This is a genomic window from Gordonia sp. SID5947, from assembly GCF_009862785.1.
Lineage (GTDB): Bacteria > Actinomycetota > Actinomycetes > Mycobacteriales > Mycobacteriaceae > Gordonia.
This window is the reverse complement of sequence record NZ_WWHU01000001.1, coordinates 1781311-2242683: the sequence shown is the minus strand read 5'-3', so window position 1 is coordinate 2242683 and position 461373 is coordinate 1781311. Positions and strand designations below refer to the sequence as shown.

Genomic DNA, 461373 nt, shown 5'->3' with positions numbered 1-461373 from the left:
GGTGACGGCGATCTCGGCGACGGTTCGCTGGAAGTGACCGAAGGCCTCATCGAGTTCGGAATGCGTGAATGTGCTCATCGAGGCATGAGCGTACTAGAACTTGTTCTAAGAATTCCGCCGATCAGTGATGGAAGCCGTGGGTGGCATGCGGTGTCGGCATCGGTCCGTCGAGACTGTCCAGATATGCCACCGAGCTGCGGATGTCGCGCATCAACAGGTCGGCCAGGTCGTGGGAGAGGCCGTTGCGGACCACGATGCGCTGCACCCACTGATCGGCCAGGTTGTCCGGCAACGGATACGCCGGCACCAGCCAGCCACGTTCGCGCAACTGGGTGGACAAGTGGTCGAGATTCCAGTTGTCGGTGTGTCCGGGGGCGAGCTGCCAGGCGAAGACTGGGATGTCGCTGCCGTCGCTGCGCAGGACGAACTGGTCCATCGCGCCGATCTGCGACGACAGATAGAGCGCAACGTCCTGGCAGGTCTGTTGGACGGCGCGGTAGCCCTGGAAGCCGAGTCGGAGAAATTGGTAGTACTGCAGCAACACCTGGGCGCCCGGCCGGGAGAAGTTGATGGCGAATGTGGGCATGTCACCGCCGAGGTAGCTCACCCGGAACACCAGGCTCTCGGGAAGCAACGACGCGTCCCGCCAAACCACCCAACCGATGCCGGGATAGACGAGTCCGTATTTGTGGCCGGACATGTTGATCGATGCGACCCGGTCGACCCGGAAATCCCACTCCAGATCGGGCTGCAGGAACGGCGCGATGGCGCCGCCGGAGGCCGCGTCCACGTGGATCGGGATGTCGAGACCGGTGTTCGCCTGGATCTCGTCGAGGGCGGCGGCGATCGCGGCGACCGGTTCGTAGGCGCCGGTGTAGGTGACGCCCATGATCGGTACGACGCCGATCGTGTTCTCGTCTACGTACGACGCGAGGTCGTGCCCGTCGAGGCAGGGATGTTCCTCGGTGATCGGCACATAGCGTGGCTCGATCTCGAAGAAGTTGCAGAACTTCTCCCAGCACACCTGAACCGCCGACGACATGATCAGGTTCGGCGTGCCGACCGGCTTGCCCTCGGCTTTGCGGCGTTCGGCCCAGCGGCGTTTGAGAGCCAGTCCGCCCAGCATCGCGGCCTCAGACGACCCGATGGTCGACGTGCCGATCGCCTTGGTGGCGTCCGGCGCGTTCCAGAGGTTTGCGAGCATTGTCCAGCAACGGGTCTCGATCGCCGCGGTCTGTGGATACTCGTCCTTGTCGATCATGTTCTTGTCGGCCGACTCGAGGTAGAGACGGTTGGCGTGGTCGTCCATCCAGGTGCCCACGAAGGTGGCGAGGTTCTGGCGGGCGTTGCCGTCGAGCATCGCCTCGTCGTGGACGATCTGGTAGGCCGTCTCGGGCAGCGATTCGGTTTCGGGCAGCGTGAATCGGGGGAACTCGGTGGCTTCGCCGCGGCGGGTGAACAGCGGGTTCGCCGAGACCGGAACATCGGCGACGTCAGAGCGATCGACTTTCAGGTGGTGTTCCATCGGCTCAACCTAAACCGAAACGCTGCCTGATCGGCTCATCCGTCGGGCATGATTGTGCAAGCGCGCCCGGGCTGTTCGCCTGTGCGCGCATGATGGAGGATGTCGAGGTCGGCGGATCGCGAGGTCGGCGGCGGCTCAGTAACGCAAGGGGTGAGGGTGCATGCAACGTCTCAGTGGGCTCGATGCGTCGTTCCTGTATCTCGAGACGAGGTCGCAGCTCATGCATGTCATCGGTCTCATCGAGATCGATCCGAGCACGATGCCGGGTGGCTACAGTTTCCTCAAACTGCGCGACGAGTTGGAGCGGCGGATCGGCGCGATGCCGAATTTCCGGCGAAAGCTGGACAATTCGCTCCTGAACATCGACCATCCGGTCTGGATCGAGGACGAGGACTTCGACATCGAACGTCACGTCCATCGTGTCGCGGTGCCGGCCCCGGGCGGGGAGGAGCAGGTGGCCGAATTGTGCGCCCACCTCGCAGGCCAGACCCTCGACCGTGGCAAGCCGTTGTGGGAGCTGTGGGTCATCGAGGGACTCGCGCAGGGCAAGGTCGCCGCGATGCTCCGCATGCACCATGCCGGGGTGGACGGGGTGACCAGCGCGGATCTGCTCGCCGAACTCTGCACCATGACACCGGAGGCGCCCGACCTCGATGCGGACAAGTTGAAGCAGACCGCCGGCGGGTCGTCGCGCACCACGATGGCGCTGACCGGAGCGGTCAATTACTTTGTCCAGCGCCCGATCGCCATGGCCCGACTCCTCCCGGAGACCGTCGGAGTGCCGATCGAGTGGTTTCGCCGTACCCGGGCCAAGACCGCGATGCCGGCTCCGTTCCAGGCGCCGCGTACCCGCTTCAATGCGCCGATCACGCCGCATCGCTCACTCGCTGTCACCCAGCTCTCGCTCGATGACGTCAAACGGGTCAAGAACCGTTTCGGTGTCAAGATCAACGACGTCGTGCTCGCCATCACCGGCGGCGCGATGCGCAGTTACCTCGAACAGCACGACGAGCTCCCCGATCAGCCTCTGGTCGCCATGGTGCCGGTGTCGGTGCACGGAGCGGACGAGAGCACCTTGGTGACCCATGGCACCAACAAGGTCACCGGGATGTTCACACTGTTGCCGTCGAATCTCGACGACCCGGTGGAGCGGGTCGAGCAAGCGGCCGAGATGGCGCGGAAGTCGAAGGAACATCACGCCGACATCGATGCCAACATCCTCCGTGCGTGGGCACAGTTCGCGCCGGGGACCACCATGTCGACGGTCATGAAGCTCTACGGCGATCGTGGGCTCTCGCTGTCGCATCCGCCGGTGTTCAATGTCCTGGTATCCAACGTCGCGGGTCCCGATTTCCCGCTCTATTTCCTGGGATCACGTGTGACCGCGGTGTATCCGCTGGGACCGATCTTCCATGGGTTGGGACTCAACATCACGGTCTTCTCCGCCGACGGCCAGCTCAATGTCGGCATTCTCGCCTGCACCGATCAGGCCCCGGATGTCCAGGCGATCGCCCGCGCCTTCGACGAGCAGCTCAAGCAGTTGCTCGAGAGGTGTGACTGATCTGTGTGACGGGCGGGGAGTCGTCTCAGAGGCTGTCGAGCCAGACCCGTGAGCTCGCGTCGGACGGCGAGCGCCAGTCCCCGCGGGGCGACAGTGATCCACCGGAACCGATCTTCGGGCCGTTGGGCATCGCGGTGCGCTTGAACTGATTGCTCATGAACCTCTTGAGGAACACCGCGAGCCATCGCTCGATGGTTGCGCTGTCGTACTCGTTGCGACGGTGGGTGACGATCATGTCCGACCATGCTCCCCGGTCCCGGTCGCTCCACGCCTGGGACGCGAGATAGGCGATCTTCGCGGGGCGATATCCGAAACGCGTCAGGTAGTACAAGAAGAAGTCGTGCAGTTCGTAGGGTCCGACGGTCTCCTCGGTGCTCTGGATCGCACCGTCGTCACCTGCCGGGACCAACTCGGGGAGATCACGTCGTCGAGGATCTCGGTCAGCGTGTCGGTGGTCTCCTGCGAATATGCACTGGTCATGATCATCCACCGGATGAGGTGCTGGATCAGGGTTTTCGGCACCGAGGAGTTCACGTTGTAGTGCGACATCTGGTCGCCCACGCCGTAGGTGCACCATCCCAGTGCCAGTTCGGACAGGTCTCCGGTACCGAGCACGATGGCGCCGTGATGATTGGCGAGCCGGAACAGATGTGAGGTCCGTTCGCCGGCCTGGACGTTCTCGAAGGTGATGTCGTAGACCTTCTCGCCACGGGCGTATGGGTGCCCGAGGTCGGCGAGCATCTGTTCACACGATGGGCGGATGTCGAGCTCCGTGCCGGTGACTCCGAGCGAATCCATCAGTACGTGAGCGCGACGCAATGTCGCGGTGCCGGTGGCAAATCCGGGCATCGTGTACGCGAGGATGTTCTCGCGTGGCAGGCCGAGACGGTCGAAGGTGTCGATGGCGACCAACAGTGCCAGGGTCGAGTCGAGGCCGCCGGAGACACCGATGACGATCTTCTCGATCCCGGTCGCACGGAGGCGGGCCGCCAGACCTTGTACCTGGATGTTCCCGACTTCCCGGCAGCGGAAGTCGCGATCGGCCGAATCGGCGGGGACGAACGGGAAGCGCGCCACCTCGCGGAGCAGTGTGTCGTCGACCTCCTCCGTGGCGCCGAGGTGGAACCGGATGCGGCGAAGCGGTTTCAGGTCCTCGGCGAAGTCGCCCACCTGATCGCGCAGACTGATCATCCGCATCCGCTCCTGCCGCAGCCGGTCGAGGTCGATGTCGGCGGTGATGCGCTGATCGGTCATCGAGAACTGTTCGCTGCGCGCCAGGAGGGTGCCGTTCTCTGAGATCAAGGCGTCGCCGTCCCAACCGAGATCCGTGGTGGATTCACCGAATCCCGCGGCGACATAGACGTGCGCGGCCACGCATCGCGCGGAATGACTGGTGCACAGCGACTTCCGGTAGGACTCCTTCCCGACGGTGACCGGGCTGCCCGACAGGTTCGCGAGTACGGTCGCGCCCGCCAGAGCCGCCCAGGTGCTCGGGGGATGGGTACCCACCCGTCCTCGCAGATCTCCACGTGCACGGCGAAACCGGGGAGATCGTCGGCCTCGAAGATGAGATCCGGGCCGAACGGTACCTCCGCGCCCAGCACCGACGCGGTGGTGACGGCCGCGTCGCGGGCGGCCGAGAAGTACCGCTGCTCGTAGAACTCCCGGTAATTCGGCAGATACGACTTGGGCACGACGCCCAGGACCGCGCCGTCGTGGACGACCGCCGCGCAGTTGTAGAGACCGTCGCCGACCACCAGCGGCAGGCCGACGGTGATCAGCGGGCGCAATCCGGTGCTCGCGTTGACCACGGTCTTCAGTCCGGCGAGGCACGCGTCGAGGACGGCGTCCTGCTGCACGAGGTCGTCGATGCTGTAACCACACAGCCCGAGTTCGGGGAACACGACCAATGCGGCGCCGTCGTCGGCGGCTGCGCGGAGTGCGTCGACCGTTCGTTCGGCATTGCGCGCCGGGTCGGCGATGGAAACGATTGGAACCGCCCCGGTCACCCGCGCGAATCCGTGCTCGTAGACAGACACTCCCCGAGCCTAGCCTGCGGGCCGAACGATCAAACCCGCGTGTTTCGGGCGTTGCCGGTCAGAGGCCGAGGTCCTTCGCGATGATCGTCTTCATCACCTCGTTGGTGCCGCCGTAGATGCGGGAGACCCGGGTGTCGGCGTAGAGCCGCGCGATCGGGTATTCGACGATGTAGCCGTATCCGCCGTGTAGCTGCAGGCATTTGTCGATGACGCGTCCGGCCGTCTCGGTTGCGAACAGCTTGGCGCGCGCGGCATCCGGCACCGAGAGTTCGCCTGCGTTGTGCAGTTCGAGCGCCCGGTCGACGAGATGCCGGATCGCCTCCACCTCCGCCGAGCATTCCGCGAGGACGAACTTCGTGTTCTGGAACGACGCCACCGGCCGGCCGAAGACATCTCGTTCCCTGGTGTAGTCGAGCGCGTGCTGCACGGCGGCGGCTGCGGTTGCCGACGCACCGATGGCGATGGTGAGCCGCTCCTGGGCGAGATTGTGGGTGAGGTAGGAGAAGCCCGCACCCTCGTCACCGAGGCGGTCCTCCACGGGCACCTTGACCGAGCTGAAGGACAATTCGGCGGTGTCGGAGGCCTTCAGGCCGATCTTCTCGAGTTTGCGTCCGACCTCGAAGCCCTCGGATGCGGTGTCGACGACGAGGATCGACAACCCGGCGCGACGGTTCTCGGTGTCGAACGGCGACGTCCGGCACACCACCAGGATCCGGTCGGCGAGCGCACCACCGGTGATGAACGTCTTGGCGCCGTCGAGGACGTAGTGGCTGCCGTCCTCGGAGAGTTTCGCGGTGGTCGAGATGTTCGCGAGATCCGATCCGGTGCCCGGCTCGGTCATCGCGATCGCGAACATGATGTCGCCGGAGCAGAACCCGGGGAGCCAACGCTGCTTCTGCTCGTCGGTCGCGTGCTCCATCAGGTACGGGAGGATGAGGTTGCTGTGCACCGAGTAGCTCCCGAAGGTGACGCCGGCAGCAGAGGTCTCCTCGGAGATCACCATCGAATAGGTGAAGTCCGATACGCCGCCACCGCCGAACTCCTCGGGTGCCTCGATGCCGAGCACACCGAGATCGCCGAGCCGGTTGTAGAACTCGCGCGGCGGGTGTCCCTGCTTATCCCACTCGTGGTACTCCGGTACCACTTCCTTGGCGATGAAGTCGCGGATGGTCTTGCGGAAGGCTTCGTGGTCTTCAGTGAAGATGCTGCGCTGCATGGTATTTCCCCTCACTTCTCGCGGTAGTCGCGGAGTAGTCCTTTGCTGATGATCTGTTTCTGGATCTCGCTGGTGCCCTCTCCGATGAGGAGGAAGGGGGCCTCGCGCATGAGTCGTTCGATCTCGAATTCGGTTGAGTAGCCGTAGCCGCCGTGGATGCGGAACGATGCCTGGGTGACCTCGGCGCAGTATTCGCTGCACAGATATTTGGCCATACCGGCGCCGACGTCGTTGCGGTCGCCGGAGTCCTTCAACCGGGCGGCGTTGACCATCATCAGATGCGCGGCCTCGACCTTTGTGGCCATCTCGGCGAGGGAGAACGCGATCGCCTGATGCTCGGCGATGGGCTTGCCGAAGGTGGAGCGTTGCTGGGCGTAGCGCACCGCCAACTCGAAGGCACGTTGCGCGACCCCGCAGGCACGGGCCGACACATTGACGCGCCCCACCTCGACACCGTCCATCATGTGCCCGAAACCCTTGCCCGGCACCCCGCCGAGGATGTCGGCGGCCGGCGCCCGGTAGCCGTCGAAGACGAGTTCGGTTGTGTCGATTCCCTTGTAGCCCATCTTGTCCAGCTTCTTCGGGATCGTCAGCCCGGGCAACACCTCCCCGAAGCCTGCCGGCTTCTCGATCAAGAACGTGGTCAGGTTCTTGTGTGGTTTCGCCGCGCCTTCCTCGGTCCGTACCAGCGCGGCGACCAGGGTGGAGGTGGCACCGTTGGTCAGCCACATCTTCTGCCCGGTGATCGAATAGTCGCCGTCGTCACCGCGGGTTGCCGTGGTCTTGATGGCTGCCACATCCGAGCCGAGCTCGGGCTCGGACATCGAGAACGCACCGCGCACCTCGCCGGTGGCCATCCGGGGCAACAACCGCTGCTTCTGCTCGTCGGTACCGTGCTGGCGGACCATGTAGGCGACGATGAAATGGGTGTTGATCACCCCAGACACACTCATCCAGCCCCGTGCGAGTTCTTCGACACACAGCGCATACGTCAACAGCGATTCGCCGAGACCCCCGTATTCCTGCGGGATCATCAGCCCGAACAGCCCCATCTCGGCCATCCCGTCCACGATGTCGCGCGGATAGGCATCGGCATGCTCGAGTTCTTGCGCACACGGAATGATCTGCTTGTCCACGAACCGGCGAACATTCGCCACGATCTCGGACTGGATCTCGGTCAAACCCAGAGTCTGCGCGAGGCGGGCCATGTGACCTCTCTCTTCTGCGGGCCTTGTCTAAGGCGGGCGGTCGCGGTGACCGACGGTATGGCGGCACACCGGTGAACCCTCTCAGCATGCCGTCCGGTGGTGCGCGATGGAACGCCGAGATCGGCTATCGATGCGTTAGCGGAAGCCAATGATGCGTGGTCACGGCGTTGTGAAACCGAGGGCTCGTCACGTCGGTGCGAACGCGGCCGGCGGCAGCCATAGGTTCGACCTATCCGACCGTGAGCGTGAATCGACTTGTGATCCAACCGGCGTCGTGGTCGATTCGAATGGGGCCCGATGACCTCACCACAGCAAACCGATGCACCATCAGTAGAAGGAAGTTCAATGCGTGATGCAGTGATCGTCGACGCCGTCCGCGCTCCGATCGGCCGCCGTCGTGGCGCCCTGTCCGGAATCCACCCCGCCGAGCTGTCGGCGCATGTGCTCGAAGCTCTCGTCGAACGGACCGGCATCGACCCGTCGGTGATCGATGACGTGGTGTGGGGCTGCGTCAGTCAGACCTCCGAGCAGGCAGGCAACGTCGCTCGGACCGCCGTTCTGGCGGCCGGTTGGCCCGAATCGGTGCCCGGTACCACGGTCAACCGAGCCTGCGGGTCGAGTCAGCAGGCACTGGCCATGGCCGCTGCGGCGGTGATCTCCGGCCAACAGGACGTGGTGGTCGCCGGCGGCGTCGAGTCGATGAGCCGTGTGCCGATGGGCAGTGCCGCACCGAACGGTGAGAATCAGCCCGCCACGGTGCTCGACCGCTATGGCGTGGACCGGTTCAGTCAGGGCGTCGGCGCCGAGATGATGGCGGAGAAGTGGGCATTGAGCCGCACCGCCCTCGACGAGTTCTCCCTGCGCTCGCATGAACTCGCCGCCACTGCGGCCGACAACGGAGCCTTCGACGGACAGCTCGCCCCGCTCACCGGCGTTCTCGAGGGTGACGAGGGCATTCGACGCGGCGGGACCGTCGAGTCCATGAGCACGCTCAAACCGGCGTTCAAAGAAGACGGTGTCATCCACGCGGGCAATGCCTCTCAGATATCCGATGGCTCCGGGGCATTGCTCGTGATGGGCAGCGACACGGCAAAGGAGCTCGGCTTGTCGCCGATCGCGCGGGTGCACACATCGGTGGTCGCCGGTGACGATCCGGTCATCATGCTCACCGGGCCGATCGCAGCGACTGCCAAGGCGCTCAAGCGCTCCGGTCTCTCGATCGACGACATCGGCGCGTTCGAGATCAACGAGGCCTTCGCCCCGGTACCACTCGCGTGGCAGATCGAGACCGGTGCCGACCCGGCACGCATCAACCCGCTCGGTGGTGCCATCGCCGTCGGTCACCCGCTCGGTGGTTCAGGTGCGATCCTGATGACCAGACTGATCCATCACATGCGTGACAACGGGATCCGATACGGCCTGCAGTCGATGTGCGAAGCAGGCGGGATGGCAAACGCCACCATCGTCGAACTCGTCTGAGCATCGCCGGGCGTATCAAGATCCCAACCAAACCTGAAGGAACACAATGGAACTCAAAGGACAGTCGTTCGCCATCACCGGCGGCGCGTCCGGATTGGGCCTCGCGACCGCGAGCCGAATCGTCGACGCCGGTGGTCAGGTCACCCTCATCGATCTGCCCACGTCGGACGGGGCGACCGTGGCGGAACAGCTGGGGTCGTCGGCCGGCTTTGCCCCCGCCGACGTCACCGATCGTGAACAGTTCGCCGCCGCACTCGATGTAGCAGACGAGCGCGGCGGCCTGCGAGGGCTGGTGCATTGCGCGGGCGCCGGACGACGGCTGCGCTTGTTGGACAAGGAGGGCAAGGCGGGCTCTGTCGATGATTTCGAGTTCGTGATCAAGCTGAACCTTGTCGGCTCGTTCAACGCCCTTTCGCTGGGTGCCGAACGAATGGCGCGGCTCGATGAACTCGATGGTGAGCGTGGCAGCATCGTGCTGACCGCGTCGGTGGCCGCATTCGAGGGGCAGATCGGGCAGATCAGTTACAGCGCCTCCAAGGCGGGGATCGTCGGTATGACGATCGTGGGAGCGCGCGATCTGGCGAGCAAACTCATCCGGGTCAACACGATCGCGCCGGGCACGATGGACACGCCATTGCTGGCTCGGCTGCGCGAGGACGTCCGCGAGTCGCTTGCCGCCAGCATCCCGAATCCGTCTCGGCTGGGAAAGCCGTCGGAGTTCGGGCAGCTTGCGGTCTCGATCCTGGAGAACAGTTATCTCAACGGCGAGACGATCCGTTTGGACGGTGCCATCCGTATGGCGCCGCGATGAGAGTGGCGTCCACCGAACTGCACTATCCGGACGTCCCGATGGCTGCGGTGCCGCCGAGCATGGCACGGATGTACGGAGCGAGAGCCGCGGTGATCGACGGTGAACGGATACTGAGCTACGACGAACTCGACTTCGAAACAGCTCGTGTCGCAGCAGCACTACGGAACTCCGGCGTGGGCGACCGTGATGTGGTGCTGCTGCATCTGGCCAACAGCATCGAGTTCGTCCTCGCCTATTACGGGTCACTACGAGCCGGGGCAACGGTCACTCTGGTCAATCCTCTCCAACCAGTTCCCGGTTTGCGGGCGCAACTGGTGGAAACCGGCGCAGTGGCGGTGTTCACCGGTGCCGAGCAACTCGGACGCTTGCTCGACGCGGCTCAGGGGTCTCGGCTTCGTGCCGTGGTACTTGCACAAGCCGATGCACCGCCGCCACCAGACGGAGTGGTGACGCTCGCGGAGTTCACCGCAGGCCATTCCACCGCGCCCACCACGTCGGTGACCCCCGCCGACGTTGCGCACCTGGCATACACCGGCGGCACCACCGGTGTCTCCAAGGGTGTTCGGGTGTTGCACCGCAACGTGATCGGCAACGTCACCCAGATGATCGGCTGGCGCGCCGGGCACGAGGTGATCGAGGGTGACGACGGCTACGTCCAGCTACGACCGCGCGACGACGGAGAGAACCGGGGGTGGTTCCCGGCGATGCCGCGACCGTCGTGGTGTCACCGCTGTTCCACGCGCATGCCCTCATCAACATGTCGTTCCTGCTGCTGTGTGGTGCGACCCAGGTACTGTCGGGGCGGTTCGACCCGGCGAAGATGCTCGAGTTGATCGAGCGTCATCGGGCGACTTATCTCACCGGCAGTCCCGCCATGTGGCACGCACTCGCCACCCATCCCGCCGTCGGGAACCGTGACCTGTCATCGGTCCGGGTGGTCTCGTCGGGGGCTGCCCCCATCGACCGCGTCACGCTCCAGCGGTTGCAGGTGGCGTTCCCGTCGGGATCGGTCGTCGAGGGTTATGGACTCACCGAGGCCACCTGCCTGGTCTCCTCGGCACCGTTGACGAGCGGCGGTGAGTACCGGCTCGGCAGTGTGGGATTGCCGACCTTCGACACCGCGGTGGAGATCCGCTCGGCCGACGACCCGAGAACCGTGCTGCCATCAGGCGAACGGGGTGAACTGTGGGTTCGCGGTCCGCAGGTCACCGCAGGCTACCTGGATCATCCGGAGATCACCGCGACGCAGTACGTCGACGGCTGGCTCGACACGGGCGACATCGCGTACCGCGACGACGACGGCTACCTCTACATCTGTGACCGAGCCAAGGACATGCTGATCTACAAGGGCTACAACGTCTACCCGCGTGAGCTCGAGGAGATCCTGGTGACACATCCAGATGTGGCGTCCGTGGCCGTCGTCGGTCGTGAGGCGGGCAGCGTCGGGCAGGAGCCAGTCGCCTTTGTCGTGCCCGAGGACGGCCACGATATCGACGAGGAACTCCTCCGTGGTTTTGTTGCCGAGCAGGTGCTGCCGTACAAGAGGATTCGCGACGTCATCGTGGTGGAATCCCTGCCGACGTCGGCTGCGGGAAAGATTCAGAAGGCGGCGCTGCGGGAGCGGCTCGTGCCCACGGCCCGCTGATCGAGTGGTGTTCGGTACCCACTCGACCAGCGGTGTCCGGCTCGACTTGTTCACACTGTGGAGTTGTCTGGGAACGGATCGCGGTCTCGGTCGGCTGTCGTCGTCTCGGACTGCTGGATCAGCCTGTCGATCGGCACCGACAGGCGCTCCAGCGAGCTCGACGGTGCTGTACCCGACCAATTCCTGTGCAAGGCATCATCTGTCGGTACCGACCGAGACCCACGCCTGAGCAATCAGCTCCGCTGCGCGCGCTTGACGAGATTCCGGCCGATGATCAACCGCTGGATCTCGCTGGTGCCCTCATACAAGCGCAGCAGCCGGACGTCCCGATAGATCCGCTCCACCGGGACGTCGCGCATGTACCCGCTCCCGCCGTGGACCTGAACGGCGAGATCGGCGACCTTGCCGACCATCTCGGTGCAGAAGAGTTTGGCCGCCGAGGGGGCGATCCGTCGATCCGTCTCGTCGACCCACGCGCGAGCCGCGTCGCGTACCATCGCCCGGCCGGCCATCACGCCCGCTTGCTGATCGGCGAGCATGGCCTGCACGAGTTGGAACTCACCGATCGCCGTACCGCCCTGCGTGGCGGTGGCGGCCCATGCGACCGACTCGTCCAGTGCGCGTTGCGCGGTGCCGACCGAGAGCGCGGCGATGTGCACGCGGCCGCGTGCCAGCGAAGTCATCGCAGCCCGATAGCCGACATCCTCGCTGCCGCCGACCAACGCGGAGGCAGGCACGCGGACCTCGTCGAAGTGGACGTCCGAGGTCCATGCGCCCTCCTGGCCCATCTTGCGGTCCTTGGCGCCGACGGTGATCCCCGGTGTGTCGGCGGGGACCAGGAACACCGCGATTCCGGTGCCGTCGGAGTCCGCGGGCCGAGTGCGCGCGAACACGACGAACAGATCTGCCAATGGCGCATTGGTGATGAATCGCTTCTCGCCGGTGATCACCCAGTCGGCGTCGTCGGCCCCGTCGCGAACCGCCTTGGTGCGCAGTCCGGCCGGGTCGGATCCGGCGCCGGGCTCGGTGAGCGCGAACGAGGCGACCACGGCACCGGAAGCGATCTTCTCGAGCCAGGTGCGCTTTTGTTCGTCGGTGCCGAAGCCGACCAGCACCTGCCCCGCGATCCCGTTGTTGGTGCCGAACATCGATCGAAGGGCCAACGATGTGTATCCGAGTTCCATGGCGAGTTCGACGTCCTGGGTCAGGTCGAGGCCGAGGCCGCCCCACTCCTGCGGGATCGCGTAGCCGAACAGGCCCATGTCTTTCGCGGTGGCGCGGATGTCGTCGGGGATCGCGTCGGCGTCCAGGATCTCCTGCTCGCGCGGGACGACCTTGTCGCGGACGAACTCGCGGGTCGCGGCGAGGATGTCCGCGAAGTCCTCGGCGGACACCTGAGAAGATGCAGATGCTGTGTTCATGACACTGGTCATCCTCCCACTGTGGCCGCCGGGGTGGGGACGGTCCACTACGAACTCGCTACTGCTCACATAGCTGCTTCGAATGGATCGGCCGGGTCAGATTCGATGTCCGGGCCGGTAGATTCCGACGCATGGACACTTCTGCACCTCACTCCTTGGACGGACGTACCGCGGTCATCACCGGCGGGGCGCAGGGCATCGGGTTGGAGATCGCCCGGTCTTTCGTCGACGCCGGTGCTCGCGTGGTGCTCGGTGATCTGAACGAGGAGGTTGCCCAGAAAGCGGTGGAGGAACTCGGCGGGGCCACCGTCGCGCGGGCCGTGCGGTGCGACGTCACCGACTCCGCCGACGTGGATGCCCTCCTGGCGGTGGCCGTCGATGATCTCGGCTCCCTCGACGTCATGGTCAACAATGCCGGCGTCACCCGTGACGCGACCATGCGCACGATGACCGAAGACGACTTCGATCTCGTCATCGCCGTCCACCTCAAGGGCACATGGAACGGTACGCGTAAAGCAGCCGCGATCATGCGCGAGGCGAAACGCGGTGCGATCGTGAACATCTCGTCGTTGTCGGGCAAGGTCGGCATGGTCGGGCAGACGAACTACTCGGCGGCCAAAGCGGGCATCGTCGGTATGACCAAGGCCGCCGCCAAGGAGATGGCCCACCACGGCGTCCGGGTCAACGCGATCCAGCCCGGTCTCATCCGTTCCGCCATGACCGAGGCAATGCCGCAGAAGGCGTGGGATCAGAAGATGGCCGAGATCCCGATGCAGCGTGCCGGTGAGGTCGGTGAGGTCGCATCCGTCGCGCTGTTCCTCGCCTCTGACATGTCCTCATACATGACCGGCACCGTCCTCGAGGTGACCGGCGGCCGTTTCATGTGAGCACCGTCCGTCACCCATCATCCTCGAATGTGAAAGGCCTGCAATGAAAGACACCGTGCTGCGCGACGTTGTCGTCTGTGAACCCGTCCGCACCCCGATCGGCCGGTACGGCGGCATGTTCAAGAACATCACCGCCGTGGACCTCGGCGTGACCGCGTTGCGTGGCCTGCTCGACCGAACAGGACTGGCGACCGACGCCGTCGACGACGTGATCCTCGGCCATTGCAACGGCAACAGCGAGGCGCCGGCCATCGGGCGGGTGGTGGCCCTGGATGCGGGCCTCCCGATCACGGTGGGGGGCATGCACATCGACCGCCGGTGTGGCTCCGGACTCCAGGCTGTGGTGCAGGCCGCGTTCCAGGTCGCGGCCGGCGACAACGACGTCGTCGTCGCAGGCGGAACCGAATCGATGAGCAATGCGTCGTTCTACTCCGTCGACATGCGCTGGGGCGGGGCCCGCACCGGGATCGCCATGCACGACAGCCTGGTCCGGGCGCGCTCCACGGCCGGCGGTAAGAACTATCCGGTGCCCGGTGGCATGATCGAGACCGCCGAGAACCTCCGCAAGGAGTACGGGATCTCCCGAGAGGAACAGGACGAACTCGCCGTCGAATCGCATATGCGCGCCGTGCGTGCGCAGAAGGACGGCGTGCTCGCCGAGGAGATCGTGCCGGTTGTGGTGAGCGGCAAGGGTGGTGAGCAGGTCATCGACACCGACGAGCACCCTCGACCCGATATCTCCGCGGAAGCGCTGGCCAAGCTCCGGCCCATCATGGGTGCCACCGACCCGGAGGCCACCGTGACCGCCGGCAATGCCAGCGGCCAGAACGATGCGGCGGCGATGTGCATCGTGACCACGTCCGATGTCGCTGAGAAGCACGGTCTGCGCCCGCTGGTGCGACTGGTCTCGTGGGCGGTTGCCGGGGTCCCCCCGCGCACGATGGGTATCGGGCCGGTGCCCGCGACCGAGAAGGCCCTGGCCAAGGCGGGCCTGACTCTCGCCGACATCGATCTCATCGAGCTGAACGAGGCCTTCGCCGCTCAAGCGCTTGCGGTGACCCGCGAGTGGGGTTTCGGCCGCTTCGGCGACGGGGGCAGTGGTGGCTTCGATCGCACCAACGTGCACGGTTCGGGGATCTCGTTGGGCCATCCGGTCGGAGCCACCGGCGTGCGCATGCTGGCGTCGCTGGCCAGGGAGATGCAGCGTCGCGAGGCTCGTTATGGCCTGGAGACGATGTGCATCGGCGGCGGCCAGGGACTTGCGGCCATCTTCGAACGCGTCGTGTGAACTCGGAGGCCCCGGGTCAGGACGAGGCGCGGATGAGGTCGACGAACGCCTGCCCGACGGGCGACAACCCCGCAGGGTCGTAGGTGATGGCGAACGGCCGGACAAACCGGGGTTCGACGGTGCGCACGACGGCGCGGTCGGCGGCGGCCTCGGCCATCGTCTTCTCCAGCAGGGTGCCGCCGATGCCGGCGAGCACCATCGGCAGACGTTCCTCTCGGTGTTCCGACAGGACTGCGAGTGGTGGCCGGATACCGGCCACGCGGATCGCCTCTTCGATCTCGTCGGCGACCGAGTGCCCGCGCGGGACGAACACCATGGGGATCGTGGGCAGTTCCGCCAACGGGATCGGGCCGTCGGGAACCTGCGAGCCCGGCGGATAGACGAGCAGGAATTCCTGCTCGCCCAGGACGATGACCTCCAGGTCGTCGCCGGCGATGGGCAGATGCGCGACGACGAACTCGCAGTGTCCGTCCTCGATCACCGAGGCCGCCTGCGTCTCGTCGCGCAGCTCGCCGAACCGTACGGTGACCCGCGGGTACTCGCAACGGAAGCGTGCGATCAACTCGACGATGGGTCCGCTGGCCATCGCGGGGGCGGCGAGGATGTCGAGCCGGCCCGTCAACTCATCGGCGGACTCCGAGAGCAGACCGTCGACCGCGTCGACATCGCGGACGATCTGGCGTGCGGGGCCGACCATCGTGCGGCCGGCGGCGCTGAGGACCATGCCGCGACCGATGCGATGGAACAACTGCACGCCGAGTTCACGTTCGAGTGCGCGAAGGGCTTGTGACACAGTGGGTTGAGCGACACCGAGAGCGCCGGCGGCGCCTCCGATGCCCTCGTGTTCGACCACCGCGAGGAAGTATTCGACTTGCCGTAATTCCATTGTCCTACCAGTCGCCGAACTCGGTCGGGTCCGACGTGACGCCGACGTGTCCCTTGGCCACCGCGATGAATGCCATGGCCGCCGGAGATGGCCGTCCGGCGCGAAAGACGAGGCCGTATGCCCGCGTCAGCGGCGGATCGAGCCGGAACCGCCGACTGCCCGGCATCTGCTGCTCGGCGACCACCCGCGGCGCGATGGTGGCTGCCGTCCCGCGTTCCACCAGGTCCCAGGTCGCCGTCGGATGGGCGCAGTCGACCACCACGTTGCGTGCGTCGTCGTCGATGAGGTCGCCGATGATCGCCGACGAGCCCGGATCGGCGATGTCGAAGACGAGCGGGATCGAGCGCACCCGCCGGCGGGGCACGGGATCGGCGACTCCCGTCGTCAGGTCCGGTGGGGCGGCCAGCACGAGTTCCTGGGCGCCGAGCGGAATCGCCGTGAAGGTCGCATGGTCGGCCGCCGCGTCCGTCAACCCGATCTCGGCCTCACCCCGCCGGAGCGACGCCAGCACTCCGCTCGGACCGTCGGCCGCGACGACTCGCGCCGACAGGAGTGGAAACCGTTCGCGGAACACGCGGATCATCTCCACCACCGGGTCGATGCTGAATGCGCCATGGGTGACGATGTCGACGCGTCCGGCGCGCAGCTCACGTACCGCTTCGACCTTCAGCTTGGCCCGGTCGACGTCGGCGAGGATGCGCCTCGCGGCGACGTCGAGTTTGCGGCCGGCCTCGGTGAGCTCGAGGCGGCGGCCGGTGCGGTCGAAGAGTGTGACACCCAACCGGCGCTCGAGCGTCCGGATCGCCTGGGACAGCGACGGCTGCGAGATGTAGAGCGACTGCGCCGCCTTGGTGATCCCGCCGTGATCGACCACCGCGACGAAATAGGTGACGAGGTGCAGGTCCACCTCAGTGATGGTACGGATCGACCGCCAGGGTCATCTGCCCGTCCACTTGGGGCACGCTTCTCGGCGAAGGCGCGTGCACCCTCTTGTGCATCCGCGGAGGTGAAGACCTCACCGAGGTGTTTCCACTGCGCCTTGAACAGGTCGGCGTCGGTGTAGTCGATGGACATCGAGACGACCTGCTTGGTTGCGCGCACCGCCAGCGGGCCGTTCGCGGCGACGGTGGCGGCGAGTTCGCGCGCCGCGGTCAGGGCGTCGCCTGGTTCGGCAAGCCGGTTGACCATGCCGAACTGGTGTGCGCGCTCCGCGGTCAGTGGGTCGCCGGTCAGGGCGAGCTCCATGGCCAGCTGATAGGGCAGGATCTTCGGGAGTCGCTGCAGACCACCGGCCGCGGCCGCCAGTCCGCGCTTGACCTCGGGGATACCGAACTTCGCGTCGCGTGCTGCGACGATGAGGTCAGCAGTCAGTGCGAGTTCGCATCCGCCGGCCAGGGCCCATCCCTCGACAGCCGCGATCAATGGCTTCGCCGGCGGTGCCTCGACGAGTCCGCCGAAGCCCCTGCCCTCGATGTTCACGTTCTCGCCACGGGTGAATCCCTTGAGGTCCATACCGGCACAGAAGGTGCCGCCGGCGCCGGTGAGGATGCCGATGGTGATGTCGTCGCGGGCGTCCATCTCGTCCACGGCGGCGGCAATGCCCTCGGCGACCTCGCGATTCACGGCGTTCTTGGCCTCGGGCCGGTTGATGGTGATGACGGCGACGCCGTCGGCGAACTCGGTGAGAACTGCGCTCATCGGGGACTCTCCTCGGTGGTGGGGGTGTTCGATGTCCGGACGTCACTCAGGGACCAACGGATCGGGATGCCTTCGGTGGGCGTGAGCACGCCGCGCTGTTCGAGCACCACGAGATGGGCGTTGGTCTCCCGCAGCGCCATCCGGCCGAGATCGACGGAGAGCGACTCGAACGGACGTGACCAGGTGACCGATCGGGTGATCTCCCACGCGGTGCTCTCCGGATTCGCGACGACGGCCGCGGTGATCTCGGCGAGCCGTTCCTCGTGGTGGCCGAGGAGAGCGGTGACCCGGTCGGACAGTCCTCGGAACCGGTACTCGTGGGACGGCAGCGCTTCCAGATCGGGCAGATTCTCGGTATGCGCCAGCGACACCAGATAATCGGCGAGCGGGCTGTGTGACTGGAACGGGTTCGTGGACACATTCGGACTGATCCGCGGCAGCAGATGATCACCGGTGAAGATGACCCCGGCGTCCTCGTCGGCGAAGCACAGATGACCCGCAGTGTGGCCTGGGGTCCACAGGGCTCGCAGATTCCACCCCGGCAGGTTCAGCGCGTCGCCGTCGGTGAGTTCGATGTCCATTGTGCGACCCGCCGGCAGCCGTGCGATCTCGCGGAAGCCGGTGTCGGCGACGTCGGTGGGAGCGCCGAGCATCTCGAGATCGCGGTGGGACTCGGCGATCTGTCGGTCGATCTCGTCATCGGTGCGGAAGCGCAGATGGCGGGCGTCGTTGTGGTGCATGGCCAGCACCGGGTCGGCGTGCTCGAGCAGTCGAGGCACCAGACCGAAATGGTCGGGGTGGAGGTGGGTGATCGAGACGTGCCGGACCTCGGAGACGTCGTGACCGGTCGCGTGGATACCGGCGACGAGGGCCTGCCATGAATCATCAGCGGTCCAACCGGTGTCGATCAGCGCGAGGCCGTCGGGCAGGGCGAGCGCATAGATGAGCACATAGCGCAGGGGATTGGACCACATGGGGACCGGGATCGACCACAGGCCGGGCCGGACCTCCTCGACCGGGGGCATCACCTTCTCGGCCCATGCTTCGCGCTGACGATGGCCGGTGACCTCGATCGTGGTCATTTCACCTCCAGATGATGCCGCCGACGATCCGGACGGTTGCGGCGATCAACTTCCATCGGATCATGAGGACTTCGTCATGTTCAAAGTGGGTCCGACTCAGACACGATGAGGAACTACCTATGGCGTCGGGAGACGCGCGTCGTTGACGGGTCGCGGGTCGACAGGTGATGGTTGCGCGGTGGACGCCGATCAGATGCCCTTGCCCCTGGACGGGATCACCGTCATAGCGCTCGAGCAGGCCGTCGCGGCGCCGCTGGCGACCCGGCATCTCGCCGACATGGGCGCCCGGGTGATCAAGGTGGAACGAGTTGGGGAGGGTGACTTCGCCCGGAACTACGACGACGCGGTCCATGGCCTCGCATCGCATTTCGTCTGGCTGAATCGCGGCAAGGAGTCACTGGCCCTGGATCTGAAGTCGGCTGCCGGCCGCGGCGTGCTCCATCGGTTGATCGACCGCGCCGACGTGTTCCTGCAGAATCTGGCACCCGGCGCGGCGGCGCGCCTGGGATTCGGCGCCGACGCACTGCGTGCCGACCACCCGGAACTGATCGTGATCGACATGTCCGGTTACGGCGACGCCGGCCCGTATCGGGAGCGCAAGGCCTACGACATGCTGGTGCAGGCCGAGACCGGGCTGATCTCGGTGACCGGCACCGCCGACGAGGCGGCCAAGACCGGTATCCCGACCTCCGACATCGCGGCCGGGATGTATGCGTTGATCTCGATCCTCGGCGCGCTGGTGCGGCGCGGGACCACCGGTGTCGGCGCGGCGGTCTCGGTGTCGATGTTCGACGCGACGGTCGAGTGGATGGGGCACCCCATGTACATGCGGCTCTACGGCGATCGGCAGATCGCGCGTTCCGGGGTGGGTCACGCGGCGATCGTGCCGTACGACCGCTATCCGACCAGCGATGGCGAGATTCTCATCGGGGTGCAGAACGACCGTGGCTGGCAGGTACTGGCCGGCGAGGTACTCGGACGGCCAGATCTCGCGGCGGACCCCCGCTACGCCACCAACATCGGTCGGGTCGGTGCGCGAGCCGATGTCGATGCCGCAGTCGCTGCGGAGACCAAACGTTTCACCACCGTCGAACTCGACGAAAGGCTGGCCGCGGCAGGCATTCCCGCTGCCGAGATCCGTGAGCTCGACGGTGTGGTCGCGCATCCGCAACTGTCCGACCGGGATCGCTGGCGCGAGGTGGAGACCGAGGTGGGCCCGATCCGGGCGCTGCTGCCCCCGATGACGTTCGCCGACGTCGAGATGTCGATGGGGCCGGTGCCCGCGCTCGGTGAGCACACGGACGCGATCCTCGCCGAATTGGCTGCCGACGAGACGTGATGCCTCCTGCTGGTCGAGTGGCCGGCGCTCGCGGCTACTCGATCGGCGGCGGGGCTACTCGACCGTCGATGAGGTCGCAGGGGTGTCGGCGCCCAGTTTCGGGGCAGGGCCGGTGAAGTAGTGCTCGCCGTCGAACGCGGCGGGATGGCCGGCCGCGAGGAAGGTCCCGATAAGGGGCTGATCCAGTTCGGCGAACATCGGGTTGGATGCCAGCCGTCCCGACGCAACGACCTCGTCGAAACTCTGGTAGCGCTCCCAGAGAACCGACGAACTGCGCAGCGCCACAACGACTTCTGTGCTGTCGTGGCGCGCGAACCATGGCTCGAACAGCGCGGTCAGCACAGCGCGGTGGGTGAACCGGTCGTCCTCGGTGCGGAAGTCGGCACCGAGCGCCTTTTCCACCGCTGCCACGGCTTCGCCGACCTCGGTGAGCTCCACGAGGTCCCGGAAATGCCGCGGTGTGAGGGCCACGATCATGAACCGGACACCATCGGCGGCGACGAAATCGGTTCCGTACGTCCCATAGACGTCGTTGCCGGTACCGGTCCGCCCCTGGCCGTTGACCTGCGGTTCGGTGAGAAAACCGAGCGTACTGGCGATCGAGAGTGCGGTGTCCTCCAGTGGCAGAGTGATGTGCGCGCCGACCCCGATCTGTTCGCGGCGCCTGACCGCGGCCGAGATGGCCAGGGCCGCATACAGACCGCAGGCCACGTCCCACGCGGGAAGGACATGATTCACGGTGCCGGCATTCTCGACCGGTCCGGTGATCATCGGGAATCCGAGGCCGGCGTTGACGGTGTAGTCGACGCCGGGCGTGCCGTCGGTGCGGCCCAGGATCTCGCAGGTGATGACGTCCGGTCGCGACGCCGAGAGGGTTTCATGACTCATCCACGACCGCCCGGCCGAGTTGGTGAGCAAGATGCCGCCGCCGTCGACGGGATCGGTCACCAGGCGTTGCACCAGCGATTGTCCTGTCTCGCTGCGCAGATCCGCGGTGATCGACCGCTTGCCCTTGTTGAGTCCGGACCAGTAGATCGACTCGCCCTGATCGGTGACCGGCCAACGGTTCACATCGGCGGCCCCGCCGATCGGATCGATCCGGATGACGTCGGCGCCGAGTTGGGAGAGCGTCAGTCCGGCCAGCGGCGACGCGACGAAACTCGACACCTCGACGATGTGCAGGCCGGCGAGGGGTTTCTCGGGGCTGGTCACGATGATGCTCCTTCGAGGGTCATGCCATCAGGGCGCGGAAGCGCCAGTCCAGGACGGGGCGTGGCCCCTCGGGTTCGTGTGCGACGACCACCGACCGCAGATCGAGTAGACCGCCACCTCCGTCGAGGGCGCTTGCCTCTTCGACGGTCAGTTCGCTGGTGAGCGTGTCGCCCTCGTGTACCGGACCGGTGTGGTCACACGATCTCCAGCCGAGGACGGTGACGATGTTCGGCAGCGCCCGGTTGGCCTGGGCCAGAGCCACTCCGATGGTGTGGCCGCCGTAGACGAGGCGTCCGGCTCGATCCGGCCCGCTCACTCGTTCGTCGTGATGGGTGGCAGCGATGTTCAGGGTGAGGCGGGCGAGTTCCGGTGCGCTCGACACCACGTCGCCGCTCGAGATGTAGACGTTCCCGGCCAGGTCGGGTGAGAAATGTTGTCCGCGGACGGAATCCCGGAAACCGGTGAGGTCCCAGTCGGGCAGGATCGGCTCTGCGGAACCGGCGGCGCCGATGGTGGACAGATCGTCCGCGTGACGGATGCGGTCCGGGTCCGGCGAGCCACTCAACGGCAGCATCGCGCAGCGGTAGAAGTCGAGAACCACGGCCCCGTGCTGATCGGTGGTGATCATGTGCAGCGCGGCGAGGCCGGTGGGCGCGCGATCGGGTTTCGGCGAGTTCTCGCGCAGCCCGACGACTTCGGTGGTGGTACTCAGGGTGTCGCCGACCTGTGGGTGACGCAGGAACCGGAGTCCGCGGTAGAAGAGGTTCGCCTTGACGTGATGGGTGGCCAGTGTGGATTGACCGATCGCGAGGTCGCAGATCAGTCCGGGGTGGGCGATCGTGCGGCCGCGTCCGGTGACCTGTTCGGCCAGTCCGGCGTCGAGGGTCAGCCGCATGCGATTGCCGACGATGGCGTGGTGGGTGGCTGCCATCCCCGACGTGATGGTCACCGACGGTGCGTCGTCGAAGACCTGCCCGATGGTGAGGTCGTCGAAGTGCGGACCGCCCACCTCGATCGTGGTGCCGCTCATGCGGGATCGGCCTTGGCGATGACGCGGCGTGCCGAGACGGCGAGGGCCTCGTCGAGCATCCGTCCGTCGAGCGCGGCGGCACCGTCGCCGCGCGCCGCAGCCTCGTCCAGTGCGGCGAGCACTCGTCGCGCGTCGGCGACCACGTCGGGATCGGGAGTGAAAATCGCTTGTGCCGTATCGATCTGCGCAGGATGGATCACCCAGGTGCCGTCGAAGCCCAGGTCGCGTACCCATGTCTTCGCGTTCTGGAACGCATCGTCGTCGGCGATGGTGAGATGCGGTCCGTCGATCACCGACACTCCTGCGGCGCGTGCGGCGGTCAGCACGGTCTCCTGGACAGGATGCCAGACGATCTGGGGTGCCGAGGACGAACGCCCCAGCGCGGCAGCAAGATCCGCATACCCGATGATCACCGCGTCCAAGCGTTCGGTCCCGGTGCAGATGTCGGCGATGTCGCGGATACCGATCAGGGTCTCGACGAGGATCTGCAAGCGGGTCGGCGAGTCGCCGAGGAGTCGATCGGCGTCGGCGAGTTGTGCGGCCGACTCCGCCTTGGGAAGGACCGCCGACGCAAGTGAGGGCCCCATCTCGGCGCATGCGCTGAGATCGGCGTCGACCCAGTCGGTCCCGAACGCGTTGATCCTGATGGACACCAAACGGTCACCGCCGAACTCCGCGACGAGGTCGGCGGCGGCCGCGCGGGCGGCGTTCTTGTTCTCCGGGGTGACCGCGTCCTCCAGGTCGAGGATCACCTCGTCGGCACTCGAGGCGAGCGCCTTGCGGGCTTTCCGATCGTCGGAGGCGGGCGCGACCAACACGGCCCGCCGTCTGTGTGTCTGCACGAAGTCCTCGATCCCAGCTACGGCACGCCAAATGTGCGGCCAAATCGGTGTCAGAAGAACTCTTACCAGACCCCTGTCGGTAACGGAAGAGTGCGAATACGCCTTGACATCGACAATCCCGCTGGCAAATATGGCCGTACAAAGTGCTGATAAATGTCGTGCTGCTGCTGTGAGGTGGGTCCATGAGCAACCTGAACGCCGAAGAGTCGTTCCTCGTCGAAACCGTGCGGGCTTTCGTCGACCGCGACGTCAAGCCTTCTGTGCAGGAGGTGGAGCACGCCAACGAGTACCCGGAGAAGTGGATCGAGCAGATGAAGCAGATCGGCATCTACGGACTCGCCGTCCCAGAGGAGTTCGGCGGTACTCCGGTGTCGATGCCGTGCTACGCCCGGGTGACGCAGGAGTTGGCGCGGGGGTGGATGAGTCTTGCCGGTGCGATGGGTGGTCACACGGTGGTGTCGAAACTGCTGACCGAGTTCGGCACCGAAGCCCAGAAGCAGAACTATCTCCCGCGGCTGGCGACCGGCGAGATGCGGGCGACGATGGCCCTCACCGAACCCGGCGGCGGCTCGGATCTGCAGAACATGTCGACGGTGGCCAAGGTCGACGGCGACGACCTGGTGATAAACGGTTCGAAGACCTGGATCTCCAACGCGCGACGCTCGGGACTGATCGCCTTGTTGTGCAAGACCGATCCGGCCGCGCAGCCGCGGCACCGGGGCATCTCCATCGTGCTGGTCGAACACGGTCCGGGGCTGACGGTGTCGCGTGATCTGCCGAAGCTCGGCTACAAGGGTGTGGAGAGTTGCGAGCTCTCGTTCGACGACTATCGGATCTCCCGGTCGGCGATCCTCGGCACCGAGCCCGGAAAGGGCTTCGGTCAGATGATGAAAGGACTGGAGACCGGACGAATCCAGGTGGCCTGCCGTGCACTGGGTGTGGCCACCGCAGCCCTGGAGGATTCGCTGGCCTATGCCCAGCAACGCGAATCGTTCGGGCAACCGATCTGGAAACACCAGTCCATCGGGAACTATCTCGCCGACATGGCCACCAAGCTGACCGCGGCACGGCAGCTGACGTGGCATGCCGCCGATCAGTACGACCGCGGTGAACGCTGCGACATGGAAGCCGGTATGGCCAAACTCTTCGCCTCGGAGGTCGCGATGGAGATCGCGCTCAACGCGGTCCGCATCCACGGTGGCTACGGCTACTCGACCGAGTTCGACGTCGAACGCTATTTCCGCGACGCGCCGCTGATGATCGTCGGCGAGGGCACCAACGAGATCCAGCGCAACGTCATCGCCGGACAACTCGTCGCCCGCGGCGGCATCTGATGCGACGGTGAGTATTCCGCGATGACCTCACGTGAGCACACCGAACCCGCCTATCGGGCGCTCGCCGCCACTTTGCGCGCGCGGATCGCGGAAGGGCGCTACCGCGAGGGGATTCGGTTGCCGACCGAGTCGGAACTGTCCGACGAGTTCGGTCTCAGTCGACAGACCGTGCGGCGTGCGTTCCAGGATCTGGTCGCCGAGGGGGCCGTGTACCGCGTGCCCGGCAGAGGGACGTTCGCCACCGAAGGCAACGGGCGGTACCTTCGGCAGCTCGGCTCCATCGAAGATCTGATGAACTTGTCACACGACACCACCATGGAGGTGGTGTCCGCACCCCGGCGACTGGTGGACCTCGACGCCGCCGGTCGGCTGCGCCTGGACACGGACCTGGTGTATCGCATGGTCTTTCGCCGCTTTCATGACGGCGTCCCGTTCGTCCTGACGACCGTGTGGTGGCCGGAATCGGTGGCCCGATCGGTACTCGGACGACCCGAGGTCGCGGCCGGGGCGACCAGCGCCCACACCATGATCGGTCTGCTCGAACCACACCTGGCGCGGCCGATCGCCGAAGCCGCGCAGTCCATCACGGTGGCCGCGGCGGATGCGTCGGTGGCCGGGCAGGTGAATTGTCCGGAGGGGCATCCGATGCTGCGGGTGGACCGCCTCTACAGCGATGCCGACGGGAACGCCGTCGAGTTGGCCGTGAGTCATTTCCTGCCCGAGCATTACACCTATCGGGTCACCTTGCGGCGCAACACCACCTGACCGACACCGTGCGGTCAGCCGTGTACGGGGTTCACCACGTAGTGGCCGGAACGCAGGAACCGGGTCGTGGGCGCATCGGCCTGCGCCTCGGTCTGCCCGAGATCGGCGTCCGCGGGACCGAAGAACGGCGCGAGCGCCATGCGCAGCGCGGAGCGCCACCGCGCAGCGGTCACCGGGTGCGTTCGTCGCATCGACTCGATGTCGCGGGGGACCGGGACTATCACCACCGAGCCGGCACCGAGGTCGGTGACCGGCCGTGGATCGGCACCGTCGGCCTCGATGGCGAGGCGCGCACCGTCGCGCAGGAGGGCGTCGACGGTGTCGGTGGACGCCTCGGGTGCCGACGACTCGAGCGACCACGAGACGAGCAGGCGATCACTCTCGTCCCCGCCGGCCATCTCGTGCGCCGGCTCGCCGTAGAAATCACGATGGTAGGCAACAGGTACCGCACCCACTTTGGTGAGGTTGAAATAGGCGTTACGCGCGACGAGCGGATCGAAGGTCCAGGTGATGGTCTGCAGGCCACGGGCGAGGGCCCACTCTCGCTGGTGCATCTTGAGTGCGTGGCCGACGTTGTGGCCGCGGCCGATACGGGACACCCCGGTGATGTGGCTGTGCAACGATCGCCCGACGGGCGCCGAGAAGAACCCCACGCTTCCGCCGGCCAAGCGGTCGCCGACATATGCACCGGCGACGTAGTTCCCGGCGTGTGAGAGGGCACGGAGCATGTCGACACTCACCGGCCGGTTACCGGGATCGGGGTGCCACACGTCGTCGAACACGTGTGTCAGCTGCTGCAGGTCGGTCGGAGAGGACAGCTCGCGGATCTCGACGGCGGTCGACGACGTATGCGGCATGACCTCATTCTGTCATCGTCGACACGGATGCCGGGCCGAGTCCGGCCAACCGTTGATGCCCTGCTCACGGCGTCCGGTCGGCGCACTAGGATGACCGGTCATGGGTCGTGCGACGCCTGACAGGTCGCCGGACGTGCTGACGCGCGTCGCGGCGGGCGTCGTCGTCCCGGTGGTCGCGGTGGCCGCACACGGCCTGGGAGCCGGCTCGGTGCCCGGCTCCGCCGGCATGCTGCTCAGCGTGGGCATCGGTGCCCTCGTGGCGTTGTTTCTCGGTGGTCAGCGGCAACGATCGGTCACCACGGCCACACTTGCCACCGCCGGGTTGCTGACGCTGGCCCAGATCGGTTCGCATCTGTCGTTGATGGCCGGTCAGACGCAGTCGGCGATGCACCACGATGCGCTCCTGCCGATGCTGCTCACGCACCTGATCGCCATCCCGTCGAGTGCCGCTCTCATCGTGGTCGCGGCCGGTCTCCTGCGGGCGCTCACCTCGACGATGCGCCGGCTGTCGCCGCCACCGCGGGTCGCTGCGCCCCCGCACGTCGCTGTCGTGCGCTGGGTCGCGCCCCATCTGTATTCCGGTGTCGTTGTCGGAGGGGTCGGAGTTCGGGGTCCACCGGGTCTGTCCTGATCCGATCGGCCATCACTGCGCGACCGAGCCGTCGCGACAGGTGGCATCCCCGTGTACGGGCACGCCTCTGAATTGTCCGGGCCCGCACGGCTGAACATCACACGACTGCGTGTGTCTCCGAGACCCTGGAAAGTACAACCTTGATGAGCAACAAACTGATTCGACGACTTGCGGTGCCGACGGGCGCGCTGGCCATGGCCGCGGCGGCCACCTTCGCAGGTGTCGGCGCCGCCTCCGCACATGTCACGGCGAATGCCCCGACCCTGAGCCAAGGGGGTTACGGCGTGGTGAACCTCGTGGTACCCAACGAGTCCGACACCTCGGCGACCACCGAGCTCACGGTGACACTGCCGAAACTGAAATCGGCGCGACCCGAGGTGATGCCGGGATGGAAGTCCACGGTCGCCAAGGATCCGTCGACCGAAGAGGTCACCTCCATCACCTGGACCGCGCTGCCCGGAACACCCGGTGTCCCGGTCGGTGAATTCGCCCAGTTCCGAATCTCCGGGGGGCCGTTCCCCGAGCAGGAGAGCGTGTCACTGCCCGCCGTGCAGACCTACGCCGACGGCGAGAAGGTGGACTGGTCACAGCCCATGGGGGCGAACGGGGAGGAGCCGGAGCATCCGGCGCCGACCCTCACGCTCGGGGCAGCCGAGGAGGGTACCGGCCATCACGGCGGCGCCGCCACACGGGGTGACTCCACCGCCGACTCGACCTCCGCCTCGGCGGACTCGTCGTCGACCGATGGGACCGCACGGTGGCTGGGCGGTATCGGCCTGGTCATCGGAGCCCTCGGTGCGGTCTTCGGCGTGGCGGCCCTGACCCGCTCCGGCCGCCGTCAGACCGCGGCACAGCACGGTGATGATGCGCGCCGCGGTGACGATGCGTAGCGGGGCGACGGCTGGTGACGCTCGCGTGCGCCGCTCGCCGTCGACCGTGCTCGCGGTGGTGGTCGGTGTGTTGCTGACCGGGCTGATCGGCACCTGGGCCGCGCCGGTGGCATCCGCCCACTCTCGGGTGGTGTCGTCGGATCCGGCCGACGGTGCCTCGGTGCAGAGCGGCCCGCAGAGCGTCAGCATCACCTTCAACGAACCCATCCAGGAGACGTTCGCGGTGCTGACCGTGGTGGGTCCCGACGATCACTACTGGCAGGACGGCACGCCGACGGTGAGCGGGCCACGACTGAGCGTTGCCCTACGTGAGCTCGGTCCGGCCGGGACGTACACGCTGAACTACCGCGTGACCTCGGCCGACGGGCATCCTGTCGAGGGCAAGCGGACGTTCGAGCTCGCAACCGCGGGTGACGGCACCCCGGCCCAGCGGCTGATGCCGAGACCGGCGGGAGCGACGACGGCCCGCCGTTGTGGCCGTTCATCGTGGTGGCGGTCATCGTGCTGGTCGGTGGACTCGGCGTGGTCCTGTGGCTGACTCGGCGGCCCGACCGCCGGTCTTCGTCGTCATGACCGGGACGTACTGACATGGGCATCGCGGGCGGTCGCACCCCGGCGTCGAGGTCGCGGACCCGCGATCTCGCGGTTCCAGGTGCGCTGCTCGCGATGTTCGTCGGTCTTGGCCTGTGTTGGGTGCTGGCCGCCCCGAAGGGCCCGAGGCCCTGGCGGTGCCGTCGGCGATCGCCGTCGGAGCCGCCGTCGTGTTGGTCGGTCTCGGTGCGTCACCCGGCCTCGGACTTGACCCCTCGGTACGGATCGTCGGTGTGACCGGGGGTGTCTGGTTTGTCGCGGCGCTGGTCTCCGCCTGGATGCGCACGGCGGATCAGGCGGGGGAGCCGTCCCTGACGGTGAGCGTCGGACAGTTCGCCGACACGCTCGGTGAAGGGACACCCGAGGTGGTCGAGCTGATCGCGGCGACGCTGGTGGTGGTCCTGGCGTCGGTCCGGCTCGCCGGTCGCATGAACCCGCCGGTCGCGTCCTTTGCGGTTCTCGGCGCGATCGGGCTGCTCGCCACGGCCATCACCGGGCATCCGAGTCAGTCTGCCGTCGGCCCGGTACTTATCGGCGCACACGCGCTGGCCGCCGCCTGGTGGTGCGGCGCTCTTGCGGCGATGGTGATGACCATTCGGGGCCGCGCGGGCTGGACGACGGCTCTACCTGTCTTCTCGCAGCGGGCGGTGTGGGCGGTGGCGGTGATCGCCGCCACGGGGGTGATCACCGGTCTCCTGGAGGTCGGCGGTCTCGGCGAACTCGTCGGCTCCGGATACGGGCGCATCCTGCTGGCCAAGTCGGTCGGGGTGATCGTGCTCGTGATGCTGGGTGCGCGTCATCGTAGGCATTGGGTCCCCGCGGTCAGTCGGCACCGGGCATCAGAAGCGACGTCGATCCGGCTCGCCGTCGGTGAGCTGCTGGTGATGGCCGTGGTGCTCGGGTTGGCCGTCGGACTGTCGACCACCGCGCCCTGATGGGCGGTCGGTCAGCGAGGTTGGTCCCAGACCGCCAGGAGTTCGGTGATGATGTCGAGCGACATCCCGAGCGCCCCCAGATGACTCTCGCCGTGCATCGTGAAGAGCTTCGCATCGGGTAGGAGCGACACCATGTGTTCGCCGTGGCCGTACGGGATGATGTGGTCGCGGTCGCCGTGCCACCAGCGCACCGGCACCGTCACGTCGGAGACCCGGAATCCCCAGTCGCGCGCGAAGACCACGATGTCGGAGAACGGAGCCTCCATCCGCCTGCCTCCGCCGTGTAGCAGGTCGTCGAGGAACATGGCTCGGAACTCGGGACGTGACAACAACTCTCGGTCACCGCGCGGGGAGAGTCGACCGTAGACCGAGATAGCCGGGTCGGCGATGGGACGAGCCACGCTCAGTACCGAGCTCACCACTTTGCCGACGGGTGCTCCGGCCACGCCCAGGACCGGTGCGGCGGCCCGTGCGATTCGCATCGCGCCACCGTTGATCGCTTCTCTTCCGACGGTGGGTGCGACACCGCCGAGGATGCCGGCCGTGACGACCCGGCCGGGGAAGGCATGGGCCACTGCGAGAGCGTACGGGCCACCACCGGACAGACCGATGACCGCGAACTCGTCGATGCCCAGGGAGTCGGCGACCTCGCCGAGGTCGGCGGCGAACTCGGAGACCGATCCGTAGGCATGCGGCGTCGACGAGCCGACGCCGGGACGGTCGATGCCGATGATCCGGATACCCATCTCCGCCGCAAATGCGCGGGCCTCCGTCGGGATCTGGCGCCGCGCACCGGGCGTGCCGTGCAACCAGAACAGGGCGCGGCCGTTGGCTGTTCCGAACTCGGCGAAACCGATTCGTCGCCGACCTCCGCCGACGGCGACGGAGCCCTCGATCTTGGGACGGTCGATGTCCATCATGTACCGAGCATCCCATGCTGGTGTGTTGTGAGTCACGCGGGCCGGTCCTGTCGCCCGCGCGGAGGTCAGCGGCTACCGCTGACCAGCCATCTGGGGCGTCCCGATCGCGTACCGTCGGGAGGGTGAGATCTGAGTTCGCCCGTGGTGTGGCCCGTGGGTTCGGCCATGTTCTGCGTCCGTATCCGATCCGCGACATCCCGGCCGGGCGGACTGTCGATCTCCCCGGGCGGGGGCCGACCTACGTCACCGATTCCGGACCGACGGACGCCCCCGTGGTCTTCCTGCTGCATTCGGTGCTCACCACCGGGCTGCTCTGCTGGTACCCGGTGATCCCGGAGCTGAACCAGCGATACCGGGTGATCACGATGGATCAGCGGTGGCACGGCCGCGGCATCCGGTCGGACGGATTCGACCTGGTCGACTGCGCCGACGACGTGGTGGCGGTCGCCGACGCGCTCGGGATCGACGAGTTCATCGCCGCCGGCTTCTCGATGGGCGGCGGAATCGCGCAGCTGGCGTGGCGGCAACATCGCGACCGCGTCGCCGGCTTGGTGCTCTGCTCGACGGGGCCGTATTTCAGCACCCGCGACCCCGAGCACCGTGCCAACGCCCATCGGACGGGACGGCTGTTGAACGCGACGAGCCGGATCATGCCGAAGCCGTCGCGCCGCCTCGACGACACCTCCGCCCACACCACGGTGTGGGCGATGCGTCAATTCTTCTCGACACCGCTCGGCCGGATGGGGCAATTCGGTGACGGCCTCGGTCAATTCGACTCGCGCCCATGGCTCGACGAAATCGATGTGCCCACCTCGGTGGTGGTCTCGGTCCGGGACCGGGTGGTCGAGCCGGAGCGTCAAGAGCTGCTCGTCGACGGGATTCCGGGGGCGCGACGGTTCGAGGTCCACGGTGGACACGCGTGCTGCGTCCTCGGTGCCCAGCTCTTCATCCAGCCGTTCACCGACGCCGTCGATGCGGTCGCCGAGGCGTCGAATCGCTCGGTTCAGGTCCGAACCCAGTAGGGCGTGGCAGATTGGGCTGCTCGCTTGGTCTGACGCGGGCCGCTCGGGTTCCCGCGGGCCGTCGACGACCCGCGAGGGCCGATCACACCCGCGTGAGCGAAGACGACCCGCGGGTGTCCGTCACCTGACGATCAGCACGTGCAGGTTTCGCGGACCGTGTACGCCTTCCACCCGATCGAGTTCGATGTCGCTGGTTGCGCTCGGCCCGCTGATCCAGGTCTGCGGCCGCGCCTGCGCCCCGGTCTCGACGAGCCGGGCGACGGCCTCGGGGACGTCGGTGACCACCTGGTCCGCCTCGACGACGCAGAGGTGTACGTCGGGCACCAGCGACACCGCGCGGCGGCCCTGGCCCGCGCCGTGGTCGAGGACGATGGTCCCCGTGTTGGCGATCCCGACCGCCACGGTGGTCACCACCGCGCCGACGGCATCGAGGTCGGTGGGAGACAGGTCGTCGTCGTTCATCCAGTTCAGCTCGACGTCGAGGCGGATACGGACGAGTTCGTCGGCGATGATCGGACCGTCGACCTCGGACAGCGCGGCCGCCACCGCAGCTCCCAGATCGTCCGCCGACACCTGCTCCACCGTGGCCCGATAATCGGCCACCCGCTCGGCGAAACGATCCACCAGACCGAGGTCACCGGTGCTCACCGGTCGCCCGTAAGCCCAGTCGACCGGCGTCTCCTCGACGCGTGGATCGTGCACGTCGTCGAGCGCGTTCCGGATACGGCCGAGGATCTCCTCGCGTGCGCTCATCGCCCGACCTCGCCGTCGTGTCCGCGTGAGGTGCCACGTTCGCGTTTCCACCAGTCGCGGAAGGTCTCCCGCGGTGGCACGGGGATGTCGCGAGCCGAACTCCATCCCGCGAGCGGGCCGGGGATCGAGCCGATCGTGCTGCGTTTCCGGAACAGTCGGTTGCTCGACGTCGCAGCCTTCTGTGCGGCTTCGAGTCGTCGGTGGTCGCCGAACATCCAGGCCATCGCCTTCATGCCCGCGGCCTCCGCCGTCGGGACCCGACCGCGATGCTCGTCGACCACCCGGGTCCGCAAGTGCACCAGTAGATCCGGGATCGGTATCCGCACCGGGCAGACATCGAAACAGGCACCGCAGAGGCTGGACGCATACGGCAGCGACTGGTCGACCGCCGAGCCGGTGCCGCGCAGCTGAGGAGTGAGGATCGCGCCGATCGGGCCAGGGTAGACCGAACCGTACGCATGTCCACCGGTGCGCTCGTAGACGGGGCAGACGTTCAGGCATGCCGAGCATCTGATGCAGCGCAACGCGTCCCGGCCCACCTCGTCGGCGAGTACGGTGGTGCGATTGTTGTCCAGCAGCACGATGTGGACGTTCTGTGGGCCGTCTCCCGGGGTGACGCCGGTCCAGACGGACGTGTAGGGATTCTCTCGCTCTCCGGTACTCGAGCGTGGTAACACCTGGAGAAAGACCTCGAGGTCGTGCCAGCTCGGCAGCACCTTCTCGATGCCGACGATCGAGATCAGTGTGTCCGGCAGGGTGAGGCACATGCGGCCGTTGCCCTCGGATTCGACCACGACCAGACTGCCGGTGTCGGCAACGGCGAAGTTGGCACCGCTGATCCCGACTTCGGCTCGTAAGAACTTCTCCCGCAAGTGAAGCCGCGCCGCCTCCGCGAGTCGTCGTGGATCGTCGGTCAGGTCGTCGGGTGCCGGTCGCCCGACTTCTTTCATGCGGCGCAGGAAGATCTCGCGCACCTCGCTGCGGTTACGGTGGATGGCGGGGACCAAGATGTGGCTCGGCCAGTCGTCGCCGAGCTGCACGATCAGTTCGGCGAGGTCGGTCTCCCAGGCTTCGATACCGGCGTCGGCGAGTGCATCGTTGAGTTCGATCTCCTGGGTGGCCATCGACTTGACCTTGACCACCTCATCGGCGCCCGCCCCGCGGACCAGATCGGTGACGATCCGGTTGGCCTCCTGGGCATCCCGGGCCCAGTGCACCACCGCGCCTGCCTTGATGGCGTTCTCCTCGAACTGCACCAGGTAGTCGTCGAGGTGGTGCAGGGTCCGATTCTTGATCGCCTCCGCGGCCAGCCGCAGATCCTCCCAGTTGTCGAGCTCACCGACCACACCCGCCCGCTTGGTGCGGATGATGTCGGTGGCGTGGGCCAGATTTCGGCGTTGGGTCGCATCGGCGAGTTCGGCACGTGCGGCCACCGGGAACTTCGGCATACCGACGAATGTGGCGGTCACACCGACATGCGGGGGTCCGGCCTGGTGGGAGGGTCGAGCGGTTGTCATGCCGGTTCCTTGTCCGTCGACGCCAAGATCTCGGCCAGATGCATCGTGCGGATACCGGAGCGCTCCCGCGACAACAACCCGCCGATGTGGGCGAGACATGAGTTGTCGCCCGCCACAAGAACTTCGGCTCCCGTTTCCTTGACATGGGCGGTCTTGTCCGACCCCATGGCCACCGAGACGTCGGCATTCTTCATCGCGAACGTGCCACCGAATCCGCAGCACTGATCGGCCGCAGGCAGTTCGATGAGGTCGATGCCCTTGACGTCGCGCAGCAGCTGCAAAGGTTTGTCGCCGACATGCAGCATCCGCAACGAATGGCAGGTCGGGTGATAGGTCACGCGGTGGGGGAAGTACGCGCCGACGTCGGTGACGCCGAGAACATCGACGAGGAATTCGCTGAGCTCGTACACCTTCGGTACCAGCGCGTCGACAGCTGAGCACAACGTACGGTCACCGGTGCGCTCGGCGAGCCAGCGGTGCTGATGACGCACCGACCCCACACATGACCCGGACGGGGCGACCACGGCGTCGTAGCGGCCGAAGACCTCGACGAACGCACGCACACCGGGAACGGCTTCGTCGGCGTAGCCGGTGTTGGTGAACATCTGTCCGCAGCAGGTCTGCTCGAGGGGGAAGTCGACGTCGACTCCCAGTCGCTCGAGCAGCAACACTGTGGCTTTCGGGGTCTCGGGCCACATCGTGTCGTTGAAGCACGTGGCGAACAGGGCAACCCTCATGCCCGGATCATCCTCCAGATGCATGGACCACGCAGCTCGTCGTGCAAACTCCGATCGGCACACGCAGGCCCACCGGGAAGGTGGCGTCGTCGGTTCAGGCGAGCGTTTCGGTCAGTCGGCCGGCGTCGAGGGCCCACCGACGCGTCGCTCGGACCGTGCTGAGCATTCGACGGTCATGGGTCACCAGCAGCACCGTTCCGGTGAACGATTCGACGGCCTGCTCGAGCTGCTCGATCGCGGGCAGGTCGAGGTGGTTGGTCGGTTCGTCGAGGACCAGTAGGTTCACACCGCGGGCCTGCAGGAGCGCGAGCGCTGCCCGGGTACGTTCCCCGGGCGAGAGTGAGGTGACACCGCGAGTGACGTGATGTCCACGGAGACCGAACTTGGCGAGCAGTGTGCGGACGTCGGCGTCGGACATGTCCGGGACGTGAGTCGCGAAGGTGTCCGCGAGCGGCTTGTCTCCGACGAACAGGCCTCGAGCCTGATCGACCTCGCCGACCAGGACGCCGGAACCGAGCGAGGCCGTGCCGGAATTTGCCTCCCGCGTGCCGAGGAGCAGTGCCAGGAGCGTGGACTTGCCCGAGCCGTTGGCGCCGGTGATCACGATCCGGTCGCCGGCGTCGACCTGTGTGCTGATCGGACCCAGCGTAAAGCCTCCGCGCGACGCGACAGCCTGGTTGAGGGTCGCGACCACCGACCCCGATCTCGGGGCGGCCGCGATCTCCATCCGCAGTTCCCATTCCTTGCGAGGCTCGGCGACCTCCTCGAGCCGCTCTATCCGGCGCTGGGTCTGCCGGACCTTCGACGCCTGCTTTTCGGTCGACTCCAGCCGAAGTCCCTTACCGACCTTGTCGTTGTCCTTGGATTTCCGTCGCGCGTTGCGGACGCCGTGCTCCATCCAGTTGCGTTGCATCTGGGCCCGCTCGGTCAGCGCTGCCTTGGTGCCGGCGTACTGCTCGTAGGCGTCGCGCGCGTGGCGGCGCGCCACCGCGCGTTCCACCAGGAAGGCCTCGTAGCCGCCGGCGTAAACCGATACCTGCTGCTGGGCCAGGTCGAGCTCGACGATGCCGGAGACGGTGCGCGCCAGGAACTCGCGATCGTGGCTCACGATCACCATAGGTGTGCGCGTGGACGTGACGAACTCCTCGAGCTGTGCCAGCCCATCCAGGTCGAGATCATTCGTCGGCTCGTCGAGAAGCAGGATGTCGTAGCGCGACAACAGGAGTGCCGCGAGCCCGACGCGAGCCACCTGTCCGCCGGACAGGGTGGACATCGGCAGGTCGAGGTCGACACTGAGCCCCACGCTCGCCGCGACCTGCTCGGACCGCTCATCGAGATCGGCGCCACCGAGATGCAGCCAGCGCTCCAACGCCGGCGAGTAGAGATCCTCGCCGCCCTCGCCCAAGGCTTCGGCGGCCGCATCCATCGCCGACTGCGCGGCCGCGACACCGGTTCGGCGGCTCAGGAATTGGCGTACGGTCTCGCCGGTCCGCGCAGCCGCCTCCTGGGCGAGGTAACCGATCTCGGCATCCGGTGGACTCAAGGTGATGGAGCCCTCGTGATCGGCCGTCCCCACGCCGGCGAGCAGGGTGAGAAGCGTCGACTTACCGGCACCGTTCGCGCCGACCAGCCCGAACACGTCGCCGTCGGCGATGGTCAGGTCGAGATCAGAGAACAGGGTTCGTTCGCCGTGGCCGGCCGACAGGCCTGCGACGTGCACCGTGGCGCTGATGGCGTGGCCTCCTTGCTTGGTGCCCCACCAGGGCTCGAACCTGGGACCTGCGGATTAAAAGTCCGTAGCTCTACCAACTGAGCTATAGGGGCGTGCCCCGCAGAGCAGGGCGTCGACGAGTTTACAGGCTCCGTCGGATGGTGTGAGATCGGCATGCCGGGGCAATGCAACCGGGTTTGTCAGAACCTCCGATATTGGTTCTGACCATAGGATTTGTGCTTTCTTCAACGCGTGTCCTAAGCTAAGTCGGCTCCCAACGGAGAACCGGCCCCCTTCGTCTAGCGGCCTAGGACGCCGCCCTTTCAAGGCGGTAGCGCGGGTTCGAATCCCGTAGGGGGTACGCTTGCCCAGCCCCTTGCGGGGACGGAAGAGCACTACAACAGAACATGGCCCTGTGGCGCAGTTGGTTAGCGCGCCGCCCTGTCACGGCGGAGGTCGCGGGTTCGAGTCCCGTCAGGGTCGCAAAGTAATTTGCGATTGGCATTCGGTTCGGGTGCCGCCCGGCCAGGTAGCTCAGTTGGTACGAGCGTCCGCCTGAAAAGCGGAAGGTCGTCGGTTCGATCCCGACTCTGGCCACCATCCACACCAGAGCAAGCGGTCCTCGTCTCGAGGGCCGCTTTCTGTTGTGGTCGATTCCTCACACCAGCGCCACGAAACGCGCACCCGCGCCTGGTAGCACGATCGAAAACGGCTACGAACCCTCCGAGTTCGCGCTACGCTCCGCCGCATCTGGGTCGACTTCTGCGGGGAGACGGGTTGATGGGGATGCGTGTGCGGTGGGCGCCGGTGATCGTGGTCTCCGGATTGCTCAGCGCGATGGTCGTGCAGGCCATGCAGCTGCCGGTGGCGGCAGGCAATCCGTCTGCGGAACGTACAGAGCGCCGGGTGGTGTCGTCGTCACCGGTGACCGATGTGGTGGCGTCGGTCGTCTCGCTGAAGGTCCCGTTGCCGAAGACCGCGAAGCCACATCCGGCCGCGTGTGACCGCCTGTCATACCTCAGATATCGCTCCGCCGACGGGCCGTCGAAGTCGGTGGATGCCGATCGCGTGCTGGTCGCTCAACCCGGCATCTTCGAAGGGGCGGGCGCGTTCGAGTCGGTGGCGCGCAACACGGTGGCCGCCGCGGCCGCGAAGGGACGGCACATCGAGTTCTGGGCACTCGATCGCCGATCCAACTGCCTCGAGGACCACACCGGAACCCAGGCCGGGCTCGCGGCCGAGGACCTCGACGTCGCGACCGACTACTACTTCCACGGGGCTGCGCTGCGTGGGCGCAGATTCGGCGGCTACGCCGACGGCGCCGCCACCGCATGGCTCGGGGACGTGGGACTCGCACAGACCCTTCGTGACGAATACGACGTACTCCGGCGCGAGTTCCCCGATCAGGCGACGCGGAAGCGGAAAGTGCTGTGCGGCGGGCATTCACTCGGTGGGTTCATCACCGGATACTTCGCGAACTGGGACTTCGACGGCAATCGTGCGACGACCACTGACGCCGGATTCAACCAGTGTTCAGGCTATTTCGCGCTCGACACGGTCATCAAGGCCGGCGGGCCGAATCCGATCCGAGGTCTGGACATACCGGAGATCCCGGCCGGGATCGCGGCGCCCCTGGCGGCCGCCACCGGCGAACTCACCGGCTTCTTTCCGGTACTGCGCCTACCTGCGGTCATCAACCCGGCAACGACCAACCTGCTCGCGATCGCAGGCCTCGCCGCCCGTCTGCGCCCCGACGGCGTCAACGACCTGGTCTCCCGTCTACCCCGGAACGCGAACATCGATGCGACCCTGAGGGTGTTGCTCGCCAAGGATCCGGCGATGGCCGCGACCGGATCGCCGAGTGTCCGCGACTTGTACGCCACCAATGAGGCGGTCGTGGGGGCACTGCTCGACGACAACTCGCAACCCCTCGGATTCCTGCAGGCCAGTGTCGGATTCATCGATCGGGGACCGGTGCAGGACAAGTCGTTCCCGGTGCCCCATGGGGTCGTCACGGCCACGCCGGCGTTGGAGGGGGTGTTCGGCCCCGACCGGAAGGCCGCGCCGTCGGTGTACGGCAACCCGAAGGTCGTGTACACGTGGGCCGACTACGACGAGGTCACTTCGAACGCCTACACCGATCCGTCGCAGGAGGTGACGTCGATCGCGCAGCTGGTGCGGAGCCTGTCCGAGCCGCCGCTCGACTTCACCGAGTGGTACTTCCCCACCGCGATCACGGTCGACCTCGTGCAGGGGACCGCGCCGGCGATCGCGGCACACCACCTCTACCGGGACGGCGTGCGGCGCAACCCCGTACTGACGTTGCAGGGTGGCGGTGGCCTCGGACTCGGTGCGTCGGACAACCCCGCGGACATCCCGGTCAAGCTGCACGGCTACAACCACATCGACGTGCTGACCGCCGCCCAGAAGCAGAACGACGGACGGCCGGAGCAGGTGTCGACCCGGTTGGCGGCGTTCAGCGGCCGGTGATGTCCGCTCGCGTCAGTTGTCCGCGAGGATCAGATCCGCAGCCTTCTCGCCGATCACCACCGACGGGGCGTGGGTGTGGCCGCGGACGATCGTCGGCATCACCGAGGCATCGGCAACACGCAGCCCCGAGACGCCGCGCACCGCGAGCCTCGGCGTGACGACGCTCTCGGGGTCATTGCCCATCCGGCACGTACCGACAGGGTGATACAGCGTGTGCGAGTGGCGATTCAGCACCTCGGCGAGAACGTCGTCGTCGGGGACACGCATGGTGGTGCGTGGCTGGGTGACCACGCCGAGGCGGTCACGCAGCGACGGTGCCCGGGCGATGTCGACCGTGGCCCGCAGCCCCTGCATCATCGCCGTGCGATCCACACCGTCGGAGTCGCTGAGGTACCGGGGGTCGATCATCGGCTTCGCCGTCGGGTCGGCCGAGCGCAACGTCACCGTTCCGGTGCTCGCCGGCTTGACGAGGATGGGCCCCATCGCGACGGCGTGGTGCGGATGCGGGTCGCCGAGGCCCTCGTTGTAGAAGGCGACCGGGGCAAAGATCAGCTCGAGATCCGGAAGGCGGAGGTCATCACGGCTGCGGACGAAGCCATAGGCCTCGCCGACGTTCGAGGTCAGCATGCCGCGACGGCGCAACAGATAGTCGACGAGTTGCCGGGGGCTCTCGGCATCGGAGAGCGACCCGGATTCCACGTCCCAGCCGATCGGGGCGAGGAGATGATCGAGAAGGTTGCGGCCGACGCCGGGATTATGTGCAACCGTGCCGATCCCGTGGTCGGAGAGGTCTGCGCTGTTGCCCACACCGGACAGCATGAGCAGCTGCGGGGTGTTGACCGCGCCGCCGCACAGCACCACCTCGCGTCGTGCGAACACCTGCTCCGTCCGGCCGCCCCGGGTGTATTCGACACCGGCGGCACGGGTGCCGTCGAAGATCACCTTGGTTGCGAGGGCCTCGGTGATGAGCTGCAGGTTCTTGCGCTTGAGCGCGGGACGCAGGTAGGCGTCCGCGGTGCTGAACCGGGAACCCCGGTTCTGGGTCACCATCGTCTGCGAGAAGCCCTTGGGCTCCGGCAGATTCGCTCGCTCGACGGGGTATCCGCACTCGGCGGCGGCGTCGAGGAACGCTCGGGTCAGCGCGCGCGGCGAGCGCTGGTGCGACACATGCAACGGCCCGGTGGTGCCCTCGTCGTTCTCGGTGGCGCCTGCGACGTTCTCGATGGTCCTGAAGTACTCGACGAGGCTGTCGAACGACCACTCGTCGCCCGCGTGGTCGGCCCACTCGTCATAGTCGGCGGCGAAGCCGCGGACCCACATCATGGCGTTCATCGACGACGACCCGCCGAGCGTCTTGCCTCGAGGGTAGAAGACCCGTCGGCCGCCCAGTTCCGGCTGCGGCTCGGTGGAGTAGTCCCAGTCGGATGCGCTGCCGAACAGCTTCGAGAACGCGGCCGGGATGTGGATGAACTTGTCGGTGTCCTTGGTTCCGGCTTCGAGGACCAGGACCTCGTTGCGGGAGTCGGCGCTGAGCCGGTTGGCGACGACGGCACCGGCGGATCCGGTTCCGACGACGACGTAGTCGACGGTGCGGGGTGAGGCGGGCATGGGGGCCTTTCGTGGTCGGGGGATCAGCCGCGCAGCGCGGAGGCGAAGATGGCGGGCAGTCGCATCGGACGCGGGTCCACTGCGAACTCGGCGAGCAGACGTCCCGTGGTGGCTGCGGTCCGATTGGTGACGAACCACGGCGGTTTGGGCGACAGGGACCACTCGCGGTGCAGGATCGACCGCGGGGCGGGCCGGAACGGGCCGCGCACGACGGTGCGTTCGGCATCGGCGAGGAGGAAAGCGTTGTGTACCACGCCGGTTCCCGATTGGATGTCGTCGATCGTGTGGCCCGGGAACGCACCCCAGGTGGCGGCTGCGGTGAGGAAGCCGATCCCGGTCCATGCGTTCACCGCGACGGTCCCGGAGCGCAGATCGGCGATCATCTTCTCGAAGTCGTCGCCGAGGTCGGCGATGGAATCCGGGTGCGCGATCACGTTGATCCCGAGGGTGCCGACGAACCGGTTGTTCGCGGCATCGGTTGCGGCGGTCAGGAACTCGGCTCCGTTTCCAGGGAGCTCGAGCACGCCGAGGACGGGACTGAAGCACTCGGTGCCCAAGAGCTTCTCGTCGCCGTCGAGTGACAGTCCGGTGATCAGCAGCCGTTCGCCGTCGCTGCCGAGCCGTTCGGCATCGGGGTACGCGTCGTGGGCCGCGGCGACACGGTCGTCGCTGCCGGGGTAGTAGGGGACCCGGGCCGGCGCCGATCGGAACGCGTCACGCAGCGCGTCGAGGAAGTCCTGCTTCTGGTCCCAGTCGCCGGGGAGGATCACGACCTGGGCGGCGACACAGTTGTAGCCACCGTTGTGCAGTCGCTGGGTGGCGATGTGCTCGGCCTGGAATCGCAGGTCTGCCGCGCTCCAGGCGCCGGGCACCACGATGGTCGGGGAGACGCCGCCGAGTTCGCTGGTGATGGGCTTGGTCAGCCGGGGCTCGCCGGATGCCTTGCGGCGCGCGGCGTCTGGTCCGGTTCCCCAGACGATCGCATCGTGGGTGGCGGCGCTACCGGTCATGTGGACATGGGCGACCGCGTCGTGTTGGACGAGGTACTCGCCGACCTCTGCACCGCCCGTGAGGATACGGATCGCGCCGACCGAGATGAGCGGTTCGAGCACCTGCTCGAGAACCGGGAGGAGTGAATCGGTGATCGGGTTGAGCTTCAGCGCGACGACGCGGTTGTGGGCGAGGAGCTCGTAGATCACGTCCAGGGGTGCGATCGAGGTGATGTTGCCCGCGCCGAGAACGACCCCGATACCGCCGGTGGCGGCCGGATCGAGCTGCGCGAGGCCGGCGGCGGCTCTGGCCTGTGAGGGATCCACCCCCGGCCGGAGCCAGACGTCGGCGCTGAATCCACTGAGCAGCAACGAGTCGTAGCGCGACGACGGCAGCACCCGCACGGTGGTATGGCCTGCCGCGGTGCCGAACGTGGCGTCGGCGACGGGGCTGCGGCCCACGGCCAGGTCCCGCAGCGATTGTGCGGCGGCACCGAGGCCGCTGGCGAATGCGTACGGACCGGAGATCCATTCCTCGCCGGCGAGCGCCGAGTGTGGTCCCAGGCGCTTGTACGAGGAGGCGGCCGCGACCCACTCAGCGCCGTGCTTGCCGGTCAGCGCCCGGACGCGGTCGAGGAGGTCGGCGCGGTCGGTCAGGGACAGGGCGGCCCAGGCCTTCTCACCTGCGGACAGATCGGCGAGAGCGGCCTCGACCGAGTCGAGGTGGTCGGTTCTGTGCTGCGTGTCGACGCTCATGGGCGTAGATCAACTCCTGTCGTGTGGCCGGGGTCGGGGCATTGCCCGATGTCATGGATTCTTCGCCTCGGAACCATCGGCCCACCATGGGCGGGCGCAAAGTCGGGTCGGCTGTGATCTTGTGCCGTCGCACAATGCCGATATGGTGGCGCTCACGGAGGACCGGTACGATGCGGTGGTGGTCACCTCAACGAGCAGTTCGCCCGCAGCTGCACTCGCCGCCGACTTGCTCGACGACCTTCCCGCGCTCACAGACACCATCGTCGAGCGTCTGCGCTCGGCGGAGGAGACCTATCTCGAGGCGCAGCTGCTGACCCCCGAGCAGTTGCGCGCCACGTGCGCCGACAACCTCAGCTCGGTGCTCGCGGTGCTGGCCGGCACCGGCCGCATCCGCGTCGACGTCGCGCGGGCGACCGGCCGTCTCAAGGCCGAGCAGGCGATTCCGCTCGCCGCGGTTCTCCGCGCCTACCGGCTCGGCGGACAGCTGATCTGGGAGCAGATGCTCAGCCGCGCCCGGGGGATCTCACCGGAAGAACTTCTCGACGTCCCCACTGCGCTCTGGGCAGCGATCGATACGTATTCGGGCGCGGCCGTCGACGGCTACCGCGAGGCCGAGATCCTGCTCAGCCACGCCGATGCCGAGGCGCGAGCGCTCCTCGTGCGGACGGTTTTCGACGATCACTCGGAAAACCCCACGGCGATCATCGATGCCGTGCGCGCGCTCGGCCTACCGGAGCGGGCGAGCTTCGCGGTCGTGTGTGCCGAGGACGCCGAGCCCCGTCCGGCCACCGCGAGTGACACCACGACACGGCTGCACGCGAAAGGCATCGCGTCGGTCTGGGACACCCGGTCCGACGGGTACCTCGGGCTGATCTGCGGCCGCTCCGACACCGATGTCGAGATCGCCGTGGCCGAGGTGGTCTCGGTGTTCGATCAGCGCATCGGGGTCAGCCGCCCGTTCTCGGCACCTGCCGAGATCGCCCGCGCCGTCGACGAGGCTCGTGTGGCGCGGCGCTCGTCGCCCGCCGGAACCGCAGACCTCGTCAGGTATGCAGACCTTTCGCTCGAACTGCTGCTCGTGCGGGTTCCGGATGTGGCCGACGAGGTCGCGGGCCGCACGTTGGGCCAGTTGCTCGAGCTCCCGGTCGACGAGCGCGACGAGATGCTCGCAACGCTCGAGGCATGGTTCGCCTGTGACGGCTCGACCGCGGCAACTGCGGAACGTCTGCACTACCACCGCAACACGGTGCTGTATCGCCTGCGCAAGATTCGCGATCTCACCGGCCGTTCCGTCGACAAGCCCATCGACGCCGCCGAACTGTATCTTGCGCTACGCGCGGTGCGGTTGCGCGGCGATCCGTCGTCCGACGTGCGTCGGTCGGCATAGGGCGGCCGGCAGTCACGGGGTGACTGTGCGCAGGAACAAGCGCAGCCCGATCCGTACTGTGACCGCGACCATCGACGCCCGCCGCGGTGTCCGACAGAGTTGACATATCCGACATCCGAGTCCAGGAGACCGCTGATGACCAACCTTTCCATGAATCTCGTTGCCACGGCGCGCGATCACGGCGACTCTGTCGCACTCCGGTGCGACGCACTCTCGTTGACCTTCGCCGAGTTCGACTCCGCCGCAGCACGAGTCGCGACGTTGTTGGACAGGCAGGGAATCGGACCGGGCGACCGGGTCGGCATCATGCTCGGCAACACGCCGGCTTTCGCGCTGGCGTTCTACGGCATCCTTCGCCGCGGCGCGATCGCGGTCCCGATGAATCCGCTTCTCAAGGCCCGTGAGATCGAGTTCTACCTGACCAACACCGGTGCCACGGCGCTGTTCGCAACGCCGCTGTTCGCAGACGAGGCGCGCGCGGCGGCAGCGGCGGCGGACAGCCATCTCTGGCTGGTCGACGACGCGGGTCTGACCGAACTGGTCGCCGATCTGCCTGAGCAGTCGAGCCCGGTCGAGTGCGACGACGCCGACACCGCGGTGATCCTGCACACCTCGGGCACCACCGGCAAGCCGAAGGGTGCCGAACTCACCCACGGCGGCCTCGCACGCAATGCCGAGGTGACCGCGCGAACGCTGATCGGTATCGAATTCGGCGACGTCGTGATGGGCTGTCTGCCGCTGTTCCACGTCTTCGGGCTGACCTGCGGGATGAACACGTCGGTGTTGGTCGGTGCGACGCTGACGCTGATCCCGCGTTTCGACCCACGGACCGCGGTGCAGGTCATCGAGCGGGATCAGGTCACCGTGTTCCTGGGTGTCCCGACGATGTACGCGGCGATGCTGGGTGTGGCGCAGGAGTTCGAACCGTCGGCCACGGCGAGTCTGCGTACCTGCGCATCGGGCGGCGCGTCGCTGCCGGTCCAGGTACTCGGCGACTTCGAGAAGGCCTTTGGCTGCATGATCCTCGAGGGCTACGGATTGTCGGAGACCTCGCCGGTCGCCTCGTTCAACCATCCCGACCGCGAGCGCAAGGCCGGCTCGATCGGCACACCCATCGAGGGCGTCCGGATGCGCGTCGTCGACAGCGAGGGCAACGAGGTCACCGCTGGTGAGCCCGGCGAGATCCAGATCGCCGGCCACAACATCATGAAGGGCTACTGGAACCTGCCGGACGCCACCGCGGCGGCGATCGACTCGGACGGGTGGTTCTCCTCCGGAGACATCGGCCGGGTCGACGAGGACGGCTACTTCTTCATCGTCGACCGCAAGAAGGACCTGATCATCCGCGGCGGCTACAACGTCTACCCGCGCGAGATCGAGGAGGTGCTCTACGAGCATCCCGCGGTTGCCGAGGTCGCGGTCGTCGGGATTCCGCACGAGTCGCTCGGCGAGGAGATCGGCGCCGCGGTCGCGTTGAAGCGGGATGCGGCCACCGACCCGGCCGAACTCGTCGAGTTCGTGAAGGAACGCGTCGCGGCCTACAAGTACCCGCGCCACATCTGGTTCCTGCCCGAACTCCCCAAGGGGGCCACCGGAAAGATCCTGCGCCGTGAGATCGACGTGCCTGCGGTCGGCGGTGCCCGCGGATGAGCCGGTAGCGGAGGACCTGCTCGCGACGGCCGATTGATCGAATCTCGGTGGTTCGGCGGGCAGCGTGGCCATACTTTGACCATGGCCGAATCGCACCGTTCGCGTGCCAGCGCGGTGGTGATCCGAAGTGTCTACGGCACCACGTCGGTCGAATGGTTCCTGATCTTCGCGATCGGCACCATCCTGGTGACACGGCTCTACCTCCAGGTGACCGGCTATCCGCAAGTAGGTGGCGGCACGCTGCACATCGCACATGCGCTGTGGGGTGGGGCGCTCATGATGCTCGCCCTGGTCACCGGCTGGCTCTTCCTCGGACCGGCGACCCGCATCATCGCTATCGTCATGGGCGGCATCGGATTCGGCCTGTTCCTCGACGAGGTCGGCAAGTTCGTGACCAAGGACAACGACTACTTCTACGGTCCGTCCGCCGAGATCATGTACGTCCTTGTCGTCCTGATCCTCCTGATCGGCCGCATCGTCCGTGACGTCAAGCGGCCTTCCGAGGCGGAGGCGCTGGCGAACGCGGCCGCGATCATCGCCGACGGGGTCGCCCATGGACTGCCACCCCGCAGGCGTGAGCAGGCCGAGGACTTCCTGACACTCGCGGGCGACCGGGGTGCCGATCCGGAGATGCTCGGTCACCTGCGGGCGCTGCTCGAGGCCGGCTCCGAATCACCCGATCGCCTGATGCGTCTGCGCGACCGCGCCGCAGCGCTGATCCCCGGGTTCGTCCGCAGCCCGAGGTGGGTCACGTTCTTCGGGTGGATGCTGGCGATCAGCTCGGTGGGCACCGTGATCGTCGGCGGCCTCAGCTTCTATTTCGACGGAACGCGTCGCGGCGATGTCGAGATCTACCTCGAACTCAGTCGCAACGCGACGGCGACGTGGATCCTTCTGGTCAGCGGCGTGGTGACGATGATGTTGTCACTGCCCGCCATGATCGCCCGCCGGCGGACCGCTGGAGTGTGGCCGCTGCGCTCACTGCGTATCGCCGCCCTTGTGTTCACGCTGTCGAACGCCCTGGTCGACTTCGCGCTGGACGGATTCGGCGCATTGTTCAACCTCGCGATCGGTCTGTGCGCGCTCGCAGTGATGACCTACCACCTCGGTCGACAGGTGACCACGTCGACGGTGCCGGGCGACGAACTGCGGGTGTGACCCGGATCAGCGCGTCAACTGGAGTCGCCTCCAGGTCAACATGGTGGCCACGACGGCGGCCAGCGCGATCGGCACCACGAGCGCGAGCTGCACGACGCTCACCTCGCGACCGTCCGAGATCGCCCACAGCGCGGGTGCCGCGATCGTGAACCATCCACCCGCGCCCCCGATCGTCGCGACCTGCGCGGCGATCACCAGTCCGATCGAGCCGACGACACCGACGAGGACCGAGCGTCCGAGGGTGGCCAGCCACGCGACGGGGATCGCGCCGATCGCCGACAGGACGCCGAGAGCGAACTGACGTCCGAGCCCCGTCACCGTCTCGGCGGACGGTGCGCCCAGCCCGAGGGCCAGACCGCCGAGGAGGAGGGTCGCGACGATCAACGAGCTGGCCACCACAGCCCAGACGAGATAGACGATCAGTTTCGCGGACGCGATCACCGAACGTGAGACGGGAAGCGCGAAGAGCCCGGTGATGGTGCCGTCGACGAACTCGCGGCCGAACATCCAGCCCAGCACCACCCCGAAGCCGAGCAGGCCGCCGGCCCCGGTCACCTGGGCCGCCCCCGACAGCAGGCCGTCCCAGCTCCGTTCGCCCGCCTCCCCGAGTTTGTCGAGCATCTGGGGATCGCCGCTGCGGGCGGCCAGGGGCATGGCGCAGCTCAGCATCGCGATCCCACACCCCAACAGCGCGGTCGCGGCACGGCCCACCGGGGAGTACGCGAACTTGACTCTCTCCGCGTAGATCGCCTCCCTCATCGGTGTCTCCGCTCGTCGTCGGCCCGCACTTGCTCGAAGAACACCCGTTCCAATTCGTCGGCCCCGGGGTCGAGTCCGCCGATCAGTCGGCCGTCGTTGAGTACCTCGATCCGATCGGCGATCCGGGCCACCTCGTCGAGGTGGTGGCTGCTGACGAGAACCGCCGACCCGTTCGCGGCCCGGCAGCGCAGGGCATCCCGCAGCGTGATGACACCGGACGGATCGAGGGAGTTGGTGGGTTCGTCGAGGACGATCACGGTCGGATCGTGTTGCAGGGCCGATGCCAGCCCGAGACGCTGACGGTTACCCAGCGACAGCTTCCGGGTTCGTTTGTCGGCGTACGGGCCCAGGGCGAACTCGGCCATCACCCGGTCCACGACGTCCACCGGCGCCCGGTGCAGCCGCGCGGACAACACCAGGTTCTGCCGCGCGGTCAGTTCGCCATAGGCCAGGGGGTACTCCACCAGATGCCCAACCGTTCGCCACGCCGCCGACGGCACGTGGCCGATCGGGACGCCGCCGAGCTCCACCGTGCCCGCGTCCGGGCTCAGCATGCCCAGCAGCACCCGCATGAGCGTGGTCTTACCTGCTCCGTTCAGACCGACGAGGGCGACGATCTCGCCCGCCGAGAGATTCAGGGAGATCCGGCGGACACCGGTGCCGTCGGCGAACTGCCGGGTCACGCCGCGTAGCGCGACCCGTGGTGTGGTCATCGCTCACCCTCCAGGATCCGGAGCGCGCGCTCGATCGCGGTGTCGAGTGCGGTCGAGTCGTCCTGGGCCCAGGCCATCAGGGCCGCGGTCAGTGCGGCGACGGCAGCGGCCGCAGCGATCTCGGCATCGGGGGCCGCGGCGCCGCGAGCGCGCAGGGCCCCTCCGATCGAGGCTGCGGTGGCCGCGGTGCTCTGGGTCATCGCGCCGCGCAACCGCGGTGACTGTGCGACCACCCCCAGGCGGTCTCGCACGACGTCGAGGTCGGCCGTCTCGACGGCGCCCCACGCGGACCGCACACCAGCCGCGACGGCGGCCAATGCCGGCAGATGCGCGGGTTGGCCGACCACCGCATCCGCGATCACCGGGTCGAACGGGTCGTCGAGGAGGACGCTTTCCTTGGTGGGGAAGTTGCGATAGAAGGTCATCTCGGTGACCCCGGCGGCTTCCGCGATCCGACCCACGCTGACGTTCTCGAACCCTTCGGCGGCGCAGAGATCGAGGGCCGCGCGCACCAGTCGCTCGCGAGTGCGCTGGGCTTTGCCATGACTGGCCATGATCAAAATGTTAGACTCTAACAATTCGGTGGGCAAGGGTGTGGTCGGCGATCGTGCAGAGATCGGTCCGTGGTCAACTGGAAAATGTGAACACCCTTGACCGCGCCGCTGTGGCCGCGCGGATGTCCGGTTTCCGGCGGCAGTCGGCCGAGGTTCCCGATGCCCGGGCCGCCGCGGTGGCCATCACCATTGCCGAGCGCGACGGTCACCATGGGATCTGGCTGACCAAACGGCCTGCGACGATGCGGCGTCACGCTGCTCAGTACGCGTTGCCCGGCGGACGCCTCGATCCGGGCGAGGACCCGCCCACCGCCGCGTTGCGTGAGCTCCACGAGGAGATCGGCGTCGAACTGCCGGCCGACAGCGTGCTGGGCTTGCTCGATGACTATCCGACCCGGTCCGGCTTTGTCATCACGCCGGTCGTCTGCTGGTCAGACGATTCGCACACCCCAGACCCCAACCCGGACGAGGTCGCCGAGCTGTTCTTCGTCACCTTCGAGGAGTTGATGGTGGAGCCGAGGTTCCTGACCATCCCCGAATCTGACCGCCCGGTGATCCAGCTCCCGATCGTCGGTGCCCTCGTCCACGCCCCGACGGCAGCAGTCATCTACCAGTTCGCCGAGGTCGTCCTCCGCGGGCGGGCCACTCGGGTCGACGGCTTCGAACAGCCGGTTTTCGCGTGGCGATGATCTTTTCCAGAAAATCCCGTAAACCCGGGAATGAAATCGGACCGCGGTCCGTTTGAAGCTGTGATGGGTCGAGAAGGCCCACTCTCACAGACCGAACAACGAACACCGCCCATCTGGAGGATTTGTCACCATGACCACAGCCGTCACCGCCCCGATCGCCACCGGAACCTGGACGATCGACGCGTCGCACTCCGCCGTCGCCTTCTCCGTCAAGCACCTCATGGTCAGCAAGGTTCGCGGAAACTTCGAGACCTTCTCCGGCACCATCACCATCGCCGAGGACGGGACCCCGTCCGTGCAGGCCGAGATCGACGTCACCTCCATCACCACCGGCAACGAGCAGCGTGATGGGCACATCAAGTCTGCCGACTTCTTCGACGCGGAGAAGTTCCCGAAGGCCACCTTCGTCTCCACCGGTGTCGCGCCCAAGGGCGACGACTACGTCCTCACCGGCGACTTCACCCTCAAGGGCGTGACGAAGTCTGTCGAGCTCGAGCTCGAGTTCAACGGTGTGAGCCCGGGCATGGGCTACGGCCCGGTCGCCGGCTTCGAGGCGAAGACCGTGCTGAACCGCAAGGACTTCGGTATCGACATCGAGATGCCGCTCGAGGGCGGCGGCGTCGTCGTCGGCGACAAGGTCACCATCACCCTCGAGATCGAGGCGGGCCAGCCGGCCTGATCCCGGCTGTCTGATCCCGGAGCCGGGGACACGCCCCCGGTCCGACGTCTGACGGGAGTCGACCCCGCGCCATCTGAGCGCGGCGTCGACTCCCGTTTTCGTGGTCGCCGCCACCATTGCGTTCGGTAGGGTGGCACTACGCCGCTGGGCAGGGAGGTGGCCGTATGGTGCGACCACACGGCCCCTGGTCCGACACCGTCGGGTCGTGGGGCGGAGTCCATGCGCCCTCTTTGTGGTGGGGCCGCATCAGTGCACCCATCGCGCAGCACTGGTCGAGCCTGACCGCGACCGAACGCGCACGGATGGCTCGATGGGCCACAGCGGCGGCCGCTCTCACGATCAGCATCGCGAACTGTGTCGTGGGCGCCGAGACCTTCCTCCTCGTGCAACTCGCGTTCAACGGCGGCCAACTCAATTTCGACACCACGCTCGGCGCCCCCAACTTTCCCGCCGTCGTCATCGCGATCGTGATCGGGCTGCTCATCAACGTGGTTCTCGGCCTCTCGATGTTCCGGCCGCAACTCCGGTGGTTCGTCAGCGGGCGTCCAGCCGACCGGGCCCGGCGTCGCGCCGTGCAGCGCATCCCGGGCCACCAGGTGATCGCCACCCTGATCGCGTGGTCGGCTGCAGTGCTCTCCTACGTCCTCACCGCCAACGAGCTCACCGAGAAGACGGTCGTGGGCGTCGCGGTGGCATTCATGCTGGCGGGTTTCTCGAGTTCCTGTATCACCTACATGTTCGCCGAGCGTGCCGCACGGCCGTTGTCGGTCGTCGCGCTGCGCGCGGCGCCGGCCCAGCACGTGATGCATGGTGTCCGGACGAGGATGATCGCGGTGTGGGCGGTGAGCTCGGCGGTCCCGATGCTCGGCCTGCTCATCATCAATATCGGGCGATGGACCGGCATGCTCCCGCCGGCCGCCGGACCCGTCGACTGGGCCACCGTGGTACTCGCGATCGTCGGTCTCGCGTCCGGCGCCCGCGTCATGGTGTTGATCGGGCGGGCCATCGCCGATCCGCTCATCGATCTGCGTCGAGCCGTGGAACGGGTCGAGCGAGGTGATCTCTCGGCCCACGTCGCGGTCTACGACTCGTCCGAACTCGGCGTCCTGCAACACGGTTTCAACGAGATGGTGGAGGGCCTCGACGAACGCGAACGCATGCGCGAACTCTTCGCGCGCCACGTAGGGGACACCGTCGCCGAACTCGCGCTCGAACGCGGCGTCGGCATGCACGGCACCAATGCTCTGGCGGGCGTCCTGTTCGTCGACATCGTGGGGTCGACGTCGATTGCGGCTCAGCAGGATCCGCAGGCCACGGTGAAACTGCTGAACAGCTTCTTCACCATCGTCGCCGATGTGGTCGACAGTCATTCGGGCTTCGTCAACAAGTTCGAGGGTGACGCCGCGCTTGCGGTGTTCGGTGTGCCGGTCGTCATCGACGACCCGGCCGCCGCGGCGCTGGCGGCCGCGCGGGACCTGGCGGTGCGGCTCGAAGAACTCCCGGTCCGGTGGGGGATCGGGGTGTCGTACGGGATGTCGTTCGCAGGCAACGTCGGTGCGGAACAGCGTTACGAGTACACCGTCATCGGCGACCCGGTGAACGAGTGCGCCCGGCTGTCCGAACTCGCCAAGACGTCCGCCGTCCCCGTTCTCGCGGGCGATGCGGCCGTCGCCGCAGCAGGCGACGAAGCGCAGGAATGGAGTTCGGTGGGTACCCGGACGCTGCGCGGTCGGCCACGGCCGACGGAGGTCTTCGCCCCGGCCGCGATGGTCGTCGAACCGGCGACGCCGACGCTCGGGGGATGCTGTCCGGCCTGCTGCGTCCCGCTCGCCGTGTGGGGGCGGCCGGGATGATGCACCTGCCGTTCGGATTCCTCGATCGTTGACGGCCATCGGCCGGATCAATAGCGTGGACCGCATCATTCGATGAACAGGGGGTCGCGAGCATGAGTGGTTGGTCGACATCGGACATCCCGGATCAGTCAGGGCGCACGGTCGTGGTCACCGGTGCCAACAGTGGCCTGGGAGCCCAGACGGCGAAGGCGCTCGCCGCCGCAGGTGCCCAGGTGATCCTGGCCTGTCGTAACGCGCAGAAGGCCGAGGCGGTCGCGCGGGAGATCGGGCCCGCGGCGACGGTCGCGCAACTCGACCTCGCCGACCTCGAGTCGGTGCGCGCCTTCGCCGACGGACTCAGCGGGGCCGACGTGCTGATCAACAACGCGGGTGTGATGGCGATCCCGTTCGGCCGCACGGCGCAGGGCTTCGAGATGCAGATGGGCACAAACCATCTCGGCCATTTCGCGTTGACGGCGCTGGTGCTGCCGAAGATCTCCGATCGAGTCGTCACGCTGTCGTCGTCGATGCATCAGATCGGGCGTATCGACCTCGGTGACCTCAACTGGGACAAGCGACGTTATCGGCGTTGGCGCGCGTACGGCGACTCCAAGATGGCCAATCTCATGTTCGGCAAGGAGTTGGCCGAAAGACTGGCCGCGACGGGTTCCGCGACGTCGTCGCTGATCGCTCATCCCGGTTACGCCGCAACCGAACTCCAGGGCAAATCGGGGACCGTCGAGGACGTGTTCATGAACGTGGCGAACAAGGTGTTCGCGCAGTCGGCCGCGGCGGGCGCGCTGCCGTCGCTGTACGCGGCGACCTCACCCGACGTCACGAACGGCACCTTCTACGGGCCGACGCAGATGTTCGGCGCGCGTGGCGCACCGGGGATCTCCGGCTATCACAAGCGTGCCGACGACCAGGCCGTCCGCGATGGCCTGTGGACCGCGTCGGAGAAGCTGACCGGAATCGGCTTCCAGGTCTGACGGGGGCCGAACGTCCGCCTACTGGACGTCGAACCTGATGGAGTTGGAGGCTCCGGAGATCATGTCGGTGACGCTGATCGCGTACGAACCCGGGGTCCGCAGCAGGAACGACTTGGCGGAGGTGCAGTCCTGCGTTTTGGTCAGCTGCGCCTTCTTCGGGATCTTCGGGCCGGACAGGCGGATCTCCATCCGGCATTCGTTGCCGTCGACCACCGGGCCGGCATCGATGGTCGAGTTCCACCGGACGCCGAGATGTGAGTTCTTCGGGTAGACGCCAGGAGAGATCGCCTGTGCCTTGGGCGCATACGTCCACACATTGATGGACTTGACGCCGTTTGTGGCGTCGGGACGTCCGAGCTTTCCGTAGTGCTGTGGCGTCGAGCTCGACGAGCCGAGAGCGGAGCTACCGGCGTCGAGGAGATCAGAGCTGCCCGAGCCCGAGCTGCCTGCTCCCGCGCTGCCGAACAACGTGTCCAGCGGACCGGCGGTCGCCGGGGAGGCCGCGGTGGCGATCGCGGCGGTGGCAAGGATGGCGGCGGCAGCGGACTTCTTGATCATGTTTCTCATTTCGGCTCGGCCCCGGGGCGGTGACAACGCTCCCGATTCAACCACCTGACCAGGATGGGGACGGTGATGGGTGCGGCCGATGCCCGGTCTGTCCGATCGGTGCTACCAGACGCCCGGCGGACGGAACTGCACGCTGATCCGGGGGCCGACGCCGGGCGACTTCGGTATTGCGTGCTCCCACGTCCGTTGACAGCTGCCGCCCATCACCAGCAGATCTCCCGGGCCGACCATGAACCGCAGTGAGGCACCGCCGCCGCGGGGACGCAACATCAATGGTCGAGGGGCGCCGAGCGAGAGGATCGCCACCATCGTGTCCTCGGACGATCCTCGCCCGATCCGGTCACCGTGCCAGGCGACGCTGTCGGAGCCATCGCGGTACAGACAGAGGCCGGCGGTGGCGAACCCTTCGGGAAGTTCGTCGCGGTAATGCCGCGAGAGCCGGTCGCGCGCATCGCGGAGCAACGGGTCGGGGAACGAATCGCCGTCGAGGTAGGTCGCGACCAGGCGCGGGACGTCGACGACGCGGTCGTACATCCGGCGCCGCTCGGTGCGCCACGCCGCGGTTGCGCGGAGGGTGTCGAACAGGAGATCGGAACCGGAGATCCACCCAGGACGGAGATCGACCCACGCGCCGTCGGAGAGCACGCGCCGCGTGGAGGTGTCGTCCAGATCTCCCACTGTCGTCTCGTCGCACTGCTGATCGAAAAGCGACCCCTGTATGCCCGCGGCCATGCGCACAGCCTACCGCACGATGCGAACAGATGTTCGATGATCTGTGACGCCGTGGCCCACACCCGAGGCGTCCGCCACAATTGTCCGTTTCAGGTGGCGAAAACGCGCATCTTTCAGTATCCAGTAACAAGTGGCATCCACTAACACTTTTTGGGGCCCCGAGCGAACACACCGATGTGAAGGGAAGACGATGGCGTCGATGTTGTACCGAGTCGGGAGGTTCTCCTTCCGGCACAAGTGGTGGGTGATCGCAGTCTGGCTGCTCGCCGCTGTGACCGTCTCCGGCCTCGTGGGTGCCCTGAGCCCGAAGTTCGCGAAGGACTTCAGCCTGCCAGGTACCGATTCCGGAACCGCGACGTCACAGGTCGAGAAGTACTTCCCGGAGGTGATGAAGCAGCAGTCGCAGGCGTCGACCAGTGTGTTGGTGGCTGCCGACGACGGGCTGGCCGCACACTCGTCGCAGATCGATGCGCTTGTCGCGGATCTGCACGAACTGCCCGAACTCACCGACCGCACGACCGTGGTGAACCCGATGACGGTGGCCAAGGCGCAACCGGCGCTCGCCTCTGCCGTCCTCGGCGACGACGGCAAGGTCGGTCTGATCCAGGTTCGCCAGAACATCGAGCTCCTCGACCTGACGGTCGACGAGAAGGAGCAACTGAAGGAGATCCTCGCCGACCACCGGGGCGGGGGACTACAGGTCGAGGCGACCGGGTCGCTCATGCAGGTCCAGGAGGCGGGCGGCAAGGCCGAGATGATCGGTTTCGCCGTGGCCTTCGTCGTGATGATCGTCGCCTTCGGCGCGCTCGTCGCCGCGTTCATCCCGCTGGTGACCGGCCTGATCGGGGTGATGATCACGATCATGCTGCTGACCCTCGGGGCCGAGTTCATGAGCATCAACCAGACGGCCACCGGGATCGTCACGATGCTCGGCATCGCCGTCTCGATCGACTATGCGCTCTTCATCGTGTCGCGTTATCGCAGTGAACGAAAGCGCGGAGGTGCCGCCGCAGATGCGGCCGGCCGGGCGGTCGGCACGGCCGGGTCCGCGGTGGTGTTCGCCGGGCTCACCGTCATCATCGCGGTGGTGGCGCTGATGGTCGTCGGGATCCCGCTGATCACTCAGATGGGTATGGGCGCCGCGGTCGCCGTGGCTGTTGCGGTTCTCGCCGCCCTGACACTGATCCCGGCGTTGCTCGGCGCCGTCGGCCGGTTCGCCTTCGCCCCCCGCATCCCGTGGATCAGACACGCCGAACCGTCCGACACCGCCGAGACCCTCGGCGTGCGGTTCGGCCGGACCGTTGTGAAACGGCCGCTGCCGTTCATCATCGCCGGTCTGGCCGTGCTGGTGCTGGCCGCGATCCCGGCCACGAAACTCGAGTTGGGCATGTCCCTGACCACCGACGACGAGGCGTCCGCACAATCGTTGCTGCAGCGGGGTTTCGGCGAGGGCATCAACGGCCCGCTGCTGGTGGTGGTTCACAGCGAGAACGGTGACGTGAGGGTGCCCGCCGAACAGACCGTCGAGCACATCAAGACGCTGGCCGACGTCGCCAACACCGACACCCTGACCTGGATCGGCAACGGTACGACGCAGCCTCAGGTCGGCGCGGACACCGCCCTCATCTCGGTGACACCGACGAGCGCGCCGTCGGATGCGGCGACTCACGAGCTGATGGAGCAGATCCGCGACCACACGCCGAGCGTGGAGGCCGCGGGTGCCCAGCTGCATGTCGGCGGGCAGACGGCCATCATGTCGGATCTGTCGGCCAAGCTCGACAAGGCCCTGATCCCATACCTCGTGGTGGTGGTGGGCCTGGCCTTCCTGATCATGATCGCGGTGTTCCGTTCGATCTGGGTCCCGCTGATCGGGACTCTCGGCTTCATCTTCTCGGTGTTGGCGACCTTCGGCGTGACGGTCGCGATCTTCCAGGAGGGCGACCTCGGGCTGATCAGTCACACGCAGCCGATCCTGTCGTTCCTGCCGATCTTCCTGATCGGAGTGGTCTTCGGCCTGGCGATGGACTACCAGGTGTTCCTCGTGACGCGCATGCGTGAGGAATACATCCACGGCCTGTCGGCGAAGGACGCCATCGTCGCCGGATATCGGCATGGTGCGCGCGTGGTGACGTCGGCGGCGATCATCATGATCAGCGTGTTCGCCGCGTTCATGCTGGCCCCGGACACGACGTCCAAGATGATCGGGTTCGCACTTGCGGTCGCGGTTGCCTTCGACGCCTTCATCATTCGGATGATGGTGGTGCCGGCGATCATCGCATTACTCGGAGATCGCGCCTGGGGCCTCCCGAGATGGTTGGATCGACTCGTGGTGAACTTCGACATCGAGGGTGGCGCGGTCCGCGATCGCGGGCTTGTTCCCTCCGGAACCGAGTCGGCACCGCGCGAGACAGTGGGTTCGGCGAACTGATCCGAGGAGGTCGGAAGCATGGCCACACCGACGACGGCCCCGGGCGTGGGCCCGGGGCGTCGCCTCGGCTTGCGGGAGAAGAACAAGATCCGTACCCGCAAGGCGATCCGCGAGGCGGCGATGCGACTCTTCGCCGAAAACGGTTACACGCAGACGACCGTCGAACAGATCGCGCGCGAGGCCGAGGTCTCGCACACGACGTTCTTCCGGTACTTCGCATCGAAGGAACAGGTGGTCATCTCCGACGACCTCCGGGAGGCCAGGGATGCGGCGACCGCCGCGATACCCAAGGGACTCGGCCATTTCGATCTGCTGCGCCGGCTCGTGACCGACTTGTTCGAGATCGGTACCCACGACGACTGGGCCAGCAACACAGATCGCATGCGTCTGATCCAGTCCGAGCCGGTCCTGCGCACCGCCTATCAGATCGAATCCGACCGGGCGATCTCGGAGGCGACGGACTTCTTCGCGGAGTACACCGGGACGGCTGCCGACGACTTCCGGTTGCGCGTGTTCATCGCAGCGGCCGGCGGGGTGATGTTCCACTTCGCCCAGTCCGACGACATGGCAGACGAGAAGCTCCTCCGAGGGCTGCTCGAAGCCATCGACCTGCTGGAGCAGGGCTTGCCCCTGTAACCGATTCACTGCACATCTGATCCGACGCGTCAGTGCGACGCCGACGCGTCACGAAAGGAGTTCGGCCATGGGACGTCTCGACAACAAGGTCGCGTTCATCACCGGGGTCGCGCGTGGCCAGGGACGTGCCCACGCGGTTCGGCTGGCGGCTGAGGGCGCCCAGATCATCGGTGTCGACATCGCCGGGCCGCTGCCCGGTGTGCCGTACGACCCGGCGACACCGGCCGAGCTCGACGAGACCGGTCGACTTGTGGAAGAACAGGGCTCGAAGGCACACCTCGTCCGGTGCGACGTACGCGACCTCGACGAGTTGAAGGCCGCCGTCGACGACGGCGTGTCGGCGTTCGGCGGCCTCGATGTGGTGGTTGCCAACGCAGGCATCTGCATCCCCGAGACTTGGGACGAGGTGTCTCCCACCAGTTTCCGCGACACCATGGACATCAATGTGATCGGGGCGTGGAACACGGTGACCGCGACCGCGCATCACCTGATCGAGCGGGGTGGCGGCTCGGTCATCCTGACCAGTTCGTTCGCCGGAAAGAAGATGCAGCCGTTCATGGTTCACTACACCACCAGCAAGCACGCGTTGGTGGGGATGACGCGTGCCTTCGCGGCCGAACTGGGCAACCACAACATACGGGTGAACAGCATTCACCCGGGGGCGGTCGCCACACCGATGGGTTCGGGCCAGATGGTCGCCAGGATCGAAGAGACCAATGCGTCCAACCCGCGGCTGGCGGGTATGGGCATGACGTTCCTGAACCAGTTCGTCGCAGAGGCGGACGAGATCGCCAACGTGGTGGCGTTCCTCGCGTCGGATGAGTCGAAGTTCATCACGGCCGAGCACATCTCGATCGACGGTGGCGCGCAGTACTTCTGACGACAGTGCCGGTGTTCAGCAGCGCCGTCCGCGGCCGGTCGACATCCGGCCGCGGGTGAGGGTGATCCCGGTGTGCGTGCCTGCCTTCAACCAGGCGGGGAGCGTGGGGCCGGTGAGGACGACATCGACACGAGCGGGTCGGAAGGTCCCGGCGAGCGTCGCCGTCGCACGAAGGAAGTCGACGGGGCTGCCGGCGCGGCTGATGGGCTGCGCGAAGCCGAGCGCGCCGACCACCGGCAGGGTCACCGGTAGTGACCGCGCGATGGCGTGGACGGACCAGTCGGCACCGTTGGCCACCATCTCCGACGTCGCCTCTCCGTGGAACGCCGCCATCACCTTGGGCAGCATCCAGTGGAAGCGGCCACCGTGGACGGAGGTCTCCGAATCCACCGCGATGAACGGGACATGCAGCCGCGGAAGAGGTCCGAGCCGTCGGCTCGGTGCCAGCAGCACCGGGCTGGCGAGAACCTCCCGATAGGGTCCGACCGGCGAGTCGAGGTAATCGACCATCATCCCCACCGTGATGGGGATGGTCGGGCCATCGGAGATCGCCAGGGACCTGGCATCGTCGGTGGCGCGGTGCCACCAGAGTGTGGCGCGCACCGATGCAGGCCATGGGGCCGGTGGGCTCACCGGCCACAGATCGCGATCGGTACGGGACTCGACAACACTCCACATGCTGGTGCTCCTGGACTTCGCGGAATCAGGCGTGACGCCGGACGGGGCTGATGGACAGACGGACCGGCAGGCGAAGGGCGCCCGGTGCGCCGTCCGGGACGGCCGGACGATTCGGTGCCACCGCCTCCACCGGACGGTAACCCGCGCCGGGTTCCGGACGAGGGTCCTGCTCACCGCGGTTGGGCCACATGGCCAACGCCCGTTCGGCCGCGGCCGTGATGGTGAGCGACGGGTTGACGCCGAGATTGGCCGAGACGGTCGAACCGTCGACGATGTGCAGTCCGGGGTGGCCGAAGACCCGGTGGTAGGCATCGACAACGCCGGTCCGGGAATCGGAGCCGATGGCACATCCGCCGAGAAAATGGGCGGTCATCGGGATGTTCAGGAGGTCGACGACGGAGCCACCGGCGTCGCCGTCGATGCGTTCGGCGACCGATCGCACCGCCCGATGGCCCTCGGGGATCCATCGCGGCGGTGGGTCACCATCGCCGGCCCGGCTTCGCAGACGTGGGCCGACGCGGCCTCGTCCGGCGAACAGTTCGATCGAGTTGTCGGCGGTCTGCATCACCAGCGCGATGATGGTCCGCTCGGACCAGTTCCGAACCGACAGCGATCGGAGTGTTGCGCGGGGTGGGCGAGCATCGCCCCGATCGCCTTGAGGATGCGTGGCATACGTCCGCCGCCGTCGACGAGCACGGCCTGCAACAGCCCGATGAGGTTGCTGCCCTTGCCATACCGGACCGGCTCGATGTGCGTGTGTGCGTTCGGGTGGAACGACGAGGTGATCGCGACGCCCTGGGTGTAGTCGGTCGATCGGTCACGGGCGGTTGCGGCGAGCACGGCCTCCGAGTTGGTGCGGACCACTCGGCCGACCCGGTCCGAGAGTTCGGCGAGCTCACCGGACTGCTGCATCGACAGAAGGAGTTTGTTGGTGCCGTAGGTACCGGCCGCGAACACCACCTGATCGGCGGAGTAGGTGCGGGTACGTCGACGTCGACCGGTGCGATGGGTATCAATGGTGTACCCGCCTCCGGACCGTGGTCGGACGGCATGCACCGAGGTCATCGGGATGATCTGTGCGCCGGTCTGTTCGGCCAGATACAGATAGTTCTTCACCAGGGTGTTCTTGGCTCCGACCCGACATCCGGTCATACACGCGCCGCATTCGGTGCAACCGGTCCGATACGGGCCGGCGCCTCCGAAGTACGGGTCCGAGGTGGTGACACCGGCTTCGCCGAAGAACACACCCACCGGGGTCGGAACGAAGGTCTCCTCGACGCCGAGTTCCGCTGCGACCTCGCGCATCACGTCATCGGACGGCGTCACGTTGGGGTACGTGGTGGCGCCGAGCATCCGCTCCGCCTGGTCGTAGTAGGGGCCCAATTCGTCGGCCCAGTCGGTGATCGCACCCCAATGCGGGTCGTCGAAAAATGTGGCCGGTGGTCGGTACAGAGTGTTGGCGTAGTTGAGCGAGCCACCGCCCACGCCGGCCCCGGCCATCACCAAGACGTCCCGCAGAAGGTGCATCCGTTGCACGCCATAACAACCGAGGAACGGTGCCCAGAGGTAGTCGCGAAGTCGCCAGCTCGTGGCGGGTAGTTCGTGGTCGGCGAACCGCCGGCCGGCCTCGAGCACGCCGACGCGGTACCCCTTCTCGGACAACCGGAGCGCGGCGACGGATCCGCCGAAGCCCGAGCCGATGACGATGACGTCGAAATGTTCGGCGGATGCGTCGACCCTCGTTCGACCGATCATCGGATGCCACCCACCGCGGCGGTCGCCTGCGTCGACGTGACGCCCGCGGCAGCCGTACCGACCATGTGATCGGCAGGGTCGAACTGCGACATCATCTTTCGGTAGGTCCTGGTGAAGGTCGGCCACATCACCGAGTTCCGTCCGGAGGCGTCCATGTACCAGCTCGAGCAGCCGCCGGAGTTCCACACCGTCCCGGCCAGGTCGGCGTCCATCCGGGCGGCATAACGGCGCTGCGCCTCATCGGTCACCTCCACGGTCGTCCGTCCCTGCCCGCGGAGATGATCGAGCACACGCGAGATGTAGTACGCCTGGGGTTCGAGCATGAGCACGATGGAGCTGTGTCCCAGATTCGTGTTCGGCCCGTACATCAGGTGCAGATTCGGGAAGCCGTGCACAGCGACGCCGCGATAGGCGCTCGGCGATCCGGACCAGATGTCGGCAAGGCTCCTGCCACCCCGGCCGCGGAGGATCGAGGCGATCGGTGGCGTGGTGGGCGTGAAGCCGGTGGCGAAGATGACGGTGTCGACCCGATGCTCGGTGCCGTCGGCATCGACGGCCGCATCCGCGGTGAGTCCGGCGATGGCGCCGGTCAGCGTCACGTTCTCGCGTTGCAGTGCTGGAAACCACTTGTTGGTCAGCAGCATCCGCTTGCAGCCGATGGTGTAGTCGGGGGTCAGTCGTCGTCGCAGGCTGCGATCCCGGACCTGTAGGCGCAGCTGTACTTTGGCGAGCGTGGTGGCAACCGGGAGCAGGCGCGGTCGGTGCGCCATCATCACGACGTAGGCCTCCCGGTAGAGGTAGGTGAGTCGGCGGATCAGCCGGTGGGCGATCGGTGCCGCGCGATAGGCGGTACGTTCGACGGGGCCGATGGTCCGATCGAGCCGCGGGACGACCCACGCTGGTGTGCGCTGGAAGACGGTGAGATGCGCTACCCGGTCGACGATCTCGGGAACCACCTGGACGGCCGACGCCCCGCTGCCGACGATGGCGACGCGGCGCCCGGCGAGGTCGTGATCGTGACGCCACCGCGCGGTGTGGAACACCTTCCCGCCGAATCGGTCCGAGCCTGGCAGGTCGGGTACACCCGGCTCCGAGAGTGCGCCGGGCGCGGCCACCAGATGCCGCGCGCGGATGGTGCCCAGACCGGTCTCGGCGATCCACCGACCGTCGTGCTCGTCCCAGGTCGCGCCGGTGAGCGGGCAACTGTAACGGATGATGTCGGCGTGTTCGCGGGCGACCGCCTCGAGGTAGCTGCGGATCTCGTACTGACGCCCGTAGGTGTGTGACCAGTCCGGATTGTCGGCGAAGGACAACGAATACAGGGACGTCGGCACATCACACGCCGCGCCGGGGTAGTCGTTGTCGCGCCAGACACCTCCGGGCCCGGCAGCTCGCTCGATGACCCTGATGGTGAGCCGGGGGTGATCTGCGCGGAGACGGTGGACGGCGGCGAGACCGCCGAATCCGGTACCGACGACGAGGACATCGACGTCCTCGGACGGTGCGGTGCGGTCGGGTGTTTCAGGCATGGCGGTCGAGTAGTTCCTTCCACACGGGCAGTAGCCGGGCGATGAGCGCCCGGTCGGCATCGGGGGTACGGAGAATTCGGGAAACAGCAAGTCCGCGAGCGAGTTCCACGGTGAGTTCGAGCTCTGCCGGCGAGTACCGGTCGCCGAACAGATCGGCGCACCCGGCGGCGAGGGCATCGGACACCTGTTGTTCCAGCGGGATCATCGCCTCGCGCAGACCACGGTCGGTGCGCGCGGCCACCCACAGTTCCAGTGCCGCATCGAACAGCGGACCGCTGAACGCCTCGACGACGATCTCGATGTCCTCGTCACCGGAACGGGGGCGGTTCAACAGTTCGGCCAGCCGGCGATCGACCAGGTGGGAGACCGCGGCGACGACGAGGGCCTCCCGGGTGGGGAAGTGGTGAAGCAGCGCGCCGCGTGACACGCCCGCCCGCCGGTTGACCTCCTGTGTCGTGGTCCCGGCGTAGCCGAGCTGGACCAGTGCGTCGACAGTGGCATCGAGGACCTTGGCCTGGGTGGCGGCAGTGCGCTCTGCCTGGGTGCGCGTTGCCGGCGCGGGCTGCTCGGTCATGGGGCAGGAGCGTAGCTGGATTTCAAGAAACAGTCCAGACTGCTTGTTTTCTTCGGGCGGTGTCGCCGATCGGATGGCGTCGCCTCGGATCGCCTTCGGCCTGCAGCGGCCCGGCACGACCCAGCCGCGGAGGGGTGACTTGCGGAGGTGACCTCGTCGTCGCTTCTCGAGAAATCTGGGCCGCCGTATTGAGTCAGGTGACTGATAGATGGTTGAATGGGGCGGACCCCGGGGGCCGGGGGCTCCGGGGTCTAGGTCGGGGGACCGTGTCGGGGGCGTCGGGCTTCCGGGGATGTGGGGGTCCTCGGGAGTTCGGCGCCCCTGCGCTGGTTCGGTTTGGCGGTCAGTTCGCGTCGTGGGTCACCGGCGCAAGCCAGATGCCGACGAGTGCATCGATCAGCTGCTCGCGAATGCCGGACCACGACCCCGTGGCCCCGCCGGCGGCGCACGCCCGCTCGTGGTCGGCGAGGGTGAGGAGGATCATGTTGCGCGCCATGGCATCCCTCGATTCGAGGACCGGTTTCGGGATGGTGGGCAGCGATGCGTACATGCCGGTGAGAACTGCGATCAGCTCATCGGAGGCGGCCGCCTGCTCGTAGAGCAGTGTCCCGAACTGGGGGTCGATGGTGATCTGTGCACAGAACCGCGCGAAATACGTTGGTGTGCCGAGCGAATCGAGGTAATCGGTCTGCGGCGCGACGAGGCACGCGATCCAGTCACGCACCTCCACCGTGGGCCCGAGCTGATCGATCATCGTTCGCCGCAGTGGTTCGATCTCGGCGTTGTGATGTTCGAGGATGGCCCGCATCAGTTCCAGGCGGCCGCCGAAGTGATAACCGACGGCGTAGTTGTTGCCCTGGCCCGCGGCCTCACTGATCTGACGATTGGACACGGCCGAGACGCCCTGCTCGGCGAAGAGTCGCTCGGCCGCGGACATGATTCGGGCGCGAGTTGCGGTGACCCGCTCGCTGCGGACCCTGCCCATCGTCGTCGATCTCCTGCCTGTCGCCGACTCCGTTCGGGTCGGGCATTCCCTGATTCTAGTGCCGAGGACGCCCTTGTCGGTGGCGACCCCGGGTAGCGTGAGCCCATGCGATTCGGACTCTTCATTCCGCAGGGCTGGCGTCTCGACCTCACCGGTATCGCGCCGGCGGATCAGTGGTCGGTGATGTCGTCGCTGGCCGCGACCGCCGAAGCGACCGGCTGGGACTCGATCTGGGTCTACGACCATTTCCACACCGTTCCGGTGCCCACCGACGAGGCCACGCACGAAGCGTGGAGCCTGGTGTCGGCCTTCGCGGCCACCACGTCGCGGGTGGACATCGGCCAGATGTGTACCGCGATGAGCTACCGGAATCCCATGTACCTGGCAAAGGTGGCGGCGACCGCGGATCTCATCTCCGGTGGACGGGTGCAGATGGGGATCGGCGCCGGTTGGTACGAGCAGGAGTGGCGAGCATACGGATACGGCTTCCCGTCGGCGGGGGAACGGCTCGCCCGTCTCGACGAGGGTGTGACGATCATGAAGCAGGCCTGGGAGACCGGGCGGGCGAGTCTCGATGGGGTGCACTACCAGGTCGACGACGCGATCTGTGCACCCCAGCCGACGGCCGGGCGCATCCCGCTGTGGATCGCCGGGGGTGGCGAGCGCAAGACCCTGCGGATCGCCGCCCGGTATGCCGACTACACGAACTTCGACGGGACGCCCGACGGTTTCACGCACAAATCGTCTGTGCTGCAACAACACTGTGCCGACGTTGGTCGTGACTTCGAGTCCATCGTCCGTTCGGCGAACTACAACGTCGTGCTCGCCGAGACTGCCGAGGAGGTGGAGCGTCGGCTCGGTGCGATCGAACAGCGATTGGCTCAGCACGTCCATCCCGAGGCGGCTGCGGCGAGCATGGCGGCATTCCGAGGCATGCCCGCCGTCGGGACGCCCGAGCAGGTGGTCGAGAACCTCTCCGCCCTGGCCGATCTGGGTATGGCCTACGGGATCTTCTACTTCCCGGAGATCGCGCACGATCGCAGCAGCCTCGACCTGTTCGTGAACGAGGTCATGCCCGCCCTGCGCTGATTCCGCTCGCCGAACCGCCGATCGGGCACACTTTCCCGCCGAGTGGGCGCACCCGAACCGCCACCCTGATCGGCGTGAGGGGTGGGAGCCCGGCGGCGGAGCTAGAGGCGTCGGAGTCGTTGCGCGGCTTCGGTGATGACTTCTTCGCGCTTGCAGAACGCAAAGCGGACAAGGTGCCGCCACGGTTCGACGTCGTCGACGAATGCGCTCACGGGAACAGCCGCGACGCCGATCCGCTCGGGAAGCATGCGGCAGAAGGAGATTCCGTCGTCGAACCCGAGCGGGCGCGGATCGGCGCACACGAAGTAGCCGGCCTCGCTCCGGTGGACGTCGAAGCCGGTGTCGCGGAGCGCGTCCGACAGGAGGTCGCGGGCCGACACCAACCGCTGTGCCGAATCGCGCACCCAGTCCATCTCTTCGTCGAGTGCACCGGCCACGGCGGGCTGGAACGGTCCGGAACCGACATAGGACATGAACTGTTTGGCGGCGCGGGCGGCCGCGACCAGGTCGGGTGGACCGCTGATCCACCCGACCTTCCATCCGGTGCAGTTGAATGTCTTTGCGGCGCTCGAGATCCGCAGAGTCCGCTCGCGCATACCCGGAAAGGTGGCGAGTGGGCGTTGGACCCGGTCGTCGAAGAGCAGATGCTCGTAGACCTCGTCGGTCACCGCGACGACGTCGTGTTCTGTGCACAGGCGGGCGATCTCGCTGAGGTCGTCATCGGAGAACACCGTGCCGGTGGGGTTGTGGGGTGAATTCACCAGGATCATCGCCGTGTCGGGACCGAATGCGTCGGCCAGTGCGGAACGGTCGAGGCGGAACCCGTCTCCATCGGCGATGAGGGGCACGGTTCGTCGGACACCGCCCGCCATGGCAACCGTGGCGGCATACGAGTCGTAGTACGGCTCCACCATCACCACCTCGCGGCCGGGCTCGACGAGTCCGACGACGGCCCCGGCGATCGCCTCGGTGGCGCCGACGGTGATCAGGACCTCGGCGTCGGGGTCGTAGTCCAGTCCGTACAGTTGCCGCTGCTGACGGGCCACCGCGTACCGCAATTCGGGCACGCCGATGCCGGGCGGGTACTGGTTGCGACCCTCGGCGATCGCGCGCTGTGCCGCCGCGAGCATCGAGTCGGGACCGTCGGTGTCGGGAAACCCCTGGCCGAGGTTGATCGCGTCGTGTTCGAGCGCCAGCGCGGACATCTCGGCGAAGATCGTGGTCCCGAAGGGGCGGAGGCGGGAAACGGTGCGCACGGCTCAAGGCTGACACATGGACCGTCATTCGTGCAGATAGATGGCTTCGCCGCCGCCAGGTGGCGCGGCGGTACGATCTGCGACTATGACCACCCCGCCCGTACCGCCGAACCCGGATTCACCGCAGGGGCCGCAGGACGCGGATCCCACGCAGCGTCAGGGTGGTGGCAACGAGTCGTCGGGAGCGCAGCAGTACCCCGGCGGCGAGCAGTACCCGAGCGAGCAGCCCTTTCCCGGTACCCCGCCGTATCCCGGTGAGCAGCCGTACCAGAGCGGAGATCCTGACCGAGGAGCGCAACCGCCGCCGGGTGGCTCGCCTCACCCTGGTGGTCAGGCGTATCCGGGGGAACAACCGTTTCCGGGTGCTCAACCCCATCCCGGGCAGCCCTACCCAGGTGCTCAGCCGTACCCCGGTGCCCAGCAGTATCCGGGTGCCCAGCAGTATCCGGGTGCTCAGCCGTACCTGGGTGGCCAGCAGTATCCGGGCGCTCAGCAGTATCCGGGTGGCCAGCAGTATCCGGGTGCTCAGCCGTATCCGGGTGGCCAGCAGTATCCGGGTGGCCAGCAGTATCCGGGTGCTCAGCCGTATCCGGGTGGCCAGCCGTACCCGGGCGGCCAGCCGTACCCCGGTGCATATCCGTACGCGCCGCCGGCCCCCAAGCGATCGCGCAAGTGGTTGTGGTGGGCCGTGGGCATCGTGGCCGTCCTCGTGATCGCGGTCGTCGGGGTGTTCGGCTTCATCGCCCGTGACTCGGTGACCGACACCGACGACGTCGCGGTGGGTGACTGTGTCTCTGTCACCGGCAGCGGGGAGGGCGGGGACGTCCACGCACGTAAGGCGGACTGCTCCTCGACGAGCAAGTTCACCTTCTACGTGGCCCAGAAGGTCAACGGGGCGACATGTCCCAGCGACGACTACTCCCGGTTGTACTGGATGCGCGACGGCGAGGAAACGGGCGAACAGCTGTGCCTGTCACCGAACCTGACGCAGGGCAAGTGTTACCAGATCCCGCTCGGCGGGATGCCGAGCGCCTCGCTGTCCGACTACAAGGAGCTCGCGTGCGGGGCCACCAAGGCGACCGGCACCGAGATCGTCCGTGTCGACAAGCGCAGCAACGGACGGCCGTCGTGCTCCAGTGATCAGCTGTCGGTCTACTTCGCACTGCCCGAGCCGCTCGGCTACTGCCTCGCCGAACCGATCTGATTCGATCCGAGGCTCAGCCCGCGGACTCCTCGCCGATGGCGGGACCCAGCAGATCGTCCGCATCGGTGATGCGATAGGCGTAGCCCTGCTCGGCGAGGAAGCGCTGCCGATGCGCCGCGTAGTCGGCGTCGAGGGTGTCGCGGGACACCACCGAGTAGAAATGTGCCTGGCCGCCATCGCGTTTCGGCCTCAGTAGCCGACCGAGGCGCTGTGCCTCCTCCTGCCGGGAACCGAACGTTCCCGAGACCTGGACGGCGACAGACGCCTCCGGCAGATCGATCGAGAAGTTTGCCACCTTGGAGACCACCAGCGTCCGGATCTCCCCGTTGCGGAACTGGTCGAACAGGACTTCGCGTTCCTTGTTCTTGGTGGAGCCCTGGATCACCGGCGCGTCCAGTTCGCGTCCCAGCTCTTCCAGTTGGTCGATGTATGCACCGATGACCAGTGTCGGAGAATCCTTGTGCCGGGCGAGGATCGACTTCACCACGTTCACCTTGGTGTGCGCGGTGGAGCAGAGCTTGTATTTCTCCTCCGCCTCGGCGACCGCGTACTGCAGTCGCTCCTCGTCGGTCAGCGTCACCCGGACCTCGATGCAGTCGGCGGGGGCGATCCAGCCCTGCGCCTCGATGTCCTTCCACGGCGCGTCATAGCGTTTCGGCCCGATGAGACTGAAGACGTCACCCTCGCGGCCGTCCTCACGGACGAGCGTCGCGGTCAGCCCGAGGCGGCGGCGCGATTGCAGGTCGGCGGTCATCCGGAACACCGGAGCGGGCAGCAGGTGCACCTCGTCGTAGATGATCAATCCCCAGTCGCGAGAATCGAAGAGGTCGAGATTCTTGTACTCGCCCTTCGACTTCCGGGTCATCACCTGGTACGTCGCGATGGTGACCGGCCTGATCTCCTTGCGTTCGCCGGAGTACTCGCCGATCTCGTCCTCGGTCAACGAGGTACGGGACACGAGTTCCCGTTTCCACTGACGCCCGGCGACCGTGTTGGTCACCAGGATCAGCGTGGTGGCGCCCGCCTTTGCCATCGCGGCAGCACCGACCATGGTCTTTCCTGCGCCGCAGGGCAACACCACGACGCCGGATCCGCCCGCCCAGAACGAGTCGGCGGCCAGTTCCTGGTAGTCGCGCAGGTGCCAGTCGTCCTGATCGAGCGCGATGTGGTGCGCCTCGCCGTCGACGTACCCGGCGAGATCCTCGGCCGGCCAGCCCACCTTGAGCAGGACCTGCTTGAGCCGTCCGCGCTCGGACGGGTGCACGATCACCGTGTCGTCGTCGAGCCGCGCGCCGAGCATCGGGGCGATCTTCTTGTTGCGCATGATCTCTTCGAGCACGGCGCGGTCGAGGCTGACCAGGGTCAGCCCGTGCGCCGGGTGTTTGACCAGTTGCAAACGCCCGAATCGGCCCATCGTGTCGACGACGTCCATGAGTAGCGGCTGCGGCACCGCGTAGCGCGAGTGGCTGACGAGTGCGTCGACCACCTGCTCCGCGTCGTGGCCGGCGGCGCGGGCATTCCACAGCGCCAGGGGAGTCACACGGTAGGTGTGCACATGTTCGGGGGCGCGTTCGAGTTCGGCGAACGGCGCGATCGCCGCGCGGGCCGCTGCAGCGTCGGGGTGGTCGACCTCGAGCAGCAGCGTCTTGTCGGATTGCACGATCAGGGGTCCATCGGTCACCCAGTCCATTGTCCAGATCAGCGCAACTCCTGTCAGAAGCGGCCCGGTCGGACGGCTAGCGGCGCCGCCGGGCCCGCCCTCAGTTCTCCAGGAGTTCGACGCTGGTGATCCGGTGTAGGGAGAAATGCTGTTCGTCGTCGGTTCCGGAGTCGACCGCCACGAGTTGCCCGGCCCCGAGGGTCCGCGGTGTCACCACATGCCGACTGGCCGACCCGTGGGCGTCGACGTAATCCACCCGCAGACGGCGGTTCACTCGCAGCGCGAGCTGGATCAATGCGGTCGCCGACTCGCCGCCGCCGGCCGCCCGGACCGGCGACGTCGAGGTCGCGCCGGACGCCGGACGGGCGGTCGCGGCGCGATCCTGGGACCGCATCCGCGCGACGACGGTCCGCAGTTGCTCTGCGGACGGTACGGGCCGGCGGGGCTGGGGTTGTCGGCGTCCTCGCGCGACCGTGACGCGACTTCCGCGCTCCCGCAGGTCCACCACGGTGCCGGTGGAATCCTCGCCGGCGGGGGCGAAACCGGCGGCCCGTAGCCGGTCGATCACCTCACGGACGTCCGCCTGTGACACAGCGACCGTCGGCGCCAGCGCGCGTAACGCGAGCTGCTCGGCGGCGTCGCTGCGCAACACGGCGGCGAGAGTGGTCGGGTCCTCGCAGCGCACGAAGGCCGAGGCGACGCCCACCCGCAGCTGCCCGTGTTTCCGTGCGACGTCCTCGATGAGGTAGGTCAGCGACTGGGGGACGGGCGTCCGCGAATGCGCGGTGAACAGCGTCAGCAGCTCACTGCTGCTGCGCCCGGCGTCGAGCGCTCGCCGCACGCTGGCCTCGGACACGCGGTAGACCGACGCCGCGCCGCCGGACTCCAGGTCGGCGACGAGTTCCACCTGTTCGGCGAGTTCGGCCGTCATCGGACCGGGAACGGTGAGGGTCAGGTCGGCCTGGGCGAGGAAGTGGTCGATGGGTTCCGGCAACGCCGTCCGCATCGCGGTGAGTACCGATGCCTCGACGTCGTCGTGGTCACCGGCGGTGGCCGCACGGCCGACCGCGGTGAGCGAACCGTGCGCGACCACGCCGAGCTCGCGCGCCTCCCGCAGGGTCTGTTCGACGACGTGGCGTGCGTACCGGCGGATCTGTCGGGGGTGCTGCCAGTGCAGGGCGGCCACCAACGCGTCCGTCGTCACCGGCATCGCGCGCCCGGCCTGGCCCAGCGTCGACAGCATCGCGTGCCGCGCGACCGGTGCGTAGGCGTCGTGCAACTCACCCGACAACGCGGGGAGCGCGTTGCCGTCGCGGTCGGGTTCGCCGATCTGCCAGGCGCGCCGTGGCATCTCCAGCCACGCACCGAGCAGTGCCCACCACTGTCGTTCCCGAGGCAGGTGCAGCCAGCTGTCGGCGGCCATCGTCGGCGCAAAGGCGTGCTCGCCGGAATCCGACGCGGGCGGGGGCTCGGGGAACCCGGCGTCGATCAGTCGCAGATAGGCGAGCAATTCGGCGATGAATGCGAGCCGCTGCTGTTCGAGGCCCGTCACCTTGGCCAGACGCCGGAGCTCACGAACCCCCAGCGCACCGGAACGCAACACCGCGGCGGGGGTGGCGCCGAGCGCATGGATGAGAGCAGTGGCGTGGCGGATCAGCTCCAGGGCCTCGCCGCCGGCGGCGTCCTCGACGGCACCGGCGGAGAACCTGCGCTTGGCGGACTCGTCGTGCAGGGCGGGGGCGCTGAGGTCGTCGGTGCGCAGCGGCGGCTCGTCGCGCAACAGCTGGCCGATCATCGGCGGCAACTCAACCGTCTGGTCGTCGATACGGGCGAGCAGACCGGCCGCGAGGAGCCGGGCAACCGGTGACTCGGGGTCGGCGCCGGGTGCGGCATCGCGGCTGCGCCCCAGCGCCGGACCTCGCGACAGGGTGTCGAGCAGGCCGCGTTCGCGCTGTTCGAGGCCGTCGAGTGTGATGCGTAGATCCTCGGGCTTCTGACGGGCCAGCGGACAGGTCAGATGGTGGCCCCGCCACGGCAGTGCCGCCGCGGCGTGCGCGCCGGTCAACAACGCGTCGTCGGGACCCCAGAGCAGGGCACGTCGTCGTAACCTCTCGATCCGATCGCGGATCTCCTGGGTGTCGGCCTGTCCGGTGAGTGCGGCGACGATCGCGGCGGCCGTGGTCGGTGCGGGGACGGTGCCGGTGGTCGCGATGCCGAGGGCGATGGCTTGTTCCAGCACGGCCACCGCGAGTAGGTCGAGATCCTCGCCGGCCAGCGCCGACGACGCTGCCGACAACGCACGCGAGGCCAGCACGCCGGTCCCGGCCGGTGGTGGGGACGCCAGGTCGGGGCGCGCGGTGAGCAGTTCGATGATCGCATCGTCGCTACGCGAGGCCAGGTCATCGGCCAGGCTGACGCCCTGGTCATCCGCACTCATTCGGCCGATTCTACTGAGCGTGCGCCGGAGGGCGGTTTCGCCGGGACTGCCGCCGAGGCCACATGGCACAATGACCCCGTGGCTGAGAAGAAGAAGTACGTCGACAACGGCTGGCCGAAAGACGGAGACGGCGACAGCGCGCACGCGGTCTCCGAGTTCGCGGCCGGTCTCTCCGGTGCCCTGTCACCCTTCGGCGACGTCGAGTTCCCGTTGGCTCCCGACGACTTGCCCTACCTTCAGCCGAAGACCATCGTCAACCGCTGACGAGAGTGGCCGGCGAAGGCGAAGCGAGCGGGTCGACGGGACCCGGCCTGAGTCACATCGACTCGACCGGTGCAGCCCGGATGGTCGACGTCGGCGGCAAATCGCGTACGGACCGTCGTGCGGTGGCCGGCGGGACGTTTCGCACCACCGCCGAGGTGATCGGATTGCTCAGCGAGGGCAGGTTGCCGAAGGGTGACGTGCTCGCGACAGCCCGGATCGCCGGGATCATGGCTGCCAAGCGCACCGACGAGTTGATCCCGTTGTGCCATCAGCTCGCCCTGTCGTCCGTCGAGATCGAGTTCGCCATCGCCGATGACCACATCGACGTCACGGCGACCGTCGGGACCAGTGGTCAGACCGGTGTCGAGATGGAAGCGCTCACCGCTGTCGCCGTCGCAGGCCTCACATTGCACGACATGGTGAAGGCGGTCGACCGTCGCGCCAGCATGGACGGGGTGTGCCTGCTCGAGAAGACCGGCGGAAAATCGGGGTCGTGGCGACGTGAGTGAGCCGCCGACCGGTCTGCGTCGTCGGACCGCCCGGATCGTGGTGGCCTCGACCCGGGCCAGCCGTGGCGACTACGCCGACCGCACCGGCCCGATCATCAGCGACTGGCTCAGAGCTCGCGGGATCGTCGTCACCGAATGCAGCGTGGTCTCCGACGGCGCGCCGGTCGGTGACGCGATCCGGGCAGGCGTCCACGCAGGCGCCGATCTCGTCATCACCACCGGAGGGACCGGTCTGTCGCCCACCGACCGCACACCAGAGCAGACCCGACCCATACTCGACGCGGAGATCCCCGGTCTGGCCGACGCGATCCGGTCCGCCGGTCTCCCGACGGTGCCGACGGCAGTGTTGTCGCGTGGCCTCGCGGGAGTGGCGGCCACGACGCTGGTGATCAACCTGCCGGGCTCGTCCGGCGGGGTGAAGGACGGGCTGTCGGTCCTCGAGGGAGTGCTCGACCACGCGCTGGACCAGATCCGCGGGGGTGATCACTGATGGCGGACCGCGCTGTCGATGTCCAGGTGGTGCGGGCATCCTTGTCCGACGATGCGATCGACCTCGCGACCCACGAAGCGCTTGTCGCCGAGGCCGCGGGCGGCGCCGCCGGTGCCGTCGTCGGTTTCGTTGGTGCGGTGCGCAACCACGACGCCGGCCGCGAGGTGACCCGGCTGGTCTACTCTGCCCACCCGTCGGCGCCGACGGTGCTCACCGAGGTCGTCGGCGAGATCGCCGGCGCCGGCAACGGGGTCTGGGCCGTTGCGGTGTCGCATCGGGTCGGAGAACTCGCGATCGGTGACGTCGCGTTTGTGGTCGCGGTTGCGGCCGATCATCGACGAGCGGCCTTTGAACTCTGCGCGCAACTCGTCGACGAGGTGAAAGCGCGACTGCCCGTGTGGAAACACCAGTTCTTCGGTGACGGGAGCGACGAATGGGTCGGCTCGGCGTGAGCGGTACCCGGCAACGCGCCCGCCGTCGCTGATCGTCACATCGTTTCTGTCAGGTCGCCTCTCTGGTGGATCTGCCCGTCTGCGCCGAGTTCGAGAACGGTGTCGATGCCGATCTTCTCGAGGAACGGTAGATCGTGGCTGATTACCAGGAGCGCCCCACGGTAGGCGTCGAGTGCCTCGGCGAGTTGTCCCACACTCGCGATGTCGAGGTTGTTGGTGGGCTCGTCCAGGATCAGCAGCTGCGGAATTGGCTCTGCCAAGAGGAGTTTCGCGAGTGCGACACGGAAGCGTTCGCCGCCGGAGAGCGTGCCGACCGGGCGGTTCGCGGCGCTTCCTCGTAGCAACAGCCGAGCCAACTGGTTGCGGATCGTCCCTGGCGGCGTATTCGGCGCAACCGTCTGCACGTTCTCCAGCGCACCCGCGGCATCGTCCAGACCGTCGAGACGTTGGGGGAGGTATCCGACGCGATCGGTGAGGAGCGTGCCCTGGACCCGGCCGTCGGTCGCGGGCAGTTCTCCCAGGAGTTGGCCGATCAGCGTCGATTTGCCGACCCCGTTCGGTCCCATCAGCGCGACGCGCTCCGGCCCTTGGACGATCACGGTGCGGGTGGCGTCGCGAAGCTCCAGCAGTCGCCGACCGCGCGGCACGTCCGGGTCCGGGAGAACGAGGTTGATGTGGTCGTCGTCGCGGACACGAGCGTCGGCGGCGTCGACGGCGGCCTGGGCGGATCGGACCTTGTCGTCAAGGGTCGAGCGAAGTGATCCGGCCGATGCCTGAGCCTTACTGGCTCGGGCCCCGGCCAGGATCTTCGGGATACCGCCGTCCTTCTGGGTCTTGGCGGCCGTGCGTTCCCTGCGCGCGAGTTTGGTCTCGGCCTCGGTGCGTTGGCGTTTCTCCACCTTGAGCGCTTGTTGCGCGGTGCGAGCCGCCTGCGCGGCGGCCGCTTGCTCCCGCTCGCGGTGTTCTGCCCAGGCGCTGTACGGACCGCCGAACACCTCCAGCTCACCGTCGTGGAGCTCCGCGGTGTTCTCCATGTGCTCGAGGAGTTCGAGGTCGTGACTGACCACGACGAGGGTTCCGGGCCAGTCGTCCACGAACTCCGCGAGCCGGGCCCGCGTGGGTCGATCGAGGTTGTTGGTCGGCTCGTCGAGGAGCGTGATGGGGGTACGACGGATGCGCAGGCCCGTGATGGCGACAAGCATCGCCTCACCACCGGACACTTCGGCGACGCGACGGTCGAGATCGATTGCGGTGAAGCCGATCTGGTGTAGCGCTTGATAGGCCCGGGCCTCGATGTCCCAATCGTCACCGACGGTCTCGAAGTGCTTGTCGTCGGCGTCGCCGCCTTCGATGGCGCGGATGGCGGAGAGTGTGTCGGCGATGCCGAGCAACTCCGCGATGGTCGTCTCGCGGGCGAGGGTGAGTGTCTGCGGGAGGTAGCCGACCTCGCCGATCGTGTCGACATGGCCCGCGGTCGGGGTGAGGATGCCGGCGATCAGGCGTAGCAAGGTGGACTTGCCTGCTCCGTTGCGACCGGTCAGGCCGGTACGGCCGACGGTGAACGTGCCCTCGACGCGGTCGAGCGCGACGGTGCCGTCGGGCCAGTCGAAACTCAGGTCGTGGAGGGTGATGGCGGATTGGGTGGACATCGGTGGCCTTCTGGGTGTTCGTGCCCTGTCGATGCGGTGGGCGTCGACGGGGCGTCAATGGAGGTGGTCGGGCGCGCCGAAAGGCCGGCGAAGATCGCGCTGGGAAAACGCCGCATCCGGACCGTTCACGGTCCCGACAAACCGTGCGATCGGACGTCTCCCGATCGCACCGCCGTCTCGCGGATGAGGCCACCGGCAATTCGGTGGCTAGATTCTGTCGACCTCGATCTCCATGATTCCCCGACCATACCGCGTCGTGCTCACCGCGATGGCACGGACTGCGCGGGAACCCCATCAGGAGGAGGGGTGACCGGGTAGGGCAGGCCGAAGTCGGCGGACCTGCTCACCTCCTGCCAGGCGAGGTCGCTGTCGAGTTGTCGCCGACCGAACTCGACGGACAGCGCCGAGGCCTGCGCCCCGAGCGGTAGGTTGTGCGGGATATCCTGTCGTGCGGCAACTTCCACGAGAATCGCTGCGGCACGTTCCGGATCGCCGGCCTGCAGAGGTGACGCGGGGTCGGTGGAATCCGAGTAACGGGCGCCCAATGCGGAGTATCCGTCGGACATCGCGGATACGGTCATCGAACTCCCCGCCCAATCGGTACGAAACCCGCTCGGCTCCACCACCAGGACTCTGACTCCGAATTGCGCAGTCTCCGAACGTAATACCCGACTGAATCCATCGATCGCGAACTTCGCGGCCTGGTAGGACGCGATGCCGCCAGAGCCGCCGACACGCCCGCCCACCGACGAGAACTGGATGATCAGGCCATGACCTTGTTGTCGCAGTAGCGGAATGACTGCCTTGGACACGTTGTAGACGCCCCAGAAGTTGGTCTCGAACTGGGTCCGGAAGTCGCTGTCGTCGCCGGTCTCGATGGGTGCGACATTGGCGTATCCCGCATTGTTGACCACCACGTCGATACCTCCGAACACTGTGTGCGCCTCGGTGACCGCCGCGCGCACCAGGTCGACATCGGTGACATCCAGGCGTATCGGATGGATGTGGTCGCCGAACTCGTCGACCAGGTCGTCGAGTTCTTCCGGGCGACGTGCGGTCGCCGCGACGCGATGACCTGCGTGCAAGGCGGCGCGGACGAGCGCACGCCCGAATCCGCGTGACGATCCGGTGATGAACCATGTCTGTTCCATGCGTTTTAGTAAAACACCGTTGCGGTAATTGCGCAACATCGTTTTGCTAAGTTGGGGGCATGCAATCGGGTGACTTTCGGCGCGCACGCAGTCCTCAGGCCAAGCAAGCTCGGGAGGAGGCCATCCTGAGCGCCGCGCGGGAGCTGGCGACCCAGCGGGGCATCCGCGAGATCACCCTCACCGACATCGCGGTCGCCGTCGGCATGCACAAGTCGGCGATGCTGCGCTATTTCGAGACGCGGGAGGAGATCTTCCTGCGCCTCACCGCAGACGGCTGGCGCGAGTGGTCCGCGGCTCTACGAGCGGACCTGGACGCGCGGCATCACGCGGATGCCGAGATCGTGGCTTCGGTCATCGGTGCAACCCTCGCTACCCGGGGCCAGTTCTGCGATCTGCTCGCCCAGGCGCCGATGAATCTGGAGCGCAACGTGTCGCCGGATGCCGTCCGTCGCTTCAAATACGTGACGCATGCCGAACTCGACGCCATCGTCGAATCCGTCCGGAGGTTGCTGCCCGCGTTGTCGGTGGAGAACGGTGTGGATCTCATCGCGACCTCGACCGCGCTTGCCGGCGCGTTCTGGCAGATAGCCACCCCGGGGCCCGAGATCCTCGAGCTCTATCGGGACGACCCGCGGCTGGGGCATGCGCTGGTGGATGTCGAATCCCGGTTACGACGCATCCTGGCAGCGCTGATCACGGGATTGCTCGCCGACTGACCGCCGCCGGTGCGCCGGCAGGGATAGGTTCGTGTGGTGTCCAACCCAGGTGACTCCGCTCGTGGTGACTCCTACGATCAGTCCGGTGGCTCGACGCCCGATCGCCATGAGACCCCGACCGAGCGGCTCGACCGCAACTGGGCCAGCCTGTTGCAGGAACTGCGAGTGGTGCAAACCGGCGGGCAGATCCTCACCGGTCTGATGCTGACCGTCCCGTTCCAGGAGGGCTTCGAGGAGCTGACCTCCCGCGAACAGAACATCTTTGTCGTCAGCCTGGTCTTCGCGGTGCTCTCCACAGTGACCCTGATCTCGCCTGTTGCGTTGCACCGACTGTTGTTTCGGCGCCACGCGATCGATCAGCTGGTGGATCGCGCACACCGGTTGACACTGATCGGCATCGGCTTGCTCGGCATCGCGCTCATCGGCGTCCTCACGGTGATCTTCGACATCGTCTTCGGCGGTTGGGCCGCCCTCACCGCCGGGGGTGCGGCGCTGGTGGTCTTCGTGTTCATGTGGGTCGCCATGCCGCTGCGTGAGCGGCGGCGACTGTCGCGGCACGACTGACCGGTCGCCGATGAGAATGGAAAAGGGCCCCGCACGGGTCTGAAACCGTCGTGCGGGGCCCTTCGACTGTGGGCCCGGGGCCGGGCCGAGTCAGCTGCTCCTATCAGGGAGTGGGCAGCTGGTCCTTGTGCTCGTTGAACATCTTGATCTGGTCCGGGGTGAGCTCGTAGCCGCTCTTCTTGGCCATATCCCACAGGCTCTTGACCTCGGGCGAGATCTTGCCGTTCTCCCGGGCCTGGTCGAGCGCGGAGTCGAGCTGCTTCTGCACGTCACCGGTGCTCTTGGCTTCGGGTGCCGACGACCAGTTGAAGGGTGCCGGCAGCTTCGGGAGCTGCAGACGCGGAGCCTCACTGGGCGCGCTGCGCTGGGTGGCGCCCGAGAGGCCGGTGCCACACACGGGCCACGCGCCCTTGCCCTGGCTGCCCAGCACACGCTCGGCGACCACGATCTGCTGCTCCTTGGTGGCCTGGTCGGCGCTGGGGGCGAACTGGGTGCCGCCGTGGCCGGCCCAGGTGCTCTGGCTGAACTGCAGGCCGCCCTGGTAACCGTTGCCGGTGTTGATGGCCCAGTTGCCGCCCGACTCGCACTGGGCGACCTGGTTCCATTCGGCGTCGGTCGCGGCGTTGGCCGTACCCGTGCCTCCCAGCAGGGCGGCACCGCCGCCGAGGACTGCTCCGGTCAGGGCGACCTTCGCGAAGGTCTTGGTGGTCGTGGCTGTCGTCGGTTTGCGATGACGTCCGGACATGAGTGGTGTTCCTCTCTCCACGCGCCTACGAAGTCAGCTGTCGGGTTCGGGCGAGAGGTGCCCGGTCTCGGCCTGACGTGAGTCACGCCGGGACTTAACCCCAAGGACGTCGTGATGACCGTCCGGTTCTCTGTCGGAGGGTTGGGTCCCCCGTCCTCGCTCCTAGATGTCGTTCTGTGGTGCGTCCCGTGACGGAGCGAGGTTCGGCGCGGCCGACGGGACGTTATGCATTTGGTTACTTGGTCGTGACCCCCCGTGGGGCGTCGTTCAGTCACACTACGACGTCTATGAGCTCGAATCACGTTGTTGGCGAGCCTGTTTTCGCCGGACGATTGGGTCTCTCGACCCAATTTCGGGGTCGTCCCTGCTCACGGCGCGATAGTCGACTTGTGTCCTTCTCGTTATCGAGCCGTTATGTGAGGAAGGTCACAGCGCGAATGTGTCGTCAGCCACCGGCGAATGGCGGCAGGACGTCGATGACCGCACACGCCCCAAGGGCCACATCGCGATCGCAGAGCGCGACCGAGTCGCGGAGGTAGGAGCATCGCGCCAGCACCCGCTGCAGATCCGGGTTACCCGCGGACAGGATCGACTCGAGGTCGCCGAGGGTGGTGTCCGCGTCGACGTCGACGACGGCCGTGTCGCCGCCTGCCGCCGCGCGCGCGGCAGCGAAGTACCGGATGGTGACCTGCATCGTCGATCAGCCTCCGATGGCCGACATCGGCCGATCGGGCTGGTGGAAGTCGGGGCTGTTCACCCCATGGCCGGCGGCCTTCACCCAGGTGTTGCCGCGCCAGCGGGCGGCGATGGCGCCGTCGAGCTGATCGTCGGGCAGACCGCTGCGGAGGAGCCCACGCAAGTCGGTCTCGGACTCCGCGAACAGACAATTGCGAAGCGCGCCGTCGGCGGTGAGCCGGGTCCGGTCGCAATCGCCGCAGAAGGGACGGGTGACCGACGCGATCACGCCGACCCGTGCCGGTGCACCGTCCACCTCGTGGCCGTCGACGAGCCAGGTGGCGGCGGGCGCACTGCCGCGGGGGCGGGGATCGGGCCGCAAGGTGTACCGAGCGCGCAGGGCGGCGAGGATCTCGTCGGCGGTGACCATCGACGACCGGTCCCAACGGTGGTCCGCGTCCAGTGGCATCTGCTCGATGATGCGTAGCTGGTACCCGTGCTCGAGGCAGAACCCGAGGAGGTCGGGGAGCCGGCCGAGGTCGTCGTGACCGGCGAGGACCGCGTTCACCTTGATCGATCGCACCCCGGCCGCCCGGGCGGCGGCCAGCCCGTCCACCACGTCGTCGAGCCGATCACGCCGGGTGATCTCGGCAAACCGTCGGCGATCCACCGTGTCCAGCGAGACGTTGATGCGGTCCAGTCCGGCGGCCACCAGCGCGTCGATCCGGTGGCCGAGGCCGAGGCCGTTGGTGGTCATCGCGATCTCGGGGCCTTCCGGCAATGCGGAGACCGCGCCGATCAGGTCGTCGAGGTCGCGGCGGAGCAGGGGTTCGCCGCCGGTGAAGCGGATCGTCCGGATGCCGAGGTCGCGGACGGCCACGGTCATCACCCGGATCAGTTCGTCGGTTGTCAGGACGTCGTCGGTGGGCAGCCAGTCGAGCCCGTCAGCCGGCATGCAGTAGGTGCACCGCAGATTGCAGCGATCGGTCACCGAGACCCGCAGGTCGGTGACGATGCGTCCGAGCCGATCCCGCAGCGGACCCGTCGTGGGGGTGTCCGCGGGCGCCGCATCCGTCGACGACGATGTGGTGGGGAGGCCGAGCGAGACAAGCGTCATGTGTCGCTCCTCCGGACTTCCAGTGAGCGAAACGTGCTGGCGTGGAACACGAGTGGTTCCACGCCGGCGTCGTAACGCAGGGCATCGATGCGGAGGAGTACCAGGGTGTGGTCACCGGCCGGTATCTCGTTGTGAAGCGAACAGGACAGACTGGCGGCGGCGTCCGGGATGAACACCGCGCCGTCATCGGTGCCGGACGGAGTGATCCCGGCGAAGCGGGTGTGAGCCGGCCCCGCCAGCTGTCGGCACAGGTCCGACTGGTCCCGCGCGAAGACGCTGACGCCGATGGCGGGGGCCTCGCGCAGTCGCGGCCAGGTGGTCGACGAGTTCTGCACACACAGCGAGACGAGTGGGGGATCGAGCGACACCGTGGTGAAGGCGCTCGCCGCCATCCCGACGAGTTCGGGAACGCCGTCCGCGCCGACGACACGGCACGCGACCGCCACGACGCCGGACGGGAAACAGCTGTAAGCGCGTTTGAGTACCTCGGTGTCGGCGGCCGGGGAGAGATCGGTAGCCGTGGTCGGGAACGCGGATTCGATGGTCACCGTGCGCGCCGTCCCGACCGGAGGGCGAAGACCAGTCCGAGTACGAAGCCCACCGGTGCGCACATGGTGAGCACGTACACGAATGTGGGCGCGGTGCCCCCGTCGGTGAGCAACGGGGTCACGAACAGCGCGACGATCGCCACGAGCCCGATCGCGAACACGACCACGGCCAGCTGCAGCAGTCGCGGTGACGATTGGCTCCTCATGTCTTCCACGGTAGAACACGTCGTGGGTCGGCGGCGTCCGGTGACCGTTGCGAGACGTGAGGTAATCCACGTGACCGGTCTGATCCGCGTTGGCTAGACTGAATCCTCATTGGCGCCTCTGCTCATCTGATGTGGAGCCGGGTCCCGTTTCGGGGACCAGCTGTGACTCAGGTCAGGGGCGCTTTTGTCATGGAACTCCGACGTACAGATGAGGGTGAGCACAGTGCCGACCGGCAAGGTGAAGTGGTACGACGCGGAAAAGGGTTTCGGCTTCCTCGCGCAGGACAACGGCGAGGACGTCTACGTCCGATCGTCCGCGTTGCCCGACGGCGTGGCGAGCCTGAAGCCGGGCCAGCGCGTCGAGTTCGGCATGGCCGCGGGACGGCGAGGACCGCAGGCGCTGACCGTCACCGTGCTCGAGCCGGCGCCCAGCGTCGCGAAGAATGCGCGTGAGGCCGCCCGCAAGGAGACCAAACGGCACACCCCGGACGAGCTGCACGGCATGGTCGCCGATCTGATCACTCTCCTCGAGGGCGCCGTGCAGCCCGAACTGCGCAAGGGCCGTTACCCGGATCGCAAGACGTCGCAGCGCATCTCCGAGGTCGTACGTGCGGTGACCCGCGAACTCGAGAGCTGATCCGCCGCCCGGCGGTGTCAGCGCGGGTCGCCCGCGGGCAGCTTTAGGTCCGGTGGGCTCGTGTCGGCCGCGAGGTACCCGCGCGCTATCACGTTGTTGTTCTCGGCGTCGGAGATGGCCGACGGCACCTGGACCTCGAGGTTGACCAGGATGCGGTCCGGCGTCGAGTGCAGCACCGTGGTGTATGTGGAGTTCGACCGCATCGGGACGGAGGTCCCGTCGAGTCCCTCGGGGGTGAGGTACTGGATGACCAGGTTCCACGGCCATTCGGCGATGTCCTGGGATACCGAGAGCATCACCGATTCGCCGACCGGCACCGGCACTCGCTGGACCTGGGCATCGGTGATCTTCTCGGGCTCACAGTTCTTGAGGAAGACGTCGCACATGCGGGTCGGATCGACCCGCACAAGCCGATCGCCCACCGCGAGTTGCAGATACGGATGGTCGGCGGACGAGTCGCCGGACCACTGATCTCGCGTCAGCACCGCGACGGTTCCACCGACGACCGCGACGAACGCGACCACAACCGCCGCGATGATCGCGAGCGCCTTCTTTTCTCCACTGTTCACGTGCACGGTCTACGACTGTCCTCGATCGGGTTCGGTGGGCATCTTCCGGGTGGGGTCGGCCGCATGGCCGCGTCGTGAATCGGGGGGCGGACCTCCGGGGTGATGCGCGATGCGGGTCGGGGCGTCCGAGGGCGGTCGATGCGGCGGAGAGGACCGTCGCTGCGGTGCTCCCGGGTGGCCGACCGCGTTGAACGCGATTGTGGGTGCCGCGTAGTCGGGACGTTGGCCGCCGATACCGGGCACCAGCGACGATCCGCGCGTCGTCATCACGGTCTGCAACAGACCGATACCCAACAGCACCGCGACGACGGTGAAGCCGATCCACAGCGTCGGGGGCAGCAGGACACCGAGAGTGGCGCCGAAGACCCATCCGAGCTGGAGAACCGTCTCCGACCTGCCGAAGGCCGACGCCCGGGACTCCTCGGGCAGGTCGTCTTGGATCGACGAGTCCAGACACACCTTGCCGATCGCGCTGGTACCGGACGCGACGAGCGCGGCCAGTGTGGCGATCACGATGTTGCCGAAGATGGCGGCCAGCGCGGCGACGACGAAACAGGCCGCGGTGCACCAGAGCACGATCCGGGGCGGGTTCTTCAGCTCCAGTCGGGTACCGAGGCCGTTGCCGATCATGTTGCCGATCCCGGCGGCCGCGCCGACCGCGCCGAGCAGTACCAGCTGGGTCCAGTTGGAGTGCACGCCCTGCTGGGCCTTGGCGTAAAAGGCGATGTAGAGCGTGAGGAATCCGGTGAGGATGCGAATCGTCGCGTTGCCCCACAGCCCCGCGACGACCTTGCGTCCGAGCGGTTGTCGCATCTTCGCGGCCAGCGCGGTTGCCGTCTCACGGGCGCTCCGCAGACCGCCGGCGCCGGCCGAGTCACCAGCCGGGACCTGCGACATCGACGGTTCTCCGTGATAGGTCAGCGTGGTGGGGATCTCGCCCTCGGTCACCTCGACCCAGGAGGGGATGCGCATGCAGAGCCAGGCGCCGACCGCCGCGATCACGGCCAGCCAGGCCATCGCGCCGGGTATGTGGATGGGCAGCACCTTGGCGAGCAGCATCTCGAACGTCGCCGCGACGGCACCGCCGATGATGGTCCCGCCGATCAGTCCGAAGGTGGTGAGACGGGAGTTGACCCTGGGCAGGTCGATCGTCGGTGGGACGACGCGCGGGGTCACCGCCGATTTGAGGACGCCGAACGATTTGGACAGCACCAACAGGCCGAGCGCACAGGGATAGAGCACCCACGGGTCGTATTGAAGCTGTTGTTCCGTGGCATTCCAGGACGAGTTCGCCAGGATGAGCAGGGCGAGGATCACCCGGAGCCCGAAGGTGACCGCCATGGCGATGCGCCTGCCGTGCTGAAGGCGATCGAGCATGGGACCGATCAACGGTGCGATCAATGCGAACGGGGCGATCGTCAGTGCCAGGTAGAGGCCGACGTTCGTCTTCGACTCGCCGGTCGCGGCCGCGAAGAACAGCGTGTTGGCCAGCGCGACGGCCATCGCGGCGTCGACCGCGAAGTTCACGATCACAGGCAACGTGAGTGCCGTCAGGCCGGACCGGTCGGCCCCGTCGGCCGTCGCGGCTTGGTAGATCTTCCCGATGCCCCGGCCGGTCAGCTCGCGGCTGCGCATCGCGGCGACGCGCGCGACGGTGATCTTCTTGGGCACCCCCGGGCCGCTCTGCCCACCGGCCGGCATCGCCTTGGTCCCGCCGATTCGATCGGTGGGCGCGCCCGACGGTGGTTCATCGCGGCCGTCGAGGGGCGGCAGATGCGGATTGTGGGTGGGCGGCGGCAGATACGCGGTGTCGGCCGGGCCGCGGGAGGGAGGCCTGCCGGCCGCGGGGCGACGTGCGGTGGTCGGCTCGTCGGCCGGATAGTTCGCGGTCCCGGGGTGCTGCCGACGACTGCGACCATCGTGGCCGGCACCCGATGCGACATCGCGACCCGCACCGCGCGGGTCTGGCCCCGTCGGTTCGCTTCGTTCCCCTCGAGGGAAGCGCGGGCTCGGTCGGTTCACATCGACAATTGTTCCTCATCCCACCGACTCGGTGTCGGCACGCCCATCGCCCGCGCGTTTGTCGGTGTTGCCGGCGGCGGGAGTCGCGGGCGCGGCGTCGTCCTCCACCGTGCGAACCGGCACGGCGGAGTGCGGTCACGAGCCAAAGGACGGGTCGGTGCCGCCGAGATCGCGCGATGTTGCACACTGGAGACGTGACTCTTGCATCCAATGGTGACCGGCTGCTCGCCGCTGTCGACGTGGCGCGCACAGCGCTGGTCGAAGACGGTCAGCAACCCGGGACTCATCTGGAGAGCACCCGCGAAGGCGACTGGGCCGTCGCCCACTACTTCGAGGCCGATCTCGCCGGCTACCGAGGCTGGCAGTGGTGCGTCGTGCTGGCCGGAGCGCCGGGCACCGACGAGATCACCGTCAGCGAGGTGGTGTTGCTGCCGGGTCAGGGTTCGCTGCTGGCCCCGAACTGGGTGCCATGGAACGAGCGGGTCGTCGCGGGCGATCTGTCCGCGGGCGACGTCCTGGCCGCCGAGCCCGACGATCCGCGGCTCGTGCCCAACCAGATCGACACCGACGACCAGTTCGCCTTCTCCGACGACGACGATCCCGACGACATCGGTCAGATCGCCGGGAAACTCGGTCTCGGGCGCCGTCGCCTCCTGAGCCGCGAAGGCCGTGACGATGCCGCGCAGCGTTGGCACGACAGTGAGTACGGCCCCCGCAGCGAGATGGCGATCGCAGCCGCGTACTCGTGTGCCAGCTGTGGCTTCTATCTTCCGCTCGCCGGCGCGCTGCGGCCGGCGTTCGGCGTGTGTGCCAACGAGTACTCGGCCGACGGCCATGTGGTCGCCGCCGACTACGGGTGCGGTGCGCACTCCGATGTCCCCGCACCGTCGGGGGGCGGATCGCCTGCCTACGACGCCTACGACGACGGCGCCCTCGAGATCGTCAGCGCCGGCGTGAGTTCCGGCGCGGACGCGTCATCCTGACCGACGTCGTGCCCAAGGGTGTCGATCCCTTCGATCTCGACCACCTCCGTGCGGCCACGATCGACGCGTGGCGCGCGTCGCCCACGAGGTTCGCCGAGGACGTCGCGGCCGAGCGTGATCTCGTCACCGTCGGTTATCGTGACCGGTTGTTCATCGAACTCGCGGCGAACGCCGCCGACGCCGCTTCCCTGGCCGGCGTGCCGGGCAGGCTGTCCGTCTGGCTCGAGGGGCGTGCGCTGCACGTGGCCAACACCGGCGCCCCGTTGAGCGTCGACGGCGTGCGATCGCTGTTGTCCCTCCGGGTCTCCGCCAAACGCGACGACCTCGGTCCGCCGAGTGTCGGCAGATTCGGTGTCGGTTTCACCGCGACCGCGACCGTGGCGGATCGTATCGAGGTCCGGTCGACGTCGGGATCATTCCTCGTCGATCGCGACCGGACCGCACGGGCCGCGCAAGACGCGGGCGTGGTGGTGTCGGACTCCGGCCCGACACCGTTGCTCCGACTGGCGTGGCCGATCGACGCGACACCGGCGCCCGACCACGACACCGAGATCGTCCTGCACCTGCGCGACGACGTATCGGCCGACGCCCTGTTGTCGGCCGCCCGCGCCCAGGTCCCCGATCTGCTGCTGGAGCTGACCGGTCTGGCCGAGATCTCGGTGGCCGGCTCGACGACGACGGTCGACCGGCAGCCACCGGTCGACGGCGCGTCCACGCGCCGTGTCGTCGTCACCAGGACGACGCCGACCGACCGGTTGGCGCGGACCTGGATCGAAGCCGAACGCGGGGGCACCCGATGGCTGGTCGAGGCAGGGGAAACCGGACCGCTGACGCTGGACGGCGACGTGCTCAGGGCGCCCACCCCGACCGACATAGAACTGTCGCTGCCCGCCCGATGCATCACCGACCTCCGGCTCACCCCCGACCGCCGACACCTGCATCCCGACGCCGACATAGCCACCGCGGCAACGGGTCACGCAGATCTGATGACGGCGCTGCCCGCATCGTGGCGACCCGAGCTGATTCCGGTGCCGGCGCGAGCCCGCAACCGCGACGATGCGGCCCTGATCGACGCGGTTCTGGGTGAACTCCGGGAGACCGCTTGGCTTCCGGCCGCCCACGGAGACGATCTCGTGCCTTCCCGGTCGGTCGTGTTGCCCGACCTCGGGCGCGAACTCGCGGCCGTGCTCGCACCCATACTGGGGGATCTGGCACATCCGGACGTCTCCGAGCGTCGTCACCTCGGCCGCCTCCGCTCGGTCGGCGTCGGCGAGATCGGTCTGGCGGACATCGCGGAACGGTTGGTCGGGGTCGAACGTGAATCAGGGTGGTGGCGCGAGCTCTATGCCGCCCTGTCGCCGTTCGTGACCACCCGCAACGATGCGGAAGAACTCGGGGCGTTGCCGGTACCGCGCGCCGACGGACGGATGAACATCGGTGCGCGTGGGCTGTTCGTCGCCGACGGCATCGACACGCCGATGCGCTGGATTCCATCAGTCGCCGCGACCGCACGACATCCCCTCGTGGAACGGCTTGGTGCCGAGACGATCTCGATCGCGCAGGCACTTGCCGACCCGGCGTTGGCGCAGCTGGTGGACGAGGCCGACGACGATGAGCTCCGCGATGTGGTCGACGATGTTCTCGCGCTGCTTGCCGCGGACACCACTGCGGCGGTGCCGGATTGGCTGGCGCGTCTTCCTCTGCCCGACCGGGACGGGGAGCCTCGCCCGGCCGACGAGCTCCTGATGCCCGCCAGTCCGCTGGCCTCCGTCCTCGTCGACGACGCGCCCTTCGGTCTCGTGTCTGCGGATCTCGTCCGTCGGGCCGGGTCCGACGTGTTGCGCAGGCTCGGCGTCGGTTGGGGTTTTCACGTTCTCGTCGACGACCTCCCGGTGGCGCCCGACCACGACCTACCGGACGAGGAACAGTGGTGGGACACTCACGAGGATCCGCCCCAGAAACTCTCGGCGGTACGGGATCTCGATCTCGTCGACGAGAACCGCTGGTATGAGGCACTCACGCTTCTCGCTGCCGACGACTCCATCATCGAGCTGCTGGCGGATCGCACCGGATACACGGCCTGGTGGCTCAGGCGCCACGCCGTGATCGACGGCCATCCACTGGGGTGGTACCGGGCGCCGTCGGACACGGCCGTCGAGGGCGTGCGCGACTCGCTGGATCATCCGCACGCCGATCGGGTGGCAGCGGCATTGGGCACAGTCGACGTGGAATCGGTGGCCGACGCCGACACCGTGCTGGCCGCTCTCGGTGACCCGGAGCGGCAGATCACCGCGGGAGTTGCGGGCGAGGTGTACGCCGCGGTGGTGCGGGCGTGCCGCGACGGAATGTTCCTACCCGAAGAACTCGCTGTCCCGCAACGTGTTCGGTCAGTTTCGGGCCGGACGAGCGAACAGGCCGCGGTGCTCGATCGCCGATGGATGATCCAATCGGCCGACCCGGACGCAACGGTCGTGCTCGGCGGACCGGTCGATGCCGATGCCGCGGAGGTGCTCGCCGACATCCTCGATGTGCCGACCACCAGTGAGGAATCCCGACCGGTGGTGCGTGACGAAGGCGTTGCTGCCACCTGGACGTCCACCGAGGCGGTGTTGTTCGCGGCAGAGCGGGATCGCGCGCTCGGCCATGGTGAGGTGCGGCTCCACGACGAGCTCTGGATTCGCCTCCAACGCAACGGCTCCGACGTCGAACTGCAGGTGGACTGGTGGGTGGACGACCGCGGGGTCACGCATCTCGTGCGTCGATTCCGCGGGTGAGGATCGACGCGAGCTGACGGTAGGCCGCTGCGTCGTCGAGTCCGGTGGTGAGGGCCACCTCTCGACGTTGGATCCGACTCATCATGGACGCGGCCAGGTCGGCGGCGAAGGCGGCGTCGACGTCGCGGAACACGCCGGTCGCCACGCCCGCGGAGATCAGCTCGTTGACGCGGACGGTGGCAGCCGCCGTGTTGCGTTCGTAGAGTTCGCGCGTCGGTTCGTAGGCGTGTAGATCGGTCATGAACGCGTCCGAGGCAGGCGCGAGTGCGTCGCCGACCGCGATCAGGTAGGTGATCACCTTGGCGCGTGCATCCACCTCCTCGGCAACCCGGCCCTCGACCTGGTCGGTCGCCGTACGGAAGAAGTGCGTCACCGTCTTGACGACGAGCTGTTCCTTGCTGCCGGCCAGCGTGTACAGCGTGGACTTGGAACATCTCAGCGCGGATGCCAGCTCGGCGACGCCGAGATGTGCGAAACCTTCGGACAGCAGTAGGCGCAGCAGCGCGTCGAACAAGTCACCGCGTCGTCGGGTGGCGAAGGCGATGTTCTCACTCACGCCCTCATAGTACTGTGGAAAGTACTTCAGTACTGTTCAGTTTCCTCGGAGGTTCGACATGCCGGTTGATCGACTGCTGCCCACGGATGAGGCGCACGACCTCATCGCAATGACCAGGGACTTCGCGGACAAGCGCTTCGTGCCGATCGTCGACGAGTACGAGAAGGCAGAGAAGTATCCCGAGGGCCTGTTCGCGGAGATGGGCGCAGCTGGTCTGCTCGGTCTGCCGTACCCGGTCGAGTGGGAGGGCGGCGGTCAGCCCTATGAGGTCTATCTCCAGGTGCTCGAGGAACTCGGCGCGCGATGGGCCGCGGTAGCCGTCGCGGTGAGCGTGCACGGACTGGCGTGTCATCCGCTGTTCAACTTCGGGACCGAGCAGCAGAAGCAACAGTGGCTACCGGATCTGTTGAACGGGCGGCTGGTGGGCGCCTACAGTCTGTCGGAGCCCCAGGCCGGGTCCGACGCCGCGGCGCTGACCTGCAAGGCCACCGCCGTCGACGGCGGGTATCGGGTGAACGGCGCCAAGGCATGGATCACCCACGGTGGCATCGCCGATGTCTACAACCTCTTCGCCCGTACCGGCCAGGGCTCCAAAGGGATCAGCTGTTTCCTCGTCCCGCGTGACACCGATGGTCTGACCTTCGGCAAGCCCGAGGAGAAGATGGGCCTGCACGCCGTGCCGACCACGTCGGCGACATACGACGACGCGCTGGTCGATCCCGATCGTCGCCTCGGCGCCGAGGGCGCGGGTCTGACCATCGCCTTCTCGGCGCTCGACTCCGGCAGGCTCGGTATCGCCGCGGTGGCCACCGGGCTGGCGCAGGCCGCCCTCGACGCCGCAGTCGACTACGCTCAGGAGCGAACGACGTTCGGCCGCAAGATCATCGATCATCAGGGCCTGAGTTTTCTGCTCGCCGACATGGCTGCCGCGGTGGACTCGGCGCGCGCGACCTACCTCGATGCAGCGCGGCGGCGCGACGCCGGCCGTCCGTATTCCCGGGCGGCGGCGACGGCGAAGCTCGTCGCCACCGACGCGGCAATGAAGGTCACCACCGATGCGGTGCAGGTGCTCGGTGGCTACGGCTACACCCGGGACTTCCGCGTCGAGCGCTTCATGCGCGAGGCCAAGATCACGCAGATCTTCGAGGGCACCAACCAGATCCAGCGATTGGTGATCGGGAGGGCGCTGGCGTCGCGGTGACCGGCACATCTCACACTGCGGCTTCGGGGTGGTAGCGGAAGGCTCGCCGTTCGCGGCGATCGAATGATCTCGAGCCGAGCCGGGCGATGACCCACATCGGAGACGGGATGCGCGGGCGCAGTGCGCGATACGCGTCCTCGTCGAGTCCCTTGACGGCCCACGGCGCGACCCGGAACAGATCGCGGAGCTTGCTGTCTTCGCCGAATTTCTTCTCCAGCGCGGCCCAGTCGTCGACAGACAGGTATTGCTGGATCAGCGTGAGCGCATCGTTCTCCTCGTGTGCGAGATGGGCCGCGAGATGATCCTGGGTGCGCGCGAGAACGTCGGTGAGGGCATCGCGGGCCGGGCCGTCGGCGCCCGCGGCCATCACCGCGAACCCCTCGTCGCAGGCTTCGAGCAGGGGGTCGATCTGTCCGTGTTCGCCCTCCATCGCGTCGAGGACGTCCTTCTCGGCGCTCGTGCATCGCGATTCCAGCAGTGGCCAGAGCCAGCTGTCCTCGCCGGCGTGATGATGGTGCAGCGCCTCACGGAATAGTGACCACCGCTGCTGCAGTGCCTGCCAGGTGGCACGGTCGGGGACCGGCGTTCGTGGAACGCTGCGCGCGAAGTCGGCCAGGTCGCGGCGAAACGCATGGTGCATCACATACATCATGAACGGATCGACCGGGCCTTGGGGAGCGGCCGCCTGACCGGGCAGCCGGACCTGGGCGACGGTTTCCCCACCCCCCGGGCTGCGGACCGTGTCTCCGGTCCCCGCGCGGCGGTCGGCCTCTCCGGCCCCTGAGGTGGGGTCCGCGTCTCTGTTCCCTGAGGTGCGAGCTTGCGAGCCACGAAGGGCGGATGTGGTGTTCGGGGTGGTCATCGGATTTCTCCTTCTTGGGTGGGCTGTCCCGACAAGCATCTGACGTGCCGCTTGGGCCTCACTTGGAGTGCACTTGCGCCGTCGCGGATTGCTGATCACACCGACGTCATGCGGGGCTCGGGTCGTTGCGATCGCGGTTCCGCAGGGGTGTCGACGTCGTCGCCCGACTCGAGCCCGACATGAGGGAGTATCCGATCGAGCCAGTCGGGGAGCCACCAGTTGTAGCGGCCGAGGAGCGACATCGTCGCAGGTACGAGCACCATCCGAACCAGCGTGGCGTCGAGGAACACCGCCACCGCCATCCCCAGACCGAGCATCTTCATCACGATGTCGGTCTCGGTGGCGAAACTCAGGAACACAGCGACCATGATCGCCGCGGCCGTGGTGATGACGCGCCCCGTCTTGGCCAGTCCACTGATCACGCTCAGACGAGCGTCGCCGGTGGCGAGCCAGTCCTCGCGGATGCGGGAGAGCAGGAACACCTCGTAGTCCATCGACAGGCCGAACAGGATCGCGAAGATGAGGATCGGTACCCAACTCGACACCGCGACGGGGTTGTCGACACCGAGTAACGACAGCCCCCAGCCCCACTGGAAGACGGCGGTGATCACGCCGTAGGCCGCGGCCACCGAGAGCAGGTTCATCGCCGCGGCCTTCACCGGGACCACCACCGACCGGAACAACACGGTCAGCAGGACCACCGACGCCACGACGACGAAACCGATCACCAACCACAGGCGTCGTTGCAGCATGTGCGAGATGTCGTCGTAGTAAGCGGTCTCGCCGGTCAGGATCGCCCCCTCGGGGAGCCGGTCGCGGATCGCCGAGAGCAGGTCGCCGGTGGCTGCGGCGGCCGGATCGGCGCCGATGGTGATCGGGGCGATCTCGATTGCGCCGTCAGGAGATTCGGTCACCGGCGCGACCGCGGTCACCCCCGGGACACGGGCGACATCACGCAGCGCCGCCGAGAGTTGGTCGGGCGCTCCCGACCGTGCGACCACCACCACCTCGGCATTGATGCCCGGACCGAACTCGGCCGCCAGCAGGTCGTGTGCGCGCCGGGTGGTGAGTTCCGTCGATTGGGCGCCGGAATCCGACGGCCAGGTCCGCATCGCGGCGGCCGGTGCGGCCAGGGCGACGAGCACGATGAGCGCCAGGAGGATCGCGACGACGGGCCGTCGCCCGACCCGACCCGCCCAGCGTGCGGTCAGCGGTATGCGACGCGGTATGCCGGCCGGACCCGACCGCCTGACCGTGCGTGGCACGATCCGACGACCCGCCACTCGGCACAGGGCGGGCACCACCACGAGGGTGGCGGCCAGCATCGCCACCACCGCGATCGCGGTGGCGAATCCGAACGATGAGTACGTGGGCAGGCCGGCGAGCCGAAGGCCCATCAACGACACCAACACGGTTGTCGCCGCGAAGGTCGCCGACCGTCCCGCAGTGGCGACCGATCGGGCCGCGGATTCGACGGGGTCGTGGCCCCGACGCATGAACTCGACGTGTCTGCTCACCACGAGTAGGGCGTAGTCGATACCGACGCCGAGCCCCACCATGCTCGCGACCATGGGTGCGGTCGGGCTCACGTTCATGACACCGGCGAGCAGCATGACGCCCGCCGACGCCGCGATCAGTCCGGCGACCGCGGTCACGATCGGCAGACCCGCCGCGACCACCGAGCCGAAGGCGAACACCATGATGAGCAGGGCGAGTGTGATCCCGATGATCTCCGCATGGCCCTTGATCGGCGCCGCCGCGGTCTCGGGTACCGACCCGTTCATCTCGACCTGGAACCCCGCGTCGGCGGTCGGGGCGATGGCCTTCTCGAGGCCATCCGCATTGCCCATGATGGACTGGTCGGTGACCGGGACGTCGTATCCGACGGTCACCACCGCCGTGTCCCGGTCCGCGCTGTAGCGGGCCTCGTCGACCGTCGCCGCATGCTCCATCCGTGCGAGCCGGTCGCGCAATCCGTCGATCGCCGACGCCGGGACGGACCCGTCCTCGGAGTGGACGACGATGCGTGCGAAGGCATTCCCCGCACCCGGTACGTGCTCGCGGAGCAGGTCGATCCCGGCCTGCGACGGCGTACCGGTGACGTCCCAGTCCTCCTGGGTGTCGCCGCCGAAGGCCGACGCTGCGGCGATCAGCACGCCGAGTGCGGCGACGAAACAGATCAGTGCCCGAATCGGATGGGCTGCGCTGACATGCCCGATCCGGTACAGCAGTGTGGTCTTCATCAGGGTCCTTTCGGGAGGGGCTGATCATTAGGGTGGAATCCGTGACTTGCGGATCGCTTGGATGTGGCTTGGGAGCGCTGCGAACGACCGACACGACAGGTGCTTGCCGGTGTTCTTGAGTCCCGCCGGGGTGGATCGCGAGATCACCGACGCGGTGGTCGACGCGCGTACCGATGTCCTCACCGACATCGCGCTCGTCGTCACGGCGACCGGTAACACCCTCGTGCTCGCGACGGTCGTGGTGGTCGCGGTCCTCGGCCTCGTCGGCAACCGCGCGTACCCCGAGGCGATCCTGGTGGGGGCCGGTTCGTTCGTCGGATATGTGGCGATGGTCGGTCTCAAGCACCTGTTCGCCCGCCCACGCCCGCCGACGGTCGACCGTCTCCTCGACATCGACACGTACTCGTTCCCGTCCGGCCACGCGATGATGAGCACCATCGTGTTCGGCCTGCTGGCGGTCACGGCCTTCCGACTGAGTTCCTGGGTGCGCGCACATCGGTCGGTGCTGGTGATCGCGCCGATCTGGGCGATCGCGATCGGGTGCAGCCGGGTGTACCTCGGCGTGCACTGGACCACCGATGTCCTGGCCGGCTGGCTGATCGGTGCCGGCTGGGTGGCGGTGTGTATCTGGCTCTGTGCGCGCTGGGCGCCGATGCCACGGCGGCTCCACGCGCCACGCCGTCCCGACAGGTGACGCACAAACGTCCGCACCCGCCGATCCCGACCGACTACGGTCGCGGTATGGATTTCGCCCTCTCCTCACGGTCGGCCGATCTGACCGATCGCGTGCGCACCTTCATGGCCGACGAGATCATCCCCGTCGAGGGCGAGGTGCACCGCGACATCACCCGCCGACGTGAAGCCGGTGCGGACAGGTGGACGCCGCCACCGATCCTCACCGACCTCAAGGCCAAGGCCCGCGCCGCCGGCCTGTGGAATCTCTTCCTGCCCAAGGAACATGCCGGACGGTATGCCGCGGATTTCGGCACCGACGGTGGCGAAGGTCTGTCCAACACCGACTACGCGCCGATCGCCGAGGCGATGGGGTCGTCGATGCTCGCCCCGCTGGTGTTCAACTGCAATGCCCCGGACACCGGGAACATGGAGGTGCTGTTGCGTTACGGCACCGGGCCGCAACGCGAGCGGTGGCTGGAACCGCTGCTCAGAGGTGAGATCCGCAGTGCGTTCTGCATGACCGAACCCGACGTCGCGTCGTCGGATGCGACGAACATGGCCGCCACCGCGATCCCGGACGGCGACGACGTGATCATCAACGGCACCAAGTGGTTCTCCACCGGCGTCGGCAATCCCGACTGCAAGATCCTGATCTTCATGGGCGTCACCGATGCGACGGCCGACCGGCATGCGCGGCACACGATGGTGCTCGTCCCCATCGACACCCCGGGCGTCAGCGTCGACCGGATGCTGACCACCATGGGCTACTTCGACGAACCGCTCGGCCACGGCGAGGTGTCGTTCGACGACGTCCGCGTCCCGGCATCGAACGTGCTGCTCGGACCCGGTCGTGCATTCGAGATCGCCCAGGGACGTCTCGGGCCGGGCCGCGTCCACCACTGCATGCGGGCGATCGGCCTGGCCGAACGTGCACTCGAACTCGGTGTTCGTCGCTCGTTGGAGCGCACCGCCTTCGGCAAGCCACTCGCGAAGCTAGGCGGTAACGGCGAGCGGATCGCCGACGCCCGCATCGCGATCAACCGGTCACGGCTGCTGGTCCTGCACGCGGCGTGGCTGCTCGATCAGGGACTTTCTCACGAGGCGGTGTCGGCGGTGAGCGAGATCAAGGTCGAGGTACCGAACATGGCGCTCGACGTGATCGACCTGGCGATCCAGCTGCACGGCGGCGCCGGCCTCACCGACGATTTCCCCTCGCGGCATCATGGGTGGGCGCCCGTTCCCTGCGACTGGCCGACGGCCCGGACGAGGTGCATCGGGGAGTCGTGGCGCGGATCGAGCTGGGAAAGTACCGGGCGTGAGCTCGGGAGCATCGGAGTCGGAGGAGAGAACATGAGTCATCAGGTGGCAGGTGCCAAGGCGGTACGGGACGAGGATGCGTTCGACGTCGAGCGGGTCGCACAGTGGTTGCGCGCGAACGCCGACGACGCCACGGGTCTCGACGTCATGCCGGAGGTTCGTCAGTTCTCCGGGGGCGCTTCCAATCTCACCTACCAGCTGACGTATCCGACGCGCGAGCTCATCCTGCGTCGGGCACCGAAGGGAACAAAGGCGCGCGGCGCCCACGACATGGGACGCGAGTTCCGCATCCAGTCGAAGCTCTCCGGTGTACTTCCCTACGTGGCGCCGATGGTCGCATTCTGCGACGACGATGCGGTCCTCGGCGCCGACTTCTACGTCATGGGCAAGATCGACGGCGTGATCGCCGGACAGGAATGGCCGTCGGACATCCCGTTGTCGGAAGAGCAGGCACGCCGGTTGTGCCTGAACTTCATCGACGTCCTCGTCGAACTCCATTCGGTGGATGTCGAAGCGGCCGGGCTCACCGACCTCGGCAAGGGGCTGGGTTACGTCCGGCGGCAGGTCGACGGTTGGTCCACACGATTCCGCAACGCCCGCACCGATGATGCGCCCGACTATGAAGAGGTGATGGCCTGGCTGGCCGAGAACCAGCCCGACGACGTCGCGAACTGCGTGATCCACAACGACTACAAGCTCGATAACGTCGTACTGTCGAACGACGACGTCACCCGCGTGATCGGCATCCTCGACTGGGAGATGGCCACCTTGGGCGACCCCCTGATGGATGTCGCCGGATCGCTCGCGTACTGGGTGCAGGGTGACGACGACGAACGCCGGCAGCTGATGCGCCGCGTGCCGACCAACCTCCCCGGTATGATCTCTCGGGCGGAGTTTGTCGAATACTATTGCGAGCGTATGGGTTTCGAGATGACTCCGGAACGGTGGCGGTGGTATGAGGTGTTCGGCTTCTTCCGTTCGGCGGTGATCGCCCAGCAGATCTATTACCGCTACTACCACGGTCAGACCACCAACGAGGCCTTCGCCAGGCTCGGCGGCGCCGTCCACCTCATCGACGAGGAGATCACGCGACTGATGAAGCAGTGATCACTGGCCGGCGGCCGGGACCCTCGTCAGGAACGTGCCGATCTCTCGGGCCACCGCCGCCGGCTGGTCGAGCATCGACAACACGTAGGCATCGTGGATCTCGGCGTACCGGGCGTGCGGGATCAGGTCGGCAAGCCTGCGCCCGTGCTCCGGCGGCATCACCCTGTTCTCCGGAGACCACAACACCAGGGCGTCGCCGCCGAACCCCCTGAGCGCCTCGGTGTTCCGAATGAGCTCCGCGCGATCGTGGACGGTCGCGGCGTACTTCTCCAGGTCACGCCGGACGCCTGGATCGGTCAGGCACGGGCCGGTCCAACGGTGGACGACGTCGGCGGGGATCGGTCGTCGCACCATCCAGCCGAACAGAAGTGGAGTGCGCCGCAACCAGCCGATGCGGAGTTGGCGAGCGGCGAGGGAGATCCCGCCGGGGAGTTTCGTGGCGAGCGTGGCCATCCGGCCCGGCAGGCCAGGCGGGAAGTTCTCGTATGCCTCACACGGGAGGACGACCATCGCTCCGACCCGGTCGTCGCGACCGATGGCGGTGAGAAAGAGCCCGCCTCCCCAGTCGGCATGGACGAGTGTGACGTCGTGGAGGTCGAGTGCCTCGAGGAAGTCGGCCACCAGATCGACCATGCCCGGTAGCGCGAGATCGGCGTCTGGATTCATCGGCACGCGGTGGCTGCCGAGCGGCAGAACGGGACGGATGTAGCGGAACCCTTCTGGGAGCAGGGGCAGCGTCGTGTCCCAGACGGTCTCATCCATCAGCAGCCCGTGCAGGAGTACGACGGATGGGCCGACGCCGTCATCGGTGTACTCGATCGTGCCTGCCGGAACCCGGACCTGCATCATGGCGAACTCCTTCGACGCCTGACCCCTCTAGAGTAATCCCTCTAGAGGGATCACTCTAGAGCAAATGATCTAGGATGTGAACCGTGCAGACCGATCAGCGAATCTCCTTGGCGATGGCCGAGCTCATGCGGCGTCAGGGATATGCCGCAACCGGTATCAAGCAGGTGATCGAGGCGGCCGGGGTGCCCAACGGCTCGCTGTATCACCACTTTCCGGGCGGCAAGAGCGAGATCGCCGGGGTGGCACTACGGACCATGGGTGCCGCCTATGCCGAACTGGTCGGCGGCTTGCTTGCCGACGGCGACGACCTGCCCGCCGCGATCGAGCAGGCCTTTGCTTCGGCCGCCACCGATATCGAGAGCATCGGGTGGGTCAACATGTGCCCGGTCGGGACGATCGCCGGAGAGGTTGCCGAGGCCGAGCCGGCCCTTCGCGAGGTGGTCGCCGACATCTTCACTTCGTGGATCGACGAGGGTGTGGAACTCGTCGTGCGCAGGGGCTACCGCGCCGACGACGCGCGCGAGCTGGTGACGGCGCTCGTCGCCGCGCTCGAGGGTGCTTTCGTCATGGCCCGCACTCTCCGGTCGGGGGAACCCCTGCGTGGTGCGGGCCGTGCGATGGCGGCCTATGCGTCGACGCTCCCGGTCGGCGTGCGCCGGTGAGCGGTCAACGTACTTGTGCCTTGACCTTCATGTTGGTCGAAACCCCAGGATTGGCGTCATGACCGACCACGAACTCCTCACCATCAGTGTCTTTGCCCGCGCCTGCGGTCTCACCGCGAGCGCCCTGCGCTTCTATGCGGATTCCGGCCTGCTGGCTCCGGCATTCGTCGACGATGTGACCGGATACCGCTACTACGAGCAGGAGCAACTCGATCGTGCCGTACTGGTCCGGCGATTGCGCGAGATGGGAATGCCGCTGTCGCGCTTGCGCGATGTGATCGACACCGGCGACCCGCGCGCGGCCGCGGAGCTGATCGACGACCACGTGGTGGAACTTCAAATCAGGGCGCGGAGTGCGGGCGAGATCGGGGAGGTGGCCAAGCAATCGCTGCTGTCGCCGATACGGGCTGAGACGGTGCGCGGCGACCTCAGCGGTATCCGTCTTGCCGCGGCCCTCGAACAGGTGCTGACGGCGACGATCGTCGATGTCGAGTTCCCGATGCTGAACGGCGTGCACGTGATGGTGCGGGACGGCGCGATCACCGTGGTGGCAACTGATCGACTGCGGTTGGCGACACGGACACTCGCGACGAACAGCGGGACCGACGAGGACTGGTCGGCCACCATCGACGCCGACGACCTCCGCGCCGCGTTGTCGTGGATTCGCCGACAGCATCAGGTGTCGTTGTCCGACGGGGGCGCATCTGTGGAGTTCAGGGCGGAGGGCGGCGCCCGACGGTGCCGGACCCTGGACGTCGACTTCCCCGACCACGACGAGATGCTGCGCGCGCTGCCGCCGAGCGCGACACGTGTTGTGGTGTCCCGCGGTCGGTTTCTGGGTGTCGTCGAGCAGTTCCGCTCGCGCTACCTGCGCCTCGAGATCGGTTCGGCCGAAGACGATTTCGTAGTTCGCGGTGGCACAGATGAGCCGACGGTAGCGGTGTCGGCGGTGGTCAGCGGACCCGCCATCGACATCGATTTCGACGTCGTGAACCTGCACCCCGCGGTCGGTGCCGCGATCGGGCCGGAAGTGATGCTCGAGTTCGCCGGACCGGAGTGCCCGATGATCGTGCGGTCGGCCGACAGCGGCGATCTGACGACTGTCGCGATGCCGGTCCGGGTGGGTTGACCCGCGGACGGCCTCGTCGTCTGGCGCCGGCGCTCAGAACGGGGGCGAGCTGGTGATGAGGAATCGTGTGGGCCGGTCGGCACGGTTGTGCCAGCGGTGTGGGATGGTCGAGGCGTAGTAGAGGACATCGCCGGGAGCGAGGCTGTAGGTGGTCGTGCCGACCTCGACCTCCAGTTCGCCGTCGATGACGTAGACGAACTCCTCGCCGGCGTGCTCGGTCGGCGACGACGCGGAAGTGGCTGGGCCGGCAGTGATCTCGTTGGCAGCCATGACGGCGCTCCGGCGAGCGCAGCGTCGCATGGTCGCCCCGGGGGACGCCTCGAACAGAGGACCGTCGGAGGCGCGGACGAGGGACACCTCTTCACCGGAGGGGCTCAGCAGTTCGTGAGCCGTGGTGCCCAGCGATCGGGCGATGGTGTGCAGGTTCAGGATGCTGGGCACAGTGTGTCCGTTCTCGGACTGGGACAGGAAGGACTGGGACAACCCGGTGCGCTGGGCGAGCGCTTGGAGCGTCAGCCCCGATCCCTTCCGGGCGGCGCGGATCGCGGCGCCGAGTGAGATGGCGAGCGTGAGCGCGTCGTCGCTCTGTTCCCCGACGTCGGTGGTCGCCTCGTGCACGGGTATCACGGTAATCGAGCAGACCGGCGTCTGCGCAGAATGCGGTGCCCGGGCAACGGTTTACACAGCGGACACAACATGGATAACACTGAAGAAATATTCGATCTGTTCAATATCGGCATTCTGGTTCCTCGACGCCAACGGAGAACACATGTCGGAACACACGGTCGACGCCCGACCCCCATGGGGACGATTGGTCGCCTTCTCGATCCAGCACGTCCTCATCATGTACACGGGCTGCATCACGGTGCCCCTGGTCTTCGGTGCAGCGGTCGGGCTCGACAGCTCCGACATCGCCTTCCTGATCAGCGCCGACCTGCTCGTCGCGGGCATAGTGACGGCGCTGCAGGGATTCGGGTTGGGGCGCATCGTCGGTGTCAGGCTCCCGATCGTGTGCGGCGCGACCTTCACCGGGCTGACGCCGATGATCCTGATCGCCGAGAAGTACGGCCTGCAAGCCGTTTACGGTTCGATGCTCATCGGAGGTGTCGTCGGGCTCGCTCTGGCGATCCCGTTCTCCCGGGTGATCCGATTCTTCCCTGCCCTGGTGACGGGCAGCGTCCTGACCGTCATCGGTTTGTCCTTGATCGGGGTCGCCGGTGGTCTCATCGTCGGATCCGATGCGGCGGCACCGGATTACGCCTCGCCGCGAAACCTCGCGGTGGCGGCGGTCGTGGTGGTGGTGGCGCTGGCGCTGTTGTGTCTGGGGAGAGGATTGTGGTCGCAGCTGGCGGTGCTGATCGCACTGTTTGCGGGAACCGCTCTCGCCGCCGGTCTGGGTATGTTCGATCTGGGTGCTCTCGGTTCGCATGCCTGGGTGGGTTTCCCCGTGCCCTTCCATTTCGGCGCCCCGCATTTCCCTATCGCGGCAGTGGTGTCGATGAGCATCGTCATGACCGTGGTGTTCGCGGAATCGACCGCCAGCATGCTGGCGATCTCCGAGATCACCGGCAAGAAGCTCAGCACCCGGGACCTTGCTCGCGGACTCGCCGGTGATGGGATCTCGGGCGTGCTCGGCGGAATCTTCGCCGGTTTCATCGACACCGTCTTCGGACAGAACGTCGGTGCCGTCGCCACCAGCCGTATGCACAGCCGATTCGTCACCGCGGGCAGCGGATTGATCCTCATCGTGCTGGCGCTGATCCCGAAGATGGGGGCGGCGGTCGCTGCGCTACCCGGCCCGGTGGTCGGCGGCGTCGGTCTCGTGTTGTTCGGCACGGTCGCGATGATCGGCATCCGGACGCTCGCGCAGATCGACCTCAACGACCATGTCAACGTGGCCATCGCGGCCACCTCGATCGGGATCGGCCTGTTGCCGGAGTACGTGCCGGACATGCTCGAGCGGCTTCCGGACGCCATGCAGATCATCTTCGGCAGTGGCATCACCCTCACCGCGATCGTGGCCTTCACGCTCAACCTCGTCTTCCGCCACTCGCCCTTGCGGAGACGAGTGGCCCCGGAACCGGTGACCAACGAGACCACCGACATCATGGTCGTGGCGGAACAGCCCGCCCCGGCGAGAGGTGGTACGTAGATGGGCCGGCCCGAGAGCGGCGGGGGCTTCGTCGTACCGACCGTCGACATCTCGGCCTACGTCGGTCAGGGAACGGCCGCGGCCCGCCAAGCGGTCGCACATGCCGTCGACGAGGCGTGCGCCGCAGTGGGATTCATACAGATCGTGGGGCACGGCATACCAGCGTCGGTGATCGATGGCCTCACCTGCGCCGTCGACGACTTCTTCGGTCTCGATCCGGAGGACAAGCAGCGATACCGCGTGTGCGGTGCCAATCGCGGCTACACGGCGCCCAAGACGGAGTCGTTGAGTCTCAGCGCAGGTGTCGAGTCGGCGGCGCGGATGAACGACTTCTTCGAGGCGTTCAACATCGGGGTGGAGGCGAGGTCGTTCACCGGACTCGACCTCGACGAGGCGGATTACGGCATCAACCTCTGGCCCGACATCGAGGGATACCGCTCGCGGATCGAGGCGTACTTCGATGCCGCACAACGAGTGGCCGGTACGCTCACCGACATCTTCGCCGATGCGCTCGGCGTAGAACCGGATTTCTTCGAGCGGCTCACCGATCACTCCATCGATGTGTTGCGGATGAACAACTATGCGTTGCCGCCAGGTACCGACGTCACGCTCGATGGCGAGCTCACCGGCATGGGCGAGCACACCGACTTCGGCATCGTCACGGTGCTGTGGGCCGACCAGGTCCGCGGGTTGCAGGTCCTGGCGCGGGACGGATCGTGGAACGATGTGACGCCTGCGGCCGGCGCGTTGCTGGTGAACCTCGGTGACCTGACCGCACGCCTCACCAACGATCGCTGGATGTCCACGCTGCATCGCGTGCGGCCACCGGTGGTGAATGGCACCATCGAGCGCCGCCGATCCGTCGCATTCTTCCACGACGGCAACGCCGATGCGGTCATCTCGACTTTGCCGAGTCACCTCGAGTACGACAACGGGCTTGCCTACGAACCGATCACGGTGACCGATCACATCGCAGCGAAACTCGCGGGGTCACGCGGCGGGAAGCTGAACGCGGCGGCGGTGCGGGAGGCATCGCGAGTGCTGCACGCCGCCGAGAAGTGATCGTGCGCAACCCGACCGTGGACGGCTCAGTCCAGACCCTGCTGAGCCGTACGGTCACCGCGTCGCGCCGCCGCACGCTGCACGAGGAAGATCGTCGTGCCCAGGACACCGACGGCCAGTCCGACAAGGCACACCGCGAGTGTGCGATCGCCGCCCCAACCGGTCAGCCCCACCACGATCGCGGCGACGAGCCAGGCGAGCATGCCGGCGATGATGACCGGCTCGGGTGCCCGCAACACAGAAGGTAGTTCGGGGATGTCGGATGCGTCGGCCATGCCATCAGAGTAACTTTCGACTGTGCCCACCGATTCGTCGAGCGAGCCCGATACGTCGTCGACCGAGCCATCGGAGACATCGACGGCGCCCACCACCTCCTCAGCCGAGTTCGCACGTTCGCCGGACTCGTCCGCCGGATCGGCGGATGAGTCCGTGACGTCGCAACCCCGGGGACCGCTCGACCGGTATTTCAAGATCGGTCAGCGGGGGTCGACCGTCGGTCGCGAGATCCGCGGCGGTCTCGTCACGTTCTTCACGATGGCCTACATCGTGGTGCTGAACCCGATCGTCATCGGTGGCATCCCCGGCGAGCCGAAGAACGCGGACGTGCTCGGCAACGTGCTCCCGTTGGCGCAGGTCGCGGCGGTTACCGCGCTGGTTGCCGGCGTGATGTCCATCATCTTCGGGATGGTGGCGAACTATCCGTTCGCCATCGCCACCGGCCTCGGGATCAACAGTCTCCTGGCAGTCACCATCGCGCCGCAGGTGACATGGCCGGAGGCGATGGGGCTCGTCGTCATCGACGGCATCATCATCGTGCTGCTCGCGGTGACCGGATTCCGGACCGCGGTGTTCAACGCGGTGCCGGCCGAACTGAAAGCCGCCATCGCGGCCGGGATCGGCGCGTTCATCGCATTCATCGGCTTCGTCGACGCCGGTTTCGTGCGCCGTGTCCCCGACGCCGCGGGGACGACCGTCCCGGTGCAACTCGGCACCGACAACTCGATCAACACCATCCCGACGCTGATCTTCTCGCTGGGTGTCTTGTTGATGGGTGTACTGGTGGTGCGCAAGGTGCCAGGCGGGCTGCTGATCGGCATCATCATCACCACTGTCGTCTCGATCATTCTCGAGTCGACCCTCGACCTCGGGTCGAGTGCTGACGATCCGAAGGGATGGAGTCTCTCGATTCCTCAGATTCCCGACGGGTTCGGCGGCATGCCCAACCTGAGTCTGGTCGGCGACGTCGATCTGTTCGGTGCGTTCACGCGTATCGGGGCTCTCGCGGCCTCGGTCCTCGTCTTCACCCTGGTGCTGTCGAACTTCTTCGATGCCATGGGAACGATGACAGGACTCGGCAAGGAAGCCGGGCTCAGCGACGAGAAGGGCAACCTGCCGGGGATCGGTCGCGCACTGGTCGTCGAAGGAACCGGAGCGGTCGCGGGCGGCGTGGCATCGTCGTCGTCGAACACCGTTTTCGTCGAGTCGGCGTCGGGTATCGCCGAGGGCGCGCGGACCGGTCTCGCGAACGTCGTCACGGGTGTGTTGTTCCTGCTAGCGATGTTCTTGACGCCTCTGTACGAGGTCGTTCCGCTCGAGGCCGTGGCGCCCGCGCTGGTGGTGGTCGGCGCGATGATGATCGGGCAGGTGAAGCTGATCGACTTCACCAAGTTCTCGCATGCCCTCCCCGCGTTCCTGACCATCGTGATCATGCCGTTCACCTATTCGATCGCGAACGGCATCGGCGTCGGGTTCATCAGCTGGGTGGTGATGGCTGCCGCCGCGGGCAAGGGGCGGTCGGTGCATCCGCTGCTCTGGATCATCGCGGCGGTCTTCGTAGCGTATTTCGCTCGCGGACCGATCTACGATCTGGTGGGCTGAGCGCGGCGGTCGACAGGTCGGCGGGGTGTCCTCCAAAGGGAGGAATCGAATGATCGCAAATCACACTATTGCATTGCGTGATCTCAGAAGTGAATTACGCTTAGCGACGTGGACTCAGTGGTCTCAGAAGTGGCTCGCTCGGACAGGACTTTCGCGGACATGACTATTTCGCACCTTGCAATGACGGAGATGACCTATCCCGACCGGACGCTGTCCGGCGAGCTGTCGCTGGCGATCGTCCGCCTTGCCAGACGGTTGCGGGGCCGGCGGGTCAGCAAGGTCGTCTCGTTGACGCAGCTATCCGCACTGTCGACCCTGCACCACGAAGGTCCGATGTCGCCGGGCGCGCTCGCGCTGGCCGAGAGGGTGCAGCCGCCATCGATGACCCGTGTGATCGCGTCGCTCTCCGATCTCGGCATGGTGCGACGCGAACCTCATCCGACCGATGGACGCCAGGCGATCGTCACCCTTGCCGAGCGTGGCAACGAGGTGATCACCGCTGAGCTCGATGCGCGCGAGGAATGGCTGAGCGCCCGGCTGGCGGAGCTGACGCCACACGAGCGGGGTCAGCTCGCGGCGATCGTCCCGATCGTCAACAAGCTCATCAACGGTGACGACAACGCTCGATGAGTGAACGGTCGTTCGACGAGGTGAACGGAAGCTAGAAGAACGTTCCCGCAAACGGCGCCCGATCGGTGGCGAACGCGCGATCGAACGCTGTGAGGGTTTCCGCGGTGTCGGTCCACAGTCGCTCGGCGGCGGCGAACCTGCGTGCGCTCGTTCCTCCGAGAAAGATCGATCCGAGCACGGAGATGTCCAGGCGGACCGTCGGTGGTGCCGAACTCGGTGCCACGATCGCGTTGCCATCGCGAACAGAGACGTCGAAAACGCCTCCGCGCCCGCGGAACTCGTCGGTCACCTCGAGAACCATCTCGAGATCCGCCGGGTACCGACGCGAGCCGAGCGCACGCGGCACATCGAGGATGCGAAGCCACATGGTGTCGCGGACGCCGGTGATCGAGACCGCTCGATGATTCGTCAGGGAGACGGGTAGGGGATCGTCGACCGGGATCGACGCGGTCACGGTCGGCATGAGGTCGAGGCCCACCAGAACCCGCCAGAGGTCGGTGTGTGCCTCATCTGTCACAGCGACCACCTCGGCGATGTCCCCGCGGGTCGGTTCCACGGACTGATTGATCCGGTAGGACGCGTACCCGTCGGCGTGCAGCAGATAGTGCAGCCCGCTGCTACGGGCCGGACGCTGCGATTCGCGATCGGCAAGGATCGGATCCCACCACGATCGTGGTCGCGCCAGGGCGCCTGGACGGGTCGCCGTCCATCGCGAGTGGAGTTCGGGGACGTGGCGGGCCACTTCGTCGGTGGTGGCGTAATTGACAGGGGAGTGGCCGCGGTCCGCGCGGTGGCGCATCTTGGCCGCACCGAGGTCGACGGTGACGTCCTGCGCGAAGCATGTCGGGCCGAAGCCGAACCGTTCGTAGATGGTCGCCTCGCTCGCGGTCAGGATCGCGAAGACCTGGTCCTCTGCTTCCCACCGGTCGAACAGTTCGGTGATCATCGTGCGCAGGATTCCGCGCCGCCGGTGCGTTGCTGCGACCGACACCCACGAGAGACCGGCCGCGGGATGCGCCGCCCCGCCGGGCAGCGTCATGGCCATCCGATAGAACATCGAGACGCCGACGAGCGGTTGGCCGGCGAGTCCGTCCGGATCGCGCACCAGGACCACATCGGCGTCGTCGACCTTGCCACGCATGTCTGCCTGTTCGGCCGCCGACAGCGGGTTGGTCATCAGGAAGGCACGCGCGTCGGTCTCGAAGATCTCGTCCCAGTCCGCATCGGTGGCACGGGCCACGGTGAGCGCGGAGGAAGTGGCCTGCGGATTACTCACCTGTCAACCGTTTCACAGGCGGCCGAGGCCGGTGCGAGCAGCCCTGGCATCTCGCTGAGCGGGTGCGCATCCGGACCGGTCCGGTGGGGGCGAGGTGCTCCTTGGCAGACTGTCGTGGTGGCCACCATCCGAGTCGACGTCATCGACATCGACGATCCCGCCGATCCCCGGGTCGACGACTTCCGCGATCTGAATTCCGTCGACAGGCGACCCGATCTGCCCGCTCTACCGGGCGGCCGGGTGGGTAAGGGCCTGGTGATCGCGGAGGGTGTACTCGTCGCTCAGCGCATGATCGCCTCCAGGTTCGCACCCCACGCGTTCCTCGGCGTCGACAAGCGTCTCGCCGAGCTCTCCGACGATCTCACCGCGCCGTCGCTCGACGGTGTGCCCTTCTATCGCGCGACCGCGGAGGTGATGGCCGAGATCGTCGGCTTCCACCTGAACCGGGGTGTCCTCGGGGCGGCGCGTCGACCCGAGGCGCTGTCGGTGGCGGACGCGATCTCCGGGGCCCGGACCGTCGCGGTCCTCGAGGGCGTGAACGACCACGAGAACATCGGCAGCATCTTCCGCAACGCGGCAGGGCTCGAGGTGGACGCCGTGCTTTTCGGCGCGGGCTGCGCGGATCCGCTGTACCGACGGTGTGTCCGGGTCTCGATGGGGCATGCGCTGCTCGTTCCGTTCGCGCGGTTCGACGACTGGCCGAGAGGATTGAGCACGTTGGCGGACAACGAGTTCCGGCTGATCTCTCTCACCCCCGGTGACGGTGCCGTCGCGCTGTCGGAGGCGGTCGACGCGGCGAAGGTCGCCTTTCTGGTCGGCGCCGAGGGACCGGGATTGTCCGAGACCGCGATGCGCGCCAGCGATGTCCGTGCCCGGATACCGATGAGCCGCGGCACCGATTCGCTCAATGTGGCGACCGCGGCGGCGATCGCATTCTACGAACGTGCCCGATCGGGCACCATGGACGGATGATCTCGACCGATCGCGACAGCCGACGCATCCGCGTGTCGTCGCCGGATGCCGACCGGGTTGACGCTGAACCGACTCCGTGGGTTCTCGGTTTGATGGTGTCGGCGGTCTGCGCCCTGTTCGCGACCTGCCTGCTCGTGGGTGTCTACGAACTCATCGGTGGGGTGTGGAGCTGGCTCGGGCTGGCGGCCGTGGTGGTGGTCACCGTCGGCCTCGGATGGACCTTGTGGGATCTGCGTGAGCGGCCCGTGTGGCGCTGGATCGTATGGGGCAGCGTCATCGGTCTTCTCGCCGGTTTCGGGTCGTCGGTGGCACTGCTGGCGATGGGGCGATGACCCGCGCCGGTCGACAGAGGGCTCGATGACCGGGAACGTGCCGGATTTGCTCCGTCAGTTGCCGAATCCGAAGTAGCGGGCGATCCGTCCGCGTTGTCGTCGGGCGGGGCGGTCCTGCTCCTGTTCCGGCGCACCGGGATTCGGAGTGCCATCGGTATGGCCCTCGGTCGCCGTCTGACTGCGTCGCTGGTAATCCTGCCAATCCGATTCGGCCGGCACGTAATCGGCGGGGTGGATTGCGAACGCGGTGACCGGGATTCGGGACGCGTCGTGGTCGCCGTCGATCTGTGGCCGGGTGAACCGGAAGCCGAGCCACTCCCGATTCGCCTGTTCGGCGAGGTGCTGCGGGTGAAAGGGCAGCGCGAGGGGTTCCGGGGGGACGCCTGGCGCGTAGCGGAGTGGGTACTCACCGGCCCAGAAGTCGCGTTCGAACGGATACGGAAGGCCGCAATCCTCGAAGATGGTGACCGGGTCGGCGCCGAATGATCTGCGGAGTTCGCCGTTCTCCCACCTGGCGAACGTCCCGGTGGAGGTCTCGGGATCCGTGTAGAGCATCGTGTGTGCGGAACTCTGCCGAATGGACGAGATCGTCCGGGTCAGCGTCGAGGGCTGAGTGGTCGCGAACAGGGAGCAGGTGATGACGGCGAGCCGTCCGTACCAACCCGCGTACACATGGGCATCCTGTGCCGCTGCGGCGGTCGCGAGGTCGGTGTCCGCGAACGGGACGAGGACCCGGTCGCCATAGATCGCCTCTGCCAATTTCTGGGCGGCGACAACATCATTGGAGGGCGAAGCGAGTTCCGCGACCGGGTTGTCGCTGTCGATGAACCACAGGGTGACCGCGCGTGCAGACACGTCGCGAGGCTAGCTGTTGCCGTTGCTGCGGACGCCGAGCAGGACATCTTCCCACGCGGGAACGGCCGGCTTGCGCGACTTGCGCCGAGGCTTGGCGGCCGGAGCGGGAGCCTGACCGTCGGTGTGCTCACCCGACGCGGTGGTCGCTGCCGGCGCGGCCTCCTCGTCGTGGTCGGGGGTGTCGGCGGGCCGCGAATCGGGCTCGGTCCACGCCGCGTCGTCGTGGCCGCCGAAGTCGATGGCGACGGTGCCGTGCTCGTCGTGACCCGGCTGCGGTGATCCGCCACGGGTCCGCTGTGCATCGATGAGACGGTCGGCGTCGACGGTGACCTCGTCGTGTCCGTCTACGGCGGCCCGGGGATCGACGTCGATATGCGGTGCCAGGTCCGGGGTGGCCACCGGCGTCAGCCGTCTGCGCGGCGGGATGGACTCGGGATGGGTCAGCTCGTCGGCGAGGTCGTCGAGGGGATCGGCGGTGCCGCCGTGGGCGCCGGGCTGGAAACGCCAATGGGCGTGGTTGTCGGTGCGGCCGACGTGCCAGCCCACCTGCACCACCCAGTGGCCGTCGTCGCCCTTCCAGGCGTCCCATTCCACGTCCTGCTGGCTGTGGCCCATCGCGGTGAGAGCCTCGGCGACCACCTCACCGAGCGTCGAGACCGATGGACCGTCCTCGCGGATCGGATGCGACAGCGAGGCGAGCTCGGTCGCACGGGCGCGCTCCAAGAGAACCGGATGGGCGAAACGTTCGACCTTGTCGACCGGAACCCCGGCCAGTGCCGCGACCTCCGGCACACTTGCACCGGCCCGGATACGGGCCTGAATCTCTCGCGGCCTCAGTGAGCTTTCCATTTCGATCTCGATCTGCCCCAATCGTGAGATGTCACCGCGTGCCGCGGCGCGGAGGCGCTCATCGGCTGCGATCCGGTACTTCTCACCCGACTCCGGGTCCTGGCAGATCACATGGGTGCCATCGGCCTCGACGCCGATTACGCGTAGCTCACGCATCTGCTCCTCCTCCAGTGACCACGAGTGCGGGCATTGGGGTCAGGTTAGACCACCGTTGGCCTGTCGAGCCGCGGGACACGCGGCAAAACCGCAGATCAGCAAGGCTGTGGCGCGTGCTTCCACAGGGGCAGGTGTGTCACAAGTGACCCGCGTCCACCCTACCTCCCCACCCCAACCCCACTTCCCACCCGAACCCACACCCCACCCAAACCCACCCCAACTCCGCAGCCGCGACGGTTCCCGACATCCGCGCCCCCTTTTGAGGGTCGCGGATGTCGGGAACCGTCGCGGCTGCGGTGGGGAGCTACGAGGGGGAGGTGGGAGGCGTCAGAGTTTTCCGACGACGTGGTCGATGCACTCGGTCAGCTTGGTGACGTCGTCCGGCTCGATCGCCGGGAACATGCCGACGCGCAGCTGGTTGCGGCCGAGCTTGCGATAGGGCTCTGTGTCGACCACGCCATTGGCCCGCAGTGCCTTCGCGACCGCTGCGGCGTCGACCTCGTCGGTGAAGTCGATGGTCCCGACCACCTGGCTGCGCTGCGACGGATCGGTGACGAACGGCGTCGCGAACTCGCTGGCCTCGGCCCACTGGTACAGGCGCGAACTGCTGTCGGCGGTGCGCGAGACACACCAGTCGAGCCCGCCCTGGCCGAGCATCCACTGGATCTGGTTGTCGAGCAACAACAACGATGCAACGGCCGGGGTGTTGTAGGTCTGGTCCTTGCTGCTGTTGTCGACGGCGGTCGGCAGCGAGAGGAATTCCGGGCACCAGCGGTCGGTCTCGGCGATCTGCTCGATCCGTTCGATGGCCTTCGGGCTCATCAGCGCGATCCACAGCCCGCCGTCGGAGGCGAAGCACTTCTGCGGTGCGAAGTAGTAGACATCGGCGTCGGCGACATTCACCGGGAGGCCGCCGGCGCCCGAGGTGGCGTCGATTGCGACCAGGGCATCGTCCGAGCCGGCCGGTCGGGTGACCGGCACCGCCACGCCGGTGGAGGTCTCGTTGTGAGCCCATCCGATGAGGTCGATCCCACCGAAGTCGTCAGAGGTGAGAGCGGCCGGATCCGGTGCCGTGCCCGGGTCGGTCGAGATCACCGACGGCGAATCGAGGAATGGCGCCTTCTTGGCCACGGTGGCGAACTTCGACGAGAACTCGCCGTAGGTCAGGTGCAGCGACCGCTGCTTGATCAGGCCGAACGCCGCTGCGTCCCAGAACGCGGTGGTGCCGCCGTTGGAGATGACCACCTGATAGCCCTCCGGCAGAGCGAACAGATCGGCGAGCCCCGCGCGGATGGAACCCACGACGTTCTTCACCGGCGCCTGGCGGTGGCTGGTGCCGAACACCGACGCTCCGGTGTCGACGAGGGATTGCAGTTGCTCGGGGCGCACCTTGGACGGACCGCAACCGAAGCGGCCGTCCGACGGCAGGAGGTCGGCGGGGATCGTGATCGGTGCGGTGGCGGTGTCACTCATGAGCGCAATTCTAAGGCTGTGGCGCCGAACACCCCGTCGCGGTCCCTCGTCAGGGCCTCGCGCGGACGATCTCTGGCCCCGTATGCCGAGGGTCTTGACCGCGATTGAACACGCATTTAGTCTTTTGAACATGCGTTCAAGCAACGCCGACGACCGCACCACCCGTGCGCGTCTGCGTGACACCGCGATCGAGGTGTTCGCCCGCGACGGCTTCTCTGCAACGGTCCGGGCGATCGCCGAGGCCGCCGGCGTCAGTCCGGGGCTTGTGATCCATCACTTCGGAAGCAAGGAAAAACTGCGGACGGAGTGCGACGCGCATGTGCTGCGGCGAACCCGCGAGGTCAACGAGGCGAGTCTCGAAACACGTCCGGGTGCATCGGCATTCGCGGGCATGGTCGCCAAGATGGAATCGATCGACGAGGATGGGCCCCGCATCGTCTATCTCATCCGCAGTCTGCAGGCCGGCGGCGACATGGCACGCGAACTCCTCGATCATCTCGCCGACGACGCCGAGGAGACGTTCCGAGGGGGCGTGGCGGCCGGCACCATCCGTCCTTCTCGAGACGAGAAGGCGAGGGCGCGATACATGGTGGCCCAGTCCATGGGCGCGTTGCTGGTTGATGTGGTGATGCATCCACCCGACGACTGGTCGGACGCGGGCGCGATCCTGCGGTCCTACGTCGATCGCGTGGTTGTTCCCGCCACCGAGATGGCCGTTCACGGTGTCATGGCGGACGAATCCCTGCTCGACGCGGTCGTGGCCTACCGAGAGGAGAATGATGAGTCGTCAACATGACCCGGTGATCGATGTGGCCGGACTGCGTAAGCGGTTCGGATCCTTTCAGGCCCTCGATGGCCTCGACCTGCAGGTGCGTGCCGGTGAGGTGGCCGGTTTCCTCGGCCCCAACGGATCCGGAAAGTCGACGACGATCCGTGTCCTGCTGGGGATGTACCGGCACGATGGCGGGCGGGTCCGCGTCTTCGGTGCCGACCCGCTCACCGACGCGGTGGCGATCCATCGCCGCCTCGCGTATGTCCCGGGCGATGTGAGTCTGTGGCCGCAACTGACCGGCGGGGAATGCATCGACCTGTTGCTGTCGTTGCGCGATCTGAGATCCGAATCCGCCACGCGCAAGGCAGAACTCGTCGATCGATTCGAGCTCGATCCCACCAAGAAGGCATCGACCTACTCGAAAGGTAACCGGCAGAAGGTCGCGCTGATCGCTGCGTTGTGCGCCGACACCGAACTGTTGATCCTCGACGAACCGACCTCCGGGCTCGATCCGTTGATGACCCGCGCCTTTGCCGACTGCGTTGCCGAACGCGCCCGCACCGGGTCGGCCGTACTGATGTCGAGTCACATCCTCGCCGAGGTTGAGGAACTCTGTGAGACGGTGACGATCATCCGGGCGGGAAAGACGGTCCAATCGGGCACGCTCGCCGAGCTGAGACATCTACGCCGATCCCGTGTGACAGCAACGGTCACCGGAGACGCGTCGGGCCTGGGAGTTCTGCCCGACGTGCATGACCTCGAGATCGACGGCGACATCGTGAGTTTCACGGTTGCCGACGGTGGGATGGCAGCGGTCACGACAGCTCTGGCCGGCCTCCGCGTCCGGACTCTCGCGGTCGAGCCGCCGAGTCTCGAGGAACTGTTCCTGCACGCGTACGGAGACAAGGAGCCGGCATGATGGCCGCGCCGACCATCGCTCCGACGACCGCATCGTCTGGCCCGGGACCCGACCTCCTGGCGAAGGCCGGACGCCTCATGCGGCTGATGATCCACCGCGAGCGGTGGCTCATTCTGATCACGCTGGTCGTCTTCCTGTTGATCAACCTGTCCACCGCCGCCACCATCAACAGCTCGTACCCATCGGCCCAGGAGCGCACTGCGTTGCAGGTCGGGGCCGGATCCAACTCGGCCTTCCGGTTCCTGCTCGGCCCCCTGGAGCACATCGAGTCCGCGGCGGCGGTGACCGTGTGGCGGGCGGGACTCTTCATGATCGCCGCGCTCGCGGTATGCGCGGCGATGATGGTCGTGCGGCAGACGCGGAAGGAGGAGGAGCTCGGCCGGGCGGAACTGCTCCGCGCCGGCGCCACCGGCCCGTTGGCGCCGTTGTGGGCAGCGACCGTGGTGTCGACGGCCTTCTGCCTGGTCGTCGCGCTGGGGATGTCGGTCATGCTGTTCCCGCTCGGAGCAGGCGTCGGCGACGTGGTAGCAGTGTTCGCCCAGTACGCGACCACCGCGATGGCGGCTGTGGGGGTCGCATTGGTGGCGGCCCAGATCGCCAAGACGTCGCATATCGCGAATCTCACGGCCAGTTCTGTCGTCCTCGCGGGTTACGTGCTCCGCGGCGTCGCCGACGTCGACGACACGTGGGCGTGGTTGCGTTGGGTCACCCCGGTCGGGTGGGCTGAGCTCATCGATCCGTTCGGCGCCAACAACCCGTGGCCGGCCATCGCCTCACTTGCCGTCGCGGTGCTCGGTGTGGGCATCGCCGCCAGGTTCGCCCTCGGTCGAGACATGGATGCGGGATTGATCCAGCCACGTCCGGGGCCGGCGGCGTCGACGAGATTGACGTCGATCAGGGCCGTCGCGATTCGGTTGTCCGGGTCGCTGCTCGGTTCGTGGGTGTCGGCAATCACGTTGTACGCGTTGGTCATCGGATTCCTTCAGCCGTCGGTCGACGAGCTGGCCGGCGACAACGAACAGATGCGTCGCGTCCTGGAGCAGTCCGGTCTGCAGGGCAACTTGAGCACGATGTTCGGCTCCACGATGATGACCTTCCTCGCAGTCGCGGCGAGTGCGTGGTCGGTGAACCTGGTGACGCGGATGCGCTCGGAAGAAGTGTCGTCGCGCACCGAGGTCCTGCTCGTGACCCCGACGTCGAGATCGCGATATCTGACCGTGTACACGGCGACAGCTGTCGTCGGTGTCGTGGTGATCCTCATTGCCGCCGCCCTCGGCATGACGGTGGGCAACGGAGTGGCAGGCGGGGGTGGGGTTCACATCTCGGCGACAACCTCGCGGCAGCCGGCGTGCAGATCCCGGCCGCCTTGCTGATCGCCGGTATCGCAGTGGGCCTCTACGCAGTTCGCCCGAGCCTGGTCGCGGCGGGGTGGCTGGTGGTGATCGCCGCCCTGCTCCTCGGCCCCTTGTCGGGGATGTTCGGCCTGCCGCAGTGGGCGCGCGATCTCTCGCCGTTCACCCACGCTCCGGCGGTTCCACTGGAACCGATGCAGTGGCTGCCGATCGTGCTGTTGCTGGCCATCGCGGCATCGTTCGCCGTCGTCGCCCAACTCGCATTCTCGCGCCGCGACATCGGCTGACGCCATCACCTGGCGTTCTGGCCGCAGTTTCGTGTTCCGGCTTCGAGCTGGACCTGCGGCCAGAATCCGAACCTGCGGCCAGACTCAGCGACGAACCGCGTCAGAGGCCGGGTTTGACCAGCTCGCCCCAGCCCTGCACGTCCTCGGGACGACGGGGGCCGGGACCCGTGTAGATCGCGGCGGGACGGACGAGCTTGCCCAGGCGCTTCTGCTCGAGGATGTGCGCGCACCACCCTGCGGTGCGGCCACAGGTGAACATCGCCGGCATCATGTGCGTCGGAACCTCTGCGAAGTCGAGGATCACCGCGGCCCAGAACTCGACGTTGGTCTCGATGGCACGGTCGGGTCGGCGTTCGCGCAGTTCGGTCAACGCAGCCTGTTCGAGGGCGGCGGCCACCTCGTAGCGAGGCACATCGAGTTCTTGGGCGGTGCGGCGCAGCACCCGTGCACGCGGGTCTTCGGCCCGGTAGACCCGGTGGCCGAAGCCCATGAGCTTCTCCTTGCGGTCCAGTACGCCCCGCACCAGGCCGCGGGCGTCGCCGGTGCGTTCCACCTCCTCGATCATCGGGAGCACGCGCGCCGGTGCGCCGCCGTGGAGGGGCCCCGACATCGCACCTATCGCGCCCGACAGTGAGGCTGCGACGTCGGCGCCGGTGGACGCGATGACCCGGGCGGTGAAAGTGGAGGCGTTCAGTCCGTGTTCGGCGGCACTGACCCAGTAGGCGTCGATCGCCCGGATGTGCTTCGGATCCGGGTCGCCCTTCCAGCGGGTCATGAAGCGAGCGGTGACCGTGTCGCAGTCGTCGATCACGTGCTGGGGCACGGCCGGCTGATGGATACCGCGGGCCGACTGCGCAACGTAGGACAGTGCCATCACCGAGGCCCGGGCCAAATTGGCGCGGGCGGTGTCGTCGTCGATGTCGAGCAGAGGCTTGTATCCCCAGATCGGGGCGAGCATGGCCAGCGCTGCCTGCACGTCGACACGCACATCACCGGTATGGATGGGCAGTGGGAACGGTTCTGCCGGTGGTAGACCGTCGCCGAAGCGTCCATCCACGAGCAGCGCCCAGACATCGGCGAAGGTCACATGGTTTTCGACCAGATCTTCGATGTCGACCCCCCGATACCGGAGATTGCCGCCGTCTTTGTCCGGTTCGGCGATGTCGGTGGTGAAGGCGACCACGCCTTCGAGTCCTGGGACAAAATCGTCGGGAACACTGTTCGCCATCGTGACCACCTATCTCGAAACACGTCTTCGTGGGCGGCGCTGTCGGTGATGTCCGGCGTACCGGACCGAGCACCCACTTGGACTCTAGGGCAGCGCCGCGTCCTTGGGCATACTGGGGAGTAACAGGCGTGTCCACGGAGTAGCCTCACGCTCGTGCCGGATGAACCGATCGACCTGCCGAACATGCGTGTCGGCTATGGGGGTGGGATTCCGCCCAACATCGGCGAGGGTGACCGTGCCGCGGGCGCCGACGGAATCCGAGAGAACCTGGACCCGAGTTGGCTCCGCGGGGATCCACCGTGGGTGGACCTGTTCACTGTCTGGCTCCGCGAGGCGATCGAGGCGCGGATCCCCGAACCCAATGCGATGGTGCTCGGGACGGTCGACGCCGACGGTCATCCCGCGACCCGGACGGTGCTGTGCAAGGGCGCCGATGCCGCCGGCATCGTGTTCTTCACCGGCTATGACTCGGACAAGGGGCGCCATCTTGCCGGGAATCCGTATGCGTCGGTGACCTTCCCGTGGATCGCGCTCGAGCGGCAGGTCAATGTCCGCGGTCGCGTAGCTCACGTCGGCATGGAGGAGACGCAGGCGTACTGGTTCAACCGCCCGCGCGGGTCGCAACTGTCCGCGTACGCCTCCGACCAGTCACAGCCGATCGATAGCCGAACCGATCTCGAGGCCAAAGCCGCTGCGGTGGCGCGGGAATTCGGCGGTTTCGACGATGGTGTCGAGATCCCGGTCCCGTCGGACTGGGGAGGTTTCCGTCTGGTGCCCGAGATGGTGGAGTTCTGGCAGGGGCGCGCGAACCGGCTGCACAACCGCGTCCGACTGACGTTGCTCGACGACGGCTGGCGGGCCGAGCGGTTGCAGCCGTGATGAGGGGACCGGACCGGACCTGTATGCGGTCAGCGGCCGATGTTGTCGATGTGTATGTTGAACGCGGCGCCGGGACGACGGAGGAGGCTCACCGAATGGGTATCCAGGGCGGCGGTACGCGGTGTGTTCACGGCCCGGCCAATCCGTCCATGAAGTGATACGCCACCGAACTCGGCACGCTGTTGAGGTTGACCGAGCGCGTGCCGATGGCGGCGGCGAGGCCGATTGCCAAAGCGAACTCACCCGCTGTCGGGGCGCGAGACCCGGTCCACGCTCGCGGAGTCATCACGTCGATGCGACCGTCGTCATATCGACGAAGAGCCAGTTGAAGGGGCCGTTTGCGTGCCCCACGGTAGAGAATCATCTGTCGGGTACGCGTGTGGTCGTCGGCGACCAGTCGCAGCACGTCGCCGAACGCGTCGACCACCACGAATTGGTGGGGGATTCGTGAGAATTCTTCGCGCACAACATAAGTGAGAACGACCTGCGTTTCGCCCACCATCACACGTAGATCGGAGGGCTCAGCCGTCCCGATCGGTAGATTGTCATCGCGGATGGGTCCGATTCGCTCTACCTGGATGGTCGGGACGCCGGCGCCGTGCACCCGGACGGTCGTGCCGCTGTGCGCGACGAGGACGCGGACCTCGCCACACGCCGGAACAGTCACCGACATCAGCCGGCCCTCAGAGCTATCGGGATCGATCGCGCCGCGGAATGTGACTTCCACGTTGTCCGACGACCCAAGGGCGATTTGCCGAAGTGGTGGCACGAATCCGAGGGCCGCCGCGATGTCAGGACGGTACTCCCACATGCATCGGCCGATCTCGCTGTATTTCTGGGTGTCGACAAAGAGCGTCGGATCAATGTAGATGGTGGAGCGTTTCGATCGAGTCCGGGACTGACGGCCAATACGTCGCAGCGGGAACGGTTGCGAGTGTTGCCAGACACTTCCATCACCGACAACGCATCTCGTGTGGACGCGGGGGACGCCCAGTAGTCGAGCTGGGGTCGGATCGAGCGGATGCGGAACGACCGCCCGCATGGATTCCCATGCGAGGAACTCAGACCACGACCTGGTGGTGACCAGCAGTCCGGTGGTCATGACCGTCAGGTGGCATCCGACCCACCGCGTTCGCGTGACTGGTAATCCGACGAGCCGGAACAGCGCGAACAGCAGCGGCCGTAGAGCGACGAGCGTCCCTGCCACCACCCCCAGCATGACCGCGGTGGTGGCCGGTTCGGCCCCCCAGACGAACACCGCGCCCCAGGTTCCGGTGGCGGCCAAAGAAAGCGCCACGACAACGACGCGCAGGACTTGTAGCCGGTGCCATCCTCTGTCAGGAAGCCGGGCTTCGGCGAGCCACACGTCGCTCTGTGTTTCGTGGGTCTCGGCGCGGGACCGCGTCATCGGCGCATCGGGGCTTGGGGCAACAGCCACGCAATACCTCCCGAGTACCGAGAGCAGTCGGGAATACTCGAAGGATTCGGCAAATGCTGCCACATCGACGATGACGACCGCTGGCTCACCATCTCCATGCTTCGCCCAGTCGCCCACGGCTCGCCAGGTCCACCGTCTACGAACGATAGTGCCGTCGCCGATGATTTCCGTCGAGGCTCCGAGGATGTCGTCGGTCAGAGCCGCCTGATTGCGCGACCGCATCGCTGGTGGCACAAACTGCACGTTCGCCCACGGTAGGTACTGGGTCGTGTGGGGTGTGTCGAGGATCAGTCCTTTCTCGGTCACCACGATGTGTCGGCCAAGAGGACGGATGCGATCGAACGGGATTCCCGTCAAACGCTTGACATTCTGTGGGCGACGGAACGTATAGAGCGGAAGGAAAACCAGCGTCACCCACGCCAGCGCGACTATCGACCAGTTGGCCAGATCGACTTCAGATGTGAAGAGGCCAGAGGTCGTGAACAACATGATCACCGTCGTCACTATGAACACATAGGTCAACAGGTAGCCGCGTCGGGGACGCAGATATGCGGCAGCCACCCATCCACTCGCTGTGCGAGATGAGCTCCCTTCTGCCTGAGCGTTGGTGGTGACCGAATCCAGGTCCAACAGGGTTTTCATAGCGACAGCGTCGTCGGGTAGCCGGCGTTGTCGTCGGTAGCGCCCATTGACGTCGCCTCAGTGTCCATGGGACCAAGTTCTTCCCGAAAGGGTTCGATCAGTCCGAACAGCGCTCCAACTGGATCCCGGAGCAAAGCCGTGCCACCGATCGGCAGGTCGACTCGTTCTGCAAGCTGAGTGGCGCCGAGCGCTTTGGCGTGGATCAACGAAGACGAGAGGTCATCAACTTGGAAGTAAACACGCCAATACGGTTCTGTGTCTGAGGCGACGACGCCTGCGAGGAGTACGTCCGGCCGTGCGAACACCCGGTAGGCCGCACTGCCGGCGGCGGAGATACTGTCCGGGAAGCAATCGAACAGTTGACAATAGAACTTGGCGATGTCGGCTGGGTGCCGAGTCGACAGTTCGAACCAGGCTGGCGCGTGCCTTCGCCCGCCGGCGAAACCTGACAGCCCCATGGATTCCCACAGGCCGAAGCCGGCGCCATGGGGGTCGACCACCGCGGCGACCGTCGCGAGTCTTTGGCCGTATGTCTCTGGGCCCCAGATCACGTCGCCGTCTGTCGGCGGGTCCGCGGCGAGGTGGTCGAAACTATTGACACGGAAGTACGGGAACCAGTGGGCGGGGAGTTCTCTTGCGTCCTCGGGAATCTCCAGAACGCCGCAAGTGGGTTCTCCGTCGAGCACGCCGATCGTCCCACCGGCCTCGAATGTCCACCCAAACAATTCTTGGTAAAACGCCTGTGTGCGCTCGCTTTGTCGGGTGGTCAGGTCAACCCAGCACGGGATTCCGGAGGTGGCTGCTGCCGAGATGGGGAGTAGGCGCACGGTCATGGTGCGCCCTCTTTCAGGACCTTGTCTGGCGGCGCGGGCGCCGTTTCGGCATGTTGTGTGTTGGGGGCAGCCGTGGCGGCATGGTGTTCTCCGCTGCGTGTTGCCTCAGGTGTAAGGCCTTGGCGGTCGGCGGGATACCACACGACCGGTGGTGCGGGGTCGTCGCTGACGTCGAGGTCTTTCCAGATGCCGACGCCCTGATCGACGGTAGCCGGATCAGATCGCTTCTGAACGGACTGGCCTATATGGTTTCCGGCGTATGTGGCCGGGACCCACCACGTAGCGCCGGAGAGTGCGGCGTTTGCGAACTCGCCGTACTTGGTTGTTGTACTGGCCATACCCCAACCGGTCACCGCTTTGGTAGGTGTCGCCCACTTTGCGAAGAGCAGGGTGGCAGCGCCGCCGGTGAAGCCGGCGAGTCCGATCTTGCCGGGGTCGTAATCCGAGCCTGCAATCGCGTTCTTGACCAACTGCCGCTCCGCCTCGAGTCCTACTGAGACCGCAGCGCCCGTGGTGACGCTCTTGGTCAGTTCTGCGAGAATCGCACGCGCTGAGGTTCCCCCGAGGAGTTCGAGGGCGGCTGTGCCCGACAGATTCTGAAGGATACGTTGAAGTGCTGCCGCCATCGCACGCTTCGCCGATTCGCGCACGCCGAGCATGATGACCCTGCTCAACATGGCGCGCATCGAAATCTCTGCGGCGGCAGCCCAATTGATGAAGGCCGACGCAAGGGCGACAGCAATGAATGCCAACAACGACATCAGCTCGACGATGAAGCTGATCTTCATCGCCAGGACGATGTCCGAGGCCTTCTGGGCGCCTTGAGCGAGGTACTCCGCGTCGTCGATCACCTCGTACAACGATTTCTCGCCGTTGAAGAATTCGTCGAGGTTCGTTTTCAGCGCCTGGTGGGTATCGCCCTCGATCGAATCAAGTACAAGGACGGCGGCACTCTGCAACTCCGAAGCGACCGACGTCAGTTCGTCGGCGTAGTCGCCCCAATACTCACTCATTCGAGCTAGGGCGGTCTCATCGCCTTCTGGCCACGTCATGCCGGTCAACGACAGGGGCCACGTCAATTCGCCGGGCAACTCCATTCCCATGGTCTACCTCGGTCCACTCGACCCATAAGAGTTCACGTTGTCGTTCTCGGTCCGCGAGAAGGCGTCGGCGGCGAGGGTCACGGCGTCACCGACTCGGTCGAGTCGTTTGCTGTGTTCGGTCGAGTTCTCGAACGTGGTTTGCGCCTTCGGGGCGTACCCGTGTTCGAATTCTTGGCCGACATCATCGCTGCCCCAACAATTGCCTTCGCCCTGAAGTTGGCCGGTCAGCTTCAGTTCTGCGTCGCTCAGACGATCTGCCAGTCCGTGGAAGCGTGGTGAGTAGCTGCGGAACGTCTCGATGTCGACTTTCAGATGGTCACTCATCGGTCGAATCTCCTCGTCGGCTGTCCTGCGATGTCGGGCTCACCAGGCCCGGTCCTGGAATCCATTCGACGGGCGCTCAGGCCGTTCCTCGGCGTCCTCGAAATAGACCTCTTGATCATCGGGTTCGGTCCGGCGCCGGCCGGGCGGGGTCAGTGGTGGTTGTGGACGTGACCCCAGGAGGTCGTCGATGTCGGGCAGTCCGGCCAGAAAGTCCGAGGCAAGTCCGGCGAAGGCGTCTTTGGACCGGGGGAACGCCGCCTGCTGTTGGTTGATCGGGTCCCACACTTCGGCCAACTGTTCGTCTACTTCGGCAGCGGCCTTCTGAGCAGCCGCGGTGATCGCTTCGCCGAGGTGTTTGCCGGTGACCTGGGTCAACGCGTCGTCGACGAGGACCTCGGTGACGATGCCGCGCGCGTTGACCGAGACCGTGATCTGGCCGTCGAGCCCGGTCGCGGTCGCGGTGAGTGCCAGAGCGCGGTGTTGAGCTTCCGAGATCCGGCTGACCATGGAATTCAAATTGCCCATCAGTTCATCGACGTCGTCTGCGTTGCGAGGAAACTCCACGCCGACCCTCCTGTCCGCTTTGCCGGGACGATATCAGGGGGTGGATCCGGAATCGAGGCGGAGATTCGTCCGTTCGGTCGGCCGTCGTTCGTCTGAATGAAACGGACTGGGGGCCTTCGCTGTTTCTTGCCCGATTATCACAGCGATCGTGCCGAGGGAGGCGCCACCAAGCCCGGAGCTTCCGCGCCGCCCGTAGACTGGCCGATCAGTAAACCGGGGGAGGTTAGATGACCGACAGCGAGCATGACCGAGGGCAAGGGTGGGGTGTCCCGCCACCGCCGCCGCGCGTGCGGATTCAGCTACCGCCCGTCGGCGCGTCCTGGCCGCGCCCGTCAGTCGACCCAGAGGTTGCGGAGAAGCTGAGGTCGGACCTGCGTAAAGCGGCCGCGATCGAACACCGCCGTCGCATCGAAGATGAGGCGATCGAAAGCCCCGAACCCGCTGCCGACAGCGGAGCCCGCGACGCGCACGCTGAGCTGTGGCAACTCGTTCCAGCGATGCGCGCGAGCTTGGCCACGCTCGCGAAGTACCGTCAACAACTGAGTGATTCCGGCGCTGACATGTCCTTCATCGACGAGCTGACAAAGGACATTGACCGGATGGATGGGATCGCCGAACGTGGGCTTGGTCTCCACAAAGAATTCTGAACTGGCACAGACGGAGGGGAAGCCGTGACAAGCCCGGATGTTGTTGGTGAGCTGTGCGAGCAAGGGCTCGCAGCAGAGATGGCCGGTCGTGTCGACGAAGCGGCGCTTCACTACGAGCGTGCATGGAATGACGCCGAGTCATCTTTCGACCGTTGCCTGGCCGCGCACTACTGCGCGCGCACTGCACCGACCGCAGAAGAGCGGCTTCGGTGGACCCGCGTGAGCGTCGAGTTCTCTTCCGAGATCGCCGAAGCGGGAAACGACGAACGTATCTATTCACTTCTGCCGGCGCTGCAGATCGCACATGCAGCAGCGTTGCTCACCAACGGCGACAAATCGGCGGCACGAAACGCGTACCTTCGCGCCGCCGACTCGGTGTACTTACTACACGGGCGAAGTGCGGATGCGATGGTTCTCCACTCCACGATCTATGAGGGGCTCTCTGCAACCGGGTTCGTACCGCAAGGGGCCTCACGTGAGTTCTTCGAGTTGGTGGAGTCACTCAAGACGGGCGATGCGTGGGGCCCGCTCGCGGTTGTTCTCAGTGCGTTCGTTCAGAACTCCGGGACCGATGAGGCAGTCGCACATTTCGCGATCACATTGCGAGAGCTATATGCAACGGGACTCTTGAATCCCACCGACCAGAAGTTGCTCCGTGACGCCGTCGGGGCTGCGCAGAAACAGATGCAGGCTGACTCAGCAAGGATTGAGGACGCAGCACCAAGTCAAGACCCCGGCGACGTTTCGTCGGCGCAACCCATACGAGACGATGCCGATCCGTTCGGCGCGGACAGCCCGAACGTCGCCTTCAGGATCTGACCGCGCCGGTCAGCTGTCGGTCTGCGCGGCCGCCCGGCGTTCCCTCACTGCCTGGACTGCCCTGGCGATACAGTTGTCGACTTCGCGTCCGAGAAGTTGACGGTCGGCCGCGATCGCTCGCGTCCCCACGTCTTTCGTCACCAGGTATTGGCCGTCTCCAGCCTTGTGTTCCCACAAGACGTGGAACCAACGTTTGTCGTATCCGTAGTCGGTTAGTCGAAAGGGATTGACTTGAACGAAGGCCGAGAACTCGGTATCCAGCTGCTGGAACTCAGTTGCCGGGTCACTGGTCCCGACCTCGTTTCGCGACAGTAAGCTGCCGGTGCGGCGGTCCTCGGTTCCAGTGGGCTTCTCAATGACCACTTCCTTCAGGCGACCCGCAGGCTGCTCCGGAGTGAAGCTGAGCATCGCGCTACCCAACTGTGTCGCGTCAGTCTCGTAAATGACAATGTCGGTCGCTTTGGTGGGGTTCGACTTCTGGATCGCGACGAAGCCGTCGTCGCCCTGGCGGACTGCGTTGATGCGAATCTTGGTCGTCGCCTTGCCGTCTTTCACGAACACCCCGTACAACTGGGCACTGATATCCGGGTGCATCGAACTCTGGACCCATCGTGTGAGGTGAACGGGTGGTTCGGTGTGCAGGCTTTCCAGCGTTTCGCGCTCCTTGCGCTCGACCTCATCGCCATCCTGCGCGTCGATATGCGTGATGAACGGATAAGGCATCGTGTCCAGGCCGTACGCGCGGCAGAACAGGCGAACTGTCAATGAGTCCACTCGCCCGATCGGCCGCAGCCCGTTCTCACTGGTCATCTGCCCCAGTCTCCTCTCGCCTGCCCGTCGGACCTTCGGTAGTGTAGCCGCGAGCGGGGGTGTGCCGAGCTCCGCTGGCGCGTGGAAGGGGGACGCCGTGTGTGGCAAGGACGAATACGAGAATCCATTCGCGAAACTCGATCCGGACGACGCGAGCAAGCTGGGAAAGTCGCCGACTTTAGCCCGTGACGGTGCGCCGTCTCCGGCCGGCACGAGCGACATGCCTGCCATCACCACCGAGCCGTGGACTAATCGGGGCGTCTATTCAGAGTTCTCGCAGATCTCCGATCCACTTCACACGATGAACGAAGGTCTCGTTCACACGGTTGCGCAGAATTGGAAAACCGTGGCAGCCACGCTGCAGCAGCAACACACAGCCTTCTTTGATTCCATCGCGAGAATCAACCATTGGAAAGGCGATGGCGCAGACGCGGCACAGCGGACCATGACCAGCCTGGCGTCGGCGCTGGCGGATCTGCAGGCTCGCACCCAATTCATGGGCGACGTCATGCAGAACGCCGCAGACACTGTGAACGTCGTTAAGAACAACATTCCCACCACACATGAGGTGGCCTCGAAGCTGGAGGATGCCGGCGCGACGTATGCGCAGCGAGAGGACGCTAAAGATCAGCTGTTGGAATGGGCTTCACAACAGATGACCGCGGCTTACGATCCCGGCATTCGTCAGGTCGCCGCGGCCGCTCCGATGTTCAGCTCCCCAGTCGACAAGAGCAACCCGAACATGCCCGGCGCACCCTCTTCGCCGGGCGGGCTCGGAGGAGGGCCGAGCGGAACTGGTGGCGCGCCGCCGCCGGGAGGCGGTGGAGGCGTCCCAGATCTGTCTTCACTGATGGCAAAGACCCCGGAGAATACCTCCGAGACCGCCTCGCTGAAGTCGACGCCGACCGTTCCATCGGGTCTGACGTCGGGTCTTCAGCAAGCAGGCAATCTCGGGCAGTCCGCTGCTGGGCAGGCACAGAGCGCTGTCGACAAGCTCAAGTCGTTGGCCAAGAATCCGCTGGCAACTCCTGGTCTGCATGCGCTCGATGCCTTGAAGAAGGGTCTGCCGGGCGGCGCCGCTGCCCTCGGCAAACTCGGTGGTGGTGGCGGTAAGGGTGGTGGGGCCGGAGCCGTGGGTAAGTTCGGTGGCGCAGCCCAGGGGTTGTCTGAGCTGGAGAAAACAGCGATGGCGCGTGGGGCGAAGTCGATTGCCGACGCCGAGCGGGCTGCGTTGTCGGGTGCTCGCGGTGCGTCGCCCTCAGTCGGCGGTCCCATGGGTGCCGGCGGCGCCGGTGGTGCGCGGGGCGCGGGCGGCGAAGACAAAGAGCACAAGGCGAACAAGTTCTTGCAGACGACGCGCAATGGCGCAGAGCTGGTGGGTGTTCCCCCGCAGTGACTGCGCCGGTGATCAAGGAAACGTGAGAGGCGTATTCGTGGGTGTTGGTGTGGCGCGGTGGCGTGCGGTCGGGGTGGCCTGTGCGGCTGCGGTTCTCGGGTTGGTGACGGTTGTCGGCTGTGCGTCGGACACGGATTCGGGTTCGTCGTCGGCGACTGCGGCGAGTCCGTCGTCGTCGGTGGTGATCACTGGGCCGGAGGGTACTGCCACGATGCAGAACCCGGCACCGTATCTGTCGTTGTGGAATCCGTGTTCGTTGCCGAAGTCGGTGCCGGAAGCAGTTGGTCTGGAAGATGATCCCCGTACCGTGCAGCTGAATCCGTGGCAATTTTGCGAATACCATACGTTGCCCGATCACGCTGACGATCCGAGCTACGGAATCACGGTTGGGGTGACTACCCAGGCGTTTGACCAGGTGAAAAAGAACTCGGCGTATTCGAATGTTCGACCTACCACGGTTGGCCAAGAGCATCCAGCCTTCATTGCTGATCGCCAGGGTGTGGGGTCGGGCGCTGGTATGGGTATCGGATGGGGAACCTCGTTCGGAACTGTGACGGTGGACACTGCTCCGCTCGGTGGTTCAGGTCCGTTCGACATGGAAGCACTCCTGCGCAAGTTTGTCGGTCTTGCGTATCCATACGTTCCACGATGAGGAAAGAAGGATATTCGGAATGGTAGACAGCACAGAGGGTTTCGATCTGGCGGGGGCGCGCTCGGCAATCGAGTCAGCGGCCCAGAACCTGGAGTTCGATGACGACGCAGCGGCTCCGGCCGTCCAGGCGTGCACGGATCTGATCAATGTCCTGTTCGGTCTTCAGTCGAGTCTTATTGGCCTTCAAAACGTTTCCGGTATGGAGGCGTTCGGTTCTTCGCGAATGCTGGCGACAGGACTTGGCGCACGGGGAGACGACTCTACCGGCCACTTTGGCCACGCGGTCACTGAGCATCTCGAGACTGCCCGTGCCCTTCGCGACGCCATCGAACAAGCAGCCAAGCGATACGTCGAGACCGAAGGCGGCAACGCCGACAGCCTTAAGTTCCCTCACGACGCGTCGGACAACGGTAAGTTGCCAAACCTCCTCGACCCGTCGATGACTGAGTCGTCGCAGCAACCGGCGCCGCCGATGATGCCGATTCAGCCGATTTATGTGCCGGGTCTCGGTACGTTCCGCGGGAGCAGCTGAAGGACCCAAACAATCCCGACATTCCCGACACCGCCGTCGTCGCGACCTGAACGCTTGTCGGACAACGGTGTAGCGGGCGCGCACGGGCTCCGAGGTCATCTGTCGGGCCCTCTACACTCGGCTGGTGTCACGACTCCTGGCCGACACCCGGCCGCTGCGCAATACCTACTTTCGGCGCCTGTGGCTCGCGAACATCGTCACGGTCATCGGTGCGCAGCTCACCGTGGTCGCGGTGCCCGCGCAGATCTATCAGATCACCGGTAGCTCAGCCTATGTCGGGCTGACCGGTGTGTTCGGGCTGGTGCCGTTGGTCGTGTTCGGTCTGTGGGGTGGGGCGCTGGCCGACGTCTTCGATCGCCGCACGTTGCTCATCATCTCCACGCTGGGTCTCATCGTGTGCAGTGCCCTGTTCTGGGGCAGGCGGCCGTCGGTGTCCGGAATGTCTGGATCATTCTGTCGCTCTTCGCCGTTCAACAGGCGTTCTTCGCCGTCAACCAACCCACCCGCAGTGCGGTGCTCCCACGGTTGCTGCCAGACCGGGAGTTGCCCGCGGCGTTGTCGCTGAACATGACCGTGATGCAGGCGGGCGCGATCGCCGGTCCGCTGATCGGTGGCGCGCTGATCCCGTGGCTCGGGTACTCAATGCTCTACCTCGTCGACACCATTTTCCTGATCCCGACGCTCCTCGCGGTGATCCTGCTGCCGACGCTGCGGCCCGAGGGGGATGTGAAGCCCAAGACACCCGGCCTTCGGTCGGTCATCGACGGCCTCAAATACCTGGCGGGCCACAAGATTCTGATGGCGTCGTTCGTGGTGGATCTCATTGCGATGATCTTCGGCATGCCCCGCGCGCTCTTCCCGCAGATGGCGCACGAGAACTTCGGCGGGCCGTCCGGGGGCGGCATCGCCTTCGCGCTGCTGTTCACCGCGATCTCGGCCGGAGCAGTCGTCGGTGGCATCTTCTCTGGATGGGTGAGCCGCGTCGAGCGGCAGGGGTTCGCGGTCATCATGTGCGTCATCATCTGGGGATTGGCGATGGCCGGTGTCGGCATCGCCGTGGGATTCGCAGGCGGCACGTCGCTGCCGATGCTGCCGGTCGCGCTGTTCCTCCTCATGGTCGGCGGCGCCGCAGACATGGCATCGGCGGCCTTCCGTCAGTCGATCCTGCTGGCCGCCGCGACCGACGACATCCGTGGCCGGCTCCAAGGGGTGTTCACCGTGGTGGTCGCCGGGGGCCCGCGGATCGCCGATGTCGTCCACGGCGCCGCGGCCGCCTCCATCGGTGTCGCGGTGACCACCACGGCCGGTGGGCTGCTGGTGGTGGTACTGACCATCGTTGCCGCTCTGGCGATCCCGACATTCGTCGCGTATCGGGTCGGCCAGCACGCCTGACACGCTTCGTGCGGGTGTAAATCGGCTGATCAGCGCGGTCGACGATTCGATGCCACTATGGGTGGCATGAGCGCGGTGGTCGACAATCCCGCGGGGCCTTCTCGGTCCCCGTCATCGACATCAGCCCGTATACCGGCAACGGGAGTGCGGCCGACCGTGCTGTCGTCGCCGATCAGATCGACAACGCGGCCAGTACGGTTGGCTTCATCCAGATCGTCGGGCATCAGATCCCGTCCGCGGTGATCGATGAGTTCACCGCCGTGATGGATGACTTCTTCGCGCTACCGCTCGAGGAGAAGAAGGCCTACCGCACCCCGCCGGAGATCAACCGCGGGTATGCGCCGCCGAAGTCCGAGTCGTTGTCGCTGAGTCTGGGCGTCGAACCCGCAGATCGGATGAACGACTACTTCGAGGCGTTCAAGGTCGGCGTGGAGGCGACGAAATATCCCGCTCTCGATCTCCCGGAGGATCAATACGCCGGCAACACGTGGCCGGCCGTCGATCATTTCGAAGCCGCGGTGTCGGCGTACTTCGCCGAGGCGACCCGAGTGGCCCATACGCTGACCCGCATCTTCGCCGACGCACTCGATCTCCCGCCCGACTACTTCGACGGCTACACCGATCACTCCCTCGATGTGCTCCGGATGAACAATTACGCCCTGCCTCCGGGCCGAGTCGACGTCGAGGGCGAACTGACCGGAATGGGCGAGCACACGGACTATGGCATCGTCACGGTCCTGTGGGCGGATCAGGTCGAGGGTTTGCAGGTACTCGACCGCGACGGTGTGTGGCACGACGTCCAACCCGCCGACGGCGCGCTGCTGATCAATCTCGGTGACCTCATGGCGCGCTGGACCAACGAGCGGTGGATGTCCACCCTGCACCGCGTAAAGCCGCCGGTGGTGGACGGCACCATCGAGCGCCGCCGATCCGCCGCGTTCTTCCATGACGGCAACATCGACGCCACCATCTCCACGCTGCCGTCGTGCGTCGGCGCCGGGAGTCGGTATTCGCCGATCACCGTGGGCGAACACATCGGAGCCAAACTGGCCGGATCCCGTGCCGGACTGTCCAATCCGTACGCACGGCGGGAGGCGCAACGGGTTCGTCAGGCGATGCGGCGGGGGCTCGGACAGCAGTAGGGCGATTCTGGTGTGGGGCGGTAGATCCCGATACGGGTCCTCGCTCCGCTCGGTCCCTACTCGATCGGCGGGTGTGGGCGTGGAAGTCGCCCGGGCCGGTCCCTGCTGATCGGCCGGTGGTGTCCGATCTGGCGGCGTACGACGGTCAGCGAGTCTCGCTGACGTGTCCCGGATAGGTCGCTCGCCGGGCGGCGTGCACCGGGCAGTAGTGCATCGGGTTGTCGTGCTCCGCCTCGGGCGGGAGGTTGCGGGTCGGCGTCTCCACCAGCGGGGCGTCGGCGGCCACCCGCCCCTGTACCCGGTCCCAGGCGTCGCGCGGACGTGGATGGCGCAGAAAGCGTTTCGGCAGGAGCTGGTGCATCACCAGGTTGACGGTCCGGCCCAACAGTCGGAATCGCTTCTCGTCACGTTCCGTCCACGGCAGACCCATCATCTCGCGGATCGGTTCGTCGTAGAAGCCGGTGGTGAGCCACGTGAAGAAGCGTTGGTTGGTCTCGGCCATATACCGGAACCACAACGACTCCGGTATGAAACGCAAGAACGGCGGGGGTGGCAACTGTCCGATGTCGAGGACGGTCCGGACCGCCGGATGATCTCGAAGAACGTTGCGGCACATATAATCCCAGTACTCGAGGAAGTCCTCGTAGGTGTCGGGCACCGGTCGCATCGACACGCCGTACATGGCGTACCACGCCTTGGACTCCTCGAAGAGCTGACGCTTCTGATCTTCGGTAAGCCACGGGCCGAAGCGTTCACAGAGTCGCACGTTGCCGTACCAGAAGGTGGCATGCGCCCAATAGAAGACGTCGGGATCCAGGGCGTGGTAGCGCGAGCCGTCCTCCATCTGGCCCTTGATGTCGCGGTGGTAGTCGCGCACCTCGCGACCCGTCGTGGTGCTCCCGTCGAAGACCACACCGCTGATCGGGTACAACGACCGCATCAGCCGCTGCCAGCGCTCGCCGAAGAAATCGGAATGTTCCCAGACCGCCGCCCCGAGCTTGGGATGCATGTTCTGCATCGAGCCCGCCCACAGGCCCTGGAACATTCCCGTCCAGGTGCCCCAGATCTGCCACGTCAGAGAATCCGGTCCGAGTGGTGCGTAGTCCTCGGGACGAGGTGTCGGGTCGGATCCGGGTGCGGACCCCTCGGTCGTGGCGTCCGCAGAATTCGTCAGCACCTCGGTCATGAGACGAAAGTCTAGGTTCGTCTCAGGCGAGGTGTCAACGACGACGAAAGCGGACTTGTTGTCCGGCGACGAGTTGGGCGGCGCGGTCGATGGCAGTGGGGGTGAGCACCGCGACGACCGGGTAGCCGCCGGTCACCGGGTGATCGGCGAGAAAGATGACTGGCCGGCCGCTCGGCGGGACCTGGACCGCGCCGTGCGGGATCCCTTCCGAGGCGAGTTCGGGTACATCGGCACGATGGGTGACGAGCGGATCGTCGGAGTCATCCGGCCGATCGAGGCGCACGCCGACCCGATTGCTGTCCGGACTGACCTCCCACGTCCCTCGAGTGAGGTGTGCGGGCTCCTCGACATGCTCTCGACGCGGACCGTCGGAGATCTCGAGTGCGACCACGTCGGGTTCGTCGTTGTCGATCGGCGCGGCCGAGATCGCCGGCCAGGGGTCGGTGGCGCGGCCGATCGGGAGTTCGATGTCCGCGGCGAGTGGGGCCGGGCCGAGGCCGGAGAGAGTGTCGGTGGAACGGGAGCCGAGGACCGGTGTGACGTCGATGCCGCCGCGGACGGCCACGTAGTTGCGACATCCGCGGGTGGGTGTGTCGACGATGAGCTCGGCGCCATCCGACAGCGGAACCGCGACGGCACTGCCGACCGGCGCGTCGTCCACGCGTACCGCCGTCCACGCGCCCGTCACAGCGATCACCAGGGTGCCGTGTGCGCGAATCCGCAACCGCCCCAGGGTCGTCTCGATGACCGCGGCGGATTCGGGATTGCCAACCAACCGGTTCGCCAGCGCCAGTGACGATCGATCCGCACCGCCCGAGCCGGGGACCCCCAGGTGCGCGTAGCCGGCTCGTCCGAGATCCTGCACGGTCGACAGCGGGCCGGGATCGACTACGGTGAGCGACTTCACGATGTGGACCTCACGATCCGTCGACGGCATCGACGAAGCGTACGAGCGCGCCCGGCTCCAGAAGCGCAGGCGGGCTGTTGTCCTCGTCCCACATCGACAGTTCGGTGTGACCGATGAGATGCCAACCACCCGGACTCTCTCGTGGATAGACGGCGCTGTACCCGGCGGCGACGGCGACGGCGCCGGGCGGCACCCGGGTCCGCGACTCGCTACGCCGCGCCACATCGCGGAACGCGTGCTCTGACTCTTGTTGCGGGACAAGATATCCGAACCCTGGCGCGAATCCCATGAACTGCACTTGCCATACGGTGTCGCGATGGATCGTGGCCACGTCATCGGTACCGATGCCGAGCAGTTCGGCCACATCGGCGAGGTCTGGTCCGTCGTAACAGACCGGGATGCGCACCTCGGAGGTGGTCGAGTCGTCGGTGTCGCCGTCCGAGGCCCACGCCCGTAGCGCGCGGTGGATGCCCAGTACATCGATCCCATGACCGGACTCGGCCTGGATCAGCAATGTCTGCGCCGTCGGGATCGCGTCGGTGATCTGAAGGGTTCCCGCCTCCATCGCGCGCCGCACCGCCGCTGCCGCGGAGCCGACGGCCCGCAGCGGCGCCTCGTCGGCGGCGAAGTCGAGCAACACCGCGTCGGGCCCGGCGGGTAACTCTCGCATGTGCACAACCTACCGGTGCGTCGTCGAAAAATGCCGGTGGAGTGGGGGGTCGGTGGCAGGATTGTCGGCAACTCCGGAGGTGTGCTGATGCGTGAGATCGTGATCTGCGGCGAAGCGCTCGTCGACGTTGTCGCGGACCGCGCGCCCGTCAGTACCGGCCGGCTGGCCGCCCTGCAACCGGCGCTCGGTGGCGGACCGTTCAACGTGGCGGTGACCCTCGGCCGGCTGGGCAGTGCCGTCTCGCTGTGCACGGCCGTGTCCACCGACACCTACGGCGAGGCGATCGTCGCAGCCCTGCAGGCCAGCGGGGTGGGGACCGGGCTCGTGCAGCGGCGCGACGAACCGACCTCACTGGCGCTCGCCACCATCGGGACCGACGGCGCCGCGCACTACTCGTTCTACGTCGAGGGCACGGCCGACCGTCTGGTCGAGGAGCCCGGCGCCTTCCCCCAGACCGTCGCAGCGGTGTGTTTCGGCACGCTGTCGTTGGTACTGGAACCCGGTGCGTCGGTGTACGAGTCGGTCATGCGTCGCTGTCACGACGAGGGACGACTCGTGGTGGTCGACCCGAACATCCGACCGGCGGTGATCGACGACCACGATGCATACCGGCGTCGCTTCGCCTCTTGGATGGACGCAGTCGACATCGTCAAACTCTCCGACGAGGACGCCGACTGGCTGTCCGCAGGCACCGCGGGCACCGGGCCCTCCGACTGGCTCGCCGCAGGTGTCACCGCAGTGATCACGACTGCCGGTGCGGACGGCGTCACTGTGACCACCACTGAGGCGGTGGTCACATCGCCAGCGCCAAACGTCCAGGTCAGTGACACGATCGGGGCGGGGGACAGCGTCATGGGCGGGGTCCTGCGCCACCTGGAGAACCTGGGCGCACTCTCCCCGGCCGCAGTGGCGGAACTGGGCGTGCAACAGTGGCAGGCGACCGCGGATTTCGCAGGTCAAGTAGCTGCCATCACCGTTTCCCGTCCGGGCGCGGACCCTCCGTGGGCAGGCGAGCTGAGAAGCGACTACGTTGATAACCAACAGAATCCTTACCCGGATCTGCGTAGTACAAGACTCTCACCTGAGTAAAGGGGTTCGTGTGTCCGCTGAAACAGTCCCAGCTGACCAGGCGTCCGATACGGCCTCAGCGACGTTCACCTACCCCGGTGGTCAGCTGGAGCTTCCGATCCTGAAGGCGACCGAAGGTTCCGACTCGGTCGGGCTGGGCAAATTCCTCGCCGAGACCGGCTTGACCACCTTCGACGGTGGTTTCGTCAACACCGCGTCCACCAAGTCGGCGATCACGTACATCGACGGTGACGCGGGCATCCTCCGCTATCGCGGCATCCCGATCGACCAGCTCGCTGAGAAGTCCACCTTCATCGAGGTCAGCTATCTGCTCATCTACGGTGAGCTGCCGACACCCGCGCAGCTCGAGGACTTCACGGACAAGATCCGTCGGCACACGCTGCTGCACGAGGACCTCAAGCGCTTCTTCGACGGCTTCCCGCGCAACGCGCACCCGATGCCGGTGCTCTCGAGTGCGGTCAACGCCCTCTCGGCCTATTACCAGGACTCGCTCGATCCCAAGGACCCCGAGCAGGTCGAGCTCTCCACGATCCGCCTGTTGGCCAAGCTGCCGACGATCGCGGCCTACGCGTACAAGAAGTCGGCCGGCCAGCCGTTCCTCTATCCGGACAACTCGCTGAGTCTCGTCGAGAACTTCCTCCGCATGACCTTCGGCTTCCCGGCCGAGCCGTACGAGGTGGACCCGAAGGTCGCCAAGGCACTGGACATGCTGTTCATCCTGCACGCCGACCACGAGCAGAACTGTTCGACGTCCACCGTGCGTCTGGTCGGTTCATCGCAGGCGAACCTGTTCACTTCCATCTCCGGTGGCATCAACGCGCTGTGGGGCCCGCTGCACGGCGGCGCCAACCAGGCCGTGCTGGAGATGCTCGAGGAGATCAAGCAGTCCGGCGGCGACACCCAGGCCTTCATGAACAAGGTCAAGAACAAAGAAGACGGCGTGAAGCTCATGGGCTTCGGTCACCGCGTCTACAAGAACTACGACCCGCGCGCCGCGATCGTCAAGAAGACCGCCGATCAGATCCTGGAATCGCTTGGCGTGCAAGATGATCTGCTGGACATCGCAAAGGGACTCGAGGACGTCGCGCTGCACGACGACTACTTCATCGAGCGCAAGCTGTACCCGAATGTCGACTTCTACACCGGCGTCATCTACCGTGCAATGGGCTTTCCGACCCGGATGTTCACGGTGCTGTTCGCACTCGGCCGGCTGCCCGGATGGATCGCGCACTGGCGTGAGATGCATGCGGATCCGTCCGGCAAGATCGGCCGCCCGCGTCAGCTGTACACGGGCTACACCGAACGCGACTACGTGAACATGGGGCAGCGCTGACGCGCCGGAAGGCCTGAGGTCGGCGCAGGTGCGCCGACCTGACAGAAACCTGCTCCGACGACTCAAAGGAGAGTCCCGTTGACCAGCACAGAAAAGCCCGTAGTCGAATTCCCGGAGGGTCCAGCACCCGCCGAACTGCAGGTCAAGGACCTCATCGTCGGTGAAGGCGCGGAGGCGCAGAGCGGTGGTGTGGTGGACGTCCACTACGTCGGCGTCGAATACGACACCGGCGAAGAGTTCGACTCCTCCTGGGATCGCGGACAGTCGGCGAACTTCCCGCTCGACCGCTTGATCCCGGGCTGGCAAGAGGGCATTCCCGGCATGAAGGTCGGCGGTCGTCGGCAGCTGACCGTGCCGCCGCAGCTCGCGTACGGCCCGGCCGGTGCGGGGCACCGACTCTCGGGCAAGACGCTCGTGTTCGTCATCGATCTGCTGGGCGTGGGATAGCCGCTTCTCCAGACGAGCGAGCGGGTCGGATCTGTGCCGTCGGCACCCTCCGTTCTTTGGCTCAGGCGCGATCTGCGTCTGAGCGACCTCCCGCCGCTCATCGCCGCAAAGGATCGCGGCGACGCATTCCTGACATGTTTCGTCGTGGACCCGAGGCTCGAGAAGTCCTCGGGTCCACGACGTCTCAGTTTCATGTTCGACTCCCTCCGGGAGCTCGACACCAAGCTCTTCGGACAACTGCTGGTGGTGCGCGGCCGGCCGGAGGAGGAGATCCCGCGGCTGGCCTCGGCGGTGGACGCCTCATCGGTTCAGGTGAGCGACGACTTCTCGCCGTTCGGACGGCGACGCGATGCGGCCGTCGCCGAGGCGCTCGGCGAGATCCCACTCGAGGGCACCGGGTCCCCGTATCTCGTCTCACCCGGACGGGTCACCAAACCCGACGGCGACCCGTACAAGGTCTTCACCCCGTACTTCCGTCAATGGCGTGAACACGGCTGGCGGCAGCCGGCGTCATCCACCGTGGCGGAATCGGATTTGTTGGACCCCAGTGGTATTCGTCGATCGGGGCGTATCCGCGTGCCGGCCGCGCCGGCGAAGCTCGACCTTCCTGCGGGTGAGGACGCGGCGCTGGCCCGCTGGTCGGAGTTCGTCGACGCCGATCTCGACGACTACGAAAGAAACCGCGACCGACCGGATCTCGACGTCAGCAGCCGGATGTCGGCCTATCTGAAATTCGGTAACATCCATCCCCGGACGATGGCTGCCGACCTCGGCGGGTCGAAGAGTGCACAGGCATATCTCCGAGAACTCGCCTTCCGGGACTTCTATGCGTCGGTGCTCTACCACTGGCCGGACAGCTTGTGGCACAACTGGAATCGTCAGTTCGACGACATCGATCTCGACACCGACGACGACGCCTACCGTCGTTTCGACGCGTGGAAAGAGGGGCGAACCGGCTTCCCGATCGTCGATGCCGGCATGCGGCAGCTCGCCGAGACCGGCTTCATGCACAACCGGGTCCGGATGATCGCGGCGTCGTTCCTGGTGAAGGACCTGCACTTGCCGTGGTGGTGGGGCGCACGATGGTTCCTCGATCAACTCGTCGACGGCGACATGGCCTCCAATCAACACGGCTGGCAGTGGGCGGCGGGCACCGGAACCGATGCGGCACCGTACTTCCGGGTGTTCAATCCAGAGACTCAGCAAAAGCGGTTCGACCCCGACGGCGAGTATGTGCGCCGGTGGGTGGCCGACGGCGCCGATGACTATCCGGAACCCATCGTCGATCACAAGACCGAACGGGAAGAGGCCCTACGGCGGTTTCGGCAGATCTGAGGTCGACCGGCCGCTGTCCGGTCCTCGGATTAGGCTGACACCGTGATCGTGACCGCAGACCCGTTAGTCGCCGACATCGCCGACGATGCGGCATGGGACAGGCTCACCTGGTCGGCGGACCGCCATCTCGGTGCCGTCCGGATAGGATTCGCATCCGGACCGATCGCGCCTGCTGACCGGGGCGAGATCGGCGAACGGTGCGATGTCGTCTACGCCGTTCCCGAAGACGAGGCCGCAGACCGGGCGGTCGTCGGCGCCGACGACCCGGAAATGGCAGCCCGCGACCTCGCCGAACATGTTGCCCGCAACCCGCAGGCCGCAACCACTCTGGCGGCGGTGCTCCGCACCGGGACGCAAGTGTCCGTCCGGCAGGCGCTGGACGTCGAGTCGTGGGCATACTCGACGCTGCTCGGAGGCGACGAGTTCGCGACGTGGCTCGCGTCGCGGGGACCCCGCCCGCTGCCCCCGAACCCGCAGGTCTCGCCGGTGATCGTGGAGCGCGACGGGGGCCGCCTGACGGTCACCCTCAACCGGCCCGAGCGCCGCAATGCGTTCGGTGCGGCCCTGCGGGACGCGCTGGTCGAGTCACTCGATGTGGCGGTGCTCGACGAGGCGGTCACGGAGATCCACCTACGCGGGGCCGGGCCGGTGTTCTGTGCCGGGGGAGATCTCGACGAGTTCGGCACCACCCCCAACCCGGTGCTGGCCCATTTCATCCGTACGGCCGGTGGGGCCGGGGTCCGCCTGGCGCAGATCGCGGACCGGACGACGGCCTTCCTGCACGGTGCGTGTGTGGGCGCCGGTATCGAACTGCCCGGCCTGGTCGGTCGGGTGGTGGTCGATCCGGACGTCGCCATCCGTCTGCCCGAGGTGAGCATGGGTTTGATCCCTGGCGCCGGGGGGACCGTCGGCATCCCGCGGCGGATCGGTCGATGGCGGACCTTTCACCTCGCCGTCACGGGTGACGCGATCGGGGCGCAGACCGCGCTCCGGTGGGGTCTCGCCGACGAGGTCGCCGACGTCACCCGCGTGGACCTCAGCGCGCGAGAGACAGGGCTTCGGACCATTTGACGCGAGTACCGGTCCGCAGGATCGACCGCTGATAGATCCGGGACGCGAACCACGTGGCCGCCGCGCAGGCCAACACCATCAGTGCGAACGTGACGATGATCTGGATCGTCGAGGTGTCGCCGGTGGCGATCCGGATCGGCATCAGCGCGGCGCTGAACGGCGGAATCCAGGTAAGGGTCTGGATCAGGGTGGAGTCGAGCGCCTGGATGCCGAAGATTCCGGAGTACATCACCGCCATCGCCAGGATGGTGAGCGGTGCCGAGCTGGCGTTGAGTTCCTCCTGACGGGAGACGAGCGCGCCAGTCGCCGCGTAGAGCGTGGCAAAGAACAGAAAACCCAGGACGAACCAGGCGAGGACGGCCGCAAACATCCCGGCCGCGGCTCCCGGGATCGTCAACAGGCCGGTGACCCGGCCCGCGATCAGTGCGGTCGCCCCGAGCAGCAGTACCTGCGCCATCGCGATGGCGCCGATGCCGATGATCTTGCCCCACAGCAGGTGCAATGGCTTGATCGTCGCGAGCAGCAGCTCGACCACCCGAGACGTCTTCTCCTCCACGACTCCGACGGCCACCATCGACCCGCCCATCATGATCGCGGTGATCAACAGGATGGTGCCGACGAGTGCGATGACGATGCGTTGCCCTTCGTCGGGCTTGTCGGGAGTCATCTGCTCGACGGTGATCGAGGCCTGCGGGAGGGACGCGGCGTCGACGCCTCGCTCGGCGAGCGAGGTGGTCAGGCCGGCCTGCTCGACCGAGGATCTCAGTACGCCGTCGAGGGTCGGACTGAGTCCGCTCTCGGAGACCGCGACATACGAGTGCGGCGAATCGCCCGGCACGAGTGCAGCGGTGAGATCGCCGTCGGCCACCCGCGACCGCGCCTCGGCTGCCGACGCGACGGGGACCACATCGACCGACGTGCCGGTGGCCGACCCGAACTCCTCGATGGTCTGCGACAAAGTGGTGTCCTGGCCGACCAACCCGACCCGATCGGCATCGTCGCCGCCGCTCAGCGCCGACCAGACGATGGCGCCGACGATGATCACGACCATCAGGAGTCCCGTGCTGATCAGGAACGAGCGCGTCTTCGCGCGGGTTGCTATCTCCCGCTCGGCAACCAGCCAGATCGATTGCGCGGCACCGGCTCCATCTGCTCCGTCGCGATCGTGCGGACGCTGCGTTGCGGGGGATCTCATGCTGCGACCACCTCTCGGAAGAGCTCGGTCAGGGACGGGGTCGAGGGCGCGAAGCGATGCACCGGGCCTGCTGTGAGGGCGGCGGCGAGGATGGCCTGGTCGTCGGCGACGTCGGGATCGAGCCGCAGGGTCGTCAGGTCGGTGTCCACGTCGTAGTCGGCCTGCACGACGCCGGCGATGCCGTCGGCCCATCGGGTGCGGGTCGACGGCCCGACAACCTCCAGCGTCACGCCTTCGCGTGCACGGAGATCGTCGACTCGACCGAGCGCTCGCATCCGGCCGCGTGCGACGATGCCGACGCGGTCGCAGAGACGCTGGACCAGATCCAGTTGATGCGATGAGAAGATCACCGGGATGCCCTCGGCCGCCTTCTCTTTGAGCACGTCGCTCATGACATCGACTGCCACCGGGTCGAGTCCCGAGAACGGCTCGTCGAGCACCAGGACCCGGGGGTCGTGGATGAGGGCCGCAGCGAGTTGAACGCGCTGCTGGTTGCCCAGACTCAGGTCGGCGACGTCGTCGTTCACACGATGTTCGACCCCGAGCCGGGCGGTCCACCGCTGCACGCTCTCGCGCGCTGCGGCGGATGACATCCCGTGGAGTCGGGCGAGAAACACGAGCTGTTCACCCACCTTCATCTTCGGGTAGAGGCCGCGCTCCTCGGGCATGTAGCCGATGTGGCGGCGGGTCTGCAGATCGATCGGGTGTTCGCCGAGACTGACGCTGCCCGCGTCCGCGGCGAGGACCCCGAGGATGATCCGCATCGTCGTGGATTTGCCTGCACCGTTGCTCCCGACGAACCCGAATATCTCGCCCGGAGATACCTGAAAGGTCATGTCCTGCAAAGCGATCAGTTCACCGTATCGCTTGTGCAATCCGTCGATCACCAGCGGGCTGCTCATTCGTGCCTCCATTCGTCGACGTCGGTGACAAGGTCCTCTGGGTCGGGGTCGTTCATCCACCAGGCGGTGAGCATTGTCGGCAGCACCACCGCGATCACCACGAGTGTGATGAGCAGTATGGCGGTGCCATACACCGATTGGCCGCTGACGCTGTCTTGCGTGCCCAGGACGATGAGGATGATGTACGGGATGAACATCAGGGTGTAGAGAACGGCGAACCCGATGGATCGCGCCGAATTGCGCTGGGCCAGCTGGATTTCGTCGAGGGCGGGGACCGGGGTGTCGGCGATGGAGCCGGTGACGATACGGAGCGCGTACTGGACCGCGATGGAGCCGAACACTCCGAGGAGGAACGGGATCAGGAACCACGCCGTGACAAACGACATCAACGCGCCGGCCAGGGCCAGGACGAGGGTGGCCACCTGAAGGAGGACCAACCGCCGGGCCCCGCGACGATTCCGCCACGAGGTCAGCCGGCCCGCGTGCTTCTCGTTGAAACGGAGATGACGGCCGGCTCGCCACTCGTCGTATCGGCGCCACAGCGCCGGGGTCGCCTCCTCCGGTATTGCCGAATTGAAATCCCTCATCATGATCCTCCGCGGTCAGATTGTGTGTCGTCGGCGGCTCGGCGATACAGCTCGGCCGACATCGCCCCGAACTCCTGTCGGCTGAACACGGCCTCGACGGGCAGGTCGAACACCTCACAGATACGGAACGCGAGGTCGAGGCTCGGGTAGTTGTCGCCACGCTCGAGCGCGCCCACCGACTGGACGTTGACGCCGACCAGGTCCGCAAGGTGTGCCCGCGACATCTTTCGCTCGGCACGCAGGACGCCGATGCGATTGAAGATCGGGAGCTTCTCACCCCGTCTGACAGGACTCACCTATCTGATTGTTGGGAAAACACAACACAATGTCAAGCTTTCGCGCGATCCGTCACCCACCCAGGAAGTCCGCGACGTTCCGGGCCGCCGCACGTCCCGCCCGGTTCGCTCCGATCGTCGACGCCGACGGCCCGTACCCGAGGAGTTGGACCCGCGGGTCCGCGGCCACCGTGGTCGCCAACCGCCCGGTCATGGTGATCCCGCCGCCGGGTCCGCGCAGGCGCAGCGGTGCCAGGTGGTCGAGTGCGCTGCGGAATCCGGTGTTCCAGAAGATGACGTCGACGTCGAGACTGCGATCGCCGCTGGTGCCGTCCGTCCCGCAGTCCCAGCACACGCCGCGCTCGGTGATCCGCGTGAACATCGGGCGCCAGGCGAGGATGCCGTCGTCCTGCGCGGCCCTGATGGTCGGTGTGAGGGCCAACCCGGTCACCGAGACGACCGAGGTCGGCGGGAGACCGGCGCGGACGCGCTCTTCGACACGTGCCACCGCCCGTCTGCCTTTGTCCGGATCGAACGGTGTCGGGTCGAACACCGGCTCTGTGCGGGAACACCAGAACGTCTGGACCCCAGGCGCCCTGCGGGCGATCTCGATGAGCAACTGGACCGCCGAGATGCCGGCCCCGACCACGAGCACCCGCAGGCCCGCGAATTCCTCGGGCCCGACGTAGTCGTGCGTGTGGAGCTGACGGCCGCGAAAGTCGCCGATCCCGGGGACGTGCGGGATGAACGGTCGTTCCCAGGTGCCGGTGGCGTTGATGATGGTGCGGGCGGCGATCTGTGTGCCGTTGCCGAGGGTTGCGACAAAGTCGTCTGCGCCCGACCCGGACCCACCGCCGTACTCGACGGCGCGGACGTCGACCGGCCGGTGTACGCGCAGGCCGAACTTCTGTTCGTACTTCCCGAAGTATTCCGGGACGGCGGTGGCGGCCGGGAAGGACTCGCAGTCCCGGCCGAGTGCCTCCACGAGGCCGTAACCGGGCAGGTCGTGTACGCGATTGGCCGCGGCGAGTGTCAGCGTCGGCCAGCGGAACTGCCATGCACCGCCGGGGCCCGGTGCGTGGTCGAGGAGCTGATACCGATCACCGAGCGCAAACCGCCCGAGGAAGTAGGCGGCCGACAGCCCGGCCTGTCCGCCGCCTATGACGAGCACGTCGCAATCGGTGCGCACACCGTTGTCGTTGTCGGGAGTACCCACACGGGCAGTCTGTCACCTCGGTAGGCTTCGGCACATGATTCACTCGTCTGCAGAAGGTGCAGTGGTCAGCATCGAGCTCGACCGCCCCGACAAGCGAAACGCCCTCGACGAGACCATGGTCTCGGAGCTCTCCGAGGCATTCATCGAAGCGGTCGACGGGGGTGCGCGGGCAATCGTGCTCACCGGGAGGGGGCCGGTCTTCTGCGCAGGCGCCGACCTGTCCGGGCCGGTGTACGACCCTGCGTTCCTGGACAAACTCATCACCACCCTGCAGCAGATCGAAGCGACGCCGGTCCCGGTTGTCGCCGCGCTGAACGGCTCGGCGCTCGGTGCCGGCCTTCAGCTCGCGATGGCGGCCGATCTGCGCGTGATGGCACCCGATGCGATTGCCGGGATTCCGGCCGCGAAGATCGGTGTGGCGGTGGATGAATGGACGATCAAGCGATTGTCCTCCCTGGTGGGTGCCGGGCAGGCGGCCGGTATGCTGATCGGCTGCGACCCGCTCTCGGCGGACCGTGCCCACGCACTCGGTTTCGCCAACCGCATCGGCGATCTGGATGATGCCCGGCAGTGGGCCTCGGTCATCGCAGATCTGGCGCCCCTGACCCTGCAGCACTACAAATTGGTGCTCAACGGCGACGGCGCCCGCGACGAACCACCGTCGGAGCGGTCGGCCGCGATGATGCGCGCATGGGAGAGCGACGATCTCGCGGAAGGCCGTGCCGCGCGGACCGAGAAACGCAGCCCGAATTTCAGCGGACGGTAAAGAATCGGGCAAAACGGTCCCCATACCTGGGCGGTAAGGGAGTTTTCGTGCCCGAAACATTCCGGTCAAGTGATCGAAATCGCCCGTTTCTACCTTCACCCAAGATGTTCTCCGGTCCGGAGTGCGCACGAGAACTGGTGAGGGAGCGGTATGTCGAAGGAGTCGGTCCACGACGGGGTCGGGGAGTTCGCCGACCAAGTCGGTGACGTAGAGAAGGCCGAGACGGGAATCGTGGCCACCGGCCCCCAGGCCGCCGCCGCACGCGAGACGCTCGAGGATTACACCCTCCGGTTCGCGCCACGCAGTTACCGCAAGTGGGGTCCGGGTGTCGTGGCGATCTCGGCGTTGGGTGGCATCGCCTACCTCGCCGACTTCGCCATCGGTGCCAACATCGGTATCGCCAACGGCACCGGAAACGCGTTGTGGGGCATCCTGTTCTTCGCGGTGGTCATCGTGCTCACCGGGTACCCGCTGTCGTATTACGCGGCGCGATTCAACATCGACCTCGACCTCATCACCCGCGGAAGCGGATTCGGCTATTACGGTTCGGTGTTGACGAATGTCATCTTCGCGTCGTTCACGTTCATCTTCTTCGCGCTCGAGGGTTCGATCATGGCCCAGGGCCTCAAACTGGGTCTCAGTATCCCGCTGTGGCTCGGCTACCTGCTGTCGTCGGTGCTGATCATCCCGTTGGTGATCTACGGGATGAACACCCTGGCCAAGTTGCAGGTGTGGACCACCCCGCTGTGGCTGATCATGATGGTGGCTCCCTTCCTGTATCTCGTCATCAAGCATCCCGACGCCATCGGCGACTTCCTGTCCTTCAGTGGTGGCACCGATGGTCAAGCAGGACACGGTGTCTCGTTCGCCGGCACCATGCTCGCCGCGGGTGTTTGCCTGTCCCTGATCGCGCAGATCGCCGAGCAGATCGACTATCTGCGGTTCATGCCTCCCAAGACGCCGGAGAACAACCGCAAGTGGTGGACGGCGGTCCTCACCGCCGGGCCGGGCTGGGTGATCTTCGGTGCGATCAAGCAGGTCGTCGGGCTCTTCCTCGCCGTGTACCTGATCATGAACTTCGCCGATCAGGCGGGCGTCGCCAACGAGCCCGTGCACCAGTTCCTGGCGATCTACGAAGACTTCATGCCGCACTGGCTGGCGCTGACCCTCGCCGTCATCCTGGTGGTCATCAGCCAGGTCAAGATCAATGTCACCAACGCCTACTCGGGATCGCTCGCCTGGACCAACAGCTTCACCCGTGTCACCAAGACGTACCCAGGGCGTCTGGTGTTCCTGGTCTTCAACGTCGCCATCGCCATCGTGCTGATGGAGGCCAACATGTTCAGCTTCCTCAACGAACTGCTGAACTTCTATGCCAACCTGGCGATCGCCTGGATCGTCACCGTCGCCTCCGACATCGCGATCAACAAGTATCTGCTGAAGATCTCGCCCAAGGAGCCCGAGTTCCGTCGCGGCATGCTCTACAACGTCAACCCGGTCGGATTCGTGTCGGTGATCGTCGCGGGTGCGGCGTCGATCATGGTGTACTTCCACGTCTTCGGCGATGCCATCCAGCCGTACTCGCCGCTCGTCGCGCTGGTGCTCGCTCTGGTGCTGCCGCCGATCATCGCACTCGCGACCAAGGGCAAGTACTACCTGCGCCGCACCGACGACGGCATCGACATTCCGATGTACGACGAGCACGGCAACCCGACCGACGTGAAGCTGATGTGCTGCGTCACGGGGATCGAGTTCGAGCGTCCGGACATGATCGCGTCCGCGGTCCCGGGGCCGAATGGAGAGAAGCAGTACATCAGTTCGCTGGCCCTGTCGTGTGACAAGTCCGGTGAGCACGTGCTGCCCGCGCAGAGCTAGTTCGGCACCGTCGAGACCGGGCTCTGGGAAACTGGGGAGATGCACCACCTGATCGCCGCGCTGCTGGACCGTCTCGACGCCGGTCCGGTGGCGCTGGCGCGGGTGGTGGCGACGAGCGGTCCGACGCCGCGGCAACTCGGAGCGGCGATGGCGGTGACCACCGCCGGTGAGGTGATCGGCTCGCTTTCCGGTGGATGTGTCGACTCCGCGATTGTGCACACGGCGACCGACGTGCTCGACACCGGCTGCGCCGTCGCCACGCGGTTCGGTCCGGCGGACCTCGACGATGTCGCCGTCGGACTGACCTGTGGGGGAGAGATCGAGGTCTTCGTCGAGCGACTCGACACAGATCGTGTGGGCGATCTCGGCGCGCTGTTCTCGGCACTCGCCATCGGACGACCGGTCGCCGTGGCGACCACGCTGACCACCCACCCGGTGTGGCGGATCAACCACGCCGACACCGTCGAGCGGTGGCGCGGCCTCGACGAGGACATCGCCGACCTACTCGACGCGGGGTGCAGCGGGATCGTCGGCGCCGACGACACCGAGGTCCCGTTCGGTTGCGCGGCCGACCGTCCGCGGACATTCGTGCAGACGTTCTCGTCGCCGCGACGGTTGATCGCCGTCGGCGCCAACGAATTCGTGCGCGCGCTCACCACCGCGGCGAGAAGCATCGGTTATCACGTCACGGTGGTCGACCCGCGCCCCGTGTTCACCACGGCGGCACGGTTCCCCGACGCCGACGAGGTCGTCGTGGGCTGGCCGGATCGGTATCTCGACAGCGAGATCGAATCGGGACGAACGGATTCCGGCACGGCGGTATGCGTGATGACGCACGACGCCAAGATCGATGTGCCGGTCCTGAGGTCGGCTCTGCGGTCGTGCCGGGTCGGTTTCGTGGGTGCACTGGGGTCCCGACGCACCCACACCGATCGCATCGCCCGCCTGATCGACGCCGGCGTCCCGCGCGACGACCTCGATCGGTTACGGTCGCCGCTCGGCCTCGACCTCGGCGGTCACACCCCGTCCGAGGTGGCGATCTCCGTTGTGGCGCAATTGATATCCGAACGAAACGGGGGAAGCGGGCAGCGCATCCAGGACCTCGACGGACCGATCCATCGACGCGCCGCCACAGAAACCGGTTCGGAAACCGGAGCAGAGTCTGTTCAGTCCTCGACGACGTAGGACATCAGAGCGGTGACCACCAGCTCGATGATCTTGGCGATCGCCACGTCATCGGAGGTGCTGAGGTAGGTGAGGGTGATCGTGTTGGTGGCGGCGATGATGACCGGGCTGAGATCGGAGACCGGTTCCGTCCATCGCACACCCGCGCGCTCGGCTGTGATCTCCAAGCCGACGCCGGCAACGTCATAGAGACGTCCGTACATCTCCTTGCCGACCTGCTGGAGCTCCGCGTGATTGTGCGCGTAGATGCCCAGCGAAATGGTGGCCTGCATCCGTCCGGGGTCGGCTTTGAGCAGCGTGTAGAAGCCCTCCAGGTGTGCTTGCGCGTTCTTGCGCATCGCCTCGCGCCCCCGGCCCTCCGGGTCCGCGGCCATCGGCAGGATCGCCTCCAGCATCCGGCTGATGTCCGAGGGCACGGCTGTCTCCATCACCGCGCAGAGCAACGCCGTACGACTGTCGAACGCGTAGTGAAAACTGGCGAGTGGCATGTTCGCGTGCGCGCAGATGCGACGTGTCGTCGCACCTTCGACGCCGTGATCGGCGATCACGCGATAGGCGGCCTCGATGAGCGCCGTTCGACGCTCCCCGACAGACATTCGTGCCAACGAAGACTACCCCCAGGACCGCATGTGACCTGCACATGTGTAGTGACGTGTTCGCCGAAGCCTATCAGTGCGAATCGGGCAACGGACGTGAGATGGGTGGGTCCGCCGACCCTGGGCGGTTCGGCGAGACGATCGACACGTCGCATCACAGGCCGTTCTGCCGTCGGACGGCACTATCCTGAACCCCGTGACCTCGACGATCAGCCGGACCGGCACAAATCTCGCCCAGCGTGCCGCCTCAACACTCACGACGGCGGGTCTCACGACGGCCAATGCGGTCACCGGCGGACTGGCCCGGCGCGGACTTCCAGCGGCGCGGGCTCTCGGCGCCGAGACCGCGGAGATCCGCAGGCACACGGCGAGTTCACCGCGACTGCGCGACGGAATGTTCCACAATGCCGAACAGTCCGAACCGGCGGTCGACGCCGACTTCCGGGTGCTCCTCGACATGATTCGGCGGCCGGGCAGGCCACGCGGCCCGATCCCGGTCCTGCGGCCCGACTTCGCCGATCAGGCGGGGGCGTTGCGCGCCACGTGGCTGGGACACGCCTCCGTCCTCGTCGAACTCGACGGGATGCGGATACTGACCGATCCGGTGTTCAGTCAGCGTTGCTCGCCGGCCCGCGCCGTCGGGCCGGCCCGTATGCACGCTGCACCTGCCGGAGTCGCCGATCTCCCTCCGATCGATGTGGTGTTGATCAGCCACGATCATTACGACCACCTCGACATGCCCACGGTGGTCGACCTCGCGGCGCGACAGCCGGGGGCCCGTTTCGTCGCACCCATCGGGGTCGGGGCGCACCTCGTGTCGTGGGGGATCGCCGCGGACCGGATCGACCAGCTCGACTGGTGGGACGATCAGGTCCTGTCCTTCGGTCACGGCGACCTGACCTTCACCTGCACCCCGGCTCGCCACTTCTCCGGGCGCTCCCTGACCCGGAACCTGACGCAGTGGGCGAGCTGGGTGGTCTCCGGACCCGCGCACAGTTTCTTCTTCTCCGGTGACACCGGTTTCTCCGAGCAGTTCGACGAGGTCGGGATGCGGCTCGGCGGCGTCGACCTCACGCTGGTCGCGGTGGGTGCCTACGATCCGGTCTGGCCCGATGTGCACGTCAACCCCGAAGAAGCGGTACGAGTGCACCGGATGGTGACCCGGGATCGCGTAGGCGACGCGGTGATGATCCCGATCCACTGGGGGACGTTCAATCTCGCCCGGCATTCGTGGGGTGATCCCATCGCCAGGCTGCTGCCCGCCGCAGACGAGAACGCAGCCACGGTGATGGTTCCGCAGCCCGGTGGCGCGATCGATCTCGTGACGCGATCCGGAACCGGTCTCCAGGACCCCATGTGGTGGGAGGTCTGCGCGTGACCCAGGTGTCCGCCGGCCATCCCGGCCTCACCTCGACAGACGTCGCACGCCGGGTGGCCGCCGGCCAGGTCAACGATATGCCGGATCGGTCGGGGCGGTCGGTCGCCGACATCGTCCGAGCCAACGTGTTCACCCGGATCAACGCGATCCTCGGCGTGCTGTTCGTGATCGTCGCGTCCACAGGCTCGCTGATCAACGGACTGTTCGGCCTGCTCATCATCGCGAACAGCGGTATCGGCATCATCCAGGAGATCCGCGCGAAGCGGACGCTGGACAAGCTGGCCATCGTCGGTCAGACGACGCCGATGGTGCGGCGCGACGGGCAGGTCGTCGCCTTGCCTCCGAACGAGATCGTCCTCGACGACATCATCGAGATCGGTGCAGGTGACCAGGTGGTCGTCGACGGGGAGATGGTCGATGCACTGGCCCTCGACGTCGACGAATCGCTGCTCACCGGGGAGGCCGATCCAGTCGACAAGGCGCCGGGCGATCCGATCCTGTCGGGGAGTTTCGTGGTCGCGGGTTCCGGTGCGTACCGGGCCACCAAGGTCGGCGCTGACGCATACGCCGCACAACTGGCGTCGGAAGCATCCAAGTTCACCCTGGTCTCCTCGGAACTGCGGTCGGGGATCGACCAGATCCTCAAGGTGATCACGTGGCTGTTGATCCCGGCGGGCGTCCTCACCATCGTCAACCAGCTGTTCATCAGCGACAACGGGATTCGCGCCTCCTTGCTCGGCATGGTCGCCGCGCTGGTGCCGATGGTGCCCGAAGGTCTGGTCCTGATGACGTCGATCGCGTTCGCGGTCGGCGTGGTGCGGCTCGGTCAGCGGCAATGTCTGGTCAACGAGCTGCCCGCGATCGAGGGCCTGGCGCGAGTCAATGTGGTGTGCGCGGACAAGACGGGAACGCTCACCGAGAACGGCATGCGACTGGCAGAGGTTCGGCCGGTCGCGGGGGAGTCGAGCATCGACCTCGGACCGGTCCTGGCGTCGTTGGCGGCACACGACCCGCGTCCGAACGCCAGCATGCTGGCGTTGTCCGAGGCGTACCCGGAGCCGCCGTCGTGGTCACTGGTCACGGTGGCGCCCTTCACCTCGGCCAAGAAGTGGAGCGGAATGTCCTTCCGCGACCAGTCCACCGGTCAGGACATGGGGAACTGGCTGATCGGTGCGCCCGACGTGCTCCTCGATCCGGGGAGTGCCACCGCCGTCCTCGCCAACGATCTCGGGTCGTCGGGCCTACGGATTCTGCTGCTCGCGCAGACCGACGTGCCGGTCGACACCGAGCCCGCGCCCGGTGCCGTCACCCCCGGCTCGGTCACCCCTGTCGCGCTGGTCGTGCTCGAGCAGCGCGTGCGCCCCGACGCGCGGGACACCCTCGACTACTTCGCGAGTCAGCATGTCGACGTCAAGGTGATCTCCGGCGACAACGCGCTTTCGGTCGGTGCGGTGGCGGCCTCACTCGGCCTCGGCTCGCCGGAGACCTCGGTGGATGCACGCAGTCTGCCCGCCGACCAGGCGGAGCTGGCCGGCGTTGTCGAACGCGGTGTCACTTTCGGACGGGTACGTCCCGATCAGAAGCGAGCGATGGTCAAGGCGTTGCAGTCCGCGGGCGACACCGTCGCGATGACAGGTGACGGCGTCAACGACGTGCTCGCACTCAAGGACGCCGACATCGGAGTGGCGATGGGATCGGGAAGCTCGGCGGCGCGCTCGGTTGCGCAGATCGTGTTGCTCGACAACAAGTTCGCCACGTTGCCCTACGTCGTCGGCGAGGGGCGCCGGGTGATCGGCAACATCGAGCGGGTCTCCAACCTGTTCCTCACCAAGACCGTCTACGCGGTGCTGCTCGCCTTGTTCGTCGGCATCGGTGGACTCGTGGATCACCTGTTCGGCGCCGGCTCCCTCAGCTACCCGTTCCAGCCGATCCACGTCACCATCTCGGCGTGGTTCACGATCGGCATCCCGGCGTTCGTACTGTCACTGGCACCGAACAACGAACGTGCTCGACCTGGCTTCGTCCGCCGGGTCCTGTCCCAAGCGGTGCCGAACGGCATCATCGTCGGCCTCGCCGCCTTCGTCACCTACGTCATCGTGAACCCAGGTGGGGCCGGCGTGGAGATCGGGAGCAACGACTCGGTGGACCTCAGTCCCCTGCAGACGCAGGCGGCGACCGCGACCCTGATGACCCTGATCGCCGTCGCGCTCTACGTGCTGGCGGTGGTCGCGCGGCCGTACAACTGGTGGAAGGTGATCTTGCTCGGGGTGTCGGTCGCGGCATACGTGGTGATCTTCGCGTGGCCGTGGACCCAGGACCTGTTCAAGCTGGACTCGTCGAATGCACAGATGATGTCGGTGGCGGCGGTCTCGGCCGCGGTGGGCATCGCCGCGGTCGAAGCGGTCTCGCGGATCGCTCCGCGGATCGTGGCGGCACGAGATCGGCGGCGGGCGGACGCCGGCGATCCCGGCGGCGGCGGACTGCAACCGAGCGCCATGACTGACTAGACTTTCACCATGGATCTCAAAGGACTTGTGGACAAGGCCAAGGCCGCGCTCAAGGGCAACCCGAGCCTGATCGAAAAGGGCGGCGACACGGTCAACAAGGTCACCGGTGGCAAGTACGCCGGTCATGTCGACAAAGCGCAGGACGCCGTCAAGAAGGCGGTCGGCGCGGACACCCCGAATCCGCAGAACCCGCCACCGGCGCCGAAACCCGATCAGCCGAACGTCGTTCCGCCGAAACCTGAAGAGCCGAAGCAGAATCCGCCTCAGGGATAGAGTTCGGCAGCTGTCTCGGCTCGCGCATGCCGCCGATAGGACGAGACGGTCGGGTCGGCGGCGATCCAGAACCGCCACGGCACGTCGGCGGCACGTCGCACCCCGACGCGTGGTCCGGAACTGATCGCTGCCGGCGTCACCGCCGGTGATCGCTCCAGGCTGACCGGTCGGCCGTCGTCGAGGTGGCTGTCGAGATCGTCCATCGTGATGCCGAGTGCGCGGGTGAGATTTCCCGGCCCGCGTGCCAACCACACGTCGTTCTTCGCGGTCGGCCGTCGTTCTCGCGCCAGATCCAGGCCGTCGATGATCTCGCCGGCGCGGATCAGCACCGCCGAACCCTGTTCGGTGGGTCCGGTCACCACATTGGCGCAGAAGTGGCCGTGGATCCGGTAGACGTAGAGGCGTCCAGGTGGGCCGTACATGATCTCCGACCTGCGGGTGCGGGTATATGCGTGCGACGCCGGGTCGTCGCGGCCGCCGTACGCTTCGACCTCCGTGATGCGGGCGGCAACGCCGTGCCCGCGCAGAACGGTGCCCAGCAGCGCTCGGGCGTTGTCGCTGACGCTAGGCTCACTGACCATGGCCAAGACTAGTGACTCCATCGATGTGGACCTGTCTGTCGAAGATACCTGGGCCGCCGCGTCGGATCTGACGCGCTACACGGAGTGGCTCGTGCTGCACGACGGGTGGCGATCGGCGATTCCGGCCGCCGACGAACTCGGCGAAGGTGTTTCTCTCGCATCGGTGGTCAAGGTCAAGGGCACCCGCATCCGGTTCGACTGGACGATCGAGAAGTACCGTCCACTGGAACAGGTGCGGTTGAAAGGCAACGGCAAGGGTGGCGTGAAGGCCAAGCTCGACCTGGGCATAGCGCCCGCCGATTCGGGATCGACAGTAACCTTCACAGTTGATCTCGGCGGTTTGCCACTGATCGGGCCGGCCGGCAAGGCAGCGGCCATGGCGGTATCCGGAGATCTGCGGAAGTCGTTGACGACCTTCCGTGAGGTCTTCGGCTAGACGACAAACAGGGGGACGGCGATGGGGCGTCACAGTTCGGGCGGTGAGCGCCCGGAGTCGGGAGAAGGTCGAGATCGGCCGGAACCGCGAGCGGGACGTGAGCAACAGGGGTCGGCGGCGCAACGAGCGTCTCGGACGGGCCCGATCGACATGCCCGCGAGCGGTCCGATCGAGCGGCAGTCGTCTCGGCGCGGCTCCGACGACGATTTCGGGTTCGAACACCGACGTACCTCGACGGGTCGTCGTGCGGGATGGCTCTGGGGCGCAGCCGCGCTGATCGTGGTGGCCGCCCTCGTCACCGGCTTCGTGCTGTGGCGAACGGGCGCCGTCGGGTGTGGTGACCGGGAGACCATCGCCATCGCCTCGGACCCATCGATGACGAGTGCACTTCGCACCGTCGCCCAGCGGGCATCGGAGGATTCCTGCTACGACTACGAGGTCAACGGCGTCGACGGTGCCGAGGTGCCCGGTCAGCTGACCAGTGGCGACAAGGCGCCGGACCTGTGGGTTGCAGATTCGCAGATCCAGGCGCGCCGGGTCACCACGCAGGTGCGTCGCGATCTGAACATGGTGTCGCCGTCGATCGCCTCCTCGCCGACCGTGGTCGTCGGGAAGTCCGTCCCGCAGTTGAACAGCTGGGTCGATGTCATGAAGCTGCAGGATCTGCGAACCGGCAGCCCGATCGACACGAGTACCGGTGACGCACCCATTGTCGGCGCACTGGCCGAGGTCAACGCCGGAAATCTGTCCGAGAAACAGCTGACCGGCGCGATGACGGTGCTGGCGGTGCAGCAGAACAACGCGCGTCTGGCCAACGACAGCGAGCGCACCCGACTGAACCTCGCGAACACCACCGATGTCCCTGTGGTGACCACCGAACAGCAGTACCTGCTGTTCACGAGAACCCACAAGGGATCGGAACTCAAGGCGTCGGTACCCTCCGACGGCACCGTGATGCTCGATTACCCGATGGTCAACACGGCGAGCTCGGCACGCAGCGACACGGCGGCGAAGGCGGGCAAGGAACTGGCCGACCGGCTTGCGTCATCGGACGGCCAGAAGACCCTCAACGAGTCCGGCTACCGCAATCCGGACGGTGCCGCGCTACCCGACGGAGCCGGAATCGGTGAGGTCAAGAACCTCGAGCTCAAGGATCCGTCACAGGTCGACCGGGCGATCCGGCAGTGGCAGGTGCTCGGCGTGCCCATCCGTACGCTCGTCGTCGAGGACACGTCGGGTTCCATGGCCGCTCCGGCGGGTGACACGACGCGCGCCGGATTGCTCATCGATGCGTCGATGACCGGTCTCACCCTGTTCCCCAACAACGCCATGGTCGGCGGTTGGGCGTTCGGTATCGACAAGGGCGGGTCCGGTCAGGACTGGAAGTGGATGTCCCCGATCCGGCGCCTCGATGCGGCGGCCGTGGGTGGCGGAACGCATCGTCAGGAACTGGCCCGCGCGGTCCGTCGTGGTCTCGCGCCCTCTCAACTCGGTGGCGGGACCGGCCTCTACGACACCACGCTCGCGGCGTTCAAAACGGTGCAGGACAGCTACGACCCGAACTACTCGAATTCGGTCATCATCATGACCGACGGTCAGAACGAGGACCCGAACAGCATCACCCTCGACCAGTTGCTCGGGCAGTTGAAAGAACTCGAGGATCCGGCGCGTCCGGTCCTGATCCTGACGATCGGGATCTCCGAGGACGCCGACACCGAAGCCTTGAAGGAGATCGCCGATGCCACCCCGGGCGGCACCACCTACGTGGCGCAGACACCGGAGGACATCAAATCCGTGTTCGTCGACGCGATCCAGGCACGTGTGGCCGCGGCCGGGCGCTGATCCGACCGACGGGAGCTGTCCGTCACCTGAGGATCACCTGGTGATTCGCTTCGCCCGCTGGTCGTCGGGTGGGCCCTGCTGCAGAATCGATGCATGACCCGTAAAGACGCCCTGCCCCGTGCCGCCGGGGTGGCCGCAGCGCTGGCCACCGTCGGACTCGTGACCGGTGCATGCGGAGCCGACGACCCTTCGGACACCGCCGTGACGAGTTCGATGGCTTCCGGCGGTGCGACCGACACCGCCTCGGCGGCAAGCGGGACCTACAAGGACGGGGAGTACTCGGCGACCGGGCACTACGTGTCACCGGGCGGACCGCAGCAGGTCGGTGTCACCGTCACACTGTCGAACTCGATGATCACGGCACTGAGCCTGGACACGAGCCAGACCAAGGGAACATCCAAGGAATTCCAGGGCAAGTTCGCGAGCGGCATCGACGCTTTGGTGGTCGGCAAGAACATCGACGACCTCGACGTCGACAAGGTCTCCGGATCGTCGTTGACGTCGACGGGCTTCAACGATGCGATCGACCAGATCAAGACCGAGGCACAGGTCTGATACGTCGGTGACCGCTGTGCGATCGCAGACCCATGAGTGGTGTTTCGATGCCCTCGGTACGCGCTGGGAGATCTCGACGCCCACTCCTCTCACCGATGATGCGGCGCATCGAGTGGCCGACGAACTCGATCGGATCGATCGCGTCTGGTCCCGGTTCCGGGACGACTCCACAGTCGCCGAGATCGCCCGACATGGGGGCCGTCATCTCATCGCCTCGGCGGATCAACCTCTCGTCGACTGGTATCGAAGGCTGTATGACCTGACGGGCGGAGCGGTGTCGCCGATGGTGGGTCAGGTCCTCGCCGACGCCGGTTACGACGCCGAGTACAGCCTGGTGCCGCAGCCCGTGGTCGGATCCGCGCCTCGGTGGGACGATGTTCTCTCCGCTCACACCGGCGCACTCGAGGTCCGTCGCCCGGTGCTCCTCGACGTCGGGGCCGCCGGGAAGGGGTTCGCCGTCGACCGCGTCGCTGCGATCGTCGGCGAGGAGGTCGACAGCTATGTGGTGGACGGCGGCGGTGACATGCGGATCCGATGGCCCGATGGTCCGATGCGGGTTGCACTCGAGCACCCGCTCGACGCCGAGAAGGCCATCGGGGTGGTGGAACTCGGCGACGGAGCGATCTGCGCTTCGGCCGCCAACCGACGCGCGTGGGCGGACTGGCACCACATCGTCGACCCACGTTCGGCGTCCCCTGCCCGGGAGGTGCTTGCCACCTGGGTGATGGCCTCCGACGCGATGCTCGCGGACGGGCTGGCCACCGCGCTGTTCTTCACTTCGGCGTCGACCCTGCGATCCGGCTTCGATCTCGACGACGTGGGATTCCATCACGTGACCGTCCGACGAAACGGGACCGTCGAGCACACCGACGTCCCGGGGCTGGAATTGTTCCTATGACGCGGCTGATCCCGTCGTGGCTGACGGCTCACCGTGCCGTCCTGCTGTCGCTGTTGCTTCTCGCCGTGGTGGCGTTCGTGGTGTCAGCGACAGATGACGAGTTCGCCTACCGGCCGGACGAACTGGCGTTGTCGTTGACGATCGCAGTGCTCGTCATCGGGTTCGTGACCTATCTGGGCGCCGCCGTGATCCGGGTGCCGCCCGGATCGGATTCCTGGTTGATCACGGCGTTGATCCTGTTCTTCATCCTGCCGGGCGTCACGGATTCGGGTTCGGCGATCACGGTCGCGGTCGGAGCGGCCGCGGCCGGAGCATCGAAGTACGTGCTGGCGTGGCGACGTCGGGTGGTGATCAATCCCGCGGTCGCGGGCGCCGTGGTGGTCTACGCGTTGGCGTACGCAGAGGTCGGCTCCATCGGTTACCCACTGTGGTGGATCGCCGCGAAACCCTTGGTGATCCCGATGATCGTCATCGGAATGCTCTTGGTGACGGTGCTCCGCGAGTGGCGACTGGTCGTGGTCTTCCTCGTGGCGACACTGGCGACGATCGGTGTCCTCGAGATGACCGAAGGCGGACAGTCACTGGAATTCTGGTACGCATCGAGCCCGACGTTCTTCGTGGCGGCGGTGATGTTGCCGGAGCCCCTCACGTCTCCGACGACGCGCATGCACCGGTCGATCTACGGGGCCATTGTCGGCGTGCTGATGTACTGGCAGGTCTCGATCCCGGTGACCGACTCGTTCAGTCTCGAGTTCGTCCCGGAGACCGCACTCCTCGTCGGATCGCTCTATGCCTTCATCGTCCGGCTCGTGACGCACAGTCCGTCCGCGCGGCGTATGCCCCTCGTCCCCGCCGGTCGCGCGCGTGCCATCGCAGCGGACACCTATGAGATGGAACTGAGCGCGCCGGCGCCGACGACGTTCGTCCCCGGACAGTGGGCACTGCTCAGCACGCCGGCGTGGTCGAGACCGGTCTGGCGCGGTTCACGGCGAGTGTTCTCCTTCGCGGACGCCCCGGGCACCGACGGGGTCCGCTTCGCGTTCACCGCGTCGGGCACGCCCTCACACTTCAAGCGCGCTCTCATCGCGAGCGACAACCTTCGCGTGTTCCTCGACTCGTCGGGAGGCGATTTCGTCCTGCCCCGGACCAGGAGAGGTCGGCCGATCGTCTTGCTGGCGTCGGGTATCGGGATCACGCCGTTCCGGTCGATGCTGTGCTCCGCGATCGCCGACGGCGGTGACCTGAGTCGCGTCACGCTGATCCACGTCGTCCGGACGGCCGACCGCGAGGTCTTCGGCGATGTCCTCGATGTGGCACGAGATGCCGGAGCCTCGGTCCGGGTGGTCGAATCGGCCGATCACGCCGACGGCCTCGACGACGGCGCGCTGCGTGAACTGATCGGGGACATCGACGGCTCTCCGCACTATTTCGCGTCTGGCAATCCGAGATTCGTCCGGTCGAGTGCTCGCAGTATCCGGCGCCTCGACCCTGCGTCCCGGTGGCAATTCTGGCGTGTCCACACCGACGCATTCCTCGGTTACTGAGGGCCCCGCTCCGACGACGGGGAAGGGATTGTCACTCCTCTTGCGCCAGCCGCCGTAGGACCGCGAGAACCTGCTCGATCATCGGTGACGGGTCGTCGGCGCGTCGTGCGACGGCGAGATCGACAGGTGCGACGCCCGGACTCAAGGGCAGATATCGCACCCCGGCGACACCGAGCGCGGCGGTGGGTTCGGGGACGATCGCCACGCCGAGTCCCGCGGCCACCAAGGTCACCAGCGTCGACGTCTCCGTGACCTCGTGCCGGATTGCCGGCACGAATCCGGCCGATGCACAGATCGCCGCGACAATGCCGTTCATGACCGAACGGCCGTGGCCGGCGTGGACGATGATCTCGGCGTCGCGAAGGGAGCCGACGTGGACGGTCTCGCCCCGCCAGCGGGGGTCACCTTCGGGTACTGCGACGAACAGCCGGTCGTGTCGAATCGTCTCGACGACGATCTCGGCGCCGCCGGCCGGGGGGCGCAGCAGCGCCAGATCGATCTCGCCGGCCATCAGAGCCGACAGCTGTGCGGGTGCCAGCATCTCGCCGCGCACACTGACGTCGAGGTCGGGGAGCTCCTCGCGAAGAGCGCGGACCAGGCGGGGAAGCAGCGAGTAGGTCGCCGAACCGACGCAGCCGATCGCCAGCGTGCCCTGCCGGCCTTCGGCGACGCGTTGCGCCTGCAGACCGGCCACGTCGACGGCGTCGAGGATGGCCTCTACCCGTTTCAGGTAGGCCGTGCCCGCGGGCGTCAGTTCCACGCGTCGGGTTGACCGAACGAAGAGGGTCACACCGAGTTCGGCCTCGAGATGGCGGATCTGCTGCGACAACGGTGGCTGCGCGATGTGCAACCGTTCCGCGGCACGACCGAAGTGCAGTTCCTCGGCGACGGCCCGAAAGTACCGAAGATGACGAAGCTCCATAATTGAGACTCTACATATATCAACAGCGGGGAAATAAATACTTCTCAATATCGGATGTCGTTCTTATGGTGGACGTATGAGTTCCGGATCCGACGTTGTCATCTGCTCGCCGTTACGCACCCCGGTCGGGCGGATGGGGGGCGCATTCGCCTCACTGACCGTGACCGACCTCGCCACCGGATTGCTGCGTGAGCTCGCCTCGCGGACCGGCCTCGGCGAAGGTGACATCGATGATGTGATCCTCGGCCAGGGATATGCCAACGGTGAGGCTCCGGCGATCGGCCGGGTCGCTGCCCTCGATGCCGGGCTCGGCACCGGGGTTCCCGGGATGCAGGTCGACCGGCGCTGCGGTTCCGGGCTGCAGGCGATCCTCAACGGTGCCGCGCAGGTCGCCACCGGCGGCGCCCGCCTGGTGGTGGCCGGCGGTGCCGAATCGATGTCGAATGTCGAGCACTACGCGCTGGGTCTGCGGACCGGCATCCGACAGGGTGGGGTCGAACTGATGGATCGCCTCGATCGGGGACGCCTCACGGCCGGCGGCGACAGCCATCCCGTCCCCGGCGGGATGATCGAGACCGCCGAGAACCTCCGTGCCCGATACGACATCAGCCGGACGGAGCAGGATGAACTCGCGGTTCGCTCCCACCAGCGTGCGATCGCGGCCCACGACGATGGCCGGTTTGCCGACGAACTCGTTTCCGTGACAGTCCCCGGCAGACGCGGAAAGCCGGACGTCGTGGTGGATCGCGACGAGCATCCCCGTGCGGATGCCTCGGTGGAGTCGATGGCCGCGCTACGTCCGATCCGCCGCAAGATCGACCCCGACTCCACTGTGACCGCCGGCAATGCGTCCGGTCAGAACGACGGCGCCGCCATGTGCGTCGTCACGACCCGTGACGAAGCTGCTCGTCGAGGTCTCGATCCGATGCTCGCACTCACGTCGTGGGCGGTCACGGGCTGCGAGCCAGAGGTGATGGGCATCGGCCCGGTGGCCGCCACTGCCGCTGCGCTCGAGCGTGCCGGCCTCACCCTCGATGAGATCGACCTCATCGAACTCAACGAGGCCTTCGCCGCCCAGGCACTCGCGGTCCTGGCCGAATGGAAAGTCGACGCGACCGATGATCGCTTGAATCCCAACGGCTCCGGGATCTCTCTGGGACACCCGATCGGTGCCACGGGTGCTCGCATCCTGGCCACCGCAGCACACGAGGCGCGTCGTCGCGATGCGCGCCATGTACTGGAGACGATGTGTATCGGCGGCGGCCAGGGTCTGGCAGCGATCTTCGAGGTCATCCGATGAGCGCGGTCGAGGTGGAGGCGGTGGTCTCCGGACGTGCCGACGGACCCGTTGTGGTGCTGTCGAATTCGCTCGGATCGACCTACCGGATGTGGGATGCCCAACTCTCGGCGTTCGAGGAACGGTTCCGCGTGGTCCGCTACAACACGCGAGGGCACGGTGCGTCGCCGGTACCGCAGGGCCCGTACACGATCGACGACCTGGCCGACGACGTGATCGGTTTGCTCGACCGGCTCGACGTCGAGCGCGCCCACGTGGTGGGACTCTCACTCGGTGGTATGACGGCGATGCGGATCGCGATTCGCAATCCGGAGCGGCTGAATTCGCTCGGATTGCTGTGCACCGGAGCGCAGCTCACCCCGTCGTCGGCGTGGACCGACCGGGCGGCCACCGTTCGCGCCCAGGGGAGTGCAGCCGTAGCGGAAGCCGTTGTGCAGCGGTGGTTCACCCCCGCCTACCTGTCCGGCAACCCGGACAGCCGCCGCTACCACGAAGCGATGGTGGCCGATACGTCCGCCGAGGGATATGCGTCGTGCTGCGAAGCGATCGCGGTGATGGACCAGCGTTCGGAGCTCGCATCGATCTCCGCCCCGACCCTGGCAATTGCCGGCGCAGACGATCCGGCATCCCCGCCGGCCAAGCTCGAAGAGATCGCCGACAGAGTGCAGAACGGTCGACTCCTCGTCGTCCCGCAGTCGGCACACCTCGCCAACGCCGAGCAACCCGAGATCATCACGCCCGCACTGATCGAACACCTGGAGCAAGTATGAGCATCGACAAACTGGCAGATTCCGCCGCCGACGCGGTTGCCGACATACCGGACGGCGCCAGCCTCGCCGTCGGTGGATTCGGGCTCGCGGGCATCCCGTGGTTTCTCATCGAGGCGTTGCTCGACCAGGGTGCGGCCGAGCTCACCATCGTGTCGAACAACTGTGGCGTCGACGGCGCGGGACTCGGACTGTTGTTGGAGGCCAGGAAGATCGACAAGGTGATCGCCTCCTACATCGGGGAGAACAAGGAGTTCGGCAGGCAGTTCCTGGCGGGCGAGGTCACCGTCGAGCTGACACCGCAGGGCACGCTCGCCGAGCGCATGCGTGCCGGTGGCAGCGGGATCGGCGCCTTCTACACACCGACGGGTGTCGGGACGCTCGTCGCCGACGGAGGGCTGCCGTGGCGGTACAACCCCGACGGCAGTGTCGCTCTCGCGTCGCAGCCGAAAGAGGTGCGCACGTTCAACGGTGAGGACATGGTCCTCGAAGAGGCGATCGTCACCGACTACGCGCTCATCCGCGCGGCCGTGGTCGACAAGGCAGGCAACTGCAAGTTCCACGCCGCGGCAAGGAATTTCAATCCGCCCGCGGCGATGTCCGGACGGACCACGATCGTCGAGGCGGAGCGTGTCGTCGAGGTCGGGGAGCTGGGCCCCGACGAGATCCACCTGCCGGGGATCTTCGTCAAGCGCATCGTCGAGCTGACCCCGGAACAGGCTGCGCGCAAGGAGGTCGAGCAGCGCACCACGCGGCCCCGACCCGATCGGACCGACTCCCACCACACCGACCAGCCTGTTCACTCCTAGGAGGACACCATGACCTGGACTCGTACCGAGATGGCGGCACGTGCCTCGCGCGAACTCCGCCCCGGCGCCTACGTGAACCTGGGTATCGGTTTGCCGACGATGATTCCCGACCATCTGCCCGACGACTCGGGAATCACTCTGCACGCGGAGAACGGAATCCTCGGCGTCGGACCGTATCCATATGACGACGAGGTCGATCCGGACCTCATCAATGCCGGTAAGCAGACCGTGTCGGTGTTGCCGGGGTCGTCGTTCTTCGACTCGGCAACGAGTTTCGCGATGATCCGTGGCGGACATGTCGACGTCGCGGTGCTGGGCGGCATGCAAGTCGCGTGCAACGGCGACCTGGCCAACTGGATGGTCCCGGGTGCGATGGTCAAGGGCATCGGCGGCGCCATGGACCTGGTCAACGGCGCCGGCCAGGTCATCGTACTGATGGAACACACCACCAAGAAGGGTGATCCCAAGCTGGTCGCCGACTGCTCACTGCCGCTCACCGGTCGGTCTGTGGTGAGCCGCGTCATCACCGATCTCGGTGTGTTCGATGTCAACGGTTCGGGATTCGACGTGGTCGAACTCGCGGCCGGTGTCGACCTCGCGGTCGTCGAGGCAAAAACCGGTGCGCCGGTGGTGGATCGGACGTCGGTGAGCGAGCCGGCGTCAGTCTGACACCGCGTCTCTGCGTTGTGGTCGAGTAGCTGCGATCGGAGTGAGTGGCGTATCGAGACCGGGTGTTGTCGGGTGGTCTCGATTTGGCGCCTCGCTGCGCTCGGGGCCTACTCGACCGGCGGTTGGGTGCGTTCGGGTCTACTCGACCGGCGGAAGCCGGCGTAGCGCCGCCAGTTCGGAACGAGATCGGATACCGAGTTTGGCGTAGATGCGAGTCAAGTGATACTGAACCGTCTTGGGGGAGATGTACAGTTCCGCCGCGACCTCGCGGTTGGACATGCCGCGCGAGACGAACTCGGTGACGGCTTCCTCCTGCGGCGTCAGGTCGACCGCATCACGATCCGATCGGAGGACGTTGAGTCCGCCCGCCTTGAGTTCGCGTTCGCACCGCTCCACGTAAGTGCCGGCGCCGAGCGACAGATACATCTCCCGCGCTGTTCCCATCACCACGTCGGCAGCGCGGCGTTTGCCCGCGCGACGCAGTGTCTGGCCGTACGCGAAGTTGACGCGCGCCAGATCATAACGGAGCGGCAGCCCGTCCAAGAGCTCCAGCGCCTCTTCGAAAGTGTTTCTGGCCTTGTGTATGTCGCCGGTCGCACCGAGTAACCGGCCGCGAGCGTACTTGAGCCGGGCCGACGCGGACCGGTGTCCGCGTTGCTCGACGAGCTCTTCGTACGGGCGTAACAGATCATCGGCGGCGTCGAGTTGGCCGTCGATGACGAGCGCATTGGCCAAGACATCGACCCACGGCCACCAGCCGGGCTCACCGAGCCCGGGAACCTCCTCGGCCATGCGCGTCAACGGCTCCAAGGTCCGCCTGACCTTGCCGTAGTCGGCAGCGGCCTCTGCGATCTGTCCGCGTGCGAGCAGGTCAGGAATGCGCATGATCTCGTAATCGCCGGCGGCGGTCGCCGCCTCCTGCGCGCTGCGGTGGGCCTCGCCCCAATCCCCGCGTAGCGAGTGGATCTGTGCAGCAGTCCAATTCAGGAGCGGAGTGGCCAGCGCTATCCCGCTGGTGCGCGCAAGCACCCGTCCCTGTTCCACCGAGTGCAATGCCGGTTCCCAGTCACCGGTGAGGAACTGCGTTCGAGCCAGCCAGCCCAGCGCCCACAGCGAGATCCGCGCGGACCCGCCGAGATTGGCCATCGACACTGCCGTCTCCAGATTGCTGCGGGCGGCGCCGACGTCGTCGAGTCCCAGTTGCAGCCAGCCACGGCCCATCGTCGCGCGCTGCGCTTGCGCCCCGAATCGAATCTGTTCGGTGAGGGCGGCGTATTCGGCGACCGCCTCGGCGGACCTGCCCGACCACGCCAGGCCGAGACCGCGGATCACCGCCGCTTCGACACCGGCGGGCGACCGGCTGCCCGCCATCGTGATGGCGCGGTCGGCCCACTCCACCAATTCGGTTCCCTGGCACCGGACCAGGTTGTGCAGGACGTATCGTTGCGCGATGAGGGCGGCCGTGTCCGGATCACGATCGAAACTGACGATGTCCCAGGCTCTGTCGAGGCGCACCTGCGCTTCGGCCGCGCGGCCGCGCAGGATGGCGAGGTAGGCCAGGGCGGCATTTCGCAGTGGCGTTTCCCGAAGGCTCTCCACCTGTGGGACCAATGCCCCTGCACCCACGCAGTCGCCCGCCGCGAGCAAGGCGTCCAGCGCCAATGTCGAACGTGTCTCGCGTATCAAGGGATCCGGTGTCAGACGACCGGCTTGCTGAAACAGTCCGGCCGCCTCGGCCCAGGCACCGTCGGAGCCCCGGTCTCTGGCGAGTGAGTCGAGAGCGTCGGCGAGCGCGGGATCCGGGTTCGCCGTCGCGGCAACGCGGTGGTGGAGTTGTCGGACCGGATCGGCGACGACCGACGCGGCCCGGCGGTGGAGGTCCCCGACGGCGCGGATGCCCATGACCTCCAGAATCGCCGCCCGGATCAGGGTTCCGGCGACGCGTGGCTGGGCCTGTGCCGGTGTCAGCGCGGTGGGTGCCACCACCAAACCGGTCCGCAGGGCCTCGTCTACCGCCGCGAGCGGGTCGTCGATCTCAGCGAGGGCAACGGCCGTGCCCAGCGAGTCCGAGTCGCTGAGCACGGCAATGGCCTCGATCAGCGCGCGGGTCGGCTGTTTGCAGACCGCGAGCCGACGACGAACGTCCAGCACCACGCGAGCGGGAGCGGGAAGCTCGACGTCGACCCGGGACCAGACGCCCGACGGCAATTCGTCGAGCAGGGCTATCGCGTCGCGGGGATTGCCTTGGGTGTGCTCGGTCAGCCGATCGACGACAACTGGATGGAGAACCCGGCCACGCGCGATCGCCAAGGCAGCGATGTCGTCACGATCGAGGCCACTCAGGCGAAGCGTATCGGGCAGCAGAGCGCTGATCGCGGGCGTCGGTCGGGAGGCGGCGAGCACAACCAGTATTGGGGTATCGCGGCAGGACCGCACCTGCGCAGCGACGTCGCGGACGAGGTCGTCGTTCTGGTCGGCGTCGTCGGCGAGCAGCAGCACGGGCTCCGCGGCGCTCTCGATGATCTCGTCGACGACTGTTCCGGGCACGGCCCCGTCCGAGAGCAGACAGGTATCGACGCCGGTTTCCCCGGCGACCTGAGCGAGCCGTTGCAACACGGTGCTCTTACCGATGCCGGCGTCGCCGACGATGGTGATGAACCCGGGTCGGGTCGCGGCCCTGGCGCGATCGAGAAGTTGGGCGATCTCACGATCCCGTCCGAGACACTCCGCCGCGATGATCACCGTCCCATCGTATGTCCGATGAGTGAGGTTCAGCCCAGATCGCCGCCGGCCACCGGCAGTACGGTCCCGGTGATGTAGGCAGCTTCCTCGGAGGCGAGGAAACAGATCGCGGCGGCTTGCTCGTCGAGTGTTCCGTAGCGTTTCACCAGCGACGACGAGATGGTCTGGTCGACATGCGCCTGGAACCATTGCTGCTCGGTCGGATTCGTCGGTTCCGGGGTGCCCCGAGAGATGCGGCGGGGCGGCGCCTGGGTACCGCCGGGCGCGGTGGCCACCACTCGGATGCCGCTGTCTGCGTATTCCATTGCAAGCGAGGCCGTGATGGCGTTGATACCGCCCTTGGCGGCCGAATACGGAATGCGATGGATGCCACGCGTCGCGGCCGACGACACGTTCACGATGACGCCGTTGCCCGCGGTGACCATCGACGGGAGCACCGCGCGACATGCATACAGGGTGGTCATCAACGACCTGTCGATCTCTGCCCGGATCTGCTGTTCGGTGAACTCCGTGAACGGCTTGAAGTTGATCGCACCACCCACATTGTTGATCAGCACGTCGACGCGACCGTAGGCCCCTAGCGCGGCACGCACCACCGACTCGGCGCCGTCATACGATTCGAGGTCGGCAATGACGGGAATCGCACCGGGGCCCGTGGCGTCGAGCTGCCCGGCCACCTCGGCGACGATGTCGGAACGATCCGCCAGCACCACCTTGCCGCCCTCGGCACTGACCCGCCGCGCCGCCTGAGCGCCGATACCCTGCGCGGCGCCGGTGACCACCACCACCTTGCCGGCGAATCGGCCGGGGGTGACGAATCGCGGTCGGTTCGTGGCCATCTCGTCGGCCATGGCGCGCCGCATGGTCTCCTTGGACCGGTCGGCGTGGTCGGCGATCAACGTGCGCGCCGCCTCACGATCACCGGACTCGAATGCCGCCACGATGTCCACGTGGTCTTGGGCGCATCGTGGATGGCACCACGTGGCGTTGCGCAGCACCTCGCCCATCCGGCCCTTCACCCCGAGCGCCTTGTAGGCCTCGAGGAGGTGGTTGTTGCCGGTCAGCGTGAACAGATAGTCGTGAAAGTTCGCGTTGGACTCCGTGTACTCCGCGGCATCGACGAAATGCTCGCCGTCGACGAACGGCAATGTGGTCTCCGCGAGCAACCGGTAGCCGGCGAGTTGTCGGCTGCTGAGACGGCCGAATGTCAACTCGAGCGCCCCGAGTTCCAACGCGGCGCGTGCTTCGAACAGCGCGTCGGACTCGTGGATGGCGGGGTGCTCCTCGCCGATCTGGTAGCCCTCCGGTGTGACCATGGTGGCGTTCGGGGCCTGCTGTGCCACAGGGGTATCGGAGGTCCCCGATACCGGTACCGCGGCCGTGGCGACCGCCGGCGGTGTGAATTCCGGGGACCGAAGTGGCTCGAGCCCGGTCGGCGCGAACATCTCTTGACCGGCGATGCCGCGAGCGGACACGGGCGCCAATGCGCCGTCGTCGGGGTCGAGTTCCACGGTCGTCCCGGTCGCCGGCCACACCCGCTGTCCGGCGATGCGGGAACGGGTGTCACCTTCCTCGAGGGCGACAGTGCCGGGCCAGGGTGCGATGTCACTGTGCGGAAGGGTGATCTGGCCGGCGACGGCGCGCGCATCGGGTGCTGGGATCACCGGTTCGTCGCCGACCGGGTTCACCGGCTCGGACGTCGAGACGGCAGACGCCTCCTCGATCACCGCCGGGGGAACGGCCAGCGCGAATTTCTCGTAGTAGAACCCCGTCGGCTCGATCCCCGCTTCGTTGATGTGGGTGCGGACAGATTCCACCATTGGGGGCGGTCCGCAGAGGTACACGGCGACGTCGCCGCCATGGAGATGCTCGGGCTCGATCAAGCTCATCACATAGCCCTTGTTCGACGCCGCGCTACCAGGGTCGGAAACACAGTGGTCCCAGGTGAATCCGGGTAGTTCACGGGCGAAGTACTCGATCTCGTCGAGCGCGACCAGGTCGATGTCGGTCGACACCCCGTAGATGAGATGGACTCGACGGTCGCTGTCGTCGTCGTGCATCTTGCGCAGCATCGACAGGATGGGAGCCAGACCGGTACCGCCTGCCAGGAGCAGAACCGGTCGGATCGCCTCGCGGAGGAAGAACGAACCGTGTGGTCCGATGAGGGTGACCGGATCCCCACGCTGTGCGCGGTCGGTGAGATAGGTGGACATCGCACCACCCGGCGTCAGCTTCACCAAGAAGACGAGTCGCTCCTCGTGCGGGCCGTTGGCGAACGAATACGAGCGTGTGAGCGGGCTGCCGGCCCCGTCATCGGTTCCGGGCACCGCGATGTTGACATACTGGCCGGGTAGGAACGCCAGGTCACCGCGGTTCGGGATCTCGATACTGACGCGCATCGTGGTCTCCGACAGCCGATCGAGACCGACGACCGACCCGGTGAACGTCGACGCCTGCGTCTTGGCGATGTCAGAGGTAGCCGAGATGTCGAGCACCAGATCGGATCTCGGCTTCATCGAGCAGGGGAGGGCGTAGCCGGCGGCGGATTCGTCGTCGGAGAGCGCATCCTCGATGTAGGTGCCGCCGTCGTAGTCGCCGGATTCGCAGAAGGCCTTGCAGGTGCCGCACGCCCCGTCGCGGCAATCGAGTGGGATGTTGATCCGCTGGCGATACGACGCGTCGGCCACGGTCTGGTCCTCGCGGCATGTGATAAATCGTGTGACACCGTCTTCGAACGCCAGCGCGATCTGGTGGGTTCTGGGTTCGGCCTCGGTGGCCGCAGCCGAGTTCCGGTCTGTCGTGACATTCATGTGCTGATGTCCCTAGAAGTGGTAGATGTCCACCACATGGTGGATGTAGTCGTTCTTGAGCACGATCGTCTTACGCCGGATCAGCGGTTGCGCACCCGAGAAGTCGATCGTGTAAAACGATGTGCCGTAGTAGGGGTCGACGGTGTTGTACCGGAAATACATGGTGTGCCAGTTGAACCGGACGTCCACGAGGTCACCTCGACGCTCGATGACCTCCACGTTGTTGATGTTGTGACTGGTCCGTGGTTCGGGCAGTGAGGTCGCCGACGACCGTTCGGTCCGGATGCGGAAGACCCGATCTTCCAGGCCGCCCTTGTTGCCGTAGTAGATCAGGGAGATCTCCCGCTGCGGGTCCTCGGTCAAGCGGTCGCGGTCGTCCCAGGCGGGCATCCAGTAGACGACGTCGTCGGCGTAACAATCGAGCCATTTCTCGAACTCACGGTCGTCGAGGTATCGGGCCTCGCGGTAGAGAAACTGCTCGATCATGTTCTGGGTGATGAGCTTTTCCGCAGCGGTGGTGGTCGGCGTGGGCTCTGTGGCGGTCATCGAATGTCCTGTCTGACGGGTCTTTCGGAGAGGGCGTGGTCTCGGTGTCGGGCAAGGCGGTCCGGCGGGGCTACGCGACCGTTGAGGACGATGCCTCGGCCTCGGCGGCCTTGCGCATGGTCTCGAGCCAGTAGCCGTGTTGTACCGGATAGAGCCCCTCGTCCTCGTTCTTCATGCCTGCCGAGATCACGCCGGTCATCCCGAGTGTCTCGGCGACCGGGTCGGGACCGGTCAGCCAGTGTTCGGCACCGCGGCTCATGTCGTTCCACGGTGCGGCCTCGGCCCGAAAGGTGAGCTGGCAGGACCGGAACTCCTCGAGGTCGTCCGGCGTCGCCATGCCTGAGGCGTTGAAGAAGTCCTCGTACTGCCGGATGCGGTGGGTGCGCGCCGCATCGCTCTCACCCTTGGGGGCGATGCAATAGATCGTCACCTCGGTCTTGTCCGGCGCGATCGGCCGGAAGTGGCGGATCTGAGTCGAGAACTGGTCCATCAGATAGACATTCGGGTACAGACACAGGTTGCGGGAGCCCTTGACCATGAATTCGCCCTTGGCGTCGCCGAATTCCTTCTTGAGCTCGTCCATCTTGTCCCAGAGCGGGCGGTCCTGCGGGTTGGCGGCCCAGGTCCACAGGCAGAGGTGACCGTTCGGGTACGACCAGTATCCGCCACCGGACTTGCCCCAGCCACCCGCGTCGAGGGCCTTCGTGTCGTTCTTCGATTCGCCGGTGTTGCGCCGTGACGTGGTGGCGGCGTAGTTCCAGTGGGTGGCGGTCACGTGGTAGCCGTCGGCGCCGTTCTCCGCCTGGACTTTCCAGTTGCCGTCGTAGGTGTATGTCGATGCTCCGCGAACCACCTCGAGGCCCTCGGGCGACTGGTCGACCAGCATGTCGATGATGGTCCGGGTGTCGCCGAGGTGCTCGTCGAGGGGCAGCACGTCGGGATTGAGGCTGCCGAACAGGAACCCGCGGTAGCTGTCGAATCGGGCCACCTTGGTGAGGTTGTGAGAACCGTTGACGTTGAAGGTATCCGGATACCCGGCGTCCTCGGGGTCCTTCACCTTCAGCAACGTTCCGTCGTTGCGGAAGGTCCATCCGTGGAACGGGCAGGTGAGGGTCATCCGGTTGTCGGTCTTGCGCCGGCAGATCATCGCGCCGCGGTGCGCGCACGCATTGATCAGGCAATGCAGTTCGCCGTCCTTGTCACGTGTGATCATCACCGGCTGCCGGCCGATGTAGGTCGTGAAGTAGTCGCCCGGCTCGGGTAGCTGACTCTCGTGGGCCAGATAGATCCAGTTGCCCTCGAAGATGTGCTTCATCTCGAGTTCGAAGATGTCCTCGTCGGTGAAGATGCGACGGTTCGCCCGGTAGACACCTGCTTCGCGGTCGTCGACGACCGCATCTGCCAATACCGAATTCACATGGTGCAGGTTGTCGGTGGTCGACGCGGTCATGCTCTACCTCCAGAGGCGGTGGATGTGGGCTGTCTCTGCACTGTGACACCGCGTGGCATCGATCACACTAGGGCTATGACTAGTCCTGACCAAGCATGTGATTGATAGATAGTGTTCATCAATAGCGGAAAACTGTGTCCTTGTCAGGTATGTATCCGCGACTTACGGTTGATTCATACGTGGTGTCGATCACAGCAGGTCATCACGGTCGGACAGGACGGGACAGCGCACGGACATGGAGCTACGGCACCTTCGCTACTTCGCAGCCGTCGCCGAAACCTGCCACTTCGGGCAGGCTGCGGCGCAGCTGCACGTTGCGCAACCCGCGCTCTCGTATTCGATCCGGCAGCTCGAGAACGAGCTGGACGTCATGTTGTTCACCCGGACAACTCGCCAGGTCGCGTTGACGCCGGCGGGCGAATATCTCAAAGGCGAGGCCGAGCGCATCCTGGCGGGGGTCGACGACGCGGTGGACGGCGTTCGGCGTATCGCGGCGGGCCGCAGCGGACTGGTACGGGTGGGTTTGACCGGTATCGCCGCGTTCTCGCATCTACCGAGGATCGCGCGGATCGTCAAACGTGAACTGCCCGACGTCGACCTCCAGATCCAGTCGGACATGCTCACGCCGCTCCAATGCGAGAGCCTGCGGACGATGTCACTCGATCTCGGTGTGCTGCGCCCACCGGTGGTCGGGGAGGGCGTCGACATGCGCACGATCGACATCGAGCCGATGGTGCTCGCCGTGTCGGTCGACCACCGGTTGGCCGTCGAGCCCGTGGTCTCGATGGACGACCTGCGCAACGAGATGTTCGTGATGTACGACAGCCGCGATTCCGCGGTCAACGACGCCGCGATCCGAAGTTGTCACCGAGCCGGTTTCGTTCCGCAGCGCGCACATCAAGCGCCGGGTACAGCCGTGTTGCTCGCTCTGGTCGCCGCCGGACTCGGGGTGGCCGTTCTGCCGGCGTCGGTCCGTTCGCTACCACTCGAAGGTCTCGTGATTCGCGATCTGGTCGACGGCGGCACTGTCGAGCTCGCATTGGCTTGGCGCGCGGGGCAGAACAATCCGGTGGTGCAATCGGTCGCCGACGCCATCGCCGCCGCGTTTGCCGGCGCTTATCTGGGAGAAGAACAGTGAAAATCACCGCGATCGAGGCGATTCCGTTTGCGATCCCGTATCTCAAACCATTGAAGTTCGCTTCCGGAGAGGTTCATACCGCCGAGCACGTCCTGGTCCGGGTACACACCGACGACGGGATCGTGGGCGTGGCGGAGGCGCCGCCGCGACCCTTCACCTACGGCGAGACCCAGGACGGGATCATCGCGGTCATCGAAAAGGTCTTTGCGCCGCAGGTGATCGGGCTGACGCTGCTCGAGCGTGAGGTGGTGGTCTCCCGGCTGGCGCGCACGATCGGCAACCCGACCGCGAAGGCTGCTCTGGACATGGCGATCTGGGATGCGCTGGGTAAGACGCTGGCGCTCCCGGTGTCTGATCTGCTCGGCGGCTACACCGATCGCATGCGAGTCAGTCACATGCTCGGTTTCGCGGATCCCGCGACGATGGTCGGTGAAGCCGAGAAGATGCGAGACATCTACGGGATCACCACGTTCAAGGTGAAAGTGGGTCGACGCCCGGTGACGCTCGACACCGCTGTGGTCCGAGCTCTCCGAGAACGATTCGGCGACGAGATCGACCTCTATGTGGACGGTAACCGTGGGTGGACCGCGTCGGAGTCCGCTCGGGCGATGAAGGAGATGTCCGATCTCGGACTCCTGTTCGCCGAGGAACTGTGCCCCGCCGACGATGTGGTGAGTCGACGGTGGCTCGTCGGCCAGATCGATGTGCCGTTCATCGCCGACGAGTCGGTGCCGACTGCCGCCGATGTCACCCGCGAGATACTCGCCGGGTCGGCGACGGCGATCAGCATCAAGACCGCGCGCACCGGTTTCACCGCGTCTCGACGCGTACACCACCTGGCCGAGGGACTCGGCCTGGATGTGGTGATGGGCAACCAGATCGACGGCCAGGTCGGCACGTCGTGCACCTTGGCCTTCGGCGCCGCATTCGAATCAACCTCACGAAACGCCGGGGAGTTGTCGAACTTCCTGGACATGAGTGACGACCTCCTGGCCGAGCCGCTGCAGATCCGGGACGGATACCTGCATCGATCATCGGCCGCCGGAATCGGTTTCGAGATCGATCCCGAGAAACTCGCCCACTATCGCATCGATCGGAGCTGACGAGATGCTGTTCCACGTACGGATGGACGTCAACATCCCCCATGATCTGGACCCGGACACCAGAGCCGAGACCGTGGCCCGTGAGAAGGCCTACTCGCAGGAGCTCCAGAGATCCGGTAAGTGGCCGCACATCTGGCGGATCGTCGGCGAGTATTCCAACTTCTCGATCTTCGACGTGTCCGACAACGACGAACTGCACAGCATCTTGTCGGGGCTTCCGTTGTTCGCGTACATGGACATCTCGGTGACCCCCTTGGCAACCCATCCCTCGGATATCGCTGCGGGCTGACCGGCCCTCACCCGAAGCGTCAGCCCACAGGCCAGCACAGAAGGAGTTTCACCCATGACCGACATCAGCTTTGACGCCGAAACGACCGCGAAGGCAGCAGACTCGGGGGCCAATGCCTCCGCTCGATTCCGTGAGCGCATGGCGAGCGCCGGAAGCCGCTCCGGTGTGGTCGACACCGAGCGCGTCAACTACCTCGCCACCAAGGTGGTCAAGGGACTGAACGACATCATCATCGAGGACCGGGTCAGCTACGAGGAGTACAACGCCCTCAAGGCGTGGCTGATCCGGGTCGGTGAAGACGGCGAGTGGCCGCTGTTCCTCGACGTGTGGCTCGAACACTCGGTGGAAGAGGTCGCCAACGAACATCGTGAGGGCAGCAAGGGCACCATCGAGGGCCCGTATTACATCGACGGCTCGCCCGAGCTTCCGTGGAACGGCACCATTCCGATGCGCGACGACGAGCCGGGCACCCCGCTGGAGTTCGCAGGACAGGTCCGCGCGGTGGACGGAACCCCGTTGTCGGGGGCGAAGGTCGAACTGTGGCATGCCGATGACCTCGGCTTCTATTCGCAGTTCGCCCCAGGCCTGCCCGAATGGAACCTGCGCGGATCGTGGGTCGCCAACGAGGACGGACGATTCGAGATCCACACCTTGCGTCCGGCGCCTTACCAGATCCCGACCGACGGTGCGTGCGGTCAGCTCATCGAGGCGGCCGGCTGGCACGCCTGGCGTCCGGCTCACCTGCACTTCAAGGTGAGCGCCCCGGGTTACGAGCTGATCACCACGCAGTTGTACTTCCCGGGCGACCCGCACAACGACGACGACATCGCCACCGCGGTCAAGCCGGAGCTGATGCTCGACCCGCAACCCGCCGCGAGCGGTGACGGCGTCGTGGTCAACTACGATTTCGTGCTGGATCCGGAGAGCTGATCGAGTAGCCGACGAGCATAGTGAGGAGGCGCATCGAGATCACTGCCACCACAAGGTGATCCCGATACGCCCTCGCTTCGTCGTGCCGTGACCGGACCGCGCCCCCGGTGTCACCCCACGAGCGGGAAGACCTCTCGTGCAAGGAGTTCGAGCTGATTCTCGTCGTCGGCGAGTGGCCAGACGAGGACTCGATGGACACCCACATCGCGATACTCGCGCAGCAACGACGCGCATTCCTCGGGTGAGCCGACGAGGACCCTCCCGGCGAGGTCATGGACATCTCGACCGACGAGGTCCGCCAGCCGGGAGAGCCATTCCGCCCGTTCATGCCCGTCGCGGGTGATTCGAGTCCACATCGTGGCGAGCACACAGGTCAGTTCACGGCCATCGCTGGTGGAGCGGTTCGCGCGCAAGGTCTCCCGACCCAGATCGAGTCGTTCCGGGGTCGTGTTGTAGGCCGACGCGATCCAGCCGTCGCCCAGGCGCGCAACCCGTCTCAGACCTGCGGGCGACCCCCAACTGGCGATCCACACGGGTGGTCTGCCCGGTCCGCTCGGTCGCGGCGCCAACTCGGCCGGGGCAGGGCGGCGACGGCCAGACGACGTCGGGTCGTCGTCGCGCCCCAGTTGCATCCGCAACACCCTGACCGCTTCGTCGAATCGGGGCCAGCGCTCGTCGAAGTCGACACCGGCGAGGGCGTAGTCGGTTGCCGAGGAGCCCGGACCCACGCCGAGTACGAATCGACCACCGGACAGGATATCCAGAGCTGCGGCAGCTTTCGCGAGCGCCGCGGGGCCGCGGACCACGGGTAGCGCAACCGTCGTCGCGAGGTCGAGATCGCCGCTCGCGTCGATCACCGACGACAGCGCGACGATCCCGTCGAGCCAGGGCCGGCCGAACGCGAGGTGATCGTTGGCCGCGAGGGTGGTGAATCCCAGCCGCTGTGCGGTCCGCGCATATGACGCCATCCGTTGCACATCCCAGCCACGACCGTCGAGGTCGATCAGCGGCAGATGTGCGCCGTACTCCATCTCTGGAACGTACTCTCGTCCGAGTGTGCTGGTCGAGGTGTTGGTGCGGTGGTCTCGATACGCCGCCCACTTCGTTCGCGGCTACTCGACCGCCGGGGGCGCCGACCGCCGGGGAAGACGTCGGGGAGGGCTACCTACTGCTGATCGAGTAGCCGACGAGCGTAGCGAGGAGGCGTATCGAGATCACCGATCGCTCGGCGGAACATAGTGCAGACCACGGAATTTCGCACTGCTCGCGAACACCGAGGCATCGAGCTCCACCCCGCGGTGAGCGGCCATCCGAAGCGCCAGTCGCAGGAGCATCTTGATGTCGCGCGGTGTGATGTCGGGGAAGCCGCCGACGAGGTCGTCGAGGAGGGCCTCACCGAGGATGACGTCGTTGCCGGCCGCCAGGATCTGCCACACCTGCCGTGCATCCTCAGGGCCGGGCGGCTGGTACTCGATGGCGGCGGCGCAACGCGCGTGGATGGCCTCGTCGACCTCGTCGATCCGGTTGGTCGTCAGGAACAGCAGCCCGTCGAAATACTCGAGTGTGCGAAGGAATTCGGCGACGATGGCGTTTTGCGCGAGATCCATGCCACGCTCCATGACAAAGACGTCGGCCTCGTCGAGGAGGAGTACTGCGTCCCAACGTTTCGCACGGTCGAAGATCACCTCCAGGTTCTTGCGCACGAGTTCGGCTGTCACACCCAGGGAGCCGGAGTGGATGGAGTACAGCGGACGGCCGGTGACCTCCGCGTAGACCTCGGCGGTGAGGGTCTTGCCGACTCCGGGGCGACCCATCGCCAAGACGACGTTGCCGGCCGACTTCCCGTCGATGATGTCGCCGGTGAACACCGAGATGTCGGTGGTGAGGATGTCCAACAGCTCGCGCTGGTCGTCGGGGAGGACCAGCTTGTCCTGCAGATGTCTGTCGTATGCGTACTCGGTGAGATCCCCGGTGTTCACGTCCAGAAAGTCCTGTGCGCCCAGGTCGAAGACACGAACGGCGGTGGTCACCGGAACCGAGCCATACTCGCCACCCGGGAACAGGACCGAGGCCGCGACCACACGCAGCGCCGCGATCTCGCTGGGCGCCACATCATGCACGACCTTGCGGTTCTCCCGTTTGTTCGGAGAGCGATAGTCGTCGGTGCGGATCGCGCGGCCGGTGAAGGTGAACTGTTGGCCGAATCCGTCGTCGATGATCTGTTGGTACCGATCACGGCGCTTCTGGTACTCGGCCTTGAGTTCGACCGTCTCCTTGTAGGCACCCCCGGCGATCAGGACGTCGCCAGGGAGTTTCCCGACGATCTCGGTCTCCTCGAAGTACAGCACCCGCGGCTTGCGCGACGGCCTCTTCACGGTGGCGTTGTCGGCCTCCATCGTGAACTTGATCCGCGGCCCGTGCGTGCGGTCGCCGTGTTCCAGCGTGAGGTCCATGACCAGGTAGGGGTGCAGGTAGCCGTCCGATTCTCGGATGTACAGCCACCCGTCGATGAGACCGTCACGCAGAAAACTCCGGAAGATCTCGGCGGCAGCGTCGACGTGGGGGATGGCCGGGAATTCGCCGGAGCGTGCGGACCGGATCGCGGAGACCGCGCGGGCGAAGGAATCGTCGGCGGTGGCCTCGGCGGTGTTGACCAGGTCTGCGAGCGCCGCATCGGTGAGGTCGCGATCGGCGATCCCGATCTCGGGTGATCGCCACGACTGCGCTTGTCTGCGCGCGGCGTCGAGGTCCTCCGATGAGGTGGCCGCGACCAGACTGGTGGGTGCAACGAGCATGGCGGTCCTTTGTCGAGCGGCACTGCGATCGGGCTTTGCCTCAGGCTATCGACCGCATTTGACATGCGCCAATACGCAATATGCTCGGATTGAGACGTCGTATTCATCAATGGTGTGCGCAGGGCGAGGGGGGCGCCGCCTGAATCAACGAGAACTCCCACAAACACGCAATGCATCTCGTGTCTGTGGGAGTTCTCCGTGTCTGTAAGGTGCGGTCAGGCAACGATACGGTGGCGTTATGGAGTACCGATTCGACATCGTCTCTTTGTTGGTGTCGCCGCGGCATGCCTATTTCGGTCGCCCCAAGGACGGTCCAGCCGATGAAGTGGAGACCACCAGGCCGGATCGGGTGGACCTGGTGGCAGACAAGGGGATACGCGGCGACCGGTTTTTCGGCGTCCGTGCGCACACCGAGGCCTCGGTCACCTTCTTGGCGCTCGAGGCGTGGCAGGCGGCCGCCGGTGACGTCGATCCGGGCGTCGCGCGACGCAACATCGTGGTCCGTGGACTCGAACTCGACCCGCTGCGTGGGCGCGAGTTCGAGATCGACACCGGTGATGGTGGCATCGTCTTCCGCGGTGGTCGTCCTGCACATCCCTGCTCATGGATGGACACGATGGCGGGGGAAGGCGTCCGCAAAGCGCTCATCGGCCGTGGAGGATTGCGCGCCCGACCACTCTCGTCTGGTGTCCTGCGCGTCGGGCCGGCGCTCATCAGATGCGACGTCGAACTCGATCCGTTGCGGGCGGCCGATCAGGTCACGCGGGCGCAGCCGCTGTGATCGGTTGGGGCGCCCCGCGGGCCGTCTTCACCGGCGCGGGTGATCTCGGCTCACGCGTGTCGTCGACGACCCGCGTGAGGCGCAACCGCCCGCGTCAGCCCGCGCAGCCCGCGTCGGTCCAGCCAGCGCACTATCGGGCCGGCTCCGCCAACGCCCGAAGGAAGAAGGTGAGGTTGGCGGGTTTCTCGGCGAGTCGTCTCACGAAGTAGCCGTACCACTCGCCGCCGTAGGGGATGTAGACGCGCACACGGTATCCGGTCGTTGCAAGGCGCAGTTGCTCGTCGGTGCGGATGCCATAGAGCATCTGGTGCTCCCACGTGCCCGGGGCGCGACCCACTTCTGCCGCCACTTCGTGCGCGGCGCCGATCATCGTCGGGTCGTGACTGGCCACCATCGGGTACCCCTTGCCTTTCATCAGGATTCGAAGGCAACGTAGATACGCTTCGTCGACGTGGACGCGGTCGGTGAAAGCCACCGTCGGTGGCTCCGCATACGCGCCCTTGCACAGTCGGATACGGGCGCCCGACTCGGCGAACTCCCGGCAATCGTCTTCGGTGCGACGCAAGTAGGCCTGCAGGACGGTGCCGAGATCGGGGTGGTCGCGACGTACGGTGCGGACGATGTCGAGCCGCTCGTCGACGGTGCTGTGATCCTCGGCGTCGATGGTCACCAGTGCGCCGGCCGTCTGCGCCGCCGAGCAGATGGTGTGCACGTTCTCTTCGGCGATCTTGCGCCCGTGCCGTGGCAGCATCTGTCCGAGGGCGGTCAGCTTCACCGACACCTCCAGTGCGTTCGGGGTGGTCGTCGGCAGACGAGACATCGACTCGAGGAGTGAAAGATACGCCTCGACGGTGGCGGCGGCCTGCGTGTCGTCGGTGGTGTCCTCACCGAGATGGTCGATGGTGACCGCCAAGCCGTGGTCCAGGGACCCGCGGATCGCGGCAAGGACGTCGTCTTCCGTCTCGCCCGGCACGAATCGCCCGACGACCCGTTTCGTGACCGTCAACCGCTGCGACGTCTCCCTGATGCGATCGCTGGCGGCGGCCGCGGTGATGATCGGGCGCAGCGCGGTGTCGAAGAACCTGCTCATCGGTTGTCTTTCCTTCGGGGAGTGGGGGTCTCGATACGCCTCGGGCTCGCTGGGTTCGCTCGTGGCCACTCGACCGGCGGGAGGGGTACCGCAGGCTTCATTCCATGTGGGGATAGCCGGATGTGGTGGGCGGGACAAATGTCTCTTTGATGGTCCTGGTGGAAGTCCAGCGCATGAGATTCGCTTTGGAGCCTGCCTTGTCGTTCGTGCCCGATGCGCGAGCGCCGCCGAAGGGTTGCTGTCCGACGACCGCGCCGGTGGGCTTGTCGTTGACATAGAAGTTGCCTGCGGCCTGCCGCAGCCGGTCGGAGGCGGTGGCGACCGCACCGAGGTCGGTGGCGATCACCGAGCCGGTCAGCGCATATCGCGCAGTCGAATCCACCAGCCCGAGTGTGTGTTCGAAGTCATCGTCCTCGTAGACGTGCACCGCCAAAACGGGTCCGAAGTATTCGGTGGAGAAGGCCTCGTCGTCGGGGTCGTCGGACAGCAGCACCGTCGGGCGGACAAAGAAGCCCTCGGTGTCATCACACGCACCGCCGACAGCGACCGTCATGTGGGGTACGGTCTTGGCCCGGTCGATCGCCGCGACGTTCTTGTCGTAGGCGCGACGATCGATGAGGGCGCCGCCGAAGTTCGTCAGGTCTCGGATGTCGCCATAGGGCAACTGATCTGCCTCCGCAAGAAAGTCATCACCCATGCGGTCCCAGACCGACCGGGCCACGTACGCACGGGAAGCGGCTGAGCACTTCTGGCCCTGGTACTCGAACGCGCCTCGGATCAGCGCGGTCCGCAGGACATCGGGATCGGCGGACGCGTGGGCCACGATGAAGTCCTTGCCGCCCGTCTCACCGACGATCCGCGGATAGTTCCGGTAGTGATCGATGTTCTTGCCGACCTCGCGCCAGAGGTGTTGAAAGGTCTTCGTCGAACCGGTGAAATGGATACCGGCGAGACGGTCGTCGGCGAGAACGACTTCCGACAACTCGGCGCCATCGCCGTGCACCAGGTTGATCACACCGTCGGGAAGGCCGGCTTCTCTGAGCAATTGCATGGTCCGATGCGCGGCATACGCCTGCGTCGGTGACGGCTTCCAGATGACCGTGTTGCCCATCAGCATGGGTGCGGTCGGCAGGTTGCCCGCGATCGCGGTGAAGTTGAACGGGGTGATCGCGTAGACGAATCCGTCCAACGGCCGGTGGTCGAGCCGGTTCCACACTCCCGCCGACGAGACCGGTTGCTCAGCGAGGATCTCGCGGGCAAAGGTGACGTTGAACCGCCAGAAATCGATGAGCTCACAGGGTGCGTCGATCTCGGCCTGCTGCACCGACTTCGACTGTCCGAGCATCGTCGCGGCGGCGATTCGTTCCCGCCACGGACCACTCAGCAGATCGGCGGCACGAAGGAGAACAGCGGCCCTGTCGTCGAAGGAGGTCGCAGCCCACGCCGGTGCCGCGGTCCGCGCCGCCGTGACAGCTGCCTCCGCGTCATCGTGCGTCGCATTGCAGAGGGTGCCCAGCACCTCGTGGTGGGCATGGGGTTGGACGACGTCGATGCGTCGACCGCTGCCGTGCAGCTCGTATCCCCCGATGACGTGCGGGAGTTCGATCGCTCCCGCGGACGACTGTCTGGCGAGCTCGTCGATGATCCGAGATCGTTCCGGCGTGCCGGGTGCATAGGTGTGGACCGGCTCGTTCGACGGCCGCGGCGGAGTGGTGATGGCATCCATACCAGGAGTCCAGCACCTGGTCCGACGAGATGGTATGTCCGATCAGCAAAGCCGCGTGTGCCGGATTTGTGGGGTCGGCCAATTCGTCACCGAGTCGCAGCGCGTGTGCGGATCCGTCCGAGCAGCGCCAGCGCCATCAAGGTGGATGCGAGAAGTACCGACGTACACGCCGCGGCGAAGAACACCTGACCGCGGTCGGACAGACCGAAGATCGTCACCGGAAGCGTCTTCCACGTGGCCGGGTAGACCATCACGGTCGCGCCCAGTTCACCCATGGACAGCGCCACCGCCAGACCCGCAGCCGCGCCGAGAGCGGGCACCAAGAGCGGCAACGTCACGCGGGTCAGGACTTGGAACGGTCCCGCGCCGAGCGATTCGGCGGCCTGGCGATACGCAGGGTCGAGGCGCTGCAGGGCCGCGGAGACGGCGCTGAACGCGAACGCCAACACCAGCACCGTGTGGGCGACGATGACGATCCACTTGGTGCCACCGAGCAGGAGCGGCTTCTCGTTGAAGCTGATCAACAACCCCAGGCCGATGGCGACCGAGGGGACCGCGATCGGCAGGTGGAAGACCGCATCCACGATCCTGCGGATCGGCCCGCTCGATTCGCTCGCGGCGATCGCCGCCCATGCGCCCAGCGCCAGCGCCAGGATGCCGGCGACAAAGGCGGTCTGCAGACTCACCGAGAGGCTTGCGACATTGTCGCCGGAGAGCGCGGCGCCGAAATGTGCGAACCCGAGGTTCGACGGCAGTGGTCCCGTCCAGGAACCCGCGAAACCGGCCACCACCACGGTCCCGATCGGTGCGACGAACACCACCAGGACCACCACCGCGAAAAGCGTCCACACCATCGCCCGGCTCCGACGGGTCCAGAACAACATCATCGACCTCCTCGCCGGTTCGTCGTGATCCGTGCGAACACCAGTCGGTACGCGCCGTAGAGGATCAGCGACAACAAGACCTGCACGGTCGCGATGACCGCCGCGCCCGGCAGGTCGAACGAGACGATCCCGCGCGTGTACACGAGCATCGGCAATGTCACCACGTCCTTGGCGCCGGTGAAGAGCACGATGCCGAACTCGTTGAGTGTCAACAGCAACACCAGACTGCCGCCGGCCATCAGGGACGGTACTGCCTCGGGCATGATCACCGTGCGCAACACCCGCCACGGCGAAGCACCCAGACTCGCGGCGACATTGAGCTGGTCCGTCGACATCACCGTGAACGACGCCAACAACGGACGCACGACAAACGGTGTGAAGAAGGTGATCTCGGCGGCTATCACCCCGGCCGGTGTCGCCAGGAAATCGAGCGGCCGGTTGCCGGTCAGCTCGAAGATCGCCGCATTGACGGCGCCCGCGCTGCCATACAGAAAAGTGAAGGCGAGTGTGATCAGAAACGATGGCAACGCGAGCACCGTGTCGATCAGACGTGCGACGACGACGGAACCCGGAAAGGGGACGAAGGCCAGCACGACTGCGAGAAATGTGCCGAGGACCAGACAGCCGATCGTCGAGCAGACAGCGATCTGTGCGGTCGTCACGAGCGCGCGACGGAAGATCTCACTACCGAGGACCGCGTGCCAACTGCTCTGGCCGGTGCCACCGACCGATTCGGTCAGGACACGGACCAGGGGATACACCGCGATCACGAGGACGATCAGGAGTGGCGGCGCGGCCCAGGCCACCCGGCGCCATCCATTCGGAGCCGAGTTCGACGGCGGCACCGACGATTCGGCCGCCGGGGCCGGAGTCAGGAGATCGCTCGTACTCATCGAGGATGTCCGGCAGCCACCACGAGCACGCCGGACGGGCTCGGAAACCTCACGCCGACACGCGATTCGATCGGATGGTCGACGCGCCCGGTCACATCGGCCTCGAGCAGCTGATCGGGCAGCCCGTCGACGGAGAGGGTCAGCCGTGTTGTCGAGCCACGCCACACCGACCCGGTCACCCGAGCTGCCAACGACCCGGCAGCCCATAGGGTGGTCACCTCCACTTCGTGTGGACGGATGCAGAGCGACGCCGTGGTCCCGGGCGCCCAGCGTCGTGCAGGTGCGGGTGCGTTGGCGGTGAGCATCTTGTCGCCCACGGAGACCAGCGCCGTGGTACCCGATACCCGGCCAACCGTGCAGGTGATCAGGTTCGCGCCGCCGAGGAAACCCGCGGTGAAGGTGCTGGGCGGGCGCGACCACAGTTCGTCGGCGGTACCGATGTCAACAAGCTGCGCGTCCCGCATCACCGCCACCCGGGAGGCAAGGGCAAGAGCCTCCGACTGGTCGTGCGTCACATATAGCATTGTGGTGTCGGGCAATGCATCACGCAGGCGTTGCAGCTCGATCACCATCGCCTGGCGCAGCCCCGCGTCGAGCGCGGCAAGCGGTTCGTCGAGTAGTAGCACGTCGGGTCGGATGGCCAGGGCGCGCGCGATCGCCACCCGCTGCTGCTGCCCACCGGAGAGCTCACGGGGCAGCCGTGCGGCGTAGTCCGACATGTTCACCATCGCAAGGGCATCTGACACCCGTTCGGCGATCTGCGCCTTGGGCAACCGGCGTGCCTTCAAGCCGAACGCGACATTGTCACGTACCCGCATGTGTGGGAAGAGGGCATAGGACTGGACCATGACACCGATGCCTCGTTTGGCAGGTGGAAGATCGGTCACGTCTGCGCCCGCCAGCCGGACCCGTCCGGCACTGGGCCGCACGAATCCGGCCAGCGCCTTGAGTGCCGTCGACTTTCCCGATCCGCTCGGTCCGAGCAGCGCTATCGTCTCGCCGCGCTCCACCCGAAGAGTGAAGTCGAGCAGGGCATCGGTCGCTTTCGCGCCACGTCCGTATGTGACGCTCACACGGTCGAAGGCGATACTCGGCTGCTCTGGTGTGACGGTGCTGGAGACACGGTCGGACGATGTGGTCAACGGTTTGGACATCTCAGCTCCCGGTGGACTTCTGGTACGCGGCGACGTCGGCGTCGAGGGAGGCGAGCACCGAATTCCAGTCCGGATGCCACACCGTGACGCCCTCGATGACCTCGGACGGGGTGGGAGTGGTCCCGGTGGGCGACGGAGGCGTGACGTCGGTGCGCGGCGAGACGCCGAGCGCTTGGGTGCCGACGGTTTGCTGCACTTCCTTCGACAGCAGGAAATCGAGCAGCTTCTCGGCGTTCTCGCTGTGCGGTGCACCCCTGGTGACGCCGGCGAAGTAGGGAAGCGACACGGTGGTTCGCGAGCCGTCGGGCATGGCGGGGAAGAACAGGTCGAAGGTCGATCCGTCGTCGCGAATCGATGCCAGGTTCATCTGGACGTCACCGTTGGCCACCAGCAGTTCACCGTTGCTGACCTTGGGTTGCAGCTTGCCGGTGGAGCTCGACGGACCGACGTTGTTGACCTGGAGTTTCGCAAGGTAGTCGAGGGCGCCCTGGTCGCCCATGAGGTGCTGCAGCAGCAGCAGAACCGCCGTCCCGTCGCCGGCCTGACCGGGCGTCGAATATTGGATCTTTCCCTTGAATCGCGGTGACAGGAGGTCGTCCCAGGTCTTCGGGGCGGGTGTCGCCGACGGGTTGGCGATGAACGACAGGTAATTGTCGACGATGGCGACATACCTCCCGCCGGAGTCCTTGTCGGCCTTGTCGATTGCGGTGGTGTCCACACCACTGTCGGCGAGAAGGCCCTCCTCGGCCGCCTTCTGGATGAACGGCGGCAGAGTGACCAGCAGGTCTGCCTGTGGGTTCGACTGCTCCTTCTGGACCCGTGAGACCACCTCTCCCGAGCCGGCTTCCACGATGTTGACCGAGATCCCGGTCTGCTGCCGAAAGGCGTCGAACTCGGTCTCGTACCAGCTGCCGAGCCCGTCGGCGGTGTACACGGTGACGCTCTTGTCGCCGGATTCGGTGGTGCCGGTACCGCCGCAGGCGGCGGTCGTGGCGACGGTGACGGTGGTCAGGGCGAGAACGGCGGTACGTAGCGTGCTGCGTCGAAAGGACGAGAGGCGCATGTTGTTTCCTTCGTGTGTTCGATGACGAGGTCGGAGAGATGCACGGGCCGTGTGCGGTGCGGGATCAGTGGGTGAGCAGGTCACCGAACTGGCGGACCGATTCGACGATGTGGGTTGCGCCTGCTGCGCGAAGGTGTGTTTCGTCGTGTGCGCCGGTGAGCGTGCCCGCCACGATCTCGGCGCCCGCCCGGATGCCGCTCGTGATGTCGTTGCCGGTGTCACCGAGAACCGCCACCTGGCGGACGTCCTCGATTCGCAGCTCGATCACCGCGGACAGGATCATGTCCGGGAAGGGGCGGCCACGTACGATCGCCGTCGGCGCGATCGCGATGTCGGCCAGATCTTCCCAACCGAGCGCCACCAACAACCTCTGCTGGGTCGCGGCACTGAATCCGGTGGTCAGTGCCACCTTCACTCCTGCGTTCCGTAGCGATTCGATGGTGTCGGCAGCTCCGTCGACCTCCTGGACGCCGCCGTCGGACACCGCGCGGGCGTAGGCCTCTTCGAAAGCCGAATTAGCTTGTCGAGCAAGTGTTTCATCGCCTTGGAGCAGATGGCGGAAGACGACGATCTTGGACTGGCCCATGGCGTCGACCACATACTGTTGCGCTTGCGCATGGTCTGCGCCATCCATGGGCAGTCCGACTGCCCGTGCTGCGGCGTCGAACGCGGCCAGTACGAGGCCGTCGTCGGCGACGGTGGTGCCGGCCATGTCGACGGCGGCCAGTCGGATGTTCAGGTCTGACATCGGTATTGCCTTTCGGGTCGGGCTCAGAGGTTCATCAGGTCGGCGGTCTGCTCACCGAGTGCGGGGCCGAGTGTCATTCCGCGCCCGCCGGGGCCGGTGACCACCCAGACCCCTGGTGAGACCTGCTCTCGGAACGCGATCGCGGCCGGGTCGAGACATTGCGAATAGACGCCGGACCACCGACGGACGACGTCGGGTAGAGCGCGACCGAGAAGGGATTCGACCACCTGTCGGAGGTGGTCGTAGGGTTCCTCGCGGACGTCGAATCCGAACACGGCGTCGTCGTCGTACTCGTGGGTGTCGCCGATCGTCAGACCACCGTCGAGGCGTTGCACACACAGCAACTGCATGTGATGCGCTGCGGCCACCGGGACCTGGGGCTGAACGTCGGTGAGTCTCTGCAGCGATCGTCCGGCGAAGCCCGGGTAGTACCGGAAGCTGTCGGAGTCGGCGATGGCGGTGGTCAGCTCCTCGCCCAGTGGCGCGGTCTGCATCATCTGCAGACGGACGCGACGGACCGGCGGTACCGAGCCGAGCAACTCGCGGGTGAGCCCCCATGGATCGCACCCGGACAGTGGATCACCGCGTCCCCTCGATGCTTCGCCCCGTGGTCGTCGCGAACCGTGACACCTGACTCCGCCGAATCGACGGCACGGACCTCGCGACCGGGTACGAACTCGAACCGGCCGGTGCGTTCCAGATGAGAGCGTATGGCAGGCAACGCGATACGGGACTCGACCGCACCGTCGCGCGCGCAATGCAGTCCGGCGATGAGGTCACCACGCAGCGCCGGATTGATCCGGCGGACGGCGGTGGGGTCGAGCAACGTGAAGCCGCGGTCGGCGGCGTCGCCTCGGGTCGAGACCTCCTCGGCCACCGCGAGCTCCGCCTCGGTGCGGACCAGAGTGATCGATCCGCAGGCCCGAAATCCGATGCCCGGCACCTCCGCCCCGATCTTCTCCCACAGATCGCGCGACCGCTGCGCCGCGGCGAGTTCACCCGGTGCGCGACCGGAGACCCAGACGAGGCCGAAGTTGCGTACGCTGGCGCCGCGCGCCTCTCGTTCGCGTTCGATCTGCACCACGTGGTGACCGCGGCCCATTGCCGCGAAAGCGTGGGCAGTGCCCAGGATTCCGCCGCCGATGACGATGATCTTCATGCGGACCAGTGTGCAATTTTTGGTCTAGACCAAGCAGGATCCTCTACGGAAACTGTAAGTGAACATTCGGTCTAGACCAAAGCGGTTATGCTCGGCGTATGACGTCTTCGACTGAGGTCGCCGCCGAGGTGACTGCTGCACTCCGATCGTTGCGCGGAATCTGGGACGAGGAGACCGTCGATGAGTTCGACCACGCAATGCAGGCGGGTTGGCGTGCTCGGGCCGACGGTGCCGACGACGAACTTGTTCTGGCTGCGGTCCTGCACGATGTCGCCCGCAGTCCGCTGGTGCCGGGCGGTGAGCCACACGACCGGTCCGCGCATGAATGGTTGACCCCTCGGCTCGGCGTACGGGTGGGCTGGCTGGCGGGGGCGCACGTCGCGGCGAAGCGATATCTGGCGGCCACCGAATCCGGCTATGCCGCCAGGCTTTCCGATACCTCGGTGGTCTCGTTGGCGTATCAGGGCGGTGTGGGCGCTGTGGATGCTTCCTGGACAGTTCATCCATGGTGGCCCGATGCAGTGCAGTTGCGTCGATACGACGACGCCGCAAAGGTTCCCGGGGCACCTGGTATGCAGGTCGCCGAGGTCGAGATACTCGTCGAGCGGATCGCGGATCGGTCGGCGGGAGCGCGGCGGCCGGACAGTGGGTCGTGGTGAGCGCCGAGCCGCCGAAGTACTACCGGGTCCGCACCGAACTCGAACGAATGGTTTCCGCTCTCGACGAGGGTGAGGCGGTGCCACCTGAGCGTGCGCTCGCCGAGCAGTTCTCGGTTGCGCGGGAGACGGTGCGTCAAGCACTCCAGGACCTGCTCGTCGAGGGGCGGCTGGAGCGACGCGGGCGCCGGACCGTGGTGTCGGCGCCGAAACTGGTCCAGCCGTTGTCCTTACGGTCCTACACCGAGGGAGCAAAGGAACACGGGAGGGTGCCGGGACGCATCTTGGTGACCTTCGACGACATGGTGGGCGACGACCTGATGTGTGATGCGTTGGGGATTCCGGCGGGGTCGTCGGTGATGCACCTGGAACGTGTGCTCCTCGCTGACGGTGTGAGATTGGGCTTGGAGAGCACGTATCTCGCCCATTCGAGGTTCGGGACCCTTGCTGCGACGTTCGACCCTCAGACGTCGCTCTACGCCGCCATACGTGCCGAGGGGGTCGCGTTCGCCAGCGCCGAGGAACGGATCGAGACCGCGCTGCCGTCGCCGCGCGAAGCCGATCTCCTGGAGACGACGACCCTGATGCCGATGCTGCTGCTTCGTAGGCGGTCGCTCGACGCCGAAGGGGTGCCCATCGAGGTGGTGCGGTCGCTCTACCGTGGCGACCGGGTCGCATTCCAAGCCGTCCTGCATCACTGACGATGCCGCCGGGAACGGTCGAAACCTGTCCGGTCACACAATCGGCGGGCTCATAATTGGCCGTATGACCACACCAGTGGGCGTGTCTCTCGGACAGCTGCTCCTCGCTCTCGACAGCACCGTGGCAACACTGCGAGTCGCGCCGGGCGGGCTGGACCAACCCCTGTCGTCGGCGGCACTGCTCGACGCCGACGACATCGAGCTCGGTCTGGGTCGTGCAGCGCGCGGTGCGGAGTTGTTCCTGTTCGTCGGCGTTCCCGACGACGCCGTGCTCACCTGGTTGTCGGGACTGGGTGCACGCCGGCCGGTGGCGATCCTCTGCAAGGGGCCCTCTGAGCGGGTCGTCGAGCGGGCCGAGGCGACCGGTGTCGCAGTCGTGGAGATCGACCCGCATGCGCGGTGGGAACGGACCTATCACCTGGTCATGCGAGTTCTTGAGGGAGCTCCCGGGCCCGGGGTGGCGGGCGAGTCGATGCGTTCGGGCGCGATCGGTGATCTCTTCGAACTGGCAGGGGAGGTCGCCCGGCGCACCGGTGGACTCGTCAGCATCGAGGACGAGCGCGCGCACGTCCTCGCCTACAGCAGTGCCGGCGACGAGGCCGACGAGTTGCGTCGCCTCTCGATCCTCGGGCGGGAAGGGCCGCCGGAGATGCTCGCCTGGCTACGTCAGTGGGGCGTGCTCGATGCGGTTCGAACCGCAACCGGTGTCGTCGTCGTGGACGAACGGGCCGATCTGGGACTGCGCCCGCGGCGCGCCATCGGCATCCGTCGGCCGACGGCGGACGGGTCCGGGGAGTTCCTCGGCGTCGTCTGGCTCCAGCAGGGGCGCACCGAGTGGGCGGCCGACACCGATGAGGTGCTCGCCGGCGCGGCTGCCGTTGCCGCGCGGATGATCTCGCGACGTAGGGCAGCAGGTACCGCCCACGACGACGTGGTGCGGCGTCTGTTGGGCGTTCGGGGAGAGGTCGTCGACGCCGATTACCTCGGCACGCAACTCGGCATCGCCGTGGACCTGCCGATGACGGTGGCCGGGTTCGCTCCGACAGGGCTCGGTGACGACCCATCCGCGGTGCTCCGGGCGGCTGGTGAGGTGTCGGCGCTCACCCTGCACGCGAGCGCGTTCAGCCCACTGTCGGTGACGTCCACGATCGGGCCGCGCGCGTACGTCATCCTCCCGCGGGTGGATCCCGAGGCGACGGTGATCTGGGGAGATCGGTCGTCGCGGCGGCCCGACGCCAGTTCGGCGTCGCGTTGCGTGCGGTGGTCGCCGGACCGGAGGGGGACTCGCGTCGGTACCCACGCTCCGGGCACAGGTGGATCGCGTCCTCGACGCTGCCGAACGCGAAGGAGACCTGATCGCCGACGTGACCACCGTCGGCGAGTCGCAGACAGGTGTTCTCCTGGGCGAGATCGTCGCCCACCTCACCGCCAATCCTCAGCTGATGGACACCCGCGTCGTCGAGCTGGCCGAGATGGACGAGCGCACCGGCAGCGAATTCATCACCTCGCTGCGGACCTACCTCGACCGCTTCGGTGATGTGCGCTCGGCCGCGACGACCTTGCACATCCATCCGAACACCCTGCGCTACCGGATCCGTCGTCTGCAGGAACTCACCGGCATGGACCTCGACGACCCCGCGACTCGTCTGGTGGTCGCGTTGTCGCTGCGTGCCGCTCCGCCGGGCTGAGCGGTCGGCTTCGGCGGCGTACAAAGGAAGGATGTCGTTGCGCACGAGTGCTGTCGGTGGACGAAGGTGGTGAGCTCGTCCGAGCACCACGACGTCCGTGCGGCATTGACCGCCGAACGGGACTCGACCGTCTCGCTGATCGAGGCGTTGTCGTCGCGTCTGCGGTCGGTCATCGACGCGACGGCCGACTCCAGCTCCGACGACGAGCATGATCCCGAAGGTACGACACTTGCCGTCGAGCGTGGCCAACTCGTTGCGCAGCTCGACAGGTCGCGGGTGCGGCTCGACGAACTCGACGCGGCGTTCGGCCGCCTCGACCACGGAACCTATGGTCGGTGCGAGCGCTGTGGTGGGCCGATCGGTCCGGAGCGGCTGGACGCGCTGCCCGCCGCGAGACTTTGCATCTCCTGCGCGGCACGCGATTCTGCCCGACGCTGGTGACGCCGATCGCGCCGACGGCAACCCGGATGGCGCCGACGGCAACCGGTTTCGCGCCGACGGCAACCTCAATCGCGCCGACGGCAACCTCAGTCGCGCCGACGGCAACCGGTTTCGCGCCGACGGCAACCTCAATCGCGCCGACGGCACCGTTGTGGCCTGGCGGAGGTGCGTTCTGGCGGTGACGATGGTCGCGCACGACCTACCGTCACCCTGACAGCCGTTGCTGTCGACGCGGTACCGGGTGCTGTCGACGCGGAATCGGTTGCTGTCGGCGCGATCCGCGTAGCGCACTCAGAGGATGGTGAGCATCTCGTGGTAGGTGGGGAGCGGCCAGAGATCATCGGCGACGATGCTCTCGAGCCGGTCCGCGACGGCACGAACATCGTCCATGGCTGGGATGAGGGCCTGCAACGCGTACTGCGCCTCACCTTCGAGGGTATCGGCGTGGAAACCGCCGATGGCTTCCTCGAGAGTCAGCATCGTCGCGTAAAGATCCTTGGTGCTCTTGGTCACCGACATCAGAACCGGATGGTCGGTCTCCACTCCGGCGGCCTTGAGGCTGGCCGCGGTGCCGGCGAGTTCGCCCTGATAGCGGTTGGCGGCGGGCAGGATCATCGTCTTGGCGATCTCCAGGGTCTCCTTGGCCTCCACCAGAAGTGCGAGTGAGTACTGTTCCAGCACGACTTCTTTTCGTGCCTTCAGTTCTCGATTGCTCAGGATGCCGTACGCGCTCATGACCTCCTGGATGGCGGGCTCGTCGTACTGCGCCATCGCGTCGACGGTGGTGCGGAGATTGAGCAGACCGCGCGATGCAGCCTCCTCCTGCCATTCCGCGCTGTAGCCGTTGCCGTTGAACACGACCTTGCCGTGCTCGACGATGATCCCTTCGAGCAGGTCTTGCACCGCCGCATCGAACTCCACGCCGTCGGCGATCTTCTTCTCGAGGTAGTCGGCAATGTAGTCCAATGAGTCGGCCAGCATCGCATTGATCGCGATCATCGGGTCGGCTATCGACTGGTTGGCACCCGGGGCGCGAAACTCGAACCGGTTGCCGGTGAAGGCGAACGGACTGGTCCGGTTGCGATCGCCGGCATCTGCGGTGAGTGGCGGCAGGGTGTCCACACCGAGTTCCAGCAGGCCGGTCTCCTTGCTGGCCTTGGCGCCGCCTTTCGCGATCTGATCGAAGACGTCCATCAACTGGTCGCCGAGGAAGATCGAGATGATCGCGGGCGGTGCCTCGTTGGCGCCCAGCCGGTGGTCGTTGGACGCCGACGCTATGGATGCGCGGAGTAGCCCACCGAACTTGTGTACGCCACGGATGATGGCCGCACAGAACACCAGGAACTGTTCGTTCTCGTGGGGGGTGTCGCCCGGGTTGAGCAGGTTTCCCTGATTGCTGTTGCCGAGCGAGAAGTTGACGTGCTTGCCGGAGCCGTTGACCCCGGCGAACGGCTTCTCGTGGAGGAGGCAGACCATGCCGTACCGCTCGGCCACGTTCTTCATCGTCGTCATCATCAATTGCTGGTGATCGTGGGCCAGGTTGGACTTCTCGAAGACCGGCGCGATCTCGAACTGGCCGGGAGCGACCTCGTTGTGGCGGGTCTTGGCGGGGATGCCCTGCTTGAACAGTTCTCGGTCGAGCTCGATCATGAACGCCAGAACGCGGTCGGGGATGGCACCGAAGTAGTGGTCGTCGAACTCCTGTCCCTTGGAGGGCTCGGCGCCGAACAGGGTTCGGTTCGCCGTCATCAGATCGGGACGGGCGAAGAAGAAGTGACGGTCGATCAGGAAGTACTCCTGCTCGGCGCCGGCGTACGACACGACAGTGTCGATGTCATCGTGCCCGAACAACTTCAGCACGCGCATCGCCTGCTTGCTCATCGCCTGCTGGCTACGCAGCAACGGGGTCTTCTTGTCCAGCGCCTCCCCGGTCCACGAGATGAAGATCGTGGGGATGCAGAGGGTGTTCCCGTTGGGGTTCTCCATGATGTACGCCGGGCTGGTCACATCCCAGCCGGTGTACCCCCGAGCCTCGAACGTGCCGCGGAGACCGCCGTTGGGGAAGCTGGAGGCGTCAGGTTCGCCCTGCAACAACGTCTTGCCCTGGAATTCTGCCAGCGCGGCCCCCGACGAATCCGGTTCGAGGAACGAGTCGTGCTTCTCCGCGGTGAAGCCGGTGAGTGGGTAGAAGACGTGGGCATAGTGCGACGCACCCTTCTCGATCGCCCAATCTTTCATGGCCGACGCGACGTAGTCGGCCAAGGTGGGATCGAGCGGCGCGCCCTTGTCGATGGTCGCGGAGACCGCCTTGAAGACATGTCTTGGCAGTCGGGCTTTCATCGCCGACACGGTGAAAACGTTGCGCGCGAAGGTGTCTGCCAACGGCTCCGGAAAACCATCGGTTTCCACCGAGTAGTTTGTCACTGCCTCGATCGCCTGGCGGCGGGACATGCTTCCACTCATTGTCACTCCTGGGATCGGCACCTCGTCCTCGGCGACGGGAGTGCATCGAGGGCGCGTCGTGGTGTTGCGAGCGATATGACGCTATTGGCCGGGCGTACCCGGGCCGTTTCCCCTGTGTGACGTGCGTGAAAACACGTCTGTACGACTGCAGGCGGAGGACATGGGCATCGCCGAGGCGCGGCGAGCCAAGAACGGCTAGCCGGCCTCGCTGCGAGTGGCGAGGTGGCCGGCGTCGGTGACCGTCAGCGCGGCGATCACGATGCCGACGACCACACCGATCAGGGTGTCGGTCACGCGATCGACCGCCGACGGGTTCAGGCCGGCGCTCAACGCGGTCAGGATCAACGCCATCGGGGTGATTGCGACAGAGGCGATCGCGTAGTTCACCGGCGCCGTGACCTCCGTGACGATCTGGCAGATGACGATGGCCACCACGGCGCCCCAGTAGCCGAGGCCGAGTCCGAGCAGCATCGCGGCGATGACCGCCCCGACGATGTTCCCGGCCAGTCGCTGCCAACCGCGCTGCACGGTGACGTGATACGAGACCCCCTGCATGGCGGCCATCGCGCCCATTGCGGCCCACATCGGATGGGAGAATCCGGCGCCGGCGGCGACGGCCGCACTGACAGCGGTCGCGACGACGATGCGGCAACTGTTGACCACCAACTCGCGGCGGGGTCGCCGACGGAGCGTGGTCCAGATCGTCTCGTAGCGGACGCCCGGATTCTCCACGGCGTGCATCGAATCGGTGTTCGGGCCGATGAACTGCCACGCGTTGCGTGCGATCCACGGTGCGAGGGACGCGACCGCGCCGCAGGCCGCGCCCAGGCCTGTCGCGATCAACGCCCGGCCGACGCCGTTCATGTCGTGTGCGAATCCCATTGCGCCGGTGGCGGCAAAGACGAAGATGACTGCTCCCGGACCCGTGATGTGCATCATTCCGACCAGCAGGGCGGTCGATCCGCCGAGCGCCGCGACGACGATGATCTCGGCGACGAGCGGCGCCCCGGACAAGCCCAGCACAAGGCCGATCGCAACCGATCCGACGATCCCGATGCTCAGCGCCGCTAGTCGCCCCACGCGCACGCGATACGGATCGGGCCGGCAGAACGCAGAGGTCAGAGAGCCGAGGGCGGCAAATCCCGCGACGTCACGCTGGCCTACCAGGCCCCCGACGATCAGCACCAGGCCGACCGCGACGCCCACTCGGACCGGGCCCGCGATACCCGCGCGGCGCATGTCGAGACGCAACGACGAGCGCCACATCCGGGGGTGAACCGCATACGCGAGCGCACCGCGGCGGTGAACGATGTGATCGACAGGGGTGGCGGCGCTCATGTGGAGGTACTTTAGCACTGTTTTAGTAGTGAAATAAAATCCTTCACCGATGAAGTATCACGTCCTACGATGGAGTGATGAACTTCCCGGCAGGCGGCCGTCCGGCGGATGCTCCCGATCTCGTCGATCGCATCCAGCAGGAGTGGGCGCAGGCGTATCCCGAGCTCGACGTCCGACCCGTCGGGATCCTGGGTCGTATCCAGCACATCGCCACGGCCGGCAGTCATCGCCTCGATCGTCACCTCGAACCACACGGGATCACGCGGTCGGAGTACGACGTGCTCGGAGCGCTGGCACGGTCGGATCGGCCGCTGCGTGCCAGTGAGGTGGTGTCCACGACGATGCTGAGTGGCGCCTCGATCACCAAGATCACCGAGAGCCTCTCGAGGCGAGGTCTGTTGGAACGTCGAAAGTCGGAGCGCGACGGCCGGGTGGTGCTTCTCACGCTGACCGACCAGGGCCGCGCCCTGGTGGAGGCAGAACTACCGCGGCGGCTCGCCGACGACGAGCGTGCGCTCGCAGGCCTCACCTCCGACGAACGGGAATCGCTCGTGACACTGCTCCGCAAGATCTCGGCAGCGGTCGGAAGCTGAGTGGCGGTCGGGATCGAGATGGGCGCAGCGAGGGGCATAGTGGGTTCCATGGAGTTGCACGAGGTCATGCGGACCACATTTGCCGCACGCGAGTTCACCGACGACCCGTTGCCCGACGACGTGTTGTGGCGCATTCTCGACAACGCTCGGTTCGCGCCCAGTGGCGGCAATCGGCAGGGATCGCACATCGTGGTGGTGCGCGACGCCGAGACGAAGCGCGGGATCAGTCAGCTCGGAGAACCGACCGTCCGTCGGTACATCGCACAGAACAAGGCCGGTGAGAAACCGTGGAACCCCTTGCATCCCACCAAGGTTCCGCAGGACGTGATCGACGCGACGGAGGTTCCGGACAGTTTCGTGGTGCCGATCCGGACCGCGCCGGTGGTTCTGGTGGTGTCGGTGGACCTCGCGCTGGTGGCGGCGATCGATCAGGATCTCGATCGGGTCGGCGTGGTCAGTGGGGCATCGGTGTATCCGCTGGTCTGGAACATCCTGCTGGGTGCGCGTGAACAGGGCTTCGGAGGCACCATCACGACGATGGCCGTCCTGCAGGAGGCGAGGATTCGGGATCTGTTGGGGCTGCCCGGGTCCCACGCCCTCGCGGCGGTGGTCCCGCTCGGGAAGCCGGTGCGCCAGCTGACCAAGCTGCGTAGGCAGCCCCTCGATGAGTTCGTCACGCTCGACCGTTTCGACGGACCGCCGCTGACGCCGTGAGACCCAGCCGGTTCACCGGCCCTACGAATCCGAGAGCTACGAACCCGAGAGCTACGAATCCGAGAGCTGCGGATCCGAGAGCTGCGGGGCCGGCCGCGACGGACGGATCGATGCGACAGCGGCCGCAACGCCTGCCAGTGCGAGCGCCGCGAAGCCGAAAGCCAGGAATCGTGCCGAGGTGATGGTCGGGTCGCCGTCGGCTCCGACCGACGCGCCGATGCTGACCAGGAGCCCCGCCGTCGCGGAGCCGAACGTGTTGGCGACCATCTGCACGGTGTTGACACCGGCGGAGGCCCGGGCCGCCTCGGCGTTGTCGGGGGTGATGGTCATCGCGGCCGTCGCGATGTGCGGGAACGCCATCCCGATTCCGGTGCCGGCGATGAACAGGGCGACGAACCAGCCGATGATCGCCGCGTCGCTTGTACCGGACTGAAGTATGCCGTAGGTGGCCAACCCGACGGCCAGGAACGCCGGACCGGCGATCCTGACCACCAGCGCGCGCCGGCCGGCCGCCCATGTGGTGCTGGCGATCTGCGCCGACGACCAGCCCCACGACAGCGCCGCGCCGAGCGTGCCGGCCAGGAGGGGCCCCATCCCGGCGATCTCCTGTCCGAACAGGGGGATGAACGCTTCGGCGGTCGAGCCCACCGCCAACACCGCGATGGAGACGTAGATCCACTTCAGTGGATTGCCCGCGGTGTAGGTGAGACGGGGTAGCAGACCCGCGTCCCGACGTCGGTCGACGAAGATGAACCCGAGCGTCGCGACCACCGCCACCCCGACGAGGGCGAGCACGGTGCGCCGGCCGTCGACCACGCTTGCCACGGAGACCCCGATCGTCGCGAGGACGACGAGCGTCAGCGAGGAGATCGGCAGCGGTGTGGGCGCGGTGTCGTCACGGGTGCGTGCGGGCAACGCACGTAGCGCGAGAACGGTGATGATCGCGGTGGCGACGACCAAGAGCCAGAATGACCCTCGCCAGAAACCGATCTGGGCGAACAGTCCGCCGAGGACCGGCCCGATCAGGTTGCCGATCCCCCACATCGCGGAGGTCAGACCGACCGCACGCACCCACAGTCGCTGAGGGAGGGCCAGGCGGATCACGGCAAACGCCAGCCCGGTCAGCAGACCGCCCCCGGTTCCCTGGATTGCTCTGCCTGCCAACATGATCGGCATGATCGGCGAGACTGCGCAGACCAGTGACCCGACACCGAACAGGCCGAATCCGACGAGGTAGGCGCGTCGTGCTCCCCACCGCGTGAGGGTCCGCGTCACCAGCATCGAGGAGAACACCGATGTGATCAGGAAGACGGTCATCACCCACGCGTAGAGGCGCTGGCCGCCGATGTCGGCCACGGCGCTCGGCAACGATGCCGCGGTGAGATAGGTGTTGACGGCGAACACGGCGATACCGCCCGCGAACACGGCGACCGCGGCACGGTGCTGAGGGGCGAACAGTTCGCGCCACGTGCCGGGCGCGGGCCGTTCGGCGTCGGCGGCACCTGGTCGTGGAGACGGCCGGTCCGACATGTTCTGAGGATTGCCGCAACAGCGGACGGCGGTCAAGTCCGCGCCCGCGCGCTGCGATCAGATCAACGTCGACCAGTAATCCCAGAACTCCACACCGATCGCCACGATGATGACGGCGTACCAGACGATGAGGAGCGGCCACAGCCACGAGCGGATGAACCTCGCCCACGGCGCGTCACCGAGAGATCGACCGAGGGCGATGACCAGAATGATCGGCGTGATCACCCAGACGACCATGCAGTAGGGGCAGAGGGCGTGAATTCGGTAGAGACTCTGGAAGATCAGATAGTGGATGAACACCACGCCGAGTGCGGTCCCCAGTGCCAACCCTGCCCAGAACCATCGAGGCAGGTCGATGCGGGCAACCGATTGCACGCCGATGACCACGACGACCGCGAACGCGGCGATGCCGATGTACGGGTTCGGAAACCCGAAGAAGGCGGCCTGGTCGGTCACCATCACCGAACCGCATGACAGCACCGGGTTGAGGCTGCAGCTGGGCCGATACGACGGATCCAGGAAGAGCTTGTACCGCTCGACCGACAGCGTGAACGCGGCGAGCAGACCGAGTGCGCCGGCGACCAGGAGGACGATCGAGGCGACTGTCCCGAGGCCGGTCCGAGTTTCGCGGATCTCCGGTTCGGCGGCGACGGCCGGTTGCGGCGCTTCGGTCATCGGATCAACTCGCCAGCGCTTGTTCGACGCGGGCCTTCAGATCCTGCGGTGTGGTGAGCTGAACATCCTGGCCGTTCAATCGAACCGTGGGAGTCGAGTTCACGCCGGACTTCGTCACGTCCTGGGTCTGCTGGGTGACCCAGTCCTCGAACTGACCGTCGGCGATGCAGGAATTGACGTTCGGCGCGCCGGCTTCTTTCGCGATGCTGTTCAGTTCGTTGTCGGGCAGACCTGCGCCGCCCTCCTCGGGCTGACGCTGGTACAGCAGGTCGTGGAACTTCTGCCACACTCCGAAGTCGCCGCCGCCCGCGGTGGACTCCGCGACGCAGGCCGATGCGTTCGCCGAGCGCGTCGAGTACTGGGTGCTCGATGCGTGGTCGAGGATGGCGATCGGGTGATAGTCGACAGCCACCTGTGGGTTCTCCCGTAGTTCGGCGATCGTGGAACCGAAGGATTCTTCGAACTGCCGACACGCCGGGCACTGGAAGTCCTCGACGATGGTGAGAACAGCCTTGGGTTCGGTGCCGGCCGGTGCCTTGGTGATCCGGTACGCGCCCGTATCCGTGGCGACGCTCACCTGCGACCCGCTCCCGGTGTCCGACTCGTTGGACATCACCGCCCACAACCCCACGGCCACAGCCACCGCGATCAGCACCACGACGGCGCCGACCCGGATGAGGATCGAGCGCCGTCGCTCCGCCTGACGCGGGTCGACGATCGGTTTGCGGGACGATTGACTCACAATTCCTCCGGGGGTCGGTACGCTACGCCGATTTGGATATCAGCAGATCCGGCGCACATCGGAATGGCCGACGGTCATGGGGGGCGCCTCCCGTGCTCGACTCGCCCCCGCGGCCAGGCGTGCGGGTGGCGTGATGTCGGGATACGGGCTCGCTGCCACGCCGTCACTCTAACGGAGGCGGTCTGTGAAGACGGTAAGGAGTTGCCGGGCGGGCCGAGGGGCCTGTCGTCGAGGGCGAACCCGCCCAAACCACGGCGATCCGGCGCCGAGTCCGTGTCGTAGACTCCAAGAGTCCGCCCGGCGCCCAGCGGCTCCACGGACCGCGATCGGCACGAACGTCGAGGAAGAACCCGCAGTGGGCAGTCGCCTCGGCCTCGCAGTCGGTCCCCGCCTCAGTAGCTCAGGGGATAGAGCATTCCTCTCCTAAAGGAAGGGTCGCAGGTTCGAATCCTGCCTGGGGCACTCCATCGCCGCGCATTGTTGCGGCTCTCCGGATTCTTTCCGCTGAATCGATTGTTTTCCCGCCGCTGAATGGGCATCGATGCCCTCTACCTGCAGGGTCTGTTTTCGCGGATCTCGCGATCGCGGTTCGGGAACTTTCGGTGATCACTTTCTCGGATCGGTATGTGCTATGTGCGTCATTGAGGCAAATTGTTGTTTTGGGCGGATTTTTCGCCGTTTATGACAGTGAGGTCGACGACAACGGGTTCGAGTGAGGCGAGGTCGAGGAAGGCAGAGGTCGAGGAGGCAATGGCCACATCACGGACACGCGCGAGGTGCAACGGTCTGGCAGTCGGGTTCATCGCGGCGGCCGGCACGGCGCTGCTGCTGGCGCCGCATGCGGTTGCCGAACCGCAGAGCGACGCACGGGCTGCGATCGCCGAAGTGGAGGAGCAGATCAGCTCAGGCGCCGCGGACCGTGGCCAGGCGGACACCGGTCTCGGCGCCGAGTCCGGAGAACTGACGACGGTCGGCGCGGGCTTCGAACGAGAGTTCGGCAACGGTGCGGTGACATATGACGAGGTGATGTACGGCAAGTCGACGGGAGCGTGGACGAGTTCACCCGATGCCACCTGGGCGGGGGAACTCTCCGACGTGAGCATGCCCGCTATGCCAGATCCCGACGTCCACGCCACCGCCGCCGCGAGCGCGTCGGATTCCGATACCGACGGATCGTCGTGGTGGTGGCTGCTCATCCCGTTCCTGCTGCTCCTGGTCGGACTCTTCTTGATCTGGCTGTTCCGCAAGGCGCGAGGACCGGCCGACGGGCCTGATGTCTCCGCGGAAGCCGAGCCGGTCGAGGCCGCCACGGAATCGCCGTCGCTTGATCGCGGCGCCCCCACGACGACGGCTGTAGCCGCCGCGGCCGGCGGCACGGCGGCTGCCGGTGTGGCGATCACGGACCACCGAGAGGGTGCGACCTCGAAGGGTGACGTCGAGGGGACCACGGCGGATTCAACGGAGGAGCCCGACGTGGACGAAGCCGCTGTCGGGGAGCCCACGGTCGGGAAGGCCACGGTCGGGGAGCCCGACGTGGACGAAGCCGCTGTCGAGGAGCCCACTGTCGAGGAGCCCACCGTCGAGGAGCCCACCGTCGAGGAATCACCGGAAACGACGAGCGCCGAACCCGCTCCTGACGGCGGCGATACGCCGAGGGTCACCCACGGTTCCGGCGACGGTGTCGGCTATTACATCGCCAACGGCCGTCACGAACCCGTCCCGGTCGGCGCGCATCTGCCCCTCGGCGATCCGAAACAGGCGCCCGACGGCTACCCGATCAAGGTGAGTGCCGCCGACGGCGTCTACTACACGCCGGATCACCCGTCCTATGCCGACCTCGACCCCGAGGTCTGGTTCGCATCCGCGTCCGCCGCCGAGTCGGCCGGCTTCTCGGAGGCCGCTTCGGACTGAGCACGGCACGCCAGGGCCGGCACGCTACGGTGTGTCCGTGGCTGCTACAGCGGATTCCAAGGTCGTTCTGGTCACCGGCGCCTCGAGTGGGATCGGGGCCGAGGTGGCGCGTCTCTTCGTGGAGCGCGGGCATACGGTGTACGGCACCAGTCGCAGGCCGGAGGCCGTCGCAGACCCGATTCCGGGAGTCAGCTACGTACGACTCGACAACGCCGACTATCAGAGTGCGATCGACTGTGCGCATGAGGTCGGCGCGGTCGATGTGCTGATCAACAACGCGGGTGAGAGTCAAGCCGGTGCGCTCGAGGACACCTCGATGACGGCGATCGAAGATCTGTTCGCCACCAACGTGTTCGGGCCGGTGGCGCTCACCAAGGCCGTCTTACCGGGGATGCGTGAGCGCGGCACCGGGACCGTGGTGATGGTCGGTTCCATGCTGTCCAGTTTCCCGGTGGCCTTTCGATCGAATTATGCCGCAACGAAATCCGCGCTCAAAGCATTCGCGATGGCGACCCGCCGGGAGGTCGCGCCGTACGGAATTCGGATGATCTCGGTGGAACCCGGAACCATCGCCACCGGGATCGGGGATCGGCGCAGCATCCACATCGGCGACGACTCCCCGTACCGCGCCGAATACGAGACCCTCGCCGCGGCCACGCGGAACAACGAGGATGCCGGGATCGACGCGACCACGATGGCCTCCGTCATCGTCGACGCGGCGCTGACCGATCATCCGAAGCCGTTCTACGCCAAGGGGAATCAGGCGGGGATCGTCTTTGCGTTGCGACGGCTGATGCCACGCCAGTTGATCTTGGACATGACGGCGCGCAAGCATGGTCTGCGCAAGGTGCGGATCTGACCGGATGCAGATCACACTGCGGGTCATCGGGATGGGCCCGGGCAATCCACGCCAGATCACTTTGGAAGCGATCGACGCCCTCGGCGACGTCGATGCATTTCTCGTGCTGGACAAAGGTGACGACAAGGGATCGTTGAACGCGACTCGTCGCGATATCCTCGCCAGGTATGCCGCGGACCGCCATCGGGTGATCGAGGTCGTCGACCCGCCGCGCGACCGGGAACCCGCCGACTACGACGCCGAGGTCCGTCGGTGGCACGCTGCCCGTGCCGCGCTCTTCACCGACGTTCTCACCACAGAGGTGCCCGACGGGGGAGTGGCGGCCTTCCTGGTGTGGGGTGACCCCGCGCTCTACGACAGCACCTTGCGCATCGTCGACGACCTGGCCGAACATTCCGGGCTCTCGATCGACGTCGAGGTGATTCCGGGTGTGACCAGTGCCAGCGCCCTCACCGCCGCGCATCGCATCGCGGCCAACCGGATCGGGGAACCGGTCCACATCACGACGGGGCGTCGACTCGGTGAGACCCCGCGCGGCGCCGACACCAATCAGATCGTCATGCTCGACGGCTCGCTGGCATTCCGGCGGACCGCCGACCCCGAGGACCACATCTGGTGGGGTGCCTACGTCGGCACCGACGACCAGATCCTGATCAGTGGCCGCGTCGGAGACGTCGCCGAGCAGATCGTCGCGGCACGGGCCGAGGCGCGTGCACGCATCGGCTGGATCATGGACATCTACCTGCTGCGAAAGGGCTGATCCACCCCGCCGACCGTGCGCACTCGTGCGCCGATCGTGCGTTCGATCACCGGCCCCGCCGCAATCTGCGCACAGTCGACGAGATGTTGCGCCCGATCGGCGGGGTGGCGGGCAGCGGGCCGATCACCAGATCTCATCGAGGGCGGCGAGGAGATCATCGCGAATCTCCTTGCGGCAGATGACGAAGTCGGGCATGTAGGGATGCGGCTGGTTGTAGACGATCGAAGACCCGTCGAGGCGGCTGCAGTGCAGATCGGCCGCGAGGGCGACACCGACCGGCGCGGCGTTGTCCCATTCGTACTGGCCGCCGGCGTGCACGTAGGCGTCGACGTCGCCACGGACGACCGCCATCGCCTTGGCTCCCGCCGATCCGATACCGATCATGTTCAACGACAATCGTCGCGACACCCACGCGCTCTCGTAGGACCCGCCATAGCGCGACGCCGCCATTCGCCCGGTGAGGGCCCCACTCGGCGGTTTCACGGCGTCGGACCGGAACACCTCGCCGACGGCCGGCAGCGCGACCGCCGCTGACGACACCGCGCCCGACTCGGTGAGCGCCACATGCACGGCCCAGTCGGCGGTGCCCGAGGAGAACTCGCTCGTACCGTCGAGTGGATCGATGATCCACACGCGGTCTGCGGTCGCCCGGTCGCCGACGTCGGCCCCCTCCTCGGACAGCACGGCATCGTGCGGTCGGTGCCGTCGCAGGACATTCGCGATCCAGGCCTGTGCCATCGCATCGCCGACGTCACCGAGGTGACGGCCGCCGAGCAGGCCGCCGTGGCGGACGCCCACGAGGATCTCGCCCGCACCTTCGGCGATACGCGACGCAAGTTCGGCGTCGGAAAGGCGGGAGATCATCTTCCTACTAGAGCACACTGGACCCATGCCTGAGCTCCCTGAGGTGGCGGCGGTGGCTGCCTATGTGGACGGTCGCGCGGCCGGGTTTCCCATCCGGCGGGTCGACGTCGCGTCGCTGGCCGTCTTGAAGACCGCGGATCCGCCCTACACGGCGTTGACCGGACGCCTGATCGAGTCCGTGGGCCGGATCGGGAAATACCTGGTCATCCGGACCGTTCCCGGGCCGGACAGCACCAACGGTGCGACAGATCGGGACCCGGTGATCAATCTGGTGATCCATCTGTCGCGGGCGGGATGGCTGCGGTGGAGCGAGCAACTCTCGCAGACTCCGCCCCGGCCCGGCGGCAAGGGGCCGATAGCGGTTCGCGTGCACTGCGGCCTGCCGGGTGAGGGGTTCGACGTCACCGAGGCGGGCACCCAGAAGCGGCTCGCGGTGTGGGTGGTGCGCGAGGTCGGCGAGGTCGACCGGATCGCATCGCTCGGGCCGGATGTCCTCGCGGTGTCCCGGGCGGAGTTCGGCACGATCCTCGCCGGCACCACGGGCCGGATCAAGAACGTCCTCACCGACCAGCGCACGATGGCCGGGATAGGCAACGCGTACTCCGACGAGATCCTGCACGACGCCCGGTTGTCGCCGTTCGCCTCGGCCAAGTCGCTGAGTGACAGCCAGGTGGACTCGCTCTACGAGACGACGCGGTCGGTGCTCACCACCGCGATCGGTCGGCTCGAGGGGCAGGAGGTCGCCCGGTTGAAGTCGGAGAAGCGAACCGGCCTGAAGGTGCACGCGCGAACCGGACTGCCGTGCCCGGTGTGCGGCGACACGATCCGTGAGGTGTCGTTCTCGGACCGATCGTTCCAGTACTGCCCGACGTGCCAGACCGGTGGGAAGGTCTTGGCCGACCGCCGTATGTCGCGTCTGCTGAAGTGACGTCGGTCGGCGGCACGGACGAGACCGCACGGTACGCGTGCGGGGCGTAGGGTCACATCTGGGTCGGGACGGGTCAGATCGTGGTTCCTCATCGTGGCCGAGTCGGCTTCGTGCCGGGCTCCGTGGGGAGCCGTCGGCGAGCGAGGTGGATCGGTGCGAGTGCTGGTTGTCGACGACGATGTGCGGGCGGCGGAAACCGTGCGCCGGGTGTTGGCGAGCGAGGGATGGAGTGTCGTCGTCGCCACGGACGGCGCGGAAGGTTTGTGGCGGGCCACCGAAGAGCAGTTCGACGTGGTCGTGCTCGACATCATGCTGCCCAAGCTCAACGGGTTTCGCGTCGTCCAGGAGATGCGTGAACGACAGGTCTGGACGCCGGTGTTGATGCTCAGCGCCAAGGACGGCGAGTACGACCAGGCGGAGGCCCTCGACTACGGCGCCGACGACTATCTGGTCAAGCCCTTCTCGGTGGTGGTCCTCAAAGCGCACCTCCGGGCGGTGATCCGGCGGGGCGGACGAGAGCGGCCCGCGATCCTCAGGGCAGGCAGCCTCACCCTCGACCCGGCGGAACGAAAGGTGGCCAGGGGTGACACCCCGGTCACCCTGACGCCTCGCGAGTACGCGCTCCTGGAGTTCCTGATCCGGAACAAGGAAACTGTGGTGTCCAAAAGACTCATCCTGGAATCGATCTGGGATGAGAATTATGAAGGTGACGAGAACATCGTCGAGGTCTACATCCGGTATCTGCGCAAGCGAATCGATGATCCGTTCGGGGTGCGATCGATCGAGACCGTACGTGGCGCCGGCTACCGGCTCTGTGAGGTCTGAGGACTCACTGAGACCTCTTCGGGGACAGATCCGCTCGCGGTGGTCGCGGGTGTCGTGTGGTCACGGACCTCGGATGCGGCCAATGGCAGTGTGATCGTCACGGTCGCTCCGCCCATGTCACTCTCGCCGATCGTCGCGGTGCCTCCGTGCGCACGAACGATCTCTTGGACGATGGCGAGCCCCAACCCGGCGCCGAACTGATTGCGGCGATCCACGTCGAGGCGAGCGAATCGCTGAAAGACGATGTCGCGGTCGCGCACCGGGATGCCGGAACCGTCATCGGCGATCGTCACCACGGCGACGTCGCGCTCGGCGTGCATCGTCACCGATACCATGGAACGGGCATGCCGGACCGCGTTGTCGATGACGTTGCGCAGTGCGCGAGTGATCTTGTCGCTGTCGCCGATCATCCGAATCGGTGTGATGTGCAGGCGGATTCGCGCCGAACCGAGCGACCGGACGCGAGCGACCTCAGCTGCCACCACGTCATCGAGGTCGATCTCGTCGAGGTTCACGGTGAGGCCGTTCTCGTCGGCGCGGGCCAGCATGAGCAGATCGTCGACCATCACCTGCATCCGCTTCGCTTCCGGCAGCAGGATCGTCCGAACAGTCGGCAGGTCGACGGACGAATCGGTGTCGTCGGCGAGATCGAGTATGCCGACGATGCTCGTCAGCGGACTGCGTAACTCGTGCGAGGCGTCCGCGACAAAACGGAGTTGGGCTTCGCGCGCGTTCTCCAGCCGCGACAGCATGTCGTTCATGGTGGTCGCGAGGGTGCTGATCTCGTCGTCGGCTGCCGGTACCGGCACCCGTTGCTCGAGTGCGGTCGCAGTGATCTCGTTGACCTGCTTGGTTATCCGGGATACCGGGCGTAACGATCGGCCGACCAGGAGGTACACCGCGCCCGCGGCGACGACCACCAACAGCGGGATCTCGACTGCCAGGATGATCCCCGTGATCCACTCGCTGTGGCGCACACCGGTCGCGCGGTCGAGTGCCAACACCGTGAAGTACTGATCGCCGTACTCGGCCCCCACCGCGGTGGCGCAGAACTCCCCACTGAACCCCGGTATCGAGACATCGTCGAAGTAGCGGTAGGTGTGTGGTGCCTGGTCGATCTCGATGATCGGACCGGTGGGGGCGCCCGGCGACGATCGCACCACCCGGCCGTCCGCGTCGATCACCTGGATGACGTCGACACCGGCGCCGGGCGCCAGGTCGTCCATGTCGACGCCGGGCACACCGCGGCGCTCGATCGCGGCCGCGATCTGATAGGCCTGTCGGCCGGTGGAGCGGTACATCGCCTCGTTGTTGGCCCGATGCAGCATGAACAGCATCGCCATCCCGCCGACCGCCAAGGCCACCGTGACGACGGCGGCGGCAATGATCGTCGATTGCATGCGCACACCACCGCGGTGCCGGATGACGTGCGGCAAGCTCTCTCGCGTGATCGCCACGATCAGGTGACCCTTCGATGTACGCCGTGTGCACATCGAGCGTATTCCCGTGAGGTCCCCTCGGCCAGAGCGCGCTTTCAGCAAACCTTCAGCGCCCGAGACGCATGGTTGTGCCATGGCGCGAGACCGGTCGACGGCGGAGCATCTCATGGAGGTGCTCCACGATCGGGGCGTGCGCGTCGCGTACGGGGTCCACGGCGCCAACATCGAAGACATGTACGCGGCGGCGCAGGCCGTCGGGATCTGCCCGGTGGTGGCCAAGCACGAGTTCGCCGCGGGCGCGATGGCCGACGGGACGACACGGGTCACCGGTCGTCCCGGTGTGGTGATGACGACGTCTGGTGGCGGAGCGATGAACGTCGTACCCGCGTTGGCCGAAGCCTACGACAGCCGGGTACCCGTGCTGGCGCTGATCGGCAGCGCGCCAACGGGTTTGGTCGGTCGCGGTGCCTTCCAGGACATGTTGAACCCGCCGGACACGATCGACCTGGTCGCTCTGATGGCCGCGGTGAGTGGTTCCTGCGCCGTGGTGTCGTCGCCGGAGACGATGGCTGCCGCGCTGGCGACCGCGTGGCACACCCTCGACCGTGGACTGCCCGCCGTACTCATCGTGCCGAAGGATGTCCAGGCCGCGCCCATGGCGCCCGGGACTCCGGCTCACCCCGACGTACCTCCGGAAAAGTACGCAACGTCTCCGGACGATCTCCTCGACGCGCTTGCCGAGCGGTTGGCGGCAACCGCGACGGTGCCGGGACGTGTCTGTCTGTGGGTGGGTGAACAGGCGTCATGGGAACGGCTCGGCACGCAGATCGGTGAACTGGCCGAGACAGTAGGGGCGACGACGGTGGCGTCGCCCGGAGGACGGGATGTCGGGACGCCCGACGATGGTTTTGCCGGGGTCACCGGCGTGATGGGGCACCCGAGTGCGCACGTCGCCATCCATAGGGCGGAGATGGTGATCGCGATCGGATGCCGGATGTCGATCACCGATCGGGCCGGTCTCGACGATGCGCTCCACTCGACCGACCTGACCTCCATCGGTCGTCACGGCGCGCGATTCGACGCCTGCGCACAGATCGTCACCGACGATCTCGAGCACACGATACGGATGCTGACGAAGCTGGTCGGCACGAAGATGTCGCGATCACCGGGGATACCGGCCGTCGTCGTCGAGCGTCTGCAGGTACCGCACGCACACTCGTCCCGACCGGACTCGCAGGCGGTCATCGAGACGATCGGTGCGCACCTCCCACCGACGTGCGCGGTGTTCGCCGACGCCGGCAATGCCGGGGCGGCCGCGCTTCACCACCTGCCGTTCTCGCCCGAGCAACGGTTCACGGTCGCGCTCGGCATGGGCGGCATGGGCCACGCGATCGCGTCGGGCGTCGGCAACGCGGTGCGGTGCGCGGTGGTGGACGACCGAACGCGCTCGATCGTGATCGCCGGTGACGGCGCCTTCTTCATGCATGGCATGGAGATGCACACCGCGATCGAGCATGACGCGCCGCTCACGCTGATCGTCCTCAACAACGACGCACACGGCATGTGCGTCACACGCGATCGTCTCTATTTCCCGGAGTTCCCGACCGTCAACCGGTTCCGGCCGAGCGCAATCGCGGCGGGGCTCGACGCGATGTTCCCCGGTCTGGTGGTCCGACACGCCGCGAATGTCATCGAACTCGGGAAGAGCTGCGCCGAACTCTTTGCCTCCGACGGGCCGAACTGTCTGGTGATCGACGTCGATCCCGAGGAACTACCTCCGTTCGCCCCGTTTCTCTGAAAGGAGCACGCATGACCGTGACAACCCCACTGGCCGATCTCGGTGACGACGCGATGACGCTGCCGGGGATCACCAGGATCGAGAGTCACCCGCGGGAGGTGGCCACCCCGGTGCTCGTCGACCGGCTGAGGTCGGTTTATCCCCATCAGCAGATCTACGGTGACTATTGCCCGGTCCAGGGATATGTGGATGCTCCGCCACGCGAGTTGTACAACTGGCTGTCGGACACACGGTCGCTGGAGGAGTGGACGTACAGCCTGCGCGGCTTTGTGCCCACCGACGAACCGGGCCTGTGGGTCGGCCGGGACCGGCTCGGCGATCACACCGAGATCTACACCCGGACCATCGCCAATCCGCACGCGATGACGGTCGACTATCACTGTGCATGGGATCAGGGCAAACATCTCTGGATGATCTACCTGATGCGGGTGGTCGACGCCCAGGTGGTGCTGGACAAACCCGGATCGGTGGTCCTGTGGCACAACTGCCATCATCCGTTCTACGACGAGAACCCGTATCCCGAGACCGCTCCGCCGGAACGTCCGGTATGGGTCGGGGATTTCTGGGACATGTTCTCTGCCGGTCACCAACTCGAACTCGAAAATCTCACGGCGATCGCCGAGTACCGGCATCACAACGGCCTGCCCATCACGCCGGATTGGATGCGCTCATGACATACGTTCCGTCACAGGCGATGCTGGTGGATCTCGCCACCTATCTGCCGGAGAATCGCGTGTCCGCAGAGTATTTCGCGCAGTTCGCGGAGAGTGACGATCTCGTCGGCAACGTCATGTTCCGGGCTCCCGCCTTTCGGCATCATGCGGCGGACGGGGAGACCTCGGCCGACATGATGCTGTCCGCGGCACGCGTGCTCACCGAACGCCATGGTGACGCCTTCTTCGACGACGTGGATGTGGTGCTCACGCACAGTCAGTTGCCCGAGGTGCCGGTGCGCGGATGCGGTGGTGAAGTGGCCCATCGGCTCGGTCTGCGGCCGTCCACCGTGCTCGACGTCCACAACGGCGGATGCGCGGCGTTCATCCACATGATCGACCTCGCGACCGCGCTGCTGCGCGCCAACGGTGGTCGACGGGCACTGCTCGGCCTCGCACAGAACAGCGCGGCGCAAGTGTTCACTCAGGAACAGGTACGCGGAAAGCCTCAGGCCGCCATCCCCGGAGACGGCTCCGCGGTCGCCGTTCTCACTCTCGACGGCGATCAGGGCAGCCCGATTCTCGGTCTGTCGTGCCGGTCGTACGGCCAGTACTCCGGTGACATGACCGGGGTGGCCGAGCCGCAGCGCAAATACTGGGAAGCGGGTCCGGGCCAGATCCACATCGGGTTCACCGAAGCGAAGATCGCCAAGGTCCTCGCCCGCGGCAACCGGATGGTGCCCGAGGTGGCGATCGAGGTGGCCGACACGATCGGCATCGCACCGGCAGATCTGGACTGGTTCGTCACCAATCAGCCGAACCGCATCTTCCTGCGCAATTGGCGTGAGGCGCTGGAACTCCCGGAGCATCGACACCCCGACACCTTCGACGAGTGCGGAAATCTCTTCGCGGTCGGTATCCCGGTAACCCTAGACACCGCGATCACCGACGGCCGGATCCGCGAGGGCGAGGTGGTGATGACGGCTGCGTTCGCCCACGCAGGCGACTTCGCCGCTGCCGCGGCGCTCCGCTGGGGCGGCCGACCATGAGTCCGCCGCTCGAACCGGATGCGCAACCCTGGCCGCTCGCACGACTCGACCTCAACGAATCCGCCTATGCGCCATTGCCTGCCGTGGCCGCGGTACTGGGAGACGTGATGGCGGAGGCCAACCGGTACCCCGACTTCCTGCCCGACCGGACCCGCGCGGACATCGCCGGTCACCTCGGTGTACCGGCTCGCCAGGTGACCGTCGGCGCCGGCGCGACGGGGGTCGCGTTGTCGGCCTTGCAGGTCTGTGCGCAACGTGCCGTGGCGGCCGGCATCCGCCGCCCTGCTCTGGTGACCGCGCTGCCCACCTTCGACGGATATCCGATTCTCGCGGAGATGGTCGGACTTCGTGTGCACGGCGTTCCCCTGGCCGGCGATGGCAGCGTCGATCTCGACCTGCTGCGGGCCGCGGTGACCGACGAGGTGGTGGCGGTGGTGGTGTGCTCCCCACACAATCCCACGGGTTCGTCGGTCGCGCCCCAGGCGCTGTACGAGTTCATCGACGCGCTGCCGCCGCACGTGCTCACGGTGGTCGATCAGGCGTACGTCGAGTTCTGCGACAACCCACCCGACCTACACCTGCTCGTCGACGTCCGCGACGACGTACTCGCGCTGCGGACGTTCTCCAAGGCGTACGGTCTCGCCGCGCTGCGGGTCGGATACGGCATCGGTGACGTCGGGGTGGTGTCGCAGGTGCGTCGGCACGAGGTGCCGTTCGCGGTCGGGCCGGCCGCGATGGCGGCTGTCCCGGTCGCCCTTGCCGCGGAAGCCGAACTCGCACAGCGTGTTCGATTGATGAAGTCGGAGCGCCGGCGATTGGCTGACATGCTCGCGGCGATCGGCTGCCCGACCCTGCCCAGCCAGGCGAACTTCCTGTTCCTGCCCGGTCCCGAGGGTGTTGCCATCGGCCGGCTCCTCCGGAGTTGCGGCGTGGCGACCAAGGAGTGCGAAGGTCACGGGATGCGCATCACGATCGGCGACCGTGCAGGCACCGACTATGTGGTCCAGGCGCTGCGGTTGACGGCCCTGACCGCCTGAGGCAACGTGCCCGTGTCCGCCGCGCCGGGGCAGTGACCGGAGTGCCTGGACGGCAGGTAGATTGGTGTGTCGTGAGCGCGACGACACGGCAGAGGATCTTGATCACCGGTGCGAGCTCCGGGCTCGGGGAGGGTATGGCCCGCGAGTTCGCCGGCATGGGCCGCGATCTGGCGCTCTGTGCCCGTCGACTCGATCGGCTCGACGCCCTGGCGGCCGAACTGCGACCGTCGGCGGGCCAGGTGGCGACCGCTCGTCTCGACGTCACCGAGACTGATTCCGTCCGAGGTGTTTTCACCGAACTCGCCGACGACATCGGAGGACTCGACCGGGTCATCGTCAATGCCGGACTCGGCAAGGGTGCGCCGATCGGAACGGGTATGGCGGCCGCGAACCTCGAGACCGTACAGACGAACCTGGTGGGTGCGCTGGCACAGGTCGAGGCGGCGATGGAGATCTTCCGGGCGCAGGATCACGGGCATCTCGTGCTGATCAGCTCGATGAGCGCGGTGCGCGGCCTACCGAGGGCGCAGGCCGCTTATTCGGCATCAAAGGCCGGGCTCTCCGCCCTGGGGCAGGGGCTACAGGCCGAATTCGCGGGATCCGCGATCACCATCTCCGTCATTGCGCCGGGTTATATCGAGACCGACATCAACCGGGGTGTCACGACGGCCATGATGACCGACACCGGCAAAGGGGTCGCCGCGATGGTGTCGGCCATCGAGAAAGAGACTGCCTGGGCGCCCGTACCACGATGGCCGTGGGTGCCGATCGCGGCTGCGTTGCGTCACCTGCCGTCTTCGATCACGCGGCGGATGGTCTAGACGGCGGTCCGATCAGCCGGCAGCCGGTGCGGGTGAGCCGGAAGCCGGGAGAGGCGGCCCGGACGGCGACCAGACCACCGGCGACGACTTGTAGTCGAGCGCAGGGTTCGCCGTCGTATCTGCCCAGTAGATGACCTGACGAAGACGCTGGCCTGCGTCGGCGACCGCGAGCAGGCAGGTCGCATACGATTCACCCTTCCGCATCTGCGGCGGCGGCGTGGTGACCGGACACTTCGCCAATCCCGGTGTCGGGGAGAGGGTCAATGCGGGCGTCCGCCCGTCGGCGCTCGCACTGAGCCCGATCACCCCCGGTGCCGGCGCCGCCCTGGTCGCGAGCGATGTCACCGTCACGTAGAGAAAGTAGGGTGCACCGCCCTCGGTGGTGGCCTCGGGCACGCCTTCGGCCGGGGTGATCCCGGTGACCGTGTACATCGCCAGTGGTCCCGTCTCGGCGAACGCGTCGGCAGGCAGGACCGCGTTCTCGCCGAACGTCAGCCCGGTGCCCGGAGCAGAACGGGCGACCTGACCCCCCGGTACGCTGACCGCCGCGCTGGTGGGCACCGAGGTCGGCGGCTCGACGTCCGCGGTCGTCGACGACGTCGCGCACGCCGCCGTCGTCAGCGCGGCCACCAGCCACACCGCGGTCCATACGCGGCGCGGCGCGGACATCTTCGGGAGCGAGAGCCTCACGTTGCGTAAGGTAACCGATGTGTCGGCAAAGCAGGGGCAGGTTGTGGCCAATGGCGCGTTTCAGTTGTTCGGCGAGCGCCGTCGTGACGAACTCAGTGACCTTCTGACGGACATCTTCGGCCGCGACGACGTGGCCGTACTCGGTGCGGACTGGCGCGGCATCGTCTACTTCACGCTCGACGACGATCCGGAGATCGCTGCCGACACCGTGGTCGGTTTCGATGCGTCCAGCGGTAGCAGCGGTCCGCTGACATCGGTGGACGAGGTGCTCGAGGCGGTACGCAGCGGCGACATCGCCGAGGCGGTCGACGCGGCCGGTTTCGACGCGTGGCGGACGGCGACCGGACAGCGGTCGATCGACATGGGCGACTGCGTGCCGCCGGCCTTGTTGGAGTTCATGGGTGGCGATCCGGCGGAACGGTCCACGGAGCCACAGGATCTGATCACGTTCGTGGCCGTGGCCGCGGCCCTGATGGGACGCATGGAAGCTCTCGGCGTCCAACCGGGCGACGAGATCCCCGACGAAGTCTTCGACGAGACGCGCTGGCAGTAACCGCTACCGCGCGCGGCCGCGGTGCTCGCGATACCACCGCACGAGATCGTCGGTCGACGAATCATCTTGTAGGGCAGGCGATTGTGCCTCCACGATGACTTCGAGCATCTCTTTGGCCTGGGTCTTGCCCAGTTCGACCCCCCACTGATCGAACGGGTTGACACCCCAGATCATCCCTTCGACGAACACCTGGTGCTCGTACAAGGCGATCAACTGGCCGATGACCGACGGCGTGAGCTGCGGGGCGAGGATCGATGTGGACGGCCGATTGCCGGGCATCACCTTGTGTGCCACCACATTCGGTGGCACACCCTCGTCGGCGATTTCGTCGGCGGTCTTGCCGAACGCCAGCACCTTGGTCTGCGCAAAGTAGTTGCTCATCAGCAGGTCGTGCATGGAGCCGGTTTCGTCGGCCCGGCCGGGATTCTGGTTGGGCGACAACACCGGCAGGTCGTCGGTGGGCTCTGCGAAGCCGATGAAATCGGCCGGGATCATCCGGGTGCCCTGATGGAGGAGCTGATAGAAGGCGTGTTGGCCGTTGGTTCCCGGCTCGCCCCAGAACACCTCGCCCGTGTCGGTCGTGACGTGGTGGCCATGGGCGGTGACCGACTTGCCGTTGGATTCCATGGTCAGCTGCTGCAGGTAAGCGGCAAACCGGGCCATGTCATCGGAGTACGGGAGGACCACGCGCGACTGGGCATCCCAGAAGTTGTTGTACCAGAGTCCGATCAGGCCGAGGATGACCGGCGCGTTCTGTTCGAGGGGTGCGGTGCGGAAATGTTCGTCGACGACGTGGAAGCCTGCGAGGAACTCGGCGAACCGCTCTTTGCCGATTGCGGCCATCACCGACAGCCCGATCGCCGAGTCCACCGAGTAGCGTCCGCCCACCCAGTCCCAGAACCCGAACATGTTGACCGTGTCGATGCCGAACTTCGCGACCTCGCCCGCATTGGTGCTCACGGCGACGAAATGCTTGGCGACGGCGTCGTCGCCCGCACCGAGTTCCTTGAGGAGCCACGTGCGTGCCGCAGCGGCGTTGGTGAGTGTCTCCAGCGTGGTGAACGTCTTGGAAGCGATGACGAACAGCGTGGTCTCCGCGTCGAGACCGGCGAGGGTGCCGACCAAGTCGGCAGGATCGACATTCGACACGAAATGGCAGTGGATGCCTGCGTCCACGTAATGACGAAGCGCCCGGTAGACCATCGCGGGGCCCAGATCGGAGCCGCCGATGCCGATGTTGACGACATCGGTGATGGGCTTGCCGGTATGACCCTTCCATTCGCCGCTGCGCAGCTTGTCGGTGAACTCGCCCATCGCGGTGAGTACTTCGTGGACGTCGGCGACCACGTCCTGGCCGTCGACATGCAACGTCGCATCGACCGGCAGGCGTAGGGCGGTGTGCAGGACCGCACGATCTTCCGAGGTGTTGATGTGCTCACCGGCGAACATGTCGTCACGACGATCTTCCAGGCCGACCTCGCGCGCGAGACTCGCCAGCAGTTCGAGGGTCTCACGGAGGACGCGATGCTTCGAGTAGTCGATGTGCAGATCGCCGACGTCGACCGTCAGTTCCCGACCGCGATCCGGGTCCACTGCGAACACCTCACGCAGATGCATCGCGTACACATGTGGCTGATGCGCGGCGAGCGCCTGCCAGGACTGGGTCGCGGTGATGTCGTCGTGGTCGCTGCTGTCGAAATCGCTGCTGGAGACGTCGCTCATGGGTTTCACCCTATGCCGTCGATGCCCGCCTCGCGACGGCGCGGCGACGTGCGTGCGGCCGGATGACGCGGGGTCGCTGTACGACTCAGCGGCCGAGCGGTCCGCGGCCCAGACGCAGCAATAGCATCGCCAGGGTGTGGCCTTCCTGTCCGAGTTCGGCGAACCGGTCGAGGACCTTCACCTCGCGGCTGTGCACCAGGCGCGGGCCGCCCGACGCCATCCGGGCGGCGCCGATCTTCTTCGAGACCGCCGAGCGGCGTTTGACCGCAGCGAGGATCATCGCGTCCATGCGGTCGATCTCGCCGCGCAGCAGATCGATGTCATCGGGCAATGTCGTGACATCGGCGGACAGGTCGTAGGCGTCCACGTCGAAACCGGTGGTGCCCGTATCGTCGCCGACCTTGTCGTCGGGGGTGTTGGCGTCAGTCACCCGACCGATTTTGCCACGGGTCCCACCGGCCGTGAGACTGGAGCCCATGCTGAGCAGGGGGACAGTGTCGTCGGTTGCCATCGCGTTGATACTCATACAGCTCCTCGTCCGTGGATGGCTTGCTGCCACCGGCAACTTCTACTGGGACGACCTGGTCCTCATCGGGCGGGCGTCGACGATGCCGATCCTCAGCTGGGACTACCTCGGACACAGTCACGACGGACATTTCATGCCTGCGGCGTTCCTGGTGGCGGGCCTGTCGACGGTGATCGCTCCGGTGAACTGGCTGGTACCGGCGATCAGCATGATCGTGCTGCAGGCTCTCGCCTCGCTGTCGGTCTGGCGGATGATTCGGGTGATCGCCGGACCACGAGTCGGGTTGGCGGCGCTCGCCGCGCTGACCTTCTATCTGTTCAGCCCGATGACGGTTCCGGCGTTCGCCTGGTGGGCGGCGGCGCTCAACACGTTGCCGATGCAGGCGGCGATGGCCTGGATCGTCGCGGATGCCGTGTTGCTGACCAGGGCGCGTGGCCGTCGACCGGACGCCCGGATGATCGTGATCCGGTCGACGGTGGTTTTCGTGGTCGCGCTGGCCTTCTTCGAGAAGTCCCTCTTCATCCTGCCGGTGGCGTTCGTCGCCGCGGTGCTGGCCGCCCGTTACGTCGATCGTCTCGACGACGACACGCAGACGGCCTCCGACACCGATCCCGAACGGCCGGACAGTCCGCTCATCAGGGCATTCACCGGCGCCCGGGCGCTGTGGGTGTCGCTGGGGATCGTCTTCGTGGTGTGGACGGTGGTGTTCTTCTCCGTCTCCGACGCGACCGCGGGCCAACACTCGGCGACGCAGACGATGCGGCTGGTGTGGCGGTCGATCAACGATGCGGTCATCCCGTCGCTGGTCGGCGGTCCCTGGGAATGGGAGCGCTGGGTACCGAGCCCTCCGATGGGCTTCCCACCCCTCTGGATGATCGTTCTCGGCTGGGTGGTCCTGGCTGCGCTTGTCTGGTGGTCGGTTTCCCGGCGGCGAGGAGCCGTGGCGGTGCTCGTCTGCACCGCTGTCTATGTCGTCGGGGCGCAGATCCCGGTGTTGTGGAATCGCTCGAGTGCCAACACCGCACTCGAGCTCGCGCAGACCATGCGTTACCTGCCCGACGCAGCGGTGGTGCTCACGATCGCCATCGCTGTGATCGTCGCATCGCCGCCGACCGCCCGGGGCGTGGCGGCTCGCCACAGCGGTGACGCGGAGGCACGACGGCCCGCCTCGGTTCTGGTGCCGCTGGCCGGGGCATTGGCAGTGGTGTCGGCGATCATCTCGCTGGTGTCCTTCTCGAACTCGTGGCGCGACGACCCGACTGGGGACTACCTGGCCAACGCGAAGCGCTCATTGGCGGCCGGCCAGGACCATCCGATGTTCGATCAGTCGCTCCCGCTGGAGGTCCTGCTCCCGGTCGCGTACCCGAACAACCAGATCAGCCATACCTTCGGGCGGGTGCGGGATCGGCCGGATTTCGCGTCGACGACCGATCGTCTGAATGTTCTCGACAAGGCGGGCAACATGGTGCCTGGTGCAGTCACCCCGGCCCGCACCGTGCGACCGGGCCGGGGGTCGTGCAGCCGTCCAGAGGTGCATGGTCCCCGCCGGCTCGTTCTCGATGGGCCGCTGCTCCAATGGCGTTGGACGGTCGCCGTCAGCTACTGCGCGGACATGGACGGTGATGTCGACATGGCGCTCGACGGCGGCCGCACGGTCCGGGTACCGGTGAGAGCCGGATTGCACGTCGCCTATGTCCAACTCGAGGGACGGGGCAGGTACGTCAACGTACGGCCGATCACCCCTGGGCTTTCGTTGCACACCGGCGAAGGTCGGGTCGGTGAGGTCGCCGAGGCCAGACTCGTCGGCTGAGTCCTCGTCAGAACCGTTCGGAGCTGCCGTGGCCGGATGAGCAACCCTTCCCGAATGGTTCGACTCCTCGATGTCGGCCGTACCGTGACCGCCGCGTGAATGTCGGGGCGGTGCGAGCGGGTCGGCTGTCACAACGCCGGAGTAATCTGAATCCCGATGACAAGCTCTACCCGCGAAACGGCCCAGACCTCCCAGGACTCCGGCACCGGAATCGCGTCCGACGACCGCGCCGCCCGCCTTCTCGATGGTCTCAACCCTCAGCAACGCGCGGCGGTCCTGCATGCCGGTGGTCCGCTGCTGATCGTCGCGGGCGCGGGCTCGGGCAAGACGGCGGTGTTGACACGCAGGATCGCCTACCTGTTGGCCGAGCGTGACACGACGCCCGGCCAGATCCTGGCGATCACCTTCACCAACAAGGCCGCCGCCGAGATGCGGGAGCGGGTGATCGAACTGGTCGGCCCGCGTGCGGCGTACATGTGGGTGTCGACGTTCCACTCCACCTGTGTGCGCATCCTGCGCGCACAGTCGGCGCTGCTCGGCTCACGTAACTCGAACTTCTCCATCTACGACGCGGATGATTCGAAGCGCTTGCTGGGCATGATCATCCGCGACATGCAGCTCGATCCGAAGAAGTTCAGTCCGCGTGGCGTCTCGGTGAACATCTCGAACCTGAAGAACGAGCTCATCGATCCGGACGCGGCACTGGCCGCGGCCTCCGACGGCGAACCATCGGTGCTGGTGGTGGCGCAGATCTACGCGGAGTACCAGCGTCGTCTGCAGACCGCGAACGCCTTCGACTTCGACGACCTGATCGGCGAGACGGTGTCGCTGCTCCAACGTCATCCGGAGGTGGCGGAATACTACCGCCGCCGGTTCCGGCACGTGATGGTCGACGAATACCAGGACACCAACCACGCCCAGTACGTATTCATCCGCGAACTGGTCGGAGACGAGGCCGCCGACTCGCAGGTGTCGCCGTCGGAACTGTGCGTGGTGGGCGATGCCGACCAGTCGATCTATGCGTTCCGCGGCGCGACGATCCGCAACATCGAGGAGTTCGAACGCGACTTCCCGAACGCCGAGAGCATCCTGCTCGAGCAGAATTATCGTTCCACCCAGACGATCCTGTCGGCCGCGAATGCCGTGATCGCACGGAACACGAACCGGCGCGAGAAGCGGTTGTGGACCGATTCGGGCGACGGCGAACTGATCGTCGGCTATGTGGCTGATTCCGATCGCGAAGAATCGTTGTTCATCGCCAAGGAGATCGAGGAACTCACCGACTATTCGATCGGCGGGTCGTCGAGCCACTCCTACTCCGACATCGCGGTGTTCTATCGCACCAACACCGGGTCACGATCGCTCGAAGAGGTCTTCGTGCGTCATGGCATCCCGTACAAGGTGGTCGGCGGGACGAAGTTCTACGAGCGCAAAGAGGTGCGCGACATCGTCGCGTACCTGCGGGTGGTGGCCAACCCGGATGACTCGGTCAGTCTGCGGCGCATACTCAACACGCCGCGGCGCGGCATCGGCGATCGGGCCGAGGCGTGCGTAGCGGTGCACGCCGAGAACCGGGGGATCGGATTCTACGAGGCCCTCGTCGAGGGCGCCGAAGGAAACGTGCCGTTGCTGAATACCCGTGCGGTGAAACAGATCGGCGGCTTCGTGGATCTCATCGAAGGGTTGCGCAACGATTTCCTCGCGACGTTCGGTGCGGCGGGTGAGGCGAGCGAGGACGTCGCGGTCGTCGACGCCACCGAGGAGGGCGCCGACATCGGTGAGCTCGTTGATGCGATCGTCGAGCGGACCGGTTACCGGACCGAACTCGAGGCCTCCCGTGATCCACAGGATGGTGCGCGCCTGGACAACATCAACGAACTCGTCGCGGTGGCAAGGGAATTCAGTGCCGATGCCGCCGGGTTGTCCGCCGACGACACCACGGATGTGGACATCGACCTCGACGAGCGTCCCGACAACGACGGTGAACCCGAGCCGGGGTCGCTCGCTGCTTTCCTGGAGAAGGTCTCGCTGGTCGCCGACGCCGATCAGGTGCCCGACGAGGGCGAGGGAGTGGTCACCATGATGACCCTCCACACAGCCAAGGGCCTGGAGTTCCCGGTTGTCTTCGTAACCGGCTGGGAAGACGGTCATTTCCCGCATCTGCGGGCGCTCGGCGATCCCGCCGAACTCAGCGAGGAGCGACGACTCGCCTATGTGGGGATCACGCGGGCCAAGGAGCGCCTGTACCTCACCCGATCGGTGACCCGGGCTTCCTGGGGGCAGCCGGTGTCGAACCCGGAATCGCGCTTCCTGCAAGAGATCCCGCAGCATCTGCTGGATTGGCGACGCACCGAACCGCGACGCTCGGCAAGCAGACATCTGTCGTCGACCGGCGGAGTCTTCGGTCGTGCCGGCTCGGGCTTCGGGGGCGGTGGCTTCGGAGGAGACCGCGGCCGGTCGTCGTATTCATCGGACCCGACGCGTGGTCGCAACAAGCAGGTGCACTACGAGGTCGGGGACCGCATCAACCACCCGAAGTACGGGATGGGCAAGGCGGTGGCCAAAGAGGGCAATGGCGCGACCGAGCGCATCACGTTCGATTTCGGCGGCAACGTCGGACGGGTCACGTTGCTGACCGCAGGTGGGCTCCCCGGCGACAAGCTCTAGGCACGGCCCTCTCGACGGGCGGGTCGTGCAGGTCTGTCAGCCGCTGAAATTGGCGAGCTTCACGCCGTGCTCGGCGAGCCAGGGTGCGGGATCGATCTTGGTGTTCCCGTTCTTCCAGACTTCGAAATGGCAATGCGGGCCGGTGGAGAAACCCTCGCTGCCGACGAGTGCGATGACGTCGCCCGCGGTGACGTGCTGCCCCTTCTGGACCAGGACGCCGGACGACGCCATGTGGCCGTACATCGTGATGGTGCCGTCGGCGGCCTGGACCTGTACCCAGTTGCCGTAACCCGACGCGGGACCGGCTTCCACGACGACACCGTCGGTGGCGGCGTGAATCGGGGTGCCGAGGGGTGCGGCGAGGTCGATGCCTCCGTGGAAGCTCCCCCAGCGGTTGGCGTAGGTGGACGTGAAGTCGTAATGGCCCATCGGTATGGGCGACTCGAACAGCGGACGGCGGAGGAGGTTCTCGCGCTGCTCTTCGGCGGCCGCGCGTTGCTTCCCGATGGCCAACTGGTCGGTGAAGGTGTTCATGTCCTTCGCCGGGGCGGCCGCGGCGACGCCGGGTCCGAGGTCGGGTACCTCGCTGGTCGTGTCGACGTTGGCCGCGTTGGTGGGTGCGGTGGGAGTGGTGTCTGTGGAACCGACCTGTGCCACCGCGGCCACGGCCGCGCCGGCCGCCATGGCGATGAGAGCGGCACGGCCGCCTTTGAGGGCGGCCGGGGGAGCGCTGATGCGGTGTTTGCCGCCGCGGCGTACAGCGCCGTTCTGAGCGGCCCGCGTGCGGAAGGGCTTGTCGTCGGAGATGTGCAGGGGACGCTCGTCGCTTCCGGCGGTGCTCTCGAGCGAGAAGCTGTCGGGGCGGGCGCCGTCGACGTCGAACGGCTCGTCGTGCTCGTAGGCGTCGAACTCGTTCTCCGGGATCAGGATGTCCTGGGTGATCTCGGAGCGGGTCGGATGGTAGTAGCGATCCCACGTACCCGAGTCCCAGGTGGTCTCGCCGTCGGTGAAGTCGTCGATCGGGATGATCGTGGTGACATCCGTGGCGGACGGGTCTTCGGTGAAGCGGGCGAAGGATTGCCCGGTGGTGACCGGTCGGCCCGGATTACCGCGTCCCGTCAAGTCGTCCACCTCATCTCTTTGCTAACGAGGACCCCGGGTTATCGTCCGTAATCCTTTTGTGACCAACTGACAGCCGACGGTAACGAATTGATTGCGGCAAGTCCAACGCTGGGAGCAAGAAACCCGGCGTTATGTGAGCTGCATCACCGCCGGGTGCCAACGACTCGCGCTGAGATGAACTCGAGATTCATTTCGGTAAAGAAGTGCGCGATCGTGCTCATGTATCCGGTCCATGAAATCACGTGCCCGCCCGTGCCGGTCAGGCGGGCGAGAAGTGTCGCCCGCGTCTCCCGAGCGAGTGATCTGTCGCACAAGCGGCGGGTGCGCCGACAGGGGCCATACGCGGCAGGTTTAAAGTCCGATATGGCCCGCAATACACCCCTGCGGTGTTACATCCTTCTGCGGACAAACCTACGAGATGGTGAGCTGAATGGATCTCTTCGAATACCAGGCGAAGGAACTTTTCGCCAAGCACGAGGTGCCCACCTCGGCCGGCCGCGTTACCGACACGGTTGCCGGGGCACGGGAGATTGCTGAGGAAATCGGCAAACCGGTGATGGTCAAGGCCCAGGTCAAGGTCGGTGGCCGTGGCAAGGCGGGCGGCGTGAAGTACTCCGCCGACGTCGACGCCGCAGTCGCGAATGCCGAGTCGATCCTCGGACTGGACATCAAGGGTCACGTCGTCAAGAAGCTGCTGGTCGCAGAGGCGAGTGACATCGCGGAGGAGTACTACATCTCCTTCCTGCTCGACCGCACCAACCGGACCTACCTGGCGATGTGCTCGGTGGAGGGTGGTGTCGAGATCGAGGTGACCGCCGAGGAGAACCCCGACGCGCTCGCCAAGATCCCCGTCGACGCCGTCAAGGGCGTCGACCTCGCGTTCGCGCGCAGCATCGCCGAGGCGGGCAAACTGCCCGCCGAGGTGCTCGACGCCGCAGCGGTCACCATCCAGAAGCTGTGGGAGGTGTTCATCAAGGAGGACGCTCTCCTGGTGGAGGTCAACCCGCTGGTGCGCACCCCCGACGATCAGATCCTGGCTCTGGACGGCAAGGTCACCCTCGACGCCAACGCCGACTTCCGTCAGCCCGGGCACGAGGCTTTCGAGGACAAAGAGGCCACCGATCCGCTGGAGCTCAAGGCCAAGGAGAACGACCTCAACTACGTCAAGCTCGACGGTCAGGTGGGCATCATCGGCAACGGTGCCGGACTGGTCATGTCGACCCTGGACGTCGTCGCCTACGCCGGCGAGGCCCACAAGGGCGTCAAGCCTGCCAACTTCCTCGACATCGGCGGCGGTGCCTCGGCCGAGGTGATGGCCAACGGACTCGACGTCATCCTGGGCGATGACCAGGTCAAGTCCGTGTTCGTCAACGTGTTCGGCGGTATCACCGCGTGTGACGCGGTGGCCAACGGAATCGTCGGTGCGCTGGACAAGTTGGGCTCCGACGCCAACAAGCCGCTGGTTGTTCGCCTGGACGGCAACAAGGTCGAAGAAGGCCGCAAGATCCTGGCTGATGCGAACCACCCGCTGGTGACGCTCGCCGAAACGATGGACTCCGGCGCCGACAAGGCCGCCGAACTGGCGAGCAAGTGAGGAATTGAGCCATGTCGATCTTTCTGAACAAAGAGAACAAGGTCATCGTCCAGGGCATCACCGGCGGTGAAGGGACCAAGCACACCGCCCTGATGCTCAAGGCGGGCACCAACATCGTCGGCGGCGTCAATGCGCGCAAGGCCGGCACCACGGTGAGCCACGACGGCGGCGTCGAGCTGCCTGTGTTCGGCTCGGTGGCCGAGGCGATGAAGGAGACCGGCGCGGACGTCTCCATCGCGTTTGTGCCGCCGAAGTTCGCCAAGGACGCGATCATCGAGGCGATCGACGCCGAGATCCCGCTGCTGGTGGTCATCACCGAGGGCATTCCGGTGCAGGACAGCGCATACGCGTGGGCCTACAACGTGTCCAAGGGCAACAAGACCCGCATCATCGGACCGAACTGCCCCGGCATCATCACCCCGGGCGAGTCGCTGGTCGGCATCACCCCGGCCAACATCGCCGGCAACGGACCGATCGGCCTCGTGTCGAAGTCGGGCACACTGACCTACCAGATGATGTACGAGCTGCGTGACATCGGCTTCTCCACCGCCATCGGCATCGGCGGTGACCCGGTCATCGGGACCACCCACATCGACGCCATCGAGGCGTTCGAGAAGGATCCCGAGACCAAGGTCATCGTGATGATCGGTGAGATCGGCGGCGACGCCGAAGAGCGTGCGGCCGACTACATCAAGGCCAACGTTTCCAAGCCGGTCGTCGGATACGTCGCGGGATTCACTGCGCCGGAAGGCAAGACGATGGGCCACGCAGGCGCGATCGTGTCCGGAAGCTCGGGCACCGCGCAGGCCAAGAAGGAGGCCCTCGAGGCGGCAGGCGTGAAGGTCGGCAAGACGCCGAGCGAGACCGCCAAACTGGCACGGGAGCTCTATCAGAGCCTCTGACCCCTCGGCGACGTACATCTGCGGCCGTTGTTCCCTTTTCCGGGAACAACGGCCGCAGGTCTTTCGGGGTCTACGATTCGTCTGTGGGCCAGGACAATGAGGTGCCGCGCGAGGTACTGGTCGCGGCTGCGGCCGGGGCGGTGGCGATCGCCGGTCGCGTGACGGTCGCATCGGCTGCCGTCGCGATGTCGGGTATCCGTTTCGGACTGCGTCTGCCGGTGGTCGGTTCACTCGGGCGTCGTGGAGTCGATCGGCTGGCCGTCGGCGGCGAGCAGGTGCTCGATGCCCTTCCCGACGTCATCGACCGCATGCGAGGTCTTGTCGCGGTGGTCGTCTCCGCGATCGTCGCCGAACTCGACCTCACCACCCTGGTCCGGGACAACGTCGACCTGAACGAGGTCGCGGCGGGTCTGGACATCGAGGCGATCCTCGACCGTGTCGATCTCGACGCCGTGATCCGCGACCGGGTCGACCTCGATGCGGCGGTGGCGAATGTCGATCTGGACGCGGTCGCCGGTGGCATCGACATCGATGCGATCGCGGCGCGGATCGATGTGGACGCGATACTGGATCGGGTCGATCTCATCGGCTTGGCCAACGAGATCATCGAGGGTGTCGACCTGCCGGACATCATCCGCGAGGCGAGCACCTCGGTGACCTCTGACGTGATGACAGATGTGCGCAGTACCAGTGAGCGTGCCGACGACGTGGTGGCGGGGATCGTCGGCCGGATGTTGCGGCGCGCGCCGGAGGAGCCGGCCGATGAGTGACACTCTGCATCCGCGCGCGCATCCGCCCGTCATCCACGACAGCAGCAAGAGCGCTGGCATCGTCAGCCGCGGCGTGGCCGCGTTTCTCGACCTCCTGGTGGTGCTCGCGGTGCTGAGCGGCGCCTACCTCGGCTACGCCATGGTTCGACTGCTCTTCAGCATTCGCGACTTCTCCTTCCCGCAGCCCAATGTGGTGTTCACAGCGACTGGTTTCATCGTCGTGTCGATCACCTATCTGACACTGTGCTGGGCGGTGTCGGGCCGCACGCTCGGGTCGGTGGCGATGGGTCTGCGCGTGGTGAACCACAAGGGAAATCGCATGCGTCCGGTCGGTGCGCTGCTACGTGCCGTGGTCTGTGTGCTCTTTGCCATCGGGTTGGTGTGGGTGGTGGTGGACCGGCGTCGTCGATCGGTCGCCGACATCCTGCTGCGGACGCGCGTGGTCTACTCGCGCTGACCGTGGGCGATCTCCGCTTCGTATTTCAATGCGGCCAAACCCTTTTCGAAGTCCTTTCCGATCAGCTTGTCGAACAGCCCCAACGGACCGGCGATCCGTGAGAACAACGAGTGCGGGCCGGTCATCGTCCAGGTGATCTCGGTCTGTGCGCCGCGGGGCGCGAGGGTGAACACACTGGTGCTGGTCGACTTCATCGGCTTCTCGAAGGCGACGGCGACGGCGACGCGTGTCGGTTCGGTGACGTCGGTGATCTCCATGGTGCCCTTGCCGGCCTTGCGGTTTCCCGACCACCCGTACTTCGCGCCGACCCCGTTCGCCGCCCCGGCGTGGTCGCGCGTGAGGTCCGGGTCGAGCCCCTCCCACGGCGACCAGCGCTTCCATTCGTGGAAGTCGGCGATGAGCGGATAGATCCGCTCCGGGGCCGCGGCGATCGTGGCGGTTCGCGTCACGGTGTAGTCGGACATGGTGGCTCCTGTCAGCTGGGTGTTCTGCGATTATGACTGTCACCAGGCACGAGGGTCATCGGACCGGGCCGTTCGTTTTCGATTGGTCGACCGGTCCGCACAGCGCATTAGGGTGGAGGGGTGAGCGATCACCCGCATTCCGTAGCCGCCGCAGTGATCGCGTCGGTCGTCGATCCGGGGACTTTCGAGGCGTGGGACTCTCCCGTCGTCTGGGAGCCACTCCAACCGGACTATCGGTCGTCGCTTGCCCGCGCCCGGGAGCGCACCGGGTGTGACGAGTCGGTGATCACGGGTTCGGGGCGGGTCGCCGGGCACCGATTGGCCATGGTCATCAGCGAATTCGGCTTTCTCGGAGGGTCGATCGGCCACACCGCGGGGAGCCGGGTGGTCGCCGCCATCGAGCGGGCGACCCGTGAGCGCATCCCGGTGCTCGCTCTCCCCGCGTCGGGTGGGACCAGGATGCAGGAGGGCACCGCGGCCTTCCTGCAGATGGTCGCCATCACCGGCGCGGTCAACGCGCACAAGGCGGCCGGTCTGCCCTACCTGGTGTACCTCCGACACCCCACGACCGGTGGTGTTTTCGCCTCCTGGGGGTCCCTCGGTCATGTGACCTGGGCGGAGCCGTCCGCGCTTGTCGGCTTTCTCGGTCCCCGTGTCTACGAGGGGCTCTACGGGGAACCATTTCCCGAAGACGTCCAGACGTCGGAGAATCTGCACCGGCGCGGCTTGGTGGATTCCGTCGTGCCGACCGACCAGCTCGCGGGCGTTGTCGGGGCAGCACTCGCGGTGTTGTCCCGGAAAGGGACGGCGGACGTGCACGGGTTGGCGGTCGCCGAGCCGGCTCCGGTCTCCGCGCCGGGCTGCGCCGCCTGGGACGCCGTGCTCGCGACCAGGGCGCCGGATCGGCCCGGACTGACCGAACTCCTCGAGGTCGACGGTGCCGTGGTGATCCGCGGCGACGCGCCGTTGTGGTTGGCGCTCCACAGTTTCGGTGGACACCCGGCGGTGGTGATCGGACATGACCGCCGTGCGCAGGCCGCCGGTCACCTGCTGGGTCCGACCGATCTCCGGGTGGCGCGACGCGGGATGGCCCTGGCCGCCGATCTGGACTTGCCGGTGGTCACCGTGATCGACACCCCGGGCGCCGAATTGTCGGTGGCCGCCGAAGAATCCGGCTTGGCCACTGAGATCGCCAGGTGCACAGCGGAACTCGTCTCGATCTCGGTTCCGACCATCTCGGTTCTGCTCGGCCAGGGCGCCGGTGGGGCAGCGCTCGCGCTGTTTCCGGCCGACCGCAGGATCGCGGCGACGGACGCGTGGCTGTCGCCGCTGCCGCCGGAAGGCGCCAGCATCATCGTGCATCGTGACACCGACCACGCGGCACAGCTGGCGACCGACCAGGGGATCGCCTCGTATGCCCTCTACGCCGACGGCACCGTCGACGTCCTCGTCGACATGACGGTGCCAGACGGGATGACCCGGCTGCGGTCGGCGATCGCACAGGAGTTGGCGGCGGGTCCGAGGTGTTCGGACTCGAGTCGCACCCGTGTCCCGGGAGCGCGCCGGTGACCCGACGTGTCGTCGGGGTCGGCGCGGTTGTCTGGGGTTCCGGCGACCGCCTGCTGTTGGTCCTGCGCCGTCATCCGCCGCAGGCCGGACGCTGGACCTTCCCGGGTGGGAAAGTCGAACCGGGGGAGACGCTGCCCGAAGCGGTCGCGCGCGAGGTCGAGGAGGAGACCGGCCTCGTCGTCGAGGTGGGCAGGCAGGCATGGGTTGTCGACATCCCCGGGGACGACGATGTGATGTACGAGGTCCACGATTTCGTTGCCGAGTATCGTTCGGGCACGCTGCGAGCCGGAGATGACGCAGCAGATGCCCGATGGGTGGCAGCGCACGAACTCGACCTGCTGCCGTTGACCGATGGGTTACTCGAGCACCTCGGTCGGCATGGTCTGCTTCGCTGAGGGCCGGACCGTGTCATCTCGCTTCATCCGGCGCCTACATCGACAAGCCACGTTCGGACGGCCAAGCTGGAGAATGGTCTCGAGAAGGACGACCGGCTCTTACCGACTATCGAGGAGATCGCATGACGGACCTGTTACCCCTTGACCCCGACGAACTGCTCAGCACCACCCGCTCGGTGCGCAAGCGACTCGACCTGGAACGTCCGGTGCCGCTGGAGATCGTCAAGGAGGCGCTCGAGGTGGCGCTTCAGGCGCCGACCGGCAGCAACAGTCAGACCTGGCACTGGATCGTGCTGACCGATCCCGACGTCAAGCAGAAGGTCGCCGACCTGTACGCCAAGTCGTTCGCCGCCTATTCGGCAAATCAGCCCCGCGCCGACGACACCGCTCGTCGCGTCGCGTCGAGCGCTCAGTACCTGGCCGACACGATGGGTGAGGTTCCGGTCCTGGTGATCGGGGCGATCTACACCGGCGGTGAACTCCCGTCGGGCAACCAGGCGGGCGTCTGGGGTTCGTTGCTGCCGGGCGCGTGGAGTCTCCAGCTGGCGCTGCGTGCTCGCGGTTTGGGATCGGCTTGGACGACGCTGCATCTCACCTACGAACGTGAGGTCGCCGATCTCCTCGGCATCCCGGACTCCGTCCACCAGGGGGTGCTGCTGCCCGTCGCGTACTACACGGGCACCGACTTCAAGCCGGCAGGCCGTAAACCCCTCGACGACATCCTGCACGTCAACGGCTGGTGAGCAGCGTGGCGCGTCCGATGCGGCGGTAGAGTGCGAACTCATCATGCCCACCTCGTCGTCGACACCGTCTCCGGAGCCACCAGCGGCCCGTACCCGTCGTGGCCAGGCGAAGGCGGCTCGGCGCGCCGAACTGCTCGAGGCCGCCGCGCGACTGATGGCCGAACGCGGTTTTGCCGGGGTGACGCTCGAGGACATCGGGCGAGCGGTCGGCGTGAGTGGACCGGCCATGTATCGGCACTTCACGTCGAAGACCGATCTGCTCGATCAGATGTTGGTCGACATCAGCCAGCGCCTGCACGACGGGGGCGCGGAGGTTGTCGACGACGGCGGCGGGCCGGATCAGACGCTGCGGAATCTCATCCGATTCCACATCGACGTCCTGGTCACCAAGCCGGATCTGATCGCCGTGCAAGACCGCGATCTGTCGTCGATGACCGCGGCAGCCAACCATCGGGTCCGTTCGTTGCAGCGGCGCTATGTGGAGCAATGGGTTGATGTCCTGCTCGCGGTCGCGGCCACGTCGGGGCACGAAGGTCTACCGCGTGAGGAGGCCCGGGTCCGGGTCCATGCGACATTCGGCCTGCTGAACTCGTCCCCCGGCTGCCGGCTTATCCGGAAGCGCGCCTGCGTGCCGTGCTCAGCGCAATGGCGTGGGCGGCGTTGCGGGCGAACTGAGGTCGTGGGTCTCGATACGCCGGCTCGCTGCGCTTGCGGGCTACTCGAGCGGCGGTTTGTCCGTTGGCCGAGTAATGCAGGAGCGTGGCGACGGAACGTATCGGGACCCATGTGCGCACGGTCAGATACCCAGCGCGGCACGCTGCCTTGCGACCTCCTCGCGGTAGCGCGTGACGTTGGCCATCTTGATGCTCTCGTAGCCGCGGACCATGTCCGGCAGGTCGGCGAGGGCGATCGCTGCGGGAAGCTGTTCGACGCGGATCCGGCCGTTCGCGAGGCCGGCGAGGATCAGCTCGACGATTTCGCGGTACTCGACGATGAGTTCTCGTTCGGTGCGGCGTATCTCGTTGCGACCGAACGGGTCCAGCTTGGTTCCGCGCAGTCGTTTCATCTTCGCGAGGCCGGCGAGCGGCCGAGTCGACCATGCCCCGAGTGACATCTTCTCGCGCATCCCCAGGCGGCGCAGCGTGGGGGATGCAGCCGGACCGCGACCTGGGCATCATCACCGAACTGCTCGGCGATACGCGCCGCGAAAGTCTCATCCCTCGTCAGCCGGGCCACCTCGTACTCGTCCTTGTAGGCCATCAGCTTGTAGAGATTGCGCGCCACGGCGCCGGTGAGACCGTCGCCGTGGGCGCTCCTGTGCACCCGGGCCACCACATCGAGATACTCACGCGCATAACGCTCGTCCGCGTATGCGACCAGCTCGTCGTACCGGACCGCGATCGCGTGGGCGAGATCCACGTCGACACTGCCGAGCGTGGTGGCCGCGGCCACGGCGTGAGCGCTCGGGACGATGTCCGGCGATGTCGAGCCGTGCAGCGTCGCGAGCGTGTTCGTCACCGCGTCGGGATCGACGACGATCTGCCGTCCCCGGCGAAAGGCCTGCGTGTTGGCGTCGACCGCGACTCCGTTGAGTGCGATGGCCCGCTCCACGGACTCTGCCGAGATCGCCAGCGCCCCAGCCTGGTATGCCGCGCCCACCATCATCATGTTCGCGTATTGCTCGTCACCGAACAGTCCCGTCGACAATGCGCCGGGGTCGAGATAGACCGCACGCGACACCGCGGCGTCGATCGCGGAGTGAACCTGAGCGGCGGCCGGAAAACCGACAGAGGTGTCGATGATCATTGCCCCCGTGGGGATCTGGGTGGTCGAGACCACGGCAACCGTCTTCTCCGGTGCCGCGACCTTCAGATTGGCAGGGTCGGTGCCGACCAGCGGATCGCACGCGAGGTACAGGTCGCAATCGTCGGAGGCGACCTTGGCGGCCTGTTCGACGGCTCCGGGCGACACCTTCACGTCGCTCACCACCGCACCGCCCTTCTGGGCGAGGCCGGTCATGTCCACGGTACGGGCAGCGTGCCCATCCAGTACCGCCGCGGTGGCGAGTACTTGTGAGACGGTCACCACACCGGTGCCGCCGATCCCGGTGACCCGCAGGGTGAATGAGTCACGGAGCTCGGGCTCGATCGGCTTCGGCAGTGCCGAAGCCGCGAGGTCGTCGGCACGAACGCCCGCGCGCCGTGTTCCCGGCGTGACGGTCACAAAGGACGGACAGTCACCCTTGAGGCAGGAGAAGTCGAGATTGCAAGAGCTCTGGTCGATCCGGGTCTTGCGTCCGAACTCGGTCTCGACCGGGTGCACGGACAGGCAGTTCGACTTCTCGCCACAGTCACCGCAGCCCTCACAGATGCGTTCATTGATCATCACCCGCTGATTCGGGGTCTCGACGGTGCCGCGCTTGCGCTTACGTCGCTTCTCGGCAGCGCAATGCTGATCGTGGATCAACACGGTCACACCCGGAACCGCCGCGAGTTCGGTTTGTACGTCGAGCATCTCGTCCCGGTGCCGAACCACGACGCTCCCCGGGAGACCGAGAGCCCTGGTGCGCCGGGGATCGTCGGTGGTCACGACGATTCGCGAGACGCCCTCGTCGATCAGCAACGACGTGAGACGCGGCAGACCCATGGCACCCACCGGATCCTGACCACCTGTCATCGCGACCGTGCCGTTGTACAGCAACTTGTAGGTGATGTTCTCGCCGGCCGCCACCGCCGCGCGGAGCGCGAGCGACGCCGAATGCATGAAGGTCCCGTCGCCGACGTTCTGGACGAAATGGTCGGCGGTCACAAATGGGGCCATGCCCAGCCATTGCGCGCCCTCGCCACCCATCTGGGTGACGCCGGCGATGTCGCCGACCTGACGGGGATCCATCAGCAGGACCATGGCGTGGCAACCGATCCCGGCTCCCACCAGCGTGTCGTCGGATACCTTCGTCGAGCTGTTGTGCGGGCAGCCCGAGCAGAAGTAGGGGGTGCGGACGGCCAGCGGCAACTCGATCCGGCCTCGTCGCCGCGACTTGCGGTCGAGCCAGTCCTGAGCGGCGTCGATGTGATGGTGATGCGCGAGTCTCGAGGCGAGGCCACGGGCGACCGCGTCGACGTCGAGCTCACCGAACCGCGAGAACAATGTCGAGCCGTCCTCATTGGTCTTGCCGACGATCTGTGGGGCCCGCGGGTGGCGGAAGAGGATGTCGCGCATCATCGTCTCGATGAAGTCGCGCTTCTCCTCGATCACGATCACCTCGTCGAGGTCGCCGGTGACGGTGTCGAACATGAAGCGGTTCAGGATGTCGCGCTCGATCGGGTACACCATGCCGAGCTTCAGGATGCGGACCCCGAGTCTGCGTAGGTCGTCGTCGGTGATCCCGATCAGTCGCAACGCCTCGCGGAGGTCGAGATAGGTCTTTCCGGCCGCGACGATGCCGATGCGGTCGTCGGGACTTGACACGGTGATCCGATTGAGCCCGTTGAGACGTGCGTACTCGAGGGCCCGTGGGATGCGGGTGGTGAGCTGATTCTGTTCCAGCTCCATCAGGTTCGCGCCCAGGAGGCGACCGCTGGGAACGTGCGGACTCGCGCCGAGGTCTCCGTAGACCGGCATGATCCGCGCGGGGTCCACCACGGCTGTGGAGGCGCCGTCGGCGACATGAGCGGAGATCTTCATCGCCGTCCACAGTCCGCTGGCGCGACTCATCACCGCGGCATGCACACCGAGATCGAGAATGTCCTGGGAATCGGCCGGATACAGGATCGGCATGTACAGGTCGGCAAGTGCCATCTCCGACGCGCACGGAACCGTCGAGCTCTTCGCGCCCGGGTCGTCGCCGACGAGCGCGACCGCGCCACCGGAGGGGTGGGTCCCGATCAGGTTCGCATGCCGCAACGCATCGGTCGCGCGGTCGAGGCCGGGGGCCTTGCCGTACCAATAGCCGACCACGCCGTCGAGTTGGCCCTTCGTGACACTCGCAGGCTCGTTCCTCAGGGGTCGGTGGTCGTTCGGGTGCTCGGTCGGCAGGGACCAGGACGCGTCACGGAGGGCGGCGACCTGCCCGGCCACCTGAGAGCCCATCACCGAGGTCGCGGCGATCTCCTCGTTGAGACCCGGCCGGTGGACGATGTCGTAGGGGTCGAGGTAGGCACGGCGACGGGCGATCTCGAGGTCGTAGCCGGCCAGTGGAGATCCCTCGTATCCGGAGATGAAGGAGGCGGTGCGCAGATTCTGCAATCGATCGATGCGAGCGCGGTCGCGGACCATCCGTACCAGGGCCTGGATGCCGGTGAGGTAGATGGTGCCCGACTCGCGTGTATAGCGGTCGTCGAGCGAGAACGTCGCTCCCCCGGGAATCGGGGTGTTGCGGGAACCGGCGGCGGTGTGCGCGTCTGCTCGGCGTGCGCGGTCGTCTGCGAGGGTCATGGGGTTACCTGGCCTTCTTCATATGTCGGTCCGCGAAGCCGGTGGGTGGTGGCGTCGCGGGCGTCGGTGGTGCGGCCCGTGGGTGGTGGGCCTGATTCCACAGTACGAAATTTCGTGAGCCGCGTCACGTCGGCTGCGAGAATGTGATGAGCGTCGGAACCGGTGCGTGACAAGTCGCACCGGCCTGACGTACGATGCGCTTCAGTTAATCACCACTAACTGAAAGGTCGATGGTGACCAGTACGTTCAGCACAGAAGCCGCCGGCGCATCCGACGAGGAGTCGGTCGGCTCCCGTGGTGCCCATCTCGGCAATGTCGCGCGTCTTCGGGAGCTTCTCGCCGTCGCGCGGCGCGGGGGTGGCGACAAGGCACGCGATCGGCACATCTCCCGCGGCAAGCTCCTGCCCCGCGACCGTGTGGACGGTCTTCTCGACGTCGGCTCGCCATTCCTGGAGGTCGCCCCGCTCGCCGCGACAGGTATGTACGACGACCGCGTCCCGTCGGCGGGCGTGGTCGCGGGCGTGGGTCGGGTCGCTGGACGCGAATGCATGATCGTCGCCAACGACGCGACGGTGTCCGGCGGCACGTACTACCCGATGACGGTGAAGAAACACCTGCGCGCTCAGGAGATCGCCGCGGCCAATCGGTTGCCCTGCATCTACCTGGTCGACTCGGGCGGCGCCATGCTCCTGCAGCAGGACGAGGTGTTCCCCGATCGGGATCATTTCGGCCGGATCTTCTACAACCAGGCGACGATGAGCGCGGCGGGCATTCCGCAGATCGCAGCGGTCCTGGGCTCCTCGACGGCAGGCGGAGCGTATGTGCCTGCCATGAGCGACGAGACGGTCATCGTGCGCAACCAGGGAACGATCTTCCTGGCCGGGCCGCCGCTGGTGAAGGCCGCCACCGGCGAGGACGTGACCGCGGAGGAACTCGGCGGCGGTGCGATGCACTCGTCGATCTCCGGCGTCACCGACCATCTGGTGGACAATGACGAGCAGGCCCTGGCCAAGGTGCGCGAGATCGTCGCCACCCTCGGCCCTCGTGACCCCGCGCAATGGGAGACGATCGCTCCGCGTGAGCCGAAACGTCCGCAGACCGACATCTACGACGTGGTCCCGACCGATTCGCGGACACCCTACGACGTGCGCGAGGTCATCGAGATCCTCAGTGATGCAGGTGAATACACAGAGTTCAAGGCCAACTACGGCACAACGCTGGTCACCGCCTTCGCCCACGTCCACGGGCATCCCGTCGGATTCGTCGCGAACAACGGTGTGTTGTTCAGCGAATCCGCGCTCAAAGGAGCACATTTCATCGAACTCTGTGACCAGCGGCGAATCCCCCTGGTCTTTTTGCAGAACATCACCGGCTTCATGGTCGGGCGCGCCTACGAGGAGGGCGGCATCGCCAAGAACGGTGCAAAGATGGTCAACGCCGTTGCGTGTGCGCGGGTGCCCAAACTGACCGTGATGGTCGGCGGCTCGTTCGGTGCCGGCAACTATTCGATGTGCGGTCGGGCGTATTCGCCGCGCTTTCTGTGGATGTGGCCCAATGCCCGCATCTCGGTGATGGGCGGACCGCAGGCCGCCGACACGCTGGCCACGGTGCGCCGCAACCAGGTCGAGCGATCGGGCGGCGAATGGGCGGCCGAGGACGAGGAGTCGTTCAAGGCGCCGATCCGTGAGCAGTTCGAGCGACAGGCCGACGCCTACTACTCGACTGCACGGCTGTGGGACGACGGGATCATCGATCCGGCACAGACCCGCACAGCCCTTGGCCTGGCTCTGGAGGCCTGTCGCCATTCCCCGCTCAACGACCCGCGCTACGGCGTCTTCCGGATGTGATCACATGACCGACAACAACTTTCCAGAAACCCGGCAGATCCGCAGTGTGCTGGTCGCCAATCGTGGCGAGATCGCCTGCCGTGTGATCGACACCCTGCGCCGGATGGGTATCCGGAGTATCGCCGTCTATTCGGACGCCGACGCCGATGCGCGGCACGTCCGAGAGGCCGACGTGGCAGTTAGGATCGGACCGGCGCCTGCGGCAGAGAGTTACCTGAACATCGATGCGGTGGTGCGCGCGGCGCAGGATTCCGGCGCCGATGCGGTCCATCCCGGTTACGGATTCCTCTCGGAGAACCAGAAGTTCGCCGCGGCATTGGCCGGTGCCGGCCTCGTGTTCATCGGTCCGCCGGTGGACGCGATCGCGACGATGGGCGACAAGATCACCGCACGCGCGGCGGTCACCGAGCGCGATGTCCCGGTGGTCCCGGGTCTGTCGCGTCCCGGTCTCACCGACGACGACCTGATCGCAGCCGCCCCCGACATCGGCTTCCCGGTCCTGATCAAGCCGAGCGCCGGCGGCGGCGGAAAAGGTATGCACCGCGTCGAGAACGCCGCGGATCTCCCGGCCGCGCTCGAACGTGCTCGCCGTGAGGCCGGCTCCGCCTTCGGCGACGACACCTTGTTCCTGGAACACTTCGTGGACACGCCGCGCCACATTGAGGTGCAGGTGCTCGCCGACGAGCACGGCAACGTGATCCATCTGGGGGAGCGCGAGTGCTCGCTGCAGCGCCGCCACCAGAAAGTGATCGAGGAGGCGCCGTCGGCCCTGCTCGACGACGAGACGCGTGCCCGGATAGGCGCTGCGGCATGCGATGCCGCGCGCAGTGTCGGTTACACCGGTGCGGGCACCGTCGAGTTCATCGTCTCGGCCCATCGGCCGGACTCGTTCTTCTTCATGGAGATGAACACCCGTCTGCAGGTCGAGCACCCGGTGACCGAACTCGTCACCGGTGTCGACCTGGTGGAACAGCAGATCCGGGTGGCGAGAGGCGAGGCTCTCACCCTCGCGCAGGACGACATCGTGATGAACGGGCACGCCATCGAGGCGCGCGTATACGCCGAGGACCCGGCACACGAGTTCTTGCCCACCGGCGGGACCATTGCCGGTCTCGTCCACCCGGACTCACGTCCGGGCAACGGGATTCGAGTCGATTCGGCGATGGCCGAAGGGCTGGTGGTGGGCAGCGACTACGATCCGATGCTCGCCAAGATCGTCGCGCACGGCAGCGACAGGGAAGAGGCGCTCGAACGTCTCGACCAAGCTCTCGCCCACACCCACGTGCTCGGCGTGGTGACCAACATCGACTTCTGTCGCCACGTGCTCGCCCAGCGGTCCGTTCGCGAGGCGGAGCTCGACACCGAACTCCTCGACCGACTCGTCCGCGATTACTCGGCGCCGGCCCCGGTTCCGGAGGCCCTGGTCCTGGCCGGGGTCGCGCGCATCGGGCCCCGCGACGGCGCAGACGTGTGGCAGTCCGCCGTGGGCTGGCGGATCGGCGAGGCCGCGCCCGTGGTGACCCGTCTGGTCAGCGGCTCGGATCATTTCACGGTTGCCATCGAGGTGCGGTCGGCGTCGGCCGATGCGATCGTCGGTCACGCGACGGTGACCTACGATGATGACCGGGAACCGTGGCGCGCGGCCGTCGAATACCGTCGGATCACGAATGGCGACAACGAAAGCCGTCGACTCATCGTCGACGGGGTCAGCCAGCTGTGGTCGAAGGCCGAGGTCGACGGGACGTGGTGGGTGGCGGGGCCACGTGGCACGTGGCTGCTCGACCTCGCGCGCACCCTGCTCGACGAAGCCGCCGACGAACATGCGGGCGAGATCCTCAGCCCGATGCCGGGCACGGTGGTCGCGGTCCGGGCCGCCGCGGGGGACACGGTCTCGGCGGGCAGCCCGATCGTCGTCGTCGAGGCGATGAAGATGGAACACACGTTGACCGCTCCGATCGACGGAGTGGTCGCGGTCTCGGCAAAGGTCGGCGACAAGGTCGCGGCCGGCCAGGCACTCGCGCATGTGGAGTCCGCTGCGAGCGAATCGATCGACAAGGAGAACTGATGGAACTCAGTCAGGAGTACACCGACCTCATCCACAGCGTTCGCGACTTCGCCCGCTCCGTGGTTGCGCCTGTCGCGGCGAAACACGATGAGGAGCACAGCTTTCCCTACGAGGTCGTCGCGCAGATGGGGCAGATGGGGCTGTTCGGGCTGCCGTTCGACGAGGAGTACGGCGGGATGGGCGGCGACTACTTCGCCCTGGCGCTCGCCCTCGAGGAACTCGGCAAGGTCGACCAATCCGTCGCCATCACGCTCGAGGCCGGTGTGGGCCTCGGTGCGATGCCGATCTATCGGTTCGGCACCGAGGAGCAGAAGCAACGCTGGCTGCCAGACCTCACCTCGGGCCGGGCCCTTGCGGGCTTCGGGCTCACCGAGCCGGGCGCCGGTTCTGACGCCGGAGCCACCGCGACAACCGCGAAGGACGACGGTGACTCGTGGATCATCAACGGCGGCAAGCAGTTCATCACCAACTCCGGAACCGATATCACCTCGTTGGTGACGGTCACCGCCGTGACCGGTTCGAAAGACAACGGGCGCAAAGAGATCTCGACGATCATCGTGCCGTCCGACACGCCGGGTTTCACCGCCGAACCCGCGTACAACAAGGTCGGCTGGAATGCCTCGGACACCCATCCGCTCAGCTTTGTCGACGCCCGCGTGCCCACCGAGAACCTCTTGGGTGAACGTGGCCGCGGTTACGCGAACTTCCTGTCGATCCTCGACGAGGGGCGGATCGCGATCGCCGCACTCGCGACAGGTGTCGCACAGGGCTGTGTGGACGAGAGTGTGAAGTACGCCAAGGAACGCCAATCCTTCGGCAAACCCATCGGTGAGTACCAGTCGGTGTCGTTCGCGATCGCGCGGATGGAGGCCCGAGCGCATGTCGCCCGCACCGCCTATTACGACGCGGCGGCCAAGATGCTGGCCGGAGAACCCTTCAAGAAGGAGGCGTCGATCGCGAAGATGATCTCCAGCGAGGCGGCGATGGACAATGCGCGGATGGCCACTCAGATCCACGGCGGCTACGGCTTCATGAACGAATACCCGGTGGCCCGGCACTACCGCGACTCCAAGATCCTCGAGATCGGGGAGGGCACCACCGAGGTCCAGTTGATGCTGATCGCACGGGAACTGGGGTTCGCATGAGTGAGGAGCGCGTCGGCCCGGCAGCCCGCATCGTCCAGCGCGGCCTGTGGTTCGACGAGTTCGCAGAAGGGACCCTCTACGAACATCGGCCCGGTCGCACCGTCACCGAGGCGGACAACGTGCTGTTCACCACGCTCACGATGAACACCCAGGCCTTGCATCTGGACGCGGCGTGGTCGGCGGAACAGCCCGGATTCGGTGGTCAGCGGCTGATCAACTCGATGTTCACGCTGTCGACCATCGTCGGGTTGTCGGTCTCGCAGCTGACGCAGGGCACCCTCGTCGCGAATCTGGGTTTCAGCGAGGTGGCGTTTCCCGCGCCGTTGTTCGCGGGCGACACCCTATACGCCGAGACCGAATGCACGGGTAGGCGGGAATCGAAGTCACGTCCCGGCGAAGGCGTGGTGAACTTGACCCACATCGGACGCAATCAGCACGGCGAGGTCGTTGCGCGCGCCGCACGGGCCACGCTGGTGCGAAAGAAGCCAGTGGAGTAGTGATGAATTTCGACAGCCCGCAATTGATCAACGCCTGGACACCCCCGGGACCCGCCATGCTTTTCTGCCCGGCGGACCGCCCCGAGCGGTATCAGAAAGCGCTCGACCGTGCGGACGTGGTGATCATCGACCTCGAGGACGCCGTCTCACCCGAGAACCGCGTGGCGGCGCGTGAGGCGCTCGTGGCCAACCCGCTCGACCCGGGTCGCACGATCGTCCGGATCAATCCGGCGGGCACGGGCGACTATCGCCGCGATCTGGCGGCCATCGGCGACACCAACTATCGGGTGGTGATGCAGGCCAAGGCCGAAGACGTCGACTCCATCATCGACACCGCGCTGCAGACCATCGCGCTCATCGAGACCCCGCTGGGTGCGACCCGTGCCCACGAGATCGCCGCCGCCGTGAACTGCATCGGGCTGATGTGGGGTGCCGAGGATCTGGTCGCCGGTCTGGGTGGCAAATCGAGCCGGTTCGGGCCGGACGAGGAGCGGCCCGGTTCGTACCGTGACGTGGCCCGGTGGGTTCGTTCGTCGACGAGGATCGCGGCTGCGGCCCATGGCAAGTTCGCGGTGGACTCCGTCCACCTCGACATCCCGGACATCGCGGGGCTCATCTCCGAGGTCCGCGATGCGGTCGCGTTGGGTTACACCGCGACGGCATGTATCCACCCTTCGCAGGTGCCCTACATCCGCGACGGGTATCGACCGTCGGAGGAGGAAGTCCGCTGGGCGCAGCGCGTGGTGGAGGGCTCCGCCGAATACCAGGGTGGGGTGTTCAGCATCGACGGACAGATGATCGACGGCCCGGTGTTGCGGCAGGCCGAGGTGGTGCTGGCGAGAGTCGTTGCCACCCAGGGCGTCCCGGAGTCCGATGAGGACTCGTCATCTACCGAGCACCATTGAGAGAACGCCGCTGGCGCGGCCGAGAAGGAACGCCGCTGACGCGGCCGAAAAGGAATCGGAGCCCGATCATGACCGAACCGGCATATTCGCGGGGCGAGGACAGCCCGGATCTGCTGACCGAGACGATCGGCGCGACGCTGGCCCGAACGGCGGCGGCGTTCGGTGACAACGTCGCGCTCATCGATGCCGCTGCCGGGCGGCAGTGGACGTACACCGAGTTCCTCCACGATGTGCGGGCACTTGCTGCGGGGCTGGTCCGTCGCGGGGTGGATCCCGGTGATCGCGTAGGGCTCTGGTCGCCCAACCGGTTCGAGTGGGTCTTGACCCAGTACGCGACGGCCGAGGTCGGTGCGATCCTGGTCAACCTCAACCCCGCCTACCGGCAGAACGAGATCGAGTACGCGCTGGCACAGTCGGGCGCCAGCGTGGTGATCGCGGCCGAACAGTTCAAGGATTCCGCGTACGCGACGATGCTCGCGGCCGCGCGGCCCCGCTGCCCCGACCTCCGCGAGGTCGTTCTGTTCGAGTCCTCGGACTGGGCGGGGATGCTGGCCGAGCCGACCGCCGCCGAGTCTGCCAGGGTCGCGGAGATCGCGGGATCGCTGTCGCCGGACGACGCCATCAACATCCAGTACACCTCGGGGACCACCGGATTCCCCAAGGGCGCCACGCTTTCTCATCGCAACATCGGTAACAACGGTTACCTGGTGGGAGAGCTGCTCGACTACACCGAGGACGATCGGATCTGTCTGCCGGTGCCGTTCTACCACTGCTTCGGCATGGTGATGGGCAACCTCGCGGCCACCAGCCACGGCGCCGCCATGGTCATTCCGGCGCCGGCGTTCGACCCGAGGGCCACGCTGGCCGCGGTGTCGGAATATCGCTGTACCAGCCTCTACGGGGTTCCGACGATGTTCATCGCGGAGCTCGCTCTTCTCGACGAGGCCGGCGGGGCAGCGGGTTTCGACCTGTCGAGCCTGCGGACCGGAATCATGGCCGGTTCCCCGTGTCCGGAACACGTGATGCGCCAGGTCGTCGAGCGGATGCACATGAGCGAGGTGTCGATCTGTTATGGCATGACCGAGACCTCGCCGGTCTCCACCCAGACCCGGGTGGACGATCCCCTCGAGCTGCGGGTGGCCACGGTCGGACGGGTCGGTCCACATCTCGAGATCAAGGTCGTCGACCCGGGTACGGGCGACACGTTGGCACGCGGCGAGACCGGTGAGTTCTGCACCAAGGGGTACTCGGTGATGAAGGGCTACTGGAACGAGCCGGAGAAGACCGCCGACGCACTCGACGCCGAGGGTTGGATGCACACCGGTGACCTCGCCGTGATGGACGACAACGGATACGTCCGGATCACCGGAAGGATCAAGGACATGGTGATCCGCGGGGTGAGAACATCTACCCCCGGGAGATCGAGGAATTCCTCTACACCCACCCCGACATCCTCGACGCACAGGTCATCGGCGTGCCCGACGACAGGTACGGCGAGGAATTGATGGCCTGGATTCGGTTGCGGGACGGCGCAACCGATTTCACGAAAGACGATCTGCATGCGTTCGCTGCCGGCAAGATCGCCCGGCACAAGATCCCGCGATATGTGCATGTGGTCGAGGAATTCCCGATGACGGTGACGGGCAAGGTGCGCAAGGTGCAGATGCGTGCCGAAGCAGTCGACATCCTCGGGTTGTGAGACGAGGCGAGCGAGGAAACGTGAGCGATTCCCGGCAGAGCACTTCCCGGTCCACATACATCGATTCGTTTGCCACCGCCGCGCGCGAGCGGTCGGGCCGGGCACTCTCAGACTACGCGGAACTGTGGCAGTGGTCGGTCGACGAGCCTGCACAGTTCTGGCGCGCGTTGTGGGACTTCTACGATCTCGATGACATCGCCGAGACCGCCGACGGGCGCGGGTTGGTCGACGACACCGATGTACTGGCGAATCGCGAGATGCCGGGCGCACGGTGGTTCCCCGACGTGCGGCTCAACTACGTATCCGCGATCATGCGGCACACCGACCGGCGGGGCGCGGCGATCGTCGGTGTCGACGAGGAGGGTGGACGGACCGAGGTCGCGTGGTCGGAACTGACCGAACAGGTCGTCGGGTTCGCGCGGACACTGACCGATCTCGGTGTCGGCGTCGGGGATGTGGTGGCCGCCTACCTACCCGACATCCCCGAGGCCGTCATCGCATTCCTCGGCACCGCGCACGTCGGTGCCATCTGGTCGGGCTGTGGGCAGGACTACGCGCCGGAGGGGGCAGCAGGCCGGCTCGCGCAACTGGACCCGAAGGTCCTCGTCACCGCAGCGGGTTATCGGTACAACGGCAAGGCCGTCGACAAGTGTGCCGACAGTGCCGCGCTGGCCGATCTCCTGCCGGGACTCGTCGCGCACATCGTGGTGCGACCACCGGATGGTGCCGCATCAGGTGATGGCGCTGTCGACGCAGAACCGGGTTCCGGGCCACGTCGTCGGATCGACTACGCGGATGCGATCGGCGCCCGAGGGGAGGAGGCTCTCGAGCCGGCATCGGTTCCGTTCGACCACCCGCTCTGGGTCTTGTTCAGTTCCGGCACCACCGGCAAGCCCAAGGGCATCGTCCACGGCCACGGTGGCGTCGTCGTCGAACACCTCAAGGCGGCTGGACTGCACGGGGATCTGGGACCCGACGACGTATTCTTCTGGCAGACCGCACTCAGCTGGATGATGTGGAACTTTCAGGTCGCCGGATTGCTCTGCGGCACAAGGATAGTCTGTTACAGCGGCTCTCCGCTCTTTCCCGATGCCGATCGACTCTGGCAGATCGTCGAATCCGAAGGAGTCACCTATTTCGGTACCAGTCCAGGGCAGCTGCAGGCCTCCCGCAAGGCGGGCCTGCATCCGGGGCGGGATCACGACCTTGCCGCTCTGCGGACGCTCGGCAGCACCGGATCGACTCTCGCGGCCGACCTGTTCACCTGGGTCGACGACAACGTGAAGGCGGGCCTGCCGATCTCATCCATCAGCGGCGGTACCGACGTGGTCACAGCCTTTGCCGGCGGTTCGGTCGGTGTCCCGGTCGTCGCCGGCGAGCTCTCGGTCCGGTATCTGGGGGTGGCCCTGGAGAGTTGGGCGCCCGACCGTACGCCGCTGATCGACGAGGTCGGAGAGATGGTCATCACCGCGCCGATGCCGTCGATGCCCGTCGCGTTCTGGAATGACCCCGACGGGGCCCGGTACCGCGATGCGTACTTCACGCACGAGTGGGCCTCGCCACCGCCAGAACCGGTGTGGCGGCACGGCGATTGGGTCACGGTGACCGATCGCGGGTCGATGATCATCCACGGTCGCAGCGACGCCACATTGAACCGGCACGGAATCCGCATGGGGTCGGCCGACATCTACGAGGTGGTGGAGGGGATCGACGAGATCGCCGAGGCCTTCGTGCTCGGCGTGGACGGCCCGCGCGGAACATATTGGATGCCGCTCTTCGTCACGCTCGTGCCGGGCGCGAACCTCGACGACCAGTTGACCGCACGCATCGCGTCGGAGGTTCGGACCAGGTTGTCGCCACGTCACGTGCCCGACGAGGTGATCGAGGCTCCGGGTATCCCGCATACCCGGACCGGCAAGAAACTCGAGGTCCCGGTGACCGGCATCCTGGCGGGACGCGCCGATGTCAACATCGACCCCAAGTCCGTGGACGATTACTCACTGATCCAGTGGTACGCGGACCGCGGAAGTGCGCATCAGTGGTAGAAGGCGCAGGTCATCGCGGCATCGGGCCCGGCGGTGAATCCCATCCCGTGGGGGCTGCGAAAAACATGTACTAGCGTGGGGCCCGGTACATGCGCTCACCGCGGGGGCAGAGACGACTGAGCAGGAGATGCGATGACCTACCAACCGGGATCCGGCCAACAGGGTTACGGGCAGTACGGCGGCTACTCACAGTCCGGCCACCAGGAAGGTGCGGGCTACGGGCAGCAGCCGGGATATGACCAGCAGGGACAGGGCCAGCAAGGACAGGGCCAACAAGGCTATGGCCAGCAGCCGACCTACGGTCAGCAGTACCCGCAGAACTACGGGCAGCAGCAGTACCCGCAGAACTACGGGCAGCAGCAGTACCCGCAGAACTACGGGCAGCAGCAGTACCCGCAGAACTATGGCCAGCAGCAGTATCCGCAGAACTACGGCCAGCAGCAGTACCCGCAGGGTTATGGGCAGTACGGTTCCACCGCACCCAAGCCGCAGGGGCAGGGCCTGCCGGCGAACATCGGTCAGCTGCTCGCCATCGCCGTCGCGGCAGTGGCCGGCGTCAACGCGATCGTGAGCTTCTGGAATCTCGGCGCCTACCTGCCGTACATGGCGTTCATCGCCCTGCTGTCGGTGCTGACCTTGCATCCGAGAATCGAGACCAAGATCTTCGTGCCGGTGATCGCGGCGAGCGCGGTCGCCGTTGCGATCACAGACATCTTCGCGGTGATCCACACCGCGTCGAGGGGGTCGGAGTTCATCGCGAACTCGGGAATCGACTACACCCAGCTCGTGCTGTCGCTGATCGTCGCGGCGCTCGCCGTGTTCTGGTTGTTGCTGGTGCTGGACTTCGTCAAGGCTGCGCCTGATACCGCATCCCCCGCCACGGAGCGGGCAGGCGCGGCCGACGCGACGCCGCAGACGCAGGTCATGTCCCAGGCGCCGGAGGCCCAGGGGGACGCCCAGTCCTCGTCGGCCGGCTACGGCGACGCGCAGGCCCCCGGTCAGGCGCAGAGCGCGTCGCCGTACGGGGATGCCTATGGCACGTCGGGTTCATCGTCGACACAACCCGGCTACGGCTCGAGCAGCGCCGCACAGCCCGGTTACGGTGCGTCGGCCTACGGGTCGTCGCAGGCGGCGCCCGCGTCACCTGGCGGGTACAGCGCCACCGCGGGGGCGTCCGAGACGTCGGCCGATTACACCGCCGGCGCCCGGCCGGCCGCTCAGGGCGGCAGTGAGGACGCGACGACCGCCATCAACAAACCGGAGCAGTCCGGCGGTCACTGACCTCCGCGCAACGCACCAACGGACGCCCCGTCGACATCGTCGGCGGGGCGTCGCGCTGCACGGACCTCGCACCGTCGACGTGCGACGCCTGCGACGGGTGTCGCTTTCTGAGGTTGGCGCGGCGCGTCTGCCGGGTGTGACGGTTGGGTCGTGTCACTCTCATGATGATGCCCTCGCCAACAGCTGAGAACCTCGCGTCGCGTCTGCGCCAGATGCGGCAGTCGAGTCGCGCCCAGCGGACGATGCCCGACGGGTCCGCACGTGAGCTCATCGTCGTCGCGTTCGCCGTCCCGGTCGTCACGATCCTGGTGACGGCTGTGGTCGTGCTGACCGTGCTGCTGTCGGCCGGGAGCGGACTCGACGGTCTGGCGACCGCGGTCGGCGCCATCTGGCTCGCCATCCACCAGGTGCCGCTGACGATGAGTGGCGTCACCGTCGGGGTGCTCCCGCTGCTCCCGACCATTGCGGTGGCTGCCGGAGCCGCGCGGATGGCGGGATCGGTCAGTGGCCCGGAGCGTCCGACGTCCGAGCTCGTGGCGGTCGTGTTCGCGGCGCTGGGCGGCCCGATGCTGATGACGGCGCTCTCGCTCGCCGTCGTGATGGACGGATCTTCGGTCTTTCCCGTACAGAGCCCCGCCGCGTTGACCGCATTCGGTTATACGGCCGGTATCCACGCGGCGGCGGCCACCCTGGGGATCCTCTGGCAGCGTCGGAGCGAATGGTACGACCGCTTCGGGATCACCCCCGCGGTCCGGCGCGGCGCACGTCTGGGCATGTTCGCGGTGGTTGCATTACTCACGTGCGCGGCCGCACTTGTCGTGATCCGACTGGTCATGGGATGGGGAGTCGTCGGTGACCTGATCGGCGGGGGCAGCGATTTCGACGGCTACCTCGGCCTCACCGCGCTGTCGGTGCTCTACCTGCCCAACGCCGTCATCGGAGCGGCGGCGGTGCTCGTCGGGTCCGATGTCCACGTCGGCGGCGCCACCGTCGATCTGCTCGACGTCCACGGGGGACCGGTACCTCCGCTGCCGGTCCTGGGAGTGCTGCCCGAGAACGGCGCAGGCATGCTCGGGATTCTCGGATTCGTCATCCCGGCGTCGATTGCGCTGCTGGTGGCGTGGCGCTGCCGGGACATCGATCCGCTGGCGAACGTCCGATCCGTGGCGGTCGCCGGTGCGGTCGCCGCGTCGATGATGGTGGTTCTCTGTTCGATGGCCGGCGGGGTGCTCGGCGAGTTCGGTGATGCCGGCGTCACATTGCCCACCGCGGGGGTCTTCACCCTGGGGTGGATAGCCGTCACCGGCATGGTCGTCGCGCTGATCTACGGAACCCTTCCGTCCACTCGCGCCGCCCGCGAGGCGCTCGACGTCGACGACGAATTCTTCGAGGGTGACGAGTCCGGCTACGAAGACGACTACCTCACCGCGGACGACGACTGGGAGTACGACGAAGGTTACGACGCCTGGGCCGAGGACGAGTGGGACGATCAGTGGGAAGGCGACGAGGAGTGGGACGGTGCCGAACCAGTCGACGAGATCGGCGAGTACGACACCGCCGATGATCATGACACCGTGGGCACGTCGGACGAGGATGTCGAATACTCCGGCGACCCGCGCTGACGGCGGGCGAGCGCACCGCCCCGACGAGCCCGGCATTCGTGCCGCCCACTAGGCTTCCTGGTGTGAACGCAGTCCCCGCAGAGCCGTCCGTGCCTGCGGTTCGCGTACCCATCGTGGTGATGGCATCGGGTACCGGTTCGCTTCTCGAATCGTTGCTCGCACGGGTCGACCAGGACGCACCGTTCCGGATCGTGGCCATCGTGGTGGACCGGAAGTGCCGCGCCGGCGACATCGCCGCATCCCACGACATCCCGCTCGTGGACGTCCGCCTCGCCGATCATCCCGACCGTGCAGCCTGGGATGTCCGGTTGACCCAGCAGGTCGCCGAATACGACCCGGCGTGGGTCGTGACCGCCGGATTCATGAAAATCCTTGGGCCCGCATTTCTCTCCCGGTTCGGTGGTCGCATCGTGAACTCTCATCCGGCACTGCTGCCGGCGTTTCCGGGAGCGCATGGGGTCGCGGAGGCTCTCGCCCACGGCGTGAAGGTGACCGGCGCAACGGTGCACCTGGTGGACGCCGGCGTGGACACCGGGCCGATCCTTGCGCAGGAGCCCGTCGCGGTGCGAGCAGACGACACCGCTGACACGCTCCACGAACGAATCAAATCGGTCGAGCGTGTGCTGCTCGCCGACGTGGTGACCGCACTCGTCACCAAAGGTGTAGTGATCGACGGACGAAAGGCCGACATCCCGTGAATCCACAGAGCCCCGCCGGTGGCGCTCGACGCCCGATCCGCCGCGCACTGGTCAGCGTCTACGACAAGACCGGCCTCGCCGACCTGGCCTCGGCCCTGCACGGTGCAGGTGTCGAAATCGTCTCCACCGGTTCCACGGCCAAAACGATTGCCGGCGCCGGAGTCCCGGTGGTCGAGGTGTCGACGTTGACCGGGTTCCCCGAATGCCTCGACGGCCGGGTCAAGACGTTGCATCCGATGGTGCACGCCGGAATCCTCGCGGACAGTCGCAAGCAGAGCCACGTCGACCAACTCGCCGACCTCGGTATCGCGGCTTTCGATCTGGTCATCGTCAACCTGTACCCGTTCACCGAGACCGTCGCGTCGGGCGCGGAACCGGATGAATGTGTCGAACAGATCGACATCGGCGGCCCCTCGATGGTCCGTGGGGCGGCCAAGAACCACCCGACCGTCGCAGTGGTGGTGAACCCCGCCGACTACACCGTCGTGCAAGATGCGTTGTCGGCGGGCGGGTTCACGCTGGACGACCGCAAGGCCTTGGCAGCCAAGGCATTTCGCCATACCGCCGACTACGATGTGGCGGTCGCATCGTGGATGTCCAGTGTGGTGGCCCCGTCCGCGGACTCCGAGACCTTCCCGGACTGGGTCGGCGCCACCTGGACCCGGTCGTCGTTGTTGCGTTATGGCGAGAACCCGCACCAGGCGGCAGCGCTCTACCTCAGCGAGGCGGGCGGCGGCCTCGCGGCCGCGGAGCAGTTGCACGGCAAGGAGATGAGTTACAACAACTACACCGATGCGGACGCGGCCTGGCGTAGCGCACACGACTTCGACGGCCCAGCCGTCGCCATCATCAAGCACGCCAATCCGTGTGGCATCGCCGTCGGAACCGATATCGCGGAAGCTCATCGCAAAGCCCATGCGTGCGACCCGGTGAGCGCGTACGGCGGGGTGATCGCGGCGAACCGCGAGATCACCGTCGCCATGGCCGAGCAGGTCGCCGAGATCTTCACCGAGGTCATCATCGCCCCCGGTTTCGCCGACGGTGCGCTGTCGGTGCTGACCCGGAAGAAGAACATCCGGGTGTTGACAGCGCCGGCGCCGCAGCGCGCCGGGGTGGAGACCAAGCCGATCTCCGGCGGACTCCTCATGCAGCAGCGCGATGTCCTCGACGCCGACGGCGACGACCCGGCGAACTGGACGTTGGCCGCGGGCGCCCCAGCGGACCCCGCGACCATTGCCGATCTCGAATTCGCCTGGCGAGCTTGCCGATCGGTGAAGTCGAATGCGATCCTGCTGGCCCACGACGGCGCGTCGGTCGGCGTCGGTATGGGCCAGGTCAACCGCGTCGACTCGGCGCACCTCGCCGTGAAACGCGCCGCTGATCGGGCGTCCGGCAGCGTGGCCGCCTCGGATGCCTTCTTCCCCTTTCCCGACGGGTTGCAGGTGCTCATCGCGGGGGGTGTCCGGGCGGTGGTCCAGCCCGGCGGATCCATCCGCGACAACGAGGTCATCGAGGCGGCGTCGGAGGCAGGCGTCACGTTGTACCTCACGGGCGCACGACATTTCGCTCACTGAGCACGTGAATCTGTGAGTCTGGCCGAATTCGCGTTCCTGGTTCTGGCCGGGTTCGGGGCCGGGCTCATCGGGTACATCACCGGGTTGGCATCGGTGGTCAGCTACCCGGCGCTCCTCGCGGTGGGGCTCAGTCCTATTGCGGCGAACGTCACCAACACGGTGTCGCTGGTGGCGGTCGGCATCGGGAGCACGTCGCAGTCCGGCCGGGTCCTGCTCGACGGTGACCGGCGACGCCTGATCGGCGGGGTCATCGCATCGCTCGTGGGAGGCACGATCGGCGCGGTGACCCTGTTGCTCACCCCGCCCGGCGCTTTCGAGGCGATCGTGCCGTTCCTCGTCGCCCTCGCCGCGGTCGCACTGTTGTGTCAGCCGATCCTCCGGCGCTGGGCGACGAGCCACGAGGACCGGCCGTGGGTGTGGTTGATCTCGTTGCTGGTGATCTCCGTCTATGGCGGCTATTTCGGCGCCGGAGCGGGAATCATGGTGCTGGCCCTGATGCTGGTGCTCACCAGCGAGCCGCTGTGGCGAGCTGCGCTGTCGAAGTCGCTGTTCCTGGGTATCGCGAACACCGTTGCGGCCATCGGGTTCATGATCTTCGGGCCGGTGGACTGGTGGGCGGCGCTGGCGATGGCCATCGGCTGCCTCATCGGGGGCTGGTGCGGACCGCCCGTGGTGAAGCGGCTGCCGCCGGGGCCGCTGCGGATAGCCGTCGCGGTTGGAGGACTGGCCCTCGCCGGATGGCTTGCCGTGCGCTGACGTGCCGCCGCCCGCCGCCCGCCGCCCGCCGACAGCAACACAAATCCCGCCGACAGCAACACAAATCCCGCCGACGGCAACCCGGACAGCGCGCCACAACCCCTCTCGTCGGTGAGATCGAGGTGCAGGGTCCATCCTGATGGTGGGCAATTCGCCGATAGCGCCGATGCTCTCGGTGCAGATCGTGTTGCCGTCGGCGGGCGACGGGTTGCTATCGGTGAGAAGGAGGAGGGATCTGAGCCCTTTCACCCAGCGTGCGACAAACCCTGGAGAGGGTTGCGTCGGTTCACTACAAAGGCGAGATGACGTTCGCCCCCGCCGAGTTCAGCAGGCACGTCGACCGGGATGCATCGGATGAACTGGTCGGACGGGTCGCATCACGGGTCGCGCCCCTGAAACGGCAGCACACTACCCATCCGGCGCCTTCCGTGGAGGATCTCCCATGACCCGGTCCGTCACCCCACCCTCCACCGCGACTGACATCCTTTCCGCCGGTGTCGAGTTCGACATCGACGAGTACGGCCCGTCCTTCGGTGCCGAGATTCGTGGCGTGAACGTCGCGTCTGCCACCGAAAACCAGATCGTCGCGTTGCGACGTGCCCTGACCGAGTACAAGGTCATCGTGCTGCGCGGGCAGGAGATCGACGATGCCGAGCACATCGAGTTCGGCCGTCGGCTCGGGGATCTCACCTTCGGGCATCCGGTATGGAACAGCGGTGACGTCCCCGGCGAGGTCTACTCGCTCGACAGTGCCAGACGACGGCTTCGCCGACGTCTGGCACACCGACGTCACGTTCATGCCGCGACCCCCGATGGGGTCGATCCTGCGACCGGTGGTGTTGCCGCGCAACGGCGGTGACACGAACTGGGCCGACGCGGAGCTGGCCTACCGGTCCCTCTCGGAGCCGGTGCGTCGCCTGGCGGATTCCCTCACCGCGGTGCACGACGGCAACCGCGCGTTCGGCTACTACCTCGAGCAACGCCGCGGTGGACGCGGAAACACTTGGGACGGTGCGGAGGTCACCGAACTCCGGCCGGTCAGTCATCCCGTGGTGCGGATTCACCCGGAGACCGGTGGTAGGTTCCTGTTCGTCAATCCGGGCTTCACGTCGCACATCGACGGGGTCTCCGATGCGGAGAGTCGCGCAATCCTGGATCTCCTCTACGCACACCTCACCAAACCCGAGCACATCATCAGGCACCGGTGGCGGCTCGGCGATGTGGTGCTCTGGGACAACCGCAACACACTGCACTATGCCAATCGCGACTATGGCGACATCCGCCGCGTGATGCATCGGATCACCCTCCGGGGTGACGAGCCCGTCGGCCCCCGCTGACCCTTCGAGACGCTTCGCTCCTCAGGGAACAGATGTCGAGACGACGTCGCCTCGTCTTATTCAACCAAAAGGTTGACAACGCTCGACGCGCGGCGCAGACTCGTATTCAACCAAACGGTTGAGGAGGATTCAGGTGGCCGACGAGTTGTCGAAGGTGTTCGCCGCACTTGCGGACCCGACCCGGCGCGACATGGTCGCGCGGTTGGCTGTCTCCGACGCGACGGTCGGTCAGCTCGCCGACCCGTATGACGTCAGCATCCAAGCCGTGTCCAAGCACCTCAAGGTGCTCGAGGACGCCGGCCTGGTGACCCGTACCCGGGAGGCACAGACCCGCCCGGTCCATCTGGAAGCGGAGGTGTTCGACCTCATGACCAAATGGATCGAGCGTTATCGCAGGCAGGCCGAAGAGCGCTATCAGCGCCTCGACGTCCTGCTCGCGGAGATGAACGACGGCCCCGCGGCACAACGTCGCGAGGACGAGAGACCACGACGGAAAGGAAAGGCATCATGAGCGCAGTACAGACTCGCTACTCGGAGGCGGCGATCGAGGCCGACAAGGAGGTTCCGATCATCCGGATCACGCGCGATTTCCGCGGGACGCCGGCCCAGTTGATGAAGGCGCACACCGACCCGGAGCTGTTCGTCCGGTGGGTGGGCCCGAGCTCGATCAGCAGTCGGATCATCGACTGGGATGTGCGCGACGGTGGCAGTTGGCGCTACGTGTCCGAGCGCGACGGCGAAGAGTTCGGCTTCCGCGGATGTTTCCATTCGGTCTCCGACGACAAGGTCGTACAGACCTTCACCTTCGAGGGGATGCCCGATCAGGTGGCGCTCGAGACGCTGTGGTTCGAGGATATCGGCGACGGTATGACGCGTCTGCACGCACAGTCTCTGTGCGACAGCTTCGAGGCCCGAGACGGATGGCTCGCATCCGGCATGGAGGAAGGCGTCAACGATGGCTACGCCGCCCTCGAGCAGCTGATCGCCTCGGGAGAGGTGTGAATCCGGTGGCCGACTCCATCGTCGGGCTCTCGCCCGCCGAGCGACATCGAGTTGTCGCCGCCGGTTTCGCCGCAGAGATCGCCGCCGTCCCGGACTGGGACGTGGCCACCCCGGTCGACGGGTGGGTGGCGCGTGACGTCGTCGCTCACCTCGTCGAGTGGTTTCCCGGCTTTCTCGCCGGAGGGGGAGTGGAGCTACCAGTAGGCCCCCCGGTCGCGGACGGCCCGGCCGACGCATGGAAGGCGCATACGTCGGCCGTCCAGGAGCTGCTCGACGGCCCGGCCGCCGACGACACGTTCAGGCATCCGATGGCGGGTGAGCATCGACTCGCCGACGCGGTCGACCGGTTCTACACGGCCGACGTCTACATGCACACGTGGGATCTCGGCGCGTCCACCGGCCATACGCCGCCCCTTGATCCGGGATACGCCGAGCAACTACTCGCGGGATGGCCGGGATCGAGGAGATGCTGCGCGGCTCCGGGCAGTACGGGCCCGCGGTCCCGGTCGCCGACGACGCAGATCCCCTCGCACGGCTCGTGGGTTTCATCGGCCGTGATCCAAAGTGGTCGCCACCTTCGCCGCGATGATCCCGTCGACTGCGATGATCCCGTCGACTGCGGAGTACCGTGGACAAGGTGCCAGAGGAGAACTTCACCACACATACCTCCCAGTCCACCGAAACCCACCACCCGTCGCCCCGAACCCTGGGTGAGCTGCGCGCGAGTGGCCACGTCCAGCGCAGCGTGCGCGACGAGATCCGCAACAACCTGTTGAACGCGTTGCGCGAGGGCCGTGACCCCTGGCCCGGCATCGTCGGGTTCGAGGCGACCGTGATCCCACAACTCGAGCGGGCGCTGATCGCCGGACACGACGTGGTGATGCTGGGCGAACGCGGTCAAGGCAAGACCCGCATCCTGCGAACACTGGTCGGCCTGCTCGACGAGTGGACTCCGGTGATCGCCGGTTCCGAGCTCGGCGAGCACCCTTACGAGCCGATCACCCCGGGATCCATTCGCAAGACGGCCAATCTGCTCGACGACCTGCCGATCGAATGGCGGCACCGCAGCCAGCGTTATGCCGAGAAACTCGCAACCCCGGACACCTCGGTCGCAGACCTGGTCGGCGACATCGATCCGATGAAGGTGGCCGAGGGGCGGAGCCTCGGCGATCCCGAGACCATCCACTTCGGTCTGATCCCTCGGTCCCATCGCGGCATCGTCGCCATCAACGAACTTCCCGACCTCGCCGAACGCATTCAGGTGTCGATGCTGAACGTGATGGAGGAGCGCGACATCCAGGTCCGTGGCTACACGCTGCGTCTGCCGCTCGACGTCCTCGTGATGGCCAGCGCCAACCCCGAGGACTACACCAACCGTGGTCGCATCATCACGCCACTCAAAGACCGGTTCGGCGCCGAGATCCGGACTCATTATCCGCTGGAACTCGACGACGAGATCGCGGTCATCGAGCAGGAGGCAGATCTCACCGCGACGGTGCCGACCTTCATCACCGAGATCCTGGCGCGTTTCACCCGGTACGCCCGCGACCACCCGTCGATCGACCAGCGTTCCGGGGTCTCCGCCCGGTTCTCCATCGCCGGGGCGGAGACGGTCGCAGCCGCCGCGCTGCACCGCGCGACGGTGACCGGTGAAGACGTGCCGGTGGCCAGGGTCGTCGACCTCGAGTCGGTGATCGAGGTCCTGCGGGGCAAGATCGAATTCGAGTCCGGTGAGGAGGGGCGCGAGCTCGAGATCCTCGAACATCTGATGCGTAAATCGGTCGCCGACACGGTGCGCGCCCATCTCGGCGGCATCGACATGGCGCCGTTGGTCGACGCGTTGGAGAACGGTGAACCGGTGGTCACCGGTGACCGCGTCACCGCCGCCGATCTGCTCGGATCGATCCCCGACCCGGAGGCCACCTCCCCGGTCCTCGACGACATCGCCGCGCGCCTCGATGCGGAGCTCGACGGCGAACGCGCAAGCGCAATCGAACTGGCGCTGGAAGGTCTGTTCCTCGCCCGGCGGATCGGCAAGGAAGCCGACGAGACCGGGCAGACGATCTACGGCTGAGTTCGACCGCTGCAGAAACGGAGCCGAACACCATGGTGAACAAGAGTTTCCATCGGTCGCGATATCAGCGGTATGCCGGCGGTGCGGATCCGCTGGCGCCGCCCGTCGACCTCCGCGAAGCGTTGCGGGACATCGGCGACGACGTCATGGCGGGTGCATCGCCGCAGCGTGCGTTGCGTGAGTTCCTCCGTCGGGGGACGCCGGACATGCGCGGCCTGGACAAGCTCCGCGAACAGGCCGAACGTCGGCGTCAGGAGTTGCTGAAGCAACGGAACCTCGACGGTACCTTCGCCGAGATCCGCGAACTGCTCGATCGTGCGGTCCTCGAGGAACGCAAGCAACTCGCGCGCGACCTCGACGACGACGCGCGGTTCAAGGAGATGCAGATCGGCAGTCTGCCGCCCTCTACGGCACAGGCGGTCGAGGAACTGTCGGAATACGACTGGCGCAGCCCGCAGGCCCGGGAAGACTACGACAAGATCAAGGACCTGCTCGGGCGTGAGTTGCTCGACCAGCGTTTCGCGGGGATGAAGGAAGCCCTAGAAGGGGCGAATGAGCAGGACCGGCAACGTGTCTCGGAGATGCTGTCGGATCTCAACGAGTTGCTCGAAGCGCACAATCGCGGCGAGGACACGACCGAACAGTTCGACGAGTTCATGAACAAGCACGGGGACTTCTTTCCAGAGAACCCCCGCAACACCTCCGAACTCATCGATTCGCTGGCGCAGCGCGCGGCCGCGGCCCAGCAGTTCTACAATTCGCTGACGCCCGAGCAACGAGCCGAGCTCGATCAGCTGGCCCAGCAGGCCTTCGGTTCGCCGGAGCTGATGAGCCAACTGGCGCAGATGGATTCGGCGCTTCGCGAGGCGCGTCCCGGTCTCGACTGGGACAACGCGCAATCGTTCTCCGGTGACCAGCAGATGGGGCTGGGGCAAGGGGCGGCCGCGCTGCGCGACATCTCCGAGTTGGAGGCCCTCAGCGAGCAGCTGTCCCAGCAGTATGCCGGCGCTCAGATGGACGACCTCGATCTCGACGCACTGGCCCGTCAGCTCGGTGACGAAGCTGCCGTCGATGCGCAGCGCCTCGCCGAACTGGAGAAGGCATTGTCGGAGGAGGGCTTCTTCGACCGCACCTCCGACGGGCAATTGCGACTGAGCCCCAAGGCCATGCGCCAGCTGGGGCAGTCGATCTTCCGGGACATCGCCGAGCAGCTCTCGGGACGTGGCGACCGTCAGACCCGGCGAACCGGCGCGCTGGGGGAGCCGACCGGCGCCTCGCGCGAATGGGAGTTCGGCGACACCGATCCGTGGGACGTCACCCGGACGGTGTCGAATGCGGTGTTGCGCACCGTCTCGGAGAGCGACGAGCCGTCGCTGATGTCGTCGGAGATGGCGCGTGGTGGGGTGCGTATCGACGTCCGTGACGTGGAGGTCGCCGAGACCGAGGCCCGCACCCAGGCAGCCGTTGTGCTGCTGGTCGACACGTCGTTCTCGATGGAGATGGAGGGTAGGTGGACACCCATGAAGCGCACGGCGATTGCGCTCAACCACCTGATCTCCACGCGCTTCCGCAGCGACGAACTGCACCTCATCGCATTCGGCCGGTACGCGAGGTCCATCGACATCGCCGAGCTGACCGGACTCCAGCCACGCATGGAACAGGGGACCAACCTCCACCACGCGTTGCTGCTCGCCCAGCGTCACCTGCGCAGGTTCCCGAACGCGCAGCCGGTGGTGCTGGTGGTCACCGACGGTGAGCCAACCGCCCACCTCGATCCCAGCGGGGAACCGTTCTTCTTCTATCCGCCGCACCCGCAGACGATCGCGGTCACCGTGCGCGAACTCGACCACGTGTCGCGGCTCGGAGCGCAGGTGACCTTCTTCCGGCTCGGCGAAGATCCGGGCCTGGCGCACTTCATGGACCAGATCGCACGCCGCATCGGTGGCCGAGTGGTCGCGCCGGATGTCGACGGGTTGGGGGCCGCGGTGGTCGGGGACTATCTGCATTCGCGGCGCGGTCAACGTCGATGAATCAGTGTCCCTCAGGGTGACGGATCAGGGTTTCCTGGGTGTGTCCGGACGAGGGCCGCGCCAAGAAATCAGGGTGGTCGCACCGGACCGCGGCCACTAGGCTCCTACTCTGTGACAACACCCGAGGATCTACCTGCCCCTGACGATCGCCGAGCTCGTCTGCGGGCAGCCGATTCCGATCGCGAACTCGTGCACCAGATCCTGTCCGCAGCGATGGCCGGGGGCAGCCTCTCGCCCGCCGAGTACGAGGAGCGCGCTGGAAGGGCCGTCACGGCAAAGACTTTCGGTGAGCTCGACGAGCTGACCGACGACCTTCCCGTCGGCCAGCTGGGGGTGCCGATGCCCTTCGTCGGAGAGCCCTCCACCAGTCGGGTGGTCGCGTCGACCGGACGTCGGCCGGTGGCACACCGCTTCGCGCTGATGTCGGCGGCCGAGATCAAGGGCACCGTGGTGGTCGCGGACAGCATCACGGCCACCGCGATCATGGGCGCTGTGGAGATCGACCTTCGGGAAGTGGAATTCACCGCTCAGGTGCTCACCATCCGCTGCGCCGCGATCATGGGCGCCGTCGACATCACCGTGCCACCCGACGTGTCCGTCGAGATCAACGGCTGGCCGCTCATGGGCGGTTTCGGTGGCCGCGCGGCCGGACCGGGCGTCCCCGGTGCGCCGACCGTCCGCGTTGTCGGGTTCGCGCTGATGGGCGGGGTCGAGGTCAAGCGGAAGGACCGCAAGGAGCCGTCGCGGCGTTGACTCAGGCGAGCAGAAGGGCGATGATCCCGATCGCGGGGATGGACGCCAATGTGGTGATCAATGCGGTGTCGCGGGCCATGATCTGCGCGCGTCGATATCGGGTGGCGTAGACGAGTACGTTCTGGGCCGTCGGCAGTGCGGCGATCACCACCTGCGCGAACAACTGGTGGCCGGTTTCGCCGAAGCCCCACCGCGCCACGATGTAGACGAGGGCGGGCATCGCCACCACTTTGAGAACCGAGGCCAGGGCGATGGCCCGTCGGGGGCTCTGGCCCTTCTTGAAGACGGCGACCCCTGTCAACGAGAGCCCGAACGCGAGAAGGGCGCCGGGTACCGAGGCGTTCCCCAGCATCTTCATCGGTTCCATCACCGCGGCGGGCGGCATCCAGCCGATCGCCGAGATCACCAATCCCGCCACACCGCCGACGACGATCGGGTTGGTCAGTGGCGCGACCACGGCATCGCGAAGCGTGGACGTGCGGTCCGCCCGCCCGGTCCCCGTATCGGTGACGGTGAGGTCGAGGGTGATCAGTGCCATCGGTGAGTACACCAGGATCTGGAACAGCAGCAGAGGTGCGATGAACGACGCGTCGTCGAGGACGAAGATCGCAATCGGGAGCCCGAGGTTCACGCTGTTCACGTACGACGAGGCGAGGCCGCCGATGGCGAGTTCAGGGATTGCGCTGCGGAGCCACAGACGGGCGACGACGACGTACACCAGGCCGATGGTGAGGGCACTGCCACCCGCGATGACCAGCGTCGTCGAGAAGATGACGGACAGATCCGAGGTGATCAGCGAGTGGAACAGGAGGGCGGGTGTGCACACGAAGAAGACGAGCCGCGACAGCACCTCGTGGGCGCCGTCGCCCAGCACCCGGGTGCGGCCGAGGATGTACCCGATCCCCACCATGATGAAGATGACGGTGAAGCCCGAGACCACTCCTGACACCGGGCGAGTGTATGCACCTCGCGCGGCGGGCCGTTCGCGGGCGTCGGATCCGCGTCGGCCGTCGACGCGGGCCCGTCGGCGGACCGGTCGCATACGCTGGGTGCCGTGGAAAGGACCTTTCGATGACGAATCCGACCGACGGCCCGCAGAATCCACAGGACCAGCGCGCGGCCGATGACCAGACCGAGCCGGTGGCCGATCAGCCGAGGGGTGCCGACGACGCGCAGCAACAGCACCCGACGGCCCACCTCGACTCGCAGGCGTCCGATCACCCCACTGCTCCGGGCGATGCCGGACAGCAGTACGAGGGCTGGCAACACTACGGCTCGGCTCCCGACTATGGTGCGGGTCCCCAGTACGGCACGGGGTCGCAGGCTGCTCCGCACCAGGGCGTCGGCCCTCAGTTCGGCTCGGCGCCCCAGTACGGCTCGGCACCCCAGTACGGCTCGGCGCCCCAGTATGGCTCGGCACCGCAATACAGCTCGGCATCACAGTATGGGGCGCCTCAGTACGGGGCGGCGCCGTACTACGGCGCGCCGTATGGCGCGGGCTACCCGGGAGTGCGTCAGACCAACGGAAAAGCGATAGCGGCCCTCATCTGCGGCATCGGGTCATTCCTCGTCTGTCCCGGCGTGCTGGGTGTGGTGGCGGTGATCCTGGGCAACTCGGCGCGCGACGAGATCGAGGCCTCGGCGGGAGCCCAGGACGGCGAAGGCATGGCGAAGGCGGGCCTGATCCTCGGTTGGATCTCCATCGCCCTGGTGGTGATCTTCCTGCTCATCATGCTGATCGTGCTCATCGCCGGAGCAGTCGCCACGTCGTCGTAGGACCGGACGGGGCGACGTTTTGGAGCTTGGGCCACGGCCCGGTAGTCTGGTCTGGTTGTGTGCCGCGCCTGACCGGCTCGAAGCTGTGACAGTCCGGGCGCACGGATCGACGGGACCTACCGGCACCATGCCGGGCGGTCCCCACAGACTCGCACGTAGGAGAAGGGCTCAACCATGGCTGTACCCAAGCGCCGGATGTCGCGGGCGAACACCCGCAGCCGTCGTTCGCAGTGGAAAGCGGACAACCCGGCATTGCAAGAGGTGAAGGTGAACGGCGTCGCACAGCGTATTCCGCGTCGCCTCGTGAAGGCCGCCAAGGCCGGCATCATCGACCTGGATCGCCGCTGAGCGCATTCCGCTGACTTCGGCGTCACGTCGAAGCTGCGAATACTTTCACAACGACCGCCCCGGCCTGCCGGGGCGGTCGTTGTTGTGCTCACCGGCTGCTGACACGATGATCGGGTGCTGCAAGAGATCCTCAACGACGTCGGCATCGTGGTGTTCGCCGCCTCCGGCGCACTACTGGGTGTGCGTAAGGATTTCGATCTCTGGGGCATTCTCACCGTCGGTGCGCTGACCGGGGTCGGCGGCGGCATTCTCCGCGACGTCCTGCTGGGGATCACCCCGCCGACGTCGGTCCAGAACTGGCCGCCCATCGTCGTCGCCGTGGTGGCCAGCCTCGTGGTCTTCTTCTTTCACCCGGCGTTCTCCGAGTTGCGTCGCAGCGTGCTGCTCCTCGACGCGATCGGGATGGGCCTGTTCGCCACAAGTGGTGCCTCCATCGCGATCGATGAGCACGCGAGCGCATTCGCCGCGACCCTCGTCGGTCTGCTGACGGCTGTCGGCGGCGGCATCCTGCGTGATGTGCTGGCCAACGAGATCCCGCTCCTGCTGCAACCCGCCGACCTCTACGCGGTTCCCGCTCTCCTCGGTGCCGGCGTGGTCGGCGTCGGTGCCACCTATTCGTCGGCGCCCACCTGGGTGTGGCTGGTGATCGGCACCGTGTTGGCCACCGGCCTGCGGATCACCGGCCTGGTGTTCGGCCTACGGCTGCCGACGGCGCCGAGCGGACTGTGGCGCCGCAACTGACACACCCACCCACACGCCCCTTCTCCCGCAGCCGCGACGGTTCCCTGCAGCCGCGACCCCATTTACCCGTCGCGGCTGCCGGAAACCGTCGCGGCTGTCGGTGGTGAAGCGCCCTACTGGGCGATGAACTTGTTGACTGCCCGGTTGAGGAAGTTCGGGATGAACTTCGCGGCGTTGCCGAGGAAGAGAGTCTGTGCCCCAACCGAATAGCTGGTGCGATGCAGGAGCTTGTCCTGTCGGGTCGGATGCACGGACTCCCAGACCTTTTCCGCGACCTGCGCCGGGGTGATCCGCACGCCGAGGGTCTTCGTCGACTTGGCGTCGTTGTCGGCGAGGGCTGTCTTCGCCCACAGTGGCCAGATGCCCACGACGCGGATGTCGTCGTGTTCCCATTCCAGTTCCAACGCCTCGGTGAGCCCGCCGACGAAGAACTTGGTGGCGCTGTAGGTGGCGATGCCGGGCTGCCCGTAGATCGCCGACGCCGAGGCGATGTTGACCAGATGTGCACCCGGTGTCGCCTTCAGGTACGGAAACGCTGCCTGCGCGCCCAGCGCCACGCCCAGGGCGTCGATGTCGATCTGACGTCGCACCGCGTCGGGGGAGATCTCGTGCAGCGGCCCCTCGACGAGGATGCCCGCGTTGTTGTCGAGCACATCGAGACGTCCGCCGGTGTGCGAGGTGAAATCGGCGAGCGCCTCGGCCCATTCGTCGGGGTCGCGGACATCGAGCTTGCCGACGATCCAGTCGGGATGATTCGCCTTCACCTTCGACAGCGCCTCGTCCGAGACGTCGTAGACACCGACCGTCCATCCCTCCCGGTCGAAGCGTTCCGCGGTGGCCAGACCGATACCTGCCGCACCGCCGGAAATGAAGATCGATGACATGTATTCTCCTGCCTTTGCCCAGTTGAGAGGGTATTTCGACGGTAAGTTACCGGTCAGTATAGGCCCGAACCTGTTTACTCCCTCACACCCCGATGCTATCTTGACAACACGCATTGTCATAACAGTGCTCATTGTCAAGAACGAACAGTGTTCACCGACGACCTGGAGGTCGAATCCGATGACTACAGCGATGGGACGGACGCAGAGCGACGGCGGCACGCCGGAACCCGCTCGCCCGGACAACGTCGTGAGCATGCGTGATCAGGGCACCAACGAGGTCTCCGAGCGCCTGCTGGCCTCGGCGGCTCGCCTCTCCCGGAACGCCATGACCGAGATCGACTGGTCGGCACCGATGGATCCCACCAAGTACGGCTGCAGCCCGGAGTGGTCGTCGTTGTACGGGACGGCGTACTGGGATGAGCTCAGCGAGGAGCAGCGCATCTCGGTGACCCGTCACGAGTTCGCGTCGATCATGAACATCGGCATCTGGTTCGAGATGATCCTCCAGGAGATGGTCATCCGGGATCAGTATCTGGGCGACTACCACAACCCCGAGTTCCAGTTCGCCCTCGTCGAGGTCGCGGACGAGTGCCGTCACTCGATCATGTTCGCCAAGGCGTCCGAGAAGATGGTCGGTACCTCGTACAAGCCGACCAAGAAGGTCGGCCGGCTGGGCAAACTCTTCAAGCGCACCGCCAAGAACGAGGTGGCCTACGCGGGAATCCTCGTCGCGGAAGAGGTGCTAGACGTGTTCCAGCGGGGCTGCATGCGCGACGACCGGGTGCTGCCGTTCATCCGGACCGTCAACGAGATCCACGTGCTCGAAGAGTCTCGTCACATGAAGTTCGCGCGCGAAGAGGTCCGTGAGTCCATGGAGGGCGTCGGCTGGGCACGACGTCAGTTCAGCGCTCTGTACGTATCGCTCGGCGCCTACTTCATCGTCTCCAGCCTGGTCCAGAAGAAGGCATTCGCCGACGCCGGGCTCGACGCCGATCGCGCTGTCGCGGAGATGAACTCGAACTCGCACTTCCAGTCGATGATCCGCAGCAGCTGCGCGCACCTGATGGAGTTCCTCGACGAGGTCGGCCTGCTGACCCGCCCGGCGATGTACTACTACCGCAAAGCGAACATGCTCTGATGTTCGTCATCACCCAATCCTGCTGCAGCGACGCGGCATGTGTGTCCGTGTGTCCGGTGAACTGCATTCACCCCACGCCGGAGGAACGCGGTTTCGGCAGCTCCGACATCCTGCACATCGATCCGGAGGCGTGCATCGACTGCGGCGCATGCGCGGACGCTTGCCCCGTGGACGCCATCTATCCGGCGGACAAACTCGGCACCCGCGACAAGGTGTTCATCGACATCAACGCGGACTTCTACAAGCAGAACACCGACATCGCCTCGGGATGGGGTCAGGTGACATATCCCGAGATCCCGAAACTGCCTGCCGGACTGCGAGTTGCGCTGGTCGGGACCGGTCCGTCGGGTGGATACGCCTTGCGGACCATCCTGGACCGTACCGAGGCGCAGGTGACCGTGATCGACAAGCTGCCGACGCCGGGCGGGCTGGTCCGCGCGGGCGTGGCGCCCGATCACCCTGGCACCAAGGGCGTGCTGCGCGGGTTTGACCTGCTCTACCGCGATCCGCGCGTTACCATGGCGACCAATGTCGAGGTGGGTACCGACCCCGGCCAGATCACGCCGGCCGAGTTGGCCGAACACTTCGACGCGGTGTTCTACGCGGTCGGTGCGAGCGAGTCACGGCGGCTCGGCATCCCCGGCGAGGATCTGTCAGGCTCGACGTCGGCCACCGATCTCGTGGCCTGGTACAACGCGGTTCCCGGCAAGGAGGCGCCGCCGATTCCCGCCGACGGCACCGGACGCGCGGTGGTGGTCGGCACCGGCAACGTCGCGCTCGACGTCGCGCGCATCCTGGTCTCGTCGCCGGAATCGCTCGCCACCACCGACATAGCGGACCGTGCGTTGCGAATCCTCGAGCAACAGAACATCCACGAGGTCGTGATCCTTGGTCGCCGCGATCAGGCGAATGCCGCGTACACCTCTGCGGAATATCGTGCGTTGTCGACCATTCCGGGCGTCGAGATCGTGGTTCATGACGATCCGTCGGCGGAAGTCCCAGATCTTCGTCGGCCGGCCGACCGGACCAAGCGTCGTATCGTGTTCCTCTTCCACACCTCGCCGGAGGAAATCGTCGGAGAGCAGCGCGTCGAGGGCGTGACGGTCCAGACCGGTGACACCAGGCACACCGTGGCCGCCGATCTCATGGTGCGATCCATCGGCTATCGGTCGACGCCGATCGCCGGTCTGCCCTTCGACCACGAGCGTGGTGTCTTTCCCAACGCTGACGGCCGGATGCTCGACGATCAGGGGGACGTGATCCCGGGCGTCTACGTCCTCGGCTGGGCGAAGCGCGGTCCCAGCGGCGGCATCGGCACCAACAAGGTGTGTGCCGAATCGACGGTCGAGGACTTCATCCGGGACGCGGCCGACGACCGCCTCGACCGAACCGCCCACGGACCCAAGGCGTTCACTGCTCTCCTGCGGAAACGCTCACGGCAGGTGATCGGGTACCGCGGCATGCGAGCCATCGATGCCAGCGAGCGTCGTCGCGGGCTGGTCCAGGGGCGGCCGCGTGTCAAGTACACGGAGGTCGCCGACATGGTCGGCGCTGCGGGGTGGCGTAAGCGCTGATCGAGATCACCTGCGGTGGGTCCGCCGGTGAGGTCCTGACAATCGCCTCGTAACACCGAGGCAAGCAATGATTCATGCGCGATCGCGATAGTGGCTGCTATGTCCAGCACACCGCGGTTCCTGCAAGGCGTCTTCGCGTTCACCGGCACCGGACTCACCAAGCCCGCGCCGATCGATCCGTCGCTGACCTTCGCGGTGCCATCCGGGCTCACAGCGCAGCCGCTCTACTTTCGGGGCGGCAACAGCTCCGACGACCTGATCTACGTCACCCTGACACGCGACGGCGAGCCGATGCGGATCTTTCCGATGGGGGCCAAGGCGTCGGTGAACGTGCCGTTGCGGGTCGTCGAGGATGTCGAGCCCGACTCGACGCTGGAACTGGTGTTGGCCGCCCCTGAAGGGGCGTCCGGCGAGGTCGTCATCGACTTCGGAATGGTCGTCTTCTGATGGCGCGGCGCAAGCTCGTGGTGGTCGGTAACGGTATGGCCGGGGCACGGACCGTCGAGGAGATCCTCGCCCGCGGGGGTGCCGACCTGTTCGACGTCACGATGATCGGCGACGAACCCTACGGCAACTACAACCGCATCATGCTGAGCCACGTCCTCTCCGGCGAGACCGCACTCGACGACGACGATCTGATGCTGAACCCGATGGCGTGGTACCGGGAAAACGACGTGACCCTCTACAGCGGGGACAGTGCCGACGCCATCGACCGATTCGCCAAGACGGTGACCTGCGCCAGCGGTCGCGTGATCGATTTCGACGTTCTGATCGTCGCAACCGGCTCCAACACCTTCTTTCCCAACATGGACGGGCTGCGGGAGTCCGATGGCCGGCTGGCCCGTGGCGTCTTCGGGTTCCGGACCATCGAGGACACCAACGGGATGCTCCAGATGGCGACTGCCCGTGACGACGTGCGCGCGGTGGTGATCGGTGGCGGCCTGCTGGGGCTGGAGGCGGCCTACGGTCTGAAGACCCAGGGGGTGGATGTGGATGTGGTCCACTCGCCTGGCCATCTGATGAACCAGCAGCTCGACGAGCGTGGCGGAAAGGTGTTGCGCAACAAGATCGAAGAACTCGGTGTGGGGGTGCACACGGGAAAACGGACCACCGCGGTGCTGCGCAACGACGATGGGGCGGTGGCCGGTGTCGGCTTCGCCGACGACGACTCGTTGCCCGCCGACATGATCGTGGTGACAGCGGGTATCCGGCCGAATGTGGACCTGGCCCGGCGTGCGGGACTCGTCGTCGAGCGGGGGATCGTGGTCGATGACCAGATGCGTTGCGAAGACGAGGGGTTCATCTTCGCGGTAGGGGAGTGTGCGCAGCATCGGAGCGAGGTGTACGGACTCGTCGCGCCGCTCTGGGAGCAGGCGGTGGTGCTCGCAGACGTGATCACGGGATCGAATCCCGATGCGGAATACCATGGTTCGCGCTTGACCACCAAGCTCAAGGTCGCCGGAGTCGATGTCGCGGCCATGGGGGTCAAGGGACCTGAGCGAGACGACGACGAGTTCGTCCAGTTCTACGAGCCACGCAGCGGCACCTACAAGAGTGTGGTGGTACGCGACAACAAACTGATCGGCGCGATGCTGCTCGGCGACATCTCGAAGGCCAACTTTCTCACGCAGGCGTTCGACGAGAAGGTGCCGCTTCCCGATGAGCGCATCTCGATGCTGTTCGACATGGGTACGCCCAGTGCGGCCACCGGTGCGGCCGAACTCGCCGACGACGTGCAGGTCTGCAACTGCAACGGCGTCACCAAGGGTGACATCGTCGGATGTGTGCGTGGCGGATGCACCAGTGTGAGCGAGGTGTGCGCGGCCACACGCGCCGGAAAGGGTTGCGGTTCGTGCAAGCCGTTGGTCGCCGACATCGTCGAGTTCGCGGCCGGCGACGCGCTCACCGCCGACGCGTCGGCGGATTGGTACGTACCCGCCATCCCGCTGACCAAGCCGGAACTCATCGACACGATCAAACGGCAGAACCTTCGCTCGGTGACCGACGTCTTCGCGGCACTCGCACCGGGCGGCGAGGACGCAACCGCGAAGATGCCGCTCGCGTCGCTGCTGCGCGTGATATGGGGTGCCGACTGGAAGCGGGAGCCCGGAGCCCTGTTCGTGAACGATCGAGTGCACGCGAACATCCAACGCGACGGTACGTTCTCCGTGGTCCCGCAGATGCGTGGCGGCGTGACGTCGCCGGAACAGCTCCGTCGCATCGCCGATGTCGCCGAGAAGTACGAGATCCCGATGATCAAGGCCACCGGCGGTCAGCGCATCGATCTTCTGGGAGTGAAGAAGGAAGACCTGCCGAAGGTCTGGAACGATCTGGACATGCCGTCGGGTTATGCGTATGGAAAGTCGTTCCGGACAGTCAAAACCTGTGTGGGAACGGACTATTGCCGGTTCGGTCTGGGTGACTCGACGCAGCTGGGCATCGACATCGAGACGCGATATCAGGGACTGGAGTCGCCGGCCAAGTTGAAACTTGCCGTCACCGGATGTCCGCGCAACTGCGCCGAGGCGCTGTGCAAGGACTTCGGGGTGGTTGCCGTCGGGGACGGTCGTTGGGAGATCTACGTCGGAGGTGCGGCAGGTGCACACATCCGCAAGGGTGATCTCCTGGCGACGGTCGAGTCGGCGGCCGAGGTGATCCGGCTGTGCGGCATATTCATCCAGTACTACCGCGAGCAAGGCAGATGGTTGGAGCGAACCTACGCGTGGGTACCGCGGATCGGCATCGAGGAGCTGCGCGCGATCCTGGTCGACGACCGGGACGGGCTGGTGGCGGGTCTGCAGGAGCGGATCGATGAGGCGGTGGCCGGCTATGTCGACCCGTGGCTCGATCGCGAGGAACCGAAGTCGCCGGCCCAGTTCGCGTCGTCGCTGCCGTTGCTGCCGCTACCGAAGGTCCCGGTCCGATGACGCGGGTCGAGATGGGCGTGGTGGTCGGCCCTTCGGAGGGTCTGCTGCCGGGCGAGGGACGCGCGTATGCCGTCGGTGAACGGCAGATCGCAGTGTTCCGGATGACCGATGGCACCTTCCGTGCGACAGATGCGGTGTGCCCGCATCGCGGCGGCCCGCTCGCCGACGGTCAGTTCGACCTCGGGCAGATCGTGTGCCCGTTGCACCAGTATGCATTTCGTTTCCGCGACGGTGGTTGTGCCTCGGAGGGGATCGGCGCGGTCGCGGTCTACCGTGCGGAGGATCGGGACGGAGAGATCCTGGTGTGGGTGTGACGCACTCCGCGGAACCCATGTGCCCTGAGGAGCCGGCGGGCGTGCCTCTTGTTCGTTGCGGTGCGTGCGTGCGTGTTTCCCTGTTCCCTGAGGAGCGAGCTTGCGAGCGTCTCGAAGGGCCCCCGCTAGTTCGTGTGATCCGACTTTCGTACGCCACGTCGGGAGAACGATCGTAGGAGATCGATGTCTCCGTTGATCAGCGCCTGCTTCTTTCGGCGAGACCAACCGTGGATGCGGCGCTCGAGGGCGTACGCTTCCGACACATTGTCGAGTTCGGCACACCAGGCGAGTTCAAGGGTCGTCGAGTGGCGGTGAAACCACTTGAGCGGTGTTGTGTTGATGCAAACGGTGTTCGAGATCTCTGGTGCTGCCGACGTAGTACTTCCGGTCGACGCATTCAAGAAGATACACCCATGCCATCTCCCCGTTCTCTGGCTCCCCGCAGCGGATGAGCGTCGGTGTGGACGATCTGTGGAAAATGTCGGGCAATGAAACCCGCTGTGGACTGTCGACAGTGCGGGGGTCTCTCCGATGACGTTGGAGCCCGAAGCGCCGATTTGAAGCAAACTATCTCAGCACAGCTGTCACATAGTCGCCGGCAATCTCGCCGGCTTGGGCCAACACGGTGCCTTCGGCCGACATGATCACCGAGTTGCCTGCAGTATCCCGGTAGCCACCGCCGGTGGGACCAGCGCAACTGGCCATCGCCACATACGCCCCGCAACGCGCGCCGATGTCGGAAGCGCGGCGAAGTTGTTCCGAGAGTTCCGATCGATGATGAACCACGCCGGCGGCGTAGACGTCGATACCGAGAGCAGCGGTCGCTTCGGTATGGGTTTCGACGCCGGTGTCTCTGCAGATGCCGAACCCAAAGCGCCAACCGCGAATATCGACAGTCGAGACGGCGGGACCTGGAGTGAACCGTTCGATCTCCTGACCGCCAAGGTGGCGCTTCCGGTAGACCACCTCGACGCCGTCGGTGTCAACGCGTACGAAAGCAATGGAACGACAACCATTCTCGATCACAGGGGCGCCAACTAGCGCACACGTGTCCGAAGAAGCGCACGCATCGATGAGTCCATCGAACAGTCTGCGGTCGCGGCGCAGGTCAACAGGGACAGCGTCGACCTCGTAACCCGTCAACGACAGTTCTGGGAAAACCATGACATCGGCGCGAGCCGCACGCACCAAGACCGCGTGCGCGCCAACTGCCGCCAGCAGGTCGGAACCACCGATTGGTTGTCCTACCGTCACCCGCAATTCCGCGGCCTTGCCCACCCGGCCCATTGTGGTCCACATCGACCGCCTACGCACCATCAACGGGTCGGTCGAATTCCCGAGGTCGGTCGGGATCAATATTCGGGACTCGTGACAGCTCCCGATGTAGCTCGGGGGTGCGATGGTCGGGTGTTGATCTTTGGCCCTTCGTGACGCTCGCAGGCTCGCTCCTCAGGGCACGGGGGTACCGGAGCTCGCTCTTTTGGGCGCGGGGTGCCGGAGCTCGCTGCTGAGGGGTGGTGACGCTGCAGGCGCGCTCCTGCGCGGGGGCAAGCACGCTGCGCTGGGTCAGTAGACGTCGCGGACGTATCGCTTTTCCGCGGCGAGTGCTTTGACGTAACCCTCGGCGCTCGAAGGTGCCAACTTTCCATGCTGGGCGACAACACCTTTCAGGGTGGCATCGACGTCCTTGGCCATACGTCCGGCGTCGCCACACACGTAGATATGAGCGCCGTCGTGCAGCCACCGATACAGTTCGGCGCCGTGTTCGCGCATCCGATCCTGCACATAGACCTTGGAGGCCTGATCCCGCGAGAACGCGACGTCGAGTCTGGTGAGCAGTCCATCGGCCAACATCGAGGTCAGCTCGTCCCGGTAGTAGAAGTCCGTTGCGGCATACTGCTCACCGAAGAACAGCCAGTTCGGACCCGTGTGGCCGAGCGCCTGCCGTTCGTGGAGGAAAGCCCGGAACGGCGCGATTCCGGTCCCCGGTCCGATCATGATCATCGGCGCATCGGGATCAGACGGCGGACGGAAGTGGTTGGTGGAGTTGACGAAGATCCCGATGTCCTCGTCTTCAGCCTGGTCGGCGAGGAATGTCGAACACACACCACCGCGGGGCGTGCCGTGGACGTTGTAGCGCACAGCGGCAACCGTCAGATGTACCTCGTCGGGACTCGAGAGCGGGCTCGACGAGATCGAGTACGAGCGTGGTGCCAACGGTTTCAGCACGTCGATCCAGTCGGTCGTCGACGCGCGCACGGGATGCTCGGACAGCAGATCGACCGATTGGCGCCCCCAACTCCAGTCCGCGAAGCGGGCCCTGTTGCCGGCTGCCGCCAGGTCACGCAGGTCGTCGTTGCCGGTCCGGTCCGCGACGAAGCGCACGAGATCGGAACTCACCTTGGCGAATTCGAGGCGTTCTCGCAGCGCGCGGCGCAAGGTCATCTCACCGGCATCGGCCAGGTCGACGACCTCGTCACCGTCGAGACGAGTCGCCGTCAACCACTCGTCGATGAGCGCTGGGTTGTTGCGCGGCCAGACACCGAGTGCGTCGCCGGTGCGATAGGTCAGCGAGTTCGGCGGCAGATGGAACGCGAAGTTGCGAACGTCTTTCTGCGACCCCGCGCCGTTCAGCCGGACATTGCGGGCGAGCGACGTCACGAACGGGGTCTTGCGCGAATAGGTGGGTGTGGTCGGGGCCGGCGGCGCGACCCGGTCGATCACGGTGACGGCCGGCCTGTGACCGTCGTCATCGCCACGATCATCACGGGTATCAGTTCCGGGGCTGTTGCCGAGGGCCCCGACGATCTTTTCCAGCCAATTCCCGGCTGCGTCCTCGAACTCGGGCTCGCAGTCGACGCGATCGAGAATCCGGGAGCCACCCAGCTCGCCGATGCGGGCATCGAGTTTGCGTCCGTGGCCACAGAAGTCGTCGTAACTGGAGTCGCCGAAGGCGAGGACCGCGTACCGCACGCCGGACAGATCAGGCGCGTCGTCGGTGTTCAAGGCGCCCCAGAACTCGCTCCCGTTGTCGGGAGGATCGCCGTCGCCGGTCGTGGACGTGACGAACAGAACGGTGTCGCTGTCGGGGAGCAGGCCCGGGTCGCATTCGTCCATCGGGACGGTGGTGACGGGGCGCCCGGTACCGGCAACCCGATCGGCGCACAGCGCGGCGAACTCCTCGGCATTGCCCATCTGCGACGCCCACAGGACGGTCACCGCGCCGGCGGACCCGGAGTCATCGGTGGATTCGGCGGTATCTGTGGACGACGCCCGGCGGGAGAACATTCCGTCGAGAAGGCCGGCCACCCACGTCCGGGTACCCGGCGCCAGAGGGGCGTCGGCAGGCAGCGTCGGGACCTCACCGGCCGGTGGGCGTGCTCGTAGTCCACTGATGACCCCTGCAAGGTAGAGCCGTTCGATGTCGGTGGTCCGTGGTGTCGGGATGTCGGACACGCCGAGTAGCTCTGCGAGAGTGTCGATAACAGGTCGTCCTTCGGATGCAGGCACCGGATCGGCTGCCACGGGGGTCGAATCGATCACTGTTGCCGAGGTTTCGTCGGAGTCGGCGGCAATGCGAGTGAGGGTCACTGCGCACACCTTGAACTCGGGCTGCTGAGACAACGGGTCGATGGCGTCGGAGGTGACCGCGTTGATCGCGAGATCGTCACCGAACATGTCATTCCAGTGAAAGGGGACAAAGCAATTGCCAGGCCGCACACGATCGGAGATCGACGCCGGGAGAACCGCACGTCCGCGCCGGGAGGCGACCTCGACCTGATCCTTCGGACCGATGCCGAGTCGCTCGGCGTCGTCGGGATGGATCTCGACGAACGGTCCGGGGTTGAGCTTGTTCAGCTTCGCCACGCGACCGGTCTTGGTCATCGTGTGCCATTGGTGGGGAAGCCGGCCCGTGTTGAGCAGGAAGGGATGTTCGTCGTCGGGCATCTCCGCCGGGTCGACGTGCGGGCGTGGGAAGAACTGGGCGCGCCGGGTCGGCGTGGCGAACGCCAGGTCCGGCACGGATCCGTCCTCGAGACGATGCAGCGTCTGGCTCACGCCATCGTTACGGTAGCGAATCGGATTGCGACCGTTCGGGTCCGGTGCGTCGACGAGCGTGGCGGGCGGGCACGGCCACTGCATGGGTGTGCGGCGCAGCCCGTCATAGGTCATACCGCGCAGGTCGTAGCCGGTGCGGGGATTGGCGAACGCGCGGATCTCGTCGAAGATCTCCTCGGCGTCTGCGTAGGAGAACGCGTCGGCATAGCCCATCTCGCAGGCGATACGGGCGATGATCTGCCAGTCGGGGAGTGCCTGCCCCGGAGCATCGACGGCCGGTTCGAACAACGTCACGTTGCGCTCTGAATTGACCATGGTGCCGGAGGATTCGGTCCAGAGCGCGGCGGGCAAGGCGACATCGGCGTAGGCGTTGGTCTCGGTGTCTGCGAACGCGTCCTGGGTGATCACCAGGTCTGCCCGTTCGAGCCCCGCGATCACGGTCGAACGATTGGCCACCGATGCAACGGGATTGGTGCAGATGATCCAGCACGCCTTGATCTCGCCATCGGCCATCCGCTGGAACATGTCGATGGTTCCGCCGCCGACGTCGGTCCGCAATGTGCCCGGCGCGAGGCCCCATCTGTCCTCGACGAACGCCCGGTCGTCATCGGCGATCACTGCGCGCTGGCCCGGTAGGCCGGGGCCCATGTAGCCCATCTCGCGACCGCCCATCGCGTTCGGTTGTCCGGTGAGGGAGAAGGGTCCGCTGCCGAGACGGCAGATGGCGCCCGTGGCGAGATGGAGGTTGATCAGCGCATTGGTGTTCCAGGTACCGTGGGTCGACTGGTTGAGACCCATTGTCCAGCAACTCATCCAGTTGTCGGCCGTTCCGATCAGCTCGGCGGCCCGGCGCAGATCGTCGGCGGGGATGCCGGTGATCTCGCTGACCAGTTCGGGCGGGTACTGCGCGGCGAAGTCGGGCATCTGTTCGAAGCCGTCGGTGTACGACGCGATGAAATCGTCGTCGGTGTGCCCGCCCGTGATCAGCAGGTGTAGCAGTCCGTTCAGGAGCGCGAGGTCGGTGCCGGGCTTGACCTGGAGGAAGAGGTCGGCCTTGTCGGCGGTCGCGGTCCGCCGGGGATCCACGACGATCAGTTTGGCTCCGGCCTTGATGCGGTCCATCATCCGCAGATGCAGGATCGGATGACAGTCGACGATGTTGGAGCCGATCACGAAGAAGACGTCGGCATGGTCGAAGTCCTGGTACGAGCCCGGTGGGCCGTCGGCGCCGAGGGACTGCTTGTAGCCGGTGCCTGCGCTGGCCATACACAGGCGCGAGTTCGACTCGATCTGATTGGTCCTGATGAATCCCTTGGCGAGCTTGTTGGACAGGTACTGGGCCTCCATGGACATCTGCCCCGAGACATACAGCGCGACCGCGTCCGGTCCGTCCCGGTCGATGATCTCTCGCAGTCGCCGGGCGGTATCGGTGATCACCTGGTCCATGTCACCGGGTTGCGCGGCGGCGCCGCGTGCGGAGCGGATCGCCGGAGCCGTCAGGCGCCCGCCGGCTGCGAGCATGTCGGCGGTGGTCGAACCCTTGGTACAGAGGCGGCCGAAGTTGGTCGGATGGTCCTTGCGGCCGGTCGTCTTGAGGATCTGGCCCGAACCACCGACGGTCAGGTCCATGCCACACCCCACGCCGCAGTAGGCGCACAGAGATCGGACGGAGGCGACGGGCTTCACACTGTCCAGAGTCAGGTGACCGTGTTTCCTGATTCGAAGCGTCCAGTTACGCGCCTATCAACTTGACCTCACACGTCACGCCGAATCCTGTGCGGAGCGCGGGTTGGCAGATGTGGTCGCATTCTTCCTGCGACGTACCTGCGCGAACGACCTCCGAGACACACTCGCTGTCCTCAGACACATCTCAGCAGTTCACGATAAGACTGTAGGTATGCGCATCCTTGTGGTCGACGACGATCGGGCGGTTCGTGAGTCGCTGCGCCGGTCGTTGACCTTCAACGGGTACGGCGTGGACACCGCCGCCGACGGGTTGGAGGCTCTCGAGAAGATCGTCGCGGAACGCCCCGACGTCGTGATCCTGGACGTGATGATGCCGCGCCTCGACGGCCTCGAGGTGTGCCGGCGGTTGCGCTCGGCAGGCGATGACCTGCCGATATTGGTGTTGACCGCTCGCGACTCGGTATCCGAACGCGTTTCCGGCCTGGACGCCGGCGCTGACGACTACCTGCCCAAGCCGTTTGCGCTGGAGGAGCTGCTGGCGCGCCTGCGCGCATTGTTACGACGTGCGACGCCGGAGGACGACATCGAATCCGAGGCGCTCGCCTTCGCCGACCTCACACTCGACCCGGTGACCCGCGACGTCTCGCGCGGTGATCGGAGTATCAGCCTCACACGCACGGAGTTCGCGCTCCTGGAGATGCTGATGGCGAACCCGCGCCGCGTGCTGTCGCGCAGCCGCATCCTGGAGGAGGTCTGGGGCTACGACTTCCCGACCTCGGGCAATGCGCTCGAGGTCTACGTCGGCTATCTCCGCCGCAAGACCGAGGCCGATGGTGAAGACCGACTGATCCACACGGTGCGCGGTGTCGGCTACGTCCTGCGGGAGACGCCTCCCTAGTGCTCGCCGAAAACACCGATCCCGCGTCGTCGTCGCAGGCGACGCGCGGGTTTCTGCGGCGCAAACGAGACGACCTCGCGGAGATGCGCGCACCGATGCCGTTGACGCGTGCGGTGTCGCTGAAGACGCGCGTGACACTGTTGTCGGCGACGGTGGTGCTGGTGTCGGTCAGTTTGATGGCCGCCGCGGCCTACTTCGTGGTCTATCGGGCGATGTACAACGAAGTCGATTCTCAGCTCGAGAGCCGCGCCGACGGTATGACCGCGTTGGCGCGCACCGGTCTGCTCAACGAACGGCCCGAGTCCTTGGTGACCGGAACCGTGTTCTCCACCAACATCTCTCTCGCATTGGTGCGTCCCGACGGACGCAGTTACCTCATCGGAGAGGTGCCGTTCGAGGACGTCGAACGCAAGATCGCCCGCTCGACGTATGCGCCGGGGCAAGAGAATCAGAGTCTGCGCACCATTCACAATCAGCGCGTGCTCGCACGAAAGATGAGTGACGGCAACACACTTGTGTTGGCGCAGAGCCTGTTACACACCGACCGGGTGCTCAAGCGGCTCGCCTGGGTGTTGCTCGTGGTGGGCGGGGGCGGTGTCGCGTTGGCGGCGCTGGCCGGCACGACCGTTGCCCGAGCCGGTCTACGGCCGGTCGCGCGGCTGACCCGCGCGGCGGAAAGAGTCGCCCGGACACAGGATCTCACTCCGATCCCGGTGAGCGGCAACGACGAGTTGGCCCGGCTCACGGAGAGCTTCAACACGATGCTGCGTGCGCTGGCCGAATCCCGTGACCGGCAGTCCAGATTGGTCGCCGATGCCGGCCACGAACTCCGCACGCCCCTGACGTCGTTGCGGACGAATCTGGAGCTGCTGATCGCGACCAGTGAACCCGGGGCGCCGGCAGTGCCGGCACAGGACATGATCGAGCTCCGCTCGGATGTGATGGCGCAGATCGAGGAACTCTCGACCCTCGTGGGGGATCTGGTCGACCTCGCGCGCGAAGAAGCTCCCGAGGTGGTGCACGAAGAGGTGGACCTCACCGAGGTGATCACGCGAAGCCTCGACCGGGTGCGTCGCCGTCGTCTCGACGTCGACTTCCAGACCAATCTGACGCCGTGGTTCGTCTTCGGCGAGGAGCACGGACTGAACCGGGCGGTTCTCAACGTCCTCGACAATGCCGCCAAGTGGAGTCCGCGTGGCCGACCGGTGTACGTGCAATTGAGGCAGGTCGACGCCCGGACGGCCGAGCTGATGGTCGCCGACGCCGGGCCCGGGATTCCTGAGGAGGACCGGGACCTGGTGTTCGAACGGTTCTACCGATCCACCCAGTCGCGGTCGATGCCCGGATCGGGACTGGGTCTGGCGATCGTGCGGCAGGTGGTGGACCGGCACGGTGGAACTGTCCGGGCCGAACAATCGGAGTTGGGGGGAGCGTTGATCCGCATGGCGTTGCCAGGGAGCCCGACCCCGAGGAACCTTCCCCACAGGTCGTTCGTCAATAGGGTGAACAGGCCTCGACGGTGCGGACAGTCCTCGACTTCGCCCCTCACGGCACACACCTGATCCCCTAGGGTTGAAGATCGGATCGGTGCAGTGTGCCGGCGCCGGGCAGGACAGTCGGGAGATCGCCGGATTCAGGCGACGTGATGAGAACTGAGGACGACCAGATGACGAGTGGCGGTTCGCAGGGCGATCCGTACGGCACCGGGAGCGGTGCCGGCCAGAATCCGTTCGGCTCGCCGGGGCAGCAGGCGGCGCCCGGTTACGGGTCCAATCCGTACGCACCGGGCCCGTCTCCGCAGGATGCGAACACATATGGCCACCATGCGGCGGCCGCGCAGCCCTACTCTGACCCTTACGGAGCGCCGCCGTCCGCGCCGTTCCCGACCCAGCCCCAGTACGCGGCCGGCCCCGGAGGACCGATGAATCCGGGCGGACCGCCCTACGGAGGTCCTCCGAACCCGCCCAAGAAATCCGGGGGCGGCAGAGTCGCACTGATCGTGGGTGCGGTGGTGCTCGCACTGGTGGCGGGCGGTGTCGGCGGCGCGATCGGCGCCAACGTCGCAGACGACTCCTCGTCCACTGCGCACAATGGCCCCCTCGGCGGCGACCCGGACACTGGTGCGCAGGGGCAGGTGGAGGCACCGGCAGGCTCCGTGCAGGCAGTGGCCGCCAATGTCCTCCCGTCGGTCGTCTCGATCATCGTGCGATCCGGCAACGCCGAAGGCGGCGGATCGGGTGTGGTGCTGTCGGACGACGGCGTCATCATGACCAACAACCACGTCGTCTCCGAGGCCGGTGCCGCTCGCGCCAGTGACGTGCTCGTGATCTTCTCCGACGGTTCGCGGGCCCCCGCCCGAGTCCTCGGCGCCGACCCGATCTCCGACATCGCGGTGATCAAGGTCGAGAAGACCGGCCTCAAGCCGATCAGCGTGGGTACCTCGAACAATCTCGCCGTCGGCCAGGACGTCATCGCCATCGGTGCACCGCTCGGTCTCGAGGGCACCGTCACCACCGGGATCATCAGTGCATTGAATCGGCCGGTGTCCACCTCGAAGGAAACCGGCGGGACCACGTCGGTGATCGACGCGATCCAGACGGACGCGGCCATCAACCCCGGCAACTCGGGTGGCGCCCTCGTCAATGCGAAGGGCGCGCTCGTCGGCGTCAACACCGCGATCGCCACGTTGGGGGCCTCCGCGGAACAGCAGGGCGGCAGCATAGGACTCGGCTTCGCGATTCCCATCGACCAGGCCATCCGCGTCGCCAACGAACTGCGCGACACCGGCAAGGCCACCCAGGCAGGCCTCGGCGTCTCGGTGCGGGCCAACACAGAACTCGACCAGCCCGGCGCCTATATCTCGGCCGTCACTGCGGGGGGTCCCGCCGACAAGGCCGGGATACCGACCGGCGCGGTGGTCACCAAGGTGGATGATCGCAACATCGCCAGTGGTGACGCCTTGGTGGCGGCCATCCGGTCACACGCGCCGGGTGACACCGTCACGATCACTTATGTCGTCAACGGACAGACCCGGACCGCGCAGGTCACCTTGGAGACCCTGCAGACCGGTTAGAACCACACACCATTTCCGCAGGGAGCAGAAAGGCAGAGCATGAGCGACACAGGATCCACCGCGATCGACCCCGACGACGTGGTCGCCGCCGACGCGGCGGCCCGCGAGTTCGTCGCACGGCACAGCGACGACGATGTACGCACCTCACCGAGCGGTGACGAGATCGGACGGGCACTGGTTGTGGTCGTCGACGATCGGGCTGCACACGGCGAGGACCAGAGCCTTCTCGGCCCACTCGTGGGGGAACTTCTCGGCGAGGCCGGCTTCCATGTGGACGCGACCGTCGCGGTCTCGGGCGACGAGGTCGAGATCCGCAATGCGCTGAACACCGCCGTGATCGGCGGCGTGGATCTCGTGGTGTCGGTCGGGGGCGTCGGAGTGGGCGCGCGCGACGTGACCCCGGAGGCGACCGAGCAGATCCTGGATCGACGATTGCGGGGTATCGAAGAGGCCGTCCGGAGTTCCGGACTGGCCGCCGGTGCCACCGACGGCGGACTCTCTCGAGGACTCGCGGGGATCTCCGGGCAGACCCTCGTGGTCAACCTGGCCAATTCTCGGGCTGCGGTCCGCGACGGCATGGCCACGGTCGCCCCGCTGGCCCAGCACGTCATCGAGGCGATCAGCGAATTCTGACGATCGAGGCGACGTGGTCGCCGACACCGATCCCCGCATGACAGAAGAACCGGATCAGTCCCCGGAATCGCCGATGACCAGCGATTCCGGGGACTCTTCGCGTCCTCGGAAGGCGTGGCGCGAGAAGCGGAAGATCGATGACGTCTTCGGTGATGACCTCCCTGAGATCACAACCGACGAGTGTGATCAAGGTCATACTGCGGTCTCGCGGGACTGGTATGAAGCCAATCGACCGCCTCATTACGAATAGGCCAGCTACCTGCTGACATCGCTGACGCAGGGTGTTTTCCTTCCGTTAACATTCGCTCATCGAGGGTTGGTGAATGTGAAGTTCACGATCGCGAGACGTCGGCGTGCGACTCGCGCGATGCCATCTGTTGCTGGTCTTGATTGCGCTCCGATAACGTTCGCAGCGACGAGTCGCGGTGCTTGGAGCAAGCACCGGCGGGGAGTCCTGCGAACTGTCGCGAAGGACAACGCAGCAGCGACCAGGGCGTGCGGAAGGCGACTTCCGGCGAACCGGAGCCGGATCTGGGTTCGGTTGCGGTGCGGGGGTCCGCAGCCCACGAGGGTCGACTCGTACGGCACGTGGTTGTGTTGTGCGGGATAACAACCGAATCCTGTGAGAGGGAACGAATGAGCAAGTTCAGCAAGCTTGGGCTGCGCCGCGTTGTTGGTGCAAGCGCCGTCGCCGCGGTCGCGGTCGTGGGCCTGGCCGGCATGGGGCGGGAAACGCTGCGGCAGTCGGCCTGCCGAATGGTTACAAGAAGGCCGTGGGCGTCGATGGTGAATCGATTCAGACGTGGCGTACCGGCGAGTCGGCTCTGCCTGCTCCGTCGGTCGCGAACAACGGCGCGGGACGCGCTGCGGTCGTCTCCGGCACCTACCGTGCCAAGGCCAGCGCCGGCGTCAACGGCAACATCGCGGTCAAGGTCCTCGTCGGCTGCCAGGTCGACATCACCGGCTTTGAAGGCGGGCTCTCAGGCTCGGTCGGCGTCGGCAGCCTCGGACTCGACGGATCGCTCAGCATCCCCCTGAATCCGGGTCAGGTCGCCATCGCTGACGTGACCGACAAGGACATCAAGGATGGCGGCGTCGCCGCCGTCCAGCTCGACAAGTTCGGCATCAACGTGGAGCAGTGTGGCGGTTACGCCTCGGCACGCACCATCGTGAAGGTGGTGGGCGCCAAGGGATACAACACCGACGACGGCACCGTCAACGGTGAGGGCACCTACATGCAGTCCACCCTCTACGGCAAGCCCTTCAGCCTCAACTGAGCGGCGAGCAGACAACTCAGCAACATTCTGATTTATCTGCCCCGAGCAGATTGAAATTCCACGAAGGGGAATCATGAAGAAGATCAACACTCGCGTGGCCGCCGGCGTCGGCCTCGCCGGTGCCGCCGTGATGGGCCTGACCAGCTTGGGTGCCGGCGGCGCCGCAGCTGGTGCGCTGCCCGGCGGTTTTGTGAGCAAGACCTTGGTCGACGGCACTCCGGTGACCGTCCGCCTGAGCGACGAGTTCGTGAACGTGCAGAAGGCCGTGACCAACATCCAGACCAGCCGTGAGGTGTGGATGTCGGGCAAGGTGACGGTGACTGTCGGCGGAAAGGCCGAGGGCGGCACGGTCAACGCGGGCTACCTCGTCGGTTGCCAGGTCAACTTCGGCGCCGGCGCAGAAGGGGGTGCAGGCGTTACAGTCACGGCTCCCGAGACCGGGGGGGCTTCCGCAGCACCCTCGGAGGGCACTGGTGCGAACGCGGGCTTCACCCTCGGCCCCGGCCAGGCGAGCTATGTGCCGATCATCGACACCACTTCGGGTGACGACACCGCATACAAGGACTATGAGGTCCACGGCTACACGTTCAAGGGCAACAAGGGCGGCGTCGCCTACAGCCAGGAGAAGTTCGGCCTGGACGGATGTGCCGGTTACGCCTCGGCCAAGGCCAAGGTCAAGGTGACCGTCAACACCGATTCGGTGAAGGGCGTCATCACGCTGTACGGCAAGCCGTTCAGCCTGGGCTGATCGACTGACGGGTCGATATCGGCCTGCCAATTGAACCGCGACAGGGCGGGATCGGAATTCATCCGATCCCGCCCTGCTGCTGTGCTCTCTGGCCGTTGCCGGGCCGGTGAAGCGGGCCGGTGAAGCGGGCCGGGCTCAGCTACCGAAGAACGGGAACGGGAATGAATGTACGCGGACGCGGCCGCGCGGCTGCGGTCGCTGCGGACGCGGTGCGGGACGGTGACTGTTGTGGCCCTGGGGCCCCGGCTTCTGCGGCATTTCTTCTGCAACCTCCGTGTCGATCGATTTCTGCTGTCCGGTGTTCCGGACTCCAGCGACACTAGGGACGCAACCTTGCGGTTCCCTGGCACCTCCGCTGACAAACCGCTGGGAGTCCGCGAAAGCGAGGATGCCGGGGCCGCAAAGAGATCGGGCCGCGCTCCGGTGAGGAGCGCGGCCCGAGTCGTCGAGGGTCAGCGGGAATGTCGCCCCGGAGCGTCCGGCGGTGGATACTCGCCCGGGAACTGTGTCTGTCCGGGATGGCCGCCCTGCGGGGGATAGTTCGCCGGTGGGTACGCGCCGGGCGGTGGGTAGTTTCCCGGTGCCGGCTGGGGTGTCGGGTAGGGCGGATTCGCTCCTGGCGGAGGCGATGTGGGCGCCTGCTGGGTCGGTGCAGGCGCCTCCGCGGGCGGTGGCGTGGACAGTCGCTGGGTGGCGCCGGCGTTTCCGGGAGGCCCTGCCGGATCCTGCAGGTGATCGGGCAGTTCGGACTCTGCGGCGTTCTTCGCCTTCGACGTGCCTTCGGGATCGAGGAGGTCGCGGATCTCGCTGAGCAGCGACACCTCCGAGACCTCGCTCTTCTTGCCGTAACCGCCGAGTTCGGCGAGCTTGTTGTACGGCACCACGATCAGGAAGTACACCACCGCGGCGATGATCAGGAAGTTGATGATCGCGGTGATGAGGGCACCGAGATCGACGAAGGTCGAAGGGTTGTCGGTGATCTGGAAACCCAGGCCCTTGGTCGGATTGCTACCGCTCGGAATCGAGTTGAGCAGTGGCTGGATGATGCTGTTGGTGAACGCGGTGACGATCGCCGTGAACGCGCCACCGATGATGACCGCGGTGGCCAACTCGACGACGTTGCCCTTGAGTATGAACTCCTTGAATCCCTTGAGCACGGTGTGCGGTCCTCTCGTTTTTCGGTTTTCCGCTCTTGGTCGGGTATTCGCGTCGGCAGGGTTGCGCTTTCGCCGAAAACCGATCGATACGGCACGTCGGTACCGAACTCGCCGAACCCTATCCAGGATCGTAAACGACCGTTGCACTGTTTTGCGGTATGTAGCGTGCCGATGGGGACAATTGATCAATGCACGACGACGGTGATCGGAGCGTCGAGCGCGGCCGCGGCGACGCGATGCGCAGCCCGTTCGTCCATCGCGAGCAACACCGGCCGGCCCGCGCGCGGGCCGCCGGACAAGACCCCGCCGACCTGTTCGTCCGAGGTCAGCGCAACCACCGCCGCGCGGGCGAGCACTGCCGCATCGGCATCGTCCGCCGACGCCCTCAACACGTCGACCACGTCGCCGGTCCGCAGGAGGGTGGCCACGGACTCGTCCGACAACCGCACCGGAACGAGGCGGGCATCCTTGTCGCCGACGAGCTGGGTGGGTAGTCGAGGGGACAGGAGCCGCGAGTCGGTGATGATCTCGCCTTCGCCGATCGGTCCGACCGCGGTGCGACCGACGCCGTCGGCGCTGAGGCGCAAGGTGCCTTTCGGGATGAGGCCGCCGGGGACCTCGCGAACGGTGAGGTCGGTGGCCATGATGGTCTGACCTGGCGCGAGGTCGCGCGCCGCGACCACCACCGCACGCATCTCGGCGCCGCGATGTCCGAACAGGGTCAGCACGACCGCCGCGAGCACCAGGAGTACTGCCGCGCTGCGGCGGATCATGACCGACCTCGCCCAGCCCGGACGCATCGCGTGCCGGACGCGGTCGACGAGGCGCGGAGACAGGCGGTCGTGGGAGATCGGTTGCATGGTCGGCGACGGTAGCGGTCATACCAGCGCAGATGACCCGCCGAGACGCATCTGGGGACAACGTGGTCCGTGGAGAGGCTGTGCACAATCTGGCGCCGATTGGCCCCAGATCGGTCTATCGGGAAGAATCACGTGGAGGTGAGCCGGGAAGTCTGGTCGGCCTCCGTCGGGTGCCGGCGGAGATGTGAACGTGGGTGATCGTCCTAGATCGCTCATTGACCAGGAGGTTTGATGTCCGTACCGGAGCATGATCGCAACCCGCCAGGCGCCGCGGAAGCCGCATCCGGCGTCGCCACCGCTACTCGCGGGCAAACGAGTTCGCGGCGAGTGCGATTCCAGCGGTGGGTCTCGCTCGACACCACCAGCGGTGTGCTGCTGCTCGTGGCGGCGGTGGTCGCGGTGGTCTGGGCGAACTCGCCGTGGCGGGATGCGTACGAATCGCTGACAGCCTTCGAGTTCGGGCCAGAGTCACTGCACCTACATCTCTCGGTGGCGGAGTGGGCGGCCGACGGCCTGCTGGCCATCTTCTTCTTCATCGTCGGCGTGGAACTCAAACAAGAGTTCGTGGCCGGCAGCCTGCGTGATCTCCGACTGGCCGGCGTCCCCATCGTCGCCGCCGTCGGGGGAATGGTGGTACCGGCCCTGTGCTTCGTGGTCGTGGTCGGCACGTTCGATTCAGAAGCGTTGCGCGGGTGGGCCATCCCGACCGCCACCGACATCGCTTTCGCGCTGGCGGTGCTGGCCATCTTCGGGCGTGGGCTACCGCTGGCATTGCGGACCTTCTTGCTGACCTTGGCTGTCGTCGACGATCTCCTCGGCATCACGGTGATCGCGACGTTCTACACGGAGACAATCGATTTCGCTATGTTCGGCGCGGCGATCGCGGTGATCGCCGTCTTCGGCGTGCTGGTGCGGTTGCGTCGCCCCCGGTGGCGAACGCCCGCCACCCTCGTCCTGATCGCCCTCGCTGTGGTTGCCTGGGCGTTGATGCACGCCTCGGGCGTCCACGCGACGGTCGCCGGCGTCCTGTTGGGGTTCACCGTCCCAGCTCTGCTCATCCACGGCGAATCGAGCTCTCGTACACACCAGTTCGAGGTCGCGGTCCGTCCGGTGTCGTCGGCGGTGGCGCTGCCGATCTTCGCATTCCTGTCGGCCGGGGTCGCTGTGGTCGGCGGCGACAGTGCGATCGTGCAGCCGGTGTCGATCGGAATCTTCCTCGGCCTCGTGGTCGGCAAGGTGGTCGGGGTGATGGGCGCGACCGCGTTGATGACGCGGTTCACTCCGCTACGGTTGCCGGATGCCGTCGGCGTGCGCGACCTGCTACCGGTGGGCATGCTGACCGGTGTCGGCTTCACCGTGGCGCTGCTGATCTCGGAACTCTCTTTCCATCAGGGTTCCGACGACCACGCGTCGGCGGCAAAGGTCGCCATCCTGGTCGGCAGCGTGGTGGCAGCGGTGCTCGGTGCTCTTCTGTTGCGGTGGGACGCGCGCAAGGTGCGTACTCCGGACATGAATCGCGACGACGTCCCGGACCGCGATTTCGACGTCATCGAGTGAAGCGACGACCAGGGCGCCCCACGAGAGTGGGGCGCCCTGGGTTTGTCGTCAAGGTTTCAGGAGGACAGTGGTTCTTCCTGATATCTCGGCGTCCGGGGGTCATAGGTCTCCCAGAACGTCGCTCCGACGATGCCGAGTGTCGTCGGGTCGAAAGTCGGGTCGCGGCCCGCCTTCTGCTGGCGTTCGTAGTCCCGGAGCGCCCGGAATGCCGGCTGCTGCAAGATGATGATGCCGATGATGTTGAGCCAGGCCATCAGACCGACGCCGATGTCACCCAGCGTCCAGGCCTCGGTGGCGGTCGAGACGGCACCGATGACGACCGATACCAGGATGAGGGCCTGCAACAACATCGTCAGGTTCGCGCCGAGGGTGCTGCGCAACGGCCGGATGTAGAGCGTCGCGGCGTTGCCCAGGAGGAACCGCAGATTGGTCTCGGCCATGTAGTAGTAGGCGATGATGGTGGTGATGCAGAAGAACGCCAGCGAGATCGCCACGAAGGTGGATCCGGCACCGCTCCACAGGGTGTCGAAGCCCGTCTGGACGAAGGTGGGGCCGACTTCGGCATCGGTGGGAAGCGAACCGCCTTCCGCGATGATCGCGCCCGACTCCGACTCCCCTCGAACACGCGGTATGCGCCGGTGGAGAGAATCAGGAATCCGGTCGCCGTGCAGACGAACAGGGTGTCCACGTAGACCGCGAATGCCTGGACGAGGCCCTGCTTGGCCGGGTGTGAGACCTCGGCCGCGGCCGCCGCATGCGGGCCGGTACCCTGGCCCGCCTCATTCGAATAGATGCCGCGTTTGACGCCCCACATGACCGCCGACCCGATGATCGCTCCGAAGGCGGAGTCGACCCCGAAGGCGCTGGCGAAGACCATCCGGATGATCTCCGGCACCTGCGATGCATTCATCAGCACGATCACCAGCGCGACGAGGATGTAGACCACGGCCATGAACGGGACGACGATCGAGGCGAAGGCGGCGATGCGCTTGACCCCGCCCACGATCACGAACGCGAGCAGGATCACGGTCCCGACCGCGACGACCCACTTGGAGACGCCCCAGGCCCCGCTCATCGCCGACGCCATGGAGTTCGACTGCACGCTCGGGAGCAGCAGACCGCACGCGAGAACGGTGACGGCCGCGAAGACGAGGCCGTACGCCTTGAACAGGGGAGCTGCCCTGGTGTGGGCGAGTGCTCGGCTCAGGTAGTACGCCGGACCTCCGCGGTACTCCCCGGTGAGTTTGTCGCGGGTCTTGTAGATCTGCCCCAACGTGCACTCGACAAAGGAGGTGGAGGCACCGAGGAAGGCTACGGCCCACATCCAGAACAGGGCACCCGGTCCGCCGAACGCGATGGCGGTGGCGACGCCGGCGATGTTGCCGGTGCCGACGCGGCCGGCCAACGACATGGTGAGTGCCTGGAAGGACGAGACGCCCGACGGGGACTTCTCGCCTCTGAACATCAGTCGGACCATCTCGCCGATCTGACGTACCTGGACGAAACGGGTACGGATGGAGAAGTACACACCTGCCGCCAGGCACAGGTAGACCAGGGCGTTGCTCCAGATGTAGTCGTTCACAGAGCTGAGGAAGTCGGTCATCTCATCATTCCCGTAGTGTCTCCGATGTTCTGAGGACGATGTTGCGGGATTACTGTTTCATGACTTCGCCCTTACCGCCGGATGACCAAGAGAATTCCGGACGCCACGTGTTGGCACTCGGAATGTTCGAGTGCCAAGTTCGGTTAGAATGAGCGGCGATCACTACTTCCCGGAGGTTTCGGTGCCCACTTACTCGTATGCGTGCACGGAGTGCGACAACAAATTCGACATCGTGCAGTCGTTCTCTGAGGACTCGCTGTCGGAATGCCCGCAGTGCACAGGACGGCTGCGCAAGCTGTTCAACTCGGTCGGCATCGTGTTCAAGGGCAGCGGCTTCTACCGCACCGATTCGCGATCGGGATCGAGCTCGAGTGAGACCTCGTCCTCGTCGTCTTCGTCGGAGAGCTCCTCGAGCAGTTCGTCCTCGGATTCGTCGTCGAGCAGCAGCTCGTCCTCGAGCAGCGGTTCGTCGTCGAGCGACAGCAAGGCCGCGACGCCGGCCCCTGCCTGACAGGCCGATCAACCGAGTTCGCGAAATCCGCCCTCGGGCGTCAGCGCCCAGCCGACCCGCACGTCGTGCGGAGCGGCCGGGAGCGAGTCGACCACCTCATCGTCGAACACGACCGCGACGATGTCGGCGGTGAGACCGGTCAGCGTCCGGTCGTAGTAGCCGGCGCCGCGGCCGAGCCGTGTGCCCGACTTGTCGACCGCATACGCCGGCACCAAGATGACCGATGCCGCGCGGACGGCGTCTCTCCCGAGGCGATCGCCGGTGGGCTCCAGCAGCCCCCAACGGCCGCGCGTCAGGGAATCCGCGCCGTCGAAGCGCACCCAATCCAACGCAGTCGGTTCTCCGCTGGGGACTGTCGGGACCAACACCGTCACCCCGCGGTCCGTCAGGGCGTCGAGTATGGCCGGCGACCCAGGTTCGGAACCGAAGGGGACATAGGCGGCGACGGTCACGTCGTATTCGAGGCGGAAGGGCGCCGAGTAGATCCATTCGGCGAGGTCGGCCGCGGCCTGCCGGCGTGCGGCGAACGACCGGGAGATCCGGCGCTGTTCGAACTCGGATCGTAGACGTTTCTTCATCGTGCGCACCCGACCGCCTTCGCCTCATCGCAGCAGCTCGTCGGAGTCCGCCGCCCAGTAATCTGAGATCACGTCAACAGGATTCTGGCAGGGATCGCCACTAGGGTGTTCCCATGACCCCCAGTGACGTGAGCCAGAGTACCGACGCGTTCACCGAGTACGAACCTGTGCCGAACACACCGCCGATCCCGCGAACCGCGGTGGTCCCGGCCGCCGGTCTCGGAACCCGGTTCCTGCCCGCGACGAAGACGGTGCCCAAGGAACTGCTGCCCGTCGTCGACACCCCGGGTATCGAGCTGGTGGCCGAAGAGGCCAAGGCCGCGGGCGCCGAGCGGTTGCTGATCGTGACGTCGCCCGGCAAGGACGGCGTGGTCGCACACTTCGTCGAGGACCTGGTGCTCGAGAGCACGCTCGCGAAGCGCGGCAAGGCCGCCATGCTGGCCAAGGTGCGCAAGGCTCCCTCGCTGCTCGAAGTTGCCTCGGTGGTCCAGGAGAAACCCCTCGGGCTCGGCCACGCGGTCGGCTGCGTCGAGCAATACCTCGACGACGACGAGGACGCCGTCGCCGTCCTCCTTCCCGACGATCTGGTCCTGCCCGGCGGCGTACTCGAGGTGATGGCGCGCACCCGGCAGCGTCGCGGGGGATCGGTGCTGTGTGCGATCGAGGTCCCGCCTGACCGGATCAGTGCTTATGGCGTGTTCGACGTCGAGGAACTCCCGGACGCGAACAATCCCAACGTCATGCGGCTGATCGGGATGGTCGAGAAGCCGAAGCCCGAAGACGCGCCGTCGAACCTGGCGGCCGCCGGCCGGTACATCCTGGATCGCAAGATCTTCGACGCGCTGCAGCGCATCGAGCCGGGTGCCGGCGGGGAACTTCAGTTGACCGACGCGATCGCCCTGCTGATCGAGGAGGGCGAACCCGTGAGTGTCGTCGTGCACCGCGGCACGCGTCACGACCTCGGCAATCCGGGCGGATACCTCAAGGCTGCCGTCGATTTCGCGCTCGATCGTGACGACTACGGTCCGGACCTGCGGGAGTGGCTCGAGAAGCGGTTGGCCGACGGCTGATGTCCTGCAGATGACCGGGCGTCAGCGCGCCTCGGCCCACCGACGACCGGTGGCGGCTAACGTCTAGCCCAACTGTGTCAGCCGAGATGGGGGCGAGAGGTGAGATGCGTTCGGTCGAAGATCATCTGACCCGGGTGACCGCCGCCGCGGTCGCGCCGCGACCGGTCCGTGTGGCGATCTCCGAGGCCCAGGGCCTGATGTGCGCGGAGGAGGTCGTCACCGAACGGCCGATGCCCGGGTTCGATCAGGCCGCCATCGACGGGTATGCCGTGCGGGCGGTGGACGTCGGTCTCGCGGGCATGATCGCTCCCGACGACCTCGAGGATTTCGATTCGGGGGAGCCGATCTCGTCGACCTCGCTTCCGGCGAGCCGATGATCGTGGCGTTGCCGGTGGTCGGCGACGTCGGGCCGGGTGCGCGCACCCCCACACGTCTGCAACCCCGTCAGGCAGTCCGGGTGGAGACCGGTGCGCCGATGCCGACACTGGCCGATGCGGTGGTGCCGCTGCGGTGGACCGACGGCGGTGAGCAGAAGGTCAAGGTCGGCCACACCGTCGAGAGTGGCGATTATGTTCGTCGCATCGGCGACGACGTGCAGCCCGGCGACGTGGCGGTGCGCGCAGGCTCGATCATCGGTCCGGCGCAGGTCGGCTTGCTCGCGGCGGTGGGTCAGGCCCGCGTGATGGTGCATCCGCGCCCTCGGATGTCGGTGATCTCGATCGGCAGTGAACTCGTCGACATCGATCGTTCGCCGGGACCCGGACAGATCTTCGATGTCAACAGCTACGCGCTGGCCGCAGCGGCCCGCGACGCCGGCGCGGACGTCAACCGGGTGGGTATCGCCGAGCGGGAGACCTCGCGGATGCGCGAGGTGGTCGAGGCGCAGCTGATCAGGTCCGAGATCGTGGTGATCTGCGGTGCGGTCGGCGGCAAGGCGTCGCGGGTGGTCGCCGATGCTCTGAGTGATCTCGGTGAGTTGGAGATCGTGCGCGTGGGTATGCACCCCGGATCGGTTCAGGGATTCGGCCGGCTCGGTCGTGACGAGGTCCCCACGTTCCTGCTGCCGTCCAACCCGGTGAGCGCCCTCGTCACCTTCGAGGTGATGGTCCGGCCGTTGATCCGGATCGCACTGGGCAAGCGACAGCCGATGCGCCGCATCATCAAGGCCCGCACCATCGGCCCGATCGCATCCGTCGCCGGCCGCAAAGGCTATCTCCGCGGGCAATTGATGCGCGACGAGCGGTCCGGGGAGTACCTCGTCCAGGTCATCGGTGCGTCTCCGACCGGTAGTTCACATCTGCTCGCGGAGTTGGCGGAGGCGAATTGCCTGATCATCGTCGAACCCGACGTCGAGGAGCTGGGAACCGGCGACGAGGTCGAGGTGGCATTCCTTGCACAGCGGGGATGACACCGCGTTCCGGGCATTAGACTCCGATCCGTGTTGAGGTGGTTGACCGGGGCGCAGATCAATCCCGGCTGGCCCGCGACCCTCGGTCCGCTGCGCACTCAGGCAGGTGCGGTGGGGTTGCGGCCGGTCCGGCTGCGGGACGCGAAGGCGTGGAGCGAACTGCGCATCAGAAACCAGAACACCTTGCTGCCCTGGGAGCCCAGCGGCGTCGGCACCTGGGCCGAGCGGCATCATCCGGGCGCCTGGCCACCTCTGTACTCGGTGCTGCGTGCCGAAGCGAAGCGGGGCGCGGTACTGCCGTTCGTCATCGAGCTCGACGGTGAGTACATCGGCCAGCTCACGGTAGGCAACATCCAGCGCGGCGCGGTGCGTAGCGCGTGGATCGGCTACTGGGTCGACGCCAGGCATTTCGGCCAGGGCATCGCGACCGCGGCAGTCGCCCTGGGTGTCGATCACTGCTTCGGATCGGTTGGTCTTCATCGTCTCGATGCGACCGTCCAGCCCGCGAACGTGGCGTCGCAGGCTGTGCTCACCAAGGTCGGCTTCCGACGCGAGGGCCTGCTGGAGCGATACATGGACGTGAACAATCGTTGGCGCGACCACATCCTTTTCGCCCTCACGGCCGAGGAGATCGCCGGAAGCGCGGCAGAGGGATTGGTGCGCACCGGTCGGGCGTCGTTCCACTAGTTGTCGGCCCTCGACCGCGCTGCATCGTTCGGTTCCCGCTGCATCGATCGACGTAGCGGGAGCGAAAACGTGCAGCGGGAACCGTGCGTGGGCGAGGCGGTCGCGTCCCCCTGAGAGCGCTCTGTGAATTCGCGGAATGTCGCCGATGCCCGGCGCGTCTGCGCTGGCCGACGCTTGACCACCCCTAGATTGTGAGGTGGCCTCGTGTAACCAGAGTGAAAGAAGGGAGAGTCGCATGCCGAACTCAGTCTTGTGGGTCTGCCTCGTGGCCGTATGGCTGTTCGTACTGGTTCCGATGGTCATCAAAGGCCGTCCGCAGATGCGGAAGACGACGGACGCCGTCAAGGAGACCCGTCTGCTGCACCGCGGAGGCACGCGTACCCGCACCACCCGCCGTCGGGCGTCGGGGAGTCATCCCCACGACCCGTCGTGGAAGACCGATCGCGCGAAGCGCGCCACCACCAGTGCGCGTACCGCGGTTCTGGACCGCGATGAGACCGACGACACCGATTCGGAAGCAACGGATTCCGAGTCCGGGAAATCGACACGTGACGCGCGCGTCCGCCGGGCGACCGCCGCGGGCGTGAAGGCTCCGAACGTCGACGACATCGAATCGGACGACATCGAATCGGACGACGACGTGACGACGCCGGACGCGGAGCTCGATGACGACGGGCGTGACACCGACACCGGTGAGGTGACGGCAGAGTCCGACACCACAGACACCGACGACGATGACGAGATCACCGTGGACGGCGAGTTCGTCGATCCCGAGCGTGAGGACGTCGAGGACGAGCTCGACGACGTCGAGGATGCCGAGATCGCCATCGTGGACGATGTCGACGAGACAAGCGACGCCGACGATCTCGAGGACGCCGACGATCTCGAGGACGAGTTCGACGATGATGCGGACGACGACGTCGACTACGAGGACGTCGACTACGAGGACGGCGAATACGAGGACGACGCCGACGACGGGTACTACGACGATGAGGTCGACGAGTTCGACGACAGCGACGACCACGAGGACGACTACGAAGACGACTTCGACGACCACGTCGTCGCGAAGGCCGACAGTTCCGCCAGGCGCTCGGAGCAGCCGGCACCACGGCGACGGGCCGCGACCTCATCGGACGCTCAACGGACCCAACTGCGTTACCGAGAGCGTCAGCGTGTGCTGCTGGGCATGATCATCCTGCTCATCGGGGCCCTCGCCTCGGGCATCTTCCTGGGCGCCACCGGTTGGATCGCGGCCGCGGTCGTCGGGGTGGTCTTGCTGACCTACTTGGCGTACCTGCGCCGCACCGCCGCGACCGAGCAGAAGATCCGGGCACAGCGCGCTGCCCGTGCCCGCCGGGCCGAGCGGGAGCAGGCCGAGCGTCGGCGCCGGCAGCAGGCCGTGCCGGAGTTCGCGGCTGCACCGCCACCGCAACGGCTGCGTAGGCCCGGTGGCGCGACCGTTCTCGAACTCGACGACGAGGATCCGGTGTTCGACCATCTGCCGCCGTTCCAGCGGCGCCGCATGATGCGCGAGGACGAGGAACTGCGACGCGTCGCAGGCTGATCACCGCTGCCGCGAGCGACACCACCGCGAGACCGGTCAGGGGCTGGTGATCGCCCCGGGATGGTCGGCGATCCACTTGCGGGCCTGCCGTGTCGCCTGTGCGAGTGCGAATCGTTCCCCGATGTAGGTCGCGGGAGCCCCGACGATCGGGATGTAGGCCAGGAGCCGGAGCGGTCCGGGCGCTCCGGGGCGTCGTTCGATCTCGCCGGTCAACGCGCGCAGGACCTTGGCGGTCTCCCACACCGCACCGAGCAGGGTGTGACGGCGCTGCACGGTTTCGGTGGGCAGTGGCGGTCGCGTGTCGGCGCCGGAATCCTTTCGGTCGATAATGCGCCCGCACAATACGGCCGCGAGCAACTCGACCTGCCGGGATCGCTCGGTGACGCCGTATTCGCGGGCGATCGCGACGAGGACCAGCGCCTGGTTGGCGAATCCGAGCGTTGACGAGAGCGGCAATCGCCTCGTCCACGCTCCCAAGAGGCCGGGATAGGCCACCGCGATGTTGTTCACTGCGCCGATTCGGCTCATCCACCAGTCGGCGCGACTGTTCATCGACCGCTCAGACCAGCCTTTGGTTCCCGGCCAATCGGTGACGTCGAGGGCATCGGCGAGCAGGTGCAGGGCACGCTGCACCTTCGAATCCTGGTGCCGGTCGTCGTGGAAGGTGTGTTGTTTGAGTCCCAGCGGATCGCGCTTTGCGAGCGTGTCGAGAACCGGGTTGATCCCGGCGACAGCGCGGTCGAGCACGCCTGCGACCTGTGCGTCCGACATGGTGGCCATACTGCGAGGCTAACCGAGTCGGGGGTGGTGCTCGCGGGTCGATCACGCCCCGCGGCGAGCCGGGTGGTGGTTTGTGAACTCGACGCGGTGGGCTGCTAAAGTGGCCAACGGCCGGTCAGTCGATGACCGCCCGGGGCTATGGCGCAGTTGGTAGCGCGACTCGTTCGCATCGAGTAGGTCAGGGGTTCGATTCCCCTTAGCTCCACAACGCACGAGCGCGGCCCGGATCATTGGGTCGCGCTCTTGTCGTCAGGCCCCGTCGCGACGTTTCCGGCGCCTGAATTGCCCCGTTCGCCGGGGCGTGGCCTGCCCCGCATACGGTGTCCTCACACGGCAATCGCAACGAGGCGGAGGAGACAGGGTGGCCCGACTTCACGAACGTCTGTCTGAGGTCTACGCAGAGGTGCTGGACCGCAACCCGGGCGAGGGCGAGTTCCACCAGGCGGTGATCGAGGTGCTCGGCAGCCTCGGACCCGTGGTGGTCAAGCATCCGGAATACACCGACGCCGGGGTGATCCGCCGACTGTGCGAGCCCGAACGGCAGATCATCTTCCGGGTCCCCTGGGTCGACGATTCCGGAAGAGTCCAGATCAACCGCGGGTTCCGCGTGGAGTTCAATTCCGCGCTCGGCCCCTACAAGGGCGGCCTCCGATTCCACCCGAGTGTCAACGTCGGCATCGTGAAGTTCCTGGGTTTCGAGCAGATCTTCAAGAACTCCCTCACCGGTATGCCGATCGGTGGCGGCAAGGGCGGGTCGGATTTCGACCCCAAAGGCCGTTCGGATGGCGAAGTGATGCGGTTCTGTCAAGCATTCATGACCGAGTTGTATCGCCACATCGGGGAGTACACCGACGTGCCGGCCGGTGACATAGGTGTCGGCGGACGCGAGATCGGTTACCTCTTCGGCCAGTACAAGCGCATCACCAATCGATACGAGTCCGGCGCCCTCACGGGCAAGGGGATCGCCTGGGGTGGATCTCAGATGCGCCGCGAGGCAACAGGATACGGTGCTGTCTTCTTTGTCCGAGAGATCCTGCGCAACCGTCGGGACTCGTTCGAGGGCAAGCGCGTGGTCGTCTCGGGTTCCGGCAACGTCGCGATCTACGCGATGGAGAAGGTCACCGAACTCGGTGGCACCGTCGTCGCATGTTCGGACTCGTCGGGCTTCATCGTCGACGAGAAAGGTGTGGACCTCGATCTGGTCAAGGAGATCAAAGAAGTTCGGCGCGCACGGATCTCCGAGTATGTCGATTACCGCGGCACCGCACACCACGTGGAGGATCGCTCGGTGTGGGAGGTCGGTTGCGACATCGCTGTGCCGTGCGCCACGCAGAACGAACTCGATGCCGCCGACGCGGCCTCGTTGATCGGCGGTGGTTGCTCGATCGTCGCCGAAGGCGCCAACATGCCGTGCACCCCGGAGGCGATCGGCAGTTTCACCGACGCCGGGGTGACCTTTGTCCCCGGCAAGGCGGCGAACGCCGGGGGAGTGGCGACGAGTGCGCTGGAGATGCAGCAGAACGCTTCCCGCGATTCTTGGACGTTCGAGCACACCGAGGAGCGCCTTGCCGAGATCATGCGTGGAATCCACGATCGATGCGCCGAGACCGCCGACGAGTACGGCTCACCCGGTGATTTCGTCGCGGGGGCGAACATCGCCGGCTTCATCCAGGTGGCGGACGCGATGCTGGCGCTGGGGGTCATCTGACTCCAGCGCCGGCACCTGCGCGTCAGCGTGGCTGGTCCAGTACCCGCCGGGCGAATCCCTCGGCACGGGTCCGCAACGCCTCGATTCGTCGGCGCCGGACGGCCTCGGGGGCGTCGCCCGCGTAGATCTTCGACGGGCGGACCCGGACGTTCGCGCAGCACTCGAAGTCGGAGCAGATGAGCGTTCCGACAGTGTTACCGCGACGCCCGGCCGGTCCGGCGAGTTTTGCGCTGTAGAACGCGACCTCGTTGGGCAACTGGACGTCTTCACAGAGCGAGCACTGAGGGCGGGTCCGGGGCTGCCTACCGCCCAGTCGCAGCATGATGCCGACCGGGGCATCATCGACCGGCACGACCATGTAACCGACGAGAGTCAGCTTGGGGTCGCGCCATCCGAGGTAATCATTGTTCGCCCAGTCGATCTCGGTGAATTCGGGCGGGAGTGTGAGGGTATTGCGTTCTCGCAGAGAGGCATTGACGAAGGACTTACGGATCTGTGCTTCGGTGAGTGCATGCATGTGTATCGGACACCTTGCTCGAGTTGTCGTCGTGTGGACATGAGTCGACTGACGCGGCACGCCCGGCAGGGCAGAGATCCGCGTCTGACGGGGCGGTGTCGCTAGATGCCGGCGTGCACGACGCCGACGACCTCCCCACGCCCGACGGGCGACGACATGGATGGATACACGTCTCGCATGGTGCCCGCGACTCGTGCCGGTCGTCAACCGGATCACCCGGCCGGCACCCCGTCATGATCTGCGTCACCTGATTTGGCCGTCCTGTCTGCAGTCGCGTACCGTGGGTTTCAATTGATGCACCCGATCAGGTGCCGTCAACGCGTCGTAGAACGCTTCTTCGACAGGCCGGAAAGTGCCTGCTCTTTGACTTCGTACGGCGAACGAACACGCACACATGCGTCTTCGCCATCGACACCTTGCAGAGCTGTTACCTGCTGCTGTGGCGTGTCCACTACAGAAAGACACGGACCTTGTCCATTACCTTTGCTTCTCTCGGCGTGCCCACCGAACTCGTGGAAGTTCTTGCCGCCGAAGGCAAGACCGAACCGTTCCGGATCCAGGCCGAGACCCTCAAGGACACCCTCGCGGGAGACGACGTGATCGGCTCCGGCAAGACCGGCTCCGGCAAGACCCTGGCGTTCGCGATCCCGATGGTCGCCGGTCTGGCCGACCTCGGCGTCACGCGGCGTCCGGGGGCCCCGACCGGTCTGATCCTCGCGCCGACGCGTGAGCTGGCCACTCAGATCGCTGCCGTGGTGACCCCGCTGGCACGCGCAATGAACCTCACTGTCACCACTGTCTTCGGCGGGGTCAGCCAGAAGCGGCAAGAAGATGCGTTCCGTCGCGGCGTCGACATCGTCGTCGCCTGCCCCGGCCGGCTCGAGGATCTGATGCAGCAACGCATCGTCCGTCTCGACCACGTCGACATCACGGTGCTCGACGAGGCCGATCACATGGCCGACCTCGGCTTCCTGCCCGGCGTCACCCGCATCCTCGCGGCGACACCGGCCGACGGCCAGCGCATGCTGTTCACCGCAACCCTCGACAACGGCGTCGACAAGGTGGCCAAGCGCTTCCTCGACAAGCCGACCGTCCACTCGACCGAGGAGACCACGGCGCCGGTCGAGATGACCCACCACGTCTTCGAGGTGTCGGCGGGGGACAAGAACGGACTCGTCCAGGAGCTCGCCTCCGGTCAGGGCCGGCGAATCCTGTTCATGCGCACCAAACATCAGGCCAAGAAGTTGGCGAAGAAGCTCACCGACAGCGGTATCCCCGCCGTCGACCTGCACGGCAATCTCAGCCAGGCGCAACGTGATCGGAACCTCAAGGCCTTCGGTGAGGACGTCCGCGTCCTCGTGGCCACCGACGTCGCGGCGCGCGGCGTGCACGTCGACGGTGTCGAACTCGTCGTCCACGTCGATCCGCCTGCCGAGCACAAGGCCTACCTGCACCGCTCGGGGCGTACCGCACGTGCGGGCAGCAGCGGCGACGTGGTCACCGTATGCCTGCCCGAGCAGCGGCGCGATCTCGCCGGCCTGCTGCGCAAGGCGAACATCAAGGTGACCCCGACCCGCGTGGACGCCAAGTCCGCCGAGGTCACCACCTTGGTCGGACCGCACGCAGCATATGTGGCGCCGGTCGAGCAGCCGGCGCAGCGACAGGCGCCGAAGTCGAACGGCCAGCGTCGTGGTCGTCCCGGTGGACGTAACGGCCAGTCCGCGGGTGACCGGTCGGGCTCGGCGCACTCGGGTCAGCGTCGCCGTGGGACAGGTCGTTCGGCGACCGCACAGTCGCAGTCGCACTCGGGGGAGTCCTCGCACGGTCGTCGTCCGGCCAACCAGCAACGTCGACGGGCCACCCGCGCCGGTGCGCCGGCCGGCGCTCGCTGAGGGCGCCCGCCCCATCTCGGATTTCCGGAATCCACCTTCGCTTGTGTGAAGGTGGATTCCGGCGTTTCGGGACCTGCGTCGACGGGTCTAGGCAATCCCGACGGCGCGTAGACCCGCGGCCACCACGGCCGCCAGGATCACGACCACCACGATCGGCGCCTTGCACAGGGCAGCGATGATGCCCACCGTCACCCCCGCCGGGCGCGCCCACCCGACGAACTCGTGGCCGGCGTAGAGCGCTCCCGTCGCGGCGACCCCGACGAGTAGCACGATCGCCGCCCGATCCATCACCGCGGCGGCGTGCGGGCTCACCTCGTAGCGGCTGCGCAGTGCCGGTCCCGCCAACCTGATCAGATACGTTCCGACGGCGAGGACGCCGACTCCCATGAACAGTGCTGCGGTACTCATCGCAGCGATTCCTCCGGGTTCCGGCCCTCGGCCGGATCCCCCGATGCCTTTGTGCCGGCGATGGTCGGGCGGCGTCGCATGACCTCGACGAGGGCGACGCCGAGCAGGGACAGCATGATCGGCACGCCGGCGGGGAGGAATGGCGAGGCGACCACCGCGACGCCACCACCGATCAGTGCGGCGGCCAGGGTCGTCCGCTCGCGGAGAGCCGGCACTGCCAGCGCCGCGAGCAGCGCCGGGAACGCGGCGTCGAGTCCGAGCGACTCGGGGCTCGCCACCAGACCGCCGATGGCCGAACCGAGCACCGACCCCAGGGGCCAACCGATGAGGATGCCGACGCCACAGAGGAAGAACATGGCCCGAGCGCGTCGGGAGTCGCGCTCACCGGCCGCGAGCGCGGCTGTCTCGTCGTTGATCAGATGTGCGCCGAGCGCCAACGGGAGCCCACGTCCGAGGTGTTTGCCGACCGACAGTCCGTAGCCGAAGTTGCGGCTGTTCACGAGAAGCCCGGCGAGGGCGGCCACCAGCGGCGCGCCGCCGCCGGCGATGACCCCGACGAACACGAACTCCGACGATCCCGCGAGTACGACGGTGGCGATCGTGAGGATCTGCCACCAGGCCAGCCCGGCCGTGTGCGCGGCTACGCCGTACGAGGTGCCGATCACCAGCACGGATGCGCTCATCACCACGATGGCGCGAACCGCCGAGGGGTCGAGTGTTCTCCAAGACGAACGCATGGCCACTATGATGGACACTATGGATGGTGTTCGTCAAGAAGGACGGTCGTCCCGTTCAGCGAACGATGCGGGCGACATGACTGCGGGGATCAACCCGAAGCAGGTGGTGGCCGCGTCGCTCAAGCGCGAACGTACTCGGGCCGGATTGTCGATCGGCGAGCTCGCCAGGCGCGCGGGGGTGGGCAAATCGACTCTGTCGCAACTGGAATCGGGCGACGGGAACCCCAGTGTCGAAACACTCTGGGCCCTGTCGACCGCCCTGGGTTTACAGTTCTCCGCACTCCTCGACGCGCCTGTGCACCCGGTGGAGGTCATCCGCTTCGGTGACGGACCGGTGATTCCGGCCGCGGCTGCCGACTATTCGGCCACCCTGCTCTCGACGGCTCGTCCGGGAACCCGCCGGGACATGTACCTCATCCGGGCCGAACCCGGTGAACCGCGGATTTCGGCACCGCACTCGCGCGGAGTCGTCGAACATGTCGTGCTCAGCGCGGGCCGTGCGACTGTCGGGCCCACCGACGCGGCGGTGGAACTCGGGCCGGCGACTACGTCTCGTACGCGGGAGACATCGAGCATGTGTTCGCGGCGCTGGAACCGGGCACCGTCGCCGTGATGATCAGCGAGTCGACATAGCGGCTCGATGTGTAGGCCGCCGCGAGACGTGTCAGGCCGGTACGAACCGCCTGTGGAGGCTTGCGGCCAGCCACGGCCGACCGCCCCACGCGAAGGCGCGACCCGTCAGCGCCGCCCAGGTCGGTGACGTACGGCCGTAGGCCGCGAGCAATGCCACGACCGGATCGATGCTGATGTGCACGTCAGGGGGTCGTGGATCGGACGGATCGATCTCGAGCCGTCCGTCGGTGAACTCGTAGACGAACCGCTCGGTGCACCCGCGCAGTCGGATGTCGTAAGTCGCCGAGTGCCCGTCGCACGTGGTCTCGTCCACCCAATCGGGCAGGATCTGATGACGACCTCGTGCCACGAGCGGCGCGATCGCCGGGTCGATGTCCCACACGGCGCCGACCGCGGAGGCGACGTCGTGGCCGTGCACGACGAATTCGCCGATGAGGATGCCGAGTGCGGCATCGGCGCGGATGCACCGATCGCCGTCGAACTTCATCAGCGGTACCCGCGCTCCGAAATGGGTCACCTCGTCGAGCAGACAGTCGAGGTCATCGAGAAGCTTTTCGGTGAGCAGCGTGACGTCACGGGTGGGCAGGTTGGCGATCTGCTTCGCGTTGAAGTCGGGAAGGTCTGTCGCTCGCAACGACCACGAGCCCTCGCCGCGCGCGAGATCGAGGTGGCGACCGGGCGCCGATGAGACGTGTCCGAGGCAATCCGCCACCGTCCACGAAGGGGTGGCGGGCAGTCGGGTCTCGGGATCGTCGACAGTGCGCACCAACTCCACGAACCGCGCGCCGGTCTCCCGCGCAGCGTCGATGTAGTCGAACCGCGAGAACATCGTCCTCACAACTGGCCACCCCCAGAGCAACAGGGACCCAGGATAACCCCGGGGAGTCGTCCGGGCGGACGAACGTGACACAACTGTTTCCTGCGCGTATTCGTTTGTGCACAGCGACTTTTGCGAAGTTGCAGTTCTGATTGCGGTGGGACGTCTGTCCCAGTTCGGTCACAGCACTGGCTCTTCGCTGCGGGTGGCGGCCTCCCCGATGCGCACGATGACCACGCCGCCGACGACAAGGATGCCGCCGATCAGTTGGATCGCCGACGGCAACTCGGCCAGCGCGAGCCAGGCGAACAATACCGCGAAGAGCACCTCTGAGAGCCCCACGAAAGACATGACCCGCGAGCCGAGCCGGCGTCCGGCGGCGATACCGAGCGAATACGCGAGCGCGGCGGTGACCACTCCGAGGAGCGCGAGCGGCACCCACCACGCCAGACGATGGCCGGCCAGATCCACATCGGCGGTCCCGGCCCGCATCGGTAGTATCCCGACGAGGCCGGCCGCGGCGAGACCGACCGCGCCGATCACCAGCCCACCCGCGGCGAGTGTCAGCGGTGGGATGTCGAGCCGGTCGTCGGCGGAGATGACGAAATAGGCCGCAGCACCCACCATCGCGACGAGGGCCCAGGCGACACCCACCCCGTTGATGCCACCCCCGCTGCCGACGTCGAGGACCAGACCGAGCCCGACGATCGCCACCACCGCACCGATCACCGTGCCGCGGCCCGGGCGTTGGCGGTGGCGTATCCACATCCATCCGATGACCGCCACCGGCGCTGTGTACTCGATCAGCAATGCCACTCCGACCTGCAGATAGGTCACCGCGTAGAAGTACGCGAGCTGGCAGGTGGCCACTGCCAGCACGCCGTATGCGAGGAGCGTCGGCCACGAGTTGCGCAGGCGCGACGGCATGCCGCGGACCGCGACGAGGCCGGGTATGAGGAGGACCGCGGCACCGATCGCGATACGGGCCGTGACGGTCGCACCGGCCGACCAGCCCGAGTCGATCATCGCCCGTGCCAGCACACCCGAGAGTGCAAAGGCGGCCGACGATGCGAGAGCGAGGGCCAGTCCGGTCGAGGTGCCCGGTGTGTGGTGCGAGGTGGTTGTGCTCACGGCCTCACGGGTTCTTCGCCGCGGTGATGGCCGCGCGCACGGCCTCGGCGCATTCGGTTCCGGCAGGTTCCGGACCCATACCGAGGTGGTAACTGCCCGGGCCGCCGTGCTCGCCGGCGAACCCCGAGACCGTGAACCCGATCTCGCCGGAGATCGGCACCCCGGTCGGGCCGGAAGCGGCCGACACCGACGCGGAGGCCAGTGGAACCGAGAGGACGCTGATGCCCCGCCGTGCTCCGGAGACGACCACGATGAGATTCCGTGGATGCAGGATCACCACGGTCTGGTGTTCCGAGTCAGGGTCTCTGGGGTTCGCGCGACGATGGAACAGCTTGCCCAGCAGGGTGTTCGACGGCGGGTTGACACTGCGTGTGAGCCATGCGGGCGGCGAGTCCCCGAGGTCCAGTCGATTCGCGAGGGCATGGGCGTCGAGTGCCGCCCGCATGTCGATCGGAAGGTCGTCGATGTCGGCCGGGGCGGTGCTGCGTTGGTACAGAGGGGCCATGGGGTCAATCTACGACGCCCGCCGGCGCCGGACGCCAGGTCGGCCAGGTCGGCCGATCAGCCCAGTCGGCTCAGCATCCGGCGGCGGCGTGGACCGCCGCGGTCGGGCAGCAACCCGGCCTCGAGGTCGGCGAGAAGCGATGCGACTGTCTCGGCCGAGTCGGTCTTGTTGGTGCCGATGAAACCCGACGGTCCGCGTTTGATCCACCCGGTCACGTACATTCCGAGAACCGGCGTCCCGTCGTCGACCACGCGGCCTGCCTCGTGCGGGATGACTCCGAGGGCGTCGTCGAACGGCAGTCCCGGTACCGCGACACCGCGGTAGCCGATCGAGGTCAGGACGAGGCCGGCGTCGATGGTCTCGGTGGTGCCGGTGGGGGTGATGGTGCCCGAGTCGTCGACGGTGTTGTGCGCAACCACCACACCGGTGGCCCGGCCGTCCGTGCCGACCTCGATGGCAGCGGGGGAGCGGTGGAAGGCGAGCCGGATGCGTCGCCCGCCCCGCGGGGTGCGCCCGGCGACCTCGGCAAGCAGGTCGAGCTTGGCCCGGGTGGTCGCATCAGCCGGCGCGACTGCCGGAACCTGGGCCAGTTCGTCGGGGTCGACGACCACGTTTGCCCCATGATCGACGAGGCCGATCAATTCGGGGAGGGTGAACGCGGCGTGGGTCGGACCGCGTCGACCGAGTACCACCACCTCGTCGATGGACGATGAACGCAGCGCGGAGAGCGCATGCCGGGAGATCGTGGTGTCTGCCAGGGTCTCCGGGTCGGCGGTGAGGATCCGCGCCACGTCGAGTGCCACGTTCCCGTTGCCGATCACGACGGCCCGGGAGGCGGTGGTGAGATCGACGTCGAGGTCGTCGTGGTCGGGATGATCGTTGTACCAGCCGACCAACGCAGTGGCACTGTGTACGCCACGCGCGGAGGCGTTGTCGATGGCGAGGCGACGATCGGTCGGCGCGCCACCCGCCCAGATGACCGCCGAGTGCCGCGCACGCAGATCGTCGAGGGTGAGGTCGCGTCCGATGGTGGTGCCGAGCCGGATGTCGCAGCGTGGGTTGCCAGCGATGTCGTCGAAGAGCCGCATCACCGAGCGGGTCGCGAGGTGGTCGGGAGCGACGCCGTACCGGGCGAGTCCGAACGGGCGGCGGAGCCGCTCGTACACGGTGACCGAGATCTGTGGCTGACGAAGGAGTTCGTCGGCGGCGTACATGGCCGACGGTCCGGAGCCGACGATGGCGACCGACACCGGTGCGTCGACGGCGAGCTGGTGCGGTTTGTCGATGGGGGCCAACGGGAGTCGCCGAGCCGGGTCGACCGGGAAGCGCGCCGCGCCGTCGCCCGTCGGATCGAAATGTGCCGCATTGACGTCGGTGAAACGGGCCTGCTCGTCGGTGAGCCGGTGGCCGGGCACGATCGCGCCGACCGGGCAGGCGCTGACGCAGGCACCGCAGTCGACGCAGGTCGACGGGTCGATGTAGAGCATCTCCGACGTGCCGAAGCCGGGCTCATCGGGCGTGGGGTGGATGCAGTTGACCGGGCACGCGTAGACGCACGAGGCGTCGCCGCAGCACGCCTGCGTGACAACGTGGGGCATGTCGGTTCCGTCTGTGAGGGGAAGGCGGATCAGGCCGCGGTATAGGTCGGTTCGCTCCGGAACCGTGACGGCCGCCCGCCGATGCCGAGGATCTTCCACAGCAGTCGAGACACCGGGTTCATCAGACCGCACTGGTCGCCGAGCATCCGCACGTCACCGAAGACGTTGCGCAGGAACTTCTTCGATTCGGCGGACCGCCAGAAGATGTCGCGCATCACCTCGTCGGGCACGTCGAACCGCTTCTGGAAGCTCTTCGGCGGCACGACGATCGCGCCGCACAGGATGCGCATGGTGAGAGGGAACATGAGCGAGAGCAGGAAGCGCTGGACACGACCCTTCTGGGGAACGGTCTCCCGCAGGAGGTGATGCGCGAACGAGATGTGCCGGGCCTCCTCGGCCACATGCAGCTGCATGACCGCAGCCATGGTGGGGTGCAGGTCGGCGCGTGTCCGCAGGAAGTCCTTCTGGATGTGATCGATCGGCTCCTCACCGCCGAGGACACCGAAGAAGAAGATGGTCGGGAAGATCGTGGAGGCCAGCGGCACGAGAGGTGAGATCAGGCGGTAGCCGATCTTCGCACCCGGTACGTCCATTCCGGTGCGGTTCACGAACTCCTGGAACATCAGAGTGTGATTGCACTCTTCCTTGGACTCGTGCGTGGTGTAACGGAACTCTTTGGCGCCGTTGGGCAGTTTGAAGCTGTACTGCATGAGACCGCGGATCAGGATCGACTCGAACTGCAGTCCGACCTTCGCCACGTTCGCCTGCCGCCACATACCGATCTCGATTTGCTTCTCGACCGGTAGCCCCTGATACCAGGGGTGGCGTCCGACGGGGTCGACCTTGCTCGACAGAATCCAGCGGCGATCGTCGGGGACGATCGCCATCTCCGGCGCATCCCAGTCGATGTCGACGTACGGGTCGAAGTTGCGGTGCACCGACGCGGCGGACAGGTCGTCGAGGACCTGCGCGTAGTTGTCGGCATCCGTGGATTTGTCGTGTTCGGGGACGTACGACTGACCCACATGTTCGAGGGTGTTCGTCATGGCTTGACCCTTCTCGTCGTCGGAGATGGCCCGGGCGAGACCGGACGGCTCACCGGGCTGCCCGGTACCGCCGTGCTGATGAACCGAACGTAATTGGACGTCCGATCATTTGTCAACATTCAATGTCACAATCCAGGATGGCACCGCGTGCCGGGGTCCGGGCGCGAGGCGTGCGTCAGGATGGTCAGGTGCAGCAGATCCTCCTCGTGGTCATCGCCGTGCTGGGTATCGCGGCCGCTCAGGTAATCGGTCCACGTCTCCGTGTGGCGCCGCCGTTGTTGCTGATCGTCGTGGGTGCGGTGGTCGGCGTGATGCCGTTCGTACCGGCGGTCGACGTCGATCCGGAGTGGATCCTGATCGGTGTGCTGCCGCCCCTGCTCTACTCGGCCGCGGTCAACATGCCGACGATGGACTTCCGCCGGGATTTCGGTGCCATCAGCGCGTTGTCCGTGGTGTTGGTGCTGGTCAGCGCAGTCCTGATGGGCTTCTTCTTCGTCTGGGTGATCCCGGACCTCGGTCTGGCGACCGGTATCGCGCTCGGGGCGATCGTGAGCCCGACCGATGCCGTCGCGACGTCGATCGCCAAACGATTGGGCGTGCCCCATCGGGTGACCGCGGTCCTGGAGGGCGAGAGCATGCTCAACGACGCCACATCACTGGTGCTGTTGCGGTCGGCGATCGCAGCCATCGCGGCCAGCATCTCGTTCGGGCAGGTCGCCCTGGAGTTCGTGTTCGCGGTTGTCGTCGCCGTGGTGATCGGGACGGTGGTCGGCTGGCTCAATCTGGCCGTGCGGGCCCGCATGCCAGACGCCACCGTGAACACGGCCATCTCGTTCACCGTGCCCTACCTCGCGTACATCCCGGCGGAGGAACTCGGTGCCTCCGGGCTGGTGGCCGCGGTGACGGCAGGCCTGATCACCGGTGCCGGCGCCGCCCGCTTCCTGACGCCCCAGCATCGACTTTCCGACACCCAGAACTGGCGGACCGTCGAACTGATCGTCGAGGGCGGGGTGTTCCTGCTGATGGGGCTGGAACTGTGGGGACTGCTGGTCGACGTCCACAACGACCATGACGGTGTCGGCACCGCCGTGTGGATCGGTTTCGCAGCGCTGGGGCTCGCGGTGGTGATCCGGGCGGTGTACGTGGTACCGCTCGTCCTCTGGCTGGATCGCGCCGCTCAGCGAGGGACCGAGATGCGACCGATGCTCGCCGACATCAATGCCACCATGGTCGAGCGCCAGCGCGAAGGTGCCGATCGTCCGCCGAGCCGCTCGCGGGAGGCGCGCAGTGCCCTGCGACGGGAGTGGCGGCGCCTGCGCCGCCGCATGGAACCCAGGCGGTGGTCCGACTCCGCGGAGCTGCCGCCGACGTCTCCGGAGACCGCGCGGCTGGTCAGTTCTCGACTCACCCGCCAGATCGCCGACATCGACTACTACCGGTCGGCCCCCTCGGGCCCAAGGAGGCGACCATCGTCGTCTGGGGCGGGCTGCGTGGCGTGGTCACCCTCGCCGCCGCGCAGACCCTTCCCGCCGACGTCGACTCGCGGTCACTGCTCGTCCTGATCGCGTTCGTGGTCGCCGCGGCATCGTTGCTGTGCCAGGGTGGCACCCTGTCGTGGTTGATCCGGGCGTTGAAGGTCACCGAAGACGTCGACAGCCGTGCCGCCGAACATCATCGGCTACGTGCCGAGCTGGCCGCGGCCTCCCGGAAGGTGATCGCCGATTCCGAGTTGGTGGCGCGCTATCCGTTGCTGCGTAAGCGGTTCGCCACGCTCGCCAAGAGCGCGGACACCGAGGAGGGCATGATCGACGCCAATCTGAAGGTACGCGCCGCCTACGAACAGATTCGTCGCGAACTGGTCGCGGCGCAGCGAGAGGTTCTGCTCCAGATGCGCGACGAGGGTACCTTCCACTCAGCATTGCTCGAGCAGGAACTCCGGCAGCTCGACGCCGAGGAGATCAGTCTGGATCTGCGGGCCGAGGATTGACCACCGGTCGGCTCATCGCCGGGAATCGTAGGGCAGGAGCGCCATCTCGCGCGCGTTGCGGATCGCCGTGGCGACCTGTCGCTGCTCCTGGGGTGACAGACCGGTGACGCGGCGGCCACGGATGCGCCCCTTGTCGGACAAGAACTGTCGCAACAGGGCGACGTCCTTGTAGTCGACCGGGTTCCGTGCGTCTGCATGGATTCCAGAGGCGGTCAGCAGGTTTCGCGCGCGCTTGGTGATGTCGCCGGATGGGCGACGGGGTGTCTTGCGGGGCATGGTGTCTCCTGGGGCGCAGTTGTGGGTACTGGTCGTTCACCAGCTGGATTTGTGGATTCCGGGCAGTTCGCCGCGATGGGCCAGCTCGCGGAATCGAATCCGTGACAGTCCGGTCTTTCGGATGTGCCCGCGCGGTCGGCCGTCGACGGCGTCGCGGTTGCGGAGACGCGTGGGACTGGCGTCCCGAGGCAGGCCGCGAAGTAGGCGCTGTGCGTCGAGGCGTTGCCGGGACGTCGATGTCGGTGCGGCGATGATGCGTTTGAGATCCGCCCGGATGGGGGCGTAGCGGGCCACCACGGCGCGGCGTTGTCGATCGCGGACGATCTTGGACTTCTTGGCCATCAGCGGTCCTCCCGGAATTCGACGTGTCGGCGGACGACGGGATCGTACTTGCGCAACACCATGCGGTCGGGGTCGTTGCGACGGTTCTTGCGCGTCACATAGCCGTAGCCGGTACCTGCGGTCGAGCGCAGTCTCACCAGGGGGCGAATGTCGTTGCGGGCCATCAGATCTTCTCGCCGCGGGCGCGAATCGTCGCGAGTACCGACTCGATGCCGTGCTTGTCGATGGTGGCGATTCCCTTGGTGCTCACCCGAAGTGTCACGTAGCGGCCCTCTGTCGGCACATAGTAACGCCGACGCTGGATGTTGGGGTTCCAGCGGCGTGGCGTACGGCGGTGGGAGTGCGATACCCGTTTGCCGAATCCGGGTGCGCGGCCGGTGACTTGGCAGCGTCGGGACATATGGTCGTCCTCCTGCATCTTATTGAAAATGATTGGCGTTAACGCGGTCGCCACGGTACCGTCTGGGTCACGTAAATGGAAATTGTTTCCAATAGGGGAGTGCTTGTGACAGACGAAGGAGCGATGTCGGCGTCGGCGAACGGCGTCGGCCGGGACCATCCCACGCCGATCATCCTGGTGACCGGCCTGGAGCCCGCTGCCATCGCGAGGGTCGGTGAGGCGCTGGTCGGTACCGACGGCGCGAGCGGGACGGTGCTGGTCCACCACGATCTCGGCCGGATCGTCGACGGCCGGGTCGCGCGCCGGATGGCGTGGGTCGATTCCGGCGGACGCCGACACGACGGGCAGGCGGAGATCGAGCTCGCTCACGGGTGCGTGTCGTGCACACTGCGTGAGGATCTGCTGCCGTTGCTGCGCCGCTTGCACCGGCGATCCGCCGTGCGCCGCATCGTGGTGGCCCTCGATCCGATCATGGAACCCGAACGGATCTGCTGGGCGATCGAACAGGTCGTCGTCGCGCAGATGCCGGGATTCGTCGATGGGCCCGCCGGACGTGACGTGCGTGTGGAGGCGACCGTCGCGTGTATCGCAGAAGATGCGTGGCTCGACGCCGCGACCGGCGATCTGGGACTTGTCGAGGCGGGTTTCGACGCCGTCGTCGACGACGACCGCACCCTTGCGCAGGTCGCCGTCGGACAGGTCGCACACGCAGATGCGCTCGTCGTCGCGGGCTGCGACCCCGCGATGCGGGACGCGTGGGAATCCGCACGCCTCGCCGCGGTCTGCAAACGACTCGCGCCGGGCGCGCCCATCATGATGGAACTCCCGCAACGTCCCGTGACCGGCTTCCTCGTCGAGTCGCTGCTGGCCGCGGTCGGACCACGGGCTCGTCGCGGCCGCCTCGATGGTCCGCACGATCCGCTGCTGCGCGACCAGCCCGCGCTCTCTGCCGACTGTGGAGTGTCGTGGGTCGAGTTCCACGCCGACCGCCCGCTGCACCCAGGGCGGTTGCACGAGGCCATCGATGTATTGCTCGAGGGTGTCGTCTGCGCCCGCGGCCGGCTCTGGCTGGCGACCCGGCCGGATGAGGCGCTCTGGCTGGAATCTGCGGGCGGTGGTTTACGTGTGGCACCCGGCGGACGGTGGCTCGCGGCGATGGACGAGGACGAACGCGCCGGGGTGGACCCGGAGCGACGTGCAATGGGCGCACTCCGCTGGGATGAGCAGTTCGGTGACCGCCACACCTCGCTGGTCGTGCTGGTTCATCGGGCGGACCCCACCGAGATTCAGGACGCGCTGCGTGCAGCCTGCCTCAACGAGGTCGAGTTCACCGCAGGAGAAGACTTCTGGTCGTCATTCGAGGACCCGTTCGGGGACATGCATGCGGATCCTTGCGACGATCTCGATCCGCCCGGCGAGCCCTCCGTCGACGCGATCAGGGCCGGCGACGGTCCCGACAACCGAGAGGACCGAGTGTGAAGCGAGACATCCATCCGGACTATCACCCTGTCGTCATCCGGGACGCGTCGACGGGGCAGGAGTTCCTCACTCGATCGACCGCGACCTCCGAGGATCGTGTCGAATGGGCCGACGGGGTGATCTACCCGAGGATCACGGTCGACGTCACCAGTGAGTCGCATCCCTTCTACACCGGTGTCGCGCGGATCCGCGACGTCGAAGGCCGTGTCGAGAGATTCCGTCGACGCTATCGGCATCTCGGTCGGTGAACCGCTCACGGTGAGGTTCAGACCGCCGGGCGCACAACCGGTTTGGAGCAGTACTGCGGGTCCCCACACCCGCCGGCCGCCGCAGAATCTCGCCGGCTGTGCGCAGATTCCCGCCGACTGGGCGCACCCGGTTGAGCGCCAGCCCGTTCGGTGCCCGATCGGCGGGTCAGGACATCAGCGCCGGTGCGGTGTTGAAGAGGAAGACGATGAAGACCGCGAGCAGGAGCCACGAGGCACCCTGCCAGGTCTGCCATTTCCCGCCGGCCCGCCAGTTCCGATAGGTGCGCCACAATGCACCGAGCGCACCGATCAGGACCACTATCGGTGCGGCGACGACCAGTGCGGTCCGCATCCCATCGTCGGAAGCCCAGGCCACCAGGAGTGCCAACAGCCCGAAAGCGACTGTGACAGCTACATGTACCGCGGCCTGCCGCAGTTCATCGCCGGTCGACGCCGGCCTGTGGGACTCGTTCATGTCTGCTTTGCGTTCGATGTCGTTCACCTCGTCTCCACCATACCCCGCGACGAAAAGTGCTGTGACCGGGACTTTTTGCTCATTGCCGGAGAGCGTGGGGACAGGCAGGATGGAGATGCGGGGTACACGGGGGAGACCAAAGTGAGGAGATGGGACCGGAGATGAACGCGATTCTTGTCGGTGTCGACGGATCGGATGCTTCGAATCGGGCCGTGCGGTGGGCGGCCGAAGCTGCTGCCGTCGAAGAGGTCGACCTGAAGCTCGTCGGCGTCTACGACATCAGCACCAGCAATTACGCACCAGGACTGATCATCCCGCAGGACGTGGTGGACGCCATCAAGCAAGATGCCGCCGACGCCGTGCACGCCGCGGCAGCGCTGGCCAAGGATGTGGCTCCCGGCGTCGCGCTACAGACCTCACTGGTGGAGGGTGACGCGGCGCGCGCCCTGCTGGAACTCGGCAAGAACGCCGGCACCATCGTCCTCGGAACCCGAGGTCTCGGGTCCATCAAGGGGTTGTTCCTGGGCTCGGTGAGCACGACGGTCGCGGCTCATTTCCATGGACGTGTCGTGGTGGTGACAGGTCCCGGTGGTGATGGCCCGGTGGTTGTCGGCGTCGACGATTCGCCGGTCAGCGACGCGGCGGTGGGCGAGGCCTTCCGTCAGGCCGCACTCCGCAAGACCAAGCTGGTCGCGGTGCACACCTGGACGCCGCTCGACGTCGACGCCCTGCACGGATACGGCATCGAGCCCGACGAGGTGACCCGGATGTCGCAGGAAGCGGTCGAGGCCGTCGCCGAACGACTCGCCGGCTACAGCGCCGAATATCCCGACGTCGTGGTGGAACGGGTCGTGATCCCCGAAGAGCCTGCGAAGGCGGTGTTGGACGCGGCGGGCGACGACGCGCAGCTCATCGTGGTCGGCAGCCGTGGTCGTGGTGGCTTCACCGGTCTGCTGCTCGGATCGACCAGCCAGAAGATCCTGCACCAGGCCGACGGCCCGGTGATGGTGGTCCGCAACTAGCAGACCACGCGTGGCGGACCTCAAGTTCACTTGAACTCGCCTACGATGGTCGCGTGTCGCTCAAGAAGCTCGAACTCTCCGTCGGCGAATTGGCCCAGCGTGCAGGTATCGCGCCGTCCGCGGTCCGGTTCTACGAGGACCAGGGGATGATCTTCAGCCGCCGGACGTCCGGCAACCAGCGCCGCTACCACCGCGCGATGTTGCGTCGTGTCGCGTTCATCCGTGCGTCGCAGTCCGCGGGCATCCCGCTCGCGGTGATCGCGGACGTGCTCTCGGAACTCGGCACTCATGAGTCTCCGCCGAAGTCGATGTGGGAGGCCGCGTCCAGGCGGTGGATCGACGACATCAACGACCGCATCGCGTTGCTGGAGAACATGCGCGACATGATCGGGTCGTGCGTCGGCTGCGGATGTCTGTCGCTGGGCGAATGTCACCTGCTGAACCCCGGCGACGAGATGAACAAGCTCGGTCCCGGCCCGCGCCGGTTGATGCGGGACTGACGCCGGTCGGTGCCGTCGCGCGTGGGCGGGGCGTCGACGGCGCGTTCGTGCCGCTCGATAGGCTCGGACCATGGCCAGACCCACCCGCGTCGCGCTTGCCCTCGGCAGCGGCGGGGCACGCGGCTACGCGCACATCGGGGTGATCGCCGAGCTCGAGGCACGCGGGTTCGAGGTGGTCACCGTCGCCGGATCGTCGATGGGCGCCTTGGTCGGTGGTCTGTACTGTGCCGGCAAGCTCGACGACTACGTCGACTGGATCACCGGCCTTTCACAACTCGACGTCGTACGGCTGATGGATGTATCGCTTTCCAAGCCCGGCGTGATCGGTGCTGAGCGCATCTTGTCGAGGGTGCGGGAGATCCTCGGCGACGCCCGGATCGAAGAGCTGCCGACCCCTTTCACCGCCGTGGCCACCGACCTCGACGTGGGCCGCGCGGTCTGGTTCCAGCGTGGCCCGGTCGTCGAGGCCATCCGGGCCTCGATCGCGATTCCCGGCGTCATCAGCCCCCACGACCACGGTGGGCGCCTGCTCGCCGACGGCGGCATCCTCGATCCGCTCCCGGTCGCCCCGACGTCGGGGGTCGCCAGCGACGTCACGATCGGGGTGGTGCTCGGTGCCGACGGCGGTCCGGAGCAGGGCGCCACCCGCGAACCCAAGACCAAGCGACTCCTGCGCCGCAACGTCGCGCCCATCCTCGACAGCGATTTCGTCAGGTCTGTCCGGGACCGGTTCGGGATGGAATCCTCCGGTGGCGAGGAACTCCGGTCGGACGCGGCGGCCACCGAGCCCGACGCCGAGCCGACCCGGATGGGCCGAATCGAGGTGCTCAGCCGGTCTCTCGACATCATGCAGGAGGCGCTCACCCGTTATCAGGTGGCCGGTTACCCACCCGACATCCTGATCCGGATACCGCGGAAGTCGGTGCGCACCCTCGACTTCCACAAGGCGTCCGAGATGATCACGCTCGGGCGGTCGCGGACCGCCGAGGCGCTCGACCAACTCCCAGAGTTGACCTTGTGAGGACACGAACATGAGACAGATTCCCCGCGGGATCTGGGTGCTGCTGGCTGCGAACGTCGTCATCGCGCTGGGATACGGATTGATCGCGCCCGCGCTGCCCGCCTTTGCGCGCAGCTTCAATGTCAGCTTCACCGCGGCGTCGGCGGTCGTCTCCGCGTTCGCGGTCATGCGCCTGCTCTTCGCACCGACGACGGGACGGCTGGTCACCATCTTCGGTGAGCGGCGGATCTATCTGATCGGACTGTTGATCGTCGCGGCGAGCACCTTTGCCTGTGCGTTCGCCCAAACCTATTGGCAGTTGCTCTTGTTCCGTGCCGCAGGCGGCATCGGTTCGACGATGTTCACCGTCTCCGCGATGGCTCTGCTGATCCGCATGTCGCCGGGGGACATTCGTGGGCGGGTGTCCGGCTACTTCTCGGCCGGGTTTCTGATCGGCAACATCACCGGACCTCTGATCGGTAGTGCGCTGGTCGGTTTCGGCCTGCGGATGCCGTTCGTGGTGTATTCGATCGCGCTGTTGATCGCCTCCGTGGTGGTCGCCACCCAGCTGCGTGACCAGGGCGGCCGGCCCGATCCCTCGGGTGGGGCTCCGGCCGGGGTGGTGAGCTTCCGTAGCGCGTTGCGCGACAGCACCTACCGCGCGATCCTGTCGTCGAACTTCGTGCAGGGCTGGGCCTCGATGGGGGTGCGGGTTGCGGTGGTGCCGTTGTTCATCACCGACGGCCTCGACGAAGGCGCCGCGATGGCCGGTGTCGCGCTCGCGGTGTTCGCCGTGGGCAACGTCGCGGCCATCGTGGTCGCGGGACGACTGTCCGACAGTCTCGGCCGCAGGCCGGTGATGTTGCCGGGCCTGGCAATCGCCGCGGTGGCCACCGCAGCGCTCGGTCTGGCGCCCAATCTGTTGATCGCGCTGGTGCTGTGCCTTGCCGCGGGCGCCGGTTCCGGCCTGTTCGCGCCCACCCATCAGGCCGCTCTCGCCGACGTCCTCGGCAATCGGCAGCAGGGCGGGTCGGCGCTCGCCGCCTACGGCATGTCGTCGGATCTCGGTGCTGTCAGCGGACCGATCATCGTGGGTTTCGTCGCCGATCGGGCCGGCTTCGCGCCTGCCTTCCTGCTCACGGGCGCGGTCACCGCGATTGCTTTCGGACTGTGGTGCGTGGCGGCCGAGACCGCTCCCGCCGTCACGGGCGGCGGCCCCCACCTCACCGAGGTGGAACGCGACACGGACCGGTAACGCGCGTGGGCGGGTGAGATCGCCTGCGACGGATTACCGTTGACACATGAGCAGCAGCGCCGCCGGCTATGCCCTGGGATCGACCTCCGAGGTGGGCAGGTTGCGGGCGGTGATGCTGCATCGGCCGGGTGACGAATTGCGGCGCCTCACCCCGCGCAACAACGATCAGTTGCTGTTCGACGGTCTGCCGTGGGTGACCCGCGCGCAGGAGGAGCATGATGCGTTCGCCGAACTCCTGCGTGCTAACGGCGTCGACGTCTTCTTGCTCGGAGACCTGCTCACCGAGACCATCGAGCACAGTGGTGCGGCTCGTATCCAGGGCATCGCGGCCGCGGTCAGTGCGCGACGACTCGGCAACCACCTCGCCGACGACCTGGCCCGGCACCTGCGTGGACTGCCCGCAGCGGAGCTCGCGCACGTGCTGACCGCCGGGATGACCTTCGACGAGCTCCCGGTCACCCCGGCGGCGGCCTCGTCGTCGCTGGTGCGCCGGATGCACCACGGCCCTGAGTTCGCGATCGAACCGCTGCCCAATCTGCTGTTCACCCGGGACAGTTCGTTCTGGATCGGCCCGCGATTCGCGATCACGTCACTGGCACTTCCGGCGCGCGTACGGGAGACGTCGCTCACCGATCTGATCTACGCGCATCACCCCCGGTTCACCGGTGCCCGCCGCGCCTACGAATCCCAGGTGGCGCCGGTCGAGGGTGGTGACGTGCTGTTGCTGACGCCTGGCGTCGTCGCGGTGGGGGTGGGGGAGCGGACCACGCCGGCGGGTGCGGAAGCCTTGGCGCGCAGTCTGTTCGATGATGGTCTGGCACACACGGTGCTCGCCGTTCCGATCCGGCAGGAACGTGCGTTCATGCACCTCGACACGGTGTGCACGATGGTGGATGTGGATGCGGTGGTGATGTACCCGAACATCGCGGAATCGATGTCGGCGTTCACCTTGCGTCACCTCGACGGTGCCGTCGAGGTGACCGGTTCCCGCCCGTTCGTCGAGGCCGCCGCCGACGCCATGGAGATCGAGAAGCTCCGGGTGATCGACACCGGCCTCGATCCGATCACCGCCGAACGTGAACAGTGGGACGACGGCAACAACACTCTCGCCGTCGCGCCCGGGACGGTCGTCTCCTACAACCGGAATGTCGAGACGAATCAGCGCCTTCGTGATTCGGGGATCGAGGTGCTCGAGATCGAAGGCAGAGAGCTCGGGTCCGGTCGCGGCGGACCTCGATGCATGTCGTGTCCACTCGCCCGCGACGAGGTCTGAAGGGAGCCGACCGTGTCCGCAGATCTGTCGACGTTGTTGACGATCGATCCCGATGGTGCCGAGCCGCCGTTCGAGCAGGTCCGCAACGGTGTCATCGAGCTCATCGGACGTGGGGAGCTGCTGGTCGGGGAGCGGATTCCCACGGTCCGCCGGCTCGCCGCGGATCTGGGCCTGGCGGCCAACACCGTGGCGCGGAGCTATCGGGAACTGGAGGCGGCGGGAGTCATCGAGACCCGTGGGCGGCACGGCTCGTTCATCAAGTCGGGTCGGGACGCGACGCTCGACCGGGCGCAGCAGGCCACCGTCGAACACGTGAGATCGCTCCGTGACCTCGGTCTGGACGACGCCACAATAGTCACATTGGTGACACAGGCTACCCATTCGGGTTGAGAACCTGCATCAACCTTTGGTTGTGTTGACTGGTGACGACGGAACAGAAAGCGGTCAGAAAGTCGCGGGTGGGTCTCGATCCATGGGTTTTCGGGATCACCGCCGCCATCGTCCTCAGTTTTGTCGTGTGGGGCGTGGCCGACTCCGAGAGCCTCAACGCCTCGAGTTCCAACGCCCTCGGATGGATCACCGACAACATGGGCTGGTTGTTCATCTTGTCGGCGACCTTCTTCGTGGTGTTCGCCGTGTACCTGGCGGCCAGCAAATACGGCCGCATCCCCCTCGGTCACGACGGCGACAAACCCGAATACCGGACGATCAGTTGGATCGCCATGATGTTCAGCGCCGGCATGGGGATCGGCCTCATGTTCTTCGGTGCATACGAGCCGCTGTTCCACTTCGTCAACGCACCTCCCGGATACGATGCGCGCGACGTACAGATCGCCATGGCCACCACCATGTTCCACTGGGGTTTTCATCCGTGGGCGATGTATGCGGTCGTGGGCCTCGCAATTGCTTACAGCACGTATCGGTGTGGGCGCGGCCAGTTGATCAGTGCAGTCTTCGCGCCGTTGCTCGGTGGCCGTGAGAACGGGCCGATCGGCAAGGTGATCGACATCCTGGCGATCTTCGCGACGTTGTTCGGCACGGTTGCCTCCCTCGGTCTGGGCGCGCTGCAGATCGGGTCGGGGCTGGTGAAGGTCGGCTGGGTGGACGAGCCGTCGACGATGCTCTTGGTCACGGTGATCGCGGTGCTGACGGCGGCCTTCGTCGCATCGGCCGTCTCCGGTATCGCCCGCGGTATCCAGTGGCTGTCCAACATCAACATGGTGCTCGCACTCCTGCTGGCGATCTTCGTCTTCGTGGTCGGACCGACGGTGTTCGTCCTGAATCTGATGCCCACCACCCTGGGTGCCTATCTCAACGACATCCCCAGTTTCTCGGCACGTTCGGGAGCGACGGTCGACGCCGACGGTCAGGAATGGCTGGCCTCGTGGACGATCTTCTACTGGGCATGGTGGGTTTCGTGGACCCCGTTCGTCGGGTTGTTCCTGGCGAAGATCAGCAAGGGTCGCACCATCCGCGAGTTCGTGATCGGTGTGATGGTGGTGCCGACCACCGTGTCGCTGGTCTGGTTCTGCATCTTCGGCGGCACCGCGATACGACAGGAGACAGACGGACTGAACCTGCCGGTGGACGACAGCGAGGCCACGCTGTTCGATGTGTTGGGCAATCTTCCGTGGACCGCGGTCGCCTCCGCGCTCGTCATGTTGCTGGTGGCGATCTTCTTCGTGTCGGGCGCCGACTCCGCATCGATCGTGATGGGTTCGCTCAGCCATCGCGGGGCCCACGATCCACCGAGATGGCTGACCGTCTTCTGGGGTGTGTCCACCGGTTCCGTGGCCGCCCTGCTCCTGGCCATCAGCGGCGACGACGGACTGACCGGGTTGCAGCAGATGGCGATCATCGCTGCGCTGCCGTTCGTGGTGGTGATGATCCTGATGTGTTTCGCGCTGTTCCGTGATCTGCGCCGCGATCCGCTGATCGTTGCGCGGATGGAGTTGCGCGAGGAGATCGACGAGCACATCCGGCAGCAGGCCACCGAGATCGCGACGAGCGAGTTCTCCGCCGTCGGCGGTTACGTCGAACAACCGGTGGTCGTCGAGGAGCCGATCAGCCCCAGCTCGGAAGCCAGATCTGCTGATGCCACTGAGCCGGGGAGATCGCACTTGCCGTGAGGATCGGCCACAACCAGATGAAGTTGGCCACCACGAGCCCGATGTAGATCGCCACGACGAGGATTGCGAGAGTGCGCTTTTCCGGGCGCGCTCTCGCCGTCGCGGTCGCGGCCCGCAACAGGTCGCCGGTGCACAGGGCCAGCCCCATCACCAGGAAGGGCGCCATCACGGTTGCGTAGAAGAAGTACATCTGGCGGTCGAGGTCGGTGAACCAGGGCAGGTAACCCGCGGCATACCCGGTGATCACCGCGGCGTAGCGCCAGTCCCGGCGGACCAGGAAGCGCCACAGGCCCCAGGCGAGCATCGGCAGCGCCAGCCACCACAGCGCCGGTGAACCGATCAGCATCTGCGCGCGGATGCATTCACCGCCGCCGCACTGATCGGGTCCGTTCTCGATGGCGTAGAGCATGGGCCGCAGGCTCATCGGCCACGTCCAGGGCTTCGATTCCCACGGGTGATGGTTGCCCGCGGAATTGGTCAGGCCCGCATGGAATTGCAGGATGCCCGCCTCGTAGAACCACAGCGAACGCCACGCGCCCGGAACCCATGCGAAGGGTCCGTCGACGCCGATCTGGTTGCCGACCTCGTAGCGGTACACGGCGGTCTCGCTGTTGAACCAGGGGATGAACGTGGCGAGATAGATGAGCACCGGCATCACGGCGAGACTCAGGCCGGACGGGATCAGGTCGCGGCGCAGCACGCCGAGCCACGGACGACGGACGTGATACGCCTTGCGGGCCGCGACGTCGAAACCGATGGCGAGCAGGGCGAAGAAGACCACGAAATAGATGCCCGACCACTTTGTGCCACATGCCAGCCCGAGCATCACGCCGGCGGTGAAGCGATACCAGCGGAACCCGAACCGGGGGCCGTGATCACTGTCACCCATCCGGCCCTCGACCCAGACGCGATGCATCCGTGCCCGCACCTGATCGCGGTCGGCGATGAGCGCGGTGAAGGCGGCGACGACGAAGACCGCCTGGAAGATGTCGAGCATGCCCATGCGGGCCTGGACGAACAGAACGCTGTCGCAGATCGCGAAGAGGCCGGCGATGGCGCCGACCAGGGTGGAGCGCGCCATGCGCCGGACCACGCAATAGATCATCACGATGATCGCGATCCCGGCGATCGCCGGCGCGATCCGCCAGCCGACGGGGCCGTAGCCGAAGACCGACTCGCCGGCCGCCAGCAGCCATTTGCCCACCGGTGGGTGCACCACGAGCCCATAGGCCGGGTTGTCCTCGATCCAATTTCCGCCGGTCAGTACCTGCCAGCCCTGCGGGACGTAGTGCTTTTCGTCGAAGACCGGGGTGCCCTGGTCGGTGGGATGTGTCAGACCCCAGAGTCGGGTCACCGCGGCGATTGCGGCGATGACGAGGCCGACGACGAGACCGCGCCGACGGTCGGGGGCGCCGAACAGCGGAGTCGGGATCTCGGGTCCCGGCCGGGTGCCCAGATCCTCGGCGCGTCCATGATCGGCGGATGGGCCGCGATCCCCGGCGGGACCTCGATCGAGGATGGCGGCGTTGGTCACCCGTCCGATCGTAGTGGTCACTCGTAAGCTGTCAGATGATGAACTCCCGGGAAGCCGTCGACAGATCCGAAGGCCATGCAGACGACGAGGCCGGTCGGCTCGTACTGGCGGCCACGCCGATGGGCCAGGCCGGTGATGCGTCACCGCGGCTGCGTGCAGCCCTCGCCACGGCCGACATCGTGGCCGCCGAGGACACCCGCCGTGCCCGCAATCTCGCGTCCGCACTCGACGTCGCGATCGGTGGCAGCCTGGTGAGCTATTACGACCAGGTCGAAGCGGCTCGCACACCGGCGTTGGTGGACGCGATCGCCGCCGGTTCGACGGTGCTGCTGATCACCGATGCGGGGATGCCCTCGGTGAGCGATCCGGGCTTCAAGCTCGTCGCCGCATGCGCCGACGCAGGACTGCGTGTCACCTGTCTGCCGGGACCGTCGGCGGTGACCACGGCGCTCGCCGTGTCTGCGTTGCCGTCGGAGCGGTTCTGCTTCGACGGTTTCGCCCCGCGGCGTGTCGGTGCTCGTCGGGAGTGGTTGACGACGCTGCTCGACCAGCCGCGCACCACTGTCTTCTTCGAGTCGCCGCACCGCCTCGCGGACACTCTCGTGGACGCCGCCGATGTCCTCGGGGGAGAACGCCGTGCGGCGGTGTGCCGCGAACTCACCAAGACCTACGAGGAGGTGCGCCGCGGAACGCTCGCGGAGCTCGCCGACTGGGCGGCCGACGGTGTGAAGGGTGAGATCACCGTGGTTGTCGCGGGCGGGACGCCGCGGGTCCGAGACATGGCCGACCTGGTCGAGGAGGTCGAAGCGCTGGTGGCCGATGGCACCCGCCTCAAGGACGCGTGTCAGGAGGTCACGCGAGGCGGCGGTGCTTCCCGGCGTGAGCTGTATCAGGCCGTTCTGGCACGCCGCCAGGAGTCGTGAGCCAGGCCTCGCCTGATTCGGCGGGAGATCCGTTCTCGGAGACGTGGAGCGTCACGCCGGGAGCGAGCCGATAGGGCCGGCTGGTGAGCAACGCACCGACCGCGCGCCGCAGGCGTGACATCTCCGCGCGAACCGTCACGACATGGCCGGAATCGCCGAAGATCAGTCTGCTCAACCGGGCCGAGGTGAGGCCGGACTCCGACGCCTCGGACAGCAGGAGCAGGATCTGGGCGTGCCTGCGGGTCAGGACGGTCTGCCAGTCATCGCCGTCGCCGGCCACGGTCAACGTCGGTTCGCCGCGCAGGTCGAGTTCGGCGACAACGGGATTCGCTGGGCCGACGCGTCGCAGGAGCCAACCACAGCCGACCGGCTGGGCGACACAGGTTCCGATCCCGGGAACGAATTGGTGGGTGTCCTCCATCGGCGCCGCCACCGCGGCGGGCGCCGTACACCCGTGGCTGTCGGCCACCCAGCCGTCGCGGTCCACCAGCAGTGCCGGACCTCGGATGCCGGTCAGCCGCGCTCCGGCGTGCTTGCGCAGTTCGGCGAGAGATCGCGCATGTGCGCCTGCGATCTCGTGCTCGCCGAGCGCGGCCATGCTGGCCGCGAAAGCCGTCGACGAAGGCTGGAGGCCGTCGACCGGCCCGGCGAGAGACACGATTCCGGTCAGGTCTCCGGTGCGCGGGTCGTGTATCGGGGCGGCAGCGCAATAGAGCGCGTGCAGGGCGTGGTTGAAGTGTTCTTGGCCGACCACCCGGATGGACCGGTGATCGGACATGACCAGGCCCACCGCCGTGGTCGCGGTGGATTCCTCGTCCCACCGGCTGCCCTCCACGAGCTCGAGGTGATCGGCGACCCGCAACCATCGCGAGGTTCCGCCTCGCCACAGCAGAACACCATCGGCGTCAAAGACACCCATGAGCAGCTCCGGGTCGTCACCGGTCTCGGCGAACACCCGCTGCATGCGGTCCGCGCTGTCACCGAGTGCGTTGCCATGTCGCCGTTCGTGGACCTCGCCGGACGGCAGATGTCGTGGGGCGTGTTTGCCGGCGTCGGCCCCGGTGTCGATGGCACGCTGCCACGACGCGAGGACTTCTTTGCGAGCCGTGGGCACCGGGAGATCGCGGGTGACGTCGGATCCGGCCCGGTCACCAGGGCTTGCGGCGTCGCCCGCAATCTCCGTACCCGGCAGTATGGATCGGCGCATAGTCCGACTCTACCCCAGATGCCAACCTGCGAACGGGTACCTGTCATGTTATCGGCCGATATGGGGGACTATTCGTCGGGCGGCGCCTGATCCACGACGAGCGTGTGTCTCGCTGCGCCGAACGGTCGGCGACGCCGAGTCCGCCGATATCGGACTCAGTGGCCGGTCGTCCCCGTGGCCTCCACGATGCTGGCCGCCTTGTCCAGGCATTCCTGCCATTCGCGAGCGGGATCGGAATCGATGGTGATGCCGCCGCCCACCCCGAGGCCGGCGGTGCCGTCCGGTGTCATGGTGACGGTGCGGATCGCCACGTTGAGGTCGAGTGCGTGTCCGGGCCCGGCCATGCCGATCGCCCCGCAGTAGACGCCCCGCGGCGACGACTCCCACCCGGCGAGCAGTTCTGCCGCTCGGATCTTCGGTGTGCCGGTGACCGACGCAGGAGGGAACGTGGCGCGCAACAACTCGTTCGTCCCGACCGCCGGGTCGACGATGGCCTCCACCCGGGACACCAGGTGCCACACTCCGGGCGCGGGTACCACCGAGAGCAGGTCCGCCACCCGGACCGTGCCGGTGACGGCGAGGCGACCGAGGTCGTTGCGCACCAGGTCGACGATCATCACATTCTCGGCGACATCCTTCGCCGAGGCCGACAACGATTCCGGCACCGCATCCGCCGGTACCGTCCCCTTGATCGGCGATGAGGAGACGAGGTTGCCGGTCCGGCGTAAGAAAGTCTCCGGAGAAAAGCTCGTCACCGTTCCCCAATCACCGTGGAGATAGGCGGATTTCGCCGGGAGAGTGGTTCCGGTGATCGTCGCGAAGAACTCCAGCGGGTCGCCCTCGACGGTCCCGGTGAAACGGGTGCACACGCAGGCCTGGTAGACCTCGCCGGCACGGATCGCCTCGAGACACCGGTCGATCGCCGCGAGGTGCGGACCGCGTTCGGGGGCGGTCCACTTCGCCGTCCACCCGTGTTCGGCGGTGTGGGCCGGCTCGGAGAGTGCCCGCTCGATCCATGGGGCACAGGCACTTCCGTGCACACTCTCGTGGTGCCAACGGCCGTCACGAAGGATCAGTACTTCATCGGTGAGTCCACCGACCACGGGCGGCAGCGATGAGTCGGCGGCACGCACCGGAAATCCCAGGTAGCCGAACCAGTACAGATCGGGGTCGTCGGGCGGTGCGAATCCCGGCCGGAGATCGACCGATGGCGCGATGACGGCATCAGCATCCCACCAGTCGCCGATCAGCGCTGCCGGTGGCGGCAGCCCGGACGCGCGAGTGTGCGCGTGCAGCGCACGCAAGACATCGAGCGCCGGCGCGGTCACGCCTCGTGGCGGGGGAAGATCGGCGTGGGCTTGGGCAACGCGGTCCCTGCGACGAGATGCTCCTCGACGGCGGTGAACTGGCGGTTGCCGGGGGCGACCGCGAGCAGATCGAGCAGGCGGTTCGTCGATTCGGGCATCACGGGCTGGGCCAGCAGCGCGACGATGCGGACCACCTCGGCGCAGACATAGAGCACCGTCGCGGTGCGGTCGAGGTCGGTCTTGGCCAGCTTCCACGGCTCCTGGGAGGAGATGTAGCGGTTGGTCTCGGCGAGGACCGACCACAACGCCTCGATGCCGAGGTGGATCGCCTGGACGTCGAAGTGGTCGCGGACGCGGGGGAGCAGGCCCGCCGCCTTGTCGAGCAGCGCGGTGTCGTCGGTGGTGTACGGGCCGGGGGCCGGGACCATGCCGTCGAAGTACTTGCCGATCATCGACAGGCTGCGCTGGGCGAGGTTCCCGAACTCGTTGGCGAGGTCGGCGTTGATCCGACTGATGATCGCCTCGGTCGAATACGAGCCGTCCTGGCCGTAGGAGACCTCGCGCAGGAAGAAGTAGCGCACCGGATCGAGTCCGAACTCGTCGATCAGGTTGTGTGGATCGACGACGTTGCCGACCGACTTGCTCATCTTCTCGCCCTTGTTGAACAAAAAGCCGTGGGCGAAAACACGTTTCGGGAGTTCGATCCCGGCGCTCATCAGAAAAGCGGGCCAGTAGACGCAGTGGAACCGGATGATGTCCTTGCCGATGATGTGCAGATCGGCGGGCCAGTACCGATCGAGTGTCGCGGTGTCGTCGGGGAAACCCAGACCCGTCAGGTAGTTGGTGAGGGCGTCGACCCACACATACATGACGTGGTCGGGGTGACCGGGCACCGGCACACCCCAGTCGAAGGTCGTGCGGGAGATCGACAGGTCGGTGAGCCCGCCCTTGACGAAGCTGACGACCTCGTTGCGGCGGACGTCCGGGCCCACGTACTCGGGATGTGTCTCGTAGAGCTCGAGGAGCCGATCCTGGTAGGCGGAGAGCCGGAAGAAGTAGGTCTCCTCCTCGGTCCAGGTCACCACGTGACCGCTCTCGGTCGCGATACGGTTGCCGCTCTCGTCGACGGTGGTGTCGGATTCGGCGTAGAAGGTCTCGTCGCGGACGTCGTACCAGCCCGAGTACGTGTCCAGATAGATGTCACCGGCATCGGCCATGCGCTGCCAGATGGCCTCGGAGGCGCGCTTGTGATCGGCGTCGCTGGTGCGGATGAAACGGTCGAAGCTGGAACCCAGCCGTTCCTGCAGCCTCTGGAACCGATCGGAGTTGCGCCCGGCCAGATCGGCGGTCGGGACACCCTCTGCCTCCGCCGTCTGCTGCATCTTCTGCCCGTGGACGTCGGTCCCGGTGAGGAAGCGGACGTCGTAGCCGTCGAGGCGTTTGAACCGTGCCAACGCGTCGGCCGAGATGTACTCGTAGGCGTGACCGATGTGCGGCAGCCCGTTGGGATAGGCGATCGCGGTGGTGATGTAGTACGGTTCGCCGCCGCCGTGCGAGGCGTGAACAGCGGATTCGGTGCGGGTCGGATCGTCGGTCATGGTGTCGCCAGAATACTTGGGTTTGCTTCCCGCCCGCCTTCCGCCCCGCCCGCTGCTCGCCCCGACGGCGAGCGCGCGGGGTGGTCACTCCATGCGGCGGTAGGGCTCGCAACCCGGGGGAGCCTTCGGCGCCTCCCGACGGATCAGTTCCGGGATGGGTTTGCTCACGGGTGCCGAGTCGAGGGTGAACTTCTCCCCGTGGTGGGCGAGATCGATCGGCGGGCCCGAGAGCAGCCGGTAGGTCGCCGTCTCCCGGTCGATGGCCACCACGATCTTCGAACCGCGGACCGACATCCGGAACGAGAGGTAGGACAACCGGTTCGGCAGGCGCGGCGCGAACGTGATCTTCCCGCCGAAATCGCGCATGCCGCCAAAGCCCGCGACGCAGTCCGTCCAGGCACCCGCCAGGGCGGCGATGTGCAGACCGCTCGAGACGTTGTTGTGCAGGTCGTGCAGGTCGGTGAACACCGATTCACACATCAGGTCGTAGGACAGATCCAGATATCCGACCTCGGCCGCGACCACCGCTTCGCAGCAGGCCGACAGCGACGAGTCGCGCACCGTGATCGGGTAGTAGTAGTCGAAGTTGCGGAGCTTCTGCTCCTGGGTGAACGACGACCCGAAGTTGTACATGGCGAAGACGAGGTCGGCCTGCTTCACCACCTGCTTGCGATAGAGGTCGTAGTAGGGATAGTTCAGCAGCAGCGGGTACTTGCCCACCGAGGATTCGAAATCCCATGCGCCGAGCAGTGTGAACGACTCGCATTGCTGGTGCACCCCGAGGTCCTTGTCGAACGGGATCGACATGTCGTCGGCACACGATTCCCAGTGGGCGGCCTCGGCGACGGTCACGCCGAGATCGCGCGCGACGTCGGGCCGACGATGCACGGCGGCCACTGCATCCCGAAGATTCTGCTGCGCAGCGAGATTGGTGAACACGTTGTTGTTCACCACGGCGGTGTACTCGTCGGGACCCGTGACGCCGTCGATGCGGAACTTGCCGTTGACGTCATGGTGGCCGAGGCCCGCGAACAGACGGGCGGTCTCCACGAGCAGCTCCACACCGCACTCGGTCTCGAACTTCTCGTCGTCGGTCGCCCGCAGGTACCTGGCAGTCGCATTCGCGATGTCGGCGCTGACGTGGACGCCGGCCGTGCCCGCGGGCCAGTAGCCGGAACACTCGTCGCCGTTGATCGATCGCCACGGGAACATGGCACCGCGCTGGCCGAGCTCGGCCGCTCGACTCTTGGCCTTGTCCATCGTGGCGTGGCGCCAACGAAGTTCTTCCCCGGCGGCCGCCGGGGCCGTGTACGTGAGCATCGGGAGGATGAAACTCTCGGTGTCCCAGAAGGTGTGGCCGTCGTATCCGGGGCCGGTGAGGCCCTTGGCAGGGATGGCACGGGACTGTCCGCGTGCGCCCGCCTGGAGAACGTGGAACAGCGCGAACCGCACGGCCTGCTGCAATTCGGGATCGCCGTCGAGTTCCACGTCGGCGTCGCGCCAGAAGTCCTCGAGGTAGTTGATCTGGTCGGCCTTCAGTGCCTCCCAACCGGTTTCCATCGCCATCGCGAGGGCGGCATCGACCTGAGCGCGCAGCGCGGGCACCGATCGGCGCGCCGACCAGCCGTACCCCATGAACTTCGTAAGTGAGATCTTGGTGCCCTGCGGCACGTTCGCGGCGACGGTGAGCCGGGCCAGGTCCGAGTCGGCACGGATGAAGGCGTCGGCCTTGTCGGGGAAATCGATCTCGTGGTCCATCCCGGCCGCCACGTGCAGACCTGACCGCTTGGTGTGGTGGACCAGCATTCCCCAGTAGTTGCGGCAGGCGGCGAGGTCGGAGACGAGCGGCTGGTCGAGTGCGGCGGCCAGACGCGGATCGTTCCCCGGGGCCGGGACCGGTTCGTTGGCGAGCAGGTCCGACTGCAGCACGAGCTTCATGTCCTCGCCGATCGGCTCCACCTCGTAGTGGATGGCGGCGATGGTCCGTTTGGTGAAGGACACCAGCCGCTCGGACCGGATACGGACCGTGCGGCCCGTCGGGGAGGTCCACAGGGTGTTCCGTCGTAGGGTGCCCGTGCGGAAATCGAGGATGCGCTCATGCTCCTCGGTGCGGCCGTAACGCAGATCCATCGGCTCGTCCTCGACGAGCAGCCGGATGATCTTGCCGTCGGTCACGTTCACCACGGTCTGCCCGGATTCCGGGTATCCGTAACCACTTTCGGCATACGGGAGACCGCGCAACTCGTAGAAGCCGTTCAGGTAGGTGCCGGGGTGATCGACCGGCTCGCCCTCCTCGAACGTCCCACGGAGACCGATGTGTCCGTTCGACAGGGCGAACAGCGTCTCGGTCCGGCCGAGGACGTCGACGTCGATGCCGCGCCAGCGCAGCTGCCACGGGTGGACGTCGAAACCGTGTTCAATCGCTCCCGGGTTCATGCGGGGAGCAATTCGTCGAGATCTTCGACGACGACGTCGGCGCCGGCCGCCCGCATCGCGTCTGCCTGTCCGCCACCGACCCTGTCGATGGCCACCACGTAGCCGAACTCGCCGGCCACCGCGGCCTCCACACCGGAGATCGCGTCTTCGAAGACCACGGCCTCCGCGGGCGTGACACCCATCAGTTCGGCACCGAGGAGAAACGAGTCCGGCGCCGGCTTCCCGGGCAATCCCCGTGACGCGGTCTCGACTCCGTCCACCCGCACCTCCACGAATTCGCTGAGGCCTGCGGCATCCAGCACGGCTGCTCCGTTCTTCGATGACGTGACGACGGCAATGCGTAGTCCGGCCTGCCGCGCCGCTTCCAGGTAGCGCACCGACCCAGGGTAGGGATCGACCCCGTCCCGCTCCAACGTCGCGGTGAAGAGCTTGTTCTTGCCCTCACCGATGGCGGCCAGCGTCTCGGCAGGCACATCGTCGATCTGGCGGGAATGCAGAAAAGCTCGCACGCCGTCCTCCCGGCGCCGGCCGTCGACGTAGTCGAGATAATCCTGTTCGGTGAACTCGGCGAAACCGTCGGGATCGCGTTCGGACAGGAACGCGTCGAACGCCTGCTTCCACGCATTGCGGTGCAGGACGGCAGTGGAGGTCAACACTCCGTCGAGGTCGAACAGCGCGACCGTCATGGCATCTGGCAATCCCAACACGGTTGGAACGCTACCTGTCCGAGCGGTGACTGGCGCGCCATGCGAGAGGTTCGTGTCGTCGTCGACGACGAGCCCGGGGCGCGCGCGGCGCGAAATGTGGTTGGCCATCGGCACACCCGTGGTCAAGATGGACGTATGACCCGTCGATTCGCCCAAGTGGATGTCTTCGCCTCGAGCCCCGTCGCGGGCAACCCGGTTGCCGTCGTCGTCGATGCCGATGGACTGACCGATGACCAGATGGCCGCCTTCGCGCGGTGGACGAATCTGTCGGAGACCACCTTCTTGCTACCGCCGGAGAGCCCCGGTGCCGACTATCGGCTGCGGATCTTCACCCCGGCCGGCGAGTTGCCTTTCGCAGGACACCCGACACTGGGATCGGCCCACGCCTGGCTGGAGTCGGGCGGGGAGCCCGCCGGAGATCAGATCATTCAGGAGTGCGGGGTCGGCCTGGTCCCGATCCGGCGCGAGGGGAACGGATCCGACAGCGCCGGTCCGGCGCCCGCCCGCCTCGCGTTCGCGGCGCCACCCCTGCGTCGGTCCGGCCCCGTGGACGCCGACCTGGTCGCCGAGGTGACCGCGGCGCTGGGCCTCGCGTCGGCCGACGTCGTCGATGCGCAGTGGGTCGCCAATGGGCCCGACTGGATGGCGCTGATGCTGTCTTCGGGTGAGCTGGTCGTCGAGGTCGAGCCGGACATGGCCGCCCTCGGTACGCACGAGGTGGGAATCGTCGGGGCCTACGCCTCCGGCTTGCCGGGCGAACCGGAGGTCGGATTCGAGGTTCGCGCGTTCGCTCCGGGCCAAGGGGTCGCCGAGGACCCGGTGACCGGCAGCCTGAACGCCGGTATCGCCGTGTGGCTGCGGCGCGACGGCCGTGCGCCCGCCTCCTATGTCGCCGCCCAGGGGACGGCGCTCGATCGTGCGGGACGGGTGCACGTCACCGACGACGGGACCGACATCTGGGTGGGGGGTGCGACCACCACGGTCATCGCTGGCACAGTGGTGCTGTGAGTCAGACGCCGGCGAACGCAGAGGCCGAGACCGAGAGCAACAAGGCGGCGCGCAAGCGTCGGCGGCGAGAACCGCCCCCCGACCCGACGCCGTTGCCGGGTCTTGTCGACGCCCACACCCACCTGGCTGCCTGCGGCGGGCGTGACCCGGCGGCCGTCGCCGCGATCCTCGACCATGCCGAGAGCGTCGGTGTGCACCAGGTGGTGACCGTTGCCGACGACATGGTCGATGCCCGGTGGGCGATGGATGCCGCGCACTGGGACGATCGGGCGTTCGCGGCCGTGGCATTACATCCCACGCATGCGGCCGAGCTCGACGACGGTGCGAAGGCCGAACTCGAACAGATGGTCGCCGACCCGAGGGTGGTGGCGGTGGGGGAGACCGGCCTGGACTACTACTGGCCAGGCAAGTCGGACTCGTGCGCGAACCCGATGGAACAGGCCGAGGCGTTCCGGTGGCACATCGATCTGGCCAAGCGGGTCGGCAAGCCGTTGATGATCCACAATCGTGAGGCCGATCGGGATCTGCTCGACATCTTGACCGCCGAGGGTGCGCCTGAGTCCGTGATCATGCACTGCTTCTCCGGTGACCTGAATGTTGCACGGGAATGTGTCGACCGCGGCTTCATACTCAGCTTCGCGGGCACCGTGAGTTTCGCCAACGCCGATGAATTGCGCGCCGCGGCCGAGATCGTGCCCGACGATCAGATCCTCGTCGAGACCGATGCACCCTTCCTGACGCCCCATCCCTACCGTGGCCAGCCAAATCAGTCGTACTGCCTGCCGTACACGGCCCGGGCGCTGGCGCGCGTCCGTGACGTCGACGAGGTGGAGATGGCCCGGATACTCGGCGCCAACGCGCGCCGGGTGTACCGGTTGCCTTTGCAGTAATAGCACCTGTTCGTTATCGTATTGTGATCCCGCTGCCATGGGCAGCGATTTCGAACGGGTGGGCCAGGGGGTCCGGGGGTTTGAGTCGCTTGTGCAGTGAGGACGTAGTTGTCCCCAACCAGGATGTTCATCTTGTCTGTTCTCGCGCGTATCAATCACTCACAGTCCACCCGTGCACGTGTCGCCGTCGGCGCAGTGCTGGCCACGCTCACCGCGGGTGGTGTCATGGGTATCGCCATGCACAAAGACGTGAAGATCAACGTCGACGGGCAGGTGAAGAATGTCTCCACCATGTCGATGTCGGTGGACTCGGTGCTGCGGTCGGCGGGCTACGAGCCCGCCGCAGGTGATCATGTGGTCCCCGGCCTCGGTTCCGGGGTCAGCGACGGACAGACCATCACGCTGAACCGTGCGAAGACCGTCACGCTCGAGGTCGACGGGGCGCGCAAGGAGATCCAGACCACGGCCTCCAGCGTTCCGCAGCTGCTCGCCGATCAGGGTCTGGCCACGGGTGCCAACGACACCAACTTCCCGCGGGCGGGCGCACTACCCGTCCACGGCGGCGTCATCGACGTCACCATGCCCAAGCGGGTCAATCTCACCGACGGCTCGATCAGCTACAAGCCTGTCGTCGCCGCGAAGACCGTCGGCGACCTGCTCGCCGAGACCGGCAAGCCGCTCGCCGGCGACGACAAGGTCGTCCCGGCGGCGGATACACCGGTCACCGCGAACATGAAGATCAAGGTCACCCGCATCCGCACCATGGATTCCACCGTGACCGAGCACGTCGCGCCGCCCGAGGTCAAGAAGGAAGACCCGACGCTGATCCGCGACGAAAAGGTCGTCCTCAAGCGTGGCAAGCCGGGTGAGCAGAAGGTCACCTACAAGCTGACCATGGTCAACGGCAAGGTGGTCAAGCGTGACAAGGTCGACTCCGAGATCCTGACCGCCCCCTCGCGGCCACCGTGAAGATCGGGACCAAGGAGGGAGCGCCTGCGGTGCCGGATGGCTCCGTGTGGGACCAGCTCGCGCAATGTGAGGCCACCGGCAACTGGGCGATCAACAGCGGCAACGGTTTCTATGGCGGCGTTCAGTTCGACCAGAACACCTGGGAGCGATGGGGCGGTCTCGAGTACGCGCCGCGTGCCGATCTCGCGACGCGCGAGGAGCAGATCGCCGTCGCGTCGAAGACCCAGGCCGCACAGGGGTGGGGCGCCTGGCCGTCCTGCTCCTCGAAGCTGGGCCTGAACTGACCGACGACCCGCCGCGGCTGCTCGGGCCCGCACAGATCCGTCGGCTCGCGGCCGAACTCGACATCCGGCCCACCAAGACCCTGGGCCAGAACTTCGTCCACGACGCCAACACGGTGCGACGCATCGTCGCCGCATCGGGCGTCGGCGCCGACGACACCGTCCTCGAAGTGGGCCCAGGCCTCGGGTCGCTGACGCTGGCGCTGTTGGGTGTCGCCGGTCGCGTGAGCGCGGTCGAGATCGACCCGACGCTTGCCGGCCGGCTTCCCGCCACCATCGCGGAGTACGCACCCGCGCAGGCGGAATCCTTCGAGGTGATCACCGCGGACGCGATGTCGGTCGTGCGGGACGATCTCCCGTCCGCCCCGACCGCGCTCGTCGCCAACCTGCCCTACAACGTCGCGGTGCCGGTACTGTTGCACCTTCTGGCCGAATTCCCCAGTATCACAACGGCTTTGGTGATGGTCCAGGCCGAGGTCGCCGATCGTCTCGCCGCCGGACCCGGAACGCGCGTCTACGGCGTGCCGAGCGTCAAGGCGCGTTACCACGGCACGGTCACCCGCGCGGGTGCGGTCGGGCGCAACGTGTTCTGGCCCGAGCCCAAGGTCGAGTCCGGTCTGGTACGCATCGAGCGCACCGACACCTACCCCGACGACGCGGCGCTCCGCGCGACCGTGTTCGCGGTCGTCGATGCGGCGTTCGCGCAGCGCCGGAAGACCTTGCGGTCAGCGCTGGCGACCTGGGCGGGCAGCGCGCCCGAGGCCGAACGTCGACTGCGTGCGGCCGGTATCGACCCGGGATTGCGCGGCGAACGTCTCGACGTCGACGACTTCGTCCGACTGGCGTCGGTCGAGTGACCGCGGGTCCCCGCCACGAGCGCCACGAGTCGCGTCCGCCCGGCGGCCTGCGCGTCCGTTAAGCTGGTTACCTGTGTCTCGAGCCTCGTTGTCGGTGGTGTCCGAAGCGGTCACCGTGCGTGTCCCGGCCAAGGTCAACCTGTACCTCGGTGTCGGCCCGCTCCGCGACGACGGCTATCACGACCTCGTCACCGTCTTCCAGGCCCTGTCGCTCTGCGACGACGTACGGCTGAGCCCGGCCACCGAACTCCGCGTCGCCACCACCGGTGAAGGTGCGGCCGACGTACCCGCCGACGGCACCAATCTGGCCGCGCTGGCGGTTGCCGAGGTGGCGCGGCGGGCCGGACGGACACCGAAGGTCGCGATCGACGTGACAAAGCGCATCCCGGTCGCCGGTGGGATGGCCGGCGGCAGTGCCGACGCCGCGGGTGCTCTGGTCGGCGCCGACAAGCTGTGGGGCCTCGACCTCGACCGCTCCGAACTGTCGGAGATCGGGGCCGGGCTGGGCAGCGACGTGCCGTTCGCCCTCCACGGCGGGACGGCGCTCGGTACCGGTCGCGGTGAGCAACTGATGCCGATCCTGGCGCGCGGGGAATTCCACTGGGTGCTGGCGATGTCGAAAACCGGGCTGTCCACGCCTGCCGTGTACCGCGAGCTGGATCGGTTGCGGGAGAGCCGATCTGATTCCGATGTGGTCGTCGAGCGTCCGGATGAGTTGATGGCTGCGCTGACCTCCGGCGACCCCGCGTGGTCGCGCCGTTGCTGCGCAACGACCTTCAGCCCGCTGCGCTGAGTCTGCAACCGGCCCTGCGCCGTACCCTGCGCGCCGGCGTCGATGCCGGCGCCTTGAACGGGATCGTCTCCGGCTCCGGACCGACGTGCGTCTTCCTCTGTGCCGACGAGGATTCGGCGGTCGACGTCGCGGCCGAACTCTCGGGGGCCGGTGTCGCGCGGGCCGTGCGGACCGCCAGCGGGCCGGTGCCCGGCGCACGCGTCCTGACCGACTAGGTGTAGGAGGCCAACGCGTGGCTCACGCCGGCGGGGCGGCCTTCTCGTCGGGGAGAGTTTCGGTATAGGCGAGGCGGGGTGGTCGTCGATGGCTGCGGCCGAGCGCTGCGAGATGCGGTGTGCCGGCGCGGCGACCGATCTGGATTCCGTCCTCGTCGATCTCGAACGCGGTCCGTGGGGCGGGCCACTCATGATGTGCGACGGTGGCGGTCGCTCAGCGCGACTCCAGAGCAGAGCACGCCGACGAGCACGAAGACGGCACCAGCAGTGACGAACAATCCGGCCGATCGCGGCGCGAAGCCCATGGACTCGGCCGATCCAGCAATGGCGGCGACGATCGCGATGCCCAGCGCGCCGCCGGTCTGGCGGGCCGTGTTGCCGGCGCCGGAGGCCAGGCCCGGTGTCTCCGGTGTCACTTTCAGGGCCGCCGCGACGATCGCGGGCGTGAGCACGCCCAGCCCGGCGCCCCACAAGGTCAGATAGAGGATCAGAGCGATGTATCCGTTTCCGGTGCTCATGAGGGTGGCGGCGATGCCTGTCATCCCAGCACCGGCGATGACCGCACCGATTGCGCTCGCGGGCCATACGCCGATGCGGGTGGCGAGCCGCCCGGCCGGCGCCCCGAGCAGCGGTAACGGCAGCATCGCGGGGAGCGTGAGCAGTCCTGCGACCAGCGGGTTCAGCCGATCCACGTCTTGGAAGACCTGAGTCAGCAGGAACAACCCGCCCAGGGCGCACAGGTTCATCAGGCCTGCGGCGAGCGACGCCAGTCCGAGCATGCCGCGGGCAGGTCGGGGCACGGGCAGGAGCGGGTGCGTCGCGCGCCGCTCGGCAAGGCGGAAGGCGAGCAGCGCGCAGACTGCCATAGCCGTGAGGATCACGGTGGGGATGAGTGAACTCGGGGCCTGGATGATCGCGGTGACCACACAGGTCAAAGTGGTCACCAGCAGCGCGGCGCCTATCCATTTCACGCTCTGCTTCCGCTTCGATCGCGGGTCGGTGCGTCGAAGCCGGATGACCGGTACGAGCGCCGCCGCGATCACCGGGACCGAGGGCCAGAACACCGCGCGCCATCCTGCGGCCTGAACCAGGAGTCCGCCGACGACCGGGCCGGCAGGGAGAGCGGCACCGCCGACCGCGGCCCACGTTCCGACGAGACGGTTTCTCGACGTCTCGTCGGGGCTGGTGTCGACGAGGAGCGCGAGCGTGCCCGGCAGCATGAGGGCCGCGCCGATGCCCTGGACCGCACGGGCCGCGACCAGCGCGCCGATGGTGGGGGCCAGCGCACACAATGCGGATGCTGCGCCGAAGCCGACCATGCCGAGCAGCACGACTCGACGGTGGCCGATACGATCGCCGATCGCACCGGACGCCAGCAAGAGAGCTGCCAGAGGAACTGAGTAGGCGTCCACCGTCCATGCCGGCCCGGTGCTGCCCGCGTGCAGCTCGTCGCCGATCTGTGGGAGTGCGACGTTGACGACGGTCACGTCCAGTAGGACGAGGAAGTAGCCGCCGCACAATGCGAGGGTCAGGGGCCGGCGAGAACGATTCGAAGCCATACACCGATCGTTGACTCGGGACGTTTCAGCCCGTGTCGAAGTATTCGGTTCGTAGCATCGAGTCATGAGCGACAACAGAGCGGCACAGGGCGAGCCGGACATCGCCGACGTCGCTTCGGCGTTTGCCGACCCCCGGCGTGCGCGGGTGCTGATGGCGTTGGCCGACGGACGCGCCCTTCCGGCCGGGCGGCTCGCCGAGGAGGCGGGAGTGTCCGCGTCGACGATCAGCAGCCACTTGAGCGTGCTGTCGCGCCACGATCTGGTGGCAGTTGAGCAGCAGGGCCGTCATCGCTATTACCGCCTGGCAACGAGTGACGTCGAGGGGGTCCTCGAGGCCCTCGCCAGGCTCGCGCCCCGGACCCCGATCACGTCGCTGCGCGCCCATACCCGCGCCCACGCGGTCCGGACCGGCCGCACCTGCTACCGCCACCTCGCCGGACAAGTAGGTGTCGACCTGTTTCAGCGTTTCGTCGGTGCGGGCTGGATCACGGGCGGTGACGGCCTCCATCACCCCGAGGTCACCGGCGACCGGCTCTCCTCCACCGGGAAAGGAGATCAGTACCGGCTTTCTGTGGCCGGGGCGGAGGCATTGTCGGCCTGGGGCATCGAGTCCCGACTAATGTCGACATCGCGTCCGCTGCGCTACTGCGTCGACTGGACCGAGCAGGCACACCACCTCGCCGGCCCACTCGGCACGGCTATCACCGAACGGCTCTTCGACCTCGGCTGGATCGTCCGGAACAGGGTCCCACGCAGCGTCGACATCACCAGCGAGGGAGAAGCGCGACTCGCTTCGTTGGCGCCACCGGCCTCGAGTCCCATCGAGGCCTCGACCTCGCGTGTCGACAACCGCCTGGCCGGCGACCACCAGGTGCCGTCGGCGGTCAGCTTCCGAAGACGTTGATCGCGTTGCCGTAGGCGCGCAGCTGTGCGATGGACCCGTTGTATCGGTTGAGGTCGACACGGGTCGGCACGCCAGGCAGCCGACCGGAGTCGGTGAACTGCCAGAACCTCCAGGTACGCCAACCGCCGCGCGGCATCTCCGGTGCTCCGCGCCCGTTGTACGAGGCGATCCAGAGCGGGTGGTCGGCGAACTCGCGGGTGGCGCCCATCGCGGTGTTCCAGAATCGCGGATAGGTGTAGAGAATCGTCTTACGGCCGGTCAGCGGTTCGAGTACGGCAAAGAACTCCCGGACCCAAGCGGCAAGCGCACGAGGACCGAGACCCCCGGAATGTTCGAGATCGAGTACGGGTGGGAGATCGAGGATGCCGTTCTGTCCGAGCACGATCGTCGCGTAGAAGACGGCCTGCTCAGCGGCGGACCGCGTCGGATCCGCGTAGTGGTAGGTGCCGCGGACCAGACCGGCGGCGCGCATCGCGAGGCTGTCCTGGACGAAGTACGGATTGACGTACCACGTGGATTCGGTGGCTTTCACCATCGCGAGTTGCTGTCCCGACGCACGGACCGCGAACCAGTTGATGGATGCATTGCCGGGATGCTGGTGGCTGGAGACGTCTGGGCCCACCTGAGGCGCCCCCACGGCCGTCGGGGCCGAACCGATCGCGCCGACGAGACCGACGGCGCAGGCGATGAAAATGGTCATGATCGATCGTCGAAGGATCACGGCTACACGCTAGGGGACACACGCCGACCTCGCAGTCCGATTCGACACTTCGATCGCCCTTCGCCAGCCGAACCCCCGCCGACCGGGCACACCTCCTCACCGATCGGGCACAGTATCGCCGGATCGTTCGAGTCCACGCGTCCGAAGTACCCACCGCGTGAGTCCAGCGCATTCGCGATCGCAGTGACGTCGCGCATCTCGTCGTGGGCGCGCGGTTCCGGAGTCGAGTGAAGTTCCACGCCGTCGAACCGGTGGGTGGACGCACCGTCGAAGTGTTCGGCCGACAGCCCACTGTGCTCCGATGCCGCGCGTAGAGGTACGACGCACCGCATGCCGAACCGGCTTCACCCGGTTGCGCGATGCGGAAGATCGGTGGATATTGCGCCCGATCGGCGGGCAGGGGAGCTCGCGGTGGCGGCGCGGGCGGGCCGACGACCCGTTGCTAGGGTTTACCGAGTGGCACCTTCGAATCCGTCCGCGCTGATCAACGCGGACCGCATCAGCAAGAGTTTCGGTATCAAACCCTTGCTCGAATCGGTGTCTCTCGGGGTGCACGAAGGCCAGCGGATCGGTGTCGTCGGCCTGAACGGCGGTGGCAAGACGACTCTCCTCGAGATCTTGGGTGGCATCACCGAGCCCGACAGTGGTCGGGTGTCCCGCGCCGGCGACGTCCGCGTCTCGACGGTGACCCAGCGTGGCGAGTTGCCGGCGGGTGCGACCGTCGCCGAGGTCGTCGTCGGCGGACCGGAGGTGGCGACCCACGAATGGGCGGGCGACCCGCGAATCCGGGGCATCCTCAACGGAATCGGTATCGACGGGTTGCTCGACGCCCGGGTCGACGAACTGTCCGGCGGCCAGCGACGGCGTGTCGGGCTCGCCACCGCCCTGGTGTCCGAGTCGGATCTGCTGATCCTCGACGAGCCGACCAACCACCTCGACGTCGAGGGCGTCCAGTGGCTGGCCGACCATCTGATCGCACGCCGGAGCGCCCTGATCGTCGTGACGCACGACCGTTGGTTCCTCGACACGGTCGCCACCCGCACCTGGGAGGTCCACTCGGGCCGTGTCGACGAGTACGAGGGCGGCTACAACGACTGGATCTTCGCCCGGGCCGAGCGTTCTCGGTTGGCCGACACGATGGAGGAGCGACGACGTAACCTCGCCCGCAAGGAACTCGCCTGGCTGCGTCGCGGGCCGCCCGCCCGAACGTCCAAACCGCGCTATCGCATCGAGGCAGCCGAACGCCTGATCGCCGACGTCCCGCCGCCGCGCGACACGGTCACGCTCTCGGCCTTCGCCAAACGCCGGCTCGGCCGGGTGGTCGTCGAACTCGAGGACGCGCGGGTGGCCACCCCGGCCGGCGATGTGCTCCTCGACGATCTGACCTGGCGGCTGGCGCCCGGTGAACGGATCGGGCTCGTGGGGGTCAACGGTTCCGGCAAGACGACCCTGTTGCGCGCGCTGGCAGGAGAACTCGACGTATCGCCCGGGCGCCGGAAAGAGGGCACGACCGTGTCCATCGGATGGTTGCGCCAAGAACTCGACGACCTCGACGAGAACCAGCGGCTGCTCGACGCCGTGGAAGCGGTTGCGACGCGGATCGTGCTGGGAGACAAGGAAGTCTCCGCCAGCCAACTGGCCGAGCGCCTCGGCTTCACGCCGGCCCGCCAGCGGACGCCGGTGGGCGATCTCTCCGGTGGCGAACGCCGTCGACTGCAGATGACCCGGGTGTTGATGGCCGAACCCAACGTGTTGCTGCTCGACGAGCCGACCAACGATCTCGACATCGACACCCTTCAGCAGCTCGAGGATCTGCTCGACAACTGGGCGGGCACCCTGGTCGTGATCAGTCACGACAGATATCTGATCGAGCGGATCTGTGACAGTACGTGGGCGTTGTTCGGCGACGGCGCGCTCACCAATCTGCCAGGCGGGATCGAACAGTACCTGCGTCGGCGTCGTGAGATGGCTTCTGCCGCACCGAGACGCGGCCTCCCTCTCGCCCCGGACCCCTCGGCTCCGGCCGGGGCCGGCCAGGCGCCGGCGGTCAGCGCCGCCGAACACCGGGAGGCGCGCAAGGCGATGAACCGGCTCGAACGTCAGATCCAGCAGTTCGACAAGCGTGAGACCGAACTGCACGAGCAATTGCTCGACGCGGCAACCGATCCCGAGAAGCTGATGGCGCTCAACGCCGAACTGAAAGATGTCGTGGACGCCAAGGAGACGGCCGAGGCGGAGTGGCTCGAGGTCGCCGAAAAGGTCGAGTGATGGACGCCGACGGCGACGTCTTGCTACGAACGTCAGGCGCCGCCGCGCGGGTGAGTCCGCGCGGCGGCCGCCTCACGTCCTTGCGTCTCGCGGACGTCGAACTGCTGCAACAGGGCGAGCCCTACGGATGCTTCCCGATGGTGCCGTGGTGCGGTCGGATGAGGGACGGAATTCTCGACTTCGACGGCCGTCGTCACCAGTTCGAACGCAATGACCCTCCGCATGCCCTGCACGGGATCGTTCGCGATCACCGGTGGGAGGTCGACTCCATCGTCGAAGACAGCGTGACGCTGGTTCGGCATCTGGATCCCCAGTGGCCGTACCAGGGCACGGTGACGCAGGATTTCGCGCTCGAGCCCGGGCGATTGTCGATGCGGCTACAGGTCTCGGCCGCCGATGAACCCTTTCCCGCGCAAGCGGGTTGGCATCCGTGGTTCCGACGGTACCCGGTGTCGGGCGAGTCCGGCCCTCTGACGGTGGAGTTCGCGCCGGCGTGGCAGGAGGAACGCGGTCCCGACTACCTGCCGACCGGCACCCGACTCGCTCCGCAGGCACCGCCGTGGGACGACTGCTTCGGCATGCCCTCGGGCGTGGATGTGGCGCTGACCTGGCCCGACCTGTTGCGGCTACGGATACGCAGCGACGCGGAATGGGTGGTGATCTTCGACCACCGGCCGTTCGCGATCTGCGTGGAGCCGCAGTCCGGGCCGCCGGATGGACTCAACACGATGCCTCGGGTCGTGGCACCGGGACGAGATCTGGTGATCACCACACACTGGACGTGGTGAGAAGCCCCGGTCAGAGCAGATGAGCGCCACGTCCCGGCCGCACCCGACGGACCGTCGGGGCGGGGTGTCCGGCATCGGTGATCGCTTTCGGCAGGTCAGCACAGATACGTTCCGCTGCGGGCGCGGGCGCGAGCGCGATCACCGATCCGCCGAACCCACCGCCCGTCATCCGTGCGCCATGAGAGCCGAGTTGCTGTGCGATGGCCGCGATCAGGTCGATGTGCGGGGTGGTGATCTCGAAGTCGTCGCGCATCGAGTCATGAGAGGCGTTCATGAGTTCGCCCGCCGTTGCGAAGTCGGCAGCGGCAAGTGCTTCGGTTGCCGCCAGGACCCGCGCGTTCTCGGTGAGGATGTGCCGGGCCCGAGCCCGGTTGTGTCCCTCCGGCAGCCGTCTCCACGCGTCGTCGTCCGCTTCGCGCAACGATGCGACGCCGAGTTCGGCGGCGGCGGCCTCGCACGACGCCCGGCGCGCCGCGTACTCACCTGCCGCGTGTCGGTGGGGCGCGTGGGAATCGATCACCAGCAACTGTGCGGACTCGTCGACCGGCAGCGGGACAGGTTCCACCTCGAGTGACCGGAAATCGATGAGCAGGGCCGTGTCCTGCTGTCCGAACAGACTCGACAGCTGGTCGAGCAGGCCCGTCGGGGCTCCGGCGTAGTCGTTCTCCGCGCGCTGCGCGAGTCGCGCCAGTTCGTGGCGGGAAAGTTCGAGATGTGCGGTCATCGCCAGCAGCACAGCACATTCGAGCGCCGCCGACGACGACAGGCCCGCGCCGACCGGAACCGTGGACCCGATCCGGAGACGTCCGCCGGGTACCTCGTGACCCGCGGTTCGGAGAGCCCAGATGCAACCGGCGATGTATGCGCCCCAACCGGATACGTCTCCCGGTGCGGTGTCGGGGCCGATGGTGACCACCTCGGGCTCACCGTCCGATTCCGCGACGACGGTGCCGGTGCCGGGGTCGGGCTCGAAGTCTGCGGTGGTGCCGAGGTCGAGAGCGATCGGCAAGGCGAAGCCGAGGTTGTAGTCGGTGTGTTCGCCGATCAGGTTCACCCTTCCGGGCGCATAACTCCGTATTCGACTGTCGCTCATGCCATCGCCTCGCGCAGGTCCGCGGCCACGTCCTCGGGTGTCTTGTCGGTGACGAACGCGTCGCGGCCCGACTCGGAACCGGCGAGGTACTTGAGCTTGTCGGCGCTGCGCCGCACGGAGAAGAGCTCGGCGTGGAGGTAGCCTTCCGCCGAATCCTCACGGTACTGATGCCACGAGGCGATGTAGGGCAACGGTTGACCGTAGAGCGCGTCGTAGGCGCGCAGCACCATCAGGTACACACGTGCCAGATCGTCGGCTTCGTCGTCGGTGAGTTCAGAGAGTCGACGGACGTGGCGCTGCGGGTAGATGTGGACCTCGGCAGGCCAGCGGGCGGCGAAAGGGACGAAGGCCACGGTGTGCGCGGTCTGGACGAGAATCCGCTCCCCGCTGCTCATCTCCGCTGCGAGGATCGACTCGAACAGGTCGGTTCCGGTCGCCTCTCGGTGGGCGGCTGCGGTGCGCAGCATGGTCTCGGTCCGGTGCGTGCGAAACGGGTACGCGTAGATCTGACCGTGCGGGTGTGACAGGGTCACCCCGATCTCCTCGCCCCGGTTCTCGAAGCAGAAGACCTCTTCGACGCCGTCGCGGGCGAGCAGATCGTCGGTACGTTGGGACCAGACGTCGACCACCAGCCGCGCGCGCTCGGGAGTGAGTCCGGAGAATGAACCCTCGTGATCGCTGCTGAAACAGACCACTTCACAGCGGCCGTACCCGGGCGCCTCGACGGCGAGATCCCCGGAGCGTTCGGGCAGCTCGAACCCGCTGCCGGCGTGCGCAGTTGCCAACGACGGAAAGCGGTTCTCGAACACCACCACGTCATAGTCGTCGGCGGGGACCTCGCTGGAGCGCCCGGACGGATCCGGACACAGTGGGCACATCCGTCGCGGCGGTTTGTAGGTGCGCTCCTGCCGGGCGGGGGCGACCATGACCCAGTCGCCGATCTGCGGGTCTCGGCGGATGCGAGTGGCCGAGTCGTCCGGGCGTGGCGGCAGGTCGCGACGGTCGATGCCGGGCGCCGGTGGGTTCTTCGCGGTGGAGAAGAAGAGGATCTGCCGGTCGTCTGCCAGGGACGCCTGCTGCGGCGTCGGCAATCGTCGACCTACCGTGTCGGTCCGTGCGGGATCGCCGGTCGTGTCATGTGAGGTCATCGAGGTCTTCCTTCGGCGATGGTGAGCACCGTGAGGTCGGCGAGTTCGGTGCGGGCGACCGTCGGCAGACCGTCGTCGGTCACCAAGCGGTCGATCTGGTCGAATTCGGCGAACAGATGCGCGCCGATCTCGTCGTACTTGGTGTGGTCGGCAAGGACGACCGTCGACCGCGCCGTGCTGAGGAGCTTCCGATTCGTCTCGGCCTCACCGAGATTGGGAGTGGTGAATCCTGCGGTCGGATCGATTCCGTGCGTCCCGACGAAGGCTCGGTCGGTGCGGTAGCGCTCCAGCGCGGAGTTGGCGATCGGCCCCACGAGGGCATCCGACGGCGTCCGTTGTCCGCCGGTGAGTTGCACACTCGCGGCGGCGAGGTAGGAATCCGAGGGGTCGGTCAGCAGCTGGAAGATGGACACCGAGTTGGTGACCACTGCAATGTCACGTCCGCGGAGCAGCCGGGCGAGCTCCAGGGTCGTGGTGCCTGCCCCGATCGCGACGGTCATGCCGTCTTCGATCATCGGCAACGCGGCCCCTGCGATGGCGCGCTTGGCATCCGGCTCGCGGGCCGCCTTGAGTGACGAGGGCGGCTCGAGCCCGCGTCCTGCCGGCTCGCCATCCATCCGGACAGCGCCACCGTGGACCTTGCTGAGTTCCCCGTCGGTCTCGAGCTGATCGAGATCCCGGCGGATCGTCATCTCGGAGACACCCAGTTCGGCGGCGAGGTCGGCGACCCGTACCGCGCCCCGGGAGACCACGGCGGCCAGGACGTGTCCCCGGCGCTCCGCTGCAAGCATGGCGAGATATTAGCAGGAACGAACCGAAACGAACATCTAGTCACAATTCCGCACGAGCGTGGTGTTATCTTCTGTTAGTTTCTGACAGTCATCGACATGCCGAGCGCAACAAGGGGGTTGCCGTGAACCTGGCATCCGACTCCATCCTCCGGTTGAACACCGGGGTGATGGACTACGTCCTCATCGCCATCTACTTCGTGTTCGTGCTGGGGATCGGCTATCTCGCGCGCAGCCAGATCGCGACCAGCATGGACTTCTTCCTGTCCGGCCGTCGCTTGCCGGCCTGGGTCACCGGTATCGCCTTCGTGTCGGCCAACCTCGGTGCGGTCGAGATCATGGGCATGTCCGCCAATGGCGCCCAGATCGGTCTGGCGACCATGCACTACTACTGGATCGGCGCCGTACCGGCGATGGTGTTCCTGGGTCTCGTGATGATGCCCTTCTACTACGGCTCGAAGGTCCGCAGCGTCCCCGAGTTCATGCGTCGCCGGTTCGGGACCGGCGCGCATCTGGTCAACGCGCTCAGCTTCGCGGTGGCCCAGGTGCTCATCGCCGGTGTCAACCTGTTCCTGCTGGCGACCGTGATCAACGCGGTACTCGGGTGGCCACAATGGATCTCGCTCATCGTCGCAGCGGCGGTGGTGCTCACCTACACGGCGTTGGGCGGTCTGTCGGCGGCGATCTACAACGAGGTGTTGCAGTTCTTCGTGATCCTCGCCGCGCTGGTTCCGCTCACCGTCATCGGTCTGATCAAGGTCGGCGGTTGGAGCGGTCTCAAGGACAAGGTGATCGACACCCATGCATCTGACGGGACGGTGACGGCGACCGTGGGCGAACAGTTGTCGTCCTGGCCCGGACAGGCGTTGAGCGGATTTTCGTCGCCGGTCTGGTCGGTCGTCGGCATCGTGTTCGGCCTCGGATTCGTGTTGTCGTTCGGGTACTGGACCACGAACTTCGTCGAGGTGCAGCGGGCCATGGCGTCGGATTCGATGTCGGCGGCGCGGCGCGCACCGATCATCGGCGCCATCCCGAAGATGTTCATCCCGTTCGTGGTGGTCGTGCCCGGCATGATCTGCGCGGCGGCGATCGGCGACATGATCCACCTCAAGAACACCGGCTCGGGCAACGGGATCACCTACAACGACGCCATGCTGCTCATGATGCGCGACATCTTGCCGAACGGTCTGCTCGGCGTCGCGGTCGCGGGACTCATCGCATCCTTCATGGCAGGCATGGCGGCCAACGTCTCCGCCTTCAACACGGTGTTCAGCTATGACATCTGGCAGCAATACGTGGTGAAGAACCGCGAGGACAACTACTACATCACGGTCGGGCGGATCGCGACGGTCGCCGCGGTGGTGCTGGCGATCGGAACCGCCACCATCGCATCGGGGTACTCGAACCTGATGGATTACCTGCAGACGCTGTTCGGCTTCTTCAACGCGCCGTTGTTCGCCACGTTCATCCTCGGCATGTTCTGGAAACGGATGACTCCGACCGCCGGCTGGGTGGGCCTCGTCAGCGGTACGTCGGCGGCGGTGGTCGTGTTCATCCTGCAGGAGACGGGCGTGATCAACCTGCCGGGGCAGGGCATGCCCTTCGTCGCGGCATCGATGGCGTTCATCGTCGACATCCTTGTGTCGGTGGGTGTTTCGTTGGTGACACGGCCGAAGCCCGAGTCCGAGCTGAAGGGCTTCGTGTACTCGCTGACCGACAAGGCGACGTTGAAGGGCGATGACAGCTCCACCCCATGGATCGCGCGGCCGGTGCCGCTCGGCGCCCTGGTGATCGGGCTCGTCATCATCCTCAACATCGTCTTCCACTGACCCGACAGACCAAGGAGCGTTCACCATGAGCGACAAGAAGACCCGAACCTTCGCGCGGCTGTTCGACATCCGCAACATCGTCGGTGCCCTGATGGGGATCTACGGTGTCGTCCTGCTGATCGCCGGGCTGCTGCCGTCCGCGGCAGAGGCGGGCGCCGCCTCCACACAGCGATCGACCGATCCGATCGACATGTCGGTGGGCAGCGGCGCCAATCTCTGGGTGGGGGCGGTGCTGCTCGTCGTCGCCCTCGTCTTCGTCGGATGGGCGGCGTGGCGGCCGCGGTCATGACGCGCGACAACTGATCGGCGACCGATGATCGGTACCGGTTCGCCGGGCCGATCATCGGTGGTCAGCGCAGAATCGCCCCGTTCACCATCGTTGCGATGGCGATCGCGCCGGCCTGGTTGATGTGGTACGGGTACGCGATCCGGTTGGAGAGGGCGCTCTCGTACCACGGGTCGATCACGTTGCACGGGTCATGGCCCGCCGACCGGCGATTGGCGTCGACGAAGGTGCCGCCCACCTTGGCGGTGGCGCGACGAAGCGCATCCCCGGCCCGGTTGAAGACCTCGTTCATCCAACGGACGTCGGGATCGCTGATGGGCACCATCGGCCAACAGCCGTGGTTGCCCATGAATCCGCCGATCCCGACGACGATGATCTGCGCCCGTGGCGCCTGTTGACGGATCGCGCGCAGAGCAGGGGTCACCCGGTTCTCCATGCGGGCGATCCGCCAGCGTGCCTCTCCGGCGAGTCTGCGATTGGACCGGCAGAACCGGTCGGTGAGCGGGGCCGTGGTGCACTTGCCCAGAATCGCACCCCACCGCATGTCGTTGCCGCCGATGCTCACCGTCACCACCTGGGCGTCCCTCGGCACCATGCGCAACTGCGGTGGTTTGACCCCGGCGTTGGTCCGTTGCCCGACGGCATACAGGTTCGGCGCCTGGGCGCCGGCACACGATGTGTCGACGAAGTGCCGGGGCCGTGTCAGCAACGCCACGATCGCCGGGTAGTTGGCCGCCGACCGTTTGCAACCGAGGAAGTAGTCCGGCGTCGGCGTGAAGAAGCCCCCGGACGCCCGGGAATCGCCCATCGCCACGTAGGTCCCGTTGGTGTACCTCACGGGTGTCGCCCCCGGCGCGGCCTGGGCAGATGGCGGGGTCACGAGGCCCGTCACCGCGATTGCAACCACTGCAACGGCGATCAGGACTGCTGGACCACCACTGAACACACGCCAACTCACCGGCACACCTCACAACGACAATCGCTCTCTGCGGTGCACTCCACCGCAGGTCCCCAGGGATTGTATGCGAGGTCACACAAGTGAGTGGCGACTAGTCGAAACCTGGGCACGATCACACCGGGCGGTTCTGGTCACATCGGCGGGCGAAATCACCGATCAGGGAGGCCGTCCGGTTCGGCTGGATCAGCGGAAACAGATGCGCGGCGCGGGGGATGACCTGGAGCTGGGCATGCGGAGAGACCGATGCGAAGCGCTGCTCGTGGAGACGGAACTGGTCCCAGCCGCCGTTGATGAACTCGATCGGTCCGGGATACCGGGCGACCTCGGCGAGCGCATCGAACCTCGACAGCTCGTCGACGACGTCGCGGATCGAGTGGAGCGCCAGGCCACCTGCCTCCATGTCCTCCGCGACGCGCGTGCCGACCGCCACCCGTGTGAGCCCTTTGCTGATGACGGCAGCCTGGCGGGGGAGGAAGCCGGTGGCCGCGCCGAACGCGCGGAACGGGGCCGCGAAGAGCCGGCTCGGCTGCGTGGTCGCGCACATCGCGGCCAGTCCCGCGACTGCCTCGGGGTGGCGGCCGGCCACTGCCATCGAGACGTATCCGCCCAGTGACATCCCGGCCACGACCGCCGGCGCCCCGACGTCGTGCACGGTGTTCACCACCGCCGTGACGGCGGCGTCGATGGTGAAGGTCTCGTTCGACCGGGTGCCGTGACCGGGCAGGTCGGGGGTGCGGACCGGCCGGTCGGTGATCCCCGCCGCGATGCGGTGCAGCGCCGCCCCACTCACCCGGAGGCCGTGGACAAGGACGACGGGAACCGGCGGCACCTCACGCGATGGGCTCATCGGCAGTCAGTATGCCCGCCACCGCCCGCCTTGTCGCGGTCAGGAAACGAGGGGCCACAGCTCCTGATCACCGCGCAGGCACCTCGACGGTCCGGTCGATCGCGACGCGGTCGAGGAAGCCGGTGTCGTGCGAGACCACCAGCAAAGCGGCCGACCACTCGTGGACTGCGGCCGCGAGCTCTTCGATGGTGTCGATGTCGAGGTTGTTGGTCGGCTCGTCCAGGATGAGAAGCTTCGGGGTCGGGGTGGCGATGAGTTCGGTGGCCAACGCGACCCGCAGTCGCTCCCCGCCCGACAGTTCGCACAATGCCCGATCTGCCCGGGCGCCGCGGAACAGGAATCGTGCGAGATGCGCGCGAACATCCTGCACCGGGATGTCGGGGTGCGTGTCCATCACGGCCTCCGCGATGGATCGACGGTCGTCGCGGAACGTGATTCGTTGCGGTACATACGCACACGGCACCAGCACACGTCCCGTCGCGATCAGGTCGGAGATCAACGTGGTCTTGCCGGATCCGTTTGGTCCGATCAACGCGACACGTTCGGGGCCGTCGATCCGTAGCCGTTCGTCGTCGATCACCTGTGCGCGCGAGGAGATCTCGACCGGTGGCATGGTGATTCGTGCCGTGCGGTCGTCTCGGATCTCACCGCGTGCCGCGTCCAGACGTGATGCCGCGGTGGAGACATCGTCACGATGTGCGTTGCGCAGCTTGCCGGCCGACACTTGGGCAGCGTCTCGGCGGAGGTGGGCGATGATCTTCGGCACCCGCTTCTCCCGCTCTGCCGTCGCCGCGGTGCGTGCACGGCGATCGAGCTTGATCTGGGCGTCGACCATCTCGCGACGCTGCTTGCGCACGTCGTTCGCAGCGGTCGCGACCGCTGCCTCTGCCGACTCCTGCTCGGCGTCGAGGGTGTCGCGGTACAGCGAGTACGGACCACCGAAAAGCCGGATATCGCCCCGGTAGAGCTCGAGGGTGGCATCCACCCGCTCGAGGAGCTCGAGGTCGTGGCTGACCACCACCACGGTGCCCGAGAACTTGTCGATCACGTCGAACAATCTTGTGCGCGAAGCACTGTCGAGGTTGTTTGTCGGTTCGTCGAGGAGGAGGATCGCGGGCCGGCGAATCAGCTGCGCGACGATCGCGAGAAGGGTGGCCTCGCCACCGGAGAGTGCGCCGATCCGCCGGTCGAGCTCGGCCGGTAGGCCGAGCGCGGACAACTGTCCGGCGGCCCGGTCCTCCACGTCCCAGTCGTCACCGACGATGCCGAAGTCCTGCTCGTCGACGGAGCCGGCCTCGATCCGCCGTAACGCGCAACGGATCTCGTCGATGCCGAGGACGGCGGCGACGTGCAGGTCGGGATCGTCGTACGGGTGCTGGCCGACCATCCCGACTTCGCCACGGACCGCCACACTGCCGCGCTGAGGAGTCAGATCTCCGGCGACGAGACGCAACAGAGTGCTCTTTCCCGCGCCGTTGGCACCGACGAGCGAACAGACGGCAGCGGGAACCGTCAACGAGATGTGCTCGAAGACGGCGGTGCCATCGGGCCACGTGAATGACACGTCGGACAGGGTGATGGAGGGGCCCGGCTGTGGGCGCGACGATGAGGATGCAGTCATGCGGCGACTCCTGAGGTGGTGGGCGTTGCCTGCCGATGCAGAGCACGGCGGCGGGTTCGGACCTACCTCAGATGTTCATGACTGGGACATCACTCCTCGGATCGACGGTGTCGGCGCACCGACCTCGCCGTCCACGGTAACGCCGCCCGACCGCGCTTGCCAACCGATATCCGAGCGGTCCGGTCACCGTCCCATGGCCAGATCAGCCCGCCGAACCGCTACCGTGACCCCATGTCGTTCATTCGCACGTCGGTCGTCAACGGTGTCGGTGAGATCATCCTCGACCGGCCGAAAGCCCTCAACGCGCTGGATCAGACCATGGTCGACGACATGCACCGCGTGCTCACCGAGTGGGAGGACGACGACGGGATCGAGACGGTGCTCGTGACTTCGGCAGGCGCCCGCGCCTTCTGTGCAGGCGGCGACATCCGCGCCATCCGCGAGCACGCGGTGGCGGGGGAGTTCGAAGCCGTGACGCGGTATTTCGCGGCCGAGTACCGCCTGGATCAGCTGGTGGCGAACTACGCGAAGCCGTACGTGGCCGTCATCGACGGGGCGGCCATGGGCGGTGGCCTCGGGATCAGCGTGCACGGTGAGGTCCGGGTGGTGAGTGAGAATGCGCAGATCGCCATGCCGGAGACGGCGATCGGGTTCTTTCCCGACATCGGTGCGACGTACTTCCTGCCCAGGCTCCCCGACGGGGTCGGAATGTGGCTGGGGATGACCGGGTCCCGCATCCGAGGCGCCGATGCGGTCGAGATCGGCCTGGCCACCCATTTCGTGCCCGCGGCCGACATCGGTGACGTCACCGACCGGCTACGTGCGGGTGTACCGCTCGTCGAGGTCCTTGCAGATCATCACGATCGGCCGGCGACCGAGATCCCGTTGCGCAAGGTCGCTGAGTACTTTGCCGACGAGAACGTGTCTGCGATCACCGGTGGTCTCAAGGGCGCGGTCGGCGACGAATGGGCAACTGAGATGGTCGATCTCATCGAGCAGGCATCGCCCACCAGTCTGTGGGTCACCGCAGCGATGATCGAGGCGGGCGCACGCTCCACCCTTGACGAGTGCTTCGACCGGGAACTCCATGCGGCCGAACAGATCACGCGCACCGGTGACTTCGCCGAAGGTGTGCGTGCGGTCCTCATCGACAAGGACCGGCGTCCCGAGTTCGTGCCCGCTTCCATCGACGATGTGGACCCGGATGTGGTGGCGCGCATCATCGGGGTCGCATGATCGGCGTCGCGTCAGGGCGTCAGTTCGAACCATCCGGACAGCGTGATACCGCTCGGTGAACCGACCGGTGTCGGCGTTGTCGATGTGGTGGCGCCCGGCGAAGTCGGAGTCGATTCGTCGGTGTCATAGGTGACGTCGTCGTCGGGCGCGAACGGGTTGGCGTCGTTCTGGTCGGCCCGCTGGCACGTGAACGACGCTGCCGCGCGCTCCGAGGCCATCGCCGTGATCGTCAGCGGACACGAGGTGGAGTGGTAATACGCGCCGTCCACAGAAACGCCGATCGCGGCGTTGATCGGCGCGGTCAGTGGGCCCACCCTCGGCCGCGTGCCTCCGATCGGCGGTAACACACCTCCGGTGAGGTCGCCCACCGAGAACTCCACCTGTGCGCCATCGGTACCGGGGCCCTTGAACACGAACAGTAGCGTGTCCGGCGGTACCTCAGGACTCGGATTTCCCCACTTGCCGAACCCGAAACACTCGTTGTCGACGTCACCGGCGTCGGCCGACGCCGGTGCACCACCGGGCGTTCGGCGAGCGGTCGCCCGAGAATCGCTCATCGCGATCCGGACCGTGCCGGAACGGAACTCGAGGCCGGCCCCGGTCCGGTCGATGCGGCCGGCTTCCGGCGTCTCGCGACATTCCGCGGCGTTCAGATGCGCGGACGCGGTGGGTGTGGACGGCGTCGCCGAGGAGACCGGGGTGTTCGGCGCGCCGTCGGTTCCGCAGCCTGCGATGACGGACACGATCGCGATGACGACCAGCCACCAGGCGCCACGACGTCCGGCCGGGCTCAACGTGGTCTCAATCCGCCGTTGCGACAAGGGGTTCGAGGGTGAGGTCGGGATGTTCCTTCTCGATGTACTGTAATCGCCACTTGTCGCTGAACAGGGCGAGCAGCGCGCCGTCGCTGCGGGTGAAGACCTCGACACCGCGTTGCCGGCCGAGCTCGACGGCGCTGTCGGCGTCGGTCCGTCGCGCCAGGCTGTAGCCGAGCGGCTCGATCGTGGTCGCGACCTTGAACTCCGTCTTCATCCGTGCCGTGACGACCTCGAACTGCATCGGGCCGACGGCCGCGAGGACGGGGGAGGCGTCACCACGTAGATCGTTGCGCAAGACCTGCACCACGCCCTCGCTGTCGAGCTGGTCCATCGCCTTGCGGAACTGCTTGTACTTGTCGGCCGTGTTCACGCGCAGCGCCGAGAAGTGTTCCGGGGCAAAGGACGGAATGGGCGGGTACTGCACCCTGGGTTCGACGTACAGGGTGTCGCCGGGTGCGAGAGCCATGGCGTTGACGAGACCCACCACGTCGCCGGGATAGGCCAGATCCACGGTGGATCGGTCGCGACCGAAGACGGCCTGGGCGTACTTGGTGGCGAACGGTTTTCCGGTCTGTGCGTGGGTCACCACCATGCCGCGCTCGAACTCGCCGGAGACGATCCGCATGTACGCCAGGCGATCCCGATGGCTGGCGTCCATGCCGGCCTGCACCTTGAAGACCACCGCGCTGAACGGTTCGGTCACCTCGCGTACGGTTCCGTCGAGGTCAGCACGTCCGCTCGGCGGGGGTGCGAGCTCGGCCAACGTCTCGAGTAGCTGCCGCACACCGAAATTCAGCATCGCCGACCCGAAGATCATCGGTGATGTCTGCCCGGCGAGGAACATCTCCTGGTCGTGGTCCTGTCCCATCTCGGTGAGCAGTTCGCTCTCCTCGAGGGCGGTGGTCCACTCGTCGCCCTCCCGCGCGGCAGCGTCATCGGCGCCCATGATCTCCTCGGGGGCCACCTTCGCGCCGCCGGCGGTACGGGTGAACCGGATGTACTCACCGGTCCGGCGATCGAGGAGGCCGCGGAAGTCGCCGGCGATGCCGACGGGGAAGTACAGCGGTGTCGGCGTGAGTCCGATGCGCTCGCTGATCTCGTCGATCAGCTCGAGGGGGGTTTGGCCGGGCCGGTCCCACTTGTTGATGACGGTGATCACCGGGATGCCACGGTGGCGGCACACCTGGAACAATTTGAGGGTCTGGGGCTCGAGGCCCTTGGCTGCGTCGATGAGCATCACGGCGGCGTCGACGGCGGTGAGCACCCGGTAGGTGTCCTCGGAGAAGTCGGCGTGGCCGGGGGTGTCGACCAGGTTGATCACATTGGGCAGATCGTCGCGTCCGTCTTCGCCGACGAAGTTGAACTGCAGCGCGGTCGAGCTGACCGAGATACCGCGAGCCTTCTCCATCTCCATCCAGTCGGAGACCGTGGACTTGCGCCCGGCCTTGCCGTGGATGGCACCGGCCTCGCTGATCATCCTGGCGTGCAGCGCCAGTGCCTCGGTCATCGTGGACTTGCCCGCGTCCGGATGCGAGATGATCGCGAAGGTGCGACGGCGGCTCGCTTCGCGGGCGACGGCTTCAGAACTCACTCGAGAAGGCTACCGTTCGGGCCCTGGCCAGGCCAAAATGCCGCAGAAGTTGCTGTGTGACCCGCGCAGCGGAGCGCCCAGCAACTTCCGCGGAGAGACCCGCCTATTCGAACGGAACCGGCGGCAGCTTGACGACCTGGGAGGCGTAGCTCAGACCTGCGCCGTAACCGAGCAGCAGTGCGGTCTGGCCCGGCTTTGCCGCGCCGGTCGACAACAGCTCCTCCATGGCCAGCGGGATCGATGCCGCGGAGGTGTTGCCGGTGTGTTCGATGTCGTTGGCGACGACGGTGCCTTCGCGCAACTTGAGGTTCTTGGCGAGCAGGTCGTTGATGCGCGAGTTCGCCTGGTGCGGGACGAAGACATCGAGATCCTCGGCGCCGATCTTGGCGGCGTCGAGTGCGCGCTGTGCGACCTTGCCCATCTCGAAGGCGGCCCACCGGAACACCGCGGTGCCCTCCATCCGGAGATAGGGGCGCTCAGTGCGGTCGCTGTCGAGGAACGTCACCCAGTCGATGTCCTGCCGGATCGCGTTGAACTGCGAACCGTCGCTGCCCCAGATCACGGGTCCGAGCTGCTGGTCCTCGGTCGGGCCGACGACGACGGCACCCGCGCCGTCGCCGAAGATGAAGCAGTTCGTGCGGTCGGTCATGTCCATGGTGATCGACAACTGTTCGGCGCCGATGACCAGGACGTGGGTCGCGCTACCGCCGCGGATCATGTCCGATGCCACCGCCATCCCGTACCCGAAACCGGCGCAACCGACCGTGATGTCGAACGACGGGACGCCGTTGGCGCCGAGCTCGGTCGCGACCTTGGTGGCGCCGGCGGGGGTCAGCAGCAGGTGGGTGTTGGTCGCCAGGATCACGGCGTCGATGTCGGACCCGGAGAGCAGGGCGTTGGCGATGGCCTTGCGCCCCGCGTTGACCGACATCTCCATCACGGTCTCGTCGCGCCGCGCGAAGCGTCGTGTCTTGATACCTGTGCGGGTGTAGATCCACTCGTCGGAGGAGTCGATCTGCTCGCAGATCTCATCGTTGGTGACGACTCGCTCTGGGCGATACGCACCGATGCCGAGCATGCCGATGTTGTTGATCCCGGCAGTGTCCGCGATGACAGCCATGAGTGTCCCTTTCACTATGCGACCCGCCATAGACGGTCTCACATCGGGGCCCTACTGGGAAGTAGCGTTGCGTGCGGGCTGCCGCTGCCCGATCATCGTGCGGTAACGGTCGCGGTCGGAGGTCATCTGATGGCCCGGATCGTCGGCAGGCGGTTGCCAATCGCCGGACCGCAGCCGCAGCCGGCCCTCGGTCAGATCGTCGATGACCTTCGACAACCATTCGAGCTCGGTCCGCGCTTCGGCGCCCCACAGCTGCATGCCGCGGAGGGCGACCGGTGGTACATACGGCAGGTCCTCCGAGGCCGTGTCGTCGGGGAACTCCGATACCGCTGCCGCCAATGTGACGTGTCGCTGCCGGAGCAGGTCTGTCACTTGCTGTTCCCCGAGCATCGCCAGCATCCCGAAGGCGGCGTGAAAGTCCCGACGGTCGTAGATGTTGACCGTGACGACCGCCTCGGTCAGGAGCCGTTCGAACTCTGTCCGGCCGTCGTCGGTGAGCTCGTAGACCGCAACCTCTCGTGCCCCGTCGGGGAGATCGTGGCGTGTTGCCAAACCGTCCGAGACCAGGCTGCCCAGGCCGTGGTAGATCGAGCCGGGATTCACGTTGGCCCACTGATCGACCTGCCAGGACATCAACTCACGTCGGATCTGGTAACCGTTCACCGGTTCGAACAGGGCGACGGCACCCAACAGCAACAGTCGAGTGGTGGTCGCGGGCATGTCCACGAGGGTAGGTCCACATCGGTCCGGGTACCAGGACCGTCGTTGTCCTCGATTCGATGAATCCTCGAGAAGGGGCGAGTCAGCCCCTACGAACTGCAAGCGTCGGATCTCGCCGTTGACTTCCGACGTACAGATTGGGATAGTTGACACTGTTCAAACTTGAATAGTCGGACGCGAACAGTGGCGGTGCGGACGTTCCGACAGATGTGAAGGGGACAGGCATGATCCATGCACGCGGGCTGGTGCAGACATTCCACACCGGTCGTGGAAAACAGAAGCGGGAGGTCCGCGCTGTCGATGGCGTCGACCTCGACATCGCGGAAGGAGAAGTCGTCGGCTTCCTCGGTCCGAACGGGGCAGGAAAGACGACCACACTGAGGATGCTGACCACCCTGTTGCGGCCGACCGCCGGCGTCGCGACCGTGAACGGGTACGACGTGGTTCGCGAGTCGGTGATGGTGCGGCGCAGCATCGGCTATGTCTCGCAGGCGGGTGGCACCTTCAGCCAGGCGCAGGCCGGCGACGAGGTGGTCGACCACGGGATGCTCTACGGGATGACGCGGGCGGCGGCCACGGCGCGCGGCAAGGCCCTGTTCTCGCAACTCCAACTCGACGGCCTCTGGGATCGGATGCCCAAGAACATGTCCGGCGGGCAGAAGCGGCGCCTCGACATCGTGATGGGCCTGGTGCACGATCCGACGTTGGTGTTCCTCGACGAACCGACCACCGGGCTCGACCCACAGGCGCGGGCCAATCTCTGGGAGCACATCCGTCGGCTGCGGTCGGACACCGGCGCGACCGTCTTCCTCACCACGCACTACCTCGACGAGGCCGACGAACTGTCCGATCGCATCATCATCATCGACAACGGCCGCATCGTGGCCGCCGATACGGCGGACAACCTCAAGGCCACCGTGTCGGGCGACCTGGTCGATCTCGAACTCGCCGACGACGCGATGGTCGCGGTCTCCGCGCAGAAGCTCGGTGCCATCGGCTGTGATGTGGAGACCGACGGGCGCCACGTGCGAGGACGCGTTCGTCGCGCCGGCCGCGAGGTGCCGGGGCTGTTGCGCGAGTTCGACGCGGCAGGCATCGATCTCGATTCGATCGAGGTGATCCGCCCGACCCTCGACGATGTGTTCCTCACCCTCACCGGTCGTTCCCTCCGGGACGCCCAGGACGAACAACCGGTCGACGATTCTGTTGTCGCCGAAGGACTTCCGGCTCAGGATGTGCCGGCCCAAGGAGTATCGCAGTCATGACTTTTCTTCGCGAGAGCCATATCGTGTTCCGTCGTCAGATCCGGATGAACCTGCGCAACCCCGCATGGGTGCTGATCGGCGTCATGCAGCCGGTCCTGTATCTGTTGCTGTTCGGTCCACTGCTCACGCCCCTGGTGAGCCAGTTCCCGGGCGGCGCCGACAACGCCTATACCTTTCTCGTACCCGGACTGCTGGTGCAGCTGGGGATCTTCGGCGCGTTCTTCGCCGGGTTCAGTCTGATCGGCGAGTGGCGTGAAGGTGTCATCGAGGCCGAACGTGTGACCCCGGCGAGCCGGACCGCGCTGCTGACGGGGCGGCTGTGGCGCGACGTGCTCCAGCTGTTCGTGCAGGCGGTGATCCTCGTCCTGCTCGGTCTGATCATGGGTATGCGCGGGTCGTTCACAGGCATCGTCGTCGGCATCCTCATCACCATGATCGTCGGCGGGGCATGCGCGGCCGCATCGAACGCCCTCGCCCTCACCACCAAGAGTGAAGATGTGATGGCACCGGTCATCAACATGGTGATGATGCCCGTGTTGCTGCTGTCGGGCATCCTGCTCCCGATGACGCTCGGACCGACCTGGCTGCAGAAACTGAGCGACTTCATGCCGTTCAAGTGGGTGGTGGACGGCGTGCGTGACTCCTTCGCGGGCGACATCGCGACGTCATCGGTCGCCTGGGGGCTGGTCACCGCAATCATCCTGGGAGCACTCGGAACCTGGTGGGGGACCGCGGTCTTCCGCAAGGAGAACGCGTGACGGTGCCGCTGTGATCGGCGACCGCTGCTTGACCACCCGCGCGAGCGTAGCGAGCCGGCGGATCGAAACCCCCTGTGCCGGTGGGGAGAGCGACCTCAGTCGAGGCTGCTCTCCCGCGGCGCCGGCGGCAGCGTCACGACGGCCCCGGCGTAGCTGAGTCCGGCGCCGAAGCCGAGCAGGAGTGCGGTCTGCCCGCCCTTCGCCTTGCCGCTCGCGAGCATCTCCTCCATGGCCAGCGGGATCGAGGCCGCCGACGTGTTGCCGGTGTTCTCGATGTCGTTGGCCATGGGGATGTCGTCGGCGAGTCCGAGGTTCTTCTTCATCAGTTCGTTGATGCGGGCATTGGCCTGATGCGGCACGAACACCTCGATGTCGTCGATACCGACACCCGAGGTCTCCAACACCGTCGAGAGAGCCTTCGGCAATGTGATCGCGGCCCAACGGAAGACGCGCGGGCCCTGCATCGTGACGAACATCCGGCCGACCGGCTCGGACTCGGGATCCTTGTGCTGGTATTCCTCGGCGCGATCCATGTACTCGGGGATGTCCCAGTTCTGGCCGATCGCCTCGGCGTTCTCGCCGTCGCTGCCCCACACGGTCGGCGAGATGCCGTTCTCGTCGCTCGGGCCGACCACCACGGCGCCGGCGCCGTCCCCGAAGATGAACGCGGTGTTGCGGTCGGTCGGTTCCATCACCACCGACATCGTCTCCACCCCCACGACGAGGACGTAGTCGGCCGACCCGGCGCGGACGGTGTCGGCGGCGATCCCGAGCCCGTAGCCGAAGCCACCACAGCCCGCCGCGACGTCGTAGGCGGGAATCCCGTTGAGTCCGATGTCGAAGGCCACGATCGGGCCGCCGTGCGGGATCTTGGTCTTCCAGCTGTTGGTGGCCAGGATCAGGGCGCCGATCTTCTCTTTGGCGATGCCCGAATTGCGGATCGCACGCTCCGCGGCCGCCGCGGCCATCGATCGCGCTGTCTCATCGCCGCTGATCCAGCGGCGATTACGGATGCCGCTGCGCTCGAAAATCCACTCGTCGCTGGAATCGAGCTTCTCGCAGACCTCGTCGTTGGTCACCAGCCGTTGTGGTCGATACGCGCCGATGCCAAGCATCGCGACGTTCTGGTGCCCGCTTCTCGCCGCTATCCCCACCACTGTCTCCATCTCTCGTCGATCGATCGACTGCGATTGTAGGCCTTCATTACCGGGAAGTAAGAAAGCTTTCGTCGCCTTTGTGATCCCGTGTCCGATTCGACGCCCGGCTCAGGACGAGAACAGACAGACGAGGGTGGCCCATGCGGCCCGGTTGCTGCGTCACCAGGTGTGGACGATGTTCTGCGCGGCTTCCAGGCCCTGCGCCACGAGCAGTTCGGTGGCGTCGATGCCATGCGCGATCAGCAACTCGACCTCGGCGCGGGAGGCTGACGGAAAGGGCTTCAGCACGAAGTCGGCCGGGTCCTGACGTCCGGGTGGCCGTCCGATCCCGAGCCGGACCCGTTGGTATTCACGTGACCCGACCGACTGGCTGATCGAACGCAGACCGTTGTGGCCGCCCTCGCCGCCGCCCTGTTTGAGCCGGACCAGCCCGACATCGATGTCGAGCTCGTCGTGCAGGACGATCAGGTCCTGCGGCGAGACGGAGTAGAACTTGGCCAGGGGGCCGATCTGTCGGCCCGCCTCGTTCATGTAGACACGGGGCTTCGCGACCAGGGCCTGATGGCCGGCGACGGTGAGGGGTGCGACCTGCGCGCCCGACTTCTTGTGCACTTTCCACCGCTCGCCGGCCGAGGCGACGAGGCCATCGGCGACCATCGCGCCGATGTTGTGCCTCGTCTTCTCGTATTTCGGACCGGGATTACCCAGCCCGACAATCAGTTTCACTGATCAGTCGGTGGAAACGATCACTCCGCCGATTCTTCGGCGGGAGCCTCGGCGTCTTCGTCGGTGCCCGGGGTCTCCGCGCCGGCCTCTTCGGCCTCGTCCTCGAGCTGCGACGCGGTCGGGGCCTCGTTGACGGCGACGATGAGCGTCTCCGGATCGCTGATCAGCGTGACGCCCTCCGGCAGGTCCACGTCGGACGCGTGGATGGCAGTGCCGGGCTCGACACCCTCGACGCTGACGACGAACTGCTCGGGGATGGACAGCGCGTCGGCCTCGATCTCGATGTAGCTGGCGTCCTGGGTGACCAGGGTGCCCGGGGCCGCGTCGCCCTCGACGACGACGTAGACCTCGACGGTGACCTTCTCGCCGCGGCGGATCACCAGGAGGTCGACGTGCTCGATGTAGTTACGGATCGGGTGCACGTCGATCTGCTTGGTGAGCGCGAGCTGACTGGTGCCCTCGATGTCGAGATCGATGATCGAGTTGGTGCCGCTGTTGCGCAGGATCGCAGCCAGCTCGAGCGCCGGGAGGCTCAGGTGCTGCGGATCGGTGCCGTGACCGTAGAGCACGGCGGGCACATTGCCCGCGCGGCGGGCGCGACGCGCGGCGCCCTTGCCCTTTTCGGTCCGGGTGGTGACCGTCAGCTTTGCGGTCTCAGTGGCCATGGTGTTCTCCTCGTTCAGCGGTTCGGGTGAACCGCGGTGGTTCGGTGGCGGGTCGCGGCAAGCGACAACGACCCCGAACCGTCCGGCGGGCTCTCAGATGCCCGCGGAGGAGATCCGCGATGGTCGCGCCGATAACGGTGATCGCTCACCCTCGCCGAGACAACGCAGAAAGAATAGTCGATGGCTCCGGCAGATGTCACATCGCGCCTGCCCAGGCGGTGCACCGGAAGGTGTTCCCGTGATCACTCGTCACCGGCATACTGAAGCGCATGACCTCACGAACACCGATCGACATCGTCACCGAGTTCCTCGACGAGTTGGCGCGGGGAGACTCGGCGGCCGCGCTCGAGAACGTGGACGAGAACATCGCCTATACCAATGTCTCGATGCCGACGGTCCACGGTAAACGCAAGGTGGCGAAGATATTCCGTGGCATGGACGATCTGTCCTGGGCCGGCTTCAACTATCGGATGGTCAATGTCTCGGCCGACGGCCCGGTGGTGCTCACCGAGCGCGTCGACGAACTGCGGTTCGGCCGCGTCGCCATGCAGTTCTGGGTGTGCGGACGATTCGAGGTCGCCGAAGGCCGGATCGCCGTCTGGCGCGACTACTTCGACTACTGGGACATGACCAAGGCGCTGGTCAGGGGGCTGGTCGCCGCGGTCGTCCCGTCCGTTCAGACGCCGATGCCGGCCAAGCCGCTGACCGTGTAGCCCCCGACCTCACGCGACCTGGCGATCGGGCGAGTTCGTGCGTCTCCAGGTCGCCGCTCGGTCCCTGCCGTGGGTCAGAGGATCTCGTCGAGCTTGTCGATCGGCCGGCCAAGTCGGGTCCCCTTGTCCGTCACCACGAATGGGCGCTCGACGAGGATCGGGTGCTCGACCATCTCGGTGACCAGCTCGTCGTCGGGCAGCGAGCCGAGGTCGAGTTCCTTGTAGAGCGACTCGCGCTTGCGGACCGCCTCGCGGACGGTGATCCCGGCATCGGCGATCAACTGGGTCAGTTGATCGCGGGTATATCCCTGCTCCAGATATTTGACGACGGTGGGTTCGATCCCGGCCTCACGCAGCTTCTCGAGGGCCTTACGGGACGTCGAGCACTTGGGATTGTGATAGATCGTCGCGTTCACGGCGCTCACCATACCCGCTGGTCACCTCCATCCTGTCCCGCGGTTCACGGTCACAGAGTGAATTGTCCAGCTATCGGGGTGTGGTGTCTCACCTCGCCGCCGCGGTAATCCATGCCTCGTAGCCATCGTGGTCGGGACGCTTGTGTCACGCGATGTGGACGGCTCGAGGGTTCGGTCAGTCGCAGTGATCGCGTGGCGCTAGATGCGGGATCGCCGCCCGGGGTGGATGACCTGACGTGACATCGCCGCCGAGGCGTTGACGATCCGGTCGCCGTAACGCTCGAGCACAAGGGCCTGGGTGGCGGCGAGGTGGGCGCGCGCCAGACGTTCGGCCTCGGAGGCGTTTCCGGCCGCGATCTCGTCGACGAGTCGCCGGTGCGCGCGAACGGCTTCCTCGGCCTCGAGTTGAGACGGGTATTCGCCGTGTCGTGTACGGGCTTCTGCCCACGCCTCTTCCTGAGCCGACCAGAGGGCCACGTAGCTGCCCACCGCGTATCGGATGGTCGCGTTCGGTGCGAACGACACGACAAGGTCGTGAAAATCGCGGGCGGTGTGGGTGAACTCCACTCCGTCGGTGACCAGCCCGACCGACGCGTCGATCGCCGCGGTCAGAGCGGGGACCACCACCTCGGCGCGGTCGGCGCGCTTGGCGCACTCGGCGGCACAGAGCGGTTCGAGCATCCGCAGCCCGTCGGCGAGGTCACGCAGCGTGACCTTTCCGGCCTGAAGGGAGAGGCCGAGATGGTATGCGGCCGACGTCTCGTCGGGACGGTGGACGTCGGCGCCGCCGACATTGCCACGCCGGACCGTCACCAGACCCTCGGTCTCCAGTATCCTCAAGGCCTCTCGGATCGAGGGATAGCTGACCCCGAAATCCTTGACCAGTTGCTCTTGTGTGGGTAGCCGGTAGTCCTCGACATCAAGGATGAGGTCGCGAAGCTCGGCAGCAACGGTCTCGGCAATCCGCCGTTGCGGAACACGACCGTTCCTGATGGTCGTCACGCGTGCCGCGATTCGTTCATGCCGAAAGTCTAATCCACAAGGACGGATCTTTACCATTCAAGTATTCCAATCCTTGTTATGATTGAAGTAATGTGCCCCGCATGGACTTCACGATGGGCGAAGCGGCGGCGGGACTTCGTGATCAGTTGCGATCATTGATCGCGGAGCGGGTTCCCGCCGATTTCCGCGGCGCGTTCACCGACGATCCGGACGATCTGAAGATCGCCCAGGACTTCTGTCGTTTCCTCGCCGACCGCGGGTTGCTGTGTCTGGCATGGCCCGCGGAATTCGGTGGCGGCGGCGCATCGGTATGGGAACAGACCGTGGTCCGTGAGGAGATGTGGGCGCACCACGAGCCACGGGGAGCGCAGTACATGGGCGTGAACTGGGTCGGGCCGACGATCATGCGCCACGGCACCGAGGATCAGCGGCGAGAGCATCTGCCACCGATCGCTCGCGGCGAGGTCATCTGGTGCCAGGGCTTCAGTGAACCGGGCTCCGGCTCCGACCTCGCGTCACTGCGGACGGCCGCCAGACGGGAGGGAGACGGCTGGCGGATCTCCGGGCAGAAGATCTGGACGTCGTACGCCACGATGGCGCAGTGGTGTTTCCTGCTGGCCCGGACTTCTACGGGGGAACGCAAACAGCAGGGCCTGACGGTGTTCCTGGTGCCCATGTCCGACCCGGCCATCGAGGTGCGACCGATCAGGTCGATGCTCGGGCCACATCACCTCAACGAGGTCTTCTTCGACGAACTCCATGTGACCGAGGCCAACGTGCTGGGTGCCGTCGACGACGGGTGGTCGGTGGTGCAGGAAGTGCTGTCGTTGGAGCGCGTGGGTATCGCCCGCTATGCACGGTGCGAACTCCTGTTGCAGCAGGCGCCTGTCGTGCTGGCCGACCGTTGGGAGGAACTGCCTTCCGGGCTGAGGATGCGATGGGCTCGGGAGCTCGTGCGGTGTCGTCGAGCTCGTCTGCTCGCCTACCGGGTCGTGTCGATGCAGGCGGAGGGTCGGATACGCCCGGGCGACTCCGCGCGGTACCGGATAGCGGTCACCACACTCGACCAATCGAGTGCCGATGTTCTCGCGGAGATCGCCTCCTACGTGGCCGACGAGCCGCCGGCCGAGAGATTCCGTCTCGATGTCGAGGAGCACTGGAACTACTCGCAGGCGGCGACGGTGTCGTCGGGAAGCATCGAGATGCAGCGAATCCTGCTCGCCCGCGATCTGGTGGCGGCATCGTGAACATCGATCTGAGCCCCGAGGCGACCGACTACGGCGTGGCCGCGCTGAGAGCATTCGCGTCCGCAGGCGGCGACCGGCTCGTCGAAGAGGCGGAGCGTGATCCGCGCGGGCGATCGGCCGTGATGGAGCCCGTTCTCGCGGGGCTCGGAGCCTGGGACCTCGGCCCGCGGACGGACGCCGACGAGCTCGAGGCCGCGGCCGCGCTCTGTCGTGCCGCGGGCTACTGGGCGGTGCCGTACCCGGTTGCCGAAAGGCTCTCGCGGCCTGCAGATCTCGATGTCGACGGTCTGGTCGTCGTGTCCGCTCACGATCCGGCGGCGGCGGTCGCCGACCTCGATCTGCGATTCGCGACCGTCAGCTTGGACGGGCGGCGCAGCCTCGCGTCGGCGCGGCCGGCCGAGCGGCCACCACGCAGAACCGGATTCGTCACCGGACTCGCGCTGGACGCACTCGACGACGACGGCATCACCGATGTCGCGCTCGGACTCGTCCTGCCGATCTGGTCTCTGCTGGGGATGCTCGATCGTGCCATGGAACTCACCCGCGACCATGTCCTGCTGCGCGAGCAGTTCGGGAGGCCTCTGGCCACGCTGCAGGGTGTCCAGTTCCAGCTCACCGACGCCGAGGTGGAGCGCGCCGGTGTGGAGGTACTCGCGAAGTACGCCCTATGGAGCATCGGGACAGGCAGGCCGGAGGCCATCGACGACGCACTTTCGCTGCGACTGGCGGCCATCGAGGCCGCGGACACCGTGATGCGTATCGCGCATCAGCTGCACGGCGCGAGCGGCTTCTGCGATGAGACCACGTTGTCGTGGTTGTCGCGCCACAGCCTTCCGCTGCGTCGCCTGCCGCTCGGGCTGTCGGCGACGGGTGAGGCACTCGCGTGCAGGATCGGCAGGCATGGCCTCACCGGGCTGTTCGGTGGCGAAGCGGAATCGGCCACCACCCGCGAGACGGAGCCGGTGGCGCCATGACCTACGACCTTCCGGAAGAACTGAGCGTCGACAGCGACGGTCCGGTTCGCATCGTGACGATCAACCGCCCCGGCGAGCTGGGCGCGGTCAACAAGTCGCTGCACTGGGCGTTGGCCAACGTCTGGCGACAGCTGGCGGCCGATCGTGATGCGGCCGTCGTCATTCTCACCGGATCGGGTCGTGCGTTCAGCGCCGGCGGCGATCTCGACTGGATCACATCGTTTCTCGACGATCCGGTGGCACGCGACGACAGCATCCGGGAGGGAGCCGAGATCATCGACGAGATGTTGCGGTTCCCGCTTCCGGTGATCGCCGCGGTCAACGGTCCGGCCGTCGGACTGGGGTGCAGCGTGGCGGTGCTCTGCGACGTCGTGCTCATCTCGGAGACCGCGTACCTCGCCGACCCGCACGTCGCGGTGGGGCTGGTCGCGGGCGATGGCGGAGCCGCCTTCTGGCCGCTGCTCACGCCGATTCTGAGGTCGAGGGAGTATCTCTACACCGGTGACCGGATTGCCGCGGCGACCGCCGTCGATCTGGGGCTCGCGACGCGGCAGGTGCCCGCCGATGCGCTCATGGACGAGGCGCGCGCGCTCGGCGCCCGACTCGCCGCGCAGCCGCGTGACGCGCTGCAGAGCACCAAGCGAATCGTCAACATGCATCTCACCCAGGCGCTCGGGGGCCGCTGCAGGCGGGCTTCGCGGCCGAGGTGGTCACCATGCAGTCCGATGATCATCGGGAACGCCTGCAGGCGATGGCGAGTCGGGCGGCCCGTCGATGACGGTGGTCACCTCGGCCGTGCCCGACCAGGCTTCCGACGACTTCCGGTCCGAGGTCCGCGCCTGGTGTCGGGAGAACGTGCCCGCGCAGTGGCGATCCGCACAGACCGGAGCGTCCGACGAGGTGTTCGTGGCATTCCAGAAGGACTGGTTCGCCACCCTGCGGGGCGCGGGTTACGCCGTGCCGCACTGGCCGAAAGAGTGGGGCGGCGGGATGTCGGTCGCCGACCAGGTGGTGCTGTACCAGGAGTTGGCAGCACATGACGCGCCGCGTCTCGTACTGCCGTTCGTCTCGATTCATCACGCCGCTGCCACCCTGCTCGCGGCGGGTACCGAAGCGCAGCGCTCGCGGCATCTGCCCGCGATCCTCGACGGCGAGATCTGGTGTCAGGGCTTCTCCGAACCAGGGGCCGGCTCCGACATGGCGGCGCTGTCGACCGCGGCGCGCCGCCAGGGCGACCACTATGTGGTGAACGGACAGAAGCTCTGGGCAAGTGGGGCGTTGCATGCCGACTGGTGTCTGCTCCTCGCGCGCACCGACCCCGATGCGCCCAAACGTCATGGCATCTCGTACTTTCTGCTCGACATGACATCGCCGGGCGTGGAGGTCCGTCCGATCCGCCAGGCCACCGGGGAGTCGCACTTCTGTGAGATCTTCCTGAACGACGTGGAGATCCCTGTCACGCAGCTCGTCGGGCCCGAGAACGAGGGCTGGCGGGTTGCTCAGGAGACCCTCGGTGCTGAACGTGGGATGACCATGCTCGAACTCGCTGAACGGCTCGGCCACGGCGGTTTCCCGTGGCTTCTCGACCTCTGCCGTAGGCCCGGGCCGGATGGTGAACGACCGCTGGATGATTCGCGGGTGGCGGACCGTCTTGCGGCCCTGGAGACCGAGATCACCGGCCTGCGCCTGCTGTGTGCGGGATTCGTCGCCGATCACAGCGGCCGGGCCGACGCCTCCATCGTCAAGCTCTACTACAGCGAACTCCTCCAGCGGGTGATGGATTTCGGGGCAGAGGTCGGCGGACTCGAGGTGCAGACGCAACTACGCAAGCCGTTGTCGAGCGGGTGGGAGTCAGGGAATTGGGTCCTCGATTTCATCGGTTCATGGGAATGGACCATCCCGGGCGGGACCAGCGAGATACAGCGGACCATCATCGGGGAGCGGGGCCTCGGTCTGCCGCGCGAGCCGAAGGGGGCGTGATGTCGAACCGAGTCGACGACCTCACCGAGTTCCACGGCGAGCTCTCCGCGGTGGCTCGGGACATCTTGTCCACCAGGTCATCCGGCGCTCAGGTGGACTGGGCATTGATCGCGGGTTCGGGGTGGCTGGGACTCGAGGTTCCCGCATGCGAGGACGGTGCGGGGGCCTCCTTTGCCGAGGTGTCGGTCGTCTTGCGGGAAATGGGTCGTGTGGTGGCGGCGGGCCCCTATCCCGCGGTTGCGGGACTGGCGGTGGGCGCCCTCGGTGCCGTCGAACCCTGCGACTCACGAGACCGCCTGCTCCGGCAGACGGTGGCCGGCGATGCGGTGCCGATCCTCGTCCTCGACGGTGCGGAACCTGATGGCGGACACTTCCGGCTCATCGACAGCGATCGAGGTCTGGTGTTGCAGGGCCGTGCAGAGTTCGTCCTCGGTGCACCCGATGCCGATCGTCTCCTGGTTCCGGCGATCACCTCGGCCGGGACCGTTGTGATGGTAGGCCTCGACCCGCGGGCCGAAGGTTTGACGGTCGAGCCGCGGCCGGTGGTCGACGCCACGCGGACGTTCGGCAGGGTCAGCGCGGCGCAGGTACACATCGACGACGGCGCGGTGTGGCGGTTGCCCGACGGCGCCGGCGCCATGACTCTGCTACGGGACCGGGCCGCGGCGACCGTGGTCTGTGACAACCTCGGTCTGACCGAGGCCATGCTCGAGAAGACCGTCGCCTACGCCGGCATCCGCGAGCAATTCGGTCGGAAGATCGGCTCGTTCCAAGCGGTCAAACACGCGTGCGCAGACATGCTCGTCGAGCTGACCGTGGCCCGGAAACTCGTCGACGCGGCGATCCTCCAGGTCCGAGACGGTACGCCGGGGGAATCGGTTGCGGTCGACATGGCGGCCTCGTTCACCGGTGAGATGGCGGTCCGGGTGGCGGGGAAGGCCATGCAACTACATGGCGGTATGGGATACACGTGGGAGAGCGACGTGCATGTGTATCTCAAACGCGCGACGATGAACCGGACGTTGTTCGGGTCGCCGGCCCGGCATCGCGCGCGGATCGCGCGGCGATACCGAGCCTGATCAGGTCGAGAGACGCTTCGTCGCGAGGGCGCGGAGATCGGTGGACTTGATCTTGGCACTCCCGGTCAGGGTGATCTCGTCGTCGTCGAAGAACAACACGTGGCGCGGCACCTTGTAACTCGCCAGTTGCTCGCGGAGGTAGGCGCGGACTCCCTCGGGTTCGAGATTCGCATCCGCGTGGGGCACGATGCACGCCACCACCACTTCGCCGAGGGTCTCGTGCGGAACGCCCACGGTGCGGGTGACCTTCACGCCCGGATGAGCGACCAGAACCTCATCGACCTCTAGTGGCGACACATTCGCGCCACCGGTCTTGATGATGTCGGTCAGGCGCCCTTCCCAGTACAGCCGGCCGGCATCGTCGAGGTACCCACCATCGCCGGTGTGGAAGAACCCCTCGTCGTCGAGGGTCTCCGAGAGGGGGGTCCCAAGGTAGCCGAGCATGAGGGTGGGACCCTTCACGCAGATCTCGCCGCGCTCGCCGACCGGGATCGTGCTGCCGTGTAACGCGTCGACGATCTTCACCGTGTTGCCCGGCAGCGGTTGGCCGCTGCTCCCGGCGATGACCTCCGCGGGTGTGTTGGCCGCGTAGCACGTCGTGATGGTGAATGTCTCGGTGTTCCCGTACGCGTGACCGGGTTCGGTGTAGTCGGTCGACACCGTGGAATGCCGTGCGAGAGCGGTATTCCGGTCGACAAAGTGCATGGCGCTCAGGTCGACGGTCGCCCAGTTCGGGGCGGCCTCGAGCGCGGCCCACTGGTGGGGCCAGGCCACCGGGAAGTTCACCTGCTCGGCTTCCATCAACTCCAGTGCCTCGGCGGCGTCGAACATCGACTGCAGGACGAGCGATCCTCCGGAGGCCAGCGTCGAGCCGAGGGCCATACCGAAGTTCCCCGACCAGAAGAATCCGTTGGCCGACCAGCAGCGCACGTTGTCGTCGGGGGAGAGGTCGTACATCCGCCGGAATCGCCACATCTGAATGGTGACGCCTCGATGAGCACTCAGGATTCCCTTGGGCTTGCTCGTCGACCCCGACGAGAAGAACAGCACCGCGGTGTCGCTGGGCAGGGTGGTCGCCGCGGTCGACTCGATCAGCGCGCGCGGCTCGTCGCCGCCGAGCGCGAGGAACGACTCCCAGTCGTCGATGCCGACATGGCGGGTGGTCTCGCCGACCGTCGCCAGGTACGTCAGGAACGGGTATGCCGTCGACCGCAAGGTCCCCGGCGCGGCCGAGGCGATCTGCGGTTCGAGCTCGGTGAGCACGTGGGCGAGATCGGATCTCCCGATGCTGCGCTCGAACAGCAGCACCGACACCCCGGACATCTTCAGGAGGTGATCCAGCTCCGCCGGTGTGGAGAAGGTGCTGAGGGCAACCGCGACCCCACCGGCGAGCGAGGTGCCGAACACGGCCGAGAGCCATTCGGCCCGGTTGGTCATCAGCACGCCGACACGACTGTCCTTGCCGACGCCCCTGGCCCGCAGTGCGCGTGCCACCTCGACCGAGCGTTCCCACAGATCGGTGTAGGACCAGCGGACGACACCCTGTGCCGTCCGCATGACCAGGGCCTCCCGGTCGCCGAACTTCTCGGTCACCTCACGCAGAAATCCTGGCAGCGTGAGGGTTCCGAGGCCTGGTTCGTCGCAGAGTGGGGACCCGGTGACGACCGACGGGGCCGCGGTGACGGACGGGGTGCTCATGCTGACCTCGCTTGAGTGAGCGGTGGTGCCGCTCAGAGCGGCAGTTCGACCTCGGCGGTACACGACACCAGGCCGGCGCCGTCTTGATTGGTGAGTCTCAACTTGATCTGGACAAGTGGGACGCCCCACTCGGATTCGGGCCGCTTGTCGATGACCTCGGCGTCGAAGTAGGTCACATCGCCCTCGAAGGCCGGAGCACGGAAGTCGGCCTTCGTGTGCCGGACCATGCCGTCGTGGCCTGCCCAGTTCGCCAGGAAGTCGGTGCACCACGCGCCCATGGTCGCGCCGTAGCCGTACGCGCGCGCCATGCCCACCTCGCCGGCCTTCTCGGCGTCGATGTGGCCGCGGGACGGACCGACATAGAGTCCGTCACGTTTGCGGGGATCGATCTTCGCATCCTCTTCGTCGAAACCGAAGCCCTCGCCCCACCCTGGGTCCTGGTAGACCCAGGGATCGTCGATCCCTTCGGGCGCAACCCATTCGAATGTTCCCCAGATGTTGAACAGGAATGCGCGGTACTCGGTGGTGAACGATGCGATGCTGTGCGGTCCGATCACCCGGCGGGGGAGCGTGTCGCCGACCTTCACTTCGTCGTAGCGCGGCGAGACGCCCAGACGGTTCGACAGCAGCCACTCGCGTCGCAACGCCTCGATCTCGATCAGTTCCTCGTTGGTCCACTTCTTGACCACGCCGACCTGATTGTCGTACATGCCGCGCTTGGTGGCTTCGGCGGTGAGGTAGCGGATGGCCGTCGAGCGTTCCCGGGCCACCAGGGCACCGTGCTGATTGGTGTGGGTGGTGTCGCCGCGGGAGAACATCGTGGGTCCCGCGAACTTGGTGTCGGCGACCTTGTAATCGTGAAAGCGACGCTCCTGGAACAGCTTGTCGCCCGGTCGCACCGGGGTGCCGTAGAACCACCATTCCTCGCCACCGAAGATCAGGTGGCTGTTCGGGATGTGACCGACGCAGGCGGGTGCCGCGCCGTGGCCGTAGTCCAGTGCCACTGCGATGGATTGGGGCGCGATGAGGCCGCCGTACCTGGACTGCCGAGCGAACTCCTCGTTCCAGTGGATCGGGTTGGGGTTGTCCATCGCCATCGCCCATCGGCGGATGTCCGACGTACTGCACGGATCCCACAGTTGTCCGCCGCCGATCGGTTTGCCGACTCGATGATCGACGTCGGAGAGATCGAGTCCGGTGGTCTCGGTGGTCGGTTCGGTCGTGCTGCTCAACGTGTGCTCCCGATATCTATCGATTGACGTCGACGACGATTCGGCCGCGCACCGTGCCGTCCATGAGTTGTCCTGCCGCCGTGATCGAGTCCGCGAGTGACACCTCGTGCGCGATGGACTCCAGGGCTTCGGGATTCAGGTCGCGGGCGAGCCGCTCCCATGCGGTGATCCGGCGCTCCTTGGGCGCCATCACGCTGTCGATTCCGAGCAGGGAAACACCGCGCAAGATGAACGGCGCGACCGACGCCGGGAAGTCCATGCCCTGGGCGAGGCCGCAGGCCGCGACCGCTCCGCCGTATCGGGCCTGCGCACAGGCGTTGACCAGTGTGTGGCTGCCGACGGAGTCGACCACGCCTGCCCAGCGCTCCTTCTGCAGCGGCTTGCCCTTCTCGGAGAGCTCGGCTCGATCGACGATCGTGGTGGCGCCCAGTTGCTCGAGGTAGGGGGCCTCGGAGTTCTTCCCGGTGGACGCGGCGACCGAGAATCCGGCCTTCGTCAGCAGCGCGATCGCCACGCTCCCCACCCCACCGGTGGCCCCCGTGACGAGAACCTCGCCCTGATCGGGCCGGACACCTCCGTCGAGTAGTGCTTGGACGCAGAGGCTCGCGGTGTACCCGGCGGTACCGATGGCCATCGCCTGATGAGAGGTGAACTCAGAGGGCAGCGGTATGAGCCAGTCGCCCTGGATGCGGGCACGCTGGGCGAAGCCGCCCCAATGCTTCTCGCCGACACCCCACCCGTTGAGCACTGCGCGATCGCCCGACGACCAGTCGGGGTGCGAGCTCTCGACGACGGTGCCGGCGAGGTCGATGCCGGGCACCATCGGGAAGGTGCGGACGATCGGTGAACTACCGGTGATGGCAAGCGCGTCTTTGTAATTCAGCGACGAATAGTCCACCTGGATCTGCACGTCGCCGTGGGGGAGTTCGGACTCCTCGAGGCTCTGGACCGAGACCGACTGACCGGACTCGTTCTTCTCGATGACAACAGCCGAAAACTTCTGCAAAGCCGTTCCTTCCCAGGAAGAAAGTCGTTGAGGCGACGGTACGTCAATCCTCATAAGGATAGCAATACTTGACTTGTTGATGTTCTCTCAGCGTGCGGTCCAGCCACCGTCGACGACGATGGTCTGTCCCGTCACATATGCTGCCGCATCTCCGGCCAGCCAGAGCACCGCTCCGATGATGTCGGCGGGACTGCCCTGCATGGGCAACGGAGTGTTGCGTCGCAAGTAGTCGGCGGCGCGTTCGCTCTCGTACAGCGGACCGGTGATCTCGCTGCGGAAGAAGCCCGGCGCCACCGTGTTCACCCGAATCGAATGTCGCGCCCATTGGACGGCCAATTCGGCGGTCAATCCGGACAGGCCGGCCTTGCTCGCCGCGTAGGACGCTTGTGGGATACCGGGGATGCCGACCCGCCCGCTGATCGACGAGATGTTCACGACCGAGCCGCGACCGACCGCACGCATGTGTGGAAAGACGCTCTGCGCCAACAGGAACGGAGCCATCAGGTTCAAACTCATGGTCTGTCGGATCGCGTCGACGGGTTCGGACTCCGCCCTTTCCTCGGTGAACATGCTGCCCGCGGCGTTGACGACTATCTCCGGGGGACCGAGGACCTCGGCGACCTCCGGCACCACGTCGCCGACCCGGTCGAGGTCGGAGAGATCGCATGCGATCGCCGCGCCGTCGATCCGTTCGGCCAACTCGATCAGCCGGTCACGACGACGGGCGACCACCGCGACGCGGGCCCCGGCCGATGCCAGCGCCTCGGCGACGGCCGCACCGAGTCCCGACGATGCCCCGGTCACGATCGCCACGCGGCCGTCGAGGCCGAACATGTCGGCCGCGTGATGCGCGGACTTCCCCGTCACGGGTTGCTCCTGCTGGCGGATCTCTCGACGACGTCGATGAGGCCGGCCCGGTTCACCTTTCCCATCGCGTTGACCGGCAGAGCGTCGATCTGCGACCAGATCTCCGGGACCTTGTAGGGGGAGAGTGCTTTTCGGCAACGGTCGGCGAGAGCGTCGAAGTCGACGGTCGTGCGTCGCGCGCTCTCGACCACCGCGGCCACCCGTTGGCCGAGGCGGTCGTCGGGGACCGGGTAGACGGCAACCCGCGTGACGTCGGGGTCCGACCCGATGACGCGCTCCACCTCGAGCGGGTAGACGTTTGCGCCACCTCTGATGATGACCAGTTTCTTGCGGTCCAACACGGTCAGCCAGCCGTCGCCGTCGACGGTGCCGATGTCGCCGGTGGGCACCGGTCCGGGTGCGGTGGCGCGCAGGCCGTCCCGCTCCCAGTAGCCCAGCATCGGACGCCAGGTGTCGGCCCAGGGGCCATCGGTGCGGCCGGTCAACTTGAGTTCGCCGAGTTCGCCCGCCGGCAACCGTCGCCCGTCGTCGTCGTAGGCGGCTACGTCGTAATGATCGAGCACCCGACCGCTCGTACCCGCCCGCCACTGCTCGCCCACCGGATCGATCGACACCACCGCGGGTGCCTCGGTGAGGCCGTAGGTCGCGCGGGGGACGACTCCGTGGGCGGCCGCGAAATCTGTGCGCAGTTCGTCGGAGGTGTCGCTGCCCCCGCTCCACACCTCCTCGAGCGAACTCAGATCGGCATGCGGCCGCCGGGCGAGATCGTAGAGCTGGGCGGGGGCCCCGTTCCACACGGTGACTCCCCGGCCGGTGATCCACTCGGCGACACCATCGGCGTCGCGGCGGTTCATCACCACAGCGCAACCCCCGCATTGGGCGGTGAGCAAGGTGGACAGCACCATCAGATTGAGGATCGTGAGCGGAAAGCTGTCTCCCTTGCGGAGTGTCGGACCCCAGCCCCGACTGACGCGCAGCGCGGCGCCCGGGAGGAGCAGGTTCCGCTGGCTGTGGACCACCGCCTTGGGGCGTCCCGACGTTCCGCTGGTGAACGCGATGGCGGCCGGCCCGTCGATGTCGATGTCGACTTCCGGCGCGGTCTGGTCGCGGCTCAGCAGATCGGACCATCGAGCGCCGTCGACGATCTCGGGGGAGCTCAGGCGGCACTTGTCGCCCGCCAGAATCACCGAGGGGGCGCACAGTTCGCGGACGTCGTTCTGCTCGTCTTCGGGAAGTGCCTCGCCGATGCCGGCCCAGATCGCACCGATCCGCTGGGTGCCGTGGAAGGCCGCGACGATGTCGAGATCGTTCGGCAGGCAGGCTGCGACACGGTCTCCCGGCCGTACGCCGAGCGACCAGAGTGCGCCGGCCGCGCGACTGGCCTGCTGGTCGAGGTCGGCGTACGACCACACCCCGGACGCGGCCTCGATGGCAGGGGACTCCGGATGGGACGAGAGCGTGGGGTCCAGCACGGTGCCTATCGTCTTGAAATTCATCACCCGCTACTAATACCACTATCCTTGTAAGGATTGATCTGATAGCTTGTGTCCGATGATGGCTGGCGAGCAAGTGGCGGACGGTCGGCGCGTGACGCACCGAGGCCCGCTGTCGGGGGTGCGAGTTGTCGATCTGACGGCCATGGTCATGGGGCCGTACTGCACGCAGATCATGGCGGACATGGGTGCCGACGTCGTGAAGGTCGAGCCGCCCGCGGGCGACAACACCCGGTACATCTCGGTGGGGCCGGAGCCGGCGATGGCCGGGGTTTTCGTCAACGTGAACCGTGGAAAGCGCAGTGTCGTAATCGATCTGCGTTCGACCGACGGAAAGGCCGCATTGCGCGAACTGGTCGCGGACGCCGATGTCTTCATCCATTCGATGCGCGGGGCGGCGATAGCTCGACTCGGCTTCGGCTACGACGAGGTTGCCGCGTTGAATCCGTCGATCGTCTACACCAACTGTTATGGCTACGGCCGCCGAGGTCCTGACGCGGACCGGACGGCCTACGACGACACCATTCAGGCCGAGTGCGGTCTGCCCTTCGTGCAGCAACATCTCACCGGAGAGGTCGGTTACGTCGGCACCATCATGGCCGACAAGGTCGCGGGTATGACGGCGCTGTACGCGACGATGATGGCGCTGTTCCATCGCGAACGGACCGGTGAGGGGCAAGAGGTCGAGGTCAGCATGTTCGAGACCATGGCGTCGTTCATGCTCGTGGAGCATGCGAACGGTGCGATGTTCGATCCGCCTCTCGGTCCGGCGGCCTATCCACGCGCGGTTGCGCCGAATCGAAAGCCATACCGCACCAAAGACGGTCACATCTCGGCGTTGGTCTACAACGACAAGCAGTGGTCGGTGTTCATCGACGCGGTCAAGCCGTCGTGGGCCGGCGATCATTTTGCGACGTTGGCACAGCGCGCGACCCAGATCGACACCGTCTACTCCTTGCTGGGGGAGACCTTCGCCGAGCGAACCACGCAGGAATGGCTCGATCTGCTCCGGTCACTCGACATCCCGGCGGCACCTGTGAACAGCCTCGACGATCTTTTCGACAACCCTCATCTGAACGCCGTCGGATTCTTCGAGGATGTGGAAACCGTCAACGGGACAGTGCGTTTCCCTGGGCCTCCGACATGGTTCTCGCGTACACCGGGGCGGGTGGCGGGACCAGCGCCCCGACTCGGCGCCGACACCGAGGAAGTGCTCGACGAGATTCGGCCGCGGGCCGGCGCACGAAGGGACGGCGATGTCTGACGCGAGGCGACGTCCGTGACGGTCGTGAGCCACGCGCAGGACATCGATTTGGCACGCCTGCTGCGACCGGGTGACAGCATCGTCGTCGGCCAGGCGTGCGGTGAACCGTCCACCCTGCTCGAGGGGCTGATCGCGCAAGGGGCTCACATCGGTGACCTCTCCGCATTTGTCGCGACGAGCTTCTCGGGTATCTTCGACCCGAAATCCGCTGCAGCGGTGTGGCTGTCGAGTATGGGTGCCATCGGTTCCTTGCGTTCGATGAGCAAGGCCAACGCCGTCGACATCATCCCGTGCCACGTCAGCCAGGTTGCCCCGATGATCACCGCGGGAGACCTGCCGTGTGATGTGGCATTCGTCCAGGTGAGTCCGGCAGATGCGAACGGAGACCACAGTTTCGGTCTGATCAGCGACTACGTCCAGGCTGCGGTCGCCCGAGCGCGGATCGTGGTCGCGGAGGTCAACGATCACGTTCCTTTCACACTCGGTGCACTCCTCCCGGCGTCGCAGATCGATCACGCGATCGAGGTCTCGCGCCCACCGGTTCAGGTCCCTCCGGCGACGATCGGCGAGACCGATCGTGCGATCGCCGCATACTCCACCTCCTACATCGACGACGGTGCTGTGATCCAGATGGGCGTCGGGGCCGTCCCGGATGCGATGCTGCAGATGCTCGTCGACCGTCGAGATCTCGGCGTGCACTCCGGGATGGTCGGTGACGGGTTGGTCGATCTCGTCGAGGCAGGCGCGGTCACCAACGCACGCAAGCGGATCGATCGAGGCGTGACGATCACCGGTGCTCTGATCGGGACGTCTCGCCTCTACGATTTCGCCCACCGGAACCCGGAGGTCCGGATGTGTGCGACGTCGTACACACACGACGCCGGGGTGTTGTCCCAACTCGACAACCTCGTGACCATCAACTCGGCCATCGAGGTGGACCTCACCGGGCAGGTGAATGCCGAGCAGAGCGGAGCGGCCTACCTCGGCGGCACCGGTGGTCAGGTCGATTTCGTTCGCGCCGGGGCGAGATCTCCTGGCGGCCGGGCGATCATGGCCCTGCCCGCGACCGCGAAAGGTGGGACCGTCAGCCGCATCACCGCGCAGTTGTCGGGGCCGGTGACGACGGCTCGCAGCGAGGTCGACGTGGTGATCACCGAATTCGGGGCGGCCGAACTCCGCGGACAGAACATCGCCGAACGCGCCAGGCGTCTGATCGCGATAGCGCATCCGGACTTCCAGGAAGACCTGGCCAGGGCCGCCCACCCGATCCAACAACGGAGGTTCTAGTGACAGGCACGCTCGGCGACGCCGTCCTGTTCGACGTCGACGACGAGATCGCGATCATCACGCTGAACAGGCCCGAGAAGCGGAACTGCCTGTCTCGAGACGTCCGCGAGGGGCTCGCCGACGCGTGGGATCGATTCGAGAACTCCCGAGAACTGCGTGTCGCCGTTCTCACGGGCGCGGGGGAGACCTTCTGTGCCGGAGGAGATCTCAAGGAGATGGTGGCAACGGGAATGGGGGTGCCACCCCGGGACATGTTCGCGTTGCCCTACGACACCGTGGAGTTGACCAAGCCGACGGTGGCCGCGGTCGACGGAGTCGCGTTCGCCGGCGGGTGGATGCTCGCGCAGGCCTGTGATCTGTGCGTGGCCAGCACGCGGGCGAGGTTTGCCGTGACCGAGGTGAAGGTCGGCAGGAGTTCCCCGTGGGCGGCGCCGCTGATCCACATGATCCCGCAACGGATCATGATGGAGATACTGCTCACCGGCAATCCGATCTCCGCCCAACGAGCGTACGAGGTCGGGTTGGTCAACCGGGTCAGTGCGCCGGATGACCTGTTGGACACGGCCTTGGAACTCGCGCGAGAGATATCGGTGGGCGCACCCCTCTCGGTCCGGGCGGCGCGTGACACGGTCATGCTCGCGACGGAGATGGGCCGATCGGCCGCATTGCAGGCGGCGCGAGCGGCCTCGGAGGCCTGTTACCGCAGCGGCGATGCCCAAGAGGGGCCCGCCGCGTTCGCCGAGAAACGAACCCCTCGATGGCAGGGACGCTGAGCGCCTCGGTCTGTCTACCGGGCGTGATCTCTCGGCAAGAACGGCACCAGACCGGGCTCCGGCTGGATTCCGAACGACCGCAACGCCATCGCCAGCATGGCGTAGCAACCGACGGTGAACACCACATCCATGAGCTGCTGCTCGGCGAGGTTCTCCGCGAGCGCAGTCCACGTCTCGTCGCGAATGATCCCCTCGTCCAACAGGTCGTCGACCGACGCCACCAGAGCCCGGTCCGTCGAGGCCCACCCTGGCGCGTCCGGACCGTCGGTGACGCGCTCGATCTCGTCGGCAGTGACTCCCGCGCGGTCGGCGAGGATCACATGCTGAGCCCACTCGTAGTCGGCGTGACGCAGATGTGCCACTCGCAGGATGAGCAATTCGCGTTGCCGCGCCGACAGCGCGGAACCGGCGAGTAGGTGTTTGTTGAAGGACAGGAACGCCATCGCCAGGTTGGGATACCGCGCGAGGGTGCCGAGCAGGTTGTCGCCTGCCTGTCGCTCGTGATCGGGACCGACGCTCTTGACCGACGACCGGAACCCGGCCACGAAGTCGCGCATCTCGGGCGTCCACTCGGCCCGTTGCGCGGGATTGATCCGATCGGTCATGTGTTGCGCCCGCCGTTGACCCCGATGATCTGGCCGGTGATGTAGCCGGCCTCCTCGCTGACGAGGAATGCACAGGTCGCAGCGACGTCCTCGGGCTGACCGATCCGTCCGACCGGTGTCTTGCCGATCTGGGTGTCCACGTCGAACATGCCGGAATCGACGGTTCTGCGCAGCATGGGGGTATCGATGAAGCCCGGTGGGATCGTATTGACGGTGATGCCGCGACGACCGAACTCGAGCGCGAGAACCTTTGTCAGTCCCACGACACCGGACTTCGCGGTCACGTAGCCGGCCAAGCCGGGCGACCCGCTGTGCACGCTCGACGAGGAGATGTTCACGATTCGGCCCCAGCCCTCCTCGAGCATGTCCGGGAGCACCGACTGGCAGCAGTCGAAGGTTCCGGTGAGGTTGATCGCGAGTGCCTGATCCCAGCTCTGGCGGGTGATCTCGAGGAAGGGCGTCGCCAGGGTGGCGCCGGCACTGTTGACCAGCACGGTCGGACGGCCGAGCCGCACCCGAACCTCCTCGACCCCCGCGTCGATCTGCGCTCGGTCGGTCACGTCGACCGCCAGACCGAGCGCCTTCCCGCCGGCATCCTCGATCGCCCGCGCGGCTGTTTCGGCGGCTTCGCCGTCGACATCGAAGATGGCGACCTGGTCGTTGCCGGATGCGAGACGAGTGCTGATGGCTCCGCCGATTCCCGAGGCGCCACCGGTGACGATTGCGGTGCGTCCACTCATTTGATCTTCTCCTCGCCTGCGACGGTGATCCGGTGCATGATCCGTGGCTTGTCGCGGTCGAACTCGCGGACGCGGTGCATCAACCCGGTGTTGTCCCAGAAGACGGTGTCGCCTTCGGTCCAGCTGTGGCTGCACACCTTTCCCGGGCCGGTGATGCGGTCCCGCAGCTCCGCCAGCAGGGCCTTGCCCTCGTCGACGTCCATGCCGGCGATATGGGAGGCCGTCGCACCGAGCACCAACGACCGACGGCCGGAATCGTGTTCCCACACCAACGGGTGTTCACGAACGGTGCGAGTTGCCCAGTCCGCCACCTGCTCCGGGGTCGGATCGGTGTAGGTCATCCGCTGGACCGCATCAAAGGTGTGCACGACCCGGAGCCGCGCAAACTGCTCCTTCTCGCTGTCGGAGAGCTCGTCGTAGGCCGCGTACGTGCTGGCGAACTCGGTCTCCCCGCCCTCGGTCGAGGTCACCCGCGCGGTCAGGATCGACGACTTCGGCGCGATCTCGTCGAGCAGGCCGTCGATGTGCCAGAACTCGTTGCTTCGAAGGTAGGCGGCGTTCGGATTGGACGGGTTGAAGCTGATCTCCATCACCTCCTCCGTCTCGGGGGCAGGTGTGAGAAGTTGATCAAGGTGCCGAGCTTGCGGCAGAACTCGACCAAGACCTCGTCGCTCGCGTGTAGTTCCGGGAACAGCAGCACCCCGGAATGTTCGAGTGCATCTGCGATGGTGCTCGGCAGATCCGCGTCGGTGGCGAGCCGGTCGGCATCCACGTCGAGCACCTTTGCGCCGACGTTCTCGGAGAGTGGTTCGGATCGCAACGCCGTCATCTTCCCTCCTCGGTGGCCGGGAGGTAGCCGAGGATGCTCTTGATCTCCAAGTAGTCGTCGAAGCCGAAGTCGCCCACTCGCGCCCGTTTCCACTCTTCTTGTAACCGCCGAACGGCGCGCAGAAGTCGAACGCATCGTTGATGGCCACCGAGCCGGCGCGTATCCGCCTCGCGACCGATCGAGCTGTGTCGAGGTCGGCGCCCGCGACGAAGCCCGCGAGGCCGTATTCGGTGTCGTTGGCGATCTCGATCGCGTGCTCGATGTTCTCGTACCCCAGAATCGTCAGGACCGGGCCGAAGATCTCCTCGCGGGCGATCGTCATGTCGTTCTTGACATCCGCGAACACCGTCGGCCGGACGTAGTACCCCTTCGTGAGATTCTCGGGACGACCGGGACCACCGGTCACCAGCGTCGCACCGTCGTCGATCCCCTGTCGGATGAGGTCCTGGATCTTGTCGAACTGCGATTTCGACACCACCGGTCCGATCGAGAAGTCACCTTGTGGATCCCCGACCGTCACCGAGGGTGTGGCGTCCCGGGCGGCCGCGATCGCATCTTCCATGCGGTTGCCGGGAACCAACATTCGGGAGGGCGCGCTGCACGTCTGTCCCGAGTTGAGCATCATGGTGACGACGCCCTTCGCGACGTTCTCGACGAAGTCCGGATCATCGAGGACGATGTTGGGTCCCTTGCCGCCGAGTTCCTGAGTGACACGTTTGACGCCTGCCGCGGCGTTCTCGGCGATGTCGATGCCGGCCCGTGTCGAACCCGTGAACGAGATCATGTCGACATCCGGATGTCCTGAGAGCGGCACCCCGACACTTGGTCCATCGCCCTGGACCAGGTTGAACACACCGGCCGGAACGCCTGCGGCATCCAGGATCTCGGTGAAGACCTGACCGGTGAACGGTGATCGCTCCGACGGCTTGAGCACCATCGTGCAGCCGGTCGCCAGGGCGGGGAAGACCTTCACCGCTATCTGGTTCATCGGCCAGTTCCAGGGAGTGATCAGCGCGCAGACACCGATCGGTTCCTTGACCACCAACGTTTCGCCGCGCTGCTCTTCGAAGACGAAGTTCTGCAGTGCTTCGATCGCGGTGCCCAGGTGCCCGGCCCCGAGCCCGACCTGGAACCCGTTGGCGAGTGCGGTCGGTGCACCCATCTCCTCGGTGAGCGCGTCCGCGAGGTCGCCACTGCGACTCTGGTACTCCGCGGAGATGTTGGTCAGCAGCTCGACTCGCTCGCTGACGGTGCTGCTCGACCAGCCGGCAAACGCCTGGCGGGCGGCGGCGACCGCTTTGTCGACATCCGCCGCGGAGCCGGCGGCGACCGTGCCACAGACATCTTCGGTTGCGGGATTGATGACGTCGAAGGTCGCCGACTGCGCTGAGTCGACCCATCGGCCACCGATGTAGAACTTGCGATAGTCACGCATGACAGCCCCAATTCTCGTTACGTGCAACAGGAAGTACTACTGCTGGCCCTCGGCGTACCAGGTGCGGAATTCGTCGTAGCTCGGCATCTCCTCCGAGTTCGCCTTGGGATCGACGGCCACGTGGATGACTCCCGGCTTGCCACTCGCATACGCGCGTTTGATGGCCGGAGCGATGTCCTCGTCCCGCTCGACATATTCGCCGTAGCAGCCGAATCCCTCGGCCACCTTGTCGAGACGGGTGGTCTCGCTCCAGTGCACACCCGTTTCCAGAGAACCCTGCCCGAAGGTGCGTTTGTAGACGCCGACCTCGAGACCCCACGCGTAGTCGACGGCGACAACACAGACGAGTGGCAGGTTCAACCGTGCCGCGGTCTCCAGTTCCGAGATGTGGAACTGGAACGACGAGTCGCCGGTGATCAGCATCATCGGCCGCTTGCCGCCGTCGGCGACGCCCGCCCCGACAGCGTAGGGCAGACCGGTGCCGAGATGGCCGAAGTTCTGATTCCACATCACGTCATGCGGTTTGGCCTGCGAGTAGGTCCATCCAAAGATGGTCGTCGCACCGCCGTCGCGCACCATGATCCCGTCGGCGGCGAAGTCTTTTGTCGCCTCGACGATCAACCGAGCGGGATGAACCGGCGTGGTGCCAGAAGGTGCGGTCTCGGCGAGCTCGGCCAGTTGCGCTGCGTCATCGGAGATCCAGCGCGCGAGTTCCGGGGCCGGTGTGCGCGGCGAGTCTTGCAGTGCGTCCACGAGCTGGGGGACCACGGCACGCAGATCTCCGACCATCGGAACGTCGATCGGACGATTGACCCCGATCGCCGCCGGGTCCTGCTCGATCAGCAGCCAGCTACGTTCGGCCTCTCCCTCGACCCAGTGCCTGCCCTTGCCGAAATGCACGGGCTCGCCGAGCTCGGTACCGATGGCCAGGCACAGGTCGGACGTGACGACCGCCTCGACGGCCGCCTTGGAGAAGCCGTACGGGAAGGTGCGATCCTCGAGTCCTTCGATATAGGAAGTGCCGCCGGAGGTCTGGATCACCGGACAGGCCATCAGGTCTGCGAGTTCCTTCACCGACGCGCCGGCGCGCGAAGTGTGCACACCATGCCCGATGAGGAGGATGGGACGCTCGGCCGCACGGATCATCCGTGCCGCCTCATCGATCTTGTCCTGACCCGCCGTCTGTGCCACCAGCCGGTACCGATCCGGCGACAGTGCGGGCGGGACATCCAGTTCTTCGGTGATCACGTGCGACGGGTATTCGATGTACACGGGTCCCGGGGTGCCCGACAACGCCTTACGCAGGCCCTCTCGGATGATCTCATCGGTCTGATCGGCGTATTCGATACTGGCGCTGTACTTCACCGAGGGCTCGATCAGCCCCGACTGCTGGACGAACTGTATCCGTCCGCGGCGGACCCGCTGCTCGGTGATCCGGGCCCGCTGTCCTCCGAGAAAGATGACAGGCGAGTTCTCGACCTTGGCACACATCACCGCACCGGCCATGTTGGCGATACCCGGTCCGAGAGTGCCGATACAGACGGCCGCCTTGCCGGTCATCCGGGACACCGCCTCGGCCATGAAGCCCGCGGTCTCCTCGTGATGCGGAGCGACGACGTTCCAACCTCGCTCCTCCGCGGTGTGGAAGAGGTGAACGAAATTGGGATCCGGGATACCGAACATCGTGGTGATGCCCTCGGCCTCGAAGAGGTCGAGAATTCGTTCATAGACCTTGACTGACACGCGCGCTGCCCTCCGTCGCTAGTGCGAAACTCTTCGTGATGTGATCGACATGGCCAGCCGGGACGACCGGCAGAAGCCAAGAATTGGTGGTGTCGCGGATTTCTTCGATACGTTCGCCGACGTCGTCGACGGACCACGCGGATTGGTACACGCCTTCGGTCTCGGAGATGTAGGCGCGGGCCACCCGCCCCGCGATCGACACCAGCATCTCCCCGGTGATCGAACAGGATTCGTGCGCGAGCCACCCGACGGCCGGTGCGGTCAGCTCCGGGCCCATCGGTGGGTAGGCGGACGTGTCGAGTCCCTCGGCCAGCCGGGTCAGGGCAGCCGGGATGATGACGTTCGAACGTACCCCGTGGTCGTACCCCTCGAGGGCGGCCACGTTGGAGAGTCCGATGATCCCGGCCTTGGCAGCACCATAGTTGGCGACGCTCTTGTTGCCGTAGATCCCGCCGATCGACGACGTCAGCACCACACGTCCGTAGCCAGCTTCACACATCAGCGGAAATGCCGGTCGCACAACGTGGAAGGCGCCGCGCAGGTGGACGTCGAGGACGGCATCGAAATCTTCGTAGCTCATCTCCGACAGCGACGCATAGCGGTTGTTGCCGGCGTTGTGGATGAGGACGTCGACACCGCCGAACCGGTCCACCGCGGCGTCGATGATGGCACGTCCACCATCGGCGGTGGCCACCGACTCGGTACAGGCGACCGCCTCGCCGCCCGCGTCCCGGATCTCCTGGACCACGTCGGCCGCCGGACCGGAATCGGTGTGCTCACCGCTGATGCTGCTTCCTGGATCGTTGACGACGACCTTGGCGCCACGGGAAGCGAGCAGGAGGGCGTATGCACGTCCCAGTCCACGGCCGGCGCCGGTGATCACCGCGACCCTGTTGTCGAATCGGAGTTCAGACATCTGATGTCCTGCGTCCACGAGGCGCTCCACGGTCGCGTGTCACTTGTCCAGCACCAGGCCTTCGAGTTCGCCGGTGTCGCGCCACGCCTGCAGCCGATCGCTGAGCTCGTAGAAGCCACCCCAGAACGGATCCCCCAGGAACGACCGGCCGTTCGGCTCGCCCTCACTGTTGTAGTAGCCGGGGGTGCATTCCATCGTGAAGGTGCTGTTGTCGACCGAGTATTCGCGGATGGTCTGGACCCAGCCCTCCTCGGCTTCGGGAGTGGGTTCCACATAGGTGACATCCCGGCGGAGAGCCTCGGCGACGATGTAGGAGATGTGATCGGCCTGCTGCTCGAACATCAGCGTGGTGGAGGCGGTGACACCGCCCTGCACGAATCCGGTGGCGAAGTGATTCGGGAATCCGTGCGCCATCACACCGTGGAGAGTGCGGAATCCCTTGCCCCAGTGGTCGTAGAGCGACACGCCATCGCGGCCGGCGAACGGCTTGATGTCGAACTGCCGGTCCAGTGCGGTGGTGATCTCGAAGCCGCTGGCGAACACGATGCAGTCGACCTCGTACTCGACCCCGTTCGCCACGATCCCGTTCTCCGTTATCCGTTCGACGCCCTTGGTATCCGACACGTCGACGAGTGTCACGTTCGGACGGTTGAACGTCGGCAGGTACTCGTCGTTGAACACGGGGCGCTTGCACATGTTGCGGTAGTAGGGCTTCAGCTTCTCCGCTGTGTCCGGGTCCTCGACGATCTGTTCGACCCGCTGACGCAGCCGTTCCATCGCCCGATAATCTTCGATCTCTTTGAGTTCCATGAACTTTGCGGGATCGGCCAGCGCGGCCCAGCCCTCGAAGTTCTCGGTCGCATTGAGCTTCGCTGCCATGTTGCGGGCGACCTCCGTCCACCCGTCGCAGATGAGGTCCGGTTCACCGGGGTTGTAGAACGCGAACGCGGCGTTGTGAAAGTTGCGCTGCCGTGCGGTCCGCCACCCGGGTTCCAGGCTCTGGACCCATTCCGGATCGGTGGGGTAGTTGGCCCGTTCGAAGATGTAGGACGGTGTGCGCTGGAAGACGGTGAGGTGTTTCGCTCCTCGCGCGAGGTGCGGGATCGCCTGTACGCCGCTCGAGCCCGTTCCGATGACGGCGATGCGCTTGTCGCCGATCTTGTCCAGCCCACCGTGCAGGTCGCCACCGGTGTAGTCGTAGTCCCAGCGCGCGGTGTGGAAGGTATGGCCCTTGAAGTCCTTGATGCCGGGGATGCCCGGCAGCTTCGGCCGGTTGTAGGGGCCCTGGCACATGATCACGAAGCGGGCGCGGATCTCGTCGCCGCGGTTGGAGGTGATCTGCCACCGGTTGATCTCACCGTCCCATTCCAGGGAGCGGACCAAGGTGTGGAAGAGAGCGTGGTCGTAGAGATCGAAGTGTTCCCCGATTCGCTGGGCGTGCTCGAAGCATTCGTCACCCTTGGAGTACTTCTCCTTCGGCATGAAGCCGGTCTCCTCGAGCAGCGGCAGGTAACAGTATGCGTCCGAGTCGATCTGGATTCCCGGGTAGCGATTCCAGTACCAGACGCCGCCGAAGTCCCCGCCGAGCTCGACGATCTTGAAGTCGGAGACACCGGCCTGTTGCAGCCGGTGTGCGGTGATGAGACCACAGAATCCGCCGCCGAGGATCACCACGTCGATATCGTCGGTGATCGGCTGTCGCGGTACGACCGGCAAATGCGGGTCGCCCTCGTAGAACTCGGCGAAGTCGTCCTCGGCCTCGAGATACTGAGCCTGGCCGTCGGAGCGCAGACGCTTGTCGCGCTCGTGGAGATACTTCTCGTGGAGGGCGGCGATGTCGACGTCGGGTGTCTGCGTGGGTTCGCAGTTCTGCATCGTGATTCCTTGTTTCGGCAGTGCTGATGGGGGGTGATGACGAGTGGTCAGGCGAGGTCTTCGGGCGCACCGGTACCCATGTACTTCGCCAGGTTGTGGTGCAGATTGACGACGCTGCGTTCGCGGTACGGATTGGGCTTGGCGCCCGAGAACCCGTGTGACTTCACGCCTTTCTGGACAGCGGCCATGTTGGAGAAGTCCTGTGGCAGTACGGTGCGCCAACCCGGGTCATCCTCCGGGGTGAACTCCCATTCGGTGTGTGGCTCTTCTCCTTCGGGAACAGCTCGAAGACGGCTGCCTCGAAGTAACACTTGTCGGGATCGTCTCCGTAGGGTCGAGCGCTGTAGCAGAGCATGTTGTTGAGCGCGTGACCGATCTGGAAATTCGGGAAGATCTGCCATGCCGTCCCGCTCTTGGCGACCGTCTCGTTGTCGACCGTCGGCCAGATGACACCGCGTTCGGCGTCGTCGCGTCGCGCCGAGGCCAGCCAATGCGCCAGAACCTCGTTGGCGGGAGTGCCTTCGGGCAGTTCGTCGATCAGTCGCTGGGCCGCGTCCACCAGTGTGCGGGTGGTGTTGGTGTTCGCGTTCTCCCACGTGAAGTTCTGCAGGTCGATGGTGGAGATCCGGGCATCAGGGCCGTCGGCGACGCGCAGCTTCGCCTGATTGTCCTCCATTCCCTTCGGGGCGTCATACCCGATGTTGCTGTGTTTGCCCTGGGCGCGCGACCATCCGAGAAAGGTGCCGTAGGTCCGGAACTCGGGGTGCGTATACGGGACGTGATAGGTCTCCATGAACGCCTCGAGTGCGATCTTCCAGTTGCAGTCGAACACCAGCCACTTGCGCCAGCGGTATCGCATGTTCTCGAGCTGGAACGGATCGAGCAGGCTTGCCGCCGGCTCGAGGTAATCCCGCAGGGGTTCGCAGTCCGGATCCATGTTGATCCAGATCCAACCGCCCCAGGTGTCGACCTGCACAGCGCGCAACCGGGTCTTCTCCTCGGTCAGACCGGTCGGCCAGTCCTCCCGTTCGGCCGCCCAGGTGTTCTTGCCCTGTAGGTCGTAGGTCCAGCCATGGAATCCGCAGACGAATGTCTTGCACGTGCCCTTGGCTTCTCGTTTCCCGTCGGGGGTGTCGACGAGGCGGCGGCCCCGATGCGAACAGACGTTGTGGTACGCGCTGATCCGGTCGGGTCCCGAGCGGGCGATGATGAACGAGTTGTCCATGATCTCGTAGGTCAGGAAGTCACCGACCTTGGGGATCTCCTCGACGCGTCCGACCTGCTGCCACACCTTGCTCCAGAGCTTGTCCTGTTCGGCGCGTAGGTAATCTTTCGAGATGTAGGCGTCCACACCGATCTCCAGCGGTGTGATCGGTGGCTCGTCGGTGGAGTTCTGGACCGGTACGTTGACGTTGTCGATCGTGTTGGTCATGACGTTCTCCCGTCGAAAGTCGTTGTTTCAGTGTGTGATTGCTGCACGAAAGTCCTCGTCCTTGAGGAACAGGGACGTGTGATCGGCACCCATGTGGGTCCACTTGAGGTTCAGCCCGCCGTCCACGAGCAGCGTTTGTCCGGTGATGTAGCTCGACAGGTCCGACAAGAGGAACAGGATGGCTCCGGCCTGCTCCTCGGGGCGGCCGCGCCGTCCCATGGCGATGGCCCGACGGTCACGGTCCGCATCGTCGTCGACGTAGGTCATCGAGGCCGGCGTCGCGGTCACGCCGGGCGCCACGGCGTTGATCCGGATGTTGTCGGTGGCCAATTCCACGGCCATGGTGCGCGTTGCCGCGACCAGCGCAGCCTTGGCGGTGCCGTAACCGATGTGGAACGGTGCGGTGTTCATCCCGCTGATCGACGAGATCGACACGATGGAGCCGGGCAGGCCTCGTGACTTGAGTTCGGCCGCAACGGCCTGACTCATGAAGAACATCGTCTCGAGGTTCTGGGTGAACAGGTCACGCCAGTCCTCGCGGGTGACGCGGGTTGCCGGCATCCAGGTTGTCGGTGCTGCGCCGCCTGCGACGTTCACCAGTCCGTACAGGGTGCCGTCGGTGATCCGCACCTGGTCCATCACAGCGTTGATGCCCTCGTCGGTGGACGCGTCCGCACTGATCGGGATGATCGAAAGCCCCTCGGCGACAAGCGGGCTGATGTGCGTGTCCAGGTTGTCCTTGGAGCGGCTCACCGCGATGACGGTCGCGCCCGCCTCGGCGACCATCCTTGTCACCGTCGTTCCGATGCCGCCGCCCGCTGCGCCGGAGACGACCACGATCCGGCCGGTCAGGCCGACCACATTGTGCTCCATCGATGGATCAGTGCTCCTTCCGAAGGGCGATGACGCTGCCGTCGGCATCGGCGGAGACGTACAGGGTGCCGTCGGGCCCCGCGGCGATTCCCGCGAACGGCCCTTGCGGCCCGGAGAAGGGGATCAACCCGAGGAGCGGCTTGGGAGTGACCCCGGGGGCGCCCCGACAGGCAGACCTGTGGCGACGATCTGTCGACTCTTGGTCTCCAGATCGACGTTCACCAGCGACTTGCTCCCGGTGTCGACGATGTAGAGCTGTGTCCCTACGACGGCGATGCCCTGCGGCGACTCGAGACCGTCGACAATGGTGTCGGTTCCCGAGCCTGTCACCGCTGCCACCCGGCCCGCACCCGACTCGGAGACGAGGCAGGTCCCGTCCGCGGTGAACGCGACGCCCATCGGGCGGTCGAGGCCGCTCGCCAGGACGTCGGCTCGCCCCGCCTGAACCGAATGCACTTGCCCCGAGCCGAGATCGGCCACCGCGATGGCCCCGTGCGCCGCGACCGCGACGCCGTACAGCTGGTCGAGGCCCTCGACGAGTACCTCGCTCTCGGCGGCAGCGGGACGGTACCGCGACACCGTGCCGTTGCCCGCGACGACGAACTCGCCGTCGCCCGTGGCGGTCATGCCGCGGATGTAACCGGGATAACCGGGACTGAAAAGCATTCCGAGCGTACTCAGTTCGCCGCCTGGTGAACGGGTCAGAAGGAATGTCCCGTCCGCGATGTAGAGGGTGCCGTCCGGTCCGACGGTGAGGTCGAGCGGCCAGGTCAGGCCGTCCGCGAGGGCGGTACGGGTGTCACCGTTGCCGAGGATCTCGGTGATCTGGCCGGTGAAGCTCGACACGAACAGGCGGTCTCCGGCGAACGTGAGGTTGTCGAGACCGGGCGTGAGTTGAGCCAAGAGTGTCTGCGTGCCGCTGCGGGGATCGATCCGGAGGACCTGTCCCGAGGCGACCTGGGTGGACACGATGTACCCGTCCGAATCGAACTTGACGGCATCGGGACCGCCGAGATCGGCTGCGACCCTTTCGGGTTCGCCGCCGTCGAGGTCGATACGCCAGATCTCGTTTGCGCCGAGCAGCGGGTAGTAGAGCTTGCCGTCCGGGCCGACCTCCATGCCGTTCGGCATGGGCAGATCTTCCAAGATGACCGTGGGGGCCCCGCCCGCCGGATCGAGTTCCATCAGTCTGCCGCCGGGCCTGCATTCGTTCACGAACAGCCTGCCCTGATGGATCGTGATGCCATTGGCACCGGGCAGATCGTCCCGCAACACGCGGGTGGTGCCGTCGGCCTCGCGCACGCTGACCCGACCGTCGTAGTACTCGGTCACATACATGTCCCCGCGGGGGTCGAATGCGACATCGTCGGGCGCGACGATGTCGCTTCCCTGTGCGCTGACAGTGTCCAGTGCGCCGGATTCGAGGTCGAGCGCGCTGATCTGGCTCCCCGCGACCTGTGCGATGTAGATGCGTCCGTCCGGGCCGGTCCGGATGCCGTTCGCCCCGAACAGTCGGCTCGGTTCGGTCAGGCGCTCCAGCTGCCAGCCGTCGGCGAGTTCATGGGACGAGGTGCTTGTGTAGCGGGCCGCCTGAGTCAAGGTGGGCCTCCTGTCATGAGGAGAGATCAGTGATGACGACGTGTCCTGACGGCCGGTGCGCGGAGGCGGAAGGGCGTGATGCAGGCCACAATTTCGCTCGCGTCGGAGTCTAATCTGGGATCAACAAGATTTACAAGTATTACTATCCTTGAAAGGATAGAAACCATGTTCTCGGGTCCGCAAGCCCGATTATCGAGGGGTGGCGAGGTGCCCAGTCATCGGGACAGAGCTCGATGACCGCCGCGCATGGGTGCGCGGCGGTCATCGTCCTCGGTCGGTCACGGACCCGGGACGGCGCCGGAGAGCGTGCCGAAAACGCACGAGAGCGGACCGTCGCGACGGTCGTCGTCGCGAGGGTCCGCTCTCGTGGGAACTGTGTGTGTGGGCGCCTACGCGCTGCCGTCGAAGAGGCTCGTCACCGAGCCGTTCTCGAAGACCTCGCGGATGGTCTGGGCCAGCAGCGGGGCGATCGACAACACCGTCAGGTTCTCGAACCGCTTCTCCTCCGGAATGGGGAGGGTGTCGGTCGCGATGACCTCCCGGGCGCCGCAGTTCGCGAGCCGTTCGGCAGCGGGATCGGAGAAGACGCCGTGTGTGGTCGCGATGACGACGTCGCCGGCACCGGCGTCCTTGAGGACCTTCACGGCACCGGCGATGGTGCCGCCGGTGTCGATCATGTCGTCGATCAGCACGCAGGTGCGGCCGTCCACGTCGCCGACCACGCGATTGGACTTGACCTGATTGGGAACCAGCGGATCGCGCGTCTTGTGGATGAACGCCAGCGGTGCGCCGTTGAGGGCATCGGCCCACTTCTCCGCAACACGCACGCGGCCGGAGTCGGGCGACACCACGGTGACGTTGTCGGTTCCGTAGTTCTCCCGGACATAATCGGCGAGCTGACCCTGGGCGTGCATGTGGTCGACCGGGCCGTCGAAGAAGCCCTGGATCTGGTCGGTGTGCAGATCGACGGTGATGATCCGGTCCGCGCCGGCAGCCTTCAACAGGTCGGCCATCAGGCGAGCCGAGATCGGCTCGCGGCCGCGATGCTTCTTGTCCTGGCGCGCATAGGGATAGAACGGCAGGATCACGCTGATGCGCTTGGCAGATCCGCGCTTGAGCGCGTCGATCATGATGAGCGACTCCATGACCCACTGGTTCATCGGGTATGGGCAGCTCTGCAGGACAAACGCGTCAGAGCCGCGCACCGACTCCTCGAAGCGTACGAAGATCTCGCCGTTGGCGAAGTCCCGCGCTGTCTGCGGTGTCACCTTGATGCCGAGCTCGTCGGCGACGGACTGGGCGAGATCGGGATGGGCGCGGCCAGAGAACAGCATCAGGTTCTTCTGGTTGTCCGTGGTCCAGGTCATGAAAACTCTTCTGTTGGAGATGTAGCGGTCAGGCGTCCGGCTGGTCGTCTGCCGGGCTGTCGGTCTGTCGGGCCTCGAGTGCGGCGCGGGCCGACTCGCTGTCCGGGCGCTTTCGCACCACCCAGTTCTCGATATTGCGTTGTTGTCCGGCCGACACCGCGAGAGCACCGGGCGGGACATCGTCCCGCAAGACCGTACCCGCTCCGGTGTAAGCGCCGTCGCCGACCTGCACCGGTGCGACAAACATGTTGTCAGAACCGGTCCGGCAGTGGGACCCGATCACAGTACGATGTTTCGCCACGCCGTCGTAATTGACGAACACGCTCGACGCCCCGATGTTGGAGTGTTCGCCGATCGTCGCGTCGCCGACATAGGTGAGGTGGGGGACCTTGGAACCCGCGCCGATGTCGGCTTTCTTGGTCTCGACGAAGGTGCCGATCTTGCCGCCGACACCGAGCCGTGTCCCCGGCCGCAGGTACGCGAACGGTCCGACCGACGCATTCGCGCCGATCTCCGCCTCGCTGCCATGGGTGCGGATCACCGCGGCCCCGGAGCCGATCACGACATCGCGGAGGGTGGAGTCCGGGCCGATCACCGCGTCGTCGGCGACGGTTGTGGTGCCCAGCAATTGGGTGCCGGGTTCGATGCGGACGTCCTCGCCGATGGTGACGTCCACGTCGATCCATGTGCTGGCGGGATCGACGACGGTCACGCCGGCCAGCTGATGGCGTCGCACGATTCGGCGATTGAGCTCGGCACCCAGCTCGGCGAGTTGGACGCGGTCGTTGCAACCGGCCACGAGGACGGGATCGTCGACGGTGAACGCCCGCACGGCGTGACCGTCGTCGCGGGTGATCGCGATCACGTCGGTGAGATAGAACTCATGCTGGGCGTTGTCGGTCGACAGGCGTGCGAGTGCCGACCGGAGCGTGGCCGCGTCGAAGGCATATACCCCGGCGTTGACTTCCGAGATCGCGCGCTGCTCGTCGGTGGCGTCCTTGTGCTCGACGATTGCCTGCACCAGCGAATCGTTGGTCCGGATGACCCGCCCGTATCCCGTGGGGTCCGCCGCGCGAAAACTGGTGAGCGTGACGGCCGCACCACCGTCGGCGGTGTGCGTCGCGACGAGAGCGTTCAGGGTCGCCGCGTCGAGGAGGGGGACGTCGGCGGCGGTGACGATGACCGTGCCGTCGAAGTCGTCAGGCAGCGAGGTCAGTCCGGCGCGTGCGGCATCGCCGGTGCCGAGTGGTCGATCTTGCACCGCGATGGTCACGGCGCAGCCGACCTGTTGCGCGATCTCGTCGATCTTCGCGCTCACCCGTTCACGTTCGTGGCTGACCACCGCGATCAGGGTCTCGGGCTCGATGCCCGCGGCGCCGTGCAGGGCGTGGCCGACCAGCGGCCGCCCGGCGATGGTGTGCAGGATCTTCGGGGTCTTCGACTTCATCCGGGTGCCCGCGCCTGCCGCGAGCACGATCACGGCAGTAGCCGGCGAGGGCGTCTCCGTCATGTCGCCCGATGTTACGCAGTCGGTGGTCCGGCGCCGCGCTCACCCGCCGAAACGCCGGCCTGATAGAAAACAGGGAGGTGAACAGACCTGGCACGCACAAACGGAGGTACAACAGTGAGTACTCAGAAAGTCGCGATCGTCACCGGCGCCGCGCGCGGTATCGGAGCGGGTGTCGCCAAGCGATTGGCTGCCGACGGCCTCGCCGTGGCCGTTCTCGACCTGGACGCCGGCGCATGTGCCGACACCGTGTCGGCGATCACCGGTGATGGTGGAAAGGCGATCGCGGTGGGCGCCGACGTCTCCAAGGAGGAGTCGGTCAAGGCGGCTGTGGAGAAGGTCGTCGAGGAACTCGGCCCGCCGACCGTCCTGGTGAACAACGCAGGCATCCTGCGCGACAACCTCCTGTTCAAGATGACGGTCGACGACTGGGATGCGGTCTTGGGTGTGCATCTGCGGGGTGCATTCAACATGAGCAAGGCGTGCCAGAAGCACATGGTCGACGCAGGGTGGGGACGAATCGTCAACCTGTCGAGCACGTCGGCGCTCGGCAACCGGGGCCAGGCCAACTACTCGGCCGCCAAGGCCGGCATGCAGGGCTTCACCAAGACACTTGCCATCGAGCTCGGCAAGTTCGGCGTCACCGCCAACGCGATCGCGCCCGGATTCATCGCCACCGAGATGACCGCCGCCACTGCCGAGCGGGTCGGTGTGCCCTTCGAGGACTTCAAGAAGGCCGCCGCTGCGGAGATCCCGGTCCAGCGCACCGGCCTCCCGGAGGACATCGCCCACACCGCGTCGTTCTTCGCCAGTGAGGGAGCCGGATTCGTCTCGGGTCAGGTCATCTACGTCGCCGGCGGTCCGAAGGACTAGATCGGTATTCCCGCGCCCTCATCTCGTTCCCGCTCATCCGATCGGGCGAGCGGGAACGAAACGGGGGCGCGGGAACTGCGTCGAACTGCCGCCACCTGCCTGTGGCACAATCGTCTGCGCAGTATTCCCCCATGGTGTAATCGGCAACACTTCTGATTTTGGTTCAGGCATTCCAGGTTCGAGTCCTGGTGGGGGAGCAGGTCCACGGGGCCATCACGGCCCGGACACGACAGTGGCCCGTCGTTCCGCACGGAACGACGGGCCACTGTTCTGTTCAGGCTCAGGCCACGATCGCGTGGATCATGACCGTCGGCTCACGGCACCACGGGATTCTTGCCCGACGCCAATCCGATGTCGGCGCTGTTGTGTTGGCCCGCAGTGACCTTGACCTGTACTGCGGCCGGCTCGTACAAGTTGGCCACGATGGTGAACTGGCCGTCGGTGAGACCGTCGATGCGGTACCGACCGTCGGCGTCGGTGGTCGTGGACGCGACGATGGTCTGGTCGGGACCGATTGCCGACACCGTTGCGCCTTCCAGAGGGATGCCGCTCTGCGCGGCGCGTACCGCGCCTTCGATGCCACTGGTTTCCACCAGCCGGATCTCGATGGGTTCGACGTTCCGTCCGGGGGTCGCATCGACGGTCACCAGCTGGCTGGCCGGCTGGTAGCCGGGGGCCGATGCGGTCACCGCGACGGTGTCGCCCGCGGACAGCCCGGGGATGGTGAAGTGTCCGTCGGGATCGGAGTGTGCCTGTGTCATCACGGCGCCGGATTGATCGGTGACGATCAGTTCGGCCCCAGCGCGCGGTGGCCATCGCGGACCCGTCCTCGCAGCACGGAGCCGCCGATGAGGGCGAAGTCGCGGTGGGACACCGCTTCACCGACCACGGAGACGGTCATCGCCTTGGGAGCGTGGCCGGGCGCGGTGGCGATGACGGTGTAGGTGCCGTCGGCGATGTCGTGCACTGTGTAGAAGCCGTCGCTGTGGACTGCCGCGACACCGGCCTGGCGACCGTGGACGTCGGTGACGGTGACCGCGGCGGTATCCAATGGCGTGCCGTCGCCGTTGACGACGCTGCCCGCGATGCGCGGACGGACTGCCGGTGCGTCGGCTTCGTCTGCGATACCCGTTGCGGCTTCCGGTGACCCGGCGTCACTGGCGGACGCCGGCAGCTTTCCGCTCCGGACGAGCAGCCCCGCGACCACGCCGCCGATCGCGAATACCCCTGCGGCCACTGCGAATGCGGTCGTGTAGGAGTCCACCGCAGCCAACTGCGCCAGCTCGTTCGGATTCGAGACAGTCGCGGCGTGGTCGGCGATGTACGAGGCCGCTGCGCTCGACGCGATGGTGCTGAGCAGCGCCGTGCCCACCGAGCCGCCGACCTGCTGCATCGTGTTGACCGTCGCCGAGGCGACACCTGCATCCTCAGGCGAGACGCCGGAGATCGCACCCTGCATGGCCGGGGCCATCGAGGCGCCGATGCCGACGCCCATGACCAACAGCGCGGGCAGGATATCGGTTGCGTACGAACTGGTTTCGCTGATCCGGGTGAGCAGTACCATGCCGCCTGCGGCAATCAGCATGCCGCCGGACATCAGCCAACGCGGACCGAACCGCGGAAGGATGACTGCGGTCGACGTGGTCGCCGTGATCACCAGCATGCCGATCATCGGAAGGAAGGCGAGCCCGGTGCGGATCGGGCTGAACCCGAGGTTCTGCTGCAGGTAGTAGGTCAGGAACAGGAAGATGCCGAACATCCCGATACCGGCGATGAAGACCACCAGATAGGAGCCGCCGCGGGTGCGGTCCTTGATCACGCGCAGCGGCAACAACGCGTGCTTGCTGCGTGACTGCCACCAGATGAAGCCGGCCACGAGGACTGCGCCTGCGATCAGCCAGGTGATGGTCGCCCAGTCGCCCCAGCCATTGGTCTCCGCGTTCGAGAATCCGTAGACGATCGAGAAGAGTCCGGCCGACGCCGTCACCACGCCCGGCAGGTCCAGCTTCGGACGGTGCTCGGACTTGGACGGGCCGAGGAACAGCACGGCACCCACCAAGGCGATCGCCGCGATCACGAGGTTGACGTAGAGGCACCAGCGCCAGTCCGCCCATTCGGTGAGCATGCCGCCGAGCAGGAGGCCGAGCGCGCCGCCGCCACCGGCGATCGCGCCGAAGATGCCGAACGCCTTGCCGCGTTCGGCCGGGTCGGTGAACGTGGTGGTCAACAGAGACAGTGCCGCAGGCGCCAGGAGGGCGCCGAAGATGCCCTGGCCCGCGCGCGCGGCGACCAGCATCTCGAAGTTCACTGCCGCGCCGCCGACGGCCGACATCACCGCGAACCCGATGAGTCCGATGATGAAGGTGGTCCGGCGTCCCCACAGGTCCGACAGGCGGCCGCCGAGCAGCAGCAGGCTGCCGAACGACAGTGCGTATGCGGTGACGATCCACTGCCGGTCGTCATTGCCGAAGCCGAGCGATTCCTGAGCGTGGGGGAGCGCGATGTTCACGATGGTCGCGTCGAGAACGACCATGAGTTGGGCGAGGGCCAGGACGCCCAGGACGACCCAGCGCAGCCGATGATGGCGGGCCTGTTCCGATTCCTTCTCGACGGGGGCGACGTCGAGGTCCTCGTAGACAGTGCTCATCCGAGCCTCCGTTCTAGGCGGAGGTATCTCCTCCGGTTACCGTTCCAGAACGTACGGCAACCGGAGGCTATTCCTCCACTTGTTATCCTGTGACCATGAACACGCCAGCCGCCGACGCCGTCGGGTCCCGGAAGCTGCGTGCCGACGCCGAACGCAACCGGCTGCGAATCATCGAGGCGGCCCGCCAATTGTTCGCCGAGCGTGGCCTGGAGGTCTCGCTCGACGAGGTTGCCGAGCGTGCCGGCGTCGGGGTCGGGACCGTCTATCGGCGGTTCACCAACCGCGACGAGCTCATCGTCGGGGTCCTGGCCGAACACCTCACCCAGGTCGCCGAGCGGACTCGAATCGCGATTCGGGATCCCGATGCCTGGCAGGCCGTCGTCGATGTCCTGACGCTGGTCGGGTCGTCGATGGCCACCGACCGGGGGCTGGCGGCGCTCATCATGCGCATCGACCACGAGCATCCGGACATCAAATCGGCGAAGTCGGCTCTCACCGGACAGCTGACGCAACTCTACGAACGGGCCACGGATGCCGGGGTGCTACGACCGGATCTCGCGCCGAGCGACTTCTTCGGCATCTTCACCATGCTCGCGGCCCTCGCCGAGGTCACCGAGCCGAGTGTGCCGGACGCGTGGCGACGCTTTCTCGAGCTGATCCTCGACGGCGTGCGCGCGAGCGGCCGGACGACGTTGTCGGTGCCCGCCCTCACCGACGATCAGATAGCGGAGATCCAGCGGACGCGGCGCGACGCCCAACGATAGCGAGGGCGGTGTCGGCTAGGTGATCAGCCCTTCGCTCTTGAGCCAGTCGTAGGCGACGTCGGACGGATCCTCACCCTCGATGTCCACCCGTCCGTTGAGTTCCTGCATCACGTCGTCGGTGAGCCGCTCGGACACCGTGTCCATCAACGGTGCGATGTCCGGATAGGCGTTCAACGTCTCTTTCCGGACCACCACGGTGCCGCTGTAGGGCAGGAAGTACTTCTTGTCGTCCTCGAGGGTGACGAGTTCCAGGTTCTTGATCCGCCCGTCGGTGGTGTAGACCATGCCGAAGTTGCACGGCGCGCTCTTGGCGGTCGAGGTGTAGACGACACCGGAATCCATCTGGATCACGTTTCCCGCGGGCACCCCGTTCGGCGTGTTGTACGGCATTCCGTAGGTCTCGAGCATCGGCAGGAAACCGTCTGGGCGGCTGAAGAACTCGTCGTTGATACAGAAGGTGCGATCCTTGACCGGAAGTTTGGCGATGTCGGACATGGTCCGGACATTCAGCCGCTTGGCCGTCGGTCCGGAAACGGCGAACGCGTACGTGTCGTTGAAGTTCGCCGGCGGAAGCCAGACGAGGCCGTTCTCGCTCAGTTCGATGTCGTGGACCCGTGTCCACAGTTCCTTCGGGTCCGGGATTGTCTCGGTCTCATGGTGATAGGTGACCCAGGCCGTACCGGTGTACTCCCAGAGAAGGTCGGCGTCACCGTTGAGCTGTGCCTGCCGCGACGACGCGGACCCGGGTGCGTTGGTGAGGTCGGTGACCTCGGCGCCCGCCGCCGCGAGATAGGTGGCCGCGATCTTGCCCAGCAGCACGCTCTCGGTGAAGTTCTTCGACGTCACCGCGATCTGGGCGCCGGACAGCGGCTTCTTTCCGTCCGGCAGTGATGCGCTGTGGAACGTGCCCGACGAGCTGACCAATCCGCAGCCGGCGATGGTCAGGATCGCGACCACGAGGGCGATGATCGGGACGGCGCGCTTCATGAGAGTCCCCTTGGGGTGGCGAACAGCTCGACCAGCCGTCCCAGCCAATCGATGATCAGAGCGAGCAATCCGACCAGGATGGCCCCGGAGACAAGGAGTTTCGGCAGGAAGAGCGTGACCCCGGTGGTGATCAGGGTGCCGAGGCTGGTCGCGCCGATGAAGGTGCTGAGGGTGGCCGTACCGACAAGGATGACCAGCGCTGTCCGGACACCGTTGAGGATCACCGGGACGGCCAGCGGTAGTTCGACTTGGACGAGGGTCCGCACGGCGGAATAGCCGATGCCGCGCGAGGCCTCGACGGTTCGCTGATCGACCTGGCGGAGCCCGACGATCGTGTTCTGCAGGATCGGTAGCACCGCGTAGACGACCAGACCGATGACCGCTGTCTTGAATCCGGTGCCCAGCCAGAAGGTGAACAGCACAAGCAGTCCCACGGCCGGCGCCGCTTGCCCGACGTTGGCGATGTTCACCGCGATCGGGTTGAGCCATCGCATCGACGGACGTGTCAACAGGATGCCGAGGGGGATGGCGATCACAACCACGATCACCGTGGAGACAAGGGTCAGTTTGATGTGATCGAGGATGGTCGTCTGTAGCGTGCTCCAGGAGAGTGCGGCCTGCTCGGTCTCAGTGAAGGTGGTGGACTGGTACCAGACGATGTAACCGACCAGCAGCACGACGATGATGAGCGGCTCGAACCACACATCCATCGGTAACCGTCGGAGTCGTTTCATGACTTGTCGTCGCTCGGTTCGATCGGATCAGGGGTCGCCTCGTCGTCGGTGGCTGCGACGATCACCGGCATCTCGTTTGTCGAAGTTCCCTCCGTATGGTCGACGTACGAGGTGTCCTCGTCGTTGCGGACGTCGGCCAGTTGGGTGCGGATGACCTCCATGACGGTGTCGATGCCCAGTGACCCGACGACGGCTCCGCGACCGTCGGTGACCAGGGCGCCGCCCTGGCTGGCGGCGAGCATCGTGTCCAGTGCGTCGTTCAGCGTCGACGACCTGGCGACCACCGGCAGCCGCCGGTCGATGTAGTCGGAGACCTGTGGTTTGGCGGCCACCTCGTCGAGAGATGGCCATGCGCGCGGATGTCCTGCGTTGTCGATGACGACCACCCAACTGTGGCCCGCCTGATGTGCCCGGGCGAGCACGGGTTGGGACGATTCGCCGACCCGCGCGGTCGTCACCTGCTGATGCGGCACATCCCGCACCCGGGAGAACGTCAAGTGTGCGAGCGTCGCACCGGAACCGATGAACTGCTCGACGAATTCGCTTGCCGGATTGGCCAGGATCTCCTCGGGGTGGCGTATTGCTCGATGTGGCCTCCTTCGGACAGGACGAGGACCTTGTCGCCGAGCTTCGTGGCCTCCTCGAAATCGTGGGTCACGACCACGATCGTCTTCCCCAGTTCGTGCTGGATGGCGATGAGGCTGTCCTGCAGGCGGACCCGGGTGATCGGGTCGACCGCCCCGAAGGGCTCGTCCATCAGGAGCACCGGCGGATCGGCGGCCAGAGCGCGTGCGACGCCGACACGTTGTTGCTGCCCGCCGGACATGTCTTTGGGCAATCTGTCGGCGAAGGTGTCGGCATCGAGCCCGACGAGATCGAGGAGATAGGCGGTGCGCTCGGCGATCCGTTTCTTGTCCCAGCCGAGCACACGCGGTATGGCGCCGATGTTCTTCGACACCGACCAGTGGGGAAGAGGCCACCGGACTGGATCACGTAACCGATGGATTGCCGTAGTTTGTCGGGGTTCTCGTGCGTGACATCGCGGTCGCCGATGAAGATGTGGCCCTCGGTCGGCTCGATGAGCCGGTTGATCATCTTCAGCATCGTGGTCTTCCCACATCCGGACGGACCGACGAAGGCGACGATGTCCCCGGCGTCGATCTCCAGATCGAGGCTCTCGACTGCTGGCTTGTGTTGTCCTCGATAGCGCTTCATCACGCCGTCGAGTCGGATCGACGTGCCGGTGACGGTGCGGTCGGGGGAGGCCGAGTCGATTGCCGGTTCGGTCATGAGAGTCCTTTGGAGATCGTGAGGCGGCCGAGCAGGACGAGGAGGCCGTCAAACACCAACGCGATGATGACGATGAGAATTGTTCCGGTGAGGGCCATCTCGAGGGCATTGGCACCCCCGAGCCGGGAGAGACCGCTGAAGATGAGCGAACCCAGCCCGGGACCGAGTACGTAGGCGACGATGGCGGCGACACCGATGATCATCTGGGTGGCGACGCGAATACCGGTGAGGATCACCGGCCAGGCGATCGGCAACTCGACGGAGACCAGAATTCGCCAGCGGGACAGGCCGATACCCTGCGCCGCCTCGATCACCGACGGTGGGACCGACCGCAAGCCGACGATCGCGTTGCCGATGACGGGCATCGTCGCGAAGAAGGCCAGCATGATGAAGCTCGGCACCACACCGAGTCCGAACGGCACGATCAACAGCGCCAGGAGTGCCAGCGAGGGGATCGTCAGCGCAACCCGGCTGGTCGTCAGGGTGAAGGCCGAGAAGAACGGCAGTCGATAGACCAGGACGGCGACAAGAACCGCGATCACGGCGCCGACCAACACCGTCTGAAATGCCAGCGAGGCGTGTTGATACGTGAGAAAGGTCAGCGTCGCCGCATGCCCTTGGACGTAATCCCACAGTTGCACGCCGAATCCCCTCGTCGTCTGCCCGTCGGCCTCAGAACCCGAACTGACGGACACCATCTGAGGTCTGAGCCGATCTCACAGTAATGCGCCGCCGTGTGATCGGGCAGGGTTTTGTTGGATGTGGCCGCGCTCGTGACTGCCGAGACGCGGCGGTCGCAGGCCACTGACCTGCCCTCATGTCGAATAGGTAACGATTGGGTGCTAATCGGTGTCGCCTCGCGATCGGTGCCGGTCAGAGCTGTTTGTCGAAGCACTTCTCGAGTGTTCGTGTCCTGATCCGCCAACCGTCGTCGGTCAGCAGCCACGTGTCGGCGTACCAGATCCCGATCAGGAAGGTCGACGAATCCGGTGTCTGCATCGGGTTGAGGCACAGGGTGCGGGTGGTCGCGGTGTCGCCCGCCACCCGCATGTCGTGGTTACCCAGGAGATGGCAGTAGGCCGAGAAGCTCGGAAGGACTTCGGCGAGCCACGCTTTGACCTCGGCAGGTCCACCGACGATGCCACCCATGACGCTGTAGTCGACGACGGCGTCCGGGGTGAAGACGCTGTCGAGGTCGTCGAACCGGCCCGAGTCGACCGCGGTCGAGTAGTCGGTCAGGATCTGCTGGATCTCGAGTCGTGCGGAGATCTCTTCGATGCTCAACATGTCTAAGGATTACCAGTGTCGAGCGGGCGTCGTTAGTGTTGTGGGTATGGCAGTGAGCCGCCCCACCGACAAGTCCGACGAGGTGCAACGCGCACCGCGGGCGAGAATGACCGGTCCGCAGCGCCGACTACAGCTGATCGAGGTCGCCAGAGGGCTGTTCGCGGAACGCGGTTTCGAGGGGACCTCGATCGAGGAGGTCGCACAGCGCGCAGGCGTGTCCAAGCCGATCGTCTATGAGCACTTCGGCGGCAAGGAAGGTCTCTACGCGGTCGTGGTCGATCGCGAGATGGAGACCTTGCTGGAGATGGTCACCTCGTCGCTGACCAAGAATCGTTCGCTCTACCGCGTTCAGCAGGTGGCTCTGGCGTTGCTCACCTATATGGAGGAGCGAACCGACGGGTTTCGCATCCTGGTCCGCGGGGATCGCACTGGTGGTGACGAAACAACCACGTACTCAAGCCTTCTCAATGATGCGATCAGTCAGGTCGAGCACATCCTGGCAAGCGATTTCGAACGTCGTGGCTTTGATCCCGCGTTGGCGCCTCTGTATGCGCAGGCGCTGGTCGGAATGGTGTCGGTGACCGCGCAGTGGTGGTTGGACGTCCGGGAGCCACCCAAGGAAGTCGTGGCGGCGCATCTGGTGAATCTGTGCTGGAACGGACTCACCAGGCTCGAACCCGATCCGAAGCTCGTCGGGCCCGATTACGTGGAGAACCGAGAACGCACCACCGTCGAGGACTGAGCACCCGCCTCGCAGCTCGCGGGCGGTGGACGGTCGTGGGTGTCCGAAGGCCTTGCGCAGCAACGAGTTCCAGGTCAGTGCAGCAGTAGGCTCCGCTTTGCGAGCCCCATCCAGAAGCCGTCGATCACCTGATCGGGCTTCTGCTCGACGCCGCTGCTCGCGCCGAGCGCGACGAACAGTGGTGAGAAATGCTCGATGGTCGGGTGCGCGTAGGGCATCCCCGGGGCGCGATTGCGGAAGTCGATGAGGGACTCGACATCTCCTGCGGCGAACCGCTCCTGAGCCCAGGCATCGAATTCCGCCGACCAGCCCGGCGGGGTCGCCTCGGGCGTCCGGTCGGTGAGGTAGGGGAGTCCGTGAGTGGTGAAACCGGACCCGATGATCAACACGCCCTCGTCTCGCAAGGGGGCCAGACGGCGACCGAGGTCGAGCAGTCGTTCGGGGTCGAGCGTGGGCAGGGAGATCTGGAGGACCGGGATGTCGGCGTCGGGATACATCACCGTCAGCGGCACGTACGCACCGTGGTCGAGGCGGCGATGGCGGTCGTGGGCGATCGGTTCGCCGTCGGGCACCGATCCCGCGATCCGGTCGGCGAGATCGTGGGCACCGGGTGACCAGTAGGTGGTGCGGTAGAAGCGATCGGGGAAGCCCCAGAAGTCGTAGGTGAGCGGGGTGGTGGGGTCGGTCGATCCGATGGTCAGCGGTGCCGCCTCCCAATGCGCCGACACCACGAGGATCGCGGACGGCCGGTCGAGGCGACCCGCGAGTGCCGACAGTTCGGACACCCAGCGCTCGCTGTCGACCAGCGGGGGCGCGCCGTGGCTCAGGAAGAGCGCGGGTTGACGTGTCATTGCCTCTGACATGGCCATATCCTACTCAACTGGACCGCAGTCCGTTTATTCCCCCGAGGTGCCTCGGACGTGAGTGGCTCCGACCATCCGGCATCATCGTTCCCATGGTCTCGATCCGTCCCGCCAGGCAGGCCGACTGCGCCGCGGTCGCCGACATCTACCGACATTACGTGGAGCACACGGTCGCGACGTTCGACTACGAGGCGCCCGATCGCGAGGCCTGGGAGGCCAAACTCGCGGCGATCACTTCTGCCCGCCGGCCGTTCCTGGTGGCCGCCGACGCCGCCGGGTCGGTCCTCGGCTTCGCCTACCTCGGCTCCTTTCGCGACAAGCGTGCGTACGCCTGGACGGCCGAGGACACGATCTACCTGGACCCGGACGCCGGGGGACGGGGGATCGGCTCGGCGTTGCTCGGTGCGCTGCTCGAGGCGGCCGACCCGGACAACGTGCGGCAGGTGATCGCGGTGATCGCCGCCGCAGGCGGAGAGGCGTCGATCGCGCTGCACACCAAACACGGCTTCACCGAGGTCGGCCGAACGCCGGCGGTGGGCTACAAGTTCGACCAGTGGATCGACTGCGTGTATCTCCAGCGACCGCTGCGCTGATCCGTCGTCACACCCACGAACTAGAATCGCTGGAGTGTCATCAACCCCCGCCCTCCACGGGCTCGCCGCGGTCACATGTTCGGACAAGGCGATCGCGGATCTGGTGGGGAGGCGCGGTCAGGAACGGCTCGACATCAGTGCGCCGGACTCGGCCCGGCCGTTCGTGGTCGCCTGCCTGGCCGGTGCCGCGAAGACCGAGTCCTCCGCCGCGCCGCTGCTGGTGGTCTCCGCCAACGGTCGCGAGGCAGATGATCTGACCGCGGAGCTGACCGAACTCCTCGACGATCCGGCCGCGGTGGCGCAGTTCCCGTCGTGGGAGACGCTGCCGCACGAGAGGTTGTCGCCGAGCGCCGACACCGTCGGTCAGCGACTCGCGGTGCTACATCGGCTCGCCAACCCCGCCGAGGGCACCGCCCTGCGAGTGGTGGTCACCACGGTGCGCTCTCTGGTGCAGCCGATGGCGCCGGGACTGGGTGACACCCGCACCATCACGCTGCGCGAAGGCGTCGAGATCGACTTCGAGGTTCTGCTGAACGACCTGGTCGAGATGGCCTACGAACGTGTCGACATGGTGGGCCGGCGTGGCGAGTTCGCCGTGCGCGGCGGCATTCTGGACGTCTTCCCGACCACGGCCGACTTTCCGGTGCGCGTCGAGTTCTGGGGCGACGAGATCTCGGAGATCCGGGCCTTCTCGGTGGCCGACCAGCGTAGTCAGCCGGAGATAGATGCGTCCGTCGTGCGCATCCATCCGGGCCGCGAGCTGATCCTGACGCCCGAGGTACGCGCACGCGCTGCGGACCTCGCGGCCGAGCATGCGGGCGAACAGGTGCTCGCCGAGATGTTGTCGAAACTCGCCGAGGGCATGCCCGTCGAGGGTATGGAAGCCCTGATCCCGATGCTCGTCGAGGGTCGTATGCAGATGCTGACCGAGGTCTTCCCGGACGGCACCGGTGTGCTGCTGCTGGACCCCGAGAAGGTCCGCACCCGCGCTGCCGATCTCGCGCAGACCGGGGCAGAGTTCCTCGAGGCGTCGTGGACGGCGGCCGCACTCGGGGCCGACGCTCCTGTCGACGGCCGGTCCGCCGACGGTTCCGGCATCGATCTGCAGGCGAGTTCGTACCGCTCCCTCGACGAGGTGGAGAAGACGACGCTGGCCGCGGGCCGTCCCTGGTGGACGATGAGCCCGCTGTCCACCGGGAGCGGTGACGAGGTCGAACTCGACCTGACCGCCGCGCCGGCCCCGCGCGGGAACGAGTCGGACATCGCCGCCACGTTCGCGAATCTCCGCGCGCATGTCACCACCGGTGGTACCGCAGCGGTCGTCGTGGCGGGCAAGGGAACAGCACAGCGCGTCGGTGAACGTCTGGCCGAGGCGGAGGTGCCCGCCGAGATCGTCGAACCCGGTGTGCGGCCCCAGCCCGGCCAGGTGTCGGTGTTCCACGGCACGTTGCGCAGTGGTGTGGTGTGTCCCGATGCGCGGTTGGTGATCGTCACCGAGACGGACCTGACCGGTAACCGGGTGGCCGGCGTGCGCGACGGCCGGCGGTTGCCCGCCAAGCGTCGCAATCAGGTCGACCCGCTGGCTCTCACCGCCGGGGACATGGTGGTCCACGACCAGCACGGGATCGGCAAGTTCGTCGAGATGATCGAGCGGACCGTCTCCGGGGCGCGCCGGGAGTATCTGGTCCTCGAATACGCGGCGAGCAAGCGAGGTCAGCCCGGCGACCGGCTCTTCGTGCCGATGGACGCGCTCGACCAGCTGTCGCGGTACGTCGGCGGCGAACAACCCTCGCTGTCGAAGCTCGGCGGATCCGAATGGCAGAACACCAAACGCAAGGCGCGTAAGGCCGTTCGGGAGATCGCGGGGGAGCTCGTGCAGCTCTACGCCGCCCGTCACGCGGCCCCCGGTTATGCCTACAGTCCGGACACGCCGTGGCAGCGCGAGATGGAAGACGCCTTCGACTTCACCGAGACGATGGATCAGCTCACGGTCATCGCCGAGGTGAAGTCGGACATGGAGCGGGCGGTCCCGATGGACCGCGTCATCGTCGGCGATGTGGGGTACGGAAAGACCGAGATCGCCGTACGTGCCGCGTTCAAAGCGGTGCAGGACGGCAAGCAGGTCGCCGTCCTGGTGCCGACAACCATTCTTGCGCAACAGCATCTGCAGACCTTCACCGAGCGGATGAGTGAGTTCCCGGTCCGGGTCCGCGGTCTCTCGCGATTCACCGACACCAAGGAGTCGAAGGAGATCATCGACGCCATGGCGACCGGTGACGTGGACATCGTCATCGGAACCCACCGTCTCCTCCAGACCGGCGTCACCTGGAAAGACCTCGGTCTGGTGATCGTCGACGAGGAACAGCGGTTCGGCGTCGAGCACAAGGAACACATCAAGTCGTTGCGGACACATGTCGACGTGCTGACGATGTCGGCGACGCCGATCCCGCGAACGCTGGAGATGTCGATGGCCGGTATCCGGGAGATGTCGACGATCCTGACGCCGCCGGAGGAACGGCATCCCGTCCTCACCTACGTCGGCGCATACTCGGGCAAGCAGGTCGGCGCCGCGATCCGACGCGAACTCCTGCGCGACGGCCAGGTCTTCTACGTGCACAACCGCGTCTCGACGATCGACAAGACGGCACGCGACATCGCCCAGATGGTGCCGGAGGCACGGGTCGTGGTGGCGCACGGTCAGATGAACGAGGATCAGCTCGAACGCACTGTCGCAGGATTCTGGAACCGCGAGTACGACGTGCTGGTCTGTACGACCATCATCGAGACCGGTCTCGACATCTCCAACGCCAACACCCTCATCGTCGACCGTGCCGAGAACCTCGGACTGTCCCAGCTCCACCAGCTGCGCGGACGGGTGGGCCGCAGTCGCGAGCGGGGGTACGCCTACCTGCTCTACAGCCCGGAGCGGCCACTCACCGAGACCGCCTACGACCGCCTCGCCACCATCGCGCAGAACAACGAGCTCGGCGCGGGCATGGCGGTGGCACTCAAAGATCTCGAATTGCGCGGTGCGGGAAATGTGTTGGGCGCCGAGCAGTCCGGGCACGTGGCGGGTGTCGGATTCGACCTCTACGTGCGACTGGTCGGTGAGGCGGTCGAGGCATATCGTGCGGCCGCCGACGGGACACCGGTGTCGACGAGCGAGCCGGCCGAGGTGCGGATCGACCTGCCGGTGGATGCCCACATACCTGTCGAGTACGTCGACTCCGACCGGCTACGTCTGGAGGCCTACCGGAAGCTCGCATCGGCGACCGACGACGAGGCGGTGGAGAGTGTCCTGGCCGAACTCGCCGACCGCTACGGTGAGCCCCCCGAGGAGACCAGCCGACTGGCGGCGATCGCGCGACTACGGCTGCGCTGCCGCGAGCGGGGGGTCACCGAGATCGGTCTCGCCGGTACCGGCGTGAAGATCGCACCGATGACCCTGCTCGACAGCGAACAGGTTCGGCTCAAGCGGCTCTACCCGGCGGCCGGATACCGGGCCACGACGTCTGTCATCACGCTGCCGCTCCCACGGACGGGCGGTGTGGGGTCGTCCCGGCTACGCGACGAGGAGGTCATCGACTACCTCAACGGCTTCCTGCTGGCGCTTCGGCCGCAGCCCGACTGAGCCCGAGCGTCGCCGCCGGCCTCGTCCCGCCGACCGAGCGGGAGCACATCCGAGCTCGCAATGATTCCATCGTCGGCGCGGCCTGTGTCCGCAGCGAATTCGTGCGCGCACTGGGTTACCGTCATGGCATCTGCACCCTGAACGGAGGTCGTCGCCGTGACCGTCGTGCTTCTCGACCCGCTTCGTCCCGACGTGATCCCCTTGCGCGCGATCGCACTGCTGTCCGGGCCGCTGGTGATCACCGAGGACATCCATCCGTCGACCCTGTGGGAGCTGGGTACGACGTCTGCGTCCTGGTCGGAGGTGGACGATCCGACGTCGACGTTGCTCACCGGCGACCGTTCGCATCCCTTCGTGCAGGCAAGGATCGAGCGGGGCGAGGACGTCATCACCGCGCGGCCGGTGGCAGGCGATGCGTTGCTGGAAGCGGTCGCGCTCATGGACACCCTCCGTCGCAACGGTCCCTGGGAGAGTACTCAGACGCACGCCTCGCTGCGCCGGTATCTCCTGGAGGAGTGCTATGAACTCCTCGACGCGATCGACGACGGCGACCTGGACCTCCTGCGTGAGGAACTCGGTGATCTGTTGCTGCAGGTGCTGTTTCACGCCCGCATAGCCGCCGATGACGCCGACCATCCGTTCGACATCGACGATGTCGCCAGGAGCTTCACGGTGAAGGTGAAGGGCCGGACCCCGGGGGTCCTGTCGGGTGCGCACGCGGATCTCGAAACGCAGATCCGCGAGTGGGAGGAGCAGAAGGCCGCGGAGAAGAATCGCGAGTCGGTCCTCGACGGTGTGGCCACCACCGCACCAGCGCTGGCGCTCACACAGAAGGTGCTCGAGCGGTTGTCGGCCGCCGACTACCCGCTCGAGACCATCGATTCCGCGATCACCACCGTCGTCGTCGAGCCGGGTGGTGACAGTGCCGAAGAAGTTGCACGACAACGTGTGCGGGATCTGATGAACCAGGTTCGGGCTGCCGAGCGACGAGCTCTCGCCCGCGATGAAACACTGGACAGTCGCGAAGCGTGGCAGGAAGTGCTGACGGGTGACGGTGCCAGCCCGGAATCGCGCACGGTCGACGCAGATCTGCGCACGGTCGGCGGAAAGTCGGGCGCGTTCGGCGGGGAGTGAGCCGAGCGACCCCCACGGCGGCGAGGCTCAGCTCTCGAAAAGCCTTTGCCCCCACCATTCGCCGGGTCGCAGCCCCGGCGGGACCGCGAACACCGACGACCCGTTGGGGATCAGGTATTCGGTCATCGCGTCCTGACGAGACAGGACCTGCTGCATCGGGACGAACTGCTTGCCGGGGTCCCGGTTGAATGCGATGAAGAACAGGCCGGCATCGAGGTGTCCGAATCCGTCGGAGCCATCGGTGAAGTTGTAGCCGCGACGCAAGATCTGCACGCCGCCGAGATTGTCGGGATGGGCGAGCCTCACGTGCGCGGTGCGGGGGATCATCGGTGCGCCGTAAGACGTGACGTCGAAGTCCGGCGTGTCGAACTCGTCCTGCTGACCCAGCGGCGCGCCGGACCCTTTCGAACGACCGATGATCTGTTCCTGTTCCAGCAGGTTGGCGCGATCCCACGGTTCGATGTCCATGCGGATCCGGCGGGCGACGAGATACGTGCCGCCCGTCATCCAGCGGGCGTCTGCGGAGTTGTCTTCGTTCGCAACCCACACCCACCGATCGAGGAGATCGGTGTCCTCGGCCCGAAGGTTCGCGGTCCCGTCCTTGAAGCCGAACATGTTTCGCGGCGTGTCCTGGGACGCGGTGGTCGACGACGTGCGGCCGAATCCGAGTTGCGACCACCGGACGGCCACCACACCGAGTCCCATCCGGGCCAGGTTCCGAATGGCGTGCACCGCGACCTGCGGGTCGTCGGCGCAGGCCTGCACGCAGATGTCGCCGTAGGAGCGCGATGCCTCGATCTTCTCGGCGGCGAATGCCGGCAAGTCGACCAGGGCGGCGGGCTTGCGGCCGGCGATACCGAAGCGATCGCGACGTTCCGGATCGGATGCACTCGGTCCGAAGAGTCCCGGGCCGAAACCGATGGTCAGCGTGAGGTTGGCGGCCGCGAGACCGAGCGCCTCTCCCGTGTCGGCGGGTGGCGTGTAATCGCCGAGGCCGACGGCGCCGTCCGGCGCCGTCTGCTCGCCGCGCGTCATTCGCTCGGCCGCGACCGTCCACTTCTGGAGCATCGCCACCAGATCGGCACGGGAGTCGGTGATCACGTCGAAACTCGCGAAATGCAAGCGGTCCTGGGCGGCCGTGATGATCCCGGCCTGGCGTTCACCGCGGAAGGTGACCACCTGTGCTCCGCTGGTGTCCTCCGCGGCGGTCGCCCGGCCGATCGCGCCGCCGGCCGCCGCCGCAACCACCCCGACGCCGGCGCCCCCTAGCAGCGCCCGACGCGAGATGCGTTGGCGTCCTGAGGCTCCGGTCGGCGGCGAGGTGTTCTCGGACATCTATCCCAACACCAGCCCCGGGACCTGCGACAGGGACGCCGACAGCGCGTCGATCTTGTTGGAGAGGTCCTTGCGCTGCTCCTCGGTGACCTGGGTGTAGGTCACGTAGCCATCGCCGTCGCGGTATTGGTTGATGGCGGTGCGGACATCGGCGAACTGAGCGGTGATCTTGTCCATCAGCGGCTGGTCCTTGGCAGAGATCATCGGCTGCATCTCGGCGATCAGTGTCTCGGCGCCGTCGACGTTGGCGGCGAAGTCCCACAGGTCGGTGTGGGAGTACCGGTCTTCTTCGCCGCCGACCTTGGTTGCGGCGATCTCGTCGATCAGCGCCTGGGGTCCCTGGACGAATTGGCGTGTCTCGAAGTTGAAGTCGGGCTTGTCGACCTCGGTCTTCAGGTTGTTGACGTTGGCGAGCAACTCGTCGGCGACCTTGTCGAGTGCGGCCTTGTTGTCCTGGGCCTTGGCGTCGGCGGCGTCGGCCGGGGCGATCTGTCCGGGCCCCTCGCCGACCTCTGCAGGCTGTGGCGGCCACAGGTAACGCTCGACGCGATGGAAGCCGGTGAACGGTTGGGTTCCACCCTCGGTGTCGTCCCAGCGCATGTCGATCGCGGGATCGAGGTCGGGGAACGATTCGGCGACGGGCTCGATGCGCTCGTAAAAGGTACGGACCTGGCCGAACATCGCCTTCGCCTGCTCGAGTTCGCCGGCCTTCACGTGGTCGACGAAGATCTGTGCCTGAGCCGAGAGCCCGTTGACCTGGCCGCGCACGTAGTCGAGGTAGCGCGTCTTGGCGGCGTTCACGTCGGCGGGCACTTCCTCCTTGGCCTTCTGATCGCCCGTCACCTCGACCTCTTTGCGGATGCCGGTGCCGACCATGCCCGGCTTGCAGGCCACGGCGTAGGTGCCCGGGTCGGTGATCTCGACGGTCAGATTCCCCGACAGCCCCGGCCCGATGTTCTCCACCTCACCGAGCACCCGGTTGTTGTTGCCGTAGACGTAGAACTCGGTCACCTTGGAGCCGTTGTTGGTCACCTTGAAGTTCACGTCTCCGGTCTGGGCCTCGGTGCTGTCGAGGTCGCAGCCGTCGTTGGTCGAGGTGACCGCGATTGCGCCGCTCTCGCCGGCCTTGGCGGTGCAGCCGGCCAGTATGAGCGGCGCGGCGACCGCCAGCGACAGCAACGCGACGGGTGTGGTGATTCTCGGATTCACCCTGTAGTTCCTTTCAGGTACCGGCGTCGGTGGCTGCCGGAGCTTGTGCGGTGGACTCGTCTTCGGACCTGACGGGCCGTGGACGGTTCGCGCGGACGAAGAAGAAGAGGACGATCGCGACATAGAGGCACCACGCCACCACCTGGAGGACGGTGGGATCGGGCCGGACGTTGAAGATGCCGGCGAGCACGGTGCCGTACCACGACGATTGGTCGTAATGCTCGGAGATGTCGAAGGCGAGGTTGCTGCCACCGGGCAGCCACCCGACTGTCTGGAGGGCGCGCACCCCGTAGGACAGGATTCCGGCAGCGACGAAGATCAGGAATATCCCGGTGTAGAGGAAGAACTTGTGGAAGTTCAGCCGGACCGCACCGCGATAGAGCAGCACGGTCACCACGATCGCGCCCACGATCCCCAGGAACAGGCCGACCAATGGCCACAGGCTGCCCGACACGCTCTCGGCGTAACCGACCATCAGCAGAGCTGTTTCGAAGCCTTCGCGCCCGACGGCGAGAAACGCCAGGCCCATCACCGAGGCGCCGCCGGTGAGCAACGCATGGGACATGCCGTACTTCAGGTCGGTCGAGATGTGCGCGGCCGCCTTGCTCATCCACAACACCATGAACGTCACGATCACCACTGCGACCAGGGACGCCAGGCCGGCGATGAGCTCCGCGGTCAGCGTGGTGACGGTCGACGTGCCCAGGTGGATGACCAAGAAGATCACGAGAACCATGGCGACCGCGGCCGAGACCCCGGCCCAGATCCACTTCAATGCGTCCCGACGATCCGCTTTCACGACGAACGCCACCAGGATCATCACCACGATGCCCGTTTCGAGGCCTTCGCGAAGACCGATGAGTCCGCTTCCGAACATCTGCGCGAAAATCGAGGGCGCGCCACCCGCGGCCAAATGCTGCATGCCGGACTTTCTGCGTCTGAATCACACCGGTGATCAGGTTTGGTGAGGCTAACCACGTGACAGTAGCCTCGCAGCGCGGGAACCGAAAGAGGTACCCCACAGTTGTCATGGAGAACGGGACAAATGACTCAGAAGGAGATGCCGTGAGGGGGCGCAAGATCGTGCGGCGCGGGGCGGGTCACCGGCTGGTCATGGCTCCGCTGATGATCGGCGCGACCGCGCTCGTCGCCTCGGCATGTCTCGACCTTCCCTCCGTGAACCGTCCCGACATCCCCGACGGCATTCCGCCCGGGCCAGGAGTGCCGACCCCGTACATCGACGTCAACGCGCCAGGGCGCACCGCCGAACTCCTCCGTGGCTGGGCCGGGCCCATTTCCGACTCGACCGGCATCCCGCTGATCGCGCTCGAGGCATACGGCAACGCTGCCGAGATCCAGCGTCAGCAACACCCGGAATGCGGACTCGCGTGGACAACGCTTGCCGGGGTCGCGGCGGTGGAGAGCAAGCACGGTACCCACCACGGCACCGACATCGCGGCCAACGGCGATACTGCGCCGCCGATCCGTGGCGTGGCCCTCGACGGCACCAGGGGAAACATGCAGATCCACGACACCGATGGCGGGAAGCTCGACGGCGACTCCACACACGACCGCGCGATGGGCCCGTTCCAGTTCATCCCGGAGACATGGAAGCGCTACGGGGTGGATGCCAACGGTGACGGCAGGGCCGATCCCGACAACATCGACGACGCCGCGCTGTCGGCGGCTCGCTATCTCTGCGTCTCCTCTGGGGGCGACATGACCACCGCGGAGGGCTGGGAGGACGCGGTGAAGGTCTACAACAACTCGATGAAGTACGTCCTCGACGTGCGTGACCGAGCCAATGCCTACTCGGTGAACGTCCGATACTGAGGCTGTGGCCGGGTCCATCCCTTGTCACGTGCGCCCAGCGGGCAACGATTAGGCTTTGTGCCGTACCCGTCGGCGTTGAAGTGGCGTCGACCCCGTCGACCATAAAGGGGCACAGCTGTGGCAATGATCGAGCAGGTCGGTGCACGCGAGATTCTCGATTCGCGGGGCAATCCGACCGTCGAGGTCGAAGTGGTTCTCGACGACGGCACCTTCACCCGCGCGGCGGTCCCCTCTGGTGCATCGACCGGTGAGCACGAGGCCGTCGAATTGCGCGACGGCGGTGAGCGTTACGGCGGCAAGGGGGTGACCAAGGCGGTCGAAGGTGTTCTCGGTGAGCTGGCACCGGCCGTGATCGGTCTGGAGGCAGAGGACCAGCGCCTTGTCGACCAGGCGCTGCTTGACTGCGACGGCACCCCGGACAAGGGGCGTCTCGGTGCCAACGCCATCCTCGGCGTGTCACTCGCCGTCGCCAAGGGCGCCGCCGAGTCGGCCGGTCTGCCGCTGTTCCGTTACCTCGGCGGACCGAATGCCCACATCCTGCCCGTCCCGATGATGAACATCATCAACGGAGGCGAGCACGCCGACAACGGAATCGACTTCCAGGAGTTCATGATCGCGCCGGTCGGCGCCCCCACGTTCAAGGAAGCCTTCCGCTGTGGCGCCGAGGTGTATCACGCGCTGAAGTCGGTCCTGAACAAGCAGGGGATGAACACAGCGCTCGGCGACGAGGGCGGATTCGCGCCGGACCTGCCGAACACCGAGGCCGCGCTCGCCGCCATCGGCGAGGCAGTCGAGAAGGCCGGCTACACGTTCGGACAGGACGTCGTCGTCGCACTCGATGCCGCTGCGACCGAGTTCTACTCCAACGATGTCTACAAGCTCGAAGGCAAGGACCGCTCGTCGAGCGACATGATCGCCTTCTTCGAGAAGCTCGTCACCGACTTCCCGATCGTGTCGATCGAGGACGGGCTCGCCGAGGACGACTGGGCGGGTTGGGCGGCCCTGACCGAGGCCATCGGCGACAAGGTGCAGCTCGTGGGCGACGACCTGTTCGTCACCAACCCCGAACGCCTCGAGCGTGGCATCTCGGAGGGTGTCGCCAACGCACTCCTGGTCAAGGTGAACCAGATCGGCTCCCTCACCGAGACGCTCGACGCCGTGGCACTTGCCCACAACAACAGCTACAAGACGATGATGAGTCACCGCTCAGGGGAGACCGAGGACACCACCATCGCCGATCTGGCCGTGGCATGCAGCTGCGGACAGATCAAGACCGGCGCGCCGGCCCGCAGCGAGCGTGTCGCGAAGTACAACCAGCTCCTGCGGATCGAAGAAGGTCTCGGCGACGCGGCACGGTACGCGGGGGACCTCGCCTTCCCGCGATTCTCGTTCGGTTCGTGATTAGCTTGAACCCATGACATCAGGCGGGCGCCGGGAGCCGAGCGAGCGGGCCCAGTGGACGCGTGGGACGCCGAACGGGCGGCGTCATCGGGCTCGGGCAGATCGACGTGGCGTCGCCGCGCGCGGTCATGCTCGTCCCCGGTCGCCGGGGGCCACCCCCGGGCCCACCCGTCCGTCCAGGGGCTCGGTGACCGAGACCGGCGAACAGGAAATTCACACCGACGATCTCGATTCGGCGGGACAGGATGTGACCGCGGCGGACTCTCACGTCGGTGGTCGCGTCCTTTCGCGCGGACGGCGCTCGGCGGCGCCCGCTCGGGGGCGCCCGCGCTTCGATCGCGCATCGCTGACCGCCCGTTGGGAAGGCCTGGATGCCAAGCGGGCGATCATCCTCGCACTGGTCATCAGTGTGGTCGCGCTGACGCTCGCGATGCCGGTTCGTACCTATTTCTCGCAGCGTGCGGAGTTCGACCAACTGCGGGCGAGCAACGACCGTCTTCGGTCCGAGGTCACGGACTATCAGCAGAAGGTGAATGAGCAGGGCGACCCGGCCTACATCGAGGCGAAGGCGCGCGAGCGACTTCAGTTCGTCCGACCGGGGGAGAAGGCGCTGGTGATGATGTTCCCCGATGATGATGCGCGGATCGCTGCGCAGAAGCAGGCGCAGGAGCGCGCACGAAATCCGTGGTACGGGAATCTCTGGGAATCTGTGTCGACCCCTCCGAACGCCAAGTGAGCGTCTCCGAATCGGACCTGGCCACGATCGCGGCGCAACTCGGACGGGAGCCGCGTGGCGTCATCGAGGTCAGCTACCGCACGCCTGACGGCGCACCCGCGGTGATCAAGACGACGCCCCGTCTGCCTGATGGCACACCGTTCCCGACGCTCTATTATCTGACCGATCCGCGGCTGACCGCCGAGGCGAGCCGCCAGGAGTCGGCCGGGGTGATGAAGGAGATGACCGCACGACTGGGCACCGACCGGGAACTGGCGGCAGCCTATCGTCGTGCCCACGAGTCGTATCTCGCCGAGCGTGACGAGATCGAGTCGCTGGGCACCGATTTCACCGGCGGTGGCATGCCAGATCGTGTGAAATGCCTGCACGTCCTGATCGCCCATTCGCTGGCGAAGGGGCCCGGCGTGAATCCGCTCGGCGACGAGGCGGTCGCGCTCGCCGCCGAAGGGCCCTTGCGGGGTGCGGCGATACCGATGGACTGGCCTCGCTCCTCGTACCACCACACCACGGAGGATGAGCAGCAGTGACCGTCGTGGGGGCCGTGGATTGCGGAACCAACTCGATACGTCTGCTGGTCGCACGGGCTGACGCCGTAGTCCCCTCCGCCGACCGAGGAGTCGCGTCCTCCGCTGATCGAGTAGGCGTCCCCTCCGCCGACCGAGGAGTCGCGTCCTCCGCTGATCGAGTAGCCGACGAGCGCGGCGAGGAGGCGTATCGAGATCACCCGCCCGGCCCCCTCGTCGACATCCACCGCGAGATGCGCGTCGTCCGGCTCGGCGAGGGCGTCGACGCCAACGGCGAGTTCGCGCCGGCGGCCATCGAACGCACGCGAAAGGCGTTGTCGGATTACGCCGACATCATGGTGGCGGCCGGTGTGGATCGTGTTCGGATGGTAGCGACGTCGGCGACGCGCGATGCAGCCAATCGCGACGACTTCTTCGCGATGACCTCGGAGATCCTCGGTCGGGTCGTGCCTGGCGCACGTGCCGAGGTGATCACCGGTGACGAGGAGGCGCGTCTGTCGTTTCGCGGTGCGGTCGGCGAACTCGATGCTGCCAGTGGTCCTTTCGTGGTCACCGATCTCGGTGGCGGGTCGACCGAGGTGGTGGTCGGTGACGCGGACGGCGTGTCTGCCGCGTACTCCGCCGATATTGGATGCGTTCGGCTGACCGAACGGTGTCTGCCGTCGGATCCGCCGACCGACGACGAAGTTGCCGCGGCGCGTGAATTCACCCGCGACCGACTCGATGCGGCCTTTGCCGCTGTACCAGTGGGCGATGCCTCTACCTGGGTCGGGGTGGCCGGCACGATGACCACGTTGTCGGCGGTCGGTGCGGGATTGACCGAATACGACCCGGAGGTCATCCATCTGTCGCGGATCTCGCTCCACGAGCTCGACGCGGTGTGCAGGCGATTGGTCGGCATGACCCGTGCCGAGCGTGCCGCGCTCGGCCCCATGCATCCGGGCCGTGTCGACGTGATCGGCGGTGGCGCTCTGGTGACCAAGGAACTCGCCAGGGTCTTGCGAGAGCGAGCCGGGATCACCGAACTCGTGGTGAGTGAGCACGACATCCTCGACGGCATCGCGTTGGGCCTGCTGGACTGACCGCCCGGATCGGCCATCTGGTGAGCAAGCCGATGTTGTTGTCCCATCCGGTCCCTGAGGAAGCCGGAGCTTGCGGAGGCTGTCTCGAAGGGCCCTTCGAGACGCTCGCAGGCTCGCTCCTCAGGGAGCGGGGTGGTGATGCTCGCAGGCTCGGCTCTGAGTGGGCGGGTGGTGTTTGCGGGCCGCTCGTCAGCGAACCGAAGCTGCGGGACTCCGCAACGAGAGGTTGTTGCAGGCCTCGCACACGGTTTCGGGGATGATGCCGCGACGCTGAAGGAAGCCGAACGCGACGCACCCCAGGCACAGGCCGAACACCGACTCGAGGCCGGCCGCGACGATGAGTAGGGCCACCACGATCTGCGCCGCGGCGCCCGCGCCCAGCAGCGACAGTACGAGGGCTGCGCCGCTGAAGATCAGCCCGATCGTCTGGGCGAAACGTTTCGGAGGTCCAGGGACGAGCTTTGTCTTACGCCAGATCTTGGGCACGATCACGCGGACCGAAAGCTGTCCGAACGGCGAGAACCGAGGCCCGGCCATCACCCGCAGCAGGAATCCGAGTGTCAGGATCGCGTACACGATCGGGCTGTCGACCAGGAGCGCGACCGCCGCGAGCACCACGACGAGCCCGGCGGTCGAGCGTGCCGCGTACTCGTTGACCGGGTTGGGGAAGGTCAGGGCCGAGGGCAGCGAACGGGACATGCGAACCTCCTGGAGACAACGACGGCTCAGACTAGGTGGAACCACACCCGCCGGGCAATTGTTCCGTTCACGCGGGTTCGAAGGTGGCGATGGTCGCCAGGACGTCGTCGCCGTACTGCTCGAGTTTCGCGTCGCCGACACCCGACACGCTGCGTAGCTGCTCCGGGGTTTCGGGACGTCGGGCCGCCAGTTCTCGAAGGGTGGCGTCGTTGAACACGACATACGGTGGCACGCCGCGACTCGATGCCTCGCTCTTGCGCCAGGCGCGTAGGTGTTCGAACAGTCCACGGTCGGCTTCGGGCAGGTCGTCGGTCCGCCTAGCAGATCGGCTCCGGGCGACCGCGCGCACCGGATCGTTCCGCAACATCACCGCGACCTCACCACGCAGCACCGCGCCGCTCTTCTCGGTGAGTGTCAGAACACCGTAATCACCCTGCGGCGCAATGATTCCGGTGGCCACCAGCTGTCGGATGGCGCTGCGCCAGCCCGCCGGATCGAGTTCGGTACCGATCCCGTAGGTGGTGAGACGGTCGTGGCCGAACTCCCGGATGCGGGCAGTGTCCGCGCCACGCAGGATGTCGACGAGGTGCCCGGCGCCGAATGACTGCCGGAACTCTCGCTGCAACCGGACGATGGTGGACAGGAGCTTCTGTGCGGGGACCGTCCCATCGGAGGTGTCAGGCGGGTTCAGACAGGTGTCGCAGTTTCCGCACGGCTGCGTGGCGTCTTGGCCGAAGTACCGCAGGAGTTGCCCGCGGCGGCAGTCAACGGTCTCGCACAGCGCCAGCATCGCATCGAGGTGCTGCTGTTGGACTCGACGGTGATTCGCGTCACCGTCGGACTGATCGATGAGCCGGCGTTGCTGCATGACATCGGCGAGGCCGTAGGTCATCCATGCCACCGACGGCAGACCGTCGCGGCCTGCGCGCCCGGTCTCCTGGTAGTAGCCTTCGACACTCTTCGGCAGATCGATGTGCGCGACGAAACGGACGTCGGGTTTGTCGATGCCCATGCCGAACGCGATCGTCGCGACCACCACCACGCCGTCGGCCCGCAGAAACCTCTCGAGCGTCCGGTGACGAACGGTCCGGTCGAGACCCGCGTGATACGGCATCGCGTCGACGCCGTTGGCCGCGAGGAACGCGGCGGTCTTCTCGACCGACGCCCGACTCAGGGCGTAGACGATGCCGGTGGCCGGTGCCCCGTCGACCACTCCCTCGGTGCGGATGAACTCCAGGAGCTGTTTACGCGGTTCGGACTTCCCGACGATGCGGTAGGTGATGTTGGGCCGGTCGAAGTCCGCGACGAAATGGCGGGCGTCTGCCAGATGGAGTCGCTCGGTGATCTCGGCGTGTGTCCGCGCGGTCGCCGTCGCGGTGAGCGCGATCCGCGGGACCTCAGGCCAGAGCTGCGCCAGGTCGCCGAGCGAAAGATAGTCCGGCCGGAAGTCGTGACCCCACTGCGACACACAGTGCGCCTCGTCGATGGCGAAGAGCGCGATCTTGCCCTGTTGCAGCAGGTTTCGTGCCCCTGCGGTGTTGAGTCGTTCCGGTGCGACGTACAGGAGGTCGAGCTCGCCGGAACGAAACGCGGCCTCCACCTCGGCACGCTCGTCGGGCGTCTGGGTGGAGTTCAGAAATGCCGCGCGCACACCGAGTTCGCGGAGTGCGGCCACCTGGTCGGCCATGAGCGCGATGAGCGGCGAGACCACGATGCCGCAACCTTCGCGGACGAGGGCCGGCACCTGGTAGCAGAGGCTCTTGCCGCCACCGGTGGGCATCAAGACCACGGCGTCGCCACCGGCGACCACATGTCCGACGATGTCTTCCTGATCGCCGCGGAACGACTCGTATCCGAAAGTGGATTCCAGCACGTGCCACATGTCCGACATGGGCACAAGGTTACTGGCGTCGTGTGTCAGGGTTGTTCGCCCGGCAGCTCGCCCACGTCCACCGGCTCCTCCGGTACCTCGGACGCGCTGGGTAGAGCCGCTTGCTCGGACCCCGGCAGTTCACCGAGGTCGACCGGGTCGCCGATGTCGTCACCGTCGTCCCCGGCTTCGCCATCCTCGAGTCGTGCGTCGTCACCGGCGTCGAGCACGCCCCGCTCCTCGTCTTGCCGGGCCTTACGTGCCGCGTCGCGCATCTCGAAGCCGTCGGTGACGAGGTCGCCGATCTCCCTCGCGACGCCGGCCACCGCGCCGGTGATGATGGTGGCTATCCGGCCCACGTGATTGGCCGTCGATTCGACCAGTTCCTGGACCAGGTCCTTGTTTCGTTCGATGCGGTCGACCATGATGAAACCCCCTCGAGCTGACGGTCGGGTGGATGTGCACAGAGACTACCCCTGCGCACACCCATCGTCCTCAGGCCGCCGACGCGGGGTTCTCACGTTCCACCGTGACCACCAGGTCGTTGTCGTCGCGGGTCATGAAGTTCGGCAGCGACAACTTGGCGATCTTCTTCCACGTCGAGAGCAACTGGTGGCTCAGTGAGCCGGTGTTGTAGGGCAGCCCGTAGCGTTCGCAGATCTCGCGGACCTCACCGGAGATCTCGGGATAGCGACTCGCCGGGATGTCGGGGAACAGGTGATGCTCGATCTGGTGTGACAGGTTGCCGCTCATGATGTGGAAGAGCGGGCTGCCGGTGATGTTGGCCGAGCCGAGCATCTGTCGCAGATACCACTGGCCGCGTGTTTCGTTCGCGCATTCCTCCGGGGTGAAGGTCTGTGCGCCGCTGGGGAAGTGGCCGCAGAAGATGATCGAGTACGTCCAGATGTTGCGGACCAGGTTGGCCGAGGCGTTGCCGAGCAACGTGGAGACGAACAACGGTCCGGTCAGTGCCGGGAACACCACGTAGTCCTTCAGGACCTGGCGACCGGCCTTGCGCCACATGCCTTTCACGAGACCCTTGACGTCGTACCACTTGCGCTTGCCCGCCACGATGTTCTCGACCTCGAGGTCGTGGAGCATGACGCCCCACTCGAACAGCAGCATCAGTGCGGTCGCGTAGCCGAGATTGCCGAGGTAGTAGGGATTCCACTTCTGGTCGCGGTCCATCCGCAGGATGCCGTAACCGATGTCGCGGTCCTCGCCGACGATGTTGGTGAAGGTGTGGTGCATGTAGTTGTGGCTGTGCCGCCACTGATCGGCGGGGCAGACGGTGTCCCATTCGAATTCGCGGGAGTTGTACGTGTCCTCACGCATCCAGTCGTACTGACCGTGCATCACGTTGTGGCCGATCTCCATGTTGTCGAGGATCTTCGACACGGAGAGGGCGCCGACGGCCGCGACCCACGCCGGTGGGAAGAAGCCGAGGTACATGAGACCGCGACCGGCGATCTCGAAGCCCCGCTGAGCCCGGATGATCGAGTACAGGTACTCGCGGTCCTTCTCGCCGAGGTCGGCGACGATGCGAGCTTTCAGCTCGTCGAGGTCACGGCCGAGTGCCTCGACCTGCTCGTAGCTGAGTGTGATGTGGTTCGGGTTCTCGTCGGCGACCGGCCGATCGTGTTCGGCCGGGTGATGCTCGACGACGACTCCCGTGAGCGGTTCTGTGGTGGGTGCGATCTCGGTGCTCGTCATGGCTATACCTCGATTTCCACGTCGCCGACAGGTGCGTTGATGCAGAGTTGGATCCGCTTGTCGGCTTCGATGTCGGTTTCGCCGGTCAACACGTTGCGTGTGCAACCGGATTTCTTGATGGCGGTGCAGGAAAAGCAGATCCCCATCCGGCAGCCGGATTCCGGGCTGAGCCCGGCGGATTCCGCCTGGTCGAGGATGGTGCGGCCGTCGTTGGTCGCGGATCTCCCGGAGTTCAGGAAGGTGAGCTCGCCGTCGACGGGAGCGTCCGGGTCGACCGCGATCGGCGATGCGAGGACGAATGCCTCGCTGTGCAGGGGCTGGGTCATCCCGGTCGTGTCGTAGTGGTCGTTGACCGCGTCCATCAGCGCCGGGGGCCGCAGACGAACAGGTGCGCGTCGTCGATGCCGGCGATGTCCGCGAGATGGTCGCCGGTGAAGTGTCCGGCACCATCACCGCGGGTGTAGTGCAACCGTAGGTCGATGGTGGGATTCGCGGCCGCGAGCGCGGTGAGTTCCGCCCGGTAGGCCACGTCTGCAGGACTGCGCGAGTAATGCAGGAAGGTGATCGGTCCGGGGTGGTTCTCGGATACGAGCGTACGCACCATCGAGAGTACAGGTGTAATTCCACTGCCGCCGCTGATGAAGACGGCCGATCGGGGCCTCGGCGTGGGGAGGGTGAACTCGCCTGCCGGCTGGCTCAGTCCGACGACCATCCCGACATGGGCGTGGTCGCGCAGGTACTTGGACACGAATCCGTCGTCGTGTGCGGTGATCGTCAGTTCGATGTCGCCCGTCGAGTTGTCCGCGGTGTTGGCCGGCGAGAAACAACGAACATGGCGAACACCGTCGATAACTGTGCTGAGCTGCACATACTGTCCGGCTTGGTGGCCTTTCCACTGCCGGGTCGGACGCAGGACGAGTCGAACGGTCCGATCCGTCGGCTGATGGACGGCGACCACCTTGCCGCGGATGTCGCGCCAGGTGAGCATGGGGTCGAACAACTCGAGATAGCGGTCGACCGGGTGAGGGGAGAGGGCGGCCTCGACGATGGGGCCGACAAGCGAGGGGATGCGGATGCTCATGGGCTGGCTCCGTTCGTGGGTGCTCGTTTCAGTGAACATCTGTACACAAGAAAGTGTGGCATGTCTCGGGGGTGCGTCGTCAAGCGATATCTGGTGTGATGGCCACCACGCGCCGGCGGGCGACGGCGGGCGATAACCCTGCTGCGCCGCCCGCCACCTAGACTCGGAGCGTGACCAGGACCCGGCATTCGACCCGCCCGCGCTCGTCGCGCGATGCGGGCGAGTCGGAGACCCGGGCCGAACGCAAGAACCGCACTCGACAAGCACTCCTGGACGCCACGATGGAATTGGTGGCGGATCGAAGCTTCGCCAGCATCAGCCTTCGTGAGGTGGCGCGCGGGGCCGGAATCGTGCCGACGGCCTTCTATCGGCACTACGCCTCGATGGAGGACCTCGGGGTCTCTCTCGTCGAGGACTCGATGCGTGTTCTCCGTCGCACGCTCCGCGAGGGGCGTCGTGACCTCGCGGCACGTCAGGCGTTGCCGACAGCGCAGAATTCGCTCGCGATTCTCCTGCGGCATGTTCACGAGAACGAGGCGCAATTCCGTTTCCTCGTGCGGGAGCAGCACGGCGGTATCGCCGAGATCAGGCGGGCGATCGACACAGAGCTCCGCTTGTTCTCGAAGGAGCTGGCGATCGACCTCTCGCGGCTGCCTGACCTGGCCAAGTGGCTCCCCGATGACCTGGAGATCGCGGCCGAGCTCATCGTGACGATCATGCTGACGGCCGTCGCCGACCTGCTCGACAACGGACATCGGGGTCGCGGATCCGAGCGCGAGCTCGTTGAGCGGACCGAGCGGCAACTCGTCATGGTGTTCCTCGGCATGGGGCGCTGGCGACCGCGTTCGGAGTAGTCGCATCCCACTCCTGACCGGCGTCGGCGATGTCGCCCGCAGGCTACGAATTCGCATCATGGCTGGTAGTGCGCGGAATCCGCCCTTATCCTGCTGTTACAGATGTGACTCAGGAGATAGAAGTGACTCGTGTGAAGTTGGTTGTCGGTCTCACCTCGGTGGCTGTGGTGTGCTCCGTCGTCTTCGGCACGGCAGGGGCCGCGGCGGCCTCGCCGTCGTGGTGGCCGCCGCAGCTACCGCCGCTGCCGCCGCAGATCGCGCGTCTCCTGGAGCCGCCGGTGCCGGTGGAGAAAAAGCTGGCCAAGAGCTTCGCCGCGCTGCAGAAGTCGATGCGCAGGTCGCTGCCGGGCTCTCTGGGCCTGGCCCTTGCCCCCGTCGGCACCGATCAGTCGATCGTCTTGGGCGATCTCAAGTCGGGACGCGCCTGGTCGACTCTCAAGGTACCGGTTTCGCTGGCGGCCCAGCGCAAGAACGGCGCTGCCGTCGCGGTGAAGGAGGACAAGGCGATCAAATTCTCCGACAACGACGCGGCAGGCGATCTCTGGGGCTCGCTCGGTGGTGGGCGCAGCTCGGTCGAGGCCGTCACCCAGGTTCTGCGCGAGGGGCACGACCTGAGAACTGCGGTGACCTCGGAGGCCGACGATCCGCCGTCGTATCCGGGATACACGCCGTGGGCGCTCGCCGATCAAGCACAGTTCGCTGCGCATCTGCCGTGTCTCGCCGAGAGTGAGCACGTGATCCGCCTCATGAGTTCCGTCGCGGCGAATCAACAGTGGGGAGTCGCGAAGATCGGCCGCAAGCAAGGCGCCGTGACGGCGGTCAAGGGTGGTTGGGGCCCCGCGACGTCTGCTTCGGCCGGCTATCTGGTTCGTCAGCTCGGGATCATCAGCACCACGCGCGGACAGATCGCCGTGTCGATGGCCGCAGTGCCTCGCGGCGGATCGTTCTCCAGCGGCGTCGCGATGCTCAACCGGGTGGGCGACTGGATCGACCGCAATCTCGCGACACTGCCCGCCGGACGCTGTTGATCGTCACGACGACCATTCGGCAGTCGCGATGATCAGTCGTCCTCGACCTTTGCGTGCCGACCGGTCGAGATGACCGAGGACGGTCGCTCCACCGGCTCGATCTGCTTGGCACCCTGGTCGCGGGCGCGGCGTCGACGCGGATCCGGCTCGGCTGCCGGGGCTTCTGCTTGTGTGCGTCCGGCCGGACGGGCCAATGCGGCCGCGATGACGGTCGTCAACGGCACCGACAAGGCGATGGCGATGCCGCCGACGAAGGACCGTGCGAGTTCGACGGCCACCGCGTCCGTGGTGATCAGCGAGCCGAACGGTTGCTGGGCGACCGAGAACAGCAGAAGTAGCGGCAGGGCGCTGCCCGCGTATGCGAACACCAGTGTGTAGACGGTGCTGGCGATGTGGTCCCGGCCCACCCGCATCGCGGCGCGGAAGGTGCCGAGCCGGGTGGACTCACCCGCGGCCGCGAGCTCGAATGCCGCAGATGCCTGTGTGATGGTGACGTCGTTGAGAACACCCAGGGTGCCGATGATGAAGCCCGCCAAGAGCAGGCCGCTGATCGAGATACTGCCTTGGTACACCTGGAGATTGGTGGTCTGGTCGCCCGACAGCCCGGTCAGGTGCATGGTGTCGATCGCCAGCCAGCTCAGTATCCCCGCCAGCATCAGGGACATCAGTGTGCCGAGCAGCGCCGAACTCGTCCGCAAACTCACACCGTGCGCCAGGTAGAGCACCACGAACAGGATGGCTGCAGAGGAGACCACGGCCACCGCGACCGGGGATTCACCGTCCAGGATCGCGGGCAGCGTGAACACGCCGAGGACCAGGAAGGCGAACGCCAGTCCGATGATCGACCGGAATCCGCGCCATGCTGCCACGAGGACGATCGCCGCGACGAACAGGAGTGCCCAGATGAGGGTGGGCACAGTGCGGTTGAAATCGAAGAACGTGTAGCGCGGGGTGCCGTCCGGGCCGGGGATCACACTGAGGCGGAGCTTGTCGCCGGTACTCAGAGTCGGTTGGCCGGCTTGCGGCTGATCCGGCGATCCGCGCGACTGGGTCACCGCGCCCGGTTCGGTGCCCGACTGTGCTCTGTTGGTGGGGACTTCGAGCAGCGTGTAACGGCCCTCGTCGTCCCCGCTGTCGATCCGCACCGTGCTCTGGATGCACGGGCCGAGGTCGGTGATCCCCTCGATCTGGAACTCGGCATCGTCTTGTGCGGTACCGGCCAGCGGATTCAGGCAGTCCGCACGAACCTGGGCCACCACCTGACCGTCGACGGCGCGGATGGATCCGCCATCCGCAGAACGGAATTGCATCGGGATCGCGTGTTCGCCGTCCGACGGCCACAACACCACCGCACCCGCGACCACACCGACACCGATGACGGCGAGGCTGACGATCACGATCCAGCGGGCGATGGGCGAGAGGACGGCGGGGACTTCCGAGAGATTGTGGGAATGTCCGTGGCCGTGTCCGGGATGACTCACGCCGACACCTTATGCGGTTTCCCGTGACGTGCCCATTCCCCGATGGCAGTCATCGAGGCCGTCGAAACACGTCTGACGGCCCCACGGTCTCATCGACCGGAGTAGAAGTGGAGACATGCGACCAACCGACGTACTGATCGACGGCCTCGGCCGGGTGTCCGACAACGTCCACGCGGTGCTCGACGGCATCACCGCAGAGCAACTGGTTCACCGGCCCACGCCCGAGGCCAACACCATCGCCTGGCTGATCTGGCACCTGACCCGCGCGCAGGACGCGCAGATCGCCGACGCGGCCGGCACCGACCAGGTATGGACGTCGCAGGGCTTCCACGAGCGGTTCGACCTGCCGTTCCCGCCGTCGGCCTCCGGCTATGGACAGACCCCGGAGGAGGTGGGGCAGGTGGTGGCCGAACCGGGTTTGCTGCGGGACTACTACGACGCGACGCACGACGTCACGGTCGGGTACCTCGGCGGCCTCACCGACGACGACCTCGACCGGGTCATCGACGAGAACTGGGACCCGCCGGTGACTCTCGGGATTCGGCTGATCAGCATCGTCGACGACGACGCCCAGCACGTCGGCCAGGCGGCGTATGTCCGCGGTCTAGTGAGCTGACCTCCGTCTCGAGAGTCAGATCCAGCCACGGTCGCGCGCGACCATCGCCGCCTCGGCACGCGTGCTCGTGCCGGTCTTGCCGATGGCCGAGGAGAGGTGATTGCGCACGGTGCCGGCGGACAGGTGGACCCGCGCGGCGATGGTGGCCACGGTTGCTCCCGACAACGCCGCACGTAACACCTCGGTCTCCCGCGGGGTGAGGGGATTGTCGCCGCTGGTGAGGCTTTCGGTCGCCAACATCGGATCGATGACGCGGAGCCCGTGCCGGACCCGACGGACCGCGTCGGCGAGCTGGGACGCCGGAGTGTCCTTCACCACGAACCCCGATGCGCCCGCGTCGATCGCCCGGCGAAGATACCCTGGTCGCCCGAACGTCGTGACGATGAGGCTTCGCGTGTCGGGCAACTCGGACCGCAGAGCGGCGGCAACCTCGATGCCGTCCATCCCCGGCATCTCGATGTCGAGCAGACAGACGTCCGCCCCGTGTTTCCGCGCCGCCGCCACGACTTCGTCGCCCCGGCCCACCTCGGCGACCACGTCGAGGTCGGTTTCGAGTTCCAGGAGCGCGGCGAGGGCACCGCGCACCAGGGCCTGGTCGTCGGCGAGGAGCAATCGGATCGGATCGCTCATGGCAGCACCGCCCGAACGGCGGTTCCACCGGCGGCCGCGGAGTCGATGGTGAGCGCACCGCCGGCATCCTCCACGCGCTCGGTCAGACCGCGTAGGCCGTTGCCGAAGCCGGATCCGTTCATCCCGTGCCCGTCGTCACGGATCTCGATCTCGTTGTCCCACAGAGTGATGGTGCACGTGGTCGCCGATGAGTGGCGCACCACGTTGGTCACCGCCTCCCGCAGCAGCCATGCGAACAGGGTGTCGTGGGCGGTGCTGGAGCGGTCCTCGGACGAGACCGACACCGTGATCCCGGCGGCGTCGAGCGCGCTACGGGCGGCGGCGATCGTGCTCGCGAGATCTGGGGAACGTAGATTTCCGACGGTGGCTCGTACCTCGTCTAGGGCTTGCCTGGACAGCATGTTCACTTCGCCGAGTTCCTTCTTCGCCCGCTCCGGATCGAGATCTACCAATCGTTGGGCGAGTTCGGATTTGAGGGTGATCACCGTCAGGGAATGGCCGAGGATGTCATGGACGTCGCGAGCCACACGCTCACGCTCGGCGACCACCGCCAGCTGGTTGTTGAGTTCGCGCTGACGCTCGTCGGCGGCGTCGCGTTCCATCTCCCGCGCGCGCAGCACGCGGATGCCGAGGAGAGTCATCCCGACCGCCACCATCACCACGACCGTGCCCGGATCGACCGCCCAGGCCGGAATCCATTCACCGACGAGTACGCCCGCGGCGATCAGGCTGATGACGGCGGTGACGCCGTATACGGGCGGAAAGGTGAACGCCGCGACGGCCATCAGGAACGGGACGACGCCGAATGCGTCACCGCCGATGATCGGCAACAGGCACGCGCCGATCGCGGTCAGGAGGACGAACAACCCGATCGTGAACGGCATCGAGACCTCGTGCTCGCGCGCCATCAGCGAGTACACGCACGTGACCACGTAGATCACCGCGAAGGCGACGATCAGCAGATAGCCAGAGACCTTCTGCGCGGTCGAGAGGTCGCCGGTGGCAACCGCCACCCACGGGTAGATCAGGAAGATGAGCCAGACGGCGGCGAACGCCCAGCGCACATCGCGCCACGGCGCCCACCATCGTCGCATTCCGGACATCTTCTCGTCGTTCCTGTCTCGCCGGCTGCGGAAAGGAGTCACTGCCGGGCCGTACTGCGACTGTAGAAGAATCCGGCGGCCGCGGCGAAGATCGTCCCCCACACCGCGATGTTGAGCACGCAGACCGACAACGGGACCGTCTCGCCGTAGACGGTCACGCCGTCGGTGAGCGGATAGCGGGCCAGCGTTGCCACGCCGAACATCGGGGTGAACTCGGAGACCGTCAGCATGGTGCCCTTGAGCGGCACGAACACGTTGCCGGCGAACGCGAGAAGGGCGAGGACGCCGCCGAGTGCCTGCATCGCACCGTCGGATCGGAGCACGCTGCCGATGGTGAGGCCGAGTGCGGCGAACACCGACGACCCGATCCAGCTCAGTGCCAGGCACCCGACCCAGACGCTCGCCGATGCCGTCGCGCCGGTCAGCGCGCCGACGACGGCGAGCACCGCGAGCGGCAGTGCCGCCATCGTCATCGCGACGACGACTTTCGTCGCGACGTAGCCGCGCGGACGCAGCGGCGTCATCCGCAGGGTGCGGGTCCATCCATTCTGTTGCTCGAAGGAGACCGAAGCGGCGTTGGTCGCGGCGGCCAGGATGGCGCCGTACACGGCCATGCCGACGAGGACATAGAACGCCACGTTGCCGTGGCCGACCGAGTCGTTCCGATCCCCTTGCGTCGCACCGAAGACCAGATAGAGCATGGCGGGCACCACGACGGTGAAGATCATGGCACGGCGGTTGCGTAGCACCCGGCGCACATCGGTGACGAGGTAGGTGGGTGAGATGAAGGTGGTGGTCATGTGGTTCTCCGTGAGTTCGATCAGGCGGTGAGTTCGAGGAAGGCGTCTTCGAGGGTGTGGGCGCTGATCTCGACGTCTCGGCCCGCGGTGTGGATCAGGAGGAAGCGGGCCAGTTCGTCGGAATCCCGGGCGCCGAGATAGACACGACCGCCACGTCTTTCGACCTCTGTGGCATGTGGCACGGATGCGAGGACCCGGGCGATGTCCGGCTCGTCGAGAACTGCGGAGACCACCCGGCCGCCTGCGCGTGCGCGGATGTCGGCGGTCGAGCCGTCGGCAACGATACGTCCGCCGGCGATCATCACGATCCGATCGGCGAATGAGTCGGCTTCTTCGAGGTAATGGGTCGCGAAAAGCACCGTCCGCCCATGCATGGCGTCGGTACGCATCGCCGCCCAGAAGGCCCGGCGGGACTCGACATCCATCCCCGCGGTCGGCTCGTCGAGAACGATCAGATCCGGATCGGGGAGGAGGGCCAACGCAAACTTGAGTCGCTGCTGTTCTCCCCCAGAGCATTTCGACACCGTGCGGCCTGCGATGTGGGCGAGATCGGCGCGTGCCATCGCCGACTCAGGATCGACGGAACCACCGTGCAGCGCCGCGACCACTCGCACCGTCTCCTCGACGGTGAAGTCCGGCTGTAGACCGCCGGTCTGCATCACCGCCGCGATTCGTCCGGAGCGCGCGGCCAGTTGCGGCGGTGAACCGAACACCTCGATCTCGCCGGAATCCGGCCGCGTCATACCCAGCACCATGTCCAGGGTCGTGGTCTTGCCTGCGCCGTTGGGCCCGAGGAAGGCGACGACCTCACCCGGGGAGATGGCGAGATCGAGGTGATCCACGGCGGCCACACGGGTGCGATCGGCGCCGCGGAAGGTCTTGGTGAGCCGGTCGGCTCGAAGTGCCAGGGGTGTCATGCCTCCACGATGCGCGGTGAGGGCATGACACTCCTGGCGGAGATGTCACTGATCTGTCATGACATGTGTCATGGGGGGAGATCGATCAGAACTTCACGAGCGGCAGCCCTTCCACGTCTGGAAATCCCCGGCGAATGCAGGGCCGCCGGTGCAGGTCGGGCCGTTCTTCCCGTCGACCACCACGGTGGCGCCCGGACCCGCGATGCCGATGGCCAGGCCTGGTCGCACGCCGGACATGGTGACCGTCGCTCCTTTACCGATGGCGATGGCGGCGGGTCCGGCGTAGTTGTCGCCGGTAACGGTTGCTTTTCCGCCGCCGTCGGTGATGGCGAGGGTGAGTCCGGTCGGGCCGGAATCGACCTGGCAGTTCGCCATTGTCGATGACTGCCCGGGCAGACCCGGACACACCTCCGGCGCGGCATGTGCGGCCGGTGCGGCGGCCAACGAGATACCGGCAGCGCCGGCACCGGCGATGAGGACTCCGAGGGTGGTGCGGGTGACAGAACGCATGATGTGACTCCTCTGTTGCGGTTGGCTGACGGGAGCGATTCGGCGCCGATGCCGGCATGGATGGGTGAGGACACCACGCCGGACAGCGCGTGGTCGTGCGTCAGATGTGCGACCCGACACCGCGGGGCGTGAGACGATCAGGGCATGGCGAGCGATGCGACGGAAGCAGCGTCCGGCACCTCGGGCGAATCGTCCAGCGAATCCATGCTCACGGTCGTGATCGCGTTCGCGATGAATGTGCTGATCGCCGTTGCGAAGACAGTGGCCGCAGCGATCACCGGTTCGGCTTCGATGGTCGCCGAATCCGCGCATTCCTGGGCCGATGCGGGCAACGAGGTCTTCCTTCTGGTCGCCGAGCGGCGGGGGGCCAGGGGCCGCGACGGCCGACATCCGTTCGGCTACGGCAGAGAAACCTACATCTGGTCGATGTTCGCCGCGTTCGGACTGTTCACCGTGGGCGCGGTGGTCTCGGTGATGCACGGGATCTCCGCCCTGACCGAGCCCGAAGAAGACGCGAATTACCTCGTCGGCTACCTGGTTCTGGCGGTATCTGCACTGCTGGAATGTGTTTCGTTCGTCCAGTCGATTCGCCAGGCGTCGGCCGGCGGGCAACGATTCTCGACACATCCGCTCCGGTTTGTCAGCCGCACGTCCAACACGACGTTGCGTGCCGTGTTCTTCGAGGATGCGGCGGCTCTGATCGGCTTGGCCATCGCCGCTGCCGGTATGGCCTTGCACGAGGTGACCGGGCAGGCGATCTGGGACGCGATCGGGTCGATTCTCGTCGGCATCCTGCTCGGCTTCATAGCGGTGTTCCTGATAAAGCGGAATGGTGAGTTCCTGCTCGGACAGGCGGCGATGCCGGATACGCGGACCGAGATCTTGACCGCGTTACTGCGGCGTCCCGAGATCGACCGGGTCACCTACCTGCACGTGGAGTACGTCGGCCCGATGAAGTACTTCCTCGTCGCTGCGGTCGACATGACCGGTGACCTCGCGGAACACGATCTGGCCGTCCGTCTCCGAAAGGTGGAACGTGAGATCGAGGAACACGAGAGCATCGTCGAGGCGGTACTGACGCTCTCGACAGCGGACGAGCCGTCGCTGAGGCCCTGACCGGGTGTGGGCGTAGGTTGGCAGCGTGGAACTGCGAATCTTCACCGAACCCCAGCAAGGTGCAACCTACGACGACCTGTTGCGCGTCGCGAAGGCCACCGAGGACCTCGGCTTCGACGCCTTCTTCCGGAGCGACCATTACCTGGCGATGAACGTCGACGGTCGTCCCGGCCCCACGGACGCCTGGCTCGCTCTCGCCGGTCTGGCGCGCGAGACCTCACGTATCCGCCTCGGCACGCTGGTCACCTCCGCGACCTTCCGCTATCCGGGGCCGCTGGCTGTCTCGGTGGCCCAGGTCGACCAGATGAGTGGCGGCCGAGTGGAACTCGGACTGGGTGCCGGTTGGTACGAGGCCGAGCATTCCGCGTACGGGATCCCGTTCCCGCCGCTCGGCGAGCGCTTCGACCGGCTGGAGGAGAGTCTCGAGATCATCACCGGACTGTGGACCACCCCGGAGGGCGAAACGTTTGACCATCCCGGCGGGCACTACCCGGTGAGTGAGTCGCCCGCACTGCCGAAGCCGACGCAGTCGCCCCGGCCGCCGATCATCATCGGCGGCGCCGGCAAGAAACGCACGCCCGCGCTCGCGGCTCGTTTCGGCGACGAGTTCAACGCGGCTTTTCAGCCGGTCGATCAGGCGCGGGCGCAGTTCGAGCGGGTGGGTGCGGCGGTCGAGGACGCCGGCCGCTCAGCCGATTCGATCACCTATTCGGCGGCGTTGGTGTTGTGCTGCGGTGGCTCCGAGGAGGAGTTGGCACGGCGGGCGACGGCCATCGGGCGCGAGGTGGGTGAGCTCCGTGAGAATGGTGCCGCGGGAACGCCCGCCGAAGTGGTGGAGAAGATCGAGAGCTACCGCGCAGCGGGTGCGAGCCGGATCTACTTGCAGACGCTCGACCTGAGCGACCTGGATCACCTGGAGTTGGTCGCGAACGAGGTTGCGCCACAACTGCGCTGATCTCACCGATGAGCGATGTGTTGCGACAGGCGGTTCATGATGCCGAGTAGCTCGGCGCCGTCCGTCTCGGACAGGACGTCGATGAACAATGTTCGGACGCATCGTGCATGGTCGTGCGCCGCGGCGCGGAACACCTCGACGCCACGAGCGGTGAGTACCGCGTAGCTTCCGCGTCGGTCCTCGTCTGCCCGCTCGCGGCTGAGCCAGCCGCGGCGTACGAGTGTGTCGATCTGGTACGACAGCCGCGACGTCGAGAACACCAGATGCTCTGAGAGATCGCGCATTCGGAGGCGTCGTCGCGGGGCGTCGTACAGCAACATCAACACCTGATAGTCGGCGAGAGACATGCCCGCGCTCGCCTTCAGGTCGTCGTCGAGAACGGTCTGAAGGCGAGCGCTGGTCTCGATGAAGACCTGCCAGGCGTCGAGCCGAGGGTCTCTCGCCGAAGGTCGGGGGCTCACCGGGAGGTGTGGGGCATCAATGCGTCCGGTGGGATGACGCCGAGTCGTCCGGCCTCGAAGTCCTCGATGGCCTCGACGAGTTGCTGCTTGGTGTTCATCACGAACGGGCCGTACTGGAACACCGGCTCGCGGATGGGTCGTCCCCCGAGCACCAGTAGTTCGAGTGCCGGCCGGTTCGAGTCCTGGCCTTCGTCTGCGTTGACGGTGATCCGATCGCCCTTGCCGAACACCACCAGCTGTCCCTGCCGCACCGGTCGTGCGTCGGGGCCGACGGTGCCGCGCCCGGACAGGACGTATACCAGCGCGTTGAAGTCGGGGCGCCACGGAATCGACAGTCTCGCTCCGGGCGTGACGGTGGCGTGCGCGAACGTGATCGGAGTGTGGGTCGAACCCGGCCCGGCGTGACCGTCGATCTCTCCGGCGATGATGCGGATCAGGGCGCCTGCATCTTCGGTGGTCAGCAGGGCGGCCTGGCCGCCCTCGAGGTTCTGGTACTTGGGCGTTATGAACTTGTCGACCGCCGGCAAGTTCACCCACAGCTGGATCCCGTGGAACAGGCCGCCGGAATCCACGAGTTCGGCCGGCGGGGTCTCGATGTGCAGGATGCCGGCTCCCGCAGTCATCCATTGCGTCGCACCGTTCTCGATGAGGCCGCCACCACCGGTCGAATCCTGGTGCTGGAACCGGCCGTCGATCATGTAGGTGACTGTCTCGAACCCGCGGTGCGGGTGCCACGACGTGCCCTTCGGCTCACCCGGCTCGTAGTCGACCTCGCCCATCTGGTCCATGTGCACGAACGGGTCGAGGTCGGCGCTCGACACCCCGGCGAAGGCCCGGACCACCGGGAAACCCTCACCCTCGTAGCCGCGGGGGCCGGTGGTCACCGACTTGACCGGGCGTTCGGTCTTCTCGGGCGCGGCAGCGCTCAACCGCGGCAGGGTCAAGGTGTCGGCGGTGATGGCAGGCATGGCGGGCTCCTCTCGGTAGCTCAATTTTGAGCTATGTGGTGCTCAACGGGGCGTGGCCGCGTCGTATTCCCATGCCTTGGCGCCCGGCGTCAGACGGCGGTCGCCGCCGGGGCAGAGCGTGTCGTCGTCGGCCAACCCGTACTCCAGGCCGGCAGCACGAGACAACTTTGATCGGATCACACGATCGCGGCGGTCGACCATGAATAATCGGGCCATGGCAGAGACTGGTACCGGAAATCGCGGCTCCGGCGACGGCGTGCGTCCTGCCGAACGGCAGCGCATCAAGAAGCTCGCACAAGCTGCGCTCAACGCGGATGTGACGGTCGACCAGGTCGAGGCGATCCTGACGGACCTCGGCGACGTGCTCGTCGACATGAACAAGACGATCGGTGGACTCGACGGTGCCATCGACACCCTCGACGGCACCTTGTCGCGGCTGTCGGGGACGCTCGATCAGGTCGATTCGACCGTCGTCACGATGGGGGACGTGGTCGATCGGCTCGAGCGGGTGGTGAGCCGGGTGGAGATCCTGGTCGGGATCGGCGAGGCGGCGTTGCGTCCGCTCGGCGCACTGGAATCGGCAGGGCGCGGTGTGGCCGCCCGGCTCGGCCTTCTCCGCTGAACGGTGACGGAGCCACAATGGTGGACATGAGAGTGGAAGAACGTTCGTTCCGAGGCCGACACGGTGAGACGATCACCTACGACGTCAGCCGGCCCGATCGTGTCCCGCGGGGGACGGTCGTGATTGCGCACGGGCTCGGCGAACACGGCCGTCGCTACGCCCACGTGGTCGAGCGGCTTGCCTCCGCGGGCTACGTCGTCGCCGTGCCCGATCACCTCGGTCACGGCCGATCGGGCGGCAAACGTCTTCGTGTGCAGAAGTTCTCTGACTACACCGATGATCTGGGTACGGTGCTGGACCAGATCGTCGACGACGATCTGCCCACGTTTCTGATCGGGCACAGCATGGGCGGCTGCATCGCTTTGGACTTCGCGCTCGACCACCAGGACCGATTGGACGGTCTGGTGCTCTCGGGTGCCGCGGTGATCCCGGGTGACGATCTGTCGCCGGTCGCGGTCAGGCTGGCGCCGCTACTCGGCCGGGTCGCGCCGGGCCTGCCCACCACGGCACTGGATTCCGCGAGCATCTCGCGCGACCCGCAGGTGGTTGCCACCTACGACACGGATCCGCTGGTGACTCGCGGCAAGATTCCGGCCCGCCTCGGCAGCGCGATGCTGGCAACCATGCAGTCGTTCCCTCGCCGGTTGCCCGGACTGCACATCCCGCTGCTCGTGTTGCATGGCGGGGCCGACGCTCTGACGAGTCCGGCGGGCAGCGAGATGGTCGACCGGCTCGCAGCATCGGAGGACAAGACGCTGACGATCTACGACGGCCTGTATCACGAGATCTTCAACGAGCCCGAACGCGATCAGGTGATCTCGGACGTGGTCGGCTGGTTGGCCGATCACACGCCCGAGACCACCTGATTCGTGGCCGACACGGACCACCTCGTGGGCGGTCTCAGTGAGCGGTCGTCATGACGCCGGGGTCGTGGCCGGCGGCGCCGGCGTCGAGGAAGTGACCGACTCCTGCGGGGCTGCCGGCCGCTGAGAATCCGGGGCCTCGGACCCTCCGGTGTCGGCGGTGTCAGCAGGCGGTGCGGGGACCGTCGTCCCGACGTCGGTGCTGCCGCCCGGAGCGGCCGTCGGGTCCGATGCGTCGCTGGGCGTCGTCGATGCCTGCGAGGAACCTGATGTGGCAGTGGCGCTCGACGATGCGGCCGAACTCGACGACGCCGTGGCCTCGGTCGTGGCGGCCAGAACCTCGGGTGTCAGAGCCGGTGACGCCTTCGCAGCGACCATGGCCGCCTGGGTGGCCTTGGCCGCCCCATCGGGGTCGGGGCTTCCCGAAGCGCTGACGAGCTGAACCTTCTCGGTGACCGGCGGCGTGCTGCGCAAGGCCTCGAGGACATGGTCCTTGCCGTCGGCGAGTCCACGGCCCCAGTTCTCCCAGGTGTGCCCACCGTAGTTGGGGAGAGAGATGACCGATGCCCCGGTCTGTGCAGCTTGCAGCTGCATCAACACGGTCGAGACGGCCGACAGGATCTCCAGTGCCATGGCACTGATCTGGTCCTGCTGCGACAGCTTCGCCATCTCACTCGCGGTGAGGAAACCGTTGCCCGAGGAAATGATCAAGGTCTGACCGTTCTCCTTGAGCTTGTCCACGTTCTTCGACGGATCGTTGTCGGTCCATCGCTGGCTGCCCGGCTGTCCCCACATGTTGACGATGCCGTTGGTGTAGTTCGACACCAACGTCTGGGAACCGAACACGCCGAGCGCGCCGAGCGGGTTGTCGGTCTGGTAGTACCCCGACATCGCCTGCACGACCTTGAACTGCTCGGGATGACGCTCGGCGAGCGTGACCGCCGGACCACCCGACATCGACAGGCCGACGATCGCGTTGTTGCTCTTGCTGACGCCGAAGTTCTCGGCCAGGTAGTCGGGAAGCTCCTCGGTCAGGAAGGTCTCTTCCTTGATGGTGGTGTTCTTGTCACCGGCGCCCGCATCCCAGTCCGTGTAGAACGACGACGCGCCACCGACCGGCATCACCAAGGTGGTGTCGCTCGCGGCGTCGTAGACCTTCGCCGCCTGCACATCGGTGGTCCAGGCTGATCGTTCCTCGCTCGCGCGCATGCCATCGAGCAGGTAGACGCCGTTGTCGCTGCCGCTCGACGCCCGGATCTGCACGATCACGAACTTGTTCTGGGACGCCGACCACACCTTGCAGTTCTGGACGAAGTTGCCGGACTTGTCCCAGGTGCAACCCTCGCGAAGGACCTCGGGGTGCCCGGTGAGCGCGGACGCCTCGTTGCCGCCGGAGATCAGCGAACTGATGCCGAAGAGGCCGAGGCTGAGGGCGACGATCACGGCGACGCCTGCGAGACGGCGACGTCCGCTGCGGCGGGGACGTGCGGCAGTCGTCGAGCTGGGTACCTCATTGGGCGAGACCTGCCACCCTTCGGCGACCAGATTCGGATCCATGGATTCCGGAGGGATGGGCATGAGACTCCTGACAGATGAAAGCGATGTCCCCCGACGCACGGACCTCCGTCGCGGAGGACTTCCGTGATGACTGATCTGTCGTTGCGTGGCGGGCGGGCGTTACACGAGTTCGTCTCGGTGGGTGTCGCTGTGAAATTGCTGTGAGGTGCGAGGATCGCGACTCGCCGGGTGCGTCCTCACGACGATTTGGCCCGCGCCGACGATCCGTCTGTGGCATGTTCGGTGCGGAGGAGCCGCACGCCCGATCGGAGATCGCGATGACACGATGGTTGCTGGTGTTCGGCTCCGCCGCACTCGTCTGTCTCGGACTCCTCACCGTGCCGGTTCCGGCGCAGGCGACACCGCTGCCCTCCGCGGACCCGTTCTATCGGCCCGGCGCGGATCTGCCGGCACTCAGTCCTGGCGCTGTGCTGCGGACCCGACCGGTGGCGTTCGTCGCGTCCGGCGTGACCGTTCCGGTGTCGTCGACGCAGGTGCTCTACCGCAGCAACGACGACGCCGGAGCGCCCATCGCAGGCGTCACCACCGTGCTGCGACCAGCCACGGCCAATGGTCGGATCGTCTCGTTCCACATGGCCTATGACGCGCTGGGACCACAGTGCGATCCCTCCTACACGTTGCAGGGCAACAAGCCGAGCCGCGCTGGGCAGTTCGAGGAGGTGGCCATCGGTGGCTACCTGGCCGCCGGATATACCGTCGCCGTCCCGGATTATGAAGGGCAACAACAGGAATGGACGATCGGTCGGCAATCGGGCCATCTGGCCCTGGACGGGATCCGAGCGGCAGAGTCGGTGCTGGGGTTGCCGGCGTCCACGCCGGTCGGGATGGTCGGATACTCGGGTGGGTCGGTACCCACCGGGTTCGGAGCCGAACTCGCGCCGAGCTACGCCCCTGAACTGGCGCTCGTCGGCGCGGCGGCCGGCGGCGTACCGGTTGACCTCGCCCATAATCTTCCATACATCAGCGGCAGCAAGGACTGGGCGGGTGTGATGCCGGCACTCGTCGTCGCGTATGGGCGTGCCTACGATCTGGATCTCGCGTCGTTTCTGTCGCCGTACGGCCACCGCCTCGTGGGCACCGTTCGGGATGAGTGCATCATCGACTTCGCCGGCGATTACCCGGGTCTCACCGATGCGCAGATGGTCCGCGCGCCGTACCGCGGCTTCTTGCAGGTTCCCTCCGTCCGGGCGGCCATCGCGCGCAACGTGATGGGCTCGGCCGGTACACCGGTGGTGCCGATGATGCTCGGGGTGGGGAAGAAGGACTCGATCGGCGACGGGGTGATGGTGGCCGCCGACGTCGCCGGACTCGCCCGTCGGTACTGCGCGCGCAACGTTCCGACACGGTTTCACCTCTACCGGGGCGATTCCCACAGCACCGCGTTCATTCCGTTCGAGCGTGACGCCGCGGCTTTCCTGAACGAACGATTCGCCGGACGGCCGACCGGAGGCTGCTGACGCCCGTCGATCCACCGAGATGCCGTCAATGCATTCCGTCGAATAACCGATGTGCCCACGTGCGGAAGGGCGCATTCTTGGTGAATGCGCGGGACGGGCGCTCCCGCGTCGAACTTTCCGAGAGGCGATCCGCATGTCAACCACGTCACCGACCCCGCCCGGCCCGCACCCGTCGACATGGCACATCACGCCCACCTCTCGGGCGTGTTTGCGCCGCAACGCGAGGAGGTTGACATCAACGATCTCGAGGTCGACGGGGAGATCCCCGACGACCTGCACGGCACCTATCTGCGGAACGGGCCCAACCCGCGATTCGATCCGATCGGCTCGTATGTCTATCCGCTCGACGGAGACGCGATGGTGCATCGACTCGAGATCGCCGACGGCGCTGCGCACTATCGGAACCGGTTCGTCCGGACACCGATGGTGCTGGCCGAAGAGAGGGCCGGCCACGCGATCTGGTCGGGCCTCACCGATGGATACACGCCATCGGCCGACGAGGTCGGTCCCGACCTCGCCGGGACATTTCGGCAACTGCCGGACATCAACATCGTGCAGCACGCCGGGCGGCTGCTCGCGATGGCAGAGTCCGACCAACCGTATCGCCTCGATCCGGCCGGGCTCGGCACGATCGGCCGCGACAGTTGCGATGGCGCCATGGCGGTCGGGAGTACCGCCCACCCGAAGATCGATCCGTCGACGGGGGAGCTGGTGCTCTTCAACTACCTCCTCGAGGCGCCCTATCTCACCTGGGCGGTGATCGGGCCGGACGGGACAACCCGCCGGCCTCCCACCCCCGTGGAGGGTGTCGACCGGCCGCTGATGATCCATGACATGGCCTTGACCACGCGCTACATCGTGCTGTTCCTGTGTCCGCTCGTCTTCGACGTCGGCGCGATGCTGAACGGAGGGTCGCTGTTGCAGTGGCATCCTGAGTCGGGCACCCGCATCGCGCTGATACCGCGCGACGGTGGCTCGATCCGCTGGGTCGACTCCGAACCGATGTGGGTGTGGCACTTCGCCAATGCCTTCGACACCGATGGCGATCAAGCGTCGGGAGGTGACACGGTGACCGTCGATTACGTGGAATGGACGTATCCCGGGGCGTTTGCGGATATGCCGCGGGCGGCGTCGTCGACGCTCGTGCGGGCGATTCTCGATCCGGCGCGGGGCACCATCACGCGCACGGTTCTGGGCGAGAGCGTCGATGTGGAGTTCCCACGGGTGGACGACCGCCGGCTCACGCTGCCGCATTCACGGGTCGCAACCGTCGGCAGGAGCGGCGGCGACACCGGGGATCGCGACAGCCTGTGGTTCCATGATCTGCAGGCCGGAACCGAAACCTGTTGGCGCCCAGGCGTTGCCATTGGCGAGCCGATCTACATGCCGGGGGAACGGCACGACTACTGGGGTGCGTTCGGCACCGATCCGGACGACTTGACGTCGTCGTTCTACGTGCTCGCCGCCGAGGATCCGGCCGCCGGACCACTGGCGACCGTCCGTATGCCGATTCGGGTCCCGGCGGGCCTGCACGGGGCGTGGCTACCGGCCGGCGAGCCGGTCGAAGCCGTTCCGCCGATCGGGTAGTCCCTGCGGTGGTGGTGCTCGCCGATCGAGTAGGCACCGAGCGGGGCGAGGCGCCGTATCGAGATCCCTTGTGTCGCCAAGTGGTCTCGATACGCGCTCGCTCCGTTCGCCGCTACTCGACCGGCGATGGGATCACGGGTGGACGCTTTGCTCAGGCGTCATAGCCCAGGATCGACTTGACCTCCAGGAACTCGTCGAACGCGTAGTCGCCCCACTCACGGCCGTTGCCGCTTTGCTTGTATCCGCCGAACGGTGCCGACGGATCGAGCTGCGCGCCGTTGAGCGAGATCGACCCTGCGCGGATGCGCGAACCGACCTTGCGGACCTCGTCGACATCCTTGCCCGAGACATAGCCCGCGAGACCGTATTCGGTGTCGTTGGCGATCTCGATGGCGTTGTCGATCGAGTCGTAACCGATCATGACCAGCACCGGGCCGAAGATCTCGGTGCGCGCGATGTCCATGTCGTTGGTGACGTCGGAGAACACGGTCGGCCGGACGTAGTACCCCGTCGGCAGCTCGTCCGGACGTCCCGGCCCACCGAACACCACGTTGGCGCCCTCTTCGATACCTCGCTCGATGAGTCCCTGGACCTTCTCGAACTGCGGCTCCGACACCACGGGCCCCATACGGACGTCGGTGCTCGGATCACCGACGGTCAGGGACGGCAGGACCGACTTCGCGGCCTCGGCGGCCTCGGCCATCCGTGCCTTGGGGACCAGCATGCGGGTCGGCGCGTTACACGACTGCCCGGAGTTCATCATCATCGCAGCCACGCCGCCGCCCACATTGGTGGCGAAGTCCTCGTCGTCGAGGATGATGTTGGGGCTCTTGCCCCGAGTTCCTGGGCGACTCGCTTCACGGTCGGTGCGGCGTTCTTGGCGACCTCGATGCCGGCGCGGGTGCTGCCGGTGAACGACACCATGTCGATGTCAGGATGCGACGCGAGGGCCGCGCCGACGCCCGGTCCGTCGCCGTTGACGAGATTGAAGACACCGGCGGGAACGCCTGCGGCATCGAAGATCTCGGCCACGATGGCGGCGCTGAACGGGGCCACCTCGGACGGCTTGAGCACCATGGTGCAACCGGTCGCGAGCGCCGGCGCAACCTTGACCATGACCTGATTCAGCGGCCAGTTCCACGGCGTGATGAAACCGCAGACGCCGATCGGCTCCTTGACGATCCGCGACGACCCGCGATCCTCGGAGAAGCTGAAGGTGGGCAGCTGAGCGGCGGCGGTCATCAGGTGGGCGAGTCCGATGGGAACCTGGACGTTGTTGGCCAACCCGTTCGGGGCGCCCATCTCCTCGGTCACCGCGGCGGCGAGGTCCCCCATCCGCTTCTGGTATTCCGCGACCACGGCGTTGAGGATCTGTACGCGCTCGTCGACGCTGGTCTGGCTCCAGGTGGCGAACGCCTTGCGCGCCGCTTTCACCGCGGTGTCCACGTCAGCGGCTGTGCCGAGTGCCACATGGCCCGCGGCCTTCTCGGTTGCCGGGTTGATCACGTCGATCAGATTGAGCTCTGTGGGCTCCACCCACTGACCGTCGATGTAGAACTTGCTGATTTCGCGCACGGTGATCCTCCATATCCGCGGGGTGTTGTCGACACCACACTATGCCTGCCTGCAGAGTGTGGGGCGAGCCTTTGGGGAAACAGTTGTTGTCAGATGCGGGTGGCGGTGTGTCCGCCGCCCACAAGTTCTGATTGTGGGCACACAAGGTGCGGACGTCTACCGTCGTGCGGCTTCCGCGGCGAGGGTTGAGCCATGACCACCACCGCCATTCTCGATCGCCGGTTCCTCGGCGAGCTCGACCGCCCGGGCCGGGTGTTCGAGCACATCACCCCCAACTGGTTTGCCGCCGTGATGGGGACCGGGATCGTCGCCAATGCAGCGGTCTCACTCCCTCTTCAGTCGGGACTGCTGGTGGCATTCGCCACGATGATCTGGGTGCTGGCCGCGGTCCTGCTCGTCACGATCGGCACGGCGTTTGCGGTGCACTGGATCCGGCATCCAGACACCGCGCGACGCTATGCGGCCGACCCGGTGATGTCACAGTTCTATGGCGCCGTGCCGATGGCGGTGCTCACCGTCGGGGCCGGAGCTGTGCATCTCGGCGTTCCGCTGCTGGGACCTACCGCGGCGGTCGGGATGGGCGCGGTGCTGTGGGTGGCGGGAACGGTACTCGGTGTGGCGACCAGTGTCTGGGTGCCTTTCGCGATGATGATCCGCCCGCGGACGCAGGAGGTGCGTGCGCTTCCGGCGTGGCTGATGCCGGTGGTGCCGCCCATGGTGTCCGCGACGACGGGCGCGGCATTGTTGCCCCACGTCCCGGAAGGCCAAGCGAGACTTGCGATGTTGTCGCTGTGCTACGCACTGTTCGGCCTGAGCTTGACGCTCGGCGTGATGACCTTGACGATGATCTATTCGCGATTGATCCACGGTGGGGTGCCGGCCGCACAGTCGGCGCCCACGGTGTGGATCACGCTCGGGATGATCGGTCAGTCCATCGCGGCCGCAAATCTGCTCGGCGCGCAGGCCGCGCTCGTCTTCGCTGGGGCGATGGCGCCGATAGCGCTGGGGCTCAAGGTCTTCGGGATCATCTACGGTCTCGCAATGGGTGGTTTCGGTGCCGCGATGTTCGCGCTCGCGACGGCGATCACCGTTCGCACGATCCGTCAGGGGTTGCCGTTCGCGCTCACCTGGTGGAGTTTCACGTTCCCCGTCGGGACGTGCGTGATGGGCCTGAGCGCACTCGGTGTCACCCTGAACGCAGCTCCGATCCGCGGGCTCGCCGACGCGCTGTACGTGGTGCTGACGATCGCCTGGGGCATCGTGGCCACGCGGACCGTGCACGCCGCGTACACCGGAACGGTGTTCCGCCCGGCGTGATGTGCGGACCGGTCAGGAGACGCGCCGCAACCGGATTGCGCGTGACGCCGACGCGGCGGCCGCGGCGATCGCGAGCACGATCATCGGCGCGACGATTCCGGCCGACGGCTCGATGGTGGTCAGCAGTACGGGCAACCCGAAGCCGAGATAGCAGGCCACGTAGAAGATGCCGGTCACCGCGCCACGGCTACGTCGCGGGGCGAACGCCTCCACATCTGTCAGCCCGTCGCGCAGACACAGCCCGTAGGCGAGCCCCAGCACCACCGCGGTCACCGCGAACAACAACATCGACGGGTGGCCACCCGCGACGGCCGACAATGTGAACCCGGCGGCGGCGAGCGCAGCGCCGACGACACCCGCCACCCGGCCGACCCCGGCCCGCCGGACGACGAACTGGACGATCACACCGGACCCGAGACTCAGGGCAGCGGCCACCCCGGGCACCCACGGGCCGTCATAGCGGTCGCTGATGCGGTGGGCCATCACGACCACCGCGACCGTCACCGACGAGAACACCCAGAGTGCCATCGGCACCGACCAGGACAACGCTTTCGCGACCGACCGGCCGTCGACGTCATCGACGTCGGTGAGCGGATGGTCGTGCCGGGCGGGAGTCACCGGAGTCAGGGCGAATCCCGCGGTCGCCACCACGAGCGAGACGATCCCGCTGAGCGCGAAGGGGAGCTCGGCGGGGTGAGGCGCGAACTCGGCGAGCAGTCCCGTGATCACCGGGCCGATGGCAAAACCGGTGGTGAGCAGCGCGCCGGCCAACGTGGCGCCGGTCTTGCCGCGCAGGTCGGCGGCCCAGGCGGTGCCGGCGCTGATCGTCAGCCCGGCGCCGAGACCGACCACGAGCCGGCCGACGAGGACGCCGGCCTGGTCGTGCCAGCCGATCATCATGAGGTTGCCGATGCCGGCAAGGAGGGCGCCGGTCAGCACCACAGGTCGTCGTCCGGCGCGGTCCGACAGCGAGCCGCCGCCGAAGAGTCCGGGCAGGAGGCCGATCGCATAGATACCGAAGGCGCCGTCGAGGATCGCGGTCGGCAACCCCTCGTCGGCCTTGAGTACCGGGATCATCGAAGCGAAATGATTGGCGCCCCAACCGGTCGCGAACAGGACGGCGAGGATGGCCGGCAGCGCGAACCGCTTGGCCGGACTTTCGGCAGTGTGCATCGAAACCGATTCTGCCGGTTATAGGGTTGGCGGACCGCACCGGTACCGACAGCAGATTGGAACGCCGACGATGGCAGTGAACGTGCAGGACTTCCACCCCGACTTGCAGCGGATGGCACGTTTTTTGCCCCGGGGCATCGTCGGACCGCGGACCCTCCCGTTGATACGGGTCGTGCAGAACGGAATGGGGCGACTGAGCCGGGATTCCGATGTGGAGGTCCACTCACTTCCGTCGGGCGGGGAGGCCCGGGTGTTCCGGCCGGCCGGCGTGACCGGTGACGCTCCGGCGTTGCTCTGGATCCACGGGGGTGGGTATGTCATGGGGAGGGCGCAACACGATGACGCCCTCTGCCGCAGGTTCAGCCGCGATCTCGGGGCCGTCGTGGTGTCCGTCGACTATCGGCTGGCGCCCGAGCATCCCTTTCCGGCGCCGCTCGACGACTGCCACGAGGCGCTCGACCTGCTGCACGATCTCGACGGCGTTGCCGACGGACAGTTCGCCATCGGCGGGGCCAGTGCGGGTGGCGGGCTCGCGGCACAGTTGGCTCTGCGGATCCGTGACCGGGAAGGGCCCACACCTGCCCTGCAACTGCTCGTCTACCCGATGCTCGACGACCGGACCGTGCGCACTTCTGTCGACGAGGCGGATCTGCGGATATGGCACGCGAAGTCCAACCGATTCGGTTGGGACAGCTATCTCGGCGGCGCAGATCCGGAGGTCGTCGCGCCCGCTCGACGCGACGACCTCAGCGGTCTGGCCCCCGCATGGATCGGCGTCGGCGGAATGGACCTCTTTCACGACGAGGACCTGCGGTACGCCGACCGGCTCCGGGCGGCCGGGGTCCCGTGTGACGTCGAAGTCATCCCCGGCGCCTTTCACGGATTCGATCTCGTCAATCCCGAAGCGGCGGTGTCGCGCGAGTTCTTCCGACTTCAATCAGCCGCGCTGCGGGCCGCCTTCCACGGTCGGGAATGACCGCCTTTCGCTAGCCGATACTGCTGGCCACCGCGACGACGACACCGGCCACCACCAGCACCAGCACGACGACCGCCGCCACGATTGCACGGTTCCTGCGATGGTGGGTGATCGCGTTGACCGCCAGTCCGATGCCGACCAGGATGGCGGCCGCGTAGATGGCGATGGCCAGGGTCAGCACGGCCGCATCGGCATCGGCCATGGCAACGATCATCGGTTGGCTCATGTGTCGAGTAGACCACGGAGCCGAAGGCGGGCGGTCGTCGACGATTGCGCACGCGGTCGCACCGTGAGAACATCATTCTCGTGAAGCAGAACTGCATTCTTGGTCGACGGTTGGCAACTCGGTGACGACGCCACGACTCGAGGTCATCCGCAGCGTATTGGTGCGCGGTGACAAGGGCTTTCGTATGGAGTTCGTCGCCAGGGCGGCAGTACCTTCACTGCGTCGATGCTGGGCGGTTCCGTCATGACCAGCACTGTCGGTGTCGTCACCGGCGCGGGTCGTGGCATGGGATCAGAGTGTGCCGGGCGACTAGCGGACACGGTGGACAGAATGCTGCTCGTCGACGTCGACGACGCCGCCGTGACCGCGGTCGCGCACCGGCTGTCCCGCGAAGGGGAGAGGGTGGTGGAACCGTTCGTCCTCGACATCACCGATGTGGAGGGGCTCGGCAGGCTCGCCGCTCGTGTGAGTGAGCTGGGCGCGCTTCGGGCGGTGGCGCATGTCGCCGGGATCTCGCCGACGATGGCCGACTGGCGACGAATCCTCACGGTCGATCTCATCGGCACGGCGTCGTTGGCCGACGCCTTGCGACCGTTGGCAACCGGGGTCACAGCCTGGGTGTGCTTCGCTTCGATGGCGCCGGTGATCGGGGGCCTGACAATAGATTCGGACACGGCAGATGCGCTCGACGATCCTCTGCACGATCATTTTCTGGATCGGCTCCGCGCGAGCGTGGGACCGATGGTCGAGCAGCCCGGGGTCGCGTACTCGTTGGCGAAGCTCGGTGTCCAGCGCTTCGTGCAGCAAGAAGCAGTGCGGCTCGGCCCGGTCGGCGGGCGCATCTGCTCGATCTCCCCGGGGCTCATCGACACCCCGCAGGGGCGGCAGGAGGCGGCCGGCAATCCTCGGATGGCCGCCTGGGCACAGCAGACGCCGTTGCAGCGCCTCGGGCGCGCCGACGAGGTGGCCGCGGTGGCCGAATTCCTGTTGTCGGATGCGGCGAGCTTCCTCAGCGGGATCGATCTGCTCGTCGACGGCGGCCTGTGCGCTGCGGTCCGCGGACCCCAGCCGGTCGTCGAGGCGGGTGCCACCTGATCAGCGGTCCACTCGACCAGGCATGCGCAGTGCCTCCCGCCGGCGCCGAACCGACACCGTGCGGGTGAGAGTCCACCGGCCGGATCGTGCCGCGCCCCGACTGCCTGCCTTCGTCACTCACATGTGGCCAGAAGAGTTGTCCGACTGGGAAATCGATGGCGGCGGCGGTCCGGTCCTGGTCGACGCGGAAGCCGGCCGTCTCGAGGAGACGCGTTCGGTGGCCCGCCCTCATGGCGTGCACCGAGTAGCCTCGTCGGCATGGCCCCGCGTGCTCTGACACCCGTTGCGCTGCACGGATATCGACGTTCGTGGTTGCGCGGTGATGTCATCGCGGGGGTCACCCTGGCGGCGGTGGCCATCCCGGAGTGTATGGGTTACAGCTCGATCGCCCATGTCCCGATCGTGGCGGGGCTGTACACGATCATCCTTCCTGCCATCGCGTTCGCGCTGCTGGGTGCATCGCGGATGCTCGTGGTCGGCGCCGACTCCGCGACTGCCGCGTTGCTGGCGTCGGGAATCGCCGGCCTCGGCGTGGCGGCACTGACCCCAGACACCGAGGAGTGGCTGGCATGGGCAGGCATCATCGCCGTGGTCACCGGGGTCTTCCTCGCGGTCGCGCGACTCTTCCGGCTGGGCTTCCTCGGCGACTTCCTTTCCAGCGCAGTGCTCGTCGGTTTTCTCGCGGGGACCGGGGTCAGTGTGCTGACCGGCCAGATCCCCGACATGCTCGGAATCCCCGAATCGGAGGGAGACGTGTGGGGACGGTGGGCATCGATCGTCACGCATCTCGGGTCGATCGACGCCATGTCGACCGCCTTTGCCGCCGCGACCCTCGCCATCCTCGTCGGCGCACGGCGATTTGTGCCGCGCGTCCCGGCCGCGATCATCGTGGTGATCGGTTCGATCGTCGTCGTCTCCGGGTTCGGGTGGGCCGGTGAACTGGACGTGGTCGGACCCCTGCACGGCGGCCTGCCGCGGTTCGGGTGGCCGCAGGCCGTCGACGCCGACGATCTCGCAAAGGCGGCGACCGTCGCGTTCGGCTGCGCGGTGGTCATTCTGGCCCAGAGTGCGGCCACGGCACGGAGCTTCGCCCAGAAGCACGGCGAGGCGGCGGACGTCAACCGCGACATCGTCGGACTGTCCGTCGCCAACATCGTCGCCGGGTTGAGCTCGACCTTCGTCGTCAACGGCAGTCCGACCAAGACCCAGATTCTCGATGAACAACGTGGCCGAACCCAGGTCGCCTCCCTGACGATGGCCGCGGTGACGCTGGTGGTGGTCGTCTTCCTCGACGATGCGCTTGCCGATCTGCCGCATGCGGTGCTGTCGGCGATCGTGTTCCTGGTCGCCGTGAACCTGATCGATCTGCATGCCTTCCGGCGAATCTGGCAGATCCGCCGCATCGAGTTCGGGATCGCCGTGTGCACCGCCGTCGTGGTCCTGATCGTCGGCGTGCAGAACGGTATCCTGACCGCGATGGTCGTCTCGCTGCTCGAGATCATCCGCCGTCAGTACCGGCCGGAGCGATTTGTGGTCGGCGTCAGTGACCACGGTCGGGCCCGCCGGTATCAGCGCGCGCGGCCCGGGCAGCAGTCGCTGCCGGGGCTCATCGTCTTCCGGTATGACGCAGACCTGTTCTATGCCAACGTGAGTCGTTTCGCCGACGACGTGATGTCCCTCATCGGGGCGGCGCCGGACCCGGTTCGGTGGCTGGTCCTCGACTGCACGTCGATCACGGATGTCGACTACTCCGCGTCCTCGGTGCTCGGCGACCTGATCACCTTCGTCCACTCGCATGACGCCCACTTCGTCCTCGCCGGCGTGGATCCCGAGCTGCAGGGCACCCTGCTCACCGAGGGGCTGATCGGCGACCTCGACCCCGACCACGTCTATCCGACGGTCGGTGCCGCGGTCCGTGCTTACGAAGCCGCCCATCCCGACGTGGTGGAACCTTGATACCCGCCCGCGTCGCCCAGACGACGGCGGCCATCGCCGCGACCCGATCGAGCACCCAGAAGCCGACTCCGCGCTCTCCGCGACGAGGCACAGCCGGGAGATCGTCGCCTTTTGCCAGAGGCCCAAGAAGCCTGGCCAACCCTCTGACCAGCACTCCCTCGGTGCCCCCAGTCGGACTCGAACCGACACTGGGCGGATTTTAAGTCCGCTGCCTCTGCCAATTGGGCTATAGGGGCCGACGCACCCCGCAAGAATCGGGAACACGCCCTATCAGGATGGCATGGGGGAGAACGCCGGACGAACACCGGGGAGCGGTCACATTCCGATCGATCGAGGCGGAACCCTTCCCCCACGGGCAGAACCGCCGGGGGAAGCGATCGGACCCCGCCGGGACGGCCGCCGAACGGTCAGACGATGCCGCTCGGTGCCCTGCGGGTTCCCGGTTGCTGCCGCGGCATGCGATTGGGCGGGACCGGGTAGGGCCGTCCGCGGCCGAGAGTGCCCGCGGCGACATTCGGTCCGCAGCCGATCAGCGCGTTCTGGGCGCCGGGGACCGGGTCGCCGAATCGCGGACGGGTGGCATCGGGGCGGTGGGCGAAGTCGAAGGCAGAAGTCATGTCGCCGACGGTCTTTCGACGCCACGGCGTCAGGTTCGGGACGTCCACACCGAACCGCCGCTCGATCAATCGGAGCTGGGAGGTGTGATCGAACGTCTCCGATGCCACCAGGCCGCCCCGGCTGTACGGCGAGATGACGAAACACGGAACCCGGTAGCCCAGGCCGATCGGCCCGCGGATGCCCTCCGACGACGCGACCTTCCCGAGGTCGGGCACGCTGACGTACTCGCCCGCGGTTCCCGGCGGTGGCGTCGGCGGGGTGACATGGTCGAAGAAACCGCCGTTCTCGTCGTAGGAGACGATGAGCGCGGTCTTCTCCCACACAGCGGGGTTGGCGGTCAGGATGTTCAGGAGCTCGACGATGCCCACGGCGCCGAGTGCGGCGGGGAGGGCCGGGTGTTCGCAGTTGATCGCGGAGGGGATCACCCAGGACACCTTGGGAAGGCGGCCGGCGGCCACGTCCGCGGCGAAGTCGTTCGGATAGGTGGGCGCGATGCCGCGCCGGGACAGCTCCGAGGCGGGATTCCGGGCCTGTGTGAAACAGCCCATCATCCCGTCGAGTACCACCGACGACACCGGACCGAGATCGCGGTTGTTGAAGATCTTCCAGCTCACCCCCGCGTCGCGCAGGTTTTCTGGCATGGTGCGCCACGAGTAGACGAACTTCGTTATCAGCGTGGGAGTTTCGAGCAGTGGGCCGCCATGGGTGCCGGCCGGGTCGATGCTCGCGCTCATCCAATAGAGGCGGTTGGGGTCGGTGGGGCCGAGGACCGAGCAGTGGTAGCTGTCGCACAGGGTGAACGCCTCGGCGAGTGATCGGTGAACCGGGATGTCCTCGCGCTCGTAGTAACCCATCAGTGCGGGTGCATTCGCCGGTCCGACCGACTTGATCGACATCGGCAGCCAGCCGTCGTTGCGGCCACCGTTCCACGCCCGGTGCATACCTTGCCACGAATGGTCCGGATCGTTGATGCACTCACCGTCGAGGTTCGCGTCGTTGCGGGTGTCGAGCCGAAACGGCATGGTGTGGCCGCGAGCGGTCGGACCGACGCCGGGCGCCCAGCCGCGTTGCTTCCACGCCGACGACTTCTCGCCGAATCCCCTGACACCGGAATAGGTCCCGAAGTAGTGGTCGAACGACCGGTTCTCCTGCATGAAAAGGACGATGTGCTCGATGTCCTTCAATGAGCCGGTGCCGGCCGGGTCGGCCGATGCGTAGGCGCGGTCGATGATCGGTGCGGCCCACGACGTCAGCAGGGCCCCGCCGCCGACGGCTCCCACCCGGGCGAGGAACTCGCGACGTGACAGACCGGCAAATGGCGTATCCGCCATGTTCGATTCCCCTCGGCAGACGGTGCCTGTGAGCTGTTCAGGCCGGGTCAGTGTACTCGCTGAAACCGTACTGTCGGTGCGGTCCGATCGCGGCGAATTCGAACAGACCGTCACCGGATTCCTCTGTCGCACCGTCGAAAAGGACGAAACGGGCGTAGTGGTCGGTGACGCAGAACATCTTCATGGTCGGATCGAGTTCGGACACCTTCAAGTGGAGGTCCTCGACCTTCTCCTCGCCCTGCCACATACCGTGTCGCCAGTCGGGTTCGAGGCCGTAGCCGGTACCGAACGCCAGATAATTGGCCAGTCGGGGGACACAGGTGACGGTGGTGACCTCGCCGGATGGCCGGGTGAACGTCAGTGTCGCCTCAGCTGTTTCACGCGTGCCCGGGACGAAGGTGATCTGGTGGGACACGTGCCCGAGCCATTCGGGTTCCCGATCGGGGTCGCGCCAGACCCGTCGGGCATCATCCATCACGCGCTCGCCGGTCTCGGTCTCCTGGATGACGACGACGATCGAGTGATCGACGAACTCCATCACCGAATAGATCCAGAAGAACGTCCCGGAGATGCTCGCGTCCGCGCGGCGGCCGGGTGGTTCGGCCTCGCCCACCGGGCGGACACCCCATGACCGGTCACGATTGCCGCGCCACTGGTCGGGCTCGACGTCGAATCGCGTGCCGTCGACGGTCAGTTCTCCGGACCACTTGCCCACCTGGACGAAACGCTGCGTGTCGAAGGTGACGCGCTCGATCTGTCGCACGAAGTGTCGAGGTTCGAGGGCTGCGGGACCGGTGGCATCGAAGGTGAGATCGAAGGAGAGGTCGCCGTGGCCGGCATCCAGGGCGACACGCAGACGCGCCAGCCCATCGAGGATCTCGACGGTGAAGGGGCCGACACGCAGGTCGCTGCGGTCAGCTCCGAGAGCGCGCGACGCCCGCACCACGATGTGCTCGTCGCGATGACGGACCACGGCGAAGCAGTCGGTGACGCCGAGATTGGGATAGACCCCGAGGCCGACAACGAGCCACGGCGAGTCGGATTCGGGCCCATGGCAATTGAAGTAGTAGCGGTCGTAGAAGTTGCGGTCGGAGGTCTGGACGTGCCGGATGACCTCGGCGACCTGATGGATGGGGTAGTCGTCCATGGGGGAGAGCATCTATCGGACCTTCTCCCAGTAGGTGCCCGCGAGCATGGCTTCGAGGGTTGCACGGTGCAGGATCATGTCGTCGGGATCGGCAGGGTCTTCTGCCTGGCCGAAGTGGATGGCGCGTGACTGGATTCGATACATCACCACCGCGTGGATGAGGGCTGCATAGGTGATGTAGAAGTCGAGATCGAGAGGCTGATGACCGCTGTGGCGATGGTAGGCCTCGGCCACCTCGTCGCGACGGAGAAAATCGGGAAGTCCCGGGAGACCGGCCATCTCTGCCAGGTCCTGGAAGAATCGGTGCAAGAAGATCATCCACGCCACGTCCAACTCGCGTGGACCGTATGTCGCCATCTCCCAGTCGAGTACCGCGGCGGGTGTGAAGTCCTGGTAGATGATGTTGCCGATCCTGGCATCGCCCCACGAGAGCACGGGGGCGGTCTCGTCCGGGACGTTCTCGTCGACCCACGCGAAGCCTCGCTCGATCAAGCCCGATCCTGCGCGACCTTCGGCTGCCCACGAATAGAATTCGCGCAGACGTCGGATGTGTGCACGCAGCGGCGTCTCCTGCGGTCCCGGCTGATCGAGCAGTTCCGACGGTATGGGTGCGGAGTGGATCATCGCGAGAGTCTCGATGGTCTTCTCGGTCAACATGTCCCGCTGTGCCGGGGTCGCCTCGGTCATCCAGGAGCCGAACGTGTAGGGCATCACGTCCGGCGGCACCTGACCATCGACGCGGCCCATGATGAAGAACGGGGCGCCGAGCGGTCGGGGATCGGGTTCGGACCAGTAGAGCTTCGGAAGTGCCACATGGGTACTCGACGACACGTGATCGATGATCCGGAACTGGCGGTCGAGGTCATACGTCGGGAACACCGGATCGCTCTCTGGGAGCGGGGCCACCCGGACGACGAGCGGGTGCTCGGTGTCGTCCCAGCGCGCGTCGAGGACGATCGTCTCGCTCGACATGCCGTTCGCCGATGGGATCTCCAGACGTGTGACGGCCACCGGCGCGTCGACGACGGTGTTCAACCAATCCTCGAGACGGGCACGGAGCCAGTCGGGGTCGCGGCGCGACGACGTGGGCCGTGCGACCTCGTTGGGGTCTGCTGAATCGGTATCCGGCATGAGGCCATCCATGGGGCGAGTGCGGGTGGGACGGACAGAATTGGAACACGTTCCACCCCTCCTTGTCTGCCGACTCGGCGAGATCGTCGGTGGACCGGTGGTCGGCTCGGACCGGCCTGGCCACGCCGGGGAACGCCGACGCGCGGGATGGTGCTTGACCTGCGCACATGTACTGGTCACCATGGGTGATATGGACGCCGCGTCGGTCACCGGGGCGCGCAATTGGGATGCGGTCCGGCAGCGTCACCCCGAGATGGTGGATCGCCTCGAGGTCGGTCTCGCGCGGTCCGACGTCGCCGCGGACGCGGTGATCGCGCAGATGTACGAGCGCGGGCTCTCGTGGACAGGATTGCTCGCGTCGGTCGAGGCCGGGGCCGACGATCCGGGGACGCCTCCGGCGCTGGCCCGTCTGATCCGATCGGCGAGCGAGCCGCCGCAGTGGTTCGATCCTGCGTTGGCCGAAGCCGGTGCGCGCGCATGGTGGCGATTCGGCACACTGCAGTCGTCGACGCTGTACCAGTCGCTGATCTACGGGTACAAGGCTCAGGGGTTCGTCCGACCGCTGGCCGCCACGGGCAGGCTTGGCGACGGGACCCTCGAACGGGTCCAGAACACCGCGCGCTGGGTGGCCGAGGCGACCACGCCGGGAGCGATGCGCCCGGGCTCGACCGGGTGGGTGGCGACCATCCGTATCCGGCTGTTGCACGCCCTGATCCGCGACCATCTGTTGGCCGACCGCAGTGACACCGGCGAGCAGTGGGACACCGACTCCTGGGGTGTTCCGATCAACCAGACCTATTCGGCCCTGACGATCAGCGGGGGCTTCCTGGTGCTGCCCCTGATCGTCGCGCGCGATCTCGGGATTCGCTACAGCAGCGCCGAACGCGAGGCGATCACCCATCTGTGGCGATGGATCGGTTGGGTGATCGGTGTCGACGACGAATGGCTGCCGTCCGACTTCGCCGCGGCGCGTGAACTGTTCGCGGTGGCGGCCGAGTTCGAACTGCAACCCGACGCGGCGTCGAAGACCTTGACCCGGGCCCTGCTGCGGGATGGCTACGACCTGCAGAATGCGATCCCGCTGCCTGGGCCGCTGGTGTCGATGATGGGCCTCGTGATCAAACCGGTTCTCTCCACGTCGTTCTCGTCGATCAGCACCCGGTGGATGGAGCAACCCGCGGCGGTGGCAATGGGTCTGCGTCGAACCCCGCTGCATCACCTGGTGGACGTCGCCCGCCCGGCCGTCCGCCTGCGCGAGGTCTTGCGCGCAACCGGTCTGCTGGGGTCGGAAAGCACTGTCGTCCGTAGGGAATTGAGGACCGTACGCCGAGGACTCGGCCTGCCCGCTCACGACGTCGAACCGTTGACCGAAGTCGGTTAATGCTGATAACTTAACGCCGGTAACCAACCGGTGGGAGTGCGTATGTCGGCGAGGATGACCCAGCTGATCATCAAGGCGCCGAGAGTGGTGCTCGCCGCCGCCGTTCTGGTCCTGGCACTCGCGGGCCTGTACGGCGCGACCGCAGCCCAGCATCTGCTCGCCGGAGGTTACAGTGACCCGAATTCGGGGTCGGCCCGCGCCGACCGCATCCTCGACGAGACCTTCGGCCGCGGCGGGCTGCAGGTCGTGGTGAAGCTCGACGGACCGAGCGGGATGAACATGGCGAGCGATCCCGCGGCCCGAGATGTCGGTACCGGGATCGTCGAGGAACTCGAACGTCGGGACGACGTGCAGAACCCGATCCTGTCGGTCTGGCAGAACCCCGATCTCGCCCCGGCGCTGGTGAGTCGCGATTCCACGTCGACGCTGATCGTCGCGACGCTGGACGGCGGAGAAGAACTGGCGCCGGACCGGGCGGAGGAGATAGCCGACCTCGTCTCCGGTGAGCAGCAGGGGATCTCGATCCGCGTGGGCGGGCAGGGGCTGGTGTTCGGTCAGGTCAACGAGCAGACCACAAAGGATCTGGCGAAGGCCGAGGCGATCGCGATACCGATCAGTTTCCTCGTCCTGGTCGTCGTGTTCGGTGGCCTCGTGGCGGCGTCGCTGCCCGTGATCATCGGGATCGTCGCCATCGTGGGTACGTTCGCGCTGCTCCGCCTGATAGCCGAGTTCGCCGACGTCTCGATCTTCGCACTCAACCTCACCACCGCGATGGGCCTGGCCCTGGCGATCGATTACACACTGCTGATCGTCACGCGATACCGGGAGGAGGTCGCGGGCGGCACGGCCCGCGCGACCGCGATCACGACGACGATGGCGACCGCGGGCCGTACCGTGGCGTTCTCGGCGGTGACCGTGGCACTGTCGCTCGCCGCCCTCGCGATCTTCCCGATGTACTTTCTGCGATCCTTCGCCTACGCGGGCATCGGTGTGGTGCTGGTCGCCTCGCTCGCTGCGCTGATCCTGACGCCCGCGATGCTCATGGTGCTCGGTGATCGTGTGGACGCGCTCGACGTCCGCCGCCCGGTGCGCAGGCTCTTCCGTCGCCCTGAGCCGACGCCACGCGGGATCGAGGAGACCCGCTGGTATCGATCGGTGCGCTTCGTCTTGCGCCACGCGCTACCCGCTGCCATCGCGGTCACTGCACTGCTCCTCGTGCTGGGCGCACCGTTCTTCGGCCTTCGCTTCGGGTTCCCGGATGACCGGGTACTGCCCTCGTCGGCGTCGTCGCACGCGATCCAGCAGGAGGTCCGCGACGACTTCTCGCAGAATCTGTCATCGACGGTCACCGTCGTCGCCTCGGGAATTCCGGATCAAGCAGGCCTCGGCCGATACACCGCGGCGCTCTCGAAAGTCGGCCAGGTGAATTCGGCGACGTCGTCGGCCGGCACCTTCGTCGACGGTCGAGCGGTGGGACCCGGCAGCCCGGCGGACTCCCGCGCAGGCGTCTCGACAGTCACGGTGTCGACCGATCTCGAACCCATGCGGGACGACGGGCTGTCGCAACTCGAGCACCTGCGCGACGTCGCGGTCCCGGATGGCGCGCAGGTGCTGTTCACCGGGCTCGCGGCCACCAACAAGGACACCGTGGACGCCATCTACGCACACCTGCCGTGGGTGCTGGCGACCATCGCGATCGCGACGTTCGTCCTGCTGTTCCTGTTCACCGGCAGTGTCGTCCTGCCGTTCAAGGCGCTCGTCCTCAACGTGCTCTCGCTGACCGCGACGTTCGGCGCGATGGTCTGGTTCTTCCAGGACGGGCACCTCGGCGGATTGGGGACCACCGCGACCGGCTACCTCGTCGCGACGATCCCGATACTCATGTTCTGTATCGCCTTCGGCCTGTCGATGGACTACGAGGTGTTCCTGCTCGGACGCATTCGGGAGGAGTGGCTGGCATCCGACGGCAGTCGGGCGGCGAGTGACCACGCGGTGGCGGTCGGACTCGCCCGGACCGGCCGTGTGGTGACCGCGGCAGCTCTCCTGATGAGCATCGTCTTCGCCGGCATCGCGGCCTCCGAGGTCTCGTTCATGCGTATGTTCGGAGTGGGGCTGACCCTGGCCGTCCTGATGGACGCGACTCTGATCCGCATGGTGCTCGTGCCCGCGTTCATGCGGCTGGCGGGACGCGCCAACTGGTGGGCCCCGGGACCCTTACGGCGCCTGCACGACCGGATCGGGTTGTCGGAGTCAGCCGCCCCGCGACCCCCCGGCCCGGCCGCGGCAGGACCGATGTCGACCCAGGAGAACAGTGCGCAGTACGACGAAACGAACTCGCTCCCCCGCGGGTCAGGTGAGCTCCTGGCCGAGGAGATCATCTCCTCCGCCACGGCGCTCCTTCTCGAAGAGGGCGATGAGGCCGCGGTGTCGATCCGCGCCGTCGCCGGGCGGGTGGGGGTGACCCCGCCGTCGATCTATCTGCACTTCGCCGACAAGGATGCTCTGCTCGACGCGGTGTGCGCACGTTATTTCGAGCAGCTCGACGGCGTGCTCGGCGAGGTGTCCGAGGGCATCGACGACCCACTCGAGCGAGCATTGCAGCAGGGATTGGCCTACGTACGTTTCGCGGTGTCCACGCCCGTCCTCTATCGGCTGGCGTTCCGGCAGGCGCCCCGGATGGAGCATCGAAGGTCGACGAGGTGCTGGCGGCCTCCGCGTTCGCCCGGATGTCGGCGACCGTGACCGAGCTGGCCGGCGAAGGATTCTTCCCGGTGTCCGATGTCACCGAGGTGGTGCTCGAGTTCTGGTCTGCCGCCCACGGGGTGGCATCGCTGATGCTCGCGAAGCCGGGTCTGCCCTGGGGTGACGACCTCGCCCTCGCCGAAGCGCTGATGCGGTCGGTGTGCCTCGGTCGCGCCTCGATGGGGATGCTCGGGACCGCGAGCGGACCGTGCGACGCGCGTGCATGGCTGAGCGGGCAGCGTGCGCAGAAACCCTGAGAACGGGCTGTCACACGACATGAAAGTCAAGAGAAGGTAAAGTCGGAACTCGATAGCAGCCGTACCCGTTGACAGGGCAGACACCACAAGCAAAAGGAGCACGTACGTGCGAGAGAGCAGCAATCCGGTTATGCGCGGCGTCGTCCGCGATAACCAGACCGGCTACGCCGGTTTCGGCGCCGGAGCGGCCGCCGCCGGTCAAGGTGCCATGTGGAACCAACACGGGCAGCAGACCGATCCCTACACCCGGCCCGCGCCGCCGGTCACCCGGCAGCTGACGATCGATGACGTGGTCACCAAGACCGCGATCACGCTCGGCGTGCTCACCATCTCCGCCATCGCGACATACTTCCTGGTCGACCAGAATGTCTCGCTGGCATCGCCGTTGATGCTCGTGGGTGCGCTCGGCGGACTCGCGCTGGTGCTCGTCGCCTCGTTCGGCCGCAAGCAGGACAACCCGGCCATCGTGCTCGCCTACGCGGCCTTCGAGGGTTTGTTCGTCGGGTCGATCTCGTTCGTCTTCGCGAACATGGTGGTCGCCAACGACACGTCTGCGGGAGCGCTGATCGGTCAGGCGGTGCTCGGCACGTTCGGTGTGTTCTTCGGGATGTTGCTCGTCTACAAGGTCGGCGCGATCCGTGTCACGCCGCGGTTCACGCGGATGCTGTTCGCGGGCATGATCGGCGTGATCGTCCTGATGCTCGGCAACCTCGTCATCGGGCTGTTCAACGGCGGTGAGGGTTTCGGCCTCCGCAACGGTGGACCGTTGGCGATCATCTTCTCGCTGGTCTGCATCGCGCTCGCCGCCTTCAGCTTCTTGCTCGACTTCGACGCCGCCGACCGACTGATCCGGGCGGGTGCGCCCGAGCGTGCCGCCTGGGGCGTCGCGTTGGGACTCACCGTCACGCTGGTCTGGCTCTACGTCGAGATCCTTCGCCTGCTGAGCTACTTCAATTCGGATTAGTCCGTCCGCATGACCGGAACCCCGTGCCGATCCGTCGGCGCGGGGTTCTTGCGTCGACGTGGATCCGACGCATAAAACATTCGCCAGAGTCGCAGTGGCGTTGATAGCGTTCTGACCCATGTGGTGACAGCAGGGCGGCCGAAGAATTCCGCTGCCGTATCCGGTCAACCAATCCATCGCCATCGACCCGTCGGTCGATGGCTTCTTTCCGGAAGGACTCGCTGTGACCGCCACTCAGACGTCGGCGCCTGCCGACGATCGACTGTCACGCCAGAATCTGCTCCTGATCGGCGTACTGCTGGTCGCCTCGTTCGTGGTCATCCTCAACGAGACCGTCATGAGCATCGCCATTCCCGTCCTCCAGGAGGATCTCGGCGTCGAACCGAGTGTGGGGCAGTGGCTCACCACTGCCTTCCTGCTGACGATGGCCGTGGTCATCCCACTCACCGGCTTCTTGATCCAGCGTGCCGGTGCGCGGGTGTTGTTCATCGCCGCGATGTCGGCGTTCACCCTCGGCACCTTCATCGCGTTCGCGGCACCGGGTTTCGAGGTGCTGCTGATCGCGCGGGTGATCCAGGCGCTCGGCACCGCGATCATGCTCCCGCTGCTGATGACCACGGTGATGACCGTCGTCCCCGAGGCACGACGCGGGGTCATGATGGGCAACATCTCGGTGGTCATCGCGGTCGCGCCGGCGCTCGGGCCGACCGTGTCCGGCTTCATCCTCGACCATTTCGGATGGCGCTGGATCTTCGGTTTCGTCGGTCCGATCGCACTGGTGGCGCTGATCGTCGGTGGTGTGCTGGTGCGTCCCGTCGGGGAACGGATCAAGACCCCCATCGACTACCTGTCGATCCCGCTGGCGGTTCTCGGTTTCGGCGGACTGGTCTACGGGCTCGCCGGGATCGGTGAGTCGGCCGAGGCGGGTTCGTCGGTGCCACTGTGGGTCCCGTTCACGATCGGTGCGCTCGCACTCGCCGCGTTCATCGGTAGGCAGCTCGCGTTGCAGGGACGCGACCGCGCCCTGCTCGACCTGAGGGTGTTCAAATCCGGACAGTTCTCGCTGGCGATGGGCGCAATGGTCGTCGCGATGGGGACCATGCTCGGTACGTTCATCGTGGTGCCGTACTTCGCTCAGACCGTCCTCGGCCTCGATCCGCTCACCACCGGTCTGCTGACGCTTCCGGGTGGACTGATCATGGGGCTCGCCGGACCGGTCGTCGGACGGATCTACGACACGCACGGGCCCCGCATCCTGGCGGTTCCCGGCGCGATGATCGTCAGCTCCGCCGTCTGGATGCTGGTATTCGTCAGCCCGTCGACGTCGCCCTGGTGGCTGTTGGGTGCCAACGCACTGCTGTGCCTGGGCCTGGCCGCGACCTTCACGCCACTGATGACGCTCGCGCTCGGGTCCGTCGAGCCGCGGCTGTACGCGCACGGTTCCGCGGTTCTCGGGACCTTCCAGCAGGTTGCCGGCGCTGCCGGTACGGCGTTGTTCATCACCGTGATGACGGTGGTCGCGTCGAACGATCGGGCCGTGGGCGTTGCGGAGGCAGAGGCGATCAGCCACGGTGTCCAGCGAGTGTTCACCGTCGCCGGGTGTCTGAGCATCGCGTTGATCGTCATCGTGCTGTTCTTGCGGAGGCCACCTGCGTCGGCGGAGCCCGCCGACGACACACCCGAGGGAGCCCTCGACACCGATGCCGCGCTGCCCGAGAGGGTCTGACATCAAAGAGGCCGGGGCCGTCGGATGAGAATCCGACGGCCCCGGCTCTTCGGTCGAGCTGTGATCAGCTGAGGCGCTCGAGCACCATCGCCATGCCCTGGCCGCCACCCACACACATCGACTCGATGCCGAAGGTCTTGTCCTGGGTCTGCAGATTGTTGAGCAGCGTGGTGGTGATGCGTGCACCGGTCATGCCGAATGGGTGACCGAGTGCGATCGCACCGCCGGAGATGTTCAGCTTGTCGTGGTCGATGCCGAGTTCGGCCGCCGAACCGAGCACCTGCACCGCGAACGCTTCATTGATCTCGACGAGGTCGATGTCGGAGATCGACTTGCCGGCGATCCTGAGCACCTTGCGGATCGCCTCGATCGGGCCGAGGCCCATGATCTCTGGCGACAGTCCGGTCGCCGCGGTCGCGACGACGCGCGCGAGCGGCGTCAGGCCCAACTCCTTGGCCTTGGTGTCGCTCATGATCACCAGGGCTGCGGCGCCGTCGTTGAGCGGGCAGGCGTTGCCGGCGGTGATGGTGCCGTCGGGCCGGAAGACCGGCTTGAGCTGGGACACCTTTTCATAGGTGGTTCCCGCACGGGGGCCGTCGTCGGTGGTCACCGTGGTGCCGTCGGGCAGGGTCACCGGGTCGATCTCACGCTCGAAGAAGCCCGACTTGATCGCTTCCTCGGCGCGGTTCTGGCTGAGCACACCCCAGCGGTCCTGATCTTCGCGGGAGATCCCGGTGAAGCTTGCGACGTTCTCCGCGGTCTGGCCCATCGCGATGTAGACATCGGGGATCAGACCGTCCGTGCGGGGATCGTGCCATGCCGGCGCGCCACCCTCTGCGGACTTCGCAGTGCGGGCCATGGCCTCGTCGAAGACCGGGTTCTTCGAATCCGGGGCGCCGTCTGCGCCACCGGAGATGCCGAAGCTGGACACGCTCTCGACGCCGCCGGAGATGATCACGTCGGCTTCGCCTGCCTTGATTGCGTGCAGCGCCATGCGGGTGGTCTGCAGAGACGACGAGCAGTAACGGTTCACGGAGACGCCGGGCACATGGTCGAGGCCGAGTTCGACGGCGATGACGCGGGCGATGTTGTAACCACCCTGACCACCGGGCTGGCCGATGCCCCAGTGGATGTCCTCGATGTCGGCGACATCGAGTTCGGGCACCTTCGCGAGGGCGGCGGCGACCATCTGGCGGGAGAGTTCGTCCGGCCGGACGTCCTTGAGGGATCCCTTGCCGGCGCGGCCGATGGGGGAACGGGCATGGGCGACGATCACTGCTTCAGGCATGCCGCCCAGATTACCCCCTAGCAGTTGCTTGGTTCGTCTGCCGTCCCACCAGCCGGCGAACCTTGCTGACCAGCCGATTCTGCTCGACAGCCTCTGAGACCTCGGGTGGCTGGGGCAATGGTGCAGGTCCCCACTCGCCGATCGACTCGAGAACCTCCGGGATCAGGATGTCGGCGGCGAGGGCGTACCCGGCGGCCGACGGATGGTATTGGTCCGGCGAGAACATGTGCTCCGGCTTGGCGAGGAATTCTTTGGCCAGCAGATCGGCCATCGGCACGGGCCGCCCACCGGCCGCACGCACCGCACCGCGTTGCGCCGACGCGAGTTGCAGACCCCAGCGGCGCAACACGGAACGGAGTGGTTGTGGGATGGCGGTGATGACGCCGAAGTCGGGGCAGGTGCCCACCACCACCGCGGCGCCGTTCTCCTTCAGCAACGCAACGGCCTCGCCGAGGCGTCTGGCCGACGACCGGATGCCATTGGTGGCGGTGACGTCGTTGGCACCGATCAGGATCACCGCGACGTCGGGCCGCTCGCGCGTGATCAGCATCGCGTCGACCTGTGCCCCGAGGCCCTTTGATGTGGCACCGACGATGGCCTTGTTCGCGTATCGCACGGTCTTGCCCGTCTCCGCCGCCACCCGCCGGGCGAGCAGCACCCCGGGCGTCTGGTCCGCGGTCTCGGCGCCGAGGCCGGCAGCGGTCGAATCGCCGAACACGACGAGGTAGACGTCCACCGCGGTGCCCCGGGCGGCGCGGTGCGGTCCGGTGCCGTCGGGCAGATAGATGCCGTCGCCGTTGGGCGCGTCGTCGGTGCGATGTGGGATCACCGTGCGCGCCTCGGTGGCCTGGCCGTTCAGGTAGTTGTATGCCGCCCACGATGCGCCTGCGCTTGCCGCGGTGGCCGCGACCGTCGCGCCGACGTCACGCAGCAGTCGGTTGTTGTCCACGGCGACCCGGCCACTCGAATCCATGTGACTCACATTCGGACACGGCTGCCAGCTTAGTCGTAGTTTCACTCCGGGTTCGATCCGATTCCGCACCTCTGGGACCATGGTCGTATGCGTATCGCTGATCATGTCGTGGACCTGGTGGGCAACACCCCGTTGGTCAAGCTCAACTCGGTGACCAACCCCGGTTCGGGCCTGGTCGCCGCCAAGCTCGAGTACCTCAACCCCGGTGGCAGCAGCAAGGACCGGATCGCCGTCCGGATGGTGGAGGCCGCCGAGAAGTCGGGTGCGTTGCCGCCGGGCGGCACCATCGTCGAGCCGACATCGGGCAACACCGGCGTCGGACTGGCGCTGGTGGCCCAGCAGCGCGGATACAAATGCGTCTTCGTGTGCCCCGACAAGGTCGGGGAGGACAAGCGCAACGTGCTGCGTGCCTACGGTGCCGAGGTGGTGGTGTGCCCGACCGCGGTGCCGCCGGACCATCCGGACAGTTACTACAGCGTGTCCGACCGGCTCGTGCGCGAGATCGAGGGCGCCTGGAAGCCCGATCAGTACTCCAATCCGGCCGGCCCGCAGAGCCATTACGAGACCACCGGTCCGGAGATCTGGGCCGACACCGACGGCACCGTCACCCACTTCGTGGCCGGCGTCGGCACCGGCGGCACGATCACGGGAACGGGTCGCTACCTCAAGGAGGTCTCCGACGGGGCCGTGAAGGTGGTCGGCGTCGACCCGGAGGGCTCGGTCTACTCGGGTGGCACCGGTCGTCCCTACCTGGTCGAGGGTGTCGGCGAGGATTTCTGGCCGACGGCATACGACCCGTCGATCCCGGACGAGATCATCGCGGTGTCCGATGCCGATTCGTTCGACATGACCCGCAGGCTCGCGCGTGAAGAGGGCCTCCTGGTGGGCGGTTCGTGCGGCATGGCCGTGGTGGCCGCATTGCAGGTCGCCGAACGTGAGGGGCCGGATGCGGTGGTCGTCGTGTTGTTGCCCGACGGCGGCCGCGGCTATCTGGGCAAGATCTTCAACGACAAGTGGATGAGCAGCTACGGCTTCCTCCGGTCCCCGCTCGACGGCAAGACGACCGAACCGCTCGTCGGTGACGTGTTGCGCGGAAAGGCCGGAGCGTTGCCCGACCTGGTGCACACCCACCCGTCGGAGACTCTGCGCGACGCCATCGAGATCCTCCGTGAGTACGGCGTCTCCCAGATGCCGGTGGTGGGGGCCGAGCCGCCGGTGATGGCCGGTGAGGTCGCCGGCGCGGTCACCGAGCGGGACCTGTTGGGGGCGGTGTTCGAGGGCCGCGCGAGTCTGGCCGACCCGGTCTCGGCGCACATGGGTGATCCGTTCCCGCTCATCGGGTCCGGCGAGCCGGTCTCCGCGGCGACCAAGGTGCTGTCGGAGTCGGATGCCCTCATGGTGGTGGAGGACGGCAAGCCGATCGGCGTCATCACCCGCCACGATCTGCTGGCCTTTGTCAGCAGCAACCCCATCGTCGGATAGGAAGTCGAGTCATGAGCGAGAAGCGTAGTGCCGCGGATTCGACCCGCTGGCAAGGATTTTCCACCCAGGCCATCCATGCCGGATACGAACCGGACCCACGGACCGGCGCCGTGAACGTGCCGATCTATGCCAGCTCGACGTTCGCGCAGGACGGCGTGGGCGGCCTCCGCGACGGATTCGAGTACGCACGGACCGGTAACCCGACCCGGCGGGTACTCGAGGCCAACATCGCCGCGCTGGAACGCGGCGAGTACGGGCGGGGATTCGCATCCGGTATGGCCGCGACCGACGCACTGCTGCGCGCCACCCTGCGTCCCGGCGACCACATGGTGATCCCGAACGACGCCTATGGGGGCACCTTCCGTCTCATCGACAAGGTCTTCTCGCAGTGGGGGATCACGTACTCGGCGGCACCCGTGTCCGACGTCGACGCGGTGCGGGCCGCCATCACGCCCGCCACCAAGCTGGTCTGGATCGAGACCCCGACCAATCCGCTCCTGAATGTCGGCGACATCGAGGCGCTCGCCGCAGTCGCGCACGAGGCCGGGGCAAAACTCGTGGTGGACAACACCTTCGCCTCGCCGTACCTGCAGCAGCCGATCACCCTCGGCGCCGACGTGGTGCTGCACTCGACGACCAAGTATCTGGGCGGGCACTCCGACGTGGTCGGCGGCGCACTGGTCACCAACAGCGAAGAACTCGACGATGCGGTGGCGTTCTTGCAGAACGGTGCCGGTGCGGTGCCGGGCCCGTTCGACGCCTACCTCACCATGCGCGGCATCAAGACGCTCGCCGTGCGCATGGACCGGCACTGCGACAACGCCGAAAAGGTCGTCGACTACCTGTCGTCACATCCCAAGATCGATTCGGTCCTGTACCCGGGTCTGCCCATGCACCCCGGCCACGACGTCGCGGCCAAGCAGATGCGGCGATTCGGCGGCATGGTGTCGGTTCGGGTCAAGGGCGGACAGGTTGCGGCGCAGGAGTTCTGCGCACGGACCGAGGTGTTCACACTTGCCGAGTCGCTCGGCGGCATCGAGTCGTTGATCGAGCATCCCGGTGCCATGACCCACGCATCGACCGCCGGCTCGCTGCTGGAGGTGCCCGCCGATCTGGTGCGTCTGTCGGTCGGTATCGAGGACATCGCCGATCTCCTCGGCGATCTCGAGAACGCGTTGGGCTGATTTCGGACGGCCGAGGGCCGATACTGGCGACCATGTTGCTCACCTCCGCCGAGATCGACGACGCAGGGCAGGCGCTGTCCGGCGTCATGCGTCGTACCCCGGTCATCGCCTCACGGGTGCTGTCGGAACGAATCGGCTGCGAGGTGTGGCTGAAATGCGAGAACCTGCAGCGCACCGGCTCGTTCAAACCGCGTGGGGCCTACCTGCGCATCTCCCGACTGTCGGCGGAGGAACGGGCTCGGGGGGTGGTCGCGGCCAGCGCGGGAAACCATGCACAGGGAGTCGCCTGGTCGGCAGGCACACTCGGCATCACCGCCCGCGTATACATGCCGCGTGGCGCGGCGCTACCCAAGGTCGCGGCGACGAAAGCCTATGGTGCCGAGGTCGTTCTCGAGGGCTCGACGGTCGATGAGGCGCTCGTCGCGGCGCGGCGGTTCGCCGACGAGACGGGTGCCGTGCTGGTCCATCCGTTCGACCACTCCGACATCGTCGCCGGACAGGCGACCGTCGGATCGGAAATCCTGACCCAGATCCCCGACGTCGATGCGATCGTCGTGCCGCTCGGTGGGGGAGGCCTGTTGGCCGGGATCGCCGCGGCGGTGAAGCCACGACGCCCCGAGGTCTCGGTCATCGGGGTGCAGGCGGCACAGGCCGCCGCGTGGCCGCGATCGCTCGCAGAAGGACACCCGGTGGCGGCCGAGTCGATGAACACCATGGCCGACGGAATCGCCGTCGCGATGCCCGGTGAGGTCCCGTTTGCTCACATCAGCGAGTTGGTCGACTCGGTGGTGACGGTGAGTGAGGAGTCGTTGAGCACGGCTCTCCTGCTGATGCTCGAACGCGCCAAGCTGATCGTCGAGCCGGCCGGGGCGGCCGCCGTCGCCGCCGTGGCTTCCGGTGGGCTCGCGCTGTCGGGCAAGGTGTGCGTCGTCGTCTCCGGCGGCAACATCGATCCGTTGTTGCTGAGCCACGTCACGACCCACGGGCTCACGGCGGCCGGTCGATTCCTCACCGTCACCGCAACGGTCTCCGATCGCCCGGGCGGGCTGATCGCTCTCCTGGAATTGCTCCGTGACCGCGGTGCCAGCGTGGTCGACGTGGTCCACTCCCGGGTGGCCGACGATCTCTATCTCGACGAGGTGCAGGTGACAGTCAGTGTCGAGACCCGCGGACCTGAGCACCAGCGCGAAGTCCGTCACGCGCTGTCGGAGGCGGGTTTCCTGCGGGAGTGAACCTCCGCGCCGCCGACGGCAACCGAAACCTCGCTGACAGCAACCACAATCCCGCCGACAGCAACCCCAATCCCGCCGACGGCAACGTGCTGCGGCAGAGGGGACTGCCGGTCGCACGCACACACGTTGCCGTCGGCGCGGAACCGGTTGCTGTCGACGGGATGACGGTTGCTGTCGGCGGGATTGGGGTTGCTGTCGGTCAGGACTGGGGTGCGAATTTGGCGAAGTGGCGAATCGTGTCGGTTTCGACGGTCTTGAAGACCGTGGCCGCGGTGGGCCCGGAGAAGGCGGTGACCGCCTTGGCCGAGGTGGCGAGTTCGAGTGCGAACGACCAGATCAGTCGGCAGCCGACCTCCGCGGGACGCACTTCGGTGAGTTCCCCGAACCGCTTGAGTCCCGGTGTCGACGCGGAGGCCGCGTAGAAGGCATTGCGATACTCGCCCGCGGCGTCGTCCTCGTCCCAGACGAAGAAGTGTTCAGACAACCCGGCGACCCCGAGCGAGGCCTTCCGGGTGGTGCCCACGCCATACGGTGGCGGGGAGGTGAACTCGATGGATTTGATTGCGCGACACCAATCGAGTGTGTTCTGCCGGGTGAACTCGGCCCACGCCCGCTGCGGCGTGACGGGCAGGTTCACATCAATCCGGTAGGTGACCGGTGCGGATTCGAAGAAATCGAGGTCGATGGACTCGAGGGGATAGCTGCGCGCCATGGATACATTCATACACGCCCGATGGTCGGCCGGTCTGCCCGCTGTGCGCGCGACGGCGGTGCGGTCGCCCAGCGCGCTGTGGCGTTAACCTGACTGGGTGTCCGCGTCCGAGAACGTCACCGTCATCGGTCTGTTGGGGCCGGTTGCGGTGGGTCGTGCCGAGCCGGAAGGCCTGGTCGCCGTGCCAGGGGTACGCGCCCGCAGGCTCCTTGCCTCGCTGGCGCTCGCGGACGGGCGAACCCGGTCGGCCGAGCGGCTGATCGTCGATGTGTGGGGCGATGATCCGCCGCGGTCGCCGATGCCTGCCCTGCACACCCAGATCTCGCGCCTGCGTCCACTGCTCGGCCCCGGCCGCCTCGAAGGTGTCGGCAACGGATACCGACTCGTCGGGTGCCGCACCGATCTGGAGGTGGTCGCCGATCTCATCGACGACGGGCGGCCGGCAGCGCTGGCCGCCGCGTCAGGATGGTGGCGGGGCGTACCCGGCGACGATCTCGACGACGACGGTCCCTTCGGCCTCGCCGCCGATGTGAAGACGCGCGCGGATCACCAGCGCGACGCCCTCGACCAGCGTCACGTCGGCGTCGCGCTCGCCGCGGGAGACTTCGTGACCGCGCGCGAAATCGCTGACAGGCGTTGTCGCGCCGACCCGTTGGACGAGTCGGCGCACGTCGACCTGATGCGCGCGCTGGCGGGGGAGGGGCGGACCGCTGACGCGCTGGCGGTGTTCGCGCGCCTGCGCCGGTCCCTGTCCGAACAGCTGGGTGCGGATCCTGGCCCGCGGGCCACTGCCGTGAACGCCGAACTCCTTGCCGCGGAGAGCAGTTCGGCGACGTCAGGGGTGGCGTCGGACGCGCAGGCATCGCCGCGGCCGGGCAGACGCGCCCGGACGGTCGGACTCCTGGTGGAGTCCTCGGATCTCATCGGCCGCGACGACGACATCGCGGCCATCGTCGCCTCGTTCGACGAGCATCGGCTGGTGACGGTCCAGGGCCCGGGCGGGGTCGGCAAGACTCGAGTCGCCAACCGGGTCGGCGATGCGCTGGCGGAGCAGGGACGGCCGGTGTTCTCTGTACCGCTGGCACCGGTCCGCGACGACGACGATGTCGTGGCCTCCATCGCGGCGTCTCTGGGGGTCGGTGAGACAGACATCGGCAGCGGCGCGCGACCACGCGTCGCGATCGGCGATCTAGCGGATCGGCTCGTCGATGCGGTGCGTGGACAGCGCGCCGTCATCATCCTCGACAATTGTGAGCAGGTCATCGAGCGCTGTGCGCGCGTGGCCGCGGACCTGTTGGCGGCCGAGCCCGCCCTGTCGATCCTCGCCACCAGTCGCTCGCCGCTGATGCTCGCCGCCGAGCGAATCTATCTGCTGCCGGTCCTCGATGTGGGCATGGATGGTTCGGCGGTCGAGCTCTTCGAGCGGCGCGCACGGGCGATCCGGCCCGACGCTCACCTGCCCCGGGCCGAGATCGCCGAACTCTGCCGCCACCTCGACGGCCTTCCGCTGGCCATCGAACTCGCCGCGGCCAGGATTCGCGCCATGACGGTGGCCGAGATCTCGCGACGGCTCGAGGAGCGTTTTGCGCTTCTGCGGGGCACGGACCGAACCGCCCCTGATCGGCATCGCACGCTCTATGCGGTCATCGAATGGAGCTGGGATCTCCTCGACTCCGACGCGCGATCGGCGATGCGCCGCCTGTGCCGCTTCCCGGCAGGCTTCACCATCGACGCCGCATCGGTGGTCATCGGGCAGCGCGGATTCCTGCTCACCGACACTCTCGAGGCGCTGGTGAACCAGTCGCTGCTCACCGTGTCCGAGGCCGACGGCCGCATGCGATACCGGATGCTGGAGATGGTCCGAGAGTTCGGCGAGCAGATGTTGGCCGGTGGTGATGATCTGACCGAGTCGGTGGACGTCGACCGTGCGATGGCCCGGTGGGCCCGAGGTTTTGCCGAGGACGCCGAAGCGAGGTACGACGTCGCGGTGGATGAACGGTTGTTCAGCTGGATCGCCGCGGACGTCGACAATCTGGTCTGGGTGTTGCGGCGCTGCGTCGCCATGGCCGACGACACGGGTGATCCCGACGCCGTCGACACCATCGTCTCGGTATTTCCTGTGCTGAGTGCCTTCTGGATGGTCCGTGGATTGCACGGCGAGGTGATGTCCTGGGGCACAAGGATTCTCGCGGTACTACCCAAGCCGGCGCCGGATCTTTCTGATGCGATGCGCCGCCGCTGGCAGTTGACCGCGCTGGCGTCGATGGGGCATCTGGCGATGCGACAGGATCTTCGTGGAGTGGCCGCCGGGCGCCACCACATCCGCATCATGCATCGACCGGACCGGGTCTTCGACGAACCGACGGAACTGCTGTCGGCCTGTGTGCTGTGCCGGACCCCGCAGGCGGCGATGCGGTTCGTCTCGCGAGCGACACGTGCCGCCGACGAACAGGTGCGTACAGCCGCCCTGTCGATCCGGATGAACACCAGGGAGAACTTCGGCGACCTCGACCGTGCGCTGGCGGACGGTCTCCTGTTGCGCGAGATAGCCCGCAGGCACGACAACGCCTGGATGTCGGGGATGGCGCAGGTGACCATCGGTAGTCTGCACGGGCAACAGGCGCGGTGGGATCGTGCGGTCGACTACTACCGCAGCGGCATCGTCGATCTCGACCGTCTGGGGTCGCGAGATGACGAGCTGCAGACACGCTGCTACCTGGTGGCCACCCTCGTCGCACTCGGCCGCCTCGACGAAGCAGAGCGCGAGCTGGCGATGGCTGCCGAGGGCTGGACCCCCGACGACCCCAACCCGCAGGGCAATCCCGAGGTCATCGGCGCGATGATGCTCGGCTGGGCCGAACTGGAATATGCGCGCGGTCATGTGCAGGCCGCCGGCGAGATCTACTGGCGCGCGGCCGACGTCGTGAAGACAAACCATCCGCTGGGTGCGCAGGACCCGGGCATGGTGATGCTCATCAGCGCTGCGGTGGTCGGCATCGTCCGAGCGGGCGACCCCGCACGAGCCGAGGAGTTCCTCACGTTGCTCGCCGACGGTATCAACCAGACGTTCGGATTGACCGGGTGGCAGGATCAGCCGCAGGCCGGGGCGATGGCGATGGCGGCCGGCTACCTGATATGCGAGACCGACCGAGGCGACGAGAGGGGCCCCTGGCTTCTCGCGCTGGCCCGCCGGTTGGGTGCCCGTCAGGACTATCCGTCGCTGCATCATGTCTATGTCGAGATGGCCGACATCTCGGGACTGTCGACCGCGCAATGGGATTCGCTGGTCGAGGAAGCCACGAAACGGTCGCGGCGCCAGGCGGTGGACGAGGTCCGGACCCGCCTGGCGCCGCGCGCCAGTATTCAGGGTTGAGCGTCAGATCAGGTGTTGCGCATGTACGCCCGCACCGCCAGTGGTGCGAAGACCACGGTGATGACCGCGGCGCCGAGCAGTGCGTAGAGCACATGCACGCCGACGTGGCCGTTGGCGGTCAGTTCGCGGACCGCGGTGACCAGGTTGCTCACCGGATTGAGCTTCACGAAGCCCTGCAGCCAACCCGGCATCGTGTCGACCGGGACGAACGCGTTGGACATGAAGGTCAGCGGGAACATGATCAGCATCGAGATACCCTGCACTGCAGAGGCTTTGCTCATCAGGCAGCCCATCAATGCGAAGATCCACGACACCGCGAAACTGCAGATCATGACCAGCAGCGCAGATGCGACCACGCCCCAGAAGTCGGGCCGCCAACCCATGATGACACCCATGACGATGGTGAGGACACTGGCGATCAGGTAGCGGATCACGTCGGCGAGGAGCGCGCCCGCGAGCGGGCTGATACGCGCGATCGGAAGTGATCGGAATCGGTCGAAGACGCCCTTGTCCATGTCTTCACGCAGCTGTGTGCCGGTGACGATCGAGGTCATCACGACGGTCTGCACGAGGATTCCGGGGATGATGACCGGTAGATAGTCATGGACGTTGCCGCTGATCGCGCCACCGAAGATGTAGGTGAACATCAGCGTGAAGATGATCGGCTGGATCGTGACGTCGAACAGCTGCTCCGGGTTGTGCCGGATCTTCAGCACGCCCCGGTAGGCCATGGAGAACGACTGCCGGATGGTCTCGACCAGGGTGATCGAGCGTTTGGCCGCCGGCCGTGCCTCTTTGGTGGTGATCGCGGCCGACGTCGGGTCGCGATCGATGGTCGTGGTGGTCATCAGGCCACCTCCTCTGTGATGGTGTCGGTGACGTTCTGGTCGTCGGCGGGCCGGCCGGTGATGGTGAGGAACACCTCGTCGAGGCTCGGCTTTTGGACGTTGATCTCGTCGATCGCGATCTCGTTCTCGCGCAGCGCGATCAGGACATCGGGAACCAGGTCGGGCTTCTGGAGGCCGACGGAGACACGCGCGGCCTCCGGGCTCAGGGTCGCGGTCTCGCCGAGGATGGCCTCGACGATCCGCGACACCTCCTGCGCGTCGGCACGGTCCACCGGGACGAGCTGCAGGGTGCTGGCACCGACCGACTGCTTGAGTTCGTCGGCGGTGCCGTCCGCGACCACCATCCCGTGGTCGATGACGGCGATACGATCCGCGAGTTGATCGGCCTCATCGAGATACTGGGTGGTGAGCAATACCGTCGAACCCTGCCGGACGAGATTGCGGATGGTTTCCCACATCTGAGCCCGTGTGCGGGGATCGAGCCCGGTGGTGGGTTCGTCGAGGAACAGCAGTGGCGGGGTGTCGATGAGGCTTGCCGCGAGATCGAGACGGCGTCGCATGCCGCCGGAGAAGTTCTTCAGCGGTCGGTCGGCGGCCTCGGTCAGCGAGAACTCCTCGAGCAGTTCGTCGGCGCGCGAGCGTGCTGCGGGGCGCGACAGCCCGAGCAGCCGGCCGAACAGGACCAGGTTCTGTGTCGCGGTGAGGTCCTCGTCGACCGAGGCGTACTGCCCCGTCACACCGACGAGGGAACGAACAGCCACGGCGTCGTCGACGACGTCGTAGCCGAAGACGGTCGCACGGCCCGCGTCAGGGCGCAGCAGCGTCGCGAGCATGCTGACGGTGGTGGTCTTCCCGGCCCCGTTCGGGCCGAGCACGCCGTACACCGAACCGGTCGGGACGGCCAGATCCACGCCGTTGACGGCGCGGGTCGATCCGAAATGTTTGACCAGCCCGTGCGCATCGATCGCCAGGCCGGCAGAGGTGGTGGTTGTCATGCCGAAGAGACTGCCCGGTGCCACTGTCGTGGGTCTTACACCCGCTTGCACGGTGGTTACAGCGGTTGGACAGGCGCTGACATGGGTTGTCGTGACAGTTCGGCCCGGCGGGCGATGTAGGCGAGGCCGAACAGCAACATGGGGATCAGGAGGTATCCGAACCGCCCGACCGGGGCGAGCAGGAAGAAGCACGAGAAGCCCGCCCCGATGAAGGTGGCCGCGGCGGCAAAGGTTGTCGGAGGCCACCGGACAAGGCAGGTCGACAACACCACGGCACACACCGCCAGCAACGCCATGGCGGCGACACGGCCGTCCGGGCCGAGCGACGCGAGGAGTACGCCGGGCATCGGACTCCGCGCGGGGGTGGGAGTGCTGCCGTGGCCGGTCGGGAACTCGACGACCTGGGCGATCGTGTCCGAGAGGGACAGGACGGCCGGGATGACGAAGACTGCCGATGCGGCCACGAAGAACGCGACGAACCGGGCCGCGACGGCACGTCCGTAGCGGGCAACCAACAGCGCCAGGATGATCGGCAGGCTCAGCAATGCCACCCACTTGATCGCGCAGGCCGCGGCGATGACCACTGCGCCGAGAGCGGGTCGTCGGGTGGCGGCGAGTGCGAGGCCCAGGAGGAGGAAACCGGCGAGCGGGAGGTCGACTCCGCTGGCACACATCTCCAGCGCGATCGTCGGAGATGCGATCAGTAGTACAGCGGCGTTGGTCGCCCATCCGGACCGGGCGCGGAGCAGACGGATCGAGCCCCACACACCGCCGATCGCGATCGCCGCGCACCAGAGTCGCGGGTCCCCGATGACATTCCACGCGCTCTGCGGATCGATTCCGGTGCGCGCGACGAGTGCCGCCGGGATGCCGAACAGCGCCATCACCGGCAGATAGGGATTGATGTCGGCAAGGTCGGTGGCGTGATGCACGTAGGGGATTCCGCTGGTGATCAGCAGATTGCCGGACCGGGAGATGACCCCGACCTCGTCCTGGGTCTGGTGATGGCCGTTCAGCAGCATGACGAAGGGCACGATGAGAGCGCCGGTGACCGCGGCGATGCGCGCGAGGCGGCCGCGCCGAGTGCCCGCGGGCAGGGGAGTGATCGAGATGAGTGCTGCGATGCCATAGCCGATGGCGGCCGAATGTGCCCAGGTGATGTGGGCGTCGAGGTCCGAATACCGGAACAGGACCAGGGACCCGACGCCGAACACCAGATACGCGACGGCCTCGAGGTGGTGTCGCCGCACCTGTGGGTGCTTTCCCAAACCCACGATGACCATTCGATTGCCCCCGGTCTACTGTGGAGTAGCAGTTAGTTGAACATATCAACCACGTCGTTCCGAATGTCACGCTGGGGGACGTATGGCAATTGCGTGGCGGGATCTGCCGCGTCATGAGATTCAGGGCCGAGGCACTCGGTTGTCGGCGAGCGCGCGCGGATGGTCGGCCCGCGTGTTCGAATACCTGGGGCAGCCGCGATGGTGGGTGGAGATCCTGCTCATCTGGGCGATCTACTCGGCGTATTCGCGGGTTCGCAACATCGGTGGCAAGGACGTCGATCGGGCGTTCGGGAATGGGCGATCGATCGCGGAGATCGAGCGACATCTGCACATCGCCTTCGAACCGGTGCTCAACCGCTGGGTGCACGTCAACGGTTGGGTGGCCGATCTCAGCGCATTGCACTATCACACGCTGCACTGGTGGGTGACGATCGGCGTGTTCGTGTGGCTGTTCTGGCGGCGACGCGAGCGCTACCGGCGGGCGTCACTCGTGCTGGCGGTGACGACCCTCATCGCGCTGGCCGGGTTCTTCCTGATTCCGACTGCGCCACCGCGGATGTATCCGGGGTACGTCGACATCATGGCCCAGACCGCGTCGTGGGGCTGGTGGGAGGGGTCGGGTTCTCCGGGCCCGGAGTCGGTCACGAATCAGTTCGCCGCGATGCCGTCGCTGCACTGCGGCTGGGCGATCTGGTGCGGGGTGATGATCGCGATGTATGCGCGGCGGACGTGGGTACGGGTGCTCGGGGTGCTGTATCCGATCAGCACCGGCTTCGTCGTGATCGGGACGGCCAATCACTATGCGCTGGACGTGATCGCGATCGCCGTGGTGATCGCGGTGGCGATGGCGATCGTGTACGTGCCGTGGCGTCAGGCCGCGGAGGCGGTCGCGCGCAAGTTGGCGGTGTCGGGGAGATCCGTCGCGTAGCGGATGACCGAACTCACGCGCCCGAGACGGCGCTCGACGAGGACGATGGCCTCGGCGAGTTGATCTGGATCGTCGACGTCGGCGACGAGCGCCGCGGTGTGTCCGTTGTTGCCGAGCATGAACGGAACGGCCGCCGAGTAGTGGCTGCTGACGACACCCAACGGTGTGTCGCGTAGGAACAGTGCACGGGCATAGTCCAGGACCGCGGGGTCGTCATCGAGGACGATCAGTGGAACGCCGGGGGTACGTGTGTTCTTTCTCATGGTTCAAGGATGATGCCGCAGGTTGGAGACGATCTGAGGCGTCGCTGTGGGTTGGCTGTGGATGCTTTCAGGACCTGTGGATGCTCCTACGCCGATGGGACGGAGCGCACCCACGGATCAGCTTTCGACGTTCGTCGACGACGGGGGTCGAGCCGATCGAGGAAGCGGAGGTGTTCGCGGCCTGAGATGTATATGACTGCGGCGTGAGCAGAGCGTCACGACAACTATTGCCGTCACGGCGCGCACACGCCGCAGCCATATCGCTGCGCAACCCCCGCGAACCCGAAGATCCGGCTTGTACTCGGAACCGCGCGGGATTCGAGTGGTCGCTTGTTCTCGGCTGCCGTTTCTAGTATCCAGAATAGAACATGTTCTAATTTCTGTTCTGTCTGTGTCGACCCACTGGTGTTGAGGAGTCTCAATTGCACACCCCGATCTGTGACGAGCTCGGTATCGAGTTCCCCATCTTCGCGTTCACCCACTGCCGTGATGTGGTGGTCGCCGTCAGCAAGGCAGGCGGCTTCGGCGTGCTCGGGGCGGTCGGGTTCACTCCCGAGCAGCTCGAGATCGAGCTCAAGTGGATCGACGAGCACATCGGGGATCGGCCGTACGGTGTCGACATCGTCATCCCCAACAAGTACGAGGGGATGGATGCCGACATGTCCACCGAGGAGCTGACGAAGATGCTCCAGGACATGGTGCCCGCCGAGACCCTGGACTTCGGGCGCAAGCTGCTGCTCGACCACGGCGTTCCCCTCGCCGAGGATGGCGACAACTCGCTGCAGTTGCTCGGTTGGACCGAGGCGACCGCGACGCCGCAGGTCGAGATCGCTCTGCAGCACCCGAAGGTGAAGCTGATCGCCAACGCACTCGGTACACCGCCCGTCGACATGATCGAGAAGATCCACGCGTCGGGCCGCAAGGTCGCCGCGCTGTGTGGTTCACCCCAGCAGGCGCTCAAGCACGCCGACGCCGATGTGGACATCATCATCGCCCAGGGCGGCGAGGGTGGCGGTCACTGCGGAGAGGTGGGTTCGATCGTGCTCTGGCCCCAGGTCGTCGCCGCGGTCGCCCCGCGTCCGGTGCTGGCCGCCGGCGGCATCGGCAGTGGTCAGCAGATCGCCGCCGCATTGGCACTGGGTACGCAGGGTGCGTGGACCGGTTCGCAGTGGTTGATGGTCGAAGAGTCCGAGAACACGCCGGTCCAGCAGGCCGCCTATGTCAACGCCGGTAGTCGCGACACCGTGCGCAGCCGGTCGTTCACCGGCAAGCCGTGCCGCATGCTCCGCAACGACTGGACCGAGGCATGGGAAGACCCGAACAACCCGGAGCCGCTGGGAATGCCGTTGCAGTACATGGTCTCCGGTATGGCGGTGGCGGCGACCCACAAGCACCCCGACGAGAGTATCGACGTGGCGTTCAATCCGGTGGGACAAGTCGTCGGCCAGTTCCAGAAGGTGGAGAAGTCCGCCGCCGTGATCGAACGCTGGGTGCAGGAGTACATCGACGCCACCGGAAATCTGGAGAGCCTCGCCAACGCGACGTGAAAGCCGTTGCACAGCAGGGGCACCGGTGACGTCCGGTCGATGTTGTCGGGTCATCGCCGTATTCGGATCAGGAATCCGTGGCGCTAGCGATCGACGAGCGTAGTGGGGTGGTCGAGTCCGGCCGAGGCCTCGAGGATGCTTCGAACGATGTGGGGATACCAGCAGCGGCGGTAGCAATTGCGAGATCGTCGGTGAGCATACGGAATTCATCGTGCAGGTCGGCGACTGTGCGACTGCGGTGCTGTTGAACCGACTGAGGTCCGGGCCGAGCGATCCATCGCTATGTCAGCTCTTGGTGTCGAAAACAAGGTGACGGGATCACCGATTGAGACGCCGGCAGGGTCGCGGCTCTGGCTGCTGTGTTCCTGATCGAAAGTAGCTGTCGCGCAGAATTGTCAGACCCCTGCTGCAATATCTCTCCCGAGGCGGCCCCCACTTCCCGGGGATCGCACGTGAGAAGGATGATCATGACCAATCCCCAGAATCCGGAGCAGCAGTACGCGGCTCCTCAGCAGGGCGCCCCGTACAGCGGAGCACCCCAGTACGCGGCACCGCAGCAGTACCCGGGCGATCATTACGGCGCCGCTCCGCAGTACGGAGCGCCGATCCCGCCCGTTCAGTCGCCGAAGAAGAAGCGCAAGTGGCCGTGGGTCATGGGTGGAATCTTCATGCTGCTCATCATCATCGCCGCGGTGTCCGGTGGGGGTTCCGACGACGCGACGGACGACACCGCTGCGGCTGCAAACGCCACGGCGGCGAACGCCCCAGCCGATGTGCCCGCGGCGGCGAACGCCGCAGCCGATGTGCCCACGGCGACGGCGCCGCAGAATGACGATGATGCTGCGGCGATGAACAGCCCGGTCCGCGACGGCAAGTTCGAATTCGTGGTCACCGGAGTCGAGAGGGGTCTCGAGAGCGTGGGAAGCAACCCCTATCTCGCCCAGAAGGCGCAGGGACAGTTTGTGATCGTCGCAATGACGGTCAAGAACATCGGCGACAGGCCGCAGGGGTTCTCGCCCAGCAATCAGAAGCTGCTGGACTCACAGGGCCGCAGTTTTGAATCCGACACCTCCGCGCAGATCGCGCTCGACAGCGACAGCACCGATGTCGCGGTGTGGGACAAC

At 66.6% G+C, this 461373-nt stretch carries 394 protein-coding genes, 8 tRNA genes, 32 pseudogenes and 1 riboswitch (2 of these 435 cut by a window edge); of the genes and pseudogenes, 230 read left to right on the top strand and 204 right to left on the bottom strand.

The window, feature by feature from the left end:
* Together GTV32_RS10395 and GTV32_RS10390 are read right to left on the bottom strand one after the other, a co-directional pair.
* Nucleotides 1-78: the start of a nuclear transport factor 2 family protein gene (locus GTV32_RS10395; protein WP_161060261.1), read on the bottom strand. 435 nt of this gene lie to the left of the window's left edge; the window shows 78 of its 513 coding nt (coding positions 1-78); it begins with the start codon at nt 76-78; its stop codon lies beyond the left edge, outside the window.
* Between the two features lie 43 nt (nt 79-121).
* Nucleotides 122-1525, bottom strand: a complete 1404-nt coding sequence (locus GTV32_RS10390) for a glutamate decarboxylase (RefSeq protein ID WP_161060260.1) — start codon at nt 1523-1525, stop codon at nt 122-124.
* 160 nt (nt 1526-1685) lie between these two features.
* On the opposite strand from GTV32_RS10390, the gene GTV32_RS10385 reads away from it, so the two are divergent.
* Nucleotides 1686-3086 carry a wax ester/triacylglycerol synthase family O-acyltransferase gene (locus GTV32_RS10385; RefSeq protein WP_161060259.1) on the top strand — a complete coding sequence of 467 codons (1401 nt, stop codon included), beginning with the start codon at nt 1686-1688 and terminating at the stop codon, nt 3084-3086.
* Between the two features lie 25 nt (nt 3087-3111).
* Here the strand turns inward: GTV32_RS10385 and GTV32_RS10380 are convergent.
* The 3 genes and pseudogenes from GTV32_RS10380 to GTV32_RS10370 form a co-directional block, all read right to left on the bottom strand.
* A pseudogene (locus tag GTV32_RS10380) lies at nt 3112-5125 on the bottom strand (NAD(+) synthase).
* 58 nt (nt 5126-5183) lie between these two features.
* A complete protein-coding gene (locus tag GTV32_RS10375) occupies nt 5184-6341 on the bottom strand; it encodes an acyl-CoA dehydrogenase family protein (protein WP_161060258.1) in 1158 nt (385 codons plus the stop codon).
* Between the two features lie 11 nt (nt 6342-6352).
* Nucleotides 6353-7549, bottom strand: coding sequence for an acyl-CoA dehydrogenase family protein (locus GTV32_RS10370; protein ID WP_161060257.1), 1197 nt, complete (start codon nt 7547-7549; stop codon nt 6353-6355).
* 345 nt (nt 7550-7894) lie between these two features.
* Here GTV32_RS10370 and GTV32_RS10365 point away from each other — a divergent pair, with 345 nt between their 5' ends.
* The 3 genes and pseudogenes from GTV32_RS10365 to GTV32_RS10355 all read left to right on the top strand — a co-directional run bounded on the left by GTV32_RS10365 (nt 7895) and on the right by GTV32_RS10355 (nt 11484).
* Nucleotides 7895-9028 carry an acetyl-CoA C-acyltransferase gene (locus tag GTV32_RS10365; RefSeq protein WP_161060256.1) on the top strand — a complete coding sequence of 378 codons (1134 nt, stop codon included), beginning with the start codon at nt 7895-7897 and terminating at the stop codon, nt 9026-9028.
* A gap of 46 nt (nt 9029-9074) precedes the next feature.
* Nucleotides 9075-9839: an SDR family NAD(P)-dependent oxidoreductase gene (locus tag GTV32_RS10360; RefSeq protein WP_161060255.1), complete on the top strand. Its 765-nt coding sequence runs from the start codon at nt 9075-9077 to the stop codon at nt 9837-9839.
* A pseudogene (locus GTV32_RS10355) lies at nt 9836-11484 on the top strand (AMP-binding protein). Before GTV32_RS10360 ends, GTV32_RS10355 begins: the two are co-directional and overlap by 4 nt.
* Before the next feature lie 233 nt (nt 11485-11717).
* On the opposite strand, the gene GTV32_RS10350 reads toward GTV32_RS10355, so the two are convergent.
* Entirely contained in the window at nt 11718-12917 is a 1200-nt protein-coding gene (locus GTV32_RS10350) for an acyl-CoA dehydrogenase family protein (RefSeq protein ID WP_161060254.1), read from the bottom strand.
* Between the two features lie 119 nt (nt 12918-13036).
* Here GTV32_RS10350 and fabG (GTV32_RS10345) point away from each other — a divergent pair, with 119 nt between their 5' ends.
* Nucleotides 13037-13792 (top strand): 3-oxoacyl-ACP reductase FabG, encoded by a 756-nt coding sequence (gene fabG, locus GTV32_RS10345; RefSeq protein ID WP_161060253.1) that lies wholly within the window; start codon nt 13037-13039, stop codon nt 13790-13792.
* 58 nt (nt 13793-13850) lie between these two features.
* Nucleotides 13851-15080: an acetyl-CoA C-acetyltransferase gene (locus GTV32_RS10340; RefSeq protein ID WP_161062444.1), complete on the top strand. Its 1230-nt coding sequence runs from the start codon at nt 13851-13853 to the stop codon at nt 15078-15080.
* 16 nt (nt 15081-15096) lie between these two features.
* Here GTV32_RS10340 and GTV32_RS10335 read toward each other — a convergent pair whose 3' ends face one another.
* From GTV32_RS10335 to GTV32_RS10320, 4 genes and pseudogenes are all read right to left on the bottom strand, one after another.
* Entirely contained in the window at nt 15097-15966 is an 870-nt protein-coding gene (locus GTV32_RS10335) for a LysR family transcriptional regulator (RefSeq protein WP_161060252.1), read from the bottom strand.
* A gap of 4 nt (nt 15967-15970) precedes the next feature.
* Nucleotides 15971-16873, bottom strand: a complete 903-nt coding sequence (locus GTV32_RS10330; RefSeq protein WP_161060251.1) for a LysR family transcriptional regulator — start codon at nt 16871-16873, stop codon at nt 15971-15973.
* Between the two features lie 47 nt (nt 16874-16920).
* A pseudogene (locus tag GTV32_RS10325) lies at nt 16921-17664 on the bottom strand (crotonase/enoyl-CoA hydratase family protein); the annotation flags it as partial.
* On the bottom strand, nt 17661-18746 hold the full coding sequence (locus tag GTV32_RS10320; RefSeq protein WP_161060250.1) for an MBL fold metallo-hydrolase: 1086 nt from the start codon (nt 18744-18746) through the stop codon (nt 17661-17663). The pseudogene GTV32_RS10325 and the gene GTV32_RS10320, both read right to left, overlap by 4 nt.
* A gap of 178 nt (nt 18747-18924) precedes the next feature.
* On the opposite strand from GTV32_RS10320, the gene GTV32_RS10315 reads away from it, so the two are divergent.
* The gene (locus GTV32_RS10315; protein WP_161060249.1) at nt 18925-20085 is read left to right on the top strand and encodes a CaiB/BaiF CoA-transferase family protein; all 1161 of its coding nucleotides are present in this window, start codon (nt 18925-18927) and stop codon (nt 20083-20085) included.
* Nucleotides 20086-20139: 54 nt separating this feature from the next.
* Here the strand turns inward: GTV32_RS10315 and GTV32_RS10310 are convergent, their stop codons facing one another.
* The 3 genes from GTV32_RS10310 to GTV32_RS10300 are packed head-to-tail and all read right to left on the bottom strand — an operon-like array spanning nt 20140 to nt 23169.
* Complete coding sequence (locus tag GTV32_RS10310) at nt 20140-21297, bottom strand: CoA transferase (RefSeq protein ID WP_161060248.1); 1158 nt, start codon at nt 21295-21297, stop codon at nt 20140-20142.
* 19 nt (nt 21298-21316) lie between these two features.
* Nucleotides 21317-22327, bottom strand: coding sequence for a MaoC family dehydratase (locus GTV32_RS10305; RefSeq protein ID WP_161060247.1), 1011 nt, complete (start codon nt 22325-22327; stop codon nt 21317-21319).
* Nucleotides 22324-23169 carry a CoA ester lyase gene (locus GTV32_RS10300; RefSeq protein ID WP_161060246.1) on the bottom strand — a complete coding sequence of 282 codons (846 nt, stop codon included), beginning with the start codon at nt 23167-23169 and terminating at the stop codon, nt 22324-22326. The genes GTV32_RS10305 and GTV32_RS10300 overlap by 4 nt, the downstream gene beginning before the upstream one ends.
* Nucleotides 23170-23351: 182 nt before the next feature.
* On the opposite strand from GTV32_RS10300, the gene GTV32_RS10295 reads away from it, so the two are divergent.
* Both GTV32_RS10295 and GTV32_RS10290 read left to right on the top strand, forming a co-directional pair.
* Nucleotides 23352-24503, top strand: a complete 1152-nt coding sequence (locus GTV32_RS10295; RefSeq protein ID WP_161060245.1) for an acyl-CoA dehydrogenase family protein — start codon at nt 23352-23354, stop codon at nt 24501-24503.
* 21 nt (nt 24504-24524) lie between these two features.
* A complete protein-coding gene (locus GTV32_RS10290) occupies nt 24525-25268 on the top strand; it encodes a GntR family transcriptional regulator (protein WP_161060244.1) in 744 nt (247 codons plus the stop codon).
* 14 nt (nt 25269-25282) lie between these two features.
* Here GTV32_RS10290 and GTV32_RS10285 read toward each other — a convergent pair whose 3' ends face one another.
* Nucleotides 25283-26125, bottom strand: coding sequence for a GNAT family N-acetyltransferase (locus GTV32_RS10285; RefSeq protein ID WP_161060243.1), 843 nt, complete (start codon nt 26123-26125; stop codon nt 25283-25285).
* Nucleotides 26126-26225: 100 nt separating this feature from the next.
* Here GTV32_RS10285 and GTV32_RS10280 point away from each other — a divergent pair, with 100 nt between their 5' ends.
* From GTV32_RS10280 to GTV32_RS10265, 4 genes and pseudogenes are all read left to right on the top strand, one after another.
* Nucleotides 26226-26756: a YtxH domain-containing protein gene (locus GTV32_RS10280; protein ID WP_161060242.1), complete on the top strand. Its 531-nt coding sequence runs from the start codon at nt 26226-26228 to the stop codon at nt 26754-26756.
* A 143-nt stretch (nt 26757-26899) separates the two neighbouring features.
* Nucleotides 26900-27646 (top strand): YcnI family protein, encoded by a 747-nt coding sequence (locus tag GTV32_RS10275; RefSeq protein ID WP_161060241.1) that lies wholly within the window; start codon nt 26900-26902, stop codon nt 27644-27646.
* Nucleotides 27639-28219, top strand: a pseudogene (locus GTV32_RS10270) (copper resistance CopC family protein). The gene GTV32_RS10275 and the pseudogene GTV32_RS10270 overlap by 8 nt, the downstream one beginning before the upstream one ends.
* 113 nt (nt 28220-28332) lie before the next feature.
* A complete protein-coding gene (locus tag GTV32_RS10265) occupies nt 28333-29172 on the top strand; it encodes a CopD family protein (protein ID WP_343287281.1) in 840 nt (279 codons plus the stop codon).
* A gap of 11 nt (nt 29173-29183) precedes the next feature.
* On the opposite strand, the gene GTV32_RS10260 is transcribed toward GTV32_RS10265, so the two are convergent.
* A complete protein-coding gene (locus GTV32_RS10260; RefSeq protein ID WP_161060240.1) occupies nt 29184-30092 on the bottom strand; it encodes an alpha/beta hydrolase in 909 nt (302 codons plus the stop codon).
* Between the two features lie 122 nt (nt 30093-30214).
* Here GTV32_RS10260 and GTV32_RS10255 point away from each other — a divergent pair, with 122 nt between their 5' ends.
* Nucleotides 30215-31114, top strand: a complete 900-nt coding sequence (locus GTV32_RS10255; RefSeq protein WP_343287280.1) for an alpha/beta fold hydrolase — start codon at nt 30215-30217, stop codon at nt 31112-31114.
* Nucleotides 31115-31234: 120 nt separating this feature from the next.
* Here GTV32_RS10255 and GTV32_RS10250 read toward each other — a convergent pair whose 3' ends face one another.
* The 5 genes from GTV32_RS10250 to GTV32_RS10230 form a co-directional block, all read right to left on the bottom strand.
* Nucleotides 31235-31867, bottom strand: coding sequence for an LUD domain-containing protein (locus GTV32_RS10250; protein WP_161060238.1), 633 nt, complete (start codon nt 31865-31867; stop codon nt 31235-31237).
* Nucleotides 31864-33384: a LutB/LldF family L-lactate oxidation iron-sulfur protein gene (locus GTV32_RS10245; RefSeq protein ID WP_161060237.1), complete on the bottom strand. Its 1521-nt coding sequence runs from the start codon at nt 33382-33384 to the stop codon at nt 31864-31866. Before GTV32_RS10245 ends, GTV32_RS10250 begins: the two co-directional genes overlap by 4 nt.
* The gene (locus tag GTV32_RS10240; protein ID WP_161060236.1) at nt 33381-34121 is read right to left on the bottom strand and encodes a (Fe-S)-binding protein; all 741 of its coding nucleotides are present in this window, start codon (nt 34119-34121) and stop codon (nt 33381-33383) included. Before GTV32_RS10240 ends, GTV32_RS10245 begins: the two co-directional genes overlap by 4 nt.
* 94 nt (nt 34122-34215) lie before the next feature.
* Nucleotides 34216-35853, bottom strand: coding sequence for an ABC-F family ATP-binding cassette domain-containing protein (locus GTV32_RS10235; RefSeq protein WP_161062443.1), 1638 nt, complete (start codon nt 35851-35853; stop codon nt 34216-34218).
* A 17-nt stretch (nt 35854-35870) separates the two neighbouring features.
* Nucleotides 35871-35945, bottom strand: a tRNA-Lys gene (locus GTV32_RS10230).
* A gap of 175 nt (nt 35946-36120) precedes the next feature.
* Between GTV32_RS10230 and GTV32_RS10225 the strand changes: the two genes are divergently transcribed.
* The 4 genes from GTV32_RS10225 (at nt 36121) to GTV32_RS10210 (ending at nt 38322) form a co-directional block, all read left to right on the top strand.
* Nucleotides 36121-36193, top strand: a tRNA-Glu gene (locus GTV32_RS10225).
* 48 nt (nt 36194-36241) lie between these two features.
* A tRNA-Asp gene (locus GTV32_RS10220) sits at nt 36242-36315 on the top strand.
* 40 nt (nt 36316-36355) lie between these two features.
* Nucleotides 36356-36432 (top strand) — tRNA-Phe (locus GTV32_RS10215).
* 180 nt (nt 36433-36612) lie between these two features.
* Entirely contained in the window at nt 36613-38322 is a 1710-nt protein-coding gene (locus GTV32_RS10210) for a hypothetical protein (protein ID WP_202421733.1), read from the top strand.
* 12 nt (nt 38323-38334) lie between these two features.
* Here GTV32_RS10210 and GTV32_RS10205 read toward each other — a convergent pair whose 3' ends face one another.
* Together GTV32_RS10205 and GTV32_RS10200 are read right to left on the bottom strand one after the other, a co-directional pair.
* Complete coding sequence (locus GTV32_RS10205; protein WP_161060235.1) at nt 38335-39930, bottom strand: GMC family oxidoreductase N-terminal domain-containing protein; 1596 nt, start codon at nt 39928-39930, stop codon at nt 38335-38337.
* Between the two features lie 23 nt (nt 39931-39953).
* Nucleotides 39954-41675 carry an aldehyde dehydrogenase family protein gene (locus tag GTV32_RS10200; RefSeq protein WP_161060234.1) on the bottom strand — a complete coding sequence of 574 codons (1722 nt, stop codon included), beginning with the start codon at nt 41673-41675 and terminating at the stop codon, nt 39954-39956.
* A 142-nt stretch (nt 41676-41817) separates the two neighbouring features.
* Between GTV32_RS10200 and GTV32_RS10195 the strand changes: the two genes are divergently transcribed.
* The 3 genes from GTV32_RS10195 (at nt 41818) to GTV32_RS10185 (ending at nt 45870) form a co-directional block, all read left to right on the top strand.
* Nucleotides 41818-43062 carry a PucR family transcriptional regulator gene (locus GTV32_RS10195; RefSeq protein ID WP_161060233.1) on the top strand — a complete coding sequence of 415 codons (1245 nt, stop codon included), beginning with the start codon at nt 41818-41820 and terminating at the stop codon, nt 43060-43062.
* Between the two features lie 135 nt (nt 43063-43197).
* Nucleotides 43198-44712 carry a long-chain fatty acid--CoA ligase gene (locus GTV32_RS10190; RefSeq protein WP_161060232.1) on the top strand — a complete coding sequence of 505 codons (1515 nt, stop codon included), beginning with the start codon at nt 43198-43200 and terminating at the stop codon, nt 44710-44712.
* Between the two features lie 114 nt (nt 44713-44826).
* A complete protein-coding gene (locus GTV32_RS10185) occupies nt 44827-45870 on the top strand; it encodes a hypothetical protein (protein WP_161062441.1) in 1044 nt (347 codons plus the stop codon).
* A 6-nt stretch (nt 45871-45876) separates the two neighbouring features.
* Here GTV32_RS10185 and GTV32_RS10180 read toward each other — a convergent pair whose 3' ends face one another.
* The 3 genes from GTV32_RS10180 to GTV32_RS10170 are packed head-to-tail and all read right to left on the bottom strand — an operon-like array spanning nt 45877 to nt 47896.
* Nucleotides 45877-46629 carry an ABC transporter permease gene (locus GTV32_RS10180; RefSeq protein WP_161060231.1) on the bottom strand — a complete coding sequence of 251 codons (753 nt, stop codon included), beginning with the start codon at nt 46627-46629 and terminating at the stop codon, nt 45877-45879.
* A complete protein-coding gene (locus GTV32_RS10175) occupies nt 46626-47342 on the bottom strand; it encodes an ABC transporter ATP-binding protein (protein WP_161060230.1) in 717 nt (238 codons plus the stop codon). Before GTV32_RS10175 ends, GTV32_RS10180 begins: the two co-directional genes overlap by 4 nt.
* Entirely contained in the window at nt 47339-47896 is a 558-nt protein-coding gene (locus GTV32_RS10170; protein ID WP_161060229.1) for a helix-turn-helix domain-containing protein, read from the bottom strand. The genes GTV32_RS10175 and GTV32_RS10170 overlap by 4 nt, the downstream gene beginning before the upstream one ends.
* An 86-nt stretch (nt 47897-47982) precedes the next feature.
* On the opposite strand from GTV32_RS10170, the gene GTV32_RS10165 reads away from it, so the two are divergent.
* From GTV32_RS10165 to GTV32_RS10150, 4 genes and pseudogenes are all read left to right on the top strand, one after another.
* On the top strand, nt 47983-48585 hold the full coding sequence (locus GTV32_RS10165; RefSeq protein ID WP_161060228.1) for a CoA pyrophosphatase: 603 nt from the start codon (nt 47983-47985) through the stop codon (nt 48583-48585).
* 130 nt (nt 48586-48715) lie between these two features.
* Complete coding sequence (locus GTV32_RS10160) at nt 48716-49264, top strand: YceI family protein (RefSeq protein WP_161060227.1); 549 nt, start codon at nt 48716-48718, stop codon at nt 49262-49264.
* Between the two features lie 302 nt (nt 49265-49566).
* Nucleotides 49567-51149: pseudogene (locus GTV32_RS10155) on the top strand (adenylate/guanylate cyclase domain-containing protein).
* A gap of 60 nt (nt 51150-51209) precedes the next feature.
* Complete coding sequence (locus GTV32_RS10150) at nt 51210-52085, top strand: oxidoreductase (protein ID WP_161060226.1); 876 nt, start codon at nt 51210-51212, stop codon at nt 52083-52085.
* Between the two features lie 18 nt (nt 52086-52103).
* Here GTV32_RS10150 and GTV32_RS10145 read toward each other — a convergent pair whose 3' ends face one another.
* Complete coding sequence (locus GTV32_RS10145) at nt 52104-52643, bottom strand: hypothetical protein (protein WP_161060225.1); 540 nt, start codon at nt 52641-52643, stop codon at nt 52104-52106.
* A gap of 111 nt (nt 52644-52754) precedes the next feature.
* A complete protein-coding gene (locus GTV32_RS10140; RefSeq protein ID WP_161060224.1) occupies nt 52755-53384 on the bottom strand; it encodes an alpha-ketoglutarate-dependent dioxygenase AlkB in 630 nt (209 codons plus the stop codon).
* A 190-nt stretch (nt 53385-53574) separates the two neighbouring features.
* On the opposite strand from GTV32_RS10140, the gene GTV32_RS10135 reads away from it, so the two are divergent.
* From GTV32_RS10135 to GTV32_RS10125, 3 genes are all read left to right on the top strand, one after another.
* The gene (locus GTV32_RS10135; RefSeq protein ID WP_161060223.1) at nt 53575-55812 is read left to right on the top strand and encodes an MMPL family transporter; all 2238 of its coding nucleotides are present in this window, start codon (nt 53575-53577) and stop codon (nt 55810-55812) included.
* A gap of 18 nt (nt 55813-55830) precedes the next feature.
* The gene (locus GTV32_RS10130) at nt 55831-56448 is read left to right on the top strand and encodes a TetR family transcriptional regulator (protein ID WP_161060222.1); all 618 of its coding nucleotides are present in this window, start codon (nt 55831-55833) and stop codon (nt 56446-56448) included.
* A gap of 67 nt (nt 56449-56515) precedes the next feature.
* Complete coding sequence (locus GTV32_RS10125) at nt 56516-57328, top strand: mycofactocin-coupled SDR family oxidoreductase (protein WP_161060221.1); 813 nt, start codon at nt 56516-56518, stop codon at nt 57326-57328.
* Between the two features lie 15 nt (nt 57329-57343).
* Here GTV32_RS10125 and GTV32_RS10120 read toward each other — a convergent pair whose 3' ends face one another.
* From GTV32_RS10120 to GTV32_RS10100, 5 genes and pseudogenes are all read right to left on the bottom strand, one after another.
* The gene (locus GTV32_RS10120) at nt 57344-58006 is read right to left on the bottom strand and encodes a hypothetical protein (protein WP_161060220.1); all 663 of its coding nucleotides are present in this window, start codon (nt 58004-58006) and stop codon (nt 57344-57346) included.
* A gap of 25 nt (nt 58007-58031) precedes the next feature.
* A pseudogene (locus tag GTV32_RS10115) lies at nt 58032-59761 on the bottom strand (GMC family oxidoreductase).
* Entirely contained in the window at nt 59758-61290 is a 1533-nt protein-coding gene (locus GTV32_RS10110) for an NAD(P)/FAD-dependent oxidoreductase (protein ID WP_161060219.1), read from the bottom strand. Before GTV32_RS10110 ends, GTV32_RS10115 begins: the two are co-directional and overlap by 4 nt.
* Nucleotides 61283-61864, bottom strand: coding sequence for a TetR family transcriptional regulator (locus GTV32_RS10105; RefSeq protein ID WP_161060218.1), 582 nt, complete (start codon nt 61862-61864; stop codon nt 61283-61285). The genes GTV32_RS10110 and GTV32_RS10105 overlap by 8 nt, the downstream gene beginning before the upstream one ends.
* 343 nt (nt 61865-62207) lie before the next feature.
* The gene (locus GTV32_RS10100; protein WP_161060217.1) at nt 62208-62849 is read right to left on the bottom strand and encodes a TetR family transcriptional regulator; all 642 of its coding nucleotides are present in this window, start codon (nt 62847-62849) and stop codon (nt 62208-62210) included.
* A gap of 105 nt (nt 62850-62954) precedes the next feature.
* On the opposite strand from GTV32_RS10100, the gene GTV32_RS10095 reads away from it, so the two are divergent.
* Nucleotides 62955-63938, top strand: a complete 984-nt coding sequence (locus tag GTV32_RS10095; protein ID WP_161060216.1) for an LLM class F420-dependent oxidoreductase — start codon at nt 62955-62957, stop codon at nt 63936-63938.
* Nucleotides 63939-64039: 101 nt separating this feature from the next.
* On the opposite strand, the gene GTV32_RS10090 is transcribed toward GTV32_RS10095, so the two are convergent.
* Nucleotides 64040-65194: a pyridoxal phosphate-dependent aminotransferase gene (locus GTV32_RS10090; RefSeq protein WP_161060215.1), complete on the bottom strand. Its 1155-nt coding sequence runs from the start codon at nt 65192-65194 to the stop codon at nt 64040-64042.
* A gap of 85 nt (nt 65195-65279) precedes the next feature.
* Here GTV32_RS10090 and GTV32_RS23835 point away from each other — a divergent pair, with 85 nt between their 5' ends.
* Entirely contained in the window at nt 65280-66398 is a 1119-nt protein-coding gene (locus tag GTV32_RS23835) for a hypothetical protein (protein ID WP_161060214.1), read from the top strand.
* Between the two features lie 13 nt (nt 66399-66411).
* Here the strand turns inward: GTV32_RS23835 and GTV32_RS10080 are convergent, their stop codons facing one another.
* Nucleotides 66412-68079, bottom strand: a complete 1668-nt coding sequence (locus GTV32_RS10080; protein ID WP_343287279.1) for a DNA repair helicase XPB — start codon at nt 68077-68079, stop codon at nt 66412-66414.
* Between the two features lie 79 nt (nt 68080-68158).
* Nucleotides 68159-70495, bottom strand: a complete 2337-nt coding sequence (locus GTV32_RS10075) for a helicase-associated domain-containing protein (RefSeq protein WP_161060212.1) — start codon at nt 70493-70495, stop codon at nt 68159-68161.
* 78 nt (nt 70496-70573) lie between these two features.
* On the opposite strand from GTV32_RS10075, the gene GTV32_RS10070 reads away from it, so the two are divergent.
* Genes GTV32_RS10070 through GTV32_RS10055 form a run of 4 tightly spaced genes read left to right on the top strand, consistent with a single transcriptional unit; the run spans nt 70574 to nt 72210 of the window.
* Nucleotides 70574-70759, top strand: a complete 186-nt coding sequence (locus tag GTV32_RS10070) for a hypothetical protein (protein WP_161060211.1) — start codon at nt 70574-70576, stop codon at nt 70757-70759.
* 5 nt (nt 70760-70764) lie between these two features.
* Nucleotides 70765-71268 (top strand): cyclic pyranopterin monophosphate synthase MoaC, encoded by a 504-nt coding sequence (moaC, locus tag GTV32_RS10065; RefSeq protein WP_343287278.1) that lies wholly within the window; start codon nt 70765-70767, stop codon nt 71266-71268.
* Nucleotides 71261-71758, top strand: coding sequence for a MogA/MoaB family molybdenum cofactor biosynthesis protein (locus GTV32_RS10060; protein ID WP_343287277.1), 498 nt, complete (start codon nt 71261-71263; stop codon nt 71756-71758). The genes moaC and GTV32_RS10060 overlap by 8 nt, the downstream gene beginning before the upstream one ends.
* Nucleotides 71758-72210, top strand: coding sequence for a molybdenum cofactor biosynthesis protein MoaE (locus tag GTV32_RS10055; protein ID WP_161060210.1), 453 nt, complete (start codon nt 71758-71760; stop codon nt 72208-72210). Before GTV32_RS10060 ends, GTV32_RS10055 begins: the two co-directional genes overlap by 1 nt.
* Nucleotides 72211-72245: 35 nt before the next feature.
* Here the strand turns inward: GTV32_RS10055 and GTV32_RS10050 are convergent, their stop codons facing one another.
* Together GTV32_RS10050 and GTV32_RS10045 are read right to left on the bottom strand one after the other, a co-directional pair.
* Nucleotides 72246-73859: an ABC-F family ATP-binding cassette domain-containing protein gene (locus GTV32_RS10050; RefSeq protein ID WP_161060209.1), complete on the bottom strand. Its 1614-nt coding sequence runs from the start codon at nt 73857-73859 to the stop codon at nt 72246-72248.
* Nucleotides 73860-74119: 260 nt separating this feature from the next.
* Nucleotides 74120-75010: an SDR family NAD(P)-dependent oxidoreductase gene (locus GTV32_RS10045; protein WP_161060208.1), complete on the bottom strand. Its 891-nt coding sequence runs from the start codon at nt 75008-75010 to the stop codon at nt 74120-74122.
* 59 nt (nt 75011-75069) lie between these two features.
* Here GTV32_RS10045 and GTV32_RS10040 point away from each other — a divergent pair, with 59 nt between their 5' ends.
* Together GTV32_RS10040 and GTV32_RS10035 are read left to right on the top strand one after the other, a co-directional pair.
* Nucleotides 75070-75726 carry a TetR family transcriptional regulator gene (locus GTV32_RS10040; RefSeq protein WP_161060207.1) on the top strand — a complete coding sequence of 219 codons (657 nt, stop codon included), beginning with the start codon at nt 75070-75072 and terminating at the stop codon, nt 75724-75726.
* Nucleotides 75727-75762: 36 nt separating this feature from the next.
* Entirely contained in the window at nt 75763-76290 is a 528-nt protein-coding gene (locus GTV32_RS10035; RefSeq protein WP_343287276.1) for a DUF6328 family protein, read from the top strand.
* Nucleotides 76291-76393: 103 nt separating this feature from the next.
* Here GTV32_RS10035 and GTV32_RS10030 read toward each other — a convergent pair whose 3' ends face one another.
* The 5 genes from GTV32_RS10030 to GTV32_RS10010 form a co-directional block, all read right to left on the bottom strand.
* On the bottom strand, nt 76394-77035 hold the full coding sequence (locus tag GTV32_RS10030; protein ID WP_161060205.1) for a transglycosylase family protein: 642 nt from the start codon (nt 77033-77035) through the stop codon (nt 76394-76396).
* Between the two features lie 6 nt (nt 77036-77041).
* A riboswitch (cyclic di-AMP (ydaO/yuaA leader) is annotated at nt 77042-77254 on the bottom strand.
* Nucleotides 77255-77480: 226 nt separating this feature from the next.
* Nucleotides 77481-77729 carry a MoaD/ThiS family protein gene (locus GTV32_RS10025; RefSeq protein ID WP_161060204.1) on the bottom strand — a complete coding sequence of 83 codons (249 nt, stop codon included), beginning with the start codon at nt 77727-77729 and terminating at the stop codon, nt 77481-77483.
* 6 nt (nt 77730-77735) lie between these two features.
* Nucleotides 77736-78827 carry a GTP 3',8-cyclase MoaA gene (gene moaA, locus GTV32_RS10020; protein WP_161060203.1) on the bottom strand — a complete coding sequence of 364 codons (1092 nt, stop codon included), beginning with the start codon at nt 78825-78827 and terminating at the stop codon, nt 77736-77738.
* Nucleotides 78824-79375, bottom strand: coding sequence for a flavin reductase family protein (locus tag GTV32_RS10015; protein ID WP_161060202.1), 552 nt, complete (start codon nt 79373-79375; stop codon nt 78824-78826). Before GTV32_RS10015 ends, moaA begins: the two co-directional genes overlap by 4 nt.
* A complete protein-coding gene (locus GTV32_RS10010) occupies nt 79372-79581 on the bottom strand; it encodes a hypothetical protein (protein WP_161060201.1) in 210 nt (69 codons plus the stop codon). Before GTV32_RS10010 ends, GTV32_RS10015 begins: the two co-directional genes overlap by 4 nt.
* 223 nt (nt 79582-79804) lie before the next feature.
* On the opposite strand from GTV32_RS10010, the gene GTV32_RS23830 reads away from it, so the two are divergent.
* Complete coding sequence (locus GTV32_RS23830) at nt 79805-80218, top strand: cold-shock protein (protein WP_161062438.1); 414 nt, start codon at nt 79805-79807, stop codon at nt 80216-80218.
* A gap of 17 nt (nt 80219-80235) precedes the next feature.
* Here the strand turns inward: GTV32_RS23830 and GTV32_RS10000 are convergent, their stop codons facing one another.
* Nucleotides 80236-80787, bottom strand: coding sequence for a DUF2771 family protein (locus GTV32_RS10000; protein WP_161060200.1), 552 nt, complete (start codon nt 80785-80787; stop codon nt 80236-80238).
* Nucleotides 80788-80796: 9 nt separating this feature from the next.
* Nucleotides 80797-82809, bottom strand: a complete 2013-nt coding sequence (locus GTV32_RS09995; protein ID WP_161060199.1) for an MFS transporter — start codon at nt 82807-82809, stop codon at nt 80797-80799.
* 194 nt (nt 82810-83003) lie between these two features.
* On the opposite strand from GTV32_RS09995, the gene GTV32_RS09990 reads away from it, so the two are divergent.
* Nucleotides 83004-83792 (top strand): DUF3027 domain-containing protein, encoded by a 789-nt coding sequence (locus GTV32_RS09990; protein ID WP_161060198.1) that lies wholly within the window; start codon nt 83004-83006, stop codon nt 83790-83792.
* A gap of 8 nt (nt 83793-83800) precedes the next feature.
* Nucleotides 83801-86566 carry a hypothetical protein gene (locus tag GTV32_RS09985; RefSeq protein ID WP_161060197.1) on the top strand — a complete coding sequence of 922 codons (2766 nt, stop codon included), beginning with the start codon at nt 83801-83803 and terminating at the stop codon, nt 86564-86566.
* Here the strand turns inward: GTV32_RS09985 and GTV32_RS09980 are convergent.
* A complete protein-coding gene (locus GTV32_RS09980) occupies nt 86535-87122 on the bottom strand; it encodes a TetR/AcrR family transcriptional regulator (protein ID WP_161060196.1) in 588 nt (195 codons plus the stop codon). The genes GTV32_RS09985 and GTV32_RS09980 overlap by 32 nt on opposite strands.
* A 58-nt stretch (nt 87123-87180) precedes the next feature.
* Here GTV32_RS09980 and GTV32_RS09975 point away from each other — a divergent pair, with 58 nt between their 5' ends.
* Nucleotides 87181-88323, top strand: coding sequence for an acyl-CoA dehydrogenase family protein (locus GTV32_RS09975; protein ID WP_161060195.1), 1143 nt, complete (start codon nt 87181-87183; stop codon nt 88321-88323).
* A gap of 10 nt (nt 88324-88333) precedes the next feature.
* Here GTV32_RS09975 and GTV32_RS09970 read toward each other — a convergent pair whose 3' ends face one another.
* Together GTV32_RS09970 and GTV32_RS09965 are read right to left on the bottom strand one after the other, a co-directional pair.
* The gene (locus GTV32_RS09970; protein ID WP_161060194.1) at nt 88334-89185 is read right to left on the bottom strand and encodes a hemerythrin domain-containing protein; all 852 of its coding nucleotides are present in this window, start codon (nt 89183-89185) and stop codon (nt 88334-88336) included.
* 95 nt (nt 89186-89280) lie between these two features.
* A complete protein-coding gene (locus GTV32_RS09965; protein ID WP_161060193.1) occupies nt 89281-91428 on the bottom strand; it encodes an MMPL family transporter in 2148 nt (715 codons plus the stop codon).
* A 109-nt stretch (nt 91429-91537) separates the two neighbouring features.
* Here GTV32_RS09965 and GTV32_RS09960 point away from each other — a divergent pair, with 109 nt between their 5' ends.
* The 3 genes and pseudogenes from GTV32_RS09960 (at nt 91538) to GTV32_RS09950 (ending at nt 94527) form a co-directional block, all read left to right on the top strand.
* Entirely contained in the window at nt 91538-92122 is a 585-nt protein-coding gene (locus tag GTV32_RS09960; protein ID WP_343287275.1) for a phosphatase PAP2 family protein, read from the top strand.
* A 47-nt stretch (nt 92123-92169) separates the two neighbouring features.
* Nucleotides 92170-93422 (top strand): annotated as a pseudogene (locus tag GTV32_RS09955) (acyl-CoA dehydrogenase family protein).
* Nucleotides 93423-93453: 31 nt separating this feature from the next.
* Nucleotides 93454-94527: a phosphotransferase family protein gene (locus GTV32_RS09950; protein ID WP_161060191.1), complete on the top strand. Its 1074-nt coding sequence runs from the start codon at nt 93454-93456 to the stop codon at nt 94525-94527.
* Here the strand turns inward: GTV32_RS09950 and GTV32_RS09945 are convergent, their stop codons facing one another.
* Nucleotides 94528-95376 carry an alpha/beta hydrolase gene (locus tag GTV32_RS09945; RefSeq protein ID WP_161060190.1) on the bottom strand — a complete coding sequence of 283 codons (849 nt, stop codon included), beginning with the start codon at nt 95374-95376 and terminating at the stop codon, nt 94528-94530.
* A gap of 83 nt (nt 95377-95459) precedes the next feature.
* Here GTV32_RS09945 and GTV32_RS09940 point away from each other — a divergent pair, with 83 nt between their 5' ends.
* Both GTV32_RS09940 and GTV32_RS09935 read left to right on the top strand, forming a co-directional pair.
* A complete protein-coding gene (locus GTV32_RS09940) occupies nt 95460-96038 on the top strand; it encodes a TetR/AcrR family transcriptional regulator (protein WP_343287274.1) in 579 nt (192 codons plus the stop codon).
* Nucleotides 96039-96096: 58 nt separating this feature from the next.
* Nucleotides 96097-97167 (top strand): MerR family transcriptional regulator, encoded by a 1071-nt coding sequence (locus GTV32_RS09935; RefSeq protein ID WP_161060188.1) that lies wholly within the window; start codon nt 96097-96099, stop codon nt 97165-97167.
* Nucleotides 97168-97200: 33 nt separating this feature from the next.
* Here GTV32_RS09935 and GTV32_RS24015 read toward each other — a convergent pair whose 3' ends face one another.
* Entirely contained in the window at nt 97201-97785 is a 585-nt protein-coding gene (locus tag GTV32_RS24015; RefSeq protein ID WP_161060186.1) for an XRE family transcriptional regulator, read from the bottom strand.
* Between the two features lie 151 nt (nt 97786-97936).
* On the opposite strand from GTV32_RS24015, the gene GTV32_RS09925 reads away from it, so the two are divergent.
* Both GTV32_RS09925 and GTV32_RS09920 read left to right on the top strand, forming a co-directional pair.
* Entirely contained in the window at nt 97937-99319 is a 1383-nt protein-coding gene (locus tag GTV32_RS09925) for a nucleobase:cation symporter-2 family protein (RefSeq protein WP_161060184.1), read from the top strand.
* On the top strand, nt 99320-100381 hold the full coding sequence (locus GTV32_RS09920; RefSeq protein ID WP_161060182.1) for an isopenicillin N synthase family oxygenase: 1062 nt from the start codon (nt 99320-99322) through the stop codon (nt 100379-100381). It abuts the gene before it with no gap.
* 26 nt (nt 100382-100407) lie between these two features.
* On the opposite strand, the gene GTV32_RS09915 is transcribed toward GTV32_RS09920, so the two are convergent.
* Complete coding sequence (locus GTV32_RS09915; RefSeq protein WP_161060180.1) at nt 100408-100656, bottom strand: DUF2530 domain-containing protein; 249 nt, start codon at nt 100654-100656, stop codon at nt 100408-100410.
* Nucleotides 100657-100810: 154 nt separating this feature from the next.
* Between GTV32_RS09915 and GTV32_RS09910 the strand changes: the two genes are divergently transcribed.
* Nucleotides 100811-102259 carry an NCS2 family permease gene (locus GTV32_RS09910; protein WP_343287273.1) on the top strand — a complete coding sequence of 483 codons (1449 nt, stop codon included), beginning with the start codon at nt 100811-100813 and terminating at the stop codon, nt 102257-102259.
* A 189-nt stretch (nt 102260-102448) separates the two neighbouring features.
* Nucleotides 102449-102889: a MarR family transcriptional regulator gene (locus GTV32_RS09905; protein WP_161060176.1), complete on the top strand. Its 441-nt coding sequence runs from the start codon at nt 102449-102451 to the stop codon at nt 102887-102889.
* Between the two features lie 31 nt (nt 102890-102920).
* Here the strand turns inward: GTV32_RS09905 and GTV32_RS09900 are convergent, their stop codons facing one another.
* Nucleotides 102921-104165 carry a GNAT family N-acetyltransferase gene (locus GTV32_RS09900; RefSeq protein ID WP_161060174.1) on the bottom strand — a complete coding sequence of 415 codons (1245 nt, stop codon included), beginning with the start codon at nt 104163-104165 and terminating at the stop codon, nt 102921-102923.
* Nucleotides 104166-104282: 117 nt separating this feature from the next.
* Between GTV32_RS09900 and GTV32_RS09895 the strand changes: the two genes are divergently transcribed.
* The gene (locus GTV32_RS09895; protein ID WP_161060172.1) at nt 104283-105137 is read left to right on the top strand and encodes an RNA methyltransferase; all 855 of its coding nucleotides are present in this window, start codon (nt 104283-104285) and stop codon (nt 105135-105137) included.
* On the top strand, nt 105134-105469 hold the full coding sequence (locus GTV32_RS09890) for a DUF2537 domain-containing protein (RefSeq protein ID WP_161060170.1): 336 nt from the start codon (nt 105134-105136) through the stop codon (nt 105467-105469). The genes GTV32_RS09895 and GTV32_RS09890 overlap by 4 nt, the downstream gene beginning before the upstream one ends.
* 54 nt (nt 105470-105523) lie before the next feature.
* Here GTV32_RS09890 and GTV32_RS09885 read toward each other — a convergent pair whose 3' ends face one another.
* From GTV32_RS09885 to serC, 3 genes are all read right to left on the bottom strand, one after another.
* On the bottom strand, nt 105524-106324 hold the full coding sequence (locus tag GTV32_RS09885) for a hypothetical protein (protein WP_161060168.1): 801 nt from the start codon (nt 106322-106324) through the stop codon (nt 105524-105526).
* A 9-nt stretch (nt 106325-106333) separates the two neighbouring features.
* Entirely contained in the window at nt 106334-107329 is a 996-nt protein-coding gene (gene sepH, locus GTV32_RS09880) for a septation protein SepH (protein WP_161060166.1), read from the bottom strand.
* 327 nt (nt 107330-107656) lie between these two features.
* Entirely contained in the window at nt 107657-108802 is a 1146-nt protein-coding gene (gene serC, locus GTV32_RS09875; protein ID WP_161060164.1) for a phosphoserine transaminase, read from the bottom strand.
* A gap of 130 nt (nt 108803-108932) precedes the next feature.
* Between serC and GTV32_RS09870 the strand changes: the two genes are divergently transcribed.
* From GTV32_RS09870 to GTV32_RS23390, 4 genes are read left to right on the top strand one after another with little or no spacing between them, the layout of a single operon-like run.
* Nucleotides 108933-109598 carry a TetR family transcriptional regulator gene (locus tag GTV32_RS09870; protein WP_161060162.1) on the top strand — a complete coding sequence of 222 codons (666 nt, stop codon included), beginning with the start codon at nt 108933-108935 and terminating at the stop codon, nt 109596-109598.
* Nucleotides 109582-110493: an ABC transporter ATP-binding protein gene (locus GTV32_RS09865; RefSeq protein ID WP_161060160.1), complete on the top strand. Its 912-nt coding sequence runs from the start codon at nt 109582-109584 to the stop codon at nt 110491-110493. The genes GTV32_RS09870 and GTV32_RS09865 overlap by 17 nt, the downstream gene beginning before the upstream one ends.
* Complete coding sequence (locus tag GTV32_RS09860; protein WP_237421510.1) at nt 110490-111866, top strand: ABC transporter permease; 1377 nt, start codon at nt 110490-110492, stop codon at nt 111864-111866. Before GTV32_RS09865 ends, GTV32_RS09860 begins: the two co-directional genes overlap by 4 nt.
* The gene (locus GTV32_RS23390; RefSeq protein ID WP_237421509.1) at nt 111842-112132 is read left to right on the top strand and encodes a hypothetical protein; all 291 of its coding nucleotides are present in this window, start codon (nt 111842-111844) and stop codon (nt 112130-112132) included. Before GTV32_RS09860 ends, GTV32_RS23390 begins: the two co-directional genes overlap by 25 nt.
* Nucleotides 112133-112232: 100 nt before the next feature.
* On the opposite strand, the gene GTV32_RS09855 is transcribed toward GTV32_RS23390, so the two are convergent.
* The gene (locus tag GTV32_RS09855) at nt 112233-113360 is read right to left on the bottom strand and encodes a citrate synthase 2 (protein ID WP_161060158.1); all 1128 of its coding nucleotides are present in this window, start codon (nt 113358-113360) and stop codon (nt 112233-112235) included.
* A gap of 183 nt (nt 113361-113543) precedes the next feature.
* Between GTV32_RS09855 and pdxH the strand changes: the two genes are divergently transcribed.
* On the top strand, nt 113544-114239 hold the full coding sequence (gene pdxH / locus GTV32_RS09850; RefSeq protein WP_161062436.1) for a pyridoxamine 5'-phosphate oxidase: 696 nt from the start codon (nt 113544-113546) through the stop codon (nt 114237-114239).
* 127 nt (nt 114240-114366) lie between these two features.
* Here pdxH and GTV32_RS09845 read toward each other — a convergent pair whose 3' ends face one another.
* The 5 genes from GTV32_RS09845 to GTV32_RS09825 are packed head-to-tail and all read right to left on the bottom strand — an operon-like array spanning nt 114367 to nt 119143.
* Nucleotides 114367-116319: a hypothetical protein gene (locus GTV32_RS09845; RefSeq protein WP_161060156.1), complete on the bottom strand. Its 1953-nt coding sequence runs from the start codon at nt 116317-116319 to the stop codon at nt 114367-114369.
* Entirely contained in the window at nt 116316-117152 is an 837-nt protein-coding gene (locus tag GTV32_RS09840) for a VOC family protein (protein ID WP_161060154.1), read from the bottom strand. The genes GTV32_RS09845 and GTV32_RS09840 overlap by 4 nt, the downstream gene beginning before the upstream one ends.
* Nucleotides 117149-118255, bottom strand: coding sequence for a hypothetical protein (locus GTV32_RS09835; protein ID WP_161060152.1), 1107 nt, complete (start codon nt 118253-118255; stop codon nt 117149-117151). The genes GTV32_RS09840 and GTV32_RS09835 overlap by 4 nt, the downstream gene beginning before the upstream one ends.
* A 3-nt stretch (nt 118256-118258) precedes the next feature.
* Nucleotides 118259-118579, bottom strand: coding sequence for a hypothetical protein (locus tag GTV32_RS09830; RefSeq protein WP_161060150.1), 321 nt, complete (start codon nt 118577-118579; stop codon nt 118259-118261).
* A 39-nt stretch (nt 118580-118618) separates the two neighbouring features.
* The gene (locus GTV32_RS09825) at nt 118619-119143 is read right to left on the bottom strand and encodes a YbaB/EbfC family nucleoid-associated protein (protein ID WP_161060148.1); all 525 of its coding nucleotides are present in this window, start codon (nt 119141-119143) and stop codon (nt 118619-118621) included.
* Between the two features lie 227 nt (nt 119144-119370).
* Here GTV32_RS09825 and GTV32_RS09820 point away from each other — a divergent pair, with 227 nt between their 5' ends.
* Together GTV32_RS09820 and GTV32_RS09815 are read left to right on the top strand one after the other, a co-directional pair.
* Entirely contained in the window at nt 119371-119790 is a 420-nt protein-coding gene (locus GTV32_RS09820) for a hypothetical protein (protein WP_161060146.1), read from the top strand.
* A 24-nt stretch (nt 119791-119814) separates the two neighbouring features.
* The gene (locus tag GTV32_RS09815; RefSeq protein ID WP_161060144.1) at nt 119815-120609 is read left to right on the top strand and encodes a hypothetical protein; all 795 of its coding nucleotides are present in this window, start codon (nt 119815-119817) and stop codon (nt 120607-120609) included.
* A 9-nt stretch (nt 120610-120618) separates the two neighbouring features.
* On the opposite strand, the gene GTV32_RS09810 is transcribed toward GTV32_RS09815, so the two are convergent.
* Nucleotides 120619-121419, bottom strand: coding sequence for an ESX secretion-associated protein EspG (locus GTV32_RS09810; RefSeq protein WP_161060142.1), 801 nt, complete (start codon nt 121417-121419; stop codon nt 120619-120621).
* A 97-nt stretch (nt 121420-121516) separates the two neighbouring features.
* On the opposite strand from GTV32_RS09810, the gene GTV32_RS09805 reads away from it, so the two are divergent.
* Complete coding sequence (locus GTV32_RS09805) at nt 121517-122815, top strand: hypothetical protein (RefSeq protein ID WP_161060140.1); 1299 nt, start codon at nt 121517-121519, stop codon at nt 122813-122815.
* Between the two features lie 12 nt (nt 122816-122827).
* On the opposite strand, the gene GTV32_RS24010 is transcribed toward GTV32_RS09805, so the two are convergent.
* Nucleotides 122828-123004, bottom strand: coding sequence for a hypothetical protein (locus tag GTV32_RS24010; protein WP_343287467.1), 177 nt, complete (start codon nt 123002-123004; stop codon nt 122828-122830).
* On the opposite strand from GTV32_RS24010, the gene GTV32_RS09800 reads away from it, so the two are divergent.
* The 4 genes and pseudogenes from GTV32_RS09800 (at nt 122919) to GTV32_RS09785 (ending at nt 126533) form a co-directional block, all read left to right on the top strand.
* Nucleotides 122919-123467, top strand: coding sequence for a DUF3558 family protein (locus GTV32_RS09800; protein ID WP_343287446.1), 549 nt, complete (start codon nt 122919-122921; stop codon nt 123465-123467). The two genes, GTV32_RS24010 and GTV32_RS09800, sit on opposite strands and share 86 nt — an antisense overlap.
* A gap of 19 nt (nt 123468-123486) precedes the next feature.
* Nucleotides 123487-123999 (top strand): hypothetical protein, encoded by a 513-nt coding sequence (locus GTV32_RS09795; protein WP_161060136.1) that lies wholly within the window; start codon nt 123487-123489, stop codon nt 123997-123999.
* Between the two features lie 124 nt (nt 124000-124123).
* Nucleotides 124124-125391, top strand: a pseudogene (locus tag GTV32_RS09790) (MFS transporter).
* Nucleotides 125392-125435: 44 nt separating this feature from the next.
* The gene (locus tag GTV32_RS09785) at nt 125436-126533 is read left to right on the top strand and encodes a 2-oxoglutarate and iron-dependent oxygenase domain-containing protein (protein ID WP_161062435.1); all 1098 of its coding nucleotides are present in this window, start codon (nt 125436-125438) and stop codon (nt 126531-126533) included.
* Between the two features lie 145 nt (nt 126534-126678).
* Here the strand turns inward: GTV32_RS09785 and GTV32_RS09780 are convergent, their stop codons facing one another.
* Genes GTV32_RS09780 through GTV32_RS09770 form a run of 3 tightly spaced genes read right to left on the bottom strand, consistent with a single transcriptional unit; the run spans nt 126679 to nt 129296 of the window.
* On the bottom strand, nt 126679-127719 hold the full coding sequence (locus GTV32_RS09780) for an oxygenase MpaB family protein (protein ID WP_161060134.1): 1041 nt from the start codon (nt 127717-127719) through the stop codon (nt 126679-126681).
* Between the two features lie 34 nt (nt 127720-127753).
* Entirely contained in the window at nt 127754-128626 is an 873-nt protein-coding gene (locus GTV32_RS09775; RefSeq protein ID WP_161062434.1) for a biotin-dependent carboxyltransferase family protein, read from the bottom strand.
* Nucleotides 128627-128636: 10 nt separating this feature from the next.
* Nucleotides 128637-129296 carry an allophanate hydrolase subunit 1 gene (locus GTV32_RS09770; RefSeq protein WP_161060132.1) on the bottom strand — a complete coding sequence of 220 codons (660 nt, stop codon included), beginning with the start codon at nt 129294-129296 and terminating at the stop codon, nt 128637-128639.
* Nucleotides 129297-129383: 87 nt separating this feature from the next.
* Between GTV32_RS09770 and GTV32_RS09765 the strand changes: the two genes are divergently transcribed.
* The 5 genes from GTV32_RS09765 to GTV32_RS09745 all read left to right on the top strand — a co-directional run bounded on the left by GTV32_RS09765 (nt 129384) and on the right by GTV32_RS09745 (nt 134571).
* A complete protein-coding gene (locus GTV32_RS09765) occupies nt 129384-130385 on the top strand; it encodes a carbohydrate kinase (protein WP_161060130.1) in 1002 nt (333 codons plus the stop codon).
* 10 nt (nt 130386-130395) lie between these two features.
* A complete protein-coding gene (locus GTV32_RS09760; RefSeq protein WP_161060128.1) occupies nt 130396-131718 on the top strand; it encodes a citrate synthase in 1323 nt (440 codons plus the stop codon).
* Nucleotides 131719-131796: 78 nt separating this feature from the next.
* Nucleotides 131797-132165 (top strand): FKBP-type peptidyl-prolyl cis-trans isomerase, encoded by a 369-nt coding sequence (locus GTV32_RS09755; protein WP_161060126.1) that lies wholly within the window; start codon nt 131797-131799, stop codon nt 132163-132165.
* A 33-nt stretch (nt 132166-132198) separates the two neighbouring features.
* Nucleotides 132199-133500 carry a deoxyribodipyrimidine photo-lyase gene (locus tag GTV32_RS09750; protein WP_161060124.1) on the top strand — a complete coding sequence of 434 codons (1302 nt, stop codon included), beginning with the start codon at nt 132199-132201 and terminating at the stop codon, nt 133498-133500.
* 42 nt (nt 133501-133542) lie between these two features.
* On the top strand, nt 133543-134571 hold the full coding sequence (locus GTV32_RS09745) for an enoyl-CoA hydratase/isomerase family protein (RefSeq protein ID WP_343287272.1): 1029 nt from the start codon (nt 133543-133545) through the stop codon (nt 134569-134571).
* Here GTV32_RS09745 and GTV32_RS09740 read toward each other — a convergent pair.
* Genes GTV32_RS09740 through GTV32_RS09720 form a run of 5 tightly spaced genes read right to left on the bottom strand, consistent with a single transcriptional unit; the run spans nt 134537 to nt 138746 of the window.
* Nucleotides 134537-135766, bottom strand: coding sequence for an ABC transporter permease (locus GTV32_RS09740; RefSeq protein WP_161060122.1), 1230 nt, complete (start codon nt 135764-135766; stop codon nt 134537-134539). The genes GTV32_RS09745 and GTV32_RS09740 overlap by 35 nt on opposite strands.
* A complete protein-coding gene (locus GTV32_RS09735) occupies nt 135763-136668 on the bottom strand; it encodes an ATP-binding cassette domain-containing protein (protein WP_161060120.1) in 906 nt (301 codons plus the stop codon). The genes GTV32_RS09740 and GTV32_RS09735 overlap by 4 nt, the downstream gene beginning before the upstream one ends.
* The gene (locus GTV32_RS09730) at nt 136665-137255 is read right to left on the bottom strand and encodes a hypothetical protein (RefSeq protein ID WP_161062432.1); all 591 of its coding nucleotides are present in this window, start codon (nt 137253-137255) and stop codon (nt 136665-136667) included. Before GTV32_RS09730 ends, GTV32_RS09735 begins: the two co-directional genes overlap by 4 nt.
* The gene (locus tag GTV32_RS09725) at nt 137255-137551 is read right to left on the bottom strand and encodes a helix-turn-helix transcriptional regulator (RefSeq protein WP_161060117.1); all 297 of its coding nucleotides are present in this window, start codon (nt 137549-137551) and stop codon (nt 137255-137257) included. Before GTV32_RS09725 ends, GTV32_RS09730 begins: the two co-directional genes overlap by 1 nt.
* A 52-nt stretch (nt 137552-137603) precedes the next feature.
* A complete protein-coding gene (locus tag GTV32_RS09720; RefSeq protein WP_343287271.1) occupies nt 137604-138746 on the bottom strand; it encodes an FAD-dependent oxidoreductase in 1143 nt (380 codons plus the stop codon).
* 34 nt (nt 138747-138780) lie between these two features.
* Here GTV32_RS09720 and GTV32_RS09715 point away from each other — a divergent pair, with 34 nt between their 5' ends.
* From GTV32_RS09715 to GTV32_RS09705, 3 genes are all read left to right on the top strand, one after another.
* Nucleotides 138781-139512, top strand: coding sequence for an enoyl-CoA hydratase (locus tag GTV32_RS09715; RefSeq protein WP_161060115.1), 732 nt, complete (start codon nt 138781-138783; stop codon nt 139510-139512).
* A gap of 150 nt (nt 139513-139662) precedes the next feature.
* On the top strand, nt 139663-141387 hold the full coding sequence (locus GTV32_RS09710; RefSeq protein ID WP_161060113.1) for a hypothetical protein: 1725 nt from the start codon (nt 139663-139665) through the stop codon (nt 141385-141387).
* A gap of 39 nt (nt 141388-141426) precedes the next feature.
* On the top strand, nt 141427-142572 hold the full coding sequence (locus tag GTV32_RS09705) for an XdhC/CoxI family protein (RefSeq protein ID WP_161060111.1): 1146 nt from the start codon (nt 141427-141429) through the stop codon (nt 142570-142572).
* On the opposite strand, the gene GTV32_RS09700 is transcribed toward GTV32_RS09705, so the two are convergent.
* Nucleotides 142554-143177 (bottom strand): TetR family transcriptional regulator, encoded by a 624-nt coding sequence (locus GTV32_RS09700; RefSeq protein WP_161060109.1) that lies wholly within the window; start codon nt 143175-143177, stop codon nt 142554-142556. The two genes, GTV32_RS09705 and GTV32_RS09700, sit on opposite strands and share 19 nt — an antisense overlap.
* Nucleotides 143178-143364: 187 nt before the next feature.
* Here GTV32_RS09700 and GTV32_RS09695 point away from each other — a divergent pair, with 187 nt between their 5' ends.
* The 3 genes from GTV32_RS09695 to GTV32_RS09685 are packed head-to-tail and all read left to right on the top strand — an operon-like array spanning nt 143365 to nt 147326.
* Nucleotides 143365-144546 (top strand): MBL fold metallo-hydrolase, encoded by a 1182-nt coding sequence (locus GTV32_RS09695; RefSeq protein WP_161060107.1) that lies wholly within the window; start codon nt 143365-143367, stop codon nt 144544-144546.
* The gene (locus tag GTV32_RS09690; RefSeq protein WP_161060105.1) at nt 144543-147053 is read left to right on the top strand and encodes an HAD-IC family P-type ATPase; all 2511 of its coding nucleotides are present in this window, start codon (nt 144543-144545) and stop codon (nt 147051-147053) included. The genes GTV32_RS09695 and GTV32_RS09690 overlap by 4 nt, the downstream gene beginning before the upstream one ends.
* A 9-nt stretch (nt 147054-147062) precedes the next feature.
* Nucleotides 147063-147326, top strand: a complete 264-nt coding sequence (locus GTV32_RS09685; RefSeq protein ID WP_161060103.1) for an antitoxin — start codon at nt 147063-147065, stop codon at nt 147324-147326.
* On the opposite strand, the gene GTV32_RS09680 is transcribed toward GTV32_RS09685, so the two are convergent.
* A complete protein-coding gene (locus tag GTV32_RS09680) occupies nt 147317-147928 on the bottom strand; it encodes a DNA-3-methyladenine glycosylase (protein WP_161060101.1) in 612 nt (203 codons plus the stop codon). The genes GTV32_RS09685 and GTV32_RS09680 overlap by 10 nt on opposite strands.
* Between GTV32_RS09680 and GTV32_RS09675 the strand changes: the two genes are divergently transcribed.
* From GTV32_RS09675 to GTV32_RS09655, 5 genes are all read left to right on the top strand, one after another.
* Nucleotides 147906-148343 carry an SRPBCC family protein gene (locus GTV32_RS09675; protein ID WP_161060099.1) on the top strand — a complete coding sequence of 146 codons (438 nt, stop codon included), beginning with the start codon at nt 147906-147908 and terminating at the stop codon, nt 148341-148343. The two genes, GTV32_RS09680 and GTV32_RS09675, sit on opposite strands and share 23 nt — an antisense overlap.
* A gap of 150 nt (nt 148344-148493) precedes the next feature.
* Nucleotides 148494-150185, top strand: coding sequence for a substrate-binding domain-containing protein (locus GTV32_RS09670; RefSeq protein ID WP_237421507.1), 1692 nt, complete (start codon nt 148494-148496; stop codon nt 150183-150185).
* A gap of 93 nt (nt 150186-150278) precedes the next feature.
* Entirely contained in the window at nt 150279-150740 is a 462-nt protein-coding gene (locus tag GTV32_RS09665; RefSeq protein ID WP_161060095.1) for an FMN-binding protein, read from the top strand.
* A gap of 7 nt (nt 150741-150747) precedes the next feature.
* Nucleotides 150748-151638, top strand: a complete 891-nt coding sequence (locus GTV32_RS09660; protein ID WP_343287270.1) for an FAD:protein FMN transferase — start codon at nt 150748-150750, stop codon at nt 151636-151638.
* The gene (locus tag GTV32_RS09655) at nt 151635-153182 is read left to right on the top strand and encodes an FAD-dependent oxidoreductase (protein ID WP_161060091.1); all 1548 of its coding nucleotides are present in this window, start codon (nt 151635-151637) and stop codon (nt 153180-153182) included. Before GTV32_RS09660 ends, GTV32_RS09655 begins: the two co-directional genes overlap by 4 nt.
* Nucleotides 153183-153213: 31 nt before the next feature.
* On the opposite strand, the gene GTV32_RS09650 is transcribed toward GTV32_RS09655, so the two are convergent.
* Nucleotides 153214-154104, bottom strand: coding sequence for a LysR substrate-binding domain-containing protein (locus GTV32_RS09650; protein ID WP_161060089.1), 891 nt, complete (start codon nt 154102-154104; stop codon nt 153214-153216).
* Nucleotides 154105-154180: 76 nt separating this feature from the next.
* Here GTV32_RS09650 and GTV32_RS09645 point away from each other — a divergent pair, with 76 nt between their 5' ends.
* The 4 genes from GTV32_RS09645 to GTV32_RS09630 are packed head-to-tail and all read left to right on the top strand — an operon-like array spanning nt 154181 to nt 157646.
* A complete protein-coding gene (locus GTV32_RS09645) occupies nt 154181-155404 on the top strand; it encodes an acetyl-CoA C-acetyltransferase (RefSeq protein WP_161060087.1) in 1224 nt (407 codons plus the stop codon).
* Nucleotides 155401-156171 carry a 3-oxoadipate enol-lactonase gene (gene pcaD / locus GTV32_RS09640; protein WP_161060085.1) on the top strand — a complete coding sequence of 257 codons (771 nt, stop codon included), beginning with the start codon at nt 155401-155403 and terminating at the stop codon, nt 156169-156171. The genes GTV32_RS09645 and pcaD overlap by 4 nt, the downstream gene beginning before the upstream one ends.
* Complete coding sequence (locus GTV32_RS09635) at nt 156168-156977, top strand: CoA transferase subunit A (RefSeq protein ID WP_161060083.1); 810 nt, start codon at nt 156168-156170, stop codon at nt 156975-156977. Before pcaD ends, GTV32_RS09635 begins: the two co-directional genes overlap by 4 nt.
* Nucleotides 156978-156986: 9 nt before the next feature.
* On the top strand, nt 156987-157646 hold the full coding sequence (locus tag GTV32_RS09630) for a 3-oxoacid CoA-transferase subunit B (protein WP_161060081.1): 660 nt from the start codon (nt 156987-156989) through the stop codon (nt 157644-157646).
* Between the two features lie 138 nt (nt 157647-157784).
* Here GTV32_RS09630 and GTV32_RS09625 read toward each other — a convergent pair whose 3' ends face one another.
* The 4 genes from GTV32_RS09625 to benA all read right to left on the bottom strand — a co-directional run bounded on the left by GTV32_RS09625 (nt 157785) and on the right by benA (nt 165194).
* The gene (locus GTV32_RS09625; protein ID WP_161060079.1) at nt 157785-160388 is read right to left on the bottom strand and encodes a LuxR C-terminal-related transcriptional regulator; all 2604 of its coding nucleotides are present in this window, start codon (nt 160386-160388) and stop codon (nt 157785-157787) included.
* A 29-nt stretch (nt 160389-160417) separates the two neighbouring features.
* Nucleotides 160418-163198 carry a benzoate 1,2-dioxygenase electron transfer component BenC gene (gene benC, locus GTV32_RS09620; RefSeq protein ID WP_161060077.1) on the bottom strand — a complete coding sequence of 927 codons (2781 nt, stop codon included), beginning with the start codon at nt 163196-163198 and terminating at the stop codon, nt 160418-160420.
* A 12-nt stretch (nt 163199-163210) separates the two neighbouring features.
* Complete coding sequence (gene benB / locus GTV32_RS09615; RefSeq protein ID WP_161060075.1) at nt 163211-163744, bottom strand: benzoate 1,2-dioxygenase small subunit; 534 nt, start codon at nt 163742-163744, stop codon at nt 163211-163213.
* A gap of 70 nt (nt 163745-163814) precedes the next feature.
* Nucleotides 163815-165194, bottom strand: coding sequence for a benzoate 1,2-dioxygenase large subunit (gene benA, locus GTV32_RS09610; protein WP_161060073.1), 1380 nt, complete (start codon nt 165192-165194; stop codon nt 163815-163817).
* Nucleotides 165195-165429: 235 nt separating this feature from the next.
* Between benA and GTV32_RS09605 the strand changes: the two genes are divergently transcribed.
* The 4 genes from GTV32_RS09605 to catA are packed head-to-tail and all read left to right on the top strand — an operon-like array spanning nt 165430 to nt 168654.
* Nucleotides 165430-166332 carry a LysR substrate-binding domain-containing protein gene (locus GTV32_RS09605; protein WP_161060071.1) on the top strand — a complete coding sequence of 301 codons (903 nt, stop codon included), beginning with the start codon at nt 165430-165432 and terminating at the stop codon, nt 166330-166332.
* Complete coding sequence (locus GTV32_RS09600; RefSeq protein WP_161060069.1) at nt 166329-167435, top strand: enolase C-terminal domain-like protein; 1107 nt, start codon at nt 166329-166331, stop codon at nt 167433-167435. Before GTV32_RS09605 ends, GTV32_RS09600 begins: the two co-directional genes overlap by 4 nt.
* Before the next feature lie 4 nt (nt 167436-167439).
* Nucleotides 167440-167724 carry a muconolactone Delta-isomerase gene (catC, locus tag GTV32_RS09595; RefSeq protein WP_161060067.1) on the top strand — a complete coding sequence of 95 codons (285 nt, stop codon included), beginning with the start codon at nt 167440-167442 and terminating at the stop codon, nt 167722-167724.
* Nucleotides 167725-167778: 54 nt separating this feature from the next.
* On the top strand, nt 167779-168654 hold the full coding sequence (gene catA, locus GTV32_RS09590) for a catechol 1,2-dioxygenase (protein WP_161060065.1): 876 nt from the start codon (nt 167779-167781) through the stop codon (nt 168652-168654).
* Nucleotides 168655-168764: 110 nt separating this feature from the next.
* On the opposite strand, the gene GTV32_RS09585 is transcribed toward catA, so the two are convergent.
* A complete protein-coding gene (locus tag GTV32_RS09585) occupies nt 168765-169685 on the bottom strand; it encodes an LLM class flavin-dependent oxidoreductase (protein WP_161060063.1) in 921 nt (306 codons plus the stop codon).
* 183 nt (nt 169686-169868) lie between these two features.
* Complete coding sequence (locus GTV32_RS09580) at nt 169869-171449, bottom strand: AAA family ATPase (protein ID WP_161060061.1); 1581 nt, start codon at nt 171447-171449, stop codon at nt 169869-169871.
* 238 nt (nt 171450-171687) lie between these two features.
* On the opposite strand from GTV32_RS09580, the gene GTV32_RS09575 reads away from it, so the two are divergent.
* Complete coding sequence (locus GTV32_RS09575) at nt 171688-172230, top strand: MOSC domain-containing protein (protein ID WP_161060059.1); 543 nt, start codon at nt 171688-171690, stop codon at nt 172228-172230.
* 130 nt (nt 172231-172360) lie between these two features.
* Here GTV32_RS09575 and GTV32_RS09570 read toward each other — a convergent pair whose 3' ends face one another.
* The 8 genes and pseudogenes from GTV32_RS09570 to GTV32_RS09535 all read right to left on the bottom strand — a co-directional run bounded on the left by GTV32_RS09570 (nt 172361) and on the right by GTV32_RS09535 (nt 180947).
* Nucleotides 172361-173320, bottom strand: coding sequence for a proline dehydrogenase family protein (locus GTV32_RS09570; RefSeq protein ID WP_161060057.1), 960 nt, complete (start codon nt 173318-173320; stop codon nt 172361-172363).
* 97 nt (nt 173321-173417) lie between these two features.
* Nucleotides 173418-175046 carry an L-glutamate gamma-semialdehyde dehydrogenase gene (gene pruA / locus GTV32_RS09565; protein WP_161060055.1) on the bottom strand — a complete coding sequence of 543 codons (1629 nt, stop codon included), beginning with the start codon at nt 175044-175046 and terminating at the stop codon, nt 173418-173420.
* 86 nt (nt 175047-175132) lie between these two features.
* Complete coding sequence (locus GTV32_RS09560) at nt 175133-175930, bottom strand: ABC transporter permease subunit (RefSeq protein WP_161062430.1); 798 nt, start codon at nt 175928-175930, stop codon at nt 175133-175135.
* Nucleotides 175930-176823, bottom strand: a complete 894-nt coding sequence (locus GTV32_RS09555) for a 2-aminoethylphosphonate ABC transporter permease subunit (RefSeq protein WP_161060053.1) — start codon at nt 176821-176823, stop codon at nt 175930-175932. Before GTV32_RS09555 ends, GTV32_RS09560 begins: the two co-directional genes overlap by 1 nt.
* The gene (locus GTV32_RS09550; protein ID WP_161060052.1) at nt 176820-177977 is read right to left on the bottom strand and encodes an ABC transporter ATP-binding protein; all 1158 of its coding nucleotides are present in this window, start codon (nt 177975-177977) and stop codon (nt 176820-176822) included. The genes GTV32_RS09555 and GTV32_RS09550 overlap by 4 nt, the downstream gene beginning before the upstream one ends.
* 1 nt (nt 177978) lies before the next feature.
* Nucleotides 177979-179040, bottom strand: a complete 1062-nt coding sequence (locus tag GTV32_RS09545; protein ID WP_161060050.1) for a 2-aminoethylphosphonate ABC transporter substrate-binding protein — start codon at nt 179038-179040, stop codon at nt 177979-177981.
* Between the two features lie 64 nt (nt 179041-179104).
* A complete protein-coding gene (locus GTV32_RS09540) occupies nt 179105-179788 on the bottom strand; it encodes a phosphonatase-like hydrolase (RefSeq protein WP_161060048.1) in 684 nt (227 codons plus the stop codon).
* A gap of 23 nt (nt 179789-179811) precedes the next feature.
* Nucleotides 179812-180947 (bottom strand): annotated as a pseudogene (locus GTV32_RS09535) (TIGR03364 family FAD-dependent oxidoreductase).
* Nucleotides 180948-181045: 98 nt separating this feature from the next.
* Between GTV32_RS09535 and GTV32_RS09530 the strand changes: the two are divergent.
* From GTV32_RS09530 to GTV32_RS09515, 4 genes and pseudogenes are all read left to right on the top strand, one after another.
* On the top strand, nt 181046-181606 hold the full coding sequence (locus GTV32_RS09530; RefSeq protein WP_161060046.1) for an HD family phosphohydrolase: 561 nt from the start codon (nt 181046-181048) through the stop codon (nt 181604-181606).
* A complete protein-coding gene (locus tag GTV32_RS09525) occupies nt 181603-182304 on the top strand; it encodes a GntR family transcriptional regulator (RefSeq protein WP_202422905.1) in 702 nt (233 codons plus the stop codon). Before GTV32_RS09530 ends, GTV32_RS09525 begins: the two co-directional genes overlap by 4 nt.
* 64 nt (nt 182305-182368) lie before the next feature.
* Nucleotides 182369-183992 (top strand): annotated as a pseudogene (locus GTV32_RS23385) (helix-turn-helix domain-containing protein).
* Nucleotides 183993-184097: 105 nt separating this feature from the next.
* Nucleotides 184098-184433, top strand: coding sequence for a TraR/DksA C4-type zinc finger protein (locus tag GTV32_RS09515; protein WP_202422380.1), 336 nt, complete (start codon nt 184098-184100; stop codon nt 184431-184433).
* Nucleotides 184434-184724: 291 nt separating this feature from the next.
* Here the strand turns inward: GTV32_RS09515 and GTV32_RS09510 are convergent, their stop codons facing one another.
* Together GTV32_RS09510 and GTV32_RS09505 are read right to left on the bottom strand one after the other, a co-directional pair.
* Complete coding sequence (locus tag GTV32_RS09510) at nt 184725-186896, bottom strand: glutamine synthetase III (RefSeq protein ID WP_161060040.1); 2172 nt, start codon at nt 186894-186896, stop codon at nt 184725-184727.
* Nucleotides 186897-187091: 195 nt separating this feature from the next.
* Nucleotides 187092-188234: an FUSC family protein gene (locus GTV32_RS09505; protein WP_161060038.1), complete on the bottom strand. Its 1143-nt coding sequence runs from the start codon at nt 188232-188234 to the stop codon at nt 187092-187094.
* A 77-nt stretch (nt 188235-188311) separates the two neighbouring features.
* Between GTV32_RS09505 and GTV32_RS09500 the strand changes: the two genes are divergently transcribed.
* Both GTV32_RS09500 and GTV32_RS09495 read left to right on the top strand, forming a co-directional pair.
* On the top strand, nt 188312-188827 hold the full coding sequence (locus tag GTV32_RS09500) for a MarR family transcriptional regulator (RefSeq protein ID WP_161060036.1): 516 nt from the start codon (nt 188312-188314) through the stop codon (nt 188825-188827).
* A gap of 48 nt (nt 188828-188875) precedes the next feature.
* Nucleotides 188876-189541, top strand: a complete 666-nt coding sequence (locus GTV32_RS09495) for a nitroreductase family protein (protein WP_161060034.1) — start codon at nt 188876-188878, stop codon at nt 189539-189541.
* 51 nt (nt 189542-189592) lie between these two features.
* Here GTV32_RS09495 and GTV32_RS09490 read toward each other — a convergent pair whose 3' ends face one another.
* From GTV32_RS09490 to GTV32_RS09480, 3 genes are read right to left on the bottom strand one after another with little or no spacing between them, the layout of a single operon-like run.
* On the bottom strand, nt 189593-191071 hold the full coding sequence (locus tag GTV32_RS09490; protein ID WP_161060032.1) for an MFS transporter: 1479 nt from the start codon (nt 191069-191071) through the stop codon (nt 189593-189595).
* Nucleotides 191072-191128: 57 nt separating this feature from the next.
* Complete coding sequence (locus GTV32_RS09485; RefSeq protein WP_161060030.1) at nt 191129-191746, bottom strand: vitamin K epoxide reductase family protein; 618 nt, start codon at nt 191744-191746, stop codon at nt 191129-191131.
* 4 nt (nt 191747-191750) lie between these two features.
* Nucleotides 191751-192488 carry a thioredoxin domain-containing protein gene (locus GTV32_RS09480; protein WP_161060029.1) on the bottom strand — a complete coding sequence of 246 codons (738 nt, stop codon included), beginning with the start codon at nt 192486-192488 and terminating at the stop codon, nt 191751-191753.
* 389 nt (nt 192489-192877) lie between these two features.
* Between GTV32_RS09480 and GTV32_RS09475 the strand changes: the two genes are divergently transcribed.
* The 4 genes from GTV32_RS09475 to cobF all read left to right on the top strand — a co-directional run bounded on the left by GTV32_RS09475 (nt 192878) and on the right by cobF (nt 196018).
* Nucleotides 192878-192950: transfer RNA gene (locus GTV32_RS09475), tRNA-Arg, on the top strand.
* A 288-nt stretch (nt 192951-193238) separates the two neighbouring features.
* Nucleotides 193239-194399, top strand: a complete 1161-nt coding sequence (locus tag GTV32_RS09470; protein ID WP_161060027.1) for a hypothetical protein — start codon at nt 193239-193241, stop codon at nt 194397-194399.
* Between the two features lie 37 nt (nt 194400-194436).
* Nucleotides 194437-195258: an SDR family oxidoreductase gene (locus tag GTV32_RS09465; protein WP_343287268.1), complete on the top strand. Its 822-nt coding sequence runs from the start codon at nt 194437-194439 to the stop codon at nt 195256-195258.
* A 4-nt stretch (nt 195259-195262) separates the two neighbouring features.
* The gene (gene cobF / locus GTV32_RS09460) at nt 195263-196018 is read left to right on the top strand and encodes a precorrin-6A synthase (deacetylating) (protein ID WP_161060023.1); all 756 of its coding nucleotides are present in this window, start codon (nt 195263-195265) and stop codon (nt 196016-196018) included.
* A 123-nt stretch (nt 196019-196141) separates the two neighbouring features.
* Here cobF and GTV32_RS09455 read toward each other — a convergent pair whose 3' ends face one another.
* Nucleotides 196142-196882 carry a 3'(2'),5'-bisphosphate nucleotidase CysQ gene (locus tag GTV32_RS09455; RefSeq protein ID WP_161060021.1) on the bottom strand — a complete coding sequence of 247 codons (741 nt, stop codon included), beginning with the start codon at nt 196880-196882 and terminating at the stop codon, nt 196142-196144.
* Between the two features lie 25 nt (nt 196883-196907).
* On the opposite strand from GTV32_RS09455, the gene GTV32_RS09450 reads away from it, so the two are divergent.
* Both GTV32_RS09450 and GTV32_RS09445 read left to right on the top strand, forming a co-directional pair.
* On the top strand, nt 196908-197810 hold the full coding sequence (locus tag GTV32_RS09450) for an Fpg/Nei family DNA glycosylase (RefSeq protein WP_161060019.1): 903 nt from the start codon (nt 196908-196910) through the stop codon (nt 197808-197810).
* A 153-nt stretch (nt 197811-197963) separates the two neighbouring features.
* Nucleotides 197964-198635: a response regulator transcription factor gene (locus GTV32_RS09445; protein ID WP_161060017.1), complete on the top strand. Its 672-nt coding sequence runs from the start codon at nt 197964-197966 to the stop codon at nt 198633-198635.
* On the opposite strand, the gene GTV32_RS09440 is transcribed toward GTV32_RS09445, so the two are convergent.
* Nucleotides 198614-200035: a HAMP domain-containing sensor histidine kinase gene (locus GTV32_RS09440; protein ID WP_202421721.1), complete on the bottom strand. Its 1422-nt coding sequence runs from the start codon at nt 200033-200035 to the stop codon at nt 198614-198616. The two genes, GTV32_RS09445 and GTV32_RS09440, sit on opposite strands and share 22 nt — an antisense overlap.
* Nucleotides 200036-200207: 172 nt before the next feature.
* On the opposite strand from GTV32_RS09440, the gene GTV32_RS09435 reads away from it, so the two are divergent.
* From GTV32_RS09435 to GTV32_RS09415, 5 genes are all read left to right on the top strand, one after another.
* Nucleotides 200208-201872: a thiamine pyrophosphate-binding protein gene (locus GTV32_RS09435; RefSeq protein WP_161060015.1), complete on the top strand. Its 1665-nt coding sequence runs from the start codon at nt 200208-200210 to the stop codon at nt 201870-201872.
* A gap of 11 nt (nt 201873-201883) precedes the next feature.
* Nucleotides 201884-202546, top strand: a complete 663-nt coding sequence (locus tag GTV32_RS09430; protein WP_161060013.1) for an SRPBCC family protein — start codon at nt 201884-201886, stop codon at nt 202544-202546.
* Entirely contained in the window at nt 202543-203574 is a 1032-nt protein-coding gene (locus GTV32_RS09425; protein ID WP_161060011.1) for a 3-oxoacyl-[acyl-carrier-protein] synthase III C-terminal domain-containing protein, read from the top strand. The genes GTV32_RS09430 and GTV32_RS09425 overlap by 4 nt, the downstream gene beginning before the upstream one ends.
* Nucleotides 203571-204611 (top strand): aminotransferase class I/II-fold pyridoxal phosphate-dependent enzyme, encoded by a 1041-nt coding sequence (locus GTV32_RS09420; protein WP_161060009.1) that lies wholly within the window; start codon nt 203571-203573, stop codon nt 204609-204611. The genes GTV32_RS09425 and GTV32_RS09420 overlap by 4 nt, the downstream gene beginning before the upstream one ends.
* A 71-nt stretch (nt 204612-204682) precedes the next feature.
* Nucleotides 204683-205432, top strand: a complete 750-nt coding sequence (locus GTV32_RS09415; protein WP_161060007.1) for an SDR family oxidoreductase — start codon at nt 204683-204685, stop codon at nt 205430-205432.
* A gap of 12 nt (nt 205433-205444) precedes the next feature.
* Here the strand turns inward: GTV32_RS09415 and GTV32_RS09410 are convergent, their stop codons facing one another.
* Nucleotides 205445-206122, bottom strand: a complete 678-nt coding sequence (locus GTV32_RS09410) for a hypothetical protein (RefSeq protein WP_343287267.1) — start codon at nt 206120-206122, stop codon at nt 205445-205447.
* 19 nt (nt 206123-206141) lie between these two features.
* Between GTV32_RS09410 and GTV32_RS09405 the strand changes: the two genes are divergently transcribed.
* Complete coding sequence (locus GTV32_RS09405; RefSeq protein WP_161060005.1) at nt 206142-206675, top strand: hypothetical protein; 534 nt, start codon at nt 206142-206144, stop codon at nt 206673-206675.
* Nucleotides 206676-206678: 3 nt separating this feature from the next.
* Here GTV32_RS09405 and pgi read toward each other — a convergent pair whose 3' ends face one another.
* Both pgi and GTV32_RS09395 read right to left on the bottom strand, forming a co-directional pair.
* Nucleotides 206679-208397 (bottom strand): glucose-6-phosphate isomerase, encoded by a 1719-nt coding sequence (gene pgi / locus GTV32_RS09400; protein WP_161060003.1) that lies wholly within the window; start codon nt 208395-208397, stop codon nt 206679-206681.
* An 85-nt stretch (nt 208398-208482) separates the two neighbouring features.
* Complete coding sequence (locus GTV32_RS09395) at nt 208483-208827, bottom strand: chorismate mutase (protein ID WP_343287266.1); 345 nt, start codon at nt 208825-208827, stop codon at nt 208483-208485.
* 46 nt (nt 208828-208873) lie between these two features.
* On the opposite strand from GTV32_RS09395, the gene GTV32_RS09390 reads away from it, so the two are divergent.
* Nucleotides 208874-210733: a hypothetical protein gene (locus tag GTV32_RS09390; protein ID WP_161060001.1), complete on the top strand. Its 1860-nt coding sequence runs from the start codon at nt 208874-208876 to the stop codon at nt 210731-210733.
* A gap of 156 nt (nt 210734-210889) precedes the next feature.
* Nucleotides 210890-213400 (top strand): UvrD-helicase domain-containing protein, encoded by a 2511-nt coding sequence (locus GTV32_RS09385; RefSeq protein WP_161059999.1) that lies wholly within the window; start codon nt 210890-210892, stop codon nt 213398-213400.
* A 36-nt stretch (nt 213401-213436) separates the two neighbouring features.
* On the opposite strand, the gene GTV32_RS09380 is transcribed toward GTV32_RS09385, so the two are convergent.
* Nucleotides 213437-214429, bottom strand: a complete 993-nt coding sequence (locus GTV32_RS09380; RefSeq protein WP_343287445.1) for a M23 family metallopeptidase — start codon at nt 214427-214429, stop codon at nt 213437-213439.
* A 523-nt stretch (nt 214430-214952) separates the two neighbouring features.
* Between GTV32_RS09380 and sucC the strand changes: the two genes are divergently transcribed.
* The 4 genes from sucC to GTV32_RS09360 all read left to right on the top strand — a co-directional run bounded on the left by sucC (nt 214953) and on the right by GTV32_RS09360 (nt 218245).
* Nucleotides 214953-216116, top strand: coding sequence for an ADP-forming succinate--CoA ligase subunit beta (gene sucC, locus GTV32_RS09375; RefSeq protein WP_161059995.1), 1164 nt, complete (start codon nt 214953-214955; stop codon nt 216114-216116).
* Nucleotides 216117-216127: 11 nt separating this feature from the next.
* Nucleotides 216128-217018 (top strand): succinate--CoA ligase subunit alpha, encoded by an 891-nt coding sequence (sucD, locus tag GTV32_RS09370; protein ID WP_161059993.1) that lies wholly within the window; start codon nt 216128-216130, stop codon nt 217016-217018.
* A gap of 83 nt (nt 217019-217101) precedes the next feature.
* The gene (locus tag GTV32_RS09365; protein ID WP_161059991.1) at nt 217102-217788 is read left to right on the top strand and encodes a hypothetical protein; all 687 of its coding nucleotides are present in this window, start codon (nt 217102-217104) and stop codon (nt 217786-217788) included.
* Nucleotides 217781-218245, top strand: a complete 465-nt coding sequence (locus tag GTV32_RS09360) for an RDD family protein (protein ID WP_161059989.1) — start codon at nt 217781-217783, stop codon at nt 218243-218245. The genes GTV32_RS09365 and GTV32_RS09360 overlap by 8 nt, the downstream gene beginning before the upstream one ends.
* On the opposite strand, the gene GTV32_RS09355 is transcribed toward GTV32_RS09360, so the two are convergent.
* Nucleotides 218233-218709 carry an SRPBCC family protein gene (locus tag GTV32_RS09355; protein ID WP_161059987.1) on the bottom strand — a complete coding sequence of 159 codons (477 nt, stop codon included), beginning with the start codon at nt 218707-218709 and terminating at the stop codon, nt 218233-218235. The genes GTV32_RS09360 and GTV32_RS09355 overlap by 13 nt on opposite strands.
* A 120-nt stretch (nt 218710-218829) precedes the next feature.
* On the opposite strand from GTV32_RS09355, the gene GTV32_RS09350 reads away from it, so the two are divergent.
* The 4 genes and pseudogenes from GTV32_RS09350 (at nt 218830) to GTV32_RS09335 (ending at nt 222091) form a co-directional block, all read left to right on the top strand.
* Nucleotides 218830-220278, top strand: coding sequence for an acetyl-CoA carboxylase carboxyltransferase subunit alpha/beta (locus tag GTV32_RS09350; RefSeq protein ID WP_161059985.1), 1449 nt, complete (start codon nt 218830-218832; stop codon nt 220276-220278).
* Nucleotides 220275-220673 carry an NUDIX domain-containing protein gene (locus GTV32_RS09345; RefSeq protein WP_343287265.1) on the top strand — a complete coding sequence of 133 codons (399 nt, stop codon included), beginning with the start codon at nt 220275-220277 and terminating at the stop codon, nt 220671-220673. Before GTV32_RS09350 ends, GTV32_RS09345 begins: the two co-directional genes overlap by 4 nt.
* Before the next feature lie 122 nt (nt 220674-220795).
* The gene (locus GTV32_RS09340; protein ID WP_161059981.1) at nt 220796-221416 is read left to right on the top strand and encodes a nitroreductase family protein; all 621 of its coding nucleotides are present in this window, start codon (nt 220796-220798) and stop codon (nt 221414-221416) included.
* A gap of 43 nt (nt 221417-221459) precedes the next feature.
* A pseudogene (locus GTV32_RS09335) lies at nt 221460-222091 on the top strand (TetR/AcrR family transcriptional regulator).
* Between the two features lie 121 nt (nt 222092-222212).
* Here the strand turns inward: GTV32_RS09335 and GTV32_RS09330 are convergent.
* Nucleotides 222213-225850, bottom strand: a pseudogene (locus tag GTV32_RS09330) (indolepyruvate ferredoxin oxidoreductase family protein).
* Nucleotides 225851-226080: 230 nt separating this feature from the next.
* On the opposite strand from GTV32_RS09330, the gene GTV32_RS09325 reads away from it, so the two are divergent.
* The 19 genes and pseudogenes from GTV32_RS09325 to GTV32_RS09235 all read left to right on the top strand — a co-directional run bounded on the left by GTV32_RS09325 (nt 226081) and on the right by GTV32_RS09235 (nt 249180).
* Nucleotides 226081-227697, top strand: coding sequence for a carboxyl transferase domain-containing protein (locus GTV32_RS09325; protein WP_161059979.1), 1617 nt, complete (start codon nt 226081-226083; stop codon nt 227695-227697).
* A gap of 4 nt (nt 227698-227701) precedes the next feature.
* Entirely contained in the window at nt 227702-229762 is a 2061-nt protein-coding gene (locus GTV32_RS09320; RefSeq protein ID WP_161059977.1) for a biotin carboxylase N-terminal domain-containing protein, read from the top strand.
* Nucleotides 229762-230907, top strand: a complete 1146-nt coding sequence (locus GTV32_RS09315) for an acyl-CoA dehydrogenase family protein (RefSeq protein ID WP_161059975.1) — start codon at nt 229762-229764, stop codon at nt 230905-230907. Before GTV32_RS09320 ends, GTV32_RS09315 begins: the two co-directional genes overlap by 1 nt.
* Nucleotides 230904-231404, top strand: a complete 501-nt coding sequence (locus tag GTV32_RS09310; RefSeq protein ID WP_161059973.1) for a MaoC family dehydratase — start codon at nt 230904-230906, stop codon at nt 231402-231404. The genes GTV32_RS09315 and GTV32_RS09310 overlap by 4 nt, the downstream gene beginning before the upstream one ends.
* A 2-nt stretch (nt 231405-231406) precedes the next feature.
* Nucleotides 231407-232309, top strand: a complete 903-nt coding sequence (locus GTV32_RS09305; protein ID WP_161059971.1) for a CoA ester lyase — start codon at nt 231407-231409, stop codon at nt 232307-232309.
* 68 nt (nt 232310-232377) lie between these two features.
* Nucleotides 232378-234008 (top strand): annotated as a pseudogene (locus tag GTV32_RS09300) (AMP-binding protein).
* A 20-nt stretch (nt 234009-234028) separates the two neighbouring features.
* Nucleotides 234029-236053 carry an acetoacetate--CoA ligase gene (locus tag GTV32_RS09295; protein ID WP_161059969.1) on the top strand — a complete coding sequence of 675 codons (2025 nt, stop codon included), beginning with the start codon at nt 234029-234031 and terminating at the stop codon, nt 236051-236053.
* Between the two features lie 132 nt (nt 236054-236185).
* Nucleotides 236186-237334, top strand: coding sequence for a hypothetical protein (locus tag GTV32_RS09290; RefSeq protein WP_161059967.1), 1149 nt, complete (start codon nt 236186-236188; stop codon nt 237332-237334).
* A gap of 167 nt (nt 237335-237501) precedes the next feature.
* On the top strand, nt 237502-238956 hold the full coding sequence (locus tag GTV32_RS09285) for a low temperature viability 1 family protein (protein WP_237421506.1): 1455 nt from the start codon (nt 237502-237504) through the stop codon (nt 238954-238956).
* Nucleotides 238957-239075: 119 nt separating this feature from the next.
* Nucleotides 239076-239654, top strand: coding sequence for a phosphoribosylglycinamide formyltransferase (gene purN, locus GTV32_RS09280; RefSeq protein ID WP_202422367.1), 579 nt, complete (start codon nt 239076-239078; stop codon nt 239652-239654).
* Nucleotides 239651-241228 (top strand): bifunctional phosphoribosylaminoimidazolecarboxamide formyltransferase/IMP cyclohydrolase, encoded by a 1578-nt coding sequence (purH, locus tag GTV32_RS09275; protein ID WP_161059960.1) that lies wholly within the window; start codon nt 239651-239653, stop codon nt 241226-241228. The genes purN and purH overlap by 4 nt, the downstream gene beginning before the upstream one ends.
* Before the next feature lie 12 nt (nt 241229-241240).
* Nucleotides 241241-241984, top strand: coding sequence for a sulfite exporter TauE/SafE family protein (locus GTV32_RS09270; protein ID WP_161059959.1), 744 nt, complete (start codon nt 241241-241243; stop codon nt 241982-241984).
* 442 nt (nt 241985-242426) lie between these two features.
* Nucleotides 242427-243321, top strand: a pseudogene (locus GTV32_RS09265) (TauD/TfdA family dioxygenase).
* Between the two features lie 133 nt (nt 243322-243454).
* The gene (locus GTV32_RS09260) at nt 243455-243832 is read left to right on the top strand and encodes a metalloregulator ArsR/SmtB family transcription factor (RefSeq protein WP_161059957.1); all 378 of its coding nucleotides are present in this window, start codon (nt 243455-243457) and stop codon (nt 243830-243832) included.
* A complete protein-coding gene (locus GTV32_RS09255; RefSeq protein ID WP_161059955.1) occupies nt 243829-244323 on the top strand; it encodes an SRPBCC domain-containing protein in 495 nt (164 codons plus the stop codon). The genes GTV32_RS09260 and GTV32_RS09255 overlap by 4 nt, the downstream gene beginning before the upstream one ends.
* A gap of 5 nt (nt 244324-244328) precedes the next feature.
* Nucleotides 244329-244912 (top strand): annotated as a pseudogene (locus tag GTV32_RS09250) (TIGR03086 family protein).
* A 39-nt stretch (nt 244913-244951) separates the two neighbouring features.
* On the top strand, nt 244952-246397 hold the full coding sequence (locus tag GTV32_RS09245; protein ID WP_161059953.1) for a sigma 54-interacting transcriptional regulator: 1446 nt from the start codon (nt 244952-244954) through the stop codon (nt 246395-246397).
* A 32-nt stretch (nt 246398-246429) separates the two neighbouring features.
* The gene (locus tag GTV32_RS09240; RefSeq protein ID WP_161059951.1) at nt 246430-248427 is read left to right on the top strand and encodes a VWA domain-containing protein; all 1998 of its coding nucleotides are present in this window, start codon (nt 246430-246432) and stop codon (nt 248425-248427) included.
* A gap of 111 nt (nt 248428-248538) precedes the next feature.
* Complete coding sequence (locus GTV32_RS09235; RefSeq protein ID WP_161059949.1) at nt 248539-249180, top strand: DUF1707 and DUF2154 domain-containing protein; 642 nt, start codon at nt 248539-248541, stop codon at nt 249178-249180.
* A gap of 1 nt (nt 249181) precedes the next feature.
* Here GTV32_RS09235 and GTV32_RS09230 read toward each other — a convergent pair whose 3' ends face one another.
* Nucleotides 249182-250129: an AEC family transporter gene (locus tag GTV32_RS09230; protein WP_161059947.1), complete on the bottom strand. Its 948-nt coding sequence runs from the start codon at nt 250127-250129 to the stop codon at nt 249182-249184.
* Between the two features lie 122 nt (nt 250130-250251).
* Between GTV32_RS09230 and GTV32_RS09225 the strand changes: the two genes are divergently transcribed.
* From GTV32_RS09225 to GTV32_RS09215, 3 genes are all read left to right on the top strand, one after another.
* Complete coding sequence (locus GTV32_RS09225) at nt 250252-250956, top strand: DUF4190 domain-containing protein (RefSeq protein WP_161059945.1); 705 nt, start codon at nt 250252-250254, stop codon at nt 250954-250956.
* Between the two features lie 174 nt (nt 250957-251130).
* Nucleotides 251131-251304, top strand: coding sequence for a 50S ribosomal protein L32 (rpmF, locus tag GTV32_RS09220; RefSeq protein ID WP_124707982.1), 174 nt, complete (start codon nt 251131-251133; stop codon nt 251302-251304).
* 114 nt (nt 251305-251418) lie between these two features.
* Nucleotides 251419-252045 (top strand): trimeric intracellular cation channel family protein, encoded by a 627-nt coding sequence (locus GTV32_RS09215; protein WP_161059943.1) that lies wholly within the window; start codon nt 251419-251421, stop codon nt 252043-252045.
* Nucleotides 252046-252158: 113 nt separating this feature from the next.
* Here GTV32_RS09215 and GTV32_RS09210 read toward each other — a convergent pair whose 3' ends face one another.
* Complete coding sequence (locus tag GTV32_RS09210; RefSeq protein WP_161059941.1) at nt 252159-252929, bottom strand: SDR family oxidoreductase; 771 nt, start codon at nt 252927-252929, stop codon at nt 252159-252161.
* Between the two features lie 178 nt (nt 252930-253107).
* Between GTV32_RS09210 and GTV32_RS09205 the strand changes: the two genes are divergently transcribed.
* From GTV32_RS09205 to GTV32_RS09185, 5 genes are all read left to right on the top strand, one after another.
* A complete protein-coding gene (locus GTV32_RS09205; RefSeq protein ID WP_237421505.1) occupies nt 253108-254067 on the top strand; it encodes a diiron oxygenase in 960 nt (319 codons plus the stop codon).
* A complete protein-coding gene (locus GTV32_RS09200; protein WP_161059939.1) occupies nt 254067-255641 on the top strand; it encodes an FAD-dependent oxidoreductase in 1575 nt (524 codons plus the stop codon). The genes GTV32_RS09205 and GTV32_RS09200 overlap by 1 nt, the downstream gene beginning before the upstream one ends.
* 99 nt (nt 255642-255740) lie before the next feature.
* Nucleotides 255741-256088, top strand: coding sequence for a molybdopterin oxidoreductase (locus tag GTV32_RS09195; protein WP_161059937.1), 348 nt, complete (start codon nt 255741-255743; stop codon nt 256086-256088).
* Entirely contained in the window at nt 256088-258568 is a 2481-nt protein-coding gene (gene nirB, locus GTV32_RS09190; RefSeq protein ID WP_161059935.1) for a nitrite reductase large subunit NirB, read from the top strand. Before GTV32_RS09195 ends, nirB begins: the two co-directional genes overlap by 1 nt.
* Complete coding sequence (locus tag GTV32_RS09185; RefSeq protein ID WP_161059933.1) at nt 258565-258882, top strand: Rieske (2Fe-2S) protein; 318 nt, start codon at nt 258565-258567, stop codon at nt 258880-258882. The genes nirB and GTV32_RS09185 overlap by 4 nt, the downstream gene beginning before the upstream one ends.
* Before the next feature lie 291 nt (nt 258883-259173).
* On the opposite strand, the gene GTV32_RS23380 is transcribed toward GTV32_RS09185, so the two are convergent.
* The 3 genes from GTV32_RS23380 to GTV32_RS09170 all read right to left on the bottom strand — a co-directional run bounded on the left by GTV32_RS23380 (nt 259174) and on the right by GTV32_RS09170 (nt 264627).
* Nucleotides 259174-259302 carry a GIY-YIG nuclease family protein gene (locus GTV32_RS23380; protein ID WP_237421504.1) on the bottom strand — a complete coding sequence of 43 codons (129 nt, stop codon included), beginning with the start codon at nt 259300-259302 and terminating at the stop codon, nt 259174-259176.
* A gap of 147 nt (nt 259303-259449) precedes the next feature.
* Nucleotides 259450-260160 (bottom strand): carbon-nitrogen hydrolase family protein, encoded by a 711-nt coding sequence (locus tag GTV32_RS09175; RefSeq protein ID WP_202421715.1) that lies wholly within the window; start codon nt 260158-260160, stop codon nt 259450-259452.
* A gap of 288 nt (nt 260161-260448) precedes the next feature.
* A complete protein-coding gene (locus GTV32_RS09170; RefSeq protein WP_161059929.1) occupies nt 260449-264627 on the bottom strand; it encodes a bifunctional nitrate reductase/sulfite reductase flavoprotein subunit alpha in 4179 nt (1392 codons plus the stop codon).
* A 211-nt stretch (nt 264628-264838) separates the two neighbouring features.
* Here GTV32_RS09170 and GTV32_RS09165 point away from each other — a divergent pair, with 211 nt between their 5' ends.
* From GTV32_RS09165 to GTV32_RS09140, 6 genes and pseudogenes are all read left to right on the top strand, one after another.
* On the top strand, nt 264839-265525 hold the full coding sequence (locus GTV32_RS09165) for a response regulator transcription factor (protein ID WP_161059927.1): 687 nt from the start codon (nt 264839-264841) through the stop codon (nt 265523-265525).
* A gap of 83 nt (nt 265526-265608) precedes the next feature.
* Nucleotides 265609-267026, top strand: a pseudogene (locus GTV32_RS09160) (HAMP domain-containing sensor histidine kinase).
* 165 nt (nt 267027-267191) lie between these two features.
* Nucleotides 267192-268598 carry a trypsin-like peptidase domain-containing protein gene (locus GTV32_RS09155; RefSeq protein ID WP_161062425.1) on the top strand — a complete coding sequence of 469 codons (1407 nt, stop codon included), beginning with the start codon at nt 267192-267194 and terminating at the stop codon, nt 268596-268598.
* A gap of 39 nt (nt 268599-268637) precedes the next feature.
* On the top strand, nt 268638-269231 hold the full coding sequence (locus GTV32_RS09150) for a molybdenum cofactor synthesis domain-containing protein (protein ID WP_161059925.1): 594 nt from the start codon (nt 268638-268640) through the stop codon (nt 269229-269231).
* A 636-nt stretch (nt 269232-269867) separates the two neighbouring features.
* A pseudogene (locus GTV32_RS09145) lies at nt 269868-270508 on the top strand (MspA family porin).
* 73 nt (nt 270509-270581) lie between these two features.
* On the top strand, nt 270582-271256 hold the full coding sequence (locus tag GTV32_RS09140; protein WP_161059923.1) for an MspA family porin: 675 nt from the start codon (nt 270582-270584) through the stop codon (nt 271254-271256).
* Nucleotides 271257-271708: 452 nt separating this feature from the next.
* On the opposite strand, the gene mscL is transcribed toward GTV32_RS09140, so the two are convergent.
* Both mscL and GTV32_RS09130 read right to left on the bottom strand, forming a co-directional pair.
* Nucleotides 271709-272413: a large conductance mechanosensitive channel protein MscL gene (mscL, locus tag GTV32_RS09135; protein WP_161059921.1), complete on the bottom strand. Its 705-nt coding sequence runs from the start codon at nt 272411-272413 to the stop codon at nt 271709-271711.
* Between the two features lie 185 nt (nt 272414-272598).
* Nucleotides 272599-273273, bottom strand: coding sequence for an SAF domain-containing protein (locus tag GTV32_RS09130; protein WP_202421711.1), 675 nt, complete (start codon nt 273271-273273; stop codon nt 272599-272601).
* A gap of 231 nt (nt 273274-273504) precedes the next feature.
* Here GTV32_RS09130 and nhaA point away from each other — a divergent pair, with 231 nt between their 5' ends.
* The gene (gene nhaA, locus GTV32_RS09125) at nt 273505-274830 is read left to right on the top strand and encodes a Na+/H+ antiporter NhaA (protein ID WP_161059919.1); all 1326 of its coding nucleotides are present in this window, start codon (nt 273505-273507) and stop codon (nt 274828-274830) included.
* Between the two features lie 56 nt (nt 274831-274886).
* Here the strand turns inward: nhaA and GTV32_RS09120 are convergent.
* Nucleotides 274887-276433 (bottom strand): annotated as a pseudogene (locus GTV32_RS09120) (alanine/glycine:cation symporter family protein).
* Nucleotides 276434-276614: 181 nt separating this feature from the next.
* On the opposite strand from GTV32_RS09120, the gene GTV32_RS09115 reads away from it, so the two are divergent.
* Nucleotides 276615-276944, top strand: a complete 330-nt coding sequence (locus GTV32_RS09115) for an FmdB family zinc ribbon protein (RefSeq protein ID WP_161062423.1) — start codon at nt 276615-276617, stop codon at nt 276942-276944.
* An 8-nt stretch (nt 276945-276952) separates the two neighbouring features.
* Here the strand turns inward: GTV32_RS09115 and GTV32_RS09110 are convergent, their stop codons facing one another.
* Nucleotides 276953-277531, bottom strand: a complete 579-nt coding sequence (locus GTV32_RS09110; protein WP_161059917.1) for a 5-formyltetrahydrofolate cyclo-ligase — start codon at nt 277529-277531, stop codon at nt 276953-276955.
* Nucleotides 277532-277635: 104 nt separating this feature from the next.
* Here GTV32_RS09110 and GTV32_RS09105 point away from each other — a divergent pair, with 104 nt between their 5' ends.
* The 4 genes and pseudogenes from GTV32_RS09105 (at nt 277636) to glpR (ending at nt 282251) form a co-directional block, all read left to right on the top strand.
* Nucleotides 277636-278592 (top strand): UTP--glucose-1-phosphate uridylyltransferase, encoded by a 957-nt coding sequence (locus GTV32_RS09105; protein ID WP_161059915.1) that lies wholly within the window; start codon nt 277636-277638, stop codon nt 278590-278592.
* Nucleotides 278593-278696: 104 nt separating this feature from the next.
* Nucleotides 278697-280000: pseudogene (gene glp / locus GTV32_RS09100) on the top strand (gephyrin-like molybdotransferase Glp).
* 30 nt (nt 280001-280030) lie between these two features.
* The gene (locus GTV32_RS09095) at nt 280031-280687 is read left to right on the top strand and encodes a GNAT family protein (protein ID WP_161059913.1); all 657 of its coding nucleotides are present in this window, start codon (nt 280031-280033) and stop codon (nt 280685-280687) included.
* Between the two features lie 235 nt (nt 280688-280922).
* Nucleotides 280923-282251: a gephyrin-like molybdotransferase receptor GlpR gene (gene glpR / locus GTV32_RS09090; RefSeq protein WP_161059911.1), complete on the top strand. Its 1329-nt coding sequence runs from the start codon at nt 280923-280925 to the stop codon at nt 282249-282251.
* 36 nt (nt 282252-282287) lie between these two features.
* On the opposite strand, the gene GTV32_RS09085 is transcribed toward glpR, so the two are convergent.
* Complete coding sequence (locus tag GTV32_RS09085) at nt 282288-283031, bottom strand: hypothetical protein (RefSeq protein ID WP_161059909.1); 744 nt, start codon at nt 283029-283031, stop codon at nt 282288-282290.
* A 132-nt stretch (nt 283032-283163) separates the two neighbouring features.
* On the opposite strand from GTV32_RS09085, the gene GTV32_RS09080 reads away from it, so the two are divergent.
* Together GTV32_RS09080 and gdhA are read left to right on the top strand one after the other, a co-directional pair.
* Nucleotides 283164-283236: transfer RNA gene (locus GTV32_RS09080), tRNA-Ala, on the top strand.
* 156 nt (nt 283237-283392) lie between these two features.
* Nucleotides 283393-284739, top strand: a complete 1347-nt coding sequence (gene gdhA / locus GTV32_RS09075) for an NADP-specific glutamate dehydrogenase (RefSeq protein WP_161059907.1) — start codon at nt 283393-283395, stop codon at nt 284737-284739.
* 22 nt (nt 284740-284761) lie between these two features.
* On the opposite strand, the gene GTV32_RS09070 is transcribed toward gdhA, so the two are convergent.
* Nucleotides 284762-285256: an FBP domain-containing protein gene (locus GTV32_RS09070; RefSeq protein WP_161059905.1), complete on the bottom strand. Its 495-nt coding sequence runs from the start codon at nt 285254-285256 to the stop codon at nt 284762-284764.
* A 470-nt stretch (nt 285257-285726) separates the two neighbouring features.
* Here GTV32_RS09070 and GTV32_RS09065 point away from each other — a divergent pair, with 470 nt between their 5' ends.
* On the top strand, nt 285727-287148 hold the full coding sequence (locus GTV32_RS09065; protein ID WP_161059903.1) for a DEAD/DEAH box helicase: 1422 nt from the start codon (nt 285727-285729) through the stop codon (nt 287146-287148).
* Nucleotides 287149-287235: 87 nt separating this feature from the next.
* Here the strand turns inward: GTV32_RS09065 and GTV32_RS09060 are convergent, their stop codons facing one another.
* Both GTV32_RS09060 and GTV32_RS09055 read right to left on the bottom strand, forming a co-directional pair.
* The gene (locus tag GTV32_RS09060; protein WP_161059901.1) at nt 287236-287556 is read right to left on the bottom strand and encodes an AzlD domain-containing protein; all 321 of its coding nucleotides are present in this window, start codon (nt 287554-287556) and stop codon (nt 287236-287238) included.
* The gene (locus GTV32_RS09055) at nt 287553-288293 is read right to left on the bottom strand and encodes an AzlC family ABC transporter permease (RefSeq protein WP_161059899.1); all 741 of its coding nucleotides are present in this window, start codon (nt 288291-288293) and stop codon (nt 287553-287555) included. Before GTV32_RS09055 ends, GTV32_RS09060 begins: the two co-directional genes overlap by 4 nt.
* A gap of 76 nt (nt 288294-288369) precedes the next feature.
* On the opposite strand from GTV32_RS09055, the pseudogene GTV32_RS09050 reads away from it, so the two are divergent.
* Nucleotides 288370-288926, top strand: a pseudogene (locus GTV32_RS09050) (XRE family transcriptional regulator).
* 31 nt (nt 288927-288957) lie between these two features.
* Here the strand turns inward: GTV32_RS09050 and GTV32_RS09045 are convergent.
* From GTV32_RS09045 to GTV32_RS09025, 5 genes are all read right to left on the bottom strand, one after another.
* Entirely contained in the window at nt 288958-289755 is a 798-nt protein-coding gene (locus tag GTV32_RS09045) for a maleylpyruvate isomerase N-terminal domain-containing protein (protein ID WP_202421706.1), read from the bottom strand.
* Nucleotides 289756-289923: 168 nt separating this feature from the next.
* A complete protein-coding gene (locus GTV32_RS09040) occupies nt 289924-290874 on the bottom strand; it encodes an EamA family transporter (RefSeq protein WP_343287263.1) in 951 nt (316 codons plus the stop codon).
* Between the two features lie 4 nt (nt 290875-290878).
* Complete coding sequence (locus GTV32_RS09035) at nt 290879-291379, bottom strand: hypothetical protein (RefSeq protein WP_161059895.1); 501 nt, start codon at nt 291377-291379, stop codon at nt 290879-290881.
* Nucleotides 291380-291435: 56 nt separating this feature from the next.
* A complete protein-coding gene (locus GTV32_RS09030; protein ID WP_161059893.1) occupies nt 291436-292977 on the bottom strand; it encodes a 4Fe-4S binding protein in 1542 nt (513 codons plus the stop codon).
* A 29-nt stretch (nt 292978-293006) separates the two neighbouring features.
* Nucleotides 293007-294023 (bottom strand): diiron oxygenase, encoded by a 1017-nt coding sequence (locus GTV32_RS09025; RefSeq protein WP_161059891.1) that lies wholly within the window; start codon nt 294021-294023, stop codon nt 293007-293009.
* 188 nt (nt 294024-294211) lie between these two features.
* Here GTV32_RS09025 and GTV32_RS09020 point away from each other — a divergent pair.
* Nucleotides 294212-296010 (top strand): annotated as a pseudogene (locus GTV32_RS09020) (sodium:proton antiporter).
* A gap of 12 nt (nt 296011-296022) precedes the next feature.
* On the opposite strand, the gene rpsR reads toward GTV32_RS09020, so the two are convergent.
* Genes rpsR through rpmB form a run of 4 tightly spaced genes read right to left on the bottom strand, consistent with a single transcriptional unit; the run spans nt 296023 to nt 297028 of the window.
* The gene (rpsR, locus tag GTV32_RS09015; protein WP_161059889.1) at nt 296023-296286 is read right to left on the bottom strand and encodes a 30S ribosomal protein S18; all 264 of its coding nucleotides are present in this window, start codon (nt 296284-296286) and stop codon (nt 296023-296025) included.
* A gap of 36 nt (nt 296287-296322) precedes the next feature.
* Complete coding sequence (gene rpsN, locus GTV32_RS09010) at nt 296323-296628, bottom strand: 30S ribosomal protein S14 (protein ID WP_161059887.1); 306 nt, start codon at nt 296626-296628, stop codon at nt 296323-296325.
* Complete coding sequence (gene rpmG / locus GTV32_RS09005; protein ID WP_161059885.1) at nt 296628-296792, bottom strand: 50S ribosomal protein L33; 165 nt, start codon at nt 296790-296792, stop codon at nt 296628-296630. The genes rpsN and rpmG overlap by 1 nt, the downstream gene beginning before the upstream one ends.
* Nucleotides 296792-297028, bottom strand: coding sequence for a 50S ribosomal protein L28 (gene rpmB, locus GTV32_RS09000; protein ID WP_161059883.1), 237 nt, complete (start codon nt 297026-297028; stop codon nt 296792-296794). Before rpmB ends, rpmG begins: the two co-directional genes overlap by 1 nt.
* Nucleotides 297029-297151: 123 nt before the next feature.
* Between rpmB and GTV32_RS08995 the strand changes: the two genes are divergently transcribed.
* Complete coding sequence (locus tag GTV32_RS08995; protein ID WP_237421769.1) at nt 297152-298507, top strand: GTP-binding protein; 1356 nt, start codon at nt 297152-297154, stop codon at nt 298505-298507.
* A complete protein-coding gene (locus tag GTV32_RS08990; RefSeq protein WP_161059880.1) occupies nt 298504-298755 on the top strand; it encodes a type B 50S ribosomal protein L31 in 252 nt (83 codons plus the stop codon). Before GTV32_RS08995 ends, GTV32_RS08990 begins: the two co-directional genes overlap by 4 nt.
* A 166-nt stretch (nt 298756-298921) precedes the next feature.
* On the opposite strand, the gene GTV32_RS08985 is transcribed toward GTV32_RS08990, so the two are convergent.
* Nucleotides 298922-299230 carry a hypothetical protein gene (locus GTV32_RS08985; RefSeq protein ID WP_161062422.1) on the bottom strand — a complete coding sequence of 103 codons (309 nt, stop codon included), beginning with the start codon at nt 299228-299230 and terminating at the stop codon, nt 298922-298924.
* A gap of 161 nt (nt 299231-299391) precedes the next feature.
* On the opposite strand from GTV32_RS08985, the gene GTV32_RS08980 reads away from it, so the two are divergent.
* The 7 genes from GTV32_RS08980 (at nt 299392) to GTV32_RS08950 (ending at nt 306409) form a co-directional block, all read left to right on the top strand.
* A complete protein-coding gene (locus GTV32_RS08980) occupies nt 299392-300252 on the top strand; it encodes a universal stress protein (RefSeq protein ID WP_161059878.1) in 861 nt (286 codons plus the stop codon).
* Between the two features lie 53 nt (nt 300253-300305).
* Complete coding sequence (gene soxR, locus GTV32_RS08975) at nt 300306-300752, top strand: redox-sensitive transcriptional activator SoxR (RefSeq protein WP_161059876.1); 447 nt, start codon at nt 300306-300308, stop codon at nt 300750-300752.
* A gap of 70 nt (nt 300753-300822) precedes the next feature.
* Complete coding sequence (locus GTV32_RS08970; RefSeq protein WP_161059874.1) at nt 300823-301773, top strand: patatin-like phospholipase family protein; 951 nt, start codon at nt 300823-300825, stop codon at nt 301771-301773.
* A gap of 10 nt (nt 301774-301783) precedes the next feature.
* Complete coding sequence (locus GTV32_RS08965) at nt 301784-303007, top strand: MFS transporter (RefSeq protein WP_161059872.1); 1224 nt, start codon at nt 301784-301786, stop codon at nt 303005-303007.
* A gap of 46 nt (nt 303008-303053) precedes the next feature.
* Nucleotides 303054-304280: an arginine deiminase gene (locus GTV32_RS08960; protein WP_161059870.1), complete on the top strand. Its 1227-nt coding sequence runs from the start codon at nt 303054-303056 to the stop codon at nt 304278-304280.
* Nucleotides 304281-304292: 12 nt separating this feature from the next.
* Nucleotides 304293-304670 carry a GntR family transcriptional regulator gene (locus tag GTV32_RS08955; RefSeq protein WP_161059868.1) on the top strand — a complete coding sequence of 126 codons (378 nt, stop codon included), beginning with the start codon at nt 304293-304295 and terminating at the stop codon, nt 304668-304670.
* 32 nt (nt 304671-304702) lie between these two features.
* On the top strand, nt 304703-306409 hold the full coding sequence (locus GTV32_RS08950) for a BCCT family transporter (RefSeq protein WP_161059867.1): 1707 nt from the start codon (nt 304703-304705) through the stop codon (nt 306407-306409).
* Here GTV32_RS08950 and GTV32_RS08945 read toward each other — a convergent pair.
* Nucleotides 306345-307865 carry a glycosyltransferase family 39 protein gene (locus GTV32_RS08945; RefSeq protein ID WP_202422345.1) on the bottom strand — a complete coding sequence of 507 codons (1521 nt, stop codon included), beginning with the start codon at nt 307863-307865 and terminating at the stop codon, nt 306345-306347. The genes GTV32_RS08950 and GTV32_RS08945 overlap by 65 nt on opposite strands.
* Nucleotides 307866-307978: 113 nt before the next feature.
* Between GTV32_RS08945 and rsmI the strand changes: the two genes are divergently transcribed.
* The gene (gene rsmI, locus GTV32_RS08940; RefSeq protein WP_161059865.1) at nt 307979-308866 is read left to right on the top strand and encodes a 16S rRNA (cytidine(1402)-2'-O)-methyltransferase; all 888 of its coding nucleotides are present in this window, start codon (nt 307979-307981) and stop codon (nt 308864-308866) included.
* Here rsmI and GTV32_RS08935 read toward each other — a convergent pair.
* From GTV32_RS08935 to GTV32_RS08915, 5 genes are all read right to left on the bottom strand, one after another.
* The gene (locus tag GTV32_RS08935; RefSeq protein WP_161059863.1) at nt 308796-310073 is read right to left on the bottom strand and encodes a helix-turn-helix domain-containing protein; all 1278 of its coding nucleotides are present in this window, start codon (nt 310071-310073) and stop codon (nt 308796-308798) included. The genes rsmI and GTV32_RS08935 overlap by 71 nt on opposite strands.
* A gap of 155 nt (nt 310074-310228) precedes the next feature.
* Nucleotides 310229-311401, bottom strand: coding sequence for an aminodeoxychorismate synthase component I (locus GTV32_RS08930; RefSeq protein ID WP_161059861.1), 1173 nt, complete (start codon nt 311399-311401; stop codon nt 310229-310231).
* Nucleotides 311398-312978, bottom strand: a complete 1581-nt coding sequence (metG, locus tag GTV32_RS08925; RefSeq protein WP_161059859.1) for a methionine--tRNA ligase — start codon at nt 312976-312978, stop codon at nt 311398-311400. Before metG ends, GTV32_RS08930 begins: the two co-directional genes overlap by 4 nt.
* Nucleotides 312979-313062: 84 nt before the next feature.
* Nucleotides 313063-315414 (bottom strand): glycoside hydrolase family 65 protein, encoded by a 2352-nt coding sequence (locus GTV32_RS08920; RefSeq protein ID WP_161059857.1) that lies wholly within the window; start codon nt 315412-315414, stop codon nt 313063-313065.
* Nucleotides 315411-316121, bottom strand: coding sequence for a beta-phosphoglucomutase family hydrolase (locus tag GTV32_RS08915; protein ID WP_161059855.1), 711 nt, complete (start codon nt 316119-316121; stop codon nt 315411-315413). Before GTV32_RS08915 ends, GTV32_RS08920 begins: the two co-directional genes overlap by 4 nt.
* A 135-nt stretch (nt 316122-316256) precedes the next feature.
* Between GTV32_RS08915 and GTV32_RS08910 the strand changes: the two genes are divergently transcribed.
* From GTV32_RS08910 to GTV32_RS08890, 5 genes and pseudogenes are all read left to right on the top strand, one after another.
* Nucleotides 316257-317129, top strand: a complete 873-nt coding sequence (locus GTV32_RS08910; RefSeq protein WP_161059853.1) for a PhzF family phenazine biosynthesis protein — start codon at nt 316257-316259, stop codon at nt 317127-317129.
* Nucleotides 317126-318019 carry a TatD family hydrolase gene (locus GTV32_RS08905; RefSeq protein WP_161059851.1) on the top strand — a complete coding sequence of 298 codons (894 nt, stop codon included), beginning with the start codon at nt 317126-317128 and terminating at the stop codon, nt 318017-318019. Before GTV32_RS08910 ends, GTV32_RS08905 begins: the two co-directional genes overlap by 4 nt.
* Nucleotides 318020-318142: 123 nt before the next feature.
* A pseudogene (locus tag GTV32_RS08900) lies at nt 318143-319272 on the top strand (transglycosylase family protein).
* Nucleotides 319236-320126, top strand: a complete 891-nt coding sequence (gene rsmA / locus GTV32_RS08895) for a 16S rRNA (adenine(1518)-N(6)/adenine(1519)-N(6))-dimethyltransferase RsmA (protein WP_161062420.1) — start codon at nt 319236-319238, stop codon at nt 320124-320126. Before GTV32_RS08900 ends, rsmA begins: the two are co-directional and overlap by 37 nt.
* Before the next feature lie 73 nt (nt 320127-320199).
* A pseudogene (locus tag GTV32_RS08890) lies at nt 320200-321134 on the top strand (4-(cytidine 5'-diphospho)-2-C-methyl-D-erythritol kinase).
* A gap of 188 nt (nt 321135-321322) precedes the next feature.
* Here GTV32_RS08890 and GTV32_RS08885 read toward each other — a convergent pair.
* Nucleotides 321323-322693, bottom strand: coding sequence for an MFS transporter (locus GTV32_RS08885; RefSeq protein ID WP_161059849.1), 1371 nt, complete (start codon nt 322691-322693; stop codon nt 321323-321325).
* A gap of 64 nt (nt 322694-322757) precedes the next feature.
* Here GTV32_RS08885 and GTV32_RS08880 point away from each other — a divergent pair, with 64 nt between their 5' ends.
* Complete coding sequence (locus tag GTV32_RS08880; RefSeq protein ID WP_161059848.1) at nt 322758-323597, top strand: helix-turn-helix transcriptional regulator; 840 nt, start codon at nt 322758-322760, stop codon at nt 323595-323597.
* Here GTV32_RS08880 and GTV32_RS08875 read toward each other — a convergent pair.
* On the bottom strand, nt 323578-324297 hold the full coding sequence (locus tag GTV32_RS08875) for a glycoside hydrolase family 25 protein (protein ID WP_161059846.1): 720 nt from the start codon (nt 324295-324297) through the stop codon (nt 323578-323580). The genes GTV32_RS08880 and GTV32_RS08875 overlap by 20 nt on opposite strands.
* 477 nt (nt 324298-324774) lie before the next feature.
* Here GTV32_RS08875 and GTV32_RS08870 point away from each other — a divergent pair, with 477 nt between their 5' ends.
* Complete coding sequence (locus tag GTV32_RS08870) at nt 324775-326586, top strand: ABC-F family ATP-binding cassette domain-containing protein (RefSeq protein WP_343287262.1); 1812 nt, start codon at nt 324775-324777, stop codon at nt 326584-326586.
* Entirely contained in the window at nt 326586-327374 is a 789-nt protein-coding gene (locus tag GTV32_RS08865) for an aldose 1-epimerase (protein ID WP_161059842.1), read from the top strand. The genes GTV32_RS08870 and GTV32_RS08865 overlap by 1 nt, the downstream gene beginning before the upstream one ends.
* Before the next feature lie 10 nt (nt 327375-327384).
* On the opposite strand, the gene galK is transcribed toward GTV32_RS08865, so the two are convergent.
* The 3 genes from galK to GTV32_RS08850 are packed head-to-tail and all read right to left on the bottom strand — an operon-like array spanning nt 327385 to nt 330406.
* A complete protein-coding gene (gene galK / locus GTV32_RS08860) occupies nt 327385-328467 on the bottom strand; it encodes a galactokinase (protein WP_161059840.1) in 1083 nt (360 codons plus the stop codon).
* The gene (gene galT, locus GTV32_RS08855; RefSeq protein ID WP_161059838.1) at nt 328464-329615 is read right to left on the bottom strand and encodes a galactose-1-phosphate uridylyltransferase; all 1152 of its coding nucleotides are present in this window, start codon (nt 329613-329615) and stop codon (nt 328464-328466) included. Before galT ends, galK begins: the two co-directional genes overlap by 4 nt.
* Nucleotides 329612-330406, bottom strand: coding sequence for a DeoR/GlpR family DNA-binding transcription regulator (locus GTV32_RS08850; RefSeq protein ID WP_161059835.1), 795 nt, complete (start codon nt 330404-330406; stop codon nt 329612-329614). The genes galT and GTV32_RS08850 overlap by 4 nt, the downstream gene beginning before the upstream one ends.
* 122 nt (nt 330407-330528) lie before the next feature.
* On the opposite strand from GTV32_RS08850, the gene GTV32_RS08845 reads away from it, so the two are divergent.
* Together GTV32_RS08845 and GTV32_RS08840 are read left to right on the top strand one after the other, a co-directional pair.
* Nucleotides 330529-332232 (top strand): sodium:solute symporter family protein, encoded by a 1704-nt coding sequence (locus tag GTV32_RS08845; RefSeq protein ID WP_161059833.1) that lies wholly within the window; start codon nt 330529-330531, stop codon nt 332230-332232.
* 25 nt (nt 332233-332257) lie between these two features.
* Nucleotides 332258-332521, top strand: coding sequence for a hypothetical protein (locus tag GTV32_RS08840; RefSeq protein WP_161059831.1), 264 nt, complete (start codon nt 332258-332260; stop codon nt 332519-332521).
* Between the two features lie 61 nt (nt 332522-332582).
* Here GTV32_RS08840 and GTV32_RS08835 read toward each other — a convergent pair whose 3' ends face one another.
* The 3 genes from GTV32_RS08835 to GTV32_RS08825 form a co-directional block, all read right to left on the bottom strand.
* Entirely contained in the window at nt 332583-333425 is an 843-nt protein-coding gene (locus tag GTV32_RS08835) for an SGNH/GDSL hydrolase family protein (protein WP_343287444.1), read from the bottom strand.
* Between the two features lie 163 nt (nt 333426-333588).
* The gene (locus GTV32_RS08830) at nt 333589-334323 is read right to left on the bottom strand and encodes an alpha/beta hydrolase (RefSeq protein ID WP_161059827.1); all 735 of its coding nucleotides are present in this window, start codon (nt 334321-334323) and stop codon (nt 333589-333591) included.
* Between the two features lie 67 nt (nt 334324-334390).
* Nucleotides 334391-335944 (bottom strand): ATP-binding cassette domain-containing protein, encoded by a 1554-nt coding sequence (locus GTV32_RS08825; RefSeq protein WP_161059825.1) that lies wholly within the window; start codon nt 335942-335944, stop codon nt 334391-334393.
* 231 nt (nt 335945-336175) lie between these two features.
* On the opposite strand from GTV32_RS08825, the gene GTV32_RS08820 reads away from it, so the two are divergent.
* Nucleotides 336176-337180, top strand: a complete 1005-nt coding sequence (locus GTV32_RS08820; protein ID WP_161059823.1) for an enoyl-CoA hydratase/isomerase family protein — start codon at nt 336176-336178, stop codon at nt 337178-337180.
* Nucleotides 337181-337191: 11 nt separating this feature from the next.
* Here GTV32_RS08820 and GTV32_RS08815 read toward each other — a convergent pair whose 3' ends face one another.
* From GTV32_RS08815 to GTV32_RS08800, 4 genes are all read right to left on the bottom strand, one after another.
* Complete coding sequence (locus GTV32_RS08815; RefSeq protein ID WP_237421503.1) at nt 337192-337974, bottom strand: hypothetical protein; 783 nt, start codon at nt 337972-337974, stop codon at nt 337192-337194.
* 7 nt (nt 337975-337981) lie between these two features.
* Nucleotides 337982-339589, bottom strand: coding sequence for a peptide chain release factor 3 (locus GTV32_RS08810; protein ID WP_161059821.1), 1608 nt, complete (start codon nt 339587-339589; stop codon nt 337982-337984).
* A gap of 103 nt (nt 339590-339692) precedes the next feature.
* A complete protein-coding gene (locus GTV32_RS08805) occupies nt 339693-340709 on the bottom strand; it encodes a beta-ketoacyl-ACP synthase III (protein WP_161059819.1) in 1017 nt (338 codons plus the stop codon).
* A 51-nt stretch (nt 340710-340760) separates the two neighbouring features.
* Entirely contained in the window at nt 340761-341429 is a 669-nt protein-coding gene (locus GTV32_RS08800) for a PadR family transcriptional regulator (protein WP_161059817.1), read from the bottom strand.
* A gap of 224 nt (nt 341430-341653) precedes the next feature.
* On the opposite strand from GTV32_RS08800, the gene GTV32_RS08795 reads away from it, so the two are divergent.
* Together GTV32_RS08795 and GTV32_RS08790 are read left to right on the top strand one after the other, a co-directional pair.
* Nucleotides 341654-342694, top strand: a complete 1041-nt coding sequence (locus GTV32_RS08795; protein ID WP_161059816.1) for an ATP-binding cassette domain-containing protein — start codon at nt 341654-341656, stop codon at nt 342692-342694.
* On the top strand, nt 342691-343452 hold the full coding sequence (locus GTV32_RS08790) for an ABC transporter permease (protein ID WP_161059815.1): 762 nt from the start codon (nt 342691-342693) through the stop codon (nt 343450-343452). Before GTV32_RS08795 ends, GTV32_RS08790 begins: the two co-directional genes overlap by 4 nt.
* Before the next feature lie 95 nt (nt 343453-343547).
* Here the strand turns inward: GTV32_RS08790 and GTV32_RS08785 are convergent, their stop codons facing one another.
* The 3 genes from GTV32_RS08785 to GTV32_RS08775 form a co-directional block, all read right to left on the bottom strand.
* The gene (locus GTV32_RS08785) at nt 343548-344609 is read right to left on the bottom strand and encodes a beta-ketoacyl-ACP synthase 3 (protein ID WP_161062418.1); all 1062 of its coding nucleotides are present in this window, start codon (nt 344607-344609) and stop codon (nt 343548-343550) included.
* Nucleotides 344610-344768: 159 nt separating this feature from the next.
* Nucleotides 344769-345335: an aminoacyl-tRNA hydrolase gene (pth, locus tag GTV32_RS08780; protein ID WP_161059814.1), complete on the bottom strand. Its 567-nt coding sequence runs from the start codon at nt 345333-345335 to the stop codon at nt 344769-344771.
* Between the two features lie 20 nt (nt 345336-345355).
* Nucleotides 345356-346000 (bottom strand): 50S ribosomal protein L25/general stress protein Ctc, encoded by a 645-nt coding sequence (locus tag GTV32_RS08775; protein ID WP_161059813.1) that lies wholly within the window; start codon nt 345998-346000, stop codon nt 345356-345358.
* Between the two features lie 269 nt (nt 346001-346269).
* Between GTV32_RS08775 and GTV32_RS08770 the strand changes: the two genes are divergently transcribed.
* Nucleotides 346270-346713, top strand: coding sequence for a limonene-1,2-epoxide hydrolase family protein (locus GTV32_RS08770; RefSeq protein ID WP_161059812.1), 444 nt, complete (start codon nt 346270-346272; stop codon nt 346711-346713).
* Between the two features lie 74 nt (nt 346714-346787).
* On the opposite strand, the gene arsC is transcribed toward GTV32_RS08770, so the two are convergent.
* Complete coding sequence (arsC, locus tag GTV32_RS08765) at nt 346788-347129, bottom strand: arsenate reductase (glutaredoxin) (RefSeq protein ID WP_161059811.1); 342 nt, start codon at nt 347127-347129, stop codon at nt 346788-346790.
* 198 nt (nt 347130-347327) lie between these two features.
* Complete coding sequence (locus tag GTV32_RS08760) at nt 347328-348131, bottom strand: FCD domain-containing protein (protein WP_161059810.1); 804 nt, start codon at nt 348129-348131, stop codon at nt 347328-347330.
* Between the two features lie 101 nt (nt 348132-348232).
* Here GTV32_RS08760 and GTV32_RS08755 point away from each other — a divergent pair, with 101 nt between their 5' ends.
* From GTV32_RS08755 to GTV32_RS08735, 5 genes and pseudogenes are all read left to right on the top strand, one after another.
* Nucleotides 348233-349378, top strand: a complete 1146-nt coding sequence (locus GTV32_RS08755; protein ID WP_161059809.1) for an acyl-CoA dehydrogenase family protein — start codon at nt 348233-348235, stop codon at nt 349376-349378.
* Complete coding sequence (locus tag GTV32_RS08750; RefSeq protein ID WP_161059808.1) at nt 349375-350352, top strand: acyl-CoA dehydrogenase family protein; 978 nt, start codon at nt 349375-349377, stop codon at nt 350350-350352. The genes GTV32_RS08755 and GTV32_RS08750 overlap by 4 nt, the downstream gene beginning before the upstream one ends.
* Nucleotides 350349-351130 (top strand): annotated as a pseudogene (locus GTV32_RS08745) (enoyl-CoA hydratase/isomerase family protein). The gene GTV32_RS08750 and the pseudogene GTV32_RS08745 overlap by 4 nt, the downstream one beginning before the upstream one ends.
* On the top strand, nt 351127-352332 hold the full coding sequence (locus tag GTV32_RS08740) for an acyl-CoA dehydrogenase family protein (RefSeq protein ID WP_161059807.1): 1206 nt from the start codon (nt 351127-351129) through the stop codon (nt 352330-352332). Before GTV32_RS08745 ends, GTV32_RS08740 begins: the two are co-directional and overlap by 4 nt.
* Nucleotides 352332-353411: an acyl-CoA dehydrogenase family protein gene (locus GTV32_RS08735; RefSeq protein WP_161059806.1), complete on the top strand. Its 1080-nt coding sequence runs from the start codon at nt 352332-352334 to the stop codon at nt 353409-353411. The genes GTV32_RS08740 and GTV32_RS08735 overlap by 1 nt, the downstream gene beginning before the upstream one ends.
* Here GTV32_RS08735 and GTV32_RS08730 read toward each other — a convergent pair whose 3' ends face one another.
* The 5 genes from GTV32_RS08730 to GTV32_RS08710 all read right to left on the bottom strand — a co-directional run bounded on the left by GTV32_RS08730 (nt 353412) and on the right by GTV32_RS08710 (nt 359710).
* Entirely contained in the window at nt 353412-355109 is a 1698-nt protein-coding gene (locus tag GTV32_RS08730; protein WP_161059805.1) for a class I adenylate-forming enzyme family protein, read from the bottom strand.
* Between the two features lie 32 nt (nt 355110-355141).
* Nucleotides 355142-356341 (bottom strand): MaoC family dehydratase N-terminal domain-containing protein, encoded by a 1200-nt coding sequence (locus GTV32_RS08725; protein WP_161059804.1) that lies wholly within the window; start codon nt 356339-356341, stop codon nt 355142-355144.
* Nucleotides 356342-356357: 16 nt separating this feature from the next.
* Complete coding sequence (locus GTV32_RS08720; RefSeq protein ID WP_237421502.1) at nt 356358-357347, bottom strand: MDR family oxidoreductase; 990 nt, start codon at nt 357345-357347, stop codon at nt 356358-356360.
* Between the two features lie 87 nt (nt 357348-357434).
* Entirely contained in the window at nt 357435-358214 is a 780-nt protein-coding gene (locus GTV32_RS08715; protein ID WP_343287261.1) for an SDR family oxidoreductase, read from the bottom strand.
* Complete coding sequence (locus tag GTV32_RS08710) at nt 358211-359710, bottom strand: class I adenylate-forming enzyme family protein (protein ID WP_161059802.1); 1500 nt, start codon at nt 359708-359710, stop codon at nt 358211-358213. The genes GTV32_RS08715 and GTV32_RS08710 overlap by 4 nt, the downstream gene beginning before the upstream one ends.
* 91 nt (nt 359711-359801) lie before the next feature.
* On the opposite strand from GTV32_RS08710, the gene GTV32_RS08705 reads away from it, so the two are divergent.
* The 3 genes from GTV32_RS08705 to GTV32_RS08695 are packed head-to-tail and all read left to right on the top strand — an operon-like array spanning nt 359802 to nt 363031.
* Nucleotides 359802-360971 (top strand): CoA transferase, encoded by a 1170-nt coding sequence (locus GTV32_RS08705; protein ID WP_343287260.1) that lies wholly within the window; start codon nt 359802-359804, stop codon nt 360969-360971.
* 15 nt (nt 360972-360986) lie between these two features.
* Nucleotides 360987-362258, top strand: coding sequence for an acetyl-CoA hydrolase/transferase C-terminal domain-containing protein (locus tag GTV32_RS08700; RefSeq protein WP_161059801.1), 1272 nt, complete (start codon nt 360987-360989; stop codon nt 362256-362258).
* Nucleotides 362258-363031 (top strand): enoyl-CoA hydratase-related protein, encoded by a 774-nt coding sequence (locus tag GTV32_RS08695; RefSeq protein WP_161059800.1) that lies wholly within the window; start codon nt 362258-362260, stop codon nt 363029-363031. The genes GTV32_RS08700 and GTV32_RS08695 overlap by 1 nt, the downstream gene beginning before the upstream one ends.
* 14 nt (nt 363032-363045) lie before the next feature.
* Here GTV32_RS08695 and GTV32_RS08690 read toward each other — a convergent pair whose 3' ends face one another.
* The 12 genes and pseudogenes from GTV32_RS08690 to glmU all read right to left on the bottom strand — a co-directional run bounded on the left by GTV32_RS08690 (nt 363046) and on the right by glmU (nt 377955).
* Nucleotides 363046-363636, bottom strand: coding sequence for a carboxymuconolactone decarboxylase family protein (locus GTV32_RS08690; RefSeq protein WP_161059799.1), 591 nt, complete (start codon nt 363634-363636; stop codon nt 363046-363048).
* The gene (fabG, locus tag GTV32_RS08685; protein ID WP_161059798.1) at nt 363633-364376 is read right to left on the bottom strand and encodes a 3-oxoacyl-ACP reductase FabG; all 744 of its coding nucleotides are present in this window, start codon (nt 364374-364376) and stop codon (nt 363633-363635) included. Before fabG (GTV32_RS08685) ends, GTV32_RS08690 begins: the two co-directional genes overlap by 4 nt.
* Nucleotides 364373-365026, bottom strand: coding sequence for a TauD/TfdA family dioxygenase (locus GTV32_RS08680; protein WP_343287443.1), 654 nt, complete (start codon nt 365024-365026; stop codon nt 364373-364375). The genes fabG (GTV32_RS08685) and GTV32_RS08680 overlap by 4 nt, the downstream gene beginning before the upstream one ends.
* Before the next feature lie 175 nt (nt 365027-365201).
* Nucleotides 365202-366640, bottom strand: a pseudogene (locus GTV32_RS08675) (aldehyde dehydrogenase family protein).
* 36 nt (nt 366641-366676) lie between these two features.
* Nucleotides 366677-368383: a thiamine pyrophosphate-binding protein gene (locus tag GTV32_RS08670; RefSeq protein WP_161059797.1), complete on the bottom strand. Its 1707-nt coding sequence runs from the start codon at nt 368381-368383 to the stop codon at nt 366677-366679.
* Nucleotides 368364-369299 carry an SDR family NAD(P)-dependent oxidoreductase gene (locus tag GTV32_RS08665; protein ID WP_161059796.1) on the bottom strand — a complete coding sequence of 312 codons (936 nt, stop codon included), beginning with the start codon at nt 369297-369299 and terminating at the stop codon, nt 368364-368366. Before GTV32_RS08665 ends, GTV32_RS08670 begins: the two co-directional genes overlap by 20 nt.
* 39 nt (nt 369300-369338) lie before the next feature.
* The gene (locus GTV32_RS08660; RefSeq protein WP_161059795.1) at nt 369339-371174 is read right to left on the bottom strand and encodes an NAD(P)/FAD-dependent oxidoreductase; all 1836 of its coding nucleotides are present in this window, start codon (nt 371172-371174) and stop codon (nt 369339-369341) included.
* A gap of 47 nt (nt 371175-371221) precedes the next feature.
* A pseudogene (locus GTV32_RS08655) lies at nt 371222-372606 on the bottom strand (aromatic ring-hydroxylating dioxygenase subunit alpha).
* A 27-nt stretch (nt 372607-372633) separates the two neighbouring features.
* The gene (locus GTV32_RS08650) at nt 372634-373479 is read right to left on the bottom strand and encodes an SDR family oxidoreductase (RefSeq protein WP_161059794.1); all 846 of its coding nucleotides are present in this window, start codon (nt 373477-373479) and stop codon (nt 372634-372636) included.
* A gap of 7 nt (nt 373480-373486) precedes the next feature.
* Nucleotides 373487-375078: pseudogene (locus GTV32_RS08645) on the bottom strand (SMP-30/gluconolactonase/LRE family protein).
* A gap of 389 nt (nt 375079-375467) precedes the next feature.
* Nucleotides 375468-376445 (bottom strand): ribose-phosphate diphosphokinase, encoded by a 978-nt coding sequence (locus GTV32_RS08640; protein ID WP_161059793.1) that lies wholly within the window; start codon nt 376443-376445, stop codon nt 375468-375470.
* Between the two features lie 28 nt (nt 376446-376473).
* Nucleotides 376474-377955: a bifunctional UDP-N-acetylglucosamine diphosphorylase/glucosamine-1-phosphate N-acetyltransferase GlmU gene (glmU, locus tag GTV32_RS08635; protein ID WP_161059792.1), complete on the bottom strand. Its 1482-nt coding sequence runs from the start codon at nt 377953-377955 to the stop codon at nt 376474-376476.
* Between the two features lie 114 nt (nt 377956-378069).
* Here glmU and fabG (GTV32_RS08630) point away from each other — a divergent pair, with 114 nt between their 5' ends.
* Nucleotides 378070-378825 (top strand): 3-oxoacyl-ACP reductase FabG, encoded by a 756-nt coding sequence (gene fabG / locus GTV32_RS08630; RefSeq protein ID WP_161059791.1) that lies wholly within the window; start codon nt 378070-378072, stop codon nt 378823-378825.
* 125 nt (nt 378826-378950) lie between these two features.
* A tRNA-Gln gene (locus tag GTV32_RS08625) sits at nt 378951-379022 on the top strand.
* Between the two features lie 117 nt (nt 379023-379139).
* On the opposite strand, the gene GTV32_RS23125 is transcribed toward GTV32_RS08625, so the two are convergent.
* The 3 genes and pseudogenes from GTV32_RS23125 to GTV32_RS08620 all read right to left on the bottom strand — a co-directional run.
* Nucleotides 379140-379586, bottom strand: a complete 447-nt coding sequence (locus GTV32_RS23125; protein WP_202421696.1) for a carboxypeptidase-like regulatory domain-containing protein — start codon at nt 379584-379586, stop codon at nt 379140-379142.
* A gap of 26 nt (nt 379587-379612) precedes the next feature.
* Entirely contained in the window at nt 379613-379876 is a 264-nt protein-coding gene (locus GTV32_RS23375; protein ID WP_237421763.1) for a carboxypeptidase-like regulatory domain-containing protein, read from the bottom strand.
* A gap of 111 nt (nt 379877-379987) precedes the next feature.
* Nucleotides 379988-381472 (bottom strand): annotated as a pseudogene (locus GTV32_RS08620) (DHA2 family efflux MFS transporter permease subunit); the annotation flags it as partial.
* 95 nt (nt 381473-381567) lie between these two features.
* On the opposite strand from GTV32_RS08620, the gene GTV32_RS08615 reads away from it, so the two are divergent.
* Nucleotides 381568-382236: a TetR/AcrR family transcriptional regulator gene (locus tag GTV32_RS08615; protein WP_161059790.1), complete on the top strand. Its 669-nt coding sequence runs from the start codon at nt 381568-381570 to the stop codon at nt 382234-382236.
* A gap of 15 nt (nt 382237-382251) precedes the next feature.
* Here GTV32_RS08615 and GTV32_RS08610 read toward each other — a convergent pair whose 3' ends face one another.
* The 5 genes and pseudogenes from GTV32_RS08610 to GTV32_RS08590 form a co-directional block, all read right to left on the bottom strand.
* On the bottom strand, nt 382252-383223 hold the full coding sequence (locus GTV32_RS08610) for a glycine betaine ABC transporter substrate-binding protein (protein WP_161059789.1): 972 nt from the start codon (nt 383221-383223) through the stop codon (nt 382252-382254).
* Nucleotides 383220-383957 carry an ABC transporter permease gene (locus tag GTV32_RS08605; RefSeq protein ID WP_161059788.1) on the bottom strand — a complete coding sequence of 246 codons (738 nt, stop codon included), beginning with the start codon at nt 383955-383957 and terminating at the stop codon, nt 383220-383222. The genes GTV32_RS08610 and GTV32_RS08605 overlap by 4 nt, the downstream gene beginning before the upstream one ends.
* A pseudogene (locus GTV32_RS08600) lies at nt 383954-385247 on the bottom strand (ATP-binding cassette domain-containing protein). The gene GTV32_RS08605 and the pseudogene GTV32_RS08600 overlap by 4 nt, the downstream one beginning before the upstream one ends.
* Complete coding sequence (locus GTV32_RS08595) at nt 385244-385888, bottom strand: ABC transporter permease (RefSeq protein ID WP_161059787.1); 645 nt, start codon at nt 385886-385888, stop codon at nt 385244-385246. Before GTV32_RS08595 ends, GTV32_RS08600 begins: the two are co-directional and overlap by 4 nt.
* Nucleotides 385889-386120: 232 nt before the next feature.
* A complete protein-coding gene (locus GTV32_RS08590; protein WP_161059786.1) occupies nt 386121-386534 on the bottom strand; it encodes a nuclear transport factor 2 family protein in 414 nt (137 codons plus the stop codon).
* Between the two features lie 46 nt (nt 386535-386580).
* Here GTV32_RS08590 and GTV32_RS08585 point away from each other — a divergent pair, with 46 nt between their 5' ends.
* Nucleotides 386581-387276: a TetR/AcrR family transcriptional regulator gene (locus GTV32_RS08585; protein ID WP_161059785.1), complete on the top strand. Its 696-nt coding sequence runs from the start codon at nt 386581-386583 to the stop codon at nt 387274-387276.
* A gap of 74 nt (nt 387277-387350) precedes the next feature.
* On the opposite strand, the gene GTV32_RS08580 is transcribed toward GTV32_RS08585, so the two are convergent.
* Complete coding sequence (locus tag GTV32_RS08580; RefSeq protein ID WP_161059784.1) at nt 387351-388145, bottom strand: class III extradiol ring-cleavage dioxygenase; 795 nt, start codon at nt 388143-388145, stop codon at nt 387351-387353.
* Between the two features lie 86 nt (nt 388146-388231).
* Between GTV32_RS08580 and GTV32_RS08575 the strand changes: the two genes are divergently transcribed.
* The 3 genes from GTV32_RS08575 (at nt 388232) to GTV32_RS08565 (ending at nt 393497) form a co-directional block, all read left to right on the top strand.
* Nucleotides 388232-388732: a GNAT family N-acetyltransferase gene (locus GTV32_RS08575; RefSeq protein WP_161059783.1), complete on the top strand. Its 501-nt coding sequence runs from the start codon at nt 388232-388234 to the stop codon at nt 388730-388732.
* 34 nt (nt 388733-388766) lie between these two features.
* Nucleotides 388767-392363 (top strand): transcription-repair coupling factor, encoded by a 3597-nt coding sequence (mfd, locus tag GTV32_RS08570; RefSeq protein ID WP_161059782.1) that lies wholly within the window; start codon nt 388767-388769, stop codon nt 392361-392363.
* A gap of 156 nt (nt 392364-392519) precedes the next feature.
* Entirely contained in the window at nt 392520-393497 is a 978-nt protein-coding gene (locus GTV32_RS08565; protein ID WP_161059781.1) for a MazG family protein, read from the top strand.
* Nucleotides 393498-393524: 27 nt separating this feature from the next.
* Here GTV32_RS08565 and efeB read toward each other — a convergent pair whose 3' ends face one another.
* From efeB to efeU, 3 genes are read right to left on the bottom strand one after another with little or no spacing between them, the layout of a single operon-like run.
* Nucleotides 393525-394832 carry an iron uptake transporter deferrochelatase/peroxidase subunit gene (gene efeB, locus GTV32_RS08560; protein WP_161059780.1) on the bottom strand — a complete coding sequence of 436 codons (1308 nt, stop codon included), beginning with the start codon at nt 394830-394832 and terminating at the stop codon, nt 393525-393527.
* Nucleotides 394833-396041, bottom strand: a complete 1209-nt coding sequence (gene efeO / locus GTV32_RS08555; protein WP_161059779.1) for an iron uptake system protein EfeO — start codon at nt 396039-396041, stop codon at nt 394833-394835.
* Between the two features lie 13 nt (nt 396042-396054).
* The gene (gene efeU / locus GTV32_RS08550) at nt 396055-396963 is read right to left on the bottom strand and encodes an iron uptake transporter permease EfeU (protein WP_161059778.1); all 909 of its coding nucleotides are present in this window, start codon (nt 396961-396963) and stop codon (nt 396055-396057) included.
* A 191-nt stretch (nt 396964-397154) separates the two neighbouring features.
* Here efeU and GTV32_RS08545 point away from each other — a divergent pair, with 191 nt between their 5' ends.
* The 5 genes from GTV32_RS08545 (at nt 397155) to GTV32_RS08525 (ending at nt 401617) form a co-directional block, all read left to right on the top strand.
* Nucleotides 397155-397874: a lytic murein transglycosylase gene (locus GTV32_RS08545; RefSeq protein WP_161062415.1), complete on the top strand. Its 720-nt coding sequence runs from the start codon at nt 397155-397157 to the stop codon at nt 397872-397874.
* A gap of 117 nt (nt 397875-397991) precedes the next feature.
* Nucleotides 397992-399275 (top strand): phosphopyruvate hydratase, encoded by a 1284-nt coding sequence (gene eno / locus GTV32_RS08540; protein ID WP_161059777.1) that lies wholly within the window; start codon nt 397992-397994, stop codon nt 399273-399275.
* A gap of 187 nt (nt 399276-399462) precedes the next feature.
* Nucleotides 399463-400011, top strand: coding sequence for a septum formation initiator family protein (locus tag GTV32_RS23815; protein ID WP_343287259.1), 549 nt, complete (start codon nt 399463-399465; stop codon nt 400009-400011).
* A complete protein-coding gene (locus tag GTV32_RS08530; protein ID WP_161059776.1) occupies nt 400008-400538 on the top strand; it encodes a DUF501 domain-containing protein in 531 nt (176 codons plus the stop codon). Before GTV32_RS23815 ends, GTV32_RS08530 begins: the two co-directional genes overlap by 4 nt.
* Nucleotides 400535-401617 carry a Ppx/GppA phosphatase family protein gene (locus GTV32_RS08525; protein WP_161059775.1) on the top strand — a complete coding sequence of 361 codons (1083 nt, stop codon included), beginning with the start codon at nt 400535-400537 and terminating at the stop codon, nt 401615-401617. Before GTV32_RS08530 ends, GTV32_RS08525 begins: the two co-directional genes overlap by 4 nt.
* A 189-nt stretch (nt 401618-401806) precedes the next feature.
* On the opposite strand, the gene GTV32_RS08520 is transcribed toward GTV32_RS08525, so the two are convergent.
* The 5 genes and pseudogenes from GTV32_RS08520 to GTV32_RS08500 form a co-directional block, all read right to left on the bottom strand.
* Nucleotides 401807-402316: a DUF4395 domain-containing protein gene (locus GTV32_RS08520; RefSeq protein ID WP_161059774.1), complete on the bottom strand. Its 510-nt coding sequence runs from the start codon at nt 402314-402316 to the stop codon at nt 401807-401809.
* A gap of 67 nt (nt 402317-402383) precedes the next feature.
* Nucleotides 402384-404207 (bottom strand): DNA helicase RecQ, encoded by a 1824-nt coding sequence (recQ, locus tag GTV32_RS08515; RefSeq protein WP_161059773.1) that lies wholly within the window; start codon nt 404205-404207, stop codon nt 402384-402386.
* A gap of 26 nt (nt 404208-404233) precedes the next feature.
* Nucleotides 404234-404611 carry a hypothetical protein gene (locus GTV32_RS23370; protein WP_237421501.1) on the bottom strand — a complete coding sequence of 126 codons (378 nt, stop codon included), beginning with the start codon at nt 404609-404611 and terminating at the stop codon, nt 404234-404236.
* 70 nt (nt 404612-404681) lie between these two features.
* Nucleotides 404682-405899 carry an acyl-CoA desaturase gene (locus GTV32_RS08505; protein WP_161059772.1) on the bottom strand — a complete coding sequence of 406 codons (1218 nt, stop codon included), beginning with the start codon at nt 405897-405899 and terminating at the stop codon, nt 404682-404684.
* Between the two features lie 2 nt (nt 405900-405901).
* A pseudogene (locus GTV32_RS08500) lies at nt 405902-406980 on the bottom strand (FAD-binding oxidoreductase).
* Between the two features lie 170 nt (nt 406981-407150).
* On the opposite strand from GTV32_RS08500, the gene GTV32_RS08495 reads away from it, so the two are divergent.
* Together GTV32_RS08495 and GTV32_RS08490 are read left to right on the top strand one after the other, a co-directional pair.
* Complete coding sequence (locus tag GTV32_RS08495; RefSeq protein WP_161059771.1) at nt 407151-407834, top strand: TetR family transcriptional regulator; 684 nt, start codon at nt 407151-407153, stop codon at nt 407832-407834.
* A gap of 131 nt (nt 407835-407965) precedes the next feature.
* Nucleotides 407966-408862, top strand: coding sequence for a hypothetical protein (locus GTV32_RS08490; RefSeq protein ID WP_343287258.1), 897 nt, complete (start codon nt 407966-407968; stop codon nt 408860-408862).
* Between the two features lie 32 nt (nt 408863-408894).
* Here GTV32_RS08490 and GTV32_RS08485 read toward each other — a convergent pair whose 3' ends face one another.
* Nucleotides 408895-410343 (bottom strand): YibE/F family protein, encoded by a 1449-nt coding sequence (locus tag GTV32_RS08485; RefSeq protein WP_161059770.1) that lies wholly within the window; start codon nt 410341-410343, stop codon nt 408895-408897.
* 115 nt (nt 410344-410458) lie between these two features.
* On the opposite strand from GTV32_RS08485, the gene GTV32_RS08480 reads away from it, so the two are divergent.
* Complete coding sequence (locus tag GTV32_RS08480; protein ID WP_161059769.1) at nt 410459-410959, top strand: DUF664 domain-containing protein; 501 nt, start codon at nt 410459-410461, stop codon at nt 410957-410959.
* A gap of 15 nt (nt 410960-410974) precedes the next feature.
* Here the strand turns inward: GTV32_RS08480 and GTV32_RS08475 are convergent, their stop codons facing one another.
* The 5 genes from GTV32_RS08475 to GTV32_RS08455 form a co-directional block, all read right to left on the bottom strand.
* The gene (locus GTV32_RS08475; RefSeq protein WP_161059768.1) at nt 410975-411589 is read right to left on the bottom strand and encodes a response regulator transcription factor; all 615 of its coding nucleotides are present in this window, start codon (nt 411587-411589) and stop codon (nt 410975-410977) included.
* The gene (locus GTV32_RS08470) at nt 411586-412692 is read right to left on the bottom strand and encodes a sensor histidine kinase (RefSeq protein ID WP_161059767.1); all 1107 of its coding nucleotides are present in this window, start codon (nt 412690-412692) and stop codon (nt 411586-411588) included. Before GTV32_RS08470 ends, GTV32_RS08475 begins: the two co-directional genes overlap by 4 nt.
* 38 nt (nt 412693-412730) lie before the next feature.
* Nucleotides 412731-413492, bottom strand: a complete 762-nt coding sequence (locus GTV32_RS08465; RefSeq protein ID WP_161059766.1) for an ABC transporter permease — start codon at nt 413490-413492, stop codon at nt 412731-412733.
* Between the two features lie 20 nt (nt 413493-413512).
* Nucleotides 413513-414409 (bottom strand): ABC transporter ATP-binding protein, encoded by an 897-nt coding sequence (locus GTV32_RS08460; protein WP_161059765.1) that lies wholly within the window; start codon nt 414407-414409, stop codon nt 413513-413515.
* 93 nt (nt 414410-414502) lie between these two features.
* Nucleotides 414503-414919, bottom strand: a complete 417-nt coding sequence (locus GTV32_RS08455; protein ID WP_161059764.1) for a hypothetical protein — start codon at nt 414917-414919, stop codon at nt 414503-414505.
* A 144-nt stretch (nt 414920-415063) separates the two neighbouring features.
* Here GTV32_RS08455 and GTV32_RS08450 point away from each other — a divergent pair, with 144 nt between their 5' ends.
* A complete protein-coding gene (locus GTV32_RS08450) occupies nt 415064-416035 on the top strand; it encodes a cation diffusion facilitator family transporter (RefSeq protein WP_237421500.1) in 972 nt (323 codons plus the stop codon).
* Nucleotides 416036-416060: 25 nt separating this feature from the next.
* Entirely contained in the window at nt 416061-416990 is a 930-nt protein-coding gene (locus GTV32_RS08445; RefSeq protein WP_161059763.1) for an LLM class F420-dependent oxidoreductase, read from the top strand.
* Between the two features lie 2 nt (nt 416991-416992).
* Here GTV32_RS08445 and GTV32_RS23365 read toward each other — a convergent pair whose 3' ends face one another.
* From GTV32_RS23365 to GTV32_RS08430, 3 genes are read right to left on the bottom strand one after another with little or no spacing between them, the layout of a single operon-like run.
* Complete coding sequence (locus tag GTV32_RS23365; protein WP_343287257.1) at nt 416993-417451, bottom strand: MarR family transcriptional regulator; 459 nt, start codon at nt 417449-417451, stop codon at nt 416993-416995.
* Nucleotides 417448-418419 carry a pirin family protein gene (locus GTV32_RS23360; protein ID WP_161059762.1) on the bottom strand — a complete coding sequence of 324 codons (972 nt, stop codon included), beginning with the start codon at nt 418417-418419 and terminating at the stop codon, nt 417448-417450. Before GTV32_RS23360 ends, GTV32_RS23365 begins: the two co-directional genes overlap by 4 nt.
* 42 nt (nt 418420-418461) lie before the next feature.
* Nucleotides 418462-418635, bottom strand: a complete 174-nt coding sequence (locus GTV32_RS08430) for a hypothetical protein (protein ID WP_161059761.1) — start codon at nt 418633-418635, stop codon at nt 418462-418464.
* Between GTV32_RS08430 and GTV32_RS08425 the strand changes: the two genes are divergently transcribed.
* Nucleotides 418634-419041 (top strand): hypothetical protein, encoded by a 408-nt coding sequence (locus tag GTV32_RS08425; RefSeq protein ID WP_161059760.1) that lies wholly within the window; start codon nt 418634-418636, stop codon nt 419039-419041. The two genes, GTV32_RS08430 and GTV32_RS08425, sit on opposite strands and share 2 nt — an antisense overlap.
* Before the next feature lie 26 nt (nt 419042-419067).
* Entirely contained in the window at nt 419068-419907 is an 840-nt protein-coding gene (locus tag GTV32_RS08420; RefSeq protein ID WP_161059759.1) for an alpha/beta hydrolase, read from the top strand.
* Nucleotides 419908-419955: 48 nt separating this feature from the next.
* Here GTV32_RS08420 and GTV32_RS08415 read toward each other — a convergent pair whose 3' ends face one another.
* Nucleotides 419956-421482 (bottom strand): alpha/beta hydrolase family protein, encoded by a 1527-nt coding sequence (locus GTV32_RS08415; RefSeq protein ID WP_237421499.1) that lies wholly within the window; start codon nt 421480-421482, stop codon nt 419956-419958.
* Between the two features lie 257 nt (nt 421483-421739).
* Between GTV32_RS08415 and GTV32_RS08410 the strand changes: the two genes are divergently transcribed.
* Together GTV32_RS08410 and GTV32_RS08405 are read left to right on the top strand one after the other, a co-directional pair.
* A complete protein-coding gene (locus GTV32_RS08410) occupies nt 421740-422939 on the top strand; it encodes a lipase family protein (protein ID WP_161059758.1) in 1200 nt (399 codons plus the stop codon).
* Between the two features lie 177 nt (nt 422940-423116).
* A complete protein-coding gene (locus GTV32_RS08405; RefSeq protein WP_237421760.1) occupies nt 423117-424526 on the top strand; it encodes a carotenoid oxygenase family protein in 1410 nt (469 codons plus the stop codon).
* Nucleotides 424527-424677: 151 nt separating this feature from the next.
* Here the strand turns inward: GTV32_RS08405 and GTV32_RS08400 are convergent.
* Nucleotides 424678-426101, bottom strand: a pseudogene (locus GTV32_RS08400) (aldehyde dehydrogenase family protein).
* A 192-nt stretch (nt 426102-426293) separates the two neighbouring features.
* On the opposite strand from GTV32_RS08400, the gene GTV32_RS08395 reads away from it, so the two are divergent.
* On the top strand, nt 426294-427418 hold the full coding sequence (locus GTV32_RS08395; protein ID WP_161059756.1) for a TDT family transporter: 1125 nt from the start codon (nt 426294-426296) through the stop codon (nt 427416-427418).
* Between the two features lie 12 nt (nt 427419-427430).
* On the opposite strand, the gene GTV32_RS08390 is transcribed toward GTV32_RS08395, so the two are convergent.
* Nucleotides 427431-428591, bottom strand: coding sequence for an MFS transporter (locus GTV32_RS08390; protein ID WP_161059755.1), 1161 nt, complete (start codon nt 428589-428591; stop codon nt 427431-427433).
* A gap of 70 nt (nt 428592-428661) precedes the next feature.
* Between GTV32_RS08390 and GTV32_RS08385 the strand changes: the two genes are divergently transcribed.
* Entirely contained in the window at nt 428662-429567 is a 906-nt protein-coding gene (locus GTV32_RS08385; protein ID WP_161059754.1) for an alpha/beta hydrolase, read from the top strand.
* 10 nt (nt 429568-429577) lie between these two features.
* Here the strand turns inward: GTV32_RS08385 and GTV32_RS08380 are convergent, their stop codons facing one another.
* Nucleotides 429578-429793 carry a hypothetical protein gene (locus GTV32_RS08380; protein ID WP_161059753.1) on the bottom strand — a complete coding sequence of 72 codons (216 nt, stop codon included), beginning with the start codon at nt 429791-429793 and terminating at the stop codon, nt 429578-429580.
* Nucleotides 429794-430036: 243 nt separating this feature from the next.
* Between GTV32_RS08380 and GTV32_RS08375 the strand changes: the two genes are divergently transcribed.
* Nucleotides 430037-430888 (top strand): SDR family oxidoreductase, encoded by an 852-nt coding sequence (locus tag GTV32_RS08375; RefSeq protein ID WP_237421498.1) that lies wholly within the window; start codon nt 430037-430039, stop codon nt 430886-430888.
* A 258-nt stretch (nt 430889-431146) separates the two neighbouring features.
* Entirely contained in the window at nt 431147-432844 is a 1698-nt protein-coding gene (locus GTV32_RS08370; protein ID WP_161059751.1) for a SulP family inorganic anion transporter, read from the top strand.
* A gap of 162 nt (nt 432845-433006) precedes the next feature.
* On the opposite strand, the gene GTV32_RS08365 is transcribed toward GTV32_RS08370, so the two are convergent.
* From GTV32_RS08365 to GTV32_RS08350, 4 genes are all read right to left on the bottom strand, one after another.
* Nucleotides 433007-433080 (bottom strand) — tRNA-Leu (locus GTV32_RS08365).
* A 171-nt stretch (nt 433081-433251) separates the two neighbouring features.
* Nucleotides 433252-434793 (bottom strand): phospholipase C, encoded by a 1542-nt coding sequence (locus GTV32_RS08360; RefSeq protein ID WP_161059750.1) that lies wholly within the window; start codon nt 434791-434793, stop codon nt 433252-433254.
* A gap of 37 nt (nt 434794-434830) precedes the next feature.
* Nucleotides 434831-435952, bottom strand: a complete 1122-nt coding sequence (locus tag GTV32_RS08355; RefSeq protein ID WP_161059749.1) for a hypothetical protein — start codon at nt 435950-435952, stop codon at nt 434831-434833.
* A complete protein-coding gene (locus GTV32_RS08350) occupies nt 435953-437071 on the bottom strand; it encodes a phosphotransferase family protein (protein WP_161059748.1) in 1119 nt (372 codons plus the stop codon).
* Nucleotides 437072-437252: 181 nt separating this feature from the next.
* On the opposite strand from GTV32_RS08350, the gene GTV32_RS08345 reads away from it, so the two are divergent.
* The 6 genes and pseudogenes from GTV32_RS08345 to GTV32_RS08325 all read left to right on the top strand — a co-directional run bounded on the left by GTV32_RS08345 (nt 437253) and on the right by GTV32_RS08325 (nt 444141).
* The gene (locus tag GTV32_RS08345; RefSeq protein ID WP_343287256.1) at nt 437253-438452 is read left to right on the top strand and encodes an oxygenase MpaB family protein; all 1200 of its coding nucleotides are present in this window, start codon (nt 437253-437255) and stop codon (nt 438450-438452) included.
* Between the two features lie 42 nt (nt 438453-438494).
* Nucleotides 438495-440702: pseudogene (locus GTV32_RS08340) on the top strand (MMPL family transporter); the annotation flags it as partial.
* Nucleotides 440703-440744: 42 nt separating this feature from the next.
* Nucleotides 440745-441194, top strand: a complete 450-nt coding sequence (locus GTV32_RS24005) for a TetR/AcrR family transcriptional regulator (protein WP_343287442.1) — start codon at nt 440745-440747, stop codon at nt 441192-441194.
* Nucleotides 441152-441451: a TetR-like C-terminal domain-containing protein gene (locus GTV32_RS24000; protein WP_161059746.1), complete on the top strand. Its 300-nt coding sequence runs from the start codon at nt 441152-441154 to the stop codon at nt 441449-441451. The genes GTV32_RS24005 and GTV32_RS24000 overlap by 43 nt, the downstream gene beginning before the upstream one ends.
* A 106-nt stretch (nt 441452-441557) precedes the next feature.
* The gene (locus GTV32_RS08330; RefSeq protein ID WP_161059745.1) at nt 441558-442415 is read left to right on the top strand and encodes a Bax inhibitor-1/YccA family protein; all 858 of its coding nucleotides are present in this window, start codon (nt 441558-441560) and stop codon (nt 442413-442415) included.
* Nucleotides 442416-442638: 223 nt separating this feature from the next.
* Nucleotides 442639-444141, top strand: a complete 1503-nt coding sequence (locus GTV32_RS08325) for an MDR family MFS transporter (RefSeq protein WP_161059744.1) — start codon at nt 442639-442641, stop codon at nt 444139-444141.
* A 64-nt stretch (nt 444142-444205) separates the two neighbouring features.
* On the opposite strand, the gene GTV32_RS08320 is transcribed toward GTV32_RS08325, so the two are convergent.
* Nucleotides 444206-445429 carry an acetyl-CoA C-acetyltransferase gene (locus GTV32_RS08320; RefSeq protein ID WP_161059743.1) on the bottom strand — a complete coding sequence of 408 codons (1224 nt, stop codon included), beginning with the start codon at nt 445427-445429 and terminating at the stop codon, nt 444206-444208.
* A gap of 10 nt (nt 445430-445439) precedes the next feature.
* Nucleotides 445440-446402, bottom strand: coding sequence for an SGNH/GDSL hydrolase family protein (locus tag GTV32_RS08315; protein WP_202421688.1), 963 nt, complete (start codon nt 446400-446402; stop codon nt 445440-445442).
* Nucleotides 446403-446489: 87 nt separating this feature from the next.
* Here GTV32_RS08315 and GTV32_RS08310 point away from each other — a divergent pair, with 87 nt between their 5' ends.
* The 3 genes from GTV32_RS08310 to ilvA are packed head-to-tail and all read left to right on the top strand — an operon-like array spanning nt 446490 to nt 450300.
* Complete coding sequence (locus tag GTV32_RS08310) at nt 446490-447884, top strand: cystathionine beta-synthase (protein WP_161059742.1); 1395 nt, start codon at nt 446490-446492, stop codon at nt 447882-447884.
* Nucleotides 447885-447895: 11 nt separating this feature from the next.
* Nucleotides 447896-449068, top strand: a complete 1173-nt coding sequence (locus GTV32_RS08305; protein ID WP_161059741.1) for a cystathionine gamma-synthase — start codon at nt 447896-447898, stop codon at nt 449066-449068.
* A gap of 32 nt (nt 449069-449100) precedes the next feature.
* A complete protein-coding gene (gene ilvA, locus GTV32_RS08300) occupies nt 449101-450300 on the top strand; it encodes a threonine ammonia-lyase (RefSeq protein ID WP_161059740.1) in 1200 nt (399 codons plus the stop codon).
* A 199-nt stretch (nt 450301-450499) separates the two neighbouring features.
* Here the strand turns inward: ilvA and GTV32_RS08295 are convergent, their stop codons facing one another.
* Nucleotides 450500-451012 (bottom strand): SRPBCC family protein, encoded by a 513-nt coding sequence (locus GTV32_RS08295; protein WP_161059739.1) that lies wholly within the window; start codon nt 451010-451012, stop codon nt 450500-450502.
* 97 nt (nt 451013-451109) lie between these two features.
* On the opposite strand from GTV32_RS08295, the gene GTV32_RS08290 reads away from it, so the two are divergent.
* Nucleotides 451110-454385, top strand: coding sequence for a BTAD domain-containing putative transcriptional regulator (locus GTV32_RS08290; RefSeq protein ID WP_161059738.1), 3276 nt, complete (start codon nt 451110-451112; stop codon nt 454383-454385).
* Between the two features lie 8 nt (nt 454386-454393).
* Here GTV32_RS08290 and GTV32_RS08285 read toward each other — a convergent pair whose 3' ends face one another.
* From GTV32_RS08285 to GTV32_RS08275, 3 genes are read right to left on the bottom strand one after another with little or no spacing between them, the layout of a single operon-like run.
* Nucleotides 454394-455233 carry an ABC transporter permease gene (locus tag GTV32_RS08285; protein ID WP_161059737.1) on the bottom strand — a complete coding sequence of 280 codons (840 nt, stop codon included), beginning with the start codon at nt 455231-455233 and terminating at the stop codon, nt 454394-454396.
* Nucleotides 455233-456228 (bottom strand): ATP-binding cassette domain-containing protein, encoded by a 996-nt coding sequence (locus GTV32_RS08280; protein WP_161059736.1) that lies wholly within the window; start codon nt 456226-456228, stop codon nt 455233-455235. The genes GTV32_RS08285 and GTV32_RS08280 overlap by 1 nt, the downstream gene beginning before the upstream one ends.
* A gap of 56 nt (nt 456229-456284) precedes the next feature.
* Nucleotides 456285-457502, bottom strand: a complete 1218-nt coding sequence (locus GTV32_RS08275) for a hypothetical protein (protein WP_343287255.1) — start codon at nt 457500-457502, stop codon at nt 456285-456287.
* A 181-nt stretch (nt 457503-457683) separates the two neighbouring features.
* Here GTV32_RS08275 and GTV32_RS08270 point away from each other — a divergent pair, with 181 nt between their 5' ends.
* Complete coding sequence (locus tag GTV32_RS08270; RefSeq protein WP_343287254.1) at nt 457684-458439, top strand: phosphatase PAP2 family protein; 756 nt, start codon at nt 457684-457686, stop codon at nt 458437-458439.
* Here the strand turns inward: GTV32_RS08270 and GTV32_RS08265 are convergent.
* The gene (locus GTV32_RS08265) at nt 458382-458702 is read right to left on the bottom strand and encodes a hypothetical protein (RefSeq protein ID WP_161059733.1); all 321 of its coding nucleotides are present in this window, start codon (nt 458700-458702) and stop codon (nt 458382-458384) included. The two genes, GTV32_RS08270 and GTV32_RS08265, sit on opposite strands and share 58 nt — an antisense overlap.
* Nucleotides 458703-459124: 422 nt before the next feature.
* Here GTV32_RS08265 and GTV32_RS08260 point away from each other — a divergent pair, with 422 nt between their 5' ends.
* Both GTV32_RS08260 and GTV32_RS08255 read left to right on the top strand, forming a co-directional pair.
* The gene (locus GTV32_RS08260; protein WP_161059732.1) at nt 459125-460249 is read left to right on the top strand and encodes a nitronate monooxygenase family protein; all 1125 of its coding nucleotides are present in this window, start codon (nt 459125-459127) and stop codon (nt 460247-460249) included.
* 467 nt (nt 460250-460716) lie between these two features.
* Nucleotides 460717-461373, top strand: partial view of a DUF4352 domain-containing protein gene (locus GTV32_RS08255; protein WP_161059731.1) — the 5' portion only. 123 nt of this gene lie beyond the right edge of the window; only the first 657 of its 780 coding nucleotides appear in the window; it begins with the start codon at nt 460717-460719; its stop codon lies beyond the right edge, outside the window.

Excerpts from the sequence above, each read along its gene's own strand:
- GTV32_RS10390 (WP_161060260.1), bottom strand. The coding sequence starts at position 1,525 with ATGGAACACCACCTGAAAGTCGATCGCTCTGACGTCGCCGATGTTCCG.
- GTV32_RS10385 (WP_161060259.1), top strand. The coding sequence starts at position 1,686 with ATGCAACGTCTCAGTGGGCTCGATGCGTCGTTCCTGTATCTCGAGACG.
- GTV32_RS10375 (WP_161060258.1), bottom strand. The coding sequence starts at position 6,341 with ATGCAGCGCAGCATCTTCACTGAAGACCACGAAGCCTTCCGCAAGACC.
- GTV32_RS10370 (WP_161060257.1), bottom strand. The coding sequence starts at position 7,549 with ATGGCCCGCCTCGCGCAGACTCTGGGTTTGACCGAGATCCAGTCCGAG.
- GTV32_RS10365 (WP_161060256.1), top strand. The coding sequence starts at position 7,895 with ATGCGTGATGCAGTGATCGTCGACGCCGTCCGCGCTCCGATCGGCCGC.
- GTV32_RS10360 (WP_161060255.1), top strand. The coding sequence starts at position 9,075 with ATGGAACTCAAAGGACAGTCGTTCGCCATCACCGGCGGCGCGTCCGGA.
- GTV32_RS10350 (WP_161060254.1), bottom strand. The coding sequence starts at position 12,917 with ATGACCAGTGTCATGAACACAGCATCTGCATCTTCTCAGGTGTCCGCC.
- fabG (WP_161060253.1), top strand. The coding sequence starts at position 13,037 with ATGGACACTTCTGCACCTCACTCCTTGGACGGACGTACCGCGGTCATC.
- GTV32_RS10335 (WP_161060252.1), bottom strand. The coding sequence starts at position 15,966 with ATGGAATTACGGCAAGTCGAATACTTCCTCGCGGTGGTCGAACACGAG.
- GTV32_RS10320 (WP_161060250.1), bottom strand. The coding sequence starts at position 18,746 with ATGACCACGATCGAGGTCACCGGCCATCGTCAGCGCGAAGCATGGGCC.
- GTV32_RS10305 (WP_161060247.1), bottom strand. The coding sequence starts at position 22,327 with ATGAGCGGCACCACGATCGAGGTGGGCGGTCCGCACTTCGACGACCTC.
- GTV32_RS10295 (WP_161060245.1), top strand. The coding sequence starts at position 23,352 with ATGAGCAACCTGAACGCCGAAGAGTCGTTCCTCGTCGAAACCGTGCGG.
- GTV32_RS10290 (WP_161060244.1), top strand. The coding sequence starts at position 24,525 with ATGACCTCACGTGAGCACACCGAACCCGCCTATCGGGCGCTCGCCGCC.
- GTV32_RS10285 (WP_161060243.1), bottom strand. The coding sequence starts at position 26,125 with ATGCCGCATACGTCGTCGACCGCCGTCGAGATCCGCGAGCTGTCCTCT.
- GTV32_RS10280 (WP_161060242.1), top strand. The coding sequence starts at position 26,226 with ATGGGTCGTGCGACGCCTGACAGGTCGCCGGACGTGCTGACGCGCGTC.
- GTV32_RS10275 (WP_161060241.1), top strand. The coding sequence starts at position 26,900 with ATGAGCAACAAACTGATTCGACGACTTGCGGTGCCGACGGGCGCGCTG.
- GTV32_RS10260 (WP_161060240.1), bottom strand. The coding sequence starts at position 30,092 with ATGATGGACATCGACCGTCCCAAGATCGAGGGCTCCGTCGCCGTCGGC.
- GTV32_RS10250 (WP_161060238.1), bottom strand. The coding sequence starts at position 31,867 with ATGAGCGCACGCGAGGAGATCCTCGGCCGTATCCGGAACGCGCTCGAC.
- GTV32_RS10245 (WP_161060237.1), bottom strand. The coding sequence starts at position 33,384 with ATGACAACCGCTCGACCCTCCCACCAGGCCGGACCCCCGCATGTCGGT.
- GTV32_RS10240 (WP_161060236.1), bottom strand. The coding sequence starts at position 34,121 with ATGAGGGTTGCCCTGTTCGCCACGTGCTTCAACGACACGATGTGGCCC.
- GTV32_RS10210 (WP_202421733.1), top strand. The coding sequence starts at position 36,613 with ATGGGGATGCGTGTGCGGTGGGCGCCGGTGATCGTGGTCTCCGGATTG.
- GTV32_RS10205 (WP_161060235.1), bottom strand. The coding sequence starts at position 39,930 with ATGCCCGCCTCACCCCGCACCGTCGACTACGTCGTCGTCGGAACCGGA.
- GTV32_RS10200 (WP_161060234.1), bottom strand. The coding sequence starts at position 41,675 with ATGAGCGTCGACACGCAGCACAGAACCGACCACCTCGACTCGGTCGAG.
- GTV32_RS10195 (WP_161060233.1), top strand. The coding sequence starts at position 41,818 with ATGGTGGCGCTCACGGAGGACCGGTACGATGCGGTGGTGGTCACCTCA.
- GTV32_RS10190 (WP_161060232.1), top strand. The coding sequence starts at position 43,198 with ATGACCAACCTTTCCATGAATCTCGTTGCCACGGCGCGCGATCACGGC.
- GTV32_RS10180 (WP_161060231.1), bottom strand. The coding sequence starts at position 46,629 with ATGAGGGAGGCGATCTACGCGGAGAGAGTCAAGTTCGCGTACTCCCCG.
- GTV32_RS10175 (WP_161060230.1), bottom strand. The coding sequence starts at position 47,342 with ATGACCACACCACGGGTCGCGCTACGCGGCGTGACCCGGCAGTTCGCC.
- GTV32_RS10170 (WP_161060229.1), bottom strand. The coding sequence starts at position 47,896 with ATGGCCAGTCATGGCAAAGCCCAGCGCACTCGCGAGCGACTGGTGCGC.
- GTV32_RS10160 (WP_161060227.1), top strand. The coding sequence starts at position 48,716 with ATGACCACAGCCGTCACCGCCCCGATCGCCACCGGAACCTGGACGATC.
- GTV32_RS10150 (WP_161060226.1), top strand. The coding sequence starts at position 51,210 with ATGAGTGGTTGGTCGACATCGGACATCCCGGATCAGTCAGGGCGCACG.
- GTV32_RS10145 (WP_161060225.1), bottom strand. The coding sequence starts at position 52,643 with ATGATCAAGAAGTCCGCTGCCGCCGCCATCCTTGCCACCGCCGCGATC.
- GTV32_RS10140 (WP_161060224.1), bottom strand. The coding sequence starts at position 53,384 with ATGGCCGCGGGCATACAGGGGTCGCTTTTCGATCAGCAGTGCGACGAG.
- GTV32_RS10135 (WP_161060223.1), top strand. The coding sequence starts at position 53,575 with ATGGCGTCGATGTTGTACCGAGTCGGGAGGTTCTCCTTCCGGCACAAG.
- GTV32_RS10130 (WP_161060222.1), top strand. The coding sequence starts at position 55,831 with ATGGCCACACCGACGACGGCCCCGGGCGTGGGCCCGGGGCGTCGCCTC.
- GTV32_RS10125 (WP_161060221.1), top strand. The coding sequence starts at position 56,516 with ATGGGACGTCTCGACAACAAGGTCGCGTTCATCACCGGGGTCGCGCGT.
- GTV32_RS10120 (WP_161060220.1), bottom strand. The coding sequence starts at position 58,006 with ATGTGGAGTGTTGTCGAGTCCCGTACCGATCGCGATCTGTGGCCGGTG.
- GTV32_RS10110 (WP_161060219.1), bottom strand. The coding sequence starts at position 61,290 with ATGCCTGAAACACCCGACCGCACCGCACCGTCCGAGGACGTCGATGTC.
- GTV32_RS10105 (WP_161060218.1), bottom strand. The coding sequence starts at position 61,864 with ATGACCGAGCAGCCCGCGCCGGCAACGCGCACCCAGGCAGAGCGCACT.
- GTV32_RS10100 (WP_161060217.1), bottom strand. The coding sequence starts at position 62,849 with ATGGGCAGGGTCCGCAGCGAGCGGGTCACCGCAACTCGCGCCCGAATC.
- GTV32_RS10095 (WP_161060216.1), top strand. The coding sequence starts at position 62,955 with ATGCGATTCGGACTCTTCATTCCGCAGGGCTGGCGTCTCGACCTCACC.
- GTV32_RS23835 (WP_161060214.1), top strand. The coding sequence starts at position 65,280 with ATGACCACCCCGCCCGTACCGCCGAACCCGGATTCACCGCAGGGGCCG.
- GTV32_RS10075 (WP_161060212.1), bottom strand. The coding sequence starts at position 70,495 with ATGAGTGCGGATGACCAGGGCGTCAGCCTGGCCGATGACCTGGCCTCG.
- GTV32_RS10055 (WP_161060210.1), top strand. The coding sequence starts at position 71,758 with ATGGCGGACCGCGCTGTCGATGTCCAGGTGGTGCGGGCATCCTTGTCC.
- GTV32_RS10050 (WP_161060209.1), bottom strand. The coding sequence starts at position 73,859 with ATGTCCACCCAATCCGCCATCACCCTCCACGACCTGAGTTTCGACTGG.
- GTV32_RS10045 (WP_161060208.1), bottom strand. The coding sequence starts at position 75,010 with ATGGAACAGACATGGTTCATCACCGGATCGTCACGCGGATTCGGGCGT.
- GTV32_RS10040 (WP_161060207.1), top strand. The coding sequence starts at position 75,070 with ATGCAATCGGGTGACTTTCGGCGCGCACGCAGTCCTCAGGCCAAGCAA.
- GTV32_RS10030 (WP_161060205.1), bottom strand. The coding sequence starts at position 77,035 with ATGTCCGGACGTCATCGCAAACCGACGACAGCCACGACCACCAAGACC.
- GTV32_RS10025 (WP_161060204.1), bottom strand. The coding sequence starts at position 77,729 with ATGCAGGTCACCATCCGGTACTTCGCTGCCGCGCGCGCGGCGGCAGGC.
- moaA (WP_161060203.1), bottom strand. The coding sequence starts at position 78,827 with ATGACGCTTGTCTCGCTCGGCCTCCCCACCACATCGTCGTCGACGGAT.
- GTV32_RS10010 (WP_161060201.1), bottom strand. The coding sequence starts at position 79,581 with ATGAGGAGCCAATCGTCACCGCGACTGCTGCAGCTGGCCGTGGTCGTG.
- GTV32_RS09975 (WP_161060195.1), top strand. The coding sequence starts at position 87,181 with ATGCCGGTTGATCGACTGCTGCCCACGGATGAGGCGCACGACCTCATC.
- GTV32_RS09970 (WP_161060194.1), bottom strand. The coding sequence starts at position 89,185 with ATGACCACCCCGAACACCACATCCGCCCTTCGTGGCTCGCAAGCTCGC.
- GTV32_RS09965 (WP_161060193.1), bottom strand. The coding sequence starts at position 91,428 with ATGAAGACCACACTGCTGTACCGGATCGGGCATGTCAGCGCAGCCCAT.
- GTV32_RS09950 (WP_161060191.1), top strand. The coding sequence starts at position 93,454 with ATGAGTCATCAGGTGGCAGGTGCCAAGGCGGTACGGGACGAGGATGCG.
- GTV32_RS09945 (WP_161060190.1), bottom strand. The coding sequence starts at position 95,376 with ATGATGCAGGTCCGGGTTCCGGCAGGCACGATCGAGTACACCGATGAC.
- GTV32_RS09935 (WP_161060188.1), top strand. The coding sequence starts at position 96,097 with ATGACCGACCACGAACTCCTCACCATCAGTGTCTTTGCCCGCGCCTGC.
- GTV32_RS09925 (WP_161060184.1), top strand. The coding sequence starts at position 97,937 with ATGTCGGAACACACGGTCGACGCCCGACCCCCATGGGGACGATTGGTC.
- GTV32_RS09920 (WP_161060182.1), top strand. The coding sequence starts at position 99,320 with ATGGGCCGGCCCGAGAGCGGCGGGGGCTTCGTCGTACCGACCGTCGAC.
- GTV32_RS09915 (WP_161060180.1), bottom strand. The coding sequence starts at position 100,656 with ATGGCCGACGCATCCGACATCCCCGAACTACCTTCTGTGTTGCGGGCA.
- GTV32_RS09905 (WP_161060176.1), top strand. The coding sequence starts at position 102,449 with ATGACCTATCCCGACCGGACGCTGTCCGGCGAGCTGTCGCTGGCGATC.
- GTV32_RS09890 (WP_161060170.1), top strand. The coding sequence starts at position 105,134 with ATGATCTCGACCGATCGCGACAGCCGACGCATCCGCGTGTCGTCGCCG.
- sepH (WP_161060166.1), bottom strand. The coding sequence starts at position 107,329 with ATGCGTGAGCTACGCGTAATCGGCGTCGAGGCCGATGGCACCCATGTG.
- serC (WP_161060164.1), bottom strand. The coding sequence starts at position 108,802 with ATGAGTGACACCGCCACCGCACCGATCACGATCCCCGCCGACCTCCTG.
- GTV32_RS09870 (WP_161060162.1), top strand. The coding sequence starts at position 108,933 with ATGCGTTCAAGCAACGCCGACGACCGCACCACCCGTGCGCGTCTGCGT.
- GTV32_RS09865 (WP_161060160.1), top strand. The coding sequence starts at position 109,582 with ATGAGTCGTCAACATGACCCGGTGATCGATGTGGCCGGACTGCGTAAG.
- GTV32_RS09860 (WP_237421510.1), top strand. The coding sequence starts at position 110,490 with ATGATGGCCGCGCCGACCATCGCTCCGACGACCGCATCGTCTGGCCCG.
- GTV32_RS09855 (WP_161060158.1), bottom strand. The coding sequence starts at position 113,360 with ATGGCGAACAGTGTTCCCGACGATTTTGTCCCAGGACTCGAAGGCGTG.
- pdxH (WP_161062436.1), top strand. The coding sequence starts at position 113,544 with ATGCGTGTCGGCTATGGGGGTGGGATTCCGCCCAACATCGGCGAGGGT.
- GTV32_RS09845 (WP_161060156.1), bottom strand. The coding sequence starts at position 116,319 with ATGAAAACCCTGTTGGACCTGGATTCGGTCACCACCAACGCTCAGGCA.
- GTV32_RS09840 (WP_161060154.1), bottom strand. The coding sequence starts at position 117,152 with ATGACCGTGCGCCTACTCCCCATCTCGGCAGCAGCCACCTCCGGAATC.
- GTV32_RS09835 (WP_161060152.1), bottom strand. The coding sequence starts at position 118,255 with ATGGGAATGGAGTTGCCCGGCGAATTGACGTGGCCCCTGTCGTTGACC.
- GTV32_RS09830 (WP_161060150.1), bottom strand. The coding sequence starts at position 118,579 with ATGAGTGACCATCTGAAAGTCGACATCGAGACGTTCCGCAGCTACTCA.
- GTV32_RS09820 (WP_161060146.1), top strand. The coding sequence starts at position 119,371 with ATGACCGACAGCGAGCATGACCGAGGGCAAGGGTGGGGTGTCCCGCCA.
- GTV32_RS09810 (WP_161060142.1), bottom strand. The coding sequence starts at position 121,419 with ATGACCAGTGAGAACGGGCTGCGGCCGATCGGGCGAGTGGACTCATTG.
- GTV32_RS09795 (WP_161060136.1), top strand. The coding sequence starts at position 123,487 with ATGGTAGACAGCACAGAGGGTTTCGATCTGGCGGGGGCGCGCTCGGCA.
- GTV32_RS09780 (WP_161060134.1), bottom strand. The coding sequence starts at position 127,719 with ATGACCGAGGTGCTGACGAATTCTGCGGACGCCACGACCGAGGGGTCC.
- GTV32_RS09770 (WP_161060132.1), bottom strand. The coding sequence starts at position 129,296 with ATGCGAGAGTTACCCGCCGGGCCCGACGCGGTGTTGCTCGACTTCGCC.
- GTV32_RS09765 (WP_161060130.1), top strand. The coding sequence starts at position 129,384 with ATGCGTGAGATCGTGATCTGCGGCGAAGCGCTCGTCGACGTTGTCGCG.
- GTV32_RS09740 (WP_161060122.1), bottom strand. The coding sequence starts at position 135,766 with ATGAGATCCCCCGCAACGCAGCGTCCGCACGATCGCGACGGAGCAGAT.
- GTV32_RS09735 (WP_161060120.1), bottom strand. The coding sequence starts at position 136,668 with ATGAGCAGCCCGCTGGTGATCGACGGATTGCACAAGCGATACGGTGAA.
- GTV32_RS09730 (WP_161062432.1), bottom strand. The coding sequence starts at position 137,255 with ATGAGGGATTTCAATTCGGCAATACCGGAGGAGGCGACCCCGGCGCTG.
- GTV32_RS09715 (WP_161060115.1), top strand. The coding sequence starts at position 138,781 with ATGATTCACTCGTCTGCAGAAGGTGCAGTGGTCAGCATCGAGCTCGAC.
- GTV32_RS09710 (WP_161060113.1), top strand. The coding sequence starts at position 139,663 with ATGTCGAAGGAGTCGGTCCACGACGGGGTCGGGGAGTTCGCCGACCAA.
- GTV32_RS09705 (WP_161060111.1), top strand. The coding sequence starts at position 141,427 with ATGCACCACCTGATCGCCGCGCTGCTGGACCGTCTCGACGCCGGTCCG.
- GTV32_RS09685 (WP_161060103.1), top strand. The coding sequence starts at position 147,063 with ATGGATCTCAAAGGACTTGTGGACAAGGCCAAGGCCGCGCTCAAGGGC.
- GTV32_RS09675 (WP_161060099.1), top strand. The coding sequence starts at position 147,906 with ATGGCCAAGACTAGTGACTCCATCGATGTGGACCTGTCTGTCGAAGAT.
- GTV32_RS09680 (WP_161060101.1), bottom strand. The coding sequence starts at position 147,928 with ATGGAGTCACTAGTCTTGGCCATGGTCAGTGAGCCTAGCGTCAGCGAC.
- GTV32_RS09670 (WP_237421507.1), top strand. The coding sequence starts at position 148,494 with ATGCCCGCGAGCGGTCCGATCGAGCGGCAGTCGTCTCGGCGCGGCTCC.
- GTV32_RS09665 (WP_161060095.1), top strand. The coding sequence starts at position 150,279 with ATGACCCGTAAAGACGCCCTGCCCCGTGCCGCCGGGGTGGCCGCAGCG.
- GTV32_RS09655 (WP_161060091.1), top strand. The coding sequence starts at position 151,635 with ATGACGCGGCTGATCCCGTCGTGGCTGACGGCTCACCGTGCCGTCCTG.
- GTV32_RS09650 (WP_161060089.1), bottom strand. The coding sequence starts at position 154,104 with ATGGAGCTTCGTCATCTTCGGTACTTTCGGGCCGTCGCCGAGGAACTG.
- GTV32_RS09645 (WP_161060087.1), top strand. The coding sequence starts at position 154,181 with ATGAGTTCCGGATCCGACGTTGTCATCTGCTCGCCGTTACGCACCCCG.
- pcaD (WP_161060085.1), top strand. The coding sequence starts at position 155,401 with ATGAGCGCGGTCGAGGTGGAGGCGGTGGTCTCCGGACGTGCCGACGGA.
- GTV32_RS09635 (WP_161060083.1), top strand. The coding sequence starts at position 156,168 with ATGAGCATCGACAAACTGGCAGATTCCGCCGCCGACGCGGTTGCCGAC.
- GTV32_RS09630 (WP_161060081.1), top strand. The coding sequence starts at position 156,987 with ATGACCTGGACTCGTACCGAGATGGCGGCACGTGCCTCGCGCGAACTC.
- benC (WP_161060077.1), bottom strand. The coding sequence starts at position 163,198 with ATGAATGTCACGACAGACCGGAACTCGGCTGCGGCCACCGAGGCCGAA.
- benB (WP_161060075.1), bottom strand. The coding sequence starts at position 163,744 with ATGACCGCCACAGAGCCCACGCCGACCACCACCGCTGCGGAAAAGCTC.
- benA (WP_161060073.1), bottom strand. The coding sequence starts at position 165,194 with ATGACCGCGTCGACCACCGACAACCTGCACCATGTGAATTCGGTATTG.
- GTV32_RS09605 (WP_161060071.1), top strand. The coding sequence starts at position 165,430 with ATGGAGCTACGGCACCTTCGCTACTTCGCAGCCGTCGCCGAAACCTGC.
- catC (WP_161060067.1), top strand. The coding sequence starts at position 167,440 with ATGCTGTTCCACGTACGGATGGACGTCAACATCCCCCATGATCTGGAC.
- catA (WP_161060065.1), top strand. The coding sequence starts at position 167,779 with ATGACCGACATCAGCTTTGACGCCGAAACGACCGCGAAGGCAGCAGAC.
- GTV32_RS09585 (WP_161060063.1), bottom strand. The coding sequence starts at position 169,685 with ATGGAGTACGGCGCACATCTGCCGCTGATCGACCTCGACGGTCGTGGC.
- GTV32_RS09580 (WP_161060061.1), bottom strand. The coding sequence starts at position 171,449 with ATGCTCGTTGCACCCACCAGTCTGGTCGCGGCCACCTCATCGGAGGAC.
- GTV32_RS09575 (WP_161060059.1), top strand. The coding sequence starts at position 171,688 with ATGGAGTACCGATTCGACATCGTCTCTTTGTTGGTGTCGCCGCGGCAT.
- GTV32_RS09570 (WP_161060057.1), bottom strand. The coding sequence starts at position 173,320 with ATGAGCAGGTTCTTCGACACCGCGCTGCGCCCGATCATCACCGCGGCC.
- pruA (WP_161060055.1), bottom strand. The coding sequence starts at position 175,046 with ATGGATGCCATCACCACTCCGCCGCGGCCGTCGAACGAGCCGGTCCAC.
- GTV32_RS09560 (WP_161062430.1), bottom strand. The coding sequence starts at position 175,930 with ATGTTGTTCTGGACCCGTCGGAGCCGGGCGATGGTGTGGACGCTTTTC.
- GTV32_RS09555 (WP_161060053.1), bottom strand. The coding sequence starts at position 176,823 with ATGAGTACGAGCGATCTCCTGACTCCGGCCCCGGCGGCCGAATCGTCG.
- GTV32_RS09550 (WP_161060052.1), bottom strand. The coding sequence starts at position 177,977 with ATGTCCAAACCGTTGACCACATCGTCCGACCGTGTCTCCAGCACCGTC.
- GTV32_RS09545 (WP_161060050.1), bottom strand. The coding sequence starts at position 179,040 with ATGCGCCTCTCGTCCTTTCGACGCAGCACGCTACGTACCGCCGTTCTC.
- GTV32_RS09540 (WP_161060048.1), bottom strand. The coding sequence starts at position 179,788 with ATGTCAGACCTGAACATCCGACTGGCCGCCGTCGACATGGCCGGCACC.
- GTV32_RS09530 (WP_161060046.1), top strand. The coding sequence starts at position 181,046 with ATGACGTCTTCGACTGAGGTCGCCGCCGAGGTGACTGCTGCACTCCGA.
- GTV32_RS09510 (WP_161060040.1), bottom strand. The coding sequence starts at position 186,896 with ATGAGTGGAAGCATGTCCCGCCGCCAGGCGATCGAGGCAGTGACAAAC.
- GTV32_RS09505 (WP_161060038.1), bottom strand. The coding sequence starts at position 188,234 with ATGAGCGCCGCCACCCCTGTCGATCACATCGTTCACCGCCGCGGTGCG.
- GTV32_RS09500 (WP_161060036.1), top strand. The coding sequence starts at position 188,312 with ATGAACTTCCCGGCAGGCGGCCGTCCGGCGGATGCTCCCGATCTCGTC.
- GTV32_RS09495 (WP_161060034.1), top strand. The coding sequence starts at position 188,876 with ATGGAGTTGCACGAGGTCATGCGGACCACATTTGCCGCACGCGAGTTC.
- GTV32_RS09490 (WP_161060032.1), bottom strand. The coding sequence starts at position 191,071 with ATGTCGGACCGGCCGTCTCCACGACCAGGTGCCGCCGACGCCGAACGG.
- GTV32_RS09485 (WP_161060030.1), bottom strand. The coding sequence starts at position 191,746 with ATGACCGAAGCGCCGCAACCGGCCGTCGCCGCCGAACCGGAGATCCGC.
- GTV32_RS09470 (WP_161060027.1), top strand. The coding sequence starts at position 193,239 with ATGGCCACATCACGGACACGCGCGAGGTGCAACGGTCTGGCAGTCGGG.
- cobF (WP_161060023.1), top strand. The coding sequence starts at position 195,263 with ATGCAGATCACACTGCGGGTCATCGGGATGGGCCCGGGCAATCCACGC.
- GTV32_RS09455 (WP_161060021.1), bottom strand. The coding sequence starts at position 196,882 with ATGATCTCCCGCCTTTCCGACGCCGAACTTGCGTCGCGTATCGCCGAA.
- GTV32_RS09450 (WP_161060019.1), top strand. The coding sequence starts at position 196,908 with ATGCCTGAGCTCCCTGAGGTGGCGGCGGTGGCTGCCTATGTGGACGGT.
- GTV32_RS09440 (WP_202421721.1), bottom strand. The coding sequence starts at position 200,035 with ATGCAATCGACGATCATTGCCGCCGCCGTCGTCACGGTGGCCTTGGCG.
- GTV32_RS09435 (WP_161060015.1), top strand. The coding sequence starts at position 200,208 with ATGGCGCGAGACCGGTCGACGGCGGAGCATCTCATGGAGGTGCTCCAC.
- GTV32_RS09430 (WP_161060013.1), top strand. The coding sequence starts at position 201,884 with ATGACCGTGACAACCCCACTGGCCGATCTCGGTGACGACGCGATGACG.
- GTV32_RS09425 (WP_161060011.1), top strand. The coding sequence starts at position 202,543 with ATGACATACGTTCCGTCACAGGCGATGCTGGTGGATCTCGCCACCTAT.
- GTV32_RS09420 (WP_161060009.1), top strand. The coding sequence starts at position 203,571 with ATGAGTCCGCCGCTCGAACCGGATGCGCAACCCTGGCCGCTCGCACGA.
- pgi (WP_161060003.1), bottom strand. The coding sequence starts at position 208,397 with ATGAGCGACGTCTCCAGCAGCGATTTCGACAGCAGCGACCACGACGAC.
- GTV32_RS09390 (WP_161060001.1), top strand. The coding sequence starts at position 208,874 with ATGCTGAGCAGGGGGACAGTGTCGTCGGTTGCCATCGCGTTGATACTC.
- GTV32_RS09385 (WP_161059999.1), top strand. The coding sequence starts at position 210,890 with ATGACAAGCTCTACCCGCGAAACGGCCCAGACCTCCCAGGACTCCGGC.
- sucC (WP_161059995.1), top strand. The coding sequence starts at position 214,953 with ATGGATCTCTTCGAATACCAGGCGAAGGAACTTTTCGCCAAGCACGAG.
- sucD (WP_161059993.1), top strand. The coding sequence starts at position 216,128 with ATGTCGATCTTTCTGAACAAAGAGAACAAGGTCATCGTCCAGGGCATC.
- GTV32_RS09360 (WP_161059989.1), top strand. The coding sequence starts at position 217,781 with ATGAGTGACACTCTGCATCCGCGCGCGCATCCGCCCGTCATCCACGAC.
- GTV32_RS09355 (WP_161059987.1), bottom strand. The coding sequence starts at position 218,709 with ATGTCCGACTACACCGTGACGCGAACCGCCACGATCGCCGCGGCCCCG.
- GTV32_RS09340 (WP_161059981.1), top strand. The coding sequence starts at position 220,796 with ATGACGGACCTGTTACCCCTTGACCCCGACGAACTGCTCAGCACCACC.
- GTV32_RS09325 (WP_161059979.1), top strand. The coding sequence starts at position 226,081 with ATGGTGACCAGTACGTTCAGCACAGAAGCCGCCGGCGCATCCGACGAG.
- GTV32_RS09320 (WP_161059977.1), top strand. The coding sequence starts at position 227,702 with ATGACCGACAACAACTTTCCAGAAACCCGGCAGATCCGCAGTGTGCTG.
- GTV32_RS09315 (WP_161059975.1), top strand. The coding sequence starts at position 229,762 with ATGGAACTCAGTCAGGAGTACACCGACCTCATCCACAGCGTTCGCGAC.
- GTV32_RS09310 (WP_161059973.1), top strand. The coding sequence starts at position 230,904 with ATGAGTGAGGAGCGCGTCGGCCCGGCAGCCCGCATCGTCCAGCGCGGC.
- GTV32_RS09305 (WP_161059971.1), top strand. The coding sequence starts at position 231,407 with ATGAATTTCGACAGCCCGCAATTGATCAACGCCTGGACACCCCCGGGA.
- GTV32_RS09290 (WP_161059967.1), top strand. The coding sequence starts at position 236,186 with ATGACCTACCAACCGGGATCCGGCCAACAGGGTTACGGGCAGTACGGC.
- GTV32_RS09285 (WP_237421506.1), top strand. The coding sequence starts at position 237,502 with ATGCCCTCGCCAACAGCTGAGAACCTCGCGTCGCGTCTGCGCCAGATG.
- purN (WP_202422367.1), top strand. The coding sequence starts at position 239,076 with ATGGCATCGGGTACCGGTTCGCTTCTCGAATCGTTGCTCGCACGGGTC.
- GTV32_RS09255 (WP_161059955.1), top strand. The coding sequence starts at position 243,829 with ATGAGCGCAGTACAGACTCGCTACTCGGAGGCGGCGATCGAGGCCGAC.
- GTV32_RS09240 (WP_161059951.1), top strand. The coding sequence starts at position 246,430 with ATGGTGAACAAGAGTTTCCATCGGTCGCGATATCAGCGGTATGCCGGC.
- GTV32_RS09225 (WP_161059945.1), top strand. The coding sequence starts at position 250,252 with ATGACGAATCCGACCGACGGCCCGCAGAATCCACAGGACCAGCGCGCG.
- rpmF (WP_124707982.1), top strand. The coding sequence starts at position 251,131 with ATGGCTGTACCCAAGCGCCGGATGTCGCGGGCGAACACCCGCAGCCGT.
- GTV32_RS09210 (WP_161059941.1), bottom strand. The coding sequence starts at position 252,929 with ATGTCATCGATCTTCATTTCCGGCGGTGCGGCAGGTATCGGTCTGGCC.
- GTV32_RS09205 (WP_237421505.1), top strand. The coding sequence starts at position 253,108 with ATGACTACAGCGATGGGACGGACGCAGAGCGACGGCGGCACGCCGGAA.
- GTV32_RS09200 (WP_161059939.1), top strand. The coding sequence starts at position 254,067 with ATGTTCGTCATCACCCAATCCTGCTGCAGCGACGCGGCATGTGTGTCC.
- GTV32_RS09195 (WP_161059937.1), top strand. The coding sequence starts at position 255,741 with ATGTCCAGCACACCGCGGTTCCTGCAAGGCGTCTTCGCGTTCACCGGC.
- nirB (WP_161059935.1), top strand. The coding sequence starts at position 256,088 with ATGGCGCGGCGCAAGCTCGTGGTGGTCGGTAACGGTATGGCCGGGGCA.
- GTV32_RS09185 (WP_161059933.1), top strand. The coding sequence starts at position 258,565 with ATGACGCGGGTCGAGATGGGCGTGGTGGTCGGCCCTTCGGAGGGTCTG.
- GTV32_RS23380 (WP_237421504.1), bottom strand. The coding sequence starts at position 259,302 with ATGGCATGGGTGTATCTTCTTGAATGCGTCGACCGGAAGTACTACGTC.
- GTV32_RS09165 (WP_161059927.1), top strand. The coding sequence starts at position 264,839 with ATGCGCATCCTTGTGGTCGACGACGATCGGGCGGTTCGTGAGTCGCTG.
- GTV32_RS09155 (WP_161062425.1), top strand. The coding sequence starts at position 267,192 with ATGACGAGTGGCGGTTCGCAGGGCGATCCGTACGGCACCGGGAGCGGT.
- GTV32_RS09150 (WP_161059925.1), top strand. The coding sequence starts at position 268,638 with ATGAGCGACACAGGATCCACCGCGATCGACCCCGACGACGTGGTCGCC.
- GTV32_RS09140 (WP_161059923.1), top strand. The coding sequence starts at position 270,582 with ATGAAGAAGATCAACACTCGCGTGGCCGCCGGCGTCGGCCTCGCCGGT.
- GTV32_RS09130 (WP_202421711.1), bottom strand. The coding sequence starts at position 273,273 with ATGCAACCGATCTCCCACGACCGCCTGTCTCCGCGCCTCGTCGACCGC.
- nhaA (WP_161059919.1), top strand. The coding sequence starts at position 273,505 with ATGTCCGTACCGGAGCATGATCGCAACCCGCCAGGCGCCGCGGAAGCC.
- GTV32_RS09105 (WP_161059915.1), top strand. The coding sequence starts at position 277,636 with ATGACCCCCAGTGACGTGAGCCAGAGTACCGACGCGTTCACCGAGTAC.
- glpR (WP_161059911.1), top strand. The coding sequence starts at position 280,923 with ATGCCGAACTCAGTCTTGTGGGTCTGCCTCGTGGCCGTATGGCTGTTC.
- GTV32_RS09085 (WP_161059909.1), bottom strand. The coding sequence starts at position 283,031 with ATGGCCACCATGTCGGACGCACAGGTCGCAGGCGTGCTCGACCGCGCT.
- GTV32_RS09070 (WP_161059905.1), bottom strand. The coding sequence starts at position 285,256 with ATGCATGCACTCACCGAAGCACAGATCCGTAAGTCCTTCGTCAATGCC.
- GTV32_RS09060 (WP_161059901.1), bottom strand. The coding sequence starts at position 287,556 with ATGAGTACCGCAGCACTGTTCATGGGAGTCGGCGTCCTCGCCGTCGGA.
- GTV32_RS09055 (WP_161059899.1), bottom strand. The coding sequence starts at position 288,293 with ATGCGTTCGTCTTGGAGAACACTCGACCCCTCGGCGGTTCGCGCCATC.
- GTV32_RS09045 (WP_202421706.1), bottom strand. The coding sequence starts at position 289,755 with ATGTTCTCGCGGTTCGACTACATCGACGCTGCGCGGGAGACCGGCGCG.
- GTV32_RS09035 (WP_161059895.1), bottom strand. The coding sequence starts at position 291,379 with ATGGCCCCTCTGTACCAACGCAGCACCGCCCCGGCCGACATCGACGAC.
- GTV32_RS09030 (WP_161059893.1), bottom strand. The coding sequence starts at position 292,977 with ATGCCCCACGTTGTCACGCAGGCGTGCTGCGGCGACGCCTCGTGCGTC.
- GTV32_RS09025 (WP_161059891.1), bottom strand. The coding sequence starts at position 294,023 with ATGACGAACACCCTCGAACATGTGGGTCAGTCGTACGTCCCCGAACAC.
- rpsR (WP_161059889.1), bottom strand. The coding sequence starts at position 296,286 with ATGCCCCGCAAGACACCCCGTCGCCCATCCGGCGACATCACCAAGCGC.
- rpsN (WP_161059887.1), bottom strand. The coding sequence starts at position 296,628 with ATGGCCAAGAAGTCCAAGATCGTCCGCGATCGACAACGCCGCGCCGTG.
- rpmG (WP_161059885.1), bottom strand. The coding sequence starts at position 296,792 with ATGGCCCGCAACGACATTCGCCCCCTGGTGAGACTGCGCTCGACCGCA.
- rpmB (WP_161059883.1), bottom strand. The coding sequence starts at position 297,028 with ATGTCCCGACGCTGCCAAGTCACCGGCCGCGCACCCGGATTCGGCAAA.
- GTV32_RS08995 (WP_237421769.1), top strand. The coding sequence starts at position 297,152 with ATGTCGGCGTCGGCGAACGGCGTCGGCCGGGACCATCCCACGCCGATC.
- GTV32_RS08985 (WP_161062422.1), bottom strand. The coding sequence starts at position 299,230 with ATGAACGAGTCCCACAGGCCGGCGTCGACCGGCGATGAACTGCGGCAG.
- GTV32_RS08980 (WP_161059878.1), top strand. The coding sequence starts at position 299,392 with ATGAACGCGATTCTTGTCGGTGTCGACGGATCGGATGCTTCGAATCGG.
- GTV32_RS08970 (WP_161059874.1), top strand. The coding sequence starts at position 300,823 with ATGGCCAGACCCACCCGCGTCGCGCTTGCCCTCGGCAGCGGCGGGGCA.
- GTV32_RS08965 (WP_161059872.1), top strand. The coding sequence starts at position 301,784 with ATGAGACAGATTCCCCGCGGGATCTGGGTGCTGCTGGCTGCGAACGTC.
- GTV32_RS08960 (WP_161059870.1), top strand. The coding sequence starts at position 303,054 with ATGAGCAGCAGCGCCGCCGGCTATGCCCTGGGATCGACCTCCGAGGTG.
- rsmI (WP_161059865.1), top strand. The coding sequence starts at position 307,979 with ATGATGAACTCCCGGGAAGCCGTCGACAGATCCGAAGGCCATGCAGAC.
- GTV32_RS08935 (WP_161059863.1), bottom strand. The coding sequence starts at position 310,073 with ATGCGCCGATCCATACTGCCGGGTACGGAGATTGCGGGCGACGCCGCA.
- metG (WP_161059859.1), bottom strand. The coding sequence starts at position 312,978 with ATGACCGACGATCCGACCCGCACCGAATCCGCTGTTCACGCCTCGCAC.
- GTV32_RS08920 (WP_161059857.1), bottom strand. The coding sequence starts at position 315,414 with ATGAACCCGGGAGCGATTGAACACGGTTTCGACGTCCACCCGTGGCAG.
- GTV32_RS08910 (WP_161059853.1), top strand. The coding sequence starts at position 316,257 with ATGACCCGTCGATTCGCCCAAGTGGATGTCTTCGCCTCGAGCCCCGTC.
- GTV32_RS08885 (WP_161059849.1), bottom strand. The coding sequence starts at position 322,693 with ATGGCTTCGAATCGTTCTCGCCGGCCCCTGACCCTCGCATTGTGCGGC.
- GTV32_RS08880 (WP_161059848.1), top strand. The coding sequence starts at position 322,758 with ATGAGCGACAACAGAGCGGCACAGGGCGAGCCGGACATCGCCGACGTC.
- GTV32_RS08875 (WP_161059846.1), bottom strand. The coding sequence starts at position 324,297 with ATGACCATTTTCATCGCCTGCGCCGTCGGTCTCGTCGGCGCGATCGGT.
- GTV32_RS08865 (WP_161059842.1), top strand. The coding sequence starts at position 326,586 with ATGGACGCCGACGGCGACGTCTTGCTACGAACGTCAGGCGCCGCCGCG.
- galK (WP_161059840.1), bottom strand. The coding sequence starts at position 328,467 with ATGAGCGACAGTCGAATACGGAGTTATGCGCCCGGAAGGGTGAACCTG.
- galT (WP_161059838.1), bottom strand. The coding sequence starts at position 329,615 with ATGACCTCACATGACACGACCGGCGATCCCGCACGGACCGACACGGTA.
- GTV32_RS08850 (WP_161059835.1), bottom strand. The coding sequence starts at position 330,406 with ATGCTTGCAGCGGAGCGCCGGGGACACGTCCTGGCCGCCGTGGTCTCC.
- GTV32_RS08840 (WP_161059831.1), top strand. The coding sequence starts at position 332,258 with ATGAGCGACAAGAAGACCCGAACCTTCGCGCGGCTGTTCGACATCCGC.
- GTV32_RS08830 (WP_161059827.1), bottom strand. The coding sequence starts at position 334,323 with ATGAGCCCATCGCGTGAGGTGCCGCCGGTTCCCGTCGTCCTTGTCCAC.
- GTV32_RS08825 (WP_161059825.1), bottom strand. The coding sequence starts at position 335,944 with ATGACTGCATCCTCATCGTCGCGCCCACAGCCGGGCCCCTCCATCACC.
- GTV32_RS08820 (WP_161059823.1), top strand. The coding sequence starts at position 336,176 with ATGTCGTTCATTCGCACGTCGGTCGTCAACGGTGTCGGTGAGATCATC.
- GTV32_RS08805 (WP_161059819.1), bottom strand. The coding sequence starts at position 340,709 with ATGGCTGTCATCGCGGACACTGCCGGGATCAACAACATCGGCATGCTC.
- GTV32_RS08800 (WP_161059817.1), bottom strand. The coding sequence starts at position 341,429 with ATGCCCGCGACCACCACTCGACTGTTGCTGTTGGGTGCCGTCGCCCTG.
- GTV32_RS08795 (WP_161059816.1), top strand. The coding sequence starts at position 341,654 with ATGATCCATGCACGCGGGCTGGTGCAGACATTCCACACCGGTCGTGGA.
- GTV32_RS08790 (WP_161059815.1), top strand. The coding sequence starts at position 342,691 with ATGACTTTTCTTCGCGAGAGCCATATCGTGTTCCGTCGTCAGATCCGG.
- GTV32_RS08775 (WP_161059813.1), bottom strand. The coding sequence starts at position 346,000 with ATGGCCACTGAGACCGCAAAGCTGACGGTCACCACCCGGACCGAAAAG.
- GTV32_RS08770 (WP_161059812.1), top strand. The coding sequence starts at position 346,270 with ATGACCTCACGAACACCGATCGACATCGTCACCGAGTTCCTCGACGAG.
- GTV32_RS08755 (WP_161059809.1), top strand. The coding sequence starts at position 348,233 with ATGGACTTCACGATGGGCGAAGCGGCGGCGGGACTTCGTGATCAGTTG.
- GTV32_RS08740 (WP_161059807.1), top strand. The coding sequence starts at position 351,127 with ATGACGGTGGTCACCTCGGCCGTGCCCGACCAGGCTTCCGACGACTTC.
- GTV32_RS08735 (WP_161059806.1), top strand. The coding sequence starts at position 352,332 with ATGTCGAACCGAGTCGACGACCTCACCGAGTTCCACGGCGAGCTCTCC.
- GTV32_RS08730 (WP_161059805.1), bottom strand. The coding sequence starts at position 355,109 with ATGAGCACCCCGTCCGTCACCGCGGCCCCGTCGGTCGTCACCGGGTCC.
- GTV32_RS08710 (WP_161059802.1), bottom strand. The coding sequence starts at position 359,710 with ATGAATTTCAAGACGATAGGCACCGTGCTGGACCCCACGCTCTCGTCC.
- GTV32_RS08690 (WP_161059799.1), bottom strand. The coding sequence starts at position 363,636 with ATGACCGATCGGATCAATCCCGCGCAACGGGCCGAGTGGACGCCCGAG.
- fabG (WP_161059798.1), bottom strand. The coding sequence starts at position 364,376 with ATGAGTGGACGCACCGCAATCGTCACCGGTGGCGCCTCGGGAATCGGC.
- GTV32_RS08665 (WP_161059796.1), bottom strand. The coding sequence starts at position 369,299 with ATGTCTGAACTCCGATTCGACAACAGGGTCGCGGTGATCACCGGCGCC.
- GTV32_RS08660 (WP_161059795.1), bottom strand. The coding sequence starts at position 371,174 with ATGCAGAACTGCGAACCCACGCAGACACCCGACGTCGACATCGCCGCC.
- GTV32_RS08650 (WP_161059794.1), bottom strand. The coding sequence starts at position 373,479 with ATGGAGCACAATGTGGTCGGCCTGACCGGCCGGATCGTGGTCGTCTCC.
- GTV32_RS08640 (WP_161059793.1), bottom strand. The coding sequence starts at position 376,445 with ATGACCTGGACCACGGACAACCAGAAGAACCTGATGCTGTTCTCTGGC.
- glmU (WP_161059792.1), bottom strand. The coding sequence starts at position 377,955 with ATGACGGAGACGCCCTCGCCGGCTACTGCCGTGATCGTGCTCGCGGCA.
- GTV32_RS23125 (WP_202421696.1), bottom strand. The coding sequence starts at position 379,586 with ATGACACAGGCACACTCCGATCCCGACGGACACTTCACCATCCCCGGG.
- GTV32_RS08615 (WP_161059790.1), top strand. The coding sequence starts at position 381,568 with ATGAACACGCCAGCCGCCGACGCCGTCGGGTCCCGGAAGCTGCGTGCC.
- GTV32_RS08610 (WP_161059789.1), bottom strand. The coding sequence starts at position 383,223 with ATGAAGCGCGCCGTCCCGATCATCGCCCTCGTGGTCGCGATCCTGACC.
- GTV32_RS08605 (WP_161059788.1), bottom strand. The coding sequence starts at position 383,957 with ATGAAACGACTCCGACGGTTACCGATGGATGTGTGGTTCGAGCCGCTC.
- GTV32_RS08590 (WP_161059786.1), bottom strand. The coding sequence starts at position 386,534 with ATGTTGAGCATCGAAGAGATCTCCGCACGACTCGAGATCCAGCAGATC.
- GTV32_RS08585 (WP_161059785.1), top strand. The coding sequence starts at position 386,581 with ATGGCAGTGAGCCGCCCCACCGACAAGTCCGACGAGGTGCAACGCGCA.
- GTV32_RS08580 (WP_161059784.1), bottom strand. The coding sequence starts at position 388,145 with ATGGCCATGTCAGAGGCAATGACACGTCAACCCGCGCTCTTCCTGAGC.
- GTV32_RS08575 (WP_161059783.1), top strand. The coding sequence starts at position 388,232 with ATGGTCTCGATCCGTCCCGCCAGGCAGGCCGACTGCGCCGCGGTCGCC.
- efeB (WP_161059780.1), bottom strand. The coding sequence starts at position 394,832 with ATGTCCGAGAACACCTCGCCGCCGACCGGAGCCTCAGGACGCCAACGC.
- efeU (WP_161059778.1), bottom strand. The coding sequence starts at position 396,963 with ATGCAGCATTTGGCCGCGGGTGGCGCGCCCTCGATTTTCGCGCAGATG.
- GTV32_RS08545 (WP_161062415.1), top strand. The coding sequence starts at position 397,155 with ATGGCTCCGCTGATGATCGGCGCGACCGCGCTCGTCGCCTCGGCATGT.
- GTV32_RS08520 (WP_161059774.1), bottom strand. The coding sequence starts at position 402,316 with ATGTCCCGTTCGCTGCCCTCGGCCCTGACCTTCCCCAACCCGGTCAAC.
- recQ (WP_161059773.1), bottom strand. The coding sequence starts at position 404,207 with ATGTCGGACATGTGGCACGTGCTGGAATCCACTTTCGGATACGAGTCG.
- GTV32_RS23370 (WP_237421501.1), bottom strand. The coding sequence starts at position 404,611 with ATGGTCGACCGCATCGAACGAAACAAGGACCTGGTCCAGGAACTGGTC.
- GTV32_RS08505 (WP_161059772.1), bottom strand. The coding sequence starts at position 405,899 with ATGACGAGCACCGAGATCGCACCCACCACAGAACCGCTCACGGGAGTC.
- GTV32_RS08480 (WP_161059769.1), top strand. The coding sequence starts at position 410,459 with ATGCGACCAACCGACGTACTGATCGACGGCCTCGGCCGGGTGTCCGAC.
- GTV32_RS08475 (WP_161059768.1), bottom strand. The coding sequence starts at position 411,589 with ATGAGCGATCCGATCCGATTGCTCCTCGCCGACGACCAGGCCCTGGTG.
- GTV32_RS08470 (WP_161059767.1), bottom strand. The coding sequence starts at position 412,692 with ATGTCCGGAATGCGACGATGGTGGGCGCCGTGGCGCGATGTGCGCTGG.
- GTV32_RS08465 (WP_161059766.1), bottom strand. The coding sequence starts at position 413,492 with ATGACCACCACCTTCATCTCACCCACCTACCTCGTCACCGATGTGCGC.
- GTV32_RS08460 (WP_161059765.1), bottom strand. The coding sequence starts at position 414,409 with ATGACACCCCTGGCACTTCGAGCCGACCGGCTCACCAAGACCTTCCGC.
- GTV32_RS08455 (WP_161059764.1), bottom strand. The coding sequence starts at position 414,919 with ATGCGTTCTGTCACCCGCACCACCCTCGGAGTCCTCATCGCCGGTGCC.
- GTV32_RS08450 (WP_237421500.1), top strand. The coding sequence starts at position 415,064 with ATGGCGAGCGATGCGACGGAAGCAGCGTCCGGCACCTCGGGCGAATCG.
- GTV32_RS23360 (WP_161059762.1), bottom strand. The coding sequence starts at position 418,419 with ATGCCTGCCATCACCGCCGACACCTTGACCCTGCCGCGGTTGAGCGCT.
- GTV32_RS08425 (WP_161059760.1), top strand. The coding sequence starts at position 418,634 with ATGGCAGAGACTGGTACCGGAAATCGCGGCTCCGGCGACGGCGTGCGT.
- GTV32_RS08430 (WP_161059761.1), bottom strand. The coding sequence starts at position 418,635 with ATGGCCCGATTATTCATGGTCGACCGCCGCGATCGTGTGATCCGATCA.
- GTV32_RS08420 (WP_161059759.1), top strand. The coding sequence starts at position 419,068 with ATGAGAGTGGAAGAACGTTCGTTCCGAGGCCGACACGGTGAGACGATC.
- GTV32_RS08415 (WP_237421499.1), bottom strand. The coding sequence starts at position 421,482 with ATGCCCATCCCTCCGGAATCCATGGATCCGAATCTGGTCGCCGAAGGG.
- GTV32_RS08410 (WP_161059758.1), top strand. The coding sequence starts at position 421,740 with ATGACACGATGGTTGCTGGTGTTCGGCTCCGCCGCACTCGTCTGTCTC.
- GTV32_RS08405 (WP_237421760.1), top strand. The coding sequence starts at position 423,117 with ATGGCACATCACGCCCACCTCTCGGGCGTGTTTGCGCCGCAACGCGAG.
- GTV32_RS08395 (WP_161059756.1), top strand. The coding sequence starts at position 426,294 with ATGACCACCACCGCCATTCTCGATCGCCGGTTCCTCGGCGAGCTCGAC.
- GTV32_RS08390 (WP_161059755.1), bottom strand. The coding sequence starts at position 428,591 with ATGCACACTGCCGAAAGTCCGGCCAAGCGGTTCGCGCTGCCGGCCATC.
- GTV32_RS08385 (WP_161059754.1), top strand. The coding sequence starts at position 428,662 with ATGGCAGTGAACGTGCAGGACTTCCACCCCGACTTGCAGCGGATGGCA.
- GTV32_RS08380 (WP_161059753.1), bottom strand. The coding sequence starts at position 429,793 with ATGAGCCAACCGATGATCGTTGCCATGGCCGATGCCGATGCGGCCGTG.
- GTV32_RS08375 (WP_237421498.1), top strand. The coding sequence starts at position 430,037 with ATGACCAGCACTGTCGGTGTCGTCACCGGCGCGGGTCGTGGCATGGGA.
- GTV32_RS08370 (WP_161059751.1), top strand. The coding sequence starts at position 431,147 with ATGGCCCCGCGTGCTCTGACACCCGTTGCGCTGCACGGATATCGACGT.
- GTV32_RS08360 (WP_161059750.1), bottom strand. The coding sequence starts at position 434,793 with ATGGCGGATACGCCATTTGCCGGTCTGTCACGTCGCGAGTTCCTCGCC.
- GTV32_RS08355 (WP_161059749.1), bottom strand. The coding sequence starts at position 435,952 with ATGCTCTCCCCCATGGACGACTACCCCATCCATCAGGTCGCCGAGGTC.
- GTV32_RS08350 (WP_161059748.1), bottom strand. The coding sequence starts at position 437,071 with ATGCCGGATACCGATTCAGCAGACCCCAACGAGGTCGCACGGCCCACG.
- GTV32_RS08345 (WP_343287256.1), top strand. The coding sequence starts at position 437,253 with ATGGGTGATATGGACGCCGCGTCGGTCACCGGGGCGCGCAATTGGGAT.
- GTV32_RS24005 (WP_343287442.1), top strand. The coding sequence starts at position 440,745 with ATGTCGACCCAGGAGAACAGTGCGCAGTACGACGAAACGAACTCGCTC.
- GTV32_RS08320 (WP_161059743.1), bottom strand. The coding sequence starts at position 445,429 with ATGCCTGAAGCAGTGATCGTCGCCCATGCCCGTTCCCCCATCGGCCGC.
- GTV32_RS08315 (WP_202421688.1), bottom strand. The coding sequence starts at position 446,402 with ATGGATTCGAGTGGCCGGGTCGCCGTGGACAACAACCGACTGCTGCGT.
- GTV32_RS08310 (WP_161059742.1), top strand. The coding sequence starts at position 446,490 with ATGCGTATCGCTGATCATGTCGTGGACCTGGTGGGCAACACCCCGTTG.
- GTV32_RS08305 (WP_161059741.1), top strand. The coding sequence starts at position 447,896 with ATGAGCGAGAAGCGTAGTGCCGCGGATTCGACCCGCTGGCAAGGATTT.
- ilvA (WP_161059740.1), top strand. The coding sequence starts at position 449,101 with ATGTTGCTCACCTCCGCCGAGATCGACGACGCAGGGCAGGCGCTGTCC.
- GTV32_RS08295 (WP_161059739.1), bottom strand. The coding sequence starts at position 451,012 with ATGGCGCGCAGCTATCCCCTCGAGTCCATCGACCTCGATTTCTTCGAA.
- GTV32_RS08285 (WP_161059737.1), bottom strand. The coding sequence starts at position 455,233 with ATGACCACCACGACCATCGATCGCGACCCGACGTCGGCCGCGATCACC.
- GTV32_RS08280 (WP_161059736.1), bottom strand. The coding sequence starts at position 456,228 with ATGACAACCACCACCTCTGCCGGCCTGGCGATCGATGCGCACGGGCTG.
- GTV32_RS08265 (WP_161059733.1), bottom strand. The coding sequence starts at position 458,702 with ATGAGAAAGAACACACGTACCCCCGGCGTTCCACTGATCGTCCTCGAT.